Genomic DNA, 461,373 nt, shown 5'->3' on the forward strand with positions numbered 1-461,373 from the left:
TCGGTTATGCCGATGGCTACCTGCGTGCCTTTGGCAATGGCGTTGGCAAAATGCTGGTTAAAGGCAAAATGGCGCCTACGGTTGGTAATGTATCTATGGATACCTGCATGATCGATGTAAGCGGCATCGACGTAAGCGAGGGCGATGACGTGATCATTTTTAACGACCAGTTGCGCATTGAAGAACTGGCAACCGAAATAGGTACCATTCCGTATGAAATACTAACAAATATTTCGCAACGGGTAAAAAGGGTGTACTTTTATGAGTAAGTTTTGATATGAAAAGAATAGCCGGCGCATTACTGAATTACTTTGTAAAGGGACTACTGATCGTGGTGCCGCTGGGCGTAGCTATCTTCCTGATATACTGGGCCGTATCACGTATAGACAATGCTTTAAATTTAAGTACCGCCATTTGGGTTGATGACAAAGGCAAGCCAATGTACATCCCCGGTTTAGGTATTTTAAATGTGCTGCTCATTATCCTTATAGCGGGTGTATTAGTGACCAACGTAATTACAGAACCTATAAAAGGCTGGTTTAACCGGTGGTTGGATCGTTTGCCTTTGTTCAAATTTCTATATTCGTCTGTAAAAGACCTTACCGAAGCCTTTGTGGGCGAGGAGAAGAAATTTAACGAACCTGTTTTAGTTGAGGTGAATGAATTCGGCATGAAGAAGATCGGTTTTCTGGTAAAAAAGGACCTGACTATGCTGGGCTTGCCGGGCGAGGTTGCCGTATACTTTCCCAACTCTTACGCCTTTTCAGGACAGGTTATTATCATTTCAGCAGAAAAGGTCCACCCCCTTAATAAAAATGCGGCAGAGATCATGAAATTCGTTATCTCGGGTGGGGTTAGTGGGTTAGACTAGCTTCTTTTCGTAAACTCTTTATCACCAAAATTACACTGATCACAACCAGTAAAGCTCCGAGTATATAAGGTGATCCCGGGAAGTAAATAGAAGAATTTTTATGGGTGAAGAATTTAAAGCTATAACCCATTAATAATGGGCCAATTACCAGGCTTAAGCTCGACAATAAGGTTAATCCGCCCTGCAATTCCCCCTGCTCATTGGCAGCGAATTTACTGGTGATAAATCCCTGTAATGCTGGCCCCGAAATACCGCCGAAGCAATACGGGATCATGAATAAGTATACCTGCCAGCCTTCTCCCGCAAATGCTATTGCAGTAAGACCTACACCGTAGGATATTAAGCCGATGATGATGTTTTTCTTTAAACCCCATTTGGGGATGAGGTAACGGATGAGGCCACCTTGTATACCGATCAGTAATACGCCAATAAATAAACCTAAGAAACCAACACTACGCAGCGACCACTGGAATTTCTCATATACGTAAAAAGGCAACTGGTATTCAACAGCTTTTTGTGCAATATATACTAAAGTAAAAGCAATGGCTAACCCTGCAAGTGCCTTATATTTAGCTAATTGTTTAAATGATCCAATTGGATTCGCGCGCTTCCATTCAAATTTACGGCGGTTTTCTTTTGCCAATGATTCAGGCAATACAAAATATCCGTAAGCAGCATTAAACAAGGCTGCACCGGCAGCTACCATAAAAGGGATCTTGATACTAATATCGCCCAAAAAAGCGCCACCCGATACCCCAATGATAAACCCTAAGCCTGATGCTGCGCCAACAATGCCAAAGTTAGCCGCACGCTTGTCTCCGGTGCTGATGTCGGCAATATAGGCAGTAGCTGTGGCCATGGTTGCACCGGTAATACCGGCAATGGTTCTGCCTATAAATAACCAAAAAACACTTGGCGCAAAGGCCATAAACATGTAATCGATACTAAATCCAATGAGTGAGATCAGCAGGATAGGGCGCCTGCCGAAACGATCGCTTAGGTTGCCCATTACGGGCGAGAATAGTACCTGCATACTGGCATAGGTGAAGGTTAGCCAACCATTAATTTCAGAAGCAACCGAATAGTCTACATTGCCCAGCTCTTTTAAAAGCTGAGGAATAACAGGGATGATGATGGCAAGGCCCATCACATCGATAAAAATGGTAACGAAAATAAAACGCAGAGCGGCAGAAGTCTTAATTTTTGGTTTGTCCATCCGAATAAAAATGTAAAATAAGCTTAAATGTTTTTAAATGGATGTATAATTTCTTTTAAAACTCCGCACCGCTAACCATGCGCTTAACAACATAAGCGCCGATCCGATAACAAATGGCATTCCCGGGAACTGAAAAAATGGATTAGGTTTAGTGAAAAAATGAAAAGTTTGTGCCATTAATAGTGGCCCGAATATGGCGCTAACACTCATTAAACTGGTTAATCCACCTTGCAGTTCACCTTGCTCGTTGGCAGGTACTTCAGCACTTATGTAGCCCTGCAAGGCCGGCCCGGCTATACCGCCTAAACAATAGGGTACCAGGAAAACAAACATCATCCAGCCCTTTGATGCAAAAGCAAAAAGCACTAAACCTGCAGCATATAACACGAGTCCTATCCAAATGCTCCGTTCCTGGCCAAGTTTCGGGATAATGACCCTGATCAAACCACCCTGTACTATCGCTATAAACAAACCTACGGCACCTAAAGAGTAACCCACCCAGTCTTCGTTCCAGTGGAATTTATCCATCGTGTAAAAAGTCCATACCGTTTGCACGGCCTGAGCTGCAAAATAGATTAGGAACAGCGAAACGGCCAAGCCAATCACTGATTTGTATTTCTTCAACTGCACTAAAGTACCAATGGGGTTAGCGCGTTTCCAATCGAAATTACGGCGATGAGATTCGTCTAATGATTCGGGCAGGATAAAATAACCATATATCGCATTCAATAAAGCTAAAGCAGCAGCGGCAATAAATGGATAATGAACATCATACTTACCTAATATACCGCCAATAACAGGCCCGATGATAAAACCAAGGCCAAAAGCTACACCTATCAAACCGAAGTTAGCGGCACGTTTTTCGGGTTCGCTGATATCGGCAATATAGGCTGAGCCGGTCGTAAAACTCGCGCCGGTGATCCCTGCCACAATCCTGCCGACAAACAGCCAGGCGATGGTGGGCGCGAATGCAGAAAATAAATAATCGACACTAAAACCCAATAAAGAGCAGAGCAAAACGGGCCTTCTGCCATATTTATCGCTTAGGTTCCCGATCAATGGCGCGAACAAGAATTGCATGGTTGCATAAGCAGCGGTAAGCCAGCCGGCATAGCCCGAAGCATCACTGATATTGCCATGTATCAGGTGTTCAATCAGTTTGGGGATAACCGGGATGATGATACCCAACCCCATTACGTCGATAAGCAGCGTAGCAAAAATAAATCCTAAAGCAGCCTGGCGTTTTTGGGGTACAGGTTTATCCATGCCGCAAAATAATTAAATAACATTAAATGCATATTAATTTTTTTTGCCTGCTGCTATTTTATATTGGTTGTCATTTTGACTGTCGGGAGAATTCTTCTGCTGAATTAAAAACTAATTTGCTTAGAAGAAGATTTCTCACTATGGTCGAAATTACAAAGAGGAAACAGATTTATCCAAATAAATCAAACTGCTGATTAATCTTTCCCCCGTTTTTAACCCTGATCTTATTAACCAGCATATACGCCTGCCGGGTTGGCTCGGGGATGCGATAGCAACGGATACAATTTTTAATGACTTCAACACTTTGTTCCATACTGATATTATGGCCTGGCGATACATAGATTGGATTGCAATTCTTTTTACTTCTTAGCGCGACACCAATTATCTCACCTTCATCATACATCGCACTTTGGGCGAAAACCTCGTTGACGGGTTCTTCACATTTACCTGCCAGCCTGCTTTTGGCACTGCCGATGGTAGTTGCTCCTGTTACCAAACCAAAATGTGTGGCGATACCTAAGCGGCGTTCATGGGCTATGCCCTGCCCATCTAATACCAAAATATCGGGTTTTACATCGAGCTTATTCCAGGCATCCAATAAAGCCGGTACCTCACGAAAGGCTAACAGCCCTGAAATATAAGGGAATGAGGTGCGACTGATGGCGGTAGCCGTACCGATGATCTTCAGATCAGGATAGTTAAATAATACAATCCCCGCGTAAACTGTTTCCTCGTATTTGTTGAATGAAATATCCGATCCGGCTATAATCCTGATCTCTTTATCAATCGGTTTTATACTGATCTGTTTACGCAACTCCTGTTGATAAGCGATAGCCTGTGCAGCAGTGAGTTTTTGATAATCGGCAGGGTTCATAGGCTATTAACAATAAAACCTCCGGTTAGTTGCCGGAGGTCTTATTTTTCTGATGAGGCAATAAAGGTAAAAATAAAAACTTTGTCATACTGAGGAACGAAGGATCTGTACGCTTGTAAAACTAACTTACAGATTCTTCACTATGTTCAGAATGACAAATGATAGATTATTGGCCCGAACTAATTTTTTACTTTTAACTTTCGACTTTTAACTTATTTCACTTCCCTGTCTGCTGATTGCCTTTCAACCATCCAGCCCGGGTATTCTTTTGGCAGCGCGCTTACTTCATCAATTTTCTTCAGATCGTCTGATGTCAGCGTTACCTCGGTCGATTTAATGTTGTCGTTTAACTGTTCAACCGTCTTAGCGCCGATGATGGTGCTGGTTATACCCTGTTGCTGCCGAACCCAGGCTAATGCTACCGCCGCGGTGGATGCATTGTGCTGTTTGCCGATTTCGCTGATCACGTCGATGATGTCATAAGTCTTGTCTTTGTTGATGGGAGGGAAGTCGAAGGATGTTCTTCTTGAACCTTCAACTTTTTCATTATCGCGGGTATATTTCCCTCCCAGGAAACCACCTGCCAGCGGGCTCCATGGCATCATCGCCAGGTTTTGGTCAGCGGCCAATGGTAAAATTTCACGTTCGATATCGCGGCCTGCTAAAGAGTAAAAATATTGCATGCCTACAAACTGGTTCCAGCCATGTAGTTTGCAAATGCCGATAGCCTTCATTACTACCCATGCAGGCCAGTTACAAATAGCAATGTAACGCACCTTTCCCGTTAAAACGATGTCGTTTAACGCACGCATGGTTTCTTCAACAGGTGTTTTTGGGTCGAAGCCATGCACATAAAGAATATCGATGTGATCCAATTGCAAACGCTGCAAGCTTTCATCAACTGAATTAAAAATGTGGAAGCGCGACAAGCCAACCGCATTTTTACCTTCGCCCATACGCCCGCGCACTTTGGTTGCGATAACCAGCTCGTTACGGTCGAAACCAAGGTCTTTAATGGATTGCCCCAGTAATTTTTCCGATTCACCGTAAGAGTAAACATTGGCGGTATCGATAAAGTTAATGCCGGAGTCTATTACAACTTTCATCAGTTCATTAACTTCTTTTTGCTGTACTTTACCAATGTTTTCCCAGTAGCCTTTGCCACCGAAGGTCATGGTGCCAAAGCAAATTTCCGACACAAGCAGGCCGGTGTTTCCTAAAAAGTTGTATTTCATAAGCAGGTGATTTATTTGAAACAAAATTGCGCAAAAAAGGGTCGGTTTACGGCATTTATAGTGAGATTTTTACGTAAAAACGGTATGTAATTGGCCGTTTTTAGGTCCAAAATGATGTTTTTTAGGCTGATTTCAGGTGAAAAAAAGTTTAAAAAGGCCGTTTTTAATATTGTTCAGGGCGTTTTTTGGGCTAAAAGTGTACCGAATGTACCGGTTGTTTTATGCTTTTTTTTGAAACAGTCGACTCACTAATTAATTTATACAGTAAAAACTTAACTCATACTGCGTTGTTTATGATTAATGAACCGTCTCCTCAAAAAACTCGAAAAAATTGGCCGCGACCCGAAAGTAACTGCAAAAGCGGTTGGGTTACGTTATGTATCTGATTCAACACCCGGTTACACCCGCAAAAAAGCGGGTAAAGGTTGGAGTTTTTATAGTGCTGATGGCGAATTAGTTAAGGATAAAGAGTTAATTGACAGGTTTAATAAACTGGTTATACCACCAGCTTACACCAATGTTTGGATCTCGCCTTATGATAATGGGCACCTGCAATTTACCGGTACCGATGCCGCAGGCCGGAAGCAATACCGCTACCACCCGCAATGGAATCAGATCAGGAACCAATCTAAGTATCACCGGTTACAGTTATTTGCATCGCATTTACCGGATATCCGCAAGCAGATAGATAAGGATCTGGCTAGGCCTAAATTAGATCATGAAAAGGTAGTTGCACTTGTTGTCAGGTTGATGGAATTGACCAGTATCAGGGTGGGAAATGAATCTTACAAAAAACTGTATGGCTCATTTGGCCTTACAACGCTCATGGATAGGCATGTTAAGATAGATGGCTCCACCATGAAATTTGAATTTAAGGGAAAAAAAGGTGTTTTTCATAAGGTGTCATTACAAAGCCGTAAGCTGGCCCGTTTAGTAAAACAATGCCGTGATATACCTGGAAAAGAACTATTTCAATATTATAATGCGGATGGTCATCACTGCACAATCGGTTCGGGAGATGTGAACCATTATCTGCACGCCATAACCGGTGAAGACTTCACCGCAAAAGATTTTCGTACCTGGGCAGGTAGTGTAAGCGCTCTGTATGCATTTAAAGAGGCTGGTGAATTTCAAAATGTTACTGAGTGCCGCAAAAAAATAGTCAGCGTTTTAGATGAAGTAGCTATCAATTTAGGTAACACGCGTACGGTTTGTAAGAAGTATTACGTGCATCCAACGATTATCAAGAGTTATGAAGAAGGTACATTATTCAATTACATTAAAGAGTTGGATGATGATCGGGATGTTAAAGCAGCTGAGTTAAATCTTGCAGAAAAAGCTATGCTTGAAATTTTAGCGAATGAAAAATTGGCAGAAGCCAGTTAGTGGCTATATTTACAACAAATCAGCAGTATGGCTTTAAGAACTACCGTAATTACCGGCGCAACATCCGGAATAGGCAAAGAAACCGCTTTGGCTTTGGCCAAAAACCAGCATGAAATCTATCTACTGGTTAGAAATACCCAGAAAGGCGACCGCCTGAAGGAAAAGATAATCGCTCAAACAGGTAACAAGAATATATTCGTTGTAAAATGTGACCTTGCTGACCTGCAAACTGTTCGTGAAGCCGCTGATGAGCTTAAAGCCAAATTATTTGCTGTAAATGTATTGATCAATAATGCCGGTGGCATTTTCGGTGAAAAGCAAATGACTAAAGATGGTTTGGAAATGACTTTCCAGGTTAATCATTTAGGTCATTTTTTGCTCACTATGGCACTTATGCCATTGCTGGAAAAGGGACAGGCGCGCGTTATTAATGTCAGCTCATCGGCCCACCAAATGGGCGATGGTAATTTTGATGACCTGCCCTGGGCACAGAAAAAATATTCAGCCTGGAAAGCTTATGGAAATGCCAAATTAGATAACTTGTATTTTACCAAAGCACTGGCTGAAAAATATGCGGATAAAGGAATTTCATCTTTCGCTGTGCACCCCGGTATAGTAAAAACAGAGTTTTGGGCCGGTACAAGCGGTGTGTTTAGCAAAATAATGGAACTATTAGCTTCTCCATTTATGATTACGCCTGAAGAAGGCGCGCAAACCACCATATGGTTAGCAACCGAACCGGGAATGGACGCTAAAAGCAGTCAATATTTTGTGAAGAAGAAATTAGCCAAATCCACTGTTCTGTCGTGGAGCGAGGCCAACCGTAATAAACTTTGGGATATCAGTAAAAAATTGGTGAGTAAGTATTTAGCTTAATAAATATGCGTATCACACTTATAGGCTCCGGAAATGTAGCAACTCATTTAGGTGCTGCGTTTAAAAATGCCGGGCATCGTATTGTGCAGGTGTATAGCCGAAATGAGCAAAATGCAGCCTTACTGGCTTATCATATCGGTGCTGATGCTATTGATGATTTGAACAATATAAATCCTGAAACAGATATTTTTATTGTTTCGGTAAGCGATGATATTATACCACATATCGCGCAAGAGCTAACTAAGCATAATAAACTCATTGTTCATACCTCCGGCGCAAGTGATCTATTTAACATATTGGCTTTTACAGATCATGCGGGTGTGTTTTATCCGCTGCAAACTTTCAGTAAAACCAAAGAGCTTGATTTTTTTACTGTGCCTTTGTGCATTGAGGGTGGCGATGAATCTATCACCAAAATCTTAAAGGAGCTTGCCCAAACCATCAGTAATAATGTTTACGAGATAGATTCTACACAGCGTAAAACGCTTCACTTAGCAGCCGTATTTGCCTGCAATTTCCCTAATTATCTATATCGGGTTGCACAGGAAATATTAGCAGATCAGCGGATAGATTTTAACCTTATCCGCCCACTGATTTTAGAGACAGCCGAAAAAGTACAAACTAATTTGCCTGCCAATGTACAAACCGGCCCTGCAGTACGTAATGATCAAAAAACCATGGAGGCACATCTGGCTTTGTTGGATTATGAGCCGGAATGGGCAACATTGTACAAGTTGTTAAGTCAGGGTATTATCAAAAAGGATTAACAGCATACGCTACCTAAGTAATTTTATTACTTTTGCCAAAATGAATATTTTTAAGTTAAAGATAAACTTTGAGGAGGCGGACCACGAATCTGTTGAGTTGCCGATTGCTGAAGGTGAGTCAGTTTTAGATGTTTGCCTGGAAAATGGCATTGAGCTACAGCATAATTGCGGTGGTGTTTGCGGTTGCAGTACCTGTCATGTTTATGTGAATAAAGGCATGGACAACCTGCAGGAAATATCCGATAAAGAAGAGGATTTCATCGATCGTGCAGTTAATCCGCGCATTACTTCCCGTTTAGGTTGCCAGTGCGTGGTAATTGATGGCGATATTGAGGTAACATTGCCCGACCAGTCCGACTTTATGGGCCACTAATTAGATATAGATTCCTACTCATTAAATACAAATGAACGACGATAAAAAATTTGCTTTACCTATACACTGGGCCGATCACGAAGACATTGCTATTGAACTTTACGAAAAGTTTGGTGATGACTTTGGTGAATCTCAAATATACCGCATCCGTTTTACCGACTTGTTAGAATGGATACTTACGCTACCTAATTTTGCCGGCACACGCGAAGAATCAACAGAAGGCCACCTGGAGCAAATTCAATCTGCCTGGGTTTATGAATGGCGTGATAACCAATAATTACTCATGGAATCTTTTCTAAATAAGCTGCATGATATAACCACATTTATATTTGATATAGATGGTGTGCTTACTGATGGTTCTGTGTTTGTAAATGATAACGGGGAGCAAACTCGTTCCTTTAATATTAAGGATGGTTATGCAATACAATTGGCTGTAAAATCAGGTTACCAGGTATGTGCCATATCCGGCAGTCGTTCAAAAAGCGGTGTTTATAGATTGAACAGCCTTGGTGTTACTGACGTATATATGGGTACGCATACCAAATCTGAGCGTTTTAAAATTTACCTCGAAGAAAAGTTTACACCTGCATCCAATGTGCTATATATGGGTGATGATATCCCCGATCTGGGCCCGATGAAATTAGCCGGTTTACCGGTTTGCCCTGCTGATGCTGTTGAAGAGATAAAAGCTGTTAGTCAATATGTATCGCCATATTCGGGCGGTAAAGGCTGTGCCCGTGATGTAATTGAGAAAGTATTAAAAGTACAAGGCAAGTGGATGAGTGATCAGGCTTATAGCTGGTAGAAATAGAGTCAAGAGTCAAGAAATAAGAATCAAGATGAACCATAAAATTATCCTTGCATCCAAATCACCTCGCAGGCAAGAGCTATTAAAGCTTATGGATATTGACTTTAGGGTGGTTTTGAAAGAGGTGGATGAATCTTATCCTGAACACCTTTCACCTGAAGAGATAGCGGTTTATATTGCATCTAAAAAAGCCGAAGCGTTTGATGAAACTATAGGGGATGAAATAGTACTTACAGCTGATACCATTGTGTGTATTGATGGTTTAATACTCGGCAAGCCCGGAAATGCCGAGCATGCTGTGGAAATGCTTAAAATGCTATCTGGCAAGGTGCATAAAGTTATTACCGGTGTTTGCATTCTGCACAAAAATAAATACAATAAATTTTTCGATGTATCTGAAGTATTCTTCCGCAAGCTTACTGATGAAGAGATCACCAGTTATGTAAGCGAATATATGCCACTTGATAAAGCCGGCTCATACGGCATCCAGGAACGAATTGGATTGATCGGTATTGAAAAAATCAATGGTTCCTATACCAATGTTGTTGGTTTACCTACTGAAAAGCTATATCAGCAATTAAAGAATCTTTAATTATTTTTTTGTCTTTTCGATCTGGAAAGAGAAACAAATCTTCTTCGAGCAGTAAATCCACTTTTTCAATTTGTAGAAAATTTCTTTCTCAGGTCGAAATGACAAAGAAAGAAACAAAAAAAGAGCCGCAGTAAAATGCAGCTCTCTAAATATTAAGTCGATTCTATTAGGTTGTGTAACCCAGTATTTTCAAAACTTGTTTACTATTCTGTTCTTCACCAAACACCTCAAAGTTAAATGTTTCATCCCTGTTTCTGCGGATGATCACGTGTTTAGGAGATGGCAATAAGCAATGATGTATACCACCATATCCACTTAAAACTTCCTGATAAGCACCTGTGTTGAAGAAGCCAACATATTGTACCTTACGCGTCTTCGGCATAAATACACTATTCATGTGTGCTTCCTGGTTGTAGTAATCCTGGCCGTCGCAAGTGATACCACCCATGTTTACGCGTTCATATTCGCTGTCCCAATTATTTATGGGTAACAGAATGTATTTTTGGTTCAAAGCCCAAACATCCGGCAAATTAGTGATAAATGAACCATCAAGCATCAACCATCTTTCGCGGTCGTTTTGTTGTTTACGGCCTAAAACCTTGTATAAAATTCCGGATGCTTCAGCAACAGTATATTTACCAAACTCGGTAATAATATCCGGTTCGATGGTGTCATTTTCGGCACAGATCTCTTTAATCCGACTAACTATCTCGTTGATCATGTACTCATAATCAAAATCAAATACTAACGAATCTTTAAATGGCATACCGCCGCCAATATCCAGGGTATCTAAATGCGGATTGATCTTTTTGAACTTGCAATAAAGTGTTACATATTTCTCCAACTCATTCCAGTAATATGGCGTATCGGAAATACCGGAGTTGATAAAGAAATGCAATAACTTAACCTGGAAATTAGGATTGTCTTCGATCTTGTTATGATAAAAATCGATAATGTCTTCCATCCTGATACCCAAACGCGAGGTGTAGAATTGTGAATCCGGTTGCTCCTCAGCCGCTATACGGATACCCAGGTTACATGGCTCATCTAATTCGATCTCATCATCATATAAGTTAAATTCTTCCTTATTATCTAATACCGGGATGATGTTTTTAAAACCATCATGCAACATGTCGATAATATATGTTTTATATTGGAAGGTTTTAAAACCATTACAGATGACTGTAATGTCTTTACTTACAGATCCCTTTTTTTCCAACGCATCTATCATTGGCATATCAAATGCTGATGATGTCTCCAAGTGGATCTCATTTTTAAGTGCTTCTTCAACTACGTGCTTAAAATGCGAGCTTTTTGTGCAATAGCAATATTTGTAGCTGCCGCGATAATTGTTTTTGACGATTGCTTGCTGAAATAACAGCTTAGCTTGCTGTATTTTTTTGGATATCATTGGGATATAAGTGAAGCGCAGGGGAGTGCCGTACGTTTCAATCATCTCCATCAAATTAAGATCATGAAAGTAAAGTTCGTCATCGATGATTTCGAAACCATCCTGAGGGAAACCTACACTTAAATCAAGAAATTCCTGGTAACTCTGCATTTATTAAAATTTTGGCAAAAATGTAATTTTTAAACGGGAATCTTATGTAATTTTTATAGTAGTAGTGTAATTATTTTTTGGCTTCAATTTTCATGCTATAAATCATGCTCCATTAACTATCGCTAACCGGTAAATGCACCTCTGCCATCATACATCTTGTACTGCCACCACCGTTATTTTCAATGGTTTGTATATTGGCATAAATCAGTTTGCCATATTTTTCAAGAGATGATTTCTGCTCATCATCAAGCGCCTTAAAAGCACTTTCCGATATCACAATCAATGCACCCCCATTTTTAGCTTTCACCTCCAGCATATTCCCGGCAAATTGGTTCATCTGCTCAAAGCTAATTTCAATAATTTCTTTTTGTGTTGATCTTAATGATTCCGTTACGACAACTCTTTCATGCGGGTTAGGGATGCTGTCCAAACAAATCACAGCAAAATTGCTTCCAACGCACATCATCACGTTAGTGTGGTATATAGCTTTCCCTTTTTCATCGGCAGCATCAAAACAAATAGCAGTATACCCCGTCTGCTCACAAAATACATCCAGTACATCCTTGTCAGTACGGGGCGAAAGGCAGGCATAGGCTTTTTTATCAACCCTGTCCAACACCATACTTCCGGTTCCTTCCAAGAATTTATTATCGTCTTCATACCTACTCAAATCAACCACATGATGAACTCTGAATTTATCTTCCAGTCGGGAAATTATATCTTCCCTGCGTTCCAACCTCCGGTTTTCCGCCTGCATGGGGTACATGAATACATTGCCGTCATCATGAAATGATACCCAGTTATTAGGAAAAATTGAATCAGGAGTGTAAGGTTGCGGATTATCATCAATGACGGTAACATCTACGCCGTTATTTTTTAGTATCGATACGAAGTTATTGAACTCAGCAAGCGCTTTTTCCTGCACTTTCAATTGGTTTTTATCCTTATTCTGAAAAGCATTGGTTTCAGCGGTTTCTTCATTATAACCGAAATTAACCGGCCGTATCATTAATAGGTGAGAAGTAGATTGCATTAAAAAGTCATTTAGTCATTGTGTTATTAGGTCATTTTACCGTTTAGCCAGCTAATAACTATAAAATCTTATCTCTTAAAACAGGCATGCTCATACAATGGAAACCACCGCGGGCCCTTGAAAGCTCGGCCGATGGCATCAGGATCAGCGTATCTTCCATTTTTTGAGGGTCGATTTCTCCGTTCTCAAATTGCTCAAGCAGTTCACTAACTTTAACCACCCGGAACCCATTTTGTTTAAATGCTTCTACGGTCTTATCGTTACGATCATAACCTAAAACAACACCTTCTTTTACCGCCAATAAATTGCAAGAATCCGTCCATTGCTCACGGGCATCAAAAGGGAATGTATTATTGCCTGAGTAGATGAATTTTGTAGGCTCAGTACTTTCCAGGTCTTTTTCACTGATGTTTTTCAACAGATCCTGTATGCATTCAAATTTCTTGGGCTTCTTACCCTTTCTAAATTGGATGAGCTCAGCTTTATCTTTCGATTTTTTATCGGCAAACCAGGCGATCGGCTCTTTTTCATCCACCGGACTTTCGCCAATAGCTAATGAACCTAACAGTACCCATACATTTCGTTTTACCTGTGTAAAAACGGTATCGATGTGCATGTAATCGCGCTTGTGCGGGATTTTTACCACCGTAACCTTTTCAACCACATCATGTTCAAATAATAATTTAATAGCTTCATTTGCCCCACTTGTGGATGTGCGTTCGCTGCAACCGATAATTAAATGATTAGGGCTAACCATCATCACATCACCTCCCTCAAGTGTGGTACGCTCGGTATCATCTTCCCCCGGACGAAGAAAATGTTGCATACTTTCAGGAATCTCTAATATGTTATTTTTATAAGCAGCGAATAGCGGATGATTGAAAAATATATAACGTAACAGCAATGTTTCCCTTGCCCTTGCTTTTTTAGCCGGACGGTTAAGAAGCATGTAACCATTTATGGCGATACCAATATCCCGCGAAAAAATCAGATTCGGGATAGGAGCGAAGATCATTTCGTCGCTATCTAAAGAGCCTGATATTAATATTTTAGCCAGTTCAATAGGATTGGTGTCTATTAATTGCTCCTGTAAGCGATAGTTGCAACTCTCAATAGCACAAACCGATGCTACTAATTTGGTGCGGATGCCCGCATCTTGCAATATATCAGCCAATAAAGTTTGTATCTCAATAACCTTGGCTGATGCATGAAAATCTTTATTATCAGGTTTGAAAAATGAACGCTTATTGTCGGGATTATCTATATCTTTTAGTTTACCTTTTATCTTGCCGGGATCTAAAAAGTACATGAGTAGTTTTACATAATAATCGTATTCGTTTTTACGTACGGTATCCAGGTGCACTATGTCTTCAAAAAGCCAATCCTGTGCTTTGGATGGCACAACTTTGCCCAATCCGCTATCGGGACTATGAATTAACAATGTACGCAGCGTGCCTATTTCAGAAGTTACATCTATCTTAAAACCGTTATTTTTTAGTGTCATAAATTGGTGGCCAGTACCACAAAGCTAATATAAATTTATTTCGGCCATAGTACTGACAAAACAGTGTCAGCACTTATTCGAATTAAAGTGCCGAAATTTGAAATATCCAGGATAATATTACAAACACATTGGGATAATGTGTAATTACCGTTCTTTGAGATATGTATTAAATTACTTCAATACATCAGCAATAACTATAATCTTATAAATCCTTAAATCGTGTTATAAATCATGTTATTTTTGCAAAATGGATTTTATTATTGAAGCTGTTGTTAAAGCTGTTAAACACCTGTATCAAACAGATATTGCTGCGGATACCATCAATTTGCAGGAAACGCGCAAGGAATTTGAAGGCCAGGTTACTATAGTTACCTTTCCGTTTACCAAATTATCACGTAAATCACCCGAACAAACAGGTACAGATATAGGCGAATATCTGCATAAAGAGTTACCGCAAATTGCAAGCTTCAATATCATTAAAGGCTTCCTGAATATTTCATTAACTGATGCTTATTGGATTGAGCAACTATATAATAATATTCTTACTGAGGATTTTGCTGTAGCAAAACCAAATGGTAAAAAGGTGATGGTGGAATATTCGTCACCCAATACAAATAAGCCTTTACACCTTGGGCATGTAAGGAATAATTTATTGGGTTTTTCAGTATCACAAATTTTAAATGCGGCTGGCTTTGAAGTTATTAAAGCCAATTTGGTGAATGATAGAGGCATCCACATTTGTAAATCGATGCTGGCCTGGCAATTGTTTGGTAACGGCGAAACACCGGTATCAACAGGTGAAAAAGGTGATCATTTGGTTGGTAAATACTATGTGATTTTCGATAAGGAATATAAAAAGCAAATAGAATTTCTAAAATCTGAAGGTCAGACCGAAGAAGAAGCCAAAAAGAACGCACCGCTCATTAAAACCGCCCAGGAAATGCTGCAGAAATGGGAGGCAGGCGACGAGGAAGTAATCAATCTTTGGAAAACAATGAATACCTGGGTATATGATGGCTTTGGCAAAACCTATCACCGCTTAGGTGTTGATTTTGACAAATTCTATTACGAGTCAAATACTTATTTATTAGGCAAGGATCTGATTGAGGAAGGACTCGAAAATGGTGTTTTTTATAAAAAGGAAGATGGTTCTGTTTGGATCGATCTGACGGGTGACGGGCTTGACGAAAAGCTCGTTCGCCGTGCGGATGGTACTTCGGTTTATATTACACAGGATATTGGGACAGCGCAACTTAAATACGATGATTTCCAAATGGATGAATCTATTTACGTGGTAGGTAACGAGCAGGATTATCACTTTAAGGTGCTATTTCTCATCTTGAATAAATTGGGGAAAAGTTGGGCTAAAGGTTTGTATCATTTATCCTATGGAATGGTCGACCTGCCATCAGGAAAAATGAAATCGCGTGAGGGAACTGTTGTAGATGCGGACGACCTGATTGACGAAATGGAGCAAACCGCCAAAGAGCAAACCGAGGCTTTGGGAAAGGTAAATGATTTTAGCGAAGAGGAGAAATTAGCGTTGTATCATACCATTGGGATGGGTGCGCTGAAATACTTCTTGTTAAAAGTCGATCCTAAAAAGCGTTTGTTATTTGATCCAAATGAATCTGTTGACTTTCAGGGAAATACCGGGCCGTTTATTCAATATACCCATGCCCGTATTAAATCAGTATTAAGCAGGGCCGGTATTAATTTTACTGATCAAACCAATATAGCAGTATTAGATGGTGTTGAACGTGACCTGATTGTTGTATTAACTCAATATCCGGCAATTATTGCTGAGGCTGCAAACGGATATAACCCGGCTACCATAGCTAATTATATTTATGAATTGGCTAAAGCTTACAATAAGTTTTATCATGAAAAATCAATTTTGCAGGCAGAAGATGATCTGTTAAAAATATTCAGGTTGCAGTTATCGTCAGCATCAGCCAAAGTTATCAGCAGGGGGATGGCTTTATTAGGTATCGATGTACCTGAAAGAATGTAAATTAGAATTCGTAATATACAATAAAGCCCTTAAAAATTAATTTAAGGGCTTTATTATACTACCGGGTTATACGTGTCTCCAATAACCTCTGTGCCAGGCATAGCCATGTGGTGTTTGGTACCATGCACCTCTTACCCAAACATGGCCGGGGCGTATAGCAGCCCAATGACCACCAGAATAAACATAACGTCCGCCATTCCAAACCCATTCTCCGTCAATCCATACTGCACCTACATAGGGGGCTGCGGGCCTTACATATACTGGTTCTGCAGGTCGCTCAGTAACGTAGTAGCTACCTGCACATGAAGCCATAAACAAACATCCAGCCATGGCTACCATTAATCCAATTTTTTGTAATTTTTTCATAATAGTATATTTTGTGAATATTAAATATTGACAAATAATACACGGAAAGGTTTAAAAATATTATTTGCTGAATTTATCTACTATAATTAAATCCTTGTTACCTGCAGTATATTTATAAAATCCCGAACCCGACTTTAAACCTAACTGACCAGCTGTTACCATGTTCACCAGTAGCGGGCATGGCGCGTATTTAGGATTCCCAAAACCGCTATGTAATACATTTAATATAGCAAGGCAAACATCTAAGCCAATAAAATCAGCCAATTGCAGTGGGCCCATCGGATGCGCCATGCCCAATTTCATGACGGTATCAATCTCATAAACTCCGGCAACACCTTCGTGCAAAGTATATATTGCTTCGTTTATCATCGGCATTAAAATACGGTTAGCCACAAAACCTGGGTAATCATTTACCTTTACAGGCACTTTATCCAGTTTTTTAGATAGCTCCATTATAGTATTGGTCACTTCATCAGTTGTGGAGTATCCTCTGATCACTTCAACAAGCTTCATTACCGGCACCGGGTTCATAAAGTGCATACCGATCACATTACCCGGATTTTTTGTAACTGAGGCTATTTTTGTGATAGATATGGATGATGTATTAGAAGCTAAAATTGCCTTCTGGCTACAAATTTCACTTAGCTGTTTAAACAAGCCGAGTTTTATTTCGCTATTTTCAGTAGCTGCTTCAATTACAAGATCGGCATTTGCTGCCGCAATTTTAAGATCGGTATAGGTGTTGATATGTTTTAGCGTAGCTTGCTTACCCTGTTCATCAATGAATCCCTTTTTTAACTGTCGATCAAGGTTATTGGTGATAGTTTGAATTGCGCGATTTAAAGCGGATTCATTCACATCAACCAAAGATACATTAAAACCAAACTGAGCAAAAGTATGTGCAATACCATTACCCATGGTACCCGAACCTATCACTGTAATATTTTTCATAATTATATTGGCTTATAATTTTTGAAGCTAATACTTTATTGTAAATATCTTCAATTTGAAATTAAAAAGTGATCAAATCCCCGGCATTGGCTATTACTTCTTTATCTATCTTGTCAAATTCAGGCAAACTGCCTAATAGTTTTAAACCTGTATATTTCAAAATATAATCTTCAGAGTTCGCATCAGCTTTACCGTTGAAAATAATGCCTGCAATATTGATATGATATTGTTTAAGCAGGTTTACGGATAGTAAAGTATGGTTGATGCTGCCTAAGTAGTTTTGTGATACCAATACAACTTTTGCACCAAGCTGTTTAACCAGATCTATCATCAAAAAATCATCGTTCAGTGGTACCATTAGTCCACCTGCACCCTCAATAACCAATTGGTTATCTGTTTCGGGTATTATTATTTTTTCAGGGTCAATGACTACACCGTCGATAGCTGCTGATTTATGTGGCGAGTAAGGCTGCGTTAAGCGATACGATTCCTGGTGAAATATGGATTGTGAATTAGCTACCAAACTTTTTACTTTTAGGGTATCACTATCGTGCAAATCACCGGATTGAATTGGTTTCCAGTAATCAGCTTTTATTTTCTCAGTCACCACTGCTGACACAATAGTTTTTCCAATCCCGGTGCCAATCCCGGTGATGAATAATGGTTTTTTATCAGGCATTTGTTAGTTCGTTTAAAGTTTTAGTTAGTAAGTTAATTTCATCTACTGAATTATAGCCGTGCAGGCATATTCTTAGACGTTCGGTGCCTTGTGGTACGGTCGGGCTTAATATCGCCCGAACATCAAAGCCTGTATGCTGAAGTTTCGATGCAGCGTTTTTAGCCTTTTCATTATCGTTCAATAATAAGCATTGGATGGCACTGTCGCTTAAAAGCAGGGTAGAAGTGTCTTTTATTCCGGATTTGAATAATGTAATATTGTTTTTTAAAGCCTCAACAGCCTTATCAGAATCTTGCAGCATCCGATACGCTATTTTAATAGAAGCAATTTGATGTACAGATGCGGCTGTTGTATAAATAAACGACCGTGCAAAATTAATGAGGTAGTTGCGCAAATTATCACTTCCTAAAACCATCGCTCCGTGACAGCCTAATGCCTTTCCAAACGTAATTATTCGGGCGAAAACTCTATCCTCCACGCCTAATTCACAAACCAAGCCTTTTTTATATAATCCTATTGCATGCGCCTCGTCAACAATTAAAGCAGCATTATATTTTTCAGTAAGATGGAGTATGTCTATTATTGACGGCGTATCCCCATCCATGGAATATATGCTTTCAATTACAATATAACAATTGCCTTTAGCTTGCTTTAGCTTAGCTTCTAAGCCATCCAGGTCATTATGCTTGAAAGTATAGCGGTTGGCGTGGCTAAGTCGCGCACCGTCGATGATCGAAGCATGTACGAGTTCATCGGTAATAATAGTGTCGCCGCGTTGGGGAAGGGATGAGAACAACCCAACATTAGCGTCATATCCTGAATTAAAAATTAATCCTGCTTCGCTATTGTGAAATTGTGCTATTTCGTATTCAAGGTCTTCAGTATATTGTAAATTACCAGATAGTAAACGTGAACCTGTTGATCCGTTTGAAGTAAGGGGAAAGCCTTTTAATTCATCATCAATTTTATTTTTTAATACAGATGACCGGGCAAATCCCAGATAATCGTTAGAACAAAAATCAATCAGTGAATTTTCAGGCTTTAATGTGCGGTACGAACCTGCCGATTTCCTTTCAGCCAGTTTTTGTTCAATAAATGCGTTCGCTTGTTTCACCCGGTAAAATTTCTGCTAAAATAAAGAAAGCGCCCCGATATTCACCGGGACGCTGTTCATAAAATTATTCTGTGAGTTAAGGTTTAGTTACCGCCACCATTACCGCCACCATTTTGCATTTTAGCGCGCATATCTGCCATCATCTGTTTGTAAGCAGCTTGTTGATCAGGCGTTAGTATTGCCTGAATCTTTTGGTTAGCATCCATCATGATGGGGCGCATTGCTGTTCTGTCGCCACCTGCATTCATAACACTATCTCTTTTAGCTGCTGCTGTTTTAAATATTGCAGTAATCTGAGCTGTTTGGGCATCAGTTAACTTTAACTGAGTTTGCATTGCTTTAACTCTGTCTTCAGTACTCATTCTCATACCACCACCTTGTGCGTGGCTTGCTGCCGTAATACCTACAATGAAGCAGCACATTAACAAAAATTTTTTCATCTCTTGATTTTTAGTTTTACTATTTGTGTTAGTATGATAAAGATAGAGGCTTATGGTTTAATAACGAACTTGTAACTTAATTGTTGCAGGTAGTTATTTAGTCAATTGGCGAATTAGTAATTGAGTGAATAGTTCGCTATTCAATCACTAATTCGGTCTATCATTCAATTTTTTTGTTGCAAGTTGGATATTGACCGCTGCATTTGTGCCATCATGCTGGTTAGGCTTTCCATAGTTGGTTCCGGGGTAGGTAATGGCATTTGTGTAGAGATGTATGCTTTAGATTTCCAAATTTCAAGCACATCCTCACCACTGATCTCGTAGGGTTCATAAACGGGGTTATCTGATATTAATTTCAATTTCTTATCAGCCCTGAATTTACTACCCATTCGTTTGTACACCACGCCTTCACTTTTGGATACGATAACATAGGTTTCGCCGCCCTTCACATCCCCCCAGTTTTCCATGTATTCACCTATTATAATGGTGCCGGATACCAAAGGCAGCATAGAGTCGCCTTTTATCTCAAAAGCCCGGTAAGTACCTTGTTTAAACATGGGCAAATAAAACTTGGGTAATTGGGCTACATATTCCGGATCGGCATAACCATTTAAATAACCGGCGCTGGCTTTTGCCGGTACCAATTCAATATTCTCGTTATCATCCTTGTCAACCGAAATACTTAAAATACGCAAATTGCCTTTAGGCGCAGGAGCCCATTTTTCGTTTATTTCCTCTTTTATAAAATCATCAATGCTAATTTCAAAAAATGATGCTATGGTTTTTAGCAATTCATATTTAGGTTCGGCTCTTTCTTCTTCATATGCACCCACTAATGAGCGTTTGATACCTACCTGATCTGCAAACTGTTGCTGTGTTAATCCCTTCTTTTTGCGAAGAAATTTAATATTTGATGAAATAATTGACATAAAATTTGGAATTGCTAAATTTATTAGTAATTTTATGCTCATAAAGTTAGTAATATTTTTTCAAACACCAAATTTTTTATCAAATGAAACGTTTTATCTATATCATTACAGACAGAAATAGGAACAATTTACACGTAGGCTTAAGCTCAGATCTTGTAAAAACATTAAAGTTTTACAGCGATATGCCTACTTTATTTTTTGATAGCGCGCAACAGCTTAACCGTTTAGTTTATTTTGAAGAGATCAATAACGAGGAGATGGCAATGGAAAGATTTAAGCAGGTAAGCACTTACACCCGTCCTCAAAAAGAAAAAATGATCAGACCTGTTAACCCGGATTGGGTAGATCTGACCATTGGGTTAAATTTTGAAAGCAAGCTGCGTACAAGGCCGCAAATTCGTCCTTCAATGAGCAGCTTCAGAAGAGCGGTTACTTCGTTTTAACGAACACAAGCGCGCCTGAATTCATACAGTAACGTTTGCCGCCGCGATCAGCAGGTCCGTCATCAAATACGTGGCCTAAATGCAAACCGGTGCTGCGTTCAATTACTTCATCACGTTCCATGCCGTAGCTGTTATCTTTTACAATTTCAATTTTGCTCATATCAGCAGGTTTAACAAAACTTGGCCATCCTGTACCGCTGTCAAACTTATCCTCCGAAGTAAATAATACTTCGCCGGTAGCAGCGCTTTTATAAACACCTTTCTGCTTGTTTTCATCATAAGCATTATGGAAAGGCGGTTCAGTACCACGGTTTACCATAATTTCATATTGATTAGGTGTAAGCTGAGCTTTCCATTGCGCAGGGGTTTTGCTATCTTTTCTGTGCTCCAAAATTTTTGTGTTATCCTGGGCGTTAATGTTTTGGCAGCTAAATAAGGCTATTAAACTTAACAGCATTATCGCAAAAATTGATCTTTTCATGTTAGAATTTTATATATTATTTATAACGTAAAGCACATTGAATATGTACTTGTTATTTATATATAAAGATACGCTTTAACCTATTAATTGGTTTGTCATAACAGCGTATAATGATACATAAACCTTTATCTTTTAGTCGCAATAATTCGGCTTACCTTACAATTTTTTAAGAATTTAAGATTATATTTTGGGAAGAAATACTGAATCAATAATGAAGACCTCAATATTACCCTGGCTGATATTGAATGTTTTGATGATGCTTTGGCCACCATTTTCATCTATCAAGATAATATTACGGTTTGGATTTATTTTAGCAACTAGTTTGGTACCTGCTAAAGTTGTGAATGCAGCTTGTCCGCCACCATTATGAATGGCTTTTGCAATATCAACAGAAGTTAATTTACCCTGAATGATGTGGCTATTTAATAAAGTCGTCAAAATAGCTTTATTAGTAGGCATAAGTAGACTATCAATCTTACTCGCCGGCAATTTATCAAATGCCTCATTATCAGGAGCGAATATAGTAATCAGCTGGCCATTAAAAATGTTTTTCTGGCCTAAGGCATTTACTGCTTTAGCAAATTTGGTTAATTCTTTTTTAGGAGATACCCATACAGAATCAGTTACCGATTGTGCATTAACCTTTAATCCAACCAATACGAGAAATATAAAAAATGCTAACTTCTTCATACTATTCCTGTGGTTTTTCTTTGGGATCATCAGGAGTATTAACAGGTGCTATTGGTACGCCGCCAGTAGTATCCCCGGGCATGGTTGTACTATCTGTAGAAGTAGTATCTTTTGCTATATGCGGTGATGGGCAATCGTATTCTTTGGTAATCTTAACCCAAGGTTTTGGAAATGGCCCCCAGGTGTATCCTGATTTTGGATCAGCATAAACTTTTTCCATAAATCTTGCGAAGATGGGTAGGGCAGTATGCGAACCTTCACCATTCTCTGATGTGGTGAAGTGAACACTTCTGTCATCATCACCAACCCAAACGCCTGTCACTAAATTCTTTGTGATCCCCATGTACCAGCCATCAACATAATGTGACGATGTACCGGTTTTACCACCAATTTGATTGTCTTTTTTCCATAATCCAGGATATTCCCACAATGCCTGTGAAGTACCGCCCGGTTCTTCCATTCCACCACGGAACATATAAAGCATTAACCATGCAGTTTCTTCGCTTAAAACTCGTTGACTATTAAGCGTGAAGGTTGCCAGCACATTACCATCCTGATCGGTAATTTTTGTTACCAACAAAGGATCTATTTTAACCCCTTTATTCAGGAAAGTGCTGTAAGCCCTAACCATCTCGTAAACTGACACATCATTAGAACCTAATGATACCGATGGAACTGATTTTAGCGGACTTTCAATACCCAGTTTATGCGCATACTGCACTATTTTATCCCAGCCAACTTGTTGGGTTACCTGAGCGGTTATAGAGTTAACAGATTTACCCATTGCCCAGCGTAACGACATTTCCTGGTAGGTGAATTTAAAATCAGCGTTGTTTGGCGACCAAACCTGCGGCTTGCCACCGTCCATATAATTTATAGTTACCGGTTTATCGGTAAATTTATCACAAGGGGTAAAGCCATTATCAAGCGCGGTTACATAAGCGAAGGGTTTAAATGTCGATCCAGCCTGGCGTTTTGCCTGGTTCACGTGGTCGTAGTTAAAGTATTTATAGTCTATACCGCCAACCCAATCTTTTATATATCCCGTTGTTGGCTCGATTGTCATCATACCGGTATTTAATATCCGGGCGTAATATTTTAAAGAGTCGACGCTGGAGAAAGTGGTGTCTTTTTCACCATTCCAGGTAAATACTTTCATTTGCTTTTTAGTGGTGAAATATTTATTTATCGCAACCGTATCACCTTTGTATTTCTTTTGCAGTAGTTTGTATATCGGTAAGGATTGCTCGCCTTTCAATACAAAATCTTTGATTTCGTTACCATCAAAATCACGCCATGGGTTTTTCTTGCCCCATAGGTTATCAAAGCGTTTTTGCAATACTTTCATTTTTTCAGCAACCGCTTCTTCTGCATATTGCTGCATTTTTGAGTCGATGGTAGTGTAGATCTTTAATCCATCCGAGTATAAATCATATCCATTATCTTTGCACCATTTCTTCAACCAACGCTCAACAGCCTCACGTAAGTAGGAGTCGCCTTGTCCCTGGTCATCAACATAACTTAAATTCAGGTTTAATGGCAAAGCTACATTAGCATCATAATCAGCCTTAGACAACTTACCGTATTTTTCCATCTGGCTCAAAACCGTGTTACGCCTTAAGACAGACTTATCAGGATTATTTATAGGGTTATAGGTTGATGTTGCCTTAAGCATACCAATGAGTGTAGCCGCCTCGGCAGGGTTAACCTTATCAGGTGTTTTATCAAAGTATTTTAATGTAGCTGTTTTAATTCCGTAGGAGTTATTGCCAAATGGTACTGTATTCAGGTAGAGTTCCAGTATTTCGTTTTTGCTGTAAACATGCTCAATCTCTAAAGCGGTCAGCCATTCTTTACATTTATAAACAATAGTGCTTAAAACCGGAACATGCTTAATTAAGCCCTGTGATTTTCGTTTACGGGTTTCAAACAGGTTTTTGGCTAATTGCTGGGTTATTGTACTGCCCCCACGCTTATCGCCTTTGGCAGTTGAAAGCATACTGGTAAAAAAGGAATAGAGATCTACGCCGTGATGGCTATAAAACCTGACATCTTCGGTACAGATCAAAGCATTGATCAGGTTAGGGGAAATATCCTTAAATGCAACCGGAGAGCGGTTTTCTTTATAGTATTGACCAATAAGTTTCCCATCAGCTGTATATAACTGCGACCCGACCGACATGGTTGGGTTTTTTATATCATTCATATCCGGAGAATAGCCAAATAGCCAAAGGAAGTTAACCTCAATAGCGCAGAAAAAAATGATTATAAAATATATAAGGATCAGAAAATACCTGAGAAATCGGTTTCGTATACGATTGAACATGTAATAATAGATGTAATTTACGGTAAAATGTTACCGATTTGATAAATATTAAGAACGCAATATTAGCAGGTAAATTTTACAGTAGCAACTAAAAATAATGCGGAAGTGATGTAAAGCTGTATTTGCAACGTGAAAGTCACCTTAGTAAGGGTGCTTATGTTTGCTTAATAACCCGATTTAGTGGTTTTGTTTCAGAGAGAAGAATGAAAATGTTCAGAAACGTTTATAAACGTTTCTGAACAAAAAATAATTTAGTCTACAGTAATTTCGTCGGCGAAAATGTAGGATGGGCTGCCTTTAAAGGGATGCCATTCCGGAAGCGGGCCGTATTGTTTGGCTATAACTTTAACAAATCTTGCTTTTGTGTTTAAGTTGGCTGTGAAATCCTGCATTTGTACGGTCATATCTTTAATATCAACTTTGGTGTTCACGGTTGCGGCCAGCCGGTATTCTTTATTATCATCCGATACCCAATATTCAACTTTGGGAGGAAAAACTATCCATACGTTAGTATCCTGTAAAGTACCTAAAGTAATCTTGTTAATTGGCTTAACCGAACCGAAATCAAGTATAGCAACAAGGTCGGCACCCTGGTAGCCTTGCCAGTTACCTAAGTGCCAGTCGGTTTTACCATAAACTCCATTGATCAAGGATTCATCACCCTGGTCAGCATAATTGTCAAGGTACTTATTAACCAGTGTTAATTTGATATCATCCCTGATCTTGATAAAAGTGCCCTCATCAACAAAGCTTGATTTGCCATCTTTTACGGCTATAGCTTTAATCGTAGTATTTTTGCTAATTGGGATAGGAGAAATGTAGAGTGTAGAATTTACAGTTGGCACCGAACCGTCAAGTGTATAATAGATCTTAGCACCTTTATCGCCAGATTTAATTACCGCGTTAAATGGCTTTTTAAATGTTTTTGATGGTGTAATGATATACGGGTTAGCAACTATTTTATCATCAATAATTTTAGATGTGGGTTTTATTAATGCCTTTTCGTAAGCCTTATTAGGTGTTTTAGCTGTAGTTACCTTAAATGTACCACCATTATAAACCGTATTGTAATCTAAATAAGTTTTATTGTACGGCGAATTATTAAAAGTCATTTTTTGGATGTAGATATTTGAGGTGTTAACATCCATATTCGGGTTTAGTACAGTGAATTTTTTTCCGTTCTCCAAATTGATAACGGCTTTACTAAAAAACGGCATCCCAACCTGGAATTGCTGCTGACCCGGCATTGTATTATAAATACCTAATGAGCTGATCACATACCAGGCCGACATTTGTCCGCAATCTTCGTTACCTGATAAACCGTCCGGATTAGGGCTGTATTGCTCATTTAATATTTTATTTACATAATACTGGGTTTTGTACGGCGCGTCGGTATAATTATACAAATAAGCCATATGGTGGCTTGGCTCATCACCATGTGCGTACTGGCCAATTAAACCGGTAACGTCGGGCTGATCTTTACCACTAAGTTTTGAATTGGTAGTAAAAAGTTCATCAAGTTTATGTTCAAAATTGTTTTTTCCACCCATGCGGTCAATTAAACCTTCAGCATCCTGTGGCACTAAAAATGAATATTGCCATGAATTTCCTTCAGTGTAATTATTATTAACCTCAGTAGGATCGAAAGGAGTATACCAGCTGCCGTTTGTGCGGGCTTGCATAAAGCCGTTCTCACTATTGTAAACATTTTTCCAATATTGCGCACGGTGGATAAATTCAGCATAATCCTGTGGTTTATTCATCATTTTTGCCATTTGGGCAATACACCAGTCATCAATCGCATACTCTAATGTTTTTGAAACAGATTCAGCTTCGACATCAGATTGTACAGCGCCGGTTTTTCTGTAACTATCTAAACCAAACTGGTTGCGGTTTACAGCAGATTTCATTGCCCTTAAAGCTTCTTCAGCATCAAAGCCATGGATTCCTTTAGCGTAAGCATCAACAATGACAGGGATGGAGTGATTACCCACCATACAAAAGGTTTCGTTTGATGCCAAAGGCCAGATAGGCAATAAACCACCTTGCTCGTACATCGCTAAAAAAGATCTTACAAAGTCTTGTGTATGTTTACGATCGATCAGGTTAAATAATGGGTCTTCAGCACGATAGGTATCCCATAAAGAGAATACGGTATAATAGTTAAATCCTTTAGCCGTGTGGATCTTTTGATCCATTCCGCGATATTGTCCGTCAACATCACTATACGTGTTTGGCGCAATCATGGTGTGATACAATGCAGTATAAAATGTTACTTGTTTTTGATGAATCTGATCTGGTGATGGGCTGCCACCAGATACATCAATTTTAGACAGCGCTTTATTCCAGGCTGCTTTAGCATCTTTTTGTACTCTGTTAAAATCGAAACCAGGTACTTCAGCGTTTAAATTTCTTAAAGCTCCATCCGTGCTTACAGATGAGATACCAACTTTGCTGATCACTTCGCCGGGATTATCAAAACGGATAAACATTTTAATATTTTTACCTTCAACTTTAGTTTTGCCATCAACTAATTGGTCACCCGATGCTATGCCATAAGTTTTAAATGGCTTATTAAATTTAGCATAGAAATAAACTGTCTGGTCATCGGCCCAGCTTTTTGAACGGCGGTAACCACGGATCTCATGGTTACTCACAACTTCGATCCATGAATCTAAAACTTCGTCGCGGTCTTTTAAATCAATTATAATGTTTCCTTCTTTGATAGATGCAGGGTAAGTATAACGATGAACGCCAACGCGTGTAGTAGCAGTTAATTCAACTCCGATATTGTATTTGTCCAGTAAAGTTTTGTAGTAACCCGGGGTAGCACTTTCATTAGCTTTTTTAAAGCCAGATTCATAATCTTCTCTTTTAAATTGTGGCTCGCCAACAGTTGGCATAAAGAGCACGTCACAATAGTCAGGAATTCCGGTACCGCTTAAATGGGTGTGGGAAAATCCGTACACTACTGTATCAGTATAAAAATAACCCGAACAGCCATCCCAGCCATCATACCGGGTATCCGGGCTTAACTGCACCATGCCAAAAGGCACAACAGCACCCGGGAAAGTGTGGCCATGGCCGCCTGTACCTATAAATGGATTAACTAAATTTGTATAATCTTTCTTTGATTGTGCCGACACTGATAAAGCCAACGAGCAAATCAAAATGGCAGTTAAAAGACTGCGAAATGTAACTTTCATAGAATAAGAAATAATTAAATCGGTGGGCAAGATAACGATTTAGCAATATAAAAATAATTACTTTTTAAATTAATTTAAAAAGTAATTATACTACTTTAAAATGGTCAGCATCTTTTAAAAATGGTAATGCTCTGCGGGTTTTTTCAGGTTCGTCACCACTTATACTAAAAGTATATAAATCTTCTTCGTCGCGTTTGTAATAGATAACCTCACCCATTGGGCTGATGCATGTTGAATCACCTGAATGATAAACTTCATGGCCATCATGCCCAACACGGTTAACGGCAACAACATAAGCCTGGTTTTCAACCGCTCTTGCCGGGATTAATGTTCGCCAATGTAAAGCACGACGTTCGGGCCAGTTAGCAACGATAATCATTAGGTCGTATTCCTCATCTACATTGCGCATCCATACCGGGAAACGAAGGTCATAACAAATCATCGGACAGATTTTCCAACCGTTTAGTTCTACGATGAGCTTTTTATCTCCGGCGGTGTAAGTTTCATGCTCTTTCCCTAAAGCAAATAGGTGGCGTTTATCGTAATGCTCATGGCTGCCATCTGGCCGCATCCAGATCAGGCGATTATAAAATTTATTATCTTCTTTAATAATAATACTGCCTGTAACAACACAATGGTATTGTTTAGCAATTTTTTCCATCCATTGCATGGTTTTACCGCCCATTGGTTCTGCAAGTGCCGCTGCATTCATGGTAAAGCCGGTAGTAAACATTTCGGGCAGAATAATCAGGTCTGTTTTTTCGCGGATGCTACTTAAACGCAGTGCTATATTTAGCAGATTTTTATCTGTGTTTTCCCAAAAAAGGTATCCCTGGAAGATGGTAATTTTTAGATTATCCATTTAGTTTGTTTTCATGACCAAGCTGGCCAAAGGTTTCAGCAAATACAGGTATTAGTACAAATATAAGTTTAGCTTTTAAATATTTTTTATTCATACTGGTCATTGCCCGGCACGAACATAACTAAACCTTTATCAATCTATCAACGGCTTTATCCAGCGTTTCTTGCCTTTTGGCAAAACAAAACCTTAAAATATGGTTGTCTGTCCCCTTATTAAAAAATGCAGACGTTGGTATGGTAGCAACACCAAATTCCTTAGCCAAACGTATAGCAAAGTCGGTATCTTTTTCATCAGTAATATCATTGTAACATACAGATTGAAAGTACGATCCATGGCAAGAGAGCAACTTAAACCGTGTTTGCTCAATTCCGTCCCTGAAGTGATCTCGTTTCTGCTGAAAAAAAGCAGGCAGGCCTAAATAAACTTGTTCGTTTTTTAAATATTCAGCAATCGCATACTGCATAGGCGTGTTCACACTGAACACTACAAATTGATGGATTTTTCTGAATTCCTGCATTAAATGCGCAGGAGCAAGGCAATATCCAATTTTCCAGCCGGTGGCGTGGCAAAGCTTACCAAATGAGGCTACAATAAAGCTACGCTGTTGCAATTCAGGATAACGGGCCATGCTTTCATGCTTTTGCCCGTCAAATACCAAATGCTCGTAAACTTCATCACTTAAAATATAAATATCCTGATCTTTAACCAAAGCGCTTAGCTCATCAACATCACTTTTAGTCAATATAGTAGCCGTGGGATTATGTGGTGAATTCAGGATGATCATCTTTGTGCGGTTGCTGATCAGTTTCCTGACCATATCCCAGGCAATCCGATAATCAGGTGGTGCCAGTTCCAATGATTTTACAACGCCGCCCATTAATTTGATAGCAGGCGCGTAACAATCATAAGCAGGCTCGAATATTATAACCTCATCATTCGGGTGAATTATAGAACTAATAGCTGTAAAAATAGCTTGTGTTCCTCCAGCGGTAATTGTAATTTCTGTTTCCGGATTATAAATAGCACCATAAAGTTTCTCCGTTTTATAACCTATCTGCTCACGAAGAGATATCAGTCCGGCCATCGGTGCATATTGATTGTGCCCATTTTTCATAGCCTGGCTAACCAACTCAATTAAATGAGGGTCAATCTCATAATCCGGAAATCCCTGTGATAGGTTAATAGCGCCAACATCGGCAGCCAATGCCGACATAACCGTAAAAATAGTAGTTCCTGTTTGGGGTAATTTAGAAGTAAGCAATCTCATTATGTCGGCTAAAATAGAAAATAACTAATAAAATTAGCCGAAAGGTTTTGCACATGATGTTGAAAGGAAAATAAAACAATCATAATAATATCAGCTTTTTGGTTAATCTTTCTGTTTTCAACTGTATTAATTAACTTCGTGAAATGAAGCTTCAAAAATATCTTTTTGCAATTTTTATCATCTGCGGCTTCGCATCCTGCAAGCCAAAAACCAAAAACAATGTGCCTGTTGTAGGCTTTGTTGATGCATTTGAAGATGCCACTATATCTCAGGCCCGTACAGGCTTTGTTACGGCTTTAAAGGACAGCGGTTTTAGCGAGGATAAACAAAATATAAAAATTGAATATCGCAATGCACAAGGCGATATCCCAACCCTAACGCAGATCGTAAACTATTTCGTATCCGAGCCGGTTGATTTATTGGCAACGTGTACAACGCTTTCATCCGTAACGGCTGTTCAAAAAACCAAGACCATTCCAATATTTGAGATGGTATCACCAACTCCGGCGCGTATGAATGTGCTGGATGCCAGCGGTAAAGCACCCGCAAATCTATTTGGCGCAGTTGAGGACTTGCAGTATATTGATACGTCATTCTCAATCATTCCTCAAGTACTTAAGCCAAAAGGTAAAAAACTGGTTGTTGGTATGATCTATAATCAAAGCGAGCCGCAATCAGCCGATGCGATGCAGTATATTAAAGTTCTGGCTGATAAGTTTAATATTACGCTTATCGCCTTACCGTTGAATTCCTCTGCCGATGCGCAGTTGGTAACACAATCCTTGCTCGATAAAAATATAGATGCTTTTTTCGCTAATCCCGATAATACCGTATTTGCCTCATTCGAAACTATCAAAAAGAATTGCGACCAAAAGAACGTTCCGATATTTACCAGTGAAGCCGGTTTAGTTAAACGCGGTGCTGTGTTAGCTTTTGGTGCCGATATTTACCAATGGGGTTACCAGGCAGGGGAACAGGCAGCACACTACTTAAAAACTCACAGTATTGCAGGCTTAAAACCTGAAATGGTTAAAATCAGAAAACGGGTTTATAACCCTGAAATGGTTAAAAAATATAACATCACGCTGCCACCAAATTTTGAAGTAGTTAAATAATGGATTTTTATCTTACCGCGTTACTTCAGGGACTTTGCTTTTCGGGGATTGCTTTGGGCATTTATATATCCATGAAGATATTTAACATCCCCGATATTACTACCGATGGCAGTTACACCTTAGGCGGTGCGTTTACAGGTGTCTTGTTATTGCATAACCAGCCAACTTGTATTGTTTTGCCCGCGGTGGTATTGTCTGGTGCATTGGCAGGGGCTATTACGGGCATTATTCATACTAAGCTAAAGATAAACGCATTACTTGCCGGTATATTGGTGATGACTGCATTATACTCTGTTAATTTAAAATTGATGGGGCGCTCAAACCTGCCATTAAATTCATTGCCAACAATATTTAACCTGGCGAATTTGTTGAACAACCCTAATCAAAACACTTTAATTATACTACTCATTTTCGTTCTGATAATTATCTTGATAATCGGCTATTTACTTAAAACGGATTTTGGCATTGCTATGCGTGCCACAGGTAATAGTGAAACCATGATCAGAGCCTTGGGTGTTAATACCGACCGGATGAAAATTATAGGTTTAGCATTAGCTAATTCACTAACTGCTGTAAGCGGTTATCTGATAACACAATACCAGGGTTTTGCCGATATCAGTATGGGGATTGGAATTGTAATCGTTGGATTAGGTTCGGTAATAATTGCAGAAGCATTTATCAATTGGTTCAAAATTACATCTATTTGGATGAGCTTATTATTGGTGATCTCAGGAGCTATTATCTTTCAATTTGTATTGGCATTTACTTTAAGCATTGGTGTTGATGCTACGCTACTCAAATTAATCACCGCTGCTTTTGTATTGATTATTGTTAGTTTACCACGTTTATCCTTTAATAAATCAGCATGATAGCCCTTAACAATATTCATAAAGTATTTAATAAAGGGAAAGCCAACCAGGTTGACGCTATAAACGGCGTCAACCTTAAAATAAACGGTGGTGAGTTTTTAGTGATCGTTGGTTCAAACGGATCAGGTAAAACTACCCTGCTTAATTTAATTACGGGGAGTGTATTGCCAACCTCGGGTACTGTTAATATTGATGGTAACGATGTAACCAACTTACCTGATTATAAGCGCAGCCAATGGATAGCCCGAGTTTTTCAAAATCCGGTTAGTGGTACCGCATCCGATCTGAGCATTTTAGATAATTTTCGTTTAGCAGCTATTCGAACCAAACCTAAGGGATTATCCATAGGCGTGAATGATGCTTTCAGAAAGCAAGTAAAAGAAAAAATAGCGACCCTTGGCATGGGGTTAGAAAACAAGATCGAGCAACCTATGGGAACACTATCCGGCGGACAACGGCAGGCACTTACATTGCTGATGAGTATTATGGACAGTTGTAAGGTTTTGCTTTTAGATGAGCCTACAGCAGCACTTGATCCGCGCTCAGCTGATGTTGTGATGAAGACTGCCGACAAACTGATCAAGGATTTTGATTTGACTGCTGTTCTCATCACCCATAATTTAAAGGATGCTTACAACTATGGTTCTCGTATCATTCAAATGGGAGAGGGGGCAATATTAAAAGACTTTGATGCTAAAAATAAGTCGGAGCTTAAACAAACTGATCTATTCGGTTGGTTCGGATAGTTACATCTATTGTAACACTCCTGCTATCTATCCACCAATTTATTGTTCCTGATTTTTTGGCAAAGTAATTGTATTTCGAGTTATACTATGAAAAACAACAACTTTGAATCAATAACCGACGCTTACCAATTGGTAATGGGCGCGAAAATAAAAGGAAAAAATCAAGAAGAGATCTTTGAGCTTGGGGCATATGATCCTATCAAACGTGGTTACAACGTTTATCCTTTTGAAGAAGGTATAAAGTTTGATGACTTTAGCGTTTTGATGAGTGAAAAAGAGCTGAAAAATAATTACCTGATAGAAAGTAGTAAAATGAGTAGTTCATTGGCTGCTTAAAATCAGGTGCCATTTTATATAGGCTTTTAATAGTGAAAAATATTTTCTACTATTGACTATTGGTAGAAATATCTAACCACCATATAAACCTATGTTAACCAAAAGAATCTTTACGCTTTCCATAGCTTTTATTTTTTGTATCGCACGTGTAAATGCTCAAAATCGTGATTCTGCATTTAAAACAAAGTATATCTTAAATACTATGAAAAAGGTTGCTAACTGGCAACTGAACACATGGCACCAGAATGGCTGGTCGCACCCAAAAGGTGACTGGACGAATGCTGCCGGTTATACTGGTATATTAGAGTTAGGAAAACTAAGTAAAGACAAAAAATACACAGATTTTTTAATAGGAATAGGCAATGACCTTGACTGGAATACAGGCAAACGCCGGTTTATGGCTGACGATTACTGTATAGGGCAAACCTATGCCAACCTGTATTTGATCTATCATGACCCCAAAATGATCGCTAAATTTCAGGTATTGGCTGATAGTATTATAGCCCAGCCACATACCGAGCCATTAGATTGGAAAAATAACATACAAATGCGTGAATGGGCCTGGTGCGATGCCATGTATATGGGGCCGACAAGTTTAAGTTACCTGGCCACAGCTACAGGTGATCAAAAATACCTGGATGCTGCGGTTAAGCTTTGGTGGAAGACCTACCATTATTTGTATGACCCTGCAGAGCATTTGTATTACCGCGATGGCAGTTATCTGGATAAAAAAGAAAAGAACGGACAAAAAGTATTTTGGTCACGGGGAAATGGTTGGGTGCTGGGTGGTTTGGTTAGGGTGATAGATAATATGCCGGTTAATTATCCAGGCAGGCCAAAATTTATACAGCTTTATAAAGATATGGCTGCCCGTGTCGCTTCATTACAACAACCAGACGGCAGTTGGCACGCATCTTTGCTCGACCCGGCAAGTTACCCGATTAGAGAAGCCAGCGGAACCGGTTTTTATGGTTATGCTTTATTGTGGGGGTTAAACAACGGCATCCTTGACAAAAAAACATATTGGCCGGTGGTACAAAAGGCGTGGATAGCTTTGGTAGATTGTATGCACCCAGATGGAATGCTGGGTTATGTGCAACCAATAGGTGCAGCACCGGATAAGGTAAATGAAAATAGTACCGAAATTTATGGCGTTGGTTCATTTTTATTAACCGGAACTCAATTATATAAATATATAGAGCATAACCGTATTAATTAATGATCAGGTTTGATGTCATCTAATTCTTTGTTCTGATATCGTTTTTGTGGTAACGACTGTGGCATCTGCTCGTTGATGTATTTTATCAAGTTTTCACGCACATAGCAACGAAGGTCAAAAGCCTGTGATGAATTTCTCGCACTTACTAATGCGCGTAATTCAATAGTTTGTTCCCGGGCATCTGTAACCTGTAAAATGCCAACACGCTTGTCCCATAGTGGGGTAGTATTTAAAATGCGTGTAAGTTCTTCTCTCAATTTATCAACAGGTATGGAATAATCCATGTACAGAAAAACGGTTCCCAATAATTCCGAGGTTGTCCGCGTCCAGTTTTGGAATGGTTTTTCAATAAAATATGTGATAGGTAATATCAACCTTCGCTGATCCCATATATTTAAAACCACATACGTTAAAGTAATATCTTCAATTCGTCCCCACTCGCCTTCAACTACCAAAACATCATCAATACGTATGGGTTGTGTAAAAGCTATTTGAAACCCTGCCAAAAAATTGCTTAGTGATTTTTGGGCTGCAAATCCAATAATTATACTACTTATCCCAACACCTGTCAATAATCCCGCACCAATTCTTCTTACATTATTAAAACTGAGCAGGATAATGGATAAAGTGATCAATACAATAATAATGATGATCACTTTGCGGATGAACAATAATTGTGTCCTGATCTTACGTTCTTTCAGGTTATCATCCTTTTTTAGATCGTATTGATGATATACATAGTCCTCAAATATCCTGATCGAATTGATCAACAGGCTGGCAAAGGAAATAACCAATAGTATACCGATCATCCTATCAAGCGGTGCAAGGTATATTTTGTTTAACTCCAACAATGGCTGCATAAAATTAAGCACCAGTAAAGGCACAAAAATATTGAGTGGCTTACCTAAATGAGTAATTATGGATTTAAATAGCGAATAGTCGTTTTGATTCTTATAAAAGCGAAGTATAGCTGTAATAATAAGCTTGATGATATAACCGAGCCCAATTGCAAATATGATCACCCCTACGTTCCATGCCCATGGCTGAAATTGCTTCGACCAATACTGTAATTGAGTATCCATGTAGGTAAATTGTGTTTTTTACTGCAACGTTGTTATTGCTAATTTGTTTAATAACCACGGTATATTCCTGATTTAAAGATAAGTTGGTATATTGTATTTATGTGAGCAATCGGTAATTAATACCATAAATGGTATTTAAAACACCATTATAATGTGTACTATTCCTATAAATTTGTATCATTATGAAAAAGGGATTTCCTATCTATGATATTGGTCAACTAGCTGAATTTAAGCGGGAAGATATTCTTATAAGCCGCTTTGCACCTTATCTTAAGGTTCACAAAAACCTGCAACAAGCGCATAAACATACGTTTTATCATTTGGTGTTTTTTACCAAAGGTGGAGGAAGTCAAACTATAGATTTCCAACGTTTTGATGTCAATCCATTCCAGATTTATTTCATGATTCCTGGACAAGTACATCATTGGGCATTTGAACGTGACATTGACGGGTATGTGGTGAATTTTTCTGACACATTTTTTCAATCACTTTTATTAAATCCTAATTATATAGAGCAATTTCCATTTTTTAGTGGCAATGCTAACGATGCGGTGATTGATCTTCATCAAAATCTGCATGAAGATGTCATTACCATATTTGAAAAGTTGATCAAAGAAAGCAAAGACATCCAACGGTCTGCATTAGATATGGTAAGGGCATTATTGATTGAGTTATTTATTTTAATAAGCCGGATAGTACAATCCCCGCAAATAAAAAACACCAATCCTTATAATTTAACATTACTTCAAAATTTTAAAAACCTGATCGAGGCTAACTTTACAATTAAAAGATTACCGAAAGAATATGCCGAGATGCTATACATCACCCCCAATCATTTAAATGCCTTGTGTAATGATCTGGTCGGAATCTCAGCGGGCGAACTTATTCGCAATAGGGTGATACTTGAGGCCAAACGGTTTTTGATAAACCCGCATATGGGCATTATAGAAGTTGCAAATCATTTAAACTTTGCTGATAACTCCTATTTCACCAAGTTTTTCAAAAAGCAGGCAGGCCTAACACCGGAAGAATTTAGAAAACAATTTATTGAACGATCATGAACACATTAACTATGGAAAATCTAACTATACCAACCGAATTTCAGTCTGCATTGCATGCAAAATGTCCTAAATGCCGTACCGGTAATATGTTTACCGGGGCCATGTACAGCTTCGGAACCCAAAAGATGAATAAGGCTTGTCCGCATTGTGGGTTTACGTTTGAGATTGAGCCGGGGTATTTTTATGTGGCTATGTTTGTGAGCTATGCCATGAATGTTGCCGAAATGGTAGCAGTTGCAATTGCTTTACATGTATTAACCGGAAGTAATTCTCCATGGATGTATTTGGCGGTGTTATTTGGTGTGGCGATTATACTTTCACCTTTCCATTTCAGGTATTCAAGGGTTGTGTTGTTATATTGGTTAACCCCGGGTGTACATTTCGATCCGAAAAAATTTGGGGATAATATTAACAAGGTAGGGCAGGTTTAATTTGGTTCAATTTTTTCAAACAATAGTGTTTAAATTTTCTTTTTTAAGATTTAAACTTATTGAATGAAGCAATTTTTAATACTGATAATAATAACGCTTATAGCAGTTAGCGCACATGCGCAATTTACTGATACAACGCATTATCATTTAAATGTAGCTGCTAGCGGGTCTATTAATAATACGGATGATAGCCGCGCTTATTTGCTTAATAATGCCCTCAGTTTCGGCATAAAGAAAAAGGATTTTACCCTAACCTCAGCGAATACATGGGTTTACGGTAAGCAAAATAATCAACTTACCAATAATGATTATTCATCATCGCTGGTATTTAATCTCTATAAAACGTTTCCGCATTTTTATTACTGGGGACTGTTAAATTATAACACCAGCTATTCGCTCAAAATAAATAATCAGGTACTTGCAGGTGGTGGCATTGCTTATAGTTTTATCGATCAAAAAAATACTTACATTAATTTAAGTGATGGTATTTTGTATGATCAAAGTGATTTAGTAATTATTAATAATTACCACACTTTCCGCAACTCGTTAAGACTTCAATTTCACTTTGCATCAAATATATTTACATTGGATGGAAGCAATTTTCTTCAGAACTCTTTATCCCGAGGTAATGATTATATCATTCGAACTACCACAACACTTGGCGTGAAATTACGTAAGTGGATAAGCCTTACTACAGCTCTCAATTATAATAAAATGACTATAACCCAAAGTGATAATTTAATTTTCACTTATGGCTTAACTATTGACAAATACTTTTAGCAGCTAAAATCGGGATTTAAAAACTTAAGCTGTTAAAAAGTGTTCGGAATACAGACGTTAGCAGTAATTCATGAAATCCAAAATATTCCTTTACGTTTCCTTAGCTGTTGACCTGAGTATTGCCATATCAAAATTTATTGCTGCAGCTTTTACGGGCAGCTCTTCAATGTTATCCGAAGGTGTTCACTCTGTAATAGATGCCATAAGTCAGTTATTATTGATTTGGGGCGTTAAAACAAGTAGAAGATCTCCTGATGCAGGACGTCCTTTTGGATATGGAAAAGAGCTTTATTTCTGGTCATTTATCGTGTCACTGGTGATATTTATTTTGGGTGGATGTATTTCCTTTTATGAAGGCTGGATTCGTTTCAATAAACCTGAATTTGATGGTACACCAACCTGGAATTACATTATCCTGGCGATAGCGTTTGTTTTTAACCTAGTGTCAATGGTAACAGCTTTAAAAGCTTTTAATACCCAGCGCGGCGCTATCCCATTTTGGAAAGCAGTTGTCGGTACAAAGGATCCATCCACCATCATCGTTCTTTTGGGTGATTTTGGAGACTTGTTAGGTTTGTTTGTTGCTTTTCTTGGGGTTTTCCTTGGGCGATTATTTCATAACCCTTATTACGATGGAATAGCATCTATGATCATTGGCATGATATTAATAGTGATCTCCGCATTTTTAGTTCGTGAGAGTAAAAGCCTGTTAATGGGCGAACCAACCAGCAGAAAGGTACTCAGAAAAGTTATTGCTTTAGTGCAGGCTGATGAAGATGTGATAAAAGTAAAAAAGCATTTTTCAACCTACATGTCTCCCGAAGATATTTTGATCCAACTAAATACAGTGTTTAAACAAGACTTAACAACCAAACAAATAACAGATGCCATTGAACGCATTACTAAAAATATTAAAACATCTTTCCCGCGAATGAAACAGGTTTTTATTGAACCGGTGGCTAAATAAATTTTTGTCGAAAACAAAATAACACTTCAGTACTTAATAGTTTAACAATTTTTTAACTTAGAACATTCCAACTGTTGATATTCATTTTGGAATGCCAGCAATTTAACTATGTCCAAACTATCCGAACGCCTGATCGCATTTAACAAAGAGTTATTACCCGACATGGTTCAAATGAAATATGAAGCCATGACAGAAAATGCGTTTCGTTTTTATCGCGGGACTTGCCATTTGTTTTATGAAGACCTGGCAAATGCAGATGCATTACCATTATCGCCATTAGTTTGGATCTGTGGTGATTTGCATCTCGAAAACTTCGGTAGCTATAAGGGCGATAATAAACTGGTCTATTTCGATTTAAATGATTTTGATGAGGGATTATTAGCGCCTGCAAGTTTTGAACTATCGCGTATGGTAACCAGTATTTTCATCGCATTCGATTCCCTTGGAATAGAACCTGAAAAAGCACTGAAAATGGCGCAGCTTTTTGTAAGGAATTATTGTGCAACCTTAGCTAAGGCAAAAGCTATTAGTATTGATCCGCGTACAGCAAAAGGCATCGTTTGTAATTTTCTGACTTCGGCTGATCAAACTACTGAAAAAGAACTTATCGCAAAGCGTACAGTAGCTAAAAAGAATAAGATTGAATTGTCCCTTGAGGATGAACGCCATATTAAAGTCGATAAAAAATTAAAGCACGAATTAAAGGCGCATATCAATGATTGGATAGCAACCAGCAGTGACGGGCCTTATAATTATAAAGTTAAAAGTATCATTTTTCGTGTTGCCGGTACTGGTAGCCTGGGTGTTAAGCGCTATTTATTTTTGTTAAAAAGTACCAATACTAAAAATAAATACCTGTTTGTTGATATGAAAGAGGCAAGGCCGTCATCTGTTTTGCCATATACAACCGTGCAACAATTGAGTTGGCCGAATGATGCAGAAAGGGTAATCGCCATACAGAAGCGAATGCAAAACGTATCATCATCACTTTTAAGTACCACTGTTTTTCGCGAGACTCCTTACGTGATACAACAATTGCAACCGGTAAAGGACACCATAAAGTTTAAGCTGCTTAAAGACGAATACCGTGATATTTACCAGGTAATTGACGATATGGCTGCACTAACGGCGTCTGCACAATTACGGAGCGGTGGGATGCACGGTTCTGCAATAATAGATGAACTGCAAGCTTGGGGAAGCGATCAGCAATGGCAGGATACTGTTATTGAATATGCCCGCAAGTACGCCGAAAAAGTTAAAGGCTACTATAATCAATTTGTGAAAGATTATAAGGCCGGAAAATTTAAGGCACATTAATTAAATAATTCTTGAGAGTCGGTATAATAAGTTTTACGTGAATCAACCGGTTTTTGATGAATAGTTTCGCCATTAGGTGTTTCCTTTCTTTTGGGTTGATGCACTTGTAAAAAGTCACGGTATTCGCCGCTTATAATATCCGGATGATCTTTTATTATGTGCTTTTCTGCATTTTCCAAAACGGTTTTAATTGATTTTACCAATTGTTTAATCTTATCTGCAGGAATTTTATTCGATGGCGAGAACGGCGAGAGCTTAGCATCGTACAAAATTTCATCGGCATAAGCATTACCAATGCCACGCAAAATTTTCTGATTCATAAGGACGGTTTTAATAGGAGTTTTAGTGGCGGATAATTTAGTTGCCAGGTATTTCTCCTCAAAGTCTAAAGCATCAGGGGTTTCGTTATCTGCAGGATCAAGAGTAGGAGTTGCGGCTTTTTGAAAATCAGTTAAAGCAAGTCCTGTTCCATCTTCAAATAAAAGCTCAATAATGGTAAAATTATGTTCTTTTGTTTTATGAAACATAAACAACTGACCATGTAGCATCAGGTGTAAACCAAGTATGTGCTTATTATCAAACTCAAAATGCAACTCTTTACCAGCCCTAACAACTTTAATAAGCGTGCTGCCTTTTAAAGAATCCTGTAATGCTTTTTCAGATACATTGAGTTTCGAATAAACTTTTATGTCGACCTTTTCTAATTTCTTTCCTTTTAAGGCTTTAGTTAAGTTTCGACTGAATACTTGCAGGTCTGGTAGTTCGGGCATAATAAAGGTTTATTAATGGTATAAATTTAATAAAAGCCGGTTAATTAAATAACCGGCTTTTTAGTAAATTATTCAGCCGCGGCGGCTTCATTAACATAATTTTCAGCTACTTGCGTAAGTAGCGAATCTGCATTTTTTTCTTCAGCTAAAGTTTCGTCAAGTAAACTTTGTGCTTCATCAAATCCTAAAACGCCAGCCAGTGTGCGCATAGTGCCGTAAGAAGCAATTTCATAATGCTCTACTTTTTGCGCAGCTGATATAATCGCTACGTCTCTTACTTCGGTACCTTTATCAGTTTCTGTCAAAAGTTCTTCTGCTTCTTTTAACAGACCAGCCATTGCCTCGCATTTAACTGCTTTAGCTTTTTCGCCAACCGACTCAAATACGCTTTCCAAACGTGTTACATGGTTCTTAGTTTCTTCGAGGTGATTTTCAATTGTTTTTTTCAAATCTTCCGATGTTGCACCTTTGATCATCTTAGGCAAGGCTTTAGCCAAATGTTGCTCAGCCCAATAAATATCCTTCAACTCGTCAAAAAATAATTCCTTTAATGCATCCTCCTGCTCAGGTGTGCGTGATGCCGAAGCAGCGTTTTTTGATTTTTGTGTTTTAGTAGCCATAGTAGTAGATTTATATATTATTTAATGATACGCCTAAAGTGGCGACTCGTAGATTACTACAAAATTCATTCCAATATGGAATAAAATTAATTTATAAGATAAATAATTATTAATAAGTTTATTTATGTTGGTTTTTTAAATGAACAAAACTTTTAAATTATCCTAAAGTTTATTAATGATAAAGGCAATATAATGAAACCAATATACTTTAAATTAGATAGTGGCAGGGCTTTAATTGTAGTTCCTGAAACACAGATTTTGATGGACGGCCATCCAGTTTTAAGTTTAAACTATAATGTTTTTACTAATGAGGCCGATGGCGATCATCATGGGTTCTTAAACACAACTGAGCAGGTGCCGCATAAAACAGACGGTAATTATTTAGGATTTATAACCTTTGAGCAACCCGGAAAGATGTATAGCTACACGTCAGAAAACGAAAATCCGTTAAGCAGGAGCGAAGTTGAGGAAATAATAGAACTGATAAGCCATATCAGGGAAAATCCAGATTTGTGGAAAAATAGCTTAAACTAAAAAAGGCTCCTAGTTGGAGCCTTTTTTAGTTTAAAGAAGCAAATTAATTATGCTCCAAATTTATATCCTACGCCTTTTACAGTCGAGATCACATCATCACCTAATTTTTCCCTTACTTTGCGAATGTGGACATCAATAGTACGGTTTGTAACTACTACTGAATCTTCCCAGATATTTTTTAAGATAACCTCGCGCGTGTATACTTTACCGGGTTTTGAAGCCAGTAAATAAAGCAGTTCAAATTCTTTTTTAGCTAATACAACTTTAACACCTTTTTGGTAAACCAAATAAGCTTCGCGGTCAATTACCAGGTCACCAATCTCCAATTTATTATCTGTAACATCTTCAGCCGGGGCATTGCGGCGTAGTATAGCATTAATACGGCTAACCAAGGCACGTGGCTTAATAGGTTTAGCGATGTAATCATCTGCACCAACATTAAAGCCGGCAATTTCTGAGTATTCTTCGCTGCGAGCGGTTAAAAAAACCATAAATGTGTTTTTAAACTCCGGCATGGTACGCATAATACGGCAAGCCTCGATACCGTCCATTTTGGGCATCATGATATCAAGCACGATCAAATCCGGTAATGATCTTTTTGCTTCAGTTACAGCTTCCTGACCATTATGTGCTAAAAATACCTGGTAGCCTTCTTTTTTTAGATTGTATTCAATAAGCTCCAAAATATCCGGTTCGTCATCAACAATTAATATTTTCTGTTTAGATGTGTTACTCATTACGGTTGAATTTTGATATAAAAGTATAACCTAAATAGAAGCAAATAGTTAATTAAGTATTAACAAATTGTTAAATGTTACGTAATGTTAACAATTTATTGAGGCTTATTAAACGTTTTGTTTAAAAAATCTTCAAGGTCGCTACCCCTTACATTCTTCGCAATGATAATTCCTTTGGGGTCAATGATAAAGTTTGAAGGTATGGCTTGAATATGATAAAGCACTTCGGTTGGCCCTTCAAAATTTTTGTGGTCCGACGCATGAGCCCAGCTTAACTGGTCATGTGCAATGGCTTGTTGCCAGTTAGTTTTTGAAGTATCTAGTGATATACCTAAAATGTTTAAGCCTTTAGGATGGTAAACAGCATACTGTTTAACTACGTTAGGATTTTCCATACGGCAAGGCCCGCACCATGACGCCCAAAAATCTAAGATCACGTATTTACCTTTATAGTCAGATAGTTTTATTGGTTTGTCATCAATACCGATTATAGTAAAATCTGGAGCGGGTTGGCCAATAGATACCGGCTTAATGATCATCATTTGCTTAATAAACTGAAGAACACCCGGGTTGGTACTAAACTTTCCTTTGATAGATTCGGCGTAGGCAATTAATTGAGCCTCATATTTGTCAGGGTCAAGCATGGTAGATGCATAAAAACCTGCTAATGAGTTTTTATTGTCATTTACATATTTTAGCACAACCGAACTTTCATCATTGCTTATCTTCTCAAACTGCGGGCGATAAATGTTTATTAGAGAATCTGACTCATGTCCAATTGCTTGTGCTTTTGCCTGGTATTCGTTATATAACTTGGTATTTTCATCAGCATAAACCATCGTTATTTTATTAAATTCTTTTAACTTTTCTGATTCTTCAGAGCCTGTTAACTGATAAGTATGGCTGTTATCATTATTGTCTGTAGTAAAGTTGATATCATCGCCATTTTTAGCGATCAGGTCGAATACAGTTCCTCCAACACGGAGTTTATATAATCCTTCATATGCAGCACTGTGCTTAAATTTAAATTTACCATCCTCGCTCAATTTGGTTGAGTCTACAACATTTACTGCCGAACTATCTGCTTCCATTAAGTAAATTGTTTTCAGGCTACCAGGATTATTGATAGTTCCGGCTATAGTAAAAGCATTCTTATCCGAGCAAGAAAATATGAACAGTGTTAATGCAAAAAGAGTGTATAATATGCGGTTTTTCATTTTTTATTTGGCTTCAAGTTCTTTTATTAGTAACTGATTTGTTTTTTGTGGGTCAATCTTGCCTTTTGAACTTTTCATGATCTCACCCATGAACAAACCTAAAACGCCTTTTTTTCCTTTTCTGTATTCTATTACCTTATCCGGATACTTGGCAATGGCATCGCGAATATAGCCGCTTACATCACCACCATCGTCGCTTATAAGTAAATTTAATTCGGTAGCAAGTTGTATGGCGCTTTTTTCGGGGGATGCTAATAAAGCAGGGAAAAGTTTATGTGTAGCAACGCTATTATTTATCTTGCCGGAATCAACAAGATGGATTAAACCCGCAAGATTTTCAGGTGTTACTTTAATATCAATTATCGAAAGGCCACTTTCATTTAAATGCGATTTTATAGGGCCCATTAATAAATGCACGGCAGATTTATAATTGGTTGTATGTTTTATTAATCCTTCAAAATACATGGCCAACTCCCTTTCAGCAGTTATAACAGTGGCATCATACTCAGATAATGATAATTTATTAACGTATTTTTTATATAGCTCATTTGGCAAGGCTGGCATAGCCTGCCTGATATTATTTAAATAAGCTTCATCTAAAAACAGTGGTGTAAGATCGGGTTCCGGGAAATAACGATAATCATTTGCCATTTCCTTTGAGCGCAATACTGATGTTTCTCCGGTATCGGCGTTAAAGTTCAAGGTATTTTGATGTATTCGGCCACCAGATTCGATAATACCTATCTGCCTGGTGAATTCATGTTCAATAGCGCGTTGCACATTACGGATAGAGTTTAAATTTTTAACCTCGCAACGGTTACCATACTCGGTTGCGCCTTTTAACCTTACCGAAATATTAGCATCGCAGCGCATGCTGCCTTCTTCCATATTGCCATCACAAATATCAAGGTATCGTAATAGCTTGCGTGTTTCAGTTAAAAACTGGCCAGCTTCTTCGCTGCTGCGCATATCTGGTTCAGTTACTATCTCAATTAGTGGTACACCTGCGCGGTTTAAGTCGATCAATGAATTTTCACTATGGTTATCATGTAGGCTTTTGCCGGCATCTTCTTCCATATGAATATGATGGATCGCAATATCTTTCATTTTACCATCAGTAAGCTTCACTTTTATGGAGCCGTGTAAACAGATAGGTTTAACATCCTGGGTTATTTGATAACCTTTAGGCAAATCTGCATAAAAGTAATTTTTTCGGGCGAATGTATTATTTAGGTTAATGGTTGAATTGCAAGCCAACCCCATTTTAACTGCATACTCAACTGCTTTTTTATTAATACGCGGCAGTGTACCAGGATGCCCCAATGATATCGGACTAATGTGATGATTAGGCTGAGCGCCAAAAGCTGCGGAATCCGACGAAAATACTTTGCTAAGTGTAGATAATTGTGCGTGAACCTCTAACCCTACAACCAATTCGTATTTGTCACTTATTGCGCCCGAAAGAACTGTCATAATAAATAATCTCAGCTATATAAAAGGCTGATCCAATTTTCAAATATAGGGTTATTAGTGATTAAGCGTAGAAAAACTTATCTACTAAAGTAGTAGTTTTTAGATTACTTATTGAAAAAATCAATCACTCTGATGGTGTTTCTTTCTCTTTTTGCGAGAGGCATGCCTTTCTTCAGTTTTATGCTTTTTCTTTTTCGATGATTTTTTAATTGACTTTGAATCAGAATATTTTGAATGTTTGCTTTCAGTACTTTTTTTAAGCGGGGTTGCGGCAAAAGGCCCTACCGCTTTTGTATCTGTTGAATCCTTGCTGATCTGTTTTACTGTAAACTCGTTATTGCGTATGCCATATTGCAATAAACGCTTTTGGCCATTTGGTTTTGCATCTTTTCCTGTACCATCATATAAAGCGAACTGGCGCATTAAATTTCCATCTTGAACGTAAAAACTGTCATTTCCGCGGTAGCCTTTCTTTTGTGACGAAGATAATTTCGGAAAATCAAGCTTGTTCGCCTTGCCATTATCAAATTCAAAAGCATATATCGTGGTGTTATAAACACTATCCTTTGTTTTTGCCTGGATCAATATTTCCGGATTACCATCTACATCCATATCGGTATTAAAAGCATCAACAACAACACCATCCAGATCACCGGTTGTGGTGCTATACTTCATGTTTACAGAGTCTGAGTGAAGTATTATAAACGAACCGGTTTCAGTTGAACCGCGACCCCAGCTTAGAATATCAAAATCATTACCTGGAGCAACTTCAATCAATTTATGGAATCGAAACGGATCCATTAAAGATGGTTTTTGCGACGCCTGAGGCACGGTAGCAACCGACGCAGGTTTGCCTGCTTCCTGTGCGCATCCATTTGCTAGTAAACCAGCTATCAATAAAAAAAAATAAAGCCTGTTGCTCATTTAATAAAGCGCTTAATAATATAATTCGTCGGGCGATACCTCGCCTTTAGGTTTACCCGGAATGGTTAAATATACATGCAATGTTGCAGTTGTACCAACATTATAGTATTTTAAAGTAAAGCGGTGAAATCCTTTTTGTAAAGGAACCGAACCGCCTTGTTCTAACGAACCGTGCCTGCCATCATTATTTACAACCGGCACATCATCAATTAATAATGTTGATCCATCATCAGACTGGGTAGTGAAGTTATAAACACCATTATCATCAATACGTATAAAGCCGGAATATATTACACCAAAAGCCAACGAACTCTTTTTTATAGCTGCCTGGTTAAAACTTTTTACAACGCCGGTATCAACAACTGCTGATTTGTCCAAATCAGTAGTGCTGGTAAATGTACCGGAATATAGCTGATAGCTCAATCCACTTTTATTTGTTGTATAATTAACCGGTGGCAGTGGTGTTTTATTCCACATAACGGTGTGCGTCACCACACTTCGCTTGCCTGATGGCGTAATTACGATAGTTTCCAGCTCGCGGAATTGATCTAGAGGAACATTATAACTTAAAGGCGTATTATAAATTAAGTCGGTTTCCCGGGGAGTATAACTGTCAATAGTATAATAAACCGTCGCACCCGTAACTGAAGGTTTTAGTTGAGCATTCAATTGCGATCCAAATTCAATTGTATCCTTTATACCAATTGTTGGCGGCACATGATAATCAAAATTATTTTTATCAAACCAGGCAAGATGGTTAGGCAAGCGTGTATTAGCAAAATCATTGAAGTTTTTATTAGCTAACGATGACCAGCCAACTTCACTAACTGCAAGTAATCGTGGTAATATCATGTATTCAACCTTTGCATCAGTCGCAATGTATTCCGTCCATAAATTCCCTTGTACGCCTAGTATATGTTTTTGCTGATCCGGTGTTAACGCTGCTGGTGTAGGATTGTAGCTGTAAGTTTTTTGCAACGGAGAATAGCCACCTATACCTACCGGTTCGTCACTTAGCTTTCCCTGTGCCGCATCAAGATATAGACCGCCGCTTCCGGGTGTCATGATCACATCGTGGTTTTGTTGAGCTGCGGCAATACCGCCTGCTTCTCCACGCCAGCTCATCACAGTAGCATTGGGAGATAAGCCGCCTTCCAGGATTTCATCCCAGCCAATGATCCTGCGGCCTTTTGAGTCGACAAATTTCTCCATCCGCTGAATGAAATAACTTTGGAGCTTATCTTCTTTTGACGAAGTTTTATCATCTTTTAAACCTAATTTCTTAATTAACTTTTGGCAAAAAGCAGATTCACGCCAAACATTTTTAGGAACTTCATCGCCACCAATATGAATGTACTTGCTTGGGAACAAGTCCATTACTTCGGTTAATACATCCTGCAGGAATTCGAATGTTTTGTCTGACGGGCAATATACATCATAAAATACTCCCCATGTTTCAGATACTTTATAAATTCTGCTTGGATCGCAGCTTAGTTCCGGGTAAGCGGCAAGCGCAGCTTCTGAGTGACCAGGCATTTCTATTTCAGGAATGATGGTAATGTATCTGTCGGCAGCGTATTTAACTACATCGCGTATCTGATCTTGTGTATAAAACCCTCCATAAGGCGTATTATCAAACTGTTGAGGCGTGCGGTCATGATAATTGCCAATTAAAGTTTGGGCACGCTGGCTACCGATAGTTGTTAAGCGCGGGTATTTTTTTATTTCGATGCGCCAGCCCTGGTCATCAGTTAAATGCCAGTGGAACGTATTGAATTTATACATTGCCATCAAATCGATATACTTTTTAACAAACTCGACTGAAAAAAAGTGTCGACAAACGTCCAGCATCATGCCACGATAACCAAAACGCGGGTAATCTTCTATTTGCACGCAAGGTAAATTAATACTTGCCATTCCTTCAGGAGGGATCAATTGTATTAAGGTTTGAATTCCATAAAATAAGCCAGCGCCTTTACCTGCAATGGTAATTTTTTGTGGGGTGATGGTTAAACGGTAACCTTCGGCAGGTAAGCCATCAGTACCGGCAGAAGTTAATACAATACCGTTTACAATATCATTACCTGAATTAGCTTTAGGCTGAATATTCAGCATCCTTTTGCTATGCAGGTAATCTGCTAAAAAAAGGACTGCTTTATTGTTGGGGCTATCGGCAACAAAAGCGGTTTGCTGACTTAAAGTAAATGTCCCGGGTTGCTTTTGCAGGGAAACAGGGGCGGGAATGATACCCATATTAGGGCCTGTATCCTGAGCGTTTGTAATTTTTGAAAAGAAGATTAAAAGAACAAATAGTAGCGGTAAAAAATATTTATGCATAGCAAATCAACAGCTTTAGTATAACAACCGTGAATATAACAGATTTTGAAAACGTAGGGGTAAATTGTGTAAAAATAGATGTTTAAACTAAAAAACCATTCGCCTAAGCGGATGGTTTTTTAGTTTTTTCAGGTTTTGCATCCTCAGCAGGTTTTTCTGCTTTTTCCAATGGTATAGCCGGTGCATTTTTTTTAATATGATGCGGCCTGCTTTTTCCGTATGAACCCATTGTTATTTTTCCTTTACGAGATTTTTTATCGCCTTTTCCCATGATATAATAGTATTTATATAAGGTATAAAGCTATAACAAATAAATTTGTTTTGCGATAATAATTACGCCGTCACAATATGCTCTTTTCCAGCTAAATACCGTTCCGCTTCTATGGCTGCCATACATCCTGAGCCTGCTGCAGTTACTGCCTGGCGATAGATATGGTCCTGGGCATCACCACAGCAAAATACACCCTCAACATTTGTTTGGGTTGAATCAGGCTTGGTAACGATATAACCGGTTTCATCCATATGGATCCAGCCTTTGAATATATCGGTATTGGGTTTGTGACCTATGGCTACAAAAAAGCCGGTAACATCTAAAGTAGTTTCCTGGTTAGTAACGTTATTTATTACTGTTACACCGGTTACACTTTGTCCGTCGCCAACAATTTCTTTAGTTTCGGTATTATATAATATCTCGATGTTTGGTGTATGTAGTACGCGGTGCATCATTGCTTTTGAGGCACGGAATTCATCACGACGAACGATCATCGTCACTTTACGGCACATTTTAGCCAGATAAGTAGCTTCCTCAGCAGCAGTATCACCGGCGCCAACAATAGCAACATCCTGTCCCCGGAAAAAGAAACCGTCACACACAGCACAGGCAGATACGCCAAAGCCACTATATTTTTGTTCAGAATCTAATCCCAGCCATTTTGCAGATGCACCTGTCGAGATGATAACAGTATCGGCCAAAATAGTTTTTACTTCATCAACTACCACTTTATGCGGCATGCTTGTAAAATCAACAGAGCTAACGTAGCCAAAGCGGATATCAGTACCCAAACGTTCGGCTTGTTTGCGGAAGTTTTCCATCATTTCCGGGCCCATAATTCCTTCAGGGTAACCAGGATAATTTTCGACTTCTGTTGTTTGCGTAAGCTGACCACCGGCAAGCATGCCTGTATACATTACAGGTTTTAAATCGGCACGCGAAGCATAAATAGCAGCTGTATACCCCGCAGGGCCTGAGCCTATGATCAGGCATTTAACGTGTTCAAGATCTTGAGACATTGTTACTTTTTAAATTGAAGCACGAAGTTAAGAAAAAAGGCAATTTGCTTGGTCAGATGTTGGTAAACATTAATCGTGTTAATATTTTGCATGAACCTATGCAGCTAAATGACGTAAAACATGATATGGATAAAAATAAAGCCTTAAAGCAGTTTGCAATAATTATAACTATTATTATTATAGTGTTAATAGTAGCTTTAAAGCTTTTTTTGCAGGATTTTTATAAAATGGGCTAAATTACGTTTGAATTACTCCAACATTAAAGGCCTTTTCAATAGGCGCATGATTTGCAGCCTCAATACCCATTGATATCACTTTACGGGTTTCAAGCGGATCAATAATACCATCAACCCAAAGCCTTGCAGCTGCATAATATGGCGTAGTTTGAGAATCGTATCTGTCGCTGATTTCTTTTAATAACTCTGCCTCTTTTTCCGGTGTTATCACAACTTCGCCTTTTGCCTTTAACGTTGCTGCCTGGATTTGCAATAACGTTTTGGCTGCTTGTGATCCGCCCATGACCGCAATTTTAGCGGATGGCCATGCATAAATTAACCGCGGGTCATAGGCCTTACCACACATTGCGTAATTACCTGCTCCGTACGAGTTACCAATTACAATTGTAAATTTAGGTACTACTGAATTTGCCACGGCGTTAACCATTTTTGCACCATCCTTAATAATACCGCCTTGTTCCGATCTGCTACCTACCATAAAACCGGTAACATCCTGCAAAAATACTAAGGGTATTTTCTTTTGGTTGCAGTTCATGATAAAACGGGTAGCTTTATCTGCAGAATCTGAATAGATAACACCACCAAATTGCATCTCTTTTTTACCTGACTTTACCACTTTTCGCTGGTTGGCAACAATCCCAACTGCCCAACCATCAACACGGCCTAAACCGCAGATAATGGATTGCCCATATTCGGTTTTATACTCTTCAAAATCGGAATCATCCAACAGCCGAAGGATAATTTCACGCATGTCATAAGGCTTGTCTCGCGTATCGGGTAAAATGCCATAAATATCTTTAGGTTCGAGTTTTGGTTGAGCAGGTTTTATCCTGTCGAAGCCGGCTTTGGTATAATCACCGATCTTGCTGAAGATATTCTTGATGCTATCCAGGCAAGCCTGATCATTTGGTTGCTTATAATCAGTTACCCCTGAGATTTCACAGTGCATACCCGCACCACCCAAGCTCTCGTTATCTATGTCTTCTCCAATAGCCGATTTTACAAGATATGATCCGGCTAAAAAAACTGATCCTGTGCCTTCTACGATCATCGCTTCATCGCTCATGATAGGTAAGTAAGCGCCACCTGCAACACATGATCCCATTATGGCAGAGATCTGTACAATACCCATACTGCTCATAATCGCATTATTGCGGAATATACGGCCGAAATGTTCCTTATCCGGAAATATCTCATCCTGCAAAGGCAAATAAACACCCGCGGAATCAACCAGGTAAATAATAGGAAGTTTATTCTCCATAGAGATTTCCTGGGCGCGCAGATTCTTTTTAGCGGTAATCGGAAACCAAGCACCAGCCTTTACCGTAGCATCATTAGCGACAATAACGCATTGCCTGCCTGATACATAGCCAATTCCACAAATTACGCCGCCTGATGGGCATCCACCATGTTCGGCATACAAACCATCGCCTACAAAAGCCCCTATTTCCAGCCAGGGTTTATCTTTATCTATCAGGTAAGCCACACGTTCACGCGCAAGCATTTTGCCTTTTTCTTTTTGCTTGAGTGCGGCTTTTTCACCTCCACCTAAAAAAACCTTTTTTAGCCTGGTATTTACCTCGTAAACAAGTTGTTTATTGATATCCTCGTTCTTGTTAAATTCGATGTCCATAATTGGTATAATGGGAAAAAATGTAATGTAGCTACATTAGTGTAAGAAAAGGTAAAATTGAGAAATTTTGTTTTATTATCCGTTTGTTTAATTAGATAGAAAAAGATTGTAATTAATCGTTGTATATATTTGCTGCCATCCTTTTGAATTAATCTTTTCAGTCTTGTCAACTAGTAATAAGTACTTTTTTGAATCATTTATTACTACAGGTATGTTAGTACCATTAACAATTATGTACTGATTTGTCGTATTCAATAAAAGCAATGCGTCAGGATCTGCAGCAATTATAGCCTCATTTTTATAACCTGTTGAAACGAATTTTGATATTAGGTTCAATTGAGCAGTTTCATTAGGTTGATGAGTAAATAATTTAAAACCATACAAGTTATGATCATTTGAAAATGTGGACATATTGTCGCTACTATAGGTTTTGATCCTGTAGTACATGGTTCCTACGCCGTATACAATTGATAAACAAATTATTATGTAAGCAGTAAATTTTAAAAATTTGGGTGCCTTAAAACAATAATCTATTAAGTAAGGAAATGACAATATTGTTGCCGGTAAAAATAAACGATCTTCATTACTAATATAACTCCGTTTAAGGGTAAATATAATCCAATATAAAACATACATTATGCTCACTATAAATGTTATCCTAAACATAACATCGGTTTTAAACCTGTTTTTAATGTTTTTTCCGGATAAGTAAATCAAATAGAAAAGAATTAATAAAAATCCGAACATCAATACTGTGATGTACGGATTTAAAAAAGCCATTTTGCCTTGAATATTTCCATAAAAAGAGTTTGCACTTAATGCTGAAAATATAACCCCAAAACACCCTGAAAATGCGCCTGATATTAATGCGGTAAAGTTTATCAGAAACCCTGCGCCTGATGTTGGATTGGATCCCAACCTTAGAAAGAACCAATAAAATAATAAAACTGATAATAGGTATGGGAGTATAAATGTGGCCCTTTTAATTAAGTACAAAATGGTTACTTGTTTTTTTATGTTTAGATATTCCTCAAAGAATTCGACAGCGAGGTAAGTATTAAATGCCGTGCTAAACAATAAAAAGCCGTTTTTTATAAATAAGCCAAATAAGTTGACCAATAATAACACAATTAGGTTAACCCAGTAATAAGTATGTAATTCCTTTACTTTTAGATATGAATATATATATAATGGAATGCAAGTAAAAAGGAATAGATCTGACGAAGAAAACAGGATAAAATTTATATTGATAAACCTTTGTAATAGCAAAATTAATAAGGCAGCCAAAACAGTGGTTATCGGCAAATATGACCTTCTGAAAATTTTATAATATAAAAAACCACCTACTATAATAGAAATAAAAGACAGGATACTTATAGAAAAGCCAACACTGCAATATAATAATTTAGCCACGAAATAAGGAAGTTCATATTGCCCGGGAGCCCACCAGGTTAGATTTTGAACATTAAGTTTAGTTGCATTAGCATTAAATTGTAACTGTTTATTCCAACCACCACCATTTAAGTAATTGTGTAAACTTATATAACCATGTATTGCATCACTAAAAATAATTGGCCTATTTTTTAAGCTTATTATTAAATAGACTGCGCAAAGGACACAAATACAAATAATTAAACTCTTTGATACATTTTTTATCACAAGCAATAATATAAAGAAATTAATTAATGCAGACTGGATTAATTAAATTTATAAATAAGGTTTATATTAAATTTCTGTCTCTAAACCATACTTCATCTATTTCAGGTTTAAAATTATTCATCATGTTTATTAGTTCAATCGGGTCCGCAGATGATATTACCAATTCGCGGTTCACAGGTTTTAAAAAGCGCTGTTCAACCATTACATCTAACTGTTTTAATAAAAAATCATAATATCCGTTTACATTTAATATACCAATTGGTTTGTTATGCAAGCCTAGCTGTAACCAGGTAAGCACCTCAAAAAATTCTTCCATAGTGCCTAAGCCACCAGGTAAGGTTATATAACCATCGCACAAATCACTCATTAATTGTTTGCGTTCGTGCATGTTTTCTGTAACGTGGAGTTTGGTAATACCGTTGTGCCCTACTTCTTTATCCATTAAAAACTGGGGGATAACGCCTTCAACAATGCCGCCTTTATTTAAAACAGCATCTGCAATTAGGCCCATTACACCAACTTTCCCTCCGCCGTAAACTAAATAAATTTTGTTATTTACCATAACTTCAGCTAACAGGTCAATAGCGTGCTTTAATAACGGATCTCCGTTAAAATTTGCACCGCAGTAAACGCATATTTTTTTCATGATATTGGGTTGTAATATATGACCGGCAAATTACAAAATCCACTTATTAACTAATCATGCTTTCATGTTAATGAATGATCAAATTATTATCTTCGTAACATGAACTTTTCATCAAAGTTGCTGGAGGATGCAGTAGCTGAATTTGCTAAACTGCCGGGTGTGGGACAAAAAACCGCTTTGCGCCTTGTATTGCATTTATTAAAGCAGGATAGCGAAGAAGTAGACCGTTTTACCGGAGCAATAAGTAAGCTTAGGCACGAGATACAATTTTGCCAAACATGCCATAATATTTCTGACCAATTGATCTGCCAGATATGTGCATCCCCCAAACGGGATGAGGGTACCATTTGCGTGGTTGAAGATACGCGTGATGTAATGGCCATTGAAAATACCAATCAATATAATGGTATGTACCATGTTTTGGGTGGATTGATATCGCCTATGGATGGGGTTGGCCCATCAGACCTGGAAGTAGATACACTGGTAGAACGTTTGAAAAATGATGTTGTGAATGAAGTGATCTTCGCATTAAGTGCGACAATGGAAGGCGATACAACCATCTTTTATTTGAACAAAAGATTAAAACCTTTCAATATAACTATCTCAACTATAGCCCGTGGCATAGCTTTTGGTGGTGAATTAGAATACGTGGATGAATTAACTTTAGGTCGGTCCATCGCTACCCGTGTTCCATACGAAAATTCATTATCAAAATAATATGAAATTATCTGTAGTCATTATCAACCATAACCTTTGCGAATTGCTTAAGCACACATTGACAGCTTTAGTTGACGCAGGTAAAAATATTGACTATGAGGTATTTATATTTGATAATGCTTCCATAGATGGCTCGATAAAAATGATTGAGAACAACTTTCCTCATTTTCACATAATCGCAAGCCAAAAGCAGGTTACTTATACAAAGGCTTATAACGAGGTGATCAATTTAGCATCCGGTGAGTATATTTTAGTAGTCAACCCGGATATTATATCATCACAAAAGACTTTGGAGCGTGCCCTTGAATTTATGGATGAGCATACAGAATCAGGTGGTTTAAGTGTTAGGATGATCACTCCAAAAGGAAGTTTTCTTTCTGAATCAAACAGAGGCTTATCCAGCCATTGGATTGCGTTTTTTAAACTGACAGGCTTAGCCAAATATTTCCCTAAAACCCGCATTGGCGATCGTAACCGTAAGGATTGGGTGGAGGAGTTTCAAACATCACAAATTGATTTTGTTAATGGCGCTTTTATGCTCTTGCGCAGGTCTGTTTTAAACGAGATAGGTTTTTTTGATGAGAATTTTGGCAACTATGGACATGATATTGACCTGTCATATAGAATAAGGCTTGCGGGTTTTAAAAACTACTACTTTCCTAAAACATATATCATCAACTTTAATTTGGCTAACACAGCTAAATTAAACTGGCAATTTGTGAAGAACTTTTATGGGGCGATGATTATATTCGCCTTTAAATATTTGTTCAGGATGCCAGAGATTAAATTTGGAGGCTTGGGACAAATGCCTTTAGTTTATGAAGTTGAAAGATAAAGTAGTAATTATAACCGGTGCATCATCAGGTATCGGAAAATCCCTTGCTCATGAATTTGCCAAACGTGGCGCCAGCCTTATTTTAGGTGCCAGGCAATATGTTTTACTTTGCGAAATAGCTACAGAACTCGAAAAAACATATGGAATTAGAGCTTTTGCGGTGCATTGCGATGTATCTATAGAGGATGAATGCGATCAGCTCATCAAACAGGCTTTACTTACATTTAAAAAAATTGATGTATTGGTGAATAATGCCGGTATATCCATGCGTGCTTTATTTAAAGATGTTGATGTTACAGTATTGAAACAATTAATGGATGTAAACTTTTGGGGTACAGTTTATTGCACTAAATTTGCCTTGCCCGAAATTATTAAAACCAAAGGTAGTATAGTAGGGGTATCATCCATCGCAGGCTATAAAGGCTTACCTGGGCGGACAGGTTATTCAGCATCAAAATTCGCAATGAATGGTTTTTTGGATGCTTTACGCGTTGAAAATTTAAACACCGGCGTGCATGTGTTAACTGCCTGTCCGGGTTTTACAGCTTCAAATATTCGCAATACAGCGTTGGATAAAAATGGCACTCAGCAAGGTGAAAGCACGCTTCACGAAGAAAAAATGATGACGGCTGATGAAGCAGCTAAAATTATTGTGGATGGGGTAGAGAATAGAGAAAGAACATTGATCATGACCGGCCAGGGTAAGCTAACAGTTGCACTAAGTAAATTTATACCCGGCTTTCTGGACAAGATGGTTTACAAAGTTTTTAAAAAGGAAAAAAATTCCCTGCTCAAATAGTTACATGATATGCGCGTCTGGTAAATCAACCAGATCATAATGGTTGATCTTGCCTAAATCTAAAATAATTCGTCCCTCGGGATCCCTGTCAAATATGGGCTTAAATTTGGCTCCCCAAATTATTTCCTCGTGCATGTAAGCAGTGCGTGAGTGCACAGTTTGTGAAAATGCGTCATCAAATGTTTTTAATAATACAGCAAATCCAGCTTCAGATTTTTTAAGATCAGCAAGCGTCATACCTTTTAAAGGGCTGTTTTCATTAAGCGGGTGCACAACTGTCCAGTTAAGGGTAAGGATACTAACTGATTTTCTTTCCAATTCCAAAGGAAAAAAACGGCGGATCAGTTTGCCATCCACATCCTCATTATAAGAAAATATGATCTCAATATTAAGATCAACTAAAATATTCATTCGTTGGTTAGCCAATCTAAACATTAACCCACGGCAATTATCATTATAGGGTGCTACAATTATGTTTTTACTGTAGATGATTTTGGCTGATGGTTTTGAAAAACGCCCATACAACAAACCAGTCGCCATGGCAAAGGATAGTAAACCAAGCATCGACTCAAATGCTGCTACACTGTTTGCAGCCATTCCTTGCGGATAAATATGCCCGTAACCAACTGTTGTAATAGTTTGTGCTGAAAAAAAGAAAGCCTCCCAAAAATGATTTAACCCGGTATCATCTTTTATCCCATACAAGCTGTTTGGGTCAACAACCATGTATATTAGCGCAAAAACTACGTTTAACACTACGTAAGTAAACAATACCAGTAAGCTGAATTTTCCCAGATCCATTGTAATAAGCTTATGGTAATTGTCGGCCGTATTAAAAAAGGGAAGACCTTTGCGCTTAACATTTGGCGATCCGTCTTTATTGATCAACGGTTGATTTTTAATTACCGGCTGGTAACCAAAACCAAGGTCGTCTTCAGGGTTTATTTTTCTTTTGTGATGCAGCGCCATGTGGGTAGATAAGCAACTAATATCGTAATTTTTTTATTCTGTTTGTTTTTAGAAAAACTATTACCATATTTGTTGCGGAAATGAAAACGATAGCATTAAATAACAATTGGTGGTGGCTTAACGAGAGATCGTAAGGCAATTCCATATCTGTTATTTTTAACATATACAAAAGGGTTGCCGTGTGGTAACCCTTTTTTGTTATAAAAAATTATGAAAGCGATATTAAATCACTTATTTGAGCACAAAACATTTAGCCGCGAGGAGTCAAAACAGATTTTAACTGACCTGGCTTTGGGTAAATATAACAACTCGCAAATGGCTGCATTCATGACAGCTTATTGTATGCGTAGCATTACGGTAAACGAACTGGAAGGATTTCGTGATGCCATGCTCGAGCTTTGCTTAGAGGTTGACCTTGAAACTGAGAACTTGATCGATCTTTGCGGAACCGGTGGCGATGGTAAGGATACATTCAATATATCTACACTCGCATCATTTGTAGTGGCCGGAGCGGGCTATAAAGTGGCTAAGCATGGTAATTACGGCGTTTCATCCGGTTGCGGCTCATCAAATGTTATCGAATTTTTAGGTTATCAATTCACCAGCGATGGGGATAAGCTTAGGTCTAGTATTGATAAGGCTAATATCTGCTTTTTACATGCACCGTTATTCCACCCAGCCATGAAAACAGTTGCACCGATACGCCGGGAGTTAGGTGTAAAAACATTTTTTAACATGTTAGGTCCGTTGGTTAATCCCGCAAGGCCTGACAATCAGCTGGTAGGGGTGTTTAATTTAGAACTGGCAAGGGTTTATGCTTATCTATACCAAAAATCAAATAAAAACTATACTATACTGAATGCGTTAGATGGTTATGATGAGGTTTCGTTAACCTGTGACTTTAAAACCTTCAGTGCTGATGGGGAAAAAATCTATAGCATTGAAGCATTAGGATTTGATCAATTAAACCCGGCGGAAATAAGCGGCGGACATACAGTGAGCGAATCTGCTGAAATATTTAAAAGTGTCTTAAATGGCGAAGCAACAAACGCGCAAAACAATGTGGTTTTAAGCAATGCTGCTTTGGCTATTAAAACAATTGACTCTGGCAAAAGCTTCGCGGATTGCTTTTATGAAGCCGAAGAGTCGCTATTAAGCAAAAAAGCATTAAACAGTTTTAAACTTTTATTAGCTAATTAAAATGAAAATAAAGGTTTGTGGTTTACGTGAAGCGGACAATGTTAAGGCGATTGTTGCTTTAAATTCTGATTACATGGGCTTTATTTTTTATAACGGAACACCACGATTTGTAGGGAATATTGCAATTAATATTATAGATTCAATTCCATCAAACATTATTAAAACTGCGGTATTTGTTAATGAAGATGTTGATAAAATAAAACAAATAATAAACAAATATAGCTTTGATGCCATACAATTACATGGCAGCGAAGGGCCTGAAATAGGTGCAGAATTTAAAGGCCATGTAAAAGTTATTAAGGCATTTGGAATAAACGATGATTTTAATTTTGAAGACCTTTATAGTTATGTTGATCATGTAGATTATTTCCTGTTCGATACAAAAACAAGTATCTACGGCGGCTCAGGTGAAACCTATGACTGGGCTTTGTTAGATAACTATAGGTTTGATGTACCTTTTTTTTTAAGTGGCGGATTAAGTTTGGAAAATTTGGAGTCGGTTAACGAGATTCATCACCCGAAATTTTATGGGGTTGATTTAAACAGCCGGTTTGAGATATCACCTGCACTGAAAAATATTGAGAAATTAGAAATAGCATTTGAAATGCTGAAACAAAACGATAACCAATGAAATACGGAGTTAATGATTTAGGATATTATGGTGATTTCGGTGGGGCATACATCCCTGAAATGCTTTATCCAAATGTTGAAGAGTTAAGGCAGCAATATTTGAATATCATTGAAGATCCGACCTTTAAGGCAGAATTCGATGATCTGATGAAGAATTATGTTGGTCGCCCTTCTCCACTATATCACGCTAAAAGATATTCTGAAAAATATGGCGCAAACATATTTTTCAAGCGTGAGGACCTGAACCATACAGGCTCTCACAAAATCAATAATGCCATCGGTCAAATCTTATTGGCCAAGCGCTTAGGTAAGCATCGAATCATAGCTGAAACCGGTGCAGGACAACATGGTGTAGCCACAGCTACGGTTTGTGCTTTAATGGGCCTTGAATGCATTGTGTACATGGGTGAAATCGATATACAACGCCAGGCGCCAAATGTATCGCGTATGAAAATGCTTGGAGCCAAGGTGGTGCCGGCAACATCGGGCAGTAAAACACTTAAGGATGCTACCAATGAAGCAATGCGCGACTGGATAGCTAACCCGGTTGATACGCATTACATCATTGGTTCTGTAGTTGGCCCGTATCCTTACCCTGATATGGTTGCACGGTTTCAGTCTATTATATCCGCAGAAACAAAGAAACAACTGCTTAAACAAACAGGTAATCAATTACCACAGTATGTAATGGCTTGTGTGGGCGGTGGTAGTAACGCGATGGGTATGTTCTATCATTTTTTGGATGATGAAGATGTGAAGTTGGTAGCTGTTGAAGCAGCCGGAAAAGGGGTAAACACAGGACATTCAGCAGCAACAACATTCTTAGGAAAGGAAGGCGTTTTGCATGGCAGCCGTACCATATTAATGCAAACAGACGACGGGCAAGTTGTTGAACCGTATTCTATTTCGGCTGGCCTGGATTATCCTGGTATTGGCCCGCAGCATGCGCATCTTTACAAAATTAACCGCGCACAATATGTGAGCATTACCGATGATGAAGCGTTGCAGGCAGGTTTACTTTGTTCACAATTAGAGGGAATCATTCCCGCAATAGAAACAGCACATGCATTAGCCTATTTGGAAAAAATACAATTTAAAAAAGATGATAACGTAGTGATCTGCATATCTGGCAGGGGAGATAAGGACTTAGATACATATATAAAATATTTTGGATTTTAACAGCATGAACCGTTTACAAAACCTTTTTAAAAATAAAGCTAACAACCTGTTATCCATTTACTTTACGGCTGGCTACCCTGAGTTAAGTAGTACGGTCGCTATTGCTGAAGCGCTTGAAAAATCAGGTGTAGATTTCCTGGAGATTGGGTTTCCATATTCAGATCCGGTAGCTGATGGCCCGACCATACAACATAGTTCACAACAGGCCTTAGAAAATGGAATGACGCTTCATGTTTTGTTTAAGCAATTGAAAGATTTGCGTAAAACAGTAAGCATCCCCATTTTATTAATGGGATATGTAAACCCAATAGTGCAGTACGGCGTGGAAAATTTTTGCAAAAAAGCTGCTGAGATTGGTGTAGATGGTGTGATTGTTCCTGATTTGCCGATGTATGAATATGAGGCATTGTATTCTAAATATTTTTTAGACAATAATTTGAGTAATATATTTTTAGTAACTCCTCAGACAGCTGAAGATCGAATCCGCAAGATAGACGAGTTGAGCAATGCTTTTATTTATTTGCTTTCATCATCATCTATTACCGGTGGTAGTTTAGATGTTTCAGTTAGTATTGAGGATTATTACAAGCGCATCAAAGCGATGCGGTTGAAAAATCCTACCATCATAGGCTTCGGTATATCTAAAAAAGCAAACTTTGATAAAGCCTGCGAGTATGCTAATGGCGCAATTGTAGGAAGTGCTTTTGTGAAACTTTTAGGCGAAGACGATTATCTGAATAAAATCCCTGCTTTTATAAAGTCTATCAAGCATTAAGAAACTTACGAAGTTTTTAAAACTTCGTAAGTTTAAAGAAATTGTTCTAAATCCCCTTTACCTTCACGGATAACTTCGAAATCACCGCTTGTGCAATCTACTATGGTCGACGCGATATTGCCTCCATAGCCACCGTCGATCACTAAATCAACCAGGTCCTGGTATTTTTCATAGATTAATTCCGGATCGGTTGAGTATTCAATGATCTCGTCATCATCCTTTATAGATGCAGATACTATCGGGTTGCCAAGTGCTTTAACAATTTCTCGCGCTATATTATTATCAGGAACCCTTATACCAACTGTTTTTTTATTAGAATTAAGCAACTTAGGCACGGCATGACTTGCATTGAATATGAATGTAAAGGGTCCCGGCAATGCTTTTTTAATAACCCTGAAAGTTGTACTGTCAATAGGTTTAGTGTAATCCGAAATATGGCTCAGATCATAGCATATAAAGGAGAAATTTGCTTTTTCGGGTTTGATGTTTCTAATCTTACAGATAGCCTCTATTGCTTTTTGATTCGTGATATCACACCCCAAGCCATAAACGGTATCAGTAGGGTAGATGATGAGTCCACCTTTGCGTAAAACCTCTACTACTTGTTCAATTGCTTTTGGATTGGGATTTTCAGGATATATCTTGATTAACATTTTATTATAGCTCAGATATTGGATTTTTGGTTTCGAATTTGTTTCATTAGTAATCGCTTCGCATATATACAACAAAAAGCCAGAACATTAGTTCCGGCTCTATATATCTTAATTAAATTCCGAGATCGGAAATTCGAAATTTAAAAATCGAATTATTTTTGTTTAGCAAACTGAGCGTTGATCAGCAACTTTATATCTTCGCCAACAACTACAGCACCGGCTTCAGTAACACCGCTCCAGGTTAAACCGAAGTCTTTACGGTTAATTTTACCCGAAATTTCAAAACCAGCTTTGGTATTACCGTAAAAATCATCAGCTGCGCCACCAAACTCCACATCAAGAGTTACTTGCTTAGTAACATCTTTTACAGTTAAATCACCAACTAATTTATATTCATCATCACCTGATTTAGTGAATGAGGTTGATTTAAAAGAGATTTTAGGATATTTCTCAGCATCAAAAAATTCAGCGGATTTTAAATGCTCATCACGTTGTGACTGGTTAGTATCAATGCTATTGATATCTAAAGAAAAATTGATTTTAGCATTTGTAAAATCATCATTTTCAGTATCTAACTCGCCTTCAAAGCTTTTGAAAAAGCCGCTTACAGTTGAGATAACCAGGTGTTTTACTTTAAATTGTACTTCTGAGTGCATTGGGTCCAAAACCCATTTTGTTGTTGTTGCCATGATTTCTTATGATTGATTAATGAACAAATGTAAATAAATATATGTTTAAACATCTATTTTAGAATCTAAATTGACATTTTATCGACATTGGCTTGAATCTTTAACCATTCATTTGCAGAATTATTGTGCTAAGCGTTAGATTTACAAGGAATAATCCCTTTACAAATGAGAAAGCTGTTCGTTATATCTGCCTTTATAATTTTAAGTATGCTGATTGCCTGGAGCATCATTTGGCATCCGGCTGTATGGTCACTGGTAGTAGTGGTGCCATTTGTAGTTTTGGGTATTTATGATATGATCCAAACGGAGCACACTATCACCCGCAACTTCCCGGTATTCGGACATTTGCGATTTGTGATGGAAGATCTCCGCCCTAAGATCTATCAATATTTTATAGAAAGCGATACTAACGGAACACCATTTAATCGCCAGTATCGAAGTGTGGTATATCAGCGGGCAAAAATGGATGATGACACACGTCCGTTCGGTACAGAGTTGGATGTTTATGAAAACGGTTACGAATGGCTTAACCACAGCATAGCAGCTATAGATCATACAAAATTAGATATGAGTCCGCGCGTTACCGTAGGAGGGCCAGATTGCCTTAAACCATATTCAGCAAGCGTTTATAACATTTCAGCAATGAGTTTTGGTTCGCTAAGTGAAAACGCGATTCTCGCACTCAACAGCGGTGCCAAAATAGGCGGCTTTGCGCACAACACAGGTGAAGGCGGCCTCAGCCATTATCATCTGCAGCCTGGCGGCGATATCATCTGGCAAATTGGTACTGGTTATTTCAGTTGCCGGCATAAGGATGGCACGTTTGATTATGACGCCTTTGCAGAGCGAGCCGTATTGCCCCAAGTAAAAATGATTGAGATCAAGCTTTCACAAGGTGCTAAACCAGGTCATGGTGGTATATTACCAGCAGCTAAAGTAACTCCTGAAATTGCTAAGATCCGTTTGGTTGAGATGGGAGAGGATGTGATATCGCCGCCATACCATACCGCTTTTTCTAATCCATTGGAAATGATGGCGTTCCTCAAAAAGTTACGCCAGCTTTCTGAAGGTAAGCCGATTGGTTTTAAGCTATGCCTCGGCCACAAAAGCGAATTCCTGGCTATTTGCAAAGCTATGATCAAAACAGGTATACACCCTGACTTCATCACCGTTGATGGGGGCGAAGGCGGCACTGGTGCTGCACCGTTAGAGTTCTCCAACTCTGTAGGTATGCCGTTACGCGAAGCTTTGGCGTTTGTATATGATGCTTTAACGGGCTTCAACCTGAAAAAGCATATCAAGATCATCGCTTCAGGTAAGGTAGCTACCGGGTTCGACCTGGTAAAGAATTTTTCTTTAGGAGCCGATATGTGCAACAGTGCCCGTGGAATGATGTTCGCATTAGGTTGCATACAAGCATTGGAGTGCAATAACAACACCTGCCCTACAGGTGTAGCTACACAGGATAAAAGCCTCATGAAAGGCCTTGTAGTGGAAGAAAAGAAGCAACGTGTATCCAACTTCCACAAGGCAACCGTAGCCAGTGCTATACAGATGATTGGCGCGGCTGGCTTGCAGCACCCGGATGATATTCACCGCATGTTCATCTACCGGCGCGTAAGCAGCAACCAGATCCAAACCTATGCTGAACTATTTCCCTACATACCTAAGGGCAGCCTGCTAAATACCCCATACCCGTCAACCTTTGAACTGGACATGGCTATCAGCAGTGAAAAAACTTTCGTGCCAAATTACGAGTTGGTAAGTACGGTATCCTCTGAGGATGCAAGCGCATACGCAGGATAAGTGTATCAAGAAACAAATGACACAAATGGTACATTTTGAAACACTTTTATCCCCGAAAACGCCCTGATACTGCCTGAAAACGCCATTATTAGATTGAAAATTCGTCATAAAACAAGCTTTTTATGGTCAATTTTGATCCTAAAAAAACCTTTAAAACGGGGTTTTACATCGAAAATAGCATAAAAAAGCCCTGTTTTTTATTGATAAAACTCCTAAAAAACAATCAAGGTATTTTGTTGCTTTTTATTCCAAAGTGAAACACTGCTATGGCTGCTTATCATCAACCAACCAATCCCGACTTGAGTACCGGCATCTATAAATATTTTAATTTGAATTATATTGCTGACGGATTATTTATGGGCGCAAATGAACCCTCAATCGCATTATTGATCTGTCTTTTAAATTCATAAGGGTCGGCAACAGGCGAAAAGATCTCCTCCATTGTACCACCGCTTCTTATAATAATAGTGCCATAGTTAAATATGCGCCCGATGATGCCCTGGTCAATAACCAAACCTTCCGAGCGGTTTAACTGTAACTCGATCAATCTTCTATTAGCAATACCTGTCTTCATCATAATCCTGCGGTTAGTAACCGCGAACTCCGACGAGCTTGAACGAGTGTAAGCGCTTATTAAACCAATTATACTAATCAAAATTAGCAATCCACCAACTACCTTAACGCCTTCTTTTGCTGCAGGACTAAAACCAGAAGTTGATCCATATATCACAATAATTAGCCCAAGTATAAACAACAAAACAGATTTGCCATATATCCACCAATGTAATTGTGCCTTGTAAACTATCTTCTCGTTATTGGCTAAATTCTTCTCAATAAATGTCATAATTACTTTTTGTTTTGTGATAACAATGCAAATGTAATGCTTTTGTTTTTCTGCAAACACCAAATTTTCATTCCAACAAAAAAGGGAGCAACGGCTCCCTTTTTGATATCAATTAGTCGAATGACTCAATGACCTAATTACTCAATGATTAAAGAGCAAGTACTTCCTTAACTCTTGCAGCAGCATCCTTTAACAAGATAGCCGAGAATACTTTTAATCCTGAGTTATCGATCAGTTCTTTAGCCTCAACAGCGTTTGTGCCTTGCAAACGAACGATTATTGGAACAGGTATATTACCGATCTCTTTATAAGCATCAATAACACCTTGGGCAACACGGTCGCAACGAACGATACCACCGAAGATGTTGATCAAAATAGCTTTAACATGCGGATCTTTCAAAATAATGTTGAAGGCTGCCTTTACCGTTTCAGCATTGGCGGTTCCGCCTACGTCTAAAAAGTTAGCAGGCTCGCCACCGGCAATTTTAATGATGTCCATGGTTGCCATTGCTAAACCCGCGCCATTAACCATACAACCAACGTTACCGTCAAGCTTTACATAGTTGAGGTTTGATTTGCTGGCTTCAACTTCCATCGGGTCTTCTTCTGCAACATCGCGTAATGCAGCAAAATCAGGGTGGCGGTACAAAGCGTTATCATCTATATTTACTTTAGCATCAACCGCTAAAATTTTATTGTCGGATGTTTTTAATACCGGGTTAATTTCAAATTGAGAAGAATCGGTAGCATCATAGGCTTTGTATAAAGCGGTAATAAATTTTACCATATCTTTAAAGGCATCGCCTGATAAACCTAAGTTAAAGGCGATGTTACGTGCCTGGAAAGCTTGCAAACCAACTTTAGGATCGATCTCTTCTTTATAGATCAGCTCAGGGGTTGAGTGTGCCACTTCTTCAATATCCATACCTCCTTCGGTCGAATACATAATGATATTTCGGCCTTTAGCACGATCAAGCAATACGCTGATGTAAAACTCTTTAGTTTCGCTTTCGCCGGGATAGTAAACATCTTGTGCTACTAATACTTTAGTAACTAATTTACCTTCGGGGCCGGTTTGCGGGGTAACCAGTTGCATACCTAAAATATCGGTAGCACGTTGTTTAACCTCATCTAAATTTTTGGCTAATTTAACACCGCCGCCTTTACCGCGACCGCCTGCATGAATTTGTGCCTTGATAACAACCCAGCTCGAGTTGTAGTCATCTTTCATTTTTTTTGCAGCTTCAACAGCCTGTTCAACGGTATCAGCAACAATACCTTCCTGAACTCTAACGCCAAAGCTTTTTAGTATGGCTTTACCCTGGTATTCGTGAATATTCATCTTTTGTGTAGAATTTGCGGTAAATCTACAATTTTGTTTGATATAGTGATAAGCGAGGTGGAATTAGTTAAAATTTTTACAATTGACCAGTGAACTATTATATAACTCTTCCGAATGTAATGGCGTTTTCACTCAACCGGTCATCGCTCAGCCGCCCCACCTGCCCTCTCTGCCGCAAGAGGTAAACATGGCGTGGGAAAATTATTGCATTTAACCTCTTTCCGGCGCAGGCGAGGAGTGGGTGGTCGGGCGCAGCAAAGACCGGGTGAGTCAACGGAGCGCGTAAAAGCTTCTGGGCGTTCCCTTCGGCCGGGCTTTTCACTCGTACTATACAGGCCTTAAGCATGGGCCGGTATCTGTTTAAATCCCCAACATAACAAATTCTATGGCAAGACATTTTAAAAGCGATAATTACTTACTGTACTGACAAAATAGTGTCAGCACTTTTTCAAACCAAAACCCCGAAATTTGTATATAGCAGCTTAATGATGTGAGATCGAAAGCTGATGTTGCTCTTTGACATATTAAAACATACGCTATTCTTCAACCAAATCAATAATTCAACCGATCAACCATTCACTAATTCCTAACTTATCACTATTTTTACCGCCATGCTTAAAGCGCAATCCATTCATAAATCCTACGGTCAGCTGCATATTTTAAAGGGGGTAGACCTTGAGGTTGCCAGGGGCGAAATTGTTACCATTGTTGGTGCATCCGGTGCGGGTAAAAGTTCGCTGCTGAATATTTTAGGCACTTTAGACAGGCCCGATAGCGGTCAGTTATTTATTGATAACCAGGAGCTAAGCAAACTTAGCAATAAAAACCTGAGCACTTTCCGTAACCGTAAAATTGGCTTTATATTCCAGTTTCACCACTTATTGAGTGAATTTAACGCGCTGGAAAACGTTTGTATCCCGGCATTTATCGCTGGTACGTCCCGCGGTGAAGCGGAAAAAAGAGCAACACATTTGTTAGAAATATTAGGCCTGGCAGACAGGATAACCCATAAACCAAACGAACTTTCAGGCGGCGAACAGCAACGTGTAGCTGTGGCGAGGGCGCTGATCAATAACCCGGCGCTTATTTTTGCGGATGAACCATCGGGCAACCTGGACTCAACAAACGCGCGTGAATTGCATGAGCTGTTTTTGCGGCTTCGTAAGGAGTTTAATCAAACCTTCGTGATCGTAACGCATAACGACGACCTGGCAGGTTTATCAGACCGCCGGGTAACCATGAAAGACGGTTTAATTATATAACGCGTGAGTATATTAATTACATCGGCAAATTCAGCTGCGGCTTATCAGCTTAAAAGTAAATTATTCACAGGCGACATTATCTTAGGCGATTACGAGGCTTTGCCTGACCTGATGATCAAATCAGGTAAAATGCTTAGGCTTCCCGATCCGAAATCAGCTTCCTACAGCCACCAAATGTTAACCCTTTGTTTAGACAAGGTCATTGACGAGGTGTATGCCCTGCGGGATGAGGAGGCTTCGCTTTTGAGGGAAGCAGAACAACTGTTTTTTGAGTACGGAATTAAAATAATTTATGGTAATTAGAGTTTTATTTCTATCCTTCTCTAACCAATGAAATATACCGACATAGATACGCGTAAAACCGCTTTTATTTTTGAATTGGACAATGTGCTTTATCCTGAAAAAGATTACCTGTTCCAGGTTTATTATTTATTTGCCGGGTACCTGGAATATTTAGACCTGATAGATGCTACAGAAGCGACCAACCTGATGGTTGAGACCTTTAATAAACAGGGCAAAGACGCTGTATTTGCCGCTGTGCAAAAGAAATATGGCTTGAATGATAATTATCACCTGCATTTTAACTTTTTAATGGATACAGCCAACGTTCCGTTAAAGCTTTTGCTTTATCAAAACATGCTGGAGCTGATGCAGGATATTGTTGTCGACCGTAAAAAGCTTTTTATTGTCACCAACGGAAATCCCGCACAGCAGTTAAATAAAATCAAGCATACGGAATGGCATGGGCTGGAGCAGTTTTTGATTTGCTACTTCGCTTGTGAAATTTTACCAAAGCCCGAACCTGACATAGTCAATAAAATATTGGCAGACCATCATTTAAACCGGAGGGATATATTTATGGTCGGCAATACTGATGACGATTTAATGTGTGCCGAAGCCAGCGGTGTTGATTATGTTAATGTAGCGCAATTTTTATAAATTGCAATTATATTATCGGTGTTGGTGGTTAGATTCGAATCCGGCAAATCAGCACAGGTAGTAATAGTAAATCGATTTTGTTTTATAGCGATACCCCGGTAAAATGAAGAAACTTGTTTATTTAATCGTTATTTTAACAACAGCAGTTTTAGCATCGTGCAAAAAGGATAAAAAGGGTGGTTCTTCCACATCTTTTAATCTGGTACAGGATTCGGTTTACTACTACGAAAAAGAAGATTACTTATGGTTTGATGCCATACCGGGTTATAATACCTTCGATCCGCGTTCATATGGCGGCACAAGTAACCTTGGCGCTTTAACTAACGAGCTTAACGCTATATCCCAGCTAAAAATCAATCCGTCTACGGGGCAGCCATATGAATATTATCCCTCAGATCCGGGGACGGCAAAATATTCTTTTTTAGATGACGGAACCAAACAGGCATCATTAAATGGTACAAACACAGATTTTGGTTTTGAACCCTTGTATGCCAATGATAATGATCTGCGCATAAAATATGTAAACCCTAATTCGCCCGCGGCGGCGGCAGGATTGCAACGGGGATACCAGATATTGAGTATAAACGGCAATACTGATCTGTCCTATGACGGTACAACGTCCAACTTTATTATTAACGCAGTTTACTACAGCAGCTCCATAAGCATGCAGGTTCAATTACCTGATGGTACAACAAAAAGCGTTAGCCTTACTACAGCTGCTTATACCGTAAACCCTGTGCTGCTTTATAAAGTATTCAATTTAGGTAGCGGGCATGTAGTTGGTTATATGGTATTTGGTAGTTTTACCGCGCTGGCAAATGCGCAACCACAATTAAATACTGCCTTCAATTATTTTATAGCCAATGGTGTTAATGACCTGGTGGTCGATCTTCGTTATAATGCGGGAGGAGTGGAAAAAACTGCCGCCTATCTGGACGACCTGATAGCGCCGGCAGATAAGAGTAATACCTTAATGTACACGACTTACTTTAATAGCAATTTGCAAAATAATATTTATCCTTTGCTGGCTAAAAAGATAGCGGTTACTCCGGGTATGTTTATTGTTGCCAATAATCAAGTAAATTTTACCAAGGCATTAAGCTTAAATGTTAGTCGCGTATTTTTTATAGTGACCAGCGAAACCGCTTCGGCAAGTGAACTCACCATCAATAACTTATTACCGGAGATGAATGTGCAATTGATAGGGGATACCACGTACGGCAAACCGGTAGGCGAGACGCCAATACCGATCGGGCATTATGTGTTGTACTCGCCGCAGTTTTCGGTAGAGAACTCTGCGGGTAAGGGTAATTATTACAGTGGTATGGCGCCCGGATCATCAACTTACCCGGGCATGCTTGCCGGTGATGATGTAACCAAAAACTTTGGCGATTCCACAGAAATGCTTTTAGCCCACGCCCTCAACTTCGTTAAAAACGGAACCTACAGCATCACCGGCCCAAAAATCCAAAGCCTTGCCTCAAAGCAAAGCTTCTCCATTTACCAGGCAAAAGTCGTTAACAGAAATTTAATCACCCGTAAGTTGAAAGGTATGATATTGAAAACTAAGTAAAAAGGATGCAATTGGTAAAAATATAGGTAGGCATTATGATTATGGCGCGCGTTTCTACGATCCTGTAATTGCACGGTTTACGACAATTGATCCACTTGCAGAGAAAATGAGAAGGTATTCTCCTTATGACTATGCAATAGATAACCCTATTCGATTTATAGACAAAGATGGAATGGGTCCAGGTGATCCGTTATGGACTAAATTTATTGATAAAAAAATCATCGATTATGCGGGAGCTGGCGAGATGAAGATTTTAAAAACGCAAAATGCTAGTGTCGGATCAGTAAAATATAGTAATGATAAGCAACTTTCAGGCAGTTTGTTTTCTAACATTATGAAGGCATATGCGGGAACTACAATACCCGAAGTAATAAATAAAGTTACTGAAAATACAAATTCGTCAAGTATTAAATTTGATGATAATAAAGTTAATATCACTAATGTAGAGGTGAATACAACGGTAGACTTGACAACAAATAAAGTGACTCAGAATACAACAATAGTGTCTACAAATTATAATATAACAGAGGGCAAATATTTTAATCTGACAACTGGAAATGACCCAGGACATCAAGTAGTAGAAAACTCTAATATCACAACGACCACTGATTTATCTAAAAGTAATATTAGTAATGGTCTTAAAAATGAAGTATCAGAAGCTCAACAATTTAATAGAGACCAATCTCAGAACGCTGTAGATGAAAATGGAGATTCCAAACGAATAGATCAATCAATTCAACAACACAATCAAGATGGCACACAAGATGGCATGGATTATGACAAATCAGAAGGACAAAACGATGGCGCTAATTAATAGAATAAATTATTTTCTTACAGCTTTAGGTTTCGCAATAGTCTTAATTGAAGCCTTAGCAAATTATATAAATGGCAGAGTTTTTCTTCATTCCTTATTTGCTCTGGGATTGCTCGCAATTGTTAATATAATTACTTCCTTACATCAACATATAAAAAAAGTTCTTGTAAAACTTTGCATATGTATATTTATACTATTTGCTGATTATACTTATCTAACTTTTTTATATACAATTGATATAACCATATTAGTTGTTCCCGAAAATTTCAAAGGTAACTTAACTGTTTTGTTTGGAAATAAACTTTCAAGAAATAAAATTAAACCTTGTAACAAAATACTTTTAATAGCGACGAACGAAAAAGGCGAATTTGTAACATCGTCTAAATACGAATTACCTTTAAATACAATTATCGTCGCCGAAGAAAAACGTAATAAATTAGATTACTCAAAAAAATTAATATTAAACAATTCATCATTTATTAATTTAGACACTTTGTCTATGAATGTTTATAAATTATCTGGAAATATTACTCAAATTAGATAGTTTATTAGCTGTAGGCAATACGATTACGGCGCAAGGTTCTATGATCCGGTGGTGGCGAGATGGACAACGGTGGATCTACTGGCAGAACTACATCCAGATATTAATCCATATAATTATGTACTTAACAATCCTGTAAATTTTATAGATCAATTTGGTTTAGATACAATAAAACCGAACAACCCAGTTCCGAATGTCGTGAATCCTGGAGACGTAGTTCAAGCTGATGGTAAAAATTACACAGTCAATACTGCTGGTGGTACAATTACAGGGAAAAAGCAAAGTAAAAGCGAAGATAATTCAGACGACGATAATACAATCAACTGGGGGCCAAACGCTAATAGACGGGTTGTTTCTTCATATACTTTAAGAAAGATAAATGAAATAATGGACGCTTCAAACAATCATAATATTTTCATTACAAGTACGCAACGAACACCAAGGGGGCAAGCAAGAGCAATGTATCATAATATTTTAACCCATGGAGTTGCCTTTAGCTACAGACTATACGGCAGATATGGAGATATGGTCACCCGCGTGGCTGAAGAAGGGATAGCAAATGGAGAAAGTGACGACGAAATTGTTAACGATATGACTGATGAAATTATTAGTTTAGGGCCACAAAATGTATCTAGGCATACAGGTGATCCAAATGTTGTTAACGTTTTAGACATTGCACCCAATACTATTAATAACAAAAGAGGATTTATACAAGAAAGTAGAAATCAAGGAGTATTTATTTTAACACCACCGACTGATCCGGCTTTTCATCTTGAAATAAAACAATAATATGAATCAAATAGGAAAAATTTCAATCATCATTGGACTCATGTTTTCTTCAGCATGTCATTCTGAGAATGCTAACAATGCATCAAATGGAAACAATCAAAGTATTGTTGATAGTGCAAATAGACATCCTAATCCAACCAAAGTCAAAAAAGATACTATTAAAAAAGAAGAAAGTATTACTAAATCTGTTGATATAAAAACGGACAGTGTAAACGCATTAGTTGGTTTATGGATTCTTAAGGGAACAGATAATCCTGCGTTTGAAATTAGAAAATCAACCATATATTACCCAGAACATTTTAAATCTTATAAGTATCAGATCAAGGGTGATAGTATTAAGATATCTTATGATGGATATGTTCAAAGTTTCTCTTATGATCTTAAAATAAAGGATACATTGAAGTTGTCTAATCAAGATTATGGCGAAACTGTATATTTTCGAAAGAAATAAGCCATCATTGGTGCAAGAATCGTGTGTGGGACAAGACAACATTATAATAAAGCCTGGCCCAACGCCAGGCTTTGTTGTTTACTTCTTATAAGCTATTCTTGTTTTAGCATGTTGGATAAGGCCATCTATTGAGTAAAGGATGTGTTCTCTATCTTCATCTGGGAGTTGTTGGATAACTAATACCTTGTTTAGTAAAGATTGGTCTATATTTATATCAGCTTCCCTGCCGGTCTAAGCGTCCACGCTTGAACCCAAACCCAATGAGCGTCCACGCTCACTAAAACTAATCCGCCAACTGTCGCAAATCCACAGGCACCACCCGAGATATTCCCTGCTCCACCATGGTCACTCCGTAAATAATATCCGTGCTGGCAATGGTCCGCTTATTATGTGATACCACGATAAACTGCGACTCCTTCGAAAACTCCCGGATGATGTTATTAAACTTATCAATGTTTGTATCATCCAGCGGCGCGTCAACCTCATCAAAAATACAGAAAGGCGCAGGCTTCAACAGGTAAAGCGAAAACAGGATAGCCGTAGCCGTCAAAGTCTTCTCACCGCCTGATAACTGGTTGATCGACAATGGTCTTTTTCCTTTAGGCCGCGCGATAATGTCAATATCTGATTCCAGCGGTTTATCCGGATCAGTCAATACCAAATCGCATGAATCCTCTTCATTAAACAACGAGCGAAACACCTTTATAAAGTTCTCCCGCACCATAATAAAGGCCGACATAAATTTTTCCTTAGCCGTATCATCTATTTCCTGTATAGTTGCTAATAAAGATGCTTTAGCTTCTGCCAGGTCCTTTTTTTGTGCCTGGATAAACTGGTAACGCTCATTCATTTCGTTGTAAGCTTCTACCGCCATCGGGTTTATCGCCCCGAAATCATCCATTTGCCTTTTTAGCTTTTGTGTTTTCTCCAGCAAGTCATCCTCGCTTTCATCTGTCGGGACTTCAGTATCTAGCAGCTCATTAATATCCACATTAAACTCAACCGAAAGGCGTTCCTTTAAGGCATTAAGCTCAATCTTAAGGTTATTGCGTTGATCTTTAAGCTCGTTCTCAATAAATGCGGCATTATCTTTATTACGGCGCAGGTTGGTTATCTCCGCTTCAGCTTCGGTAATTTTTCCGCGCCATTCGTAATATTCCTGTTCGGCTTGCTGGGTAGCTTTTTCCAGGGCTTCCTTTTGGGCGTACATTTCCAAAAGGTCATCGTCTGAATTATCGGCCAACTGCAGGTTTTCCTGAATAGCAGCTTTTATTTTTTCTAACTCGGCGCTATTTACTTTAATGCGGCCCTCTAAGTGTTCTTTTTGCGTTTCGCGGTAATCCAGGTCTTTCACCAAACCCGACACTTTATTCTGTTGTTGGTGAAAACGGATATTTTCCTGGTTGTAAGTATTCGATTGAACGGATACAAATTCATTCAGCTCATTAAAAATAGCTTGCTTACTAATAAGCAGGTCGTTTTGAATTTGTTTTTGTGTTTTTAGTTCGGCAAGTTCAGGCCTTAATGCCGCCGTTTCCTCAATTATTCCACTGATTTTTTTCGCGATATCATCCTTCCGGTTCAAGCTATTGTTAATAAAAGTCTGATATTGTTCCTGCCGGGTTTTAACCGTGATCAGTTCCGTATTCAAACGGTTAACCTCCAGTTGTTTTTGCTTAAGTTCTTCTGTTTTGTTGGATGCCTTTAAAGCGGCCTGTCTGTTTTGCAACTCTTGTAATTGATCTTTAAAATAATTAACACGGGTATCAAATTGCTTGATTTCTTTAGCTAAATTCTCTAAGTTTTTGGCACGGCCAATCCGTTTACCCTCAAATAAACCCACCGAACCACCTGCCATGGTATGTTTTGATTTATTGAATTTTCCGCTCTTGCCGATAACCACAACACCTTCGGGCAGGAAAGCACTGTTTAACGCTTGCTCATTTCGGTCATCTATTAAATAAACATCCTTTAGCAAATAGTTACACAGGCTTTGGTAATACATATCTACCTCAACCACATCCAAAGCAGGTATGGCGCCATCAAAACTTCCTTTTTGCTGCTGATTATTTTTATAACTATCCAGCACAAAAAATTGTGCCCGCCCCTTAGCCGAATTACTCAATAACTTGATCGCGCTGATCGCCTCATCATAATTATTCACCACGTAATGGTTCATCAGCGGCTCCAGGTAGTTCTCAATCGCTACGCGGTATTCTTCTTTGCAAAATAAAATATCACTGAAGAGGGGAACATTCTTGGCCCAATCTGCATTCTTTTTCAGGAAACGGATCGATTCCGGGAAACCTTCCAGGTTATCAACCATACTTTTGGTAAGGTTATACTCGTTTTGCTTTGCATCCAGTTTACGGCTATCGGCAGTGATGCTCTCTTTTACGATATTAAGTTCACTGTCTATCCCGGTCAGTTGCTCCTGCAATTTCTTTTCAAAATCGACAAGCGTTTGGTATTCCTGGTCTAAAGCTTCGGTGCGTTCCTGCAATTCGGCGACAACCTCGTTAAAATGAGAGAGCTCTACTTCCTTATTTGTTGCGTCCTCCATGTTACGCTGGCTTTCCTGCTCTAAAGCCTGTTGTTGGATCTGTAGTATTTCAAGGTCTTTTTCGGCTTTATAAACCTGATTTTGCAGCTTATTATTATTGGCGGTCAACTCGTTCAACTCATTACGACCTGATGATTGCTGCCCGCGTAGTTCATCAACGGTCTCCTTCAGGTCGGCCAGCTGCACTTGTATGGTTTGCAGCGTTTCATCTTCCTGCAGCTTTTCCTCGGCTAAACGTTTAATGTTATACAACACATGGTTTAGCTGGTTACGGTCGCGTTCCAGTTCTTCGCTCACGCGCGATTCCTTGTCCTTTTGAAACTTCAGTTGCTCATTTTTGATCTTCTTCTCGCTCTCGTAAGTACGGATCTTAGAAACATACTCATTCGTTGTTTTTTGCTGAATAGAAAGATTTTTCTCCCTGTTCAGGCTATCCAGCTTTTGCTGTTGCAAAGCCGCTTCTAACGTATCTATTTGGGCAGATATACCCGATTTTTCCACCTGCTGTACCAGTTCTTTCTCCTCGATCTTTGCCAGCGATTCACTAAAATGCGCTATCCTGAACGAAGCCAGCAAAATACTCAGTGATTTGTATTGATCGCGGATGCGGTAATAACGCTCCGTCTTTTTGGCTTGATTTTCAAGCGTCTTTAGGTTCTTTTCTATTTCGAAAAGCAGATCTTCTACCCGCTCCAAATCGGCCTCGGTATCTTTTAACTTATTGAATGTTTGTTTTTTACGAAGTTTATATTTGGATATTCCCGATGCCTCCTCAAACAAATTTCTGCGCGAACCTTCTTTATTGGTGATGATCTCATCAACCATTCGCAGCTCGATGATAGCGTACGAATCCGAACCGATCCCCGTATCCAGAAATAAATCTGTAATATCCTTCAAACGGCATTGCACATCGTTCAAACGGTACTCGCTCTCGCCGCTGCGATACAATTTACGGGTGATGGTAACCTGCGAAAACTCAACAGGCAGGATATTTTTGGTATTATCGAAAGTCAGCGAAACCTCGGCCAGGTTTGCAGGCTTGCGGCTCTTTGATCCGTTGAAAATGATGTTATCCATTTTCTCCGATCGCAGCATCCTGGTGCTTTGTTCGCCGAGTACCCAGCGGATGGAATCAACTACATTGGATTTACCACAGCCGTTAGGGCCTACAATAGCCGTAACACCCTCATTAAAATTAATGGTGATCTTATCGCCAAAGCTTTTAAAACCCTTGATTTCTAAACTGGTAAGCTGCATTTAAATTAATTGAGGACGCAAAAATTCCGATCTTCAAAGTAGCTATAAAAATTGTTTTTTGAAAATATTTGTTGCGAAGTTAAGTGGGTTGGATACGTGCGACTCCCGCCTCGGAGTGGGAGGAGGGTGGGGTTTAATGGGTTGATTTTACGGTAGCAGAATAGACTTAGTTAAACGCAATAATAAACTCTATCCCAGTGAGTATTATTAGCGATAAAAAAATTCCACCGAATATAAATGCAATCTTTTTCAATTTATTACCATCCTTAGTTCTTCTCCACGAAATAAAATTCAAACATATATTCACCATACCAGTGATTATAATTACTGCTTTTAAAATTGTTAATATTATATAGATGGTGTTTTTGTCCATATTAATTTTAATCGAGATAAGATTTGTTCAAACTTACTAAACAACGCTATATAAAAATATAGTTGTTCTTAAATTTGTCGTGAAATCGATTGTCTTATCATTATTCGCAACCGCTTGTCATTTCGACCGGAGGGAGAAATCTTCTTCACCGGGCAAGCGAACTAAACAAGTCACAGAAAATTTCTGCCTTCGACCGAAACGACAGGAGGTAGAAAACCCACAATCTTTCAATCCCCCGCAAACAAACCCACCACCTTTCTCCTTTATCCATTAACAAACAAACACCTTATGAAAATTGCAGTATTTGGAGCAGGCGGACGTATGGGCAGCCGCATAGTTGATGAAGCGCTTCGCCGTGGGCACGATGTTACCGCCGCGGTCCGTCACCCCGAAAATTACACCAAAACCCATGAACACCTGAAAGTAGCCAAAGCCGACCTATTCAACTCGCAGGATGTAGAAACTGCAGCCTTTAACCAGGATGCGGTCGTAGTATCATACAGTCCCACAAATGGCGCACCCGCATCAACACTAACCGAAGTTGTTGTGCCGATTGTCAACGGCTTAAAACAAGCGCACGTTAAACGACTGATCATAGTAGGAGGAGCAGGCAGTCTGGAAGTTTCGCCTGGAGTTCAATTAGTCGATACACCTGATTTTCCGGCAGAATACAAGGCGGTGTCTTTAGCACATCGCGAAGCACTCAAACTCTACCAAAAAGAAAAAGATTTAGACTGGACATTCGCCTGCCCATCCGCGGAGATCATGCCCGGCGAGCGCACCGGCAAATTCCGTACGGATACCAAACTATTGGTGGATGCTAATGGCAAAAGCCACATATCTATGGAAGATTTCGCCATCGGCATTATCGACGAGATTGAAAACCCGATGCATATCAGGGAAGTGTTTACAATAGGATATTAAGTAGATTAAAGGGCAGATGTGCTTTTGTCCTTTATCCTTTAACTTCAATTTCCCCGCTCAAATAAGTAACCACATTGCCGCTCATCAGCACCCGGTCGCCTTTTTGCTCGCACCAAAGCTCACCTTTACGGGCAGATAGCTGGTAAGCGTGAAGTTTATCCTTGCCTAACTTTTTAGCCCAATAGGGTATCAGGTTGCAATGTGCCGATCCGGTAACCGGGTCTTCCGGAATACCTGCACCCGGCGCGAAAAAGCGGGATACGAAGTCTACATCCTTACCCGGAGCTGTAACGATGACACCCACAGTATCCATTTTTGATAGCGCGAAAAAGTCCGGCGAAAGGTCTTTGATATCATCCTCTGATTCGTAAACGATAAAGTAATCCCTTGATCTTAAAACCTCAACAGGTTGTTTATCGCTCAAAGCTTCAACTAAACCAACCGGCGCTTCAATAGGTATTGGTGGGCGCGAAGGGAAATCCATGGTATATTTATCGCCATCGCGCTTAACATGCAATATGCCTGCCTTTACGGTTTCAAAATGAATTTCATCGCTACCGTAAGCCAGTTCGCTAAATAATATATGTGCCGATGCCAGGGTTGCATGCCCGCAAAGGTCGATCTCATATTCAGGAGTGAACCATCTTAATTTATAGCCATTCTCCGTCCTTACAAAAAAAGCGGTTTCTGCCAGGTTATTTTCAATGGCAATCTTTTGCATCACCTCATCAGGCAACCATTCCGTTAGGGGACAAACAGCAGCCGGGTTGCCGCCAAATAGTTTATCGGTAAATGCATCAGCCTGGAATATCGGGATCCTCATTATTAATATTATTAGTTGGGCTAATATAGTTGGAAAAGAATCAAGAGCCAAGGTTTTTTGTTAATAGATTCAAGAATCAAGACGAAAATCAATCGACTATAAACAAAAAAGCCGGAACTTAAGTTCCGGCTTTACATATCTTGATTCTTTACTCTTAATTCTTACTTCGCGTTGTACACGTTGTTTTTCAGATCCGAATCAGGTAATTCATGATTTGGATCGAGTACGATAGATTTTATAGCCGATGTTGACGGATATTTAAACTGCCATACACCACCACGCTGCCATACGTTAACCGGCAGATGCAAGTTTTCAACCGTGCCATTCGCTTGTGTTATCAGCAATTCAACAGGCATTGCCAATTTATCTTTATTTACTAAAGTAATGATTGCGCCTTTGGTAGGATCATTATTAATATAAGTTACACCTTGTATAGCCTGGTCAAGTTTCCAGGTAGTAAAAAACCATGGTTTAAAGAACCAGTTCAGGTCTTCGCCCGATGCATCGTTCATCGCCCTAAAGAAATCATATGGTAACGGATGTTTAAATGCCCAATGCTTAATATACTCACGGAAGGCAAAATCAAATCTTTCAGGGCCTAACACATCATTACGCAGCATAACAAGTCCTAATGCAGTTTTGCTGTAATACTGGCCGTAATCATTCAGTCCGATAGCTTCCGGAGGGGTCATTAACGGGTCGGTACTGCGGCGGTAGCTACGTAAAATACGTTGAGCGATCTTTGCTGTATCCTTATATTCGCCATTGTTAAAATGATCGGTAGCGTAAATATTGATGAATGTGTTAAAACCTTCATCCATCCACATGTATTTACGCTCGTTTGTACCAACGATCATCGGAAACCAGTTGTGGCCGATCTCGTGGGTAATATCACCCCAAAGTGATTTATTTTTCAGATTGCTTAAGCAAAATATGATACCCGGATATTCCATACCCAAAGCAACGCCCGATACACTAACCGCTGAATTCCACGGATATTCAAAATAAGCATTGGAGTAGATCTCCATGCTGTTTTTCAGGTATTCGGTGGAGCGGCTCCATGAATCATTACCTGAACTTTCGATTGGGTAAGCTGATTGTGCTATACCTTTACGGCCCGAAGGGAAATTAACTTTAGCGGCATCCCAGATAAAAGCAGTTGAAGCAGCCCATGATACATCACGGCTATTCAGCATTTTAAAGTGCCAGGTTGATTTACCGTTGCCTAAATGTGATGCAGCCTGCCCAACTTCTTCCGGTTTGATCAGCATTACAGTTTTATCGCTGTTCCTGGCTGCAGCCATACGGGTTTGCTGGGCAGGAGTAAGTACCTGCATAGCATTTTGCAAATCACCTGATCCAACTACGGTCATGTTTGATGGTGCTGTGATGTAGTAATCAAAATCACCATAATCACAATAAAACTCACCTAAGCCCATGTAAGGCAGGGTGTTCCATCCTTCAACATCATCATAAACACACATGCGCGGGTACCACTGTGCAATTTCGTAAACCCAGCCTTGTTTAAATTTCTTACGGCCCATACGGTCGGCGCCATAATAAGGGATAGAGAAGTTATAATTTACTTTTACGCTGATCTTATCGCCTTTAGCACCAAGTGGTGTATTTAAACGCACCTGCATACGGGCATCTGTAATAACCGGTGTAACCTTGTAGCTTATGCCTTTATAGGTAACTGTTACCGATTCGATGTGGTAACCGCCACGGTTAAAGCCACGCACGTCGAAACGGTCGCCGCTCATTGGGGTAACCGCTGCCCCGCGGGAATCAGGTTTAAACAAGTTTTGATCAAGCTGGAACCATAAATAGTCCAGTTTATCAGGGCTGTTGTTAATATAGTCAACAGTTACATCACCAGTAATGGTGGTATCCTGAGCGCCTTCATCCAAAGTAGCGTGGATGAGGTAATTAGCACGGTTTTGCCAGTAGTTTTGCCCGGGCTGTCCGCTAGCCGAGCGGGTATCGCCGGTTGTGGTTGGCCAAACTGTTGGGCCGAACAGATCGTTGTGATCATATTTTACAGAATCGGGTGTGGTTTGTGCGGAAGCACTGAAGGCCATAAGAAATAAGGCGCATGCTCCCAGCAAGTGTTTTAGTTTAGTTTGCATATAGTCAATTAAAGCCGCAAATTAACTAAAATAATTTTTAATAAAGTGTTTGTTTTAAGGATGATACAAAAGCGTTGTATTATTGACATGTTGATAAACTTATCACAGCGTAAAAAAACTTTTATTATTCACAATTGCTTTAACATAAGGGGCTTAATTATTGCATTTTAGCCGACTATATATTACTATGAATCATCTCGCAAATTCAACTTCGCCATATTTATTACAACACGCCAATAATCCTGTAGATTGGTATCCCTGGGGGACTGAGGCTTTGCAAAAGGCTAAAGCAGAGAATAAGTTGATCATCGTAAGCATCGGCTATTCCGCTTGCCACTGGTGCCATGTAATGGAGCATGAAAGTTTTGAGGATGAAAGCGTTGCCGGTGTAATGAATCAGTATTTTGTTTGTATTAAAGTTGACAGGGAAGAACGCCCGGATATCGACCAAATCTACATGAGTGCGGTACAACTCATGAGCGGCAGGGGGGGCTGGCCACTAAATTGTATATGTTTGCCCGATCAAAGACCGATATACGGCGGAACTTACTTCAGGAAAAATGACTGGGCATCGTTATTATTTAACCTGGCTGATTTCTATAAACAAAAACCTGCTGAAGCCGAAGACTATGCTGTTAAGCTAACAGAGGGTATCCAAAATTTCGAGACCATAGATTTTATTAAGGAGCAACCGGAATACGCTAAAGAAGATTTGCAGATGATTGTTGAGAACTGGAAAAAATATTTTGACCCTGAAGAAGGCGGTATGGGTTCGGCACCCAAATTTCCGATGCCGAATAACTGGCAATTTTTAATGCGTTACAGCTATTTGATGAATGACGCCGACATCACACAAAACGTTATGCTAACCTTAAAAAAAATGGCGTTCGGTGGTATTTATGATCATATTGGCGGCGGATTTGCACGCTATTCTGTTGATGGGCGTTGGCATGTACCGCATTTTGAGAAGATGCTGTATGATAATGCGCAGCTGATCAGTCTTTATTCTGAGGCTTATACCTGGAAAAGCTCCCAATTATACAAACAAGTTGTTGATGAGATCATAAACTTTTCTATTAGAGAATTGTCATCCCCGGATGGTGGCTTTTACAGCGCGCTAGATGCTGATAGTGAAGGGGTAGAGGGAAAATTCTACACGTTCACCAAAGCACAGGTTGAGACTATTTTGGGAGATGAAGCTGATCTGTTCTGCATCTATTACCACATCACCGAAGATGGCAACTGGCAAGAGGAGCATACCAATGTACTTTTCAGGCAGGAAAAAGACTTACAGTTAGCTAATAAGTTAGGTTTGCCCCTGGAGTTAATGATGGAGAAAATTGAGGAAAGTAAAAAGAAGATCTTTTACGCCCGTAATCAGCGCATTCGCCCTGGATTGGATAATAAGATCTTAGCTTCATGGAATGGCTTAATGTTAAAAGGATTATGCGATGCTTATCGTACTTTTAATGAGCATGATTATTTGGATATGGCGCTCAAAAACGCTGATTTTATAGTAAGGTACATGGTTAACGAAGATGGCCGTTTATCACGTACTTATAAAGGTGTAGATAATAACTCCATCGCTTTTTTGGATGATTATGCCAATGTTGTTGATGCTTTGGTCGCATTGTACGAAGTCACTTTCGACGAACAATGGCTGGAACACGCCCGTGGTTTAGCCGACTATGCAATCGCCCATTTTTATGACCCCGCAAGTGGCATATTTTATTTTACCGCGGACGCAGATGAGCAATTGATCGCACGCAAATCGGAAATTATGGACGGCGTGATTCCGTCATCAAATTCAGTAATGGCACGGAACCTAAAAAGGCTTGGGTTGTTGTTCGATGATGAAGAATATCATGAAATATCCGATCAGTTATTACGAAATGTGATGCCGCATATGGCAAAGTATGGTTCGTCATACTCTAACTGGGCAATGTTGCTGCTGGATGAGATATTCGGTGTTTACGAAGTTGCCATTACTGGTGATAATTACGAAGAGATGCGCCTGGAGATTGAAAAAAAATATATTCCAAACAAAATTATCTTGGGGGGTAAAAAAGGAAGTTTACCTTTGCTGCAGGAAAAGTTTTCTGACAAGACACAAATTTTTATCTGCAAGGATAAAACCTGTAGCCTGCCCGTTTACAATTCTAATGACGCGGTAAAACAAATTAATTCCAAAATACTTTTATAAGAAACACAATCTGCAATGAAAATTGAATCACAGCACGTAGTCTCATTAACTTACGATTTGTATGTTGACCAGGACGGCAAAGAAACATTAGTTGAGAGCGCTACACAGGAGCAGCCTTTAACCTTTTTATATGGAGCAGGGCAGATGCTGCCTAAGTTCGAAGACAATTTGAGCACCTTATCAACAGGTGATAATTATGACTTTCATTTATCAGCACAGGATGCTTATGGCGAATATGATGATGAAGCTGTAGCAAACCTGCCAAAAGAAATGTTTAATGGTACCGATGTACCGGAAATTGGCAGCATCGTACCTTTACAGGATAATAACGGCAACCGTTTCCAGGGGCAGGTTGTTTCTATTGCTGAAGATGCGGTTATTGTTGATTTGAATCACCCGATGGCGGGCCAGGAATTGCATTTTAAAGGTAACATTTTAAATGTTCGCCCTGCAACACCAGAGGAATTGTCTCATGGACACGCTCATGGGCCTGACGGGCACCACGCTCACTAATATTTATCAAAACCCTCCAAAACGGGAGGGTTTTTTGTTTTTATCAATATACGTCCAACTGCCCGCCATCTGTTATACGGCAGCGTACAAATATCCGGGATAACACGGGTTTGCCATTAATAGTTGCAGGCACAAATAACCTGTCTTGGTAATCTATCAGATCAGGAGAAAATGAGGTTATCCTTTCGCTATCATCTGGTCCTTGTATATGTATTTTAAAGTCAGCTAATCTGCCGCCAGGGCTAACCAAAATTTCCAATATCGCGTTAAGTTGCGAAAAGTCAGCATTAATATAATCGTCGGATAATCTAAAAACTGATAAGTATGGAATATAGCCAAAACAACGGCCGCCTGTCTTCATTGGCTTAGTAACCTTGTCATCTTTTTTCACACTATCATCAAAGCCATATCTGATATGCGCTTCAGTAATGTAATTATCTGACTCTTCATAAAGGATCGCGTTTTTGTCAAAATCAAAATTTTCTACTAATTGTCCTTTGGCATCATAAAAATGCCATATGCCAACTTGTTTATTGTTGTTGTAAACTCCGCTTGCTAAAGCAGTATTGCGGCCATATATTGCTTGGTATAAACCCTGCTTAATAGTTTTATTGCCTTTCAAAACATAATAATCTTCAGCAACACTTTGGGTAAGCCTATCGTGACGTTTTACTGTATCTTGTGAAAAACAATTATTTATATTGAAAACCAGGATCACAAGCAACAAGCCAAGGTTTACGTATATTATTTTATTATGCGCTAAAGTCATTAAGGTTTAATAATAATTATTGCGTAATGTGTTATAAATATTACAATAATGCAAGTATATTAAGTATTATTAATAATATTTAAATAAGCCTGCTTACAACAACATAAAAACTTTAAATACGTTTAAGTACATAGTTAACGGTTTGATACAGTGTTTTGTTAGTTACCAGGGTTTTAATTGTATCCAAATAATATTTTACATTTCAATTATAATCCATACCTTTCATCCGTAATCCCTCTAACTAATATAAACTATAATTAATTTTACTATGGCGTTTTTGGAGAATGTGTTAGAACAACCTGCATATGGTTGGAAAGATAAGTTTGGCGAGCTTTCAAAGCCCGGACCCCGCGAACTTTTAAAGGAATTTTTCTCCAGATTAAATGTCTTTAAAAATAAAAAGAACTGGATGTCATTCATGAGCTGGTTCATGATCGTGCTACTTACTCCTTTTTTAGCATTGTTCATATTTAAATATTTTTCTTTAAAGCTTCTTATCGTTGCCTTTGTTTACGGCATGATCGTTATGGGTACACATGGTACAATCTGGCTGCATCGTTATTGCACACATGGCGCTTACAAGTTCAGTAACAACTTCTGGCGTTTTTTCACTCAAAACCTAACGTTAAAAATAATTCCTGAAGAAATCTACGCAATCTCGCACCATGTTCACCATGCGCTTTCTGATCAGCCGGGTGACCCGTACAATGCTAATGGCGGTTTTTTATATTGCTTTTTAGCTGATGTTAATCATCAGCCAATCGGGCGTAACCTTACTGAAAAGGATTATGGTAAATGTGTTAATTTAATGCGCCATACCGGCGTTAAAACCAACTCATTCGCACAATATAATAAATGGGGCACTTTGGCCTCTCCGATGCGTACTATAACAGCAATTGTACTTAATTGGGCATTTTGGTTTGCTTGTTTTTATTTTATAGGTGGTTTAGCTTTAGTTTGTACCATATTTGGTGCAGCAGGTGTTTGGGCCGTAGGGGTTCGTACTTATAATTACGAAGGACATGGCAAAGGCCAGGACAAACGCCGTGAAGGTGTTGATCACAATCGTGACGACATGTCAATTAACCAGATTTGGCCGGGTTATGTAGCCGGCGAATGGCACAATAACCATCACTTATATCCAAAAAGCGCGCGTTCAGGTTTTAAAGCTTACCAGCTTGATCTAGCCTGGTGCTATATTAAATTTTTAAGCATTATAGGCGCTGTTAGTGAATATCGCGATTCGAAGAAAGAGTTTCAATTAGCCTATTGCCAAAAATCAGTTTTAAAAATTGTTCCTGATGTAGTTCCGTCAAAGGTATTTGCTGTTGTTCCCGATGAAGTTTGGTAAATTAAGTTAATGTTAAAACATTTATGATGCTTATTAGTTGTAAGTTCATAAACTCAACCAACATGAAAAAAATTATTTTATCAATAATGATGATTTTAGCTATCGGCTTCGCATCATTTGCACATGCCCAGGACAGGGTAGACAAGAGAACTGTAAAAGTGAAAAAAACCAGCAGCTTTAAACAAAAAATCCACAACACTTTTCACAAACACCACAAAGAATACAACGGTTATAAAGTGAAAACTAAGGTTAGGAAATAGTCTAACAAAAAACACAAAAGGGAGATGCATTGAATTGTATCTCCCTTTTTTTTAGACTTTTTTTTTTTGAGATGATTAAAAAGACAATTTTTTTGAATAAAAAAACATCGCCCATTTAAAAATCTATTAATTACCTTAGCATATCAATTATAGTAATACCTGCCTTTTATGAAAACCAAATTGCTATTTCTGCTATGTTTTGTAATGTTTATTACCAACGCCTATGCTCAGGAGATCGGGATATTTGATGACCAAACCGACATTGGGTCAGTAAAGCAGCTTGCAGGTGGTGCTGAATATGAACCACAATTACAACAGTATAAAATTACAGGTTCGGGTTATAATATCTGGTTCGATCATGATGCTTTTCATTATGTATGGAAGAAGATGAAAGGTGATTTTATACTAACCACACGTGCGCAATTTCTGGGTACTGGTATTGAACAACATCGTAAATTAGGCTGGATGATACGCGCATCGCTCGATCCAAACTCAAAACACGTGAGTGCAGTTGTTCATGGTGATGGTTTAACATCGTTACAATACAGAAAAACCGTTAACGGCCAAACAGAAGAAATCAAATCACCGATCACACATGCGGATATCATCCAAATTGAACGAAAAGGTAATACCTATACCATGTCTGTAGCCCGTAATGGTGAAACCTTTGTTACCGAAAAAATAGATATTGATTTGGGCGATGATGTTTACATAGGATTATTTGTATGCTCGCATAACCCGGCTGTAGTTGAAAAGGCTGAGTTTAATAATGTAAGGATAGTTGTACCTGCAGGTAAGGATGATGGTTATAAAAAATATATAGGTAGCGATATTCAAATTCTAAATCTCGAAACTGGTAATAGCCGGATAATTTATCAATCACCGCAATCTTTACAGGCGCCAAACTGGACTAAGAACGGAAAGTATTTGATTTATAACAATGACGGCCTGCTTTATAAATATGATTTGAAAACAAACACACCGTCAGTCCTCAATACCGGCGCAGCTAAGGCTAATAATAATGATCACGTTTTATCATTTGATGGTAAATGGCTGGCTATAAGCAACAGCGAGCAATATGGATCAATAGGATATATTGTTCCTGCTGAGGGAGGCGACACCAGGCAACTTACGCCAACCGGGCCTTCTTACATGCATGGCTGGTCGCCGGATGGTAAATACATTGTTTTTTGCGGCGATAGAAATAAGGAATTTGATATCTACAAAATACCTTCAAGCGGTGGTAAAGAAGTAAGATTAACAGACGCCCCCGGACTTGACGATGGCCCGGAGTATACACCTGATGGTAAATACATCTATTTTTGTTCGGTACGTAGCGGATTAATGCAGGTGTGGCGTATGAACCCTGATGGCAGCAACCAAACCCAGGTAACTAATGACGATTTTGATAATTGGTTCCCACACGTTTCACCCGATGGAAAAATGATCGAGTTTATATCCTTTATGAAAGATGAAGTAGCTCCCGGCGATCATCCATTCTATAAGCATGTTTACCTGCGGGTAATGCCAGTTGGTGGTGGGCCGATAAAAGTTATAGCTTATTTATATGGCGGTCAGGGAACCATCAATACCCCATCATGGTCTCCTGATAGTAAACACTTAGCATTTGTGAGTAATAGTCAATTGTTATTTTCTGCATTTCCTATTGCTCAATAGATTAAGTAACAAATTTATTCGTTGCTTTATTTTTTTGAATAATTTACTAAGTTTGGTAAATGGTGCTAAATTGATTTTATAGATAACTTCTAACCAATTATATTCAATGACCGATAACCCAGATTCATCATTAAACACCTCCAGGCGAGGGTTTATTAAAAGCAGCGCAATTGCTGCGGCAGGTATCATGATCGTTCCGCGTTATGTTTTAGGCGGAAAAGGTTTTACCGCACCCAGCGACAAGTTGATTATTGCCGGCGTAGGTGCGGGTGGCAAGGGCCAAAGTGACATCGCCAATTTCTACGCCAGCGGCAATGCAGAAATTGGTTACCTGTGTGATGTGGATATGCGCAGCGCAGCAAAAACAGTGGCCAAATTCCCGAAAGCGAAATTCTACAAAGATTGGCGCGAGATGCTGGATAAGGATCATAAGAATTTTGACGCGGTATCGGTTTCTATACCAGATCATAACCATGCCATTGTGGCGCTTTCAGCCATGCAGATGGGCAAGCACGTATATGTACAAAAACCATTGGCGCATGATGTATTTGAGGCCCGTGCCTTAACACATGCGGCAAAAAAATATAATGTGGTAACCCAAATGGGTAACCAGGGCGCATCAAACGATGGTGTGAGGCAATTACGCGAATGGTACGATGCCGGAGAAATAGGCAATGTACACACCGTGTATTGCTGGACAGACCGCCCCGTTTGGCCACAAGGTATTCCATGGCCGGATACCAAACCACCGGTACCGCCTGAATTGGATTGGGACCTTTGGTTAGGAACCGCGCCTTACAAAAGTTATGTTGATAAGCTGGTACCGTTTAACTGGCGCGGCTGGTGGGATTACGGTACCGGAGCATTAGGCGATATGGGTTGCCATTTGATGGAAGCGCCCTTCCGTGTATTGGATCTGCAATATGTTAAAGATGTACAGTCAAGCGTTGGTACTATTTATGTAGATAACTTTACAAAAGGTTATTTCCCGGATAGCTGCCCGCCATCGAGTCACATCACTTTGACTTTCCCTAAAACTGAAAAAACGATGGGCGATGTTACCGTACACTGGATGGACGGTGGCATACAGCCTGAACGCCCGGTTGAATTAGGCCCGAATGAAGATTTTGGCGATAACGGCAACGGTATGTTATTCATCGGTACAAAAGGAAAAATGATGGCAAGTACTTATTCGTTAAATCCGCAATTGCTGCCAACATCACGCACGAGCCAGGTAAATGTACCTAAAACTATTGCCCGCGTTCCCGGCGGTCAGGATGGCCACTACGCGCAATGGGTAAATGCTGCAATTGCCGGCAAACCCGACGTGGTGAGCTCGCCATTTAAACTGGCAGGGCCGCTTACAGAGGCATTGCTAATGGCAAATCTCTCCATCCGTGGTCATGACCTGAAAGTAGCAAGGCCGGATGGCAAAGGATATGATTTCCCTGGAGAAAATATAAAGCTGGTATGGGACAACGATGCCATGCGTGTAACTAATTTTAACGATGTTAATCAATACATAAAACGCGAGTACCGCGAAGGCTGGAAAGTGCTTGGATAATATGAAATTACGATTAGGAATGATAGGCGGCGGGCAAGGCGCATTTATAGGTGCGATACATCGCATTGCCGCCCGCATAGATGACGAGTATGAACTGGTTTGTGGTGCTTTTAGCAGTGATGGGGAGAAGGCAAAAGCAAGCGGTTTGTTATTAGGTTTAGCTGCAAGCCGCGTTTACACCAGCTATAAGGAGCTTATCGAAAAGGAAAAGCAATTACCTAAAGATGAACGTGTGCAGGTAATAAGTATCGTCACTCCAAACCATTTACATTTTGAACCAGCTAAACTGGCTTTGGAGAATGGTTTTAATGTGATACTGGATAAGCCGATGACGTTTTCGCTTGCCGAAGCTAAAGAGTTACAAAAAGTGGTTGAGCAAAGTGGTAAAAGGTTTTGCTTAACCCATACTTATACCGGTTATCCCATGGTAAAGGAAGCCCGGCAGATCATCAAGCAAGGTAAGTTAGGTAAGATCAGAAAGGTTTATGTTGAATATCCGCAAGGCTGGTTGAGCTTTTTTTTGGAAGGTGAGGACAATAAACAAGCCTCATGGCGTACCGACCCGACAAAAAGCGGTATCGCTGGCGCCATGGGCGATATCGGTACTCACGCCTTTAACCTGGCTGAATATGTAAGCGGATTGCATGTTACCAAATTATGCGCTGATATTAATACTGTTGTTGAAGGCCGAAAGCTTGATGATGATGGTGCCGCATTACTTAAATTTGATAGCGGGGCAAGTGGTGTACTTGTAGCTACGCAAATTGCAGCAGGTTCCGAAAATAATATCAAGATAATAATATATGGCGAAAAAGGGGGCTTGGAGTGGCAACAGGACAATGCAAATACCCTGCTGCTGAAATGGCCTGACAAACCTGCCGAAATATTACGTACAGGCGGTAGCTATTTAAGCTCATATGCAACTCACAACACGCGTACACCTGGAGGGCATCCCGAAGGTTATTTGGAAGCATTCGCTAACTTGTACCGTAACTTCGCGTTGTGTGTTAAGGCTGACCTTGATAGCAAACAACCTGAAAAAGAATGGCTGGATTACCCCGGTATTGATGATGGATTAAGGGGGATGGCTTTTGTGGAGAATGTGATCGCGTCAGGAAAATCGGATTTAAAATGGACCGACTTTAAAATATAAAATAACAGCTATGAAAACCATTAAAGGCCCGGCCATATTTTTAGCGCAGTTTATAGGTGCCGATGAGCCTTTTAATAATTTAAAATCCATTTGCCATTGGGCAAAGGACCTGGGTTATAAAGGCGTACAATTACCAACACTTGATCCGAACTTCATCGACCTGAAAAAAGCTGCTGAAAGCAAAACTTATGCTGATGAACTTAATGGTTTGGTTAAGGAATGCGGATTGGAGATTACTGAATTATCTACTCATTTACAAGGTCAGTTAGTAGCAGTAAATCCGGCTTATGACTTGCTGTTTGACGGCTTCGCACCCGAAGCTTATCGTAATAATCCAAAGGCAAGGCAGGACTGGGCAGTTCAGCAATTAAAATATGCAGCCAAAGCATCGCAAAACTTAGGATTAACTGCCAGTGTTAGTTTTAGCGGCGCATTAATCTGGCAAATGGTTTATCCATGGCCGCAGCGTCCGCCAGGGTTAGTTGATGACGCTTTTACCGAACTCGCCAAACGCTGGGAGCCTATATTGAACGTTTACGATGAATGCGGCATCGATCTCTGTTATGAGATTCATCCGGGTGAAGATCTGCACGATGGAATCAGTTATGAAATGTTTTTAAAGAAAGTAAACAACCATAGTCGTGCTTGTTTGTTGTATGACCCATCGCATTTTGTATTACAATGCCTTGATTATTTGGAATATATCGATATTTATCACGAGCGGATCAAAATGTTCCATGTAAAGGATGCCGAATTTAACCCGACAGGCAGACAAGGGGTTTACGGCGGCTATCAAAGCTGGATAAACAGGGCAGGGCGTTTCCGTTCATTGGGCGATGGGCAGGTTGACTTTAAAAGCATTTTTAGCAAGCTTGCGCAATATGACTTTAGCGGCTGGGCGGTTTTAGAATGGGAGTGCGCACTGAAAAATTCAGAGGACGGTGCACGGGAAGGCTCGGAATTTATAAAGAATCACATCATCAGGGTTACGGATAAGGCTTTTGATGATTTTGCTTCTTCGGGAGGTGACGAAGCTTTCAATAAAAAAATATTAGGAATTTAAATAACACACAATAATACAAATGAAAAGATCATTAATCATTTTTGGATTAGCGCTGGCAATTTCGGCATGCGGAAATAATAAACAATCCACCGGTTCCGGTACTGATACTACTGTAACAACAACAACAACTACTACATCAACCCAAAGCACATCCGTAGCTGTTAAAGATACTTTGGGCGCAGGTCTAATACAAAAGAACGATTGCTTAACCTGTCATGGCGTAGATGAGAAAAAGATAGGCCCTGCATATACTGACGTTGCTAATAAATATACTGCTTCACCGGCTGTTATTGATACATTGGCTAATAAGATCATAAAAGGAGGGTCGGGCAACTGGGGTAATATTGCCATGTCGCCACATCCAAACTTATCAATAACAGATGCTCAGGAGATGGTTAAATACATCCTGTCGCTTAAAAAATAAAACCAAACTAACCAAAATAAACCAAATGACTAACAGAAGAACTTTTTTAGCCCAGGCGGGCATGATATCGGCCGGGGTTATGGTAGCACCCAAAATGCTGCTCGCCCAGAATTATAAGGACATTGTAGGATTGCAATTGTACAGCGTCCGCGATCAATTGAAAGATACCGGTGTAAAAGATGTTATACCTAAAGTGGCCAAGGCAGGATATAAGGAAGTGGAAACATTTGGCTATAATAAAAAGAATGGTTTTTGGGGATTAGATGCTGGTGAATTTAACAAGTTACTTAAAGACAATGGCTTACATACACCAAGCGGCCATTTTGAGTTTGATAACTTTTTTGCCACTGGAAATACTGATGAGTTGCATTCTTACATCGATGCTGCACATATTACCGGCATGGAATATATCATTGTTCCGCACCTTAATGGCGACTTTATTAAAACTGTTGATGATTTTAAAAGCATTGCCGATAAAATAAGTATAGCAGCTGAAATCTGTAAAAAAGAAGGCCTAAAATTTGGCTATCATAACCATAATTTTGAATGGAGACAAGTTGACGGAACTACGTTTTACGATACGATATTGAACAGAACAGATCCGAAATTAGTGAAGATGGAAATGGATCTGTACTGGGTAGTTCGTACAGGGCAGGATCCTGTTGAGATCATCAAAAAACATCCCGGCAGGTTCTTCGCATTTCATATTAAGGATATGGATAAGTCAAACCATGAGCGCAATACTGAAATTGGTAACGGAACTATTGATTTTAAGGCAATTATAGCATATGCAAATTTGAGTGGCGTAAAGCACTTTATTGTTGAGCAGGAAAATTACACCAATATCGATCCGTATGTAAGCATTACACAAAGTTGTTCTTACGTTAAAAATGTACTTCACGTATAAAAAAATAAAAAATCATGAGAAATAAAATTTTGTTGACCCTTGCAATTGTAGCCACTTGTTTTACGGTTAAAGCACAGCAGGGAGCTAAGCCAGAGGACACTGAGATTTGGAGTCCTGAACCACCGATAGTTACTCCTGGTAAAACATGTAGTGAGGCACCATCTGATGCTATCATTTTGTTTGATGGTACTAATTTAAATCAATGGGTTTCTACGCAGGATAGGAGCCAACCGGCTGACTGGAGTGTACACGACGGAATAGTTACGGTAAATAAAAACTCTGGTAATATAGAAACTAAGCAATCTTTTAAAAATTACCAGCTACATATTGAATGGCGTATCCCTGCTGATATAACCGGTACAAGCCAGGCAAGGGGAAACAGTGGCGTATTTTTAGCGTCATTAGGTAAGGGCGATGCGGGTTATGAATTACAGGTTTTGGACTCGTACAAAAACAAGACTTATGTAAATGGCATGGCTGGCAGCATTTACAAACAATTTATTCCTTTGGCAAATCCTGCAAGGCCCCCGGGCGAATGGCAAACCTATGATGTAATTTGGACCGCACCAACTTTTAATGAAGATGGCACTTTAAAAACCGCCGCACGCGCTACGGTAATTTATAATGGCGTTGTGGTAGAAAACGATGTTAGCTTGTTAGGCCCAACGCTATATATAGGTAAGCCTGTTTACAAAGCGCACGGCCCGGCTCCAATTAAATTACAGGCTCATGGTGATAAAAGTGAACCGCTTAGCTTCAGAAATATCTGGGTAAGAGAGTTGTAATTTTACGAACAAACTAAAAGAGGTTATTTCATTTTTTGAAATAACCTCTTTTTTTTGAACTGATAACCTACTTAGTCAACTTTGTAATGATAAATATAATGAGCTAAATTACCATCAGCATCTATGCCTTCCAGTACTACACGATATGGGCCTTTACCATCAGCATTAAAAAAATCAAATGATGCTTTTCCGGTAGCATCAGTAAATATTTTAGGGTTCCAATAAATAGTAGTTCTTAGATCGGAATAGGTAGGATTACTTTTTGGCACACTAAATTTCGGAACATAAAACTCCTTGTATTTAGCATACCCCAATGGGCTGATTGTTATTACATTGTTTTGTGGCATCATGTCCTTAAGTTGTGCAAGCGAAATTTTTTCTCCTTTTGGCTTCGGTTTTCCATTAATTACTATAACTCCCTTTGTATTAGTCATTTTATTTATACTACTTAAGCCATCATTTAAAAAGGTTTCAACTGATTCAACTGTTTTTGGATCAATATTGGCAAGATAACTTGCATCTACAGGTGTACCGTTATAATAAATAGCTGCCGGAGTTGATTTATTATTTTGATTATAATCTCGCGTTAAGTAAAAATTATTATCCGAATAGGTAAAACCAAACAGAGTTCCCTGAAGACAATCTAATAAAAAATTGCAACCTGAAAGCTGACTGCTGTTAACAATATGATCTGGCTGGGGACTTAAACCTGTTAACGAAGAATAATCCATATGACTTGGTTTTTTTACTTCGGACTTTGCTACCACTACTACCTCTTTTAACATTCTGGTTGCTGCATATTGTCTTTTTGTATTTTTTAAATAAACTGATAATGTGCTATCAATATTTTGCACGTTATCTGGCGAATTTATGTTTTTAACCATAGTCGGTGCTGTTTCAGCATCAGCCGTTACAACAAGGTTTTTATAATTTTGATTGTTTTTAGCGCTTATTATAACCTGCGATGAATCCTTAAAATTCAAGTTAGTAAATACAAATCTTCCGGATTCATCTGTAGTGGCATCCATTGTTAGCAATTTATCGGATATTGCCATGTGGATATTGCCACGCGGAACAGCAATGCCTGACGATGTACGTAACATGCCTGTAATTTTAATTCCTTGCTCAGGCAAATAAAACAATTGCGGTTTTTTGCCGGCCACTATATCACTATAATCAAACCTTCTATAACCCTGTGTAAGCATTAACACATCAAGATCATCTGTCTTTTTTGCGTCAACATGATTAAAATAATAGTTTGGTTTTTCAATATAGCCTTTTAATTCAGAGGTAAGCAAAAGGCTTGATAGAATTGTTGTTTCATTATCTTCGTCATAAGGAACTTTGTTCTCATCAATCACAGCCATAGAAAACGTTCCAACGTCTGGCAGATTTTTGTTTTTTACGGTAAGGGTCATATGTACCTTTTGGCGTGTTAAATAAGCCGGCTTATCTGTGTTAATGCTAACATTAAGTAAATCATCGCGTTGTATAAAAACTAAGCGTTCACTTAAAGGATCGCCTTCAGCCGTAAGTAATGAAAATTGCAAAATTCCTGTTGGAAACTTGCTTTTTGGTAAAACTGATACATATGTAAGATTTTGTAATTGTGTTTGTGCCGCATAATAAACATTACCACCGCTTTGAGCTACTATGTAAAAAAGTGTGTTCTTGAATTTTTCTAAAAATGCGGGGTTTGAAGCCAGTTTGACGGTTAAACTATCAGGATTACTATTATTTACCGATAGATAAATTCCCTCATCTAAAACTTTTGGCAGATCGTATGAGCTTTTTGTCCCGTCTGAAAACGATACCATTGCTTTATAATTTTTGCCTGTTTCGGGTTGAAAGGTAAACTCGCCCATACCCAGGTGTTGTGATGCAAATTGTGCTACTTCATTATTAGCATCATCAGTTACCACTCCCTTAATATTAACACCCATCCCGTTTGAATTTATAGCTTTGAAAGCAATTTTAGCATGTACACCGCTCAACATATTTCCACCTTCCGGAAAAAACTGTACATCTTTTGGTATTGCAGCTGTTTTTAATGGAAAAGTATTTGTAACGCTTTTTTTGTAATTTATTTCAAGCGTTGTTGTTAAATCGGCAGATGCAAATGCAGCGTGTTTATTGCTGGTAAAACTTAATTCCAATATACCATTTGCGTCAGTTACACCTTTTCCTTTGTCAATGGTCTCATCATCAGATTGCACTTTCCATGTTACTCTTTTGGCGGGTAACGGGGCACCGTCCTGTGTTTTATAAGTTATATGGGCGATAATCTTTTCCGTATTATTATTGGCTACTGCATTTATAAATGAAATGTGTGTATCAACCGGGTCGTCCTTGTCAACTGTATTACCAACAGTAATATTTTTGGTAAAAAAATAACCCGCATCAAAATTCCGCATCCAATTGGTATAAGCTCTAATGTGATAATTACCTTCTATAAAAGAAACTTGTGGTAAAACAATATTTCCATATGCTATACCATTAACTACCGGCAACCTTAATGATTGTACAACCGAATCGCGATTATTGATCATATCGACATACACAACCCTGCTAATAGCCGAAAGTTGATTTTGCTCGAGTGTTACATAGGCTTTAAACCATATGGTGTCACCAACAGCATAATAGGGTTTATCAAAATGCAGATAAACCTTCTCAGCGGGATAATTTTGTGTGTACTGGGTGGTTTTTGTAATTAAGTTTCGCAGAGAAATTGTATCATCCTGTGCAAAGGCTGATAGTGAAAAAATAGTTAACAAGCACGCAGCAAAAGCGATTTTTTTGAAGATCATCAATATCAATTAAAGTAAGTAATACGGAGGCTAAATATATCCATTTAATACTATTGCGTTAGCGCTTTAACAAGCTTTAACATATTTTTTACAATAGCACAGGTATATATTATTATTGAAGTGGGATAAAAAGGCTATAAAACAAAAATATCATTGTAATCAGTCAAGATCGCAATGATATTTTTATTTGATAAAGAACAATACTACTTACCAACCAGAACCTTTTGTTGCGTTGCCGGCACTGATATGTCCTTCTGCTGTAGCTTTGCTCATAATTGCAGCCATTTTGTTACCTGCGCTGTCTTTACCTGTTGCAATGTACCTGCCAGATTTTACATCAATAACAGGATCGATCATTGGAACATTTTTGGTTTTTGTTTTCACAGAATAGGCGGTAATACCGCCGCTTGTTGGTGTTGCCATAATTAGTTTAAATTGTTTTTTGAAATTAACTCCACACAGGAGGCGTTTGTTTTAACAAACATAGCTTATTGTATTTAAGTTGAATACTGTTTAACCTAAAAATTATTAACAAATCATAGGTAATTAACATTTTTTAGGTGTAAAACATGCTAAACCGTGTTTGAAATGATTTTACAACAAATAATAGTTATAAAAGATATAATTGATGGTTAAACACGTATGTTAATTTTGATGTTAGCTTTAAAATTATTAGATTTAAAAATAGGTTTAACAAAAAACTAATAACCAGATAAAATGGGAAAAAGAGATTCAAGTATAATATACTTTATTTTAGGGTTATATTCCTTAATGGTAAGCTGGTATTATAATCACAACTTAATCATACTCTTGATCACTTATATATTTTGGCCTGTATATTTACTTTATGAATTGCTCATAGGCCACCTTGCCCACGGTATGTGGAAAGTGATACCCCTTTCATATTTTAAATAAGCTTAAACTTTCTCAACCACTACCGCGGTTCCGTAGGCTAATACTTCGGTAATGCCCTGCATTATTTCGTTGGCATCATAACGCATGTTGATGATTGCATTGGCACCCAGGGTTTGCGCATGCTGTGCCAGGAGTTGAAAAGCTTCTTCGCGCGAGTTTTCGCAAAGCTCAACATAAATTGAAAGCCTGCCGCCGAATAAAGATTGAAACCCACCAGCGATGTTACCCAAGGCACTGCGGCTGCGTACCGTTATGCCGCGTACTACGCCTAAGTGTTTAACAATTTTATAACCCTCTAAACTTGTGCTGGTTGTAATTAATGCTGCATCCATAATTGTTTTTTTTAGGTTTTACAAGGTAGACTATTAATGATACATTTTGTTACATAAAAGGCTGACAGATATTATCTGTCAGCCTTTACAATATTGTTAAATTAATCCGGTGGGTTGTTAGATGACGGAACCGGGATAGGTGTTGAGGTTGGGTTGGGTGTAGGTGTTACAGGTGTTGTTGTAGGCGGCACTGTTGGCGTTGGTGTTGGACTTGGTACCGGGGTAGGTGCCGGCATTGGCGTTGTTGTAGTTGGCATAGTTGGCATTGGTGTACCAGTTGGCGATTTAGTGCCAATTCTGGGTACTGTATCTTTTAAAATATTCGCTTCACTAAAATTAAATTGACTTGATGAACCTGTATTTGCAACAGTGTGCTCACAGGCACAGGTTACTATCAGCGCTGCGGCTATTATTTTTAACTTTTTCATAATGTTTACTTTATGTTAACGGAAATAGTTATTGTTCAAGACTATACCTGACCTGATTATTTTTAGCTATTTATCAACCAGTTACATACTGCTTTTAATAGCATTAATTGCATCCATATGTTTATGCAGGGTAGGTAATGTGTTAGTAATAAATGTCTTTAAAGTAGTATCCTTAACGGCACTTTGTGCAGCCTCGAACATGGCGATAGTTTTTTGATGATCTGCAACCATCTGGGCTACATAGGCTTTGTTCAACGCTGTGCCTGATTTTTTTGAAAGATCAGTTATTACAGCCTGTTGTGTTGTATCAGGCAAAGTTGGGAGCATAATATTTTTTGCTTTTGCAATTGCAGTAAGTTTATTGCCAGCATCAGTATGATCAGTGACCATCATGTTGGCAAAATCTTTTATTTTATTGTTGGATGACTGCAATTCGAGTTTACTTAACGCAATTTCGGTCATTCCACCTTGTGCTGCTTTGGTGGCGAAGTTAACATCTGCACTATCCGCAGCTGCTATCATTTTGCCGGTATCAGTTTTAGTGGCGTCAGCAGTTGTAGTGGTTGTTGTGTCGATGGTGGTTGAGGTGTTAGTACCATTGTGGCAGGCCTGCATCATTAATGCAGAACCTGCTGCGATCATAATTAAATTTAATGCTTTCATGATAGTTGAGTTTTTTTAACTAAAACGATAACATATTTTGTGCCAATTATTATTTACTCTTTGCAGAATCTGTATTCATAGCTTTAGATGAACTAATTGTCGAGTCATGCTTGGTGGTATCTGCAGACATGTTACCTGGTACCCTGGCACCGCCGGCGCCTGTACCTGTTGAGTCACCAGATTGGGTACTTGGATTGCCTTTACAAGCTGTAATTGATAATACTGAACAAATTAATATAACAATGATTGATCTTTTCATGATAATGTTTTTATTTAATTACAATAAATTGGGCTAATTGTTGGCGGGTAATCCACAATTCTCTAACTTTTCAACAATCAGCTTAAACACCACCCAATGCATTAACTTTACCAACCTATAAATAGGAGTAAACCGTTTGGCAAAAGAAGCTACTAAGGAAACCCCCTTAATGCAGCAATATAACGTAATAAAGGCGAAGTACCCTGGTGCTTTGCTGCTATTTCGTGTGGGTGATTTTTATGAAACATTTGGGCAGGATGCTATTAAGGCAGCCGGTATTTTAGGCATTACGCTTACCCGCCGTGCCAATGGCGCGGCTACACATATCGAGCTTGCCGGTTTCCCCCACCATTCCTTAGATACCTATTTGCCAAAATTGGTAAGGGCAGGGCAGCGTGTTGCTATTTGCGACCAGCTTGAAGATCCCAAAACTACCAAGACCATTGTTAAGCGTGGCGTAACGGAATTGGTAACCCCAGGAGTTGCCATAAGTGATAATATCCTTCAGCAAAAAAGCAATAATTACCTGGCATCCTTGTATTTTGAAAAAAACAGTATAGGGATTGCCCTAATTGATATTTCGACCGGTGAGTTTTTAACTGCTCAGGGTAACAGCGATTATATTGATAAATTATTGCAAGCTTATTCGCCAAGTGAGGTGATCTACCCCAAAAGCCGTAATGCCGATTTTAAAGATACTTTTGGCATTCGTTTTTATACTTATACACTCGACGACTGGCCCTACAGCGGCGATTATGCTACTGAAACGCTTTTAAAACATTTCGGCGTAAAGTCCTTAAAAGGCTTTGGGATAGATAAACTGGCATTGGGTATTTTGGCTGCAGGTGTGGCACTGCATTATTTAAATGAGACCGAGCATAGGAACCTTCAGCATATCTCGGCGATATCAAGAATAGAAGAAGACAGGTATTTATGGATAGACCGCTTCAGTATCCGTAACCTGGAGCTGGTTGGTTCATCCAATGAAAATGCTTTGACTTTGGTTGATGTGCTTGATCATACCTGCTCGCCAATGGGAGCGAGGATGCTGCGTCGTTGGATAGTGATGCCTTTAAAAGAGATAAAACCAATAAAGGACAGGCTGGGCGTAGTTGAATATTTGATAGCTGAAGAAGAACTGCGTGATAATCTGCAGCAATACATCCGTCAGATCGGTGACCTGGAGCGTTTAATCTCAAAGATCGGGCTGCAAAAAGCTAATCCGCGCGAGGTTTGTCAGCTTAAGAAGGCATTGAAAGCAATTGAGGGGATTAAAAGTTTGTGCGAGCATTCTATCAGTCTTCCGTTGAAAGCTATTGGTGAGCAATTGAACCCTTGTGCTTCCATCAGTGGAAAAATTGAACAGGAACTACACCCTGAGCCACCGGTAATGATTGTAAAGGGTGGTGTAATGAATGAGGGCATTAACGAGGAACTTGACCGCCTGCGTAAAATTGCATTCGGTGGAAAAGGTTATTTGCTGGAAATCCAAAAGCGTGAAGCAGAAGCTACGGGCATTCCATCCTTAAAAGTATCTTTTAATAATGTGTTTGGATATTATCTTGAAGTTACCCATAGCCATCGCGATAAGGTTCCAACAGATTGGATCCGCAAGCAAACGCTGGTAAACGCCGAACGCTATATTACCCCAGAACTTAAGGAGTACGAAGAGCAAATTTTAGGTGCCGAGGAAAAGATACTCGCGCTTGAAACCAAGCTATATAACGAACTTCTGTATTCACTGGCTGAATATATTAAGCCGATCCAATTAAACGCACAATTGATAGCCCGTTTGGATGTGCTGTTGAACTTCGCTACTATATCCATTAAAAATTATTACGTTAAACCGGAGATCAACGAAAGTAAACTGATCGATATTAAAGGTGGCCGCCACCCGGTTATAGAAAAGAACTTGCCCTTAGGTGATACCTACATCACAAACGATGTTTATTTAGATTCTGATTCGCAGCAGATCATCATCATCACCGGGCCAAACATGGCGGGTAAATCGGCGCTATTACGACAAACCGGGTTGATCGTGCTAATGGCGCAAATGGGTTGCTTTGTGCCCGCAAAATCAGCTTCTATTGGTTTGGTGGATAAGATATTTACACGTGTAGGGGCGTCAGATAACCTGTCATCTGGCGAATCGACCTTTATGGTGGAAATGAACGAAACCGCCAGCATCCTCAATAATATATCCGACAGAAGTTTGATCTTATTGGATGAGATAGGGCGTGGCACGTCAACTTACGATGGTATTTCGATAGCCTGGGCTATTGCAGAATATTTGCATAATCATCCAATAGCAAAGGCAAAAACTTTATTCGCTACGCATTACCATGAGTTAAATGAACTAAGCAATTCCTTTAATCGCATTAAAAATTTTAACGTTTCAGTTAAAGAGGTAGGTCACCAGATCATCTTCCTGCGTAAATTGGTTCCTGGTGGCAGCGAGCATAGTTTTGGTATCCATGTTGCCAAATTAGCCGGTATGCCACAAAAGGTATTGAGCCGCGCAAACGAGATATTAAAGAAACTCGAAAACGAACGTACCGGCGGCGAGCACATCAAGGAAAGCATCCGTAAGGTGCAAAAGCAAGCTGTGCAAATGCAAATGTTTAGTATCGATGATCCCGTATTGGTGAAAATACGAGATACGTTAAATAATCTTGATGTAAATACCTTAACACCTGTTGAGGCCTTGATGAAGCTGGACGAGATACAGCGGGTAATAAAAGGATAGTTGGATTTACGATTTTAGAATTTCCTAATGTTGATATGTTAAAAACATTTGCGTTTTTAGTATTATTAGCTGCTTTATCTTTATGTATGAAATTTATCCGCGGTACAAGGTATTTATTTTTTGTGCTGATCATTTTTTCTTCCTGCCACTCGCGAAAGGTTGTTATGAAGGGCGAACCCGGAGAAATAGTACAGCCACAGGCAAGCATTGCCGATAAATATTCGCAAATGATGGGTGTTCATAAAAGTGATATACAGAATGGGCGCTTATACGCATTTATAGATCAATGGTACGGTACGCCCTACAAATTTGGAGGCGAAGATAAGGATGGAGTAGATTGTTCCGGCTTGGTACAAATGTTGGAATTACAAGTTTACGGCATTACATTACCTAGGATGACCAGTCAACAAGTTACTGTCATAAAACGCGAATACGAAAATGATCTGAAAGAGGGTGATCTTGTTTTTTTTGATTTTGATGGCAGACAGTTCAGCCATGTAGGCGTTTATCTCCAAAACGGATATATTGTTCACGCCAGTTCAACAAAGGGCGTGATGATCGTTCCGCTGCATGGTAGCATGTATAAATATTTTTCACGTTGCGGATCGGTAGCCGATACTTTAACCACCGCACAAGTGCGATAATTATTGTATATTTACCCGTATGGAAAAGCCCAAAAATGATTATTCATTCTGGACAAAATACAAACGCTTCGCCAGTACCGAGATATTACTTTATGTAATTATGATTGTCGGCATTATACTGGGTATAGTTGTATTTAGTTAATGGTGTTTTTTACTAAAACAACGCTATAATCATCTGCATCAACAACAGTTTGGTAAAAGTCAACAAAATCCTGGTAAGTGTCTTTTGGATAAGTGCCATCAATAACTTGTAATCTGCGTTTATAAATTAACTGATTACCTGTCATTGTGCATTCAGCACTAAAGCTTCCAAATTTGGATTGTCTTGTTTCTTTCAATGGGGTTGATTCCAAGTGATAACCTTCCGGAACTACATAAGTAATTTCGTCCTCTTCAGTGTAACCCTCATTGATGTATACATCTGTTAAGCGGTTCCTCACTTCTTTTGGAGCCTCTTCAACACGGTTTACCGAATTAATTAAAAAACTGATCTTATTGTTTCCTATTGATGCGTATTCACTCGCTTTAAGATCTATAGTTTCAGTTGTCACCGGATTCAGACTTTTATCCTGGTTAAAAACAAGTTTTTTTATCGCCATATTATTGATAGGATAAATTTTTTGCATGTCCTTTAACTGTTCACTATAAGAATCGGCTATTACATTTTCCATTGCATCGTATTGAATACCTTTGAAATTTGTAATCATGTTACCCGATAATTCACCATCATTGTTTAAACTAAAATTTGCTTCACGATGTGAAAGATTCGTTTCTGCAGCATATTTTGGAGTGCGCAATAAAATTCCACCGTTTGGGGTACAGGCTAAAACCGTCCTGTCATCGGTAAAACTACCCAAATAACCAAACGGGATAGTTTCGCTTGTACAATCCATCCATGTTGTATCATTTTTGAATGGAATACACAAAATGATATGATTACCCTGGTCAACACTGGCAAAATCACTTAACATAGAAGTTTTATGATAAGGGTCGCCTGTTACAACACAATACCACGAATTTATATCTGCTGCTTTTAATAAAGCCTGTGTATAATTTACAAGAGCTTTGCAGTCGCCATAGTTTAGTTGATCAACATCCCTTGCCAAAAACGGTTGTAATCCGCCAATGCCCACCTGTACACTTACATAGTGTGTTTTAGACTGCATAAACTCATATATCTTTTTCGCCTTTAATTTGACGTCTGGAATACCTGCGATAATATCTTTAACATGTTGAATTGTTGCAGGCGGTAATTGTTGCCTGTCGGAAACAAGGTTATCATATATCCATTTGCCCAATCCCTTCCAATCTGCATAGCTACCTTGAATTCCATAATATTTAAACTTTTCAGGCGATATTTTCACAGCACTTAAAAATTTTTCAGGATTTGAACTATACGGTTCTTTTCGCATAGCTTTAATGTTTGACACCTCCCAACTATAAGTCTTTAATCCATCTTTATTTGTACTGATATTAGCTGCATTGAGTAAATTAATTTCCTTATACCTGATTTTAAAATCAGATTTACAAATAAATGTGAATTCACTATGTTCTACTGCTGTGCCAAGCCAGGGGTTGGGCGTCCAGTCATCAAAATCCAGGCTTTGTTTAACACGCTCTTCGTATTCATACTCAACAGTATAAGGATAATCGGTAACAGCCGGACGATAATGTTTGATCTTAAGATCATCAAAAAGTGAAAATCCATCATTATTACTTACGTCTTCAAAATCACTTTCAGAAAATTTGCCCACTTGTAAACCAAACGAGTTATAAACAGAACCTTTAATGTACTTTATGATATTGTTTTTATCATGAGATATCACGACTTCGGCTTTATCATCACCGTTTTTATTTAAAATGGTGATGACTTGCTTAAAGTGATAGATTGTGTTATCCAAATCCTTTACATCAATATTTACCTGCTGGTTGCGTATAACAGCATTAGCATATGGTATTAATTCCTTAGGAATCAAGCTTGCATCATAGGGTTGTTGCGCATTGCCTTTACAAAAAATCGTTAAAAGTAGAACTGATATCAGGCTTATCCTCATGATTTCTTTTTGAAAGTTAACTCGCCTTTTTCTGATAAAATAACTTCGTTAAAAAATTCTTTCAAATAAGGGTATTCAACTGATTGGTATATTGACTTATTAAACTGTATCACATTTGAAAATGTAAAACTAGTGCCGGTATCATCTGCGTGATAATCTGTAATAAAGTTTCCGCCTGAATTTGGCAGTTTTATATTTTTGGTTTGCGGCGCATTGTCAATTACATATCCATCCGGCAAATGCAAAGTTAAAGTATAACGATCTGTTGATGGCATACCAATATCTACAGGATAGTTACGGTCAACAAGTTTGTAAGGGTTAGTAACTAATCGGTTTATAATGAAGGGATCAAATGTTAAGTGGTCATGATCCGTATTTTTATAAGCTTGTATTTCTATTTCATAAGTTTCAGCTATTGGCCCATCAAGGCTGTCAATACCAACTATATCTGATTTTAAAATTTTGAACTTTAACGATTTTGTGTCCATATCCTCAACGTATTCATCTACACTATTAAATTTCTTGATTTCCTTTCTTTTCAGATAAGCTTCGTACCCCATTGAGTAATGTATCATAGTACCTTTTATTTTACCATCTGGCTGTAGCGTAAGATTAAACTGATATGTGCTATTCCTTTTTTGCGGCGTAGTCATATCAACCCAGTAAGAAGGCTTATCAATGTTCATAACACGTCCCTGATCATTAATACATTTAAGAGGTAGCATTCCAAAAGGCAATAAAGGATCGCTAGCATCCAAAAAATAACTTTTATCACCGATAGTTACTTTTGTAATAGTGTAATTAAACCCGGTTATCATTGGATAAAGTTTGTTAATTGCACCATTGTCTCGGGTTGAAAGTAAAACAGGCTGAGCATCCAAGCCCGCGGCGGTTAAAGCTGTAGTTAAAGAAATATTTATATCTGCAATATTACCTGTATGGTTATCAAGCGCTTTTTTTATCCCACCTTCACTTTCAATTGCATTAAAATCATTCCATTTCATGTTTTTTTGAATATATTGATAAATGATCTTCGCCTTTTTCAAATCATCAGTTTCACCGGCAATAATTGGTGTTATCCGCTCTTTTAATAAAGATGTCCGTTTAAGTTGCCCACCAAAATCATCATCATGTATAAGCGTGTAATCAACATCTTTCCATTCTTTTGCCATTGAGTGTTTGATGCCATCATATGGATTTTGGAATTCTGACAATTCAAAATTAATTGCTGATTTAAAGTTTTTGGCCGAAGTCATATCAGCTTCTTCAATAAATGCAGGCACATTATCAATGGCATATATAATATGTGAACAATCACATTTTGCGCCACCCGACGAAAAGCAATCTTTTTCCACCTCTGCTTTATTTGTAGTTAACCTTAATGGGCCGGTCAATGCTGCATTATAATTCCAGAAACCTGGGATATGAACCTCATATTCAGAGTGTATCTTGGGTATATCCGACTGAAAATACCATGAATGAAAGTTTTCAAAAAAACGCGAGTATATAGTATAACTATATTCAATAATACAGCCGTTTTTTATACCCGGCATAACAAACTTGAGTATGCTCCAATGTTTGTTATCTATTGATCTATAAACCTTTTTGGGGTCAAGCTCAACAGTTTTTATTAGCCCATTATCATCAGTATAAGTTGTTATTCCTTTAATGTTTTCTACATCTTCGGTATCATCGTCATTGTTGTAAATGGGAATTTCAACCTTCCCTTCACCGTAACCGCTATTATCAAATATTTTGATCTTTATGTGATAGGTGTAAATAAGTTTTATATATTCATCATTAGTTTCATTAATCAAAGAATTACCATATTCATTTAAGACTACTGCATGCGCAGAAGTGTCAAGTGCATAACTCTTCATATTTATGTCCTCCTGCTTGAAAGTACCGTAAGTAAAATCCTGTGCTTTGGAAACCGCTGTAATTAAAGTAAATATTAATAATAATAAGGTTTTTTTCATTTGGCAAAATTATTAGGCGATTGAAAAATAAGAATTATTTTAAAAGATTTAAAATAATTGTGCCGTAATGTTTGTGATACTTTTGCACCTTTGCAAACTGATAAGCATATAATGAAACTGAATTTAAAAAGACCGTTAGCTTTTTTTGATCTTGAAGCAACCGGCACTAATATAGGCTCCGACAGGATTGTTGAAATATCCGTTATAAAACTTCATCCCGAAGGCCACGAAGAAGTAAAAACATGGCGTGTGCATCCTCAAATGCCAATTCCGCTGGAATCATCATTAATACATGGCATTTACGATGAGCATATAAAGGATGAAAAAACATTTAAAGAATTAGCCCAGGAAATAGCTGAATTTATTCATACCAGCGATCTGGCAGGTTTTAATTCGAATAAGTTTGATATTCCGATGTTAATGGAGGAGTTTTTACGTGCGGGCGTAGTGTTCGATCTGGATAACCGCCATTTTGTGGATGTGCAAAACATATTTCACCAAATGGAGCAGCGTACATTGAAGGCAGCTTACAAATTTTACTGTGGTAACGATATCATCAACGCGCACTCTGCTGAGGCTGATACACGTGCTACGATGGAAGTTTTGCTTGCGCAGATAGAAAAATACGAGAACCAGGAATGGGAAGATAAGCAAGGTAATAAAAGCATTCCAGTTGTAAATGATGTTGAAGCGTTACATAAATTTACCAACCTAAATAAACCGGTTGATTTTGCTGGCAGAATTGTTTACAATGAACAAGGTGAAGAGTTGATCAACTTTGGTAAGCATAAGGGTAAAAAAGTAGAAGATGTTTTTGCTGTTGAACCAAGTTATTATTCCTGGATGATGCAAGGTGATTTTCCGTTATACACCAAGCGTAAGCTGGAAGAGATCTATAATCGTTTTAACGCCAAGAAAGTAGCTGAGCGCCAGGCAAAACCTGCTCAACCAAAATCAGTTGAGCAAAAAGCCATAGAACAGGCTGCTCCCAAAGAGTTTAAAAAACCTGATTTTCAGAAAAATAACAATCCTCGTTTTGAGAACAAGCCTTTTAAAAAGAAGGAAGAGCCTGCTAAGCCTGTAAACGAGGATATGTTGAAGTTACTGGCTGATAAATTTAAGAAAGGTTTATAGAGAACGGAGGTTTGAGTTTAGCGATTAATTTTAAAATCTTGTAAACTAATCGCTAAACTCCATCCTCTAATCACTAATTTATTCTCTGACCTTCAAAAACTCAATATTCCGCTTTAAACCATCAAATTTGGTTCGTTTTACGGCTGAGTTTTTAAATACTTTTTGAAAAGTTTCGTGGGTAATATCCTCCCAATCTGCTTGTTTCATACCTAATAATTCTGTGTGAGGGGTAAATGCGGGTTCATTGTGCAAAACTGAAAACTTATTCCATGGACAAACATCCTGGCAAATATCGCAACCAAACATCCAGTTGTCCATTTTACCTTTAAATTCGGAAGGGATCTCATTTTTTAGTTCAATAGTAAGATAGGATATACACCGGCTGCCATCAACAATATATGGGCCTACAATAGCATCAGTAGGGCAGGCATCAATGCAGCGGGTGCAACTACCGCAATGATCTGCGGTTGGTTCAATATCATATTCCAATTCAAGGTCGATGATCAGCTCAGCTAAAAAGAAAAATGAACCTGATTTTTTATTAATCAAATTGCCATTTTTTCCGATCCATCCCATACCAGATTTCTTTGCCCAGGCACGATCAAGTACAGGTGCCGAATCAACAAATGCACGTCCGCCAACCTCGCCAATTTTCTCGTTAATAATAAGCAATAATTGCTTTAGTTTATCTTTTATAACCTGGTGGTAATCAGCACCATAAGCATATCGTGATATCTTTGGTGCCAAAGGATCCTGCTGGTGATTATCAGTATAATAATTTAAGCCTAATGATATAACCGACTTAGCACCATCAACCAACAAACGAGGGTCGAGCCGTTTATCAAAATGGTTTTCCATATACTGCATTTCGCCGTGCATGCCTTGTTTTAACCATGATTCTAAACGGGGGGCTTCCTGCTCCAAAAACTCAGCTTTGGCGATACCGCAAAACATAAAGCCAAGGTTATTAGCCTCAGATTTTATTAAGTCGGAATATGCCTGATTTTTAAGCTGCATTAAGCAAAGATAATATAAATGAGGCTTTAAATATCTTTTTGACAATTAACTGAATAGATATTTTATTTATTTAAAGTAAACAGATGTTGTAAATTCCTGTTGTATTGATAACAAAAAATTAGAAAATATGCTTCAATTCATAAATGATCTGCCTGCGCATGTTGTAGGAATTCATGCCATTGGTGATGTAACCAAAGATGACTACGAAAAAGTATTACTGCCGCGGATAGATGCACTGGTTAAAGAGCAGGGCGAAATAAATTACCTGTTAGTTTTAGAAACAGATGTTTCAAACTTCAGCATTGCTGCCTGGTGGGAAGATTTAAAACTCGGTTTCAAAAATTTTACAAAATGGAACCGGATTGCTATTGTAAGCGATCAAAAAGGAGTGGAGTGGTTTAGCGATGCATTCCGGATTATGATTCCTGGTAAATCAAAAGGTTTTCCGCTAAGTGAATTGCAAGATGCTGTAACTTGGGTATCTGTACACGATAAATAAAAAAAGCCGCTTTAAATTTTCAAAGCGGCTCTTTTTTTAGGTGTTATAATTTAAAAGCTATGCCTAACGTTGTTGCTAAATGTCTTTGTTGTCCAGTAACCACTGTCTAAAATTCTCCTAACTGTCATTAGCGGATCCTGTGGATAGCGTTTATCAGCTAATTGGAATGCTAATTTTATACCGCGTTTGTGTAATTCAGGCAGGTTTTGGGCATTCCATAAACCAAACGGATAAGCAAAGTAAGTAATTGGCTTACCTATAATCTGCTGTAGTTTAGCATCGGGTTTATCCAACTGAATTTCCCAGTCTTTTCCAGCAAATTTCTTGAAATTGCTATGATTCCAAGTGTGGCCTCCAATTACGTTGCCTTCGTCAGATAATGTTTTAACCTGCTCAGAGCTCATGTAATGTTTTTTGCCTAATGATACGGTCATGATAAAGAAAACCCCTTTGAAACCATATTTTTTTAATGTTGGCCTTGCCACGTCCCATTGGTCGCCATCAGTATCATCAAAAGTTAACATGATTGGTTTGCTTGGAAGCGCTGCTCCTTTAGTCAGGTAATTATAAAGCTGATCTGGAGTAATGGTGTGATAACCGCTATCAGCCAGCATTTTAATGTGATCTCTGAAAGCTGCAGGCGGGATTATATAATCTTTTGAAGTTTTAGAATCTGTAGGGCGCCAGTCGCGTATTTGGTGATAACAAATTACAGGTACTTGTTTGCGGGCCATTATTGCCGCAGTGCTTGATTGTGCCTGAGCACCGATAGTGCCTAATACACCCAATGATAATACTGAAAAAATCTTTTTAAACATGGTAGATGCTGTATTTAATAACTATTTAACAATGGCGAAATTAAGATAATTTGAATGTTGTTAGACCTTAATTTATAAACAATTCAACAAATTTTTTATAACAATACAATTCGTTTGCCTTCTGCAGCCGAACGCTTAGCTGCATCTAAAATTTCCATAACTACCATGTTATAATTTAGTGACGACAAGTCATCCGTTCCGGAAATCTGTTTACGTAAAACAGCTGTTAAATAAACAATCGGATCATTTATCGGCGCAGCCAAAGGTTTAACATTTTTTGATCCGATAATCTTTTCGCGCATACGGCTCACAATGTGGCTGGTATCCAAAGCATGTAAATAGCCTGTCTCGCCAAAAACTTCGAAATCTTTAATAGAGAACGGCCAGTTCCATGAGCCTTCAATTTCGCCTGTTGCACCGGGATATTCAATTATAATTGTAGCATCATCGTCAACCTTAGGATAAACAGCCGGTTTATAATGACGTGTAATTGCTGTAACCGCAATAGGCCTTTTTCCGTGCATCATCCAGGTCATCAAATCGGCCCCATAGCAACCGAAATCATTTAAAGCACCTGCTCCATTTAGCACGGGGTCGGTTAACCAGGCTAAAAACTCTGCACTGCACCCAATTTCCTTTGGCCCCTGGTGACCGTCATGGGCTACCATTCTTTTAACCGAGCCTATTGTTCCTGCATTTACAGTGTTGTAAACATCCCAGTTTGATGGGTACCAGGTTGTTTCATAATTAGTTAGCACCTGAATATGATATTGATTTGCTAACTCCTTGATCCTTTTTGCCTGATCAAGCGTAGCTGCCAAAGGTTTTTCTACCATTACCGGGATATGTAGTGGTGCGCAAACTTCTACAATTTTAACATGTCCTGCTGCTTCGTTATATCCTAAAACTGCGTCCGGCTTGGTTTTAAGCACCATAGTTTTAAGGTCGGTGTAAAATAATGAATCCGGTATATGGAATATCTTACTGAATTTCACCCACAAAGCTTTATTAGGTTCGACTATGCCAACTATGTTGGCTGTACCATCTTTATATCTGCTTAAAATACCATAAACATGGTTGTGGTTTAAGCCGGCTACGGCTAAACGCAAGCCTTGCGCTTTTGAATGAAATATAGTGCATGCCAATAAGGTAGTTATAGCAACAATGTTTCTCAACTTTCTCATATAAGTTATATCGGTTTTTCTTAAAATAGTGACGGATTACCACCGAGTTTTATTTTGCCAAGATGTTTATAAGCCGCCTCTGTAGCCTCACGGCCACGCGATGTACGCATTAAAAAACCTTCCTGTATTAAAAATGGTTCGTAAACTTCTTCAATAGTGCCTTCTTCTTCACCTACAGCAGTGGCTATAGTTTTTAAACCAACCGGGCCACCTTTAAACTTATCAATGATGGTTAGCAATATCTTATTGTCCATTTCATCCAACCCATGCTCATCAACATTCAGAGCATTTAACGCATATTGGGCAATGGCGGTATCAATTTTACCATCACCTTTTATCTGGGCAAAATCACGTGTACGGCGAAGCAGCGCATTGGCAATACGGGGTGTACCCCGGCTCCGACGGGCAATTTCGTAAGCACCTTCATCATTGATCGGTGTTTTTAATATAGATGATGAACGCAATACTATGGTAGTTAGTAACTTGGCGTCGTAGTATTCGAGTCTGGAATTAATACCAAACCTTGCCCTTAATGGTGAAGTTAATAATCCCGAACGTGTTGTAGCGCCTACCAATGTGAATGGGTTAAGTGAGATTTGTACTGAGCGGGCATTCGGGCCGCTCTCCAGCATAATATCTATCTTGAAATCCTCCATTGCAGAATATAAATATTCTTCAACTAGTGGACTTAAACGATGGATCTCATCTATGAATAAAATGTCACCTGTTTCAAGATTAGTTAATAGACCGGCAAGGTCACCGGGTTTATCCAATACCGGCCCTGAAGTTATTTTAATACCTACGCCCATTTCGTTAGCAATAATGTGCGACAAGGTAGTTTTACCTAAGCCGGGTGGCCCGTGTAATAAAACGTGATCAAGCGCTTCGCCACGCTGGCGGGCGGCTTGTACAAATATGCGTAAGTTGGCTAATATTTTATGCTGGCCGGTAAAATCCTCAAATGCTTGTGGACGTAAAACTTTTTCAATATCACGTTCGGCAGGAGAGAGGCGTTCACTTTCGGGATCTAGATGCTCATTCATTTGCTTCTCAGTGATTAGAGGTTAGAGACGAGTGATTGGTTAAATATATTCAGTATTATGAAAATCAAAGCTATTATTATTGCCGGTATTTATCAATACAAGTAGCAACTAATCCCAAACCGCTGAACTCTATTCTTTCGAAATTATTCGCCTTCAGGATATTTGCGGAATATGCTATTTATTTTCATTTGTATAACACCCCAAAACGCCTCTTTAAATATTCCGGTCGACATTTTGGACGTTCCTGCTGTACGGTCAGTAAATATAATCGGAATTTCAACTACCTTAAAACCGTGCTTAATGGCTGTATATTTCATTTCAATTTGAAAGGCATAACCTACAAAAGATATTTTGTTAAGCTTAATGGTTTCTAATACCTTACGTTTGTAACACATAAACCCGGCGGTAGAGTCCTGTATTTTAATGCCGGTGATGAAACGAACATAAACTGAGGCGAAATAGCTCATTAACACCCGGCTCATTGGCCAGTTAACCACATTTACGCCATTGCAATATCGTGAGCCAATAACAGCATCTGCACCGCTTACTGCAGCTTCCCGCAATCTTAAAAGATCATCGGGATTGTGCGAGAAGTCGGCATCCATCTCAAAGATATAATCGTACTGATTTTCTATGGCCCATTTAAAACCATGTATGTAGGCAGTGCCAAGTCCTTGTTTTCCAGCCCGGGTTTCTAAAAAGAGCGTTTCAGGATAATCCTGTTGAAGAGCTCTTATAATATTCTGGGTACCGTCAGGCGATCCGTCATCTATGATCAATAAATGAAAATCATGAGGCAATGAAAACACTTTACGGATCATCCGTTCAATATTTTCCTTTTCATTGTAGGTTGGTATTATTATTAAACTATCAGGCACTCAAATATTGGGCTAATTTGATAAAGCGTCAAAAATAGGTGAATTTACCATGTATAAAAAATAAAAAAACAGCAAAGCGGTTTGCTGTCCTGTTTTTTACAAATTATGTTGATTATAGATTATTTGTATCAGCAATAATTTTATTTTGATCAACGTCATCAACATAAGGGTCAGTTATGTAGTTACGTTCTTTTAAACGTGGTGAAACAAACATAAATACAACAACAAAAACTAAAATAAAGCTCACAAAAAACCAGTAATAATTTGCTCCGGCAAGATACGGCGCATAGGTACCTTTATTAGCTATATAGCTGTTTACGCCCGCTGTAATAAAGTTGCCCAAAGAAACCACGAGCAACCAAATAGCAGTCATTGTGCTCTTCATTGATTTTGGAGAATGAGTGTAAGCATATTCCAAACCGGTAATTGAAACAAGAACTTCCGCTGCTGAAAGTACTATGTAAGCAAGTACCTGCCACCATATAGACGGTGTACCTCCGTGGTCAATTTTTGTCTGTATAAGCGCTATAATTACGAAAGATAATGCTGTTAGAACCAAGCCAACACCTAAACGCCTTAATGGAGTTGTTTTAAGGCCAATTTTATCAAAAAAGGGATATATCCAATAATTGAAAACCGGGATAAATATTAAAAGAAAAATAGCGTTTACGGTTGATACCTGACCTGCAATGATTGTAAAATGATAAAAACCTAAATTGATATCGCGATTCATTCTTGCTGCCTGCAAAACCCATTCAGATAGGCATTGATCCCATACTGCCCAAAATGCAAGAGCAAAGAAGAAAACCGCCATTACACGGTAAACAGCCTTTACGCCATCAACCCGCTCTGGGTTATGAGTTTCTTTGGCGACATCCAGCCAGGATTCTCCTTCTTTCTTTTTACTAAGGTTTCTTAGTGCGTATATGGATATAAAAACAAAATTATCCCTGTTAACGCCAGCAGGCGGTACTTTTACATATAATTTTCTTCCCGAGAAAAAAATAATTGTAGCTAAGCCCATTAAAATACCAGGTATGCCAAATGCCCATTTTGCACCATAATTTTGATATACATAAGGAATTGCTAAAGTTGACAGTACAGAACCCGCATTTATGCTGAAATAAAACCATCCGTAAACTTTTGATAAAAGATCCTGATTGGTTACATCAAACTGGTCGCCAACATTGGCTGATACACATGACTTAATGCCACCTGCGCCAATAGCAACTAATAGAAGCCCAATTTCAAAACCATTTAATGTACTATCAAACATTGACAATAGGAGATGGCCTAAACAATACACAATAGATATGTAAAGTATTATTTTGTATTTTCCTGTAAACCAGTCAGCTACAAGGCCACCAACAAAAGGTAACGCGTAAGCAAGTGTCACAAAAAGGTGCGACAACTGATTAGCTTTAGCATCAGCAACTGTAGATAGTGCTTTGTTTGCAGTTGGGTTAAAAAACTGCACAACTAAAAAGGTAACCAGTATTGAACGCATCCCATAGAAGCTAAACCGTTCAGCAGCTTCGTTACCAATAATATAAGGTACGCTTTTGGGGTAAGTTGATTTTTTCGGAACTACATCCGAGGCAGGTACATATTCACTCATGAGATCAGTTAATTTCGACTAAAATACTATAATTCCGTCAAATCAAAATTTAATATCGAAAGTATTACGCTACAGTCGGTTAATATTTTGATTTAGAACTATTAAAGATTATTTAATTGTTATTTTGGATGCTTGACCTATCCTGGATAGCTTGTTTTTTAGGGTCAGTAATATCGCTGTCGTGTCCATCAGGTACATTACGCATATCTAAATTATCAACGTATTTCCATCTCCCGTTAATTAATTTATAGCCATCATAACTCAGATCAGGGCCGTAAGTTTCCGGGTCTTTCTTTGATTTCTCATCAGGTGGTGACAGGTGATCGAAAACTATCAAATCATCTTCCGGAACATATTTTAAGAGCATGGATGCCTGGCGGGTATACTGAAATATAATACGATCATGTCTTGATGTGCCGAACACTTGCATCCCAAACTGCGGTTTATCGTTTTTAAATGAAAGTACTTCGATAACTTTTTTGGTAGAATTAACTGTATACCCTTTCCAGCCAAGTAAAACATAATAAGATTTATCGCCGGTTACGCGTATTATTTTATAATACTGCGCACCATACCATTTGCGGTTATCGGTAACAGAATCTTCAGGATGTTGCAGCAGAGGTGAATAATCAACTAAAGGGAACAGCTTTAACGGGCCGCCGGTGTTTAACTGTATAGCGCCATAAAAACGATAACTGCCATCCTCGTTCATTACATGCCAGCTTATGATCCTGAACCTGTTATCTGGAGAGTTTAATATACTCGCTGATTTTACTGAATCGAATTGAAATAAAAATGAATTAGGGGTTTTTAAAGCGCTAACCAATGTTTTAACAAACATTGTATTAGCGTTTTGCCGCTCTAGTTCATTCTCGTTATTGATCATTATATTACCCAAAGTAACCAGGCTATCCTGGTACATGCTCAGCCTTTTCAGGTTACTGCTTTCATCAGTATGCTGGGCAAATGAATGTGTTAAAATCAATAATAAGGGAACAAAGACAAGCGACCGCCTCATCGTACAAATGTATTTTGTTTTAAAGTTCAATATTAGAACAATTAACGCAAATTTTCAATAACAATTGCACTGGCGCCGCCACCGCCGTTACAAATTCCGGCAGCGCCGTATTTGCCGACATTTTGCTGCAATACATTTAATAAGGTAACAACAATTCGTGCACCTGAAGCGCCAAGTGGGTGACCCATGGAAACCGCGCCGCCATTAACATTAACTTTCGCTGGATCAAGCTTTAAGGTTTGATTATTAACTATTGATACCACCGAAAACGCTTCATTTATTTCATAATAATCTATGTCAGCAATTGTTAAACCGCCCCTGTGTAACGCCAATGGAATGGCTTTAGATGGTGCAGTCGTAAACCATTCGGGCGCTTGCTGTGCATCGGCATAAGATACAATCCGGGCTATTGGTTTTATACCCAATTCTTCGGCTTTCTCTTTACTCATTAAAATTATGGCAGCTGCACCATCATTTAAGGTTGACGCGTTTGCCGCTGTCACAGTGCCATCTTTTTTAAAAACAGGTTTTAATGATGGGATTTTCTCAAACTTAACAGCGTGTGGTTCTTCATCATTTTCAAATAAGGTAATAGCACCTTTTTTGTCTTTTATTTCAACAGGAGTTATCTCATCCCTGAATTTTCCAGCCCTTTGAGCAGCTTGCGATCTTTTATAAGACTCAATTGCAAATTCATCCTGTTCTTCGCGGGATATTTTGCAATCGTTAGCGCACAACTCCGCTGCAGAACCCATGTGATAATCGTTATAAACATCCCACAGGCCATCTTTAATTAAACCGTCTGTGATTTGTCCATTCCCTAATCGATATCCATTACGGGCTTTATCTAAATAATAAGGCACATTGCTCATACTTTCCATTCCGCCAGCCAGCACAATATCATTCTCTCCGGATGAAATGCTTGTAGCTGCCAGCATAATAGCTTTCATCCCCGAGGCACACACTTTGTTAACCGTTGTAGCAGGTAAATAGGGCAGGCCTGCGAATATTGACGCTTGTGTTGCTGGTGCCTGGCCCAAATTAGCCGATAACACGTTGCCCATGTAAACTTCCTGTATATGTTCAGGTTTTAACCCTGATTTATCTATAACCGATTTAATTACAAAGCTGCCCAACTGTGTAGCGTTTAATGAGGATAAGCTACCGCCAAAACTGCCTATTGGGGTGCGTGTAGCTGCAACAATTACTACTTCTTTCATAAAATTTATAAACTGGTACGCAAATTTACGGTTTTAAATTTAAGATTTATTATGCATGCATAAGATTATTGAGTGATTTTTGATGGGGTGATTGAGTGTATAACGATGAATAGAAATTACTCATTCACTAAATCAGTCAATCGCTCCTTGTATAAACTATTCATTCACTAAATAATATCGCTATACCAAAAACTTATTTTAATTTTGGTATCTTAAACATATCAATGGCAAACCTGTCTTCTTCCCGGCAAAAAGCTGTACTGCGCAAATATGCCCGCAAGCTCAAGTTTTTAATGATGGTAGTTAGTATTGGTATAATTGTTTGGACTTTACCCAAGCAAGCCAAGTTTAGGTACGAGATACAAAAGGGAAGGATATGGACCCAGAAAGACTTAATATCTCCGTATAACTTTGCCATTTTAAAAACGCCACAGGAACTTAATAATGACCGGAAAGTAATCCTAGCCGGCGTTACGCCAATCTATCAGCTAAATAATAATATTGCTAATGAACAATTGAATGATTTTAAAAGTGATCTTGAAATTAAGTGGCATACAGCAGGAATTAATGACGCGCTTAAAAACGATTACATTACTACGGGCTATAACCTGCTTAAACATATTTATGATATCGGTATTTTAAAACCTGAACCTAAATTTCAGATAAATTCACCTAATTATACCATTACAGTACTCGACAAAAATGTGGGTACCGATAAAAATACTGTCGACCTTTTTACCCGCGATAAAGCACTTGCCTACTTTAACCAAGTTTTAAGCACACGTAAAGATATAGACAAGTCGTTTTTGCTCGATTTGGTATTGAATAGGATGCAAAGTAACCTTATCTATGATGATGTGTTAACATCTAGACTGGAAAAAGAAGCTTTAGAGAACTTATCACTTACCCGTGGTATGGTTCAAAAAGAAGATATATTGGTAACTACGGGTTCGGTTGTTAATGATGAGGTATATCAAAAACTAATATCTTACAAAAAAGCATTTGAAGACAGTGCCCGTGTAAATGGTGACCGCAGATTAGTAATGTTAGGGCAAATAATATTAGTTGCTGTTGCCATTACGCTGCTAATGGTGTTTTTATATATGTTTCGCAGGGATATTTACGATGATAACCGCTTGGTGTCCCTGATACTATTGGTGATAACCGCAATGCTGGCTACGTTATCTCTGGCTATAAAATTACAAACCCCTAATTTATATTATATACCATATTGTATAGTACCTATCATTATCCGTATTTTATTTGATACCCGTTTGGCGCTTAACATACATTTACTGGTTGTATTGATTGCGGGATTTTTTGTGCCGAATAGTTTTGAATTTGCCTATTTTGAAATCACAGCAGGTATGGTATCTATATATAGTATTAAAAACCTTATCAGGCGCGAGCAATTTTTAATTTCAGCAGTGATCATCACCTTCAGCTATTTTATGGCTTTCCTGGGAATTTCCTTTATCCGCGAAGGCAGTTTTATAAATATTAACTGGATGGATTTTGTACCATTTGTAGTTAGCGTTTTACTCACTCTGTTGGCTTATCCGCTTATCTATATATTCGAAAAGATATTTGCCATCACTTCCGATATTACACTTATAGAGCTTACCAATACCAATGCGCCATTGTTACGTGAGCTGGCTTTTACAGCTCCAGGAACCTTTCAACACTCTTTACAGGTAGCTAACCTGGCCGAGAATGCCATCTACAGTATTGGAGGTAACGCTTTATTGGTTAGGGCGGCGGCTTTGTATCATGACATAGGTAAGCTGGAAAATCCTTTGTTTTTTATCGAGAATCAAAGTTCGGGGTTTAACCCGCATGACAAGCTTCCTTATGAAGAAAGTGCCCAGATCATTATCAGGCACGTAAGCAAAGGGGTAGAAATGGCCGAACACGCGAATTTACCGGAGGTAATAATTGATTTCATCAAGACACACCATGGCGATACCCGTGTAGATTATTTCTATCAATCGTTTTTGAAGAATTTCCCTGAAAAATTGATTAATGAGAAGGTTTTCAGGTATCCCGGACCCATCCCTTCATCAAAAGAAGGTGGTGTTTTGATGTTAGCCGACTCCGTTGAGGCTGCTTCGCGCTCATTAAAAGAACCCGACGAAAAATCAATAGGGGAATTGGTTGACCGTATAGTAAAATACAAGCTTGACCAGGAACAGCTGAAAGACAGTGACATAACGCTGAAAGATATTGAAACTATTAAGACGATTTTTAAGCGGATGCTGATGAGCATTTATCACGTGCGAATTAATTACTAACGTTTTTATTTTTTTTTTTGACCGCTTACCTGAATTGCTATATTTGCAGTCCCGAAAAAAAGGGATTTATTGAGATACCGGCCATTAAGGCAAAAATAGGTGAGGTGCCTGAGAGGCCGAAAGGATCAGTTTGCTAAACTGACGTACGGGAAACTGTACCGAGGGTTCGAATCCCTCCCTCACCGCTGATAAGCTTATCAAACATAATAAGCCTGTAAATTGTATGATTTACAGGCTTATTTATTTATAGACCCGGCAAAATATATCCCGATTCACAAAACTTTAGGCTTTCTTAAAACATACTTACCTGATCTTTTGCGGAGCCGGATTGGTTGTTATCATATGCACGGATCATCAGGATAAGTTCCTGGCCATATTGCGATGCCTTTTGTAGCCCTATTCCTTTGATAGCGCTAAGCGCCTTTATCGTTGGAGGAAGTTTCTCTGCAATGATGGCAGCCGCTCTTTCTGAAAAAACACCATTAGGCATTAACTTTTCTTTTTGGGCTTTCTGATCACGCCAATCCAGTATTTGCTCATAGAGTTTGTTATTAGGTTTCGCATTAAGCGCTTTTACATAGGAATATGTTGGTTTTGTAGCCAGGGCTTCTTTTTTAACATTTAGGTAAATATCAGTATCGAAATCTGAAGTAGAGAAATATTCCATCATGCTCATCCTTGTCATTAACCATTGAAGTAACCTGTCGGCTTTTGCCGCGCCCTCTTTGGATGTGCCCAGCAGTTGCGGTAACTGTGCATTCAAACTTTCAGACGCTTGCTTTAATTCGTTCAGGAAATAAATTGCAGCTTTTTTTATTCGTTCCTGCTCATTCAGTTTAAGTTGGCGCCTTGATTTTTCCGCAACAACAAGTACTTTATTTTCTAACCCGGGAAGCAGATTTTCAAAACCGCTGATTCGCTTTTTTAACCCGTTGAAGTCAAAAAGTTCAGATAGTAAATAGGATTCATAAAGACAGCGGTCAAGTTTTAAACGGTTGGTATCAGTGTGTAACCTGGAGGACTGTTCATTAAAGCGAATTACAGCCGGATCACTAATAATATTTTGGGCGCTTATAGGATTGCGTAAGATCATTCCTGCAAGTGAACGGCAGCGGCTTAGTGCCACATAAGCCTGGCCATGGGCAAATGCTTCGCTAACGTCTATGATTGTCTTGTCAAAGGTTAGTCCCTGGCTTTTGTGAATTGTTATTGCCCAGGCCAGCTTTAGCGGCACCTGTGCAAAGCTTCCGGCATTGGTTTCACTGATCTGGTCATCTTCCAATTGATATTTGATGTTTGACCATTCCTGCGCCTCAACAGCAAGTTCAACCTCATCGCATTGCACAAAAACAGTATTTTCCTCTATGCATGCAACAGTTCCTATTTTGCCATTGTAGAATTTTTTCTCGGCAGAGGTATCATTTTTTACAAACATTACCTGCGACCCGATCTTAAGTTTTAATTCGGTTTCAGTAGGATATGCATCCTTCGGAAAATCTCCGCGAATTGTTGCTTTAAACTCGTAAAGTGCGGTATCCAAATTGTCCAAATATTCAGTATTTATCTGGTTGGCGATGCTGTTATGAGTAGTAAGGGTAATATATGGATCTTCGGCTGATGGCCGGAAACCCGGTTGGAAACGTTCATTTAGAAGCGCCAGGTTTTGCGAACTGATTGATTGGTTACGCACTCCGTTAAGGATATCAACAAACTCTTGTTCTTTCTGCCGGTACACATGGTCAAGTTCAATACGTACATACGGTATTTTTTGCAAAACCAGGCTGCTAAAAAAATAGGGGCTATTGTAAAAACGGCTGAGCATTTCCCATTCTTCTCCCCGTATGATCGGGCTGAGCTGCGACAGGTCGCCTATCAGGAGTAATTGTACTCCTCCAAAAGCAAGCGAAGACTCTTTCACATTACGCAGGATCAGGTCTATATGATCCAACACATCCGGCCTTACCATACTGACCTCATCAAGTATCAATAATTCTAAATTGTAAAGCAGCTCTTTTTTCTCCGGGCTGTAATGCATTTCAGGCCGGCTATCTCCACCTGGTATTAGCGGCCCAAATGCGATTTGAAAAAAGGAATGAATGGTCATACCACCGGCATTGATAGCGGCTACACCGGTCGGCGCTACTACTGCCAGGTTCTTTTTTGTTTCCTGTTTAATTTGTTGTAGTAAGGTAGTTTTTCCTGTACCTGCTTTGCCGGTAAGAAAAACGGTGGTATTTGTATAGGCTACATAATCGAGGGCTAAAACTGCTTTTAAATTCACGCTGCAATTTAAGCATTTTCATCTTTTTCTGATTGTTTGAAAAGCGTCATATCAGCATTACTGTTTGTTGTCTTCGGTTTTTAAGCAGTAAATTTGAATATGAGTTCAAAATCATTGCAAGATATTTCATATTCCGTGTTGGACCTGGCAACTGTTGTTGAAGGTTATTCCATTGCGGACACCTATCATAATAGTTTAGATAATGCCCGACATGCAGAAGCCCTGGGTTATAGCCGCTATTGGTTTGCAGAGCACCACAACATGATATCTGTAGCCAGTTCGGCAACGTCTTTGCTGATTGGTTATATTGCCGGAAATACTGAAAAAATAAGAGTAGGGTCTGGTGGTATTATGCTGCCAAATCATTCGCCATTGGTAATAGCTGAACAATTCGGTACACTGGAAACTTTATACCCTGGTCGTATTGATCTGGGTTTGGGTAGGGCACCGGGCAGCGATCAGATCACAGCTCAGGCCATCAGGGGACAGAATATGAACGCGGCTTTTTATTTTCCAAAGGACGTAGCGGCGTTGCAAACTTATTTATCAGCAAATAATTATGATGGTAAGGTTAGAGCTATACCTGGTGAAGGGCTGAATATTCCGATCTGGATCTTAGGTTCCAGCACAGATAGTGCTAAACTGGCAGCAGCAATGGGCCTTCCTTACGCTTTTGCCAGCCATTTTGCGCCCGCTTATTTCAAAGAGGCTATCGCTATTTACAGAGATAATTTTATTCCATCGGTGCATTTAGATAAACCCTATGTGATGGCTTGCGTAAACGTAGTTGCCGCTGAAAGCGATGAAGAAGCCGAATACCTGTCAACGTCCGTTAAACAAATGTTTATGGGGATCATTACCGGTAAGCGTAAATTGCTTCAACCGCCAATTAAAAGCATGGAAGAAGTTTGGGGTGTGTTTGAAGAAGGCGCAGTTATGGAAATGTTAAGGTATTCGTTTATTGGCAGTAAGGAAACAATTCATTCGAAGCTTTCATCCTTCGTTAAGGAAAATGGTGTGGATGAAATTATGGCAACCACGCATGTTTACAATCATCAGGCCAAGCTCAAATCGTTCAGGTTGTTTGCGGAAGCACTAAAACTTAATCCGCTTGTTCTGTCACAAAACCAATAAGTTTTTTCCGATGAGGTTAGAACTAGAACTGAATTAGGGCAGAATACAGTTGGCCGCCGAACCGGGATGGAATTTCAGCCATTTTGTTATTGACGTATAACCCATTTGGCTGAAAAGCTTCTTTAGTTTTTCAAAGTTGATAGGATATGGTACCCAGGGGTTAAAACGACTGGTATCGTATTCTACAATTAAAAACGTTGGGTTAGCATAAAAGCACTTTTCCAAATTCTTAATGATCTTCTGTTTGTCGCGTATATAATGGATAGAATTGGCTATTAGGATACCATCGAGATCAGACAGTAGTAAATTATCCTTTGCAAAGTCGGCTTTAATAAATTCGACTGACAGGTCTTGATCCTGTTTATCAATGGCTATAATATGGCTGCCAGAAAGAAGAATATTGCTTAAGGCCATCGTAAATGTCCCTGTCTCACAGCCGAGGTCCGCCCAGCGTTGGGGTTTCTCGCTGCTAATACCCTTTTTTGTCAGGTTAATGGCACCAGATTGCTGCATAACGTTATTTAAAATTCGTCAGCTGTACTCCGGTTTTCGGCAAATGGCGAACTGTTAAATGTAATTGTTCCCGAATTTTTGTCGAGGCTAAATGTCCATTCCGAGGTTTGATCTTCTTTTTCAGTTTTAACATCTTCGCAACCGAAGGTAAAATTAATATCAAGTAACACACGAAATTTACCCATCCCGGTATCTAAATTAAATCCTACCCGGTCAAAATGCATTTGAGTGACCTGTGGTGAGCCTCCGGCTTTAAATTCACGCTGAATTTCATAAGCGAGACTGTCGTAATTTTTAGAACCCCGATCAAATAATTCATTTAGTAAATCCACGGCGGTATCGCTGTTCAGCTTTGATAGCTGAGTTGACGTTAATTTAAGTTGAAATTCATTCATGTTATACAAATATAAATATTGTACCTTCAAGGATATGCTCTCTTGGGTATTAAACAAAGTTATTAAAAACGCTTTTACCGGCACAGCAGCCGGCAGGTATTTAATACCTTTACATTATGAAGTTTATAGTCATCACTTTTTTCGTGGTATTTTTTGGAGTTTCCATAGGATTCACACAAATAACCCCAGTAAGCGGATATCCGATCTTCAATAAAGGTAGTGTAGCAGATAAAAACTTTTACTTGCTTGAACTATTAAAAAATAACACTAAGGTTCGCCGTCAAATCGAGCACGATCCAGTGCTTACGAAAATGCTGACTTTTCGAAATAAAGCGCTCATACAAAGCTTATCGAACTGTAAGAATTATAAAGATATTACTACAAAGTTTAAATTCACATCTTCACAAATATCAACTGTCAGTGCTGAATTAGCTAAACTTTATATGAGCAATGCAGATATCCGACATTTGGTCAACGCTAACTTAATTCCATCATACAAATACTCCGGTGATATTAAAATTTCACCGGCAGCACAATTTACTAAAGCATGGGAACAGGACGCAGAAGCCATTAATCATATTATTTCAGTTTACGCAGAAGGTTCAAAGGCAAATTACCCGGCCATCGATTCTATTAGTTTTAATGTTTATGATAAAAACTACATTTATATAATTAAGGAGGCAGCTTGCACAGCGATTGACGAATCTGATCGCTCAAAAATGTTCTTTATGCCTGCTACCACTTTTGCGCTGAAAGTTTTAGCGATAAATGGCCGTAACGATGCCGGTGATTATGAACCTATGGCAAAAACTGTCAACAAAGCGGCGTTATCGAAATCAAAACATATAATCTGGTCGGCATTTAGTTATACGCTCATTCTTGTTCCGGGTGAGGGGCCGGATGATAATAACATTTCGTTAAGCGAAGGGAGCAAATTCCGCTGCAAACTTGCCGTAAATGAATACCATAATGGATTAGCACCATTCATAATGGTGTCAGGCGGCAAAATCCATCCCTACAAAACACCTTATTGTGAGGCTATAGAGATGAGGAAGTATTTAATTGATAGTTTGAAGATACCTATTAACTCCATTATTACGGAACCACATGCCCGTCATACGACTACCAATATGCGCAATGCCTCCAGGCTCATTATACAATATCACTTTCCGGTAAATATGGCTGCTTTAGTCACAACAGATTCTTTACAAAGCGCTTACATTAGCAACATGGATCAGCGTTGCCAGCACGAATTGGGTTTTTTACCTTACCGTTTGGGAAAGCGGATCAACACCACGTGCCAGGAATTTTATGCACTGCCAATCGCTTTCCGCGTTAATAATAGCGAACCCTTAGATCCTTAAATTTAAAATATATTTGATTAGTTAGGGAGCTGTAAATTATTAAAAGAAGATAAGTTTTTTTAATAATTGAATACTTTTTGAATGTCAAAAAAGTGCAATAAGTTCAATCCATTGATTAAAACAATTGTTTAAATCAATCGATTGATTAATTTTGTTGATGAATTATTCGAACAAATAATTAATCAAATGGTAGAAACGGGATTTAGAAAATGGATCATCACCATTACAGTAGTAACAGCATCACTACTCGAACTTATAGATACAACAATTGTTAACGTTTCCATTCCCCAAATACAGGGTAACCTTGGATCTACCATAACAGATACAGCCTGGGTAGTTACCGGTTATAGTGTGGCAAACGTAATTATACTCCCCATGTCGGGCTGGTTAAGTAGCTTTTTCGGGCGTAAAAATTATTTCCTCACATCCATTATAATTTTTACGGTAGCGTCTTTTCTATGTGGAAATTCGCATAGTCTTACAGAGTTGGTTTGCTTCCGCATATTGCAGGGTTTAGCTGGTGGCGGATTATTATCAACCGCACAAGCCATACTTTTGGAATCATGGCCGCCCAATCAGGCTGGTACCGCAACTGCTATATTTGGTTTTGGAGCAGTATTTGGCCCAACCATTGGCCCAACACTTGGGGGTTATATAAACGATCATGCTTCGTGGCAATGGATATTTTATGTGAATATCCCTATTGGGTGTATGGCTGCGGCCTTTACACTATTATTTATAAAATCCACACCAAGCACAGGTAAAGATAAACCTATTGATTGGTGGGGAATTGCATTACTTGCCGTTGCCGTTGGAAGTTTACAAACGATATTAGAAAAAGGTGAAGATGAAGACTGGTTTTCAACCACCTATATTACGGTGTTAACTATTACCGCGATTTTTGGGATTTTACTCTTTATATGGCGCGAGTTAAGTACCGATCACCCGATTGTGAACTTTAAAATTATGCGACACCGTAGTTTTTCTACAGGTATGCTAACCTCCTTTATCCTGGGTTTAGGTTTATATGGTTCTAATTATGTATTTCCGCTTTTTACCCAAAATCTTTTAGGCTTCTCTGCACAACAGAGTGGCGAAATTTTGTTTCCCGGTGGAATATTTACCATTTTAACGATGCCATTTGTTGGTATTATGCTGAATAAAGGCGTGCCAGCCCAATTTATGGCAGTTGCCGGGATGATCTTATTTTTTATATTTTCATCAATGTTGAGTAATTCAACTTTGTCGTCAGGCACCGGGGATTTCTTTTGGCCTTTGGCTATAAGAGGCGTAGGCTTAGCCTTACTCTTTGTTCCGCTTACTACTTTAGCTATTGGTGGTTTAAGAGGGCAAGAGATAGGGCAGGGAGCCGGCTTAAACAATATGATGCGTCAATTAGGCGGCTCATTTGGTATAGCCGGATTGAATACTTTAATCCACATTAGGGAAGCTGTTCATCGTAATAATTTACTGGTCAATATCAATCCTTATAATTCCTATTTTACCGAAAGGCTTAACGCGTTAACCCGGGCTTTTATGGCGAAAGGCAAATCAGTAATTGATGCAACCCATATGGCTTATGCCGCAATTGATGGTACAGTACAAAAACAAAGCATTTTGCTCAGTTATATCGACTCTTATTGGGTAGTAGGTGTAGCAATGCTATGCGCCATTCCTTTGGTTTTTTTAGCACCATTTGTTAAAGGGCAAAAAGCAGTGGCTGATACACATTAAATTGTTTTTCTAAAGTTATTTGTAAGGCTTTAGTTAGCTTTACAAATAAATTAAAATTTAGCATGTCGTTAATTACGGAGATTTCGACGGAAGAAAAAATAAAAAGAGCGGCGCGAAAAATTTTTACTAAAAAAGGATTTTTAGCTACAACTATACGAGATATTGCCACCGAAGCCGACATTAATGTAGCCTCGATAAATTATTATTTCAGGAGTAAAGAAAAGCTTTTTGAATTTATAATGGACGAAACTATAGGCAGGCTATTCAATAAAATAGAACCTGTTTTGAATAATGAAAATATAACGGTTGATGAAAAAATTGCGATTTGTGTAGGCTATTACATTGATAACATATTAGAGAACCCCGATTTTGTTTTTTTTACCGTAAGCGAGGTAATGAGCGGCAGCCTGAATAACCTGGCGATGATAAATAAAATGAAGTCATTGGAAAAATCACATTTCGCGGCCCAGCTTAAACACTTGTACACCGCCGGTAAAATTGATTTTCATCCGGTTAATCTTCTGTGGAATGTATCCGGAATGATCTTTTTCCCTTTTTTAACACGCCCAAGAATGCTGGAATCAGCTTACTTTACCTCCAAGGAATTTATAGCGTTAATGCAAGAGCGAAAGAAGATGATCCCAATTTGGATGAAACAAATAATTAATGGGTAATAATTAGCAGATAAATCTGCCGGATGTGAATTATAGTACTAATTCATAAAAAAACTCTTTAAACAAACCTGGTGTTTTATACAATCAATAGCAAAATGCAGATCCAAACTACGCTCTAACGGCGAAATGATACCTGTGGAGCCGCCCCCGGTTGGCAGCGGCCCGAGGAGGAGGTAGACCTGGCGGGCCAAAGATGTAATTTTGATTGGTAATAATTTTAAACGCTAAGTATACCAGTATAAATAGCAATCACAGTATTGTTACTAACACTTAATATTTACTTAGCGTTAGTTTTTTACTTTAGCGGCTATGAAAAAATATTTGTTGCTATGCCTGTTTGTGTTATTTGGTTTTATGCTGATCTCTTGGGGAATTCTTGGTCACCATGTAGTAGGTGAGATAGCCGAAAATCATTTGACCCCTGAGGCAAAAGCGGGTGTTCAGGAATTACTCGGGCATCAAAGTTTGGCTGATGTAAGCTCTTGGGCGGATGATATCAGGCAGGACTATCCTGAAACAGGCTCGTGGCACTTTGTGAATTTACCTTTAGGTTTGAGTTTCCCCGATTTTGAGAAACAAGTACAAAGTATGCAAACCGGTAATGTTTATAATTCAATATTACGTTGCGTACATGATCTGAAAGATAATAATACGTCGCAGAGGAAGAAAGTTGAAGCACTAAAATTTTTGGTGCATTTTGTTGGGGATGCGCACCAGCCAATGCATGTAAGCAGGGCAGAGGATAAGGGCGGAAACACAATTATGCTTACCTACAATAATGAATACACCAACCTTCATAGCATTTGGGATAGTAAATTACTTGAACAAGATGGATATGACTATAAAAAATTAGCTGTAAAATATGATAAGGCTACACCAGAACAGATAAAAAAATGGCAAAGCGACCCGGTTATTATTTGGATTTGGGAAAGCTACCTGATAAGTTCTATGCTGTATGCCGAGGCTGATACCTTACAAAATAAACCATTGGGAAAGGCATACTATGAGCGGCATATACCTATTGTAGAGAATAGATTAGAGAAGGCAGGGATCCGTTTAGCAGGTGTGTTAAATTACATCTATAAAAAATAATCATCCGGTTAAACCCTTAATAATTTTATCGTAAAAATATTTATTAACACTGAGCTAAATAAATTTTTATAATTTACTTTTTGTTTTATTTTTACTTTTGAGGTTATAGATAGAATCAGAAAAAATCTTATAACTTTTGATTTGCAGTTGAGATAGATGTTGAAAAAGGATACGCAAATATTATTAAAACACTCATCCCATGGCCTGGCCGAACTTTACGATAAGTATGCCGGTATGCTTTTAGGGTATATTTACGATATTGTAGACGATAGTAAATTGGCTGAGCAACATTTAGTGTCAATTTATAGCGGTTTATCAGTCAACTATAAAGAGCTTATTCCTGATGGTGAAAATACCTGGTGTTATTTGCAACGATTGGCTAAAAAACACTTATCCGGTTTTCAGGAAGGTTTAAAAGAACCTAAACTTAAAGGCATCGATTTTAACAATAAAAACGACCGTAATAGATTTTTGAAATTAATGACACACGAGCAAAAAGAAGTTTTTTGCGGGATATATCATTATGGCAAAACAGTAACCAAGCTTTCGAAAGAATTAAATATTGCTGAAGATACTGTGCGAAGAACTCTGAAAGAGGCATTTGCAATAATTAAACAAGCATCATGAACACACAGGAGTACATAGAAAGTGGGATACTGGAGCTGTATGTTTTGGGTGCGGCAACTGATGTGGAAACCAAAGAATTACTTTACTTTAAAGAGCATTACCCTGAAATAAGAAATGCTTTATACGAGCTTGAAACCGATATGGAACGGCTGGCTCAGCAAATGGCAATTATGCCGCCGCCGGGCACATGGGAAAAGATAGAGGACAAGATGCACGAATTATCCACTATCCCTGAGTACGAGCCTTTAAAGTTTAAGCAAGGCGCTAACGGAAATGGAAATTATAACGCCAGAAAAAGCGATCAGTTTATTGAAGTAGAAGCTGAATCGAGCCAGATTAGAGTTCACAAAAACTGGAAATGGGTATTTGCTGCCGTATTTATACTGAGTAAAGTGTTTTTAGCTTGCGCGATATACTTTTACCTCGAAAATCGCCAGGCCCAACAACAGATACTGGAATTGAAAACTGAATTAAGAACTCATAAGGCACCTTATTGACCCGATAAGGATTTCGTCATACATACACTGGTTTCAACTCCTGCATACTTACCATAATTAGGTATAATTTTATAACCTTGTTTACGGTATAAGGCATTTGCATCGTCAAGCTTAACACCCGTTTCAAGTACGGTTTGCGAATAGCCTTTTTCTTTAGCCCAATTTTCAAGCTCATTTAATATTTTCGACGCTATTCCTTTTCCACGCATGGCAGGGTCAACAAACATTCGCTTTATTTCAATTGATGAGTTGTTAAACTTCTTAAAGCATCCGCACCCTACAGGTTTTTCATCAAAATAAGCAATTACAGCCGTATCTAAAGGATCCAGCACGTTATTAGGCGCGTAAAAAGCATTTTGCTCGCCATTTATAACAGCCAGGTATTGGTCTAGATGACAGATCAGGTACTTAAAATCCGGATCGCTATTGCTGGTTCTTTTTAATACTATATCTGTTGATTGCATTGTGCAAAATTAATCATCGTCCTGTTAAAATAAAGGCATGGCAGCGAGTAATTTTTTAGTATATTCTTCTTTAGGATGATCGAAAATATCCTCAGGATATCCTGCCTCAATGATCATTCCTTTATTCATCACCATCATCCGGTCTGAAATGTGTTTAATAACAGCCAAGTCATGCGAAATGAATATATAAGTTAGGTTAAATTCATACTGCAGTTCGCGCAGTAAATTAAGTACTTGTGCCTGCACCGATACATCCAGCGCCGATACTGATTCATCGCAAATAATAAATTTTGGCTGTAAGGCTAAAGCGCGTGCAATTACTATACGTTGCCTTTGTCCGCCGGAGAATTCATGAGGATAACGGTTAAAATGCGCCTGTTGAAAATTTACCCGCTCTAACAATTCCAGCACTTTTTGTTTACGCTGTTTGTCATTATTATAAAATTGATGTACCTGCAACGGTTCCATAATGGCATCGCCAATGGTCATACGCGGATTTAATGATGAATAAGGGTCTTGGAATATGATTTGCATATCACGCCTCAATGCACGAATTGCAGATTTATCCAACCCAAGCGTATTGATGCCCTCAAAGTTTATGCTGCCGCTAGTTGGTTCAATCAACCTTAAAATACTGCGTCCAAGCGTTGTTTTTCCACAACCTGATTCACCAACCAAGCCTAAAGTTTCACCGGGATACAGATCAAAGCTCACACCATCAACTGCTTTAACTGTATTTTTTGACCTATTGAATAACCCGGAAGAAGCGGTATATTCCTTTATCAGGTTATTAACTTTTAAAATTGGTTCTTGGTTATATAATTGTTGTTTACGCTTGTCAATTTCAGATTTTGAATATAAGTACTTTCCCCTAACTGTGTCAATATTAGTCCCTGTATTGTGTCCATCCCTATCAATAAAATCGGCAACTACAGGCAACTGTTTTAGACGGAAAGCAGGCGAGGGACGGCAGGCTAACAAACCTTTGGTGTAAGCATGTTGCGGATTATTAAACAAATTATTTACTAAACCTTCTTCAACTATCTCACCCTTATACATCACCAGTACCCGGTCGGCAATTTCACGGATTACACCCAGGTCGTGTGATATAAATATCAAACTCATATCCCTGTCTTTTTTAAGTCGATGCAGCAGCTCAATAATACTCTTTTGAACCGTTACATCAAGTGCTGTAGTTGGCTCATCAGCTATCAATATTTTCGGCTTGCAGGATAGCGCCATTGCTATCATTACCCTTTGCTTTTGTCCGCCTGAAAGTTGGTGCGGGTAGCTATCATATATGGCATCAGGCCGGGGTAACTGTACTTCTTTAAATAATTCTATGGTATGCCTCTCAGCTTGTTTTTTATTTAAGTTAAGATGTAGTTGAATAGCCTCAGTAACCTGATAGCCACAGGTTAATAAAGGATTAAGCGATGTCATTGGTTCCTGGAAGATCATCGCCATTTTATTACCACGAATGCTACGCATTTCGTTTTCAGGCAAGCTGAAAAGATCGGCATTATTTAATAAAACTTTGCCTGTAATTTGAGTTTGCTCCGAATTTAATATGCGCATCAATGCCAGCGAAGCAACAGATTTACCTGAACCTGATTCACCGACTATTCCGATTATTTCGCCTTTATTAAGATTGAAGGATAGTTTTTTAACCGCATGAAACAAACCATTTTCTGTTTTAAACTGAACATCCAAATGGTTTACCTGTAATATCATTTAGCTAACAATGGTTATACAGTCATCAGTAATCAAATCTTCGCCGCGGTAGCGCCTCAGGAGCTGTGCTGTCGCGACAACATCTTTCTGGCAATAAGTGCATATACGGGGCAGGTCATTTTCATTCCAGTAAACGTGGCCAACCTGACTGCCATCAATGTCGTCCTTTGGGGTCGGGATGTTGAATATAGCAGTGAGCAAGTTTAATGAGGTGTAATTTTTATAATCACCAAATTTCCATAGCTCCATGGTATCGAGATGATTGATCTCCCAGGGCTTTTTGCCCGAAATCTCCAATTGAACCGGCATGCGCAAACCATTGATCAGCATGCGGCGACAAATGTATGGAAAATCAAACTCCTTGCCGTTATGGGCACATAAAATTAAATTGGGGGATTGGGATGCCAGCATGGCCGAGAAGCTCTCAAGCAGCAGCTTTTCATCATCTGAAGCAAAAGATTTTACTCTTAACCCGGTGCGTTTGCCGTTAGTGAAGATGCCTACTGATATACAAATGATCTTGCCAAATTCAGCCCAGATGCCGGCGCGCTCGTAAAAGTTTTCTGCTGTTTCTTCTTTACGTTGCGATACTGTTTTATGATCCCAAAGTTTTTGAAAATGCTCAGGCACCTGGTCGTGACTACTATATTGCGGCACAGTTTCAATATCAAGTACCATCAGGTTATGCAGGTCGTATTGTTCAAGCATGGGTTATAATTAAAACCTAAATATATGAAATAGGATTTTAACGGATCATCACACCTACTTTATTTACCACAGGCAATTTTATAAAATTCATTTCGACAATGCTTTCCGGAAGGAAAATGAATTTTTTGTCGAAAATTTGATTACCGATGTAATAACTCAACCAGTATTCATTATTTAAGCCAAAAGTTTGTTCGTCAATAGGTTCAATCAATACTGATGAGTTACTTGGTACAATTGGGAACATGTGGCGTAATACTGATGTTTTTACTTGTTCGCCGTCTTTTTCACCATAACCTTTCGAGGTTATCAACACATTCTCAATCGCATCTTTCTTAAGGTTGATGAGATAAACATACCATAGCTTTGTTTCAACGCTTTCTTTTTCAAGCGCTACTGCTATCGCTATATCCTCAACAATATTTTCAGGAAGGTCTTTAATCATTATTAGTTGATTGATTTTTTTGTTGATTAAGTGAATGGTTATAAGCCAGTTAACTCAATCAACCTAATGCAACTACTCACTATTTCTTCTTGGCAAACTTCTTGCCGCCTTTTTTAGGTGCTTTTTCTTCTGCTACAGCTAAGGCTTTGCATTCTTCAAATGTTAGCTCAAGCGGTTCTTTACCTTTTGGTATCTTAACGTTTTGCTTGCCAAACTCAATGTACGGGCCCCACCGACCGTTTAATATTTTAACGGTTGGATCTTCATCAAAAGTTTTGATCAGCTTTTCAGCATCTTTTTTGCGTTTTTCTAAAATGATCTCGATCGCTTGTTCCTCGGTAACATCAAGCGGATCAATACCTTTTGGCAAGGAATAAAATGCACTGTTATGCCTGATGTAAGGACCGAATTTGCCTATTGCTACAGTCATGTCCTTATCCTCAAACATGCCAGCCTTTTTAGGCAGTTTAAACAATTCTAAGGCATCTTCTATACTAATAGTCTCAATGCTTTGTCCGTTTCTTAAACTCGCATACAAAGGCTTTTCCGGCTCTTCTTCGGTAGCGTTATCGCCTACCTGCACAAACGGACCGTAACGGCCTATACGTACAGAAACTTTTTTGCCTGTTACCGGGTGAACACCTAAATCGCGTTCGCCGGTTGCTTTATCGGCTGTTTTTATAGTGCTTTCTACATTCTCATGAAACGGATCGTAGAATTTGCGGATCATTTTAGTCCACTCGGTCAGTCCCTGTGCAATATCGTCAAACTGCTTTTCAACACTGGCGGTAAAATTGAAATCAACAATACCTTCAAAATGACTTACTAAAAAATCATTTACAACAGCACCTATATCTGTGGGAAATAACTTATTCTTTTCAGCCCCGGTATTTTCTGTTTTTTGTTCCTTGATGATATTACCACCTTTCAGCGTTAATACACGATAGGCACGTTGTTTACCTTCGCGTTCCTCCTTAACTACGTAACCACGATTTTGTATGGTTGATATGGTAGGAGCGTAGGTAGATGGTCGGCCTATACCTAATTCTTCCAACTTTTTAACAAGGCTTGCTTCTGTGTAACGAGCAGGTGGGCGTGAATAACGTTCCGTAGCCGACATTTCCTGCAAGGCTAAACGTTGTCCTTTTGTTAATGGTGGAAGTATTGCATTATCACTATCTGCTGAAGCTTCGGTTTCCTCCTCCTCATCGTTAGACTCCAGGTATACTTTCAGGAAGCCATCGAATTTCATTACTTCACCGTTAGCAACTAACTCTTCTTTACGTGTCGATATACTGATTTTTGCAGTGGTTTTCTCAAACTGTGCTTCGCTCATTTGAGAAGCGATAGCACGTTTCCAGATTAGCTCATAAAGGCGTTTTTCTGATGCATCCCCATCAATAGTGTGGTGATTAAAATACGTGGGGCGAATGGCCTCATGCGCTTCCTGAGCACCGGCGCTTTTTGTTTTATAAATTCTATGCTGATGATATTTATCACCATAGGCAGAAATAATCTCGCTTTGAGCAGCATTTAAAGCAGTATCAGATAAGTTAACCGAATCGGTACGCATATAAGTGATATGCCCGGATTCGTATAGTTTTTGCGCTACCGTCATGGTACGCGAAACCGAAAATCCTAATTTTCGGCTTGCTTCCTGCTGTAATGTTGACGTCGTGAATGGCGCAGCAGGTGAACGTTTCGCAGGACGGGTCTCTAATGATCTTATGTCGAAATCTGCATTGATACAATCCTGTAAAAATTTCTCGGCATCTTCTTGTTTAGCCCAGCGTTCAGATAATTCAGCTTTAAAGGCTTCTTTGCCTTTACCAAATATAGCTACAATTCTAAATGCAGCTTCGGCAGTAAATTTATTTACTTCGCGTTCACGGTCAACGATCAGCCTTACCGCGACTGATTGTACACGGCCTGCAGAAAGCGATGGTTTTACTTTTTTCCAGAGAACAGGGGATAGTTCAAAACCAACCAATCTGTCCAAAACACGACGAGCCTGTTGGGCATTAACTAAGTTGTAATTTATCTTTCGTGGATTGTCAATTGCCTTCATAATAGCAGGCTTGGTGATCTCATGAAAAACTATGCGCTTGGTAGTAGCGTCCTTTAAACCTAAAGTTTCAAACAAATGCCAGGAGATGGCTTCACCCTCACGGTCCTCGTCCGATGCGAGCCATACCATGTCTGCTTCTTTAGCTAATTTCTTTAAATCGCTTACTACCTGCTTTTTATCGGCTGGAACCTCATATTTCTGTTCAAAATTATGGGCTATATCAATGGCATCTTCCGACTTAATCAAATCACGAATGTGACCATAACTCGACTTCACGGTGAAGTCCTTACCTAAGTAACCTTCTATGGTTTTGGCTTTCGCCGGTGATTCAACTATCAATAGATTTTTAGCCATTTAAACGGTTTTTTCTGCAAATAAAACATAAAGAAAGCGAAACGCAAATTTGTTTTTAGGAAAGATGTGTTGGAATGATATTAAACCGATAACGGTAACGCCGATATATTTTAAATCAGTCTACATTAAAAATCCGCCGCCAAGCAAATCATTCCCCTCATAAAATACGGCTGATTGCCCCGGCGCAATACCGGATACATTGTGCATGAAGTCAACCTTGATGTGTTCGCCCATTTGTAAAATGGTGCTTTGCATACCAGCATCTTTGTAACGTATTTTGGTAACCGCCTCTAAAGGTTCGGTTATGCTTTCGTACTTGATTAAATTCAGGTTTTTAACCCAAGCCTGCTTTTTCTCCAGTTGATCCGCAGTACCCAATACAACAGTATTAGTAGCCGCATCAATATTGGTAACAAACATTGGTTGGCCAAGTGCTATGCCTAAACCTTTACGCTGCCCAATAGTATAGAATGGATATCCCTGATGTTTACCTACAATGGTGCCATCATTTAAAACAAAATTACCACCGGCGACACGTTCTTCCAGATCTTCAACCTTATGGCGCAGAAACGATCTGTAATCGTTATCTGGCACAAAGCAAATCTCATAGCTTTCGCTCTTTCCGGCAAGTTCAATCTGGCCCATGTCCATAGCCATCTGCCTAATCTCCGGCTTTGAGAAACTACCCAAAGGAAATTTGGTACGGGCAAGGTTTTTTTGTGATACTCCCCAAAGTACGTAAGACTGGTCTTTATTCTCGTCTTTGCCTTTTGAGATAACATAACGTCCGCTATCTTGCTGACGAATGTTGGCATAATGCCCTGTAGCGATGAATTCACAATCCAGTTTATCCGCGCGCTTAAGTAAGGCCTCCCATTTAATGTGGGTGTTGCACAGTACACATGGGTTAGGGGTGCGGCCTGCCAGGTATTCATCAACAAAGTTATCAATTACAAAATCACCGAATTCACTCCTGATATCCAATATATAATGCGGGAAACCATAAGCAACTGCTAAGGCACGGGCATCGTTAATACTATCCAGGCTGCAACAGCCAGTTTCTTTTGAGCTTCCGCCTGATGAGGCATAATCCCAGGTTTTCATGGTAAGGCCGATCACTTCATAGCCCTGCTCATGCAGCATTACTGCCGCTACCGAACTATCAACTCCGCCGCTCATTGCCACTAATATCCTGCCATGCTTACTCATATTGTGTGCAAAGATACGTTTTTGTGTTTGATGGTGATATATAGTAAGGTCAGGGTAGGGTAAGAATTAATGACTAAAATTCTGTACCATGAAACTGGTGAAAACAATTGATACATTTGGTACACTTTTTAACCGAAAAATGCCCTAAATGATACTAAAAATGGCATTTTTAAATTGATTCCTAAGCTCAAGTCAGCCTGAAAAACGCTAAAAACGAGCTAAAAAATCCCGTTATTGACTTGTTTTTACTCGAAAAAAACTTGAAAAACACTAAATATTTGTTATTTCATTCGCGCTAAATCCAAATAAATGCTCAGAATAATTTCAATCTGTTCCAATATTGAGACAAATTGAAACAGATAATAAATTCGAATCTTGTTATTCAATATAAAAACTGCTCCTGTAAATTATTATAAACTGTATCAATTACATTTATACAATTTATTTGTGTTGAAAAACGACCTTTTTTCTTGCTTTTTTTATATCAAAATAACAATTACGTTAAATGTTAATAATTGTAAACGCCTTTTTATTAAAATTTTAGCAAAAGTTAAGGCAGCTATTGTAACATACTTATTACATTATATATTTGCTATACCCTAATTTATTAATGAATGAAAGCTATTGCTAAACTGCCAATTGAACAAAAAATTCAAGGTGTTATTCTTGCATTAATTTGTTTTGTTGCTGCGCTTGATTATCTGGTATAGTCCTGGCAAAACAACCCCTTTGAAGGTGCTTACGCGAGTAAGCACCTTTTCTATTTTTCGGGGTTAATGATCGCGCGTTTGCCCATTGCCATTCACGATCCATTTATAACTGGTTAGTTCTTCTAAACCCATGGGGCCACGGGCATGAAGTTTTTGCGTGCTGATACCTATTTCAGCTCCTAAGCCAAATTGGGCACCATCAGTAAATGCTGTCGAGGCATTGGCGTAAACCGCCGCGGCATCTACCTCATTTAAAAATCTTTCTATATTATTCGCATTTTCTGAAATGATAGCTTCACTGTGTTTAGAGCTATATTGTGCGATATGATCTAATGCCTCCTCTAAATTAGTAACCGTTTTTATCGCCATTTTCATAGCTAAAAACTCGGTGCCGAAATGTTCCGGTTCTGCTTTGTGTAAAAGATGGACAGGGTAGTGATTCTCAATCACCTTAAAAGATTCTTCATCCACAAATAATTCAACATCTTTATCTAAAAGACGGGAAGTTATTTTTTCGAGGTCGCCTAAACGACTTTTGTGTATCAATAAACAATCCAGTGCATTACAGACGCTTACGCGCCGTGTTTTTGAATTGAAGATAATCCCGATACCCTTATCCAAATCAGCAAATTCATCAAAAAAGATATGTACAATTCCTGCACCGGTTTCTATAACAGGTACTTTGCTATTATTTCGCACAAAATTTATTAAACCCTGGCTGCCGCGGGGTATCAGTACATCTACATATTCTCGGGCGTTCAATAAGGCTTCTGTAGCCTCACGTTCGGCCGGGAGCAGCGTTGCTGCATTTACATCAATATTATGTTTTAACAACACCTCGTGTATTACAGATATAATCGCGCGGTTGCTGTAATCAGCATCACTGCCGCCTTTTAAAATGGCTACATTGCCAGTTTTAAAGCAGAGTGCAAATACATCAAAGGTAACATTTGGCCTCGCCTCATAAATCACGCCCACAACGCCTAATGGTACCCTTACCTTTTTTAAATTCAAGCCATTTGGACGTGTATCTTCCATAAGTACCTTGCCAAGCGGACTATCCAGTCTGGCAACATCCATAATGTCGTTCGCAATGGCTTGTATGCGTTCAGCAGTTAACTTTAAACGATCATATTTAGGGTCAGATGGATTCATCCTGTCCAGGTCTTTTTGATTTTCTGCTAAGATCCTGTCAGTATTAGCTATAGCCGCTAAAGCTACATCCTCCAAAATTGCATTGATCACAGCAGGAGCGAGGTTTAATTTTCGCCCGGCTAAACGTGCTTTGTCAAAATACGCGGTATAATTTGCTGTTTCGATCATGGTAAATAAAGATAATCATAATGTACCAGCGGCTTTTGCTTCTTTTGGCCGATATTTTCACGTGCCTTGTCCGCATTATATTCAGCAATACCTAAGCCTATCAATTTTTCGTCAACGTCAACTAGTTTAATTATATCACCTTTTTTAAAGTCGGACAGGATGCTTATCAAGCCGACAGGCAATAAACTGGTGGCTTTTTTAGAAGTAAGCGCGGTTTTAGCACCATCATTTAACTGAACCATGCCCGTTGCATAATTTTCGGAGTGGGCTATCCATTTCTTTTTGCCTGACGCATTTTTATTCGGAAGGAAATGCGTGTGCGTAACATCATTATGCAGCAAATCGGTAAGCACATTTTCCTTTGTGCCGTTAGCGATGTGCACAGAAATGCCTAATGCTGCCACCTTTTGAGCCATAGTTGATTTGGTGATCATGCCACCACGACCGAATTGCGACTTGCCAGATGTGACAAATGAAGAAAAATCAATTGTTTTTCCGTTGATCTTATCGATCACTTCTGAGGTAGCTAATTTGGGGTCGCCATTATAAATGCCATCCACATTAGTTAGGATGATGAGTGCCTGCGCATTCAACATAGATGCTATTAAACCTGCAAGCTCATCATTGTCTGTAAACATCAGTTCGGTAACCGAAACCACGTCATTCTCATTAACAACAGGTATAACTTCGTGCTGAAGCAATAATTCCAGGCAGGTTTTCATGTTAAGGTAGTGCATCCTGTCGCGAAAGTCCTCTTTAGTTACTAATACCTGCGAGCATAATATGCCGTATTGCTCAAAAAGATTTGAATAAGTGTTGATGAGTTTTACCTGCCCGATTGAAGCCAGTAACTGGCGGATGGCAATGGCATCATATTTTTCAGAAACATTGATCATACTCCTGCCCGAAGCCACCGCCCCAGATGAAACCAGGATAACCTCCTTGCCTTGTTTTTTTATGGCAGCAACCTGTTTTACAATGCCCGCAATCCGTTCAATATCAGGCAGACCATCGGATTTGGTAAAGACATTAGATCCGATCTTGATAATTATACGGTTGTAATTTTGAGGCATTTTTATATATTAATAGCTCAAAATTAGCTAAAAAAGTTAATTAATATTGATTTTTTTATATTTTTTAATTAAAATATTATATTTAACATGGATTTATAACTAAATAAATAGATTATTTGGTTATAAATGATGATAAATTATATAAAATTAATGAAAAAAGCAAAATTATCTATTTTTATGTGATTTATACATTATTACCACTGTATTATTTGATATATTACTTTGCATGTTTATGTTGTTGACAATACAAAAAAAGGCGAAAAATATAAAATCGTGATCGCAAACTTGTTTCCCGCTATGTTGGTATCGTCACCAATAGGTTAGTCAAACTTATTTGTTGACAAAAAAATGCTAAAAAGGAGAAAAGCAAACTTAATTCCAATTATACGATATATCCTTTAACATACTCCTGCGTCAAAGTTTCCTTCGGATCTCTTAAGATCTGGTCGGTTAGTCCATATTCTACAATGCGGCCCATATATACAAATATGATATAGTCAGATACCCTTGCGGCCTGGCGAAGAATGTGGGTCACCAGTACAATGGTATATTTCTCTTTTAGTTTGATGAACAGGTCTTCAATAATACTGGTAGAGATAGGATCAAGCGCGGAGGTAGATTCATCACCCAGGATAATCTCAGGCCCTACAGCTAAGCCGCGGGCAAGGCACAGGCGTTGTTGTTGCCCGATAGATAATCGCGAAGCAGAGGAGCTTAAACGGTCTTTAACTTCGTTCCATAAAGCTGTCGCCTTGAGCTGTTCTTCAACAATGGCATCCAGCTCGCTTTTCTTTTTGATACCATGGATGCGCGGACCGTAGGCTACATTATCGTAAATAGACATTGGCAGCGGATATGGCCGCTGTGATAGCAGTCCCATTTTTTTGCGTATATGCGTAATCTCAACCTTAGGGTCGTAAATATTTTCGCCATCTATCCAAACGTTGCCACTCACCTTTACATCCTGAGTATTATCCAGCAAACGGTTAAAGGATTTTAACAGCGTTGTTTTACCACATCCTGATGGGCCGATGATAGAAATAACGCTTTTATCAGGGATATCAATGTTTATGTCTTTCAGAATATGATTATCGCCTATATGTACATTTAAGTCCTGTACACTGATATGCGGCTTATTTATAGTCATAATTGTTATTTTTTGTAGAGTTTTTTAAGTAATAACTCTGATAATATGGTAATAATGAGTACAACAATGGTCAGTATCAGCGCTGAAGCATAACCCCGGCCCTGAACCTCTTCTACCGGGCTGCCCAACTGGAAAAATATAGCTAAAGGCAGCGTAGCGGCAGGCTCATGCAACGATGTGGGAATATTGTCGCTAAACCCTGCGGTAAACAACACGGCTGCAACATCGCCAATAGCGCGACCAAATGAAAGCAATATTGCTGTAATGATACCGGGTTTAATTGCCCGTAGTACCACTTTAGCAGTTTCCCATCGTGTTGAACCGAGGGATAATGCCGCATCGCGCAATTCAAGCGGAACAGTGCGGATAACTTCATCAAGTGTACGTACCAGTATCGGTATCACCAATAGGGTTACCGCTATGATGCCGCCTAACAGTGATGCCCTTAAGCCAAAGTACACCATGATCAAAAATCCGAATGCGCCATAAACAATGGATGGGATACCAAATAGTACGTCGAATACCATTCGGAGTGTTGCTGAAAGAAACCTTTTACCATCCATATACATATTGATATAAATGGCTACGGGTATGCTTATGATCAACCCTAAAATTGTAGCCCCGCCGGCAATATACATTGAACCAACGATGGCATTCAGGATGCCGCCCTCTTTACCGATATAAAAACCACCGCCCGGCGTTTTGGTCAGCATATCCCAGGTCATATACGGCGCACCTTTATAAAAGATGGTACCCACGATCAGGAAGAAGCTACCCGATACAATAATGGTAGCCAATACCATCAGGAATTTGAAAAATAGCTCCTCTAAATTACGTCGCCTCATGCTGCCATTTTCCTTTCTAAACGGGATAGTATTACCCTTGAAATAATGTTAAATAATAAAATGATGATGAATAAAAGCAAAGCCGCGAACATAAGTGCTGAATCATACAAGGGTATCGACATCATGTCGCCATAATTATTCGCGATCAACGCGGGCAGTGGATAGCCTGCATCAAACACAGAATGCGGTACGACAGCATTGTTCCCGCAAACCATCAACACAGCGATAGTTTCGCCAAAGGCACGGGATATAGCTAATACCGTCGCCGCTATAATTCCGGGTAATGCCTTGCGCAAGATCACCTTTTTTATGGTTTCCCATTTTGTAGCACCTAAAGCTAATGACGCATCTTTCAGTTCCTGGGGCAATGTTCTGAGTACTTCGTTAATAATACTCACCATCAGTGGGAATATCATCACCGCTAAAACAATACCACCCGCCAATACACTGTAGCCCGTTGAAAACTCGACAAAGTGCGGCGCGATATGATCCTGTATCAATGGGATGATAAACAACACACCCCAAACGCCAAAAATTACAGGAGGGATGCCCGAGAGGAGGTTAACAAACGGAATAAGTACGCGCCTTACCCGCACGTGAGCATATTCAATGATGTATAACGAGGCAAGTATGCAAAGCGGCAGCGCGATGATAATTGCTATCGCAGTTACCCACAAGGTGCCCATAATAAAAGGGTAGAATCCGAACAATCCTTTAAGCGGTTTCCAGATGCTGGAGGTGAGCAATTTGCTCCATGATGAGTTTTGAAGTACGGGGATAGATTTGTAATATAAACCAATCCCGATGATCACTACTAAAGAAACTGATGCGATGGTAAATACCAGCATCAGTTTCGACATTAATTTATCGGTAAATAAACGTAATTTCTGCATTAGCTCTTTATAATAGCTAATGGGTTGACCAGAAGGCGACCTCATCACCAAACCAATCAACCCGATTAACCAATTGTAGATCTTAGTTTACTTTTTTCAGTTCTTCCTGCAGTTTAGCTTTTGAAAGTGCGATGTAGCCATTCTCGTCAACAAATTTCTGACCATCGGTAAGTACATATTTTACGAATTCGATCAGCTCTTTTTTCTTAGGTTTGCCTTTGAAAAGGAAGCCCAGGTTACGCGCAGGAGGAGAGGGATATTTACCTGTCGCGATAGCTTCTGTTAACTGGTCGATCGTTCCATAAAAGTTTTCGTCAGCATCAATTTTACCATTTCCATTTACGTCTACGGGTAAAACACTGATACCTGGAACCTGCTTACGGGTTTTAAGATCATAAACATAGGCCAGGTTGTTATAGCCGATTCCGGTAACATCTTTTTTTACAGCTTGCGCCAATCCCGGATCGCCATATACACCAACACCTAATAAATCTTCCTGTTTTTTGCCGAAGTATTTGGCCCATGTTTCGCCCGCGCCCGCAGCATCCGAACGATTATATACGTGAATTGGTACTGAAACCTTACCGCCTAATTGTTTCCAGTTAGTAATACTGCCGGTAACAAATACATTTAAAAACTGATTACGGCTTACGCCTTTTGCCAGCAACTGCGCAGCATCGGGGTTATTTGAATTAAAGGTTGGTATAACAGCATCCTTGGTTACATAAACGGTATATGCACCTTTTTTTATTTCGGAGGGATCAATATCACGCGAAGCCAAGCCAATGTCAACCAAACCTGAAAGCGCATCGGTAATACCCTTGCCTGCACCACCGGCAGATATATTAAAGGTTACTTTGGGATGAAGCTTTTTAAATTCGCTTGCCCATTTTACGGTAATGGGATATAAGGCAAAAGCGCCGGATATGCTGATAGTCCCTTGCAGATCGTCGGCAACCGGTGCTGTTGGTTTTGGTTTTGGGTTGATAAACGAAGAAGCCGTGATAGCAATACTTACGACTGTAAGTATTGCTAATGATGTTTTATGTTTAAAAATAATTTTTTTCATAGGTGGTTGTTTTTAGAAAGTTAGCTGTAATTGAGCTTCAAAAAGGTTGTTTTTAATTTGAGTGGTTTGTTCACGCACATCTACATAATCAACGGTAAACTTGGCCCATTTGTTAAAGAAGTAGTTGATTCCGCCTGTATAATCTGTTGTACGATCAGTGGTGATGGTTTGAGTAGGATCATAGGTATCATACTTTGCTGCCAACTGTAATTTGTTCGACCATACAAAGTATGCAGCCTGGCCAAACCAGCCGTTCCTGTTTAAGTGTGCATCGGTGCCCTTATCAAACTCAGCCGTCAATGATAATTTATTCCAAACATACCTGCCGTCTATTCCCTGGCGGTTACGCAAGTTGTTTGTAGCGGTTTTAGCTGTACCAACTATGAATTGATCTATACCGTGGTAAAAATCGGCGCCAATGCTTAAATTAGCTATCGGGTGAATTACCAAACGACCTGCAATGTCTTTATGATTGTTGTTATCGGTTGTAACGTCATAACCGGCACCGTTGAATACGCCAAAATAGTAATCAAATAAATAGTGATTATCCAGTTTAGCAAAGCTACCTGTTAACTGAGCGCCAATATCACGGCCATTTTGATTGCCGATAACATCAGTTGAGCGGCCTGCTAATGCATTTACAACCTGTGAACGATCAATAAACTCAAGCTCCGAATCGTTTACTAAGCTCTCGTAAGAAAATGGCACCTTAAATTGCCCTGCGGTGATCTTTAAAAAGTCGAATATTTTATAAGTAGTGTAAGCATCCAATAGCTTAGGGTTTACACCTGCAAACTCGGTGTAAACTTCATAATTCCAGTCATCAGAAATGTTTCCTTTAACATCCAAACGTGCACGGTGTAATAAAAATGTATTTGTTTTAGTGCTTTGCTGAAAACCTTCATATTCAGTTTGGACCAATCCGCTTAATTGCAATGCGCGGGTACCAATTGTGATGCTATGTTGATTAGCTGTTTCAGCATCTTTTTTCTTTTGTGCTTTAACAGCTTCGTCGGATCTTAAGGAATCTGCTTCCTGTTCGGTTATTACATTCTTTTTTACAAGAACGTTTAAAAGATCATCATTTTGTTGTGCTTTAGAGATTAAAGCAGGGAATAGCAGTGCAAATACAAGCAAATACTTAAAGTAATTGTGTTTCATAATTTTTAATAAAATGGATAAATTGAATTTGTTAATTGAGGTTATTGTTGATGAGATCAACAACACATACAATCGCCTATAAGGGGGAAGCGATGCAAAAAGAAACGTAAAAAATGGTGCGGTTTTAAATATTTCATGACTAATTACTAAAATCTATATTGTCTACTGATTTAGTAGTGTAAAGGTATGTATTTATTTAATGTTAACAAGTTATTTTGCAAAAAATATTGTAATTAATTGATTTCATTAAAAGATTATTAACCGAACCGACAGTTAATAATCAATAGTTAAATCAGGCTGTGTGTAATCCACATTCTTTTTTATCCTGGTCTTCCCACCACCAGCGCCCGGCACGAAAATCTTCGCCAGGCTGAATGGCACGGGTACATGGCTGGCAGCCAATGCTTGGGAAACCCCTGTCATGCAAGGTATTGTAGGGGATGTTATTCAGTTTGATATATTCTTTAACATCATCCAAACTCCAGTGAAATATAGGATGAAATTTGGTCAGGTTATTTTGGTCATCCCACTCCACATCTTCCATATCATGCCTGTTTTGTGATTGTTCGGCACGAATGCCTGTTATCCAGATCTCGTTGCCGTCCAAAGCACGTTTCAATGGTTCGATCTTACGGATTCCGCAGCATTCTTTGCGATTATCTACCGATTCATAAAAGCTGCTTGGACCTTTTGCATTAACCATTTGTTGCAATAGCTCATTATTGGGGTAATAAGCATGGATCGGTTTTTCATACATTTCCATGGTGCGGTTCCAAACGTAATAGGTTTCGGGGAACAAACGGCCAGTCTCTAAGGTGAAAACCTTTATGGGCAGATTATTTTTAAAGATCATGTGTGTTATCACCTGGTCTTCCCAGCCAAAGCTGGTTGAAAAGATGATCTTGCCGGGATGCTGGTTAGCTAATAATTTCAATGCGCTTACCGGGTCGAGCCCTGATAACTTGTCTTTTATATTTTGGATGGGAAGATTCATTATTAAATAACTTTAGCTATAAATGCCCAAATGCTATTCAGGCTGATCAGGATTACGATAACCGCTACTGAAACCATGATAACTTTAGTTGAAATCTTGTTTGATATTTTAGCAGCAATTGGAGAGGCAATAGCACTACCAATAACTAAACCGGCTACAGGCTCCCAACGGGTAACATGAAGCATGTATATAAACGTAACCGAGCTTGTGAGGGCTATAAAAAATCGTGATAGTTTTACCGTACCTAAAGAAAAAAGCGGACTACGGCCACCGGCTATGAGTGTTGAAAGTACAATAGAGCCCCAGCCACCGCCACCTACAGCATCAATAAAACCACCGCCTAAGCCCAATAAGGAGATACGTTTAATTTTTTCTGTTTTACGCTTCTGTTTAAGATTGAACGCTTTAGATAAAATAACCAACCCTAAAATTAATGTATATAATGATACAAATGGTTTGGTATATTGACTATAATGAGTTAACGAGGATAGGATATAAGCGCCGGTTACTGCGCCAATAATACCCGGAATTAGCAACATTTTAAATAGCTTCCAGTTAATGTTGCCCATACGATAGTGCATCCAACCGGCTATACCGTTACTTAAAATCTCGGATAAATGCACGCCTAAACTGGCAATTGCGGGCGGGATGCCCATCGAGAGAGAGAAAGAAGTGCTTGTGACTCCATACGACATACCAATTGCACCATCTACCAGCGCAAACAAAAAACCGGCTCCTAAAAAGTAATAAAACAAAGGATTTATGGTGTAAACAAATTCTTTAAACGCATCATCTTTAAACCAAAATGAAGTAATGGTAATTGCAATAGCTAAAACGATTGCGCCCCAAATAAGCCAGATAAGGGCTTTATTTTTAGGGCCATCTTCTTTTTTGTTGATCAGTACAGATGTCACTTCATTTAGTTTTTTAACCTTGTAGGCAAAGTCGCCGCTTAGTGTTTGTCTAAGTGCCGCAATTTGCTGCAGGGTAGCATCAATTTCATCAGGGATGCTCTCGTTCAATACTTCCTTAATTCTTTTGGCTACCGTTGGCGATTTACCGTTGGTTGATATTGCCAGTTTCAGATCGCCTTTTTGCACAATCGATCCTAAATAGAAATCACACAACGCAGGTTTGTCAGCAATATTTACCAATAAATTTCGCTCGTGCGCGGCCTTTACAATGTATTCGTTTAATGGATTATCGTTAGTAGCGGCAATTACCAGGTTGGCGCTATCAAGGTCGGTGTCTTCAAATGTTTTTTGAATGATGTTTACACCATCAAATTCAGCAGCAAGCGCATGTATTTCGGGTAAAAATGTACGGGCAATGATCGTTACCCTGGAAAGCGGGCTGTTGTTTACAATAGCGGTCAATTTTTCCAGCCCGATATTACCTGCGCCTATCAGCACAGTATGCAGTTGGTTCAGTTTGATAAAAACAGGGAATAATTGATTGCCCGCTGATTTATCATCCTGCACAACAGTTAAATTATTATTCTTCGGCAACAATGTCATAAAATTCCCTGATAGGTTGAAATAGCGGATGCAATGAAACTACCTCGCCAATTACAATTAGTGCCGGCGCTGCTATTTTTTGCTCTTCCACAATTTCAACAATGGTATCAATTACGCCAATGGCAACTTTTTCGTTTTCGGTAGATCCGCTTTGGATAACCGCCACAGGTAACCGCCCTTTATCCTCATTTTTAAATATCTGGGTGATCTGGGTCAGCTTATTCAGCCCCATCAATACTACAATGGTGGCATTGGTTTTTGATGCGGTGTAAACATCTGAAGACACTTTACCATCGGTAGTAGTGCCTGTGATCACCCAAAAACTTTCACTTAAACCTCGGTGCGTAACCGGGATCTGTTGCAAACCCGGTACGGCAATTGAGCTTGATATACCAGGAATAACCGTTGCCGGAATACTGAAAGATGCCGCGTGATCCAGTTCCTCAAACCCACGACCGAACACAAACGGATCACCACCTTTTAAACGTACCACATGGCCGTAATTCAAAGCGTAGTCGATCATCAGCTTATTAATGGCATCCTGCGAAAAGGAATGGTCGCCCGAGCGTTTGCCTACGTAAACCTTAATCGCATTTTCCGGGGCGAATTCCAATAACTCTTCATTAACCAGCGCATCATACAAAACAACATCGGCTATTTTTAATGCTTTTATGCCTTTAATGGTTATCAGGTCGGCATCGCCGGGCCCTGCACCAACAAGGGTTATGCGTGGTTCTTTAATTTTTTGCTGTGTATGAGTGTCCATTATGCCGTCGCCTCTCTCTTTACTTTGCTTGCACTTAAAAATTCTTCAGCTTCAGCTTTATATTTTGTCGCGAATTGATGCGACGGTTCGTTTTTGTTGATCTGTAAGATCAGGTCATTAAACGTACCATCAAGTTTAAATTCACCGGTAGATACATAATGCGTATCAAATTCGCGGATGATTCCTGCCTGAGTACTGCTGCTTACGCCTTTATCTAACAATAAAGCTTTGGCAGAACTGATCATCACATTGTATGAGTGATAGATCGCATCTGCCCAGGCGCCATTGTCATAAGCGCCATTGGCCCAGCCCATTTTTTCTTCAGATTCAAATAGCAAGGTAGCTACCAGGTCAATGATCACACTTGCGCATTCACCTACACCAATCGCGGTAACAAATGTTTCCTGATGACCCCAGTCTATAAATTCATCTTCGGTAAGTGTTTCCAGGTTAGCCAATGGTTTTAATAGCTGGTAGAAATAATCCTTACCTAACCTGTCATAATAATTATGGAAAGTTTCATCGGCTATAGAATTCGACTTATAATCGTTCAATACAGTTCTTAAAACATGCGTTGCACGTTTAGCAGGTACTTTTACAATTTTATCAGCAGCACGGCCAACGCCGTCGCCAACAGTACCACCGCCTAACAATACTTGTACTGATGGCAATACCTTTGTACCAGCTTTTAGCGAGCTTCCGTGAAAACCAATATGGGCCAAACCATGCTGTCCGCAAGAGTTCATGCAGCCGCTGATCTTAATTTTGATCTCGCGGTAATAAATAAAATCTTCGTAGTCGTTATAGATCACATCCTCCAAAACCTTAGATAAGGTCATGCTGTTAGATATTCCCAGGTTACAGGTATCAGTACCGGGGCAGGTTGTAACGTCTGCCAGGCTATCAAATCCCGGCGCTGAAAGATCAATGCTGGTTAAGCCATTATATAAAGCAGGCAAGGCTTCCTTACGAACATATTTTAAAAGCAATCCCTGGTTTTGGGTGATACGGATCTCATCTGCAACCAATGGGGTTAAGATCTCAACCAATTTACGGGCAATGTCCGATTTAATATCGCCAACAGGCACTTTCACATATACACCATAAAATCCCTTTTGCTTTTGCTCGAAAACGTTTGTATTTAACCATTGCTCGTATCGCAACGGATTAGTGATCTCAACTTTGGGATAGGCTGTTGTTTGCGGAAGGGCAGGGGTTTCTACGGCGTTACGGTTAACAACGTACGACTTTACTTTGTTGGCTGTCCGTTCAACTTTCGCCAAACGTACAACTTCATCCAAACCGATCTTTTGGATCAGGAATTTTAAACGGGCCTTGTTACGGTTATTTCGTTCGCCATAACGATCGAACACCCGAATGATGGATTCGATATAAGGAATTAATTGATCTTCCAGTAAAAACTCTTCAACCAAGCTTGCCAACAGGGGTTGGGCACCAAGGCCGCCACCTAATAGTATTTTAAAGCCACGCTCGCCTTTTTCATTGATTTTAGGAATAGCGCCGATGTCATGGATATAAGAGAAAGCCGTATCCTCATCACTTGATGAGAAGGAGATCTTAAACTTACGGCCCATCTCCTGGCATATCGGGTTGCGCAAAAAGTACTCAAATACCGCGTGGGCGTATGGCGAAACATCAAATGGTTCTAAAGGGTCGATACCAGCGGTTGCAGATGCAGTTACGTTACGGACAGTATTGCCGCAGGCTTCGCGTAAGGTAATATCGTCACGCTCTAACTCTGCCCAAAGCTGTGGGGTTCTGTCGAGGCTTACGTAGTGGATCTGGATATCCTGGCGGGTGGTTAAGTGCAGGTTGCTGCTGGCGTATTCGTCAGAAACATCGGCGATCCTTAACAATTGTTTGAAAGTGACTTTACCGAACGGCAGTTTAATACGCACCATCTGCACACCCGGCTGGCGCTGGCCATAAACACCGCGAGCCAAACGAAGGCTCCGGAATTTTTCGTCGTGTATCTTGCCCTCGCGGAAAGCCCTTATCTTTTTTTCAAGATCGATTATATCCTGTTCAACTACCGGGTTTTCCAGTTCCGTTCTGAAACTTTGCATGTTGTAAATTTATATATTATAAAAACGCCTCTTTGGCTTTAACTAAAGAGGCATTTACGTTTATGAATAAGCTAATTTTTCCTCTATAGATCAGATACAGATACTGCACATACAATAATTCATTTTATTTAGGCCAGTTATAAAAACTCGTATCATTAGGTCAAATATACACATTGTATACAGAAATAGTAGTTTTTAGGGGAAATAATTTGTTTTTGACATTCAGATGGATTAACAATAATCTATATTAAATAATGAAGTCTTCAGCGTTATGATAACTCAAAACCTTTAGTTCATCACCAACTGAGATTGTGCCTGAACCTTTGTGAATAAGATTTTGTCCGAAAAAAACATCATTCCCCTTGCGGCGGTATTTGGAGAGTGTTTTTAGTGGTTCTTTATACTTTCTGATATTTTCCTGGTCGATGGTAGTTATAACACATCTTGCACAAAGTTTTACGCCATAAAAATTGATATGATCAATAATTAAATTGTCAATCTTATCTTCTTCGAAGGGTTCTCCACCGGTAAATACGATGTTTGGGCGAAACCTGTTCATAGGTAACTTTTCGGATAATCGAGAATTGAGGTCATCCAATGATGCCTGGCCTACGATTAAAAACGGATAACCATCAGCAAAGGAATTGACAAAGCCGGGAGGCGCGTGATTTTCATCAACTTTACGCTTTGTAGAATCAGGCATATATACCAGGCGGCATTTTATACCGAGAGCCTCGCTAAACCATTTGTTAGCTTTAGTACCAACATAAACTGCTGTACAAGGTTCTCCCCATATGGTAACGGTACATTCTACACTGGTTAACGGCTGAAAGGGTACGAGCAGGTTTTTTGACGTTATGGTATCAGTTATAAATAAGCCGTTCGCAACGATCTCGACTTTAAGTTGAGCCATTTTTGGAACTTCCCGTTGAGATAGAAAACGAAACTGCTCGTCAACCAGCATCCATCGCCGGTCATATTTTATTCCTTTTTCAGTTACTTCAGCGGTTTTAAGAGAAACCCCGCCTAATGATTTTATAGGATATGTATACAACTCGCTAACCCTAAACATGGCACAAAGTTACAAATTTTGAGCCCGAGATTAAAACGGGGTTAGAAAATATCCGTAATTCAACAAATAGGAGTTGGAAATTTTTAAGTTTTAAAAATTAAATCCTAAAGTAATTTTGGGGTTAAATGGTGCTTTTTTAACTTTTTTAAATAAGCCACCATTATTAGCAGGAGCACACACAGCTTTAAGTATTGCAGTAAATAAGTTATTTAATGAGGTCATGTTATAATGTATTTATTGCTTATACGGATAAATAATAATTAAGGTTAAGACATATTAGAGATTATTACTTAATAGTTGAAAGTTTTTGAATGTAATCCACGTTTAAACACAGGTTTACTATAGTGTACAATGTTGTTCATGTTTAGGGACGGAATTTACATAAGCGAAAATTTTGCCCCTTTATTTAATTATTATTTAAATTTTGTAAGTTTCTGTAAGTCAGGATTGTTAATGATATGATAAATATTCGGTACGAATATTACAAGAAAAGAATAGTTAACAGATTATTAAACCATAAATTTACGAAAATGGCAACTACTCAAAAAAACCATTCAGTAAACGACAGCAAGTCAAACCATGGTAACACAAGCAAATCTAACAGTGGCAACAATTCAAGCAATTTTGCAAACATGGATGTGAATAAACAGCGCAATATAGCCAGCAAAGGTGGTAAAGCCTCCCACTCGGGTGGCCACTCAAGCGGTAAGTAATTTGGGGAAGCGATAAAACGCAATTGTCTTTAAACGTAAAAGCCGGTAGATATGCTCTGCTGGCTTTTACGTTTTTATGGATTATCGATTAATGACTTTAACGTCATCAGGTTTTGGAGCGCTTTACCCATTGTATTATTGAAATAGGTATAAACACTTTTACCATCAGCAAGCCAATCATTGATGTATGTGGCATATTCAGCTAAAAACTCATCCGAATAAGAACCTTTGTATTTTCCATCGGGACCGTGGAAACGTAAATAAACTAATCTATCATTAATAGAATCAAGCGGCGACGCGGAGGCTGGCATATCATGAATTACTAAAGTTGCCCGGTGCTTTTCAATTAGTTCATAAATATCATCCTGGTACCACGACTTATGTCGAAACTCCAAAGCTGTAGGCCAACTATTTTTATCATATGATTTAATCGTGTTCAATAATAGTTCGAGTTGATGTTTATAATTAACAGTGAGGCCGGGTGGGAACTGAACAAGCAAACATCCTTTGCGATTATTGGGAATTTGAATTACATTCATAAATTTTTCAACGTCCTCGTGCTTAAACTCAAGGCTTTTGTTATGAGTTATATCGCGCCATAACTTAAATGTAAATCTGAAATCGCCTATAACATCGTTAGCCCATTTGGTAACTGTAGAAGCCAACGGAATCTTATAAAATGAGCTGTTTACCTCTAAACTGTTTAGGATGGTTGAACAATAATATATCCTGCTTTTATCGGCCAATGCAGGTGGGAAATCCCGTTTAGGGATCGGCAATTGCAATCCGCTGGTTCCACCATAAAATTTAGCTTTTGAATCCATCTATAATGGCAGCGTAAAATAAAAAGTTGAACCTTTTCCTACTTCGCTTTCAGCCCAGATTTTGCCATTGTGGCGATGGATGATCTCTGCACTCAGATATAAACCAATACCAAAGCCGGAAATGTTTGTGGTTTGTTTATTCTCAACCCTATAATATCGGTCAAATAATTTATCGATGTCTTCAGGTTTAATACCCATGCCTTCATCTTTTACGCTTACCCGCACGTTATTTTCATCTATTTTCTTACAATCAACAATAATTTGCAGCGCCTTTGGAGAATATTTTATGGCATTGGTAAGCAAGTTAGATATAACCGAACCTATTTTATCACGATCTGCATTTACCTTAATCGGCGGACAAGAACTTAAGATTATATCATGCGTAAATGCAGTCAACTGAATTTCATCGATTACTTCCCTGATAAGGCCATCTATCTCAAACACCTGTTTCTCGATGAGTATTTTACCCGACTCCAATCTTGAAATATTGAGGAAGCCATTGATCATATTACTCATTTTCTTTACCTGGATACTTGCTTTACCCATAGCACCGGACATGAATACATCATTACTGTTTTTTAACTTCATATCCATAACCTGAACAATTGCTGTTAAGGACGTGAGAGGCGTTTTTAACTCATGGCTAACCATGCCAATGAAATCGTTTTTGCGCTGTTCATCACTTTTCTGCTCGGTGATATCAAGAATAGTTCCCGTAATATATAATGGGTTGCCTTCAACATCGTAATACGCCTTCCCCATAGATTTTAGCCATTTTTGGCTACCGCCATCTATTGGGTTAAATATGTATTCTACTTTAAACGGTTGGTTATTAGCTACCGCATTGCCAATAGCGGTAGTTATACGATCTTTATATTCGGGATCAATTCGTGATAAGGATTCTGCAAGCGTTACCTTTTCACCTTTTGGGATGCCATGTATTTCGCGTGCTTTATCGTCAACAATTAACTCGTCAGTTTTAAGGTCAGCCGTCCAGGTTGACATATCCGATGCTTCAATCGCTAAAAGCAATACGTCCTGCGCTTTTTTTAATTCGTTAAGTGTTTGCTCCAGTTCACTTTGACTTTTATCCAACGCTTTGTTAATATTGGCAAGCTCCTCATTAGATGCTGCTAACTCTTCGTTTATGGCTTGTAATGCATCCGCACTATCTTCCAGTAAATTGCGCGACTCTACCTTGTCGGTTACATCTATCACAGTTGCCAGTACACTTACCGGTTTACCATGTATATCAGTTAATGGCTGGTAATAATAATCAACATAAAAAAGCCGTTCGCCACCATCTTTTGTTTTGAACGTAACTGGTCGCTCCCTGTTAGTAATTGTTTCACCGGTTTCATAAACATGTTTCCATTGTGCAGGGAAAGGCTGATTGCTCAATTCAGGAAATATCTCCAGCATTGGTTTACCCAACACCTCATCTTTGGTTCTATTCCAGAAAGAAAGTAAGGAATTATTGGTGGTTTCAACCACTTGGTTAGGTCCGCTTAAAACAACAATAGGTGCAGGCAACTGACTAATGATCTGGTAAAGCCTTTGTTCACTTGCTAACAACGAGGCTTTGCTATCTTCTATTTTTTTTCGTGAAAGCACTTGTTCAGTAACCTCAGTACCAATGGTTATTAGTCCATTAATATTTCCTTCGGCATCATACTGGGCCTCATAAACAAAATTTATATAAGCGTCTATTAGTTTTCCATCTCTTAAAATCTTCACAGGTAGTTCTGTAGCCGAAAACGTTTCGCCGGTTTGATAAACGTGATCTAATAATTCCTTAACGCCCTGTGAGCGTAATTCGGGCATGGTTTCTAATATCGGCTTATTTATTACTTCATCAAGTTCGCGCCCCCATAACTCTAATGCCTTGTTGTTTGCAATCTCAACAATGTAATCCGGCCCTTTAAAAAGTGCAATTGCTACCGGCGCTTGTAATATAAAACTGCGTAAATTTCTGTCACTTTCTATTAATGCTTTGGTTTGCGCGGTTTCTATTTCTTTGGCTTTTTGTAATGCAATGCGATTAAGCTCCCTTTCTGTAACATCGCTTGCTGTGTGTAAAATACAGTAGGTTAGACCCGCCTCATTTTTTATAGCACAATATTCATAATCATAATACGAGGTTTGAAGTGTCCCATCGATCATTAAAGTAGCAGGAATGCTTTCCCCAATACTGGTTATGCCTGTTTTCAATACATCCTGAAGTATTTTTTTGAATGGCTGTCCTTTAAGTTCAGGTAATGCTTCTTCAATCGGCTTTCCTATTACATTTTTATCTTTCCCCCAGAGTGAAATCATAGATTCATTAGCTGATTGAATTACAATATCCTCACCAACATAAATTGCGGTCGCGTTTTTAGAAAGTGACAGTACTTCTAATATCTGGTCAGTGTTTAAGGATAGGGAGCTGCTCATTTAGTATAAATTTCAAACATAGGGTATCAGCGTAAACTTCTACCAACATTTATTGCATATTTATGTTTTTGCCTGATATTAAAAATCCCGAACGTGGTGAATTTTAACCAAATATACTTTGAGCTTTTTTAATTGTTTTTTCAAGGTCGATGCCTTTACCTAAAACTCCCTTAAACAGATCTCCGGTTTCCTTTAACCTATCGATAGAATTGAATATGGTAAAATCCTTCATGGTTAAGCCGGGCTTTACTTCATCCCAGGCTAATGGCATTGATACTGTAGCGCCAACTTTTGGGCGAAGCGAGTAAGGGCCTGCAATGGTAGCGCCGGGGCGGTTCTGCAAAAAATCCAAATACATTTTGCCTTTTCTGTTGGCAACCATACGTTCCAAACTGGTATAGTCCGGTATTTGTTTGTGCACCAACTGCACTACTATTTTAGCAAACATCTGTGATTGGTCATAAGTGTACTTCGCGTCCAGCGGGATATAAATATGCATTCCTGTTGAGCCGGATGTTTTTGGGTACGATGGGACACCAACCGCATCCAGCACCTTTTTAACTTCTAAAGCAGCTTCCACTACCTGGTCGAAAGTATTTTTATCCGGGTCGAGATCTATGACACAATAATCGGGGTTATCGGGTGTTTTATAACGGCTGAACCAAGGGTTCATTTCAATACAGCCCAATGATGCCATCCACAACAAATAGGATTCATCAGAGCCTACCAAATATTCTTTATGTTCACCATCGCTGGTTGTGTAGGGAAAGGTTTTATTGATCCAATCAGGTGCTTTGCCCTTAATATCTTTTTGGTAGAAGCTTGAACCGTGTATGCCATTAGGAAAACGGTTAAGCGACATTGGCCTATCCTTTAAATAAGGTAAAATATATTCTGCAACCTGGTAATAGTAGTTAAACATATCGCGCTTGGTCACATTATCCTCCGGCCAATAAACCTTACTTAAATGGGTGAATTTTATATCGTGCCCGCATATTTTGCGTACCTGGGTTTCATCCGTCGGGTTTAACAAGGTTTTGCGTTCTTTATCTTTTAACGGTGTTACCGCATGTGTATGTGTTTCCATTGCTGCCGGTTTTTCATCAAGGTTTTCAACCGTTTCATGGGTCTCTTTAGGTATTTCTAACACAATGTCTTTCGCTTTTTTGTCTATACGCATTCCTTTAAACGATGCCTGGCGAAATACACCATCACTGGTAACTTCGGCATAAGCTACCTCGCATACTAATTCAGGTTTTAACCAGGTTGGTTTAGCACCCATGCGTTTAGGGCGGAAACGTGACGGCTTGTCAACGTCAGGCTCCACATCAAAAGGGCTTTTTGCAGTGATGAGCGATTTAAACTGTGCCATCATTTCTTTTTGAACCTTATCATTAAACCCGGTTCCTACTTTGCCCACATACCTTAATTCACCTTTGTCATAAACAGCCAAAACCAAGGCGCTGAATTGTTTATTGGTACCATCGTTTTTTGTAAAGCCGGCGATGATGACTTCCTGGCGCTGATGTACTTTTATTTTGAGCCACTCACGCGAACGGAGGTCAGCAGTATAGGTACTATCTGCTTTTTTAGCGATGATACCTTCGAGTCCCATGCGCTGTGCAGCATCAAAAAAGTCAACTCCACTTGCGCTGAATACCTTACTTTGGCGGATGTGGTCGTTATCGGTTGGTAATATTTCCTTCAGGATCGCTTGCCGCTGGATCAATGGAAGATCTATCAGATTTTTGCCATCATACCAAAGAATATCGAATACATAATAAACCAGCTCTCCATCAGCTTCGCTGCGCCAGTTTTGCAAGGCACCAAAATCGGATACCCCTTTGTCATTCAAAACCAGTATCTCACCATCAAGCACAGCGTTGATACTCCATTTTTGCATCAGCCTGTGTATGGAGTAAAACTTATCGTTAAAGGTTTTATTATTACGCGAAATGAGTTCAACCTCGCCCTTATTAATGGTGGCAACAGCACGGTATCCATCCCATTTTACTTCGTATAACCAGTTTGGGTCATCAAAGGCTTCATCAACCAAAGTAGCCTTCATCGGCTGGATATTTTTTGGGATAGCTGCTTTAGGCGCTGATCTTAAAATAGCAGCAACATCTATATCCGTATCCACCTGTCCCTCGGCCAGCTTTTCAGCCACCATTTCCTCAGCCGGTTTTGCCTGGGCTTTTTTTTTACTACCTTTCGTTGCAGGCCCTTTCACATCTTCCTCGTGGCCATGCTGCCAAACTTTATCGCCGCTTTTTTCCATCGTTTCGATAGTTTTTCCCGATAATACCGATTGATCTTCTTTTGTTATATCATCGGTACTTGCAAACTGATCGTTGTGCTTGATGAGCAGCCAGCCATTTTCGCCCATGCCATGGGTTTTAACTAAAGCAAACTCGCCCTGTAATTTTTCGCCGTGTAGCTTGATCTTTAATGAGCCTGCTTTTAATTGAGCTAACAGATGTTTTTCCTGGGCTTTCTTGCCTTTTATTTCTTCAATAGGTTCATAGGTACCCTCGTCCCAAACTATTACAGTACCGCCTCCATATTGACCTTGCGGAATGATTCCTTCGAAATTACGATAATCAAATGGATGATCTTCAACCATCATAGCCAAACGTTTAGTTTTTGGGTCGGTAGATGGGCCTTTGGGTACAGCCCAGCTTTTTAATACGCCATCCATTTCCAGCCTGAAATCATAATGCAGGTGCGATGCATCATGCTTTTGAATCACAAACATTAAATGACCCTTATCTTTACTCAGGCCGGCTTTGGGTTCGGCAGTTTTTGTAAAATCCCGCTTTTTGACGTATTTAATCAGGCTCATATTTTACTATTTTAAATATTTCTCAACCGCGTCTGCAGAATTTCCAACGGTAGCAACTGCTTCCTGAAGAACTTCCCGGTTTACACCTAATTTGTTCATCCAATATTCAACTTCAAAGTTTTCCTTTAGGCTGATGTAGAACCTGTCAAAGGTTCCTGAAATGTAACTATAGTCCATAATTGTGTATTTTAATTACAAATACAACAATAAGGCCATAGTTTGGTTTGAATAGTATACCAATTGGATTATGGAACTATTTGAAATATCGGTTAGCTATAAAAATGAGAACCACCATTTTGAGGTGAGGGATTACATGCACCATGAAGGCGAGCAGTGCAAATTCGAGATTTATAAGCAGGGTACATTCATTGCCAGCTTTGAACCGGGGCCGCACAAACATTTGCAAATTTGTAAGAATCCGGGCATTGAAAAAGAAAAATTGCTCAACCTGATTGCTGATCAAATAGAGACTTACAATATTTAACGGAGTTAGTTATACACCACCAAAAATCGAGAAGCCTCCATCAACACAAATCATTGATCCGGTAACAAATTTCGAGGCATCGCTCAGTAACCACACTAAAGCGCCGATCAATTCGTCGGGGTTACCAAAACGTTTAAATGGGGTTTGGTTGATCACCAGCTCGCCGCGCGGCGTATAGCCGCCATCTGGTTTCGTTAGCAAATTGCGATTTTGCTCAGTCAAAAAAAAGCCTGGTGCAAGCGCGTTCACGCGGATGGCATCACCATAGCGGTTAGCCATTTCAACCGCGAACCATTGATTATAACAATCAACAGCAGCCTTTCCCATATTATATCCCAAAACCTTGGTTATGGCCCGTTTTGAATTCATTGAGGAGATATTTACAATGCTTCCATTGCCTGTTTGAGCAATGGCTTCGCCAAAAACCTGTGTCGGGATTATCGTGCCCCAGGTATTAACATCCATCACGCTTTTCATACCTGCAATATTCATTTTAAATATATCATCTTCATTTTGAAGTACACCTTCGGGCATATTGCCACCGGCACCGTTTACCAAGCCGTCAAGTCTGCCGAAAGTATCCAACAACTTAATTTTAGCTTGTTCAAGCTCATTTTCATTTAATACATCGGCTATTAAAGCGATTGCTTTACCGCCATTTTTATTGATAGCTTCAGTACGTTCTTCGGCGACCGCTTTATTTCTTCCTAAAATAGCGACCGCGCCGCCGGCAGCAACAATGCCGTTAACAAACGAATTTCCTAGTATGCCTGTACCGCCGGTTACAACAATTACCTTTCCGGCTAATGAAAACTGATCTTCCAATTTCTTATGAATTTATATTACCTAATATTAGTTATGGCTATAGGATCCATGTCCGTATAATCTAAATTCTCACCAGCCATGCCCCAAATAAAGCTGTAGCTTGCTGTACCACTACCTGCGTGTATGCTCCATGGAGGAGATACAACTGCATCATAATTATCCATGGTGATATGTCGGGTTTCTTCACCTTCGCCCATATAATGAAATATCTTTTGGCCATCCGGTACATCAAAATAAAAGTAGGCCTCCATTCGCCTGTCATGTACATGCGGCGGCATGGTATTCCAAACGCTTCCATCATGCAAAATGGTTAAACCCATTACTAACTGGCAGCTTTGTATACCCTCCAGGTGAATATATTTATTGATAGTTCGAAAATTTGCTGTTGCCGGGGATCCTAATGTAACCTTAACCGCGTCTGCATTAGATAACAACGTGGTTGGATAAGTTGTATGAGCAGGGGCGGAGAGCATATAAAAAACAGCCGTGTTGTCCGATTTTTGGCTTGAAAACTTTATATTTTTGGCGCCATTGCCAATGTAAAGGCAATCAAGTTTATTAAGTTCATATATTTTACCATCAACATTTACTAACCCATCGCCCGCTACGTTGATAATACCTATTTCCCGCCGTTCCAAAAAGTATCCGGCACGAAGGTTAGAATAATTGGGTAGATCCAGTTCAGCAGTTACAGGATTAGCAAAACCAACGATCATTCTGTCATAGTGTGTATAGATACAATTGATCTGGTCTGGTTGTACTTGGTTTTCTATCAAAAAGCGCTCGCGAATTTTAGCAGTTTGATAGTCTTTAAAATCATCCGGGTGTACACTGTGTAATACTTTCAATGGAATTATAATTTAAGCCATGCAATTGTACAACGATGTTAGATAATACGAAAGTTATTCACCTCATATTTCTACTTAAACGTTTAAGTGCGGATTGATGACAGGTTATAAATTAAAAATCCTGCTGTTAGCAGGATTGAATTTTTAAAAAATAGATATGCGATTGAAAATAAGTTTCCTAAACAGAGTATTAGTAGTCTGTAGTTTATTCAATAATTCTAAACATTACTAATACATATTCCCAAAAGCTGATCCTGCTTTTAATAATGATCTCGAATTGTTCGTCAATCCGGGTGGAAAATTCTGTTAGTTCACGGCTCATGGTTAAAATGTTTGATGTTACAAAAGTAAAGCATTTTTATACCAAAAACCAAATCGGTATTTGTTTTGTTTTAAAAAAAGTTAATGCATACATTATATGCACTAACTTTTCAGCAAATATTATGGAAATTGTAAGCCCGGATAACTTGCTACGTTAGCAAGCGGGATATTTGAACCGTATTTATTGTTGATTGCCAGTATAAACTGGTTAGCAATAATAGCATAACCACGAGGGGTAAGGTGAACACCATCTAAGGAGAATAAGCCACCTGTGATGTATGATGACGTTAAACTTATACCGTCAACTTCCAAACCATTTAATTTAATGTTATTTAGGTAGGTATAAGCATCAAATACCGCTAAACCGCGCGCATTAGCCTGGCTTGTAATGGTTGCATTATATGATTGTACGTAATTGCGTGTTAACGCAACCTCATTAGCATCAAGCACGTATTGGTTATCAACAGGTGAGTACTGTGTTAAACCGTAAGGTAACATTCCGTAAGGTGTACTTACAAGTGTGCCGATCATACTTGTAGGGAAAGTAAGTACGATCAGGTCATTGCTGGTAGCTAATCTAGGTGCATAAGTAGTACCGGATACCAAAGCGTTTATATAAATACCTTGAGCCGTAGGAGCTAATTGTTTGACCTCCGCATTAATTGCTGCGACAGTTATTGTATTAAAATAAGGTATTGCGGTTACATCTGGTATTGTCGCAACTACGCCTTTAGCGCCGTTTGCTGTGAGTGTTTGCAATGATAACTCGTACAATTGAGCAAATGTAGTTTGATTCGTTAAAACATCACCCGCACCGCCAGATGTTGCATAAAGTAAGGCGTCATTGTTACCCAGCCAGTCTGAAAAGAATGTGAATGGCTTGGCAGTTACAAAGTCGAGGTAATCAGTAGTTAAAACTGAAGTTGATCCATCGCCAGGAAGCAAACGCTCAAAATAACCGTTGTAATTTCCGTATTGTGGTGTAGTAATTTCTAATAGTTTAATGCCCGGTACACCGTAATTTTCAATATCGCCTGTATATTTAGTATATAAAATAACATTACCGAAACCGGGTACATTGTATTCACCTCTTATAGCTAAATCAGTAGTTACATTGGCAGTAATAGGGCTACCACTTGTAGTAAAGCCGGTTAATTTTAAATAACCCGAACCATTAGCTTGTGCAGTTGTAAATAATGGTTGATTAAATGCACCACCGCCAACACTCTGCATTTGTTGCGCCATGATGGCGGGATATGAATTTTGTTGACCGGCTAAATATAATCCGCCATTTGAATAACCGGCTGTTAATGAGTTGCCTATGGCAATATATCGTCCAAAATTAGCCGTACCGCTGGATGGTTTAGGAGTATGTACTTCTGGTTTGCAGGCTGCTAAAAATAACAGGCCTGATAGTATATATAATTTAAAGTTCTTCATGCTGTATAATTTAATTACCAGTGATATGCCAGTGATATGCCAGGGATGTAAACATTTGTTTCAAATGTACCTGCTAACTGAGTTTGTATGTTTGTTTGATCGCGAGCCATAACGTGCTCATATTCGAAAGACACATCAAGATCTAAGTGTTTAGCGAATGTATAGCCTAAACCGCCGGTAACAAAAGCTCGGTTGGCATCAGGCGCTTCAGGAGATACAAAGCCGTCCTCAACAGCGGTAGTAGCATAGCCGCCACCAAACCGAATAGCAACGTTGCCACGCGTTTTGTACTGTGCGCCACCCCTAAAACTATATGCGTCTTTATAATCCCGTTGCTCAACAGTGTTTTGCAATGCCGGGGTTGTGGTTCCATAATCAAATGCCAATACTTTATAGGTGTCCCAGCTAATCTCATTTATATCCAGTGCAAGTGTCCACCTGTCTGTCGGATAAAATCCAAAACCTATTGTGTTGGTTGCAGGCAGCGGGATACTTGCTGTAAATGTATTTGGCTGAGGAAATTGTGCTTGCAATGATGCCGGAACTGTAAAGATTGCATTGCCGTTTTTTATGGTTGTATTAACCTGCGAACGGTGTGTAATACCTATAGTGATGTTATCTTGTGTCTTAATATAAATACCGGCGTTCCAGCCATATCCTTTGCCTGACCCTTTAAGTTCTGCCTGGCCATCCTGTCCTGCAGCATTGGTTAAGGGTAGCGCCTGGGTTAGATCAACCGTACCACGGTTATATACAAAACCCCCGCCTATGCTTATAAAATCAGCCAGCCTTATACTTAATGTTGGTTGATAATAAACGGCTTTTAGGTTGAGGCTTTCCAACACATATTTTCCTTCCCATTGATTCCCCCAGTCTGTTAACCCACCAAAAGGCGTGTAAACAGCCATGCCGAATTTCCACCAGGAGTTTTTAGGACCTAAAACGGCATAAGCGTTAAAAGGTGTTGCAACCTTATTAGCCACGTGATCCTGAATGTTGGTTCCTTGTGGATTAAAATCCGATTTGAAAAATAACGGACTGATACCACCCTGAATGTAGTTATCAGGTAGCATAGCAACAGCGCCGGGGTTAAAAAATACGGATGCACCATCTTGTAGTAAGCCGGTGCCGGTGTGGCCCATGCCAATTTGCTTTTGTCCTTCCAGGTTTACCTGGAAACCCTGTGCAAATGAAATAACAGGCATTAGTGCTAGCACCAATAGTAGTAGTTTCTTCATAATTGTTATAATTGGTTTAAGATGCGGTTGCAAGGTACGCATACTCGCTATCTTTGAGAAATAAAATTAGTTTGCTTTTATACTAAAAAAAGGGTTATAATGCGGAGATATTAGTCAAAAAGTCGGAGAATAGGTTCTATGATTTTCGATGGTAAAATCTGATCCAGTTTAATTAAATTCAGCTTTAAACCATATCTTGCACTATATGAATAAAAAGGTAGCACACTTAAGCCTATCCAAATTTGCAGACCTGTATGCTGATAAATTGGTCGGCCCGGATTTCTTCATCACCGATGAAAAGCAGCTCCTTAGTTTAAGTGAATATCCATACCGTTCTGATGGCTATATTATAGGAATATGTACCCGTGGCACCGCACAAGTTGAGGTGAACCTGCAAATATATCAAGCCAAGGCTGATGCGATGTTGCTGGCGACTCCATTCCATATATTAAGGATATACAATAGTAGTGAGGATTTTTTGTGCAGGTTTATCGTGTTTTCAAAAGCATTCCTTACCGAGAATAATGTCAACAGTCATTTCCTGGAGTCATTTAGTTATTTTAAAAGCGCGTCGTTGCCGGTTATCTACCCATCGCACGATGAGATCAATATGCTGTTGGATATTTATATGCTGATGAAAAAAAAGCTGGACAGGGAAGATCACCCTTACCGTATGGAGATATCGCGCAGCATATTAACATCTCTCCTTTACGAAGTTGAGTCTATTTATAATAGTCACCATGTAATTGTAAAAGGTAAGCAAACACGTAAACAGGAATTAAATGTATTATTTCAGGAATTAGTTTTCCATCATTACAAGGAACACCGGAATGTGCAGTATTATGCAGATGCGCTATTTGTATCGTCTAAACATCTAACCGAAACCATAAAAGAAGTTACAGGCCGAACAGCAGGAGAGTGGATAGATGACGCCGTAATATTGGAAGCCAAAGTATTACTTAGGAATCACGACATCAGCATTGCACGCGTTGCCGAAGAGATCAATTTCCCCGATCAGTCGTCATTTGGCAAATATTTTAAAAATCATACCAGTATGTCGCCTTCGGATTATCGGGTCGCGACAGCTATTTAAATCAAAATTTAAAAGTAAAAAAGTCAGTATAAATTCACGAAACTTTGATTTTTTACTTTTGAATTTTGACTTATCACTCTTTCCGACTTTTTGACGAATATCTCCGCATTGTAAACCTTTCATTGCCGTTTCAACCCTTATAATTTTACCGTTGATTATAAAACTAACATCGTAGCGGAAACTACCATATTTTTCGCACGGTCAATTAAATATACAATTACATCCTTAAAATTAATTTTTTATGAATGATACCGAAGCTGTAAAAGCTATAAAAGGCGGTGAGTTCCTGATAAGGGAAACCCCTGCAGAATCTGTTTTTATTCCTGAAGAATGGAATGAAGAACAATTGATGATCGCTGAAACATGTACTAATTTTCTTGTTCAGCACGTAACCCCCAACCTTTCACGTATTGATGAGCAGGAAGAAGGCCTTATGGCGCATTTAATGGACGAAGCAGGCGCGTTGGGTTTATTAGGGATATCTATTCCTGAGGAATATGGTGGCTTTGGCAAAGATTTTAAAACATCAATGTTGGTTACCGAAAAACTAGGCGCAGGTCACTCTTTTTCTGTAGCTTTTTCGGCACATACAGGCATCGGTACATTACCCATATTATATTACGGCACCGAAGAGCAAAAAGCTAAATACGTTCCTAAACTGGCCAGTGGCGAGTGGAAAGGTGCATATTGCTTAACCGAACCAAGTTCGGGCTCCGACGCCAATTCAGCTAAATCACGTGCTAAGTTAAGCGAAGATGGTAAGCATTATATACTCAACGGACAAAAAATGTGGATCACTAATGCTGGTTTTGCAGATATATTCACCGTTTTTGCCAAGATCGATAATGACGAAAATCTGAGCGCTTTTATCGTTGAGAAAGGCTTTGAAGGGATCACCTTAAATGCTGAAGAGCATAAAATGGGTATAAAAGGTAGTTCTACCCGCCAGGTGTTTTTCAATGATTGCAAAGTGCCTGTTGAAAACCTGTTATCTGAACGTCAGAACGGTTTTAAGATCGCGGTTAATATATTAAACCTTGGTCGTATCAAGTTGGGTGGCGGTACCATTGGTGCAAGCAAAGAGGTAATTAGCACAGCTGTAAATTATGCAAATGAGCGTGAACAATTTGGCAGGCCAATCTCCAAATATGGTGCTATCCGCTACAAACTAGCCGAACAAGCGATAAAAACCTATGCATCAGAATCTGCCGCTTACCGTGCAAGCGAAAATATGGAGCAAGCTACCGAGCAATTGATTGAAGGCGGTATGGATCCAATTAAAGCAAAGCTGAAAGGTACTGAGCAATATGCCATCGAAGCTGCAATAATAAAAGTAAATGCGTCAGAAACGTTGGATTATGTAGTGGATGAAGGTGTGCAAATATATGGAGGGATGGGTTACAGCGCTGAAGCCCCGATGGACAGAGCGTACAGGGATTCACGTATCAACAGGATCTTCGAGGGTACTAACGAGATCAACCGTATGCTTACCGTTGATATGATGCTTAAACGAGCTATGAAAGGCGAGCTTGACCTAATGGGCCCCGCACAAAAAGTAGCCGGCGAATTAATGAGCATCCCTGATTTTGGCGGCTCTGACGAAGAAACACTATTCTCCAAAGAGAAAAAATATATTGTTGGCTTTAAAAAAGCGGTGTTAATGGTTGCCGGATCTGCCGTGCAAAAATTAATGCAGCAATTAGGTAAAGAGCAGGAAGTATTGATGAACTTAGCCGATATGCTGATCGAACTTTATGTAGCTGAATCAACCCAATTACGCGTTGAAAAATTAGTCGGCATCCGTGGCGAAGAGGCTTGTAAAGAACAATTAGATATTATGCGGGTTTATATTAACGATGCAGCAGAGAAGATTTTTAAAGCAGGAAAGGAAGCCATAAATTCGTTTGCTGATGGTGATGAGCGCCGCATGATGCTGATGGGTTTGAAACGTTTCACCAAAACCGAAGATTTTAACACCACACAAGCACGTAGAAACATTGCAGCTAAGTTAATTGAAGAAAATAAATATTGTTTTTAACCTCACCCTTCCCTTTCCAAAGGAGAGGTTTATAAAGTCTCTCCTTCGGGGAGATCTAGAGGGGTAAATATAAATCTAACACATGAAAATTTTAGTTTGCATAAGCCAGGTGCCGGATACCAGCACCAAAATTATGCTGAAAGACAACGATACCGCTGTAAACTCGCAGGGTACAACTTACATCATTAATCCTTACGATGAGTGGTATGCGCTTGTGCGTGCCCTTGAACTAAAGGAAAGTGGCATTGCTACCGATGTTCATTTAATAACTGTTGGCAAAGCCGATACGGAGCCGGTAATTCGTAAAGCATTGGCATTAGGTGGCGATATGGCAGTAAGGATTGATGCCGACAGCAATGATGCATCCCAAACAGCTAATTACATAGCAGAATACGCTAAAATTGTAGGTTACGATCTTATTTTATGCGGAAAGGAATCTATTGATTACAACAATGGTTCAACAGGCGTAATGATAGCTGAACTATTAGATGCTGATTATATTGGCTTTGCGACAAAAATTGAAGCTGAAGAAACTACAGCAATCGTAACCCGTGAAATTGAAGGAGGTGAAGAAACTGACATCGTTAATTTCCCGGTCGTGATCTCTTGCCAGAAAGGTGTTGCCGAAGCACGCATACCAAACATGCGTGGCATTATGGCTGCACGTACTAAGCCCTTAAACGTAGTTACACCGGCTGCAAGTGCAGCAGTAACTGCAATTTTATCATACGAAATGCCGCCTGCTAAAGCAGGAGTGAAGATGGTTAGTCCGGATAATATGGACGAGCTGGTTGAGTTGTTGCATTCCGAAGCAAAAGTTATTTAATTAAAATCCGAAAGAGATGTCTGTATTAGTATTGGTGGAACACACCGATGGAAACATAAAAAAGAAAAGCTTCGAGGCTGTACAATACGCTGCCGAGATAGCCAAAAAAGCAAATACAACTGCTACCGCATTGGTTTTAGGTGCAATTGCTGATAGCGAATTAGAGAATTTAGGCGCCTATGGAATACAAAAAGTACTGCACGTTGCTGATGAGCGCCTGAATGAATTACATGCCCGTGCCTACGCAACAGCTTTAGTTAGTGCTGCGCAGAAAGAAAACAGCAAGATTATCATTGCTTTACATGATATTAATGGCAGGGCGGTAGCGCCGCGCGTTGCGGTAAAACTAAAAGCGGGCTTGGTAGCAGGTGCGTTATCGTATCCTGACCTGGAAAAAGGCTTTGTGATAAAAAAGGCTGTATTCTCAGGTAAAGCCTTTGCATTTGTAAATATTACCAGCGATGTTAAAGTGATTACTTTAATGGCTAATTCATTTCCAGTAGCGCCTGGCAGCGGTAAGGCAGCTATTGAAAAACTGGATGTTATTTTTGGCGATAAAGACTTCGGTATTAAAGTAAAATCGGTTAATAAAGTAACCGGTGAGGTATCATTAGCTGATGCGGAACTGGTGGTATCTGGTGGTCGTGGTATGAAAGGCCCTGAAAACTGGGGATTGATTGAAGACCTGGCGCACGAATTAGGTGCAGCAACCGCATGTTCGCGCCCGGTTGCTGACGCAGGCTGGAGGCCTCACCATGAGCATGTTGGTCAAACCGGTGGTACAGTTCGCCCTAATTTATATATCGCGGTTGGTATCTCGGGTGCTATCCAGCACTTGGCAGGTGTAAATGGTTCAAAGGTTATTGTTGTGATCAATAAAGATCCTGAAGCGCCATTCTTTAAAGCAGCTAACTACGGAGTTGTTGGTGATGCTTTAGAAATACTGCCAAAGCTTACCGAAGCGGTTAAAAAATTCAAACAACATAAATAAAATACGTTATGAATGTGTTTTATGAGGGGCAGGTTTTATGGTCGCAGATTGATGCCAACCAGCATATGCGACATTCTGCCTATGCCGATTTTGGCGCACAGGCAAGGCTAACCATGATGGAATGCCTGGGCCTTGATCTTAAAGAACTGCTGAAATATAACATTGGCCCTGTATTATTCAGGGAAGAGTTGTTTTACACACGAGAAGTTGGAATTAATGAGCGGATCAAAATATCATGCGAGCTAATCAAATCAAGAGCGGATGGTTCACGCTGGACAATGCGCCACGAGGTGTTTCGCAGCGATGGCATTAAGGCGGCTACCATTATTGTTGACGGTGCCTGGATCGATCTTGAAAAAAGAAAACTTGCAGCTTTACCTGCTGAATTGATGATCCACTTTATGAACTCGCCTAAAGGAGATGATTATATCGAAGAGCGGGTAAAACCTAAAATCTAACATGATGACACTAAAAGAAAACTTTAATAAAGCAGTTCTTGAAAGCAAAGAGATCCCAAAACGACCGGATAACGAAACGCTTTTACAGCTTTACAGCCTGTATAAACAAGCAACCGAAGGCGATGTAAACGGCGAAAAGCCAGCCATGTTTGATTTTGTGGCACAAGCAAAATATAATGCATGGACAAGCTTGAAAGGCACATCGACAGACGATGCCATGCAACAATATGTCGCTCTTGTAGAGAAATTAAAAACCAATTAAACAGAAGCCGGACTTTTTTCGGCATATTCAGGAAGCCAGGTCAAACTATCCGTAATTTTGACAAATGTTTCCGCCATTTAGCCCTTTGTAATAGCCTTTGTAAAGGGATATTTGTTATAGTAAAACCGATATAAACTATTAATTGCCGTGTTATTTTATTCGTCTGTAAAGGGTGAACTGTTTTGATATGTTTTGCATATCTTGTTAGTCTATTCTCAATAATCGAATTATTAACCGGTATTAATCTTTACAAAAATGTCAGTACAAAAAAAGTATTTCATCAAGCTTGTGGTTTTAGTTTTAGCCATTACTTCGATTAGCCTTTCAGCGAAATCGCAGACAGATCAAATTGAAGGTTTATGGTATAATGATGTTAAAAGTGGCAAAATACTCATCACCAAAGCGGCAAACGGCAAGTTTTACGGCAAAGTTGTTTGGCTGCGTGAACCACTAAAAAATGGTAAACCTAAAGTTGATGAATTAAACCAGGATCCAAGCTTGCGCAGCAGGCCAAGATTAGGACTACCTGTTTTGGCTGATTTTGTAAAAGACGGCGATAAGAAATACACCGACGGAAAAATTTACGATCCGCTCAATGGCAAAACATACTCGTGTACTATGACCTATAAAGGCAAAACTTTAGATATACGCGGCTATATTGGTATTTCACTTTTTGGACGTACAACTACTTGGACAAGAGTAGAATAGAGATATTTATTTAACAGAAACATAAGCAGAACTAATGGTTGCTAAACGAATTATAAAAAAGGTTGCTGTACTTGGCTCAGGTATTATGGGTAGCAGGATTGCTTGTCATTTCGCCAATATCGGGCTGCAGGTATTGCTGCTTGATATTTTACCCAAAGATGCACCGGCAGGCGACAAAAAAGCCCGCAATAAAATTGTTGATGATGCATTGGCGTTTGCCTTAAAATCAAATCCATCGCCCATCTATTCAAAATCATTTGCTAAGCGTATTACTACCGGGAATTTTGATGATGACATGGATAAAATCGCCGATTGTGATTGGGTGATCGAGGTTGTGGTGGAACGTTTGGACATCAAGCAAAAAGTATTTGAAACGGTTGAAAAGTATCGTAAAACAGGTACATTGATCACGTCAAATACATCCGGCATCCCGATCCATTTAATGACTGAAGGCAGGAGCGAAGATTTTAAACAACATTTCTGCGGAACTCACTTTTTCAACCCTCCGCGCTATCTGAAATTATTGGAGATCATCCCGACAAAAGATACACTAAGCAGTGTTGTTGACTTTCTGATGCTTTATGGCGAAAAGTATCTCGGCAAAACTACGGTTTTAGCTAAAGATACACCTGCCTTTATTGGTAACCGAATCGGCGTGTTTAGCATTATGAGCGTTTTACATTATGTAGATAAAACAGGCATGACGGTTGAAGAAGTTGATAAATTGACAGGCCCAGTCATTGGTCACCCAAAATCAGCAACATTCAGAACCAATGATGTGGTTGGCTTAGATACTATGGTTCATGTAGCCAATGGATTGGCTGAAAATGCACCGGACGATGAAGCGAAAGAACTATTCCAGATTCCTGAATTTGTAACCGGCATGGTAAAAAACAACTGGTTAGGCAGCAAAACAGGCCAGGGTTTCTACAAAAAAGAAAAAGTAAATGGCGCAAACCAATTCTTCGCGCTTGATTTGAAAACGCTGGAATACAAACCATCTCAAAAAGTAAAATTTGCATCGCTGGAAACTACAAAAACAGTCGATAGCTTAAAAGATCGCCTTAAAATTTTATTCGCAGCTAAAGATAAAGCAGGCGATTTTTACCGCTCGACATTTTATCAATTATTTGCTTACTCAAGTAATCGCATCCCTGAAATTTCAGATGAGCTTTATAAGATAGATTCCGCCATGAACGCCGGTTTCGGCTGGGAAATGGGGCCATTTGAAAAATGGGATGCCTTGGGCGTTGCCGATACTGTAAAAGCGATGGAAGCATCGGGCAATAAATCCGCGCAATGGGTTTATGATATGCTTGCATCCGGTGCGCAATCATTTTACAAAGTAGAAGGTGGTAAACGTTTGTACTACGATATCCCATCTAAAAGCTATAAAATAATACCGGGTACAGAGCAATTTATCCTGCTCGATAACATTCGTCCAACACATACTATTTGGAAAAACAGCGGCACTACCATTACCGATATTGGCGATGGAATTATTAACCTGGAATTTCACACCAAAATGAATACCATTGGCAGTGAAGTGATTGAAGGAATCAATAAAGCCATCACGCTTGCTGAAACAAGCTATAAAGGCTTAGTCATCTCAAACGAAGGTGCGAATTTTAGCGCAGGAGCAAATGTAGGAATGATATTCATGCTCGCAGTAGACCAGGAGTTTGACGAACTGAACATGGTTATCAAAGCATTCCAAAATACAATGATGCGGGTTAGGTATTCATCAATCCCGGTTGTAGTTGCGCCGCATCAAATGGCTTTAGGCGGTGGTTGCGAAATTTGCCTGCATGCTGATAAAGTGATTGCCCATGCCGAGCTTTACATGGGCTTAGTTGAATTTGGTGTAGGCTTGATCCCCGGCGGCGGTGGCACCAAGGAATTTGCTTTAAGATTATCCGATGAATTACAGGATGGCGATATCGAAATGAATAATTTCCGTGATCGTTTCTTGACCATCGGCCAGGCAAAAGTATCCACTTCGGCTTATGAAGCATTTGATTACGGTTATCTTAAAAAAGATCGCGATGTGGTTGTGGTATCACGCAATCGTTTATTAGCCGAGGCTAAACAGCATTGCCTGCAAATGGCTGATGAGGGATATGTACAGCCTACGCCACGCAAAGATATTCGCGTATTAGGTAAACAGGCTTTAGGTTTGGGATATGTTGGTGCAAATACCATGTATAGCGGTAATTACATCAGCGAGCATGATGTCAAGATCTCGCAGAAACTTGCTTATGTATTAGCTGGTGCAGATTTATCACAACCAACTGTAGTGAGTGAAGATTACCTGTTAGGATTGGAAAGAGAAGCGTTTGTGTCGCTTTGTACAGAGCGTAAGACATTGGAGCGGATCCAGTCGATATTAACAGGCGGTAAAGTACTAAGGAATTAGAACCAAAAGCAAAGAGTCGGGAATCAAGATAAGAATAGAAGCCGTTTTTCTTCAATCTTGGCTATTGATTCTTGATCTGCTAAACAATATAAAAAAAAGATATGAACGCATATATAGTGGCGGCCAGCCGCAGCGCAGTTGGGAAAGCAACCCGTGGCGGATTCAGATTTACCCGTCCGGATACGCTTGCAGCGGATGTTATTAAGCATTTGGTGGCATCAGTTCCAAATGTAGACAAAGATCAAATCGAGGACGTTATTGTAGGTAACGCCACACCCGAAGCGGAGCAAGGCTTAAACGTTGCACGATTGATATCGTTGATGGCGCTCGATACCGATAAAGTACCGGGAATGACCGTGAACAGGTACTGCGCCTCTGGTTTGGAAAGTATTGCTATCGCGTCAGCAAAAATACACGCCGGTATTGCCGATTGTATTATTGCCGGAGGGGTAGAAAGCATGAGCTTATTACCCATGGGTGGCTGGAGGATTGTTCCTAACGCTGATGTTGCGTTGGCTCATCCCGACTATTATTGGGGTATGGGGTTAACCGCCGAAGCCGTTGCAAAAGAGTACAATATCAGTCGCGAAGAGCAGGATGAGTTTGCCTATAATTCGCATCAAAAAGCCATAAAGGCAATTACATCAGGCACATTTAAAGATGAAATAGTACCTGTTAATGTGACCGAAATTTATGTTGATGAAAGTGGCAGGAAGAAGAAAAGAGATTTTAAGATAGATACGGACGAAGGGCCGCGTGCCGATACTTCAATTGATGCTTTATCGAAGCTAAAACCGGTGTTCGATGCCAAAGGCGTAGTAACTGCCGGCAACTCCTCACAAACCAGCGATGGCGCTGCCTTTGTAATGGTGGTAAGCGAGCGTTTCATGAAGCGAAATAATCTTACTCCGATTGCACGTTTGGTTGATTATGCTGTTGTTGGTGTGCCACCACGCATTATGGGAATCGGGCCGCTTTATGCTATTCCCAAAGTGCTGGAAAAATCAGGTATCAAACAGGACGACATCGATCTTTTTGAATTGAACGAGGCATTTGCTTCGCAATCGCTTGCGGTAATTAAAGGATTGAATTTAAACCCGGATCTGATCAATGTAAATGGTGGTGCAATCGCTTTAGGTCACCCGCTGGGATGCAGTGGTGCAAAGCTTTCTGTTCAGCTATTTAACGAATTGAAAAAACGCGATAAAAAATATGGCATGGTTACCATGTGTGTAGGTACAGGCCAGGGTGCAGCCGGAATATTTGAAATGTTATAATAATAAGCCGATAAACGATAGCAAAATGGAAAAAGCGACAAGATTATTTGATTGCATGGCGATACAGGCCGACAAGCCCCGCGCCGACCTCCTGATTGCTAAAGAGAACGGCAATTGGCATTCCTACAGCACACAGGAAGTGCATACCATGGTCTATCAATTGGCTATCGCGCTGATGGATATGGGTATTTCAGCTGGGGATGGTACAAGCGAAGCCCGGGATAAGATCGGGTTGATTGGAAACGGAAGACCTGAATGGGTTATTGTCGATCTCGCTGTACAGTTAACCGGTGCTGTATTAGTGCCGTTATATCCTAACACAAGCACTAAAGAAATTGAACTGATACTGAATGAAGCAGGGGTAAAACTAATGTTTGTGAGCAACACTGAACTTTGTGAAAAAATAAAACAGGTTAGTGGCAATATTCCATCATTAAAAGGCATTTATTCTTTTGACAAGATTGATAGTTGCAATAATTGGACTGCCTTATTAAAACCACTTACCCATAATCACCAGCAAAGAATAAAAGATGCCAGTGATGAAATCAAGGAAGATGATCTTGCAACCATCATCTACACATCCGGTACCACAGGAAGGCCAAAAGGAGTGATGTTGAGTCATAAAAATATCTTGAGCAATGTAATAGCATCTGGCGATGTGCTGGCCGAAGTTCCAATTTCGGATAAACGGGCATTTAGTTTTCTTCCATTAAATCACATTTTCGAAAAAATGTGCACTTATATCTATTTATTTTATGGTTTTTCAATTTCATACGCTGAAAGTATAGATATGATCGGTGCTAATATGCGCGATGTTAAGCCGTCAATTTTTACCTCTGTACCCCGGTTGCTTGAAAAGATATTTGAACGCATTATGGTTGAAGGGCAAAAACTTTCCGGTGCTAAAAGGAAAATATTTTTATGGTCGGTTAAGTTAGCTGAGCAATATGAAATTAGCGGAAACAGTTCCTGGTACAGTATTAAATTAGCCATTGCAGATAAGTTGGTTTATGGTAAATGGCGTGCTGCAGTGGGGGGAAATTTAAAAGCGATAGTAGTTGGTAGTTCAGCTACACAAATCAAACTCGAAAAAATATTTACAGCTTCGGGCATGGCAGTTTTGGAAGGTTATGGGCTAACTGAAACATCCCCGGTTATCGCCGTAAATCATTATAATGCTCCTCAAAGAAAATTTGGTACTGTAGGAACAGTTTTAGATAAAGTAAGTGTACAAATAGCCCCGGATGGTGAAATACTTTGTATGGGGCCTAATATAATGCTCGGTTATTATAAAAATCCTGAATTGACAGCCGAGGTTATACAGGACGGTTGGTTCCACACAGGTGATATTGGCGAGCTTGATGCAAACGGCTTTTTGAAAATCACAGATCGTAAAAAAGAGATCTTCAAAACATCGGGCGGAAAATATGTTGCACCATTGCCTATTGAAAATAAAATGAAGGAAAATAACTTCATTGAGCAAATGATGGTTGTGGGTGCAGGCAAAAAATTCACCGCGGCACTTATTGTACCATCATACACCAATTTATTACCATGGTGTAAGCAGCACGACGTGCCTTTTACCTCGCACGAAGAATTAATTAAGGATAGCCGCGTAATAGCCTTGTTTCAAGCAGCTGTTGATGCCTTTAATCCTGAATTTAACCACGTGGAGCAGGTTAAAAAAATCACCTTGCTGCCTCATGAATGGTCTATAGATAGCGGTGAACTTACACCTACAGGAAAAATGAAGCGGAAAGTTATCATGGAGAAATATGAAGCCGAAATTGAAAAGATGTATGCTGGCGAGGCTAATGAAAACCCATCTTTAATACCAGCCCAGTAATCATGAGTACATTTCAAATAACCACCAGTAATGGGCTTGCAACGCTTACTTTAGATCGTGGCCGATCAAACCCGATTAACCATGATATGGTTAAGGAATTAGCTGCTTGCATTAAGCAATTAAATGGGGACGATACTGTAAGTGGATTAGTTATTACAGGTAAGCCAGGCTTTTTTTCATCGGGGATAGATCTGATCGAAGCTTATGATTACGATGAAGAACAGATTAAACAATTTTGGGTAGATTTTCTGGCATTACCCGGCGCTTTATGCTCATTTAAAAAACCATTAATTGCTGCAATTAATGGTCATAGTCCGGCTGGTGGCTGTGTCATAGCGTTATGTTGCGATTATCGGGTAATGGCTGAAGGACAATTTATCATAGGATTAAATGAAATTCCTGTAGGAATTATTGTTCCGGATGGAATTTTTAAGTTGTATTCATCTTGTATTGGCGAAAAGAAAGCTTATCAATATATCATGGACGGTAAATTGCTAAATCCAACTGAAGCGCATAATGCCGGCTTGGTTGATGAAATTTGCAGTGCTGAAAACCTGTTGTATGTTGCCGAAAAAAAGGCGAGGACATTGATGCAATTTAACCCGGTTACATGGAGCACAAGCAAATTAAATTTACGTGCTGACCTGATCAATAAATTAAAACAGGATGATAAGGAAACCTTAACCATTATGCTTAAGCAATGGTGGGCGCCCGAAACTCGCAATGGTTTACAAATGATGATCGAAAAGTTAAAGTCAAAATAATGAGCGACAGCAACAATTCAAATACTGCATACCAGGGTATGTTACGGGATGATGCCTTAAAAGGCAAAACTATCATCATAACTGGTGGTGGTACTGGCCTAGGTCGTTCTATGGGCACTTATTTTTTAAAATTGGGTGCTAATTTGGTGATCACTAGTCGTAAATTAGATGTTTTGCAGCAAGCAGCTGATGAAATGTCTGTAGAAACAGGAGGTAAAGTTATTGCCGTTGCCTGTGACGTTCGTAAATATGATGAGGTTGAAAATATGCTTAAACAAGCTATTAGCTCATTTGGCAGGATAGATGCATTAATGAATAATGCCGCCGGTAACTTTATATCACCTACCGAACGACTCTCACCAAATGCTTTTTCAGCAGTGATTGATATCGTTTTAAAAGGATCAGCTAATTGCTCCCTTGCCTTGGGTAAATATTGGATAGCAGAAAAAATCCCCGGCAATATATTAAATATAGTAACTACTTATGCATTTACGGGGTCTGCCTATGTAGTTCCATCTGCTTGTGCAAAGGGTGGCGTTTTAGCCATGACACGTTCCTTAGCTGTTGAATGGGGCAGGCACGGCATACGCACGAATGCAATAGCACCCGGACCTTTTCCGACAAAAGGCGCGTGGGAACGATTATTGCCAGGTGATATGACTAAAAAGTTAGATTTTAAAAATCGGGTTCCGTTAAAAAGGGTAGGTGAGCACCAGGAGTTAGCTAATCTTGCTGCGTTTTTGATATCAGATTTTGCCGGTTATATCAATGGCGAGGTTGTTACTATTGATGGTGGTGAATGGTTACAGGGTGCTGGCCAGTTTAATGCGCTTGAAATGGTTCCTGATGAAATGTGGGATAATATTGAACAAGCCACGCGTAAAGCTAATTAACTCTCAATTTTAGCTCAACAAATTTTCTATTTTATGCGATTATAATAGAGCTTATGGTTTTATTATTTATTATTTAATAACATCAATCAGCTTGCAATTAGAGGAAGTTATTTTTATGAAAATCCCAATAAAAGCGACGGGCACTATACTACGCTCTGTGTTGGCTATCGGATTGATAATCTAGGTCTTGATTTTTCATATGTGCCGCCAGTGAGCAATCCAGCCCGTTAGCAGGTGTAATACGCTTTATATTGAATTATAGCTTTGGAGCTGTAAAGTAGGTAATATTATATTAAAGAAAGTAAATTATATTAGATTATTGCAATAATTCCAACGGTTATAAATTCATTATATTTAAAAAAATGGCCGGCAATTCTAAAAAACGGAAAGGAATATTGTTTTATAGTTTCAAAACCAACTTGTTTCAGAAGCTTTTTTGTAGTATTAAAATCTACAAATTGTACATGTGTATCATCTGATTTAAATCCTTTTTCCTGAGGCGTTATTACTATAATTTTTCCATCCTTTTTTAACAAATAGATGTATTGCTTCAATAAATGAATAAAGTCGTTAGCAGCCATATGTTCTGCAACATGTGCCAATAATATGGAATCAAACGTTTCAGGAATATTATAGGGGGAGTTTAGAAAATCTTCTATTGTGTATGCGTTAAGCCCCCGGCTTTTACAAACCTCTATTGAAGTGGGGTTATGATCTACTCCAATACCATTTCCATTTAAATGCAGTAAATTTCTGCCAATACCGCAGCCAATATCTAATACAAATCCGGGTTTAAGACTTTGTATATTTCTTTTGTAAGGATATTGTACATTGAAAAACTGTTTCCACCAGGCCGATTGCCGAAAAATCAAGCCATCTGTATAGTTTTTCTCATTCGTAGGCTTGCCTGGCGCTTTATGTTTGGTTTTCATGATAAAGAATTATTTAGTATTTAATTCCTTTTTGGCCCACTCTAAATTACCAGTTGCAAGTTTATGATTAGGATTTATCTTTAAAGCCATTTCACAAGCTGCAATGCCTTGTTTCCATTGTTTTAACTGATTATAGGCCGCTCCCATATTACTGTAAGCATCAGCATCATCCGATTTTAAAGAAATCGCCATTTTACAAGCCTCAATACATTTTTGATAATTTTGTTGGTTATAATAGGCAACGCTCATGTTGAGATAATCAGCCGCTGACAAGGGTTTTGATATAATTGTGTTGGTTGTTAATGATTGGCGCTGGGTTGCTGCTTTTAAATAATTTTTAGCACCGGTATCGTTAGGTAAAATTGCTAAAGTTTGCTGTGCAACTTGTTTTAAGCTATCCCACTGGCTCAAATCATTATAAGCGCCCATTAACACTTGTAAAGCAATAACTGAATATGGATTTATTTGCAAAGCCTTCTGCGCCATAGGTATAGCTTCGGCATCACGGTTAAACGATTTTAGATACCTGGCATAAAATGCGTATGAATCGTATGTATTAGGGCTAAGTGAAATCGCTTTCTTAAAATCCGCATCCGCATCAACAGGCCTGTTACTAGCACCGGCTAAAATACCCATGTTTATAAACAAAGTGTTATAGTAAGGTAGATATTGCTCGGCTTTTTCAAAATATTGCTCCGCAACTGTATAGTTTCCTTTACCCATTTGTGTTAGGCCATAATTCATTAATCCGCGACCATTTAACGGACTTTTGATTGTTACATCATACCATAAACTTTCATCATTATTCCAAACCTTGTCGCGTTGGTGTATACCGTAAGCGTTCAATCCTAATATTAAGAATATGCAAATTCCCAGTGCTGTTCTGAAACTTTGATTGCTGGTAATTTTTTTTTCTATCTTAATTATACGGAGTCCAATATAAGTGACTACACTAAATGATAAACCTATGAATGGGAAAAACATCCTGTGATCATTTGTAACTTCGGCAAAAGGGGCTAAAGATGTTGGTAACAAAGAGGCGGCAAACCATATTAATCCAAAAGCTATGGGTTTGGTTTCTTTTTTGGAGGATGTTTTAAATATGGTTACTATCAAAGCAACTACAAAAATTAACCCCAAAATTATCCGCTCATCAAAAATATTTGATATAACTCCGAGATCTGTATCGGCACTTAAATTTAATGGTAAAAAGAAAGATATAAAATAATGCAGCCAAACCCAAGCCTGTGTAAGTACATAACCCAAAAATGGATTAGTGATACCAGATATAGACTTAATTTTTGATAAAGTATAATATTGTGCAAAAACTACTAAAACAATCAGTGGTAAAATCAGCCAAATTGCAGTGGTTATATTTTTAAAATTTTTTGATTTAAACAAATCTCCAACCGATAATTCATTTTCAAATAATATAATATAAAAGAATAAAAGTATAATTAAAACGAGCACCGTCTCTTTTGTAAATACACCTATTATTGCCGGGAGAATATATAAACCAAATTTGCGCTTTTGCGGATAAGCTATATATATTAAAAATGATGCTACTATACAAGTTGTTGATATTACATCAGATCGGGAAATGATATAATTTACAGTTTCGGCATTAGCCGTATTTAGTATGTACCAAGCTGTTGCACCAAGTGCTATATAATCAATCCAATTATGATTAATAGATTTTACTAATAAATTACGATACATAAAGTATAACATAATACCCAGCAATACAAACCAACTAAATGTTGATAACTGGAAATAGAATGGTGTTAACCCTCCGCCCAACCAATAATCAATAGCAAGAGTAGTTGTAACAATAGGCCTTAACCCCCAGTGCAGAGGATCAGAGCTAAACATTTTGGGATCCGTAAAAAACTGGGGGATGTTTTTTAAATCACGAATGTGTATATTATCAACTACTGCATGTGAATCATCAAAATGAAAACCGTTGTTAAAGTGATTTGCATAAGCAGCTATTAATACTGCAAGCAATAAGATACCTAAATATAAAATATTAGTATTCGGTTTAGTCATTGGTTTATTAATAGGATTAACTGTTTAACTACTGCTAAATAATGAATTTTATACAGTTAAACAAAGCGCTGTTGTCAAATTTTAAAAATATGATCATACTAAAGTTTCATAGTTATTTATCTTACAGGTCTAGCTAATCATTATAGGGAAAGGTTTCGCACTATTTATGATTGCATTTTTTGTGATCATAACACATTTTATTACATTGCAACATAGGCACATCAAAGGTAAGGTCATTGTCAAAATATCTATAATATTGTCAGATCCGCTCCGGTAACAATAATCGTGAAACACAATTTTTATATCAACATTTAGGTGCACATAAGCAGCATATGACCATGCAGTAACCATCATTTCTCCTGCGCGGTGGATGTCATTATTTTCAAGGCCACCACTCATTGTGCGCCTAATATCTGGCGGCATGCAAGCTAAATGGCCAGCCTCATGCAAAATATCACCCGGGTACCAAAGTTTGGACTTATCGATTAAGTGAATGGGTTATAGGTAAATGGATGCAATTAAAGTTTAGTGGAAAAACTGCAATTGGCTGTGTAGTTTATGATGCAGGATATAATATGCATAAATGTTTCAGAATCTGAACTGTAGCAGCAGGAGCATAGGAATGCCGTTTGTATATTTTAAAGCTTGACAGTTTAAAAGGATTTGCTGATACAAAACTCTTGGTTGATGTTTTTACATGTAAGATGCCCTCACATTCATACATTGAATTATCTGGCTTTGAGGGCCATCAATTTCTTAATAATTTTTATGCAGCTCCTATTTCTAATACATTGCCAGTATCTGTTAATCCATTTATGGTTGAATATAGTATGGAAATAAATAATAATTATTATCCCGAAACTTTAAATGCTTTTACGTGGGATTATTATAGTGACAGAAAGGAAAATCTATATTTTAAAAGTGTTTATAAAAAATTTTGATAAAAACCCTAATATTATTGGCCTTTTAGGTTATGAAACGGGTTGGCAATCGTAGCCGCCCTAGATAATTGGTACAATAAAGTCTGAAGCTGAAAAATTGCCGAAGCATTAATTATTATAATCAATGGTCCACGCGGAGAGATAGCACTGGGGACAGTTAATATGAAAAGTCACCTACCTGTTTATATCCGAAAAGCTCAAACAGACAAAACACAAACAAATTCACAAATTATATTATTTATACAGTTGAAGCTATTGCCTGGAATGGTACTTTTTTAACTTCTTTGCAATCAGGCGCCCGCACATGGCAAAACCCTTATTCATGTGTTTAAATCATAAAGCCTTATCTGTTAATCTTTTCATAAAATTAATCGATAAGGCTTATACAAGATGTTTATCTTGATTACTTATTACCAACTATTTGTATAGTTGTAACTGTAGTGGTTTCATTTAATCCTATATTACTAAAATTATCTTTTTTGAAACCGTAAACTTGTTTAACCTTGAATTTTTTTAGTTTTTGAGATGTCGCTTTCATACTGATTTTTTTTAATTAAACCATAATTTATGAAAGCATTATCCATCTATAAAAGTTATTACACCAATACCCATATAATATATATCAACTATAATCATTGACGCCAAATGTATATTCAGCAAAATCATAATTAATAAAATAGCTATGTTTGTTAAACCTGCTAAGGTTGATATTATGATTGTTAAAACCTCGGATCTAAAACCACACATTTTTTTTTGGGCCGTTTTTATTTCTTACGAAGTTCTTGTAGGAGCTTTTTTTGCTGGTAAATTTTCAAACTTTTGGGATGATGCGGGGCATTATTTTTTATATATATTTTTGTTCTATTTTAATGCTCATATAGTTTTTCCGTCAGCGCTTAATGATAAAAGGCGGAATTATTTTTTATTAATATTGTTTATACTGGGCGAATTATTATGGTATGTTTTACTTAAGGTAGGACTTTATGCTATATACCATGCTTTTAACATAATAATAGTACCGGATGACTCACAAGATCATAAACTTTTTATAATGCGTTCGATATGGAGAGGTATTTACTTTATTTTTTTGAGTACAGGTTATTGGTTTGCATTAACAACTATTCATACTCGTAAAAAAATTGCTGATCTTGAAAAATTAAAATTAAAAAGCGAGTTAGATAATCAAGTACTTGAAAATGCTTACTTGAAGGCCCAGATAAACCCTCACTTTTTATTGAATACGTTAAATTTCTTATACAATTCGGTTTCAAAATTATCAGATGAAATTGCAGAAAGTGTACTTCTTTTATCAGACATAATGCGCTATGCGTTAACAAATGCAGATGGTGATGGAAAGGTAAGTCTAGAATTAGAGGTTGAAAATATCATTAATTTTATAAAACTAAACCAAGCCAGATTTAATAAAAGATTACAAATTAATATGGACATAAACGGGGATATAGAAGGTTTACGTATTATTCCTTTGGTTCTGATCACATTTACAGAAAATATTTTCAAATACGGTGATTTGTTAAACGAAATAAAGCCTGTAAAAATCAATGTTATTATTAATGATAACACACTTACTTTTGTAACCTATAATACAAAAAGGAAAAGAGTACAGCATTACGGAAGCAATGGCATAGGTATTGAGAATGTAAAAAAAAGGTTAGCTATGTACTATAAATATGATTTAATAATTGAAGATACTGAAACTGAATATAAATCGACATTAAAAGTTGAATTGTAAATATGAATACATGTTATGTAATTGATGATGAAGAGCACGCGATTGATACACTCACCGGCTATATTAATAAGTTCCCCGGGTTAGATCTGATTGGAAGTAATATAAATCCACTTATGGCTATAAACGATATTAGAGAAAAAGCAGTTGACATTGTATTTTTAGATGTTGATATGCCGGAACTATCAGGATTGGACGTTGCAGATATAATATCTTCATTTACATCGGTAATATTTACTACTGCATTTCCTAATTATGCGATGCAGGCATTTGAAAAAAACGGCTCTGATTTTTTATTAAAACCAATATCTTTTGACCGTTTTACTAAATCAGTTACTAAAGTTCAAAATCTTATTCGAACAAAAAGTCAAAATAGTTTGCCAGTTGCAGATGGATATTTTTTTATAAATCCCGGTGTTAAAGGTAAAATGGTGAAGTTGAATTATTCAGATATAACATACATTGAAGGCCTGAAAAACTATGTAGTAATATATACCTCAGACGGTAAACACATAACCTACCTTTCAATGAAAGAAGTAGAAAAAGCTCTTCCGCAAGATCAATTTTCACGCATACACAAATCTTACCTAATTAACTTAAATAAGATAAAATCAATCGACGGTAATAATGTAATTTTACCCCAAGGCACTGAATTGCCAATAGGTATTTCATTTAAGGATAACTTTTTTAATATTATTGACAACAAAACCATTAGAAGCGCCAGAAAACATTGATGACTCTTTTTTAAGTCTTGCTTCCACTGATAGGAAATATTTATTTATTAAGTAATAAATTATAAATTCCTGCTTACGCTGCTTATCGCTAAAAACTCTATTTAAATGCATGTGCATAATATCGGCAATTAATTTAAAAAGCTGATTTTTAGATAGATATTGTGCGTTTTCTCTTAATTTTTGAGTTGAATTTAAGAATGCGTTAAACTCTTTTGCACCAGTAATTTTAATAATATTAGTATTACAATATTCTATATTACTAATAAAAGATGAATATTCTCGGTACTTGTTATCTAATTGTACTTTCACCTGTTTACTATCTTCAAATTCATGTTTCATATTTTCATGAATTAAATTCAGAATATTTATTTTGTCGATGTTTAATGGTAAAAAAATGTTAATTATATTATATATTGACAAAATGGCTAAGTGTAATTCAGAATAATTGGTCTCCGATTTACTTATATTATTTAAGTATTTAACTACCAAATCACTACTGGTTTCAAACATCTTTTCGGCGTAAGTTATTGTGAAGACGCCATATTTTTCAATTTCTCTCTTGTATGTGTCAACCATAAAGTTATTTAAACTGCCTTTTTGCACATAATTTCGGAACGTTTTTTCAAAGTATTGAATTAACTCTGTTGTATTATTTTTATTTATTTGAACCCGTATCCTTAAATGATTATCAACATCATTATACCTGATATAATACCAGCATTTTAAAATTGATTTTTTCCTGAATAAATTAATGATAGGTTTTATTCGCTTAGTCAGAATTGTGTTTGCGATTGATGGATGGCAATAAAGTTTAAAATATAGCCACTCATCGCCCGGTAAATATATTCTTTGCGTAACATTAGTTTTACGGTTAACTAAAATCGGATTGAGTGCAACGTAAGTAGGACTTGTGCTAACCACTGACGCAGTAAACTGACCTATCAATGGGGCTTTATCATCTGCTTTAACAGTAGCTGCCTCATCTATAAAATATTCTTGTAGCATTACAGAGTTTTTGTTTTTAATTACATTAATAAACATCGCTATCGACTCTGGCTTATCACGGTCAAAAACCAGTTGATTATCACCTTCTGTAAAGGCAAAACACTGGCTTAAATTAATATCCCGTGCTAAGACTGTAAAACTTTCATTGTTCTTACTATCTGTTAGTTTGCTTATTTCCTCAATAGATAATAGCCAGGTTGCTGGAGATAGTATACAATTTTTATACTCAATGCGCGGGTAAAAGGTAAGGCCAGGTAATAATGTTTTAAGCTCAAAATTATAATTGGATTTCAACCCCTGGTATTGAAAATCACATAAAAAGCGATAAATAGATAGGTCACTTCTGTTATAATTATACGCCGAACTTAATCGCGGTATAATAATTTTATTTAATTTTTTAGATCGTAAAATAATTTCGTCTCCTGATAGAGAAATCATAATATCAGAAAGGTTAATAATATTACTTTTTTTCAGCGGGGAGTGTACTTCAATTGGGATTTCATAATCTCTAATTCCTGCGTTAGTCATTATATTAGCAGCATGCTCATCGTTATAGCATGATACCTCTGCAAAAATTATGTCTTTATTTAGCTCTTTTTCTTCTTTAGTAATTGTTAATGTTTTCTCAAATATTTTTTTGTTGAAGTGGGTAAATCTTCCTAATAAAGATGAAGCAGTACAGCCACCAACTTGTTCAATCCATATTTTGTTATTAAAAAATCTAAATATTATAGAAAAACTGGGTGGTGTTTTTAAGTTAGAGTGACTTTTAATTTTCTCAAGATCCTTTTCAGATATTGTTATAACATCCCCTATTTTACTTGATAGTTTCGTTAAAAAGTATTCATGTACTGCTGTCCAAACGAAATTTTGATTATTTGATTCCAAATCCATTTGTATTCCATCTAATAGTTCGCTGTTAAACAAATTTGATTCTAAGCCATCGTATCCGATGCCTGCCTCACGATCAAGCGCTTGTAGTAACGATATTTCCTGATCTTCAAATTTTGCTCTAAACTTTGCTTTAAAATCATTTAAGGATTTAGATTGAAGAGGAGTGGTTAACTTATCAAGACAAAACAAAGCATCTCTTAAATCTTCCTGATATTTTATACTTAATTCTGAAGACGACTCTTTTTCATAACCAACATAAAATGCTGATTTTTTATTTTTTGTATCAACTGGGTTAGAAAAATCTTTTATTAAATTTTCCGGTTTAATAAAACCTATCTGTTTAATATCAGCTAGCTTTTTATACTTACATATCAAATTTAAAGTATCGTTTTTGTCATCATAATTATTTGTTACAGCTAATAATCTGTCAAAATATTTTTTACCGTTAAAGTTTGGCCGCATTTCTGAGATTAACAAACCTTCTGCAATTAAATCATCTACATACTCAATAATCCCGTCGTTCCTATCAATCAAAGAACTAATCCACTCGACAATCTCTTTTTTATTTTTTCCGTTTTTACAAAATAAAATTACTTTATTTAACAATCTATCCGGTTTGAAAGAAGCAATTGAAAATATACTCCTGTCAAGTTGTTTGTCATATCTAACAGTTAAATATCGTTTTTCATTCTTAATATTATAGATTGATTTATTTGAAAAGTATAGTATATCCCGGCAATCTTTCAACAATTCCAACTCGCGCCCTAAGTTTATCTGTAACTGGAAATCAGGATTAATGTAAATAATATTATTGCCTAAAATGCAATTATTGTTATTTGTTTGCAGACCCCAATCAATAGTGGTAAATGACGAAAATAAACCGAATGGTGTTGGCCTGTAACACATCCTGTTAACATATTTTTCAATTGTTAATTTTATTTTCTTATCTAAGCGATCATAATCAAAGTCAAACTTTTTTAACTCCATATAAAAGCTTTCGCTGGCAAAAAGTATAGCCAATTGAAAAAAATGACTTTTAATAATTTCTTTAGAGCTATTATATGCTGTATAGCTTAAGGCTGGTGTCCTTAAAAAAATGTGTGGACTAAACTTGATGTTATTCATATTCAATTTGTTTTAAACAGATTAAACCTAACAACCATAGTGTGTATGATATTATTTGAAACTGAATAACTCCCAAAAAGTTAAAGTATCATGAAAATGGTTTAGGATTATTTATAGGCATATTTTTATAAACAATAGCATGCCCCTAATAATGCAATTAATATAGCTAAAAACTTAATTAGTATAATTTTTTTTATTTAAAAGCTACTGATGTATACATTTAGAACATAAAATATTGGTTGCAAAAATTTCTTGTGATATAAGGCTTAATTGCTTTAGTTAACATCTATAAAATATTTAAAGCACCTAAACCTTATCACTTTTTTTAAAATATTACTGTTAACCGGCAGATAATTTTTCCTTAAAAATTTAAACTCAATGTATACTATGATATTATCTATATAAAAAAAGTCTGTAATAAATATTACAGACTTTTTATTAATTCATTTGGTTAATATTTAATTTTTCCTTTCCAATCCTTGGTATATTTCAGCATAAAGCAACCCACTACCACCGCCATAATGTTGTATTACGGGTACATTAAAGTAGGCTCTTACCTGGCTTTTTTCTTCCTCAGTTAAGCCTGCTCCTATAAGAATCATATTTAATGCTATTTTTTCGTTGTGTGTTATTGCTTCCGAAACTGAAAAAACTATATTGCCGTTCCATTCAGGTTTACTATTAATAAGCCTTAGTATGGTTGCCATAATTTCGGGATGTTTTCCGATAACCAATATTTCAATTTTCTTCATCGGGTTAACTAAAATATCATAGGAACTTCCATCAATAAAAATTCAGCATTTTCTAAAACATCAATATTGAAGCTTTCGGTATCCCAAATGCCGAAACCATCACGGGTGTTTAAAACCTGTCCGTTAATTTTTACAGAACCATTTAGCATAAAGATGTACACACCATTGTCATCGGCTCTTAATTTATATTCTGTGCTCAATCCTTTATCAAAATCTCCCAAATAAAACCATGCATTTTGATATATCCATACCCCTTCATCATTTTTATTAGGTGACAACACTTGTTGCAGTTTATTGTGCCTGTCATTTTTATTAAGTGTTAATTGATCATACCGGGGTTCAACATCCAATACATTGGGGTAAACCCATATTTGTAAAAATTTCACCTGATCATGCAGATCGTCATTATGCTCTTCATGAAAAATTCCTGTGCCCGCACTCATTACCTGTATATCGCAGTCACTGATAACCGCTATGTTATCCATGCTATCCAAATGTTTTAAACCGCCTTGTAATGGTATCGAAATGATTTCCATGTTATCATGTGGGTGCTTTCCAAATCCCTTACCGCCATCAACTGTGTCATCATTTAAAACACGTAGTGCGCCAAAATGCATTCTTTCAGGATTATAATATTGACCGAAACTGAATGTGTGAAAACTTTTTAACCAACCAAAGTCGGCTTTGCCGCGTGTGTTAGCTGCGTGATATATTGTTTGTGCCATAATTTTATTTTTTTATAGAACAAATTTACCATCAGGTAAACTTAAAAAACATGACATAGGTTAAGAAATTACAGCATTTTATTTAACGCTTTTTAGTAATATTTTATGTTGCATCCGACTAAAAAATTCAGGAGTTACGCCAATATATGATGCTATTTGTTTTTTTGGCAGGTAATGAATAAGGGTAGGGTAGCGCTTGCAAAAATTATGATAACGTTCCATTGCAGTAATGCTCATATTATCAATTACACGCTGTTGATAGGCTACCAAAGAATTTTCAGTAATAATTCGGAAGAAACGTTCAAATTGAGGTATTTGATAGTATAATTTTTCTTGGTCTGATTTAGATAACTGTAAAACCTCAGTATCCTCCAACGCAGCAATATTTAATATTCCAGGCTTTTGGGTTAATAGGCTATACATATCAGCGATCCACCAGCCAGCAGGAGCAAAGTTTAAAACATGTTCATTGCCATCATGGTCAATAGTATACCCACGTAAGCAACCTTGAATTACAAAGGTTGAATATTTGAAAACTTGGCCATCCTGCAAAGCCAGTTGTTTTCGTTTATATATTTTGTGTTGCAGCAATGATAAAAAATGCTGCTGTTCGTTTTCCGAAAGCGATATATGCCGGGTGATACTTTCAATTATCAGGTTAGATTGCATTTACATTTATATATTCTAATCGAATGTAAGAATATTATCAAACAGAAACGCCTGAAATCGTTTGATTTCAGGCGTTTAATCTTTTTGATTTTTATGCGGAGAGCTAGGGATTCGAACCCCAGGAACCTTTCACAGTTCAACAGTTTTCAAGACTGCCGCAATCGACCACTCTGCCAGCTCTCCGGGGACAAAAGTACAAATCCGGGGCGAATTGGCAAACTTGATAATCGTTTTTTTTAAATTAAGGTAAATTTAGTTTTAAGCATTTGATACTTAATTGCTTATTTTTTCGTTTTATCTGCTTTTTCGATTTTAAACTCGTTAAAATTAGGCTTTACCACCTTAATATTGCGTTTGGCAAAGTCAATATTAGCGTTTAATTCAAATCCCATCAAAATAATTAGCGAGTTTAAGTACAACCAAAGCATCACAACAATGAGTGTTCCGATAGAACCATATATCTTGTTATAAGATGCAAAATGATTAATATAATAAGTAAATCCTAAAGATGTTATAATTGCCAAACAAGTGGCTAATATTGATCCCGGATTAAAAAAAGCCCATCGTTGTTTATGTGCCGGACCGTAACGATATAGTATGGATACCGTCACAAAAAATATGATGATCACGATTATCCACCTGATTAGAGCAAAGATATATAACCAAAAATGATGTTTGGTAAACAGGTGCGCTTGTAGAAAACCCAAAACTGTTTGGCCGCCTATCATAATAACAATTGCTATTAGTAATGATATACTAATGTAAATGGTAAGCACTAGCGCTATCCAGCGTCTTTTAAGCCACGTACGAGTTTCTAATACTAATGATGACCTGTTGAATTGTCGCATTAAATTAGCTACACCATTTGTCGCGAAAATCAACGCTGATAAGAAACCGAATGAAAGCAGCTTGCCGTTTTGATTTTTAATGATATCAACAATATTGGAGTTGAAAAACTGAGTGGCCTTTTGATTGGGTAATACTAACGAGATTAAATCGATAAGGTTTTGCTGAAAATTATGTATTGGGATATAGGGAATAAGGGTAAACATGAATATAGTTGCCGGGAAAATAGCCAGCATAAAGCTATAAGCCAATGATGAAGCTTTATTTACAAGCGTCCCGGTCAGAAACTCTTCTATGAAAAAAACGATTACCGAATATAAAGAAAGTGTGCCAAATCCAGCGGGTTTAACGGATTGAGTCCACTTTGTAAATGACCGGTAAAATTTAAATTGTAATAAAAAACGGTTTAGCCACCTCATCTACACCAAATCTACTCAAAATATGGTTTTAATTTATCTGAAAGTTCTACCGGGATAAAGCAAATTCGATTAGTCTTCATATTCACAAAAACCAGCAAAGTTTCACCTGTATTAATTAATTCACCGGCTTCATTGATAAGCTCATATTTAAACAGCATCCGGGCACGCGGCATTTCGTTTATAATAACTTTAATACTAATTTCCTGATCATACAAAGCCGGTTTTAAATATTTACAATGTAATTCCACAACAGGCATCATTACTCCCTGATCTTCCATCGACTTATAGGTCATACCCAGGCTGCGCATCATTTCTACACGGGCAACCTCATAAAACTCAGCATAGTTACCGTAGTAAACATAGCCCATCTGGTCAGTTTCGCCGTAGCGTACGCGTATTTTTGTGGTGAACTCAAACATTAGCGCTTAATATTTCGCTCGTTAAGCGCCTGTTGAAAAGCATGCGCATTTTTTAAGTGATCGGTAACATTAGTTGCGAAGGCATGGTAACCCGAGAAATCAGCTTTTGCGCACATATAAATATAATCAGTCTTTTTATAATTCAATACCGAATTGATAGCATTGGTTGAAGGCATCATTACCGGGCCCGGAGGTAAACCTGTATGTAAATAAGTATTATATGGTGAATTGATAGTCAGGTATTTATTCAATACACGGTGGATAGTAAAATCATTCTCAGCAAAGATCACCGTAGGATCTGATTCCAGTTTCATGCCTTTTTTCAACCGATTCAGATATAACCCTGCGATAGTTGGCATTTCATCATCATGCAGTGCTTCAGCATCAACAATTGAAGCTAATATAGATACCTGTACAGGGCTCAATCCCAAGGCCTTTGCTTTTTCAGTACGTTCCGGATTCCAAAATTTTAAGTAGGCGCCATACATTTTTTTAATGAACTTACCCGGCGATGTATTCCAATACAATTGATAAGTATTTGGTATAAACATGGTGTAAACGTCATCAGTTGTAAAGCCATATTGCTTAACGTAATCTGCAGAATCTAAATAATGAATAATAGTATTTGAATCTGGCTCTATTTTTTTACCAACAAAACCTGCAAAATCGGTTTTCAGGCGCATAGTATGGAAAGCAAGGGTAACGGGCGATTGCGTACCCGATGCCAGCTCATTTATCAATTTCCGGTTACTCATGCCTGCCTGAAGATGGTATCGACCCGCTTTTACACGGTGTACGTATTTCATGTTTTGGGCTGCCCAGTCAAATGTTGTACTGTCTTTTACTATACCTTCATCGCGAATGGATTTATAAACATCAGCATAAGTAGCGCCTGTATGTATATACAGATATTCCTGTTTATAGGTAACATTTGGCCCGAAATATTTCATGTAATAGTTAAAACAGGTAATACCAAGCGCTATTATAATTATAAGTACTAAAGCAATTATAAATTTTCTGAATAAGCCGCTTTTTGCTTTCTTTTCAGCCATATTAGGTAATATTTTTATTGTTTATTTTTTGCAAAGCTATTAAGCCGCCTGCTAAATTACGAACATTTTGATAGCCGTTTTCCTGTAATAATGTACACGCTGTTTTGCTGCGCATACCAATTTTACATATAACAACTATTTCATCGATTTTGTTATAATCCAGTTCATTCATGCTCGATGCTAATTTTGATAAAGGCATATTCCTACCACCAATATTATAAGTCGAAAACTCGATCACTTCACGCACATCTAACAGGTTTATTGTTTCACCGTTTTGTATACGCTCAGTAAATTCGTTTGCACTAATTGCCTGGGGCATCGGTTTTTTTGGCTTGTGAAACCGTCAGGTTAATTGGTGTTCCGAAACTGGTTTTGCTGGTAGAATCTGTTTTAGCCGGACTTTGCGAAACCACCACTACATTGCTCGAATCAGTTATTGTTCCCTGGTAAGTTATGGTACCAACCCTTAAGCCACCATTTTTAATAGCGAATTTTACCGCATCAAGATCCTGATTTGTAAAATCGGGGATCTCTACTTCACTTGCACCGATTCCGTTTCCGATAACTAAATCTAATCTTGAACCTTTTGGTAGTTTAGTTCCCGGTTTGATAACTTGCCCTGCGAATCTAACCTCCAAAATATGATTAGCTATATCTGTACGTGTGCTAGTATCGCCAATCTTTAATCCATAATTGGCAAGGGTAGCGGCAGCTTCCATGTAGTTTTGGTCGCTTAAGTCGGGGAGGGTAACATTTGGTGCTAAACGGGTAACCATGGTAAGGTATATAACCCGATTCTGCTTAACCATTGTACCGGCATCCGGATCCTGCTCCACAATGGTTCCAGGTGGTTGGTCGGGTACATAAACCGAATCTATTTGATAACCGAAGCCCTGGTCGGATAAGGTACTAATGGCTTTATCAACCGACATCCCCTTTAACGCAGGAACAGGTGCGCCCGAACCATGGCGGGTATAGTAATCTAAACTTAAGTAAGCTATAAAAACCAGCAAAAACACGGATCCAAGCGCCGCGAAGAAGGTATTACGAAATGAGTTGGTTTTTAAATAAGCCCAAAATCTGTCCATGTATTCGTTTACTGTTTCGATACCAAACATAGTGAATATTTCGGAATTGAATTTAACAACCCGTAATTTGCTTGTCATGAGAACCAATTAAATTTTAATCATCCCCAATACAAATTATGACAACAAACAATATCTTTGAAACACCATGACAGCAAAAAATATAGCCCTTTGTGCCGGTGGTTATACCGGGGAGTATGAAGTATCCATCAACAGCGCCAAAAACATCGCCGCTAATCTTGATCCCGCTAAATATAAAGTATATACTGTGCTTATTAACCGAGATAGCTGGTTTCATGATACCGGCTATGAGCATATAAGCATTGATAAAAACGACTTTAGCCTTACCATTGCCGGAGAGAAGATCAAGTTTGATTTTGCTTTTATAACGGTACATGGCACACCTGGCGAAGACGGCAAGCTGCAAGGCTACCTGGATATGATGGGCATTAATTATAATACTTGCGATGCCACCACATCAGCCATTACCATGAACAAAGCTTATACCAAAACCATTGTACATGGTATACATGGTCTGCACGCTGCCCGCAGCATGCAATTGCATCGCAAAGATGGCCACGATGTAGCTACCATTGCCGCCAACCTTAAGTTCCCGCTGTTTATCAAGCCTAATAATGGCGGCAGCAGCGTAGGCATGAGCAAGGTGCACAATATTGCAGGCTTGCCCGAAGCTATTGAAAAAGCATTCCGCGAGGATGAACAGATATTGGTGGAGGAATTCATTAAAGGCCGTGAGTTTAGTCGCGGGATTGCGCGGGTTAAGGGTAGGATAGTGGTTTTGCCTGCTACCGAGATCATTACTACCAAAGAATTCTTTGATTACGAAGCCAAGTATACGCCCGGTGCTTCGCACGAAATAACACCGGCTGATCTGAGCACTGGGAAAAACGACGAAATAGCTGAGATACTGACCGAAATATACCTGCGCCTTAACTGCAAGGGCATGGTTCGTATTGATTTTATTTTGCTGGATGATACGCAGGAGTTTTACTTTATTGAGGTGAATACCACACCCGGCCAATCTTCCGCCAGTTTGATACCGCAGCAGGTGAAGGCAGCGGGTATGAACCTGATGGAGTTTTACGGCGATTTGATAGAAGGGGCGTTTTAAATACTGTTCATGTTACAAGTGAAATATATAATACATTTGGAACACTTTTTAGCCCAAAATTGCCTTTAATGGTACTTAAAATCGCGATTAAGATTATCTGTGTTTTTTCTTTGTAAACAGTATGATAAGATCAAATAATACGAGGCAAAAACATCTTACTTCTACCAAAAGTCTTAATTTAGCATTCTATGCATAAGGAAAGCAAAAGTAAATCCAACGGAAAGAAAAAAATATTTGTATTAGATACTTCAGTTATCCTTTACGATCATAACGCTTTTGAAAACTTTGAAGAACACGATGTAGCCATACCCATCCAGGTGTTGGAAGAGTTGGATAACATGAAAAGCGGTAATGATACCCGCAATTTCGAGGCGCGTAGCTTTATCAGGTTGATGGATGATATTTCTCGTAATAACCTCATCAATGATTGGCAACCGCTTAATGGCAAAAGTAAAGGAAGTTTTAAGGTTATCATCGATACCAAAAACATTGCCGCAGATGCCACTGCTGTATTCGGATCAGAGAAAACAGATCACCGTATATTAAATGCTGCTTTGGTATTGCAGGAAGAACATCCGGAAAAGAAAGTAGTTTTGGTATCAAAGGACATTTGCCTTCGCTTAAAGGCAAAATCACTTAACCTGCATGCGGAAGATTACGAGACAGGTAAGGTGAAAAACGTAGATGAGCTTTATACCGGACGAACTGTTTTAAATAAAGTGACGGATAAGCTGTTGAGCCAGTTAAAAAAGCAAGATGTATTGCCTTCAGAGGCGCTTGATATACCTACACCAACTCACAATCAGTTTTATATTTTGAATGGCAAAAATAGTTCGATACCTGCGTTTTATAATTCGCAAAGCAAGCAACTCGAAAAAGTGACTGAACAACCTGCTTTAAACATCTTCCCTAAGAATATCGAACAAGCATTTGCCATACATGCATTACTACACCCTGATATTAAATTGGTAAGTATACAGGGCAACGCGGGTACAGGCAAAACTTTGCTGGCACTGGCCAGCGCCCTGGAGCAACGCAAGCATTACAGGCAGATTTATGTTACCCGGCCTATTGTGCCACTCAGCAATAAGGATATTGGCTTTTTACCCGGTGACATCAAATCGAAAATAGACCCATATATGGCGCCAATTTGGGATAACCTGAAGTTTATAAAGGATCAGTTTGGCGACGACGAGAAAATGCAGGCTAAAATTGACGAGCTTGTTACGAATGATAAAATTTCTATTGCGCCACTGGCTTTCATTCGCGGCAGGACGCTAAGCAAGATATTTTTTATAGTAGATGAGGCGCAAAATCTTACACCGCATGAAATCAAAACCATCATCAGCAGGGCAGGAGAGAACAGCAAGTTTATATTCACCGGTGATATTTACCAAATAGATACGCCATACCTGGATGCGGAAAGTAACGGGTTAAGTTATTTGATTGACAAAGCTAAGGAACATCCACTATATGCGCACATCACCCTGCAAAAAGGGGAAAGAAGCGAGTTGGCTAATTTGGCTACCGAATTATTATAATTATACAACCAAATTATCCGTCACTCTCGAAATATCTGTACTCATTTTATTAATGAACCCTAACTGCTCTTTTAATAGTGCCTCATCAGTAAATGGTTCGGAAGATTTGGGAGTAACATCTGCAATATGCACGTGTTCGCTTAATAACTCAGTTTTAGCTCCGCCCAGTTTTTTTGATGCTTCGTTTAACATGGCAAGGCTTTTCCTTACCGAGCGCACGATCTCCGGTTTCGGGTTAGGCAGGTTTTTTTCCATCAATTCCGCAGCTACGGTAGCAACATAGGATGACAGAATATGATTTAATACCACAAATTTGTGTACTTCCTTTACATTGCGCTGCTTGCTTTTAGGTTCTGATGTCATCCGTTCAAAAGCAGCAGATAAATTACCGGATTTTACAAACACATCCTTACGCGCCAATTTGTATTCGGTAATGTCAATCGTTTTGCCAGATAAGCTTTCAGCTATTTTGGTAAGATAATTGGCATTAGCGCAAATTACATCGCTCAGGTAGCCATTTACCTGTTCAAATTCCCAGGATGGAAATATTAAATAACTGGCAAGAAACGCGATCACCGAGCCTATGGCGGTATCCGTAATCCGCTCGGTGACTATGTTATTGACACCTAAAAAGCTGAATAAAATCAATATGTAAGGTGTCATTAATAAAACACTCACCACATAGTTCAATCGCTGAAAGCTGTAGCATCCCAGCATAAAAAATACCATAAAAGCAAATTCAGCAATTTTGTTGTGTACCAGCAGTAAAATGCCAATACCTATTATCCCGCCGCTCACCGTGCCAATTAAGCGCTGGTAATTGCGTTGTTTGGAGAGACTGAAACCTGGTTTCAGGATGACGATAATGGTCAATAATATCCAGTAACTATGGTGGCCGGTAGAAATAAACTTAGCTACCATAAAGCCCAACAAGCACATTGCCGAAACCCTTAGCGCATGTTTGAAAACTGTGGATTTAAACGACAGGTTATCTGCAAACACGTGAGGAGCGTAATCCTGGCTGGTTACAAATTTGGAGTACTCTATTTTGCGGCGGTTTTCAAATAATAGGCGGGCCGAATTAGAGCTGTAGTAATCGTAAATCGTTGCGATTTTCGCATTGACGTCGCGCAAGTTGATTAAAATTTTCTTTAATACCAGATTACTGGTTTTGTGCGTAATGTTGAGTGCGTCGATTTTTATCTTTAGATCTTCCAGTTCAGGTAAAAAATCGAAGGGATATTTGTGTTTTGCGTTGGATAACACAATAAAAGCTGCGTTATCAACCTCATCAGCCATGTGATGGATTATTTTTGATACTTCTTCCAAAATGCCGGTACCTTTAAATTTTTCGTGCATAGCAGCATAATCGTAATGAGTTGCCATAATATTCTCAAGCATGTCTACCAGATCAACAAAGGTCAACACTAATATGCGGCTGGCGCTGGTAGATTCGCGTACTAACAAGCGGCTCTTAAAAAGTATCTCCCTTACAATATCCTGATTTTGGCTCACTTTAATTTGTTGCGATACCAGTTTCTGATAGTTCGCGTCTATATCAACAGCAGGATCATAAAAATCTGCTTTAATACGCAGGAACTGCGCAATATCAAATATGTTCTCGCCCAAAGCCTGTTGCGCGGCACGATAAGGCCTGATGCCAAAAAACACCATGCTGAAGACCATATACCATATACCGCCTAATAAAGTTACCGCGCTTACCGTTATAACCTGATCGGGCTTGGTCGCCTGGTCCATCATTAATATCATTACCAATAATGCACCTGTGCCTACAAATGCAGCCCGGTTACCATAAACCGCAAGCATCGAAAACAGAAATGAAAATAATGTAACCTCGAGCCCCAGGGTGTAAATATTTAAGCGTGCAAAGCCGGTTATTACTGCAACAGAAAATATGCATAGATTGCTTATAGCCATTGCGTTACGCTTATGTATTATAGGCCCGGGGGTATCAACAATACTTACGCACAACGCACCTAACGACATATCGATACCAAAACCCAGCTTGCCAAATTGCGTGAGCACCAGGGCCGGTAACAGCACTCCGATAGTGATGCGTAACCCATCAGAAAAATACTGACTGTAGAAAAAACTTTTTATATCTTTTGGATGAATGCTAATGACCACGTTTATAAAAGAATTACAGGTGCAAATTTAAAAAATTTAATCGGATGCTGTTTTTATAATTAATATTGGCAGTAATAGAGAGTTATTTTTAATAAATATTCAATTTTTTGCTGTTTTTAAGTTTTAGATATTTAAATTCACGGCATTAATGCGACCTCATTAATTACACCGTTTTTTATACAACTATCCAGCTCAAAAAATCTATGTCATCTACGTTAAAACTCAGTCAAAGAGAAACTGCCTTCAACCATGAAGTGGTTACCCGTTTTGAGTTATATAACAGTTTATTTCAAACGCTACCTTTTTACCAGGTAAAAGATACAGGTATTTTGTTGCCTTTTTTTAGCTCCCATTGCGAAAAGGGCACCATGAATCAACAATCGCCCAAGGAAATTATCGAATCTTTTTTCGAGAAATATGTTCCGGGAATCGATCACCAGGAGCAAATTAACCGTTTATTCAGGTTTATACAATATATTGAACGGCAGGTTGTTTTGTTTGATGCTATTGAAGATTCTTCTTTCAGTAAAATTGGCCGTCCGGATGATTCCGGTTCACTGCAAAGCTTGTTACAACAAGTAGCTATAAGTGATGAAGCAAGGAAAAATATCAGCGAGAAGTTAAAAGATTTTTCATTAAGATTGGTACTAACAGCACACCCAACCCAGTTTTATCCGGGTAGTGTTTTAGGCATCATGACTGACCTGATAGAAGCTTTAAAAACCAATGATATTAACAGTATTGACGGTTTATTACAGCAATTAGGGAAAACACCGTTTTTTAATAAAACTTCGCCAACACCTGTAGATGAAGCTGTTAGCTTGGTTTGGTTTTTAGAAAATATATTTTATCACGCCGTTTCAGATATTCAATCAAAATTAGAAGAAGAGTTTGATATAGACCTTGCTGCCGAGCATCAAATATTAGAGCTTGGTTTTTGGCCCGGCGGCGACCGTGATGGCAATCCCAACGTAACTACAGAAACTACAAAGGATGTAGCTACGTTATTGCGCCAAATTATTTTCCGTTGCTACTATCGCGATTTCAGGGTTTTAAAACGCCGTATTACGTTCCGTGGTTTTGGCTATACCTTAACTCAACTGGAAAATATTTTTTATGAAAACGCCTTTAATCCGAATGATAGCCAGGCAGATTTACAAAATAAAATATTAGAAAAGCTGCAATCAGTAAGGCAAACTTTAATTAGTAATCATGATAGTTTGTTTGTAGATACCGTAGAGAACCTAATCAGAAAAGTAAAATTATTTGGTTGTTATTTTGCTACATTGGATATCAGGCAAGATAGCCGTGTGCTGAGAAAAGTGTTTAATTACTGTGCAGAACAAGCCGGAATAAAGGAAAATATAGCAGAAGGTTATAAAGGTTTAGACGAAGATGGTAAGCTGAAAAATATAACCTTTAACAATTTTGATTTTGAATGCCCCGATGGCGCTGATAGTGAAGTTAAAGACACACTAAACACCATTAGGCTGGTTAAGCAAATTCAACATCGTAATGGTGAAAAAGCTTGTCAACGTTTTATCATCAGCAATTGCCAGCAAGCATCTGATATTCTGCAATTGATCGACTTGTTTTTATGGAGTGGGTGGAATGCAGATAACCTAAGTGTAGATTTTATGCCATTATTTGAAACCGTTAACGATTTAAAAGTCGCCGGAGAAATAATGGAAAAACTATACACAAATCCATTTTACAAAGAACATTTGGCAAGAAGAGGCAACAAGCAAAGCATTATGCTTGGTTTCTCTGATGGTACCAAGGATGGTGGTTACCTAATGGCCAACTGGTCAATTTATAAAGCTAAGGTTGAGTTAACGGTAATGGCCCGCAAATACGAAATTGACCTTGCATTTTTTGATGGCCGTGGTGGGCCACCAGCCCGGGGCGGTGGTAAAACACATCGTTTTTATGCTTCAATGGGCGATGAAATAGCTAACGAGCATATCCAATTAACCATTCAGGGGCAAACTGTTAGCTCACAATATGGTTCTATCGAAACTGCACGTTTCAATATGGAACAATTAATTAATGCCGGTATTGTTTCTGAATTATATCCAAGCAAGAGCGATCATCTGAGCAGCAAAAGCAAGGTTTTAATATCAGATATGGCCGAAATAAGCTATAAAAGCTTTATTCATTTACGTCAGCATGAGTTATTTGTAGAATACCTGGAAAAATTTAGCCCGCTTAAATTGCTTTCGCGTATCAACATTAGTAGCAGGCCTACTAAGCGAAATGCCGGAGCTCAACTTAAGTTGGAAGACTTACGTGCAATCAGCTTTGTAACATCGTGGAGCCAGCTAAAACAGAATGTACCCGGTTTTTATGGTGTTGGAACCTCTCTAAAAAAAATGAAAGATGAAGGACATTGGGACGAGATAAAACTTTTATACCAAACATCGGGCTTTTTTAAAACGATGCTGGACAATTGCATGATGGCAATGTCTAAATCTGATTTTAGGATAACAACCCATCTTAAAGATGATGAAAAATTCGGAGCATTTTGGCAGATGCTTAAAGACGAGTTTGAATTAACTAAAAACTTGCTGATAGAATTAACTGGTAGTACCGCGTTAATGGATGAATACCCGGTTGAAAGACGTTCAATTGGTATACGCGAAAGAATAGTGCTTCCGTTGGTTATTATTCAGCATTATGCGCTGCAATGTTTAAACAGCGACGATTGTAACGAAGCTTTGGTCGAAACATATGACAAACTGGTTATCCGTACTGTTTACGGAATTGTTAACGCCGGAAGAAATCTGGTATAAATTGTAATTTTTTTAAGTCAATATTGGCTTATTATACAGAAAATGATTTGTTTTGCAGTAAATAATAAACCACACCGTTTATTGTTTGTTAAAAATTATCTTAACATATAAAAATGAAAAAACTTATTTACCCGGTATTGGGATTAGCGATTGCACTTTCGGTACAGTCATGCATGGATAACAACAAGGCTAAATACCTGAACGAAAAAACGTTAGCAGATGACGGTGGTGTGGCATTAATTAAAAATGGCATTGAAGGCGGAATGACCGAGATAGCAGCATCAAAAATTGCTTTGAAAAATTCTCAAAACTCTAAGGTGATAAGTTTGGCTCAACAAATGATCACTGATCATACTCAAGCTGATAAAACGTTAGATTCAATAGAGTTTGATAAAATGCTGACAGAAAAAGACACCATCAGCGGCGAGCACAAAGAAATGTTAGATAGCTTGCGTACAAAAACAGGTGCTGCATTTGATCGTGCTTACATCAGCATGATGATCCATGACCATAAAGAAGCGATTGATTTGTTTACAGATGCAAGTGATAACAAAAACCAAACAATTCAGGATTTTGCCCGTGCAACGCTACCTACTATCAAAGACCATTTAAAAATGGCAAAGGATATTGATGCTTCGTTAAAATAGTAAAATATTAATTTTATAAAAAAGGCGATGAGTAAAACTCATCGCCTTTTTGCTTATGTCATTCTTAGCTATGCTTAAGCTAAAGAGATTAAATTTAAAACAATTTCAACTGCTGTTCCACAGGAGGTTTAGCCCAACCGGTAACTGTCCTGCCACTATATTTATAGGAATTCCTGCGCTCTTCTTCAATAACTTGATCAAAATTTGCATTAGGGATAAAGTTTTTTTCAGCATCCTGGGCAACCCGTGTCAAGCGTTTAATAGCATCGGTGGTATCTGATTGACCAAGTTTGGCTTTATACACCGCGTTTTGCAAAGTGGCAATAGTTTCATCATACACTTTAGTTGGCACTGGAAACGGATGCCCATCCTTACCACCATGCGCGAAGGAAAATCGTGCAGGATCTTTAAATCTCGATGGAGTTCCATGGATCAACTCGCTTACCAAAGCTAAAGATTGTAATGTGCGCGGGCCTAATCCTTGTAGTAAAAGTAGCTCTTCAAAATCAGCAGGCTGCTTTTCATGAGCTAACCATAGAACCGCGCCCAATCTTTTTAAATCGACATCCTTTGCTTTTACGTCATGGTGGGATGGGAGCACTAATTTATTGATCTCTTTAAGCATATATTCCGGCTTTTCACTTGCGATTTGCATAATGCCGTTCCGTGAACTATCAGCTCGCTTATCTGCCAAATTTAAGATCATACCGGCATTTTTACCGTAGATCGAAGTATGCGGATCATCGACGAAGGATGTCAAAGAGTCCGAATGCCAATGGTAACGTCGTGCAGTACTGCTGGCATCACTCATACCTTGTTGTATCACAGTCCACTTACCTGTGTCGCTTAAAATAAAATTATGGGTATAAAGTTGAAAACCGTCCTGAATAGCAGTATTATCAACCTTTGCGCTTAGTTTGCTGCATCTGACTAAATAGTTACCATCAAGGCCTGTTCTGTCACCGATACGCATCAATTCATCAGGAGTTTGCCTGGAATATTTGCCTTTACCACCACAGATGTAAATTCCCAACTCTTTACTATGCGGATTAACAGATCGTTTTAAAGCGCCCATTACTGAAGTTGTAATACCTGATGAATGCCAGTCCATCCCCATCACCGCGCCCATGCTTTGAAACCAGAATGGGTCACTTAGGCGGCGCAAAAGGTCGTCCTTACCATAATCCAGCAATATATTTTGCACGATAGCTAGTCCAAGCTTTGCCATGCGCTCGGCAAGCCAAATAGGTACATAGCCACCATGTAAAGGTAAATCAGCTGTTCCGGATCGCTTCATGCTAACAAAGTTAGCAAATTATTTTAACGCTTCAAAGCTATATTGTGCCACGCTCCAAAAATCATCAAGGGCAATAATGCGCGGTTTAAAGAAGGAGATTAGCTGCGGCCAATCGTTACGATTGTAAATGCTTACCCCGTCCAATTGCTTATAAATACAGCTTATAGTTTTACCATATTCATCAACATCTTTTAAAGCCCAAATCCAATCTTCATTAAGAATGCTGTATAACATTGTCTTTAGCTCAGCAAATTGTTCGAAAAATAGTTCCTGTATGCCTTGATCGGGATGAGTTATAAAAATACCAATAGAAGCTGAACGATTAGTAGCATCCATCTTAAAGTACAAATGCTTAATCCCGGTTTTATAATTTACCCAGTTAACCTTAAGCCCATCGGCAGAAAGTTGCGGGGCGATGTACTGGCCAAATGCTGTCCAAAAGGCTTGTTTTATATTCGAGGCTTCGTCTTTTGAATACATATTACTTAACAACAAAAGTATAACTCATCTTATTATCTTGTGAGTTACTGCCAAATGTTATTTTATAAATGCCCGGATAAATTTTCCATTTATGCGTTGCCAGATCCCATTTTTGTAATTCGCTAACCGGGATTTTTAGGTCGACTGATTGTTTTTCGCTTTTAGTTACTGATACACGCTTAAATGCCTTTAATTCTTTGATCGGCATGCGATCGATATCAGGGTAAGTAATGTAAGCTTGTACCACTTCGTCCCCGTCCATCTTGCCGGTGTTTTCTACTAATACTTTTGCGTTAATAATATCCGTTGGTTTATATTCAGGTTGAAAAGTACTTGTTAAAGTGTAAGCAAAAGAAGTATAGCTCATCCCAAATCCAAAAGGATATTGCACCGGGCCATCATAATAACGATAGGTACGGCCCTTCATGTGATAACTTTTATAATCAGGTACATTATCAATCGATTTATAAAAAGTAATCGGCAAGTGTCCCGATGGCGAAATCCTTCCAAAAACCAGGTCGGCTAATGCATTGCCACCTTGTTCGCCCGGATACCACGCGAAAATAATGGCATCAGCATACGGAGCTACGGCATCAACATCAACATCACTGCCTGCTGTAATAACCAATATGATGGGCTTATGTACAGATTTCCGTAATTGTTTCATGTAAGCGATTTCACTTGCAGGAAGGCTTAGGTCTTTTTTATCGCCACCGTTATTTGAGAGGAATGCATCTCCAGCCTCGCCCTCCAAAACCGGTGATAAACCCATTACAGCTATGGTTACATTAGCATTGCCGGCGGCCCAAATTCCACCAAAATGGGTGGTATCTTTGTAATCGCAGCCCATATCGTAAGCTACGCGTATACCAGGACCGGCAGCACCCGTAATACCCTCAACAAAGTTTACTACATGATTGCTTACGCCACCATAATTTGCGACTAACGCATCAAATGATGTCGAGTTTGGGCCGACAACCATAATGCTGGAATAAGCTGAATTATTTAAAGGTAAAATATTGTTATCGTTTTTAAGAAGCACCATACTTTGCTGCGCGATTTTTCTCGCAAGGGTAATGTGGGCATCGTTATGTACGTTATCAGCACCGTAACTGTGGTAGGGATTGGCGTTAGGATCATCATAAAAACCAAGTTTAAACTCAGTTTTTAATAAAGCTGATAATGATTGATCAACTTCCTTTTTAGTTAATAACTTTTGGTTGATAGCTTCTATAACGTCATCCTGCAAAATGGTTGAACAATCCAGGTTGATGCCCGCTTTTATTGCCGCTGCGGCCGTTTCAACGGCGTTTGGTAATGATTTATGAGTTTGAAATACATCATCAAGCGCGCCGCAATCTGTTACTACATGGCCTTTAAATCCCCATTCTTTCCGAAGTATGTCAGTTAATAAAACCTTATTTACAGAATTAGGCATACCGTTTATGCTGTTGTAAGCCGACATTACAGACTCTACACCGCCATTTACAACCAGCGCATGAAAGGCATACAGGTAAGTTTCTCGCAGGTCCTTTTCATCAACCGCAACATCAAAAGTATCACGAGATGCTTCAGGCCCGCTATGTGCTGCAAAATGTTTTGCAGTTGCGGATACTTTTAAGTATCGAGGATCATTGCCCTGTAGTCCTTTTACAAAAGCAGTACCCATCTGCGCCGTTAAAAATGGATCTTCTCCATAGGTTTCCTGCCCGCGTCCCCATCTCGGGTCACGAAATATGTTGATATTAGGTGTCCAAAACGTAAGTCCCATGTATTGCACATGCCTGTCCTGCGCGATTGCGAGGTTATATTTAGCTCTTGCCTCGGTCGAGATTGCCGTTGCCACTTGTTTTAAAAGGACATCATTAAATGTTGCCGACATACCAATCGCCTGCGGAAACACGGTTGCCTCACCCGCACGGGCAACACCATGTAAAGCTTCGTTCCACCAATTATAAGCAGGTATGCCCAATCGTGGTACAGCCTGACTGTTATAACCTAGCAATGAAACCTTTTCTTTTAATGTTAATCGGGAAACCAAGTCTTTTATACGCAGATCAATTGGTTGCGAGGCATCTTTATAAATTAATTTATCCTGAGCCTGAGTAGTTGAAAAAAATAGCGTAAACAGACAAACGGGTAATATTGATTTTATCTTCATAAACTTCAGTAAATCGATTTAAACTTAATTAGAAATAATTTATTTGCGTAATGTTATTTGGTATTTTATTGATGATAAAATAATACATTAGTGTTATGAAGTTTTTCCTTATTACTTTTTTAAGTGTATTAAGCTTAAATATGCGTGCACAAAATGCTCCCAAACCATATGGACCTTTACCCAATAAGGCCCAATTAAAATGGCAGGAAACAGAGATGTATTGCATTGTTCACTGGGGACCGAATACTTATACCGATAAGGAGTGGGGCTATGGTAACGAAGATCCTAAACTTATCAACCTTAAACAATTTAATGCATTACAAATTGTAAGTGCGGCTAAAGCAGGAGGGTTTAAAGGAATAGTGGTTGTGGCTAAGCATCACGACGGATTTTGCTTATGGCCAACCAATACAACAGAGCACAACATCAGCAAAAGCCGGTATAAAAATGGAAAGGGAGATATTGTAGGCGAATACCACCAGGCATGTAATAAACTCAATATGAAAATGGGGATTTATTGTTCTCCATGGGACAGGAATAGCGCGTTATATGGTAAGCCGGAATATGTAACCTATGTTTTTCGCAAACAATTAACTGAATTATATACCAATTACGGCCCGCTGTTTATTACCTGGTTTGATGGTGCTAATGGCGGCGATGGTTATTATGGCGGAGCAAAGGAAACCCGAACAATTGATCGCTCAACTTATTACGGCTGGCCTGAAACCTGGGGAATTGTTAGAAAACTGCAACCCGGAGCGGTCATTTTTGGTGATGTAGGTCCCGATGTACGCTGGGTTGGTAATGAAAAAGGGGAAGCCGGCGAAACATGCTGGGAAACTTACACGCCTCATGCGCCGGATAGCACTAAAGCACCCGGCAACGGCTATGTAAAGGATTATGAGGGAACATTAGGACATCGCGATGGTAAATATTGGATGCCGGCAGAGTGCGATGTGCCCTTAAGGCCAGGATGGTTCTATCATAAAAGCCAGGACGGTAAATCAAGATCTGCTGCAGAATTATTAAACCTATATTATAAAAGCGTGGGTAGGGCAGCTTGTCTTGATTTGGGAATATCGCCTGATCAAAATGGGATGTTACCCGCCGATGAAGTTGAAACTTTACGGGAGTTTGGTTCGATCCTGAGAAATACATTTAATACCAACCTTGCAAAAGGCGCTGCCGTTAAAGCTAATAATGTAAGAGGAAGGAATACCTCGTTATATGGCCCTGAAAAGTTATTTGACAATGATCGTTACAGTTACTGGGCTACGGATGATAATGTAAAAACGGCTGAATTGGTTGTTAATATGCATTCAGATAAAATATTTAACATTATACGCTTACGTGAAGATATTAAATTGGGTCAGCGGATTGATAGCGTGGCAATTGATGCCTGGCAATCGGGCCAATGGAAACAAATAGCCACAGCAACAAGTATAGGTGCAAACAGGTTAATCCGCTTACCTCAAAATGTTACTGCAAGCAAAATAAGATTAAGAATTGTAAAATCTGAAGCCTGTATTGCGCTAAGTGACTTTGGCTTATATAAAGAAGCAATAGATAAGCCACCTATTCTAACAAAAATTGATTAAAGATGTATTATTTAACACGGTTGTTATTCGTATAGAACCAGCAAGAAAGATTATATCTCGTAAGAGATTCCTTTTTCAGGAATAATAGTTTTGTAACCTTCAAATTCTAAACTGTCAGCTAATGCTTGCATACTTGCAGTTTCACCATGCACCAGGAAAACGGTTTTTATTGAAGATTTGTCTTGTTGTTTTACCGTATTCATCAAATCCTCATGGTCACCGTGAGCACTCAGTACATCAGTTTGTTTGATTGTAGCGTAAACCGCCAGATCTCTGTCTTTTATATGAACGATAGAATCTCCACGCAACAACCGATAGCCCAATGTACCTTTTGCACAATAACCTATAAATAAGATTGTGCAGTAATAATTCTGGATATTATAAAATAAGTGATCCTGTATTCTGCCACCCTCAAGCATACCCGCTGAAGAAATAATAATGCAAGGTTCAAAGTAATTTGAAACCTGGCGACTATCCTTTAAATTTTCTACATAAGTCAGGTTATCAAATTCAAACTCATCACCGGAGTTTTTATAAAATTCCTTTGCTTCCTGGTTCACTAAATTGTGATATTTACGGAAGATGCCAGTCGCCATGGATGCCATCGGGCTATCCACAAAAACCTTAACCGGCGGTAATAAACCACTACTGAATATTTTATTTAAGGCAAATACTAAAGACTGTGTACGCCCGATGCTAAACGCAGGGATGATCATCCGGCCTTGTTCCTTTATGCAGCACTTCTCGATCACTTCAACCAAAGTTTCCTCAACCGATTTTCCTTTGCTGTGGAACCTGCCACCATAGGTAGATTCAGTTACCAGGTAATCCACAGGTGGCAAATGTTCAGGATCATTTAAAACAGGATAATTCTTTCGGCCGATGTCGCCGGTAAAAGCGATGGTTTTCTCAATCCCATGATCGTTAATTTTAAATACCGCTGCCGCAGCACCCAATAAATGCCCAACCGGGATAAAGGTCATCTCAATATCGCCATTAACCCTAAATGGTTTATTAAAGCCGATAGTAACAAAACGCTCAACCGTATCCATCACATGCTTTTGCAGGTATAGTGGTTGGCTGTTTGTATTAAACTTTCCTTTGCCCTTACCATATTTGCCTTTAGTTTGTGCCTTGCGCATAAACAGGCTTACGGAATCGAGCAGGAGCAGTTCGGTCAAATCCGCCGTAGGGGCCGTGCAGAGTATTTGACCGTTAAAACCCAAACGCAAAAGCGTAGGTAAATTTCCTGAATGATCTATATGCGCGTGGGTTAACACTACAACATCTATAGCTGCCGGGTTAAATGGGAAATCTTCGTTTGCTTGAATGTTACGGTCTTTTTCATAATCAAGCCCGCAATCAATCAGAATTTTATATTGGCCTACCTCAAGCAAATGCATGCTCCCGGTTACCTGTCGGGCCGCCCCGTGTATGGTTAGTTTCATTTCAGCACAATTAATCGTTCGCTTTCAATAGGGGTATACAATATAACGAACAACTAAACTTTCTTAACGTATTTTGCCCTTAATAATAGTATAATAATAAACAGCAATAAAAAGATTATAACAGTAGCTATTTTTGAAGTTTTGGATTGCTGTTTGTCAGCCATTTCGGCATTAAGCTTTAGCTTGTCATTCTCAATTCTTAACTTATTAATGGTTGACATATAGCCAGTAGCGCTGTTATCAACTTCAGCAGCATGGCTTTGTGCTTGATTTTGCTGAAAAGTGCGGTAATCGAGCAATATTTTCGTCTGTACAAAAATGTCATTATCTGTTTTGACAATATCCATCAAAATATCATTGGAATGACGAATATCTTTTTTAGTTTGTAATCCGAATATGCCGGTATGCTGGCTAAGGCTTTGGTCATACTGTCCGAACTTTTGTTTTCTGACAGCAAGCATACTGTTAATTTTTGTGCGTTGAGCTTGGTACGCGGCGGAATCAGTACCAACCTGCGCGAAAGCATTAACCAGGAAAAAGAATAGTAGAGTAAAGAGTAGTGCCTTTTTCATATATTTTATTGAAAATCGAGTATCACGCTATCGCCGAGGTTTAAACCTAATAAACCACTTGCATTACCTTTATTGATAGCTATCTCCAGGTGATCGCTTATGCCAAATAAACATAGTTTTTCGCCTTCGGGCACTTCGTTGTAATGCCAGCTTAATTCGCTGATCGTTTCATTTCGCTTAAAGTACAAAATAAATCGCCTACCTTGTTGTACACTGTTAAAAAATTCTTTGGTTATATTGGTAATTACGTTCTGAAACGAATCGATGTAGATAACAGAGCCCTTGATCAGGTTTTTCTCCAATATCGGATGCAGGTTCATTTTATTTTCAATAGAGCTAACCGGTTCACCGATTTCTTCCAGTTTACCTCCGTTTGCTAAGTGACAGGCGGCCTTAACAAAAATATCAGCCAATGGGAAGTGTAAAAATTTAAGATCCTGCATGATGTTGATCTCCACCATTTCGGTAGGAACCGTATTGAACATCAATGAGAAAATACCATTATCGGCACCAACAAAATAATGGTTCTTATATTTTATTGCCAGGTATTTGGTTGATGTGTTAAACACCGTATCAATACCAATTAAATGCACCGTATTGTCAGGAAAATAATGAAAACTATTTTTTAAAATGAATGCCGCTTGCTGTATATTGAAAGCGGAAACGTTGTTGGTGATGTCAACAATATTTACAGACGGTAAAAGCTTAAGGATGCTGCCTTTTAGTGCAGCCTGGTAAATATCCTTATCGCCCAAATCTGTAGTTAATGTTATTATTGCCATTAATATTTAAAAAATTTATTACTAATCTTGTAGAGGCATTAGCAGCTGCAAATATTCAATTTTTAATTCATAAAAATCTGCAACTAATTAAATCAATTTGTATTGAACGAACTTAAATTATCAATTGAAAACGTTAACCCCGCTGTATTATGGGGACCGAATAATGATCATTTTGAGATCATTAAAAAGCAATATCCTAAGCTTAAATTAGTTGCCCGGGGCAGCGATGTTAAGGTTTTGGGAGATGAACACGAGATTGCTGTTTTTCAGGAAAGGTTTAATCACTTATTAGCCCATGTGGAGAAGTTTGAGACCTTGAATATTACTGATCTTGAACGGATACTGGGTACTAAATCAGCTTCAGCATCTGCAACAACTGAAACTGCTGTTGATAAATTTGCCAGCGGTGAAGTAATTGTATTTGGCCCTAATGGCGTGATGGTTAAAGCACGTACGGCTAACCAGCGCAAAATGGTTGATTGCATTAACAAAAGCGATATTCTTTTTGCCATTGGCCCTGCGGGTACCGGTAAAACTTATACCGCGGTTGCTTTAGCTGTACGCGCGTTGAAGAATAAAGAGATCAAACGTATAATACTTACCCGGCCGGCTGTTGAGGCAGGGGAGAACCTGGGCTTTTTGCCGGGCGATCTAAAGGAAAAGATAGATCCGTATTTGCGACCTTTATATGATGCTTTGGATGATATGATCCCGGCTGAAAAACTAAAGGTTTACCTGGAAAATCGCACCATTGAGATTGCTCCATTAGCATTTATGCGCGGACGTACTTTGGACAACTGCTTTGTGATTTTGGATGAAGCACAAAATGCTACCGACATGCAGTTAAAGATGTTTTTAACACGTATGGGCCCATCAGCTAAATTTATTGTTACAGGTGATGTTACCCAGATAGATCTACCTAAAAAACAACAATCAGGCTTGCACACTGCACTAAGGATATTAACTGACATCAGTGGCATAGAAATAGTATACCTAAGCGGAGAAGACGTGGTAAGACACAAATTAGTAAGGAAGATATTAGCAGCTTACGGAGATATACAATAAGAATAGAATCAAGAGCTAAGAATCAAGATATAAGATTTTCTTATCTTATTTTTGACTGATAAATAAAATAGAGGCGAGAGTTAAGAATTAATGCGCAAGATTTTTCTTGTCTTGATTCTTGACTCTTGACTCTTGACTCTCAAAAAATGAATGCAATAAAAGAAACACATTTTAACTTTCCGGGACAGACGAGTTTTTACAAGGGGAAAGTACGTGACGTTTACACGATAGATAATAAATACCTGGTAATGGTAGTGAGCGACCGTATATCAGCGTTTGATGTTGTACTGCCGGAACCTATTCCTTATAAAGGGCAGGTTTTAAATCAAATTGCTGCAGGCTTTTTAAAGGCTACAGCTGATATAGTACCTAACTGGGTAATAAATATACCTGACCCAAGTGTAACTATCGGTCGCATTTGTGAGCCATTTAAGGTGGAGATGGTCATCCGTGGTTATCTTGCAGGCCACGCTGCACGTGAATATGCAGCCGATAGAAGAGAGGTTTGCGGTGTTAGCCTACCAGAAGGGCTTAAGGAAAATGATAAATTGCCTGAGCCTATAATTACCCCAACTACCAAAGCAGCAGTAGGCCATGATGAGGATATATCGCGTGAGCAAATATTGGCTAAAGGAATTGTTTCCGAAGATGATTATGTTAAACTGGAGAAATACACCCGTGCATTATATCAGCGCGGTACCGAGATAGCGGCAAAGCAAGGCCTTATTTTGGTTGATACCAAATACGAGTTTGGTAAAGTTGGTGATGAGATATTTTTGATAGACGAGATTCATACACCGGATTCATCAAGGTATTTTTATAGCGAAGGCTACGAAGCGCGCCAGGATAAAGGCGAACAACAAAAACAACTTTCGAAGGAATTTGTGCGTAAATGGTTGATAGAAAATGGGTTTCAAGGTAAAGACGGTCAGGTTGTACCAGAGATGACCCCCGAAATTGTACAATCCATATCTGAGCGATATATTGAGCTTTATGAAAAAATCACAGGTGAAACGTTTGTAAAACCAGATAGCATAAATGTGCTAAAAAGAGTTGAAAGCGCAATTAATCATGCGATAACTTCAGTTTTATAAAAATATTATAATTAAAGTTAATATATTAGCTTAAATAATTTTCGAAAATGAAATTTGCTGTTGATAAACACGAGAAATACATTTTGGTTAAGCTTAATGAATCCAAGCTAAATTCATTAGTTACCCCGCAATTAAAATCAGAACTAATCTTGATGAACGCTGAAGGTCAACGTAATATAATTCTTGACCTTTCACAGGTTAAGTTTGCCGACTCTTCAGGTTTAAGTAGTTTATTAGTAGGCCACCGCCTCTGTAAAAACGCAAGCGGATTATTTATACTAACTAACCTTTGTGATGCTGTATCAAGGCTTATCAATATTTCACAATTAGACAATGTACTTTCCATTGTACCCGGTACTGAAGAGGCACTTGATCTGATATTTTCCGGAGAGGTAGAAAAAGATTTAAAAAGAGAAGCAAAATAGCACCCTTTATTGTTTACCCTTTATGAAATTTGAGGTAACAATACTAGGCAGCAGTTCCGCAACACCAATTTTTAACAGAAATCCAACTTCACAGGCGCTAAATATCAACGAGCACCTATACCTTATTGACTGTGCTGAAGGTACCCAACAGCAAATGTTACGGTTCGGCATTAAGTCGAGCCGGATTGAGTATATTTTCATTAGTCACCTTCATGGCGATCATTATCTTGGGCTGGTAGGCTTATTGTCTTCTTTGCATTTAAACGGAAGAACTAAATCAATAACAATCTTTGCGCCGGCTCCTTTAAAAGAGATTGTGAACCTTCAGTTAAAATATTCAGAAACGGTATTGCAATATCAAATTGATTATGTTGATACCAATCCGCACACTGCAGAAATTATATTAAGCAACCAGGATGTAATTGTAGAAAGCATACCGCTTGATCACAGGATAGATTGTACCGGTTTTTTATTTAAACAAAAAAAACGAAATCGTAAGCTAATCAAAGAAAAACTGGAAGAATTAAACATACCCGCTGAGTATTATACCGCATTAAAAAAAGGAAATGATTATACTGCTAATGACGGAACGGTTTATAAAAACAGCACTCTTACCCTAGACCCTGAAGAACCTAAAAGCTATGCATTTTGCTCAGACACAATTTACACTGAAAAATATTTTGAACAAATAAAAAACGTAACGCTGTTATATCACGAAGCTACTTTTTTGCATGATATGCTGGAACGTGCAAAAAGCACTTATCATACAACTGCACTCCAAGCAGCAACGGTTGCATGTGCAGTGGGCGCCAAAGAATTATTATTGGGGCACTTCTCAGCGCGGTATAAAACGTTAAATGAATTGCTCGATGAAGCCAAAACAGTTTTCCCTAATACAGAACTAGCTATTGAGGGCAAAGCTTTTATAATAGGCGATTAGCTTTTTAACTAATCTTTCTTACCTCCAAATACTGAAAAGCTTACATAACGTTTTGGGTGAGCTTTAATATCGATAAACAAGTTATTTAAATTAGCAGTAGCATCATTTAAATTTTTGTACATATTGTTGTCATTTATCAACAAGCCTAATGATCCCTGTCCGTTATTGATTTTACCTATGGTTGCCTGTAAGTCGGCTAAAGCCTGGTTAGCACTACCTAAAGTTTGTTTTATGTTTGATGATGCCAACTGATTACTAAAGCTCTCAAAATTTGTTGAGATAGCGTCAAGGTGTGAGGTGCTGGTTTTTAAGTTACCTGATACAACCTCAGCATTAGTCATTATTCCGTTAATATGATCAGATTGTGTACCTACCAATGCATCAATTTTTTTAGTTGTCCCCTCTAAAGTTTGTAATGAGTTGGCTATGCTGGTAAAGCTCCTGTCCACATTTTTCTGAAAATCAGGATTTAATATTTTGTTAACAGCAGCAAGCGATGAATCTAATTTTGAAATTAGATGTTGAGCTTTCATTTGTATTGGTTGCAAACTTTCTGCTAAACTGCCTTGTATATCAGCTTGAAGCGTATCTTTATCAGGTGCAGTTTGTTTACTGTCACCGTAGTCAAATTTAATCGCTTTTCCGCCTAACAAATCAGTACTAATTAATTGAGCATGTGTATTTGATGGAACATTATATTGAGGGTCTATTCTAAACTCAACTACGGTACGGCCATCTGGTCGAAGCTCCATTTTTGATACCTGGCCTATTTGAAAACCGTTAACCAGTACAGGTTTGGATACTGTTAAGCCATCAACACTATTGTAGATAGCATAATATTTGTTTGAACGGGAAAAAACATCATTTCCACTCAAATAGCTGTATCCTAATATTAATACGGCAAGTGCGATCACTGTTAAAATCCCGATTTTGGTTTCGTTTGATATTTTCATCAATGTAATGTGTGTAGTTGTAGTTGTCAAATTTAAATCAAATACCGAATAAATCCGACACCGTTTAGTAAAGATTGTTATTCTGCTGCATCCTCAACCTCTTTTTTATAATTTGTTAATGCTCTAATTATGGAGGCCACTATTTCATCTTGCCCTGATTGTGAATTTAAATAAGCCTCGTCATCCGGGTTGTTGATAAAACCAGTCTCGACCAAAACAGCCGGCATGGCGCTATGGCAAAGTACCAGCACACCTTGCTCAATCACACCATCACTATGCCTGCCGTCGTGATCAACAAATTCATTATTGATCAAATCAGCTAAGTGGATACTTTGTTTTCGATATTTGGTTTTTATGGCATTCATCAATATAACTGTAGTTGGATCATTTGGATCGCCCCCGCCATTACCGGTCTCGTCAACAGCCTCATCTTCATTTAGTTTTTTGCGTATGACAGATTCTTCTTCTTTGGTACGATGAAAACCATAAACTAACAATAATACCCCTTTACCAGACCGATCAGGAACATGTATGCGGCGCCCGTGCGAATACTCAACTTTATCAGGAAGCGAATTGCAATGAATAGAAATAAAAACGTCTCCATGGCTCTCATTCGCAATTTCTGAACGTTTCTCCCATGATACATCTTCGTTTGTGCTGCGTGTTAAAACAACTTTTACGCCCGATAACTCTTTTTCTATCGCGGTTTGCAATTTTAGGGCAATTGCTAGCGTTACATCTCTTTCAAATGAGTATGACCCCGATGCGCCACGAGAATAATGCCCGCCTACACCCGGAGGTGCATATTCACCGTGTCCGGCATCAATAATTACAGTTCTGAGCTTATAGCCGGAACCATTAAGCGTATCGTTTTTTAAATTATATATAGGTAAAGAAAATAGCGAAAAGGATGTTAATACAAGGGAGAATGTGCAAATCAATCTTTTCAATATTTTTATTTTCATTATGTTTGGGCGCTGTTAAATTATTTCTGCAAAAATACTATTCGTAATCCACTTTGAAATTCATTAAACTGTTTTTTCTGCTCGAAATTGTGTTAATAGTTAATGTTTCAGCTGCTTCCAGAAAAAGCAATCGGAACAATTACAAGCCTGTTGCGGATACTATTATAAAACTTGATTCAACAAAAGACAAAAAACTTCTTAAAATTAAGCAATCTCCGCTTAATAAAGGCGCTAAAACAGATACATCTAAAAGAAAAAGCAAAGATGGGCTTGACTCTGAATTAAAGTTTAGTGATGATGACTCAACAATAACCGATAATGTACACAAAATACTTTACCTGTATGGGCATGCACGTGTAAAGTACCAGGATGTTGAAATGGATGCCGACTTTATACGGGTTGATCAAAAAAATCACTTGATATTTGCCAGCGGGAGTATTGATCCGGTTACGCATAGGTATATTGGGCGCCCAATAACAAAACAAGGGAAAGATAAACCCGTTGAATCAGATTCGCTGTTATTTGATTACAAATCAAAAAAGGGAAAGGTTTACAACCCGGCATCGCAACAGGAAGGTAACTATATTTCGGGCGGGCAGGTTAAAAAATTGAATGATGATGAGGCCGCCTATAGAAATGTTCTTTTTAGTACCTGTGATAAGCCATTCCCTGAAACTGATTTTGGAATTGTTATAACGAAAGGTATAGGTGAAAAGAATAGGATTATATCCGGCCCGGCTTATCTTGAAGTAGAAGGGGTACCATTACCGCTTGCCATACCGTTTGGGTTTTTCCCGAAGCCAGATCATAAAACTTCGGGTGTAATCTTGCCAACTTTTGGTGAAGACGCGCAATTAGGTTTTTATGTAAGAAACCTTGGGTATTATCTTGCGCTTAATGACTATGTAGACTTTACAACAGAGGGAACATATTATTCAAAAGGGTCATATGAGCTTAATGAAACTGTTCATTACTTAAACAGGTACGAATATTCAGGTAACTTATCTCTAAGTTATGGTTCGCACAATTATGGGCTTGAAGGCGATCCTCCTTCAAAGGATTTTAACATTACCTGGTCACATACAAAAAATCCAAATTCGAGCCCGGGTAGTACTTTTAGTGCTTCTGTTAATGCTGGAACATCAAGTTTCTATCAAAATAACCCAACTTCGGTAAACTATAATTTACAGGCGCTTACACAAAATAACTTAAGCTCAAGTATTTCTTATAGCAAACAGTGGTTAGGTACGCCATTTAACTTAAACATTGCGTTATCGCATAGTCAGGATTTAACCGCAAAAACAGTAACTTTAAATTTACCTACTGTTAGTTTTAACATGTCTACAATAAATCCTTTCGATTCTAAGGATAGGGTTGGAGAACAAAAATGGTATCAAAAAATTACTGTAGGGTATAGTTTACAAGCAGAAAATAATATTAATGCTGTACCCGAAAATGAGTTGTTTAAAGGTAGCACTTTATTTAAGCGTATGCAAAATGGTTTGGAACACCAAATACCAATTGGCTTTAACCAAACCTTTGCAAAATATTTTCAATTTAGCGCATCGGCTACTTATACCGAACAATGGTATTTGCAATCCATTAAAGAATCATATGATAGAAATAACCTGATAAATCCTGATGCACCGGTAATTGACACTGTAAGTGGTTTTAAAAGAGCAGGGGAATATACATTAAGTGCAGGTGTTTCAACTAAAGTTTATTTTTTAGCGCAATTTAAACATAGCAAGTTAAAAGCTATACGTGAGGTAATGACTCCATCATTATCCTTATCATATCATCCTGATTTTTCAGACCCAAGTTTTGGGTATTATAAAACAGTGGTAAGTAATGCTGTTATTCCGTATCCAGCAACCGTCACTAATTATTCAATTTTTCAAAATGGAGTATATGGCGGGCCAACAGCAGGTAAGGAAGCAGCCTTAAATTTAAGCATCGACAATACCATTGAAGCCAAAGTGCGTGCAAAAGCTACTGATACATCACAAACAGATAGGAAAATTAAAATTATCGACGGGTTAACTTTCGCTACTTCATATAACTTCGCGGCTGACTCTTTTAAATTATCACAAATATCATTTAGTGGCCATACAGCGTTATTTCACGAAAAAGTTAACGTTACTTTCTCGGGATCATTAAATCCTTATGAAACTAATCTTCGTGATTCTGTAAGCGGGGGACAAATAAATAAGTATGTACAGACTGTAAACAGGTATAGTTTTCAAGATGGCAGGCTACCAACATTATCATCTTTTTCAATGTCTATAAGTGGTAGCCTTAATCCCTCAACCTTCCAAAAAAATGCTACTACCCCTCCGGTTGGTGCTTTAGTAAATAACACAAACGGACAACAAGCCAATAGGCTGGCTTTATTAAATAGCGATCCCGGCGCATATGTTGATTTTAAAGTGCCGTGGAACATTTCATTCAATTATAACTTTTCTTACGCTAATAATATAACCAATACAAGCATTGCCAATACACTTATGCTAAGCGGGGATGTTAACCTAACGGACAAATGGAAAGTGCAATATACAACTAACTATGATTTAAGGGCCAGGCAGTTAGGCAGCGCTACATCATTCTCTATTTATCGTGATTTGCACTGTTGGGATCTTAGCTTTCAATGGTTACCATTTGGCTATTATAAATCATATAATGTTACTTTGCGGGTTAAATCAACAATATTGCAGGATTTGAAGTTAAGTAAGAAAAGCGATTACACCAGCAGCCCTTATTTTAACAATCAATAATTATGCTTGCAGAAATAATTACCATAGGCGACGAAATATTAATAGGACAAATTGTTGATACCAACTCAGCATTTATTGCCCGGCAATTGAATAGTGCAGGTATTAGGGTTAAACAGATCTCATCTGTTTCTGATGATCGCGATCATATTTTAACTGCATTAAAAGAAGCAAGTAAACGTGCCGATATTATTTTGATAACAGGCGGATTAGGCCCGACAAAAGATGATATCACCAAAAAAACTTTAGCGGCTTATTTCGGAGTTGGATTAGTTGAAAACAAAGATGCGCTTGATAATGTGCAGCGCATCTTTAAACGCCTTCGTGGTGAGGATGCTGAATTGTTGGAAGTTAACAAACAACAGGCATTAGTTCCCGAAAATTGTGAGGTTATCCTGAATAAAAATGGCACTGCTCCGGGAATGTGGTTTAACCATGAGGGTAAAATTTATGTATCGATGCCGGGAGTACCCTTTGAAATGATGTATATGATTGAGGAAGAGGTGATACCGAAACTAAAATCGACACTAAAACTACCTTTCATTATACATAAAACCATATTAACTGCAGGCGAAGGTGAATCTTACCTTGCTAACCGGATTGCTGATATTGAAGATGACTTGCCAACATACGTTAAATTAGCTTATCTGCCAAAGTTAGGCCAGGTGCGTTTAAGATTAAGCGCCTATGGCGAAAATGAAACCTTATTAAAACAAAAGGTTAACGAATACGCCGCCCGTATAATTGAACGTGTAGGCAATGTTGTAGTGGCCGAGGAAGATATCCCGCTTGAAAAGGTGATTATGAATAAACTGGCAGAAAAAGGTCAAACACTTTCAATTGCCGAGAGTTGCACAGGTGGTTACATATCACATTTATTTACGCAACATGCGGGCGCATCTAAGATGTTTTTAGGCGGCGCGATCAGTTATTCCTACGAATTAAAAGAAAGCATATTAGGTGTTAAAGCCGAAACTTTGGCAAAATATGGTGCCGTTAGTGAACAAACTGTTACCGAGATGGTTGAGGGCGCTCTGCATCAGTTTAAGTCGGATTATGCCATTGCTGTTACAGGTATCGCGGGACCCGATGGAGGCACTGAAGATAAGCCTGTTGGCACTGTTTGGATAGGAGTGGCAACTGCGGGTAAAACACAAATAAAGAAATTCACATTTGGTAGTAAACGTGCCCAAAACATCGAAAGAAGCGCGATTTCGGCATTAATTATGTTGAATACTTTACTTAAAGATAGTGGTAAGTAAGCTATCCTTTGATTAATTTTGACCAGACTAAGTATATAATTTTTGTATGGCCAAATATCAGCTATTACTACCTAAAATGGGCGAGAGTGTTGCGGAAGCAACCATAATCAAATGGTTAAAAAAACCGGGAGATTATGTAGAGGTTGACGAAACCGTAATGGAAATTGCGACTGATAAAGTCGACTCAGAAGTTCCATCGCCTGTAGCGGGAATATTATCAGAACAACTTTATGCGGCAGATGATGTAGTACAGGTAGGTGCAGTTATTGCCACCATAGAAACCAGTGCTGGCAGCAATGTACAGGAAGCTGCACAAGTTATCGAACCTGTAAAACAAGCAGAGCCTGAAACTCATGCGGCACCGATAGCACAACAGGAGCCGAAACCGGTTTCAACCCCGATTAAAGAAGAAGATCCGGTTGCAGAACCCATTACCGAAAAGATACCGGGCATTGAGCAACTGAATCAAAATTCAATACCGACAACGCAATCTGCTCCGGTTAGTGATGCTGTAAGATTTTATTCTCCTTTGGTTAGAAGCATTGCTTCACAGGAGGGAATTGGCAGTGCTGAACTCGACCGTATTCCAGGATCAGGAACTGAAGGCCGTTTAACTAAAGATGATCTTTTAGCATATATTCAAAACAGGTCAAATTTACAACAGCCGGTAGCAACGCCGGAACCTGTTAAGACGGAAGCGCCTAAAGCAGAACCTGTTATTGCTGCTGAACCTATTGCTACTACTGTTGTTGAGCCGTTAGCATCCGCGCCGCAACCAACGCCTGTATTTAATTCGCCAAAACCACAACCGGTTGCAGAACAAAAAACTGCGGCTGAAAATAAGCCACGACAACCAACAACACAGCCAAAATCTGAACCAAAAGCAACATCGGTTTCAGGCGAAGTGGAAATCATCGAAATGGATCGTATGCGTAAGTTGATTGCTGAGCATATGGTTTACAGCAAGCATACATCTCCACACGTAACCTCGTTTGTTGAGGCAGATGTAACCGCGTTGGTTAAATGGCGCGACCGTGTTAAAGATAAATTTGAAGCCCGTGAAGGCGAAAAGATAACCTTTACGCCAATATTTATTGAAGCCGTAGTAAAAGCCATTAAAGATTTCCCGATGATCAACATATCTGTAAATGGCACGCAAATCATCAAAAAGAAAGATATTAACATTAGTATGGCAACTGCGTTACCTAATGGTAACCTGATTGTTCCGGTTATTAAAAAAGCTGATGAACTTAACCTGGTAGGTTTAACCAAAGCAGTTAATGACCTGGCTAATCGTGCACGTAACAGCAAATTATTACCGGATGATGTTAAGGAGGGTACTTTCACTATCACTAATGTTGGTTCGTTTGGTAATGTTATGGGTACGCCAATTATCAACCAACCGCAGGTAGCGATATTGGCAGTAGGCGCAATTAAAAAGAAACCTGCTGTTATAGAAACTAAACTTGGAGACATGATCGGTATTCGTCACATGATGTTCCTTTCACTATCATACGATCACCGTGTGGTTGACGGTGCATTAGGCGGTATGTTCGTTAAAAAGGTAGCTGATTACCTGGAAAACTGGGATATCAACAGAGAAGTTTAATCTAAACATATATAAACACTAAAGGCTCCTTTTTGGAGCCTTTAGTGTAAAAACTATAATCAAAAAATTCTAATTAAGCACTTCTGCTGCAAATTTGGCTTCTTGAGCTAAAGTTACACCTGTCAGTTGATCGGCGAATGCCACAAAAGCCTTATTGTTGTCAATGCGTTGTTTGTTGTCAATCAAACTTTGCAGGTTGATCTTACCGATCACAAATTTATAACTATCTGAGTAGTAACGCTCCTGGATGTGATTAAACTGTAAAGCCTCAACCAAATACTCATCCTCGTAACGCAGGTAAATATTCAGTTCAATATCATTAGTAAAATTAAGGTCCTTTTTAGCTTTTGCTTTTTTGTATTCGTACTGGTAGTCATAACGTAGTGCCGCGATATCAGATAATACCGCTGATCCTGTAGGGTGTCCACCGGCTCCCTTACCAAAAAAGAATTGTTGATCGGCGAATGCAGCTTGTACAGTTACACCATTATATTCATATTCAACATTGTATAAAAATTCGGTTTCGTTCACGAATTTTGGCAGAACAAACATCGTGATATGCCTGTCGTCCAACTCCTTAGCAACCGGAACCAGTTTTATCTTCAGATTTTTCTCGCGGGCATACTGCAGATCGCTGGCTGCAAGATTTTGTATGCCTATATTTAATACCTCTTCAGGTTTAACAATTATACCGTATGCATGTGATGCCGCAATAACCAGTTTAAATTTAGCATCATAACCGCCAACATCCATTGTTGGATCGGTTTCGGCAAAACCAAGGTCCTGGGCTTGTTTTAATGCGCTGTCATAATCCAAATTTTCTAAAAAGCCTTTGGAAAGGATATAGTTAGAGGAACCATTAAAAATACCACTTATAGAGTGCAGCAATTCATTATCATAATACTCTTCCAGGTTACGGATGATCGGGATACTGCCGCAAACCGCACCTTCATACAATAAAGAAGTACCATATTCCTGTTGTAATGCGATCAATTCTTCCAAATGCGTAGCGATCATTTTTTTGCTGGCCGATACCACATTTTTGCCTGATCTTAATGCACGTGATACGATCTCGAATGCTGCTTCAGTGTCATTGATCAGCTCGACGATGGTATTGATCTCCGGGTTATTTAGTATTTCATCCCTATCAGTAGTAAATAATTCTGCCGGTAGCGAGCGTTTTTTATCCGGGTTTTTTATAGCGATCTTAACTATTTCCAAATTGAGGTTTTTTGTCCGGATAATATCGTTCAATCCCTGGCCGACAACTCCAAAACCAAATAAACCTATGTTTAACTTTTTACTCATTATGCTGTTCTCTGTAACTCTATAATTTTTCCTTTAACGTCTGTTTTGAAAAAGGAAGTGATGATATTTGTTAATGCTTCTGTTTCAATTAAAAATCCGTCGTGCCCGTAAAAGGAATCCAACTCAGCAAATGCCGCTTTAGGAATATGCCTGAACAGGTATTGCTGCTCCTCAATAGGAAACAATACATCAGATTTGATACCGATAACCAATGTTTTGGCTTTGATGTTGCTTAATGCTTTTTCAACACCTTTACGGTCACGACCCACATTATGCGAGTCCATCGCTTTGCTCAAATACCAATAGCTGTAAGCATTAAACCTGTTTACCAGCTTTTGACCCTGGTAGTTTTGGTAGGATGATGCACGATGCTCATCGCTGATGTTATCATCCTCATCCTGCTGGCTTACAGAATAGGTTTTGTAACCACGGTACGATAGAAGCGCTATACTGCGCGCTGCTTTCAAGCCTTTTTGTCCCCCATCAGGCGAATTTGAGTAAAAGGTACGATCGGCAGTTAAAGCCAAACGTTGTGATTCATTAAACGCAATTCCCCAAGGAGAATGGCGGGCATTTGTAGCGATCAGGATGAGATTTTTAATGCGTTCCGGCTCGATGATTGCCCATTCAATAGCTTGCTGTCCACCCAGGGAACCACCGATCAATATGCCGATCTCTTTTATTTTAAGGTGCTCCGCTAATAAATGGTGTGCATTTACAATATCACGTACAGTAAATTGCGGATAAGCCAAATAATAGGGCTGACTGGTTACAGGATTTTCGCTCAACGGATTTGTTGTTCCGTAAGGCGAACCTAAAATGTTAGCACAAATGATAAAATGATCTTCAGGATTGAAATAATCATTCTCGCCAAAAAGGCCTTTCCACCAATCTAATACATCGGAATTTGCAGTAAGCGCATGGCATACCCAAACTACATTATCCTTGCTTGCATTCAACTTCCCGTAAGTGTGATAACCTATTTCCAGGTTCTGCACTTTTTGTCCTGACTCGAACTGAAACGGTTTTAAACTTTTAAAAATCTGTGTACTCATGTTTCTTTTTGTCGTTACAAGCGCTTTCTTTTTAAGCAAAGCATCTATAACAACATTATTATAACTTAAAAAATTATATTAACTCTGCTGTAAGCTCCTGTATTTTAATAAATGCTTGTTCAAAATCTGCTTTAATATCATCTATATGTTCAATCCCAACCGATACGCGTAACAGGGCCGGGGTAACGCCTGCTGTCAATTGCTCTTCATCAGATAATTGCTGATGCGTAGTTGCTGAAGGTTGTATAATTAATGTTTTTGCATCACCCACATTAGCCAAGTGACTTGCCAATTGCAGGCTGTGAATAAAATGAGAGGCATTTTCTTTGTCGCCCTTGATCTCGAAAGAAAGCACCCCGCCAAAACCATTTTTTAAATATTTTTTGGCCAATGCGTGGTATGGCGATGATGTTAAACCCGGGTAGTTTACCTTTTCTACCTGTGGATGGGCTTCCAGCCATTTCGCTAATTCAAGCGCGTTATCTGTGTGACGTTGTACCCTTAACGAAAGCGTTTCCAGTCCCTGCAATAATAACCAGCTATTGAAAGGTGCTTGTGACGGGCCGAAATCTCTTAAGCCTTCAACACGTGCACGGATAATGAATTGAATGTTGCCAAAAGGCCCATCAACGCCAAATACATCAGCGAAAACTAATCCGTGATAGCCTGCAGACGGTTCGGTGAACTGCGGGAATTTGCCATTACCCCAATTATAATTACCGCCATCAACAATTACACCTCCGATGGTAGTACCATGTCCGCCAATCCATTTGGTGGCAGATTCCACTACAATGTGGGCACCATGTTTTAGTGGCTGAAATAAGTATCCGCCTGCGCCAAAGGTATTATCAACGATCAAAGGCAAGTCATGCTGTTTGGCAACCGCAGCTAGCTTTTCAAAGTCAGGGATATTAAAGCCCGGGTTGCCTATGGTTTCTAAATAAATAGCTTTAGTGTTTTTATCGATCAGTTTTTCGATATTTTCAGCCTGGTCATCTTTCGCGAAACGCGCATCGATACCTAAGCGTTTAAACGCTACTTTAAATTGATTGTAGGTACCTCCATAAAGGAAAGGTGAGGTTACAAAGTTATCCCCGGCTTGAAGTATATTATTTAAAGCCAGGAATTGTGCCGCTTGTCCCGATGCTGTTGCCAACGCAGCAACACCGCCTTCTAATGTCGCTACGCGCTGTTCGAATACATCGGTAGTTGGGTTCATCAGGCGGGTATAAATGTTGCCGAATTCTTTTAAGGCGAACAGGTTTGCCCCATGCTGTGCGTTTTTAAAAACGTAAGAAGTTGTTTGATATAGCGGTACAGCGCGTGAGCCTGTTGTTGCATCAGCTTGTTGTCCGGCGTGTAGTTGTAGGGTTTCGAATTTTAAGTTTGACATGACTTAGTGTTTTACAGGTGATTAAAAATTTGAATTTGTTGGCTGGGGTACGATTGGATAATATTATCCACCGCAGGTAACACGCGTTTTTTCAAAAATTACGAAAGAATAGACGTGTACTGGTTCAACAACAGCAGCAACACATGCAAATACAGCCTGTAGAATAGCTATACGCAGAAACTAAATTGCCACATAGGGCATCACTGAATGACGGGATGTTTTTTAAACTTTTCATGGTCGTTAATTTATATCCCCCGGGGTATTTACCGGGCCAGGAATTGGCACCTTCTTAAAACTTTAAGGGTTGCCAGCGGGTAGTTGAGCCTGATCTCTCGCCGCTTCTTTATAAATCAAAACCTTTTTGAAGGGAATTGATCTGGATTTAGTATCGCTACCAAATATGATTGCAAATATAGGGCGTTAATAGTTTACGAACCAAATTTTATTTTAAAAATATAGATTTAAAGAATAATTGAGTTCAAGATTCTATCCTAAAGCCTTACTCATATCTTCAATTAAATCATCAATATGCTCTAATCCGACAGATACCCTCAGCAAATTTCTTGGCGTTTTAGTGTCCGGGCCTTCGATGGAGGCTCGGTGCTCAATTAAACTTTCAACGCCACCTAAACTTGTTGCCCGTGCAAATAGAGTCAAGCTGTTAATCACCTGTTTTGCTTCTTCTTCACCTCCTTTGATAAGCACAGAAAGCATGCCGCCGAAGCCATTCATTTGTTGTTTAATGATTTCGTATTGCGGATGCGATGGCAATCCGGGATAAAGCACTTTTTCCACTTTTGGATGTTTTTCCAAATATTCAGCTAATAAAAGGGCATTTTTAGCATGACCGGCCATGCGATAAGGTAGGGTTTTAATACTACGAACTAAATAATAACAATCCATAGGCGAAGGGATAGCACCGCCCATTTCTTGCACCTGGCGAATTTTTGCCCACCAATCGCTTTTTTCGGCAGTAATTAATGCCCCGCCCATTAGGTCGCTATGTCCCCCAAAGTATTTGGTGGAAGAGTGCATGACCAGGTCGGCGCCCAACGCTAATGGATGTTGAAATATTGGCGTTGCAAAAGTATTATCGCAAGCTATTTTGATGCTACATGCTTTTGCTATGCTGATAACCTTTTTTATATCTGTAATTTTTAACAGCGGGTTCGATGGTGTTTCAATCCAAATCAATCCTGTATTTGGTTTAATATGTTGCTGTAAAACATCCGTATTATTGATCTCGATAAAATCAAACTCTAAAATATCCGCAAATAAATTTTTTACCTGGTTGCGCAGGCCATGGTACATATCGTCGGGTAAAATAACATGCGTGCCGGGTTTTAGTGATTGAAAAACGGCCATTCCCGCTGCGTTACCTGATGAAAATGCCGCGGCATCTGCACCGCGTTCCAATTGCGTCAGTACATGCTCCAGCGATGTACGGTTCGGGTTTGATGAACGACTATAGATATAACCGCTGTTGTAGCCACCCTCTTCGTTACGTTCAAACGTTGTCGACATGGTAATGGGTTGTATTACAGCTCCTGTACCTTTATCATCTTTGTTGCCTGCATGTATGGCGATGGTCTCAATTTTCATAAAGCAAACATAAACTTTTTGGTGATTATTAGTTTGAAAAGGTTACAACGATGATCACATTTGAGTTTTACAAATGTTCCAACACAGATATTACATCGCTATTACATTAACATTTATTACTTTTGTACAAAGTATTTTTAATGGAAGCAGCACGTAATTTACAGCTATTAATACAAAACCCGGATTTACCTGCTGATTTAAAACACATTGCAGAAAAAGTGCTGAATGCCGAGCGAGTTACTTTTGATGAAGGTGTTTTACTTTTTGAAAAAGGCGAACTGGGTTATCTTGGCATCCTTGCCAACTATATACGCGAAAAGCGTCACGGCGATAAAACATATTTTAACCGTAATTTCCATATTGAGCCTACGAATCTTTGTGTTTACGATTGCAAATTCTGCTCTTATTCAAGGCTGATCAAACAGCGCTCAGAGGGGTGGGAGTATACCATGGAGGATATGCTCAACATCGTAAAAAAATATGATAACGAACCCGTTACCGAGGTGCATATTGTTGGTGGTGTATTGCCGCAATATGATGTGGCTTTTTATTCGGAATTGTTTACCAAGATAAAAGAACACCGCCCCGATTTGCATGTAAAGGCGCTAACCCCGGTTGAATACCATTATATATTTAAAAAAGCTAAGATAGATTATGCTACCGGCATGCGCCTGATGAAAGAAGCGGGTTTAGAATCGATCCCCGGCGGCGGTGCAGAAATTTTCCACCCGGAAGTTAGGGATCTGATCTCTAAAGATAAATGTACCGGCGATCAATGGCTGGCCATACATGAAGAATGGCATAAACTGGGCATGCGCTCAAATGCCACTATGCTCTATGGCCATATTGAGAAGTTTTGGCATCGTATTGATCATATGGACAGGTTGCGCACCTTGCAGGATAAAACAGGCGGCTTCCAAACCTTTATACCGCTTAAATTCAGGAATAAGGACAACCAAATGTCGGATGTTCCGGAGTCAACAGTTATAGAGGATCTGCGTAATTATGCTATTGCAAGAATCTATCTGGATAATTTCGATCACATTAAATCTTATTGGGCGATGATCAGCCGCACCACAGCGCAGCTTTCACTTAATTTTGGTGTGGATGATATTGACGGTACGTTGGATGACACCACCAAAATTTATTCGATGGCGGGCAGCGAAGAGCAAACCCCCGGCATGAGCACTAAAGAATTGGTTGAATTAATTAAGAACGTAGGCAGGCACCCAATAGAGCGTGATACCTTGTACAATGTGATCACGGATTACGATAATTATAAATTTCCGGAGGAAATTAAGCCATCATTTTACAAATTGCCTGTAATTAACTAAACTAAATAGCCAAGTAAAATTTAACATAAGTGTTTGATTTTACTTTGACAATTTTGGTCAAAATAAATGATACAAAAAACATTATATATCGTTCGCCATGGGCAAACAGACCTGAATAAACAGGGAATTGTGCAGGGGCGGGGGATGAACACCGATTTGAACGATGAAGGTCGCAAACAGGCTGCATTATTTTTTAATGCCTACAAGGATGTGCCATTCAATAAGATCTATATCTCGGAACTAAAGCGTACTCAACAAAGCATTCAGCAATTTATTGATCTGGGTATCCCGTACAAAAACTGTCAGGACTCGATGAGCTTGCCTGGGGCATACATGAGGGCCAAATAAGCACACCAGATACCACCGTGCAATTTTTAAAACTGGTTCGTGATTGGGTGGACGGGAACTTAGATAGTAAATTTGAAGGTGGCGAAAGCCCTAACCAGGTAATGGCCAGGCAAAAAGAAGCTATGGATATTATTATGAGTCAACCGGAGGAAGAAACAGTTTTGATCTGTATGCATGGCCGGGCGTTACGTTTATTGCTTTGCTGGTTAAGTGGCAAACCGCTTAGTGAGATGGAAACCTTCCCGCATCAAAACCTGGTGTTATATAAAATAACTTATGATGGTGAAAAATTTGAGATTGTAGACGCTAATAATTCATCACACTTAAAAGTATTAAGTAATTAGTAGCAAATAGGAAGACCAATTGCTCAAAAAGCTGAAAACTTGATGCTATGCACTTGATATTTAAAAAAAATGAAATTCAAAATATCGGCAGTTAGTTATACTAACACCAAACCATTTATATACGGCATACAACATACCGACTTCATTAATAAAATAGAACTCAGCCTTGATAACCCAACTGACTGTGCCCAAAAACTAATTGATGATGTAGTTGATATTGGCCTTATACCTGTAGCGGCAACGTTAAGTATGCCTTATTGGGAAATCGTATCCGACTATTGCATAGGCGCCGTCGGCGCGGTTAATTCTGTATTTATTTTTAGCAATTGCGATATTAATGATATAAAGAAATTACAGCTTGATCCGGAATCACGTTCCTCAAATAATTTAGCGAAAGTTTTATTAAAAAACTTTTGGAAAGTGAATCCCGAATTAATTATTGGTGCCGGGGATTATACAACTTCAAACGATCCTGAAACTGCATGTGTTTTAATTGGTGACCGAACCTTTGGTAAAAAAGAGAAATACAAATATGTATACGATCTTGCTGAAGAATGGCAAAGATTTACAGGTCTGCCTTTCTGCTTTGCAGCTTGGATCGCTAATAAACCTATCCCCAAAGATTTTATAAACGAATTTAACCATGTTTTAAAGTTCGGTTTAGATCATCGTGCAGAAGTAATTAAGAAATTAACTCCACGAAGCGATTTTGACCTGGAAGATTACCTGATGCATAAGCTTGATTTTGATCTTAACGAAGGTAAAAAAGAGGCTTTGCATTTGTTTTTAAAGTATATTAAAGAACTTTAGTACCCGCGTCATTGCGAGCGAAGTGCGGAAATCCCAAGTTATAAAGGCGGCTCTGCAAGTCAAGGATTGCCACGCTTCGCTCGCAATGACGTTTTTTTTAATAAAGATTAAACTAAATGCTTAAAAATTAATCAAACAGGCATTAGCTGTTTGTTAATTGGGCATGAAGGACTTTTATTATATTTTAGGTACGGACGTTAATTGCTCTTCGATTGAAATTAAGGAGGCTTATCGTAAGTTGTCTAAAAAATTTCATCCTGACCTGAACCAGAATGACAAATATTTTGAAGATCGTTTTAAAGAGATTCAACTTGCTTACGAGGTTTTAAACGATCCTGTTCGGCGAAAACAATACGATGATACCTTAAGCAAATTCAAAAGCAGCCAAAATATAAAGGCAACAACAAACGGCAGTTTTAAAACCCGTCCATCCGCAATTGCCAAAACCAGGCGGGCAATCGATATTTTATTTACCCTTGTTTTAATTTCGATAACCTGTATTTTTGGCGATTACGTTATAAAGGCGATGAATACTCCAGAAAAAATAAATTCTCAACCAGCTTTAACCGCGTTACCAGTTGTAACTATTACTAAAACCAGGCATCATAAAAAAAAGCATTTTATAAAACCTGAAATTGTTGCTGCTAGCTCTCCAAAAATTATTAAAGCAATAACGCCTGTAAAGACAGATACTATTAAACCAAAACCGCATCCTGTAAAAATTGCACTTGTGGCGCCAAAGCCGGTTAAAATTATAGCTGTAAATAACAACTTTTTATACAGCACTATGGTAAAAGCTAATGTAACCGGTATTATTAATATGCGTGAGCAAGATAACCTGAGTTCAGAAGTAGTGCAGCAGATACCAAATTATTCACAGGTTGATGTACTTGAAAGAGGAGAGCGTTACTATAAAGTGCGTTATAATAACAACACCGGTTATATACCAAAGTGGGTAGTGCAAACTAAATAATAAAATTTCAAAGAACGATTTTTGCACTTTCACATGTGCAAAATTTAATGATCAATAAGATTGATTGTAATTATCCGGTGCCGATACAATCATTAAATAATACTACTAATTTACAAACAACATTTTATAAAAGTGCTGACACTATTTTGTCAGTACTTTGCCTTGTTAAGCTTAAATTAACAATTGATAATATCTTTTCTTTTTCAAAACTAAATACCTGCAATTTCATTGCTATCTTAACAGGTATAATCACATCTCATAATATGGATCAAATTCAAAAATTACAGGGACAGGCAGCCCTGGTTACCGGCGCGGACAGCGGAATAGGTAAAGCTGTAGCCGTGGCTTTAGCCATGGCAGGCGCGAAAGTTATTATAAACCACGTAGATGCGCATGAAGTAGCACAGCAAACTGTAGACGAAATCACTTCGGCCGGCGGACAAGCATACGCCATTCATGCTGATGTGAGTAACGAAGCTGAAGTACAGGCTATGTTTGCCGAAATGTATAGCCAGTATGGTACTGTTGACATCTTAGTGAATAACGCAGGTTTGCAGCGTGACTCTAAATTTGTGGATATGACCATGGAGCAATGGAATACAGTAATCGGCATAAACTTAACCGGCCAGTTTCTATGCGCCCGCGAAGCAGCAAAGGAATTTATTAAGCGCGGTGTTGTTGAAGGCAGGAGCAAGGCTGCAGGCAAGATCATTTGCATGAGCAGTGTACACGAAGTAATTCCATGGGGCGGTCACGTGAACTATGCAACAAGTAAAGGTGGCGTTATGATGATGATGAAAACCCTGGCCCAGGAGTTAGCTCCACATAAGATCAGAGTTGTATCAATTGGCCCGGGTGCTATTCAAACACATATCAATCAATCAGCCTGGAGCACACCCGAAGCTTTAAAAAGTTTATTAACGTTAGTACCTTATGGCCGGATAGGTGAGCCTGAAGATATTGGCAAGGTTGCTTCATGGTTAGCTTCGGATGAAGCGGATTATATTACAGGTACCACTATTTTTGTTGATGGCGGCATGACCTTATACCCGGGCTTTGCCGATAATGGTTGATTAGTTTGCTAAAAAAAGCTTCGAATAGCGCCAATTATCGATTTAGCAGGCGTATTAGTACTTAGTGTATATTTTACACATTGTAATTTATACACTAAGTAGATTGAGAAAATTTAAATTTTAGATGCTAAAAGCATATTAATTATTAAATATTCATAAAAATTAAAGTATTTTGAATATATTGATAATTTTACTATACTTTTGTTATGGATTTAAAATTTAAAACAACATGAAAAAGATATTTTTAACAATCGCAACAATTGGCCTTTTAGGCACGAGTGTTTATGCCGCTGATGGTGGTAAAAAAGCTTCAACAACTCCGACTGTATCTTATGCAGTTCAAAACGAGTTTGAATCAACTTTCGAGGATGCAAAAAATGTAACATGGGCAGTAACTGCAAATTGCCAAAAAGCAACATTCACAGTTAATGATGTTAAAATGACTGCCTTTTATAACCTGAATGGTGAATATCTTGGTTTAACCCAGGATGTTAGTTACAATACTATTGCTGATAAAGCGAAAAAAGAAATTGCTGATTCATACAAAGGTTATGACGTTAACGAGGTAATTAAATTGGAAACTAACAGCGCTAATAATTTTGCTGAAACTGTTTATTTTGTTGATTTAAAAAACACAGATTCAGAAGTATTAGTTAGAGTTGACCAATCAAATGATATTTTCTTTTTCCAAAAAGTAAAATAACAACCTCTTTATAATTTTATTGAGCCACTGCGAAAGTAGTGGCTTTTTTGTTTTACAGATTTTTGTAATTGAGGTATCACAAAAACAAAATCCACTACCAGGGCATTTATAAAGGATAGTATTTAATATAATGCCAAAAACAATAATTATATCAAACCGCTTACCCGTTAAAATAGTAAAAAACAACGGCGGATATCAACTGTTGCCAAGTGAAGGCGGATTGGCTACCGGGTTAGGCTCGATTTATAAGCAACAAGATAATATTTGGATAGGTTGGCCGGGGTTGGTTGTTGAAAATGATAAAGATAAAAGCAACATAACCCGGGAATTAAAAAATATTAGCTTGTTGCCTGTTTTTTTGACTCAACAGGAGATAACGGAATATTACGAAGGTTTCTCAAACGAAGTTTTATGGCCGATATTTCATTACTATGCATCATCCTATGCCAGCTACAGTCAGTCGAACTGGGACTTTTACAAATCTGTAAATGAAAAATTCAGGGATGCTGTTTTGGCTATAGCTGAGCCAGGCGATACGATCTGGGTACATGATTACCAGTTATTATTGCTTCCTGCACTTATCAGGCAGGCGTTACCCGATGTTTCAATTGGGTTCTTTCTGCATATCCCATTCCCATCTCATGAGATTTTCAGGCTGATACCATGGCGTTATGAACTTTTAGAAGGCTTGCTTGGTGCCGACCTGATTGGTTTCCACACATTTGATGATGTAAGGCACTTTTTAGGTGCAACAACGCGTATTTTACCAGCAGTTGCAACATCAGCAAATATTATCATTGCTAATGACCGGCAAATTATTGCGGAATCATTCCCAATGGGAATTGACGATAAAAGATATGCCTCATTACCGCTTCAGCCGGAGGTTATTGATCAAGTTAAACAAATTAAGGAAAGCTTTAAAAATGTTAAACTTATATTATCTATCGACCGTTTGGATTATAGTAAAGGAATCTTACAGCGTTTAGAAGCGTTTGAATTATTTCTTAAATTAAATCCCGATTGTATAGGTAAAATAACACTTTATATGATCGTAGTACCTTCAAGAGATAATGTACCACAATATCAGCATTTGCATGATCAAATTGATAAGAAAGCTGGGAACATAAATGCATTGTACCGAACAATGGATTGGAGCCCTATACACTATTATTATCGGTCATTTCCAATAGAAACTTTATCGGCATTATATTACTCAGCAGATGTTTGTTTAGTTACCCCGATGCGAGACGGTATGAACCTGGTGAGCAAGGAATATGTTGCCAGCCGGATAAATAATGATGGTGTGCTTATATTAAGCGAAATGGCAGGTGCATCAAAAGAGTTAATAGATGCGGTAATTGTAAACCCAAATAACATTGGTGAAATTTGCAGGGCAATAATGCTGGCTATTAAAATGCCCCTTGAAGAACAGCAAATACGCATGGAACAAATGCGGCAAGTTGTGACAAAATTTAATGTCGCGCATTGGGTTAAAATATTTATGGATCGTTTAAAAGAAGTGAAAACTTTTCAACGATCCATGCAAACACGGCATGTGAGTGGTACTACCGGTCAATCAATAATCAACCGGTATGCGAAAACCAAAAACAGGGTTATATTTTTAGATTATGACGGGACATTGGTTGGGTTTAGATCTAACGTAAATGATGCCAGTCCTGATAAAGAACTCTATAAATTATTAGAAAAATTAACTGAAGATTCGGCTAATCATGTTGTATTAATAAGCGGTAGAAAACATGAAAATTTAGGAGACTGGTTTAATAAATATAATATGTATCTGGTAGCCGAACACGGTGCCTGGTTTAAACAACAACATGAAAAATGGCACAAGGTATCCGGATTATCAGATTCATGGAAACAAGATATTTACCCAATACTCGACACCTATGTTGACCGCACTCCCGGTTCCTTTATTGAAGAAAAAACATATTCGCTTGTTTGGCATTATCGTAAAGCACAAAAAGGCTTAGGCGAATTAAGAGCAAATGAATTAGCCAACAACCTGAAATATTTGGCAACAGATAAAGGTTTGCAAATAATGGCTGGCGACAAAGTGCTCGAAGTTAAAAATGTGGAAATAAATAAAGGTAAGGCCGCATTGTCTTTAATCGAAAACAAAGACTACGATTTTATTGTCGCCCTTGGCGATGACTACACTGATGAAGATATTTTTAAAGCTTTGCCAGACTCAGCAATAACCATAAAGGTTGGCGGCAATATATCCGCAGCTAAATTTTATTTAAGAAACCCATCCGAAGTTCGCGGATTTTTAAATAGTTTAACAGAAATTGAGGTTGGGCAGAATAAGTAACTAAGTGAAAAATCTGCATGATTTAAATCACCTTACAGATTCTTCACTTAGTTAGAATGACAATCCTGCTTACAAAAATACCGGTCTGTCAAGCTTCATCGCAATTCGATAAGCAGCATTCATTAAACCAACATGGCTGTAGGCTTGCGGAAAATTTCCCCATTGGCTGCCATCGGTTTCATCCACGTCCTCGCTGAATAACAGCAAGTGATTTGAAAATTGAAGTAAGCTTTCAAATTCTTTTATAGCGTCATCAATCCGTCCAACTGCAGCCAAGGCTTCTACATACCAAAATGCGCATACCAGGAATGTAGTTTTGGGCTTGCCAAAATCATCTTTATATAAATACCTGTAAAAAAGTCCGCTATCTGTTTTTAACTCTTTTTCCAATGCAATTAAATGATCTTTAGCCCTGTCCGAAGTTGGATCCAGGTAATTCATCAAAATTAACTGAATAGTACTGGCATCCAGGTTTGTGCCGCCAGCTGCGTTAGTATATACTTTTCTAACCGGGTCGTAGCAACTTTCAATATGCTCTGCAGCACGATTTTTCATAGCGATTGCACGGTTTACCAACTCTTCGTTATCAATGGTTCTTGCCATTTTTTCTGCAGCGGAAGCTCCTGCCCATTGGAACAAATTACTGTAACAATGCACATCTGCCATATTACGGAATTCCCAGATACCTGCATCTTTTTCATCAATTGTGGCTTCGATTTTAGATAATAGAAAATCAAGCCAGCGGACTGAATCTTTCCGTTCAGAAAAAATAAAACGGTGGTCTGTATATAGAGGTAGAAGAGAGATCAAGACCTGTCCGTAAATGTCATTTTGAATATGCTCAAATGCTTGGTTGCCAATACGTACAGGTTGATTGCCTTCATAACCGGCCAAATCTTCCAGAATAATTTCAGTAAGTTGCTTTTTGCCGGTAATGCCATACAAAGGTTGGTACCTTTTGTCTTCTGCTGTGGAAATATCGGTTACATATCCAAAATATTTCTCCATTTCTTCAAAATGGCCAATGTGGTTTAATGCGGTAATTACATAATAGGTATCCCTTAACCAACAATATCTATAATCCCACGTACGGCCGCTTCCCGGCGACTCCGGTAAACTGGTAGTGCTGGCAGCTATGATAGCTCCTGTGTCCTCATACTGGTGTATTTTAAGCGTTAAAGCCGACCGTATTACAACTGGTTGATAGAACGTAGCGATAGAGGAGTGCTTAATCCAGGTTTGCCAGTATTGGGTGGTCTCCATTAAAAAGCGTTCTGCAGTTGAGATAAGCGGTGCTTCCAGGGGCTCGCCATAAGTAAGCACCAGATATTTAGGTTCATTTAATACAAAAGCGTGTTCATCAAAAACATAACTTATTGGTATGTTAGTAGTTAACCTGATGTTTTCATCACCACCTAAAAACTGGATGTGATTGCTTCCCCGATTTACGGTTAACTTTATTTTTCCGTAATCCGAAACTGGTGTACATTTAACTTTAACACGCGGCGAACCATTGATTGCTTCTATCTTTCTAATCAGCATTAAGGGCTTGTAATAGCGCTGGTTATAATAATATCTTGGCGCAAAATCAGTTACACGGTAGGAGTTATGTTCGTCTATAGTGATTTCTGTTACTAATACGTTGCTATTTTCCAGGTAATACTGATGAGAAGTATAATCGCTTTGCGGCAAAATTGAAAATTCACCGCCTTTTTCCTTATCAAGCAATCCCCCGAAAATAAAAGTACTGTCGAATCTTGGCCAGCATAGCCATTCTACGTTTGTATTTGTGTTGATGTGCGCTAGGAATGCGCAATTTCCAATTATTCCGGTATTATAGGTGTGTCTTGCCATAAGTATTTACGTTGAAGCTTTAATTCTGATTAACAAGCTTTGAAGCATAATGTTGACGCACTATAATTTTATTAGTTAGAATCTCTTAAGCTGTACCATAATTTACACTAGTACAATTGGAACATTTTGGAACGATTTCAAGAACAAAATCGCTTAAAATAACCTTGAAAAAGACGTTTTTACTTTATTAATTAAACTCTTTTAGAATAAAAAACGACCTGTTTTAGCCTTTAAATTATCTCAAATAAACCTTTTTTGCCCGATTTAATTATTTTTTTACCTGAGAAATTGAGTTCCTTACCGTAAATAATCACCCGTTTGTTTCAATCTGTAACAATTTGGATCAGTGTTAAAAATTTAATCTAATTATGATGGATAACAGGGATTTAACTAAATAAATAATTTTATTTGGTTGTTAATTATTTTATATATTTGAAAAAGACAGGTTTCTATTTTCCTTTCTGATTATTAAACCAATATATATTCAGTTTGGCTTTAGTTATAATGTTTTTAACAAGAATTATTAATACGATTATTTAATTATGAAAACTGGAAAAGTAAAATGGTTTAACACTCAAAAAGGTTACGGCTTTATTGTAACTGATGATGGTAAAGACCTATTTGTACACTTTAAGGACGTACAAGGTGGTGTAAATGCCATTAAAGATAACGATAGCGTTACCTATGATGTGGAAGAAGGTAGAAAAGGATTACAAGCAGTAAATGTGAAAAAAGTATAATCTACAACAAACTAAACTAACTAAACTAAAAATTAAACCTCTGTGTAATTGCAGAGGTTTTTTTGTTTGATATTATCTGCAATTATATATTTTAGCGAAACCAATTATTGAACAATGTCTGAATTATCTTCCGCACGAATAAACAGGAACGTTATCTTTTTAGTGATCGTTGCTTCCCTTGGCTATTTTGTTGATATATATGACCTGCTGGTATTCTCAATAGTACGTACACCAAGCTTACTGGCTATAGGGGTTAAGGCTGCGGATGTAAAAGCTGCCGGTATCTCCATCATCAACTGGCAGATGTTTGGTTTGTTAATTGGCGGATTGATCTGGGGGATAGTTGGCGATAAATTAGGGCGCATTAAGGTGCTTTTCGGTTCGATATTGCTTTATTCAATAGCCAACTTTGTTAACGGGAAGGTGACGGGAGTTGAAGAATATATCATTGTGCGTTTTATAGCAGGAGTAGGCCTTGCAGGCGAATTGGGTGCCGGTATCACATTGGTTACCGAAACCATGAAGACAGAGAAAAGGGGATATGGCACAATGATCGTTTCAGTTATCGGTCTGTTTGGCGCTGCCGCTGCAAATTTAGTGGCAAAGGAATTGGATTGGCATTGGGCCTATTATGTGGGCGGGATCCTGGGGATATTCCTATTATTGTTACGTTTAGGCACTTATGAGTCGGGATTATATAAGGATATTGAAAACAAAGAAGAAGTATCGCGCGGTAACTTCCTGATGCTGTTTACCAACTTTAAACGTTTTATCAAATACCTGTATTGCATTTTAGTAGGCTCAGCTAATTGGTTTGTAATAGGCATACTTATCACCTTATCACCGGAATTTGGCAAAGCCCTTGGCGCAAAAGTGCCACTAAATGCAGGTGATGGTGTTTTTTACGCCTATATTGGTATTGCCATCGGTGGGTTGTTTGCCGGCATGCTATCACAAATTACCAAATCAAGGCGCTTAGCGGTAGTAGTGTTCATATTTATTTCTGTCGCGAGCGCTATTTGCTATTTAAGCGCGACTAATATTACCGCAACTCAATTTAACTGGTTATCGTTATTCCTTGGTTTCGGCGTCGGTTACTGGCCAATATTTGTGACCATACCTGCGGAGCAATTCGGAACCAATATTCGTGCTACGGTTACCACTACCGTTCCAAATTTCATAAGGGCATCATTAATTCCTATCAATGCGGCTTTTGCTGCGCTTTCTGTTGGTTATGGCATGATCACAGCAGCTTATATTATGATGGGTGTTTTATCACTTATCGCGTTGTTATCAATTAGCCAGTTAAAAGAAAGCTTTAGTAAGGATCTGGATTATTTGGAGGAGGTTTAGCTTTGTAAAAGTGGCCGATAAACCAATTCTTTGTTTAATTTTGCCGGATTATTAATACATACCCATGATTTCTAAAGATGAGATAAGTGCGGCTTACCGGTTAATACAGGACGAAATTTGTATTGCTCTTGAACAACTTGACGGCAATGCAAAGTTTGAAGAGGAAAAGTGGGAGCGTGAAGGCGGCGGTGGCGGCCGTACACGGATCATTCAAAATGGAAACATCCTGGAAAAGGGCGGGGTTAATTTTTCAGCCGTTCATGGTCAATTACCGGCTGGCGTTAAAAAAGCGCTGAACGTTAAACACGATGAGTTTTTTGCAACCGGTGTTTCTATCGTGATCCACCCAAATCACCCCATGGTGCCTATTATTCACATGAACATACGGTATTTCGAAATGCCATCGGCAGATAGCGCTAATCCGGTGCGCTGGTTTGGCGGAGGTATTGACCTAACCCCGCATTATGTTTTGGAGGATGATGCTAAATTCTTTCATCAAAGCTTAAAAGCAGTATGTGATCAATTCAATCACGATTTTTATCCTCGTTTTAAAAATTGGGCCGATGATTATTTCTACATCAAGCATCGCAACGAAACACGTGGCATAGGTGGCATATTTTATGACCGTTTAACAGCAAGCGATACTATAAGCTGGGAAAGCATCTTTGATTTTTCACAAGCATTAGGCAGATCCTTCATTCCAACTTATATTAATCTGGTCAATCGTAACCGCAATAAGCGTTTTAACGAAGGCCAACAAAACTGGCAATACCAACGCCGCAGCCGTTACACCGAGTTTAATTTGGTATATGATGCAGGTACAAAGTTCGGGCTGGAAACTAACGGGCGGATTGAATCAATATTAATGAGCCTGCCACCGACTGCCAAGTGGGTATACAATTACCAGGCACAACCCGGCAGTGAGGAAGAAAAAACATTATCTTTATTAAAAAAAGGGATCAACTGGGCATAATTATGAAAATATTTTTAAGCTTATTTTTAGCGGTTGTTCTATTTTCATCATTTCAAATTGCTGATAACCTTTCCGGTACCTGGGAATACGCAGGCGATATTACTAATGGCAAAAAAGAGGCTGCTCCAACAGAATATTCTCTTCAGCGAAAATATACCAGCACCAACTACGAAGCCTTTGTACTCGAAAAAGGTTACCAGCCTGAAAAATACGAAACAGGTGATTATACCCTAAAAAACGACTCCTGTCTTGAAACGCAAACCTGGTGCGGGCAACCTTCAAACCTTTTAAACATTACCATTCACTATCATTATAATATTACCAACGATACACTTATACTAACCGGTTTTTTGCCTAACGGAACCAGTGTTGAAGAGTATTGGAAAAAGGTAAAATAACCGCTAAAAACCACATTCAGCTTTATTAACATTTTAGTGCCTGTTTTTATGGGTATTTAGCTTAGAAATAGGTACAATGTTAGTAAAATCATCATTGAAAATGATATAATTTCTTAACTTCGCAAGTCGTTAAAAAACTATTTTTTTAACGGAAAATTATAAACAAGATTTTCACACAAATATACAATGGCCGAAGGAATAGAAAACGATAATTCACACAGCGAGGACAGAATAATTTCGATAAATATTGATGAGCAAATGCGATCGGCATACATTGACTACTCAATGTCTGTGATCGTTTCAAGGGCACTGCCAGATGTGCGTGACGGTTTAAAACCGGTACACAGAAGGGTGCTTTTCGGGATGCTTGATCTGGGGTTAAATAACAACAAGCCATATAAAAAATCAGCCCGTATTGTGGGTGAGGTAATGGGTAAGTATCACCCGCATGGTGACTCATCGGTTTATGACACCATGGTACGTATGGCACAGGAGTGGAGCTTACGCTACCCATTGGTTGAAGGCCAGGGTAACTACGGATCAATAGATGGGGATAACCCGGCGGCAATGCGTTATACTGAAGCGAGATTGGAGAAAATTGCTGAGGAGATGCTGGCTGATATCAATAAGGACACTATCGACTTCCAGTTAAACTTTGACGATTCCTTACAGGAACCAACCGTACTGCCTGCAAAATTCCCTAACTTATTGGTTAACGGTGCATCAGGTATTGCTGTGGGTATGGCCACCAATATGGCGCCGCACAATTTGTCGGAAGTTATAGATGCTACAATTGCTTTGATTGATAATCGTAACATCGAGATCAGTGAATTAATGCAGCATGTTAAAGGCCCTGATTTCCCTACAGGTGGTATCATTTATGGTTTTGAAGGTCCACGTGAGGCATTAGAAACCGGCCGCGGCAGGATCGTATTACGTGCACGTGCTGAGATTGAAACCTACAATGGCGAGCGCGAACGTATCATTGTATCTGAAATACCTTACCAGGTAAATAAGGGTTTAATGATCGAGCGTACGGCTGAGCTGGTTAACGAAAAGAAAATTGAAGGTATATCAGCCATCAGGGATGAATCAAACCGTGAAGGTATTCGCGTTGTTTATGAAATAAAACGTGAAGCGAATGCAGCTATCGTTTTAAATAACTTATTTAAATACACGGCTTTACAAACATCATTTAGTGTGAATAACATTGCGCTTGTACATGGCAGGCCAATGATGCTTAACCTGAAGGACCTGATCCATCACTTTGTTGAGCACAGGCACGAGGTTATTGTACGACGTACTAAATTTGAATTAGCCGAGGCGCAAAAACGCGCTCACATTTTAGAAGGATTATTGATAGCATTAGATCACCTGGATGAAGTTATCCGCTTGATACGTGCTTCAAATACGCCTGATGATGCAAGGGAAGGTTTAATGAATCAATTCGGCTTGAGTGATATTCAGGCACGTGCCATACTGGATATGACCCTGAGAAGGTTAACCGGACTGGAACGTGATAAAATTAAGGATGAGTATGATGCCTTGATGAAAACTATCGATTATTTAAACTCTATTTTGGCTGATGAAGGTTTGCGTATGCAGATCATCAAAGATGAGTTATTAGAGATCAAGGAAAAATATGGCGATGAGCGTAAAACCGAAATGGTTCACTCATCGGCAGAAATGAATACTGAAGACTTTATTGAGGATGAAGATGTGGTTATCACAATTTCGCATGAAGGTTACATTAAACGTACGCCTTTAACTGAATACCGCAGGCAGGGCAGAGGTGGTAAAGGATCGTTAGGCAGTAACAGCCGTGATGCTGACTTTATTGAGCACCTGCTTATCGCATCAAACCACAACTACATGCTGTTCTTTACCGAATCAGGGCAATGCTTCTGGTTGAGGGTATTTGAAATTCCTGAAGGAACGCGTACATCAAAAGGGCGCGCAATACAGAATATCATTAATATTCCTAAAGAGGAAAACATTAAGGCTTATATCAAATTGATCAGCCTTAAAGACAAGGATTATCTAGAGAATAACTATATTATTATGTGTACCAAAAAAGGTACCATCAAGAAAACTTCTCTAGAGGCTTATTCCCGTCCACGTGCAAATGGTATCAACGCTATCAACATTAATGAAGGTGATTCGTTGTTAGAGGCGAACTTAACCAGTGGTAACAGCGAAATTGTAATGGCATTAAAATCCGGCCGTGCTATACGCTTTAACGAGGCTACAGTTAGGCCAATGGGTCGTACTGCAACAGGTGTTCGTGGTATATCCCTGGACAATGACAACGATGAGGTTGTTGGTATGATCAGTATTGATGATCCGGAAACTACTGTGTTGGTTGTATCTGAAAAAGGTTACGGTAAACGTACTGATATTGATGATTACAGAGTAACCAATCGTGGCGGTAAAGGTGTTAAAACACTTAGCGTAACTGATAAAACCGGAAAACTTGTTGCCATAAAAGGTGTTACTGATAAAGAGGATCTGATGATCATCAACAAATCAGGTATCATTATCCGAATCGCCATCAGTGAATTGAGAACAATGGGCCGCGCTACACAAGGAGTGAGGTTGATTACGCTTAAAGGCGATGACGAAATTGCTTCAGTTGCTAAAATTGAACACGACGAAGAGGAAGAGTTAGACGAAGCAGTAGCAATTGCACATGATGAAGAGGCAAGTATTGATCCTAAACAAGATGCTGAAGATAAAGGTGATGAGCCCTCAACAAACGAAGTAACAGAATAAAACAAATATGCCGAACCGTAAAATAATAATACCGGTTTTATTGCTAATGTTCACTACAAGCTTTGCCTTCTGCCAGTCGGAAGTATTTAAGCCCGTAGTGAACAACCTGGCGCTTTACAAGAAAAAGAAAGACTTTAAGTTTTTAGCAGCAGCTAAAAAATCTGTTGATAGCCTTATAACAACCCATGCTGATTCTATCGACTACAAAAAAGGGATTTACAGGGCACTTGTTTATTCAACTATACTATACCTCGATTCCGCAAATACGCTTAAACAACCCGCAACTTTATTTAGCCAGACTATAACCTTGGTTGATAAGTTATTAGCCAACAAGAAAAGCTCGAGTTTCCTGGATCAACTCGATTATATCAAGAGATGCATTGCTAATGTTTATATGCGGATAGGTTTTCAGGCTATAAATATTTCTGATTTTGTGAATGCTGAGAAAGCTTTTTTAAAAGCCCAGGCATATGTTCCAACATTTAAGGAGCTTGATTTTTATATCGCGTACTCGAATAATAAATTAGGAAATTTACAGGATGCTGCAAAGTATTATAATCATTTGGTTGATGCAGATACAGCGAAAGCCGAATATATTGAAGCTGCAGCTAATATTTATAAATCGTTGGGTGATACTTCAAAAGCATTGGATGTTATAAAAAAGGGTAGGACGCGTTTCCCTGATGATAAGTTACTGCTGATGAATTTAGCAAACATTTACAGCAATAAAAAAGATTATGTAGCATTAGCTCCATTGTTAACACCGTTGATTGGCGTTTACCCCAACAATGCCAGCGTAGCATTTGTTGCTGCAAATTGTTATGACAACCTCGGGCAATACAAGCAAGCAGAAACATATTATCTACAAGCTATTGATCTGAATAGTTCAATTTACGATCCGGTATTTGACCTTGGTTTATTATACTACAAGGAAAGTTTAATTTTTCCGACAGATAAAATAAAAAACATTAATCTTGCAGTCGCGATGCTTGAAAAAGCAAATGAAATATCACCAAATGATGTTAATTCGTTGAAGGTATTACAGCTAATTTACACGCAAACAAAAAACAATAACCAATTAATTAAGGTAAATAATCAGTTAAAACAGTTAAATAATCAATAAACTATGAAAATAAAACTCTTTATGACAGGCCTGATAGGCTTAGTATCAGTAGCAGCATTTGCGCAAAAAGGTGAACTAAATAATGCGAAAGAAAAATATGATTCCTACGCTGTTGAACGAGGAAATAAAATAACTAAAGTTCAAGGTGTTAAAGACCTTGCAGACGCAAAAACATCTATTGATAAAGCTTCAGTTAATGAAAAAACAGCAATGCTACCTTTAACTTATGCTTTAAAAGGTGCTATTTATGCTGCAGAGGTAAGCGAGGATTCGGTCCCTGCAAATAAAGCCGCTAATTTTGTTATCGCCTCGGATGCTTTGAGAAAAGCCAAGTCTCTTGACTCTACAAAACAAGAGAATAAAACGATGATCCATGATTCATATTTAAGCCTTGCTTCATATAAATTTGAGATGGGAAGAACAGCATTTCAGGATAAGAAATATGAAGAAGCGTACAAGTCTTTTGATTTTTACAGGCAAATAGCTCCGGACGATACTTTGGCGTTATATGTAACAGGGTTATCAGCAGCCAACGCCGCTGCTTCTAATCCCAAATATTACAGCATTGCGATTGATTCGTACGGTAAATTATTAAATACCAATTACTCAAATAATGCAACTATATACTATGATTTATCAAGTCTTTATTTGGCGACAAAGGACACTACTAACGCGTTAAAAGTTGTAGGTGATGGGGTTGCTAAATATCCATCAAATAATAATTTACGCAGAAGAGAAATTGAAATAGGCTTAATGTCAGGTAAACTAGATATTTTAATAGCAAAAATACAATCAGCAATAGCAGCAGATCCCAAAAACAAGACTTTATATTACTATATGGGGTTAACGTATTCTCAAACTGCTGAATCATACACCGCACAACAAAAGAAAACGAAAGTGCCGGCAGATAAAGCCGCGTTGGAGCAAAAGAAATTAGACGCTTATCATTTAGCTGCCGAACAATATAAAAAAGCACTGGAGATTGACCCGGAATATTTTGAAGCTAACCTTAATTTAGGTTATGTGTTGTTAAATCCTGCGATTGATGAGTATAATGCAGCTAATCAATTACCATCCTCAAAACAAAAAGAATATGAAGCAGCTATTGCAAAATCAAAAGCTGATTTTGAATCTGCACGACCATATTTAGAAAAAGCAGTTGCATTAATGCCAAAATCATATGATGCTTTAAATAATTTAAAAACTTATTATTTAGGCACGCAAAATACTACCAAAGCGAATGAAATTCAAAAGCAAATTGATGCATTAGGAGGTAAGTAATTAATTAATAATACTAATAAAGGCTTCGTTTGGAGCCTTTATTTAAAAAGATATTACTTAACATAATGTTAATTATGTGAATAATTAATAATTTATTTATAGTCTGCTATTTTGAATTAGTAAAATAAGCCAGGAGTTGCGTATTTAAGCTTTAGTACTATTTAAATAAGGCTTGTAAGTAATAATTTTTTAAATACCAAGCAACTTACTATTGTTTCTTATTATAAATATCAGCAAACAGTACAGAGTTAATTTAATTTCCACTCTTCGGAAAAATATTGAATCACAGCACTGCTACTGGGCCGAAGTAAATAATACAATCGTACGCAATATGAACAGGCAAATTAATATTAAAAAATTGTTGCCTCTTGATGATATAAAAATTACATCTTCTTGGTGGTGTCCATCATTTTTTTGGTAGTGTCTGACGTTTTCGAAGTATCCATCTTCTTGCTAGTATCCATCATTTTGGTTGAGTCTTTCATTGCGGTAGAATCTGAACCGGTTGCCCTATTAGCTGACATACAACCCATCGTTATTGAAGAAACTACTCCTGCAATCAGGGCTAAACTTAATATGTGCTTTTTCATAAATAGTTTTTTTAATGATGTATAAAATAATGATTTTCTATTTTAGAACCATATATTGACTTGATTGTTTAATTATTAATTACAACTTGATAATGTTACAAATCTGCCTGAACTTAGATTTCATATGTAAGTTTCGTCATAATTGGTACAGCCTACTGATATTGATTTAAAATTTCTGATATTTAAGACCTATGAGGGTATCTGAAAATTTGTTAAAATGGGCTGTGCGATTTTATCCGCCATTATTTTTTCAGCGTATCTGGGTAAAAAAAATCGATAAGGGCTTTCGCGGGGTTGAAGTATGCATCAGGAAAAGTATCTGGAACAGGAATTACAATAATTCTATTTTTGGCGGAACTATCTTTGCAGCAGCAGATGCCTTCTACCCTATTTTATTCTTTAAAATACTATCGCTTAAAGGATATAGGTTGAGAGCATGGTCTCGGTCCTTAGAGATCCACTATATTAAACCTGGCTTTACTGACCTTAGTTATATTATTGCAATCGGCGATGAAGAAATTGCCGAAGCGGAAGAAATTTTAAATACTATTGGTAAATATTCCAAGCCCCATCATATCCACATATTTGATAAGAATGGTGTAAATGTAGCTTCTGTTACAAACGAGGTTTATATGAGAAATTTAGATTTTATTGAGACTAACCATGTACACAATAATTAATGAAAACGCTTTAATTAAAAAAGGTTTTAAGATAAGTACAGATAAGGAGTTGCTTGATATTTCATTAATACATGATTATTTAAGTAATGAATCATACTGGTCTAAAGGAATATCAAAGAAAAAGGTAGAACGGTCAATAGAAAATTCGATATGCTTTGGTATTTATAAAGATAGTGAACAAGTTGGGCTAGCACGCGTTGTTACGGACAAGGCTATATTCGCTTATTTGTGCGATGTATTTATTTTAAAAGAATATCGTGGTAACGGCTTGTCAAAATGGTTGCTGCAAACTATATTGGCTCATCCGGAATTGCAGGGATTAAAAAGATGGACCTTAGCTACGCTTGATGCCCATGGCTTATATAGCCAGTTTGGTTTTAGCCAGTTAAGTCATCACGAAAGATGGATGGATATTTTTACACCTATTAAAAAAGACTGAGAGGAAATCAGGGATGATGAATATTAAAAGGCTGATTTTTGAAGGTGAAGGAGTATCGCTCGACTTTAAAAAAACAATTTCCAGCTGCGAAAAGATCGCACGCACCATGGTTTCATTTGCCAATAATAAAGGTGGCCGATTGCTTATTGGAGTGGCTGATGATGGAACCATAAAAGGCGTAAAAGCTGAAGATGAGGAGCGTTATATGATAACCCGGGCTGCTCATATCTTCTCTAAACCTGCTTTAGAGCCCAGTTTTGAGGAGGTTTATGTTGATGATAAACTGGTGCTGATCGTTGATATAACCGAAAGTCCGCTTAAACCCCATTATGCGCTGGCAGAGGACGGAAAGTGGTGGGTTTATGTAAGGGTGAAAGACAAAAGCGTGCTGGCTAGTAAAATTGTTGTAGATGTACTTAAACGGTCGTCGGGTGATACTGGTGTGATGATCGAGTATTCATCAAATGAAAGAAACTTGCTACAGTATCTTGAAAAAAGCAATCGCATAACTGTTAAAGAGTTTTGCGATCTGTTAAAGCTTACACGTAAGCGCGCCCAACGAATTTTGGTTGACCTTATACTATCCGGGGTTATACGCATCCATACAACCGAGAAAGAGGAATACTATACTGCTGTATAGTCAGCCGTTCGGCAAAACTCTACCTTTATCACTTTATTGTTTAAATGAGATCTATTTACCACAAATATAAACATCATTACCGCGATAATCTTAAACTGGCTACGCCGGTTATGATATCACAGCTTGGGCATACTTTGGTTCAGGCATCAGATAGCGTTATCGTGGGGCATTTCGTTGGTACCGTCGCTTTAGCTGCTGTATCATTGGTGAATAGCATTTTTGTCATCCCAATGATCATAGGTTTGGGTATATCTTACGGCGTTACTCCGCTTATTGCTCAAAATAATGGCAGAAAGGATTATGCCGAATGCGGTAAACTACTTTCAAACGGCTTGTTTATTAATCTAATCTGCGGGGCGGTCTTATTCGGAGTTTTATTTTTAGGATCAATATACGCGCTAAACCACTTACATCAATCACCACAAGTTGTTGAACAGGCAAAGCCATTTTTAACGCTATTGGGGCTATCACTTATCCCTATGTTGATTTTCAATACCTTTAAACAGTTTGCAGAGGGTTTAGGATTCACCAGGCAAGCGATGGTAATTTCTGTAATTGGCAACATTCTCAATATTTGCGTTGGGATAATATTGGTGAAGGGTTTATTCGGAATTAAACCAATTGGCGTTCGTGGTGTAGGTTATAGCACATTGATTGATCGTTGTTTGATGGCGATGGTAATGAGTATTTATGTATTGCGGTCAGAAAATTTCAAGGTCTATTTAAAAAGCTTTACCATTAAAAATATTCACTATCTGCGCTGCATTCAGATCCTGCGGATTGGTACCCCTATTGCTTTGCAATACGCTTTTGAATTAAGTGCATTTAGCGGTGCAGCAATAATTATTGGTAGTATTAGCCTGGTGCAACAGGCGGCGCACCAGGTTGCCATCAATCTGGCATCAATGACTTATATGATATCAAGCGGGATAGCTGCAGCGGCCACTATTAAAACCGGCAATTATTTTGGAGTTAATGATCACAAAGGTTTGCGGTCATCTGCTATATCAAATTATCATATAGTTATAACCTTCATGGCGTTTACGGCTTTACTTTTCAGCTTAGGGAGCCCTTATCTGCCATATATTTACACTACAGATAAAGCGGTTATAACTGTTGCATCACAGCTACTTATCATTGCTGCCGTGTTCCAGATTTTTGATGGAACACAAGTGGTGGGCCTTGGTATTTTACGTGGAATGGGTGACGTGAACATCCCAACAGTCAGTACATTTTTAGCTTACTGGATAGTTGGATTACCCGTAGGTTATTACCTCGGAATTTATTTGCATTGGGGAGTAAAAGGTGTTTGGTATGGCCTGGTGTTGGGCCTTATGGTATCTTCAGCTTTAATGTTTTTGCGCTTCCATTATATTAGCAGAAAACATCAGATAAAAGCTATAACTAATTAAAAGTAAAGCTCGTTTGCTATACGATAGGTGTTGCAATGTGCTTCAACTATATCTTTAATATCCGGAGAGTAACCGCCACCCATGCTTACCTGAACCGGTATTTTGTGTTTTATGCATTGTTCAAATACAAATCTGTCGCGCATTTTACATTCTTCACGGGTTAAGCCGAGCTTGCCCAATTTGTCGGATTGTAAAACGTCAACCCCGGCTAAATAAAATATAAAATCAGGTTTTTGTTGGGTAATAAGATCGGGCAAAGTTTCTTTTAAGAGGTTAAGGTAATCACTTCCAGCAATACCATCTTGTAATGGAATATCTAAATCCGATCTTTCTTTTCTGAAAGGAAAATTATTAGCACCATGCATCGAGAATGTAAACACCCTTGACTCTTGTTCAAATATTTGCGCTGTACCATTCCCTTGATGCACATCTAAATCAATTATTAAAATCGACTTAGATAATCCATTATTTAATAAATAGTTAGCTGCCATGGCCTGATCGTTTAGCATACAAAAACCTTCGCCCCAATTGGTACCGGCATGGTGTGTGCCACCAGCAACATTAAAAGCTATTCCGTTTTTAAAAGCGTAATGGCACCCGTCGATAGTTCCCTTGCCTATCCTTACTTCGCGTTCTACTAATCTGGCTGATAAGGGAAACCCAATGCGTCTTTGCTCTTTCGAAGATAAGGTCAAGTCGCGTAATTGTTTCCAGTAGTCCTTATCATGCGTCCACAAAATAACCTCTTGATCCAATTGAACTGGGGAAAATAGATTTTCCATGCTAATGAGGCCTTCATGAAGTAATTGCTCCGGTATCAACTCATATTTCAACATCGGGAAACGATGTCCTTCAGGCAAAGGATGAGCATATATTGGGTCATAGGCGATTTTAAGCACAATACAAGCCATCTAATCAAATATTATCAATGGAATTACAAAGTATTCGCCCAGCATTAAAAACATCTTCAAATGAACTATAAAGCGGCACAGGGCTTAATCTTATAACATTTGGTTCCCGCCAATCGCCGATTACACCATTTTGTGTCAGATAATTGAAAATGTCTTTAGCCTTTTCGGCACAAACGATAGATAATTGTCCGCCTCGTTGGGTTTTATCATTTGGGGTGATGATCTTAAATATTTGCCGACCTTTTAGCTGGTTGATTTCATTCAATAGATATTCCAGGTAAGCAGTTAATAATTCGCTCTTTACACGCAATACTCCAATGCCGCCAGCTTCTTTAAACATATCAAGTGATGCTTTATGTAAAGCCATCAATATAATTGGTGGAGTGCTTACTTGCCATCCCTCTGCGCCTGTTTCCGCATCAAATCTGGGTGCCATTAAAAAGCGCTTGTCCTGCCGGTATCCCCACCAGCCTGCAAATCTGTTTAGGGGTTCATCGGAAAAATGCTTTTCGTGTACAAATATTCCGCTTATCCCACCCGGTCCTGAATTCATGTATTTGTACGAACACCAGCAAGCGAAATCGACATCCCAGTCATGTAGTTTTACAGGCACATTGCCAGCTGCGTGCGCCAGGTCAAAGCCAGCGACAGCCTTGGCACTATGAGCTGCCTTTGTAATGGCTTTCATATCAAAAAACTGGCCTGTATAATAATTTATGCCACTAAAAAGCACCAAAGCAAGTTCGTCTGAATTTTCACTGATAACTTTTAGTATGTCTTCGGTTCGCAATGTCTCTTCACCATTTTGCGGAAATAGCTCAATTATAGTGTCTTTAGGATCATAACCGTGAAATTTAACCTGGCTTTCTATTGCGTATTGATCAGATGGGAAAGCGCCGGCTTCCATGATAATTTTATACTTGTTAATATCTGGTTTATAAAAGCTTACCATCAATAAGTGAAGATTTACTGTAAGCGAATTCATTACGGTAACTTCACTTTCTTTAGCGCCAACAATTTCCGAAAGCGTTGGTGTTAACTTTTTATGATATCCCAACCATGGGTCATTGCCTTCAAACCACCCCTCTACGCCTAATTCCTGCCAATTTGCAAGCTGTTCATTTATGTATTCCTTTGCAGATACAGGTTGCAAGCCTAATGAATTACCACATAAGTAAATCGAAGCTTTTCCATTATGCTGCGGTAATAAAAACTTACTTCTGAGTTCTTTTAAAGGATCCTGCTTATCAAGTTGCTGTGCAAATGCTAGGGTGTTTTTAAAATCCATGTGGCAATATTACTATTTATTGGGTTTACTTACATAGGGATTTCCTTTAACATAAAAGCGATAAGGCAATAAAGCATCTATTCCTGCATAATCAACTCCCACACGAGGCACTGAAGCAATATCTTCGTCTTTAAAACTTAATCCCGTGTCTTCGATCCAGATGGTGTCGCTTTGTAAGCTAACAGCATTTATAGCTCGCGAAATTCCTAACGCCTTAGCTACTGAACCAGGTCCTTTGGTGATATTGGGTTTTAAATCCGGCATATTCCTCCGATAAAGCATTGCATCAATCCCATCCGTTGGTTGAATGGCGCGAATGAGAATTGCATGCGGTTGCCCTTCAACAGAAGTAACTACATTAAACATTTCATGTATGCCATAACAGAGATACACATAAGTTATGCCGCCCTGCATAAACATAGTTTGAGTCCTGGGTGTTAGCCTGTTTCCATAAGCATGGGATGCTTTATCAATAACACCGTTATAAGCTTCTGTTTCAACTATGTACCCACCAGTAATTATATCATCTATCGAGGTAAATAAATACTTACCTAACAAGCATTTAGCCTGATGTACCACGTTGGTATTGGTATAAAACGATTCAGGTAGCTTCATTTTTTGAGAATAGGTTTAATCCATTTATTTACCTGTTTAGCTTTGTCGAAGATCATGATATGTGATCCGCCTTCAAGAATAGCAGCATCTTTTATATATTTTACCGGGAAAACATGGTCAACGTCGCCATGAATGTGATATACATTGGCTGGTGTGATCATATTGTCCCAATTTAATATTGCGCCCATAGCCCACTTCACAAATACAGGTGAACTTTTTTTGAGCATATCCTGAAAAAGCCACGCATCGTTGCCGACCATTTTACCGAATACCGGTTTAATTAAAATAGCGATTGCAGGGAGAGATTTTCCGGGGAATAATTTATAAACAGGAAATGCCCTAAAGAAAGAAAAATAGGCCGGACGCTCTTGTATTGTTTTGATACTAGATATCAAAATAGTAGTTCTGAGTGCAACTTTTTTAGCGATTTCCACGGCGATCATACCGCCTAATGATGTGCCAATTACAATCGAATTTGGGCGTATATCATATTGATATATAATTTTTTGAGCATATGTTATTAAAGTATCTGTTTGATGTGGTTCGATCCAATCAATTGGGGTAACTTCAAACTCGTCAGGTATCTCTATGTTATTATATAACCGGGTATCTGCTCCTAATCCCGAGATCAAAAATACCTTAATCATTACAGTTTTATCAAGCTAATGATTTGTTCAAGGTACTTCCTATCGGTATTATCAAACTGTGCCAAGTATTCACTATCCACATCTAAAACACCTGCGACCAACCCATTATTAAACAATGGCACAACAATTTCTGATTTTGATAATGAGCTGCAGGCAATGTGGCCAGGAAATGTGTCTACATCACTAACGATAAGCGTATCAGCCTGTGCCCATGACGATCCGCAAACACCTTTTCCTTTAGAAATGCGTGTGCAGGCTACTGGTCCCTGGAACGGGCCTAAAACTAATTCCTCGTTCTTAACCATATAAAATCCAACCCAAAGCCACTTGAATTGTTCTTTCAACGCCGCGCATATATTGGCAAGGTTGGCTATCAAGTCATCCTCGCCTGTTATTAAAGCTTCAATTTGAGGAATCAGTGACCGGTATTGCTGCTCTTTATCAGTTGTATGTATAATAGTTAAATCTTCTGCCATAATGCAAAAATAAGGATGAACTATTACATTTAAATAAGGTAAATCTCATATTTAATGTTTTAATTAGCTGAGATGATCGTTAGTTTAACTATAGTTCGCTACCCTAAATATTTTGTACCGTTTGCGCTATTAGCTATGGCTATACATCGTTTGCCACTGATGTTTACGAAAGAATGCAGTTTTTGGAAACTATTAGGCACCGGGCGCAATGGTGCCTTTGATTTAAATCCTGACTGGCAGCAATGGGGTTTATTAGCTGTATGGGATGATCAGGAAGCTTTTCATCGTTTCTTTAGAAGTTCATTCATTAACCGCTGGTGGAATATTTTTGCTATTGAAAGATGGACAATATTATGTGATCCATTAGAAAGCCATGGTAAATGGGATGGAAAAGAACCTTTTGGCAGACCTTCAATAAGAAACTTTGCTGGTCCTGTGGCTATCCTGACTCGAGCTACCATAAGATTGGATAAATTAAAAGGGTTTTGGAGTAATGTAGATCGAGTTGCCGGCATCATGAATAAGGCGCCGGGATTTATAACTTCGCTTGGTATAGGCGAAGCGCCGGTATACAGACAGGCTACATTTTCAATATGGGAAAGCCTTGATCAGGTAAAAAATTTCGCCTATGCATCAAAAGAACATGCAGAAGTGATCAGAAAAACCCGTGCTGACAATTGGTATAGTGAAGAGTTGTTCGCCAGGTTTAAGATCCTGGACAGCTTCGGTACAATAAATGAAAAAGACCCGTTATCGGGATTGAAAATATAGACATGAGAGTTATTGCAGAATTACCACACCCTGATTTTAAAATATCTATACTTAACATGAACCAAAAGTTTATTATTAAGATTGAAAAAGGCAGCCTTGAGCAAACCTATAAAATACCAGAAATGGATTTAACCGATGGGGTAAATAGTGTATTTGAATTGTTGGATGAGGATTTCTTAAAAACAGTTGCAGCTCGATTCGAATCGATGAAAAAAGATTTTAAAGACACTTACTTTAGATATAATTACTAATAATATAATCAATTATTAATTGATTCCATATCAATATTGTTCTAACGCAGTTTTAATTTTATTTAACTTGAAATAAATATATTCCTAAACGTTTGGTAATTTCATTTTAAAAGGTATATATGTTATTGACTTACAATATTTTATTTAAATAACTATTTTTTGTTTTTTATTAATTTATTATATAATTATTATATTCAGGTAATAAAATTTTGTGTTTGAATAAATAAAAATATTAATTTTATTATGTATGCAAACTATTGATTATGATTAGCAGTAAACAATTTTATAATTTACATACCACCCAGGGTATGAAATTGATCAATATTAAAAACATTGCTTGTATCGAGGAGATGAATACCTATCCGCAAATTACAATGAACGTTAAAAGGGCTGATGGTCGATATATTGAATTTATTAGTAGTGATGTATATGATAAGCTGGTTGAAAGTATTTTGAAAATGGATGCTGAACTGTAAGGTGCTATTAATTAATTAATTCATTAATTCATCAACCAATCGCGGGATTCCGATACTTGCTTTTGCATTTATATTAACTACATTAGTTAAGCGGTTACTTGGTATTTTTGGATCAATAATATATTTTTTAATTACCGGACTTGCATAATGAATTAATCCTGCCGCAGGATACACCGCCAATGATGTACCCGTTAAAATAAACAGATCCGCGTCTGTACAAAGCGGAATAGCTTTTTCAATCATTGGTACATCTTCGCCAAACCAAACTACATGAGCACGCAGCTGTGAGCCTAATTCACAAACTTCACCCATCTTTAATTCCCAGCCTTCAATTGGATATGTTAATGCAGCGTCTTTGTCAGATTGTGACCTGGTAATTATCCCATGTAAATGAAGCACATTGTTGGAGCCTGCTCTTTCATGCAGATCATCAATATTTTGCGTAATAATGGTAACATTAAATTTTTCTTCTAATCGAGCCAATGCATAATGAGCCACATTGGGTTTTGCCTCTAAAACCGCTTTACGCCGCATGTTGTAGAAATTTTGTACCAGCTCAGGGTTGCGTTGCCAAGCTTGCGGGGTGGCTACATCCTCAATGTTGTAGCCCTCCCACAAGCCATCGCTATCCCTAAATGTTTTTAAGCCACTCTCGGCGCTTATTCCAGCACCGGTTAACACAACTAAGTTTTTCATCTAAGCATAGGATTAAGGTGAGAAAAATACTACTTGGTAATACTATCTGTAGCTATTACGCTCCAATCATCACCAGCGTGCCCTTTTTGAATCCATTTATCCATCAAATCGGTAATCACAGGTAAAACATGTAAAGGCATGTCTCCTGCTTTTGCAGCATTCATCATTAGCCCCGCATCTTTTCTCATCATGCCTAATTCCCATGATGGTTGTTTAAAATCGCCCTGAGCTATTTTCTTAAGTCTTGCAGGCATCATAGCCGCAGGATTCCATGAATCAAATAAAACAGACACATCTGCCGAAGATATACCCGAAGCTTTAGCAAGTGCAAGTGTATCCGAAATACCTGCTGTAAGTGTAATTAAAAACAGGTTGCCGATTAACTTCATACTTGCTGCTTTGCCCTCTTCTGGTCCAAAGTTTATAACCTTGCCGGTCATTTTAGCTAACTGCGGTTCAACATACTTAATCACATCCTGGTCGCCTGAAACCAGCATGTACCCACTACTGTCCAATGCATTTGGTGGCCCCATAAAGACAGGCGCGTGGAGATAAGTATAACCTTTTTCTTTCCAGCTTTTAGTTCTTTCAATGGCACCTGCTGCTGATGTTGTGGTATGATCAATAATAATTGTTCCTGCGTTTAAACCCGATTCCGCTTTTTCTAAAACTTCGTCAACAGTTGCATCATCTTTTAAAGTGATATGGATTATATCAGCACCGTTTACCGCATCAGCAACATTATTGTAAGCCTTAGCACCAAATTTTTCTAATGCTTGGGCTTTGGATGATGTTCTGTTCCAAACGTGAACATCATCGCCCTTTTTTATCATCGCTTTTACGAAATTACAACCCAGCAGGCCCGTTCCCAGGTACGCTTTCATATGTTTTTGTTTTTAATTAAATACTATCGGATAGGTGTTTGTTTCAATCCACATAAAATAAAAAGCCGCCTCATTTTACAGGGAGGCGGCTAACATATCATCTACTAAAATTGCTAAACTGCAAGTTGCTTTTGGCTACGCAATACAGCGAATTTACTTTTAGCAAGTTCGAAGCCGCCAACTAATATAATACCAAAAACTACATCACCTAACAGCATATTTTTCTCAAAAGGTATAGCCGCTATTAATGATTGTCCATAGCCTGCTATTGTATTGGGATAAAATGTCACCCAAGGTAAATCCATCACCAGCCAATGGATTACAACTGGTGCTAATGCGATTATTAACCCTGTAGCAACATTGATTTTTTTAATCAAAGAACCGACAAGCACTACAATCGCAAAGCAGAGGCAATTCCAGAAAGTGTAACTGCTCCATAAGCTCCAATGCCCAGTGTAATAATGATTAATAATAATATCGCTTAAAAAAAACGTGCCTAATATAATGATGTATGCCTTCCATTTTTCGTTAAAATATACGCCGCTAAAGATCGCAATGGCCCCAACCGGGGTAAAATTACTCCAGCTTTGATATTTAAAAGTTAACAAGCGCATTATTGTTATAAAAACTATAATGATTAGCAGTATAATATTGCGTGTGTTTATTTTTTGCTTTGACATAAATATTTTATACAGTAAAATTAAGAATTATGATAATAATGCAGTTATTTATTTACAAAAGCAATTTTCCCAGGGTTAATTCCTACTGTTAATTTGTATTCAAGTTTACCACTGCTATCAAATGCGTACAATATGCCATTTGATTGATAGTCTACCGCATCGGTTACAAACACTTCGCCTGATGTTGGATCAGCTTGTATGGCGTAAGGTGTTTTAATTGTTGTTCCATCGGTTATAAAATTACTATATATGATTTTTTTGGTGATGGAACTGTATACAGCTATTTTGTTATCAGCAGTTGGAAAATATACCTGGTTACCTAGATTAGTAATTGGAATATTGAAGCCAATATTTACTTTGGGTTTAGATAATACAGTATCCGCATTGTTATCGATAACAGTAAGTCCCCCTGCAATATTGCCGTAATTACCTATTGATAATACGTATACGTTACCGCTTACATCCGATGTAACTGAAACAGGATTTGGTATAACTTTAATATTGTTTTCTACAACGAGCGAACTTAAATTGATTACTGATAGTGTACTATCCGGAACCGTATTTAGCCCGCCTGAATTAGCTACATATAGTTTGTTGTTAGCCACAACCATTTGTTCAGGATCGCTGCCTACATAAATGTTGTTAATAATTTTTAATGACGCAGTATCTATTACAAAAACCTCTCCTCCGGCATCGTAAGAAGATACAAAAGCTTTACCCTGATTAAATACTATACTTCTTCCCTGAGTTACTGCTACCTGACCAATTAGTACACCTGTTTTTGAATTTGCTACATCAACAACGTTTGAATTATTAACTACGATGTACATTTTTGAACCATATATTTCTATGTCATTACCAGTGTCGCCTAATTGCTTACCTGCATTTGCCTGGGCAAAATAATCTGGTATCAATTGTTTAGTAGCATAATTGTAATAGGTTAAGGTACTATTATCGTCGCCAAATTCGCCCTGGTTTAAAATATAGATACCCGCCCTTTGAGCAGTTGGCGTACCGGAATTTTGTGTGATCTTGTCTTTATGGCAAGATGCTAAAGCAATTGTAAGTGCAAGCGCTATAAATAAAGAATTAAGTTTAATTGGTTTCATATAGATATATTTAAATGGTTATTTGTAATGAAATTCTGTACGATCGGCTCGGCATTGGATAGCTTCGGACAATATAATAGCTATTATTAAATAGGTTGTTAACTTCAAACGAAACAGTAACAGGCTTATTATCTTTTAAAAAATGGCAACTGGCTGATGCATCGCTTACTGAATAGCCTGGAATATAATCATAAGGCAAATTATCATTTGTATAATATCTTGATGATGATATAATCTGGTTATAGTAAACTCCAAAATATTTATAATCGATTCCTGTATTTAAAGCTACGGTATTTTTAGGTGTATATGGTAGCTGATTTAGGTAAATTGATGCTGTGGGATCGGTAACGTTTTGGGCTTTTTGGTATGAATAGTTTAACGACAATAACCACTTAGCATTTTCAGATAATTTGGCTTGCGTTTTTAAGCCTAAATCTAAGCCTTCAATATCAACTTTACCATAATTCACAATTGATCCGGGGAATAAATTACTTGGAAAAAACACGATTTTGTTGGTAACATCATTATAGTAAGCGTCGGCAGTTGCTGATACAGTTTTAAAGAAACCAGTCAATGTTTTAAAATAAGTTGCCCCCAGGTCGTATTGATCTGTATTTTCCGGTTTTAAGTTAGGGTTGCCAACCTGCTGGTAATAAAGATCATCAAAGGTTGGGTTGCGGAATATGTTTTTATAAAAAGCACGAAATTGCAGACCAGGATCTGCAAAAGGTAGTAAAGTAGCTATTAATGTCGGCGAGTAAATATTACGTGGTTCTCCCGCCTGACCGGTTTTCACAGTTTCAGTTATGTTGGTGTTCAATATATTACCTTCAATACGTAACTTCCCTAACACAAGGTTGCTTGCCAGCAAGTTTAATAACGTAAACCTTGTTGGGTTAGGGAAAGTTGGGTCCGGGTAATTAAACGATATCCTCAAATCATTTAATGTAGCATCAACAGCGTAAGATACCTCCCATGTTTTTAAAATATGATAAGCCAGCGCGACGGATTGATATAATTCGCGCTGCGTAAAATGCTGGTCGACGCTGCCTTCTATATTATCAAACTGTGGATTTAAATAACGGAGATATGACCGGGATGCTTTAGCATTCAGCAATAACTCAAATCCATTATTCCATATCCTCTCATAACCCGCTTGTGCAAAAAAGTCTTGGTTCCACAAACGTTGGTTTGATGGGGTTGCGTTATAAATGACAGCACCCGGCAATCCTCTATCAGAATTATAATAATTAATGTGCAGGTTGAATTTATTGCTGTCATTTTTAGCCCAATATAATGCACCATCAAATTGTTGCGCGGCGATATCAGAATTCCTGCGAATCAGTGTTGAATCTGGATAATTGGTAGCGCCTTTAAATTTATATTGCCCATTAGCATTTTCAGTATAGCCATTTACAATAAACGACCAATTTTTGTTGATGCGTTGCTGCCATTGTAAATAAGGATTTACTAATCCGAAAGATCCTGTTTTTAATCCGGCCGTAATTAAGTAAGATTTTAATTCAGTTAATCTTGGCTTAACTGTTGTAATTGCAATTACACTTGCCGACGCAAATGCCTGTGCAGGCATGCATATGTCAGGCGGTTGCGCATTATACAACACTATTTTTTGAATATTAGTGAGGTTGATCTGGCTTAGATCAATTTGCCCGGTTTCAGCATCTTCAAGAGCGACACCATCGTACAAAATTGCTGTATGATTTGCGCTCAACCCTCTAACAGACACCGTTTTTAATCCTCCTATACCACCATAATCCTTAATAATTACACCCGAAAAATCCCGGATGACATCAGCTACATTAAAAGCATTGTAACGAATAAAATCATTTGATGAGATGGATTGAGCGGATGTTATGTTCTGTATATTGCCTGTTACGGATGACACGACCTTTACCTCATTCAGCTTTTTTGTGGTATCGGTTTGTGCAAGTAATTTTAAAGGGATAGTACTGGTAATTGCAAGCAAAAACAAACAAGCAGGCTTTCGCCATAATAACAAATAAGAATATGCTGCGCTTTTTTGCATCTGTTTAATTTTACAGCATAGCGGGAAATACGAAATGGAAACACCTTTTGATGAGTATCTACATTCAAGCTCCAATCCCCGAAAGCTGTGAATAATTATAGCGCCTTGGCAGGTCTTCTGACTTACTCCCCTTTCGTTCAGTCTTCCCTTTCCATAATGAAAAAGTGACTATTTGAAATGAACTATGGTTATGGAGCTTACAGCTGCGGGACAGTTATGGAATTACACCATATTCCCTTTTAATTCCTTGTAATAAATTTACAGGGAAACCTAAAGCGATGCAAATATAGTGATTTAACGGCAAGAGGTTAGGTATTAGTTCGGATATTCTTAAAACAAAAAAGGCTTGCATAATGCAAGCCTTTTTAAATATTGTTATGCTTTACTTATTTTACAGCGTCAACAACTGCTTTAAAAGCATCCGGGTGGTTCATTGCTAAATCAGCTAATACCTTACGGTTTAAACCGATTTCGCTTTTGGTTAACTTACCCATTAATTGTGAGTAAGAAATTCCATGCTGACGTGCACCTGCGTTGATACGTTGGATCCATAAAGCCCTGAATTCTCTTTTCTTGGTCTTACGGTCACGGTAAGCATACTGTAAACCTTTTTCTACTGTGTTTTTAGCAACGGTATAAACCTTGCTTCTTGAACCCCAATAACCTTTGGCGAGGTTCATGATTTTTTTTCGGCGTCTTCTCGACGCGACTGCGTTAACTGAACGTGGCATGTTTTGTTGTTTTTGGTAGTGAGTGCCTTTTTAAGGACTTTAATACTCTAATACCTGGTTAAAAAATTTGTTTAATTACTTCCCGATACAAAGCATACGTTTTACATTACCCATATCAGCATCAGAAACTAAGCTGGTGTGAGTAAGGTTACGCTTGCGTTTAGTCGACATCTTGGTTAAAATGTGGCTTTTGTATGCGTTCTTTCTTGCAATTTTACCGGTTCCAGTAAGCTTAAAACGCTTTTTTGCACTGGAATTGGTTTTCATTTTTGGCATAATCCGTTATTTATTTATGTTAATATCTACGTTTTCCCAACGTATTATCTTTAATTCGAATTTTGACTATTCAATTTCGGATCTAACCTAATCTCAAGCCTCTACTCTCAAATCTCTATTTTTTAGCAGCTTTCGGGGCAACGGTTTAAAAACATCCGTTTTCCTTCAAGCTTTGGCAATTGCTCAACCTTGCCTACTTCTTCCAAAGCCTGTGCAAAACGCAGCAATAATATCTCACCTTGTTCTTTATATACAATTGCACGGCCTTTAAAGTGTACGTAAGCCCTTACCTTTTCGCCCGACTCCAAAAACTTTTGAGCATGCTTTAATTTAAATTCAAAGTCATGGTCATCAGTATTGGGTCCAAACCTTATTTCTTTAATAACGGTTTGTTTGGCATTGCTTTTAATTTCTTTTAGCTTCTTCTTTTGTTCGTAAACAAACTTGTTATAGTCTGTTACTTTACAAACAGGAGGAACAGCATTAGGGGAAATCTCTACCAGGTCTAATTCCTGTTCCTGAGCTATAGCTAATGCATCACGCAGCGAAAAAATACCCTGCTCCACATTATCGCCAACAAGACGAACTTCAGGAGCCTTTATAAATTGATTAATGTTGTGTTCAGCTTCTTTCTTCTTGAAAGGAAGCCTTGGTCCTCTATTGAAAGGTTTGTTTAATGCCAAGTTATACTGTTATTTCTTTAATTATTTGTTGTTTAAAATCTTCTATGCTCATACTTCCCAAATCTCCCTGACCATGTTTACGAACCGAAACTAACCCTTCGGAAGCTTCTTTTTCGCCTACAATCAGCATATATGGGATCTTTTTAACTTCAGCGTCACGTATCTTTCTACCGATTTTTTCGTCCCTGAAATCAATAAGCCCGCAAATATCTGAATCTTTTAACGATTCTGAAAGTTTTTTTGCATAATCTTCATATTTTTCAGAGATAGGCAGGATCACAAACTGCTCAGGCGATAACCACAGCGGAAAATTGCCTGCGCAATGCTCGATAAGCACAGCCACAAAACGCTCTAGTGAACCAAATGGCGCACGGTGAATCATTACCGGGCGGTGCTTTTGATTGTCGCTACCAGTGTACTCTAATTCAAAACGCTCAGGCAAGTTATAGTCAACCTGGATTGTTCCTAACTGCCATTTACGGCCTAAGGCGTCCTTCACCATAAAATCAAGCTTAGGGCCATAAAAAGCCGCTTCGCCTAATTCTACCACGGTGTTCAAACCTTTTTCTTCAGCTGCCTCAATGATCGCATTCTCTGCCAAAGCCCAATTTTCATCTGTACCGATGTATTTGGCTTTATTTTCAGGGTCACGTAGTGAAATTTGTGCAGTATAATTATCAAACCCCAAAGCTTTAAATACATAAAGCACCAGGTCGATCACCTTTTTAAATTCCTCTTTTACCTGATCCGGACGACAGAACAAGTGCGCATCATCCTGAGTAAACCCACGAACACGGGTTAAACCATGCAGTTCGCCGCTTTGTTCATAACGGTATACGGTACCAAACTCTGCCAAACGAACAGGAAGGTCCTTGTAGGAGCGTGGCTTGGTCTTGTATATTTCGCAGTGATGCGGGCAATTCATCGGTTTTAAGAAAAACTCCTCACCTTCCTGAGGTGTTTTTATAGGTTGAAATGAATCAGCCCCATATTTTTCGTAGTGGCCCGAAGTTACATACAGGTTTTTATGACCGATATGCGGCGTAATTACCTGTTCATATCCTGCCTTAACCTGCGCTTTTTCCAAAAAATTTGATAAACGCTGGCGCAAAGCAGTTCCTTTAGGTAACCACAATGGTAAGCCCATACCTACTTTTTCAGAGAAAGCGAATAACTCCAGTTCCTTACCTAATTTACGGTGGTCGCGTTTTTTAGCTTCCTCTATCATATGCAGATAGTCAGTCAGTTCGCTTGCCTTAGGGAAAGTTACACCGTAAATACGCGTTAACTGCTTACGGCTTTCGTCGCCACGCCAGTATGCGCCTGCAACGCTCATTAGCTTTACCGCTTTAATGAACCCTGTGTTCGGGATATGAGGCCCACGGCACAGATCAGTAAAATTACCCTGTGAGTAGAACGTGATCGAGCCATCAGGCAGGTCTTTTATTAAGTCGAGCTTATACTCGTCATCTTTATCAGTAAAATATTCAATCGCGTCGGCTTTGGTAACCGGCTTGCGGATAAATTCTTCTTTGGCTTTAGCTAACTCAATGATCTTGTCTTCGATCTTTTTGAATTCATCCGAAGAGAATTCACGGTCGCCGAAATCTACATCATAATAAAAACCGGTTTCAATGGCAGGGCCTATGCCGAATTTAGTGCCGGGATAAAGCGCTTCCAAAGCCTCGGCCATAATATGTGCCGATGAATGCCAGAAAGTAGATTTACCGGCGGTGTCATTCCAGGTTAATAATTTAACGTGAGCATCATGCTCAATCGGGCGACTCGCGTCCCAAACCTGGCCGTCAACCTCGGCTGCTAATACGTTACGTGCTAAACCCTCAGATATCGAAAGGGCAATTTGTGCGGAATTGATGCCTTTGTCGTATTCACGAACAGAGCCATCAGGAAGTGTAATTTTAATCATCTACAACTATGATTTATGTTTTATAAAAGATGTAATTTATTAAATCACCTACAAAGTGATCTGTTATTTATGGATGCGAATTTATGATTATTTACCGAATTATTCGTCAGCCAAATCACTAATTTATTTGATTTTAGCCTCGTAGCGGTCTTTTACGTGCTGATTGATATAAGTAGTGAGCCCCGCTCCTGCTTCGGCAAGTTTCTTCATTTGGCTGATGGAATTTCGGCCTGCGCTTTTGTTTGTATATAAATATACGGTACCATCTTTAAACTGAACAGCAATATGATCCGCCCCGTTTTGATAAGCGATAACACCGGTATCGTGGTTGGTGCTTTGGTAAGGATGCATGATGGCATTACAGCAATATTACTGCCGCAATTATACATTTCCCCCACCCATAGCGCCAATACATCAGCTAAATGCATGGTTTTTATAGGTAGTTCATTTTTATCAATATAACCCTGTAATTGTAACAGGCACGAAGCATCTGTACTAATAATATATTCCGCTCCTGCGTCTAAGGCATTATCCACTTTCTGCTGTGCCATGGCAGTTGAGATAGCTTCGAATTTCACAGCAAAGGTTCCACCAAAACCACAGCAAGTGTCATTATCTTTCAAGTCAACTAATTCAAGACCAATAACTTTTGACAATAATTGTCTCGGTTCTTCTTTGATTTTGCATTCTCTTAAGCCGCTGCAACTATCGTGGTAAACCACACGACCATCCAACTCAGCTCCGAAATAATCGAATTGAAGAATATTCACCAGGAAATCCGATAACTCATAAATATTGCCTTGTATAGCCCGGCATTTATTATGCAGAACGGTATTGGTGAACAGGTCGCTATAATAATTTTTCACCATTCCTGTACATGATGCTGAAGGAGTGACAATTACACTATCCTCCGGAAAATCGTTTAGGAATTTGCTCCCTACAGTTTTTGCATCATCCCAAAAACCGGCGTTGAATGCCGGCTGACCGCAACATGTTTGCTGTGCATTATAATTCACACTGCAGCCTGCTTTTTCCAACAACTTTACAGTATTGAAAGCTGTATCAGGATAAAGCTGCTCAACAAAACATGGCACAAATAATTCTACATTCATCGGCTGCTAATTTGGGGAAAAGTTTAGTCAATAGCTAACATTGTGGCTATTAACTAAATTTGCCTAATCTAAACTAATTCAGCTTGCGGTGCAGTTGGCAAATTCTTAAATTTCTTTTCTGCAAAAAATAATGAGATCAATAATCCAAAACCTACCAGGAAGAACAGATCAAGCGTAAGCGCAGCAATACGCATTTCATGGCTGATAGCTTCGACGAGAGAAAAACAAAGCAGTCCCACTACAATTGCGCTTTTTTCTGTAACGTCATAAAAACTGAAATATGAAGCCGTGTCGGTAATATTTTTCGGTAGATATTTTGAATAAGTTGACCTGGAGATAGCTTGCACCCCTCCCATCACCGCGCCTACTATTACCGCAGCAACAAAAAACTCAGGAATGCTGGTTATAAAATAAACGGAAAGGCATAATATCGTCCAAACACCCACTACCCAAACCAACGTACGCACATTACCATACTTTTCTGATAGTTTGGAAATACCTGCAGCACCTACAACTCCTACCACATAGATAATTAAAATTATGATGATCAATGTGTCATCAGGCATATGCAATTCTTTTGAAGCAAACTGAGCTGCTACCAACATAATTGTTTGCACACCTACAGAGTAAAAAAAGAACGATGACAGAAAACGACGAAGCAAAGGCATCGTTCGTACTTTTTGGAAAACTTTTATTAACTCTTTAAAACCGCCTGTTAATACGTTGTAATTATGTTTACCAGGGTTGGGTTCGCCTTTAGGTAATAACCTGAATGGAATAATAGAAAAACCCATCCACCAAACAAATACGATAATAAATGTGATACGTGCAGGCAAAGAATCATTTTTCGGGTCGATACCAAACCATTCGGGTTTCTCCACAATAGCCAAACAACAACATTTGAACAACAAGGCTGCCTACATAGCCATATATAAATCCCTTGGCACTCACATTATCTTGTTTAGCTTCTGACGCAATTTGCGGTAAATAGGAATTATAAAAAACAAATCCGCCGCAATAACCTATACAGGCAAGTGCAAAAAATATTAATGGCATTTCAAGCGATGGTATTCCATGCTCAACCGGTTTAAAAAAGAATAACCCTGCACATGATAATGCGCCAAGCCAGGTAAAAAATTGCAGATATGCTCGCTTATTACCTTTATAATCAGCAATTGAGGTAAGTATTGGCAGCATGAGCACAATAATCAGATAAGCGATTCCCAATACAAAATTTGACAATACAGTATTAACGAACTTATGCCCAAAAAAAGTAACAACATCCCCGTTAGGGTTGTGCCATGTGGTGTAATACACGTAATAAAACGGGAATATGGTTGTTGTAATCACCATATTGTATGATTGATTTGCCCAATCGAACATGCACCATGCCCAGATGGTTTTTTTATTGTCTTTTACGATTTCCATTATGGGTTAAAAATATATAAAATATAGTACTTACAAAGGATGACCAGAAAATATTAAGAGATGAGGGCATACAAACTGACGTTGTAAGAAAGATAAATTTATCTAAAACAAAATTTAGTATATAATTGTCCTATTCCAATAATAAATAGTCCAAAATAACGCTAATATGAAAAAAATAATACATGCTTTATTTATAGCAATCGCAATCCTTGGTGTATCGAAAGTAAGGGCGCAAACAACAGATACAGTAAAAACAGCGGGCTGGTTCCATCATCAGCTGGCAGGCGCTGCACAGATACAGGTTACTTATCGACCGTCACATTTAGGTCAGTTAAATCAAATATTAAATAACAATGGTATTCAATCACTCGGCGCCAATGACGTCTGGATCAATGCATCCATGAGCCATATTCACGGGCGCTGGTTATTTGAGGACGGTATAGGCTTTACGCCCATTACAACTGCTAACGATGGAGATTTCAAAGCTCAATATAATCAATACCAGCTTTACACACGTGCCGGGTATAATTTCTCAGAAGATCCAAATTTAAGATTGTTCCCTTTTGTTGGCTTAAACTTTTCGGCGGCAGTATTAAATATACAGGATAATACACGCTTAAAAAGCACCGATGACTTTTCTTCGGAAATACTAAATAGTACATCAAGCAAAACCTTTTACCAGCCAAACTTTGGTATAGAGTTAGGAGCCGGTATGGATTACCTGATAAAAGTTAAACCGAAAAATATGGGATGTTTTACGGTACAACGAAATATTCCTATAGGTTTAAGAGCAGGATATTATATTAATGCCGCGCAAGGTGACTGGAGAGTTGGTGATAACTATAGTTTACAGGATGGACCGAATCGTAAACAAAGCGCAATTTTTGTTTCCTTTAATATTGGCTTAGGCTACGAAGTTCAAAAGCAATAAAATCTGTCTGAATTAATAATCTGCATAAAAAAATGCATTTTTGGCTCTGATATATGCAAGAGCTAAGAACTGTTAATGTAACCCGTTATGTAACACCACTACGCGAAGGGGGCTCATTGCCTGCCATTGCCGAGGCTGATGACGGGTTTTTATATGTACTTAAATTTAGTGGTGCTGGTCAGGGTATAAAGGCTTTAATCGCTGAGCTGATCGGTTGCGAAATTGCGCGCAAACTTGGTTTTAAGGTACCGGAAGTTGTTTTCGCTAATCTTGATGAAGCTTTTGGCCGAACTGAACCTGACGAAGAAATCCAAGATCTTTTAAAGGCAAGCGTTGGGTTAAATCTTGCGCTGCATTACCTTCAGGGCGCTATTACTTTTGATGCCAACGTTACTAAAGTTGATGCCAAATTAGCCTCGCAAATTGTTTGGCTGGATTGTTTACTCATGAATGTTGACCGCACCCCGCGTAATACTAATATGCTGGTATGGCATAAGGAGTTATGGTTGATTGACCATGGTGCTGCGCTATATTTTCACCATTCCTGGTATAATTGGTTAGAACAAGCTAAAAAGCCATTTATACAAATAAAAGACCATGTATTATTACCACATGCCACTGAATTGGAATCAGTTGATGACGAATTCAAAGCCATTTTAACTGATGAACTTATCAATTCAATAGTTGATCTTATACCGGATGAATGGTTAACAGGCGAATTTGACACCCAGGAAGAACATAGGGCGGCTTATAAACAGTTTTTGACGATGAGAATTGCCAATTCTGATATTTTTATAAAGGAAGCACAACATGCAACAGAGAACATTATTTGAGTATGCTGTGATCCGCGTGATGCCCAGGGTTGAACGCGAAGAGTTTTTGAATATCGGGATCATCCTGTATTGTGCCAAGCAAAAATATTTGAAAATGCTATATATTTTGGATGAGCATCGTTTGCAAGCATTTTCTGAATATCTAAACATGGACGAATTAAAGGAGCATTTGTATTCTTTTGAGCGCATTTGTTCAGGCGATGTTAATGGTGGACCGATAGCTAAGTTGGATATCCCCTCCCGCTTCCGTTGGTTAACGGCTACACGGAGTACCGTATTACAAACATCAAAAGTACACCCTGGCTTATGTGTAAATGCAGAGGAAACAGTTAACCGGCTTTTTAGTGAGTTAGTCCTTTAATATTCGCTTAAGTTTTAATATTTTGATGCTTTAGTACAATTAGCGGCACTGCCTTTGATAGTTTATTAGAAACAACTAACTACCATGAGCAAGCAAGTAAATATTGAAGCACAAAAAAAGTTTGGTGAGGCCATAAACAGTGGCAAGCTGGAAAATTTAAAAGATCTCGTATCGGAAGATGTTATAGAAAATGATCCGGCTCCCGGACAAGCTAAGGGTGCACAGGGCTATATCGATTTCTTTACGACATTACATATTGCTTTTCCTGATATGAAAATTGAAGTGGATCAGTTAGTAGCCGATGAAGATAATGTTGCATTTGCTTATACCTTAACTGGCACTCACAAAGGAAATTTTAACGGCATCCCGGCGACGGGCAAAAAAATAAAAGCCCGTGGCTTACAAATAAGTAAGTTTAAAAATGGCAAAATGATTGAGCGCTGGGGAAGTTCAGATGAGTTGGGAATTCTGAAACAAATAGGTGCCGGAATAGAGGCATAATCGTATAACAGATCTCTGTTTAATAATATAAACCGCACTACAATTAATTGTCTTGCGGTTTTTTATTGAGCCTTCCACCAAAATAGATTTGAGCTTTACGCCAAAAATATATTTTTCACTCATCCCGACATTTGTATCATTCAAATAAAAGAAAAAATGAAAAACGTAATATTGGTTACCGGCGCCTCAGCCGGGATGGGTAAAGACTTTGCTCAAGAGCTTTTAAAGGATGGCAACATAGTTTATGGCGCTGCCCGCAGGCTAGATAAAATGGAGGATATCAAAAGCCTTGGTGTTAAGGTTTTAGAAATGGATGTTACTAACGAACAATCAATGGTTAATGGCATCAATTTAATTATTAAAGCAGAAGGACGGATTGATATACTAATCAATAACGCAGGTTTTGGCTCGTATGGTGCAATAGAGGACGTACCAATTACTGATGCGCGTTACCAGCTTGAGGTGAATGTATTCGGTGCAGCCCGTTTGATACAATTGGTATTGCCGCATATGCGTAAGCATAGTTATGGTAAAATAATTAACATAACTTCCATCGGCGGGAAGATTGCATTACCATTAGGCGGATGGTACCATGCCAGCAAATTTGCGTTAGAGGCATTAAGCGATACTTTGCGAAATGAAGTTAAGCCGTTTAGCATCGATGTAGTGGTAATTGAACCTGGTGGTGTAAAATCTGAATGGATAAGCATTGCGATGAATACCATGATTAAATCATCAAGCAAGGGAGCTTATGCAGTAATGGCAAACAAGGTCGCCAGTGCAATGGATACCACTGAAAAGCAAAATGCAGAACCCGCGGTGATCACTAAATTGGTTAGGGAAGCTATCTATGCTAAAAATCCTAAAACAAGATATAGTGGCGGTTACATGGCCGCGACCGTATTATTTTTGAGGAAAATATTATCAGATAAATTGTTCGACAAAGTGCTGATGAGCCGTGTAAGATAAATTATATTTGAAGCCTGATGATAATGGAAGATAGCAGCCATATTAAGCTTGATAATTTGCTTTACTCCTGTGTTGACCGGAAACAACGCAGCAATGAGCAGTTTGTAGCGGAACATGCTTTCGGCTACATTATTTCAGGCGAGACACACATGGCAACCAGTGAAGGCATTAAAGTGATGCGTGCAGGCGATATAGGATTGGTTCGTAGAAATCAATTATTAAAATCTATAAAAATACCTCCACCCGATGGCGAATTTAAATCGCTTAATATATTCCTGGAGCAGGGCTTTTTGCGCAAATATGCCATCGAATATAAAATAGAACAAACGGAAAGGTATACAGGAATCTCAATGATGTTATTATCCCCAGACCCTTTTATTAAAGGATATTTTGATTCGCTTATACCTTATTTTGATCGCCCGGAACATTTAAAATCTGCATTAGGCGAGTTGAAAACTAAGGAGGCAATCCAATTACTGCTTCAGCATGATCCTGCCTTAAAAAGTTTTTTGTTTGACTTTAGCGAGCCCTGGAAAATTGACCTGGAAACATACATGAACAAAAACTACATGTATAATGTGCCGATAGCTCAATTTGCAAAATTAACCGGTAGAAGCCTCGCTGGTTTTAAAAGGGACTTTACCAAAATATTTAAAACATCGCCAAGTTATTGGCTGCAACAGCGTCGATTATCCGAAGCCTATTTTTTGATCAAGGATAAAAGGCGAAAGCCATCAGAAATATACCTTGATCTAGGTTTTGAAAACTTCTCACATTTTTCTTACACCTTTAAAAATACTTTCGGCGTGTCACCTACGCGACTTTAATAATTGCCTGCTAAGCTTTTCACGAACTTAGCAGGTAATTATCTAGTTAAAGATAAAGCCTATTTGCAAGTTCAAGCCTATAGAATAAGCTTCATTATCGCCAAATCTGTTCGGTAACGATAATGCCACAAAATAATTCACATCTTTAGTTCGGGCATAAATTTGGTTAAATACCGGCGTAAAACCGTACCTGCCTTCAGTTTCAAATGCCAAACGGGTAATAATGGTAAAACCGCCATTAAATCGGAACATAGTTCCCGGATCAAATAGCAAATTACTTGTTTTACTTGTTGAGTTTGTAGATTTAATAGTTGGTGTAAACTCATAACTAAAACCAAAGTGATCGCTGTACAAAACGTTTACGCCCACAGGAAAGCCAATGCTTGTGGCAGAGCCAAAATTGCCGGTTGTTTTACCGCCCTGCAAGGTTTCTAATGGTAAAATAAAACTTAAATAACCAACCGTTCTTGGATATTTTGCTTTTTCTGTAGTTACAACCTTAATAGTTGTGGAATCTTTTGTTGTGGTTGTAGTAGTGGTAACGGTTTGAGCAACAGACGCATTTGTAATAAGGGATGTTGTAATAATTACTGGCAGCAAAATGGCTTTAGTTGATGATAGATTAATTAAGTTTTGTATTTTTAGAGATAAACTTTTTTTCATAAATGAGATTTTGGTATAAATAATTAAATAATTCATTATGTTTTAAAAAGCATAACGAATTTTAGTCGTGCATGTTTGCATATCCTTACAATAATTTAAAAGGAAAAGTTGACTTAGATTTATCTAAATTGTATTTAACTTGAACATTAATTTTAAATACTATGGATGCAGTAATTACTCTAAATGGTCGTATCTGGATAGAAGTGAATAATGAAAAAGTATTAGGACACGGGCGCATCGAACTATTGGAACTAATACACCAAACTGGTTCTATAAGGCAGGCTGCATTGCAAATGAAAATGTCATATAAACAAGCTTGGGAGTTGACAAGGCATATTAATAGCCACTTTCAACATCCTGTAGTGATCTCTCATCGCGGTGGAAAGGGCGGAGGAAATGCAATTTTGACGGAAGATGGAATAAATGTAATTAAGGAGTTTCACCAATTACAAAACAGGTTTAAAGATTTTCTAAAAAGCGAATGTATTTTCCTTAAAAATATTTGTCTTGTGTAAAAAACATTATTTACATTTCCTAATCCTTACTTTAGTTGCTTAATAAAACAGGTGGATGATATCTGAACTTATACTAAAAAGCAGTAAAGAACTTTGGGCCACATGTATACCGCATTTATCTGTAGACAATGTAATCTTCGGTTTTCATGATACACAGCTAAAAGTATTATTACTGCAAACCAGTTTTGGCAAACAGTGGCTTTTGCCAGGTGGATATGTTCGTAAAGATGAGAATTTAAACGACGCTGTGAAAAGGGTGCTTAAGGAACGTACGGGCGCTGAAAATATATTTTTGGAACAGTTTGCCACGTTTGGTGATGTAAACAGATCTGAGGCATTTTTTAAAGACTATCCGGATGACTTGTGGCATAAACAGCGTTTTATATCTACCAGCTACTATGCTTTGGTTGATTATACTCAGGTTTTACCGTTAACTGATGATTTTTCCGCTATATGTACCTGGGTTAACGTCGAAGATATTCCGGAGCTGGTGATGGATCACTCGCTGATATTAGAGCGTGCTTTGGAGATATTACGCGAGCAGTTGATTTATAAACCTATTGGACTTAATTTACTCCCGAAAGAATTTACGTTAACCGAATTACAACGATTGTATGAAGCTGTGTTAGGAGTGAAACTCAACCGTGGTAATTTTTATAGAAAGATAATGAAGTATGGCGTATTGATTAAACTGGATAATATCCGTCGTGGCGGAGCGCACAAATCACCTGACCTTTATAAGTTTGACGAAGAAAAATATACAGCTTCATTAAAAACTTATAATTGGTAGATTTAAAATGAGAAAAGCCTCTTTGATTTAAGAGGCTTTCTCATTAAGTGCGGAAGAAGGGACTCGAACCCCCACGCCTCGCGGCGCCAGATCCTAAGTCTGGTGCGGCTACCAATTACGCCACTTCCGCATTAGGATTTTTCTGAGGTGCAAAGATAGTTTAAAAAGATAAACTATAAAATTTATTTGGTGTTTTAGTATTAACTGTTTGAAGCTATGCCCATTAATTTAACATTAACTGCAGTTAAAATGCATTTTCATCGCCTCTGAGGGTCCCAAAAAAGGTTAAGAAAACAATTTTAAGATCAAGCAGGAACGACCAGTTCTCTAAATACCAAACATCGGCCTCAACCCTGGCCAGCATATCTTCGGTATTTTTAGTTTCGCCGCGTAAGCCACGTATTTGGGCCCAGCCGGTAATGCCTGGTTTAAGGAAGTGACGTACCATAAAAGTATCAATAAGCTGCGCGTATTGCTCAGTATGGCTTATCATGTGCGGGCGTGGCCCCACTACCGACATATTTCCCATTAGCACATTAAAAAACTGCGGAAGCTCGTCAATACTTGTCCGGCGCATTATAGCCCCAATTGGTGTAATACGAGAATCACCCCTTGTAGCTTGCTTTTTATCTGAATCTGAATTCACCCGCATGCTCCTGAACTTATAACATTTAAACGGTTTATTATCCCTGCCCGAACGCATTTGTACAAAAAATACAGGGCCTTTAGATTGAAGTTTTATAAGTATTGCAAAAATCGGGAATAACCAGCTGAATATAAATATGATAACAAATATTGAAAACAGGGTATCAAAAGTACGTTTGATAAACCTGTTCAGCATGTTTTCCAATGGTTCGGGCCTTACAGAAATAATAGGGATATGCCCAAAGCTTTGTATATAGGTAGGTTTTTTGGCATAATCGTAATATTCAGGTACAAATTTAAAACGTATTAAATTTTTGTCTGCATCAAGCATTAATTTTTCGATGGTATCCGCACTGGTATTTGGCAGCGTACAAAAAATTTCATCAACCTTGTTGGCTATAACAAAGTCTATACAATCATCTGTACGGCCTAAGTATAGTTCTTTTTCTTTAACACGCTCGGGCACATCATCAAAAAAACCTACTAGTTTGTACCCGCGTTCAACGTTCTGGTTAAAAAAATTGTATAGGTCGTATCCTATTCTTCCGCCACCAACAATTACTACTGTACGGGTATCAAATAGTAATCTTCGGTTGGTTTTGCGTATACCCAAAAATATAAGTTTCCAAAGTCCAAGCAGAAATCCAAACAATGCTAAAGAATAAAAAAGGTATTCTCGCGTAACAAAATAGGGTTTTGTACCAATGAGTATAATTATTGTAAAACATATAAAGCTTACAAAAATAAAATATGTTTTAATTACACCCCGGTAAGTGTTTATAGAATCTTTATATAATACTTGCTCATAAAGCCCGCTAATATTTGCAGCTAATAACCAAATAAGATTAAAAACCAGTACAATAGGTAGATAATTTTTATTATTTATCCAGAAAAATGATGACTTGTCGATTATAACGTACGAAATAACCATACTGATATTTAATATTAAATAATCAGTAGTAAGATTAACGGCCTTAATAAATGTGGCATACCTATGGATCATACCCTTCCTCCTTTTAGTAGTAGAATATTTATACCAGGCATTTTTTTATATCTGTTATAATCAAAAAAATTAAACAAAAAGCGTTCGGACAACAAAATTATAAATTTATGGTTTAGATTTTAATAATATTGAAATTTACAATAAGTTAATTGCATTTTTTTTATCAATTAAATATTTGATAAACTCCTGTAATTTTCTTGCTTTGGTTTGAGCCAACAAGTATAGTGGTAATTTTTTTATCTATCATTAAATTTTCTGCTTGTTTAATAAATTCGTCTCCATTTATTATTATTGGATCAATCGTCATCATATTACTAATTATTAATTTTGACGTGTCCGGATTCTTTAATAAGGCCCGTCGTAAGTCGCCATCGGTTATAATACCGTCAATATGATCTTTATCTCCAACTATAACCATTCCCAGCCGTCCTTCAGACATACGTAGCAATAACTCTGTAAATGTAGCATCCTTTGCAATATAGGGCAGGTTATCAGTACGCATTAAGTCTTTCACTTTTGCCAATAATTTATACCCTAACCTTCCACCGGGATGAAAACGTGCAAAATCTTCTTCCTGAAACTGGCGCGATTCCATTAACGCTACGGCAAGTGCATCGCCCATAACTAATGTTGCCGTTGTTGATGATGTAGGCGCTAATGCTAAAGGACAAGCTTCGCGGGTTATATTAATATTTAGGTGATAATCGCTATTTTTTGCAATGGTTGAATTTGGGTTGCCTGTAATGCTGACGATCTGATTTTTGTTAAATTTTAAAAACGGGATGATCTTGAGCACCTCTTCAGTTTCGCCCGAATATGATATTAGCATAACAATATCATTTATGCCCACCATGCCTAAATCACCGTGAAAAGCTTCTCCAGGATGCAAATAAAAACTTGGCGTACCCGTGCTTGATAACGTAGCCGCGATTTTTCTGCCGATATGACCTGATTTTCCAATGCCAGTTACTACCAGTTTACCACGCGAAGCTAATATAGCATCAACTGTTTGTGAAAATTTATCATCAAGTAAACTTGCAACCTGTTGTAAGGATTCTATTTCGATATCAAAAACCCGTTTGGCAATATCTTTCATAGTCATGTTATCCAAGTAATGGCGCTATAACTTTTTCCAGATCGTGCAATTTTACCATGTTTGGTCCGTCACTCAATGCATTATCCGGGTCTGGGTGTGTTTCCATAAAGTAACCGTCGGCCCCAAACGCTTTTGCAGCAAGCGCCATCATTGGTACAAAAGTACGGTCGCCGCCGGTTTTGCCGCCTGCTCCACCCGGCCGTTGTACAGAGTGTGTGCAATCCATACAAACCGGGTGTCCGAATGATTTAAGATCATGAATGTTCCTGAAATCAACCACCAAATTATTATAGCCGTACATGTTGCCGCGCTCAGTTAAAATCACCTGGTTATTGCCAGCTTCAATTACTTTTTGAGCAGGGTAAAACATATCCTGGCCAGATAAAAATTGCGCTTTTTTAATATTGACGATCTTTCCTGTTTTTGCTGCGGCAACCAGCAGATCGGTTTGGCGACATAAAAAAGCAGGTATCTGCAAAATATCAACTACCTCGCCTACTAATGCAGCCTGTGATGGTTCATGAATATCTGTTATCAATGGCAAGCCGAAACGCTCTTTTACTTTCAGCAGCATTTCCATTCCTTTTTCCACGCCCGGTCCGCGGTATGAATGGATAGAAGTTCGGTTTGCCTTATCAAACGATGACTTAAATATAACCGGGATATCATACTTCTGCCCTATTTCGGCAACTTTTTCGGCAACAGTATATAGTAGTTCCTGGTTTTCCATTACACATGGGCCCAGGATAAAAAATGGCTTTTGCTGTATTTTTTTAAAAAGCATACTTGTAAAATATAGAGCAAAGATGTAAATTTTTTATGAACAGACACTAATTACCGCTGTTGGTTTAATAGCAGGAGAATTTAATCCTGCATTGCTTAACTTTGTAGGATGAATTACTTTGATTTTTATGAGTTACCAGAAACATTCAATTTGAATGATGCTGATATCAAAAAGAAATTTTACCAGCTAAGCAAAAAATATCATCCTGATTTTTATGCTAATGAGGATGAGGAAAAGCAGCAGGAAATACTGGAATTATCTACCCTGAATAATAAGGCCTACCAAACACTTGGCGATCCAAATAAGCGTCTGGAATATATTTTAAGACTACATAATTTGGTTTCTGAGGGCGCGAAGCCACAACTACCATCAGATTTTTTGATGGAGATGATGGATATTAATGAACGGATAATGGAGGTTAACAGTGCAGAAGAACTGGGAACAATAACAGCAGAAGTGCTTGCTTTTGAGGGAGATATGAATGAAGAATTATCTGCCCTAACATCCGATTATACCCACTTGGATGATACCACCAAAGAGAGCAGGTTGAATGATATTGCAAAAATTTACTTTAAGCAAAAATATTTATTGCGGATTAAAGAGAGTTTAGATACATTTGCAACCCGCTTCTGAGAAATTAATCCACTCTCGGTACAGCAAGCCCAGCTGGCGGAATTGGTAGACGCGCTGGTCTCAAACACCTGTGGGAAACCGTGCCGGTTCGACTCCGGCGCTGGGTACAAAGCCTTTCTGAGAAATCAGAAAGGCTTTGTTGTTTTTAGTTTGAACTTTCCCCTATATTTAGCTTTATTGATTCTTTTGAGTAAATTTGAAATAACAACTATATTCTGATGAAGCAGGACAATCCTAACTTTACAACAGCTGAGATAGAACAGTTAAAGGCAGGCCTTAAACGCACTTACAAGGAACGCTTTGAAATGACAACGCGTTTATACAAAATTGAGCAAACCATGAACAAAGCTGTTATTACTCACAAACAATTTATCAGTAAATAAGTGTGGACGTATTTGACGAGGATATTCTAAAATTTTGGCGAGCATTATATAATAATAAGGTTCAATATATCCTGATCGGTGGATATGCAATAAATTTTCATGGCTATCAGCGCCTTACAAGCGATATTGATATTTGACTACACGATACCCATGAAAACCGTAAAAAACTGTGGCGGGTTTTTAATGATTGTGACTTAGGTGATTTTTCGATAATTGAAACGATGCAGTTTGTTGCTGGTTGGACTGAGTTCCATCTTAACAACGGTTATCACTTGATATTTTGACAGAAATGAAAGGCTTGGAAAATTATATATTCGATGAATGTTTATCAATGGCTTCTATAGCTGAAATTGACGGCGTAAATATTCCATTCTTACATATCAATCAGATAATTATAAACAAAAAAATCGTAAATCGTCCAAAAGATCAATTAGACATTAATGCACTTGAAGAGATAAAAAGATTAAGGGAGCAATAACGCCTCGGTTCGACTCCGGCGCTGGGTACAAAGCCCAATTTTAACAAATCGGGCTTTGTTGTTTTAAAATCATCTATTTCAATACTATTTGCCTTCCCCCATCTTTTCCCTACCTTCATACTATGATTACTGTAACGCCGGAATTGCTTCAATCTTTTGAAGCACTTAAAGAAGTTTCGTTAGAAGAATTGAAATGGTTAATTAATAACAGCGAGCAACGCATTTTGCCGGAAGGAGAATTCCTGTTCCAGGCAGGACAGCCTATCAATTTTACCAACATTATTATAAACGGCAGGGTAAGCATGTACATTATCCAAAATGGCGAGACCCGCGAAATGGCGGTTTTTGAAGCGCAGACAGTCTCCGGATATCTGCCTTTTTCACGTGCAAAATCTGCCCCGAGTTTTGCTAAAGCCGTAGAGGAAACTCAGCTACTTTGCTTTCCTGCAACAAAAATGCACGAAATGATAACTCATCATTTTGAATTGACCCAAGCTTTGGTGCATGTAATGGCCAGCCGCATACGAGATTTCACAACGCTACAGCAGCAAAGCGAAAAAATGATGGCCCTGGGAAAATTATCTGCAGGATTAGCCCATGAGTTAAATAATCCGGCCTCGGCTATTGTGCGTGGTGCAGCATCGCTTAAACAGCATTTATTAAGCGCACCAAAAACGTTTAAAGAGATCATCGAAATGAAGATGACGGTTGAACAGGTAAACATTGTAAATGATATGCTACGGGTTGTTTTGAATGAAAAAAAACAACGCACGTTAACCATGATGGAACGCAGCGAACTGGAAGATGAAATGATCGACTGGATGGATGCTCATGAAGTAAAGAATGCAGCTGAGATCTCAGAAAATTTTGTGGAATTTGGTTTTGAGGTAAGCGATGCCGAAGCCTTTAAACAACAGATCCCGGCTGAGTATATTTCGTCTATCATGAACTGGATAAACAGTAATATGTTAACCGAAAAAATGGTAACGGATATTGAGGAAGCATCAAGACGTATAACTGACCTGGTTGGTTCGGTAAAGAATTTTACACACATGGATCAGGGGCATGATAAGCAATATGCGGATATTCACAGCGGTATAAAAAATACGCTGACCATGCTTCAGCACAAAATACATAAAAATAACATACAAATAGTAAAGAATTTTGACACCACCCTGCCACCTGTAAAAGCTATGATTGGCGAACTTAACCAGGTTTGGACGAACCTGATGGATAACGCGCTGGATGCTATGGAAGGTATGGGTAAAGGTGTTTTAGAGATTAAAACGCTAAAGGATGGTGCTTTTGTGGAAGTATCCATAATTGACAATGGCCCGGGAATTCCTGAAGATAATAAATCACAAATCTTTGATCCGTTCTTCACCACCAAAGAAATTGGAAAAGGGACTGGCTTGGGCCTTGACGTTGTTCGAAGGATAGTAAAACAACATCGCGGTTCAATCAAAGTACAATCTGTGCCCGGAAGAACAGCCTTTATTGTTTGTTTTCCTATCGATGGTTAATTTTATAACAACAAAAACTAAATGAGTCTACCTATTATATTTTGTATTGACGATGATGCCCATGTATTGCGTGCACTTACGCGCGATCTGAAAAACAAATATCGGGATACCTATCGTGTTTTAAGTACTACCATCATACAAGAGGCATTTGACAGCTTACTTGAGCTAAAAAATAAAGGCGAAACAGTTGCCATGTACCTTTCGGATCAGCGTATGCCCGAAATGGATGGTGTTGACTTTTTGGAGAGAGCAATTAAATACTATCCCAATGCCAAACGGGTACTGATCACTGCTTATTCTGATACGGATGCTGCCATTAAAGCCATCAATACAGTTCAGTTGGATTATTACCTGGTTAAACCATGGGATCCGCCTGAAGAAAAGCTTTACCCAGTTATTGACGGGTTGCTTGACGATTGGCTGAGCACCTATCAACCCGATTTTAAAGGTATAAAAGTAATTGGATATCAATATTCGAGCTTATCGCATGATATTAAGGATTTTCTTGCCGGGAATTTGATCCCATACCAATGGTTTGATGTACAGCTTAAGGAAAAAGCCGAAGAAAAATTGGCGCTTAACAATCTTACGTTAAAAGATCTGCCTGTCGTATTTTTTGGCGATGGATCACATTTGATAAAGCCAACCATTACCCAGATAGCAGATAAAATCGGTTTAAACCCGGAGTTAAAGAATGACATGTATGATGTGGTGATCATAGGTGCAGGTCCGGCCGGGCTAGCTGCCGGGGTTTATGGTGCATCCGAAGGCTTAAAAACGCTAATGATTGAACGCCGTGCACCGGGCGGACAAGCAGGAACCAGCAGCCGGATAGAAAATTACCTGGGCTTCCCTGCAGGCATCAGTGGCTCTGAGCTTACTCGCCGGGCCATGACCCAGGCTACGCGTTTAGGCACTGAGTTTTTATCGCCAAGATCAGTTAATGCTATCCTGCAAAAAGATGGTTATAAGAAAATAATGCTCGAAGACGGTAGATGCATTGATACACGAAGTATTATTATTACTACCGGCGTTGATTACCGTAAATTAGATACTAAAGGTATCGCTGATTTCGCTGGTGCAGGTATTTATTACGGGGCAGCTATGACTGAAGCTGCCGCTTGCAAGGATAAGGATGTTTATATCGTAGGAGGCGGCAATTCTGCTGGGCAGGCGGCTATGTATCTATCAAAATTCGCAAGCAGGGTTCACATTATCATTCGCAAAGCGGATCTTATAAGTACCATGTCGGCCTACCTTATCGATCAGATTAATGAAACCAAAAACATAGTTGTGCTTGGCAAAATGGAAATAATTGAAGCTAAAGGCAATGAGCAATTACAGGAGCTTGTGTTAAATAACCTGGATACAAGCGTGCAGCAAACCCGTCCTGCTTCAGCACTTTATATTTTTATCGGAGCAAAACCATTTACTGAATGGATTGAATTGGATATTATTAAAGATAACAAGGGTTTTCTAGAAACCGGCCGCGATTTAAAAATTTATGATGATTTTAACAAAATATGGAAAGAAAGCCGCGATCCATACTTGTTGGAAACAAGTTGTCCCGGTGTTTTTGCTGCAGGCGATGTCCGTTCCGGGGCTATGAACCGCGTTGCTGCTGCCGTAGGTGAAGGATCAATGGCTATCAGCTTTGTTCACAAGTATTTAGCTGATGTAAAATAACCAATTTGGAATACTAAAATAAGCACATCTAACTTACCTGTTCAATTTGCTTCTTACGGGTATTAATATTTTTAAGCTTTAAGCAAGGCCTTTCAACTAATACATAACTTAAAAATGCTAACGCACATGTGATTATCATACAAATAATCACATCGCCTATAAAGCCAATGTTTTTGCTAAACGTAAAAGTTAACTGCTGTATGGGAAATGCGTATATGTATATTCCGTAAGACAGATCGTATTTAAGTGATACTTTAAATGTTGCAAAACCCAAAACACACATTATAGCGATCAATATTGGCGCAATAAGCAAAAAACCGCCAAATTTTAACAGCGTAATAGATAATAGTAGAATAAATATTAAGCCTTTTTCATCTATTGTTATTTCTTTTCTGAATATATATAACCCCATGCCGCACAAATATGCAATATAAAATTGGCGGGCGATATTAAGTGTTAAAAAAGTTGGGCCAAATTGTGGTATATTATATAAATTAACAACGTATACTGCATAAACCAGTAAAAATAAAAGAACAAATACAATCTTATTTTTATTTATAAGTCCAAAAAAACTTATAACTACAGTCATAACATAACACGACGCTTCTGAATATAAGGTCCATAAGCTGCCATTTAATGATCCCTTATACAACGAATGATCAAGCACATTACCTACACTCCATTGCCTTATCCCTAATAAATAGTCATTAAAAAAATAGCTTAAACTGCTATTATTGCCTGTAAATGGAAACCCTTCTATCGAATGATGGTTTAAATAATACATTAACGGAGCTATTAAAAATCCGGTAATTATCAAACACATCCAGTAACCCGGAAACAACCTTAAAAAACGTTTATACAAAAATCTGAGAATATCCGGATTTCGATCAATGCTGTTAGTTATCAAATACCCACTTAACGAAAAAAAGCCTAATACGCCAATAAATGCAAAATCAATTTGACCTTTCGAAAATACAGATAGCGGGTCCATGCCTGTATTGTTGAGAAAATAAGCATGTGTGAAAAGTACAAATAGCGCCAATATTAGTCTTAATAAGTCATAAGCGTTATTATTATGCGTCATAGCTCTTTGGGATATCATATAATTATTTCTCATCTGCCATAACCGAAACTGCTTGCAGGTACCATGCAGCATGTGGTATCCATTGCTCGGTCCATCGCCATTCATTACCAGCATCTTCAGTTTTGTAGTCGATACCGCTACCGTCTCCATTCCCCTCTTTTCCCGTTATTCCATTGGAGATCCCACCACGCTCAGAACCATGGCCGAAATTAGAATGCATATATGGCACGTTATTCCTGCCAAAATTATACATAAAGCAAACCTGGTATGGGTTATCTCCTAATATCCAATTGATCTGGTTGTAGGCGAACCGTATTAAAGCATTTTTGTGTTTGATTTGATTATGACCATTATATACTAGTTTCGATCCAATTATTGCGGCAGCAGCTAATGAACTTAAACGTGCGTTTTCTCCCTGCCACCACCAGCCGGTTTCGTTGTCATGTGGAATGAAGAATCCATTTTTAATACTGTCCTTATACCGGAAAGTTTGTCTTGCATAACCAAATGGATTACTCACTTCATCGGTAACCGCCAATTCATAATCCAAAGTAGTTTTGATCGTATGCAATGCTGAAGAACGATAAGACGAATCGTTTTCTTTTTTTAAATATCTTGCCAATGCAATTACAGGCAAACCAGCATCCGATGCATGCCAGTATGGGCGGCTGCCGTCATCAGCAATAAAATAGCCTTCTTTTGATAAACGCTTTGCCAGGTTATGCGCATGTTTACGGGCTTCAGTTTTGTAGAGTTCTTTATTAGTAGTTATCCAAAGCTCCGTGGCTGCAATCAAAGCGCAGTAATCGTCAATTATATTTTCCTTACCATCATCGTCATATTTCTTATTATAGATGAGCAGATGAGCGAATGCCCGTTCAGCAGCACTAAGATATTGCGTTGAGGTAAAATTACCATGCTTTTTCCAACGGGATATTCTCGCTAAAGCAGCTATGGCCATTCCCCCGCCTTCGCGAAAAGCACATTGGTATTCATTGGTCGTTACACTATTAGCATGTAAGCCTACAATACGGCGCGCATTAGGGTTTTTATTAAAATAACTGAATACGATCATGTAAAAATAATCACTGTCTGATAAAGCCCGCGTCATGTAATCAGCGCCCCATAATGCTTCACTTTCTAAAGAATCCTTTACCCGTAATTTGGTCAGCATATTAGGAATAGCTTCATCAGCACTAACCATAGACCATGTTACCAATGGTATTTGTTGGGGCGACATAAAATTAGCGTAAGCCAAATGCGAAAAGTATTTACTTACATCGCCGGAAGCATCGCACCAGCCACCGTGTAAGTCGACTGTTTTATCGCTGCCAAATAATTTGATTTTTGAGTCGGCAGCAAGCTCTGCAGGCGTATTGGCCCGTTGTTTACGATAATAATGTATTACTGATGGTATTGTTAATTCGGCCAGCTCATCATTGCCTATCTGAAAAGGTTCAGACGGATATTTTTTTCCGGCGATGGTAACCACGAAAATAAATTCGCCGGTTTGGTTAAAGCCGGAGAAATCAGCTTTATAGAAATATTCACCGGGTGCCCAGTCATGAATTTGTTGTTTTTGTGAAAGCGCACCGGTAAAAACCGTTTGTTGTGTCTTGTTGTTCACCAGAATGAAACCAATATAGCCTTTTAATTGCTTTTGCGTTCCTACTAATGCTGTTTTAGGGGCATTTATATTGAAAGCAATTTGGTTGATATAAATGACCGGTTTTGCATAGGATAAGAAAGGAACACTTATAGCCCAAAAAGCAATAATTAGAAATTTGAAGCTGATATTCTTAAGCATAATTAGTTTTTAGCTGATGCCCAAAATATGGCATTGGTGAATAGTCTTTTGTAAACAGGGTCGTCAAACAAAATTGGCGAATGCCCCATAAATATATAAATATTGCGGGCTTTGTAGTGTTCATTTGTCCAAATCACAGGGTGATCACCCATTTTAACATCTGAGTTAGGTTGATAGCTTGCTTCATCAACACTTGCCAATACATGCACATTTGGCCTCGGGCTTTTATCATATGTATAAAATTCTTCCTTTTTTACCAGGAACGATGAGGGAACGCCTTTCATAACCGGGTGGTGTGTATCTTCAACATGTATGGTACCTTGCACAAATGTTGCGATGTAATTTTTAAATTGGATGCCGCCCATAAATGCCGAGAACCAATCCCACATTTTATAACCGTCAAACTCTCCCAATAAAGTTGCATGATGAAAGCCGATCCATCCACCACGCCCTTCTTCAATGTATTTTTGAAAAGCAGCAACAGCCTGTGATGTCCATGCATAGGGTGCATAATCCAGTTGAATAAATAACTGGTATTTACTTAAAAACTGATCATTTATTTTATCGGTATTTTCAATATAATCAATACTGAAATTGCTATCCACTGCAAGGCTATCCAACCAAAATTGAGCCCTTTTGGAATAATCGATATGATGCCCGCCATTTTCGTAAAGGGCTAGTACATGAAAACGGGGTTTTAAATTTTGGGCCTGGAGATAAAATGTACAAAAACAAAAAAAGATCAAGGCTGCGGTTTTCCGGCGCATAGGCAATATTTGAAAAGATACTTTCAAATTTAATAAATTAAAACAGGAAACATACTGACACTATTTTGTCAGTGACTTATTTTATATCAGTAAAGTATCAACGCGGTGTGCCAAAACGATCTGATCGCATGGTGACCATGAAAAAATGGTAAAACGCCCATCCTGTGAAGCAACCAAAGCGAAGGCATCGTGCTGATCGTATACAAACTGTGCTGCTGAAAAGTGCCTTGTTCCACCATTGCTTGATGGCGGTATAATTACCGCAGGGCTATTAATGATGGGTTCTGTCACCATAATTTGCTTAACAGTTTCACGGCCTAATGAACGGGTTATTTTTGCACCAAATGCAAGTAATTCATGCTTATCATTAATAATTGTTGCGCCGTCTACAGCGGTTAATCCACCTATCAGGGCAATCTCGTCATTAAGCTTTTCCTGCCACTCTACCAGGTCGTCTTCCTGAACATTTTGATCCATTAATACCGATAATGTTTTGAACGAAGGAGAAACGGGATATGATATTGGATGGATGATGGATTTACGCCATTCTTCGCTATCAGACGGTACAACCAATAGTGTTCCCCCATGCCCGTGCGCACGCATAGAAACGGCAAGCTGTACATGTAAATTTACTGCGTTATTGTGCGTAAAGGTATTGGTAAATCCAAGCAGCGAATTAAGCATTCCCGGGCAATCAGGCATGTTAATGCTGTCCTCATCTACAATTTTAACTTCATCGCCCTTTAATACAGCAACGTTAACGTATTTGCCAAAGCCATCAATACGGCGGTGTTTAACTACTAACAAACCAGGCTCAACAACTTCAAGCACAAAACAAAAACCGGGAATCTCTTGGGTAGTACCCCATATATAAAGCTCGTTTTCATGCTGCCAAACACCAAGGTGTATTCCGGGGCGTTCAACGGCGGGTGCAAGTTTGGTAAGTATGTCAGCAGTTAAAGCAAGCGGGTATTCAAAAATAAGTGGTTTGGTACATTGATGTGGCGGAAGAAATGCTAATGATATTTTTGGCGAACGTCCCTCTTCTTTGCGCAAACTTGCCCAAAAGGCAGTATCAATTATTGCTGCAATTGCATTTCTATCAGGTTTTGAGGCTAAGTTTTCTTCTCCCCGATTTTGAGCTGAAGTTTGTTGATGCTCAAAATGCGCCTCGATGCCTGCTGATGCAGTTATTGCGGCCTTGTAAGTAGGTTGCGGTAAAGAGAGTTGAATTTGGCTTTCCATATTTTATAGCTATAAAATTAGGGCTTATTCGCCTTTACACAATAATAGCTATAAAATATGACGCAGTAATGCCTTTGAAATTATTTATTTTGCATAGTGGCCCGGAACCCAATAAGACCCATGCGGCCCATTTTCATAATGGCCCCGAACATATACCCCACCCCTTGCTCTTACTACACATGAGCTAAAACTTGCAGCCATCACTACCAGTAATAACATGTATTTTATCTTTTTCATATGTTTGTTTTCATAAATTTTATACATCTATGACCAACTAATATGCCAAAGGATTAATGTAAATAATTACCAGAGTTGCTTTTAATTATTCCGCTTTGTCACCATCAGAGTGAAGGCCCTTTTTCTTTCGCTCCTCTTCATTTTTTTGTCTTGAATCGGCTATTTCATATTCCAGTTCCGGATCAATATTTTGTTCCTCAACTTTTTTGGCTTTTTCTAATAAAATATCGCGATTATCCTGAAGCCACTGTAACTGCACTTTTCCATAAGAAAACCGTGTGAACAACACGAACAATACTGGCACAACAAATATAGATATGGTTGATGAAGCTACCATACCACCCAATACTGTTACACCGATTGTATTACGTGAAGCACCGCCTGCACCTGTTGCCAGTGCAAGCGGTAATACGCCTAAAATAAACGCCATCGAGGTCATGATAATTGGCCTTAGACGTAACCGGACCGCGTCTAATGTTGCCTCGAGTAGTTCGATACCCTGATCTACACGTATTTTGGCAAACTCTACTATCAATATCGCGTTTTTGGCTGACAATCCAATCAATGTGATCAACCCAATTTGTGCATAAACATTATTAGTCAATTGCTGCTGGGTGACAAGCGGCCATAAAGTTAAAAAAACTATCGCTCCAAACGCACTTACCGGTACTGCAAGCATTACCGAGAATGGTACTGACCAGCTTTCATATAATGCAGCAAGGAACAAGAATACGAATACAATGGAGAACATGAAAATATAGACCGTAAGTGAGCCCGCTTTTATCTCCTCGTAGCTTAATCCGGAAAATTCAAAGGTATAACCACGTGGCAATACTGTTTTAGCAAGATGTGTTAATTCATCCAACGATTGTCCGCTACTGTATCCGTCAGGTATCGATCCGTCAACTTCAGCAGAACGGAAAATGTTAAAGTGACTAATTAACGGAGCCGCGATAGTTGGTTTGTAAGAAATAACAGTGCTCAGCGGAGTCATATTACCTGCAGAATTACGGACGTAATATTTATCCATATTATTTATCAGGGCACGATATTGTGTATCAGCCTGTATTACAACATGGTATGTTCGGTTATATAAGGTAAAATTGTTTACAAACAAACTGCCCATGTAGGCTTGCATAGTTGAAAACACATCTGATATATTTATACCCAGCTTCTCACATTTTGCCCTGTCAACATTCAGATCATAACTTGGCGTGTGAGCTGAAAAATAACAGAATGCTGTTGATGTAGCCGGATTTTTTTGTGCTGCAGCAACAAATTTGTGCACTGCTGCTTCAAACTGATGTATGTCATCGGTTGAGTTACCCTGCTCAATTTGCATACTGAAACCGGCAGCAATGCCAATACCCCTGATAGGTGGTGGTTGTATTACCACTACACTGGCATTTTTAATACCTGCTTTAGCAAACCTTACTGTAAGTGCTTTCATTATTCCCGGAAACTGGGTTTGCGGGGTTGTACGTTCATCCCAAGGCTTTAGCATGAGGAACATGGAACCACTGTTTGAGGTAGCACCACCATTAAGAATGTTAAAGCCGGATGAAGCAGCGTAATGCAAAATCCCGGGTGTTGAAGTAACGATCTTCATCAGCTTTTCCATTACTTTAACCGACGATGACGTTGATGCCGCATCAGGTAATTGATAGGTAATATATAACCTGCCACCATCTTCAGATGGCACAAATCCCGATGGCTTTAATTTGAACAGGTATATTGTTCCGACACATATACAGGCCAGTATCAATACCACTACCCATGCATATTTAATGCATCTTCTTACTCCATTAACGTACCTGGCAGTTACTCTTTCAAATGTGGTATTAAACCAGTCAAAGAATTTTTCAATCCATCTAACCAGGAAATTTTTACTTTTTACTTCGTGATGCGATGGGCGCAATAACAGTGTACAAAGTGCCGGGGTTAAAGATAACGCCACAAATGCAGATATAATGACCGAGATAGCTATAGTTATAGCAAACTGCTGGTATAGCCGACCAACTATACCTGGTATAAAACCTACCGGAACGAATACCGAAGCCAGGATTAGCGCAATAGCTATTACCGGAGCTGAAATTTCTTTCATGGCCTGGTAGGTAGCTTCTTTAGGCGACATATGCTGCTCATCAATGTAATGCTGAACAGCTTCCACCACAATGATCGCATCATCCACAACAATACCAATTGCCAGTACAAAGCCAAACATAGTTAAGGTATTGATAGTAAATCCCAGCGGTATAAAAAATATAAATGTTGATAGTATAGATACAGGAATTGCAACAATGGGTATAATGGTAGATCTTATATTTTGGAGGAAGAGTAACACCACTATTGCAACCAGGCCTAAAGCTTTTAAAAGCGTACCTACCACTTCATCCATAGATACTTTGATGATGGTTATAGATTCAAATGGGACGCTATAATCAACATCAGCAGGGAACGTTTTCTTTAATAAAGCAAGTTCCTTATAAACATTATCGGCAGTTTGTAAAGCGTTACTACCCGGCGACTGGAATATTTGAAGTATTGACGCCCGCTTTCCATCAACAAACGAGTTGCTGGCGAAAGTGAATTTACCCAACTCTACCCTCGCAATATCTCTTAAATAAACCATTGCTCCTGTTGCAGGGTTTGCTTTAACAATGATTTTTTGATAATCAGATGCTTTGTTAAGCATACCATTAACCAAAATACCGGTTTCAAAACTTTGTGCATTTTGCTGTGGCGGCGCTCCTACCGAACCTGCAGCCACATAAACATTCTGCGCGGTTAAGGCCGAATCAACATCCCCGGTAGTAATTCCATAAGATGCCATTTTATCCGGGTTCATCCAGATGCGCATACTAAACTGATCGGCACGAGCGGTTACATCACCTACGCCTGGTACACGGAGTATCGCATCTAAAATAAAGGTGTTGGTATAATTATCCAGGAAGGTAATATTATGCATGCCATTGGGCGAAAATATGCCAACCAGCATTAACATATCCGGGTTACTTGCACGTACAGTTAAACCTAATTTACTTACCACCGCGGGCAATGCGGGGCTTGCAATACCAACCCTGTTCTGTACGTTTAGCGCCGCGATCTCTACATTGGTACCAATATTAAAGGTAACCCTGATGCTCATACCGCCGCTGTTGGTGTTGGTACTTTGCATGTACTCCATACCCGGAGTACCATTTACCTGCTCCTCAATCGGCGTAGCTACAGTCTGTTCAACCGTTTCTGCGTCTGCACCAGTATAAGATCCTGATACTGAAACGCTTGGAGGAGATATATTAGGATACTGATCGACCGCTAAATTGAAAAGACATATCAGCCCGGCAATCATTAAAACCAGGGATATAACAATAGCAGTTACAGGCCTTTTTATGAAAGTATTCGCGATCATGCTTGACCCGGTTTATTCAGTTCACGAGATTTATTGATCTCAAATTCAAGTTCAGGGTCAATATTTTGCTCTTCAACCTTTTTAGCCTTTTCCATCAATTCTTTATGATGAGCTTTCAGGTATTCGAGTTTTTCCTTACCATAAGAGAACTTGGTAATGATCACATACAATACAGGCACTACGAAAATAGCCACGGTTGATGCTGCAAGCATCCCGCCTAATACCGTAAAACCAATAGTTCGTCTACCAACCGCACCGGCACCTGTCGCCAAAACTAATGGTAAAACCCCTAAAATAAATGCTAAGGATGTCATAACAATAGGACGCAGACGCAAACTTACCGCATCGAGGGTTGATTGTAGCAGATCTTCGCCCCTGTCGACACGAACCTTGGCAAACTCTACGATCAGGATCGCGTTTTTGGCAGCCAAACCGATCAGCGTGATCAAGCCGATCTGCGCGTAAACGTTATCGGTTAAGTCTGGAACACATATCAAAGCCAATATAGCCCCAAAAGCACCGATGGGAACGGCTAATAATACGGAGAATGGAACAGACCAGCTTTCGTATAGTGCAGCTAAGAATAAGAATACGAATGTGATTGAGAACATGAAGATATAAATGGTGGTTGAACCGGCCTTTATTTCCTCATAACTTAATCCTGAAAACTCATAAGCATATCCTGTCGGCAAATCCTTTGCAGCTAAATTCTGTAAAGCTGTTAATGCCTGTGTACTGCTATATCCTGCTTTGTTTGTTCCGTCAATCTCAGCAGAGCGGAAAATGTTAAAGTGCGATATTAAAGGCGCAGCCACCGTTGGAGAGTAACTAACCAAGGTGCCTAATGGTACCATTGTACCTGCCTGGTTACGTACATAATACTTGTCAACGTCAGATATCATGGCACGATAAGCGGTATCAGCCTGAACCACCACGTGGAATGTACGTGCGTAGGTAGTAAAGTCATTTATATACAAACTACCCATAAATGCCTGTAAGGCGGTAAATACATCGTTAATATTGACGCCTAATTTCTCGCATTTCTCGCGGTCCACTTTCAGGTTATAATTTGGCGTATGTGCTGTAAAGAATGTATATGAACCGGTAATGGCCGGATCGTTATTCGCATCGGTAACAAATTTGTTCATTACAGCTTCAAATTGCTGTAAATTATCATTTGAGCTACGTTGTTCAACCTGCATACTGAAACCAACGGTTGCTCCTACACCCGGTAGTGGGGATGGTTGTATAACTTCTACAGCGGCATTTTTAATACCGGCTGAATCTATCCGCCTTTGTAGTTCGCCAATTATACCCGGAACCTGCTCGGTCGATTTGCCACGCTCGTCCCATGGGGCAAGCTGGCAATATATTGTACCATTGTTTGAGTTACTTGCATTAGTTACTACGTTCAATCCCGATAGTGCTGCATAATGCGCCACACCCGGTGTAGTACCTACAACTTTCATCAGCCGTTGCATTACATTGGTTGCAGCCACTGTTGATGATGCCGGCGGTAATTGGTAAGTAACATATAAGTTTCCGTCATCTTCTGACGGAATAAAGCCTGTTGGCTTAGTTTGGAATAGTAGATAAGCGCCGATACATACACAAACCAAAAGTATAACTATGTATTTTGCAGCAGCTATACATCTCCTTACACCCTCGGTATATTTATCGGTAACACGTTGAAACCAGTTATTAAATTTAACAAAATATTTATCCAGGCCCTTACCTTTTTTACTTTCATCTGTTGGCTTAAGCAATAAGGTACAAAGCGCCGGTGTAAGTGATAATGCGATAAACGCTGATATGATAACCGAGATAGCGATAGTGATAGCAAACTGTTGGTACAAACGCCCTACTATACCCGGTATAAAACCAACCGGAACGAATACCGCGGCAAGTATCAGCGCGATAGCGATTACCGGTGCGGATATATCTTTCATAGCCTGGTAGGTGGCTTCTTTGGCAGTCATTTTATCATGATCGATATAATGCTGTACTGCTTCCACCACAATGATGGCATCATCCACTACAATACCTATCGCCAGCACAAAACCAAACATGGTTAATGTGTTGATAGAGAACCCTAAGGGGATGAAAAAACAAAATGTACCAAATATGGATACCGGTATAGCTAAAATTGGAATAAGCGTTGATCGCCAGGTTTGCAGGAATAAAAAAACCACAATCCCAACTAATCCTAACGTTTTTAATAAGGTACCTACCACATCTTCCATTGAAACTTTTACCACAGTAACAGCCTCAAATGGGACACTATAAGTTACATCAGATGGGAACGTCTGTTTTAACTTGGCCAATTCGTCATAGATACCTTTTGCAGTTTGCAGTGCATTACTGCCAGGTGCCTGGTAAACCTGTAAGTAAGATGCACGGTGCCCATCAACAAATGAGTTACTTGAAAATGTAAATTTACCAAGTTCAACCCTTGCTACATCTTTTAAATATACCAAAGCACCTGTAGTAGGGTTATTTTTAACAATGATATTTTGAAATTCAGGTACGGTACTTAAACGACCGTTTACTAAAATACCTAACTCGTATGTTTGGCTGGATGACTGCGGCGGAACACCGGCAGTACCTGCGGCTACCTGTACGTTTTGCGCATTTAAAGCGTTAATTACATCAGTTGGGGTTATGCTGTAGGATGCCATTTTTTCCGGGTTCATCCAGATACGCATACTAAAATCATCGGTAAACTTACTGATACTTCCTACTCCCGGAATACGTAAAAGCGCATCCTGGATAAAAATGTTAGTGTAGTTATCTAAAAAGGTGATGTTATGCGTATCCTTAGGCGAATAGATCGCTACCATCATCAGCATACTTGGGTTTACTGCACGTACAGTAAGGCCTAAACGGCTTACTACTGCCGGAAGCAGCGGTGTAGCAATACTTACACGGTTTTGTACGTCAAGCGCGGCTACGTCAATATCGGTACCTATTTTAAAGGTAACGTTCATTTGCATTAAGCCGTTATTGGTACTGTTGCTTTGCATGTATTCCATGCCTGGTGTACCGTTTACCTGTTCTTCTATAGGGGTGGCAACTGTTTGTTCAACAGTTTGCGCATCCGCTCCTGTAAACTGGCCATTCACCTGTACAACGGGTGGTGTTATATCGGGGTATTGGTCAATCGGTAAAACAAGGATACTAACTATCCCCGTGATCACCAATACGATAGATATAACTATAGCAGTTACCGGTCTTTTTATAAAAGTATTAGCAATCATATATTAAAATTCAATGGATAGAAGCTGCTTAAGATCATTCCGGTACTTATTTTCCTTTTTTGCCGCCGGCTGAAGGTGGCACTACATTTTTGGTTGTAATAGGCGCACCGTCATGTAATGTTTGCACACCGTCTGTCACTACCCTGTCGCCAACCTGTATACCGCTTTTAACAACGATATTTGGGCCGATTACCTGGCCAACCTGCACTTTTTTCTCAACAGCAACTAATTCTTTCTTTTTATCCTTAACCGAATCTGCTTTAGCTGCTGGGTTATTAACCATGGTATCTTTTGCCATGTAAACAAAATACTCACCCATTTGCTCAACAATAGCTTTATTTGGTACCACTATTTGTGGTGCAGCATCCTGGTTATGCACTTTTACAAGGCAGCTCATACCAACCCTTAAATCGCCTTTAGGGTTAGGAAATACCAGCCTGATCTTGATAGAACCTGTTTGCGCATCAACCGCACGATCAATATTAGATATTTTTCCAAGATATGGATATTCAGAATTGTCGGGCAGCAAGATGGTGAATAAAGAATCGATTGGATGCTTATTTTCCTTCATCTTCTCAAATTTTGGCAACTGCTTTTCGTTGATGATAAAGTCAACAGCCATTGGGTTATCACTCGAGATCGTATTAAGAATAGTGGTGTTGATAGACACAACATCACCCAATTTCACATTACTAAAACCAATTGTACCATCAAATGGAGCATAAATGGTTGAATAACCAAGGTTTGTTTTTGCTGATTTTACGGTTTGCGCTGCAGCCTTTACCGAGTTTTTTGAGTTAACAAGTGTAATGATCGCGTGATCATACAATTGCTTGGCAACCGCATTATATTTATTCAAATATTCGTAACGGTCTGCATCCTGTTGCGATTGCGTAAGGGTTCCCTGGGCAACCTTTAAATTTGCAACAGCTGCATCGTAACTATCCTGATAAATCTTTTTATCGATCTCGTAAAGCTTTTGGCCCTTTTTTACATGGCTGCCTTCTGTAAAAAATATGCCGGTAATGTCACCCTGAACCTGTGGTAATAAGTTAACCTGCATTAAGGCCTGCGTGGTTGATGGGTACTTATCATAAAAAAATACCTTTTGGGCCTTAACAGTTAATAAGTTAACAGGAACTTCTGTGTTTTGTGGTGGTTGCTTTTTACCGCAAGCGCTTAATACTAAGCATCCTGCAAAAACAATATTTAAAATAACTTTATTCATCTTCAAAGTTGTAATTTTGCTTATTAATATGTGATGGTTCCCATTGCTTTTTCAAGATCTACCTTGTTAGATAGCACCGTGAACAATGCATTTAAATAACTTATTTCCGCTGTTATTAAATTCGATTCTGCTGTAATTACGTTTAGGTACGCTACAATACCTTGTTTGTACTGTAATTTCACTACAAAGTAAACACGTTTAGCCAGCGCAACATTCTTTTGCAACAGCTCGAGGTTATATAAATTGCCTTTATAGTTAGCTAATGCTAAAGTATACTGCGAATAGATCTGTGATTTCAATTCTGTAGTTGTCCAATCAAGTTGCTCTTGTTGTAATTTTGCCTTACGCAGGTTATTTGTCCGGTAAAAACCAGTGAAAATTGGGACACTTACTGATAGTCCTATTAATGATGTTGGATAAGAGCTATTGAATAAGTTAGATGCTTTGTTACTTTCAAAATCAAGATCGTAATCAAAAAATGCAGAAACCGTTGGCAGGAACGATGTAGCGTAATAGTTAATTGTTTGCTGTTGTAAAGCTTTTTGTGTTTTTACCTGTTGAAATTCAATACGTTTTTCATATTCCAATTGCTGATTAGTGTCTATCTGAATATCGCGCATCATTTGCATGGTGTCAAGATCTACATTGAACTGCTTTTCGGGCGGGAAACCCATATATTGTTTTAACAAAGCATACTGGGGAACAATATTTTCATTGGCCTGTTTTAACTGCGCTACAGAAGTGTTTAATGAAATCTGCGCTTCCTCATAATCCGTTTCATCAACTATACCACCAACATATTGATGATAAGCATCTTTTAGGTTTCGGTTTAAACGGGCAGTATCTTCCTTCAGCACATTGATTTGCTCAAGCGTTAAAAGTACATTATAATATGATTTTGTAATTGTAGATGCTATAAATATTTTAGTGCTATCGCTTATTTCCTTTGCCTGCTGAATGTATAGCGGTGCGCTTTTGTAAGCATACAGCAAGCTTGGGCTGAAAATAGCCTGCGACACTTGTAATTCAGGCACAAATGTATTGCCATAAGTGGTTCGAGTGGCAGTTGCGGATGAATTTGAACTGCCGCTCCCGGATGTTGTGCCGGTTCCGGTAGATCCAGTTGTACCCGTGCCAGTAGATCCTGTTGTACCGGTACCCCCGGTTGTTGTTGTTGCGCCCGGTATTACCGAAGCTCCACCACTTTGTTGAAAATAATGGATCAGATCACCGTTAGCGTTAACCTGCGGTAACCATCCTGATAAGGCTATCCCGTTGTTAGCGTGCGCTACATCAATACCAATAGATGATATGTTAATGTAGGGTTCGTGTTGCAGCGCATAGTCAATACATTGTTTTAACGTTAGGTATTGTACCGTTTTGTTGGAGGAATCCTTAACAATAGGTAGTAATAGCTTATTCGTATCGGCGGTTTGAGCAAAGCTGTTAATGCTTATAAATGAAAGACACGCAATTAATATCACTTTACGGGTCAAAAAAACTGGAGAAGCATCTAACAATTTAATAAAGTAGGTTAATTTGTAATTCATAGTTTCATGCTCATGCTGTAATTGCAATATATACATATGCAACAAGTAAGTGTTTTGCAAAAATGATAAAATACCTGATTATAATAGGTAACAATATTGTTAAGCGCTTTGTAATAAGCAAGTGATATGATATTGTTACTTAATAATAAAAAAATTAATAAATAACGATAATTTTAAGATCAAACTAAACATTTCACTATAATACAATAAACCAGCTTATTAAATAAATAAACTAATGTAAATTACAACGACTGGTTTTAAGAACAACTGTCGCCTGCACTATATTTCATATCCATCATTAGAATATATTCTTAATTTTGCACAGTAAATTGCTGTTCCCATTGTTAAATTCCAAATCCATTCCCGTTTCTGCGAGCCTTATAGAAGACGAAAGATTAACAGCCCTGCGATCATACGATATTCTGGATACTGCCGAAGAAAAAGATTTTGATGAATTAACTGAGCTGGCATCAGTTATTTGCCAAACACCTATTGCTTTAATAAGCTTAGTTGATGCTGAGAGACAATGGTTTAAATCACATAAAGGTTTGTCTGCTACTGAAACTCCTATCGAGCAATCATTTTGTGCTCACGCGATTTTATCTTATGATGAAATGATGGTGATTGATGATGCGCGTGAAGATGAACGTTTTGCTGATAACCCTTTGGTTACCGGCCATCCAAAAATAGTTTTTTATGCAGGTGTTCCCCTCGTTAATGAAGATGGATACGCCTTAGGTACATTGTGCGTTATTGACGGAGATAAAAAGCACTTAAGCGATGCTCAAATAGGCGCTTTAAAAATACTCGCTAAACAAGTTGTAGATAAATTAGAGCTCAGGCGAAAGATTTTAAATCTGCAGGTTGCCAACCAGGAATTGAGAGAAGCAAACATGTTTATTCAAAAATTTGCTTCAACCGCGGCTCATGATATTAAAAACCCATTGAGCAGTATACACTTAACATCACAGGCTCTTAAAATAAGGCTACAAAAATTAGGCGATGAAGGCTGCGTTCGTTTAATTGATCTTAATCTTACATCTACAAACCGGTTAATCGGTTTATTAGATGAGATGCTTGACTATTCTAAAGATCCGTCGTTACTCCTTAGTAAAAAAACAAATATCGACTTAAGAAAAAGCCTTAAAAAATTGATCAGCATGATCAATTTACCGGATAATTTTAAGATAGTTCTGCCTCCTGAAGGTTTAGCGTTAAATATATCTGTGGTTTCATTTGAACAGATATTCATTAACCTTTTAAGTAATGCTATCCGGTATAATGATAAAATTAATCCAATAATCGAGATCCGTTTTAATTCGGATAATGATTATTACTATTTTGAAGTGGAAGATAACGGAATAGGTATTTCGCCCGAATATCACGAAAAAATATTCAGCAATAGTTTTACCTTAAAAATAACTGACCGCTATAATAAAAAAGGAACAGGTATAGGACTGGCTACTATAAAAGACCTTGTTAATGCCTTAAAAGGAAATATATATGTTAAATCATCGCCGGGGGTTGGAACTACTTTTTATTTTACTGTAAAAAAGTAGTTCCTCATTTTTCATCCCGTCCGTATAATTTTCGCAATTTGTTTTTTGCCTTTTCCAGCGGTACCTTTTGTGATTTTGTGAGGTTCTTTCCTGCCCTGTTCTCATAAAAATTAAGCATTGACATGGCGCTTTGAAAAGGTGAAGCTTTTCGCTTGTTGCTTACATCTGCCGAATATTTTAAAGATTCAGCAATCTTTTCAGGATCTTTTGATTTGAAAATATCCTTCTCCAGATCAAGTGCGTCGCTATGTTCCGTCACATTTGCCGACCATTTCTTTTTTGTCTTAGCTTTCGCCGCCATGTCAATACTGCTTTAATTCTTCAACGTGCTATCCGGTTTAATCAGGTTAGCGCCTCCTGATGAACTATAATCCTTAGACACGGTTTCGCCTGTATGTGTTATAATCTCTGATGTATCCTGAGCAGTAACATCTTTAGGCACCTGGTAGGTGTTTTGAGCTGTATCTTCACCACCTCCAACGCCATGGTCGCCAATACAACCTGTAAATGCTGCTGATACTAGTAATACGGCTAATGCAATTTTTATTATTTTCATATTGTTATAAGTTTTCTCCTGCTGGCCCCTTGCCTTTGTTTGATGAATCTTTTTGTGCCGCCTTACCCGGATCACCGTTATCATTATCAGGTGTTACCGTTTTCATAAGGGGGGTATCCAGCTTATCTTGTTCGCCTGATTGTGTGCCTTTTTGCAACTCCGAATCTACCGGATTTGCGCCATTTTCATATTCCATGGTAGCCATTGCTTTAGTCCTTTTTATAAAGGATTAACAATATCTTTAACACACAGTTTTTAGTTAATTAAATTTTAGTAAAAATAAAAAAGTCCGGTTTAATAACCGGACTTTTTTATTTTAAAGTAATTACCTGTGATGTTCACCTCCGCCGCCGCCCATGTGACCGCCGCCACCGCCTGCAGGATGACCACCACCACCCATAGGATGAGGGGCTGCCTGCATATGCTGTTGCATTGGTGCGGTATGTTGTTGCATTTGCGGGCGAGCTTGTTGCATAGGACGTGCCTGTGTATGTTGCTGCATGGAAGCACGTGATTGCATGCGTTGTTGCTGAGCTTGCTGGCGCGCTGCACCGGTATTATGTTGTCCAGAATTAATGTGTTGGCTTGTATTTGTACGCGTTGTAGTATGAGTTGTTGTATGTGTTACAGTTGTAGCATGTCCTTGTGAGGTAAATGCCCTGCCATTGGCCCTTGAAGCAACTGCCGGTGAACCATGATTAACAGAAGCATGCTGGCTACGGTTGCTCCTCGCGTAAGTTTGATTAGCAATCTGGCTGTGTGTAGCCGAAATATGATGCTCGCGGGCTGCTGCCGACTCTTGGGCTGTTGGCCTTGCATTTGCGCCGCCCGGACCGTTAAAGCTATAACGATTGTTATTATGTATATAATTATTGTTAACGTAAGTATTGTGAATTACACTTGAGTTTACATGCCACACAGCAGTATTATACCTGAAGTGACCTCCAGACCATATACCACCATAAAAACCTATACCGCCGTAACCGAAACCATAGTTAATACCGCCATAATAACCCACGTGTAAACCCCAGTAACCCGGGTGGTAACCATAGTAGCCATCATCATAAGCCCAATAAGGCGGGGTCCATAAATATCCCGGATCCGGTGGGGCTACCCACGCGCCGGGAACCCAGTAATAATCATTATCATCATTACTCCATGCCCAGTAACCAGGTGTCCAAATGTAACCGTCAACCGGGCAATCAGGTTGTACATAAACAGGTATTGGTGGCGGTGCAATGCGGGCTGTTATTCCGATTCCCACACTCACCTGTGCTTCGGCTAGCGGGGCTGCTATTGCCAGCCCTGTGAATAGTATTAAACTTTTAAGTATCGTTTTCATTATTGTGTGTTTTGGTATTCAACAGATTAATCAGCTAAAGGTTTACAATACAATGCCATTAAATTAACAATTGAAGCAAATAAAAGCAGGTAAGTTATAATTAACTCACTTACTATTAAACGTTTTACAATATCGTTCAGAACAAAATATGATGTAAGAGAGTATAAATACCTAAACATTTAATATTATTGTTGTAAGATGCGACCCTTAAAAATCCCTTCGTATATTAACAGTTACTTAAAGCTTGATTATACGTCAACCGATGTTTTAACAAACATTAGTAAGGCATATAGCAATTTGTTAAAAGGTACGCCGGATGTATCAATCGTAATGCCCGCTTACAATGAGCAAACCAACATTGTACAAACGCTGGCCTCTCTCTGTAATAATATTACTTCACGCTCAGTAGAGATCATAGTGGTAAATAATAATTCAAAGGATAGAACTGAAGAACTGGTAAAAGCTTGCGGCGTAACCTGCATTTTAGAAACTACACAGGGTATAACACCTGCCCGTAATACCGGCTTATCAAAAGCAACTGGTAAATATATTTTAAACGCTGATGCGGATACCATTTACCCCAAGGACTGGATAGAAGAAATGGTAAAGCCTTTGGATGATGATACGAATGCTATTACTTATGGCAGGTTTTCATTTATACCGGTTGGCAGCACAGGTCGGTTCACTTACTTCTTTTACGAGTACTTTTCCGACCTGAGCAAATTTTACAATAAGCATTTTAAAACCGAGGCAGTTAATGTTTACGGCTTTAATTCGGGTTTCAGGCGCGAGCAAGGTTTACAGGTTGATAGCTTTAATCACCCTCCAGGATCAAATGAAGATGGTTACTTAGCTTTAAAATTAAACCAGAAAGGGTTTGGAAAATTATTCCAGGTAACCAGCCCCAAGGCTATTGTTTGGACTACCGACAGGCGTATTCAAATAGACGGCGGTTTGTTAAAGGGTACAATAAAACGCGTTAAGAGGATCTTCAATATTAAGTAATTATATCCGGAAATTCACTTTTAAGTCCTGCTAAAACTTCTTCCATTACAGAAATTAGTTTATCTGTCAATAGTTTTAAATGTTGAGGATCGTTGCCATTGTTGTGCTCCAACCCACGTATCACGTCTGTTAAGGATGTAACGCCAAAGTGGCTTAATGAGGGTTTTATTTTATGAGCTATCTGTCCAACTTCAGTCCAGTTGCCGTTGGCGGCCGCTTGTTTTGCTGTATTAAGGTCCTTACTTACTGCATCAGTAAATACAACCAGTAATTGGTTTAAAAATTCGGTGTTACCATCACTTATAGCGTATATTGTAGTAAGGTCATATGGCTTAGCATTTTCCATTAAATTGTGTAGTTTTATATAAAAGTATTAAATTTTATTTCAAGTAGAAATTATTCGTTTTATTATCAAAATAAATAACCTTTTATACGTATTTTACGTATTCGTATGAAAATGATAATGGGTGTTTTAATGACACTAATTTGCAGTTTTAAATTACCAATTTGCAGTTTGTTTGTTTATTTAGCTACATCGTTTTAATTATATATGAACGTCACCGCCACAACCAGTCAAATCAAAATACTTATTGTTGAAGATGATGTGTACATGCAACTTATTCTTAAACAATTTTTGAGTAGTTTATATAAAACTGAAGTATGTGTTGATGGTATGGACGCGTTAGCGTCCATACAAAATGGTAATATTCCTGATTTGATCATCTCGGATTTAAATACCGCTAAAATTACGGGGCTCGAACTGCTTGCACAATTGCAGGCCAGTGATTTCTTTAAAACGATACCAGTAATTATTGTTTCAGGCGAAGACAGTTCTGAAAAAAGGATTCTTTGTTTGAACAGTGGCGCCGATGATTATATTGTAAAGCCATTTAACCCGGCGGAACTTGAAGCCAGGGTAAGAGTTGTTTTAAGAAGAGTTGGAAAATAATTGCCTATCGCGATGACTAATACTATTGATCCATCTAAAACCAACCAGGTAATTGCCTTACTGCGTGCCGATGATGACCTTTACGATTCTTTTTTTGATGGATGTGATTTTGAAGGACGGCAGTTAATAAATTTTAAAGATGACGAGGAATTGTTTACAGACTGGGAGCAAAAAAAGCACAACATCGTTGCCATTATATCTAAAAGCGACATTCTTGGTAAATATGGTGTAAACCTGATTGAAAGTCTCCAGAAACGTAAGTTTCCCGAAATTCCGGTATTATTGATTGGTAAACATCTTGATAAGAATCTACGAAAAATTGCGTTAAATGCCGGTATTACTGATTTCTTTTTAAGGCCGGTCAAAATTGAAAAAGTATGTTTACGCACTAACTTTTTAATTAATCACTGGGATGATATTCATGTTAAATTAAAGAAGGACAGGCAGGTTGCTTATAAAACCCCATTTGGAAAGCGTGCTTTTGATATATTTTTCTCAGGTATGGCGCTTCTGTTCTTATCACCAATATTTTTAATCATTTATCTTTGGATAAAACTTGAATCAAAAGGACCTGCGTTTTATTATTCGTATCGCGTTGGTACAGGTTACCGGGTATTTAAGTTTTACAAATTCAGGTCTATGTATGTAAATGCGGATAAGCGCCTAAAAGATTTAAAGCATTTAAATCAATACAATATTGATTCAGGCAATGCTGAAAAACAGGTTATAAATGATAGCTCATTTTTATGTAATGACTGCATGGTCTATGGAAAATGCCAGTTCCCGCTTTACGCGGATAAGATCAGGTGGTGCGAGAAACAATACCAGGACTCAAGAAAACTAAACCATGATTCGGCATTTCTAAAAATAAAGGATGATCCGCGTATCACTAAAATAGGCAACTTTATACGTAATGCCAGTATTGATGAGCTGCCGCAACTGTGGAATGTATTTATTGGCAACATGAGCATTGTTGGTAACAGGCCACTGCCCTTATACGAAGCCGAAAAATTGACCACAGATAAATATGCTTTGCGTTTTGCTGCACCGGCAGGAATAACAGGCCTATGGCAGGTTGAAAAACGCGGTAAGGGCGATATGAGCGAAGAAGAGCGTTTAATGCTGGATAACACCTATGCCCAAAGCCATAGCATGCGCAACGACTTGAAACTGATCTTCAAGACTATCCCGGCTTTATTGCAAAAGGAGAATGTTTAAACTTTTACCCACTGTTGGGCCTCAAAATCATATTTCTTAATAACTTTTGCAGGGTTACCTGCTACTACGGAATATGGCGGTACATTTTTAGTTACTACCGCGCCTCCTGCAACTACACTATGCTTTCCGATGGTTACGCCTGATGTTATTACTGAATTTGCAGCTATCCAACAATCATCCTCGACAACTATAGGCGATACCACAATTTTTTGTTTAGAGATTGGAACATTCACATCGCTGTACTCGTGGTTTAAACCACTTGCTACGATGTTTTGGGCGAAGATCACGTTATTACCGATTGTAACCGGCCCAATTAATACATTGCTCATTCCGATCAATGTATCATCGCCAATAATCACATCGCCAACGCCATTGTTTATCGTGCTAAAATCCTCGATAACAGCATTTTTGCCCATATTAAATTTATTAAATGGCAATACATCAATTCGGGTACGCCACTTTATGGTTGCGCCCCTGCCCTTTTTATGCAGGATGGGGTTTACGAACCATTTAACCCATAAACGCGGCCTTGCTTCGCCTGTTGGGATGAGCAGCCAGTGTACAAACTTTTTTAAAACCGGGTTACCTTTAACCTTATCTTTTATAGACATATTATTGCTCTCTTTTTGCTTTTTCCCAAATTGCACTTTGCTTGCCCGAAAAATACCGGCCTATTCCCATAACCACCGCGTAATTCATCATGCAGAAATAATAGGGTATAAAAAATATTTTGATCTTGATGTGCCTTTCCTCCATTATCCAGCCTGATATAGCCAGTAAATAAAACCCCACCTGGGCGAGCAATAACAATTGGTAAGTTAATGATATGCTGCCACTAAATACGATGATCAGGTTGATCAGTAGCGCCAGCATCATCAAAAATGGTACGATCGTCCAGCGCAAAACACGGTGGCTCACATATTGAAATGTCAAGATCGGGTAAGGCAGCGGATTAAGCAATCCTTTAAGCCTGATAATGGATTGAATTCCACCAGCGGCTATTCTTATCTTGCGCTTTAACTCCTCTGTAACGTTTTGCGAAGCCGTTTCGGTAGCAAATGCTGCGGGTTCATAAATTACCCTGTAGCCTTTTTGAGTTAAAAGTAAGGATATCATAAAATCATCCAAAATCGTATCGGGCGGTACCGGTTGGTAAAGTTCAGTACGAATGCTGAACAATTCTCCCGCTGCACCAACAACTGAGTATAATTCCGAATCCCAGGCTTTTAATTTTGATTCGTATTTCCAATAGAAGCCCTCGCCTGCCGTAGCATTAGCACCCGAGGAATATACCCGTTTTTCACCTGCTACGGCACCAACGGTAATATCGCTATAATGCCTGCAAATGTTAACCAGTGCATCTTCATTCAAAAAAGTATTTGCATCGGTAAAAACTACTACTTTGGTAGTCACAGTTTCCATGGCACGGTGCACAGCGGCAATCTTTCCTTTACGCTCATAGCTATGCATTTGGCGAACTTGCGGATACAACTTAACTATTTCTGCAGAACGATCAATTGAACCATCAGTTATGAAAACAAATTCCAGTTTATCAGCAGGATAAGCAAGTGCGAGCGTATTTTTGATCTTTTCATCTAAAATGCTTTCTTCGTTATAAGCGGCAACTATAATGGTACAAGTTGGCAATTGATCGGTAATGATTGCCGGTATTATTATCTCACCACGGACAAGCCGTTTTATTTTTATAATTATGTAAAGCAATATGCCATAACCGAAAAAGGCGTAAAATGCAACAAACAGGCTAAACCAGAGGAGTATTATCATATTTTTGATTTAGAGGATACCCGAGTTTTTTGCTGTCAGTTGGTTGTGAAATATTCCACCAAATAGCTTTGAACAATAATTTGCCGAAGCCCTTATATCCTTTTTTAATATACGATAAAAGGTTGCGTGGTGTTACAATAGCTATAAAGTAAATGTAAAAAAACAACCGCGCCCGCAATGGCGCATTCCTGCGGATGAACAATATCCGGTTTCGGTTCATAAAGTACTCCTTCAACCCACTCGCCTTCCCTACCGATACCGATTCTTTGTGATAGATCATCGCACGGGTATCAACCCAAATCTGGTAGCCTGCTTTTTTAATGTGGTCGCACCAATCATATTCCTCAAAGTATAAAAAGAAGTTTTCGGCCATTAATCCTGCTTTATCAATAGCTTCCCTCCTCACCATCATGGCTGCACCGTGAATATAACCGGTTGGTGCAATTATATTATCATATTGGCCTTTATCAATCTCAAACTGCCCTATACAATGATTACGACAGGTGTAATAATTCATCGGCGTGTAGCCCGCATACTGGATCATATCCGGTTGATCAAAATACATCAGCTTGGGCGAGATCATTCCGATCTCTGGATGGTCATCCAGGTCTGCAACTAATAGATCGATCAGGTTAGGGGTAAATTCTGTATCGTTATTTACAAAAAAAAGGTATTGGCCGGCGGCTTGTTTAATGCCTAAGTTATTTCCGCCTGCAAAACCAAGGTTAACATCTGATCTAATAAATTTAATATCGGGGTATTTAATTTGCCATGCCGGAATATCATTTGTTTCACTGCCGTTGTCAACAACAATAATCTCTATATCGGGATAAGTGTTTGTTGCTGTTATTGATAACAATAGTTCCTCCGTAACGAAACTTTGGTTGAAGTTTACCGTAATGATAGAAACGCTGTTCATTTATTATATTTTAGTATGATGGCCGTTTAATTACGGAAATTAAGGATTAGAATCGATCAGCTAAAATAATATCTAAAAAAGATACCCGAATATTATACCATGCCCGAAAACAAAACCGCCATTTATGAAAAATTAAATGAACTGATTGCGCTATTAGCCATAAGTGAAATTAGCGACGATACAGCCAATACACTACGCGAGCGTTTTGACAAGGCACTAAATAAATCAGCTGCTCAGCCTGAAAATGATTTCAGTATACAGTTATTAGTTAATAATAAAGCAGCAAAAAGAGCTATCAGAGGCCGGTTGATATCAAGAATTGTATTGATTCTCATTAGTATTGTAATGATCACAATGGGTTTGGCAATGATCATTATGCCTGCACCTTCGGTTTTTGAAATGTATACCATATTTTATTTTACCAAAGACGATGGTATTACTCTGATGGACCTGATATCGCTATTGGTAATCTTAGCAGGTGTGTTTTTTCTGATCAGGGGGATTTACCGCCCTGCAAAAAAATAATCATTACTTTTTTTTCCTGAACTTTTGAAGGGCGTTGTTTACTAAGATCTTACTTTCAGTAAAGCCCACTGTATACGAACTCCAAAAGGAGAATTTATAATAGTACTTATTGATGGCCCAATAACCCATAAATGAACCCGCTACAACCCAAATACCTGTAGATAAAGCCGCTCCATAAATGTTCCCGAAAATGTGGATACCTAAAAAGTCCATCGAGATGTTAATTGTCAGCATTACCAATATCTTGTAGAAATTGATCTGCGGAAAATTAACCACATCGAGTGTCAACCCAAAGAACCTGTCTGCCGGATAAAGGAGTGAGAAGGTTAAGAATAATCTAAAAGCATTTGCAGCCAGTGTGCCCACATATTTACCACCGCCTATTAAATAAATAGGTATATCAGCCAAAAGCCAGCCACCTATAACTAATGGAATAAGCACCACGGTGATCATACCTACATATTTCTTTAAAATATGGATCACACCTATCGGGCTTTCCTGTGTAAACGCGGCAGATAATGAAGGCAGTGCAGTAGCAGCGAAGCTTCTCAACAATATCTCTACAAGCTGCATTAAACTTTGGGCAAGGTTGTAAACCGCGATAGCCGCTTTGCCCAATAACACGTTGATAATAAATGTATCGGAATAGCTAAACAGGTTTGCGCTTAAGTTTGTGCCAACGCTATATTTACCAAAATGATATAGCTGCAATATGCCGCTTCGACTTTTGTATTTTATGGTGTTGATGCGAGCCCAACCCATTGCAATAACATATATGCTGGAAATTAAAAACGACAATAAATAAGAAAATAATACCCCCATAAGGCTGATTTCGCCGATGACAATTAGTATTAGTATAAATAAAAGGAAACCGCCCTGGCTAACACCACGTACGTATAACATGCGGTCAAAACGTTGCTCGCCTTGTAACACGCATGTGGCTATAAACATGGGGAGCATCAGTATAAAACAAAGGCCTGACCATTTGAAGAACAACATATAACCATCATCATGAATATCCTTCAAAAAAAATATGGCGGGTATATCAATAATAACCAGCAGGCCGGTAATGCACAAGCCAACTATCCAGGCCGACCCGGTAACTTCGGCGCTACGTTCGGGTGTTGTGCCTGCATAAAATTTGATGAAGGCAGTGGTTAAAAAGCCAGAGCGTAAGGTATCAACCAAAAGTAGTGTAGATTGAAAAAGCACCCAAACCCCAACATTTTGTATGGGAAGCGAACGGTAAATAATAGCCAGGGTAAGCATACCAAGACCCGACATAATAACGTTACCAGATAAAGATAGAAAATATTTGTTTTTTACGGCAGCAGCAATTTTGGAGGGCATATAGGTGTAAAGTTATCTTAGTATTTTAATATAACAATTTAATATCCATATAAACGAAATTTTTAACATCTTAGCTCGATAATGAACATAAACGAAAGTTATTTAGATAAGGTTACTCTTTTAATTACACATTATAACCGGAGCAGTTCCTTAGAACGACTTTTAGCAGCTTTCGCCAAACAGGAGATTACTTTTGGCGACATCGTAGTCTCCGATGACGGAAGCAAGCCGGAACATTTGGAAAAGCTAAAATCCTTGCATACAATCTACAAATTCAGATTAATTACGACCCCGGTTAACAGGGGATTAGGTAATAATATTAATAAAGGCCAGGATGCAGTTAATACTCCTTACACTTTATATATACAGGAAGATTTTAATCCATATCCCTGTTATAAAAAACATTTAATTGATGCGCTCAGCATTGTAAATGATCGTCCTGATATTGATATGGTGCGTTTTTACGCTTATTTTAAATACCCTTACTTAAAACCGTATCGCGATGGCTATTCAGAAATGTTATTTAAGCTCTGGTATCCGGGTACAGGAAGTTCCATTGCTACAGCGACCATCCGCATTTAAGGCGAAGTACATTTTTTGAAAAATTCGGGCGATATGCTGAAGGCATTAAAGGCGACAGGACAGAATTTTTAATGGCGATATCCTTTCTGAAAAACAAGGGAAAAGCTATGTTTTATGAAGATTATAAGGGATTGTTCGACCAAATTAATTCCGGTGATGAACCAAGCACCATGAAGCGTAGTGATCTTAGGCAAAGTCCTAACTTCGTAATTTCATTTGTTCGTGGGGTTTACCGTGCCATAAAGCACAACCTGGATTTTTTTACAGCTAAAAAAATTAAATAGATCAAATTTTATACTTTAATTTAAGTTCGGTGCCAATTATGTCCATTAAACGGTTAGCGCTGGCCTCCCATGTATTTTCATTGGCAACCTTCATCCGCTCATTTAATTTTTGTTCAGTATCGCTATTTAATTCATCATTTATAGCATTGCTAAACGCTTCGGCGTCCGAACAAAATATTACAGTCTCCTTCGTATAATCGCTAAGGTCGGGGTTGAAGTTTGTTATTATCACCGGTTTTCCGGCACCCAGATATTCAAATAATTTTAATGGAAATATTGTAGCACTTACTTCGTCTTTTTTAAAAGGTATGATGGCTACGGCAAATCCTTTTATCATTTGCGGCATTTCGTTGTAAGGAATCTGACCTGTTAAAAAAACATTAGTTGTTTGATGAAGCCATGCCGGTGTATGTTCACTAATCACAGGCCCTGCAAATACAAAACTTTTGTCGGGATTTTTATTGATCACCTTTTGCATTAAATCATAATCAATACGGCGTTCAATACTGCCAAAATAGCCAATAATTGGTGTAGGAATATCAGCCAGCTTAGGATGTACAGGTAATGATGGATCCAATGCTTTAGAGCTGTGGGATAAATCTGCAGCATTTGGCAATAAATAAGAATGGTCATTAACCTGTTTTTTTTCGAGGTAAAGTGCTTTGCTGGTGCAAATTACAGCATCGCTGTTTTTAACCAGTTTAAGTTCCGATACAAAGCCATGCTTTAAATCATATGGTGTAATTAAAGGATCAATGCAATGGTAGATCATTAATGCGGGCTTTAACAACTTACCTACATCCGGATAATGAAAATTAAAGGAATTGATAAATATGAAATTCTTTATTTCTTCATTTTTAATAACGCGCTTAAGTCTATTTATAATTTTTCTTTCATTAAAAGTTAATAACAACCTATATATAACTCCTTCGGGCAAAAAGTTAATAGAATTTAATATTGGCAATATCACCTTCTTTAAATTGATTTGTGCAGTATCAATTACCGCATCGTCTGAATTTTTAAAGCTTTTTTGCAATGTTAAAAACTCATCGGTGTTTTTGTGTCGAAAATAATCCCTTACAGTAGATGGGTTTTCGATATAAAATACTTTATAGTTTTTAGCCAGCGCGCGTGCTAAAAAAAGTGATGTAGCCTCTATAGGGCTGTTATAACGCATGTTACTAAAAATAAAAATTGGTTTCACAGTGCTTTTCTCAATACCAATTGTTTTATTTATAGCGGAATATATTTTTTTTACACTATTTTCCCACGTATGATCGGAAGCAAATTCTATACGTTTTTCCTTTAATTCAGTTGAATTTGTTTGCAAGGCTTTCTGAATACTTTCAATATATTCAATAGCATTTCTGCATAGATAAACATGGTTTTTAAAAATGCTCATAGCCAACGTTTTTGTAGCAACTACAGGTTTACCCATAGCAAGATACTCATCAATTTTTCGTGGGTAGTTACCTATGGTTATATCATTGATAGCCTGAGGGTTAAAACATAAATCGAAAGCTTTTATGTATGCAGGTATAGTATCCATTGGTTTATGGCCTAAAAAATAGATATTGGCAATGTTATGCAAGCTGCTATTTTTAAACTCATCATCTTCCGAGCCAATTAAAACAAAGTTATAGTCGGGCAATTTAATTGCAATTGTTTTAATCAAATCAATGTTAAGGCGAATATGCTGTAAAGCGCCAACATAACCAATCATTGGTTTCTTATCCCTTTTTAAAAAAGCAATATCTGCAGGAATATCACCATCAAAGTTTACAAACTCGTCAACGTTACAACCCTGTCCAACATAAAATGAATTGGGATTATATTTCCTGCAATAATCAGCCAGGTACATGGAATTTGCAACACATAAATCGCTTTTAGAAATTAGTTTCGGCTCAATATCCTGCCCGTGCTTTTTCCAGTAATCAACTGTCAATAAATAATCCCTCGAATAATAAATGCTCAGCTTGGGTTTGAGCATCTCTTTTAAATAGAAAGGGCGAAACAGGTCGTTATCGTTAAACAGAATATAGTTTTTAAAATCCAGACGTTTAATTGCTTTGAAAATTGATTTTGCGAAACGCCTGTTATTAAGTTTGTTAAATTGCGCGTATAATTTGGGCCCCGGCAGCCAATTGATAGACTCGATAACTACATCCGGATAATATACCCACAAATTAGGTTGTATTTCAACCAAGCCATCTTCTTCATGGTTAATTACAGCTACCCGTTTTACAACCCTGGAATCTTTTTTATATTTTATTGAAGAAGCACGTCCCAAGGCATAATTAACGTATAATACCCGGTTGTTTTTACTGAATTCGTAGCCAATATTCTTATTATTACTGCCAATCTCAATGTCCCATGGTTGCTGGCCCACCATAATTATATCGCAGTTTTTTATAACATCGCCTGAGCTCATTTTTATATAGTATTGGGTATTTGCAATAACCTGTTTCTTTCTTCGCGCTGTGCAACGTCTAATCTAAGGGTTATATTTATTAAAGCTGCTTCAAGGTAAAATAAAATATTTGAAGGGAACTGAGCTAAAGCTTCTTGCGGAAAATTAGCCAGGTTATATGCAAATATAATTAGCGTCATGGCTAAGCAGTAGGTTTTCAATTCCTTATCTTCGATAAGATAATAATTGATGATCCCTCCCCTTATGATCATGAACATGAATATGCAAAATACAAGCAACCCCAGCCATCCGTCTTCAACAGCTACGCGAATATAACCACTATCCGGCGGGAAATGTGCCAGGTATGAGTTTGGGGTAAAACGTTCGCCCCACTCGCCTGTTGATCCTAAACCCCCACCCATTATGTGACTTTGTATATAAGGCTGAATTCTTTTCTGATTTCGTTTCCGCAAGTTGTACGAATCGTCATTATTCGGTTTAAAAGCAGTTTGAAAACGATACAAATTAGGATTTGAGGTGGGAACGACAATCAGAAACATCAAGAAGATCCCGGCAAATACAGTGAATATCAGTATTTTTTTGTTGAATTTAAGTACAGCCAGTAAAAACAGCGCCGCAGGCAATAATACGTTGGCGCCACGTGTGCCCGAAAAAAGCATGGCATCTAAAAAAAATCCTATTAAACAACCTAATACTATTTTTTTCCAAAGTTTTATATCAGTCATAAACATGCAAATACAAAATATACTTGGCATTACCATGTTGTAAGCAAAAGCAACAGGATCAGAAAAAATTGAAAATTTTCGCCAGTGCCCGTCAATAAAGAGCAGGTCGGCGATCCCCGGTGAAGCTAAATAAGCCTGTTCATGTTCATTAAAACCGATATACTCCTGTTTAAATGCATATGCCGCACCTATAAAGGTTAGCGCTAGCCAAACTTTAAATATCAGGCGCATATACGCTACCGACCTAATGTTGTACATAAATACAAAATAGGTAAGTGTAACTATTGCTACAGGCCTAACGGTGTAAAGCCATGCCATACTTGAACCTGAATTTGGGTTTACAAGCTCCAAAATATTGTAAGCCAGCCACAACAAACAAGCATAAGTTATTGGATTTTTAAATTGAGCCCAGTTTTTGTCTTTTTTGATATGAATAAACATCCCAAGCAATAACAATACCTGCAAGCCATCCATTAAAGTACCAATAGGGCCATCAATGCCAAATTGCAACAAAGTAAACAGCATGTAAGCCATAATGAGCAATACAATAATTCCAAATTTTGGATAAGCGACTATTGAATATAAAAATGGCAGCGCTACAACACCTATGATTAACAGGATACCAAAAACAATACCCATATAGGCAATGCCTACGCCAATCACTACAGCTAAAACAGCTAAAAGAGTAAAGCCAGTTGTATTGTATAATTTCTCAATTAAAAAAATGCGCTTAAATTTTTGCCATAATCTCTCTTTAGGATAATATGATACCGCGCTTCTTTTTCCAACCGCACTTTCCATTAAAAAAACAATATTTTAAAGAAGAAAACAAACGTGCTTAAAAACGCAATTACGATAGCGACCACCCGGGTAACCTTATCAATACGCAACTGTAATTGAGCCTTTTTCTCTTCGGATGTTAATTCAACCCCATCAGTATATTTTTTAGCCGGTTCAATTCTCATCATTCAGTTTGTTAGACTCGGCAATACCGTCGTTATAATAATGGGTAGTGGCAACGGAGTGTTTATTGGCTTTCCTGACTTTTAATAGTGATAGTACCTGGAAAAATATGAACTTTGGAATATTTATTAATGACTGCCAGATACGTTTATCTGTATCTGATTTTGCTAATGCGATATAAAAGCCCAATACAAATAAAATTAATCCAGTTAACCATAATGCCACTGCTGTAATACTTATAAATAAATTTGCAAACATGCATAGCACCGATAAAATAAGGAAAATAAAAAGCGGTGGCCTAAGCAATATAAATCCAAAAATAAATTGATTTCTGCTAAAGTTGGTTATGCCCTTAAATATCAATGTAAAACCTAAGTTAAAATATTTAAACCATGTATTTATCCATCGTGAGCGTTGTTTAACTAACTGATCAGAATGCGTAGTTTTTTCATCGTATACAACAGCGTATTCTGTAAAAGCGATCTTCAGGTTCTTGCCAACAATCAGCGATTGTAAAACCTTATCAAAACCCGCACCGGTAACATCGCGGTTCTCAAGGCAATCTCGGTAAAGTTTTGTGGTAAAAGCCATTCCTGAGCCCGCAAGTGTTGCAGATGAACCTATGCCGACCAATACTTTTCCATCGTAAAAATGGTAGTAAATATCGCGGGCTGCATCAAGGCATGCATAAGTTGTATTCAGGTTTTTAGCTTCCCTAATTCCCTGTACAGCTTCATATCCTTCATTAAAATATTTATCCAACTCATTCAGGTATTCAGGTTCTACAAGGTTATCACTATCAATTATGGTAAGCCTGGTATGGTTACGTTTAAAGTGGTGGATGGCATAAAAATGCGAGCGTGTATTACTTGCAAGTGTTTCAGGCGGACGTAATATTATTATTCTTTCATCAGTAAAATTTAAACCGGATATATCACACTTATCAGCCACAATGTATACAAGGTAATTGCTGTAATTAAGATTTAAAATAGATGCGATAACATTAGGGATAGCATCAAGTTGTTCATAAGCAGTAACTATGATGGCATAATCACTTTCAGGAGCAACAGAAAGTATTTTTTTTGATGGTTTGTATATTAAAAAAAGTACAATTGGCAAATACAAATTGTACCCTATTAAAAACTGCAACAGTATCCATATTGCCCAAATGATTGCCATTGTAATATATTTGGTGTTACCGGTTAGTTATGCTGCCGTATTATTTGCTTTACGCTCTTCTTCGGCATCAAGCTTGTTAACTACATTCAGCACCCAGCCCATAAATTTACCTTTTAAATTTTTCATATAGGTTATGTGTTTCATTTCGCTATTGCTAATGCTTTTTCCAGCCTCAAAAATGGTTAATATTTTATCTGAAAACTTATTCCACTCTTTTGATTTGTTAAGTGTATTTAAGGATGAGGCTTCAATAATGATGATATCAAATACTTCTCTAAGTTTGTCAAACTTATCTTGTATAATTTGTTCGTTACTAACCTCAAGTAATGATCCATCACCACCTTTATTACAAAAAACTGTAATTTTTGATAGATTGTACGGGCTAAAGTCGGGTATTGTTCCGCTAAAATAATCTTCGATGAACAACTTTGACTTTACCGAGCGTGTTATTCCAGGGTGATGAAAATTACCATCAATTAATAATACTTTTTTATTAACCAGTGAATACGCGTAAGCAAGATTAGTGGCTAAAAAAGTTTTTCCTTCGCCATTGCCTAAGCTATTTACTAATAGTACTTTATTGGGGCCAAGTTCAGTATCAACCTCAAACCTGATTGATTGCAATAAATTGCGGAACTGATATACTTCTTGATTTGGTCGCGGGTCGTTCCAAACCTGTCTAAGATCAATAGTACTTGTACTCAATAAATTTAAATAACCTAACACAGGGGCTATAGTTTTATTAGCCAGCTGCTCCGGTGTTTTAATGGTATCATCAATAAAATAAAGGACAAAGAACACCACCAGGCAGAATATAAAAGCTACAATGCCGCTTAAAATAACCAGCAACATCTTTTTGGTCGGCGTAACAGTACCCGGCATTGCTATATCCAATTGTTTAAGCAGCCCGCCATTATAGCTGGCATCTAAACTGGTTTGGTTAAAGCGGTTAAGTATATCAAGATATTCTTTTTGGGCTACATCAATAGCGCTTTCATCTTGCTGTACAACCGCTTCGTGCGGTACCACAGCATCAAGCTGTGCATTTAACCCCTTTAATCCCTGCTGTAATGAACCTATACTGTTTTTAGCAAGTTCATATTGCACTTGCAATGTTAAACGCTCAGTTATTAAACCTTGCTGAGTTGAAAGCGGGCTGACTAAATATTTATCTGATGACTGGCCAATTCTTCTGGAGATGATCTGTTGAAGTGAATCTATCTGGGTTTTATAAATGTTATCAAAATTACTTTCAATGTAACGTTCGTTTAAAACCTTTAATTGCTCTGTTGAGCTTACCAGGCTTTGATTAACAGGTTGCAGCAAACTCTCTAAAGTTTTACGTTCACCGGGCTTAAATTGATTATCAATACTTTGAATAGCTGCCAATGTTGATACTGCATCACGTTGGGCCTGCTCAAGATGTGTTTCGTAATCCGCAATTTGTGTATAAAGCGCACGCGATTGTTCCGGTATACTTAAAATACGATTTTGTATCTTGTAATTTTTAAGTTGGTTTATCCTTGAATCAAGTGTATCGCGTTTCGCATTAACCAGGTTGCCTAAAAAAGTAACTGCCTTATGCTGGTTATCTTTTAAAATAAATGTGTAGTAAGAAATAAATTCACGCGCAAGCGTATTTACAACAAACGCAGTTAACTGCGGGTTATCGTCGCTGTATTCTATATCAATAAAATCACTATTTTGAGCGCGATAGATATTCAAATTCTTCAGAAGTGGTTCCTGATCATATTTCATTGAAACCAGCAGCTTATTTAAACCATTCTGATCAGCGTCAAATAAAGATAACTCTTTACGGTTGTTATAAAAATCAGTAAAAACAGCTAAAGCATGTTCACGGGCTTGTTGGTTTAACTGCAAAAATAATTTACTTGGTTGCCTGAAAGGCGCCGCACTGGTAAGATCATGGATCATTAACTGATAGGAAACCTGTTGAATTACTCGCTTTGAGCGTAGTACTTCAATTAAATTATCAAAATCCTGTGCAATTTCCGATTCAACACTTGATGTGTTACTTTCATTTAATGTTTGCTGGGTTTTATCAACAATACCGGTGGCAATTTGCGATTGTGAGGTATAAACATCAGGTTGGCTGCGCACAAGAAAATAAGTGATGATAACAGCAAGAATAGGAACTATTATCAACGTGAGCTTATGCCGGGAAAGAACTTTTAAAAAGTCGCCTAATTCCATCTATCTGATATTTTCTAATTTATCCCCCAACAACTCTTCCAAATTAGCCTTGGCAATTAATAGGGCGCCTTCAGCAGCTATTTTAGCCTGATAGGCAGTATTTAATGCTGATTGTGATTTTGTATAATTATCAAATGTTTCTTCGCCCTTTTGAAATTTGTGTTTTATGTCTGCGGCAATGTTTTCAGCTTCAACGCATGTTTGCGAGGTAAGTTTTAATACCGCGATATCCTGAACATAGGTGTAATACCGTTGCTTCACCTGGTTTGTTATGGTCAAAAAGTATTGGTTTTGATCGTTATTGGCTATTTCGAGTTCCTGGCGGGCTTGCTTTACGGCGTATGGTTTCTCTAAAAACTGACCCAAATTAAAAAATATACCGGCTTGTATACCATTAAAATAGCTGTAATTTGAGCTAGTACCGGATGCGTTAGATAATGTATTTATTCCTTGTGGCTGATAAAGGTAGGAGAATGTAAAAGCATCCAGGTATGAGGCTTTTGCTTTACCAATAGAACCCTGCGCTATATTGATCCTGGCCTGGTTTGATTTTACTTGCGGATAATTTTGTTCGGCATGGGCAACAAGGCGGGCGATATAATCTTCCGATATATCTGTCATGATGGTTTGCTGTGCCTGCACATTAATATGTGCTAATAAAATCAGGATAAAAAAGAAAAAAAAATTTGAATTTTTCATACAGTTCTTAACACACATTAAGCTTAATATCATGCTATATAATTACTCATAATCTGCCCAAACAAATATTGCTGCAATTCTTGAAATATCAGGTACGCATTTATCAACAACGGTATTATTAATGTGGATAAATCCTAAAACTGTAGATTTCCTATTCAAAAATTAATTATAAGCTGAAAATGTTATCAACTACTTATCAACAATTCATCAACACAAGCCAAAAAAAATGCCTGACACTAATTCGCATCAGGCACAATCTTTTATAATATTAATTATTTTATTTTTTTAATGAATCCGGTTTATTGCCCATATCATGGTGCATCATTTCGGGGCCGTGATTTTTCATGTCCGGCATTTTAACTTCGTCAGGGTGCGGGCTTCCACGGTGGCAGGTCTGGCATTGGATATCGCCCATAACCATTCCTAATGAATCCTTTTTGCCTTCAAAATATTTCGTGTTGATCTTAGCGGTCATTTTATACATTTCGCGGGCCATGTTTTTCTCCGGTTTTGCATCACTGTCAAAATCCAGTTTACCATTGTCGCCTGCAGCATGGCAAAAATTACAATGTACGCCTAATGCTTCAGACCAGTCGTCCATTACTTTATGTAACATCTGATGCGAAATATTTTTTGGTAGAACCTTTAAATTTCCATGATGACCATGATCATCATCGTGTGCGGTAGTCATGGAAGTTAATGCGGCAAAGGTAACAGCTGCGGAGAGGCAAAGAATTGTCGTAATTTTTTTGTTGATAAGCATTTTTCAAAGGATTGAGATACTAAGATAGTAACTAATTTTACAATCAAATGTTTTGACCGGAAAATTTCCTGTCAAAATGCCTATACAAATAGCTTAAACGGTATTTAATTCCTTGTTCCTGCGGAATATCGAAAGCAAAAATCCGATGATCATAATAACCGTACCCGACCATAAGAAGTTGATAAACGGGAAGTTAATGGCACGCATAACAATGTATGGCCTTTTACCTTCAGGCTGATCGTAAACCATGATCTCGAATTTATTTTGATCAGGAATTATTTTGGTAAGGCGAAGTTTTAAACCTGCATCATCAACCTTACGTGCAAAATCAAATACGGAGCCATTTTTTACCATGTAAACAGGCTCAGCCTGGTAAGTGATGCCGTGCGATACGATCTTCAGATCAGCACCAACAGCAACATCATTTGCCCCTATCGGAATATTTTGCACATGCGCATTCTTATTCAGGTTTTGAAGGATGATATAGCCATCGCGATAGGGTATGGTATCCCCTATCTTAATATCATGTGTAATAGGCGCATTGTAGTTATCGTCATCGTTAACCTCAGAGTCATGACCAAGATCCATACCAGCCTGCATTACATTAAGCGGTGCCATGCTGATGTGGGTGTACAAGTCATGGAAAATATAGTGCTTGGTATCAGGCGATGAAACCAAACCCATTTTGTTGTTATACTGAGAGTTTGGTTTTAAGATAAACTCTTCTTTTATATTGCCATTGGCATCCAATAACTTATAGTCAACTTTAAAATAATGATTTGGCGGGGCAATAGAATCCCCAATATAGGTAACGGTATAGTCGCCCATCTTAATCGGCACATTTTTATAAAGCATTACATTTTCGCGGGAGCTGTTATGCTGGTCAAACTCGGAACCGTAATCCAAGCCGCTGTTATTTTGTGATACTACATTACTGGTGCCTGCAGATATTAAAGCACCAACCATAATTAACCCAAAACCAATATGCGCTACAGCCGAGCCTGCCAGTTTTATCTTACCCTTAAATGCATCAGCCAGTACTTTGCCGTTCACCAATATGGAATAAATGGCACCCAGCATAACTAGTATAAAAACAATTTTTAGCTTATATACACCGGTTAGATAAACAATAATTCCTGTTAATATTGCAGCGCAAACCACGTACAGTAAAGTGCTGATGAAAAAGCGGGTTACATCTGTTTTCTTGTATTTCAGGAATTGGGTAACACCTGTTAATAGTGTTACAACAACCGCAAAACCGGCCTGGAAAACGTTATAAAGGGTAACAGGGTTACTTGGCGGCGCTATACTTGTTTTAAACATCGCGTTCCATACCGGGATTGAGGTAACCACTACTAATTGAAGGCATGATAAAGCCAGGAACACCGATCCCACAAACATCCAAAACTCACGGGAATAAGTATCCTCCTCTTTTTTGCTGATTGGTAACTCTTTCCAACGGATTATAAGCAAGGCAATAGCCATTAAGGCGAAAATGACCACATCAACAACTAAATGCCAAAACATACCTAAATCGGTAAAGGCATGTACCGAGGTATCGCCCAAAATACCGCTACGGGTTAAGAAAGATGCATATAGTACCAACACAAAGCTGATCAGCGTTAAAAATGTAGCTGTAAAATAAGAGTGACCTGTATTTTTATAAACGATCATGACGTGGACCGCGCCGATCAAGGTTAACCACGGGATCAAAGCGGCGTTCTCAACCGGGTCCCAGGCCCAATAGCCGCCAAAGTTTAATGATTCATACGCCCAAAGCGAACCCATAATAACACCGGTACCCAATACCATTACCGCGAATAATGCATACGAGATAGCGGGCTGAACCCATTCCTTATAACGTTTTTGCCATAAACCGGCAACCGCGTAAGCAAAAGGAACAATCATGGATGCAAAGCCCAGGAACAAGGTTGGCGGGTGGATCACCATCCAGTAATTTTGCAATAGCGGATTTAAGCCGTTACCATCTTTTATGTAAGAAAGATATTCCGGGCGACTAAATATCGGCGCATCCATAGCCTGGCGAAGCAGGATGAATGGCGAACTACCAATACGGGAACCAAATATCTCAATACCTAAAAGCATAGATGCTAATAAAGTTTGCGATAACGATATGACAGTAAGAACCGGTTTTTCCCATGATTTGGCGCGCCAGATCAAGATATTACCTAAAACAGCTTGCCAGAAACCCCACAGCCAGAAACTACCCTCCTGTCCTTCCCAAAAACTGGAAATGATATAGTATACTGGCAAAGTGCGTGATGAATGTTCCCAGGCGTAATGATACTCAAATAAATTACTGTATATAATATAGAAAAGGCATGAACCGATACCTATAACCGATACCGTATTTAAAAAATAACCGATACGGCCCATGTAAAGCCACGAAGTATCCAGCTTATTGATATTGGTTGTAGCGAAATAATAGCTAATGGTTGAAAAAAGAGCGGAACCGAATGCAAGAACGATGAAAAATTGGCCTAAGTGACCCGGTAAAAGGTGTTCGCCCTGATAATCTATTGTCATTAAGATGGGTTTATATGGAAGCTTTTTTAGTATCGGCCTTAACGTCTAACTTATCTTGTTTGTATTTTGACGGGCATTTCATCAATATAGTTTTGGCATGAAATTCGCCTTTATCCATCTGACCTACGAGTACAATTTTATCTGCTGTTTCAAAGTCCTCCGGTTTAGTGCTATGATAAACCACCTTACGTTCGTTACCTGTTGTATCACGCAGATAAAATGAAAAATAGTTAGCGTCCTTGGTTGCATCGTATACCATTTCCTTTTGCTTGTCTATGTGGCCAATGATGTGCAGATCGCCGTTAGTATTATCGGCATCCTTAAATGTACCGTAAGTACTTGCAGAACCGTAAGTGCAAATGATGATTGCAATAGCTACAGCTATAGTTACAATTCCAAAAATTGATGATTTCTTCATTAAGACTTCTCCCCAGTATTTGAGTAATGCAAAAATACGAAACGCAAAGGTAATAATGTTTTTTACAAGACATTAATCTTATTTAGAATTGTTATTGATAAGTCTTTTGTGAAATTAAAGGCAACAACTAAATTCTGATACTAAGGTACAGTGTATTTATTATAAAAGTACTGACGCTAGTTTGTCAGTACCGGTAATTTATACAAAAGCGCCATTGCATAATACAATGACGCTTTCAAATTCAGGTTTATAAAAGTTATTTATGGCCAAACACCAAGGTTTTGGTACGATACCGCGATCTTGTTGATAGCACCAACAAAGGCCGCAGTACGCAAGGTATCGATGCCCTGTGTATTAATGAATGTCTCACGGATCTCGTGATATGAACGGATCATGGTGTCCTCTAAACCAGAGTTAACTAATTCTAATTCAGAAGCGCCCTTGATGATACTGGAACGTTGCGCGCTGTTAAGAGCTACACCTGTTATGCCTTCAACCATGTTTACCAGGTTAAGGTTAGAGTTTTCCTCAAAACGCCTGTTCATGCGGCCGAAAGCTACGTGTGAAAGATTTTTCAACCATTCGAAATATGATACGGTTACGCCGCCGGCATTGGCATACATATCCGGTATGATCAAGCCGCCATTTTGGTAAAATACAGCTTCCGCTTCAGGTGTTGTAGGTCCGTTAGCGCCTTCAGCTATGATCTTAGCCTGAATGCGGGTGATGTTTTCAATTGTGATCTGGTTTTCCAAAGCGGCAGGAACCAGGATATCGCAAGGTTGCTCCAAACCTTCCATCGAGTTCTTAAACTCAATAGCTCCCGGATAACCTAAAATAGAACCGGTTGCTTTACGGTGCTGGAAGACGGCCTCAATATCTAAACCATCGGCATTATAAATAGCGCCCTCAAACTCACAGAGTCCTACTATCAAGGCACCAAACTCAGTTAGGAATTTAGCAGAATGATAACCCACGTTACCCAATCCCTGTACAATTACTTTTTTACCAGATATACCTGCAGTTAAGCCTAATTTCAGCATATCCTCACCAACGCTTACGCACTCGCGTATCGCAATAGCAACTCCCCTTCCTGTAGCTTCACGTCGACCAGCAATGCCTTGAAGGGCAATAGGTTTCCCGGTTACCGCGCCCATTGCATCTAACTGGCCTGGGTTCATGGTGGCATAAGTATCAGCTATCCAGCTCATCTCGCGCTCACCTGAACCATAATCCGGTGCAGGAACGTCAATGCTTGGGCCTATGAAATTTTTCTTGATTAATTCTACAGTATAGCGGCGGGTAATATTTTCCAATTCGCCAACAGTGTAATTTTTAGGGTTGATCCTGATGCCGCCTTTAGCTCCGCCGAAAGGAACATTAACAATAGCGCATTTATAAGTCATTAATGCGGCAAGTGCCATTACTTCATCCTCATTAACCATTTCGCTATAGCGGATACCGCCTTTGGTTGGCGATTGATGATGAGAGTGCTCAACACGCCAGGCATCTATAACTTCAAAACCATTGCCCTTGCGGATTGGAAAACGAAAGCGGTAAACGCTATTGCAGGATTTTATCTGGTCTAATAAACCAGCATCGTGTTTTGTAAACGTTGCTGCATGATCAAAGAACTTGCAGACATCACCAAAGAAGTGATTATCCGGAACGGCAGCATTAATATTGGTAGTCATAATTTAGTAGTAATTATTATATTGTTAAAAAACAGCGCAAATGTGAGACTTTTTTTATCAAAATTGCAAATATAAACACGGGCGTATTGTCAATAATTACTAACAGGTTAAGTGAAAACTATGTTTAAACAATTTAAACATGGTATTTGGACTACTTTTCCTTTTCGATTTTTTTTATTCTCCTGTCGATAGAGAACAGGTAAAGCGCCAAACCGACGAACACAATGCCAATTATTGATACCACAACATATATTTTACCATTGCTCTGCAGCGCATCATCCATTGTAACCGCTTCGCTTCCTTGTGCGAAAACAGGCGAAACAGATAAAAGCAAAAGAAATAAAAAACTTAACTTCTTCATATTAATTAATAACATTCTTATTATTTTCAATTAAACGGATACGGTAGCGTATGGTCGCGATCCATAAGGCAATAAAGCTCCAACCCAGCATGGCAGGGTAAAAAGCTATCTTCATACCGTTATCCAAATCATATTTTCCAAAAGCCGGGTTACCACCGCTACCCGGGTGTAAAGAATCCGTCATACGTGGCAGAATAAATATCAGCACGATCATGATCGGGAAGGCAAATATGTTGTAAATGGCAGATATCTTGGCGCGTTTTTGCTCCTCGTCAATTGAGTTGCGCAGTACTAAGTAAGCGCAATACAAAAGAAATGCAATAGCTGCACTATTTTGTTTAGGATCGCCGCTCCAAAACTGGCCCCAGGTATATTTTGCCCAAAGCATGCCGGTAACCAAACCCAATCCGTAAAACAACAGGCCGGTATTTACACATTCTACCGCGGCAAGATCGTCTTCTTCCCTGCCATTACGCAGATATTTAACACTGAAATAAACCGAAAGGACAAATACTGTTAGCATCCCCATCCACATAGGTACGTGGAAATAAAGGTTACGTATAGTTTCGTGCAGAACAGGTAAAGCAGGTACATGAAGCAGTAAACCTGTAAAAAGTGTAGAAAATACAAGCAATACGGCTATTATTTTCCACCATGTTTGATAAATAAACTTCATATGATTTAATGCCAGCAAAGGTAGTGATTTAAAAGCCACGAATTAAATCATTTGAAGCTAATTCAACAGGAATTAATAGGCTAATCGCCGGGGGTATAATCGACTGGGAGTAAATCCGATAACCGGGATTTAGACCAGGTGCCTTCGTATAAAGGGGCGCTTTCACCAAATACTACACCATTGGTATCAAATAAATAAGGTTTTGTAATTGACAGTACACTGGTTTCATAAGTTTCCATATCTAATGGCCGGTACAAGTCTTTAAAATCCGATGTTTCGTGTTTTTTAGTATATACAACGTATAAATAATCGTTAAAATTTACAGCATATATACCTTTTTGCCCGGTGGCGAATAAATATGAACTAACTGGTAATGGATCACGGGATAAATGTTGCCGCATATATTTAGGCAAGTTCTCCATATCCAGCCAATGTTTTACAGAATCACGATGAAACCCGTCATTATATTTTTTTATTTTTTGCTGTATAATATTTTCCTGCGGGCGATCAACATTATGGAGCTGAGTTAGCTTCATCACAATGAATCCATCAGAATCAAGTTTACCCGTGTATAAAGAACGGTAAAAATGCATCGCTGAGCCATAATAAGCCTCTTGCCTTTTTTTCTTCCACTCCTCCATTTGTTTTTTTGTACCCGGTAGTTCCTGGAAAAGCCGCTGCCCGCTTGTGGAAATTATGCCGGTTAGTTTGCTACTGGTAAATTCATTTATTAAAAATTTTACCCGGTATCCTAAAGCCATGTTATCAACCACCAAAAAATCGTCCGTGTAACCTTCCAGCTCTTCCTTGGTTTTATGGTAGATGAGGTTTACAATTTTAGGATTTACTACATAACATAGTTTCGCATTATCATCGGTACCTATAAATTCCTTAACAAACTGTGCATAGTTAATTTTCCAGTTAGCGGGCGTAGTAACAATAACCTCATGCAATTCTGTAATTTTTAGTGATAACTCAATTGGCAGGTTTATCGGCTTGTCACCAATTAACACCGTGGTGGAATAATCTTCATAACCAAGTATGCTTACTACAAGCGTGTACTGCCCCGGCTTAAGATGGTTTAATATAAAAGTACCGTCGCTGGCGGTTGCTGTGCCTGCTGTTGAGTTGCTTAAAAAAACGTTAGCTAAAGGTATTGGCTGCTTATTGTCGGCACGGGTAACTTTACCGGTAACAATACCATTTTGCGCAAACGAAATAAGCGGGAAAAACAGGAATAAAATTAGTCTTACAAAACGCATCAACCCAAAATTAATATTTTTTTGAAGATGCTAATTAAAGGTTTGCAAATGAAGTTGAAATGAAAAATTTAATCCAATTCTAATTCTTATTAAATACAGTAGAATTGGAATTGGATTATACTTAAATTATTGTTTAACGGCATTGTAATATTATTAATACCAAGCTTAAAAATAGGTTGAGATACCGAAACTTAACCCAGCCGTCGGACCTATTTGAGCACCGATTTTATTACCCGTAATATCGTTTTGTGTTTGCCTGCGGTAGTTTAAACGCAATACAGTTTGTGGGGTAGGCCTAAAACTAACTGCCGGCATTATACTCCATAAATCGTTAAACATTTTTTGACCCGTTGCAGCAAACACTCCATCGTTCCAATCCACATACTCTCCACGAACGGCTATGTTAACAGTAGCATTATCCCAATCCAAAATATGGCCGTGATAAATTGGTTGTACCACGTCAATAAATCCACCAAATTGCTTGTGCGCATACTCCGGTGAATAATCTGGTGGGATATCAACAAATACCCATGCCCACTCTGAGATTATGTTGGTATGTATACCGGGGATAGTACCGTTAAAGTTTACATCAAAAACATTAACACTTCTTTTATTATCAACCTGTGCTCCTTCAATACGCCAGGTATTGTAAACACCGCCCATATATGATAAACCAAGCTCACCAATCTTATCATTTCCGAATGATAATTTAGCTGTATAAAGTGGTTCGCCGCTGGCGCTTGTATTAAAGCGGGTTATGCTGCTTTTTGCTGCCGGTAAAAAAGTTTTACCTTCTGCATTATCAATAATAGAATCATTAAAACCGCCGGTTACATAAGCTTCATAACCATACATCCAATGGCCGATGTATTTTTTACCATATAACCCAAAGCCGGGATTGTTCCAGGTATCTGGCAGCATTTGCGTCATGGCAATTGGCCTGTCGGTAAATTCATATTTAGGGCCGTCATGATTTTCATTGAAACCACCTATCGGATTCAGGATCATACCTCCGCGTAAATTCAATAACGGATCGAACTCAATATCCAAAGCCGCGTATTCAACGCCAAACTCAGGGCCCGCGGCTTCGCCGGCGTCTCCGGAAGGATCATCTTCATATTCAATTTCAGATAAGAATTTAATATGCGGAGCGATAGTCGATGACACGAATAAACTAAACCTCCTGAACTGGAACTGGTCGCCATTGGTTATACCGGATGTATTGGTGTACTGCACATCAGATTCTACATATCCGCCAATAGAAATAGATGAACTACCGAGCTTTCTAAATGGACGATTATAAATAGCATCCATACTTAAACTATGCTTTGAAGTATCCTTTTTGGTAGGCGTGTTTAATAAACTTGTATCTATTTGTGCCGATGCCGGCTGAAAACTTAAGAGTAAAATTGTAATAAATAAGGTTGATAAAATTATTTTCATTTGAGAGAAATAAGGAGTTGATCATTTTGAACAATTACCGGGAAAGTACGCAAGTTTGTATCGGCAGGGCCATTCTGTACCTTGCCTGTGTCACTAAAAACACTGCCGTGTGCAGGGCATTCCAATTTATCACCGAATACCTGCAGCTCAGCCCCCTGGTGGGTGCAGCGCATTAATACTGCAGAGTAATCTGTTTCGGTAAAGCGGTACACACAAATTGGATATTTTAACCGCTCTTGCTGCACAACAATATATTTATTAAATAACCCTTTATTTTGAAAAGAAGCCATTGGTACAATCAGGTTTGAATTGTTGATAGTGCCGGTTACCATTTTGCTCGTACTACAACCTTCAAGCGCGCCAATTAATACCGACCCGCTTAAGCAAGCGAAGCCACATGTTTTTAAAAAATCTTTTCTTTCCATAATATGATTATAATGATTGCAGGAACTTTATAACGGCTGTTTGGTCTGATGATGAAAGTTTGTTGAAATTAGCCGAACTAACAGCCGATTCGCCGCCATGCATTTGTATTGCCTGCTGAATGCTATGCGCCCTGCCATCGTGCATTAAGTAAACGTCGCCGCCTTGTACCCCCGGTGCTAAACCTAAGCCCCATAATGGAGTAGTACGCCATTCAGATGTTAAAGCATCACCTTCAGTATAATGATCATCATCACCAGGCCCCATGTCATGTACCAGCAGATCTGTAAAAGGTTGGATTGTTTGGTAAGCAATAGACTGGATAGCTGAGTAACCGGTAGTTAAATTTGGTTTATGGCAATCAGCGCACCCAATTTTTGTAAACAAATTTTGTCCTTGTACAACAATCGGGTCTGTTGGGTTACGCTGTACAGGTGTTTGTAAGGCTGTTACATAAAATACCACAGAATAGAATGTAGCATTATCTATTTCAGGCGATGATGCTGCAACAGGTGGTGACTGATCAAGATAGTTATATGGATTTAGCGGCATATAAGTTGACGTAATACCCATATCATGATTATACGCCATTGCTACCTGTTGAAATAAGTTGTAAACAGCTCCTTTACGGCCAAAACGACAAATGTACTTACCATCGGACCTTGGAACGGAACCGTTTAAAGGCGTAACATATGAAGGAATGGTATTATAGTTAGGATGACCCCGGACACCATTAGGATTATTTACGTTTGCCCTTGCCATGGCAATAATTTCCGAATCAGGCACAGCTTCTAAAAATCCTACTCCTGATGTAATAGGCGCAATAAGCCTGGTACTGGTTGCGCCTGCAGGTATTTGTTCGGGTGTTAGGCCTGGTAAAGTAAAAGATCCTAATTGCGGTGCGCCTTCAGCTAAAAATTTATTTCCTGTAGTATCAGACTGGCCAAAACGGGTTAAAATGGTAAAAGGATGTCCCCTGTTATCGCTTGAATGGCAGCTTCCGCACGCTGTTGCGACAAAGTACGGACCTAAGCCGGTTGCTGAAGAACGGTTAGCAAAAAACTGGTCATTACCTGCCGAGAATAATATTGTCTGTGAATTATCAAGTGTTACAGGTCCGCATAAACCATATTCCGGATTTATCATTTCCGGGAATGCTTTTTTACATGAAGTAATTGATAGAACAGATATCGTAAGCGTAAAAACAAAGAGTGTAAGGATAAGTAAATTTCGTCTGCTCATAAGCGTGATAATTTGTATCTAAATTTTAATTCGATACAAAATAACATCTTATTTAGACTTAATCCAAATAAATATTAAAAAAACGGGTTTGAACGCTATCAATGACAAACATCACACAAAGATTTTGTTAAAAATCGGCAGTGGAAAGCCTGAATAGAAACCTGTCAACCTTAGATGAATAGAATACTCAGCTATTGATAAAGTTAAAACTTAAATAAAATATTGATTAGTACTTACCAACAATTACCTTGTAGAAGTTATCAAAATTTAAATATTTATTCGCCAGGTCTATCAGGTCTTCAGGCGTAATATTTTTAACAACTTCTGTGTAACGGTCATAATATTCATAACTTAAACCCGCAAAGTATAGGGTCTTAAATTTATCAGCATGAGAAAATACGTTCTCAAGGCTACCTAATAATGATCCTAACAGATAATTTTTCACTAATGCCAGTTCCTCTTCAGGAATTAATTCTGTTCTAAGCTTGTTGATCTCCTTCTCAATTTCGGCGACAGCTGCTTTGCAAACTTCGGCACCAACTTCTGTAGCTATAAACAAGGCACCGGAGTTTTTCATTGAACTCATGCCGGAGCCGATACCGTAAGTATAACCTTTGTCTTCACGAATATTAGCCATCAATCTTGATCCAAAATATCCGCCCAGAACAGTATTCAAAACCTGTACTGCCGGGAAATCAGGATGAGTTCGATTGATCAATGGCCTACCCATACGAATAGCAGATTGTAAAGCATCTGGTTTTTCAGTAAAATAAAAATGTTCTGTTGCTGATTTAATCTGAGGTTGTGTAGTATCAATGGTTTGACCTGTATTATCCCAGCTTTTATCAAAAGTTGATTTCAGCAGGTCAAGTGTTTCTTTTTCTATTTTACCCGCAATAATAATAGTACAATTTGAAGGCTGATACATTTGTTTATAATGTGCCAGCAAATCATCATTATTTAATTTTTTAAAGTCATCCGCTTTGGCAGCAAAACCATAAATGGTATCGCCATAAATAGCTTTATTAAAATTTCTGCGGGCAATGATATCATTCTTTTGCAGGCTTACTTGTAGCTTTTGCTGTTGGTTGCGTACATAAGTTTCTAACTCTCTTTCAGGGAAAATAGAATTGGTGAGGATATCCTTAATGATTGGTAATGTATTTGACAGGTGCTTGTTTAAACTGAATAACGTTACTTCAGAAGTATCATAACCATATTCTGCTTGTAAAAAGGCGCCGTAAAAATCTATCGTGTCAGCGATTTGAGCAGCAGTCATGTTAGCAGTACCTTCGCTTAGCATACTATTTGTAGCCACATTTAGCAGCGGTTTGGAAGGGTTAAAACGAAGGTTATTAAATATCCACTCAATCCGTACCAACTCCGCATCACCGGAATTAAGGCAATAAATATTACAACCATTGCTCAATTTTGTATGCTCTGGCTGTAATAATGTAATATGATCTATAGCCTTAAATTCAGGCGCTTGTTTTCTGTTTATGTTCATTTGTTTATTAGTTCGTTGGTTCATCGCTAAGCATGGTCAATTGATTGACTTGCAGGCTAATTAACCGCTTCGGCCAAATAAATAAGTGTTGATGAATTATCTTTTCGGAATAATTTATTTGCCTGTTCTTTTATGTCAGCAGCTGTTATAGCAAGATATTTCTCAGTTTCGTGATTTATCATGTCCGCATCGCCTAATAATTCGCTCCAGGCAAGGTTCATGCCTTTTTCAAGCAACGACATTTCGGAAAATATCATCGTTGATTCGGTTTTGTTTTTTACCTTGGTTAACTCGTCAGCAGCTATGTCATTAGTTTTAATAATTTCCAACTGATCCCATATAGCTGCTTCTGCCTGCTCAATACTAACATTTTCAAGTGGCTTACCCTCAAAAACAAACATGCCGGTATCTATACTTCCGCTGATGTAAGCATGAACATCGCTGAATACCTGTTTTTCCTTAACTAAAGCTTTGTATAAACGCGATGAATGCCCGCGGGAAAGTATATCCGACATCAGTTCAATCGCATAGTAACTTTTATGCATCCTGCCTTCCATCTGGAATGCGATGTATACATCATTCAGCGGAACTTTAGCGGTAACGGTTTCGCGTCGTTCCTCGTGTTGAGGATCTTCTTTTGGAAGATCACGATGATATTTTTTACCTGCGGGTATCAATCCAAACCATTTTTCGGATAATGCTTTTACCTGCGCTAAAGTAACATCGCCCCCAACAACCATAATGGCATTTTGCGGGTTATAATGTTTTTTAAAGAAGGCCTTAACATCCTCTATTTTAGCGTCTTCTATATGCTTAATTTCTTTACCGATAGTAGCCCAGCGATATGGGTGCTTTTTGTAAACCAGCGGGCGTAATTTTAACCACACATCGCCATAAGGTTGATTAAGGTAGCGCTGCTTAAACTCCTCAATTACCACATTTCGTTGTACTTCAAGGCTTTTTTTACTGAATGCAAGGCTTAGCATGCGGTCGCTTTCCAGCCAAAATGCGGTTTCTAAATTAGCAGATGGCAAGGTTATATAGTAATTCGTAATATCATTACTTGTAAAGGCATTATTTTCACCACCAACCCTTTGCAAAGGTTCATCATAGCTTGGGATATTTACCGAGCCGCCAAACATCAGGTGTTCAAATAAATGCGCAAAGCCGGTTTGTTCAGGGTCTTCATCGCGGGCGCCAACATCATATAAAATGTTTAGCACAGCCATTGGTGTTGTATGGTCTTCGTGAACTATTACACGAAGGCCGTTATAAAGTGTGAAACGATCAAATTTAACCATGTAGTAATATTCCGTTTAAAAACGGGTGGACAAATGTATAATTTTTGACGTAAGGATATAAATTTTTTGATTTGTAAGCTAAAAATTAACTTGTTATTTTGCATATTAATGACGCAGGCTGAGCTAATATTACAACTGACCAATACGGTTGGTAAAATAAAGGTTAATAAGCTACAGTTATAAAATAAACAAGATTTTGCATTGCAGGATTTGATCGATCTCACTTTTTAATACTGATAAAATATTAGCATTCAGGTCAGCATGGTTACTTGAGAATCTATTATTAATCAATCCAGTAATTTATTTGCCTGAAATTGATTACCTGGTTGATAAAATTAAGATTATAAAACACCCAGGCTGCCAAAGGCATTATGCTAAGATCATCATGCATCTTACTTCACACAATGCTCACTATTCAATAAAAGATCGACTTGAATATCTAGATTTAGAACCAGTTGTTGAACAGTGCTTTGATTGGATGATCGACCCTAAGGTTTTAATTGCAGTTAAAGTATTTGCTGCCGAAGCCCTTTTTAATTTAAGTTACAGTTACCCATGGATTGCTGAAGAGCTTATCAATCAACTCTATTTCCTCTTGAATAACGGTTCTGCGGCCATACAATCGTTCGGCCGGAAATTATTCATCGCCCTTAAAGCGACTTAACTTGCGCTGCTGCTGTTATCCGGGTTATTGGTACCTACACTTCCAATTTCGCTGTCGGCCGTAGGCTTATCCTCACGGTGTAAATGATCGCTAACCTGTTCGTGGTTCAGTTTTGCCTGTATAGCAGATGAGCTGGTATTAGCATAAGCACCAAAAGCGTTGATCAGTACGCCTTTCAAATTATATTTATCTGACGTTACTGCGTAAACAATCGACATGTCAGACGGATTGGTTTGACCCTCGAAGCGATAGAATTCATCTATTACGAAGTCATCAGCCGTCATTTTAATATGTTTTTCTTTATCATCAATGGTCTCACCTTCAAGGCTCAAATTTTCGGTGTAACCACGTTTCATTAAATCGTTAGTAGCTTCTACTAAATTGTTATATGTTGTCATGACTGGATTTTTTAGTTGATTATTATAACAACCTATTCATTATAGGTTTGTTTTTAGATTATGACAAATATCAAGCCACCAAAATTTAATATGATTAATACCAATTCTTTTCTTAATAAATGGACTATATTTATCATTTTATATTAAACTTGATTAAACTTTACCCTTTCCCTCTAATTAAAAAATGAAATCCCTTAACCTTATTATTTTATTTTTGGCTATTACCTGTGGTTTATGCCATGCCCAAGGTCAGGTTGCTGATACACACCCCGCGGCAATTATTTATATTGTAGACCCACAAAGCGGCCAGGAAGTTTTGGCGCAAGGCGATGCAGCCGTTTTATTTAAAGATGCTTTTGTTGACCTGGTTAGCAATACCACGCATGCAAAGGTATCTATGGCGCCAGGCCACAAAACGTTGACCATTACACAAATGGATCCATCTGCCGGTAATGCCTATCAGCTTACACTCGATACCAAAATCTTTGGGCAAACCGTAAATGTGTATACATTCTCTTATAATGTTGATCAGAATACCTTATATTATTTTAATAAAGATGCTCAAAACTGGGAGCCTGAATTAATACAGGGATACAATGTTACAAACCTGAACAATTGCCTTGCCTTTAGTAAGTTTAACGAGCAAGCGCCATCAGGCCCACCGGTTCCTGCCGGAATAGGACAAACTGCTAACAACGATCAGCAAGCTGACGCCGATCAATCGGTTCAGGCAGATAACGCGCCACCTGTTTTGCAAACTGACGATCAACCGGAATGCCCGGTAGACGGTTACCTTTGGCAGCCGGGATATTGGGCCTTTAACCCGGCTGGTGGTTACTATTGGGTACACGGAACCTGGGTAGCTCCACCACAAACAGGTTTATTGTGGACCCCTCCTTACTGGGGTTATGAAAACGGGATTTATTTATTTCACCACGGTTATTGGGGAGCCGAAGTTGGCTATTATGGTGGAATATCTTACGGCTATGGTTATGGCGGACACGGTTATTATGGAGGGAACTGGTATGGCGGGCACTTTAGATATAACACAGCTGTAGTACGCGTAAACGTAAATGTTGTGCATAATACTTATGTAGACCGCACCGTGGTAGAAACACACCCGCCAGCACGAGTTAGCTTTAACGGACCGGGTGGTGTAAATGCACGCCCAACTCCAAAGGAGTTGCAAGTTTCCACTCAAAATCACATTGTTGATAACAGGCAAAATCCAAAAGCCTTTACACCGTCAAGACCGGTTAGTGATAACAACAACATCCTAAGAGGCAATAATAACAATAATGCCCGACCTGGTGGTATGAATAATAATGCAAATGTACAAGGCGGTGCAAATAATACCGCAAAGCCTGCTGGTGGTAATAATAACACAACCTTACAAAAAGGGCCGAACAGTAATTATACCAACGGTAATGCTAATAACAATGTGCCAAAAGTACCGGTAAATCCTATGGGTAACAGAACACCTAGTGTAAATAATCAGCAATATTCACCAAATAACAGGCAACAAGGTGTAAATACTTATGGCAAAAAACCTTCACAACCGGCTAAAACATATAACTCAAAAGCGCCTGCTAAATCTGAAGACAAAAAACAATAAATTTTCTGTTCTGCAGAGAAACAACATTATTACTAAACAAAAGAGCTTCCCAAGGGAAGCTCTTTTTATACATGATGGATTTAACTCTATTAAATTTCGGCTGTTTCTTGCGTATTCAGAAAAACAAAGTTGTTATCAAATACATCCAATTTTATCTTGCTGTCGCGATCAACCTTTCCGGAAAGGATTTGTTTTGACAGTTCATTCAATATCCGTTTTTGAATAACCCTTTTCAATGGCCTTGCGCCAAACTGCGGATCATAACCCAGTTGCGCCAGCCAATCTAAAGCTTCTTCTGTTGCATCAAGCGTTACACCCATATCTGCAAGCGTTGCTTGTACGTGCCTGAATTGTAGTTTAACTATTTCACCGATCTCGTTACGGGTAAGTGGTGTAAACATAATGATCTCATCTATCCTGTTCAAAAACTCCGGACGGATAGTTTTCCTCAACAGATCAAATATTTCATTCTTTGTTTTGGCGAGAATGTTATCACGGTTGTCATCTTCCAAATTCTGGAAGTTTTCTTGGATGATATTTGACCCGATATTAGAGGTCATGATGATAATCGTGTTCTTGAAATTCACCAATCGTCCTTTGTTGTCTGTTAGTCTTCCATCGTCCAAAACCTGTAAAAGAATATTGAATACATCAGGATGTGCCTTTTCGATCTCGTCCAATAAGATCACACTATAAGGCCTGCGACGAACAGCTTCTGTTAATTGCCCGCCTTCATCATAACCCACGTAACCCGGAGGCGCTCCTATCAATCTTGATACCGCATGGCGTTCCTGGTATTCGCTCATATCTATCCTCACCATGGCTTGCTCATCATTAAATAAATAATCAGCAAGGGCTTTAGCAAGTTCGGTTTTACCAACGCCTGTGGTTCCTAAAAATATGAATGAACCTATAGGCTTCTTTTTATCCTGTAACCCGGCACGGCTGCGGCGGATAGCATCACTTATCGCCTCTATAGCTTCCTCTTGCCCTGCTACCCGTTTGTGCAGCTCGTCTTCCAGGTTTAATAATTTTTCACGTTCACTTTGGATCATTTTACTAACCGGGATACCTGTCCAGCGTGAAACCACACCTGCAATATCATCGGCCGTAACTTCTTCCTTAAGCATCCGGCTTTCAGACTGATTTTCTAATAAAGCCGCTTTCAGTTTTTCAACTTCTGCCTGCGCTTCAATTATAGTTCCGTAGCGTAATTCAGCTACTTTACCATAATCGCCTGCCCTTTCAGCTTGTTCAGCTTCCAGTTTATAGTTTTCAATCTGCTCAACTTTTAGGTTAATGCCATCTACCAGGTCTTTTTCTCCCTGCCATTTTGCCCGTAATGAATCACGCTCGGCAGATAGATTAGCTATTTCCTCACTTAATGCTGATACTTTTTGTGTATCCTTTTCACGTTTGATGGCTTCGCGCTCAATCTCCAACTGCATGATCTTACGCTCCAATTCATCTACAGCTTCGGGTACTGAATCCATTTCCAAACGCAGTTTGGATGCAGCTTCGTCCATTAAATCGATGGCTTTATCCGGTAAAAACCGGTCGGCAATATAACGTTGTGACATTTCAACAGCGGCAATAATAGCTTCGTCTTTTATCCGTACCTTATGGTGCGCCTCGTAGCGTTCCTTCAATCCGCGAAGGATGGAGATCGCATCCTGGGTGTCCGGTTCATCCACCAGCACCATCTGGAAACGGCGTTCCAAAGCTTTATCTTTTTCAAAGTATTTTTGATATTCGTTTAACGTCGTTGCACCAATCGCCCTTAATTCACCACGGGCCAACGCGGGCTTTAATATATTGGCAGCATCCATAGCGCCTTCGCCACCACCTGCACCAACGAGTGTATGTATCTCATCAATAAACAATACGATCTCACCATCGGCCTGGATAACTTCTTTGATGACTGACTTTAAACGTTCTTCAAATTCGCCTTTATACTTGGCACCTGCGATTAGAGCGCCCATATCTAACGAGTAGACAGTCTTTGATTTGAGACTTTCCGGCACATCACCTTTAATTATCCTAAAGGCAATGCCTTCGGCAATGGCAGTTTTACCCACTCCCGGTTCACCAACTAAAATTGGGTTATTTTTTGTCCTGCGGGATAAGATCTGGATCACGCGGCGAATTTCTTCATCACGGCCAATAACAGGGTCGAGTTTACCTGAACCTGCATATTCATTCAGATTGCGGGCATATTTATTTAAAGCATTATACGTTGCTTCTGCATTTTGATCGGTCACCTTGTTATCACCACGCAAACTTACGATGGCTTTTTTAAGATTTTTTTCGTTAACGCCGAAATCCTTTAGTACGCTGCTTGTTGCATCGCCTGCGGCTAAAATCCCTAATAAGATATGTTCTACAGATACAAAGTCGTCCTTAAACTCTTTCAAATACGATTGCGCTTTTTGTAAAGCAGTATTTGATGCAGATGACAAATAAACATTGCTACCGCTAACTTTCGGGTATGAAGCAATTTGCTGATCTAATATTTCATTTAGCCTGTTAAGGTTAACGTTAAGCTTTTTCAGTAAGTACGAAATAACATTTTCATCAACCAGCAATAAGCCTTTCAGTAAGTGGGCAGGTTCAATTGCCTGTTGTTGATTGCCGCTGGTTATTTCGGAAGCTTTTTGTACAGCTTCCTGCGCTTTTATGGTAAAGTTGTTAAAGTTCATAGTGATTAATACTATTCAAAAAGTCGACCATCTGTTAGTTTATGAAAAATTGTCATCTAAAAACAAAACCTCATGCCCTTTTGGCAATAGAAATTATCATATTCGTTGATCAAACAACAAATATCCGGATTGGAAAGTTTTAGTGAGACACAATTGGGAAAGGACTTCTGCAATGATTTTATATTATAAATTCATTATTTTTGAATAAATTTTACAGCTACAAAATTGGATACCCCTTCTTTAAAAAAGATCCCGAATAAGTATGCAGTTGCATATAGAAATAACTACACACTGCAAAATTTAATAGCGGTACGTACCTGCAGCGCTATTTTCTGGGTTCTGAATTTAATTATCCGTACGCTGTATCTTATTTTTCCGGAAAGCCTTACCAAGGCTCAAAATTTCCCGGAATTTAATTTTACCAACTGGATATACATTATCGTAACCCCACTGTTTTTTATAGGTAGCTACCTGTTGATAGTTTACTATAAAAAGAATCGTAAGGCATTGGCAATAATAGGTATTTTCGTGTTTCTGTTTTATTTATACCTTATTTGTTGCGGTATCATTTCAAGTTTTATCACTACTTCCGATCCAAGCAATGCACTTACTTTATATATGGTACCATTGGTAATTGTAAGTGCCGTATTTGTGTTCGAGCTTTATGAAACTATCCTGTTGATTATTGCAATAGGGTTTGTATTTACAGCTATGCTAATATATGCGCAAGTAAGCCCAACGGAGATTGTTTATAATGAACTGATTTCCATCATATTATTGTGTGGGTTTTATTTAACCTCCCGATACTTTTATTCTTACAAAGCCAATTATTATAAACAGGTAATTGAGATCAGTGAGAAAAATAATGAAATAGAGAATGCAGCCGTATTTAAGAATCAGGTATTAGGTATGGTAGCACACGATTTGCGAAATCCATTAGCCGCGGTTGAATCAACAGCTATGATAATGGAAATGGAGGAAGTTGATGCGGAAACGCGTGAAAATATCAATATTATAAAAGAATCATGCGTTAAAGCCCGCGGGATAATTCTTGACCTGCTTGAAGCTGCCAGGAACGATGATCAAAGTATTGTAGAAACCACGCAGGTTGATTTGAACTTATTTATAAGAAAAATTATTGACAGCTGGAAAATCCATAATGAAACCCGGAATGTAATTACTTTTAACAGCACTTACATTCCCCTGTACGTTGATATAAACAAGGAAAAATTCCACAGAGTAATGGATAACCTTATTAGCAATGCGCTTAAATTTTCAAAAGAAAACGATAAGGTTGAGATACAGCTTGACAAGGAAAATAAGGTGGCCATTATTGAGGTGAAAGATCATGGACTTGGCATACCTAAAGATATGTTGCCACATTTATTCGAAAGGTTTTCAAAGGCCGGGCGAACAGGTTTACACGGCGAACAATCAACCGGGCTTGGTTTAAGTATTGTGAAACAAATAGTTGAACGCCATAAAGGCAAAATTGAAGTGAAGAGCATTGAAAATCAAGGTTCAACCTTTACTATAAAATTGCCTGCACTAAACTAATTACTCCACTCCTTTTATGTTCATTTTAAGAGCGTATAATGCCTTTGATGCAGTTATAAACAATATATCCTTGTATTTACCACCAAAACATAAGTTAGCTGTCCATGGTTCATTAATAATAATGTGCGCTATCTTTTTCCCTTTAGGGTCATAAATGGTAACGCCATTTCCGCATAAATAAATATTGCCCCTTTCATCAAGTGTTATTCCGTCAGCTCCTTGTTGAATTATCAATTGCCGGTCACTCAAAGTCCCGTTTTTGTTAATGGTATATTTATAAGTTTTATTAGCGCCTATGTCGGCAACATATAAATATTTGCCATTAGGTGTACCAACAATTCCATTAGGCTTTTTTATTGTGCTGTCGACAACTATCGGCTGTCCACTATTTTTAGGTAGATAATAAACCTTTTCGCCATCAAGGTCAGGTTTAACCCTTTCCCAGTAATCGCGCTGGTAATACGGATCTGTCATATAAATGCCGCCTTTGGCGTCTATCCAAATATCGTTAGGCCCGTTCATCAAATGCCCTCTAACATTTGTAAGCAACACATTTATTTTTTTTTGTGGGCTGATACTCCATAGCTGGTCGTGTTCATCGGCACAAGTAACCAGGTTACCCTGGTGATCGAAATACATACCATTTGACCTGCCCGCGCTATCTAAAAAAATCGAAAGCTTACCATTTATATCGTATTCCCATATTTTATTATCGGGTTGATCGGTAAAAAATACATTTCCCTTTTTATCTACCGATGCACCTTCAGTAAAAGTAAATTGACGCGAAATTAATTGTGGTTTTGCTGTAGTATCGTACAACAATTTATCTTGCTGCGCGGCTGCGTTAAATGAAATTGCAAATAATAAAATGCCGGCAAATAACTTAAAGATCTTCATTCACTATAAATAGATTAATCGAATATTATATAAACAAAAAAAGGAGCATAAAGCTCCTTTTTTGTTTATATGCTAATGTAATAACTTATTTCTTAAAATGCTCAATAATTAAATTGGCAAGTTCTACACCTATTCTTTCCTGTGCTTCGTTAGTTGCAGCGCCAATATGCGGTGTAAGGGAAATTTTGGGATTTTTAAGGATCTCTTCGCGGGGGGTTGGTTCGTTATCGTAAACATCCAGTGCCGCAAAAGAAACCTGGCCGCTGTTCAAAGCATCAACCAAAGCCAATTCGTCAATCAATCCACCGCGTGAAGCGTTAACAAGGCCTACGCCTTTTTTCATTTGCGCTAATTCCGCGGCACCTATAAGGGCTTTGTCTACAAATGGCGTGTGCAGGGTGATGAAATCAGCTGTTTTGATGATCTCTTCTAACGTTGCTGTTTTAACTGATGCGTTTACTTTGATGCCTCCGCCTAAAACCAGTTCCAATTCAGGTTTGAAAGGGTATAGATCATAAGCCAATACATCCATACCAACACCGACAGCGATCTTAGCTACTTCGCGACCGATACGGCCAAAGCCTACAATACCTAAAGTTTTACCGCGAAGCTCAACACCTTTAGCATAAGCTTTTTTCAGATCGTTGAATTTTGTTGCACCTTCTACCGGCATTTTGCGGTTACTGTCTGCCAAAAAGCGAACACCGCCGAATAATTGCGCGAACACCAATTCAGCAACTGATAATGAAGATGAAGCAGGCGTATTATATACGCCTATACCTTTTTCTTTGGCATAGTCAACATCAATATTGTCAACACCTACACCACCACGGCCAATCAGTTTAAGGTTTGGTGTGGCATCTATTAAAGCCTTGCGAACTTTAGTAGCACTACGTACGGTGATCGCATCGTAGTTTTTTAATTTTTCAAGAAGCTCTTCCTGGGGAATGTTATTGGTATCTACTTCAAAACCGGCATCTTCCAGCATTTTTTTACCTACCGGATCGATACCATCGTTAGCTAATATTTTGATCATCTTATTTATTTCATTAGTCAATTGTCATGGATCATTGCCAAAACATGACTAATGACCAATGACAATTTACCGGATTACTTATTTTTTTCTGCAAATTCTCTCATGGCGTCAATCAGCACGTAAACGCTGGTGATTGGCAATGCATTGTATATAGATGCACGGAAACCGCCTACACTTCTGTGGCCTTTAATGCCAACTATACCTTTTTCGTCGCATAATTTAAGGAACGGTTTTTCATGCTCCGGGTTGTTTACTACGAAAGTTACGTTCATGTCTGAACGGTCTTCGGTAGCGCAAACCGGTTTGAAGATCGGGTTACGCTCGATCTCTTCATATAAAACAGTTGATTTTGCTTTGTTTTCCTTCTCGATAGCTTCAACACCGCCTTTTGATTTTAACCAGTTTAGCGTTAGCATTGAAACGTAGATCGCGAATACCGGCGGCGTATTGTACATTGAACCGCCCTCTATTTGTGATTGATAGTTAAGCATAGCAGGAATTTTACGGCCTGTTTTTCCTAAAATATCATTTTTAATAATAACCAAAGTAACACCGGCAGGGCCCATATTTTTTTGAGCTCCTGCGTAGATCAATCCAAAATCAGCAACGTTTACCTTGCGGCTGAATATATCCGATGACATATCACAAACCACCGGTATAGGTGATTTTGGGAACGTGTGCATTTGCGTGCCGTAGATAGTATTGTTTGACGTGAGGTGGAAATAAGCAGCATCCGCAGGAATGGTATAATCCTTAGGGATGTAAGTAAAATTGCTCTCTTTAGATGAAGCCACAACTTCTACCTCGCCAAAATATTTTGCCTCTTTTAAAGCTTTGTTCGCCCATACCCCTGACTCTACATAAGCAGCTTTGCCACCATCAGGTAACAGGTTATAAGGAGCCATAGCAAATTGCATGCTTGCGCCGCCTTGTAAAAATAAAACTGAGTATCCTTCGGGTACTTCGAAAAGTTCCTTTACCAGTTTTACAGCCTCGTTTAAAACCGCCTCAAACTCAGGAGCACGATGCGAAATTTCCAGAATGGATAAGCCTGTTCCTTTAAAATCGATTACACCGGCAGCTGCCTGTTTTAAGACCTCGTGAGGTAAAATGCCTGGTCCGGCACCAAAATTATGTTTCATGATTATTAGATTTATAGCTAAATACCTAATTGTTAATTTACTACTTAGCCGCGCCGAAGTTAATTAATTTGACAAAATATCTAATGATTATTTGCTTTTTTTTCAAAAGAATTACAATACCCTATAATTATAGTAGGGTTTATATTGCAAAATAAAATGATTTGGTCAGCTAAATTAATTAAGCTTGCTTTAAAGCGGCAATTGCTGCAAGTGGATCCGGATTAGAGAATACCGAACTACCCGCAACTAATACATTAGCGCCGGCTTCAACAAGCTTAGCGGCGTTATTAACATCAACCCCACCGTCAACTTCAATTAATAATTCGGTGTTATAGCGGCGTTTTAAAGCCTTGATATCACCCAATTTTTTATAAGTATTCTGGATGAATTTTTGCCCGCCAAAACCAGGATTGACCGACATAATGAGTACCATATCCAGGTCTAAAATAATATCTTCAAGGGATGCTACCGTTGTATGTGGATTTACAGCGACAGAGGCCTTACAACCGGCTTCCTTTATAGCTTGAATTGTACGATGCAGGTTAGGACAAGCCTCAAAATGAACCGTAATACTATCGGCACCGGCTTCTGCGAATTCTTTGATGTACCTATCAGGTTCTACGATCATTAAATGCACATCCAAAAACTTTTTGGCGTATTTTTTTACCGCTTTTAAAACCGGGAATCCAAAAGATATATTAGGTACAAAACGGCCATCCATTACATCCACGTGCATCCAATCGCCTTCGCTGCTGTTAAGCATTTCAACATCGCGCTGCAGGTTAGCAAAATCAGCTGATAAAATTGAAGGGGCTACTAAGTGATCCATAGTTAGTGATTAGAAACAGGAGATTGGAGATTAATTAATTATTGATGTTATATCGATATTCAAAGTTAGGTTTCTGTTTGGCTTATTCCTACCAAATCTCTATTCTTAATCACAATTCAACAACAGATCGTAATATTTCTTCATCAGCACAACATCGTAATTTACTAATGAATTGTATGCCTCGGCTACCAGCTCGTTCAAAATAGAAGAGCCAAGGTGCCCGCCCCCATTGGGGATAGAATCATAGTATTTTATCAGATCTTTAACCCTGATGATCTCATATAACAGGTGCTGAATAAGGTCGGTTTGTGAACCCGACTGTATCCCGCCCGAATTACTATTGAGAAAATCTAAAGGATCATTAGTAGTAGATGTCATTATTCAATACAGAACCGGCTTTTAATTAAAGGATTTAACCCCTATAACTATTTTAAATTAAAAAAAGAGCTAATTGTTTTAAAAATCCCAAAAAAAACTTCTATTCATAAGTAAAGCCCTCTTTTGGAGGGCTTTATAATTATAAGTAATTAAAATCACTGGTTTGCAGCTTCTGGCTTTGGCAATAAAGCTTTGCGTGAAAGCTTTAATTTACCTTGCTTATCTACATCAAGCAATTTAACACGAACCTCATCGCCAATCTGGAATATTCCATCCATAGTTTCGATACGACGGTGATCAATTTCAGAGATATGCAATAAACCATCTTTGCCCGGCATAATTTCAACAAATGCACCAAATGGCATAATTGATTTCACTTTACCTTCGTAAATTTCGCCAACTTCAGGTTTTGAAGCGATAGCTTTGATACGTGATACTGCTTTATCAATTGCCTCTTTGTTATCAGCAAATATTTGAACTACACCCTGGTTGCCAACTTCCTCGATAGAGATTGTAGCACCAGTTTCGCGTTGCATTTCCTGGATAATCTTTCCTCCCGGGCCGATTACCGCGCCAATGTACTCTTTATCAATACGGATAGTAATGATACGAGGTGCATGTGGTTTGTAATCTTCGCGTGGTGCAGTAAGCGTTTTAGCCATTTCACTAAGAATGTGTAAACGTCCTTCTTTAGCCTGGTTTAAAGCGTTTGTTAATACTTCGTATGATAAACCATTGATCTTCAAGTCCATTTGAACAGCAACGATACCATTTTTAGTACCTGTTACTTTAAAGTCCATATCACCCAAGTGATCTTCATCACCCAAAATATCAGAAAGGATAGCATATTTAGTACCCATTTCGTTAGTGATCAATCCCATGGCTATACCTGATACCGGGTTGGTAATTTTGATACCTGCATCCATCAACGCCAATGTACCGGCACAAACCGTAGCCATTGATGATGAACCGTTAGATTCTAAGATATCAGATACGATACGGATAGTGTATGGGTTTGCATCCTCAGCAGGCAATACACGTTTTAATGAACGCATAGCCAGGTTACCGTGGCCAATCTCACGACGGCCTGCTCCCCTGTTAGGGCGAACCTCACCTGTTGAGAAACCTGGGAAGTTATAGTGTAACAAGAATTTTTGATAGCCATTAATGAAGGCTCCATCAATCATTTGTTCGTCATCCTTAGCACCTAAAGTAACTGTGGTTAATGCTTGTGTTTCGCCACGGGTAAATATTGCTGAACCGTGTGCAGATGGCAAATAACCAACTTCGCTCCATATCGGGCGGATCTGGGTAGTTGTACGGCCGTCTAAACGTTTGCCTTCATCTAATACCAGGTTACGGATAGCATCATACTCTACATCATGGAAATATTTTTTTGCTAATGATTTGGTGATCTCATCGATCTCGCCTAAAGTAGCAATGTATTCGTCGCGTACGGCTTTAAATTTAGCGCCACGCTCGTCTTTACCTGAAGCTTCAGCAGCGATAGCGTAAACTTTATCATAAGTAGCAGCGTAGATAGCTTTCTCTAACTCATCATTGCTGTGCTCGTGGCTATAAACACGTTTTTCTGTTTTTCCAACTTCAATAGTTAATTGTTTTTGGATAAAACATTGTACTTTAATGGCTTCGTGTGCGAATTTGATAGCCTCAACCAATTCAGCTTCCTGAATTTCAGCACTTTCGCCTTCAACCATGTTAATGTCGTGTTCGCTACCGGCAACAATAAACTCTAAAGTTGCATTTTGTAATTGCGTTAAAGTTGGATTGATAACTAATTTACCGTCAACTTTAGCAACACGAACCTCAGATATAGGGCCATTGAAAGGGATATCAGAAACTGATAATGCCGCTGATGCCGCTAAACCAGCTAAACAATCGGGCATAATATCTTTATCAGCAGAGATCAAAGTTATCATCACTTGTGTGTCAGCATGATAATCTTCAGGGAACATTGGGCGCAATGCGCGGTCAACCAAACGGGAGATCAAAACCTCATAGTCTGATAAACGGGCCTCACGACGTAAAAAACCACCGGGTATACGACCAGTGGCAGCGTATTTTTCTTGATAATCAACAGAAAGCGGTAAAAAATCCACGCCTTCTTTTGCATCTGGCGATGAAACCACGGTAGCCAATAACATGGTATCACCCATTTTAATTACTACTGATCCATCAGCTTGTTTGGCCAGTTTTCCTGTTTCGATCTCGATGGTGCGGCCGTCACCTAAATCGATTACTTTTTTAATTACATTCATCTTTTTTGTGTTGTGATGCGCTTTCATCTTTAGGGCGCACCGGTTTTATTTTGTGTGTAAATATATTGTTTTTCAGTTGATAATTGCACCTGTTGACGCATGAAGAAAATTATTTGCGGCGCTTGGTTTATTAGGGGTAAAATATGGCGGGTAAAGTAAAAAAGCCATCTCCTTTGTTTTGAGACGGCTTTTTATTAAAAACTTTCAGATATTACTTAATGATATCCCTAAGCGCTAAGGCCTTGATGATAGCACGGTACCTGTTTATATCTTTTTTGTATAAGTAAGCAAGCAGCCCGCGGCGTTTACCTACCAATTTTTGAAGAGACAATTGGGTTGAAAAATCGTGTTTGTTCTTTTTTAAGTGCCCGGTTAAGTGAGCGATACGGTTGGTAAATAAAGCAACCTGTGCTTCGGTTGAACCTGAGTCGGTAGCTGATTTACCGTGTTTTTCGAAAATCTCTGATTTCCATTCTTTACTTAAATACATTACGTGAATAATACTAAAGCGATTAATAATTCTGTTAATTGTGGGTGCAAATGTAATGCTATTAAAGGATATATACAAGTAGCATTACATAATTAGATCGCATCATCCACCAAATACAAAATCGACTCATAATTTTGGTTAACCGCCTGGCTCATGGCCATTTCACAGGTTTTGGTTGATGAATAATAACCATCGTATTTATGCTGGTTAACTTCCAACGCCTCCGGCATTGTGGCCGACTCTGTAAGTTCCGGAAACAGAAAGCCCCTATCACCGGCCATCCCACAACATCCCGCATGCAGCGGAACCGTCACATGCTCTGCAAAATTGCGGGCAAGATTTACAAACTTATCCTGTGTATGCATTTTTTGTAAAGAGCAAACCGGGTGCAATACGATATTTCCTTTTTTAACTGTAATACTTAACAATGGCATAACCATATCATGCATATAATCAACGCTGTCCAAAATTCTCAGTGCATCATATTTTAACTGTTTATCTGCTGAAAGCAGCGGCCGTAAATTTTTAAGGGAATATGCGCATGAACTTACATCAACCACGATTTTTACTTTTCCCTCGCGGCTATTGAGCCATAACTTTTCAATTATTTCATTGGCTTTAAAAGTGTAAGCATCCTTGTATCCTTTAGATGAAAATATCTGGCTGCAGCATAAACCTGAACTATCATTCAAAACCTCAACCGCAATACCTGCTTTTTGTGATATGCTGATAAAAGTCTCCATTATGTTCTTTTTACCATCCTCCCCGCTTCCCATCATTAGGGATATACAGCTTGGGAAGTAAAGCACCCTATCTGTCGAGTCAGAGTTAAATCTTTTACTTTTTAACACTGCCAGGTTCGGCGGATAGGCAATTTGCTCTGACCATAAAGGCATGGCTGGCACAATCCTTTTTAAACCAGCTGTAAGTTTGGTCATGCTTTTTTTACCGAAGATATTATTGACAATATTCCCCGCCTTCAATCCAAATCTCGCCATCAACACAGCAAAACCAAAGTTTTTTGCTACAGTCAATGCCACCTTATTAGCAAAAGCCGAATGATTTTCTCGTCGTAACCTTTTAACCAGGTCGCCGGTATTGATATCTACCGGGCAGGCGGTGGCGCATAGGCCATCCACCGCGCAGGTATCCAAACCATCGTATTGATATTGATGTAGCAAGGTTGCATAGTTATCCTTATCACCACTTTGCTCCATTTTTTTTAACTCACGCCTGATCACAATTCTCCGGCGTGGGGTTGTGGTTAAATTACGGCTCGGGCATTTGTGTTCGCAATAACCGCACTCGGTACACTGATCAACCTCATGCTCAACTGTCGGCAGCAGTTTTATATTTTTAATGTGGACGTCCTTATCGGCATTAATAATAACACCCGGATTAAGCAACGATTTAGGGTCAACAGACTGCTTAATTTGTTTCATCAGTTCGTACAACTCCCCACCCCATTCGGTTTCCACAAATGGCGCCATATTGCGGCCTGTGCCATGTTCGGCTTTTAGTGTACCGTCATATTTATTAACCACCACATCAACCATTTCCTTCATAAACCGGTCGTAGCGATCAATTTCACTAGCATCATTAAACGATGGCGTAATTAAAAAATGGATATTACCATCCTTGGCATGCCCAAAGACAATGGCATTATGATATTTATATTTTTTAAATAAACTATGTAAATCCAATATCGCATCGCCCAGTTTCTCAACCGAGAAGGCCACGTCTTCCAATATCACCGTTGAACCGCTTTTACGCACTGCGCCTACCGACGGGAATAATCCCTTACGCACTTTCCAGAAGTACTCCTGTTCAACCGGGTTGCTGGTAAATGTGGGTGCCTGGAGCAATGACAAGTTTGATACTTTTACTAAAAAAGCATTTACCTTTTCCTCCAACTCAGCATAACTTGCTTCCTGGAATTCGATCAACAGAGCAGCTGCATTTTCAGGCAACTGTTTGATAATGGCTGGGAGGTTGGGCATATCCTCAATCGCTTTTAAAGATGCCCTGTCCATCAATTCCACTGCCCTTGCCCCTGCATCAATCAAGGGCACAAGCGCCTGGCACGAAGTATAAATATCAGGAAAGTATAATAGCGCCGTCGATTTGTATTTAAGATCGGGGATGGTTTTCAGTATAGCTTCGGATATGAATGCAAGCGTACCCTCGGCACCAATTAATAAATGGGCTAAGATATCGAGCGGATGCTCAAAATCTATCAACGAGTTTAGGGAATAGCCAACTGTATTTTTTTGGCGGTATTTTCTTCGGATCTTATCGTAAAGATCATGATTAATCAAGATGGTTTTTCTTGCCTGCAAAAGCACCTCACTTAATCCGCCACATTCTGCAACGAAACGGTCATAGTCACTTGTATCTTCAGTATTAAAACGTTTACCATCCGGCAAAATAAACCTGATATGCTTTACCGTATGATAGGAATTTAATTTAACACCACAGCACATACCGCTGGAGTTATTGGATAATATCCCTCCCATCATTGCTGAATTCATACTCGCCGGATCCGGGCCAATCTTAGTTTTATATTTACTCAGATAAGAATTTACCATTGCGCCGGTTACGCCCGGTTGCACCCTGACTAAAGCGCCGTCGTCTTCAATAACTACCTTATCCCAAAACTGGCTCAGTTCCACCAAAATACCATCGGTAATAGATTGCCCCGACAAGCTGGTACCACCAGTACGGAAAACTAAAGGAATGCTATTTTCTGCCGAGAATTTAAATAGCGCAACAATCTCATCTTCATCAAGTGGCTGCACAACTGCCTTAGGAACTAAACGGTAAAATCCTGCATCGGCGGCATAGGACACCAGGTCTATCAACCTTGTTTTTATTCGGGATGATGGAAGGATGGCCTGTAATTGATTGTTAATATCCATTATGAAGTATTACACCCAAAGTTAATAAACTAAAATATAGGGTGTATGTAATCGGCTAATTACGTTCAATTAAATATTATTCGTTTAAATTAATATGCCCTAAATCCCCGACATTGGATGACTATTTTATGACAGTATAATTTCCTTGCAATTTTTAAAAATTAGTATTAAATAGCTATAAATAAGGTATATATGGCTGTTTACACCATTATGGAATAGTTTTGGATAAAACCTATGAAACTAAAACACAACAACCATGACAAATCTATTGTACATCATCGCTGTAATCCTGGTAATATGCTGGGCTGTCGGATTCTTTGCTTATTCAGCTGGCGGAATCATTCACGTATTATTGGTAATCGCTATCATAGCATTAATTCTCGGCGTAATTCGCAGGGCATAAATTATTTACTTTAAAAAGCCGGTCAGGAATTTTCTGGTCGGCTTTTTTGTTGAATATAAAAAAACCATACAAAAAGGGCGATGAAAAATTCATCGCCCTTTTTGTATGCTAAGCTTTTAGTGTTTAAAAAGCTTATTTATTATTTAGCAGCTACTGCTTTTTTAACAGTGCTTTTTGCGGCTCCGACCCTTGCAGCTACTGACCTTTTTGCAGTTGATTCACCATTTTTAGCAGTAGTAGTTTTTGCAGCTACTGCTTTTTTAGCATGTGCTGTTTCACTTTTAGCTTTAGCAGTAACTTCTTTTGCTTTTGTTGAAGCTTTCGCTCTTACATCAGCAGCTTCTTTTTTAGCAGCAGCAATTTCTGTTTTTGCTTTAGCTGTTATTTCTTTTGCTTTGGTATCGGCTTTAGCTTTTACATCAGCAGCAACTTCTTTTGCTTTTGTTGCAGCAGCAGATGCTTTGTGCGCTACAGTAGTTTTAGCAGCAGTAGCTTTTTTAGCAACTGTTTCTTTTTTACCTGCTACCGATTTTTTAACGCTGTCGATAGTATCGCCTGCTTTATCTTTTAATTCTTCTGCATTTTCTTTGGTATCGTCCCAAAGGCTTTCAATTGTTTCTTTAACCTTCTCAAAAAATCCCTTTTCTTCAGGTTTAGTGCTGTTTGTGCTCATGGTATTTATATTTAGATTGTTTTTATAAATTTTATATAAACTTCACAATCCAAGTATTGTACCACTTATTTCAGCACCTGTTAAAAGTTAGGTTTTAGTACATATTTATCATAAAAACGAAAAATATGATCAGTTGCTTCTTTGGCAGTGTCTACCAAACGATACAAATTCAAATCATCAGGTGCAATATTATGTTCATGCTCCAGCATATTCTTTTTAACCCAGTCAAACAAGCCGCCCCAATAATCTACCCCAATAAATACGATGGGGAAACGGGCAATTTTACCGGTTTGAATCAAGGTCATCGCCTCAAAGGCCTCATCCATAGTGCCGAAGCCGCCGGGCAATACAATAAAGCCTTGAGAGTATTTCATGAACATTACTTTGCGTACAAAGAAGTAATCAAAGTCGAGGATCTTATCCCTATCGATGTATTTATTGTGAAATTGCTCAAAAGGCAGTTCAATATTCAATCCTACCGACTTCCCTCCTGCTTCATAAGCACCTTTATTGGCGGCCTCCATAATACCGGGGCCACCGCCGGATATTACACCATAACCACGCTCTGAAAGTAAGCGGGCACAAGTTTCAGATATTCCATAGTACTTATTGTCAATACGGGTACGCGCCGATCCGAATATGGAAACGCAAGGGCCTATTTTAGCCAGCTTATCAAAGCCGTCAACAAATTCGGCCATTATTTTAAATATCTGCCAGGAGTCGGTTACCTTAATTTCCTGCCAGTCCTTGTTTTCAAACGCGCGTCTTATTTTATCATCATTAGTCATAGAAAATATAATATAGTAAAAGGTATTAATCAGATTTGTGCATTTTTTGTTTTGGACGAGGAGAAAATCAACAAGCCTAAAAAGGTGATGAGGCCATTAACCAGTATTAGTTCATTATCAAAGGTGTAACCGAATAACCTTGCAGAATTAGAGCTTAAATAATAACAGACAGCAGGCGATATAACACAAATAAAAGGAACTAACTTATCATAAACCTGCCTGTTTTTTAGCATCAACCCGAAGCTATATAAACCAAGCAACGGACCATAAGTATATGAAGCCACCTGGAATATGGCCGTTACAACTGCCTTATTGTTAATGGAATTAAATATCACAATGGTTAACAGCATAGCAAACGAGAAACCTACATGCACGAAATGCCGTATGCTGACCTTCCTTTTACTATTTAGCGAAACATCGCCTTTATTAAAATTTAAAAAATCAACACAAAACGAGGTTGTTAATGCGGTAAGTGCGGAATCAGTAGTGGCGAATGTAGCTGCCGTTAAACCCAGCATAAATACCATCCCGGGAATTATACCTAAATATTTAAGGGCGATTGTAGGGTATAGATAATCTGTTTTGGCAACCGTAATGCCATTATGTGCCGCGTAGATGTAAAGCAACGCCCCAACGCTTAAAAAGAAAATATTAATGAACACAAATACGGCTGTAAAGCTGAACATATTTTTTTGCGCTTCGCGGATATTTTTTAGGCTGAGGTTTTTCTGCATCAGGTCCTGGTCGAGGCCTACCATACCAACGGTTATAAATAAGCCGCCCACAAATGCCTTAACAAAATGGAATTTGCTGGTGAGGAAATCATTGAAGAAGAATATTTTAGAATAGCTGCTATTTTTGATAACCTCGGCAGCTTCAAAAACACTGTAGTTCAGGCTGCGGCAAATGAAATAGATCGATAGAAAAACCGAGGAAACAAGGAATAAGGTTTGCAAGCTATCGGTAATGATGATGGTTTTTAATCCACCCTTAAATGTATACAGCCAGATGAGCAAAAGGCAGATCATCCCGGTAACGGCAAAAGGGATATGATAGCTATCGAATATAAATTTCTGCAAAACGATCACCACCAAATACAGCCGGAAAGCCGAACCTATAATCCGGCTGATCAGAAAGATCCCGGCGGCTGTTTTATAACTCCATTTACCTAAAGCACCTTCAATATAACCATAAATAGAAGTTAGCTGTAAACGATAATAAAGCGGCAACAATACAGTAGCGATGATAATAAACCCGGCTGCATTGCCTAATACGAACTGAAAGTATTCAAACTGATCGCCGGTTGGCGCCCCTACTTTACCGGGAACAGATATAAACGTAACGCCGCTCAGCGCTGTGCCAATCATCCCAAAGGCAACCAGGTACCATTTTGAATTTCGGTTAGCAACAAAAAAAGTATCGTTATCCGATGATTTGCGCGAGGTTAGATACGAGATAACCAGCAGCACCAGGAAGTAACCGATAATAAATGACAACAGTACCGCGGGAGACATTCAAGCTTAATTTTAGATGGCCAGTATTTGGAAGCAAGATAGGAATAAAACCTAAAAAAGAAATTTGGATTAAATATAAATCAAGCGGAATCAACCAAACTATTCAATTTATATAATGTTGATTTGCTAAGTTATGAGCATTTTTCAACTCAATAAGTCAGAATACCTTTCACATGTAGTTTACCTAATAAAATGCCTGTTAGGTGTTGTTATCTGCTATGTTTTATACAAAGCCATTCCACAATATCCCTTTTACTGGTCGCTGGTTTCGGTGGCATTGGCAACCTCGCTTGATAGTACCAATAACCAGGCTTATGACCGGATCAAAGCAAACACATTGGGTTGCGCGGTTGGTATTTGCATTTACCCTATCCAATTACCTGAACTGGGATTGATATGTATAGGTATTACCATCACAATTTTTTTGGGGATCGGTTTAAAAATAAGCAGTACTATACGGAGTGCGCTTGCAGGATTGATCATTGTAACCTTACAGGTAGAACAAACAAAGCATTGGTATATTGCTTTGGAGCGGGTGGTTTGCGTAGTGGCGGGATGTTTAGTGGCTTTGCTGATAACACTCGTTTTCAACTGGCTAAAGCCGGAGCGATGGTTTGCGAAGAGAAATAGGTAATATCAAACAAAAAAGTCATTGCGAGGAACGAAGCAATCTTTATACGCTACAGGGCGGACTTGCTTATGTTAACATTGCTTCGTTCCTTGCAATGACGCTTGTATAATAATCTAATTACCTTGTATAATTCGGAGCTTCTTTAGTGATCGTTATATCGTGAGGATGTGATTCACGAATACCTGAAGCGGTGATGCGAACAAATTTTGCGTTTTGTAAAGTTGGGATATCCTTAGCACCGCAGTAGCCCATACTCGCGCGTAAACCACCAACATATTGATAAACAACTTCGGCTAAAGTGCCTTTGTATGGTACACGGCCCACGATACCTTCAGGAACCAGTTTCTTGATATCATCCTCAACATCCTGAAAGTAACGGTCTTTTGAACCAGATTCCATCGCTTCGATAGAACCCATACCACGGTATGATTTAAACCGGCGGCCTTCGTAAATAATACTTTCGCCCGGTGATTCTTCAACCCCTGCAAACAATGAGCCTGCCATGATAGATCCAGCACCGGCAGCGATTGCTTTGGCAATATCCCCAGTATGTTTTATACCACCATCAGCAATAACAGGTATACCTGTACCTTTTAAGGCTTCAGCACATTCGTAAACTGCATACAATTGTGGTACACCCACACCTGCAATAATACGTGTAGTACAAATTGAACCCGGACCTATACCAACCTTAACCCCGTCAGCGCCTGCATTAGCTAATGCAATGGCAGCATTTCCGGTTGCAACGTTACCTGCAATAACCTGCAAATTAGGATATGCAGCTTTAACTTCTTTTAATTTGTTAATTACCCCTAAAGAGTGACCATGAGCAGTATCAATCGCTATAACATCAACACCTGCCTTGTATAAAGCTTCTACCCTCTCCATGGTATCAGCAGTAACACCAACAGCAGCACCCACTCGCAGGCGGCCGTGTTCGTCTTTACAGGCATTGGGGAAGTTTCTGAATTTTTGGATATCCTTAAAAGTGATCAAACCTATCAAAACACCATTGTCATCAACAACAGGTAGTTTCTCGATTTTATGATTTTGCAGGATCTCTTCAGCCTGAACTAAGGTGGTACCTTTAGGCGCAGTGATCAGACCATCTTTGGTCATGATATCACTTACCGGCTTGGTTGCATCTTTCTCGAAACGGAGATCGCGGTTGGTGAGGATACCTTTTAATTTTCCACTGCCATCAATAACGGGGATACCACCTATACGGTATTCCTTCATTATTTTAAAGGCATCACCCAGCAAAGCGTTTTCGTGTAAAGTAACCGGATCCTGGATCATACCACTTTCTGAGCGTTTAACTTTACGGACTTCATCGGCCTGGCGCTGGATGCTCATATTTTTATGCAGCATACCTAAACCACCTGCTTGCGCCATAGCAATTGCCAAAGCAGCTTCGGTAACAGTATCCATTGCCGCTGATACCAGCGGAACGTTCAATTTTATTTTTTTTGTTAAATAAGAACTGGTGTCAACCTCACGTGGTAACACTTCAGAATAAGCAGGAAGTAGCAGGACATCATCGTAGGTTAAACCTTCGGCAACAAATTTGGAGGGGTTTGATTGCATGGCAAATATTTTATTATTTGCCGGACAAAGATACAATAAATTTCGGATTTTGGATGGACTAAACCGGAATTCTTAATTTGATGATTTGCGGATGATAATAGTAATATGTTAAAAAATTGAATTCGTCAGGATGAAATACAATATTCAATACGGTCTGTTAATTTATCTATCAGATAACTAATCGCGCCATAAATAAGGAAAGAGCAATAATGAAGTAACGACTACAATAACATTTATAGCAAACAGAATACCTATGTTATTATAAATTAAACTACGGCTAATTCCATCTATAGCGCTTTTACTTATTTTTATCAATATTAGGATTACCGGAATAATAACCGGGAAGCTCAATATTGCCATTAAAGTGCCATTGTTGCCGGCTTTTGATGCGATTGCGGAGATCATGGTAAAAACTGTTGAAAAACTTGTGCTACCTAATAAAACAGCTATAACATAGTATAGCGGATCGCCAATATCGTTAGGAAAAAACAATAAATAAACAATTAATGCCAATATGCTTAAAAGCGACATTAGCAGGATATTATATATTGTTTTAGAGAGAATTATAGCATGTGGACTTGCAATAGAATAATAATATAACAGCCGCCCTTTGTTTTCCTGTATAAAACTTTTGGCTATGGCATTTACTGACGCAAAAAGAATAATGATCCAGAAAATGATATTCCAAACTATAGGATAGCCTTTCATGTCTTTAAAACCAGGCGTCAAACTGAATGACATATAGCATACAAAAACTGTAGATACTACATAAAGCAAAACACCGTTAAAAGCATATTTTGAACGCCATTCTAACAGTATTTCTTTTTTTAGCAAATTCCACGTTTGGTTGAGCATTGTGGCACGAAGATAACAATTAGCTGTTAATTACCTGCCTTTCGCTACAACTCAACGCCGAGATTTAAAAGCTTTTGCATTTTTTCGTGCAGCTCATACGGTTGAAATGGTTTTGATAATACATCATTCATACCTGCAGCTATCGCTTCATTTTTTTCATGATCCAATGCCGCTGCCGATAGCGAAATAATTGGAATGCTTCTTTTGGGCTCATCAAAATCAATACGTATGGTTTTCGCCGTCTGATAACCATTCATTTCAGGCATATGAGTATCCATCAGTATCATATCGAAATCATCATGATGCAGTTTTTCAATAACCTTACGGCCATTATCAACAAGCTCAACATTAACTTTCCAATCCTTTAACATTTTTGATAAGATAAATTGATTAACCATATTATCTTCAGCCACCAAAACATTAACCTGGTTAAAGGGCATAAGTTTATCAACATCAGCATCTTTAACTTTTGGTTTTGATGCTATTGTATACCAATTTGTAAAATTGAATACGCTCCCTTTACCTACCTGGCTGCTAAAAGTGAGTTCGCCACCTTTTAATTCAGCAAGTTTTTTAACTATAGTAAGCCCTAAGCCCGTACCACCATATTTATTTGAAGTATCGTCCTCAGCTTGTTCAAACGAATCGAAGATTTTTGATAAACTGTTAGCTGCAATACCTATGCCTGTATCTTCTACAGAAAATCTCAATTGTACCTTATCTTGTTGTTTATCAATGATCGTTATTTTCAATTTAACATAACCCCTGTCTGTAAATTTAATTGCATTGCTAAGCAAATTCATTAAAATCTGGTTTAAACGCAGGTAATCTATCAATAAATATTCAGGTATTTCCGGGTCTACCTCTAAAAGCAGATCAACAAGTTTTTCATCAGCTTTAAATTTTAGCAATTTATAAACAGAATTGACTATTTCATTTAAATTACTAACTGAACGTACAATATTAAACTTTCCGGCTTCTATTTTTGAAATATCAAGTACATCATTAATTATACCTAATAATGACTGTGACGATGATTCTAATAGCTCTAATATGCCTGTTTGCTGGTCGGTTAATGTTGTTTTACGCAACAATTGCGTTAAACCAAGTACACCGTTTACCGGAGTACGAAGTTCATGGCTCATATTTGCCAGGAATGTTTCTTTAACCTTTTTATCGTGTTCGGCAATCTCTTTTGATTTTACCAGCTGTTGCAAATAGCTTTTTTGAGGCGATATATTACTGATATTGATAAAGATGGTTTTGTTATGGTATGATGCCCGGCATTCAACCCATATAATGCTCTTGTCGAACGTTTGAAATTGGAATTCAAACACCGAAAAACCAACATTATCTTTAATAATTTCCCCAAGCTTATTTTTTAATTCTATCTGATCTTTTTCGATAGCAAAATCAACAATATTTTTTCCTACAACTTCATCGGGTTTATAACCTAATATTTTCTCAACGGTTGGGTTAATGGTTTTTACCCTTAAAGTTTGGGCGTCAACTGCACAAATTACGTCTGCACAATTATTTACAACAATAGAATAATTCTCCAGCTCTTCATTTTTCCGAATAATTTCGGCCTGGTAACGCGCCAGTTGTATAAATGAATCTACTTTCGCAGCGGTGATAAACGGGTCGAGTGGTTTGTAAAGATAATCCACTGCACCACTGCCGTATCCTCTGATTGCATATTTTGATTCTTTTGAAATGGCTGTAACAAAAATTACAAAGATATCTTTAGTCCGGGGATTTGATTTAAGCATATCAACAAGCTCAAATCCATCTATTTCGGGCATCTGCACATCAACTAAAGCGATAGCAATACTATTTTCCCAGGCAATTTTTAGGGCATCGTTAGGTGAAGTGGTAGAAAATATTTTAATGTCATCACGTTTTATTAGCGCTTCCAGCGCAATAATATTTTCTTCTCTGTCATCAACAATAAGAATGTTAACCGGGGTCATTTAAAATTGTATAAGTGTGTCGATGTGTTAATTTTTTATTAGTTCAAAAATCTCATTTGAACTTAACTTGTATTCTGCCGCATCAATTTCAATTGCCGATAGAGGCATTTGCGGCATTTCTGCATCGTCCGGATCTTGTACTATAGTTAAACTGCCTGCATCGCGCAATTTTAACATCCCTTCAGCGCCATCCTGATTTGCGCCTGAAAGTAATATTACAGTACAACGGCCTTTAAAAGCCTCAGCAGCGCTTTCAAATGTCACATCAATTGATGGCTTTGAATACCATATAGCTTCAGAGACATCCAACCCAAAACTACCATCCTTTTCGATAAGTGTATGGTAATTAGCCGGAGCAATATAAATTGTATTTTTTGTTACTTTCTCTTTGTCTGTAATTTCTCCTAGTGAGATACGAGAATTTTCAGCGAACAGTTTTTCTATTTCGCTGAAAAAATTTTTTTTCCGGTGAATGATTATGATAACTGCCTTACCCAGGTCAGCACTGAAATTTTTAACGATAGTGAATATCAGTTTAAATGACCCGGCAGAACCTCCGATCAATAAAACTTCTGATCGTTGCCAGCGTGTAATTATGTTATTATCAAGAGACAATTTTTTGATATATATTTTCTTTACTGTTGATTACCTTAAACTTCTTTTTAAATTTATCCGAGCGGATAGTTTCTTTACTGCCCATACATAAAAAGCCTAATGGAGCTAAACTGTTGTAAAATAACTCCAATATTTTTTCCTGCAACTCACTTTCAAAATAGATGAAGACATTTCGGCAGCTGATGATCTGAAACTCATTAAAAATAGCATCAGATACCAGGTTATGTACAGAAAATAACGTATTATGTTTTAACTCACTGTGTACAGTTGCGGCATCATACATAATGGTAAAATGATCAGTTAAAGAGCCTTTTAAGCCCGAAAATTGGTAATTCTCAGCATAGCTCTTTATTTTTTTGAGGCTGTAAATACCTTTCCGCGCTTCCTTGAGCATTTCGGTATTAATATCGGTACCATAGATAAACGACTTTTTCCTTAAGCCGGCCTCATTCAGTAAAATTGCTAACGAATACACCTCCTCACCCGAGGAACAACCTGCACTCCAGGCCTTAATGTGCTGATACGTAGACAAGTATGGTATAACCTGGTTGTTAAGTGCTTTATAAAATGACGGGTCGCGAAACATTTCTGTAACGTTCACGGTAATCTCATCCAAAAACTCCTGAAAAAAGGCCTGGTTATTTACCAGTACATGCTTCAAATCGTAAAAAGACTGCTTTTTATTCTGCATTATACGCAAAACTCTGCGCTTTAATGAGGCTTTAGAATAAGATGAAAAGTCAAAACCATGAAATTTCTTAATCAGATCTATTAATTCATCTAATTGCTGTACTGATATGATTTCCTGTTCTGTATACATAATTAATTACCCAACCACAACTGCATCAATGCAATTAACCTGTCCATATCAACCGGTTTTGTGATGTAATCATTCGCGCCGGCCGCTATGCATTTTTCGCGGTCATCCTTCATTGCTTTTGCGGTTAAAGCTATTACAGGTAACTTGGCCCATTTGTTTTGTTTACGAATATAACGAGTTGCTTCGTAACCATCCATTTTAGGCATCATGATGTCCATCAGCACAATATCAATGTCGCTGTTTTCTTCAAGCTTGGTTATTGCCTCTTCCCCGTCGTTGGCTATTTCAACTATCAGGTCATAGGTTTGCAGGGCACTGCTTAAAGCGAAGATATTACGCATATCATCATCAACAATCAGTACTTTTTTACCTTTAATAGCATCCTTTCCTTTATTAAATGCTTTTTCTGCCGAACCTGTTAGTGGTGACGGACGTTTGTTTACTTCGCTGATCTTATTCAGGAACAGATTAACCTCGTCAATAAGCCTGTCAGATGATTTGCTGGTTTTAACGACCATGGCGTTTGCATATTTCATCAGCCTGTTTACTGATATTTTATCCAGTTCCATAGCGGTGTTTACGATAACCGGTAATTCGGCAAATTCATCAACTTCTTTGATCTTATCTAACAAGTCCAATCCTGAAATATCAGGCAGGTTAAGATCCAAGATGACGCATTGATATTCACGCTCATGTAACATCCTGAATGCTGATTCACCATCAAAAGCCTGATCAACCGTGATACCCTGGTTTTCCATCATTTCTTTCAATGCCTGACTTTGTGCCTTATGATCCTCTACCAATAATATCTGCTTGAATTTGGCGCCGTTTTGCTGCATAATATCTGTAAACAGTTTATCCAATGCACCTGTATCAATCGGTTTTTTAAGGAAACTGATAGCCCCCTCGCGCCTAACCCTGTTTGCCGGTGTATCGCCAGCAGACATTAAGTGGACCGGGATATGCATAGTTTCGGGCGATGCTTTTAACTCTTTTAATATTTGCCATCCATCTTTACCCGGCAGCATAATATCCAATATTACGGCATCAGGCATATGCTCTTTAATGATCTCTACGGCGTTGGTACCCTCGTTTACCATCACTGATTTGTAGCCATGATCGCGGGAGTAATCCTGCAAAATGTTAGCGAAGTTCTTATCATCCTCCACAATTATAACCAACGGTTCCCTGTTTGGATCACGCGCTAATTGAGCAGCAGGTTTTAGGAAGCTAGCTTTCGTTGGGTTGAAATTTTCTACCGTCGGTACTGATTCTTCCTCTGAAACGGGCACGGCCTTAGCTTCAAACGGAACGGTTAATATAAATTCGCTCCCAACTCCCGGCTCGCTGTTCAATGTAATAGTACCGCCCAATAAAGTAGTTAACTCCCGGCTAATCGACAACCCTAAACCGGTACCTCCATATTTACGGCTTGTTGAACCATCTGCCTGCTGGAAAGCTTCGAAAATAATACGTTGTTTTTCCTTAGGGATACCAACACCTGTATCTTTTATGCTGAAACTGATAGTGTTCTCAACCGGACCGGGTATAACATCAATAGCTATTGAACCACCTTCAGGTGTGAATTTAAATGCATTTGATAACAGGTTCTTGATCACCTGTTCTATCCTAACCTTATCAGTAAACAGGGCCTTAGGTACATCCTTAACGCTATTGGTGAATTTAATATTTTTGTTTGATGCAACTTCGGCAAAAAGCATTTCCATATCCTTCAATATGTCGGCTATTTTAATTTGTTCGTTTTGCATTTCAAGTTTTCCTGATTCAATCTTGGATAGATCAAGAATATCATTGATCAGTGTTAACAGATCATTCCCGGCATTAAATATCACACTGGCATATTTGATCTGATCTTCTGAGAGGTTCAATGGTTTATTATCTTTCAGTATACGCGCCAAAACCAAAATACTGTTTAAAGGCGTGCGCAACTCATGGCTCATATTAGCCAGAAATTCTGATTTATATTTACCGGTAGTTTCCAGTTCCTCTACCTTAAGATTTATAGACGCTCGTGCTTCTTCGATAGCCTGGTTTTTTTCTTCCAATAAGCTGGCTTTTTCCTCCAACTCGGAGTTGATGCTGCGCAGTTCTTCCTGCTGTACACGCAGTTCTTCTTCAGATGCTTCCAACATTTCTGTTTTGTTCATCAGCTCTTCGTTGGTAACACGCATTTCCTCCTGTTGCGCTTCCAGTTCCTCGGCTTGTTGCTGGGTTTCCTCAAACAGGTCGTTCATGATGGTACGTGCCTGTGCGGTATTTATAGCAATGCCAATATCATTGGCTATCTCAGTAATATAATCCTGAATATTCTTATCCAGTTCATCTTTAAAAGCCAGCTCCATAACGCCGATCAGGCGTTTATCAAATGTGAATGGTAAAATAATGCTTTCAACCTGGTTGTCATAAATAATGGAGCTTTGCAGATCAAGCTTATCGTTGAATTTACCTTTAACAACAGCCATCTTACCATTTTTGGCAGCCTGCCCTAACCATCCTTCAGTTAATTTAACATTTTTTTTCAAAACGCTCAGATCATGAAAAGCGTAAGAAGCATACAACTCCAAGCGTTCTTCCGCTTCATTATACAGGTAGAATGTTCCCGAAAATGCTTTAGTATAATTTACTACTTCGTTTAAAATATTTTCGGCAAGATCTTTCTCGCTTTGCTGGCCCTGCATTTTTTCGTTTAAGATGCCGGTTCCGGTAAGCAGCCAGTTTTTAGCCTCGTTTTCAGCCAGTACTTTTTCGAGCTCAATATTGGCAATACGTATCTCTTCTTCTATTTTCTTTTGTTCCTCAAATGTGCGTTGTATATAATAAAACAAAACAATAATGATTACCAGAAAAATTGCAGAACCTGTACTTATAAATATGATAGCTTTAGTTGATGCAGCTTCAGAACTTAATTTACGATCATTCAATAACTTGTTTTCTGTATCAATGATATGGTTGGTGAGTAATCGGATCTCATCCATGTTTTTCTTACCATTCAAAAACATACCACTTTGAACCATGTAATCAAGGCCTTTTGTGGAGCGGGTTTCAATATTAGCTTTTAATATCCCTAGTTGATTAGCAACAAGCGCATTTAATGAATCGACACGGGCAACTTCTACAGAATTATCAGAAATAAGTGTGTGCAAATTTTCAAGATCGGTATGGATCAGAGGTATTGCGGCAGTATAAGGGTCTAAAAAAACAGGATTAGCAGTTGCTCCGTAACCACGCATACCTGTTTCGGCATCTATCATCAACTGCAACAAATTAGTTGATGTTTTTATAACCTTTTGTGTGTGTTCTACCAGCTTGGTGTCATCCTCCAACTGGTTGATATTTTTTACGGATAGTACACCAACTATTAGAACTAAAATAATTGATGCTATGAAACCGGTAAGTACCTGGTTTCGAAAGGACAGTTTTAACATTTAGGATAGATTAATGTGATACAAATATGTTAAAAAAAATTAATTCATAGTATAATGATTGAACAACTTAAGGTTTTGCTAAATCATTTAATAGAATTAATCAATTTTAAAATTGCCAGCTTTTTTACTTACCAAAGTACCACCCACAGCTAATAAACTACTGATAAATAGTAAATACCATCCCCATTTAAATTTAAGTTGACTGGATAAAAAACCTGATATGGAATGAAATGGTATAAAACCAAACGAGGTTTCGACTTTAAGGATAGCGGCTATATAAAATACAACAACCAATACCAGGGATAACCAAGCTGCAAGCCGGGTTATTTTTATCTGGTTAAATACAGTACCGATAATACCTACCACAGGAATCAGCAGCAAAACCATAGCATAAGGTTTATTCAGCGCATAGGCATCCCAGTTTGCTACATGAAAAACCCTTAACAGCGGACAAAATGTTGCAGCAATGATCAGCACAAAACCGGCAAATGATAAGAGTGCAGGTAATCTCATTCTTTTATTGTTGTTTCAGGTCCATTTTATCGGCAAAATGAGCGCAATAATCACGAAGGTCTTCCACAATATTTTTTTCGCCGGTAGCCCTTAAAAATGTGTCGCCCATTGTTTGCAGGGTTTCGTAAAAAAAACGTTTCATATCATCAACCGGCATGTCTTTAGTCCAAAGGTCAATGCGTAAAGTATTTTTGTAGTTATGATCCCATAAGGCTAACATCATTGATTTTACCGGAAGTGCCTCTTTATTTTGTGAGTCGGTTGATTCCCACGTAATATTATCAGGCACATTATTTTCGTCCATATCAATGATTAGTTTTATCTCTGCTTTCTTCATTTTTTATTATCTGACAATTAAGAATATTATTGCGGTCAAAGTTATAAAGCTTAGCTCTACAATCCATATTTTTTTGGTTTCGGGGAAAAAATTCCGGAGCATAACATCTAAAAATGACACTGCTAAAGCAAAAAATAAGAATATCCAGCCAATAGCGGTACCTAATTGCTTCACCTGCATTCCCACAGTTTTAGCGCCATACATCCAAACGTAAAACGCCAGGAATAAAAATAGCGCGCTGGCAAAATTTAACGGGGTGATCCTAACCTTCATGTAGTATATTAATGTTTTTTACGATAACTTTTTGGCGATTTTGTTCTTGGTGATTTTGAATTTGGATTCTTTTTATCCCGTTCTGCCTTGAACTTGATCTTTTGGTTCAACGTTTTCTTTTCGTGGAAAGCACCTTTAAAATCAGGATCTTCCTTACGCTTTTGCATGTCGATCTCCCGTGCCTGATCCTGGCGTTCTTCATACGGCGTTTCTTCAATAAAAACATCCGGCGGAATTGGCGACACCGGTATGGTTTGCCTGATCAGTTTCTCAATCTTTTGCAGATAATATTCTTCGGATGGTGTACTGAATGTAATCGCCTCGCCTGATTGAAACGCACGTCCGGTTCTTCCAATACGGTGTACATAATCCTCAATTACTACAGGCACATCAAAATTGATCACATGGCTTACATCACTCACATCAATTCCTCGTGAAGCAACATCGGTAGCTACTAATATTTTCACCTCATCATTTTTAAATGAATTGATGCTGTTGATACGTGTATTTTGACCTTTATTGGCGTGAAGCACCTTTACTTCTTTCTCACCAAATTTCCGCAACAGGAATTTATATACATCCTCGGCAGCGGCACGGGTTTTACAAAAAACAATCAGTTTTTTAATATCATCCGGTTGATCTAACAAATTTTTAAGCAAGTTGATTTTCGTTTTAACATTCGGCACATGGTACAAAACCTGGTTTACCGTTTGTGCGGGAGTTGCCTGTGGAGTAACTTCGATAATTGTTGGAAACTCCAGGAAATTATTAGATAACTGGTGGATCTTATCCGACATGGTAGCTGAGAATAGCAGGTTTTGTCTTTTAACAGGCACAACTTCTAAAATTCGGTTGATCTGCGGCATAAAGCCCATATCCATCATTTTATCAGCCTCATCCAAAACCAATACCTGCAATGTTTTGGTGACTATGTGGCCCGCAAGGTAAATATCCATAAACCTACCCGGAGTGCCCACGATGATGTCAACTCCCTTGTTAATATTCTCGATCTGTGTCTTAGGGCCTAATCCACCATAAACAGATACGATCCGCAGATCGGTGTAAACTGCAAATTGCTTGGCATTCTCTTCAATTTGTATGGCTAACTCTCTGGTTGGCGCTATAATGATGGCTCTTGCGCTATCGCCCTGAGCGTATTTCAACCGCATAATGATAGGCAACATATACGCCGCGGTTTTACCGGTCCCCGTTTGCGCTATACCCATCACATCCTGCCCGTTCATGATCGGGGGGATAGCTTTTTGCTGTATGGGTGTAGCTTCGGTATAACCGGCATCGGCAATCGCGTTCAGTATTTGCCGGTTAAAATTAAAATCCTCGAATATTACAGCCATTCGGCAAAGATAGTGTTTTCTTTTAGTAGGAAAATCCTAAAGCTCACTACGACTTATTAGTTGAACTTAGCAATTAGAATAATCTATAATAATTTGATAGTTGTTAGTTGTAATTCTTTTGGTAGCTCCTCGACCCTTTAAATCGTTCTATTAAACCAATTAACATACCTGTTAAACAAATAGCGTAGAAAGCACCCCACAGCGGTATAATAATTTTATTTTTATCAACTTGTTTATTAAAACAATCAAATGTCATGTATTCCCATTTACCAGCATCTACAGCTACTACTTCAGAATTTGTTAAATAGCTATTTTGGGAGATATAAATTTTCACCATATCGCCGATTTTTACAGCATTCTTAAAATAACTGTAAGAAAAACAACTTGAACTGTAGTCACCTGTACTATAAGCTTTATTTCCTTCCGTTAAATATATGGTGTAGTGATGCTCTCCTTTTCCAAAAAATTCATGAATCCCATTAAAATGACCTGTAATGATATTAACATTCTTGTTATTGACATGCTTCGTTGTCACAGTATTTAACAATAAAATACCGTAACAAATAACTGCTATTAATATGATAATTTTTGTTGAGGTAGATTTTAACATTAATTCAGTTTTGAATTGGTAAGCAAATATAATTTGTGTAAGTATCAAATCAATACAATTCTATATTTAACATTTTAGGCATTTCAATCTATATTTGCATTATGTCATCCATCCTCATAAAATCCGCTACTATAGTTAACGAAAACAAACAATTTGTTGCCGATTTATTTATTAAAGATGGTTTTATTGAGCAGATCGACAAGCAGATAGACAAACCAGCAGACCAAATCATTAATGCGGAAGGATTACATTTACTCCCGGGTTGCATTGATGACCAGGTGCATTTTCGTGAGCCAGGTTTGACTTATAAGGCTGATATTCGTTCGGAGTCGCGTGCCGCGGTTGCCGGTGGTATTACATCCTTTATGGAGATGCCAAATACAGTGCCCAACACCTTAACACAGGAATTGCTTGAACAAAAATATGAGATCGGTAAACATAACTCATTGGCTAACTACTCGTTCTTTATGGGTGCGAGCAATGATAATATTGATGAGGTTTTGAAAACCGATACCACCAATGTTTGTGGTGTTAAGGTTTTTATGGGTTCATCAACCGGTAATATGCTGGTGGACAATCCTAAGACATTGGAAAACATTTTTTCAAACTCGCCGATGCTGGTTGCAACTCATTGTGAAGATGAGGCAACCATTCGAACTAACTTAGCGCATTATAAAGAGTTGCTGGGTGATAATATACCCGTAACATTGCATCCTATAATCCGTAGTGCCGAGGCTTGTTTCCTGTCATCATCAATGGCAGTTGAACTTGCCAAGAAATACAATACAAGGCTGCATATCCTGCATATATCTACCGAAAGAGAAACACATTTATTCAGCAACGAAATACCCTTAAAAGAAAAACGGATAACCGCTGAAGCTTGTATTCACCATTTGTGGTTTAGTGATAAGGACTACGAAACAAAGGGCAACCTGATCAAATGGAATCCTGCAGTTAAAACGGAAAACGACCGTGATGGCATTTTAAAAGCGGTATTAGACGGCCGTATCGATGTGATCGCCACCGACCATGCGCCACACACCATCGAAGAAAAAGCACTGCCTTATCTACAGGCACCATCCGGCGGCCCGTTAGTGCAACACGCTTTACCGGCTATGCTGGAACTTTATCACCAGGGCAAAATAACATTGGAACAGGTCGTTGAAAAAATGGCGCATAACGTGGCTATTTGTTTTCAAATAGAGAAACGAGGTTACATTCGCGAGGGTTATTGGGCCGATATAGTTTTGGTTGACCTGAACTCAAAATGGCAGGTAAATAAGAATAACATCCTATATAAATGCGGCTGGAGTCCGTTTGAAGGAACTATTTTTCAATCTAAAATAACTCACACTATTGTATCAGGTAATGTGGCCTACAGTAACAATAAGCTAAACGAAGGTATACCCGGTAAAAGGTTAAGTTTTACCAGGTAAACCTGTCAGTTTATTGCTAATGAAATTTTCATGCCGTTTTCAGCATCTGAACTGTACAGATCATAGTCATATGTATACTTTCTATTGATATCACTTGTCCAGATATGTTGCCATGCTGCACTAATTACCTCCGATAATTTATTTTTCAAAGAATAAACCTGGTATTTACCTGCCGATATTGATACAGCGGTAAACCTGTTACTAATATTTGCTAAAGAATTTACTTTGCATCCCAATATGGCAGTATATTTCCCGGTATGGTCTGTTTCATAATTGGTGTAAACACAATAAACGTCGTTTGATTCCCTGTTGGGAATGTGTTTTATCAGATTATCATCCATAAATTTAAACCAAAGGTCATCTATATCTTTTTTTGATTGCCCGTTTTGGTTAGTCGTACGTACGGCTATCCCGACAATGTAAAACCCATCCTGATCTATAATTTCTGTTTTCATGATTATATACTCTTAAGAATATCCTTTAAACCATCAAATATTGTTTTCCAGTTTTGCCCAGAGTGATCGGCAGCTTCCTGGTTTTTAATACCATCCTGGGTAATGGTTAATGTTGTAACACCACCAGCTTCATTAAGCTCATAAGTTACGTTGTGGTAATTCTCAGGCTTATCTTCCGTACCCGACATGCTGCTCCAATAGTTATATTTAAGCAGACGTGGTGCATCAATAGCTAATATCTTACCGCCATCCACATATTTATGGCCTTCCCATTCGCCGCTAAAGGTTATGCGGCTGCCTGGCTGCCAGTCGGATTGTAGATTTGTTCCAAAAAAATATAGTTTAACAATAGTAGGGTCGGTTAAGCCTTGCCAAACTTTTTCTATCGATGCATGAAAGGTGATTATTGTTTGTGATGTTAATGTTTCCATAATAGTATTTTGATTGTTATACCAAAATTACTACCGGCTGCTGACAACCCTATGTCAGCAGGAAATCGGGCTGATCAATTTTTTGCAGAATATTTTGTGTGATGGTTTTGATGCGTTCCTTTAAACTTTCAGGGTGCAATATTTCGGCGCTATCGGCAAACATAATATACCAGCGGGCAAAGCCCTCAAGCGATACCGTAAGAAAGGTCATTTCTATCAGATCGCCCAAATCTTTTTCGGATACAAATCCACTCCAGTACTTCTGATAACTTAACATTGGATAAACTTTTTTTTCAACCTTAATAATTACCATTTCCAATTGCTTTTCTTTAGCGGTTTGCGCTATGTAGGCTTTTAAGGTAGGGTGTTGCTTGTTGAACTTTTTATCTGTTGTGTTAAGGCATTTGATACGATCTATCCTGAAATTGCGATAATCCTTTCGCAAAAGGCAGTAAGCTATCAAATGCCAGTTAGTATCCATACAAAAAATGCCTACCGGCTCTATTTCGCGTTTGGTATCTTTTTGGCTGTGGTGTGCAAAATAGTCTATACTAAGCACGTTTTTTTGAAGGATGCTGTCAAGTATATTTTGGATATAATTATTGGCAGTTTGTTTGGGTTGTTGATTATTAATGATCACCTGGATGTTTGGATCGATATCCTCCAGCAGGTCTTTTTCGGCAGATCGCAATATCGCCTTGATCTTATACATAGCTGATTTATGGTTAGCGATGGTCGCAGCATCTGCTAATTGCTCCACAAATTTTTCTGCGGTTAAAAGTGCTGTTGCTTCCTCCTTGGTAAACATAACCGGCGACAAGCGATAACCATCCATAATAGAATAGCCCACTCCTGCTTCGCCAATTAGCGGAATGCCTGCTTCTTCAAGCGTTCTAACATCACGATAAACCGTTCGCAGGCTGATGTTGAACCGTTCGGAAATATCGCTTGCTTTCACAACCCTGCGCGATTGTAATTGAATAAGAATGGCAGATATGCGGTCGATACGGTTCATTATCTTCAATATTAAAGAAAATACACATAATTAAGGTATACATTTTACTAATTTTTATATTAGCGAAATGTATAGCCGTCGTAAATTTATCAAAGTAACAGCTGCAACTACGTCGTTGGCAGCCATTTCAAATTTAATTCTTGCAAAGCCGATCAGCAGAACAGAACCTGCCGGTTACCCAATCGTGATCTCAACCTGGAACTTTGGCATACAGGCCAACCAGGAAGCCTGGAAAACATTATCAGCCGGTGGCCGGGCTTTGGATGCTGTGGAAGCCGGAGTTCGCATACCGGAAGCTGATATGAAGAACCATACCGTCGGCCGTGCCGGTTACCCTGACCGTGATGGTCACGTAACGCTTGATGCCTGTATTATGGATGAGTTTGGAAATTGCGGTTCTGTAGCCGCGATGGAATATATCGCCCACCCAATATCTGTTGCGCGGCTGGTTATGGAGAAAACACCACACATTATGCTGGTTGGTGAAGGTGCCACCCAATTTGCTGTAGAACAGGGTTTTAAAAAGGAAAAATTACTTACGCCTGAATCAGAAAAAGCGTGGAAGGAATGGCTAAAGACCGCTAAATATTCTCCGGTAATGAATATTGAGAATCAGCAGCATACCCCAGGTGGACACTACAACCACGATACTATTGGCATGCTGGCTTTGGATGCTAAGGGAGATATATCGGGCGCTTGTACCACTAGCGGCATGGCTTTTAAAATGCACGGCCGGGTTGGTGATAGCCCGATCATCGGTGCCGGTTTGTTTGTTGATAACGAAGTTGGCGGAGCCACCTCAACAGGTGTTGGCGAAGAAGTGATCCGTAACGTAGGCAGTTTTTTAGTGGTGGAATTAATGCGCCAGGGTTACCATCCCGAGGATGCTTGCCGTATGGCTGTTGAACGTATCATAAAAAAGAAACCTGAAACTGCCAAGAACATACAGGTCGGCTTTTTAGCCATCAACAAAAAAGGTGAGCATGGTGCTTACGCTATACATAAGGGCTTTGAATACGCTGTTTGTAATGATAAAACCCAGGACTTGTTAATACCTGGCAAAAGCCATTATGAGTCGGTAGAGTATTAAAGTTCTTGCTGAAAAATACGGTTTACTGTATACCTTTGTTTTATGATCTCTCTTGAAGTTTGCGCTAATTCTATCAGTTCTGCATTAGCTGCCCAAAATGGTGGCGCTGTACGTGTAGAACTGTGCGATAATTTGAAGGAAGGTGGCACTACCCCATCGCCCGGACAAATTACCATGGCACGCAAGTTGTTGCATATTAAATTGTACGTATTGATCCGTCCACGTAGCGGCGATTTCCTCTACAACGATATTGAGTTTGAAACCATGCAAGCCGATATAAGATATTGTATTGAAGCCGGTTGCGATGGTATTGTTATAGGTATTCTTAAAGCTGATGGAACCATCGACAAAGAGCGTAACCTTGAATTAGTGCGCATGGCTAAACAGTTCAGTTTGGGTATTACCTTTCACCGGGCTTTTGATGTTTGTGCCGACCAATACCAGGCCCTTGAAGATGTAATTGAACTGGGTTGCGAACGCATCTTAACTTCCGGTGGTAAAAGCAGCGCGATTGAAGGGTCGGCAATGCTGGCGCATTTGGTTGACAAGGCTGCCGGGCGTATCAGTATTATGGCCGGTGCGGGAGTAAACGATCATAATGCTGCCGACCTGGTGCATTATACCGGTGTTCAGGAGATCCACGCGTCAGCACGTGGAATAGTACATAGCCAAATGCTATTTAAAAACGACCATATTGCCATGGGTGAAGTGATGCACGACGAATACAGTTTTGACCAGACCGATGCGGAAATTGTGAAAAAAATAATTGCTGCGGCTAATGCCTGAATGTACCACCAAACAGGTGACACAATTGATACATTTGAAATATTTTTAACCCCAAAAAACGCCCTTTTTGACCACAAAAACACGGTATTAGATCGAAAAAACGGCACTTTATCCCCGTTTTTAGCCTTAAAATGACCCGAAAATAGTCAAAAAGTATCACTAATGCTGATTTTTGACGAAAAAAACATTAAAAACCAACGTTTTTTATCTCAAAAAGCAGTGATTTATGCACTTTCTGTTTCATGTGCAAACACTTCATAACTCAGCATTATCTCACTTTCTTTTGGCTTTAATGCAAAAGAACCTAACCCGGAAAATAAAAAATTAAATTCTTTCACATGTTTTTCGCTTGAAATATCTGCGTAAGTTAAATGGAGTTTACAAATTGGAAAGTCATCCAATGCCATAAATGAATTTAGATTATTTTTTCTGTTTTTTATACTTAACCTTATAGCAATAAAATACAAAATCATATAAGGGAGTGGAAATTGTATTTGAAATTTACTGGCAGAGTCGTTATGAGATAATAAAATATCGCGCCGTCTTTTTACCTGATAGTAAGGCTGTCCCAAAACAATTTTATCTTTTATTCCATTTATATTAAGCTCTACAAATGGATTGTCGATGCCTTCTATTATTACAGGATTATTTTCATAATTCTTTTGCAGATAGGTTTGTATTTCTTTTAAATTGAAATCCCACTTAAACTCAATATTCTTTGCAACACCAACACCAATATTTACCATGTCAACAGACACATAATAGTTGATGCCTTCAGTCATTGCCTTGGCATTATTAGAGAAATCTAATGCATAACATTCTCCAGTATCTGTAACTCTTGAAAAGCCATAGAATATCGAATTGGTAAAAAAGACATCAGGTTTAATGCTTAAGTCGATTTGCTTCTGGAGTAACCGTTTATTTTCAATTACATCTTTTTGCTGAGAATTGTATGTTATGTACACTAATATTGTTGTAATTATACTGAATAATGTTCCAACAACTCCTCCAATAAACTCGCCAAGCACTCCAAAATAGTCCTTGTCTATATCTTTAAACCAAAGAATATGAGAATATCGATAATAAATTATTAGGGTTATTATTAATACTGTACATCCTGTTATCGCAAAGAAAATTAAAAGGCCAAATAAAAATTTTTGCATAGTTATCTTCATTTCTACCTAAAAAATACTCACCGGAACAATAAACTCAAACCTGTTCCTGCCCGTACCGCCATATAAATCAGGGTCAAGCAAGCGGTCATATCTAAAACCAAAGGAGATCGCCTCCTGGTTAAACCACTTGGTATCAAAATAAACCTCTAACCCCGTCGAATTAAAATTAGCCTTGAATTTAGATCCGTCTACATAAAAATCATTGGCGCGGGTATAATCATAAAAAGCGTTGCCCCTGACGCGCATAATGTATATGGTATTGGCTACGCCTGCATCAGGGTAAACGATCGGGAAGCTGTAATTAGCGCCAAGCTTGTTCATATTGTAATAGTTCTCTGCTGTATATCCCCTCGAAAATGGAAAGTTATTTGAATAATTGATCACGTTATTATCGCTGCCCTTCTGCTGGTAAGCGCCATTAAAAAATAAACTATGATTAAGAAACAAGCCAGGGAAATAAAAGTTGCCGGTCGCCAAAAACTGGGTTGAATTTTGACCGGTTACGGAGTTCTCAAATTGTAGTTGTATGCTTTGTGCAAAAGCAGGAAATATATTTTTTTGCGCCTGTAAGGTGCTGTTGTAAAAATTGAGGTAATTATACAGGTAAGAATAAGATGTGCCGTTAAGCAAAGCACGGTAAGCCTGCTGAAAACTATTGCTGCTGTAAACCAAATCGCTGCCTATTGATATCGAAGTAACGCTTTTTCCGCGGGTGAAATTGAAAGGGAGTTCGAAACCGGCCTGCACGCTGGTCTCGTTCCAATAAACATTGCTGCCGCGGTATAAAGCTCGCCGGTCTATAATATAATTTGCATTTGCCGTAACGTACGGAAACAAAGCGCCGTACAACGCATCAAAACCAAATTGCTTATAGCCTTCATCGCGGTTATAATTAAACAAAATGTCCGATTGGAAAGTATTCAGTACATTCTCACCCTGTATCTCCAATGTATAATTCGGGTCGTCAATATTCGGCACTAAACTATGGAAGTTAAACAAGTGATAAGCCTTATGATACTTCGTAATATCCATAGGTTTATTTTGTACCGATGCCAGTAAGTTGGTCGAGGAATCACGCGTTAAAGCCGATATATTAAAGTTCGGCAATGTACCGGGGATAGATCCGTTTGGCAACTGATCCCATTGAACGCATGAATTATCAATCTCGTGAATTTTGTACCCATAAGCCGTAAAACTAACCCAGGCCAGTTTCTTATCCGTAACAGATGTCTCATAATTCCCTATAAAGTAATGCAGCGAATCACCCTTCAATTCATACAATTTTTTACTTTTTAAATTGATAGCGAACAACCTATCGTTAATATCACTCGTTGCCGAAAAATAGACCGTATCGCCATGCAGATGCGGAAAAACGATAGGCTGATAAGTAAACGGCAGCAAGTATTTGGCATCCCCGGTTTTAATATTGATCACAGCAAGCGACATCTGCCCCCTGCTGTTCCTCACCCCCGCAACCAAATGATCCCGCCCATAAAACTTAGGATAGGTGTAAAACAAATGTTGTTTATTAGGCACCACGGCTAGTAAGCTACCTGTAGCAGCATCCAATAAATGCACATCACATTTACCCGATGTTGCTTCCTGTACCACAGCAATGGTTTTACCATCCGCGCTAAATGAGGGCGCGAAATATTTGCTGCTTTTGGTAAGGCGATGTTCCTTCCCAGTTTGTATGTCGAGTAAGATTAGTTCACTATAATCGCGGTAAGTCCAACGCAGATCCGGGCGGTAGCTGGCGTAGATGATCTTACCATCGTGGTAGTCAAAATAATTATCCAGCGAATAGCTGCGGGTACTGATCTTACGTTCTGTATTTCCCTCCCTGATTACAAAAACTGGTGTGTGATCATAACTGGTTTTAGTATAAATGAGCGTATGGTCATCAATATAAGCAGGATATTCCCTATCCGCGTCAAAATGTTTGTGTTTTAAAAATGGATGAATCGTAATTGCAGGATCGTACATCGTAACGATGTTTTTTCCTTGATTTTTGATAGAGTCTGCTTTACGTAATGAATCAATTGATTTCATATACGGCGCAAACTCAAACTGACTTCTAAAATAACTTAAAGCAGCCTCTCTAAATTGATCAAAATCCTTACCTGAATATTTCTCTATCGCCCGCTCAAAAGGGTAAAACCCACCTTTATAAGCCGCCGCGTCATGCGTAACCTTCTTCCAAAAATCATCGCCGTATTTTTCCCTCCCATAACTCACCATCATATAACCGAGCGGGTACCAATCCGGCGTATAATCCCTATATGATCCATTGCGGATCTTCATATAGCTATAATCAACCCCATCAGCCCACAAAGCCCTGAAACCATTAAAAAAGTAAGGCAGCCTCCCCCGTCCCTGTTCGCTCACATGTGTTTCGTTAAAAACCGCGTCACCCTCAAAAAGCCAGTTTGGTACAGCAAGGTCATTCGCTACTGCCTGTCCACCCTCGCCAAACAAAAACCGCATGGTTTTGGATAGGCCTACATCAAAATTATTGTACTGCTGCACATGCCTAAATTCATGTATAGCCAATTGCTCCGGCCACGGCAAACTGCCAATATCAAAACTATTCTGTTCCGGCGTTAAAAAAAACTCGCTCCTAAACGGTGCCAGCTGCACATAAGCATTTGTAATCGTCGTCTGGTTCTGCATTAAAATACTCACCTGCCTCTGTTTGTTGCCGATAGTTGGCTGTATAGCGCCGTTCATTTGAGTAACAATGTTGGCTACCCTAACACCCTCGGTATCCAACCCAACCGGGAAAATTACCTTAGCCGCCGGTGTATTCACCTGGTTCCATTTGATGGATGGCGGGTTACCGCCAAATTCCTGGGCTTTAGTGACCGTGATCATCAGTAATAAAATACTTATTATGAGGGGTATTATAGGTTTATTCATGCAGATGTGAAAGTAAACACAAAATATCAGAAATAGAATTTACAGCATTAGAGAATTTGAAGGTTAATTGTTTTGTTACAGAATACTACAATCTTCGTCACCATGTCATTGCGAACAAAGGCTGAGGGAAGCCCAGCGCGGCGAAGCAAACTCGTAGCTAATGCAAACTAACTTAAAAATTATCAACCAACCCTCTCTACCATGTCATTGCGAGCAAAGGCTTAGGAAAGCCCAGCGCGGCGAAGCAAACTCGTAGCTAATGCAAACTAACTTAAAAATTATCAACCAACCCTCTCTACCATGTCATTGCGAGCAAAGGCTTAGGAAAGCCCAGCGCGGCGAAGCAAACTCATCGCGTGCCGATGTTGCCAGATGCGCTCTTGAAGATTAATGGTAACACCATTATAGAAGGTTGTATTAGATTTATTGGTTACGATATAAACACGATATTGAGTGCTAGCCATTAACCAAATATTGTGAAAATATCAACCAAATAAAAGCGAAGTTAATTTACATATTATCTCAACCATGTTATTACGAGCAGGCCCGAGTAAAGCCCTGCGCGGCGAAGCAAACTCGTCGCTTGGTGAACATCTGCGCAGCTACGAGTTTGCTTCGCTCACACAACCCACTCCACAACCCGCTCGCAATGACATATTGTAGAATTGCGATGTGGTAATAACATATATACCCTAACAAATCCGAAACTCACATGACACATCATCTGCTAAAACTAAGTACATTTGCGGCTTGTTAACACAGTACCATGGCTAAAGTATCTATCAACCTGGCAACGGGTTCATTACAAAAAGAAGAAATCATTGTCGGCATCGATCTGGGCACTACCAACTCATTGGTGGCCTTCATCAACCAGGATAAACAACCACAGGTAATTAACGATCTGGGTAAAGGTGTTCTGGTACCATCTATCGTCCATTTCTCCGAAACAGGCGATATCACCGTAGGTAATGAAGCTAAAGAATACCTCACTACCGATCCGCATAACACCATCTTCTCTGTAAAAAGGTTATTAGGCCGTGCTTATAAGGACATTGAGAACTACAAAGACTTCTTCAGCTATAAAGTAATCGACGACAACACCGAAAGCCTGGTAAAAATAAAGGTTGGCGATAAATTCTATACCCCGATCGAACTTTCGGGCCTGATACTAAAAGAACTAAAAGCCCGTGCCGAGCATGCGCTAAAAACCCCGGTAAATCGTGCGGTAATCACAGTTCCGGCTTACTTTAACGATTCCCAGCGGCAGGCAACCCGCGATGCAGGCAAGTTAGCCGGACTCGATGTTCTTCGCATTGTAAACGAACCAACCGCCGCAAGTTTAGCCTACGGCATTGGCTTAAATCCCGAAGAAACAAAAACCATAGCCGTATATGATTTAGGCGGAGGTACATTTGATGTCTCCATCCTGCAGATCCAAAACGGCATCTTCGAGGTGTTAGCCACTAATGGCGATACTTTTTTAGGCGGTGATGATTTTGACCGTGCAATTGTTGATTACTGGATCGAAAAGAACCAGCTAAACAAAGCCGAGCTGATCGAAAACCACGAGCTTGCCCAGCAATTGCGCCTTAAAGCCGAAGAAACCAAAAAAGCATTTGCCCACCAGAATTTAGTAAATGATAAGATCGGTGATATTTGGTGTACACTGGATAAACAAATTTTTGAGTCGCTGATATTGCCTAAAGTGGAGCAAACTATACAGGCTTGCAGAAATGCCTTAAAAGATGCCGGTTTAACCGTTGATAAAATTGATGAGGTTGTGATGGTTGGTGGTTCAACCCGTACCGCTTTAGTTAAAAAAATGGTAGCCGATTTTTTCGGTAGGCCTGTACATGATGATGTTAACCCTGATGAAGTGGTTGCCTTAGGCGCTGCCATCCAGGCTGATATATTGGCCGGTAACCGCAGCGATATTTTATTGCTGGATGTTACCCCACTTTCTTTAGGTATTGAAACCATGGGTGGTTTGATGGATGTGATCATACCCCGTAACTCTAAAGTGCCAACCAAAGCCGGCAGGCAATACACTACCTCTATTGACGGACAGGTAAATATGAAGATCGCTGTTTACCAGGGCGAGCGCGACCTGATCAGTGAGAACCGCAAATTGGCAGAGTTCGATCTGAAAGGTATCCCATCCATGCCTGCAGGTTTCCCTAAGGTTGATATCAACTTTTTGCTGAACGCGGATGGTATTTTGACCATACAAGCTATTGAATTACGCTCCGGTGTAAAACAAGAGGTTGAAGTTAAGCCAGCCTATGGCATAACCGACGACCTGGTTGAGCAAATGTTGTTAGACAGTATTACCCATGCCAAAGATGACGTTGCCAAACGTATGCTGATCGAGGCCCGTACCGAAGGGGAGCAAATGGTATACACAGTAGAAGGATTTGTTCGTAAGCACGGAGAACATATCACCATTGAAGAGGCTGTAGAAACCAATAAATTAATTGAAGTATTAAAATCCTCACTCACAAGCGACGATAAAGATGCTATTCACAAAGCTATTGATGAATTGAATGAATTTACCCGCCCTTTTGCCGAACGCTTAATGGATCAGGCGATCAGTACGGCGATGAAGGGAAAGAGTATAGATGACGGAGTGGAGTAAAAATATTAAATCAAAATGCCATTCTGAGCAAGTTTGAGAATCTGTAAGTAGTTTACAACGTGCGGAATCTTCGTTTGCATAGAATGGCAAAAAAAATCCCCATTTCCGGGGATTTTCAATATTATAATTTGTCTATTTCTTCCTGTTCCTTCAAAGCCGAAATATTATTAGTCTTACTATAATTATCAGCTTGATTAGCAAAGTCTTCTAAAATAGAAGCTATCGTATCCAAATTATCTGCAACACGCTGGTGCATATCGGGCAGGTCTTTTTCAAGGCGTTTATCACCCAAATCAATATTGTCTACCTCAATTTTTCCTAATTTTTGTATGATGGCTTGCTGGCTGTTTTTCAAATCTTCCAATTCATGGACTATCTTTTCCATCAGCTCAAATTTTCTTATCTTATCCATAGTAGTATGTTTTAAATTATACTACTACAACTATGGGAAAGGAATTTTGTTTGAAAACGTTGTCATTTCGAATGAAGGCAGAGACTATCTGTTCATTAACCTAGCTACATATTTCCCGATAATATCAAACTCCAGGTTCACTACTGAGCCTTCGCATACATTCTGCAAATTAGTGTGCTCAAAAGTGTAAGGGATTATCGCTACAGAAAAACCATTAGCAGTAGAATTTACCACGGTTAAACTAATGCCATTCACACAAATTGAGCCTTTTTCAACCGTTACATTTCCGGTAGCATTATCATATTCAAAGGTGTACTCCCAACTGCCGTCAAGCTCTTTAAAACCAACGCATTTAGCGATTTGGTCAACGTGGCCCTGTACAATGTGGCCATCTAACCGGGCATTCATTTGCATGCAGCGCTCCAGGTTTACCAGGTCGCCGACTTTTAAATACCCGATGTTAGTTTTATTCAGCGTTTCTTCAATGGCGGTAACGGTATGTATACCATCCGCAATGGCAACAACAGTTAAACATACGCCGTTATGCGCAACAGATTGATCAATTTTTAGTTCCGCAGCAATGGCTGATTCAACAGTTATATGCAGATTGCCCTGGTCTTTTTGCAGATCGACAACCTTTCCTAATGTTTCTATAATTCCTGTAAACATGTTTCAAAACTAACTATTTGCGCTTATTTATGTTAATTGCATAACTAATATTACACTATGTCCACCAAACAAAGCGCGGGAATACTTTTATACAGAAATACAAATAACATTTTAGAGGTTTTCCTTGCCCATCCCGGTGGCCCTTTTTTCAAAAATAAAGATGAAGGCAGCTGGTCGATACCTAAAGGCGAATTCTTGGACGACGAAACACCGCTCGACGCTGCCAAACGTGAATTTGAGGAAGAGACCGGCCAACCCATCGATGGCGAGTTTATTTCATTAGGGTCGATCAGGCAGAAAAGCGGCAAAACTGTTTATGCATGGGCGGTTGAAGGTGACATCGACCACGAAACCATCTTCAGCAATACCTGCGAAGTGGAATGGCCTCCCCGATCCGGCAAAAAGATAACCATTCCTGAGATCGACCGTGCAGGATGGTTTAAGGTGGATGAGGCAAAGAAAAAGATCAACCCGGCGCAGGCGGAATTAGTAAACAGGTTAACAGATCTAATTTAATTTCCTGTTCTTTACCCAGTTACTGTTTTCGGCAATAAGAGTGTTATTATTGTTAATCTTCTTATTACCTAATAATTGTTCAACTAACAATGCGGCTATTAAAGCTTCTTCCTCATTGCCTGTTTGTAAAACTTTGGGATTAAAATATTTTTTTACAAAATGCGTATCAAAATTGCCTGATGTAAAAGCCTCGTGCTGCATCACAAATTTGCCGAATGCTAAAGTTGTAGTAATGCCGGTGATGTGATACTCGTCAATCGCCCTGATCATTCGCTCAATGGCTTCATTACGATCTTTTCCATAGGTGATCAGCTTGGCGATCATAGGATCGTAATAGATTGGGATCTCCATACCTTGCTCAAAGCCATCATCAACCCTTACGCCGGGGCCTTTCGGGGTAATGTAAGTTTGCAGGGTGCCAATATCCGGTAAGAAATTATTTGCCGGGTCCTCAGCATAAACACGCAATTCAATAGCATTGCCGTTTATTTCTAGGTCTTCCTGTTTAAAGCTGATAGCCTCACCCCTCGCAATGCGGATCTGTTCCTTCACCAAATCGATTCCCGTAATAAACTCTGTTACAGGATGCTCAACCTGCAAACGGGTGTTCATTTCTAAAAAGAAGAAATTCAACTGGTCATCCATAATAAATTCAACTGTTCCCGCGCCTGTGTAGTTAACAGAACGCGCAACATCTACCGCGCATTTACCCATCGCCTTTCGGATCTCCGGCGTTAACACTGATGATGGTGCTTCTTCTATTACTTTCTGATGCCTGCGCTGTACCGAGCAATCGCGTTCAAATAAATGGAGTATATTACCATGTGTATCGCCCAAAACCTGTATTTCAATATGTCGTGGGGATGATACATATCTTTCGATAAATACCGACCCATCGCCAAAGGCAGATGTGGCTTCTGATACCGCTAATTGCATTTGCTCTTCAAAATCAGCAACGCTATCCACAATACGCATACCCTTTCCGCCGCCCCCTGCCGCTGCCTTGATAAGGATTGGAAACCCAACCTCAACCGCGCGCTTTTTGGCCTCGTTAACGTCGTTAATGGCTTCTTCTGTTCCGGGTACCATGGGGATATCGTATTTCATGGCTGCAGCTTTTGCGGATAATTTATTACCCATTACCTCCATTGCTTCGGGTGAAGGTCCGATCAATATCAATCCTGCTTCGCGGACTTGCCTGGCGAATGCAGCATTTTCTGATAAAAAACCATAGCCGGGATGTATCCCTTCGGCGCCTGTTTGTTTGCAGGCTGAAATTATCTTGTCACTTGCTAAATAGGATTGATTGGATGGTGCCTCGCCAATATGCACAGCTTCATCGGCATAGCGAACGTGTAACGCGTCGCGGTCGGCATCTGAATAAACAGCGACTGTTTTTATACCCATTTCGCGCGCAGAGCGCATTATCCTTAAAGCTATTTCGCCGCGATTGGCAACCAATATTTTTTGCATGCAAAACAAATGTAACAGATTTTACTATTCGTCGTACAGAAAATTAATGCGGTCATATATCTATTAAAATAACATTCTTGCCCCAAGTTTGTAATATACTTATGCGATGCGTTTTGAATTTTTACTTTTGATTTTTGAATTCGATTATCATGTTCCAAACTTACGAAACCGAACTCCGTGTACGCCCCGATGATATTGACATGTACAACCATGTACATAACAGCCGCTATTTTGATTATGTGATGGCTGCCCGTTACGACCAAATGGAGCGTTGTTACGGTTTGGGTATGGATAAATTTATAGAGCGTGGTTTTGGCTGGCTGGTACGTGGTGTGGCAATGGACTTTAAGCGCGCTTTAAAAATGAGCGAATATTTTTTAGTGCGTACAAGTGTTGACAGTATTGACGCAAAAAAATGTCGGGTAAACTTTTCTATCGTAAGCAAAGCCACAAAAAAAATATGCTGCGATGGTTGGTTTGATTTTGTGATGATAGATATGGTAACCGGCAAGGGTATCGCCATTCCGCAGGATGTTATCGAACATTATGTGGCAAGCAAGGTTTGTGATTAAAATAAATCTAATCTCTTTCTGAATTTTAAGCTGTTACTTGACCTGCTGATTATATTTCAATTCCAAAAGCCTGTAAAGTTGATCGATATTTAAATTTTGGGCTACTATATATTTCTCACTATTAATCACTAAAATAACGGGAAGTTTGCAATATCATAAAGTTGTAAATAGTGTAACATACCCTGGTCGGCTATAGTTTTTTCCTGTTCTTTGGTTTGATATGCAAATATCCAATCAGCACTCAGGTGCTTATCCTTTATAAAATCTTTCATTTCTTTTAATGAAGCATCATTTACATTAACGCAAAAAATCCTAACGCCTAATGCAGTTAATTTCGCTTTGTAATACTATCTATACGGGGTAATTCTTTTGGCAATGCGGGCAGGTAGGATCCCAGAAAAATAAATATTTTGCGCTATCGACCAGGATTGGCCCTTTTGCCATAATATCCGCCAATGTAAACCGCGCAATTTTTGTAAGGAGAAAGTTTTACAGCAATGTCATGTGTTGATTAGTTTGAGAAAATACAATTATTGTACAAATGAAACAAATAAAAATCAATGAAAAATATCGCATGCAAACAAGGTATAAAATTGATATTTATTTAAGTGTAAGTATTTCAATTATTTAGCCTAATTGATCAGGATCACCCTGTCTGTAAAGCAAAAATTCATAAAATAAACTGTATTAAAAAAACCGGTATATAACCGGTTAATTGTATCAGCATAAATGCCCAAGGATAAATTAAGGCAAATACTTATGGATTCATCCGGTTAAAATAGTCGGCGATGGTTGCGTTATTTGCTTCGGTTCTTGAGGCACTGGTGCCAAAGGTGAGTTCTACTTTACCTTCCTGCAGTTGTTTAAATATCGACTCCACAAAATCGCTTACGGCAGGATGCTCATCATGAATACCTTTACCGCCCAAATCGGTATTTAAAGCCGGTGGGATGATCTCAATTACTTCGGTATTGGTTGATTTGAGCTGATGCCTTAATGATAGTGTAAACGAGCGCATAAATGCCTTGGTTGCGCAATATACCGGAACTCTGGATAGCGGCACAAATGCCAGGCCCGAGGTGACATTCATAATTGTATTTAAGTTTTTAAGTTTTAAAAATAACTGACTTAATTGGATAGGCGCGTTTATGTTAATAGAAATTTCGCTTTCAGCCTTTTCATAAAAATCATCATCGGCAATACCCATCCAGTTTTGGATGCCGGCATTGTTAACCAACACGTTCAAATCCGGGTGATTTTCCATAACCCAGTTGAAAAGCCCGATGCGCTCTTCTTCATTGGAAATATCGCATATCTTAGTGATTACAGCCGGAAATTTTTCGTGAGCTTTAATTAAAATGTCTTCCCGCCTGCCGCAAATGATTACGGTGTTATTTTCCTTTAAAAATCGTTCAGTTAATCCTAAGCCAATGCCGGATGCGCCACCTGTAATCAGGATCTTGTTGTTTGATAAATTCATGTTGAAGTATGTATAATTAGTTGTTATAGTATTGTTCTGCCAGTTCAGTCGGCGTTAGCCCGAACAGTTTTTTAAAAGCATATGAAAAGTGAGATAATGCTTCAAAACCCAGTTCCAGATAAATTTTTGATGCTTTTTCCCCTTTTTTACCAATCAAAAAATAGGCTTCCTGTAATCGCTTTTGTATTAACCAGCGATTGGGCGTTTGGTTGAAGATCATTTTAAAATCGCGCTTAAAAGCTGACAAACTGCGCCCGGTTAAATATGCAAACCGCTCAACGCTTACATTAAATTTGTAATTGCGGTTCATAAACTCTTCCAGGTTTATTTTTTCGGGCCGGGCAAAGTCAAAAAGTAAGCCAGCCAGTTCAGGTTGATCTTGGAGCAGGATGATGAGTAATTCCTCATATTTCAAATTTTCAAATGCTTCGTCAATTTTTCCTGTACTATCGCAATAAGGCCTTAACGAGTGAATAAAATCGGGAATTAGTACAGTAGGTTTTATTTTTATAAAGGTATCTTCGGGATTAAACCTATCTGCCTCTATTTTATGTTTTTGCTGAAACTCCCTCAAGAGACTTTCTTCATAGCAAAAAATCATCCTCTCAAACTCCCCGCCTCCCTTTTCAACATAATATCTGGCAAGGCGGTTTTTTCGGGCAAGGAAAAATTCACCTGCTTTAAAAGTATAACTTTTATCGCCGTCATAACAACGTATAGATCCGGCAGTAGCGTAAATAAAAACATGGTCGGGGATAAATTGCTCCAACGAAACTTCAGTTTCTACTACAGAAGGTGTTATACAATTCATTTTATAATACCCAGTTTTATCATACTTTCCATCGATGCTGTAATAGCTTCTTCTTTATTTGCAATTGGTGTCCAGCCCAAAACTTTTTTAGCTTTGGTATTGCTCACCCTGCGGTTTATTTTTAAAAATAAAAGCGCCTGTTTAGCCTGCGGATTAAACAAAGCTGCGACTTTTAAAATCCAATCGGGCATTTTTTGGGTAGAAACTTTTTGCGAGACAGCCGGAAATTTATTTTTTAGCAGTGTAGCTATTCCGGGCATCGGCATTTCACCATCTGCCGATGCGATAAAACGTTGTCCATTGGCTTCGGGAATGGTCATGGCGCGGATGTGAAGATCGGCCACATCCCTGATGTCAACTACGTTCAAACTGAAATTTGGGATTGCCTTCCAGCTACCGCTCAATAATAAAGTTATTAAATTAAAGCTGGGCGATTTACCCGGCCCTAATGCCGGCCCGAAAATAGCTACCGGGTTTATTACGGCTAACTCTAAATCATTTCCTTCTTTTTTTATAAAATCCCAGGCTGCACGCTCGGCCAGTACTTTAGATTTTTCGTAGGCTGATAACCCTTTTTCGTTTGGGTCTGTCCAGTCAGCTTCGGTTGTTTCGCGGTTACGGTCTTTATTACTAAAGCCTAGCGCACCAAAGCTTGAGGTTAACACCACGCGTTTTACGCTGGCATCTCGGGCGGCTTTTAATACACGAAGCACGCCATCCACAGCAGGACGGATTATTGCCTCTTCGTCTGTTGATTCTGTATGCGTTGGCGATGCAATATGTAATACATAGGTGCAATCCTGTATAGCTTGAGCCCAATTATCATCTTTGTTAAGATCGGCTTCAACAAAAGATAACTCCCCAAAAGAAGTGATCCCGCCATTTTTTAATAATGTGATCACCTCATCTTTTTTATTGAGCGAACGGATAGTGGTTTTTACCTGGTATCCTTTTTGCAACAATTGTAGAATACAATTTGCGCCGACAGCGCCTGTGCCACCTGTAACTAAAACCATTTCTAAATTTTTCATATGCGTTATATTTACAGCACAAAGTTCCATACAAAAAGCTATCTCAGCTTTCTTCAAAGGTCCAATTTTACTTTAGTGAAAGGTCCAAGCTGATCAAGCGAAAGCTTAAATAACGCTGAATAATTAGGTGAATATTACTTTTTCATCTACTTTTAAATTTTAAAATCAGCCAAATTGCAGGGAAATATTAAAAATAAAGAATTACTGATTGCCTACATGAGCACAGCCTTTGCTTTAACCAGCGAAGAAATTGAACAACTTATAAAGGTATTTTCTGAACGAAGTATTAAAAAACGCGGCTTCATTTTGCACCAGGGCGATTTTTGCAGGCATTTTACCTTTGTTATTTCGGGATGTTTTAAAATGTATGCCATTGACAGTAATGGCAAAGAGTTTAACCTGGAATTTGCAGCTGAAAATGATTGGATAACTGACCTCAATAGTTTTTATGATGAAAAACCGGCCAATGTTTATATTGAAGCGATAGAGCCATCGGTCATTTTACAAATAACCAGGTCCGATCTGATTCATTTTTACAGCAATTACCCCAAATTCAATAGCACATTCCGCATTATCATCGAACGAAAGTATATGGAGCTGCAAAACCGGGTACTTCAAAATATAAGCGCCACGGCCGAAGAACGCTACAGCAATTTCTTGCATCAATATCCCAAATTGGCTTCGCGGCTACCCAACACGCAGATCGCATCTTACCTGGGCATTACGTCTGAATTTTTAAGCAAGATCAGGAAAGACCTTGCCCACAAACGCTAAACCCTTAATATATCTTAAGGGTATTTATTAAGATTGCTTATTGGTGGCTGATGCCGACTATCCGGACATTTGTATTGTTATAAAACAATACAAAATGGATGAATTAATGAAAGCAGTTGTACTGGTAAACGATATGTTAACCGTACAAAATATTACAAAACCAACCTTGGCGGAACCCGGTCACCTGGTAGTTAAGATGGATTCCTCTGCCATCAACTCCGGCGATAAGTTTTTCCTTAAACACCCAACGCCTCCCGGAATGGTAAAAAGCCTTTACGATGTAAAAGGCGTGTCCGGCGCAGGTGAAGTGTTGCAAATTGGCGAAGGGGTGCCGGAAGAATTCCTGGGTAGGAATGTCGCTTTTTATCGCCAATTAAAATACAGCGAAAGCGTTGTTGGTGCCTGGAGTGAATATTCGCAGGTGCATTATTTGGATTGCGTTATCCTGCCTGATAATGCAATCCCCGAAGAATATTCAGGATCGATAGTAAATAGCATCACCCCATACGGTTTTTTAAAGCAAATTATTGATGAAGGGCACAAAGGCATCATCAGCACCGCAGGTAATTCAGCTACAGGCATTGCCCAGTTGGCATTTTGTTTAACTTATGATTTCCCGTTGATCTCCATTGTACGTACTGAAGACAGCCGCAAGGAAATGGAATCGCTTGGTGCAAAAAACGTCGTAGTACAAAGCGACCCGGATTTTTCCATCCAATTGAGTTACCTATCGCAAACATTAAGCGCAACAGCTATTTTTGATGGCGTTGGTGGCGATATCCTCAATAAAATACTAAACGTGATTCCCTGGGGCTCGGTGATCTACACGTATGGTTATATTGGTGATAAGGTGCCGTTTGCGTTTCATACCAGCACATTATCCCTCAAAAATATCATTATCAAACCTTTTTCAAATCTTAAAACGCCAACTGTTCAGGATGCGGGTAAACTGGAGCAGGCAATGAAAGAAATAGGAAGCCTGATCCACATGCCTCATTTTAAAACTAAGATCGGTAAGAAATTCCGTTTAGAGGAGATCAATGACGCGATAGCTTATAGTGGTGAAAGTGGTAAAAAGGCAGTTTTATACCATGGATAATATTACTCTTGCCTTAAAGCCTGGGCAGCTATCTCTTGCCGAAAGATAGATCTCATTTAAATCGCACAAGCCATCCTGATCGCGCACAGAAGCATATCCCGAACTCATGATATTGAGTCCGGGATATATTTTTTCAATAATAGCCGGGTCGCTTTGGAAATGGGTGCACTGCCCGCAGCTTGGACCGGTGTTATCTTTTTGTATGAAATCGAAAATATTCATTTGTTAATGCGTTACAATAGCCGACCAGTAATGCCCAAAAACAACAACAGACAGGAAGTATCCCAATGCAACGTTTACAACAACTCCTAAAGTGAATGCGGCAAATGGTTTGAAACCTGTGCTTGCAAGATCGCGGAAGCGTGTTGTAAGCCCAATGCTTAAAAAGCTAAACGTGAACGCCCATGTACGTAATGCGGTAATCGGCAAAATGAGCGATGGCTTAACTAATGTGTTATAGTTAGCCAATGTATTGCCATGAACGATCAGCGTTGTTAGTATCGAAGCGATCAGGAAACCGATCACGAATTTTGGGAAGCGCCACCAGATTTGCCCTACCTGTACTTTTGAATTGGTTTCGTTACGTTCCCAAACGGTTACTGAGATCAAGGCCAAAACAAACGACCAGATCCCGATCCATATATCACGGCCAATAACTTTGATTAATGTATATGCGGCAAGTGCCTGGTCTGCTGTTCCGGCTATCCCTATGTGATGGCCTGCCAATCCGCCGTATGATTGTGCAGCCGCTAAACCTGCAGCATCTGCAAATTCCGATGTTCCTATCCAGGCACCGGCTACGCCAGTAGGCAAGCCAAGTGCGCGGCAAACCAATGGCAACACAAAAATTAACACGATTGCCCACAATACCACTAAACTGATGGCTATAGGCGGATGCTCTTTTTTAGCCCTGACAGCACCTGCCACAGCAATGGAAGCCGATACACCGCATACTGCGCCGCCAGCGCCTAATACTGCTGCAAGCCTGTGATCTAACCCAAGTTTACGTGCTGTTAAAAAGATCACAAAAAAAGTAACTAATGAAACGATGGAAGCCTGTAAAATTGCTACCGGACCAGCCCATATGATCAGCGTAAAAGGTAAGGTGGCGCCTAATAATACGATGCCCAGTTTAATGTAAAACTCTACCCGGAAACTGGCATCCAACCAACGTGGCAAGCCTATCAAGTTGGAAATGATGAGCCCTGCGAGCAAGGCTACCAAAGGCGGTTCCAAGTTATATTTATTGGCCTGACCCCAGTTACCAACGGTGTAAATAATGGCCGACAGCACAAAAATAAAAATGAATGATGGGATAAATTCCCTGGCTTTTTGCCCGATGAATGTTGCTACGGTTGTAAATAGCACCAGGAATGCAGCTAATAAAGCGACATACTTAATACCATTCTTTGAAAATTGCGTACCAAGTTGCGACAAGGTGGACCATTTGCCGGGTGCCACCGCGATCCACGAAATGCTGGAACCGGACAGGTAAAAACCGTAGGCCACAGCCACGATAGCCAGGCCGAGCCAAACTGCCCACCAGTCTTCCTTTGCCCACCAACTGGGGTTTTTCAGTTGTGTTGTTTCAGTAATTGTTGTTGCCATATCAATTTAAATTATGTAAGGTTATTTTTGCTAAGATTTTTTTGCGGCGTATTATAAGCCATTGAGGTAAGCTGTAATAAGCTATAGTTGTTATTAGTTACAACAACACACAAAACACACACTTTGACAAAGTGCAGTTGGGTTAATAATAAGTCCTCTTTTTTGAGTAAAAGAAGTTGGCATTGTGTTAGTTTTTAATACATTGTAAATATAGAGAAATATAAACTATATTTCCTATAGACTATATATTATTTTAAGATGACATCTATGTAAACAAAAAATGCTGCTTGTTAGGCAGCATCTTCATATCGATCATTATAAGTATTATTTGTATTGCTCGTCGGTAACATGCTCCATCCAGTCAACCGGTGAACCGTTCAATTTTTCCTGTATAGCAATGTGGCTCATGGCGGTAGTAGCGGTTGCACCATGCCAATGCTTTTCATTCGGCAAAAAATACACAACATCGCCCTGAAAAATATTTTGTTTGGCTTCACCTTCGCGTTGTATCCAGCCAGCACCTGCGGTAACAATTAATGTTTGCCCAAAAGGATGTGTGTGCCATGCAGTACGTGCGCCGGGTTCAAATGTTACTAATGCCATAGCAACGCGCGATGGTTCCGGTGGGTTAATCAGCGGATCGATCCTTACTGTGCCTGTAAAATATTCTGCCAGGCCTTTGCCCGATGGTTGTGAACCATTACGTATGATTTCCATATTGATTTTTGTTATTTACAACCTTGTTATTGATTTAATTTTCAATAAATTAACTCAATTTCCATTCCGGCCGCTCAAAGTGGCATGTGTAGCCATAAGGATATTTCTGCAGGTAATCCTGGTGTTCCTGTTCGGCGTTCCAGAAATCAGTAACGGGCACTACTTCGGTAACTATTTTGCCGGGCCATTTGCCTGATGCTTCCATTTCGGCAATTAAAGTTTGTGCCATTTCTTTTTGTGTATCATCAGCATAAAAAATAGCCGAACGGTATGATGTGCCAACGTCATTCCCTTGCCTGTTGCGGGTTGTAGGGTCGTGGATCTGGAAAAAATATTCCAGTAATTTCCGGTAGGATAACACCGACGGATCAAATACCACTTCAATACCTTCGGCATGTGTACCGTGGTTACGGTACGTTGCATTTTTTACATCACCACCGGTATAACCAACCACAGTTGATATTACGCCCGGCAATTGCCTGATCAGTTCTTCTACTCCCCAAAAACATCCGCCGGCCAATGTTGCTTTTTCAGTACTCATAATATTTTTGTTGTATAAGATCAACGTATCAAGTTGATAAAAAGTTTGCAATTACAAATGTGTAAGTATTAACCAATATTAAATAAGAAATAGAAATTGATAAAATTAAAACGTTTGTTTCAGAATTTCTTTATCTTTGTGTTAGATAAAATATTAATGGCAAGGAATGTTGAGTTTAACGAAGATGAGGCTATTCAAAAAGCAATGGAAGTTTTTTGGAAGAAAGGCTATAGTGGTGCTTCGCTTCGTGATTTAACCGATGCCATGAAAATTAACAGCAGCAGCCTATACAATACTATTGGCGATAAACATGAACTTTTTGCAAAATGTATTAAGCATTATACCGAAAGCCGCATGCAGGAAGCAAAGAAACGTGCTGAAAGTGCGCCCTCTCCTTTTATTGCGTTAACAAATTTTATTAATGATGCAGTTGATGTTATTATTAACGATAACAGCTGTATGGCTATTAAAACAACATTTGAGATTGCCGCTGATGACGAAAGTATACAGGCTATTTTGAAAGCTGATAATGACTTTACCAACGATCTGTTACGATCGCTGATCACCAAATCCATTGAGAAAGGCGAGATCTATAATGAAGAAGACCCTGAGTTACTCGCAGACTATTTTATCAGCACCTGGACCGGTTGGTTTGAATCGTATATACTTCATAAGGACCCTGTGAAGATCAAACGCATGGCTCAGTATTTTATTAAACAACTCTCCCGTTAATTTTTTTTGCTTCTAATCTGAAACAATCAATACAGAATTAATATCGCTTATTTTGAAACAATCAATTCATAATTACATAAATGGAAAACAAACAAAATCAAAACCTTACATTGGAAGGTAAAATTGCTTTAGTAACAGGTGGCACAAAAGGAATTGGAAGGGCAATAGCCGATAGGTTAGCACAAGCCGGCGCTAAAGTTATTATTTCAGCGAGAAATGATCCTGCTGAAGCTGATTTGGAACATCATTTTATCGCTGCGGATTTAACTAATCCGGAAGATGTTTCTAAGTTGACAAAAGAAATCAATGATAAATTTGGTGGAGTTGATATCCTGATCAACAATGTTGGCGGCTTAACCACGCCGGGCGGTGGTTTTAGTACCTTAACTAATGAACACTGGGAAAGCGAATTACAACTGAACTTGCTGTCGGGAATACGGTTAGACAAGGCATTATTACCTAAAATGATCGAGCAGAAAAGTGGTGTGGTTATTCATATTTCTTCGGTAGCAGCAAAACAAGCTTTATGGAACCTGAATTTAGCTTATGCTGTTTCAAAAGCTGCATTAAATGCATACAGCAAGGCTTTGGCTACCGAACTTGCCGGTAAAGGCATACGTGTACTTACTGTTTCTCCCGGAGCAACCAAGACACCGCCAATGGAGAAATTTGTAGCAGATTATGCTGCATCAGCAGGAATTCCACTTGAGGAAGCTTTTCAACAATTAATGAGCCAGGTTGGTGGGATACCAATGGGCAGAATGGCTGAACCTGAAGAAGTTGCCGAACTGGTTAATTTCCTGGTTTCACCTGCTGCTGGTTATTTAACCGGCACAATTTATGCAATTGATGGCGGTAGTCTTCCTGTTGTGCAATAATAAATATGCTCCACTGGTTTTCTCAAAAATCAGCGGAGCATATTTTAAATATTTGCTTCAACAGGCGACCAGCTTAAACCTGTATACCTATTATTATCTAAATGCGAATGATGTACTAAAAACATGCTATACAAATATTGCGCTTGCTGCCATTTGGGGTATAATTCATTTTCCCCTTCGGGTTGAGCCGCACGTTGGGTTTTATTATATGCCGAAAAACCTTCCATTGTGCCCATGTGAACCAATTGAAACTTTGATCCCTTATATTGTTCACTTAAGCTAACCAAATCATTAGGACTAACGCTAAAACTGGCAATGTGTAAGTGCCGCGGCGCAGTGTGATCAAGCGCAACCATAGCCGTAAAAGCAGCAGTATCATCCATCGTAGTGAAATCAACTTTCCAGTCAGCCTTATCATCATAATAAGCAACAGTTTTTTGCTGCACATTAAAAAGCGGGGTATTGTAACGCAGGATATCTGCAAAAGCGCCGTTGAATATGGACGTAGCCTTTATTGTGCTTTGATCAAGATTTTGATAAAACTCTTTTCTCAGATCAAAATTTCTGTTCTCTCCAACGGGAATCATGGTGAAATTGGAAGAAAAGTCCGAAGGAATAAAACGGGGAACACCGGCTGCGATAGCTGCATTTAACAGTTTGGTTTGCGCATCTACAATTACGCTATGTAAACCTGCGACAGCTGACACAATGCATGATACGCCTTTACATGAGTTAATTAGTTGCTGTTCGTAATCCAAATCGACTTTGAAAATTTTAACGCCCATTTTTTCAAGGGTATCTACTTTTTCCTGCTTACTCCCTTCACGAACAATTGCCCTAACCTGTGCTTTTCTTTTGATTAATTCCCGGCAGATTTTTTGTCCGAGGTTTCCTGTAGCGCCTGCTACCAATATTAAATTTTCCATTTGGTCATTATTGTTGATGATGCAAAGCTAAGAGAGTAATAGTTGGTAAAAACTACCATATGGTAGTTAATCAATTTTACTTGATGTTTTTCCTGATGCGGCTTAGGGCGTTTGGAGTGATACCTAAATAAGACGCAATCTGTTTGACAGGGATCCGTTGTATCAATTCTGATTTTTCCAAAAATTCCAGGTAGCGCTCTTCTGCCGATAAGGTTTGAAAGCTAATGATCTGATCGATCATGCGTACAGCCATTGCTTCCCAGGTTATTCTTCCAAACTCCTGCCAGGCTGGAAATTGTTGATACAGTTTTTCCATTTTTGGTTTATCAATATAGATCAGTTCCGTATCTTCTATTGCTTCAATATTAAACCTCGTCGGTTTTTGAGGATTAAGGCTGGATATTTCTGTAAAAAAATCATTTTGAAAAACCACCAATGCAGTAAGTTGGTGATCAAATTCCCCAAAAAAGAACCGAAGCGCGCCTGATTTAACATAATGATATTGGTTAGCTATTTGTCCGCGCTTTAAGATCAGCTGACCTTTTTTAACTTGTTTAACCTTAAAATTTGATAAAATGACATCCAGTTCTGATTCCCTTATCGCAATTTTTAATTTTATAAAATCAGCAAAACATTTCATTTATCAAGTTTAAACTCCTCTAAATTAAAATAAGTTAATACATTAAATGCAATGTAAATCCTAATAACTATTTACAATACATAAATAGCCATAAATAATCCTACTATTTCTGCTAATGGTACATTGCCATTTAAGTAGCGCGTATGTTTCTTTGTATAATTACATCACACTTAAAAACTCAAAATGAGAATAATAACACTTGAAGAACATATTTCTTTCCCCGAGATGGCTGAAAAAATACCCAAAGCAGCCTTAGGTGGGTTTGGGCAGTCGCCGGTTATGCAACGTATAGCACCAAAACTGGCCGATATTACCGGGGAACGTTTACAATCAATGAACGATACCGGAATTACCATGCAGGTACTTTCAGTTGATAGTTCAGGCGCTAACCTATTAAGCTCTGAGCAAGGCCCGGCATTTGCAACTGAATACAATGATCTTATCGCTCAACGGATAGTGGGTTTTGAAGACAGGTTTACGGCGTTTGCTCATTTACCCATGACTGCTCCGCTTGCCGCGGCCGATGAACTGGAACGCGCCGTAAAGCAATACAACTTTCGCGGTGCGATGATCAGGGGAGTTACACAAGATAAATTTTTAGATCAACCCGAGTTTGCACCCATATTTGAGCGCGCCGAAAAGCTGGATGTGCCAGTATACCTGCACCCCGGTTTGCCACCTAAAGGGATAGCTGATATTTATTACAGTGGCTTGCCTAACCATCCTGAAATGTCGGAGGCTTTGGCCTGTTACGGTTGGGGATGGCATTCAGAAACCGCGCTTCATGTTTTACGACTGCTATTTTCCGGGGTATTTGATCAATATCCCAAGCTAAAACTCATCATTGGCCACATGGGCGAAATGCTGCCCATGATGATGGCGCGATCTGAAAAAGCCTTTAAACCCGGCAATGGCGGTGCAAACCAGCGTTCGTTGCCTGATACATTTCACGATCAGGTACACATTACCACAAGCGGCTTTTTTACACAGCCGCCGTTAAAAATAGCACTAGATACTTTTGGGATTGATAATATGATGTTCTCTATTGATTACCCGTTTAGTACCAACGAAATGGGTATTGAATTTTTGAATGCAATAGACTTACCTGAAGATAAACTGGAACAACTGTCGCACGGTAACGCTGATAAATTATTAAAGTTGAAAACGACGTTATAAAAAGTTGATAAGCCTATAATTAAAAAGAGCGGCAGGAACTGATCCTGCCGCTCTTTTTTAATTTAAAGTATACTACCGACTGCCGCCCGGAGGGGTTGACGGGCTGCTTGATGGTGCAGGAACTCCCCCGCCTGAAGATGTACCACCTGTTCTTGCCCCGGTAGATGAACCGCTTGTCCTGCTTTGTGAAGTTGAACTACTTGTTCTGCTGCCGGTAGATGAGCTGCCGTTCCTCCTTGCTGATGACCTGTTACTGTTTGTTGTACTGCTTGCCGACGACCTGTTAGACATACCCGAATTGCCCATTCTAGTGCTGGTTGCCGAACTGTTTACATGGCTTGTACTCCTTAAAGCTGTACCATGTGTAGCGCTGCTTGTGCTGGTTCGGGGGTTATTGGTTTGGGTTGATGAACCGGTGCTTTGTGACGAACGGCCAGTGCCCGCGCCACCGCCTGACGTCGCGCCGCCGCTGCCACTTCCTGTACCTCCACCGCCTGATCCTGTTTGTGCATAGGCACCTTGATATGTCCACGCAAATGCTGTGATTATGATCACCATGAATAATCTTTTCATAAATTTATTTGTTTGCTTATATTAAACTCAACAAGTAAAAATGCTACTTGTTTTCTTTATAAGATAATAAATAAATTATGGGTTTATTATTATTGAATTCCTGTAAGGGATTATAAAGCTGATCGACTCAATAAAATTATGACAAGGTTCATTACCTTTTATGTTAACCCGCAAAAGTTCGCGCAGTTTAACAAAAGAATTATATGGCCCTACAGCTAAAGTGGCGTTAACGAGCCAGCTGGGTATACTTCCGCCGGGGTCAACGCTAAAAACATAGTCAACCTTTAATTTGTTGCCGGGCGCTTGGGTAACATGCCAGGTTGCTAATGAGTAGGGCACCCTAACATAATCATTGTTTTGAGGTAAGTAATCAGGAATGCTTTTTGCCTGGATATTTAACATATCAGGGGTTGAATTAATATCAAGTTCAACTATCAGGTCCCTGTCTTTTATAGGCCAAGGTAAGCGCGATTGTGTGTAGTAAATAACCCGTTTTGGGTCCACCGTTTTTAAAACCACCGACTTTTTGTTGGAGAAAACCCATTTGCTGTAATTAGGGATATCCTGCAAAATGCTGATCAATTCCTTTTTGGTCGCGTCCAGCATGCAGAGCACCCTCAGTTCTTTTAAATTACCGGTGGCTGCATTTCGGGTGTAAACTTCAATACCGTTCTCATTTTTCTTCAGCTCCCAACCGGTTTGTGCAAAAGACGCTGAAAGCCCAGACAGCAATATGGTAAAAATGGAAAGTATTTTTTTCATCAATATACCGGTATTTTATACAAAACATTCTACAATGCTGTGAATCAAGTATTAAAGCATATTAAGCATAGTATTAACTTAAATGTTTATAATAAGTTATTTATGTTATAATTATTTTTAACAATTCGGTTAACGATGCCAGCTGATAAAAAATATTTTTATCGCTATCTTTCTAATGCTGCCCATTTTCCGCTTCAAATGAGCAATTTCCAGATCATACTCATCTAAATTAAACTGCAGGAAATTACCGGCCTTTCAATCTTACCCAAGCAAACATTTTCGGCACATAGTGCTGCTGTTGCTGCGTTGTTTTACCTGTTTAAAATATCGGGTGCCGCGCTAGGTTTGGCTTTTGCAGACAGCGAAGGTGCTGTCGACAAAATTCAGTGAATTTTATGATTAAATCTCCACTATAAAAGTCCATTTAAAACGAAAACGGAAGCCTCCTCTTGCGATTTGAACTTCCGTTTCCAAACCCCTCGCCAGCCATAGCTGTTAAGGAGCATCAAGTTTTGTGTAAACTAACCGACCTGATCTTGTCATTGTTAGTTGCTGACGCTGATTAATCTTTATTCTCGCGAATGCCAATTTATCAATTGTTTTGCTCCTGCGGACGTCTGCTGTTATCCCTACGGAAAATACACTGTCTTTATTCTTCTCACTTTTAAACTGCCATTGCCCTCGCGGGTAAGGTTAGTGTAATTCGAATGCTGACCTGTCATTATCCTGTGGATATCAACTCTGTCGTTATTCGCACAACGCTGATGCATCTTTATTCTTTCGAATACCGAATTATCATTGCCTGCTAACGCTGATTGCTTCATGGTCATTATGTCAAACTGCTATTCTTCGTAAAGTATTGCAGCATCTATAATACCTTTGAATTACTTTCCCGGTAAATCGATTTCTCAATTTTTCCGTTAAGTAATGAGGCACATCCCTGATCTTTAGTTCGCCCGAAGGGTCACCCGAATTCAGTTTGTGTATCTCAAGGCTGTCAAAGTACGTCGTTCTTGATGATTTCAATATCGGGACACAATCATGATTTAGCAAGTATTTTTTTTAGTTTTTATTAACAAGTTTTTAACAATTAATTAATTCATATAAAAACTACATATCAGCTGTATTACAGGTATATAAATTAATTACAATTAATGCTTATTAACTTTATCCACAATTATATTATCCACAAATTGCGGCAGAATTAAATATTTTCTTAATCTAAAAAATTCTTAAAATTAACAGATCATTAAATTTTCTCTGTTAAATGCTTCCAATATCGCTTAGGAATATGGCGTAAATGAAGTTTAGTATTTTTCCTGGCGGGGATATTCACACTGGTAAAGTAATTCTTCCATAGATTTTGGTAAATGCTTTCATCCTCACAAAAAGCAGCAATAACATTACCCGGATTTTTTACTGCTGAAAATTCTAAGGAAATAAATTCGGTATCGTGCAGATCATAATACAAACCATAGTTGCGTTTGATATCATAAATTATCCATTTCTGATCAGCATATCTGTTCTTAAAATGTTTGATAAGCATCGGCAATACATTAAAATCAGGCTGAACAGCAGCATAAAAAGTTTCATCCTTTAATTTTTGAAACCGAACGAAAGCTTCCATCCTATGCCGCTCGCGGCGCATCATGTTAAAAATCTCCGATACGCGCAATACATATTTATTGCCGTAATCTTCTTCAATGTTCCGGTCGCTGTCAAAAGCATAACGGATATAGCCAACAATTGTATTATCATCATTCTCAAGTTCGGCCATATGGGCAATGTATAATCGCTGCACACCAATGGCCGACACTTTCTGCTTTAATCCTTTCAATACTCTGCCCGCCCGCACTTCATCTGTAATGACCTTTACCAAGTCTTCAAATAAAGCACTGGTGTAAAACTCACCTTTTACCATTTTCACATGCGTCAATCTACGGTCATAGATCTCGAAAATTGCGCTCAGCAACCCTTCAAAAGTACCATCATATATCAGCCTGGTCATAATCTTAGAAAATACTTAGTTGCGTAGTAGCATTTTTAAGATACTTACTTTTTGATTCAGCAAGTATAAACTGTTTAATATTAGTACCGGTCAGATCGCGGCGCTCAAACTCGTTGCTTTTACAGGTAACAAAATATTTAGCCCGGTTTATAGCTACGCCTATCTTTTTAAGCTGATCCCAATTGAGCTTGGCAAACTTGCGCGCGCTCACAATTTTTTGTGCCGATTGCATACCAATACCCGGTATGCGCAAAATCATTTGCAGGTCAGCCTTATTAATATCAACCGGAAAAGCCTGCATATTTCGGATGGCCCAGCCCAGTTTCGGGTCAATATCCAGATCCAGCAAAGGTTGATCATTATTTACGATTTCGTTCACTTTAAAACCGTAAAAACGTAGTAACCAATCTGCCTGGTAAAGCCGGTTTTCGCGAACCATAGGTACGGATGTATTCAAAGCAGGTAAACGCTTATCAGCCAAAACCGGCACATAGCCAGAATAGTAAACGCGTTTTAAATTGAAGTTTTTATAAAAGTAATTCGCGGTCTGCAGTATTTGGTTATCATTTTCCGGCGTAGCGCCAATGATCACCTGGGTGCTCTGCCCTGCCGGGGCAAACATTGGCGCTTTTTTAAATAGCTTTTTTTCCTCTGTCCGCTGAATGATCTCCTTATTCAAAAACGCCATTGGGTCGATCATATCCTGGCGGTTTTTATCGGGGGCCAACAATTTTAAACCCGCTTCTGTAGGCATTTCCAGGTTTACGCTTAAACGGTCGGCATACAAACCTGCCTCGCGCATTAATTCATCACTGGAACCGGGGATAGATTTTAAATGAATGTAACCGTTGAAATTATGTTCTGTCCGCAATTTTTTGGCGATGCGCACTAAACGCTCCATGGTATAATCAGCGTCCTTAAAAATACCAGAGCTTAAAAATAATCCCTCAATATAATTGCGGCGATAAAAATTGATGGTCAGGTCAACTACCTCCTGAACCGTGAATGCTGCCCGTTGAATATCGTTTGTTTTACGCGAAACACAATAAGCACAATCGAAGATACAATGATTGGTTAGCAATATCTTTAATAGCGATACACAGCGCCCATCCTCTGTATAACTATGGCAAATTCCATTACTTGCATTTCCTAAACCTTTATTCTCGTTTTTACGCTTACTCCCGCTCGATGCGCATGAAACATCATATTTGGCAGCATCCGCCAAAATGTTTAATTTCTCCGTTATTCTTGCCTCATCCATTATTTTCAAAAATACTAATATTTTTAGTAATTTGAAATTATAACTAATAAATTATTTACAACTTGGAGGGATATTATTTCTTTCCTACAACATTTAATATAACCCAACTGGTATGCTTAATGCCCAGTGTAGAGCCCGGCGTCGCAGCCATGTAGGCTTTTAAATAACCGGCAATTATCGCTTTTATTGTTTTGATGGTAGATTCCCTGAATTCAGGCATGATATAATCTATAGACCTATAGAAGGTTATCTGTCCTTTAGCATCTACACAAACCCAAAACGAATAGGAAAAATCTTCATAAGCTTTGTTTATGGTGATATTAAACTCCGGATCCATATAATAATCTGATGCATCATAATTATTGGATATATCCGGCTTAACATTTACCCTGTCAATAGTTAAAAGCGAATTTAAACTTTTCAATTCCACCGGTTGCCGCCCTGCAAACGCACTATCCGGATTTTTTTCCGCAACAGCCGCCTTATGTTCAATAAATAAGGTGTCGCGCCTGTCGGGCTTGCCTAAAGTTTGCGCATCTGTATGCAATACATTCTTCAGATATTCATTAGAATAAAAAGTCATATAAACTAAGGAATGTTTCATGTGCAAGGTATCACCCTGAACTTCGAGCACCTGTAAAACAAGGCTATCCTTGCTCATGTGCTTCATTTTGAAATAGGAACGGGCAACATTGAAGATGGAATCCGGCTCTAAAAAAACCAGAAAATTGATGAAGGCTTTTTTATCCGGGCTCCAAACACTGGCTGAATCATTAGTAAGAAAGGTGATCTTATAACCTGGCTCGGCCTCAAAACCATTTTTATCAAAAGACAACCCATTAGCCATCCTGCGGCGCACCTCAGTAAAATTAATTCCGGCTATTGATTTGAACGACAACGGGGCAAGCGGCTTTTTAATATTATTATGTACTTTAGAACGATTGCAGGAAACAAAAAACATTGTTGCTAATATCACCCATAAAAAACTGGTTATATTTATTTTTTTAGTTAGACTGAAATTCATTTTTTATACAACGCGATACTCTTAATTAATATAACGCAATATATGGGAAATTCGTAATTTCAACGTTTTAAATATTTTATGAAAAACCTATTTATATTAGCATTAACGACACTGATGGCAATTATGGCATCGTGCAAAAGCAAGACCGCCTCAACAACCGGTATCGCTGATACATTAGCATCAAATCCATTGATCACAAAAAGCACGCTCGATTTTGGGGTGCCTGCTTTTGATAAAATTAAAGATGCAGATTTTCAACCGGCTTTTGACCAGGGAATAAAGGAAGAACTCGCAGAGATCGATACTATAGCCAATAACCCTGCCACCCCTACGTTCGACAATACTTTAGTAGCATTAGAAAAAAGCGGGCAATTATTAAACCGGGTAAATGGCGTATATAATTTATTGTCATCTGCCAATACCGATCCTGTACTTGAAAAGTTAGATGAAGCCATAGCGCCCAAACTGGCAGGTTTACAAGATGCCATCTATTTGAATACCAAATTATATAATCGCGTTGAAGCAATTTATCAGCAAAAGAGCGCTTTAAAGCTTGATTCGGAGTCGACCCGCTTGTTAGATTATTACGACCAGGAATTTAAGCTGGCCGGCGCTAACTTATCAGAAAGTAACAAAGATACACTAAAGAAATATAACCAGGAAGAAGCCGGCTTAAGCGCTAAATTCACCAATATGGTATTAGCGGCAAACAAGGCGGGTGCTCTGTTAGTGAGCAATAAAGCCGATCTGGCAGGTTTGCCTGATGCCGATTTACAAGCGGCGGCGGCCAATGCAAAAGCAGCCGGGCACTACAGGCAATGGCTGATATCATTAAAAAACACAACTACTCAGCCAGCGTTACAATCACTTAGTAACCGTGCAACGCGCCAAAAATTGTTTGAGGCATCCTATACCCGTACAGAAAAAGGCGATTCAAACGATACGCGCGCCGTTATTGAGCACATTGCCAAAATACGTGCTTTAAAAGCTCAATTGGTTGGCTTTAAAAATTACGCCGATTGGAAACTGCGCGATCAGATGGCTAAATCACCAGAGGCAGTTGATAGCTTTCTGAGCAAACTAATCCCGGCAGCTACAGCCAAAGCACGAGCTGAAGCTGTAGACATACAAGCTGCTATCGATCAACAAAAAGGGGGATTTAAATTACAGCCCTGGGACTGGGATTTTTATGCCGAGCAAGTACGCAAAGCTAAATATGACTTAAACGAAGATGAGATCAAACCTTATTTTGAAATCAATAAAGTATTGCAGGATGGTGTATTTTATGCTGCTAATCAATTATACGGTTTAACCTTTAAGGAGCGTAAGGATTTGCCGGTTTACGAACCAACTGTGCGCGTTTTTAATGTGTATGATAAGGATGGCACCCAGCTTGGCATATTTTATTGCGATTACTTTAAACGTGACAATAAAAATGGTGGCGCGTGGATGAGCAACATCACCAACCAGTCAAAATTATTAGGGTTGAAACCCGTAATTTACAATATCTGTAACTTTACAAAACCTGCAGCAGGCCAGCCAGCTTTGATCAGTTATGAAGATGTTACCACTATGTTCCATGAATTTGGGCATGCACTACATGGTTTTTTTGCCAGTCAGCAATATCCAAGTCTTTCAGGAACTAATGTAGCTCGCGACTATGTCGAGTTCCCATCTCAATTTAATGAGCATTGGGCTTTGTATCCACAGGTTTTAAAACATTATGCTGTGCATTATAAAACAGGCCAGCCAATGCCCCAAGCATTAATTGATAAAATTAAAAAAGCAGGCACTTTTAACCAGGGCTATGCCTTAACCGAGGCTTTGGCTGATGATGCCATTGATATGAAATGGCACGAGTTGCCGGGTAATGCACCGTTACAGGCGGCCGATAAATTTGAAGCCGCCTCATTACAGCAAGCAGGTTTAAATTTACCACAGGTTCCACCGCGTTACCGTTCAAGCTATTTCTTACACATCTGGAGCAATGGTTATGCAGCGGGTTATTATGCTTATGCATGGACTGAAATGCTGGATGATGATGCATTTTCCTGGTTTACTGAAAATGGTGGCCTTACAAGGGCAAATGGCCAACGTTTTAGAGATATGATTTTATCTCGCGGTAATACTATTGAATACGGTAAAATGTTCCGCGATTTCCGCGGACATAACCCGGATATCAAACCAATGGAAAAAGACCGCGGTTTAATTCCGCAATAAGGCAACCATTGTTCTTAAATTGCGTTATGATAATAGGTTAATGGACAAATTATGAATGTAAAAGAAGTTGAACGACTGATCAAGATCAGCAAGGAGCATCCATTAATGCCGGAAACTTATATCCCCTGGCAATTAGAACCGGAACCTGATGATATTTTCCTTCCTGAAGTGCTCGCATCACTTCAGGGCCTGGATATTTATGATACGCTTACACCTACCCAAAAACTTGAACTCGGCAGGCATGAATTAGTGCAGGTAATTTCATCGTACGCCTGGGGCGAATGCCTCTTTTGTTTGTTTATGACAAGGCATATTTTAACATTACCTCAACATGATGCCGAGCATCGCTTTTTGTTAAGGGAACTGATCGAGGAATTCCGCCACCAGGAAATGTTCGGGCAGGCAATCCAAAAATTGGGCGGCGAACCCATAGCTCAAAATGGTTTACATAAATTCTTCGGCATGTTTAGTAATAAATACCTGCCAGCCGACTACCTGTTTATGGGCAGTGTTTCTGTTGAGCTGGTGACTGATGTTTACGGCAATTATGCACGAAGGTCACCAAACATTTATCCTGTATTAAAGAAGATGTTCGACCTTCACAATATTGAAGAAGGCAGACATATCCTATTTACTAAAAGCATCTTAAAAACATATTCTGCTAAAGCCGGATATATTAAACGGACTTTGTATAGTTACGTGATCTTATTCAATATTCTTTTTGTGCGAACTATGTATGTTAAACGCGAAATTTACGAACGTATAGGAATGGAAAACCCTGATCAGGCCTACAAACTCGCACAAAGGAACTTTAAGCAAAAATTTGCCGATAAATGCTTAAAGGATATTTTTGAATTTGTTGACAGCTGGAAAGGCTTTAACAATTTAACACGTTGGGCATGGCGGTTGATATTAGGGGCTAAGGTCTAATCTCAATCAAATAAAAAAGCAATCTTAAATTTAAGATTGCTTTTTTATTTCATGTAACTTCAATAATTATCCAATCACCTCGTTAATGCTCATTTCCTTAATTTCCTTGCTTTCATTTGGTCTGCCATTTTTAAATGCTTTACGTGGTGTTAAGCCAAGTAATTCAAACATAGCCATATCAGTATCAAAAGAGGGATTTGGGGTAGTCAATAATTTTTCACCGGCAAATAATGAATTTGCACCCGCCATAAAACACATCGCTTGCTCAACAGTGCTCATTTCAGTTCTTCCTGCTGATAAACGTACTACGGTTTTAGGCATGATGATGCGGGTTGTGGCAATCATCCTCACCATATCCCAAACAGAAACGCGCGGCTGATCAGCCAAAGGTGTGCCTTTTACCGGCACTAAGGCATTAATCGGCACTGATTCCGGATGTTTTGGAAGGTTTGACAATGTTTTAAGCATAGATATCCTATCTTCAACAGTTTCACCTAAACCGATGATGCCGCCACTGCAAACTGTAATTTTGGCTTTACGTACATGCTCTAAAGTTTGCAAACGATCATCATATGTGCGGGTAGTGATGATACGTTTGTAATCATCTTCAGAAGTATCCAGGTTATGGTTGTAAGCATATAAACCGGCATCAGCAAGGCGTTGCGCCTGGCTTTCGGTAAGCATACCTAAAGTACAGCAAACCTCCATATCCATGGCATTCACAGCTTTTACCATATCAATAACTTTATCGAAATCCTTATTATCACGTACCTCGCGCCATGCAGCGCCCATACACAATCTTGATGCACCGCCATCTTTTGCCTTTTGAGCTACAGCAACAACCTCTTCTTTCGGCATTATTGCATGCACGTCAACACCTGTATTGTAACGTGCTGCTTGCGGACAATAAGCACAATCTTCAGGGCAACCACCAGTTTTAATGGAGATCAGCGAACTAATCTGTACCTCAGAATAATCCTTATTCTCGCGGTGAACGGTAGCTGCCTGGTAAATCAGGTCTAATAATGGGGTATGGTATATTTCAGAAATCTCTTCTTTTGTCCAGTTGTTTCTTACTTCTGTCATTACGTGAAAATTTATAATTTAACAAATTAATGCTGCAGCAGCATATGTAAATGCTGTAACGAATCTATGTGTTTTTCTAATTGTAAATGCTTAAGTGCTTTTAAGTGTTTTTCTTCTACTATCCGGGGAAGCAATAGCTGGGTTGCAAACCACAACGGTAATAAAAACCCGGCACAATCGGTAAATGTGGTGATAATGATTGATGACGCAACAGCAGGATCAATCCCAACTCTTTTAAGCACTAATGGTATTGATGAACCTGTTAGTCCGGCAACTATTAAATTACCTGTCATCGCTAAAAATAACACTAAACCAAGCATTGGGTCTGCATCATAAAATAAAGCGATGAAAAATACTATTATACCGTTTGCCGCACCGTTCAGTAATCCAACCAAGAATTCTTTTAAAACAGCATTATAGGCTTGGCTATCGGTCAAATCAGTTAATGATATACGCCTAACGGTTACCGCCAGAGCCTGCGTAGCAGAGTTACCACCCATGCCAGCAATAATAGTCATATAAGCAGCAAGTATTGGCAATTGCGCTACGGTATCATCAAAATGACGAATAATTGAAGCGGCCAGATAAGCCGTACCCAAATTGATGATCAACCATGGCAAGCGGCTCTTAACAGCTTCCTTCCAATTACCGCTCAGTTCCTCGTCTTCAGATACACCGGATATTTTCAACATATCCTCGGTACTTTCCTGCTCCATTACGTCGATGATATCATCAACCGTAATTCGGCCTAACAACCTCATGTCGTCGCTAACAACCGGGATGGTTGTGAGGTTATATTGCGAGAACAGCTTAGCTACTTCTTCCTGGTCAAGCTCGGCTTTTACATAAACAAAATCTGTATTAACCAGCTCGCTTATTTTAGCATTGATGCGGGCCTTTATAACATCTTTTAACGATAAGATACCTCTTAAAATGTGTGAATCATCAATAACGTAAATGGTATAGAATTCTTCCATTTCCTCCGACTGGCGGATAATCTCATCAAGCGCCAGCTTTTTATCCATTGTCATTTTTACGCAGATTACCTGGGGGTTCATCAAACCACCCGCGGTATCTTCGTCATAATTCATTAAGGCGCGGATGCTATCGGCATCCTCCTGGTCAAGGTCTTCTAATATTTCCTGCTGTTCATCCTCGTCCAATTGCGAAATAATATCGGTCGCGTCATCATAATCGAGCTCTTCAACAATTTCAGATCGTTTGTCAGGATGCAGGTTGATCAATAACTCACCGGGGCGGTGTTCTTCATCCATTTCCGAAATAACCTCAGAGGCTATATCAGTTGGCAGGACGTTAATGATCTTTTCTTTTGCTTCCTGAGGAAGCTTTGTAAATAGCATGGCAATCTCCGACGGGTGGTATTCCGCCAGAACTTTCTGTAATTCAGCATCATCGCTTTCGAGTGCGGTTTTGATGCGCTGCAGATCGGTTTTATCTATTTCAAAAGATTGCATACTGCAACGAAAGTAATGAATTAAAGCCTAAAAACAGGCATTAAAAAACACTTTAGAATTCTTAAAAAGATTAATATTGAATCTATAAGGCTAACTTAATTTTAGTACCTTTTAAATTTTCAAACTTATCAATAGTCCTGTTCACCTGCATTTTTCGGATGGCGATTTTTACCATGCAATTATTATCAAACGATTGTTCTAAAACAATAAGATTATCTTCTTTGATAATCTTCATAACATCATTCATTTGCTGATAATCAAAATTGATGATATAAATATCGTCCAACGTTTTTTCAATTATAGTGGTGTTAGCCAACGCTTCTTCGGTAGTAACTTTATAGGCATTGATCAGGCCCGGAACACCTAATAAAGTTCCTCCGAAGTATCGTACCACAACTACAAGCGTGTTGGTGATGTTGCGGGATAACAGTGTATTTAAAATTGGCCGGCCGGCTGTTCCTGCAGGTTCGCCGTCGTCATTGATCCTGAACACCGAACGATCAATCCCCAAACGCACCGCCCAGCAATGGTGGTTTGCTTTTGGGTGCTCTGTTTTTAGCTTTGCAAGGATCGGTTTTATGTCTGCTTCAGCAATTATCGGGTAGGCGAAAGCTAAGAATTTACTCCCGCGATCCCGGAAAATAGCTTCGGACGGTTTTTCGATGGTGAGGTAAGTATCGTCGAACAACATTAAAAAATATTAGCGTATGAAATAATAATAATAGAAACTATGGCTAATGCGATGCCAATTTTATTTATAAGGCTAAGTTTTTCTTTAAAAATAACGAATCCAACAAGGGCTCCTACTACAATGACCCCGATGTTCATTGCTGAGAAAACCGTCGAGGGACTTTTAGCCAGCGCCTGGTGCGCTTTGATGTAAAACAGAATGTTGCCAAAATTAGCGATACCCAATATCCACCCAAAGAAAATATGCGGCCATGAAAATTTAGCTTTTTTGGCTCTAAAACGATATACCAAAACCAGTAATGAAAGCACGAACGCGATCAGGTAAACCATAAATAGCGAGGCTGTGTATGGGACGGCTTTGTATAGGGCAATTTGCTTAAATAAGATATCGATAAGCCCAAAGCCTATAAATACTACAAAAAGATATAGCCATGTATTGGGTACACTTTTTTTATTGGGCGAGATTTTGTTTTTCCATGGGATAGAACAAATAATAGCAACGAAACCGATAGCAATACCGATGATTTTTAAAGATGATAAATTTTCGTTAAACAATAAAAATGCGGCTATGATCGGAATAAACAACGATAGGCGCTGCGCTACCTCTGTACGCACAATACCATTAAAACGCACACATAAGGCTATCATCATAAAGAGCAAGGGCAATAAAACCCCTAATGCCGTATAGATGTAAATAGGCGATGCCTGCAGGTTATGTAATTGCGGTTTTAAAGATATCCAGGTAAGTACAATAGCAATGGAATAATTCCAGGTGATGGCCTGGAACACATCTATCTGGTAACGTTTGGCCAGTTTTAATAATATGGAAACAATTACACTGCAACAAATACTTAGGAAAACGTATAGCATCGAATGATTATTTATTATAAAAAATTGTTAGGCGGTCACTGCCCAATAAAGCGTCATCATCAATAGTACCGTTTATTTGTGGTGCTTTTATACCATCGTTTAAAATTACCTTCCCGGTAAACACCCGTCCTTCATCCCATAAACCTGCTTTAATAAAAGTGTTTAGTGTATGCGCCCCACCTTCAATAATTACCGACTGCACATCCTGCAAATACAGTTGATATAAAATATATTGCGGAACATAATTATCAAACTCCTCCAGTCCGATGTATTTATTCCTGCCGTCAACATCCGTTTTAATTTCATTGAAAATAAAGGTATCAACTGACTGATCGAACAAATGCAAGCTTGTATCTAACTGCAATTTCCGGTCGATCACCGCTCGCCTTGGTGATCTGCCTTCACCATAACGTACATTCAATTGTGGGTTATCAATAGCTGCAGTTTTATTTCCAATTAAAATAGCATCTTCCTCACTACGCCATTGGTGTACCAGTTTGCGTGATTCGTTGCCGGTTATCCAAAACTGGGTGCCATCTGCCGGTGCAAAATAACCATCCTGGGTTTGTGCCCATTTTAGGATTACGTATGGGCGGTGTTTTTGTACCCGGGTAAAAAACCGGCGGTTAAGCCAGCGGCACTCATCTTCTAAAACCCCTAATACCACCTCAACCCCGGCCGCTTGCAACTTTTCAATACCTTTGCCATTCACCTGGTCGAACGGGTCGCGGCAGCCTACTACTACTTTAGGTATTTGATGTTTTATAATCAAATCAGCACAAGGCGGTGTTTTACCGTAATGCGCACAGGGTTCTAACGATACATAAATAGTCGAATTTTTAAATAGTTCGGCATAATTATCATAATTAGCGATCAACTGGTTTACGGCATTAACCTCAGCATGTGCCCCGCCATATTTTTGATGATAGCCTTCGCCTATTATCTTGCCGTCGAGCACAATTACCGCACCTACCATTGGGTTCGGACTAACCAATCCCTTACCTAATTCGGCAAGTTCAAGGCAGCGACGCATATATATTTCATGACCAGGCATGGTACAAAAGTAGCTTTTATGTTACTTTGTTGTATGAAAACTATTAAGGAAGTATTTGCTGATTTCAAACAAAATCTCACAGCGATATATGATGCCAATGAAAGCGAGGCGCTTACCTTAATGGTCATTAGCGAAATAACCAGTCTTTCAAAAGCACAGGTCAAAGCTTTTCCTGAGAAAGAAATCACAGTTGAACAAGCTGAAAAACTTAACAACATCCTTTCCCGCCTGCAAACCGGTGAGCCGATCCAGTATATTTTAGGCTATACCGAATTTTATGGCATACCTTTTAAGGTGACACCATCAGTGCTCATCCCCCGGCCGGAAACTGAAGAGTTGGTTGAATGGGTGCTTAATTCGGTCGACAAGCATTCAGAACTTACTGTGCTTGACATCGGCACAGGCAGCGGATGCATCGCTATCAGTTTAAAAAAGAATCTGCCTGAAGCAAAAGTTTCGGCTCTCGACATTTCAGGCAATTCTTTGAAAATCGCGAAGCAAAATGCTGAATTAAATAATGCAGATGTTAAATTTATACGAGTGGACATTTTAAATATTAAGTCAGGAATTGAAATTCCGAAATCCGAAATCATAGTTAGTAATCCGCCCTATGTTACTTTGCATGATAAAACCCAAATGCATACCAATGTAACAGATTTTGAACCGCATACTGCCTTGTTTGTGCCAGAGGATGATCCGCTGATCTTTTATAAAGCGATTGCCGACTTCGCTATTGGACACCTAACGGCTGATGGATTTTTGTTTTTTGAGATCAATGAAAAGCTGGGTAATGGTACCGTAGACATGCTAAGGGATAAAGGATTTAAAAACATTGAATTAAGAAAGGATATGAGTGGCAGGGATAGGATGATAAAAGCGAACCGTTGATTAATAAACACGTCATTGCGGGGAACGAAGCAATGACGCTTCTGAAAAAGCATTTAGTTTCTGGGATGAAACTGGATGATCGTCCCCTTCAAAAACTCCCGGTCCAAATGGGTATAAATCTCAGTGGTAGTAATACTCTCATGACCGAGCATTTCCTGAACGGCTCTCAAGTCCGCCCCGCCCTCCACCAAATGCGTGGCAAATGAATGCCGGAACGTATGCGGACTGATCGTTTTTTTTAGCCCAATCTTCTCTGCCAATTGCTTTATCATCGTAAAAATATAAACCCGGCTTATTCTGCTGCCCCGCTGGTTTAAAAACACCATGTCATCCTCACCTTTTTTTATAGACATATGTATCCTCACCTGCTCAATCCAGATCTTTAATGCTTTTATGGCTGATCCACCTATCGGCACCAAACGTTCCTTGCTGCCTTTGCCGGTTACTTTTATAAATTCAATATCGAGGTATAAGCTTGATAATTTAAGTTCTGTAAGCTCAGATACCCGCAACCCGCAACCGTAAAGCACCTCTAATATGGCTTTGTTGCGCGCACCGTCCGCGCGGGATAAGTCGATGGCTGCGATGAGCTTGTTGATATCCTCATAACTTAAGGTATCCGGAAGCTTTCGCTGTATTTTGGGCGATTCTAATAACTCCGACGGATCATCTTTAATAATATCCTCCATCAGCATATATTTATAAAATGCTTTTATGCCTGACAGTATACGAGCCTGAGATGAGGGTATCATGCCCAACTCATTTACCCAATTAATAAACAGGCGCAAATCATTCAGCGTAACATTTTGCGGTTTTAATTTAAAAGGCAACGATTCACTAAACTGGTGTAGTTTATCAATATCCCGGCTATAGGCCTCAATGGAGTTGGGCGAAAGCGATTTTTCCAGTTTTAAATAGGCCTGGAAACCTTTTATTGCCGAACGCCAATCCAATTGATTTTAGTTTTAATGATTTTATGTAAGTTTGAACTAATGAAGATACAAATTATAAACGGCCCAAATTTAAACTTGTTAGGCGTTCGCGAGAAATCAATTTATGGCGATACCGGCTTTGAACCCTATTTAGAGGAATTGCACAAGCGCTATCCTGCTGTACGGATAGATTATTACCAAAGCAATGTTGAGGGTGAGTTGATCAACAAACTGCACGAAATTGGTTTTAACTATGATGGCGTTGTGCTGAATGCAGGCGCTTACACGCATACTTCAGTAGCCATTGCTGATGCTATCGCGGGAATAAATACGCCTGTAATTGAAGTACATATCTCAAACGTTTATAAACGCGAAGAATTCAGGCACCACTCTATGCTGGCGGCAAGCTGCAAGGGTGTTATCGCCGGGTTTGGGCTGGATTCATACAGGTTGGCTATCGAGCATATTTTAACCATTAATAACATATAAAAAAACATATTGCCATCTTATCGCTTTACACAATTCCATGAAAAAAATATTTACTTATAAGCTGTTATTCATATTTTTAATTGGGCTTGGTATTGCACAACAAATATCAGCACAGGAAAGTCGCCTTATTCCGAGAACATTGAGGGAAAAACAACGCCGGGCCATGCATTCCCGCGACTCCCTATTCAGGCTGATCAATAAATCCGATACTTCGATAAATGGCTTACTGCAACGGGTTGAGCAATATACTACATCGTTCAATCAGATAAAAAACACGTTGTCAGTAGGATTAGATACTGTTGATATCGGTACTCAGATACCCTTGCTGCAAAAGCGGTTAGTTAAAATTGACACCCTGATCAATACACACAAGTCAAGCACTTTACGCTACCTGTTTGTTCTGCGCGATATTTTGGACCGAAGCCAGGGTCAGCTTGTAGAATGGCAATCTGATTTGGAAGATATAAATTCTTCGTTAATACAAAATCAAAATGACCTTATAAAGTTTACGAAGGACTCCTTATTAAAAACCTCGCCAAAAGACAGTACCTTAAAAAAAACCTTCTTTGTTCAACGCAGATCGTTGTATGGCTTGTGGCAGAATACCGATGCTACTAATCGTAGCTATCTATCAAAAATCAACCTGCTGCAAGACAAAGTCGCGATTGCATACACTACCGTACTTGATGAATCGGATCACATCGACTCAAAAATAAGAGCCTTTACCGACAAGGCTATTGATGGCGAATTTGGCTATATATGGGAAGCAAGCCCAACATATGCTAATTTTAAAGACCCGCTTAACAGCACTATAAAACTTAACAAACTGCTTTTTAACTATTTCATAAAAAACGAAACTATCACTCATTTTGCAGGCCTGATATTTTTGATTGTTGTGCTTAGCTGGATATTATTTAACCGGGTAAAAATTAAAGAGGACAGCGAGCTTTTAAAAACACTGCCTGATAAAATAAAGTATATTTATAAAAGTCCGCTAACAGCTGCTTTGTTGGTAGCGACTGCAATAGTGCCGTATTTTTATAGTCATCCACCGGTAGTATTTTCTCAAACGTTATTTATATTCCCCATGATATTTGTAATGGTGTTTATAAGAAAAGAGTTCCCGGCAACTAAATTCAGGTTTTTAAATGTACTGTTTTGGATAACCATTATTTATGGTATCAGTAATTTGTTTATCGAAATAACAAATATCGACAGGTTCGTAATCCTGGCATTAAGTATTATCTCCATTACAGCCGGAGTAGTATTTCTTAAAAAGATCAAGCAGCAACCTGATGCCTATCTTCCTTATACCGAAACAATACTTAAGGTATTTATAGGCCTGCAAATTTTATCCTTACTGCTTAACATTACCGGTAGGTTTAGCCTCGCCAAAATAATTGGCGTAACCGCTGCATTTAATTTGTGGCTGCTGGTTATTCTCTATTTTGCTGTACAGGTAATTATAGAAGGAATATTTTTGCAGTTCCATACCAAAAAGGCCAGCAACAGTATACTGGATTGGGTAGACTACACTATAGTAGAAGAAAAATTCAAAAAGATATTACTGCTGCTTGCAAGCTTTGTCTGGTTATTCTTTTTGTTTCAAAATTTAAATATAGATGATGCTGTACGCGATTATGTAAGCGAGGTTTTAAGTCAATCTCACACGGTAGGCGGCGCATCGTTTACATTTGCGGGCTTTGTAATATTTATCGCGGTAATATGGTTATCGTCGATCGTATCCAAGATCATCAGTTATTTTTATGATGTATCATCATTGCGTGCTAATGATCTGTCGGTTATGAAAAAGAAAAACCGTACATCCACCCTTTTGATCAGGCTGGGCGTGTTTTCTGTAGGTTTTATATTAGCGGTCGCCGCGTCAAATTTCCCGTTGGATAAAATCACCATCATCATTAGTGCATTCGGTATTGGTATTGGTTTTGGCCTGCAAAATATCGTAAATAATTTAGTATCGGGTTTAATATTGGCATTTGAGAAGCCCGTACAAATAGGTGATATTATTGAGATCGACAGCCGCTCGGGCACAATCAGGGAAATTGGTGTACGATCAAGCAGGTTAACTACCAGCGATGGCGCCGAAGTAATCATCCCTAACGGCGATATGATATCGCACCATGTAATTAACTGGACGCTGAGTAACAATAACCGCCGGATTGAAATCATTGTAGGTGTTGCCTATGGGTCTGACATTGATAAAGTGAAGCAGTTGCTTAAAGATATGTTGTGTAACCGCGATGATATCATGACCGATCCGGCGCCATCAGTTTTCATGCATAATTAAATGAAAGTTCGGTGGATTTCAGGATGTTTTTTTGGGCAGCGGATATCAGTACCTGGCTTGAACTGAAGAGCAGGGTTTTGGCTGATATCTACAAAAAATTTGCCGAAGAGGGAATTGAGATACCCTTCCCTACAAGAGACATCAATTTACATTTGAAAGACGAGCATATCGCTATAAACAGGTTTGAACCTGAATCAGTAGAAGATAAAGGCGAAGAACCTATAAAACCTAACAAAGGCGAAAATGATAAAGCCGAGGATGTTGATCCGGATGCTAATAAAACTTCTTAGGATCAAGGGAAGTGAAGGTACTTTTCTTTTTAATAAAGAAATCGGCTATAATGCTTCCCCTGTACATTCCTCTTAAATGAGATTGATCTTTGGATATAATCGTTTTTTCAGATTTAAAAAGATGTCGCAGAAAATTGCGGTGGGCTTTGCTCACCGCAGCTGCATCCTTACGCTTACCTTCATTTACAAACCTGATGAGTGCCATCAGATCCATAAAATAACGCAAGGTAATCACAAATATAGATTGCCAAAACGGCAAGTTCTTTTTAAGCAGCAATAGGTTATTCCTGAAGTTTAAATAAGTCTTAAATGGGTTTTCCGTATTTAATGTACCTCCGCCTAAGTGGAAAACTTCGGATTGGGCACAATACATCACCTTATAACCCATGTTCTTTAACCGCCAGCACAGGTCAATCTCTTCCATATGCGCGAAGAAACGATCATCAAAGCCACCGGCTTCATCCCAATATTTCTTTTTGATGAACAAAGCTGCACCAGACGCCCAAAATACTTCGCCGGATTGTTCGTATTGCCCTCTATCCTCTTCTATCTCATAAAACATCCGGCCACGGCAAAAAGGGTAGCCATAACTATCAATAAAACCACCGGCAGCACCGGCATGCTCAAAATGATCCTTTTGCAGATAAGCCTTTATTTTAGGCGCGGCAGCAGCAATAAGCGGGTCACTTTCCATTAATTCAATAACCGGCGCTATCCAGCCGGGGTGAACTTCTACATCAGAGTTAAGCAGGATATAGTAATCAGCTTCAACCTGAGATAAAACCTTGTTATAGCCGCCGGTAAAGCCATAGTTAGCACCGGTTTCAATTATCCTGATCGATGGGTATATTCCCTTAACAAACGCAACCGACTCATCAGTTGAGCCGTTATCGCCCATCACAATGTCCAGGTTAGGCCAAACAGAACTTAACACCGAAGGCAGGAACGTGCGCAAATGTTCAACGCCGTTCCAGTTTAAAATAACAATAGCAACTTTGGGTGTATAATTCATCCTATGATTTATCCTCCGGCTTAAACTTCCATCGCCTGTGCGACCATAACCAATACGGCGGATCGCGGCGGATCATGTTTTCTAAAAGGGTTACGTATTTGGAGGTAATTTCGTACTCTCCTGTTTCCTTGGGGTTTTCGGTTAAAGGAACTGCAGTATATTCGTAATGCCCTCTTTTTATATATTTCAAATCACAAAATACAACAACGGGGTTAGTAAGTTTGGCTATTTTCTCAATTCCCAGGAAAAATGCCGTTGGCTGATTTAAAAAAGTGGTGAAGTAAAATGCCTCATGTTTTACCGGTGTTTGATCGGCTACAAAAACACTCATGGTAACTTCGTCTTTTGCTTTAACTATGGTGCGTAATACATTTTTCATTGACACCATTTCGGCACCAAACCTTGTGCGCATATTATCAAAAAAATCATTAAACGAGTTGTTGGTTAAAGGCTTATATACGATCAGTAATCTTTGTTTAACAATCAAACTTACCCATAATGCCGACATCTCCCAGTTGCCGTAATGGCCGGCCGCCAACATCACGCTTTTGCCACTATTTAAATAATCAGTAACTAGATAATCATTGGTGGCCTTCATTCTTTTATGAATACTTTTTTTTGATATGGTTACCATTTTTATAGTTTCAACCATCAGGTCAGCCAGGTATTTATAATATTTTCTTTCGATAGAATGGCGCTCTTCTACTGATTTTTCCGGGAACGCATTATGCAGATTTTCCTGTACTACCTTACGACGATAACCTACTACGTAATAGATCATCACAAATAAAAAATCAGAAATTAAGTATAAAAACCAAAAGGGCAACAGGGAGACCAGGTATAGAAAAAACACGCCTAATCTTGAAAGCCCTTTATTTATCATTATTTTCGCCCAATTTTTATCTGCAAACATAAAAAAATATATGATTGAAAGTGGCGCCGTTTTGCCGATGTGCTATCTCCCTCCGGTTGAATTTTTTGTTGAGCTTAATAAGCATAAGCCCAATATTTTAATTGAGCGCGAAGAGCATTTTCCTAAACAAACCTATCGTAACCGGGCAAATATCTGCTCGCCAGATGGTGTTTTGGCATTGACCGTCCCGGTTGTAAAAGGCTCAAAAAATCACACTTCAATAAAAGAAGTAAAGATCAGTTACGATTTTAGGTGGCAGCGTTTACACTGGATGGGCTTGCAGGCCTGTTATCGCCGTTCGGCTTATTTCGAGTATTATGAAGATGATTTTGCTCCGTTTTATGAGAAGAACTTTGAGTATTTGTTTGATTACAACCAAACTTTATTAGAATTGCTGGTTAAGCTCACCAAAATAAAGACTACGCTATCATATACTGAAACTTACGAAGGCGCCTACCCTGCGCTTACCGATCTAAGAAATAGGATCAATCCAAAATCTGATCATGTATTTGATCAAAAACCTTACTTCCAGGTTTTTGAAGAGAAAAACGGCTTTATCAAAAACCTAAGTATTGTCGACCTGCTATTTAACCAGGGGCCGCAGGCTTTAAATTACCTGTAAAACTTTTCCACATTTATTTGTATTTGCTAATATTTTTAGCAATTTTGTTTTGTGAATCAAAACTCCATCTAAGTAAAGGCCGAGCCACGTGTACTGTTTGTGGATATGAACAGTTTTTTTGCCCGCTGCGAGCAGCAGGTAAACTACTGGCTGCGTAACCGCCCGGTTGGTGTATGTGTTTATACCGGCAAGTATGGTTGTGTGATCTCCTTATCTACAGAAGCTAAAGAATTAGGCATCAAAGCTGGCACACGTTTGAACGAGGTAATGGCGGTCCATCCTGATTTTATCCCGATCGAGAGTAACCCGGCACGTTATCGACAGTTTCACACCAAAATAATTAATGTTTTACAGCAGCATTGCCAGGATGTAGTGCCTAAAAGTATTGATGAGGCCATTATCAACCTTACCAATTATGAGCACGCCGACCCGCTTACCATCGCGCGACAAATTAAACGGGATATTTTAACTAAAGTGGGCGATTTTTTGGAATGCTCGGTAGGTATAGCGCCAAATGCTTTTTTAGCCAAGCTGGCTTCGGTTCGCGGTAAAAAGAAAGGCGGTTTGATGATGATCACTCCGCAAAATATTGATGAAGTTTTGAAAGATTTAAAATTGGGGGATCTGCCGGGCATTGGGGCAAACATGTCTTATAGATTGGAGCGTGCCGGCATCAAAACCCCGCTCGAGATGCGTTATGCCAGTCCGCAACGGTTAAAAACTATTTTTAAAAGTATTGATGGTATTTACTGGCATTATCGCTTAAATTTCATCGAAACCAATATTGTAGCTCATGATTACAAGGGGATGCAGGCCATGCGCCAAATCTCCGCAGAAAAAAGACAACAACCGGAATACATTGAACAATTGTTCATGACACTCTGCCTCACGCTGGAAAAGCGAATGGGTCCATCACAAATTTTATTGTAAGTCGATTGGTTTTACGGCCCGCTATGAAGACGGTACCCGATGGGATGATGGCTTTGCTATAACATTACCTGTACAGGATGCCGTTAGCCTGATGCGCATGATAAAACTTAGGGTGGCTAAGTTTGAAAAATTAACCGGTACAGGGCCGGTTTTTAACAGCGATATCATCCAGATGCGCGTGGCTGTAACCAACTTTGTGAATACCGGCAATATGTTTTACAGCCTTTTTGATGATATGGAACGCAAGGACACCGCCTTGAAAACCATGCATGAGATCAAGGGCAAGTTTGGTGCTGATAAATTGATCCGCGCTATGGAAATGACCGATGGTAAAGTTATTAAGGATGTGATTGGGTTTGGGTCGGTAAAAGATTTGACGGACCTGGATTATAAAATGCCGGTACAATCTTCCGTCAAACGTGCTGCCAATAAAGAATTGTTCGATTAATTAAACTGATGCCTGAACTCAAGCGGTGAGGCATTGGTTTTATTCTTGAATAGTTTGCTGAATGATTGCGGGTACTCAAAGCCTAACCGATATGCTATTTCGCTGACAGATAATGATGTTGTAGTAAGTATCTCTTTGGCTTTTTCAATTAGTTTATCGTGTATATGCTGCTGCGTACTTTGGCCGGTAAGTGAACGTAACATATCGCTTAAGTAATTTGGAGAGATGTTTAATTCCTGTGAAATGTATTGTACCGTGGGTAAACCCATCGCCTGAACCTTATCACTGTTAAAATAATCTGTTAATAGTGTTTCCAGCTTTACTAACAGATCATTACTTGCATTTTTGCGGGTGATGAACTGCCTGTTGTAAAAACGATTGCAATAGTTGAGCAGTAATTCTATTTGAGATATGATCACATCCTGACTATAATTATCAATTACTGATTGATATTCCTGCGCGATATTTTGTACGATGGAAGTCGCCATGGTTTCCTCCTTTTCAGACAAATGCAGAGCCTCGTTAACCGCATAAGAAAAGAAGCCGTAATCTTTAATATTTTTAGCGATCTGGTAGTTCATTAAAAAATCGGGATGAACTACCAGCCACCACCCGTTGAGAGACATCCCTTCAATAATCTCGGTACTAATCACTTGTCCGGGAGAAAAGAATGTCATGATTCCTTCGTCAAAATCATAATAATTCTGACCGTATTTCATTTTTCCTTCAAATCCTTTTTTAATACAGATCGAGTAAAAATTATAGACCACGCTTTGTAAATCGTTACCTTCATAGCATGTTATTTCTGCTAAATTGATCACACTAATCAGCGGATGTTGCGGCTTAGGCAATTGTAGCACGCGATGCAATTCAGAAATTGAATTGAAAATGAATGGGGTGTTAACTGTCTTTTTCATGTAGAAAAATTTAAACCGGAAGAATTAAAATCTTCCGGTTATTTATATTTTACTGATCTATCATTTGCATATTAGCATCATCATACCTCGCTCCGGTAGAAACACCTAAAGGTACGATTTTTTCAAGCCTGTCTATTTCAGGAGCGTTTAAAATGACATTTGCCGCAGCAATGTTTTGCTCAAGATATTTAACGCGCTTAGTGCCGGGGATCGGTAAAAAACCTTTTTCAATGATCCATGCAATGGCCAGTTGCGAAGCTGTAACCTGTTTTTCCTCTGCAAGTTTATTGATTTCGTTTACCAACTCGATGTTTTTATAAAAGTTCTCACCCTGGAAACGTGGTATAGCCTTCCTGAAATCATTATCCGCAAAATCATCGGGAGTTTTAATTTCTCCATTGATGAATCCTCTGCCTAAAGGAGAATAAGCTACAAAACCAATTCCTAATTCTTTTAGTGTACCGGTAATGCCGGCTTCTTCAGGGCCGCGTTCGAAAAATGAATATTCGGTTTGCACAGCAGTTAATGGATGTACAGCATGTGCCTTTTTGATGGTAGCTGATGAAACCTCAGATAAACCAATATAACCTATCTTACCTTCCTTTACCAATTCAGCCATTGCTCCCACAGTTTCCTCAATAGGTGTATTCGGATCTAAACGATGAAGATAATACAGGTCGATATAATCGGTACCTAAATTTTTAAGAGAACGCTCAACAGCCTTTCTCACGTAATCTTTTTGACCGTTTATTCGCCAGGTTAAGTCGCCGTTATCATCAATCTCGTAACCAAACTTAGTGGCGATAATATATTTATCCCGGTTTCCATTAATAGCTTTGGCGACGAGCCTTTCGTTGAATAGTGGCCCATATAGATCAGCGGTATCTAAAAAATTGCCGCCTAATTCTAATGAGCGATGAATAGTTGCGATAGATTCCGCCTCATCAGCTTTGCCATAAATATCATTACCTGCAATTTGGGTCATGCCCATGCAGCCAAGTCCGACCGCCGGTACTATTAATCCCTGGCTGCCTAATTTAATTTTCTTAATGCTTTCCATAGTTTTGAATTGTTTTAACGATACAAAAGTCGGCAGGCGGGCAGCAGTAAAAGTATCCTAATCTCTTTAATTTGTATCCAAAGCAAGGTTAACCAGCATGTAAATAGGCTTTTATTATCCGCTTAAAAACCCTATTTTTGCGCTTCAATGGAGCACATTCGTAATTTTTGTATCATAGCGCATATCGACCACGGTAAGAGTACACTTGCCGACAGGTTATTAGAATATACCAACACCATTACCCAACGTGAATCTCAAGCACAATTACTTGACGATATGGACCTGGAGCGTGAGCGTGGCATTACCATAAAAAGCCATGCCATCCAAATGGATTATATAATGGATGGGCAAAAATATACGCTCAACCTGATTGATACGCCCGGACACGTAGATTTTTCATACGAAGTATCCCGTTCTATCGCTGCCTGCGAAGGTGCTTTATTGATCGTAGATGCAGCACAGGGCATCCAGGCGCAAACCATATCCAACTTATATTTAGCTTTAGAAAACGACCTGGAAATCATCCCGGTTCTAAATAAAATGGACCTTCCCGGCGCTATGCCTGAAGAAGTTAAAGACCAGATCGTAGAATTAATTGGCTGTAAACGTGAAGACATTTTAGCGGCATCGGGAAAAACCGGCATGGGCGTGCATGAAATATTGCGTGCCATTGTTGATCGTGTCCCAGCCCCGGTTGGTGATCCAGCCGCGCCTTTACAGGCTTTGATATTTGACTCTGTTTTTAACTCATTCCGTGGCATTATTGCTTACTTTAAAGTGGTAAATGGCGAGATCCGCAAGGGTGAACGTGTAAAATTCGTAGCTACCGAGAAGCAATATTTTGCTGACGAGATCGGCACGCTAAAACTGAAACCATTTGCAAAAGATGTTATTAAAACCGGGGATGTGGGTTACATTATATCCGGGATTAAAGAAGCACGCGAAGTTAAGGTTGGTGATACCATTACAAGTGTTGAACGCCCTTGCGAAGTTGGCATACAGGGGTTTGAAGAGGTTAAACCAATGGTTTTTGCGGGCATTTACCCTGTTGATACCGAAGACTTTGAAGAGTTGCGCGAATCAATGGGTAAGCTGCAATTAAATGATGCCTCGCTGGTTTTTGAACCGGAATCATCAGCAGCTTTAGGCTTTGGTTTCCGTTGTGGTTTCCTGGGGATGCTGCACATGGAGATCATCCAGGAGCGATTGGAGCGTGAATTTAACATGACGGTTATTACCACCGTTCCCAACGTGTCTTACGTTGCGCATACTACCAAAGGTGATCCTATTATTGTAAATAACCCATCTGATCTTCCCGACCCGAGCCGTATTGATTTTGTGGAAGAGCCTTATATTAAAGCTACCATCATTACTAAATCTGAATTTGTTGGCCCGGTAATGTCGCTTTGTATCCAGAAACGCGGATTTATTAAAAACCAATCATACCTGACATCTGATCGTGTTGAGCTGATATTCGAAATGCCAATGGGCGAGATCGTATTTGATTTTTATGACAAGTTAAAAACCATTTCTAAAGGTTATGCTTCTTTTGATTACCACCAGATCGGTTACCGCCAGTCGGATTTAGTAAGGTTGGATATCCGTTTAAATGGTGAACCAGTGGATGCTTTGTCATCATTGATCTTCCGTGGTAACTCATACGATTTTGGTAAAAAAATCTGCGAAAAACTAAAAGAGCTTTTACCACGCCAGCAGTTTGAAATCGTTATACAGGCATCTATAGGTGCTAAAATTATTGCGCGTGAAACGGTAAAAGCAATGCGAAAAGACGTTACCGCCAAATGTTACGGTGGTGATATTTCGCGTAAACGTAAATTGTTAGAAAAACAAAAAGCAGGTAAAAAACGCATGCGCCAGGTTGGTAACGTAGAGATACCGCAATCGGCGTTTATGGCAGTTTTGAAGCTGGATTAATTTAGATATGAGATTTGAGACGTTAGACTTTCTCAAATCTCATGTCTCCTATCTATATTAAAATGCAATTACTCGACGGAAAATACGTATCAGAAAAACTAAAAGTTGAAATAGCTGAAGAAGCGGCTAATATATTAGCAGAAACAGGTCGTAAACCACACCTGGTAGCGGTATTGGTTGGCCATGACGGCGGCAGCGAAACTTATGTAGCCAGCAAGATAAAAAACTGCGAGGCTGTTGGTTTTAAGTCGACTTTGGTGCGATACGAAGGAGATGTTACCGAAGAAGAACTACTAAAAAAGGTTGAAGAATTAAATGCCGACGCAGATATCGACGGGATTATCGTTCAACTTCCCCTGCCTAAACACATCGATCCTGAAAAAGTAACCGAGCGTATTGACTACCGCAAGGATGTTGATGGTTTCCACCCGGTTAATTTGGGTCGTATGCAGCGTAATTCGCCATCTTTTATCCCGGCTACACCTTATGGTATTACGCTAATGTTGAAAGAATATGGTATCGAGACTGCTGGTAAACATTGCGTGGTGGTAGGCCGTAGTAATATCGTAGGTTCACCTATGAGTATTTTAATGGCGAGAAATTCAAATCCCGGCAATTGCACAGTTACACTTTGCCACAGCCGCACACCTTACATCAAAAATTTCACTTTAGAGGCAGATATTCTGATAGTTGCTATCGGTAAAAAGAATTTCATCACTTCGGACATGGTTAAAACCGGCGCGGTAATTATTGATGTTGGCATGAACCGCGAACTGTCAACGGTAACCAGATCCGGCTTTAAGCTTTATGGTGATGTTGACTTTGAGAATGTAGCGCCAAAAGCTTCATGGATAACTCCTGTTCCAGGCGGCGTTGGTTTGATGACCATCATCGGTTTATTAAAAAACACTTTAGCTTCAGCTAAAAAAGAGGTTTATAAATAATCAAATTCTACAATGACAAACATTGCTCTTGAGAATAATTACTTAACGTTGATCAATGTGTTTACTGTTGAACCTAAAAATCAACAGCAATTGGTTGATCTGTTGATCCTGGCAACCGACGGTACTATTACCAAAGTTGAAGGATTTATTTCCTCAAGTTTGCACAAAAGCCTCGACGGTACTAAAGTTACCATGTATTCTCAATGGAGAAGTATCGAGGATTATCAAAACATGCGAAATAATCCTGCCGCCTCTCCTTATTTAGAGCAGGCTTTAAAGATAGCAACCTTTGCGCCCGGCATGTACAACGTTGTTAAAACTTTTAATTCAGAGATTTAGGCCAACGTAACCCTCATTTAAAGGCCTGTTTTATTTTCTCCCAAAAGCCGGTTATGCCGATGTAAATATCATCGCCCCTAATTTCAACGGGATAGGTTTCTACATAATCATTCTGTCCTTCACTGCCACGCCCTGTATTTAAGTTGTAAGAGAACCGATGCACCGGGCAAACCAGTTTACCCTCTTTGCACCATCCTCTGCTCAAATCTTCGCCGGCATGCGGACAAGTGGCCGAAACTGCAAATAACTTGCCTTCATAACCTACCAAACAAATACTTTTATTGGCTGCGCTTACTTTTTTGATGAATGGCTGGTCTGTATTTTTAATCCCCGTTACCTTATACCAATTCATAAATCAAAAATCGATCTTCAGGTTCATTACCGATGGATTTTTAATTACTTCATCCATATTAGTTATAAGTGTCACATGCTTTTTGTCGGCGGAGACGATGGCTTTAGCGTTAGACACTTTTTTTACAGGCTTGGCAAAATTGAGCACAACTTTATAAGGCATATCAATCAGCATAGCTTTGGCCATTGCCAGTGTTGATCCGGTCTTTTTTAAAAAAGCATTAAATTTCACCTTATCAATTATGCGATAAAACTTATGCGGGGTAATGTCATAAGAGTAATAATCCTGCCCGGCAATTAATTCCTGCCCATCAAAGCCATTGGAAGCATTGCTCCCTTTTGTAACCGATTTAAGCTGTTTGCTGCTCATGGATATTTTGGAAATATGTTGCAGATAGTATTGCAGATCGGCGGTGTTTTTTGCAAGATGATTTATACTCACTTTCATGATGCTTTTCTGCAAATCCATTTTTACATTCAGTATACTGCTTTTAGCCATATTTATCTCATCAGGAGTCATCTTTAGTTGGGTACTATCCGGTAAAGCGCTGTAAAAATTAAGGGAAGTATCTTTTTTTAGGGAGAATTGTGGCGTTTCACGTACCGAATCCGACATCAGGTTCATTAACACCGATACGGCTTTGCTCATATCAAAAGTTGATACCACATTGCATGATCCATCAGCCTTGAAATCATAATTTTCTACAATATCCACACATGAGCTGAAGCATAGCATCACTAAAAAACCAATTAATATGCTGATTTTTTTCACGGGAGTAAATTTTAGTAATAATAACTATAATAATATATAAATAAAATATAAGCCACACTTAAACATATTAGATTATCATTAGAAAAACACGTTTGGTTTCAGCTTTATCATTCGGCTTAAAAAAAGTAACTTTGTAACTTATTATGGCGCACCAAATACCAGACGATGGCACATTGCTTCCTTTAATGGAAGAGTTTTACACGATACAGGGAGAAGGATATAATACCGGTAAAGCTGCTTATTTTATCCGCCTTGGCGGATGCGATGTAGGCTGCCATTGGTGCGACGTAAAGGAAAGCTGGGATGCAGAACTGCACGCGCTTACCGCTGCTGATGTAATTGTTAAAAACGCCATGCAACATCCGGCAAAAGCGGTGGTAATTACTGGTGGCGAGCCGTTGATCTATAATATGAATTACCTAACCGCCCGGTTACAGCAAAAAGGAATTAAAACTTTTATTGAAACTTCAGGTGCTTACCCGCTTTCTGGTACATGGGATTGGATCTGCCTTTCGCCTAAAAAATTTAAAGGCCCAACAATCAGCGTAGCCGAAAAAGCGCATGAGCTTAAGGTTATCATATTTAATAAATCGGATTTTGAATGGGCCGAGGAACATGCCAAACTGGTATCGCCGGATTGTAAGCTGTATCTGCAACCGGAATGGTCAAAATCTAAAGAAATGACCCCGCTTATAGTATCGTATGTGATGAATAACCCGCATTGGGAAATATCTTTACAAACACATAAATATTTAAATATCCCTTAATAAATGTAACTTAGAGTATAAAATATCGTATCAGCAGCGATGAAGGTTATACTTGTATCGTTAATACTAATTTTCCTATCAATTTTCTCTTTCGGACAGGGTCATTATACCACCACAAATGAACAGGCAATTAAGCACTACGCGCTTGCCGGCCAAAGTTTAGACTATCATGAGTTCGCAACAGCAGTAACAGAATTACAAAAAGCGATTGACGAGGATTCAAAATTTATAGAAGCGCACGAGCAATTGGCCGACGTTTATAACCTGTTGCACCAAAATCAATCAGCTGTTAAAGAATACCTTACTGTTATCAATTTAAGCCCCGATTTCATTCGCGGGGCATACTTAAAGGTAGGAACCATCGAGATTAGCTTAGCGCAGTATGAACAGGCGGAAATGCATTTGCAAAAGTATCTCACCTACCCTAATCTTACTGATCAAAATATTTATCTAACCAAAAAACTAATTAAAGATTGTGAGTTTAGTATTGATGCTATTAAACACCCGGTACCTTTCACTCCGGTTAATATGGGGCCGGAAATAAATACAGCCGATGATGAATACCTGCCTGAAGTTACTGCCGATGAAGGCACATTGATATTTACCCGCCAGATTAATCGTAATGAAGATTTTTACAAAAGCGTTAAGGTTGATGGCAAATGGCAAACTGCTACTTATTTAAGCAGAAATATTAACACACCAAATTATAATGAGGGCGCGCAATCCATATCGCAGGATGGAAAGTATTTGTTCTTTACAGGTTGTAACCGCCCGGATGGTTTGGGCAGATGCGACATCTATATCGCGAAACGAGTGGGTGATGACTGGGGGAAACCATATGATCTTAATCCGCCTGTAAATACACCGGGCTGGGAATCGCAACCGTCGATCAGTTCAGATGGCAGGACACTTTATTTTGTGAGTAACCGTAAAGGCGGCTATGGCGGTTATGATATTTGGAAATCAACCGTTAGCGATAAGGGATGGAGCGAACCGGAAAACCTTGGACCAAACATTAATACCTCATTTGATGAACAATCGCCATATATACATGCTGATGACAGCACATTATACTTTTGTTCTGATGGATGGCCAGGGCTTGGTGGCAAGGACCTATTCGTAAGCCGCTTAGGCAAAGATGGGAAATGGCAAAAACCAACTAACCTTGGTTACCCGATAAATTCCAGTGGTGATGAAAATGGCCTGAGTGTAAATGCAAACGGGCAATATGCTTACTTTGCATCTAATAAATTAAATGGCTACGGCGGATTTGATGTTTACACATTTGAATTACCGGCAACTGATCGCCCGCAGCATATAGTAACCTATGTTAAAGGTATTGTAACTGATATAAAAACAAAAGAACATTTAGAAGCAGCCGTTGAAATCATTGATCTTGAAAAGAACACATCAGTTTACCAGGATTACAGTTCTGCTGATGCCGGTGATTTTTTGGCTACACTAACCGCAGGTAAAAATTACGGATTAAATGTATCTAAAGATGGCTACCTGTTTTATTCGGCTAACTTCTCATTAATTGGCAGGGAAACTAAAGAACCTTTTATACTTAATATTGAACTTTCCCCTATCGAAATTGGTAATAAGGTAATTTTAAACAATATATTTTTTGATACCAATAAATACGATATTAAACCTGATTCAAAAGCTGAACTACAAAAGCTGATCGATTTTTTAACGCTTAACCCAACCATACATATCGAGATCTCGGGCCACACAGACAATGTGGGTAATACCCAATTAAACCAAGTGTTATCTGAAAACCGGGCAAAAGCAGTTTACCAATATTTGGTTACAAGCGGAATTAACCCTTCCAGGTTAGTATATAAAGGTTTTGGTGATACCCAACCTATTGTGCCTAATACAAGCGATGATAACCGCAGTAAAAACAGGCGGACTGAATTCAAAATCATCGCTAAATAACCGGATATATTGATTCAAATAGTTTAACCGCCTCTATATCTAACAGTTCGCATATCATTAGTAATCGACAGGCGGTCAATTTTATTTTGTTAGCTTCTATTTTGCTGTAAACATTTTGTGTAATACCTAATTTTTCTGCCATATAAAATTGCGAATAACCCATTGTTACTCGCTTATTTTTAATTACAGTTAAAATTCTATTGATCTCTTTTTCGTACATTGATTAATAATATTTAATCAATACCTACGAGAATGACGTTTAAAAGATTTTATAAATAATTATTTTATTTTCATATTAGTTAATTATTACTAATTTGTGACAAGTGATGATTCATGTGCCTAATATAATCACCAGCCAAAAACCTGACTGAATGCAGTTGTATATCCAGCTTCCCGGTATCACATGTCGCTTCAAGTCGGTCTTCGGGGTAATTAACCAATACCCTTATTATTTGGCGGTTCAATAATATCCACAAATCTAAAATTTCCTTAATATCGGTATGTTGGTAATGTGCTACTGAAACCCATTCATCCTGCGCATATATCAATTTAAAATTATCTTCATAAGTGCAGCGCACAAAACGCTGTAAATTCACCTGTGCGCTATCTATTAAATGACCAATGATCTCCTTTTTTGACCATTTGTTATCGCGGAGCTTAAAATCCCAGTCAATGATTTCCTGGTCTGTTTTCAAAAATTCGTCAATCGCTTCTGCCAGCTTTTGTATTACCTCTTCCATCGTATATTTCTTTAAAGTTTGATAATTTATATAAATTATCAAAAAACAATTATCTTCAAAGCTTTAATAGTGCATAAATGGCTCTGAACTACATCTGGGTATTCTTCTTTTTGATCGCATTTGGAATCGGGCTGGTTAAACTGATCTTTTTTGGCGATACCGAGATCTTTAAGCTGATGGCAGATGGAACTTTAGACTCAGCCAAATCCGCGGTAATGGATATTGCATTACCGCTGATAGGTATCATGTCATTATGGTTAGGGATCATGAAGATCGGCGAAAAAGCTGGCGCGGTTAATTTCTTATCAAGAATTGTAGGCCCATTTTTCAATAAACTATTTCCTGAAGTTCCTAAAGATCACCTCGCTGTTGGACAAATGATGCTCAACTTCTCTGCAAATTTATTAGGGCTTGATAATGCGGCAACCCCACTTGGCTTGAAAGCTATTAATAGCTTACAAGAATTAAATAAGGACGGCGATACGGCTTCTAATGCACAAATTATGTTCTTGGTTTTACATGCGTCGGGATTAACAATTTTACCTATAGCCATCATTGCACAACGCGCTATTTTTCATTCCAAAGACCCTACAGATATTTTTATACCTTGTATAATAGCAACCTATGCTGCAACTGTAGCAGGCTTGCTGGTAGTATCGTTCAAGCAAAAAATAAACCTTTTTGACAGGGTTATTATAAGCTGGCTTTTAGGCATAACAGCGTTTTTAGGCTTGTTGGTTTGGTATTTTAGCGAGTTTTTAAATAAAGCACAGATCAGTGCATTTTCAGGCGTATTTAGTAACCTGATTTATTTGGGTATACCGGTACTATTTATTTTAGGCGGGCTGAGGAAGAAAGTTAATATATTTGAAGCTTTTATTGAAGGCGCTAAAGAAGGCTTTGAAGTGTCAGTAAAAATAATGCCGTACCTGGTAGGTTTACTGGTAGCGGTAAGCCTGTTCAGGACAAGCGGTGCGTTAACTTATTTGGGCGAAGGCTTTGCGTGGATATTTAGTCATTTTAATATAGATACAAGATTTGTTACTGTATTGCCGATAGCAATTCTTCGTCCGCTTAGCGGATCTGGTGCAAGGGCATTAATGCTCGATAACTTAAAGGTATATGGCCCTGATAGTTTTATCGGTCACATGTCAAGCGTTTTATATGGCACAGCCGATACTACATTTTACATTGTAGCGCTTTATTTTGGCGCGGTAAACATTAAAAAAACACGTTATACTATACCTGCCATGCTTATTGCTGATTTTGCAGGAATTGTTACTGCAATTCTTATTTCCTACCTCTTTTTTGCTTAGTCCCCGGCGGAATTTTAATGATTATTTAACATAAAAAATTTAAGTATTCATTAAATTTTCGTAACAAGCGCTACAACTTTTACGTATAAAGGCATTGATAAATAAGCATATAATATTTTTTATGTGCTGTGCTGTTTTTATTCGGGGTGTTGGGTTTAACAAGCTATTGAAGCCGTGTAAGTGGATGAGTAAGATTATTGCAAAAAGTTTATTTTTCTTTATACCCCTGTTGTTTACGTTTTCATCCGTAATTGCTCAAACAATTACTATTGGAAGCGTTGATCCGGGACCATATGGTATTGGCTCTACAGTAGCTGTCCCTTTTTATGTAAACGATGCTTCAGGATGCGTTGCACAGGATAACATTTATAGTTTATACTTGTGCAATGCATCAGGCACGCCGCTTTCCGCAACTCCCGTTGATACCATTAAAAACTTTTATGGTACATTTTTTAACTATAGCGTACCAGCAAGCCTCGCTCCGGGGACTTATACTTTCCTGATCAAATCATCCGACCCTGGTGTTACCAGCAATTTATCCAACACGTTTACAGTTTCCGCTACTACCGGTGGAACTGCCGCGGCAAGTTGTATCTCATCCTTAATTGGTAACCCGAAATATCCAAATGTTTACGGCACCTGTAGCGGAGCGAATAATATTCAGTATACATTTACCAATGCTTCGTCCAACGGTTCAACAACCACTGCAACATTTTTTAATCAGGCAACTCAATCAGCCGAAGCATCTAATATAAATCTTGCACCTTCCTACAATTTTATAGCTAAAGCAGCAAATTATACGGTAAATGTAAGATCTGTAAATGCAAATAATATTGTTAGTACATTTGACTATCAATTAATTAATAATACCGTAAATGTTAATTTAGGTGCTACTGGTAATCCTTCCGTTTGTTTAGTAAATGGCCAGGCGCCGCTTACTTACAATGTTGATATTTCGTCAGCAACGGGTATACAAAATAACTATCCGGGTACATTATACACATTTTCCTGGGGCGATGGTACGCCAAATACCAGTTACACCTTATGCCAAATACTGGCACTTAACGGCCAAATAACACATAATTTTACAAAATCATCATGCGGAGTTACCGCAAATAACAAAGCCAACTCATTTGAGGTAGATTGTCAGGCCACAAATTTATATTGCGGCGATGTAGGCTCGGCGCCCAGTAATTATGCACGTGTATTTCAGGAACCCTTAAATAGCTTTACAGGCCCTGTAGTAGCATGTAGCGGCAGTCCTACAACGTTTACAAACAACTCGCAACCCGGCCCTAACCCTAATGCAACTACAAGCAGTTGTACTGAAAATCCGAATGCGTTATATACATGGTACGTTGATGGTGTTCAGGTTGCTGCAAATTATCATATTGGCGACAATTTTATAACTACGCTACCTGAAGGGTCGCACATGATCACTTTGCATCTGCAAAATCCGGGAACTGCATGTAATCCTACTGATTTCTCTCAGTCTATTTGTGTGCAGAATCCTCCACAGCCTAGTTTTACGCTGTCGCAAAAATCATTATGTATAGGGAACGGGCCAGTCAACCCTACCAATACTTCAATTATTGACTCTACATGCAATAAGCAGAACACATTTAAATGGACTGTTACTCCATCAACAGGTGTAACTTATAACGCTTCAGCTGCTCAACCCGCTATTACATTTACCAAACCGGGGATTTATACCGTTGGGATGTCTGTCACCTCGTTAAGCTGCGGAACTGTTGCTGCCCCTTCTGTTGATACAATTGTAGTTAATAGTAGCCCTGCTGCTACTTTATCTGCCGATTTTTCGGTATGTGGTAATGATCAGACCTTAAGCTTCGATTCTGTTACTACAAGGCCAACTTATACTATTTTAACAGGCACCCCGGTTACGCAACCCACAACCTATACCTGGACTGTTACCGGCGGAGGATTTAGTTATGCCCCGGGGTACACATTACATAGCAAGTATCCGCATATCACTTTTACCGATTACAGTGCCTATACCGTTTCAGTTACCGAGCAAAATAGTTGCGGATCTGTTACTTCAAACACACAAACCATAACATTTGAGCAATCGCCAACGGTTGTTGCAGGTAACGATACGACAATTTGTGCAAACACAACTGTGCCTTTACAAGGTAAAATAACCGGCCCGGGCGTAATGAGCTATAAATGGGTGGGCGGGAACGGAACTTTTTCTCCTAATGCAACCTCATTAAATGCCATTTACACACCTACTGCGGCCGAAATAAGCGCAGGCCACGTTACATTAACATTACAGGTAACAACAAGCATTGCCGCACCATGTAACATAGTTAACAGCAGCATAATAGTCACCATAACACCCACCGGCAATATTAATACCAGCCTGGCAAAAACAATTTGCAGCAACAGCAGGGTAAACTACCAAATAACTGCAAACAATCCTTCAAGTACTTTTACCTGGACCGCAAAGTTAATCTCGGGTTCAGCAACCGGGTTCACTGCGTCGGGTACTACAAGCCTTATAACAGATTCTTTAATCAACACAGACCCTGCGAATACAACTAACGCGGTTATTGCATATACCATTACACCTTACAGCAGCAATGGGTGCGTTGGCATAGCATCAACCTTAAATGTAACAGTGGTTCCACTTCCTTTAATTACCGCGGCACCAACCAGTCCTTTAATTTGTAGCAGCCAGCCGGCTAATATCAGTTTATCATCCAAACAAAGTAAAATAACTTACACCTGGAAGAGTGCGGCCGCTGCAAGTATCACGGGTAACAGCAATCAGGCTACCCCGGTTAATGTATCATCTATTAGTGATATCCTGATTAATAACTCACCATCACCTGCTAAAGTAACTTACACTATAGTACCTGTAAATGCAAATGGTTGTTATGGCCCGCCGATAACAGCAGTAATAAATGTGGAACCATTACCGGTTACAGCCTATGCCGGGCCTGACACCACTTTATGTAACACCGGTTCATTTACACTAAAAGGTAATTCAGCCGGTTTTGGCAGTGGAAAATGGACAGTAGTAACCGGTGCCGGTGTAACTTTTAATAATGATACCATCCCAAATGCTACCGTAAACGGACTTGTGGGAGGTAATACTTACCAGTTTGAATGGACTATTACAGCAGCACCGGGATGCCAATCGCAAAGTATTGTTACTGTAACCGTAAATAAAGCAACTAATGGTGGCATAACAAGTTCCACGGGGCCTGCAACACTTTGTGCAAACGGTAATAGCGGGCAAATTACTTTATCAGGCCAAATTGGTAAAATTTTGCATTGGCAACAATCTATTGATAATGGCGCTACCTGGCAAAACATATTGCCGCTTGATACTACAACTTCATTCTTATATAAAAATTTAACTCAAACTACGCAATACCAGGTAATTGTTCAAAATGGGAATTGCGGGATTTCCTCATCAACAGTTACTACAATTACTGTTAACCAGCCCGCACCTACAGCTAACGCCGGCAGAGATACTTCACTGTGCAATGCTACAAGTTACCAACTAAATGGAAATAACCCCGGCACATTTCCGGGTGTTTGGGAACAAAACTCGGGGCCTGCTGTAAACTTTGCTGATTCAACAAATTACCAAACCATTATAAGTAATTTACAAGGTGGCAATATTTATACTTTTACCTGGATAATAAAAGCAGCGTTGCCATGCTCAAACAGCCAGGCACAGGTTAATATCACTAATAATGCTGATGTTATTGCAAAATTTAAAGCAAGTACAACCAGTACCTGTGGCACACAAACAATTACATTTACTAACCTTTCTAACAACCAGTCAGGCGCGTCATTTTTATGGAATTTTGGGGATGGTTCTACCTCTACTGCTATTAACCCGCAGCACCAGTTTAAAGAAACCGCTAATGGCGATGATACAAGCTATGTAGTATCGCTAAGCGTAGTAAATAATTGTAACCCCCATCCACCAATTTACGACACTATCACAGTTAAGTCTGACCGTGTTATTGCTACTATCTTACCTCAACAAACTGTTGGTTGTGCGCCATTTACTATAACAGTGCAAAACACTTCTCCCGGGAATAATCTATCTTATAGATTTTATCTATACTTTAACACCACATTAATACAGGAAATTGATAAGACAGATAAAAGCGCTGTAACTTTTAATCCGATCACCACTAATTCGCCAACAAAATACACATTATATATGGTGGCCACGGGTGAGTGCGGGGCAACTGATACCAGTAATATCATTCCAATACAGGTTTCGCCGCCATCAGTTACACCGCAGATGTATGTGTTAAACGGCGTAGGTTCAGGTTGCGCACCTTTAAGTGTCGATTTGGTAAATAACTCAAGTGGTGGCAGCTCATTTCATTATAATATTTATGATAGTAATGGTAATTTAATAGCACAACCCGTAGCCGGCACAGCTAACTTGCCATATATTTTCACCACTGCGGGGTCTTACACAGTAAGCATTACCGCATCAAACAGTTGTTCGCCTCAAGGAATAGAATCGGCAAAAATACCAATCACTGTTTATCCTGTTCCTACGCCTTCATATACATTTAGTACAGATTGCAGCGGATTAACTTCTTTTGCAAATACTACAGTTCCAAATGGTTCCACTCCTGCAGGTTCATTATCCTATACCTGGAACTTTGGTGATGGGTCAAACCCGGAATATACCTTTAATCCGCAGCCCCATAAATACGATTATAAAAATTCACCATTCACAGTAACTTTAACGGCTACAAACACAGCGTCGGGCTGCGTGGATTCCACCACACAGGTTATAACGGTAAATGCTCCTGTTGTGGCTCAATTCACAGAAAAACCTGATAGCGTAACCAAAATACCTGATTATCATTTTTCATTTATCGATGAAACTACAGGTTCGCCTGTATCATGGAATTGGACATTGGGCGATGGTTCTTCGTCTACATCGCAAAACCCTGAACATTCCTATGCTGATACAGGTTACTACCTGGTTACACTTGTAACCACAAATAAAAATGGTTGTTCAAGCACAGTAAGCCATACAGTAAGGGTAACAGGTATCCCTGGACAATTATTTTTACCAAACGCGTTTATGCCAACCGGGCGGGTAGCTGACCTGCAAATATTTATGGCAAAAGGTTCGGGCATAAAAACATGGGTGCTACAAATATATAATCATTACGGGCAATTGCTTTGGGAAACAACCAAGCTGGATAGTAAAGGAGTGCCGGTTGAGGGCTGGGATGGCACCTTTAGAGGAGTATTAATGCCACAAGGCGCATATCTATGGCAGGCATCGGCAACGTTTATAAATGGTTCACAATGGACTGGAATGTCGTACAACGGCTCGCTTCCTAAACGAACCGGGACAGTAAATTTAATACGATAATGAAGTTCGGCAAAAGTATTATATTTTTCACTGTAATGATACTGGCAGTGTTAAACGGCTTTAGCCAGGATCATCTTTACTCGCAGTTTTTTAACGCTCCGGTTTATTTAAACCCCGCGCTAAACGGGCAATTTGAAGGTGATTTTAGGGCGAATTTTATTTACCGCACCCAATATACGACATCAGGCAGTCCATCAACCTACTTCACAGCTTCTATGGATTATAATATACCGCAATTTGGTGGTGGAATAGGTATTATATTTAACCGCAGCAGCGAAGGAAATGATTTTTTAAATACCAATAACATAGCGGGTATATATTCATACAGTGTTGGCAATGATGATTATATACTATCATTTGGTTTGCAGGCGGGTATCAGTAACCAAAGTATTGATTACAGTAAATTGGTATTCGATGATCAGATAAATCCGACAATTGGGATTATCCCCGGCACATCTTCATCGGCAGACGCGTTAGCATTTAACAACAAATATTATTTTGATACGGGCGCGGGAATTAACCTGGTAGTAGGAAATTTTATGGCTGGCGCGGCATTCCAACATCTTAACGGACCAAATGATTCCTTTACAGGTACCCCTGTAAAATTACCATTACGTAGTACTGCCTATGTAACTTATCGATTAGATTTAAATAGCAGTGACAATATGGATGAAGATGATAAGTCTTACGTTATTCCATCGGTGGTTTTTTATAAACAGGCACAATCCCAATCAACCTCTGCCGGGGTTGAATATAAACACCGCAGCGTAAGCGCGGGTTTATGGTATCGTTCCGGCGGGCAGAGCGGGCCAAGCGCTGTGGTAGTGTCGTTAATTTTTGATTTATTTGTTAATAAGGAAACACGGGAGAAGTTTAGATTAGGAGTTAGTCATGATGCACCTGTTTCGGGTATAAACTATGGCGGCACAAGCGGCAGTAGCGAAGGCAGTATAAATTATCAAACTATAAATCCAAACAGGGCAGATGCAGCGCCAAAATTTGAAGGTGCTACGCATTGTTATGAATTTTATTAAATTTGTTGACCGAAACTATTGACCGTTAAGTAAATGGAAGATAAAAATTACCTTGTACAAAAGAAAAAGAAAAAAAAATCGGCATTAAAAGCCGTTTGGGTGATCCTATTACTTGCAGTAATATTTATTGTTGTGGTTGCCAAGTTCGCATTATCAGGCGGTGATGATGTGACTGCTATATTTAGCGGCATGCCATCCAGCGATGATGTGTATGCGGTGTCTAAACAATTCGTTTTACCTACTTTAAAGGGAAGTGGAGCTAAATTTTCTGACGATGGATACCAGTTTGGCAAAAAACAAGATTCAGTTTTTGTGATACGCTCAGTTGTTGAAACAACACTTAACTCCGGAGATATGCAAAAAACAAATTATGAGATCATGCTGCGCTATAAAGGCGGTGCAGCAAATAATCAAAACAGTTACGAGTTGCTAAACCTTAACGAAGAATAATGATAAAAAAATAGACCGAAAGTTAAACTTCCGGTCTGCTATCAATCACTCTAAACAACCACCTCTAACCTAAAGTAGTACTTATAGTATCTTAAATAAGATTTGTAAACCTATTTGAAACCTCTGTATTAAGACGCTCAAAAATACCAAATTATTACAGGCCCATCCTGTTTCAACAGGTTTTTTACGTATAATTGACAGTTGTTAATTTCTTAGGCAAGTTCAAATAATTCTACACCAGCTCCAACAACCAATGCATCTTCAATACCACCTATGATCGGGTCGAATATCTTAGTTCTTTCTACCACAGTTTTCCTTGCGATAAAACTTAGATAGGTTGCCGCTGCAGCCGAAGCAGCGCCGAGTAATGTACCAACCAAAACATTATTTCCGGTAGATTTATAAATACTTGCACCTGCTAAAGCACCCGACAGGCATCTAAAAGCAAAACCAACTGGCTTTATACGGTTTGGTGTTGATGGCAACTTATCCATAATCACTTCGCTTACAGTTAAAAGCGTAAGCGTATTGGCTACAGCTTTTGATTGCATAAAACTAAGCGCCGTATGTTCAAGATTTTTTGACTGGTGATGGCTTAAAATCTGGCTGGTAATTGCCGGTGCTGATGATGTACGCATCCCGGCAAGCGCGCCTATTCCTAACACCTGCCAAAATGGGTGTGATATTTTTTTTATTTTCATTTAAGTTATATTTATAAATTTCTTTTTTTCATCAATATCATCTATGGCTTCTTGATTTCAGGTTTAGGTAATTGATCTAATAATAAATTAGGTGCAATAATCATTCCCCAATTATATGGTACATAAATTGTATAATCAATCGTCAAACTACCAAATAAGATGAAAATACACCAAAACAATGCCCTTGGCGAACTGGGCAGCGCAATAGGAAAAGGACTACTTGCCGGCTTAGCTGCAACAGCCGCGATAACCATATCGCAAATGATAGAAATGAAGATCACCAAGCGCCAGCCAAGTGATGCGCCGGTTAAAGTTGCCGAAGAAACTGTTGGCCTTGAACCTGCAAAAGGCGAAAAAGAAAAATTGTCGCAGGAATTACATTGGGCTTACGGTACAACCTGGGGTATTGCCAGGGGATTGATATCGCTTACCGGTTTAAAGGGATGGCAGGCAACTGCAGTGCATTTTGCAGCTATCTGGGGTTCATCAATGATTATATTGCCTGCATTTAATGCTGCGCCATCAGTAACCGAAGAAGAACCAAAAGCCATTGCAATTGATGCTTTGCATCATGCCGTTTACGCTACAACAGCAGGCTTGGCTTACGATGCGCTTGATGCCGGCAGCAGGCACGAAAAGCGTTTTAATAAGTTGGAAAAATTACTCGACCTTAAAAAGCTCATCGAAAAAATCAAAAAATAAGCGCATATAAAAAGAGCCACTTTGACAAATCAAAGTGGCTTTTAAATTATACAGTGTATATTAATTATACTGCTTTAAGCTCATTTGGTTCCTTGCCTTTTTCACGCCACTTTCTTAAATTTTCTTTCATATTATACCTGATCAAGTACATACAAGGAACTATAATTAATGTAATTAAAGTTGCGAAACCTAAACCAAATATCATGGTCCATGACAATGGGCCCCAGAATGCTACGTTATCACCACCAAAGTAAATATGTGGTTTACCAGCTGTAAATAAGCCGGCGAAATCAATATTAAAGCCTACCGCCAATGGTATTAAACCCAATATGGCTGCGCTGGCCGTAAGCAATACAGGTGTCATACGAGTCCTGGCTGCTTCAACTACCGCATCGTGGATAGTTGCACCCTGCTCCAACAACATATCAGAGAACTCAACCAGTAATATACCATTACGTACAACCACACCTGCTAAAGCAATAATACCTACACCCGACATTACAATAGAAAACGTCATATGGAAAAGGCTTAATCCTAAAAATACACCGATGATACTAAAAAATATCTCGCTCAAAATGATTAATGTTTTGCCTATAGAGTTAAATAAAGCCATTAAGATAACCAATATCAATCCAAAAGAGATCAACATCGCTGTGCCCAGGAAGCTGCCTGTTTCTGCCTGATCTTCCTGCGAACCGCCCATCCTGATAGATACATTTTCTGGTAATTTAAAGTTTTTGATCGCCTGTGCTATCTGCGCGTTTACATCTGCAGGCGTGTTAGGTTTAATAACGTTTGACCCCAATGTAACTACACGCCTTTGTTGCTTACGCTTAATGTTTGCATAAGTATTGGTATAGCGGACATCAGTAAATGCCGAGATCGGTACCTGGCGTATTGCTCCACCTGTCGCAAGATCACGATAGGTAATTTTTAAATTTTTCAAGGCGTCGATATCATTCCGCTGATCCTCAGCTGCACGTACATCTATCTCATAATTATCTTCCGTGGTATTACGGTAATCAGAAGCTTTTATGCCATAAATAGACGCGGCTAAGGCCTGGTTGATCTGACTTGTTGTGATACCTTCACGGTTTGCCCTCTCCCTGTCAACATCAAATACAATCTCTGGTTTATCGCTCTGTACATCGGGCACCAAATTCTCAATACCCGCAATGCCTTGCTGGTTAATAAACTTTTTAAGTCGATTAGCTGTGTTTACCAGTGTATCCAGGTTATCGCCCGCTATTTCCAAACTGATATCTTTTTGAACCGGCGGCCCACTCGCCTCCTGTGCTACAGCTATCTGTGCCCCCGGAACACCCTGCACCGATGAACGGATCTTATCTAATATTTTCTTGGTGTCCTTGCCGTTTCGTTTGCCATATTCAACAAAGGCTACGGTGATTTTACCTTTATTATAGTAAGTACCCTGATCTTCATCACTTGGGTCGGTTACCCCTACTGATACATTTGATATGATAGAAGATACAATATCTTTATCAGGTTCAACAACCTGCGCAACCTTCTTTTCCAATTGTCCTACTACCTGGTTGGTGTAGGATTGGGCCGTACCAATTGGCATGGTTACATATACATACACGAAGTTAGGATCCGATGATGGGAACAACTCCACATCAAGCTTACTGGCTATTGAAAAACCAATAGTAAAGAAGAATAATACCACCATACCACCTAAAACCCACCATGGGTTATGCACAGCCCGCTCCAGCCATTTGGCATACCAGGTTTGGAAACGCGGCCAAACATTCTTCTGGAAACTGTCTATCACCTTTAGTAAAACAAAGTGGTTGAAAAGGTATAATACAATAATCAACACAAGAAAATTTCCTATGCCTATACTAGCTTTACCAGCAGCTGCCAGCAGATAGAAAAAACCTGCAATACCAGCCATTATCAATGTTGTACGGGTAGTTTTACGGTCGAAACGTTGATTATCGTGTTCACCTTCATGGTGTGCCTTCATGAAATCAACCGCGAAAACCGGGTTCATGATATAGGCTACAACCAACGATGCCAGTAAGGTAATGATCAGCGTTATCGGAAGGAAGAACATGAAACTACCAATTAAGCTATGCCAGAATGCAAGCGGGATAAATGGTGCAAGTGTAGTCATGGTGCCAGAGAAAACCGGCATAAACACCTCGCCTGCGGCTATTTTTGCAGCTTTAGTGATCGGCACTTTACCATTAGCGAAAATACGATGCGTATTCTCGATTACCACAATAGCATCATCCACCACAATACCTAAAGCAAGCAGGAACGAGAACAATACGATCATATTCAGCGTAAAGCCTATCACCGGCATTACTAAAAAAGCAATGAAACACGATAGCGGAACCGAGAGCGCCACGAAGATGGCGTTGGTACTGCCCATGAAGAACATCAGGATGACGGTCACCAATATAAAACCAATAATAATTGTATTGATCAGGTCATTTAATGTTGTACGGGTTTTGTCCGATTGGTCACCGGTAACCGTAATATTTAATCCTCTTGGAAAAATAGTGCTTTCCTTTTGTTTGATCAGCGCATTGATTTGATCCGAAGCTTCGATCAGGTTTTCACCTGTTCTTTTACTTACGTTCAGCGTAATTACGTTTTTAAAATCAGGACTGTTCGGAGTTTTTAAACGAGCGTAACTTTCCTGGTCCTGGAAACCATCTTTCACCTGTGCAATATCGCTCAGGTAAACGGCCTTACCAGTCGGGTTCCTGATCACCATTGCCGCTACTTCTGCAGCATTCTTAAAGTCCTCTTTTATATCAACAGTTCTCTGCTCACCCGATGAAGTAATGGTACCAGCGGTTGAAAGAATATTCTCGTTGCCAATTGCCTGGATAATATCACCATAGCTTATCTGTGCAGCCGCCATTTTATTCATATCTACGTTGATCTGAATATTTGGCTTCAACGCACCGATCTCGTCCACCTTGGATATTTGCTTCATCCCCTCGATATCATCCTTCAGGTTATCCGCATATTCCTTTAGTTTTTTAAGATCATAATCGCCAGATATATTCACATATAAAATAGGCTGGTCTGCCACATCAATATCTGATATATCTGACTCCTTTAAGTTGGCGTCATTTTGTGGCAGATCCTGCTTTGCTTTATCTACCGCATCCTTAACATCAGTTTTGGCATCACGTATCTTAACATCGGTATTAAACTCGGTTGTAATTACCGAAACGTTTTGCTGTGTGTTTGACGTTACCTTCTTTAGTCCTTTAAGCGATTTTAACTGCTTCTCCAGCTGACGGGTAACCAGCATTTCGATATTTTGGGGTGACTGCCCTAAATAAGTCGTAGTGATATAAACTTTAGGGATGGTAATATCCGGAAAGTTTTCTTTAGGCAAACTATTATAGGTTGAAAAACCCAATACCGTAAGCAAAAATATCAGTACGTATACCGCCCGTTTATTATCGATGGCCCAGCTTGAGGGGCCGAATTCTTTTTCCTGGTCTTTCATTTTGTTGAAATCAGTGATTTAGATTATAATTATTTAACAGGTGCTAATATTTTTACTTTATCACCATCACCTAATTCGCTTGCGCCTTCAGTGATCACCTGGTCTCCGCTGGATAATCCTCCTGTAACTTCAGTCATACCACCTGACGTAGCACCTTCGGTAATGTTTTTGCGTTTAGCAAACCCGTTATTGTTGATGTAAACGTAATCGCCTTCATCAGATTTCTGGATCGCATTTACCGGGATTACGATAGCGTTACGTTTTGAGTAATCAGCAATTTTTAAAACCGCAGTCATGTTTGGACGATATTCGCTATTATGAGGAAGTTTAACTTCGATACCAAAACTGCGTGAAGTCGGATCGATAACTTTGGCTGCAAATGTTACTTTAGTTGTTAATGAATCGTTAACGTCCGGGAATAATATTTTGACGCTATCACCCTGATTCACTGTGCTTGAATAAGACTCAGGAACATCAGCCTTAACTTTTAAAACATCAGCATTAACAATACGGATACCTGCAGAACCTGGTGAAGCTACCTGGCCTAATTTAAGGTCCATTTGATCTACAGTACCATTTATTGGCGATACAATGCGATACATATCTGCCTGCTGACGTAGCGAGGCCACCTGTTTTTGAGCAGTTTGTAACTGGGTTTGTGCTTGTAAGAACTGAACTTCAGTACCAATTTTTTGGTCCCAAAGGTTTTTCTGGCGTTGATATAATGTGTTCGACAAGTTAGCTTGTGCCTGCGCCTGTGCAATGTTCTGTAACAACACGCTATTATCTAACTGGGCTAAAACCTGCCCTTTAGATACGTGATCTCCAACCTTAACATTTAAAGCTGTAATTACTGCGGTTGCCTGCGGATAAGCTGTAACGTTATCCTGCGCATCAATCCTGCCCTGGATTTGTACATAATTTGTAAACTGACCCGGTTTAATGGTAATGGCACTCACATCAGTTCCCTTCGTGGAATCTTGCGTGCCTAATTCAGTTTGCAAAGCAGCAATCTTTGAATTAAGTTCAGCTTGCTGCTTTTTAAGGTCAGCTAATTCAGTTTTTTTATCCTTCGGTTTGTTTGAGCATGCCGCCAGAAACAATATAACCGGTATGTATAATATTTTTTTCATGTGTCTTATTTTAATATCGTGATATATTTATTGAATGCGCCCGTATGCTTGGTCAAGGTCTACTTTGCTGACTAAAGCATCATATAAACTTTGTATGTAGGAATTATCTGCACTGTCAAGATCGGTTTGTGCCTGTGTGACCTCGATACTTGAACCCACACCTTGCGAATACTTAATTTTAGTTACTCTTAACACTTCTTGTGCAAGGGCCATATTTTCTTTTTGGCTTTTTAACGACTGTAAGCCATTAATGTAAGTAATACGTGCTTTGTTTGCCTGTAAACCAATCCCGTTACGAAGGTTGAATAAATCATTTTCAGATTTTATGATAGCAATTTTTGATTCCCTAACCTGGTTAAGATGTTGGAAGCCAGTAAAAATTGGCACATTTAAAGTTAAGCCAATATAACTTGATGGATAATTAGCCGTATATAAACTGCCAAAGTTGTTATTTTGAAAACTCGTACCATAATTAGCAAAACCTGAAAGGGTTGGTAAATATTGAGACTTTTTATTTTGCAAATCATACTCATTTAACTTCATTTGTGTCTCCAGCAAATTATATTCAATCCTGTTATGGTAAAAAGATGTATCGGAAGTATTAGCTAACGCATCGTTAAAATCAATAATCTCAAGCTTATCAGTTAATGTAAGCATATCAGTTATTGACATTCCCATCTGAAATTTCAACAACTCATTATTCAATTCTAAAAGCCTGATTGTATTATCTCTTGATGTAACCAGGTTATTATACTGTACTGTTAACCTTTGAACATCTATCAATTCCGCCAATCCTTGCTTATTTTCAGCAGTTGTTTGATCCAATTGTTGTTTTAACTGCTTAATATTTGCGTCGAGTAATTTAATTTGCTCGTTGCTCACCAAAACCTGGTAGTAAGCTTTGGTTACATTAACATTAGTTTCAATACGTGAACGAGTTAAACTGCGCTGATAAAGCTCTTTGTATGTTTTGCTCGCCTTTACCCCAACTAAATAGCTTCCGTCAAATATCTTTTGCGTAAGATTTAAAGCTGCGGTGGTTTGATAATTTAGCCCAAGCTTAAATGGCGCTAATGTACCTTTAGGTACATTTGGCTCAAATGAAGACACATCAACCAAAGTAACTGGTAATTTAAGATAGTCCTGAAATTGCGCGGTTCCGCTTATTTGGGGTAAACCCTGGCCAATGGTTTCCTTTACTTTGTATTCGGCACTCTTAACATCCAAACCCGCATTCACTACTGAATCTTGATGCTGGTAAGCGTAGCTAATACATTCAGCCAGACTAAAACTGTGCGTATGAACGGTGTCTGGCGGAGCCTGTTGCGCATAGCTTTTCGCCGCTATGGCACAAAAAAGGATTCCTGCAAAAAATAGTTTTCTCATTTGTTGTATATTATCTGGTAATAGGGTCTTTATTAATTGTTTTCAAATATTATTGCCTGTACTGACAGCAGTATGTCAGCAACTTTAAACTGTTGCGCTATTTTTATATTGATCTAATAACTTGAAGCCTTTAAGCGTACATACGCCATAATTAAAATGCTCCTGGAATTGCTGTTGCACGCTCCAGGTATTAAACTCAGCAATTGGAAAAACTGATGGGTTAAAGCCAAGCTCTAATTGGTGTACACGCATTAGCGACATCACCTTAACATCAATATCAGGCCTTATATAACCTTGCTTAATCCCTTTTTCAAGTAATTGTGCCATGGTACAAACCAAAACTTCTGATTTAAAATTCTGAAACTGTTTCCATGCGTCAGGATGATATTTTTGCATATCATGGATCACAACCGGGTTAATGCGTGAAAATATTTCTTCTGAGCATTTCATCATATTGATCATCTCCTCTATCACATTGGAGGATTTGCTGATGATCTCCGCCATTTGTTCTTCATCTTCCTTCAGCTTTTTGTTAACCAGCGCTATCACCAATTCATTCTTATCCTTAAAAAAGTGGTATATAGTTTTTTTAGATATACCCAGGTGTTTGGCAATATCATCCATCGTAACGCTTTTTATCCCGGCCGTTAAAAAAAGCTCTTCGCCACCGTCAATTATTCTTTCTATTGCAATCATTTGTAACTCCGTACCAAAACTATGGAAACATTTTTAGATTTCAAAGTTTCCATATTAAAATTACTGTTTACGCACAATCGGCATAATTGTTACCTTTGCAAAAAACTAATACTATGTCGCTTTCTCCTCTTTCAGCAATATCCCCAATTGACGGCCGCTATCACAATGCAACCGCACAATTAGCCGGATATTTCTCTGAATATGCACTTATCAAATACCGGGTATATGTTGAAATTGAATATTTCATCGCCTTGTACGAGCACCCGTTACCACAATTACAAGATTTTGATAAAAATCTATCAGAAAAATTACGCGGCATCTATAGAAATTTTACCGAAGCTAACGCTCAAAGCATTAAGGACATTGAAAAAGTAACCAACCACGATGTTAAGGCGGTTGAATATTTTATTAAACAGGAGTTTGATAAGCTTGATATATCCCAATATAAAGAATTTATCCATTTTGGGTTAACCTCGCAGGATATCAACAACACAGCTATCCCCTACAGCTTTAAATTGGCTTTGACTGAGGTTTATTATCCTTTACTGGATGAACTGATCGGCGTGTTAAAATCCTATGCCGGTGATTGGGAGAAGATCCCGATGCTCGCGCACACTCACGGGCAGCCAGCTTCCCCATCGCGTTTGGGTAAAGAGATCCAGGTTTTTGTAGAACGATTGGAAAACCAATTGCATTTATTAAAACAGGTGCCTTACTCTGCTAAATTTGGTGGTGCTACCGGTAATTTCAATGCGCATAATATCGCTTATGGTACTATAGACTGGAAAGCATTCGGGAACAACTTTGTAGATAACATTTTGGGCTTAAAACGCTCACAATTCACTACGCAAATTGAGCATTACGATAACTTCGCGGCGCAATGCGATGCGTTGAAAAGAATTAACAACATCCTGATCGATTTGGACCGGGACATGTGGGCCTACATTTCTATGAACTACTTCAAACAAAAAATAAAAGCAGGCGAAGTGGGTTCATCAGCTATGCCGCATAAAGTCAACCCGATAGATTTTGAAAATTCCGAGGGCAATTTAGGTTTGGCTAACGCGATATTTGAACATTTGTCGGCTAAACTGCCGGTATCAAGATTACAGCGCGATCTAACTGATTCAACTGTATTACGCAACATCGGCGTACCTGTTGGGCATACAGTTATCGCTATGAAATCAACAATTAAAGGTCTGAATAAATTGCTGTTAAATGAAAGCGCTATCAGCGCTGATTTGGAGGCAAACTGGGCTGTTGTTGCGGAAGCGATACAAACCATTTTACGTCGTGAGGGCTATCCAAATCCATACGAAGCACTAAAAGAGCTTACACGCACCAATTCGCAGATCAATGCTGATACGATTGCTGAGTTTGTAAATACCTTACAGGTAAGCGATAGTGTTAAAGAAGAAATAAAACAAGTGTCACCTTCGAATTACACAGGGATATAAGTCAAAATTAAAAAATCAAAAGTCAAAACTTTCGTTCGTCCGTTTTTTCAATTTTGAATTTTTATTTTTGATTTTTGCAACAAAGTCATGTATAGGTCATAACTACTTAACAGTGTTAAATAAATCAAAAAGCTGCCTAAATTTGTTCAAGAATATTAAAGCGTAATTAAGATGAATATTAACGTATATACCGAAGCTACACCGAACCCGGCAACAATGAAGTTTATTGTAAACAAGTTGCTGATCAATGGCAGTGCCGACTTCGCTACTAAAGAAAGTGCTGAAAAATCTCCTTTTGCTAAGGAACTATATAAATTCTCGTTCGTTAATGGTGTATTTTTCGCCAGCAACTTTGTTACGGTGACTAAGACTGAAGGCAGTGAGTGGGATGATCTTTTACCAATATTAAAAGAGTTTGTTAAAGGGGCTGTTGAGGCTGAATTAGCTGTTCAGTTAGAAGAGCAACCTGAACAGGGCGATTTTGAAGGTTCTGATATCGAAGTTAAAATACAACAGATCCTGCACGATTATGTACGCCCGGCTGTTGAATCAGACGGTGGTGCTATCACCTACAAATCATTTGATGATGCGGGTGTGGTTACAGTTGAGCTGAGAGGCTCATGCAGCGGTTGCCCGTCATCTACAGTTACGTTAAAAGCTGGTATTGAAAGTTTATTGAAACGTATGGTTCCTGAAGTTACCGAAGTGGTTTCTGAAGCGCTATAATTAGATTTCACGGATATTTTATGGATTTGCACCGATTACTTGAAAAAGTGATCGGTGTTTTTATTTACACGGAATTGTCGGAACCTTGATTCATAGGATTGAGGGATTTGCTGATTTGATTTTCAAGCAATCGTTAAATCAAGAAAATCATGGCTCAAGCCAGAAGATGTATAGTTACTTAAAATATTTCTGGATATAATCCAGCAATTCCTCAGTGATCTTGCCATTCGTAGCAACCAATTCGCGGGTATCGATCACTTCATCCCCACCTGTAAAATTGAACACGTCCCCTCCTGCTTGTTGTACTATTAGGATTCCTGCTGCTACATCCCAGGCATTTAAATTATACTCGTAAAAGGCATCAAACCGTCCGCAAGCGGTGTAAGCCAGGTCAACTGCTGCTGATCCCATTCGGCGCAGGCCGTGCGAATTTTTCATCAGTTCGGTAAAAAGGTTGATATAGGCGGGCTGTTTGGTAAAATCGTAGTATGGAAAACCTGTCGCCAATAAACTCGTGGCAACGGTTGTATTATTGCTTACTTTAATTTCTTTCCCATTTAAATAAGCAGGTGTACCTTTGCTCGCATAAAAACATTCATCCTGGTTAACTTCATAAACTACACCAACAACTAATTGGCCATATTCCTCAAGCGCGATACTGACCGAAAATACCGGCAAGCCGTGAATAAAATTGGTGGTGCCATCCAAAGGGTCAATGATCCAGTTGAATCTTTCAGCAACCTTGGTTTTTGTTTTTTCCTCGGTAATAAAGCCTGCTTCAGGAAGTATTTCTTCCAATCCAGCAACAATGATTTGCTCGGCTGTTTTATCTACATAGGATACAAGGTCATTGAGGCCTTTATATTCTATTTTGTCGGGATCAAATATTTTCCTTTGTTCACGGATAAATGAACCTGCGTTTTTTGCAACCTCAATAACCTTATTTACGATCTGCGTGTACTGCATGGTGCCTTAATGACAAGCTGAATGAAAAAACTTTATGTATAAAAAAACTCGCGAAAAATAAGCTTAATGCAGCTGATGGCCGTGCGATAAGCGGATTGACGTTCATATCCTTCACCATAAACTCGATTACTCCAAGATTGGCAAAATAACCCACGATGGCAACAGAAATAAAGCGAATAAATTGCTTAAACGGCGCTAGTTTCGATTGTGAAAAAACAACGTATTTGGTCATAAGGAAATTGACCATCACCCCTAAAAAAAATGAAACTGTGAATGATACCGCGTAATTGCTAATCTGCGCATTTAAGATCTTATAAGATTTTTGGGTAAGCAAAACATGGTAAAATAATGAAAATGTAGAGATATCAACCAAAAACCCCGCTCCTGCTGAAAGGATAAACCTGGCAACTTCATTTGTTTTTATCTTTTGCCAAACTTTACCCATGCTTTACTTGGTGTTTGTGATGCTGTTTGAATGCGGGAATAACTAAAACAATACCGGCAATAAAAAGCAACACAGCAATTAGTTGTGCCTGCGGGAATGAAAAACTGCCAATCTGGTAACGGGTATTTACCCTGATAAACTCTATTAAAAAACGCTCTATTGCATTTAATATTAAATAAATCCCAAAAAACACTCCCGGTATTTTTATTCTGTCGCGGATACTCCATAAAAACAGGAATAACAGGATGCAAACTGTACTTTCATAAAATGAAGTAGGATAAACCGGCGCGGGCAGTACATGGCAAAACTTACCTACGCAACCCGGTATCTGCAAACCTTCATCATTCACATTATGCGGGAAATTGAATGCCCACATCCAATCTGGTGCCCAGCTTAGCCAGCCTGGTTTTGGGTTGATATTAACCTTTCCCCAATCACCATCACCGCTCATCTGGCAACCAATACGGCCAATGCCGTAAGCTAACATCATGCCCGCACCTCCAATATCCAGCATGGTTAATGGTTTTATACCATGTTTATAAGCAATATAAAGTACAGCAGCGCCACCACATATTAATCCGCCATAAAAGGTAAATCCGCTGGTACCAATTAACATACCAACCGGGTCTTTCATAAAATCGTCCCAGTTCTCTAAACCATTAAATAGTTTGGCGCCTGCAAAACCACAAATAGCTGCCCAAAGCAAAATATTACCCATTAACTCATGCGGGTGAACTTTTACTTTTTTAGTTTGAGGCGCAGTTAAAACTGTTTTTTTATTTTCAGCATATGCCCAGTAAGCTAAAACTGCTGCCATAATTATGCCGCCAAGCCAGTTACCATCTGTCGAAAGTAAAAATGCCTGCGGATCATTGATTAAAGCGCTATAATTAAGTGCAGCATAAACTATTTTATAACCGAGAATAAAACCGAATATGGCATTACCGGCTAACTCCATCGGTGTTATTTTCTGCCCGAGAGTTATCGTTTTTTCAAACGAGTGAATTACACCTAACTTTTCCTTGCGCTTAAATTCTTCGGCAAAAGCCCAATAGGCTCCAACAAACGCTAGCGCCACGAAAAAACCGAAGGTTTGTATAGGTAGCTGTATGTTTATACCAAAAAGATAGTGTAAAAGCGAAGTGATATTTGGAAACATGGGTTGTAGTTTGCAGCGAATATAGCTTTTAATGCACTAATATCTCTTCTGATTCTGTTATTTCAACATCACCATCAGGTGATATTTTTGTTAATTGAACTGTTTTTAACTCGTTTACCAAAACCGGGTCGTACTTGGTTTTAACCTTTACATAGTTGCGTGTAAAACCATGCATAAAACCGTCCTTAATATCACCCTCAAACAATACTTCTTCCGTTCTGCCCAGCTGGCTTTCATAAAAAGCACGGCGTTTCTTTTCAGACAGGATATGAAGCATTTTACTGCGATCGGCACGGGTTGAACCCGGTACTGAACCCTTCATTTCACTAGCGAGTGTATTTTCCCTTTCAGAGTAAGTGAATACGTGCAGATATGAAACCTTCAGGTCGTTCAAAAAATTATAGGTGTCGATAAAATCTTCGCGGGTCTCGCCGGGAAAACCAACGATCACGTCAACCCCAATACAGCAATCAGGCATCAGTTGCTTGATCTTCGCTACGCGATCGGTGTATAATTCTCTTTTATAACGACGGCGCATCAAACCTAATATCTTATCCGAACCGGATTGAAGCGGAATATGAAAATGCGGGACAAAACGTTTTGATGTAGCTACAAACTGAATAATCTCGTCTGTTAACAGGTTTGGTTCTATAGATGAAATACGGATCCGGTCAATGCCTTCAACCCTATCCAATGCTTTAACCAAGTCGAAGAATTTATCTTCGCGCTTACCATCACGAATACCAAAATCGCCCAAGTTAACACCTGTTAATACAATTTCTTTTACACCTGATGCTGCAATCTCTTCAGCTTGTTTTACAGCATTCTCAATAGTGTCGCTGCGGCTTGCGCCACGGGCTAAAGGTATGGTACAAAACGTGCATGAGTAATCGCAGCCATCCTGAACCTTTAAAAAGGTGCGGGTGCGGTCGCCAATAGACCATGCAGAAACAAACTGGTTGGCCTCGGTCACAGGTTGATTATAAACTAAAGCCTTGGGATTTTTAGTAAGATCAGTAATGTAATCAACGATCTGGAACTTTTCAGCAGCGCCTAAAACCATATCAACACCCGGAATTTCGGCTATTTCCTTTGGCTTTAATTGTGCATAACACCCTACAATGGTTACGTAGGCATTGGGCGATATTTTTAATGCTTCCTTAACTACCTTTTTGCATTTTTTATCAGCGTTTTCGGTAACGGAGCAGGTATTAATAACAAATACATCTGGCGTATCGGTAAAATCAACAGTACAGTAACCGGCATTATTAAAAAGCCGGCCAATGGATGATGTTTCTGAATAATTCAGTTTACATCCTAAAGTATAAAACGCTACTTTCCTGTTCATTTCAGCAGGCAAAGATACGTAAATTTAATAAAGATATAAATCTGCTCCCGGCAGTGGATTAATTATCAAGCAAAAATCAGCAAAGCAATATGGTAAATTTTAAGCCAATACTCTTTGTTTTTGGGTATTGAATTCTTCTTCACTTAAAATTCCCTGTTCTTTTAATGCAGCCAATTTATTTAGTTCATCAGTAACGTTAATTTTGGTATTAACTCCGTTAGTCGGTACGTTAACTACAATATTATTGATATTATTAGGGCCAAACACTCTGCCAAATAAGGCATTATAAATATCAACCTGGTTACCCAAAGTAAACAAGTCAATGATCCAGCCTATACCAAAAATGCCAAAAGTAAAAAAGTATAATATGCCCATACCCACTTTATTCAGATAGAATTTATGCGCACCAAATGGCCCTAAAAAAAACCACAAAATGTAAGCTGTAGATTTTGATTTCATTGTATATAAGGTTTTAAACGTGATTGAGCAGCAATTTATTAAAATTTAATCCGTTTTCAAAACCTGTTGTTGAATTAGTAGAAATTGGCATTGAATTTTTACTAATTTAACAACATAGACGGTTCACTATCTATTCTGCATCTTCTCCCCATCTATAACTTTCATTTTCTAAACCTACCAGGTCAATAACGCGATTTACAACTGTCATGGCTAACTCCTCAATGGTTTGCGGCTTACTATAATAGGATGGAATTGCCGGGCAAATTATTCCGCCTGCTTCGGTTATGGTTTGCATGTTGCGGATGTGGATCAGGTTGAATGGTGTGTCCCTGGCAACCAGTATTAGCCTGCGGCGTTCCTTTAATATTACATCAGCAGCGCGACTAATCAAGTCGTCAGATATTCCGCTTGCTATTCGGCCTAAAGTTCCCATGGAGCATGGCACAATGATCATGGTATCAAATTTCGCTGACCCGGATGCGAAAGGCGCCATAAAATCATACTTATTGTAAATCCTGTAGGGATATTTGTTGTAATCTTTGTTATCCAGCTCTACCTGCCAAACTTGCTTAGCATTATCCGACATTACAATACCGACTTCTGCTATTTGCGTGTCCAGCTGCTGTAGCTTGTTGAGTAATAATTTAGCATAAATAGCGCCGCTGGCACCGGTTATGGCCACAATGATCTTTTTCTTCATGTTTATCGGATGGCAAGATAGGCAGATAAAATCAGGGCACAAAAAAAGGGTCGAATATAAATACCCGACCCTACATCTACCTATGAAAAACATGCCCTTAAAGGGCACTACAAATATAACAAACTGTTTTTTAATTTATTAATAATAAATTAAAAATAATTTAACCAGCCTTTGTAAAGTTTTTTTCTATTAAAGTTTGGATTATGCCGTCAACCATACCTACGCTGGGCACATATATATTCTTAATATTGGCCCACTTCATTACAGTAAGGTAAATTTCACACGCCGGGATGATCACATCTGCCCTGTCCTGGTTCAGTCCAAGTACATTTATGCGGTCTTTTAGCGAGAAGGAATTCAAATAATTATAAAGCGCTTTAAGCTTATTAAATGATAATGGCTGATCGCTTTTTTCTTCTGATAACTTAAACAGTTTGTTAATGTTGCCGCCGGTACCTATACCTAAAATTCCTTTAAAAGTTTTGGTATTCTCGCGTATAAAGTCGCGCAACTCATTCCAGGTTTCTTCTTTATCCTGGTTATCCAGCATACGGATTGTTCCTACATTGAAAGATTTTGAAGCGAACAGCTCCCCATTTGAGAATAATGACAATTCTGTACTGCCACCGCCAACGTCAACGTACAGGTAATTCTTGTTTTTATCGATATTCTGCTCGGCGTGGCTGGCGTAGATTATTTTCGCTTCTTTTTGCCCCTGGATAATTTCCAGATCGATATTTGCTTCATCCTTAACCAGCTTAACCACTTTAGCGCCATTTTTAGCCTCGCGCATTGCCGATGTAGCAAATGCCATGTAATCCTTCACTTTATAAACATCCATCAGGTTGCGGAATGCCTGCATAGATTTTACCAGGTCAAGTGATTTTTTATCTGATATATAATGATTCAAAAAAGCATCATCGCCCAAACGCAGCGGAACGCGAATCAATGTTGTTTTTTTGAACGAAACAGAACCCTGGTTTTCTATTATATCAGCAATCAGGAGTCGTACTGCGTTGGACCCTATATCAATGGCGGCGTATCTCAATGGTTTAAGTGTTTTTGGTTTTTAGGTAGTTGTATATATCAATTTGTGCCCTGCACGGTATTTCGCTGTTGGTTTTGTGGTATTTGTTTGTGTTATGGCTGTTTATTTCGCGTGCCTTGGTATTATCGCTCAATTGCAGATTGATGATATCCTTCACTTCTTTACGCAGGTTCTCGTCATAAACAGGGAAGCCAACTTCAACCCTGTTATCAATATTACGGGTCATAAAATCTGCCGATGTCAGGAACATCAATTCGTTACCACCATTGCAATAAATATGAACACGGGCATGCTCCAGGTATTTATCTACTATTGATATCACCTCAATATTCTCGCTGTAACCCTTTACGCCGGGTATCAGGCAGCACATACCGCGAACAATCATTTTTATCTTCACACCGGCATTATTAGCCTGGTATAGCTTGGCTATCATTTGCTCATCAGCCAAACTATTCATCTTCAATATCATATAGGCTTCCTTACCGGCCTTTGCATTTTTCATCTCATTATCGATGAGCCTGTAAATTGATGGCCTCGAATCGATAGGCGATACAATAAGATGTTTCAAACCTTCTGCTAAAACACCTTTTAAAAGCGCTTTAAACACCTTTACCAGGTCTTCAGTTATTCTTTTATCCGCTGTAAGCAGCGTATGATCGGCGTACATTGCTGCGCTTTTCTCATTAAAATTTCCGGTGGATAAACAGGCATAATAAGCTGTTTTGCCTTTTTCATTTCGTTTAACCAGGCATATTTTTGAGTGGACCTTATAACCTTCAATCCCGTAAACCACATTAACACCTTCGTCCTCCAACTGGCGGCTCCAGCCTATGTTATTTTGCTCATCAAAACGAGCCCTTAGCTCAACTAAGCAGTTTACTTTTTTACCATTTTTTGCAGCATTGATAAGCGCATGTACAACCCGTGAGTTTGATGCCAAACGATAAACCGCTATACTGATTTCTTCTACTTTAGGATCGATAGCTGCTTCCCGCAAAAAGTGGATCACATAATCGTACGACTGGTAAGGCGTACTGATGAGGTAATCTTTTTTAGCGATCATGCTCATTAAGCTTTTGCCAAATGATAAGCCGGGTACCGGCAACGGCAAATATTTTTGATATTCCAGCTCGGCGCGCCCAATGTTTGGGAATTTGATAAAATCTTTAAAATTATGATAACGGTTACCTGGTATCAGGCTTTCGCCGTGCAAACCCATTCTTGACACCAGGCTTTTAAGCATATCCAGCGGCATTTCGGTATCATAAAGTAAACGCATGGGCTTACCTTTCTGGCGCTTTTGCAGGCTTTTAGCTAACGAATCGATAAATTTTCCGCTTACTTCTTTATCCAGGTCCAATTCAGCATCACGGGTAAGCTGTATAGAGAAAGCCTCGATGCTGTCATGTTCAAAAATGAAGAAAATATCTTCAAGGCTATATCTTAAAACGTCATCCAGCAAGATGATGAATTTCAAATTATTGGTTTCCGGCAGAACAATAAAACGGGAAAGGTTATCAGGAATTTCTATGAGCGCATACTGCACCCCTTTTTTATTAGTGAGCTTAACATAAAAATATACTGCACGGTCGCGTAACTCAGGCAACGGCCTGCTTTCATCCAGCATAATCGGCACCAGCATGGGCAGTAGTTTTTCCCTGAAGTATTTTTTAGCAAATTCACCGCGCGATACGTTCAGCTGCGTATCATTCAATATAAATATCTTTTCCTCGGCAAGCTGCTTTACAATAATGTTCTCGTAAAGGTTATTGAACTTACGTTCCTGCCTTACTACGATTGTCTTTATCTGGTTGAGGATCTTTTTAGGATTATAACCCAGGATCTCTTTTGCCTTCTCGTTGAGGTTAGCCAAACGACTCAATGTAGCCACCCTTACACGGTAAAACTCATCAAGATTTGAAGAGAATATGGCTAAAAACTTGATCCGCTCAATTAGCGGGACTGTGGGATCGGCTGCTTCCTGTAAAACGCGGTCGTTAAAGTAGAGCCAACTTATTTCACGATTAATTAGAGGTATGTGCTTAATATCCATATAAAGTCCGGCTGCCACAGCCCTGATTTACAAAGCTGCTTATTTATTTGTTAACTTAATATTAACTCATCGCTATATTAAGAGTTTTTAGTGTGCTAATTTTTACTTACGTATTACGTTTTTTATCCGCCATGTGATTTAAGCGGGGCTGAGTAGAGAATCTTGCGGCGAAGCAAACTCGTAGCTATGCATTTTCTCCTTTATAGCTACGGGTATGCCGCGCTACGTTCGGAATAACATGGTGGATTAAATATACCAATTTATACAATTCTCCCGTTAACATACTTTTTGTTAATTTTGCCGCGACAATAAATAAACCATTATGCCAACCTTTGATATTGTAAGTAAAATTGACGGCCAGACGCTTGATAACGCCATTAACATAGCCAAAAAAGAAATATTGAACCGTTATGATTTTAACGATTCCAAAAGCACCATCGATCTTGATAAAAAAACCAATGTAATTACCGTGCTAACCGAAAATGATATGCGCCTGAAAGCTATCCAGGATGCTATCATCAGCCGCATGGTTAAGCAGCAACTTGACCCTAATGCACTTGATCTGGATGGTAACCAGCAGGCTGCGTCAGGCAATATGATCCGCAAGGAGATCAAGATCAAGGAAGGTATTGATAAGGAAGCCGCCAAAAAAGTCATTAAAAAGATAAAAGACAGCGGCTTAAAGGTGCAGGCGTCCATTATGGATGACCAGATACGCGTACAAGCTAAAAAGATCGATGACCTGCAGGCCGTTATTAGCCTTTGCCGGGGTGAGAATTTCGGGCAGCCTTTGCAGTATATTAATATGAGGAACTGATCCGATTTCGGATTTTATATTTACGATTTTATATTTCAAAACCCTATCAATCTAAAATCGTAATTCGTAATTCTAAATAAAAAAGACCGCCCCTTGCGGAGCGGCCTTCTCATCAAACTAAACCACTTATTATGAAAACAAAACTTATTATTTTACAGCTATTTCCCTGGTTTGGAATTTAGCTTCTTCTCTTTTTGCTATTGTTAACTTCAAAATACCATCAACATATTCAGCGTCGATTTTTGAGTGGTCAACCGTTTCAGGCAAGGTAAATGACCTTACAAATGCATGGTAACTGAATTCGCGCTTGCTGATCTTTTTACCTTCTTCTAATTTTTCATCCTTTTTTTCGGTAGAAATACTTAAAGTATTTTTGTCAAGATTGATCTTAAAGTCTTCCTTTTTTAAGCCGGGAGCGGCTAATTCTATCTGAAATCCGTTGTCAGTTTCGGCAATGTTAACTGCAGGTGTACGCGATACTAATTTATCGTTCAAAAAGCTATCGTTAATTATGCTACCGAAAACATCATTTAAAAATGGGTTTACTGAATAATTTTTTTGTCCGTTTCCTAATTTTACTAAAGTCATTTTTATATCCTCCTAAAGTTTTGTTTTTATTACTTTCGTAAACATATGTTCAACTGTTGTACCAATGCGCTAAAAGCCCATTTTACAGGACAGAATGACCGTTCAACCTCAATCCATACCGACTTTTTGACACTTATGGCTGAAAATCTTTCAAAATACAAGTATAAAACTCCAATAGCCATCCGCTTTTCAGATATGGATGCCTATGGACATGTAAATAACGCGGTTTATTTAACCTATTTTGAAATAGCCCGCTCGCACTATTGGAAAGATATAGCACAATGGGATTGGAATGAAAGCGGGATAATTTTAGGCCGGTCAGAGATTAATTACCTGAAACCGATTGTGATGCACGATGAAATAGCCTGCTATGTGCGTGTTACCCGCATAGGCAACAGTAGCTTTGATGTAATGCATGTGCTGGTTAAAATAACCCCTGAAGGCGAAGAAATTTGCACTACCGGTAAAACGGTGTGCATTAGCTATGATTATTCAGCCAATAAATCGGTGACAATCCCAATAGCCCAAAGGCAACGAATGATTGATTTTGATGAACCGGGATTAATATCAAACACCCACTAAAAAGATATAATGTGAGGGGTGATCAACAGCTCCTGGCTAAGCTTATTGATGTGCTTTTTATGCCCGGTAACCATTACTGCAGCATGTAATAAATCATTTTGTTTATTTACCCTTACTATCCTTACTTTAAGATTATGTGCCTTTGCCCTATCTTCCAGGCTGATCAAATGGTCATAATCCTTATCATCAAAAACTACAGAATATACCCTGTCGTGGTGTATTTTATCAAGGTAATTTTCTAACAGATGGAATGTGGTCAATACAACAATAGTTACCACCGATGAAACTATTCCCAGCAGGTAATCGCCTGCTCCTACTGCCATACCAATAGCCGCTGAGATCCAGATAACAGCAGCTGTCGTTAAACCTGTAACGGCAATATCATCCTTAAAAATAACACCTGCGCCAATAAAACCCACACCGGTTATTACGTTGATGTTTACACCTAAACCGGCGCGTTGCGCAATGAGCGTGAAGATAGCTGAGCCAAGGCAGATGAGGATAATTGTCCTGAAACCAGCAGTTTTGTTTTTGTACTGTCGCTCGAGGCCTAAAATACCGCCGCATAATATGGCGATGCCTATTTTGATGAGGTCCTGGTTATCGATATGAAATTCGGCTGGTGCCATTAAAATATTTTTTCAGGGTTTAAGATATTATTTTTATCGAACACTTGCTTAATTCCTTTCCATAAAGCAAAATGCACATCAGTATATTTTATCGGCATAAACTCCTTTTGAACAAGGCCGATGCCGTGCTCGCCGGATATGGTGCCGCCTAAAGATGCGGTTAATTCAAAAATTTTGTAAATGCCTTTGTGCAGCTCATTTTCCCAATGCTCATCGCTCATGCTGCCTTTTACAATATTGAGGTGCAAGTTGCCATCGCCGGCATGTCCGAAACAAACCGAATCAAAACCAAACTTGTTTCCGATTTCTTTAATGCCTTTTACCAAGGCTGGCAACTCCGCTCTCGGAACCACCATATCTTCTTTTTTGTACGCCGAATTGATCTTTACCGATTCACCAATGGTGCGCCTGATCTTCCAAAGGTTGGCCTTGTGCTCGGCAGTATCCGCAAACAAAACATCCTTGCAGCCGAATTTCTCCAGTACACGGTTTATCTTCTCACATTCAGAAAATATTACCTCTTTATCAGTGCCATCAACTTCGATCAAGAGGAATGCACTATCATCATATTTTAAATCGAATATAACGCCGCTATATCGAATAACCCATTCAATACATTTGCGTTCCATAAACTCTACAGCCGAAGGCACAACACCTGCGATAAATATTTCTGACACGGCAGCACAAGCACTCTCATTACTTGGGAACGGCGCCAGCATTAAAACATCCACAGTTGGATGGGGAATAAGCTTAGTGACTATTTTGGTGACGATACCTAAAGTACCTTCAGAGCCGATCATCAACTGCGTTAAATTGTAACCTGATGCGTACTTTAAAGTATTAGCGCCCGTCCAAATGATCTCGCCAGATGGCAAGACCACCTGTAAATTTAAAATATATTCGCGGATGGTGCCATATTTAACCACCCTCGGTCCGCCGGAGCCATGCGCCACATTACCACCAATAAAGCAACTGCCCTTACTTGCCGGATCGACCGGATAAAACAGGCCTTTTTCGGCAACGGCATCCATAAATACTTCAGTAATAACACCGGGTTCAACAGTAGCCTGCAGGTTGCGTTCATCAATATTGAGGATCTGGTTAAAACGTTCCATCGAAATGAGTAAACCACCTAAAACAGATAAAGCGCCGCCGCTCAATCCTGTCCCCGCGCCCCTTGGTGTAACAGGTATTAAATATTTGTTGCAGAGAATGAGTAGCTGCGATATTTCTTCGGCAGTTCGGGGCATTACAACAACTTCAGGAAAGTAACAGAGGTCTTCGGTTTCATCGTGGCTATATTTCTCCAGGTTATCACAGCCGTCGATAACATAGTCACTTCCGACTATGGCGGTTATTTGTTGAAGGATTTCTGAAGTTATTTTAGAATAAGCCATTGAATTTAAATCAAGCCAGTATAACCACGCTGGAATGCCCTACCTTACCCTTAAGTGGCGGATCCATTTTTTTGATGGCGACTTTAATACTTTTAACAAACGAAAATTTCTTTCTAATATCCCCAGCAATGGCCTGACCAACCGTTTCAATCAGTTTGCGGGTAATTTTCATTTCATCACAGGCAATGTTATAAAGTTGCTCATAGTTTACTGTATTATGAATCTCATCCTCAGCAAGATCGCCGGTTGGTATAAAACTTACTGAAATATCAACCAAAAACCTGCTGCCCAACAATTGCTCTTCAGGATAAAACCCATGATAAGCGAAAAATTCCGCGTCGTTTAAATTAATTTCAACCATAAACAAATGTAACAAATTGCCCAATCTAAATTGCTTTCATTAGCTTTACCAAACCAAATATAATGCTATGCCAAAGACTGACCTTTATGAATCGCCTGATTATTACCAGTTAGATGAACTATTAACCGACGAACATAAATTAATCCGCTCAACTGTAAGAGATTGGGTAAAAAAAGAACTCACTCCCATTATTGAAGACTATGCCCAAAGGGCTGAATTTCCTAAACAGCTAATTAAAGGTTTAGGCGAGATTGGCGCCTTTGGCCCAACTATCCCGGTTGAATATGGTGGTGCGGGATTGGATTATATGTCGTACGGCATTATTATGCAGGAGATCGAACGCGGGGATTCCGGTATAAGGTCTGCTTCATCAGTACAGGGATCATTGGTCATGTATCCTATTTATACCTATGGCTCAGAAGAACAGCGCAAAAAATACCTTCCCAAATTAGCTACCGGCGAATTAATGGGCTGCTTTGGATTGACAGAGCCTGACCACGGCTCTAACCCCGGCGGCATGACCACCAACATTAAGGATAAAGGCGACCATTACCTGCTTAACGGCGCCAAAATGTGGATCTCGAACGCGCCCTTTGCGGACATTGCCGTAGTATGGGCTAAGGATGAAACCAGCAAAATAAAAGGAATAATTGTTGAGCGTGGAATGGATGGTTTCACCACGCCCGCAACGCACGGTAAATGGTCATTACGCGCATCAGCCACTGGCGAATTAGTATTTGATAATGTTAAAGTCCCAAAAGAAAACCTGTTGCCGAATGCTTCAGGCTTAAAAGGTCCGCTCGGTTGTTTAAACCAGGCCCGTTACGGCATTGCCTGGGGCGCATTAGGCGCGGCCATGGATTGTTACGATACAGCCCTTCGCTATTCCAAACAACGCGTGCAATTCGGCAAGCCTATAGCAGCATTCCAGCTTCAGCAAAAAAAACTGGCAGAAATGATAACCGAAATAACCAAGGGGCAATTGCTGGTTTGGCGCTTGGCTACCTTGAAAAATGAAAATCGCGCAACTGCGGCACAAATATCTATGGCTAAGCGTAATAGCGTCGAGGTTGCCATCAATATAGCCCGTGAGGCAAGGCAAATGCTCGGTGGCATGGGCATTACCGGTGAATATCCAATAATGCGCCACATGATGAACCTTGAGTCGGTTATTACGTATGAAGGAACGCATGACATTCATTTATTAATAACAGGGATGGATATTACTGGTGAAGAGGCTTTTAAATAAATATACTATTTGCTTAATAGTTATATTTCTTACCAATTCATTGATTTTTACCACAATTAAGAATATATTTGCGCAACAATTGATTAATGTTCCCTAATAATTATTTACGCCGTAGGTTTAACTTAGCTTACCTAAGCCTTGTGTTTGGGCTTGTTGTAACCTTGGTGTCGATATTATTTTTTTCTTCCTGCAAAAAACAACAACCGGCCGATAATGGTGAAATGTCTGCGGAGTTTGCCCCTATTAATGATTCAGTTGCTAAACTGAATGCTACCAAGCGGCCTAAGCAAGGTATCAAATACCTGGATAGCGCTTACCATCAACTCAGTAACCATAATTTGGATGACATAGCTCATTATTACGGGTATCATTTTATGTACAGCAAAAGAGAGCTTCGCAATACCAAACTGGAATTAGCGTATGCCGACTCAATAATGTTAAACGCTGAAAAGTCTAATAATTTAAAATCATATGTTAGCGATATAGCTAACGCCAATTTTGCAAAGGGTGATGCCTATTTTGACCTAAACCAATACACAACTGCATACAGGTATTATTACCAGGGTTACATTTTAGGTAAAAATTACCTTGATAACGGTTTATTGGCCGAATATACTTATCGAATGGGCATGGTTTCATTCAGGCAATCGCATTTTGACCTGGCAGCTAAAAACTTTAAAGAAAGCTTTAAACTAAGTGCCGCTTACACCGATGACTTTAGAGGATTTTATCAAAAGCAAGAATTGCTTAATGACGTTGGCGAAAGTTATTTGAATTTAGGTAATACGGATAGCGCCGGCGTATATTTTAATAAAACTTTAGCATTTATAGATAAATATAGCGAACGGTTTAAGGATATAAGTTATAAACTTGATATAGCCCGTGCCGTAACCTGGGGCGATCAGGGCAAGCTAATGTATGAAATTGGCAACTACGCGGAGGCTGAGGGGCTTTTGAAAAAAAGTATAGATTTTAACCTTAAAAGATCTTATGATAACTATGATGCCGAATTGGTTGAAACCGACCTTGCTAATCTATATCTGAAAGAACACCAGCTTAAGCCATTATTTAGTTTATTGCAGAATTTACATAACCAATTGGATTCAGCAAAAAACGTGCAAGCGCTGAGTTCATGGAACAGGTTGATGAGCGCCTACTTTACAGAGAATAAGGATTATGCCAATGCTTTAGCTTATTATGAAAGCTACAGCCACCTCAAAGATTCATTAAGCCAGGTGGATGTATCAATCAAGGAGGCGGATATCACCCAGCAGCTGGCCAATTACGATAAGCAATACCAAATACAAGACCTTAAAAACAACAACAAATTACAAAGTATCTTTTTGGCACTTGCCGTTATAGGTGTGATAATGGCGTTAGTGATCATTGTGCTTGTTTTCAGGAACTGGCAGCGCTCAAAACGGGACATCAGGGAGATAAGCGAATTGAACCAACAGATCAATTCACAAAAAAGTGATTTGGAAACCACGTTAGAAGAGCTAAAGATCAACGGGCAGGAGAAAGACCGTATACTGCGTACTGTTGCTCACGATTTACGAAATCCTATCGGCGGCATAGTTTCATTAACCAATGTGATGCTTCAAGATGAATATACTGAAGATCAAAAAGAGCTGATCACACTGGTAAACAGTACATCGCAAAACACATTAGAATTGATAAACGAGATTTTAGACGCTACCAATAACAAGATCGGCAAATCAAATAAGGAATTAGTTGATATTAATGAATTAGTAAATAACAGTGTTGAGATATTGAGTTTTAAAGCATCCGAAAAGGACCAAAAGATCATAACCCAACTAAGCGGCAAACCTGAAATGTTACTGGTAAGTCGTGAGCGTATCTGGCGGGTAATAAGTAACCTGATCAGCAATGCCATAAAATTCAGTTCAATTGGCGCTGCTATTTATGTAGATGTTATGGCTGATGGCCAGGAAGTTAAAATTTCAGTTAAGGATACTGGCATTGGCATACCAGATAACATTAAAAACGAGGTATTTAACATCTTTACTGATGCCAAACGGCCCGGCACAGCCGGCGAAAAATCATTCGGGCTTGGTTTATCTATTTGCCAGCAGATCATCGAAAATCATGATGGTAAGATCTGGTTTGACAGCGAAGCTGGTAAAGGCACTACTTTTTATGTAACCCTAAAAAGGCCCCAAATTTAATCCTTTATAAAATTAGCATACCATTGGCCGGATGCTTTTACAATACGTTTTTGCGTTTCAAAATCAACGTGGATCAATCCAAAACGCGGGTTGTAACCTTCGGCCCATTCAAAATTATCGGTTAAGGTCCAAACAAAATAGCCATCTACTTTTAAACCTTCTTGCTTAGCCTTTAAAACCTGCTGCAGGTATTGCTGAAGATATGCTTTTCGCCTGGGGTCATCAACTTTGCCATCTGTCACTACATCTGGGAAAGCGGCGCCGTTCTCGGTAACCAACAGCTTTTTGATGGATTTATATTGATTGAATTTCTTTAAGATCTCGTAAATAGCGGGCGGGTATACCTCCCACCCCATTTCTGTAATTTGTACATTCCGGTGTTTAGCCCCAACTATATTGGCGTGAATGTATGGCGTAAAAAAAGAATGATCTACGATCTCACGTGTATATAACTGAACGCCGATAAAGTCAAAATCAAATTCCATGCTTTCAATGTCACCCGGCTGAATATATTTATCCATTTTTTTCAGTACAGGCAAGCCGTCAACCGGGTATCCCATCCCTAAAGTAGGTTCAATATATAAACGGTTTAGCAAAGTATCAACGCGGCTTGCAGCGGCTACGTCACGTGGTTTATCGCTTTTCGGTTCAACATACGAGCATGAAAATGTAGTGCCGATTTCAACATCCGGTAAAATCTTTCTCAGTTCCCTGCCGCCGGCAGCCATACACATAATAGCATGGTGTACTGCCGGTAAAAAATTCCAGAGGCCGGCCCTCCCCGGTGCATGGATCCCGAAAAAATATCCTGCGCCGGTAAATACCGATGGTTCATTCATCACCATCCAATATTTAACCCTATCGCCAAAGCTATGGGCGCAAACCCGTACAAATTCGCTAAACCAGTTAACAACTTCGCGGTTTGTCCAGCCACCTTTAACTTCAAGCGCCTGTGGCAGGTCCCAGTGATATAACGTGATCCATGGCTCAATACCTTGTGAAATACAATAATCAATTACCTGGTTGTAATGATCAATTCCTAACTGATTAATTTCTCCGGTACCCTGCGGTAAAATGCGGGTCCATGAAATGGAAAAACGAAAATTAGGAATATTGAGTTGTTTGATGAGGTCGATGTCCTCCTTATAACGTTTGTAAAAGTCACAAGCCATGTGTGGCTTATCGCCATTCTTTATTTTGCCACGCTTAGCCGAAAAGACATCCCAAATTGATTCGCCTTTGCCGTCGCAATCACATGAGCCTTCAACCTGGAATGCGGCAGTCGCCACTCCCCATTTAAAATCGTCGCCAAAAAGCCTTTTGTTAAAATCCCCGTCCTGCTGTTTCAGTTCCATTAAGTTGAGCGTATACAATGCCCAAATTGTACATTATTATTGTATAAAAGAAAAGTTTTTGGAATTACGGCTTAGTGCATGAACGATGAGCGCATACTGTTAAGCATTATCCATTGAGGAAAACCACTAACAAGCCTTAAAAAATTTGCTATAAGTTTCATATCCTTTAATTTTTACTTAAAAGTACAACCTCAATGTATAACTATCGTGTTTATAGTGTTATGTTATTGTTAATATTAATTGCCTGAACCTTGATTTACAGTATTTAATATTGACATGATATTATAACTTTATCACCCCGGCTGCATATAAACAAATCACAAGCGAAACACCCAATATACCAAGTAATATTACATAGGAAACCGGGCGGTCAAAGTTTAACGTCCAGCCTAAGCCATCACCGCGCTCCAGAAAGATCGGCTCTTTTGCTGCTGGCTTTGATTGATTTTCTTCTTCAGGATTACTCATATACTTTTTAAATATAATTAATTTTACGTCATGAAATCCTATTTCCTCAAACTCTTCAACTACGACCAGTTTGCTAATAAAGCCATCTTAAAATCAATAATTCAAGTTGGCGAACCAGAACAGGCTGTAAAATTGATGGCGCATTTATTAGCGGCGCAACAAATTTGGCTTAACCGGTGTAAAGGATTACATGCAACAGGTATTGTTCTGTGGCCGGATCAGAAAGCGAATACTTTTGAAAAGATCATTGATGAAAACCATAAAGCATGGATGGATTTTTTAGATGGATTAAAAGTTGAAGATTTCAAGAAGATCATCGCCTATAAAAATTCCAAAGGTGACAGCTATGAAAACCTGACCGAGGATATTTTAGCGCACCTCATAAATCACGGCACACATCATCGCGCGCAGATCGGGCAGCAATTAAAACTCGCAGGAATTGAAAGTTTACCGAATACTGACTACATTTTTTATATGCGTTAACTAATTGATGCGGATGTAAGGCGTTTATTTTTGATATTTGCGACTGTTAAAGTTCTTACCCAATGACTAAGAAATTATTTATTCCGCTGCTTGCGTGCATTGCCCTATTGGGCTGTAATAACGACAAAGACCAGGAAAAAGCACTTTTAAATGATGTGATAAAGACCCATGATAAGCTAATGACCAATGATGGGGCTATCATGAAAAATAAAATGCAGTTAAAAAGCATCGCTGCTAAAGATGCTTCGGCTGCTGTTAAAGATTCGGTTGCTGCTTACAGTAAACTACTTAACGATGCTGATAATTCCATGATGATGTGGATGGATAAATTCAACCCGGATTTTACCGGTAAAACCCATCAGCAGATCATGAGTTATCTCAACACACAAAAGGCTGAGGTAGTTAAATTAGATACTACCATGGTTATAGCAATAGCGGTATCAAATAACTACATAAACAAAGCAAAAACCAAATGAAAAAACTGATCAGTGGGATATTATTAATAACCGTTTTTGCGGCATGCAAATCAAATACTGCTAAAGTATTGCCAATTTACGGCAACCGCTCGGCAGAGAAGAAAACGGTTAACGGGCAAACAGTAACCGATACAGTTTATCAAACCATACCTGCATTTAAATTTATTAATCAGTACGGCGATAGTGTTGGCAGCAAAAACCTGCAGGATAAAATTTATGTAGCCGATTTCTTTTTCACCTCCTGCCCTTCTATTTGTCCGGGCATGCAACGCAACATGCTAAGCGTTTATAATGCTTTTAAGGATATGCCGGATGTTAAGATCATTTCCTACACTATCGACCCAAAACATGATACCGTACCGGTACTTAAAAAATACGCAGATAAATTAGGCGTTAGCGGCAATATGTGGTGGTTTTTAAATGGCGATAAAGATAAAGTGTACAGCCTGGCAACAAAAAGTTACCTGGTTGCTGTAAGTCCGGACAGTACCGTTGCGGGCGGTTATGTTCACCAGGGTTATTTTGTGTTGATAGATAAACAGCAACGCATCCGCGGATCATACGATGGAACAAATCCACAGCAGGTAGACCAACTAATCGCTGACATCAAAACCTTAAAAGCCGAACCAGCGGACAAATAATTATGAAAGCAAAGATCATTGGTATTATTTGTTTGTTAGCCTTTTTTGCCATAATCTATTCCTGCCAAAACGATGCATCTATTGAATATGGCCGCTATTATTCAGGCGGTGCCGTAGTTTATGAAACCCATTGCTTAAATTGCCATGGTGATAAGGGGCAAGGTTTAAATGCATTGATACCACCGATAACTGATACTCTTTTATTAAAAGACCGTAATAAATTATCCTGCCGGCTTAAAAACGGCATTAGCGGAAAAATAACTGTTGCCGGTAAAGAGTTTGAAGGCGCCATGCCAGCAAGTGGGCTTTCGCCTATCGAGCTGGCGCAGGTGATCACTTACGTTACCAATTCGTTCGGCAATAAGCAGGGCCTGTTTACCGATGACCAAGTACAAACCGCGCTTAACAACTGTTCCAAATAGGTTCATTTTCTGGTCTAATACAGGTAAAAAGAGTTCAAAAAACATCATTTTTTGTTTATGTCAAGCGCTTTTCAGGCTAAAACAACACTTTTTTGGGCGATTTTGATACTTTTTTGGGCTTAAAATAAATCTAATAATGTCATTTTCAGGGTTATTTAGGGCATTTTCGGGCTTAAAAGTGTACTAAATGTACCATGTGTTTCATCTCTTCCGTGGTACGGTTCACCACTATTGGTGTAAATTCTTACCTTTGCTTGGCAAAACATTTTATCGCTTCGTTGAGTCGAAGAGGAAAGTCCGGGCAACACAGAGTATCCTGCTTCCTAACGGGAAGGCGCCGGCAGCCGGCGACAGCAAGTGCCACAGAGAATATACCGCCCCCAATTTGTTGAGGGTAAGGGTGAAAACGTGAGGTAAGAGCTCACGGCTTTCCCGGGCGACCGGGATCGCGGTAAACCTCAGGAGTTGAAAAACCAAATAGGTCACGGATCGGAAGTTACTCGCTTTTGGCCCGTTTAGGCGGGCCGCCGGGATGGGTAGGTTGCTCAAGCCTGTTAGCAATAACAGGATTAGATTAATGATAGAAACCGCTTTAGGGCGGCACAGAACCCGGCTTACAGGTTTGCTGCTGAAAAAAATGCCCCTTTCTGCAAAACAGAAGGGGGTTATTTTTTGTATATAGAAAAGTGTTTAATTTTCTATACAAATCATATATATTAGCGCGCTTAACATTTACCCGTTTTCGTTGAAAAACAATAGATAAACTATGGCTAAAATTTTAATTATTGATGATGAACGTGCTATACGCAGCACATTGAGAGAGATACTGGAATACGAAGACTACCAGGTTGAAGACGTAGATAATGGTATTGATGGCCTGGAAATGATCGCTAAAAACGACTACGACCTGGTACTGTGCGATATAAAAATGAACCGCATGGATGGCATGGAAGTGCTTACCGAAGGTTTAGCTTTGAAACCTGACCTGCCCTTTATTATGATATCCGGCCACGGAACCGTGGAAACCGCTGTGGAGGCAAGCCGTAAGGGCGCATTCGACTTTATATCCAAACCACCTGATCTGAACCGCCTGCTAATTACCGTACGTAACGCACTTGATCGTGGTAGTTTGGTTATTGAAACCAAGGTATTAAAACGCAAGGTATCCAAGGTTCGCCCAATATTAGGTGAGTCGCAGGGTATCGGCAAAATTAAGGAAACCATTGACCGTGTTGCCCCTACTGATGCCCGTGTATTGATCACCGGTGCTAATGGCAGCGGTAAAGAATTAGTTGCACGCTGGTTGCATGAGAAATCACACCGTTCAAATGCCCCGTTGATTGAGGTTAATTGCGCGGCTATACCATCAGAATTAATTGAAAGTGAACTATTCGGGCACGAGAAAGGTTCATTTACCTCTGCTGTAAAACAGCGTATTGGTAAGTTTGAATCAGCAAGCGGAGGCACTTTGTTTCTGGATGAGATCGGTGATATGAGCCAATCTGCACAAGCCAAAGTATTGCGTGCCTTACAAGAAAGCAAAATTACCCGTGTAGGCGGCGAAAAAGAGATAGATGTAGATGTACGCGTAGTAGCGGCCACCAACAAAGACTTATTAAAAGAGATCGAAGCCGGTAATTTCCGGATGGACCTTTACCACCGATTAAGTGTTATATTGATCCATGTACCTCCGTTGAATGAGCGCAAGGATGATATTCCGTTGCTTACGCAGAGTTTTATTGAAGAGATCT

429 protein-coding genes, 4 tRNA genes, 1 other RNA gene, 3 pseudogenes and 2 riboswitches (2 of these 439 only partly in view) are annotated in these 461,373 nt (G+C 38.9%); of the genes and pseudogenes, 182 read left to right on the forward strand and 255 right to left on the reverse strand.

What is annotated here, in order from left to right:
* Both ACYZ0U_RS10020 and ACYZ0U_RS10025 read left to right on the forward strand, forming a co-directional pair.
* Nucleotides 1–269: the 3' end of a bifunctional UDP-N-acetylmuramoyl-tripeptide:D-alanyl-D-alanine ligase/alanine racemase gene (locus tag ACYZ0U_RS10020; RefSeq protein ID WP_461451949.1), read on the forward strand. Its footprint begins 2,194 nt before the window's first position; only the last 269 of its 2,463 coding nucleotides appear in the window; the start codon falls outside the window, past its left edge; the stop codon is at nucleotides 267–269.
* Nucleotides 270–277: 8 nt separating this feature from the next.
* Nucleotides 278–871: a DUF502 domain-containing protein gene (locus tag ACYZ0U_RS10025; RefSeq protein ID WP_461451950.1), complete on the forward strand. Its 594-nt coding sequence runs from the start codon at nucleotides 278–280 to the stop codon at nucleotides 869–871.
* On the opposite strand, the gene ACYZ0U_RS10030 is transcribed toward ACYZ0U_RS10025, so the two are convergent.
* From ACYZ0U_RS10030 to ACYZ0U_RS10045, 4 genes are all read right to left on the reverse strand, one after another.
* Nucleotides 855–2,087: a TCR/Tet family MFS transporter gene (locus ACYZ0U_RS10030; protein WP_461451951.1), complete on the reverse strand. Its 1,233-nt coding sequence runs from the start codon at nucleotides 2,085–2,087 to the stop codon at nucleotides 855–857. The genes ACYZ0U_RS10025 and ACYZ0U_RS10030 overlap by 17 nt on opposite strands.
* Nucleotides 2,088–2,120: 33 nt before the next feature.
* Nucleotides 2,121–3,353 carry a TCR/Tet family MFS transporter gene (locus tag ACYZ0U_RS10035; protein ID WP_461451952.1) on the reverse strand — a complete coding sequence of 411 codons (1,233 nt, stop codon included), beginning with the start codon at nucleotides 3,351–3,353 and terminating at the stop codon, nucleotides 2,121–2,123.
* Between the two features lie 169 nt (nucleotides 3,354–3,522).
* Nucleotides 3,523–4,227, reverse strand: a complete 705-nt coding sequence (gene nfi, locus ACYZ0U_RS10040) for a deoxyribonuclease V (RefSeq protein ID WP_461451953.1) — start codon at nucleotides 4,225–4,227, stop codon at nucleotides 3,523–3,525.
* A 212-nt stretch (nucleotides 4,228–4,439) separates the two neighbouring features.
* Nucleotides 4,440–5,462, reverse strand: coding sequence for an aldo/keto reductase (locus tag ACYZ0U_RS10045; protein WP_461451954.1), 1,023 nt, complete (start codon nucleotides 5,460–5,462; stop codon nucleotides 4,440–4,442).
* A gap of 300 nt (nucleotides 5,463–5,762) precedes the next feature.
* On the opposite strand from ACYZ0U_RS10045, the gene ACYZ0U_RS10050 reads away from it, so the two are divergent.
* From ACYZ0U_RS10050 to ACYZ0U_RS10080, 7 genes are read left to right on the forward strand one after another with little or no spacing between them, the layout of a single operon-like run.
* The gene (locus tag ACYZ0U_RS10050) at nucleotides 5,763–6,848 is read left to right on the forward strand and encodes a DNA topoisomerase IB (protein ID WP_461451955.1); all 1,086 of its coding nucleotides are present in this window, start codon (nucleotides 5,763–5,765) and stop codon (nucleotides 6,846–6,848) included.
* A gap of 27 nt (nucleotides 6,849–6,875) precedes the next feature.
* Entirely contained in the window at nucleotides 6,876–7,724 is an 849-nt protein-coding gene (locus ACYZ0U_RS10055; protein ID WP_461451956.1) for an SDR family oxidoreductase, read from the forward strand.
* A gap of 5 nt (nucleotides 7,725–7,729) precedes the next feature.
* Nucleotides 7,730–8,491 carry a Rossmann-like and DUF2520 domain-containing protein gene (locus ACYZ0U_RS10060; RefSeq protein ID WP_461451957.1) on the forward strand — a complete coding sequence of 254 codons (762 nt, stop codon included), beginning with the start codon at nucleotides 7,730–7,732 and terminating at the stop codon, nucleotides 8,489–8,491.
* A gap of 40 nt (nucleotides 8,492–8,531) precedes the next feature.
* On the forward strand, nucleotides 8,532–8,864 hold the full coding sequence (locus tag ACYZ0U_RS10065) for a 2Fe-2S iron-sulfur cluster-binding protein (protein ID WP_461451958.1): 333 nt from the start codon (nucleotides 8,532–8,534) through the stop codon (nucleotides 8,862–8,864).
* Between the two features lie 31 nt (nucleotides 8,865–8,895).
* On the forward strand, nucleotides 8,896–9,141 hold the full coding sequence (iscX, locus tag ACYZ0U_RS10070; protein WP_461451959.1) for a Fe-S cluster assembly protein IscX: 246 nt from the start codon (nucleotides 8,896–8,898) through the stop codon (nucleotides 9,139–9,141).
* A gap of 6 nt (nucleotides 9,142–9,147) precedes the next feature.
* Nucleotides 9,148–9,669, forward strand: a complete 522-nt coding sequence (locus ACYZ0U_RS10075; RefSeq protein WP_461451960.1) for a KdsC family phosphatase — start codon at nucleotides 9,148–9,150, stop codon at nucleotides 9,667–9,669.
* 34 nt (nucleotides 9,670–9,703) lie between these two features.
* Nucleotides 9,704–10,264: a Maf family nucleotide pyrophosphatase gene (locus ACYZ0U_RS10080; protein WP_461451961.1), complete on the forward strand. Its 561-nt coding sequence runs from the start codon at nucleotides 9,704–9,706 to the stop codon at nucleotides 10,262–10,264.
* 166 nt (nucleotides 10,265–10,430) lie between these two features.
* Here the strand turns inward: ACYZ0U_RS10080 and ACYZ0U_RS10085 are convergent, their stop codons facing one another.
* The 3 genes from ACYZ0U_RS10085 to ACYZ0U_RS10095 all read right to left on the reverse strand — a co-directional run bounded on the left by ACYZ0U_RS10085 (nucleotide 10,431) and on the right by ACYZ0U_RS10095 (nucleotide 14,362).
* Complete coding sequence (locus ACYZ0U_RS10085) at nucleotides 10,431–11,825, reverse strand: arginine decarboxylase (RefSeq protein WP_461451962.1); 1,395 nt, start codon at nucleotides 11,823–11,825, stop codon at nucleotides 10,431–10,433.
* A 112-nt stretch (nucleotides 11,826–11,937) separates the two neighbouring features.
* The gene (ctlX, locus tag ACYZ0U_RS10090; RefSeq protein ID WP_461451963.1) at nucleotides 11,938–12,858 is read right to left on the reverse strand and encodes a citrulline utilization hydrolase CtlX; all 921 of its coding nucleotides are present in this window, start codon (nucleotides 12,856–12,858) and stop codon (nucleotides 11,938–11,940) included.
* A gap of 58 nt (nucleotides 12,859–12,916) precedes the next feature.
* Nucleotides 12,917–14,362 (reverse strand): arginine deiminase family protein, encoded by a 1,446-nt coding sequence (locus ACYZ0U_RS10095; RefSeq protein ID WP_461451964.1) that lies wholly within the window; start codon nucleotides 14,360–14,362, stop codon nucleotides 12,917–12,919.
* Nucleotides 14,363–14,609: 247 nt separating this feature from the next.
* Between ACYZ0U_RS10095 and argS the strand changes: the two genes are divergently transcribed.
* Nucleotides 14,610–16,376, forward strand: a complete 1,767-nt coding sequence (argS, locus tag ACYZ0U_RS10100) for an arginine--tRNA ligase (protein WP_461451965.1) — start codon at nucleotides 14,610–14,612, stop codon at nucleotides 16,374–16,376.
* 66 nt (nucleotides 16,377–16,442) lie between these two features.
* Here the strand turns inward: argS and ACYZ0U_RS10105 are convergent, their stop codons facing one another.
* The 6 genes from ACYZ0U_RS10105 to ACYZ0U_RS10130 all read right to left on the reverse strand — a co-directional run bounded on the left by ACYZ0U_RS10105 (nucleotide 16,443) and on the right by ACYZ0U_RS10130 (nucleotide 20,855).
* Complete coding sequence (locus ACYZ0U_RS10105; RefSeq protein WP_461451966.1) at nucleotides 16,443–16,742, reverse strand: hypothetical protein; 300 nt, start codon at nucleotides 16,740–16,742, stop codon at nucleotides 16,443–16,445.
* 60 nt (nucleotides 16,743–16,802) lie between these two features.
* Nucleotides 16,803–17,693: a 3-hydroxyacyl-CoA dehydrogenase family protein gene (locus tag ACYZ0U_RS10110; RefSeq protein WP_461451967.1), complete on the reverse strand. Its 891-nt coding sequence runs from the start codon at nucleotides 17,691–17,693 to the stop codon at nucleotides 16,803–16,805.
* Between the two features lie 61 nt (nucleotides 17,694–17,754).
* Nucleotides 17,755–18,372 carry a dethiobiotin synthase gene (bioD, locus tag ACYZ0U_RS10115; RefSeq protein WP_461451968.1) on the reverse strand — a complete coding sequence of 206 codons (618 nt, stop codon included), beginning with the start codon at nucleotides 18,370–18,372 and terminating at the stop codon, nucleotides 17,755–17,757.
* Complete coding sequence (locus tag ACYZ0U_RS10120) at nucleotides 18,365–19,486, reverse strand: aminotransferase class I/II-fold pyridoxal phosphate-dependent enzyme (RefSeq protein ID WP_461451969.1); 1,122 nt, start codon at nucleotides 19,484–19,486, stop codon at nucleotides 18,365–18,367. Before ACYZ0U_RS10120 ends, bioD begins: the two co-directional genes overlap by 8 nt.
* 83 nt (nucleotides 19,487–19,569) lie before the next feature.
* Nucleotides 19,570–19,926, reverse strand: coding sequence for a Spy/CpxP family protein refolding chaperone (locus tag ACYZ0U_RS10125; protein WP_461451970.1), 357 nt, complete (start codon nucleotides 19,924–19,926; stop codon nucleotides 19,570–19,572).
* A 164-nt stretch (nucleotides 19,927–20,090) separates the two neighbouring features.
* On the reverse strand, nucleotides 20,091–20,855 hold the full coding sequence (locus ACYZ0U_RS10130) for an XRE family transcriptional regulator (RefSeq protein ID WP_461451971.1): 765 nt from the start codon (nucleotides 20,853–20,855) through the stop codon (nucleotides 20,091–20,093).
* Nucleotides 20,856–20,938: 83 nt separating this feature from the next.
* On the opposite strand from ACYZ0U_RS10130, the gene ACYZ0U_RS10135 reads away from it, so the two are divergent.
* Nucleotides 20,939–21,298: a GIY-YIG nuclease family protein gene (locus ACYZ0U_RS10135; RefSeq protein ID WP_461451972.1), complete on the forward strand. Its 360-nt coding sequence runs from the start codon at nucleotides 20,939–20,941 to the stop codon at nucleotides 21,296–21,298.
* On the opposite strand, the gene msrB is transcribed toward ACYZ0U_RS10135, so the two are convergent.
* The 6 genes from msrB to ACYZ0U_RS10165 all read right to left on the reverse strand — a co-directional run bounded on the left by msrB (nucleotide 21,285) and on the right by ACYZ0U_RS10165 (nucleotide 30,130).
* Nucleotides 21,285–21,779, reverse strand: coding sequence for a peptide-methionine (R)-S-oxide reductase MsrB (gene msrB / locus ACYZ0U_RS10140; RefSeq protein WP_461451973.1), 495 nt, complete (start codon nucleotides 21,777–21,779; stop codon nucleotides 21,285–21,287). The genes ACYZ0U_RS10135 and msrB overlap by 14 nt on opposite strands.
* A gap of 180 nt (nucleotides 21,780–21,959) precedes the next feature.
* Complete coding sequence (locus ACYZ0U_RS10145) at nucleotides 21,960–22,469, reverse strand: fasciclin domain-containing protein (protein ID WP_461451974.1); 510 nt, start codon at nucleotides 22,467–22,469, stop codon at nucleotides 21,960–21,962.
* A 1-nt stretch (nucleotide 22,470) separates the two neighbouring features.
* Nucleotides 22,471–24,795 carry a penicillin-binding protein 1A gene (locus tag ACYZ0U_RS10150; protein ID WP_461451975.1) on the reverse strand — a complete coding sequence of 775 codons (2,325 nt, stop codon included), beginning with the start codon at nucleotides 24,793–24,795 and terminating at the stop codon, nucleotides 22,471–22,473.
* 251 nt (nucleotides 24,796–25,046) lie between these two features.
* On the reverse strand, nucleotides 25,047–28,001 hold the full coding sequence (locus ACYZ0U_RS10155; protein WP_461451976.1) for a GH92 family glycosyl hydrolase: 2,955 nt from the start codon (nucleotides 27,999–28,001) through the stop codon (nucleotides 25,047–25,049).
* Between the two features lie 85 nt (nucleotides 28,002–28,086).
* Entirely contained in the window at nucleotides 28,087–28,863 is a 777-nt protein-coding gene (locus ACYZ0U_RS10160; protein ID WP_461451977.1) for an amidohydrolase, read from the reverse strand.
* 121 nt (nucleotides 28,864–28,984) lie between these two features.
* A complete protein-coding gene (locus tag ACYZ0U_RS10165) occupies nucleotides 28,985–30,130 on the reverse strand; it encodes a methionine aminotransferase (protein ID WP_461451978.1) in 1,146 nt (381 codons plus the stop codon).
* Between the two features lie 143 nt (nucleotides 30,131–30,273).
* Here ACYZ0U_RS10165 and ACYZ0U_RS10170 point away from each other — a divergent pair, with 143 nt between their 5' ends.
* The 5 genes from ACYZ0U_RS10170 (at nucleotide 30,274) to ACYZ0U_RS10190 (ending at nucleotide 34,415) form a co-directional block, all read left to right on the forward strand.
* On the forward strand, nucleotides 30,274–31,245 hold the full coding sequence (locus ACYZ0U_RS10170; protein ID WP_461451979.1) for an ABC transporter substrate-binding protein: 972 nt from the start codon (nucleotides 30,274–30,276) through the stop codon (nucleotides 31,243–31,245).
* The gene (locus ACYZ0U_RS10175) at nucleotides 31,245–32,114 is read left to right on the forward strand and encodes an ABC transporter permease (protein ID WP_461451980.1); all 870 of its coding nucleotides are present in this window, start codon (nucleotides 31,245–31,247) and stop codon (nucleotides 32,112–32,114) included. The genes ACYZ0U_RS10170 and ACYZ0U_RS10175 overlap by 1 nt, the downstream gene beginning before the upstream one ends.
* A complete protein-coding gene (locus ACYZ0U_RS10180; protein WP_461451981.1) occupies nucleotides 32,111–32,860 on the forward strand; it encodes an ABC transporter ATP-binding protein in 750 nt (249 codons plus the stop codon). Before ACYZ0U_RS10175 ends, ACYZ0U_RS10180 begins: the two co-directional genes overlap by 4 nt.
* Before the next feature lie 87 nt (nucleotides 32,861–32,947).
* Entirely contained in the window at nucleotides 32,948–33,196 is a 249-nt protein-coding gene (locus ACYZ0U_RS10185; RefSeq protein ID WP_461451982.1) for a hypothetical protein, read from the forward strand.
* A gap of 202 nt (nucleotides 33,197–33,398) precedes the next feature.
* Nucleotides 33,399–34,415 (forward strand): glycoside hydrolase family 88/105 protein, encoded by a 1,017-nt coding sequence (locus tag ACYZ0U_RS10190; protein ID WP_461451983.1) that lies wholly within the window; start codon nucleotides 33,399–33,401, stop codon nucleotides 34,413–34,415.
* Here ACYZ0U_RS10190 and ACYZ0U_RS10195 read toward each other — a convergent pair.
* Nucleotides 34,412–35,497, reverse strand: coding sequence for a mechanosensitive ion channel family protein (locus tag ACYZ0U_RS10195; protein WP_461451984.1), 1,086 nt, complete (start codon nucleotides 35,495–35,497; stop codon nucleotides 34,412–34,414). The two genes, ACYZ0U_RS10190 and ACYZ0U_RS10195, sit on opposite strands and share 4 nt — an antisense overlap.
* A gap of 182 nt (nucleotides 35,498–35,679) precedes the next feature.
* Here ACYZ0U_RS10195 and ACYZ0U_RS10200 point away from each other — a divergent pair, with 182 nt between their 5' ends.
* The 5 genes from ACYZ0U_RS10200 (at nucleotide 35,680) to ACYZ0U_RS10220 (ending at nucleotide 40,053) form a co-directional block, all read left to right on the forward strand.
* Nucleotides 35,680–36,558 carry an AraC family transcriptional regulator gene (locus tag ACYZ0U_RS10200; RefSeq protein WP_461451985.1) on the forward strand — a complete coding sequence of 293 codons (879 nt, stop codon included), beginning with the start codon at nucleotides 35,680–35,682 and terminating at the stop codon, nucleotides 36,556–36,558.
* Nucleotides 36,555–36,989, forward strand: a complete 435-nt coding sequence (locus tag ACYZ0U_RS10205) for a DUF983 domain-containing protein (RefSeq protein WP_461451986.1) — start codon at nucleotides 36,555–36,557, stop codon at nucleotides 36,987–36,989. The genes ACYZ0U_RS10200 and ACYZ0U_RS10205 overlap by 4 nt, the downstream gene beginning before the upstream one ends.
* 63 nt (nucleotides 36,990–37,052) lie before the next feature.
* Nucleotides 37,053–37,769: a DUF481 domain-containing protein gene (locus ACYZ0U_RS10210; protein WP_461451987.1), complete on the forward strand. Its 717-nt coding sequence runs from the start codon at nucleotides 37,053–37,055 to the stop codon at nucleotides 37,767–37,769.
* A 70-nt stretch (nucleotides 37,770–37,839) separates the two neighbouring features.
* On the forward strand, nucleotides 37,840–38,736 hold the full coding sequence (locus tag ACYZ0U_RS10215) for a cation diffusion facilitator family transporter (protein WP_461451988.1): 897 nt from the start codon (nucleotides 37,840–37,842) through the stop codon (nucleotides 38,734–38,736).
* Nucleotides 38,737–38,844: 108 nt separating this feature from the next.
* Nucleotides 38,845–40,053 carry a DUF2252 domain-containing protein gene (locus ACYZ0U_RS10220; RefSeq protein WP_461451989.1) on the forward strand — a complete coding sequence of 403 codons (1,209 nt, stop codon included), beginning with the start codon at nucleotides 38,845–38,847 and terminating at the stop codon, nucleotides 40,051–40,053.
* Here ACYZ0U_RS10220 and ACYZ0U_RS10225 read toward each other — a convergent pair.
* A complete protein-coding gene (locus tag ACYZ0U_RS10225; RefSeq protein WP_461451990.1) occupies nucleotides 40,050–40,823 on the reverse strand; it encodes an Fpg/Nei family DNA glycosylase in 774 nt (257 codons plus the stop codon). The two genes, ACYZ0U_RS10220 and ACYZ0U_RS10225, sit on opposite strands and share 4 nt — an antisense overlap.
* Nucleotides 40,824–40,891: 68 nt before the next feature.
* Complete coding sequence (locus ACYZ0U_RS10230) at nucleotides 40,892–41,443, reverse strand: YciE/YciF ferroxidase family protein (RefSeq protein ID WP_461451991.1); 552 nt, start codon at nucleotides 41,441–41,443, stop codon at nucleotides 40,892–40,894.
* A 192-nt stretch (nucleotides 41,444–41,635) separates the two neighbouring features.
* Here ACYZ0U_RS10230 and ACYZ0U_RS10235 point away from each other — a divergent pair, with 192 nt between their 5' ends.
* On the forward strand, nucleotides 41,636–41,977 hold the full coding sequence (locus ACYZ0U_RS10235) for an SH3 domain-containing protein (RefSeq protein WP_461451992.1): 342 nt from the start codon (nucleotides 41,636–41,638) through the stop codon (nucleotides 41,975–41,977).
* Between the two features lie 47 nt (nucleotides 41,978–42,024).
* Here the strand turns inward: ACYZ0U_RS10235 and ACYZ0U_RS10240 are convergent, their stop codons facing one another.
* The 7 genes from ACYZ0U_RS10240 to trxB all read right to left on the reverse strand — a co-directional run bounded on the left by ACYZ0U_RS10240 (nucleotide 42,025) and on the right by trxB (nucleotide 49,955).
* Nucleotides 42,025–42,714 (reverse strand): response regulator transcription factor, encoded by a 690-nt coding sequence (locus ACYZ0U_RS10240; protein ID WP_461451993.1) that lies wholly within the window; start codon nucleotides 42,712–42,714, stop codon nucleotides 42,025–42,027.
* 95 nt (nucleotides 42,715–42,809) lie between these two features.
* Nucleotides 42,810–43,931: a redoxin domain-containing protein gene (locus ACYZ0U_RS10245; protein ID WP_461451994.1), complete on the reverse strand. Its 1,122-nt coding sequence runs from the start codon at nucleotides 43,929–43,931 to the stop codon at nucleotides 42,810–42,812.
* Nucleotides 43,932–43,934: 3 nt separating this feature from the next.
* The gene (gene gatB / locus ACYZ0U_RS10250; protein WP_461451995.1) at nucleotides 43,935–45,404 is read right to left on the reverse strand and encodes an Asp-tRNA(Asn)/Glu-tRNA(Gln) amidotransferase subunit GatB; all 1,470 of its coding nucleotides are present in this window, start codon (nucleotides 45,402–45,404) and stop codon (nucleotides 43,935–43,937) included.
* Between the two features lie 120 nt (nucleotides 45,405–45,524).
* Nucleotides 45,525–46,328, reverse strand: coding sequence for a hypothetical protein (locus ACYZ0U_RS10255; RefSeq protein WP_461451996.1), 804 nt, complete (start codon nucleotides 46,326–46,328; stop codon nucleotides 45,525–45,527).
* Nucleotides 46,329–46,340: 12 nt separating this feature from the next.
* On the reverse strand, nucleotides 46,341–48,581 hold the full coding sequence (locus ACYZ0U_RS10260; protein ID WP_461451997.1) for a family 20 glycosylhydrolase: 2,241 nt from the start codon (nucleotides 48,579–48,581) through the stop codon (nucleotides 46,341–46,343).
* A gap of 187 nt (nucleotides 48,582–48,768) precedes the next feature.
* The gene (locus tag ACYZ0U_RS10265) at nucleotides 48,769–48,936 is read right to left on the reverse strand and encodes a 30S ribosomal protein THX (protein WP_461451998.1); all 168 of its coding nucleotides are present in this window, start codon (nucleotides 48,934–48,936) and stop codon (nucleotides 48,769–48,771) included.
* Nucleotides 48,937–48,998: 62 nt separating this feature from the next.
* Nucleotides 48,999–49,955: a thioredoxin-disulfide reductase gene (gene trxB / locus ACYZ0U_RS10270; RefSeq protein ID WP_461451999.1), complete on the reverse strand. Its 957-nt coding sequence runs from the start codon at nucleotides 49,953–49,955 to the stop codon at nucleotides 48,999–49,001.
* A gap of 14 nt (nucleotides 49,956–49,969) precedes the next feature.
* Here trxB and ACYZ0U_RS10275 point away from each other — a divergent pair, with 14 nt between their 5' ends.
* Nucleotides 49,970–50,191 carry a hypothetical protein gene (locus tag ACYZ0U_RS10275; RefSeq protein WP_461452000.1) on the forward strand — a complete coding sequence of 74 codons (222 nt, stop codon included), beginning with the start codon at nucleotides 49,970–49,972 and terminating at the stop codon, nucleotides 50,189–50,191.
* A gap of 1 nt (nucleotide 50,192) precedes the next feature.
* Here ACYZ0U_RS10275 and ACYZ0U_RS10280 read toward each other — a convergent pair whose 3' ends face one another.
* From ACYZ0U_RS10280 to ACYZ0U_RS10290, 3 genes are all read right to left on the reverse strand, one after another.
* Nucleotides 50,193–51,824 carry an acyl-CoA carboxylase subunit beta gene (locus ACYZ0U_RS10280; protein WP_461452001.1) on the reverse strand — a complete coding sequence of 544 codons (1,632 nt, stop codon included), beginning with the start codon at nucleotides 51,822–51,824 and terminating at the stop codon, nucleotides 50,193–50,195.
* Nucleotides 51,825–51,911: 87 nt separating this feature from the next.
* On the reverse strand, nucleotides 51,912–53,483 hold the full coding sequence (locus ACYZ0U_RS10285; RefSeq protein WP_461452002.1) for a hypothetical protein: 1,572 nt from the start codon (nucleotides 53,481–53,483) through the stop codon (nucleotides 51,912–51,914).
* A gap of 61 nt (nucleotides 53,484–53,544) precedes the next feature.
* Complete coding sequence (locus ACYZ0U_RS10290; protein ID WP_461452003.1) at nucleotides 53,545–54,129, reverse strand: LOG family protein; 585 nt, start codon at nucleotides 54,127–54,129, stop codon at nucleotides 53,545–53,547.
* A 99-nt stretch (nucleotides 54,130–54,228) separates the two neighbouring features.
* Between ACYZ0U_RS10290 and recR the strand changes: the two genes are divergently transcribed.
* Genes recR through ACYZ0U_RS10305 form a run of 3 tightly spaced genes read left to right on the forward strand, consistent with a single transcriptional unit; the run spans nucleotide 54,229 to nucleotide 56,480 of the window.
* Complete coding sequence (gene recR, locus ACYZ0U_RS10295) at nucleotides 54,229–54,846, forward strand: recombination mediator RecR (protein WP_461452004.1); 618 nt, start codon at nucleotides 54,229–54,231, stop codon at nucleotides 54,844–54,846.
* A gap of 1 nt (nucleotide 54,847) precedes the next feature.
* On the forward strand, nucleotides 54,848–55,681 hold the full coding sequence (locus tag ACYZ0U_RS10300) for a glycosyltransferase (RefSeq protein WP_461452005.1): 834 nt from the start codon (nucleotides 54,848–54,850) through the stop codon (nucleotides 55,679–55,681).
* Nucleotides 55,665–56,480: an SDR family oxidoreductase gene (locus ACYZ0U_RS10305; RefSeq protein WP_461452006.1), complete on the forward strand. Its 816-nt coding sequence runs from the start codon at nucleotides 55,665–55,667 to the stop codon at nucleotides 56,478–56,480. Before ACYZ0U_RS10300 ends, ACYZ0U_RS10305 begins: the two co-directional genes overlap by 17 nt.
* Here ACYZ0U_RS10305 and ACYZ0U_RS10310 read toward each other — a convergent pair whose 3' ends face one another.
* Nucleotides 56,481–57,449 carry an ion channel gene (locus ACYZ0U_RS10310; protein ID WP_461452007.1) on the reverse strand — a complete coding sequence of 323 codons (969 nt, stop codon included), beginning with the start codon at nucleotides 57,447–57,449 and terminating at the stop codon, nucleotides 56,481–56,483. It abuts the gene before it with no gap.
* A 210-nt stretch (nucleotides 57,450–57,659) separates the two neighbouring features.
* Between ACYZ0U_RS10310 and trpD the strand changes: the two genes are divergently transcribed.
* Genes trpD through trpA form a run of 4 tightly spaced genes read left to right on the forward strand, consistent with a single transcriptional unit; the run spans nucleotide 57,660 to nucleotide 61,233 of the window.
* Nucleotides 57,660–58,649 carry an anthranilate phosphoribosyltransferase gene (trpD, locus tag ACYZ0U_RS10315; protein WP_461452008.1) on the forward strand — a complete coding sequence of 330 codons (990 nt, stop codon included), beginning with the start codon at nucleotides 57,660–57,662 and terminating at the stop codon, nucleotides 58,647–58,649.
* Nucleotide 58,650: 1 nt separating this feature from the next.
* Entirely contained in the window at nucleotides 58,651–59,280 is a 630-nt protein-coding gene (locus ACYZ0U_RS10320) for a phosphoribosylanthranilate isomerase (protein ID WP_461452009.1), read from the forward strand.
* On the forward strand, nucleotides 59,277–60,458 hold the full coding sequence (gene trpB, locus ACYZ0U_RS10325; RefSeq protein WP_461452010.1) for a tryptophan synthase subunit beta: 1,182 nt from the start codon (nucleotides 59,277–59,279) through the stop codon (nucleotides 60,456–60,458). Before ACYZ0U_RS10320 ends, trpB begins: the two co-directional genes overlap by 4 nt.
* A gap of 4 nt (nucleotides 60,459–60,462) precedes the next feature.
* Nucleotides 60,463–61,233, forward strand: a complete 771-nt coding sequence (gene trpA, locus ACYZ0U_RS10330; RefSeq protein WP_461452011.1) for a tryptophan synthase subunit alpha — start codon at nucleotides 60,463–60,465, stop codon at nucleotides 61,231–61,233.
* A 32-nt stretch (nucleotides 61,234–61,265) separates the two neighbouring features.
* Here the strand turns inward: trpA and ACYZ0U_RS10335 are convergent, their stop codons facing one another.
* Together ACYZ0U_RS10335 and ACYZ0U_RS10340 are read right to left on the reverse strand one after the other, a co-directional pair.
* A complete protein-coding gene (locus ACYZ0U_RS10335; protein WP_461452012.1) occupies nucleotides 61,266–61,886 on the reverse strand; it encodes an L-threonylcarbamoyladenylate synthase in 621 nt (206 codons plus the stop codon).
* 152 nt (nucleotides 61,887–62,038) lie between these two features.
* A complete protein-coding gene (locus ACYZ0U_RS10340) occupies nucleotides 62,039–62,575 on the reverse strand; it encodes a YceI family protein (RefSeq protein ID WP_461452013.1) in 537 nt (178 codons plus the stop codon).
* A 165-nt stretch (nucleotides 62,576–62,740) separates the two neighbouring features.
* Here ACYZ0U_RS10340 and ACYZ0U_RS10345 point away from each other — a divergent pair, with 165 nt between their 5' ends.
* A complete protein-coding gene (locus ACYZ0U_RS10345) occupies nucleotides 62,741–64,381 on the forward strand; it encodes an FMN-binding glutamate synthase family protein (protein WP_461452014.1) in 1,641 nt (546 codons plus the stop codon).
* A gap of 334 nt (nucleotides 64,382–64,715) precedes the next feature.
* Here the strand turns inward: ACYZ0U_RS10345 and ACYZ0U_RS10350 are convergent, their stop codons facing one another.
* Nucleotides 64,716–65,225: a PH domain-containing protein gene (locus ACYZ0U_RS10350; protein WP_461452015.1), complete on the reverse strand. Its 510-nt coding sequence runs from the start codon at nucleotides 65,223–65,225 to the stop codon at nucleotides 64,716–64,718.
* A 148-nt stretch (nucleotides 65,226–65,373) separates the two neighbouring features.
* A complete protein-coding gene (gene sucC / locus ACYZ0U_RS10355) occupies nucleotides 65,374–66,609 on the reverse strand; it encodes an ADP-forming succinate--CoA ligase subunit beta (protein WP_461453697.1) in 1,236 nt (411 codons plus the stop codon).
* Nucleotides 66,610–67,178: 569 nt separating this feature from the next.
* On the opposite strand from sucC, the gene ACYZ0U_RS10360 reads away from it, so the two are divergent.
* The 8 genes from ACYZ0U_RS10360 (at nucleotide 67,179) to ACYZ0U_RS10395 (ending at nucleotide 72,936) form a co-directional block, all read left to right on the forward strand.
* Nucleotides 67,179–67,829 (forward strand): ABC transporter ATP-binding protein, encoded by a 651-nt coding sequence (locus ACYZ0U_RS10360; protein WP_461452016.1) that lies wholly within the window; start codon nucleotides 67,179–67,181, stop codon nucleotides 67,827–67,829.
* 3 nt (nucleotides 67,830–67,832) lie between these two features.
* Nucleotides 67,833–68,132 (forward strand): hypothetical protein, encoded by a 300-nt coding sequence (locus tag ACYZ0U_RS10365; protein ID WP_461452017.1) that lies wholly within the window; start codon nucleotides 67,833–67,835, stop codon nucleotides 68,130–68,132.
* A 27-nt stretch (nucleotides 68,133–68,159) separates the two neighbouring features.
* On the forward strand, nucleotides 68,160–68,768 hold the full coding sequence (locus ACYZ0U_RS10370; protein ID WP_461452018.1) for an HAD family hydrolase: 609 nt from the start codon (nucleotides 68,160–68,162) through the stop codon (nucleotides 68,766–68,768).
* Nucleotides 68,769–68,871: 103 nt separating this feature from the next.
* The gene (locus ACYZ0U_RS10375; RefSeq protein WP_461452019.1) at nucleotides 68,872–70,341 is read left to right on the forward strand and encodes a S41 family peptidase; all 1,470 of its coding nucleotides are present in this window, start codon (nucleotides 68,872–68,874) and stop codon (nucleotides 70,339–70,341) included.
* 22 nt (nucleotides 70,342–70,363) lie between these two features.
* Nucleotides 70,364–71,155: an RHS repeat-associated core domain-containing protein gene (locus ACYZ0U_RS10380; protein ID WP_461453699.1), complete on the forward strand. Its 792-nt coding sequence runs from the start codon at nucleotides 70,364–70,366 to the stop codon at nucleotides 71,153–71,155.
* Nucleotides 71,142–71,699 carry a hypothetical protein gene (locus tag ACYZ0U_RS10385; RefSeq protein WP_461452020.1) on the forward strand — a complete coding sequence of 186 codons (558 nt, stop codon included), beginning with the start codon at nucleotides 71,142–71,144 and terminating at the stop codon, nucleotides 71,697–71,699. Before ACYZ0U_RS10380 ends, ACYZ0U_RS10385 begins: the two co-directional genes overlap by 14 nt.
* Before the next feature lie 3 nt (nucleotides 71,700–71,702).
* A complete protein-coding gene (locus ACYZ0U_RS10390; protein ID WP_461453701.1) occupies nucleotides 71,703–72,485 on the forward strand; it encodes an RHS repeat-associated core domain-containing protein in 783 nt (260 codons plus the stop codon).
* A gap of 1 nt (nucleotide 72,486) precedes the next feature.
* On the forward strand, nucleotides 72,487–72,936 hold the full coding sequence (locus ACYZ0U_RS10395) for a hypothetical protein (RefSeq protein WP_461452021.1): 450 nt from the start codon (nucleotides 72,487–72,489) through the stop codon (nucleotides 72,934–72,936).
* Nucleotides 72,937–73,219: 283 nt separating this feature from the next.
* On the opposite strand, the gene smc is transcribed toward ACYZ0U_RS10395, so the two are convergent.
* The gene (smc, locus tag ACYZ0U_RS10400; RefSeq protein WP_461452022.1) at nucleotides 73,220–76,756 is read right to left on the reverse strand and encodes a chromosome segregation protein SMC; all 3,537 of its coding nucleotides are present in this window, start codon (nucleotides 76,754–76,756) and stop codon (nucleotides 73,220–73,222) included.
* Between the two features lie 661 nt (nucleotides 76,757–77,417).
* Here smc and ACYZ0U_RS10405 point away from each other — a divergent pair.
* Nucleotides 77,418–78,053 carry an NAD(P)-dependent oxidoreductase gene (locus ACYZ0U_RS10405; RefSeq protein ID WP_461452023.1) on the forward strand — a complete coding sequence of 212 codons (636 nt, stop codon included), beginning with the start codon at nucleotides 77,418–77,420 and terminating at the stop codon, nucleotides 78,051–78,053.
* Nucleotides 78,054–78,084: 31 nt separating this feature from the next.
* Here ACYZ0U_RS10405 and ACYZ0U_RS10410 read toward each other — a convergent pair whose 3' ends face one another.
* Both ACYZ0U_RS10410 and ACYZ0U_RS10415 read right to left on the reverse strand, forming a co-directional pair.
* Nucleotides 78,085–78,876 carry a PhzF family phenazine biosynthesis protein gene (locus tag ACYZ0U_RS10410; RefSeq protein ID WP_461452024.1) on the reverse strand — a complete coding sequence of 264 codons (792 nt, stop codon included), beginning with the start codon at nucleotides 78,874–78,876 and terminating at the stop codon, nucleotides 78,085–78,087.
* A gap of 161 nt (nucleotides 78,877–79,037) precedes the next feature.
* A complete protein-coding gene (locus ACYZ0U_RS10415) occupies nucleotides 79,038–81,005 on the reverse strand; it encodes a M1 family metallopeptidase (RefSeq protein WP_461452025.1) in 1,968 nt (655 codons plus the stop codon).
* 187 nt (nucleotides 81,006–81,192) lie between these two features.
* On the opposite strand from ACYZ0U_RS10415, the gene ACYZ0U_RS10420 reads away from it, so the two are divergent.
* The gene (locus ACYZ0U_RS10420) at nucleotides 81,193–83,208 is read left to right on the forward strand and encodes a thioredoxin domain-containing protein (protein WP_461452026.1); all 2,016 of its coding nucleotides are present in this window, start codon (nucleotides 81,193–81,195) and stop codon (nucleotides 83,206–83,208) included.
* A gap of 15 nt (nucleotides 83,209–83,223) precedes the next feature.
* The gene (locus ACYZ0U_RS10425; RefSeq protein ID WP_461452027.1) at nucleotides 83,224–83,721 is read left to right on the forward strand and encodes an FKBP-type peptidyl-prolyl cis-trans isomerase; all 498 of its coding nucleotides are present in this window, start codon (nucleotides 83,224–83,226) and stop codon (nucleotides 83,719–83,721) included.
* A 43-nt stretch (nucleotides 83,722–83,764) separates the two neighbouring features.
* On the opposite strand, the gene ACYZ0U_RS10430 is transcribed toward ACYZ0U_RS10425, so the two are convergent.
* Complete coding sequence (locus tag ACYZ0U_RS10430) at nucleotides 83,765–84,490, reverse strand: hypothetical protein (RefSeq protein WP_461452028.1); 726 nt, start codon at nucleotides 84,488–84,490, stop codon at nucleotides 83,765–83,767.
* A gap of 268 nt (nucleotides 84,491–84,758) precedes the next feature.
* Here ACYZ0U_RS10430 and ACYZ0U_RS10435 point away from each other — a divergent pair, with 268 nt between their 5' ends.
* From ACYZ0U_RS10435 to ACYZ0U_RS10475, 9 genes are all read left to right on the forward strand, one after another.
* Nucleotides 84,759–85,841, forward strand: coding sequence for a fatty acid desaturase (locus ACYZ0U_RS10435; RefSeq protein ID WP_461452029.1), 1,083 nt, complete (start codon nucleotides 84,759–84,761; stop codon nucleotides 85,839–85,841).
* Between the two features lie 62 nt (nucleotides 85,842–85,903).
* Nucleotides 85,904–86,101, forward strand: coding sequence for a hypothetical protein (locus ACYZ0U_RS10440; RefSeq protein ID WP_461452030.1), 198 nt, complete (start codon nucleotides 85,904–85,906; stop codon nucleotides 86,099–86,101).
* Nucleotides 86,102–86,269: 168 nt separating this feature from the next.
* Nucleotides 86,270–87,778 carry a TolB family protein gene (locus ACYZ0U_RS10445; protein WP_461452031.1) on the forward strand — a complete coding sequence of 503 codons (1,509 nt, stop codon included), beginning with the start codon at nucleotides 86,270–86,272 and terminating at the stop codon, nucleotides 87,776–87,778.
* Between the two features lie 106 nt (nucleotides 87,779–87,884).
* Nucleotides 87,885–89,342, forward strand: coding sequence for a Gfo/Idh/MocA family protein (locus ACYZ0U_RS10450; RefSeq protein WP_461452032.1), 1,458 nt, complete (start codon nucleotides 87,885–87,887; stop codon nucleotides 89,340–89,342).
* Between the two features lies 1 nt (nucleotide 89,343).
* A complete protein-coding gene (locus ACYZ0U_RS10455; protein WP_461452033.1) occupies nucleotides 89,344–90,495 on the forward strand; it encodes a Gfo/Idh/MocA family protein in 1,152 nt (383 codons plus the stop codon).
* Nucleotides 90,496–90,505: 10 nt separating this feature from the next.
* Complete coding sequence (locus ACYZ0U_RS10460; protein WP_461452034.1) at nucleotides 90,506–91,558, forward strand: sugar phosphate isomerase/epimerase family protein; 1,053 nt, start codon at nucleotides 90,506–90,508, stop codon at nucleotides 91,556–91,558.
* 19 nt (nucleotides 91,559–91,577) lie between these two features.
* Nucleotides 91,578–91,982 (forward strand): c-type cytochrome, encoded by a 405-nt coding sequence (locus tag ACYZ0U_RS10465; RefSeq protein ID WP_461452035.1) that lies wholly within the window; start codon nucleotides 91,578–91,580, stop codon nucleotides 91,980–91,982.
* 25 nt (nucleotides 91,983–92,007) lie between these two features.
* Nucleotides 92,008–92,889, forward strand: coding sequence for a sugar phosphate isomerase/epimerase family protein (locus ACYZ0U_RS10470; protein WP_461452036.1), 882 nt, complete (start codon nucleotides 92,008–92,010; stop codon nucleotides 92,887–92,889).
* A gap of 14 nt (nucleotides 92,890–92,903) precedes the next feature.
* On the forward strand, nucleotides 92,904–93,674 hold the full coding sequence (locus ACYZ0U_RS10475; RefSeq protein WP_461452037.1) for a 3-keto-disaccharide hydrolase: 771 nt from the start codon (nucleotides 92,904–92,906) through the stop codon (nucleotides 93,672–93,674).
* Between the two features lie 71 nt (nucleotides 93,675–93,745).
* Here ACYZ0U_RS10475 and ACYZ0U_RS10480 read toward each other — a convergent pair whose 3' ends face one another.
* From ACYZ0U_RS10480 to ACYZ0U_RS10505, 6 genes are all read right to left on the reverse strand, one after another.
* The gene (locus tag ACYZ0U_RS10480) at nucleotides 93,746–96,481 is read right to left on the reverse strand and encodes an Ig-like domain-containing protein (RefSeq protein ID WP_461452038.1); all 2,736 of its coding nucleotides are present in this window, start codon (nucleotides 96,479–96,481) and stop codon (nucleotides 93,746–93,748) included.
* A 207-nt stretch (nucleotides 96,482–96,688) separates the two neighbouring features.
* Nucleotides 96,689–96,904, reverse strand: a complete 216-nt coding sequence (locus tag ACYZ0U_RS10485) for a hypothetical protein (RefSeq protein ID WP_461452039.1) — start codon at nucleotides 96,902–96,904, stop codon at nucleotides 96,689–96,691.
* A gap of 494 nt (nucleotides 96,905–97,398) precedes the next feature.
* Complete coding sequence (locus ACYZ0U_RS10490) at nucleotides 97,399–97,728, reverse strand: YbjQ family protein (RefSeq protein WP_461452040.1); 330 nt, start codon at nucleotides 97,726–97,728, stop codon at nucleotides 97,399–97,401.
* Nucleotides 97,729–97,829: 101 nt separating this feature from the next.
* Nucleotides 97,830–98,156: a hypothetical protein gene (locus ACYZ0U_RS10495; RefSeq protein WP_461452041.1), complete on the reverse strand. Its 327-nt coding sequence runs from the start codon at nucleotides 98,154–98,156 to the stop codon at nucleotides 97,830–97,832.
* Nucleotides 98,157–98,237: 81 nt separating this feature from the next.
* A complete protein-coding gene (locus ACYZ0U_RS10500) occupies nucleotides 98,238–98,819 on the reverse strand; it encodes a DUF4142 domain-containing protein (protein WP_461452042.1) in 582 nt (193 codons plus the stop codon).
* A gap of 49 nt (nucleotides 98,820–98,868) precedes the next feature.
* Entirely contained in the window at nucleotides 98,869–99,078 is a 210-nt protein-coding gene (locus ACYZ0U_RS10505) for a hypothetical protein (RefSeq protein WP_461452043.1), read from the reverse strand.
* Nucleotides 99,079–99,214: 136 nt separating this feature from the next.
* Between ACYZ0U_RS10505 and mutS the strand changes: the two genes are divergently transcribed.
* From mutS to ACYZ0U_RS10520, 3 genes are all read left to right on the forward strand, one after another.
* The gene (gene mutS, locus ACYZ0U_RS10510) at nucleotides 99,215–101,824 is read left to right on the forward strand and encodes a DNA mismatch repair protein MutS (protein WP_461452044.1); all 2,610 of its coding nucleotides are present in this window, start codon (nucleotides 99,215–99,217) and stop codon (nucleotides 101,822–101,824) included.
* 86 nt (nucleotides 101,825–101,910) lie between these two features.
* Entirely contained in the window at nucleotides 101,911–102,468 is a 558-nt protein-coding gene (locus ACYZ0U_RS10515; protein ID WP_461452045.1) for a C40 family peptidase, read from the forward strand.
* Nucleotides 102,469–102,487: 19 nt separating this feature from the next.
* On the forward strand, nucleotides 102,488–102,610 hold the full coding sequence (locus ACYZ0U_RS10520; protein WP_461452046.1) for a hypothetical protein: 123 nt from the start codon (nucleotides 102,488–102,490) through the stop codon (nucleotides 102,608–102,610).
* Here ACYZ0U_RS10520 and ACYZ0U_RS10525 read toward each other — a convergent pair.
* Together ACYZ0U_RS10525 and ACYZ0U_RS10530 are read right to left on the reverse strand one after the other, a co-directional pair.
* Entirely contained in the window at nucleotides 102,603–104,522 is a 1,920-nt protein-coding gene (locus ACYZ0U_RS10525) for a DUF3857 domain-containing protein (protein ID WP_461452047.1), read from the reverse strand. The two genes, ACYZ0U_RS10520 and ACYZ0U_RS10525, sit on opposite strands and share 8 nt — an antisense overlap.
* A complete protein-coding gene (locus ACYZ0U_RS10530) occupies nucleotides 104,519–106,501 on the reverse strand; it encodes a DUF3857 domain-containing protein (RefSeq protein WP_461452048.1) in 1,983 nt (660 codons plus the stop codon). Before ACYZ0U_RS10530 ends, ACYZ0U_RS10525 begins: the two co-directional genes overlap by 4 nt.
* A gap of 111 nt (nucleotides 106,502–106,612) precedes the next feature.
* Between ACYZ0U_RS10530 and ACYZ0U_RS10535 the strand changes: the two genes are divergently transcribed.
* Nucleotides 106,613–107,635, forward strand: a complete 1,023-nt coding sequence (locus ACYZ0U_RS10535) for an exonuclease domain-containing protein (protein ID WP_461452049.1) — start codon at nucleotides 106,613–106,615, stop codon at nucleotides 107,633–107,635.
* Between the two features lie 78 nt (nucleotides 107,636–107,713).
* On the opposite strand, the gene queG is transcribed toward ACYZ0U_RS10535, so the two are convergent.
* A complete protein-coding gene (gene queG / locus ACYZ0U_RS10540) occupies nucleotides 107,714–108,652 on the reverse strand; it encodes a tRNA epoxyqueuosine(34) reductase QueG (RefSeq protein WP_461452050.1) in 939 nt (312 codons plus the stop codon).
* 127 nt (nucleotides 108,653–108,779) lie between these two features.
* On the opposite strand from queG, the gene ACYZ0U_RS10545 reads away from it, so the two are divergent.
* The gene (locus ACYZ0U_RS10545) at nucleotides 108,780–109,151 is read left to right on the forward strand and encodes a SpoIIAA family protein (RefSeq protein ID WP_461452051.1); all 372 of its coding nucleotides are present in this window, start codon (nucleotides 108,780–108,782) and stop codon (nucleotides 109,149–109,151) included.
* A 50-nt stretch (nucleotides 109,152–109,201) separates the two neighbouring features.
* On the opposite strand, the gene ACYZ0U_RS10550 is transcribed toward ACYZ0U_RS10545, so the two are convergent.
* The 7 genes from ACYZ0U_RS10550 to ACYZ0U_RS10580 form a co-directional block, all read right to left on the reverse strand.
* Complete coding sequence (locus tag ACYZ0U_RS10550; protein ID WP_461452052.1) at nucleotides 109,202–109,969, reverse strand: polysaccharide deacetylase family protein; 768 nt, start codon at nucleotides 109,967–109,969, stop codon at nucleotides 109,202–109,204.
* 95 nt (nucleotides 109,970–110,064) lie between these two features.
* A complete protein-coding gene (locus tag ACYZ0U_RS10555; RefSeq protein WP_461452053.1) occupies nucleotides 110,065–111,153 on the reverse strand; it encodes a Gfo/Idh/MocA family protein in 1,089 nt (362 codons plus the stop codon).
* A 20-nt stretch (nucleotides 111,154–111,173) separates the two neighbouring features.
* Complete coding sequence (ruvB, locus tag ACYZ0U_RS10560) at nucleotides 111,174–112,196, reverse strand: Holliday junction branch migration DNA helicase RuvB (protein ID WP_461452054.1); 1,023 nt, start codon at nucleotides 112,194–112,196, stop codon at nucleotides 111,174–111,176.
* A gap of 143 nt (nucleotides 112,197–112,339) precedes the next feature.
* Nucleotides 112,340–113,074: a polyprenol monophosphomannose synthase gene (locus tag ACYZ0U_RS10565; RefSeq protein ID WP_461452055.1), complete on the reverse strand. Its 735-nt coding sequence runs from the start codon at nucleotides 113,072–113,074 to the stop codon at nucleotides 112,340–112,342.
* A 112-nt stretch (nucleotides 113,075–113,186) separates the two neighbouring features.
* Nucleotides 113,187–114,692, reverse strand: a complete 1,506-nt coding sequence (locus tag ACYZ0U_RS10570; protein ID WP_461452056.1) for a POT family MFS transporter — start codon at nucleotides 114,690–114,692, stop codon at nucleotides 113,187–113,189.
* Between the two features lie 112 nt (nucleotides 114,693–114,804).
* On the reverse strand, nucleotides 114,805–115,710 hold the full coding sequence (locus ACYZ0U_RS10575) for a hypothetical protein (protein WP_461452057.1): 906 nt from the start codon (nucleotides 115,708–115,710) through the stop codon (nucleotides 114,805–114,807).
* Between the two features lie 41 nt (nucleotides 115,711–115,751).
* Nucleotides 115,752–116,930: an acetyl-CoA C-acyltransferase gene (locus ACYZ0U_RS10580; RefSeq protein ID WP_461452058.1), complete on the reverse strand. Its 1,179-nt coding sequence runs from the start codon at nucleotides 116,928–116,930 to the stop codon at nucleotides 115,752–115,754.
* 224 nt (nucleotides 116,931–117,154) lie between these two features.
* Here ACYZ0U_RS10580 and ACYZ0U_RS10585 point away from each other — a divergent pair, with 224 nt between their 5' ends.
* Together ACYZ0U_RS10585 and ACYZ0U_RS10590 are read left to right on the forward strand one after the other, a co-directional pair.
* A complete protein-coding gene (locus tag ACYZ0U_RS10585) occupies nucleotides 117,155–119,221 on the forward strand; it encodes an HD family phosphohydrolase (protein WP_461452059.1) in 2,067 nt (688 codons plus the stop codon).
* 98 nt (nucleotides 119,222–119,319) lie between these two features.
* A tRNA-Ser gene (locus ACYZ0U_RS10590) sits at nucleotides 119,320–119,406 on the forward strand.
* Nucleotides 119,407–119,513: 107 nt separating this feature from the next.
* On the opposite strand, the gene ACYZ0U_RS10595 is transcribed toward ACYZ0U_RS10590, so the two are convergent.
* Nucleotides 119,514–121,502, reverse strand: coding sequence for an HRDC domain-containing protein (locus ACYZ0U_RS10595; protein ID WP_461452060.1), 1,989 nt, complete (start codon nucleotides 121,500–121,502; stop codon nucleotides 119,514–119,516).
* Between the two features lie 99 nt (nucleotides 121,503–121,601).
* On the opposite strand from ACYZ0U_RS10595, the gene ACYZ0U_RS10600 reads away from it, so the two are divergent.
* A complete protein-coding gene (locus ACYZ0U_RS10600; RefSeq protein ID WP_461452061.1) occupies nucleotides 121,602–122,636 on the forward strand; it encodes an LLM class flavin-dependent oxidoreductase in 1,035 nt (344 codons plus the stop codon).
* A 33-nt stretch (nucleotides 122,637–122,669) separates the two neighbouring features.
* Here the strand turns inward: ACYZ0U_RS10600 and ACYZ0U_RS10605 are convergent, their stop codons facing one another.
* Together ACYZ0U_RS10605 and ACYZ0U_RS10610 are read right to left on the reverse strand one after the other, a co-directional pair.
* Complete coding sequence (locus ACYZ0U_RS10605) at nucleotides 122,670–123,149, reverse strand: class I SAM-dependent methyltransferase (RefSeq protein ID WP_461452062.1); 480 nt, start codon at nucleotides 123,147–123,149, stop codon at nucleotides 122,670–122,672.
* 8 nt (nucleotides 123,150–123,157) lie between these two features.
* Nucleotides 123,158–123,544 carry a hypothetical protein gene (locus tag ACYZ0U_RS10610; RefSeq protein WP_461452063.1) on the reverse strand — a complete coding sequence of 129 codons (387 nt, stop codon included), beginning with the start codon at nucleotides 123,542–123,544 and terminating at the stop codon, nucleotides 123,158–123,160.
* A 116-nt stretch (nucleotides 123,545–123,660) separates the two neighbouring features.
* Here ACYZ0U_RS10610 and ACYZ0U_RS10615 point away from each other — a divergent pair, with 116 nt between their 5' ends.
* The 6 genes from ACYZ0U_RS10615 to ACYZ0U_RS10640 all read left to right on the forward strand — a co-directional run bounded on the left by ACYZ0U_RS10615 (nucleotide 123,661) and on the right by ACYZ0U_RS10640 (nucleotide 129,532).
* A complete protein-coding gene (locus tag ACYZ0U_RS10615) occupies nucleotides 123,661–124,908 on the forward strand; it encodes a YdcF family protein (protein ID WP_461452064.1) in 1,248 nt (415 codons plus the stop codon).
* Between the two features lie 186 nt (nucleotides 124,909–125,094).
* Nucleotides 125,095–126,642 (forward strand): DHA2 family efflux MFS transporter permease subunit, encoded by a 1,548-nt coding sequence (locus tag ACYZ0U_RS10620; RefSeq protein ID WP_461452065.1) that lies wholly within the window; start codon nucleotides 125,095–125,097, stop codon nucleotides 126,640–126,642.
* A gap of 62 nt (nucleotides 126,643–126,704) precedes the next feature.
* Nucleotides 126,705–127,316: a TetR/AcrR family transcriptional regulator gene (locus ACYZ0U_RS10625; protein ID WP_461452066.1), complete on the forward strand. Its 612-nt coding sequence runs from the start codon at nucleotides 126,705–126,707 to the stop codon at nucleotides 127,314–127,316.
* 309 nt (nucleotides 127,317–127,625) lie between these two features.
* Nucleotides 127,626–128,408 carry a S1/P1 nuclease gene (locus ACYZ0U_RS10630; RefSeq protein ID WP_461452067.1) on the forward strand — a complete coding sequence of 261 codons (783 nt, stop codon included), beginning with the start codon at nucleotides 127,626–127,628 and terminating at the stop codon, nucleotides 128,406–128,408.
* Between the two features lie 156 nt (nucleotides 128,409–128,564).
* Complete coding sequence (locus ACYZ0U_RS10635) at nucleotides 128,565–129,035, forward strand: sigma-70 RNA polymerase sigma factor region 4 domain-containing protein (protein ID WP_461452068.1); 471 nt, start codon at nucleotides 128,565–128,567, stop codon at nucleotides 129,033–129,035.
* Nucleotides 129,032–129,532: a hypothetical protein gene (locus tag ACYZ0U_RS10640; protein WP_461452069.1), complete on the forward strand. Its 501-nt coding sequence runs from the start codon at nucleotides 129,032–129,034 to the stop codon at nucleotides 129,530–129,532. The genes ACYZ0U_RS10635 and ACYZ0U_RS10640 overlap by 4 nt, the downstream gene beginning before the upstream one ends.
* Here ACYZ0U_RS10640 and ACYZ0U_RS10645 read toward each other — a convergent pair.
* The 19 genes from ACYZ0U_RS10645 to ACYZ0U_RS10735 form a co-directional block, all read right to left on the reverse strand.
* Nucleotides 129,526–129,996, reverse strand: coding sequence for a GNAT family N-acetyltransferase (locus tag ACYZ0U_RS10645; RefSeq protein ID WP_461452070.1), 471 nt, complete (start codon nucleotides 129,994–129,996; stop codon nucleotides 129,526–129,528). The two genes, ACYZ0U_RS10640 and ACYZ0U_RS10645, sit on opposite strands and share 7 nt — an antisense overlap.
* A gap of 24 nt (nucleotides 129,997–130,020) precedes the next feature.
* Nucleotides 130,021–131,730, reverse strand: a complete 1,710-nt coding sequence (locus ACYZ0U_RS10650) for an ABC transporter ATP-binding protein (protein WP_461452071.1) — start codon at nucleotides 131,728–131,730, stop codon at nucleotides 130,021–130,023.
* Nucleotides 131,731–132,438, reverse strand: a complete 708-nt coding sequence (locus tag ACYZ0U_RS10655; RefSeq protein ID WP_461452072.1) for a 3'-5' exonuclease — start codon at nucleotides 132,436–132,438, stop codon at nucleotides 131,731–131,733.
* Nucleotides 132,439–132,475: 37 nt separating this feature from the next.
* Nucleotides 132,476–132,880, reverse strand: coding sequence for a hypothetical protein (locus ACYZ0U_RS10660; RefSeq protein WP_461452073.1), 405 nt, complete (start codon nucleotides 132,878–132,880; stop codon nucleotides 132,476–132,478).
* Nucleotides 132,881–132,959: 79 nt separating this feature from the next.
* A complete protein-coding gene (gene topA, locus ACYZ0U_RS10665; RefSeq protein WP_461452074.1) occupies nucleotides 132,960–135,302 on the reverse strand; it encodes a type I DNA topoisomerase in 2,343 nt (780 codons plus the stop codon).
* Nucleotides 135,303–135,422: 120 nt separating this feature from the next.
* Nucleotides 135,423–136,511, reverse strand: a complete 1,089-nt coding sequence (gene mnmA, locus ACYZ0U_RS10670; RefSeq protein WP_461452075.1) for a tRNA 2-thiouridine(34) synthase MnmA — start codon at nucleotides 136,509–136,511, stop codon at nucleotides 135,423–135,425.
* Nucleotides 136,512–137,284: 773 nt separating this feature from the next.
* The gene (locus ACYZ0U_RS10675; RefSeq protein WP_461452076.1) at nucleotides 137,285–138,544 is read right to left on the reverse strand and encodes a glutamate-5-semialdehyde dehydrogenase; all 1,260 of its coding nucleotides are present in this window, start codon (nucleotides 138,542–138,544) and stop codon (nucleotides 137,285–137,287) included.
* Complete coding sequence (gene proB, locus ACYZ0U_RS10680) at nucleotides 138,541–139,617, reverse strand: glutamate 5-kinase (protein WP_461452077.1); 1,077 nt, start codon at nucleotides 139,615–139,617, stop codon at nucleotides 138,541–138,543. The genes ACYZ0U_RS10675 and proB overlap by 4 nt, the downstream gene beginning before the upstream one ends.
* A gap of 382 nt (nucleotides 139,618–139,999) precedes the next feature.
* Entirely contained in the window at nucleotides 140,000–140,764 is a 765-nt protein-coding gene (locus ACYZ0U_RS10685; protein WP_461452078.1) for a phosphate ABC transporter ATP-binding protein, read from the reverse strand.
* Between the two features lie 5 nt (nucleotides 140,765–140,769).
* Nucleotides 140,770–141,609, reverse strand: a complete 840-nt coding sequence (gene pstA / locus ACYZ0U_RS10690; protein WP_461452079.1) for a phosphate ABC transporter permease PstA — start codon at nucleotides 141,607–141,609, stop codon at nucleotides 140,770–140,772.
* Complete coding sequence (pstC, locus tag ACYZ0U_RS10695) at nucleotides 141,606–142,502, reverse strand: phosphate ABC transporter permease subunit PstC (RefSeq protein ID WP_461452080.1); 897 nt, start codon at nucleotides 142,500–142,502, stop codon at nucleotides 141,606–141,608. The genes pstA and pstC overlap by 4 nt, the downstream gene beginning before the upstream one ends.
* Nucleotides 142,503–142,584: 82 nt before the next feature.
* Nucleotides 142,585–143,571, reverse strand: coding sequence for a PstS family phosphate ABC transporter substrate-binding protein (locus tag ACYZ0U_RS10700; protein ID WP_461452081.1), 987 nt, complete (start codon nucleotides 143,569–143,571; stop codon nucleotides 142,585–142,587).
* A gap of 12 nt (nucleotides 143,572–143,583) precedes the next feature.
* A complete protein-coding gene (locus tag ACYZ0U_RS10705; RefSeq protein WP_461452082.1) occupies nucleotides 143,584–144,732 on the reverse strand; it encodes a porin in 1,149 nt (382 codons plus the stop codon).
* Between the two features lie 292 nt (nucleotides 144,733–145,024).
* The gene (locus tag ACYZ0U_RS10710) at nucleotides 145,025–145,726 is read right to left on the reverse strand and encodes a phosphoadenylyl-sulfate reductase (protein WP_461452083.1); all 702 of its coding nucleotides are present in this window, start codon (nucleotides 145,724–145,726) and stop codon (nucleotides 145,025–145,027) included.
* 2 nt (nucleotides 145,727–145,728) lie between these two features.
* On the reverse strand, nucleotides 145,729–147,243 hold the full coding sequence (locus ACYZ0U_RS10715; RefSeq protein WP_461452084.1) for a TSUP family transporter: 1,515 nt from the start codon (nucleotides 147,241–147,243) through the stop codon (nucleotides 145,729–145,731).
* Entirely contained in the window at nucleotides 147,221–148,009 is a 789-nt protein-coding gene (gene cobA / locus ACYZ0U_RS10720; protein ID WP_461452085.1) for a uroporphyrinogen-III C-methyltransferase, read from the reverse strand. The genes ACYZ0U_RS10715 and cobA overlap by 23 nt, the downstream gene beginning before the upstream one ends.
* Complete coding sequence (locus ACYZ0U_RS10725; protein ID WP_461452086.1) at nucleotides 148,009–150,096, reverse strand: nitrite reductase; 2,088 nt, start codon at nucleotides 150,094–150,096, stop codon at nucleotides 148,009–148,011. The genes cobA and ACYZ0U_RS10725 overlap by 1 nt, the downstream gene beginning before the upstream one ends.
* A 247-nt stretch (nucleotides 150,097–150,343) precedes the next feature.
* Nucleotides 150,344–151,168 (reverse strand): MOSC domain-containing protein, encoded by an 825-nt coding sequence (locus ACYZ0U_RS10730; protein WP_461452087.1) that lies wholly within the window; start codon nucleotides 151,166–151,168, stop codon nucleotides 150,344–150,346.
* Between the two features lie 90 nt (nucleotides 151,169–151,258).
* Nucleotides 151,259–151,390, reverse strand: coding sequence for a hypothetical protein (locus ACYZ0U_RS10735; RefSeq protein ID WP_461452088.1), 132 nt, complete (start codon nucleotides 151,388–151,390; stop codon nucleotides 151,259–151,261).
* A 308-nt stretch (nucleotides 151,391–151,698) separates the two neighbouring features.
* Between ACYZ0U_RS10735 and ACYZ0U_RS10740 the strand changes: the two genes are divergently transcribed.
* Nucleotides 151,699–151,881, forward strand: a complete 183-nt coding sequence (locus tag ACYZ0U_RS10740) for a KGG domain-containing protein (protein WP_461452089.1) — start codon at nucleotides 151,699–151,701, stop codon at nucleotides 151,879–151,881.
* Between the two features lie 74 nt (nucleotides 151,882–151,955).
* On the opposite strand, the gene ACYZ0U_RS10745 is transcribed toward ACYZ0U_RS10740, so the two are convergent.
* From ACYZ0U_RS10745 to ACYZ0U_RS10760, 4 genes are all read right to left on the reverse strand, one after another.
* The gene (locus tag ACYZ0U_RS10745; RefSeq protein ID WP_461452090.1) at nucleotides 151,956–152,705 is read right to left on the reverse strand and encodes a DUF72 domain-containing protein; all 750 of its coding nucleotides are present in this window, start codon (nucleotides 152,703–152,705) and stop codon (nucleotides 151,956–151,958) included.
* The gene (locus ACYZ0U_RS10750) at nucleotides 152,706–155,138 is read right to left on the reverse strand and encodes a PAS domain-containing protein (protein ID WP_461452091.1); all 2,433 of its coding nucleotides are present in this window, start codon (nucleotides 155,136–155,138) and stop codon (nucleotides 152,706–152,708) included. It lies immediately after the preceding gene.
* 103 nt (nucleotides 155,139–155,241) lie between these two features.
* A complete protein-coding gene (gene ligD / locus ACYZ0U_RS10755; RefSeq protein ID WP_461452092.1) occupies nucleotides 155,242–157,983 on the reverse strand; it encodes a DNA ligase D in 2,742 nt (913 codons plus the stop codon).
* A gap of 6 nt (nucleotides 157,984–157,989) precedes the next feature.
* Nucleotides 157,990–158,160: a DUF3606 domain-containing protein gene (locus ACYZ0U_RS10760; protein WP_461452093.1), complete on the reverse strand. Its 171-nt coding sequence runs from the start codon at nucleotides 158,158–158,160 to the stop codon at nucleotides 157,990–157,992.
* Nucleotides 158,161–158,230: 70 nt separating this feature from the next.
* Here ACYZ0U_RS10760 and ACYZ0U_RS10765 point away from each other — a divergent pair, with 70 nt between their 5' ends.
* Nucleotides 158,231–158,467 (forward strand): hypothetical protein, encoded by a 237-nt coding sequence (locus ACYZ0U_RS10765; RefSeq protein WP_461452094.1) that lies wholly within the window; start codon nucleotides 158,231–158,233, stop codon nucleotides 158,465–158,467.
* Between the two features lie 9 nt (nucleotides 158,468–158,476).
* Here ACYZ0U_RS10765 and ACYZ0U_RS10770 read toward each other — a convergent pair whose 3' ends face one another.
* From ACYZ0U_RS10770 to ACYZ0U_RS10785, 4 genes are all read right to left on the reverse strand, one after another.
* A complete protein-coding gene (locus ACYZ0U_RS10770; RefSeq protein ID WP_461452095.1) occupies nucleotides 158,477–159,292 on the reverse strand; it encodes an SDR family oxidoreductase in 816 nt (271 codons plus the stop codon).
* 17 nt (nucleotides 159,293–159,309) lie between these two features.
* The gene (gene kduI / locus ACYZ0U_RS10775) at nucleotides 159,310–160,140 is read right to left on the reverse strand and encodes a 5-dehydro-4-deoxy-D-glucuronate isomerase (RefSeq protein ID WP_461452096.1); all 831 of its coding nucleotides are present in this window, start codon (nucleotides 160,138–160,140) and stop codon (nucleotides 159,310–159,312) included.
* Between the two features lie 441 nt (nucleotides 160,141–160,581).
* The gene (locus tag ACYZ0U_RS10780) at nucleotides 160,582–161,901 is read right to left on the reverse strand and encodes an SGNH/GDSL hydrolase family protein (RefSeq protein ID WP_461452097.1); all 1,320 of its coding nucleotides are present in this window, start codon (nucleotides 161,899–161,901) and stop codon (nucleotides 160,582–160,584) included.
* A 14-nt stretch (nucleotides 161,902–161,915) separates the two neighbouring features.
* Nucleotides 161,916–163,139: an OmpP1/FadL family transporter gene (locus ACYZ0U_RS10785; RefSeq protein ID WP_461452099.1), complete on the reverse strand. Its 1,224-nt coding sequence runs from the start codon at nucleotides 163,137–163,139 to the stop codon at nucleotides 161,916–161,918.
* Nucleotides 163,140–163,344: 205 nt separating this feature from the next.
* Here ACYZ0U_RS10785 and ACYZ0U_RS10790 point away from each other — a divergent pair, with 205 nt between their 5' ends.
* From ACYZ0U_RS10790 to ACYZ0U_RS10845, 12 genes are all read left to right on the forward strand, one after another.
* A complete protein-coding gene (locus tag ACYZ0U_RS10790; RefSeq protein WP_461452101.1) occupies nucleotides 163,345–164,232 on the forward strand; it encodes an AraC family transcriptional regulator in 888 nt (295 codons plus the stop codon).
* Between the two features lie 241 nt (nucleotides 164,233–164,473).
* Nucleotides 164,474–166,270, forward strand: coding sequence for an acyl-CoA dehydrogenase family protein (locus tag ACYZ0U_RS10795; protein WP_461452103.1), 1,797 nt, complete (start codon nucleotides 164,474–164,476; stop codon nucleotides 166,268–166,270).
* 82 nt (nucleotides 166,271–166,352) lie between these two features.
* Complete coding sequence (locus ACYZ0U_RS10800) at nucleotides 166,353–167,096, forward strand: electron transfer flavoprotein subunit beta/FixA family protein (RefSeq protein WP_461452105.1); 744 nt, start codon at nucleotides 166,353–166,355, stop codon at nucleotides 167,094–167,096.
* A gap of 16 nt (nucleotides 167,097–167,112) precedes the next feature.
* Nucleotides 167,113–168,087: an electron transfer flavoprotein subunit alpha/FixB family protein gene (locus ACYZ0U_RS10805; RefSeq protein WP_461452107.1), complete on the forward strand. Its 975-nt coding sequence runs from the start codon at nucleotides 167,113–167,115 to the stop codon at nucleotides 168,085–168,087.
* An 8-nt stretch (nucleotides 168,088–168,095) separates the two neighbouring features.
* Nucleotides 168,096–168,545 carry an acyl-CoA thioesterase gene (locus tag ACYZ0U_RS10810; RefSeq protein WP_461452109.1) on the forward strand — a complete coding sequence of 150 codons (450 nt, stop codon included), beginning with the start codon at nucleotides 168,096–168,098 and terminating at the stop codon, nucleotides 168,543–168,545.
* Between the two features lies 1 nt (nucleotide 168,546).
* Nucleotides 168,547–168,807: an acyl-CoA-binding protein gene (locus ACYZ0U_RS10815; RefSeq protein WP_461452110.1), complete on the forward strand. Its 261-nt coding sequence runs from the start codon at nucleotides 168,547–168,549 to the stop codon at nucleotides 168,805–168,807.
* A 255-nt stretch (nucleotides 168,808–169,062) separates the two neighbouring features.
* A complete protein-coding gene (locus ACYZ0U_RS10820) occupies nucleotides 169,063–169,515 on the forward strand; it encodes a DUF2147 domain-containing protein (protein WP_461452112.1) in 453 nt (150 codons plus the stop codon).
* Nucleotides 169,516–169,549: 34 nt separating this feature from the next.
* Nucleotides 169,550–171,931, forward strand: coding sequence for a 3-hydroxyacyl-CoA dehydrogenase/enoyl-CoA hydratase family protein (locus ACYZ0U_RS10825; RefSeq protein ID WP_461452114.1), 2,382 nt, complete (start codon nucleotides 169,550–169,552; stop codon nucleotides 171,929–171,931).
* Between the two features lie 101 nt (nucleotides 171,932–172,032).
* Nucleotides 172,033–173,208 (forward strand): acetyl-CoA C-acyltransferase, encoded by a 1,176-nt coding sequence (locus ACYZ0U_RS10830; RefSeq protein WP_461452116.1) that lies wholly within the window; start codon nucleotides 172,033–172,035, stop codon nucleotides 173,206–173,208.
* Between the two features lie 25 nt (nucleotides 173,209–173,233).
* Nucleotides 173,234–175,054, forward strand: a complete 1,821-nt coding sequence (locus ACYZ0U_RS10835; RefSeq protein ID WP_461452118.1) for an AMP-dependent synthetase/ligase — start codon at nucleotides 173,234–173,236, stop codon at nucleotides 175,052–175,054.
* Nucleotides 175,055–175,056: 2 nt separating this feature from the next.
* The gene (locus ACYZ0U_RS10840) at nucleotides 175,057–175,818 is read left to right on the forward strand and encodes an enoyl-CoA hydratase/isomerase family protein (protein WP_461452120.1); all 762 of its coding nucleotides are present in this window, start codon (nucleotides 175,057–175,059) and stop codon (nucleotides 175,816–175,818) included.
* Complete coding sequence (locus tag ACYZ0U_RS10845) at nucleotides 175,818–176,711, forward strand: SDR family oxidoreductase (RefSeq protein ID WP_461452122.1); 894 nt, start codon at nucleotides 175,818–175,820, stop codon at nucleotides 176,709–176,711. The genes ACYZ0U_RS10840 and ACYZ0U_RS10845 overlap by 1 nt, the downstream gene beginning before the upstream one ends.
* A gap of 311 nt (nucleotides 176,712–177,022) precedes the next feature.
* On the opposite strand, the gene ACYZ0U_RS10850 is transcribed toward ACYZ0U_RS10845, so the two are convergent.
* The 3 genes from ACYZ0U_RS10850 to ACYZ0U_RS10860 form a co-directional block, all read right to left on the reverse strand.
* A complete protein-coding gene (locus tag ACYZ0U_RS10850) occupies nucleotides 177,023–177,643 on the reverse strand; it encodes a class I SAM-dependent methyltransferase (RefSeq protein WP_461452123.1) in 621 nt (206 codons plus the stop codon).
* Between the two features lie 9 nt (nucleotides 177,644–177,652).
* Nucleotides 177,653–179,692: a tetratricopeptide repeat protein gene (locus tag ACYZ0U_RS10855; protein ID WP_461452125.1), complete on the reverse strand. Its 2,040-nt coding sequence runs from the start codon at nucleotides 179,690–179,692 to the stop codon at nucleotides 177,653–177,655.
* A gap of 1,344 nt (nucleotides 179,693–181,036) precedes the next feature.
* Nucleotides 181,037–181,171 (reverse strand): hypothetical protein, encoded by a 135-nt coding sequence (locus tag ACYZ0U_RS10860; protein ID WP_461452127.1) that lies wholly within the window; start codon nucleotides 181,169–181,171, stop codon nucleotides 181,037–181,039.
* Between the two features lie 144 nt (nucleotides 181,172–181,315).
* Between ACYZ0U_RS10860 and ACYZ0U_RS10865 the strand changes: the two genes are divergently transcribed.
* On the forward strand, nucleotides 181,316–182,383 hold the full coding sequence (locus ACYZ0U_RS10865; protein WP_461452129.1) for a sensor histidine kinase: 1,068 nt from the start codon (nucleotides 181,316–181,318) through the stop codon (nucleotides 182,381–182,383).
* Nucleotides 182,384–182,385: 2 nt separating this feature from the next.
* The gene (locus tag ACYZ0U_RS10870) at nucleotides 182,386–183,114 is read left to right on the forward strand and encodes a LytR/AlgR family response regulator transcription factor (RefSeq protein ID WP_461452131.1); all 729 of its coding nucleotides are present in this window, start codon (nucleotides 182,386–182,388) and stop codon (nucleotides 183,112–183,114) included.
* Here the strand turns inward: ACYZ0U_RS10870 and ACYZ0U_RS10875 are convergent.
* The 10 genes from ACYZ0U_RS10875 to ACYZ0U_RS10920 form a co-directional block, all read right to left on the reverse strand.
* Nucleotides 183,049–186,138 carry a lantibiotic dehydratase gene (locus ACYZ0U_RS10875; protein ID WP_461452133.1) on the reverse strand — a complete coding sequence of 1,030 codons (3,090 nt, stop codon included), beginning with the start codon at nucleotides 186,136–186,138 and terminating at the stop codon, nucleotides 183,049–183,051. The two genes, ACYZ0U_RS10870 and ACYZ0U_RS10875, sit on opposite strands and share 66 nt — an antisense overlap.
* A gap of 458 nt (nucleotides 186,139–186,596) precedes the next feature.
* On the reverse strand, nucleotides 186,597–186,890 hold the full coding sequence (locus tag ACYZ0U_RS10880; RefSeq protein ID WP_461452135.1) for a hypothetical protein: 294 nt from the start codon (nucleotides 186,888–186,890) through the stop codon (nucleotides 186,597–186,599).
* 8 nt (nucleotides 186,891–186,898) lie between these two features.
* On the reverse strand, nucleotides 186,899–187,615 hold the full coding sequence (locus tag ACYZ0U_RS10885; protein ID WP_461452136.1) for a pirin family protein: 717 nt from the start codon (nucleotides 187,613–187,615) through the stop codon (nucleotides 186,899–186,901).
* 78 nt (nucleotides 187,616–187,693) lie between these two features.
* The gene (locus ACYZ0U_RS10890; protein WP_461452138.1) at nucleotides 187,694–188,284 is read right to left on the reverse strand and encodes a Crp/Fnr family transcriptional regulator; all 591 of its coding nucleotides are present in this window, start codon (nucleotides 188,282–188,284) and stop codon (nucleotides 187,694–187,696) included.
* Between the two features lie 96 nt (nucleotides 188,285–188,380).
* Nucleotides 188,381–188,467: transfer RNA gene (locus ACYZ0U_RS10895), tRNA-Ser, on the reverse strand.
* 98 nt (nucleotides 188,468–188,565) lie between these two features.
* A complete protein-coding gene (locus tag ACYZ0U_RS10900) occupies nucleotides 188,566–189,549 on the reverse strand; it encodes a YihY/virulence factor BrkB family protein (protein WP_461452139.1) in 984 nt (327 codons plus the stop codon).
* Between the two features lie 11 nt (nucleotides 189,550–189,560).
* Complete coding sequence (locus tag ACYZ0U_RS10905) at nucleotides 189,561–189,968, reverse strand: acyl-CoA thioesterase (protein WP_461452141.1); 408 nt, start codon at nucleotides 189,966–189,968, stop codon at nucleotides 189,561–189,563.
* Nucleotides 189,968–191,020, reverse strand: a complete 1,053-nt coding sequence (gene mltG / locus ACYZ0U_RS10910; RefSeq protein WP_461452143.1) for an endolytic transglycosylase MltG — start codon at nucleotides 191,018–191,020, stop codon at nucleotides 189,968–189,970. Before mltG ends, ACYZ0U_RS10905 begins: the two co-directional genes overlap by 1 nt.
* 1 nt (nucleotide 191,021) lies before the next feature.
* Nucleotides 191,022–191,339 carry a rhodanese-like domain-containing protein gene (locus ACYZ0U_RS10915; protein ID WP_461452144.1) on the reverse strand — a complete coding sequence of 106 codons (318 nt, stop codon included), beginning with the start codon at nucleotides 191,337–191,339 and terminating at the stop codon, nucleotides 191,022–191,024.
* Nucleotides 191,323–192,186, reverse strand: a complete 864-nt coding sequence (locus tag ACYZ0U_RS10920) for a PASTA domain-containing protein (RefSeq protein WP_461452146.1) — start codon at nucleotides 192,184–192,186, stop codon at nucleotides 191,323–191,325. Before ACYZ0U_RS10920 ends, ACYZ0U_RS10915 begins: the two co-directional genes overlap by 17 nt.
* Before the next feature lie 67 nt (nucleotides 192,187–192,253).
* On the opposite strand from ACYZ0U_RS10920, the gene ACYZ0U_RS10925 reads away from it, so the two are divergent.
* Both ACYZ0U_RS10925 and ACYZ0U_RS10930 read left to right on the forward strand, forming a co-directional pair.
* A complete protein-coding gene (locus ACYZ0U_RS10925) occupies nucleotides 192,254–193,237 on the forward strand; it encodes a D-alanine--D-alanine ligase (RefSeq protein WP_461452148.1) in 984 nt (327 codons plus the stop codon).
* A gap of 188 nt (nucleotides 193,238–193,425) precedes the next feature.
* On the forward strand, nucleotides 193,426–194,778 hold the full coding sequence (locus ACYZ0U_RS10930) for a PhoH family protein (RefSeq protein ID WP_461452150.1): 1,353 nt from the start codon (nucleotides 193,426–193,428) through the stop codon (nucleotides 194,776–194,778).
* On the opposite strand, the gene ACYZ0U_RS10935 is transcribed toward ACYZ0U_RS10930, so the two are convergent.
* On the reverse strand, nucleotides 194,779–196,926 hold the full coding sequence (locus tag ACYZ0U_RS10935) for an FUSC family protein (protein ID WP_461452151.1): 2,148 nt from the start codon (nucleotides 196,924–196,926) through the stop codon (nucleotides 194,779–194,781).
* A gap of 203 nt (nucleotides 196,927–197,129) precedes the next feature.
* Here ACYZ0U_RS10935 and ACYZ0U_RS10940 point away from each other — a divergent pair, with 203 nt between their 5' ends.
* Together ACYZ0U_RS10940 and ACYZ0U_RS10945 are read left to right on the forward strand one after the other, a co-directional pair.
* Nucleotides 197,130–199,718 (forward strand): phosphoenolpyruvate carboxylase, encoded by a 2,589-nt coding sequence (locus tag ACYZ0U_RS10940; RefSeq protein WP_461452153.1) that lies wholly within the window; start codon nucleotides 197,130–197,132, stop codon nucleotides 199,716–199,718.
* 113 nt (nucleotides 199,719–199,831) lie between these two features.
* Entirely contained in the window at nucleotides 199,832–200,365 is a 534-nt protein-coding gene (locus ACYZ0U_RS10945) for a DUF4142 domain-containing protein (protein WP_461452155.1), read from the forward strand.
* 94 nt (nucleotides 200,366–200,459) lie between these two features.
* Here ACYZ0U_RS10945 and ACYZ0U_RS10950 read toward each other — a convergent pair whose 3' ends face one another.
* The 3 genes from ACYZ0U_RS10950 to ACYZ0U_RS10960 are packed head-to-tail and all read right to left on the reverse strand — an operon-like array spanning nucleotide 200,460 to nucleotide 204,303.
* Entirely contained in the window at nucleotides 200,460–201,662 is a 1,203-nt protein-coding gene (locus tag ACYZ0U_RS10950) for a DUF763 domain-containing protein (RefSeq protein WP_461452157.1), read from the reverse strand.
* Between the two features lie 18 nt (nucleotides 201,663–201,680).
* Nucleotides 201,681–202,142 (reverse strand): DUF4268 domain-containing protein, encoded by a 462-nt coding sequence (locus tag ACYZ0U_RS10955; protein ID WP_461452159.1) that lies wholly within the window; start codon nucleotides 202,140–202,142, stop codon nucleotides 201,681–201,683.
* Between the two features lies 1 nt (nucleotide 202,143).
* Nucleotides 202,144–204,303, reverse strand: coding sequence for a glycoside hydrolase family 3 N-terminal domain-containing protein (locus ACYZ0U_RS10960; protein WP_461452160.1), 2,160 nt, complete (start codon nucleotides 204,301–204,303; stop codon nucleotides 202,144–202,146).
* 95 nt (nucleotides 204,304–204,398) lie between these two features.
* Between ACYZ0U_RS10960 and ACYZ0U_RS10965 the strand changes: the two genes are divergently transcribed.
* Entirely contained in the window at nucleotides 204,399–205,901 is a 1,503-nt protein-coding gene (locus tag ACYZ0U_RS10965; RefSeq protein WP_461452162.1) for an alpha-L-fucosidase, read from the forward strand.
* A gap of 50 nt (nucleotides 205,902–205,951) precedes the next feature.
* On the opposite strand, the gene ACYZ0U_RS10970 is transcribed toward ACYZ0U_RS10965, so the two are convergent.
* Genes ACYZ0U_RS10970 through ACYZ0U_RS10980 form a run of 3 tightly spaced genes read right to left on the reverse strand, consistent with a single transcriptional unit; the run spans nucleotide 205,952 to nucleotide 208,703 of the window.
* On the reverse strand, nucleotides 205,952–207,349 hold the full coding sequence (locus tag ACYZ0U_RS10970) for an MBL fold metallo-hydrolase (protein WP_461452163.1): 1,398 nt from the start codon (nucleotides 207,347–207,349) through the stop codon (nucleotides 205,952–205,954).
* Between the two features lie 53 nt (nucleotides 207,350–207,402).
* Nucleotides 207,403–207,921 (reverse strand): hypothetical protein, encoded by a 519-nt coding sequence (locus ACYZ0U_RS10975; protein WP_461452165.1) that lies wholly within the window; start codon nucleotides 207,919–207,921, stop codon nucleotides 207,403–207,405.
* A 5-nt stretch (nucleotides 207,922–207,926) separates the two neighbouring features.
* The gene (locus ACYZ0U_RS10980; RefSeq protein WP_461452167.1) at nucleotides 207,927–208,703 is read right to left on the reverse strand and encodes an SAM hydrolase/SAM-dependent halogenase family protein; all 777 of its coding nucleotides are present in this window, start codon (nucleotides 208,701–208,703) and stop codon (nucleotides 207,927–207,929) included.
* Nucleotides 208,704–208,805: 102 nt separating this feature from the next.
* Between ACYZ0U_RS10980 and ACYZ0U_RS10985 the strand changes: the two genes are divergently transcribed.
* From ACYZ0U_RS10985 to ACYZ0U_RS11000, 4 genes are all read left to right on the forward strand, one after another.
* Complete coding sequence (locus tag ACYZ0U_RS10985) at nucleotides 208,806–209,768, forward strand: PhoH family protein (protein WP_461452168.1); 963 nt, start codon at nucleotides 208,806–208,808, stop codon at nucleotides 209,766–209,768.
* A 146-nt stretch (nucleotides 209,769–209,914) separates the two neighbouring features.
* Nucleotides 209,915–210,862: a phosphoribosylaminoimidazolesuccinocarboxamide synthase gene (locus ACYZ0U_RS10990; RefSeq protein WP_461452170.1), complete on the forward strand. Its 948-nt coding sequence runs from the start codon at nucleotides 209,915–209,917 to the stop codon at nucleotides 210,860–210,862.
* 47 nt (nucleotides 210,863–210,909) lie between these two features.
* A complete protein-coding gene (locus tag ACYZ0U_RS10995; protein ID WP_461452171.1) occupies nucleotides 210,910–211,287 on the forward strand; it encodes an STAS domain-containing protein in 378 nt (125 codons plus the stop codon).
* Between the two features lie 22 nt (nucleotides 211,288–211,309).
* A complete protein-coding gene (locus ACYZ0U_RS11000) occupies nucleotides 211,310–212,227 on the forward strand; it encodes a ribonuclease Z (RefSeq protein ID WP_461452173.1) in 918 nt (305 codons plus the stop codon).
* Nucleotides 212,228–212,235: 8 nt separating this feature from the next.
* On the opposite strand, the gene ACYZ0U_RS11005 is transcribed toward ACYZ0U_RS11000, so the two are convergent.
* Both ACYZ0U_RS11005 and ACYZ0U_RS11010 read right to left on the reverse strand, forming a co-directional pair.
* A complete protein-coding gene (locus tag ACYZ0U_RS11005; protein WP_461452175.1) occupies nucleotides 212,236–213,180 on the reverse strand; it encodes an MlaD family protein in 945 nt (314 codons plus the stop codon).
* A gap of 77 nt (nucleotides 213,181–213,257) precedes the next feature.
* A complete protein-coding gene (locus tag ACYZ0U_RS11010) occupies nucleotides 213,258–214,145 on the reverse strand; it encodes an N-acetylmuramoyl-L-alanine amidase family protein (protein WP_461452177.1) in 888 nt (295 codons plus the stop codon).
* A gap of 53 nt (nucleotides 214,146–214,198) precedes the next feature.
* Here ACYZ0U_RS11010 and ACYZ0U_RS11015 point away from each other — a divergent pair, with 53 nt between their 5' ends.
* The 3 genes from ACYZ0U_RS11015 to ACYZ0U_RS11025 are packed head-to-tail and all read left to right on the forward strand — an operon-like array spanning nucleotide 214,199 to nucleotide 219,787.
* Complete coding sequence (locus ACYZ0U_RS11015) at nucleotides 214,199–216,919, forward strand: putative LPS assembly protein LptD (RefSeq protein ID WP_461452179.1); 2,721 nt, start codon at nucleotides 214,199–214,201, stop codon at nucleotides 216,917–216,919.
* 2 nt (nucleotides 216,920–216,921) lie between these two features.
* Nucleotides 216,922–218,178, forward strand: a complete 1,257-nt coding sequence (locus tag ACYZ0U_RS11020) for a competence/damage-inducible protein A (RefSeq protein ID WP_461452180.1) — start codon at nucleotides 216,922–216,924, stop codon at nucleotides 218,176–218,178.
* Nucleotides 218,179–218,224: 46 nt separating this feature from the next.
* A complete protein-coding gene (locus tag ACYZ0U_RS11025; RefSeq protein WP_461452182.1) occupies nucleotides 218,225–219,787 on the forward strand; it encodes a dihydrolipoamide acetyltransferase family protein in 1,563 nt (520 codons plus the stop codon).
* A 69-nt stretch (nucleotides 219,788–219,856) separates the two neighbouring features.
* Here ACYZ0U_RS11025 and ACYZ0U_RS11030 read toward each other — a convergent pair whose 3' ends face one another.
* From ACYZ0U_RS11030 to ACYZ0U_RS11045, 4 genes are all read right to left on the reverse strand, one after another.
* Nucleotides 219,857–221,095 carry a homoserine dehydrogenase gene (locus ACYZ0U_RS11030; RefSeq protein ID WP_461452184.1) on the reverse strand — a complete coding sequence of 413 codons (1,239 nt, stop codon included), beginning with the start codon at nucleotides 221,093–221,095 and terminating at the stop codon, nucleotides 219,857–219,859.
* A complete protein-coding gene (locus tag ACYZ0U_RS11035) occupies nucleotides 221,095–222,150 on the reverse strand; it encodes a homoserine O-acetyltransferase family protein (protein WP_461452186.1) in 1,056 nt (351 codons plus the stop codon). The genes ACYZ0U_RS11030 and ACYZ0U_RS11035 overlap by 1 nt, the downstream gene beginning before the upstream one ends.
* Nucleotides 222,151–222,223: 73 nt before the next feature.
* A complete protein-coding gene (locus ACYZ0U_RS11040) occupies nucleotides 222,224–223,543 on the reverse strand; it encodes an O-acetylhomoserine aminocarboxypropyltransferase/cysteine synthase family protein (RefSeq protein WP_461452188.1) in 1,320 nt (439 codons plus the stop codon).
* 242 nt (nucleotides 223,544–223,785) lie between these two features.
* Nucleotides 223,786–223,895, reverse strand: a riboswitch (SAM riboswitch).
* A 134-nt stretch (nucleotides 223,896–224,029) separates the two neighbouring features.
* Complete coding sequence (locus ACYZ0U_RS11045; RefSeq protein WP_461452189.1) at nucleotides 224,030–225,145, reverse strand: trans-sulfuration enzyme family protein; 1,116 nt, start codon at nucleotides 225,143–225,145, stop codon at nucleotides 224,030–224,032.
* A 140-nt stretch (nucleotides 225,146–225,285) separates the two neighbouring features.
* On the opposite strand from ACYZ0U_RS11045, the gene mqnE reads away from it, so the two are divergent.
* The 7 genes and pseudogenes from mqnE (at nucleotide 225,286) to ACYZ0U_RS11080 (ending at nucleotide 233,062) form a co-directional block, all read left to right on the forward strand.
* On the forward strand, nucleotides 225,286–226,479 hold the full coding sequence (gene mqnE, locus ACYZ0U_RS11050) for an aminofutalosine synthase MqnE (protein ID WP_461452191.1): 1,194 nt from the start codon (nucleotides 225,286–225,288) through the stop codon (nucleotides 226,477–226,479).
* Nucleotides 226,480–226,545: 66 nt separating this feature from the next.
* A pseudogene (locus ACYZ0U_RS11055) lies at nucleotides 226,546–227,171 on the forward strand (histidine phosphatase family protein).
* A 69-nt stretch (nucleotides 227,172–227,240) separates the two neighbouring features.
* On the forward strand, nucleotides 227,241–227,981 hold the full coding sequence (locus ACYZ0U_RS11060) for a menaquinone biosynthetic enzyme MqnA/MqnD family protein (RefSeq protein ID WP_461452193.1): 741 nt from the start codon (nucleotides 227,241–227,243) through the stop codon (nucleotides 227,979–227,981).
* A 163-nt stretch (nucleotides 227,982–228,144) separates the two neighbouring features.
* Complete coding sequence (locus ACYZ0U_RS11065; RefSeq protein ID WP_461452195.1) at nucleotides 228,145–228,954, forward strand: DnaJ domain-containing protein; 810 nt, start codon at nucleotides 228,145–228,147, stop codon at nucleotides 228,952–228,954.
* Nucleotides 228,955–229,217: 263 nt separating this feature from the next.
* Nucleotides 229,218–230,027 (forward strand): SDR family oxidoreductase, encoded by an 810-nt coding sequence (locus ACYZ0U_RS11070; RefSeq protein ID WP_461452197.1) that lies wholly within the window; start codon nucleotides 229,218–229,220, stop codon nucleotides 230,025–230,027.
* A 229-nt stretch (nucleotides 230,028–230,256) separates the two neighbouring features.
* Nucleotides 230,257–230,730, forward strand: a complete 474-nt coding sequence (locus ACYZ0U_RS11075) for a hypothetical protein (RefSeq protein WP_461452199.1) — start codon at nucleotides 230,257–230,259, stop codon at nucleotides 230,728–230,730.
* Between the two features lie 130 nt (nucleotides 230,731–230,860).
* Nucleotides 230,861–233,062 carry a bifunctional alpha,alpha-trehalose-phosphate synthase (UDP-forming)/trehalose-phosphatase gene (locus ACYZ0U_RS11080; RefSeq protein WP_461452201.1) on the forward strand — a complete coding sequence of 734 codons (2,202 nt, stop codon included), beginning with the start codon at nucleotides 230,861–230,863 and terminating at the stop codon, nucleotides 233,060–233,062.
* 69 nt (nucleotides 233,063–233,131) lie between these two features.
* On the opposite strand, the gene ACYZ0U_RS11085 is transcribed toward ACYZ0U_RS11080, so the two are convergent.
* Nucleotides 233,132–234,916 carry a glycoside hydrolase family 15 protein gene (locus ACYZ0U_RS11085; RefSeq protein WP_461452203.1) on the reverse strand — a complete coding sequence of 595 codons (1,785 nt, stop codon included), beginning with the start codon at nucleotides 234,914–234,916 and terminating at the stop codon, nucleotides 233,132–233,134.
* 542 nt (nucleotides 234,917–235,458) lie between these two features.
* Here ACYZ0U_RS11085 and ACYZ0U_RS11090 point away from each other — a divergent pair.
* From ACYZ0U_RS11090 to ACYZ0U_RS11120, 7 genes are all read left to right on the forward strand, one after another.
* A complete protein-coding gene (locus ACYZ0U_RS11090; protein ID WP_091372220.1) occupies nucleotides 235,459–235,656 on the forward strand; it encodes a cold-shock protein in 198 nt (65 codons plus the stop codon).
* Nucleotides 235,657–235,770: 114 nt separating this feature from the next.
* Nucleotides 235,771–237,009, forward strand: coding sequence for an MFS transporter (locus ACYZ0U_RS11095; protein ID WP_461452204.1), 1,239 nt, complete (start codon nucleotides 235,771–235,773; stop codon nucleotides 237,007–237,009).
* A gap of 64 nt (nucleotides 237,010–237,073) precedes the next feature.
* Nucleotides 237,074–237,982 carry an oxygen-dependent coproporphyrinogen oxidase gene (hemF, locus tag ACYZ0U_RS11100; protein WP_461452206.1) on the forward strand — a complete coding sequence of 303 codons (909 nt, stop codon included), beginning with the start codon at nucleotides 237,074–237,076 and terminating at the stop codon, nucleotides 237,980–237,982.
* A 2-nt stretch (nucleotides 237,983–237,984) separates the two neighbouring features.
* On the forward strand, nucleotides 237,985–238,380 hold the full coding sequence (locus ACYZ0U_RS11105) for a hypothetical protein (protein WP_461452208.1): 396 nt from the start codon (nucleotides 237,985–237,987) through the stop codon (nucleotides 238,378–238,380).
* Between the two features lie 186 nt (nucleotides 238,381–238,566).
* Nucleotides 238,567–241,152, forward strand: a complete 2,586-nt coding sequence (gene gyrA / locus ACYZ0U_RS11110; protein WP_461452210.1) for a DNA gyrase subunit A — start codon at nucleotides 238,567–238,569, stop codon at nucleotides 241,150–241,152.
* Nucleotides 241,153–241,198: 46 nt separating this feature from the next.
* On the forward strand, nucleotides 241,199–242,275 hold the full coding sequence (locus tag ACYZ0U_RS11115; protein WP_461452211.1) for a tetratricopeptide repeat protein: 1,077 nt from the start codon (nucleotides 241,199–241,201) through the stop codon (nucleotides 242,273–242,275).
* A gap of 3 nt (nucleotides 242,276–242,278) precedes the next feature.
* Nucleotides 242,279–243,556, forward strand: coding sequence for a tetratricopeptide repeat protein (locus ACYZ0U_RS11120; RefSeq protein ID WP_461452213.1), 1,278 nt, complete (start codon nucleotides 242,279–242,281; stop codon nucleotides 243,554–243,556).
* 383 nt (nucleotides 243,557–243,939) lie between these two features.
* Here ACYZ0U_RS11120 and ACYZ0U_RS11125 read toward each other — a convergent pair whose 3' ends face one another.
* Complete coding sequence (locus ACYZ0U_RS11125; RefSeq protein ID WP_461452215.1) at nucleotides 243,940–244,080, reverse strand: hypothetical protein; 141 nt, start codon at nucleotides 244,078–244,080, stop codon at nucleotides 243,940–243,942.
* 257 nt (nucleotides 244,081–244,337) lie between these two features.
* Here ACYZ0U_RS11125 and ACYZ0U_RS11130 point away from each other — a divergent pair, with 257 nt between their 5' ends.
* From ACYZ0U_RS11130 to ACYZ0U_RS11145, 4 genes are read left to right on the forward strand one after another with little or no spacing between them, the layout of a single operon-like run.
* The gene (locus tag ACYZ0U_RS11130; RefSeq protein WP_461452216.1) at nucleotides 244,338–244,826 is read left to right on the forward strand and encodes a DUF4442 domain-containing protein; all 489 of its coding nucleotides are present in this window, start codon (nucleotides 244,338–244,340) and stop codon (nucleotides 244,824–244,826) included.
* Entirely contained in the window at nucleotides 244,810–245,265 is a 456-nt protein-coding gene (locus ACYZ0U_RS11135; RefSeq protein ID WP_461452218.1) for a GNAT family N-acetyltransferase, read from the forward strand. Before ACYZ0U_RS11130 ends, ACYZ0U_RS11135 begins: the two co-directional genes overlap by 17 nt.
* 13 nt (nucleotides 245,266–245,278) lie before the next feature.
* A complete protein-coding gene (locus ACYZ0U_RS11140) occupies nucleotides 245,279–245,905 on the forward strand; it encodes an RNA-binding domain-containing protein (protein ID WP_461452220.1) in 627 nt (208 codons plus the stop codon).
* 44 nt (nucleotides 245,906–245,949) lie between these two features.
* Entirely contained in the window at nucleotides 245,950–247,317 is a 1,368-nt protein-coding gene (locus ACYZ0U_RS11145; RefSeq protein WP_461452222.1) for an MATE family efflux transporter, read from the forward strand.
* On the opposite strand, the gene ACYZ0U_RS11150 is transcribed toward ACYZ0U_RS11145, so the two are convergent.
* The 5 genes from ACYZ0U_RS11150 to ACYZ0U_RS11170 are packed head-to-tail and all read right to left on the reverse strand — an operon-like array spanning nucleotide 247,314 to nucleotide 251,254.
* On the reverse strand, nucleotides 247,314–248,216 hold the full coding sequence (locus tag ACYZ0U_RS11150; protein ID WP_461453703.1) for a histone deacetylase family protein: 903 nt from the start codon (nucleotides 248,214–248,216) through the stop codon (nucleotides 247,314–247,316). The two genes, ACYZ0U_RS11145 and ACYZ0U_RS11150, sit on opposite strands and share 4 nt — an antisense overlap.
* Nucleotides 248,217–248,232: 16 nt before the next feature.
* Nucleotides 248,233–249,516 carry a kynureninase gene (gene kynU / locus ACYZ0U_RS11155; RefSeq protein ID WP_461452224.1) on the reverse strand — a complete coding sequence of 428 codons (1,284 nt, stop codon included), beginning with the start codon at nucleotides 249,514–249,516 and terminating at the stop codon, nucleotides 248,233–248,235.
* Between the two features lie 12 nt (nucleotides 249,517–249,528).
* A complete protein-coding gene (locus ACYZ0U_RS11160; RefSeq protein ID WP_461452225.1) occupies nucleotides 249,529–250,131 on the reverse strand; it encodes a DNA-3-methyladenine glycosylase in 603 nt (200 codons plus the stop codon).
* Nucleotides 250,128–250,778, reverse strand: coding sequence for an alpha/beta fold hydrolase (locus ACYZ0U_RS11165; RefSeq protein WP_461452226.1), 651 nt, complete (start codon nucleotides 250,776–250,778; stop codon nucleotides 250,128–250,130). The genes ACYZ0U_RS11160 and ACYZ0U_RS11165 overlap by 4 nt, the downstream gene beginning before the upstream one ends.
* Nucleotides 250,778–251,254 carry a GAF domain-containing protein gene (locus ACYZ0U_RS11170; protein WP_461452228.1) on the reverse strand — a complete coding sequence of 159 codons (477 nt, stop codon included), beginning with the start codon at nucleotides 251,252–251,254 and terminating at the stop codon, nucleotides 250,778–250,780. Before ACYZ0U_RS11170 ends, ACYZ0U_RS11165 begins: the two co-directional genes overlap by 1 nt.
* A 72-nt stretch (nucleotides 251,255–251,326) precedes the next feature.
* Here ACYZ0U_RS11170 and ACYZ0U_RS11175 point away from each other — a divergent pair, with 72 nt between their 5' ends.
* From ACYZ0U_RS11175 to ACYZ0U_RS11185, 3 genes are all read left to right on the forward strand, one after another.
* Nucleotides 251,327–252,025 (forward strand): DUF3291 domain-containing protein, encoded by a 699-nt coding sequence (locus ACYZ0U_RS11175; RefSeq protein WP_461452230.1) that lies wholly within the window; start codon nucleotides 251,327–251,329, stop codon nucleotides 252,023–252,025.
* 2 nt (nucleotides 252,026–252,027) lie between these two features.
* On the forward strand, nucleotides 252,028–252,276 hold the full coding sequence (locus tag ACYZ0U_RS11180) for a hypothetical protein (protein WP_461452232.1): 249 nt from the start codon (nucleotides 252,028–252,030) through the stop codon (nucleotides 252,274–252,276).
* A gap of 263 nt (nucleotides 252,277–252,539) precedes the next feature.
* On the forward strand, nucleotides 252,540–252,752 hold the full coding sequence (locus tag ACYZ0U_RS11185) for a hypothetical protein (RefSeq protein ID WP_461452234.1): 213 nt from the start codon (nucleotides 252,540–252,542) through the stop codon (nucleotides 252,750–252,752).
* Between the two features lie 15 nt (nucleotides 252,753–252,767).
* Here ACYZ0U_RS11185 and ACYZ0U_RS11190 read toward each other — a convergent pair whose 3' ends face one another.
* From ACYZ0U_RS11190 to ACYZ0U_RS11245, 12 genes and pseudogenes are all read right to left on the reverse strand, one after another.
* Nucleotides 252,768–253,448 (reverse strand): SIR2 family NAD-dependent protein deacylase, encoded by a 681-nt coding sequence (locus tag ACYZ0U_RS11190; protein ID WP_461452236.1) that lies wholly within the window; start codon nucleotides 253,446–253,448, stop codon nucleotides 252,768–252,770.
* Nucleotides 253,449–253,477: 29 nt separating this feature from the next.
* The gene (locus ACYZ0U_RS11195; RefSeq protein ID WP_461452238.1) at nucleotides 253,478–254,332 is read right to left on the reverse strand and encodes an NAD(P)-dependent oxidoreductase; all 855 of its coding nucleotides are present in this window, start codon (nucleotides 254,330–254,332) and stop codon (nucleotides 253,478–253,480) included.
* Between the two features lie 113 nt (nucleotides 254,333–254,445).
* The gene (locus tag ACYZ0U_RS11200) at nucleotides 254,446–255,012 is read right to left on the reverse strand and encodes a DUF6580 family putative transport protein (protein WP_461452239.1); all 567 of its coding nucleotides are present in this window, start codon (nucleotides 255,010–255,012) and stop codon (nucleotides 254,446–254,448) included.
* A 44-nt stretch (nucleotides 255,013–255,056) separates the two neighbouring features.
* Nucleotides 255,057–256,121 carry a DUF5074 domain-containing protein gene (locus ACYZ0U_RS11205; protein ID WP_461452241.1) on the reverse strand — a complete coding sequence of 355 codons (1,065 nt, stop codon included), beginning with the start codon at nucleotides 256,119–256,121 and terminating at the stop codon, nucleotides 255,057–255,059.
* Between the two features lie 10 nt (nucleotides 256,122–256,131).
* On the reverse strand, nucleotides 256,132–258,168 hold the full coding sequence (locus ACYZ0U_RS11210; RefSeq protein WP_461452242.1) for a TonB-dependent receptor: 2,037 nt from the start codon (nucleotides 258,166–258,168) through the stop codon (nucleotides 256,132–256,134).
* Between the two features lie 90 nt (nucleotides 258,169–258,258).
* Nucleotides 258,259–258,458: riboswitch (cobalamin riboswitch) on the reverse strand.
* Nucleotides 258,459–258,554: 96 nt separating this feature from the next.
* Nucleotides 258,555–258,899 (reverse strand): 50S ribosomal protein L20, encoded by a 345-nt coding sequence (gene rplT / locus ACYZ0U_RS11215; RefSeq protein ID WP_461452244.1) that lies wholly within the window; start codon nucleotides 258,897–258,899, stop codon nucleotides 258,555–258,557.
* A 75-nt stretch (nucleotides 258,900–258,974) separates the two neighbouring features.
* Nucleotides 258,975–259,175, reverse strand: a complete 201-nt coding sequence (gene rpmI, locus ACYZ0U_RS11220; RefSeq protein ID WP_214070640.1) for a 50S ribosomal protein L35 — start codon at nucleotides 259,173–259,175, stop codon at nucleotides 258,975–258,977.
* 115 nt (nucleotides 259,176–259,290) lie between these two features.
* A pseudogene (gene infC, locus ACYZ0U_RS11225) lies at nucleotides 259,291–259,858 on the reverse strand (translation initiation factor IF-3).
* 1 nt (nucleotide 259,859) lies between these two features.
* Nucleotides 259,860–261,785, reverse strand: a complete 1,926-nt coding sequence (thrS, locus tag ACYZ0U_RS11230) for a threonine--tRNA ligase (protein WP_461452246.1) — start codon at nucleotides 261,783–261,785, stop codon at nucleotides 259,860–259,862.
* Between the two features lie 404 nt (nucleotides 261,786–262,189).
* Nucleotides 262,190–262,897: pseudogene (locus ACYZ0U_RS11235) on the reverse strand ((Fe-S)-binding protein); the annotation flags it as partial.
* Nucleotides 262,898–262,965: 68 nt separating this feature from the next.
* Entirely contained in the window at nucleotides 262,966–263,778 is an 813-nt protein-coding gene (locus ACYZ0U_RS11240) for an MFS transporter (RefSeq protein ID WP_461452248.1), read from the reverse strand.
* The gene (locus tag ACYZ0U_RS11245) at nucleotides 263,738–264,325 is read right to left on the reverse strand and encodes an MFS transporter (RefSeq protein WP_461452249.1); all 588 of its coding nucleotides are present in this window, start codon (nucleotides 264,323–264,325) and stop codon (nucleotides 263,738–263,740) included. The genes ACYZ0U_RS11240 and ACYZ0U_RS11245 overlap by 41 nt, the downstream gene beginning before the upstream one ends.
* Nucleotides 264,326–264,491: 166 nt before the next feature.
* Here ACYZ0U_RS11245 and ACYZ0U_RS11250 point away from each other — a divergent pair, with 166 nt between their 5' ends.
* The 6 genes from ACYZ0U_RS11250 (at nucleotide 264,492) to ACYZ0U_RS11275 (ending at nucleotide 268,747) form a co-directional block, all read left to right on the forward strand.
* Nucleotides 264,492–265,256 (forward strand): hypothetical protein, encoded by a 765-nt coding sequence (locus ACYZ0U_RS11250; RefSeq protein ID WP_461452251.1) that lies wholly within the window; start codon nucleotides 264,492–264,494, stop codon nucleotides 265,254–265,256.
* Between the two features lie 53 nt (nucleotides 265,257–265,309).
* Entirely contained in the window at nucleotides 265,310–266,089 is a 780-nt protein-coding gene (locus tag ACYZ0U_RS11255) for a HipA family kinase (RefSeq protein WP_461452252.1), read from the forward strand.
* Nucleotides 266,067–266,450, forward strand: a complete 384-nt coding sequence (locus tag ACYZ0U_RS11260) for a DUF3037 domain-containing protein (protein WP_461452254.1) — start codon at nucleotides 266,067–266,069, stop codon at nucleotides 266,448–266,450. Before ACYZ0U_RS11255 ends, ACYZ0U_RS11260 begins: the two co-directional genes overlap by 23 nt.
* An 84-nt stretch (nucleotides 266,451–266,534) precedes the next feature.
* Entirely contained in the window at nucleotides 266,535–266,951 is a 417-nt protein-coding gene (locus ACYZ0U_RS11265; protein ID WP_461452256.1) for an ester cyclase, read from the forward strand.
* A gap of 156 nt (nucleotides 266,952–267,107) precedes the next feature.
* A complete protein-coding gene (locus tag ACYZ0U_RS11270; protein WP_461452258.1) occupies nucleotides 267,108–267,920 on the forward strand; it encodes an oxidoreductase in 813 nt (270 codons plus the stop codon).
* A 23-nt stretch (nucleotides 267,921–267,943) separates the two neighbouring features.
* Nucleotides 267,944–268,747 (forward strand): helix-turn-helix domain-containing protein, encoded by an 804-nt coding sequence (locus ACYZ0U_RS11275; protein ID WP_461452260.1) that lies wholly within the window; start codon nucleotides 267,944–267,946, stop codon nucleotides 268,745–268,747.
* Between the two features lie 42 nt (nucleotides 268,748–268,789).
* Here the strand turns inward: ACYZ0U_RS11275 and ACYZ0U_RS11280 are convergent, their stop codons facing one another.
* The gene (locus tag ACYZ0U_RS11280) at nucleotides 268,790–269,410 is read right to left on the reverse strand and encodes a hypothetical protein (protein ID WP_461452262.1); all 621 of its coding nucleotides are present in this window, start codon (nucleotides 269,408–269,410) and stop codon (nucleotides 268,790–268,792) included.
* A gap of 161 nt (nucleotides 269,411–269,571) precedes the next feature.
* Here ACYZ0U_RS11280 and ACYZ0U_RS11285 point away from each other — a divergent pair, with 161 nt between their 5' ends.
* Both ACYZ0U_RS11285 and ACYZ0U_RS11290 read left to right on the forward strand, forming a co-directional pair.
* Nucleotides 269,572–269,925: a winged helix-turn-helix domain-containing protein gene (locus ACYZ0U_RS11285; protein ID WP_461452264.1), complete on the forward strand. Its 354-nt coding sequence runs from the start codon at nucleotides 269,572–269,574 to the stop codon at nucleotides 269,923–269,925.
* A gap of 55 nt (nucleotides 269,926–269,980) precedes the next feature.
* On the forward strand, nucleotides 269,981–270,715 hold the full coding sequence (locus ACYZ0U_RS11290; protein ID WP_461452265.1) for an NUDIX hydrolase: 735 nt from the start codon (nucleotides 269,981–269,983) through the stop codon (nucleotides 270,713–270,715).
* A 48-nt stretch (nucleotides 270,716–270,763) separates the two neighbouring features.
* Here the strand turns inward: ACYZ0U_RS11290 and ACYZ0U_RS11295 are convergent.
* The 4 genes from ACYZ0U_RS11295 to kdsA all read right to left on the reverse strand — a co-directional run bounded on the left by ACYZ0U_RS11295 (nucleotide 270,764) and on the right by kdsA (nucleotide 274,243).
* Nucleotides 270,764–270,845: transfer RNA gene (locus ACYZ0U_RS11295), tRNA-Leu, on the reverse strand.
* Nucleotides 270,846–270,959: 114 nt separating this feature from the next.
* Nucleotides 270,960–272,363: an undecaprenyl-phosphate glucose phosphotransferase gene (locus ACYZ0U_RS11300; protein WP_461452267.1), complete on the reverse strand. Its 1,404-nt coding sequence runs from the start codon at nucleotides 272,361–272,363 to the stop codon at nucleotides 270,960–270,962.
* Between the two features lie 163 nt (nucleotides 272,364–272,526).
* Nucleotides 272,527–273,465, reverse strand: coding sequence for a KpsF/GutQ family sugar-phosphate isomerase (locus ACYZ0U_RS11305; RefSeq protein WP_461452269.1), 939 nt, complete (start codon nucleotides 273,463–273,465; stop codon nucleotides 272,527–272,529).
* Nucleotide 273,466: 1 nt separating this feature from the next.
* Nucleotides 273,467–274,243 carry a 3-deoxy-8-phosphooctulonate synthase gene (gene kdsA / locus ACYZ0U_RS11310; RefSeq protein WP_461452271.1) on the reverse strand — a complete coding sequence of 259 codons (777 nt, stop codon included), beginning with the start codon at nucleotides 274,241–274,243 and terminating at the stop codon, nucleotides 273,467–273,469.
* Nucleotides 274,244–274,351: 108 nt separating this feature from the next.
* On the opposite strand from kdsA, the gene hscB reads away from it, so the two are divergent.
* The 6 genes from hscB (at nucleotide 274,352) to ACYZ0U_RS11340 (ending at nucleotide 278,946) form a co-directional block, all read left to right on the forward strand.
* Nucleotides 274,352–274,876 (forward strand): Fe-S protein assembly co-chaperone HscB, encoded by a 525-nt coding sequence (gene hscB / locus ACYZ0U_RS11315; protein WP_461452273.1) that lies wholly within the window; start codon nucleotides 274,352–274,354, stop codon nucleotides 274,874–274,876.
* Between the two features lie 27 nt (nucleotides 274,877–274,903).
* Nucleotides 274,904–274,983 (forward strand) — tRNA-Leu (locus ACYZ0U_RS11320).
* Nucleotides 274,984–275,094: 111 nt separating this feature from the next.
* Nucleotides 275,095–275,259 (forward strand): hypothetical protein, encoded by a 165-nt coding sequence (locus tag ACYZ0U_RS11325; RefSeq protein ID WP_461452274.1) that lies wholly within the window; start codon nucleotides 275,095–275,097, stop codon nucleotides 275,257–275,259.
* 289 nt (nucleotides 275,260–275,548) lie between these two features.
* Nucleotides 275,549–275,737, forward strand: coding sequence for a hypothetical protein (locus ACYZ0U_RS11330; protein ID WP_461452276.1), 189 nt, complete (start codon nucleotides 275,549–275,551; stop codon nucleotides 275,735–275,737).
* 122 nt (nucleotides 275,738–275,859) lie between these two features.
* A complete protein-coding gene (locus ACYZ0U_RS11335) occupies nucleotides 275,860–277,260 on the forward strand; it encodes an ATP-binding protein (protein ID WP_461452277.1) in 1,401 nt (466 codons plus the stop codon).
* Between the two features lie 21 nt (nucleotides 277,261–277,281).
* On the forward strand, nucleotides 277,282–278,946 hold the full coding sequence (locus tag ACYZ0U_RS11340; RefSeq protein WP_461452279.1) for an FAD-dependent oxidoreductase: 1,665 nt from the start codon (nucleotides 277,282–277,284) through the stop codon (nucleotides 278,944–278,946).
* A gap of 28 nt (nucleotides 278,947–278,974) precedes the next feature.
* Here ACYZ0U_RS11340 and ACYZ0U_RS11345 read toward each other — a convergent pair whose 3' ends face one another.
* From ACYZ0U_RS11345 to ACYZ0U_RS11385, 9 genes are all read right to left on the reverse strand, one after another.
* Nucleotides 278,975–280,144: an acyltransferase family protein gene (locus ACYZ0U_RS11345; protein ID WP_461453705.1), complete on the reverse strand. Its 1,170-nt coding sequence runs from the start codon at nucleotides 280,142–280,144 to the stop codon at nucleotides 278,975–278,977.
* Nucleotides 280,053–281,837 (reverse strand): glycoside hydrolase family 9 protein, encoded by a 1,785-nt coding sequence (locus tag ACYZ0U_RS11350; protein WP_461452281.1) that lies wholly within the window; start codon nucleotides 281,835–281,837, stop codon nucleotides 280,053–280,055. The genes ACYZ0U_RS11345 and ACYZ0U_RS11350 overlap by 92 nt, the downstream gene beginning before the upstream one ends.
* 2 nt (nucleotides 281,838–281,839) lie before the next feature.
* Nucleotides 281,840–282,604 carry a ThuA domain-containing protein gene (locus ACYZ0U_RS11355; protein WP_461452282.1) on the reverse strand — a complete coding sequence of 255 codons (765 nt, stop codon included), beginning with the start codon at nucleotides 282,602–282,604 and terminating at the stop codon, nucleotides 281,840–281,842.
* A gap of 81 nt (nucleotides 282,605–282,685) precedes the next feature.
* The gene (locus tag ACYZ0U_RS11360; RefSeq protein ID WP_461452284.1) at nucleotides 282,686–283,849 is read right to left on the reverse strand and encodes a putative sensor domain DACNV-containing protein; all 1,164 of its coding nucleotides are present in this window, start codon (nucleotides 283,847–283,849) and stop codon (nucleotides 282,686–282,688) included.
* A gap of 84 nt (nucleotides 283,850–283,933) precedes the next feature.
* Complete coding sequence (locus tag ACYZ0U_RS11365; protein WP_461452286.1) at nucleotides 283,934–284,086, reverse strand: hypothetical protein; 153 nt, start codon at nucleotides 284,084–284,086, stop codon at nucleotides 283,934–283,936.
* Nucleotides 284,087–284,171: 85 nt separating this feature from the next.
* Entirely contained in the window at nucleotides 284,172–287,498 is a 3,327-nt protein-coding gene (locus ACYZ0U_RS11370; protein WP_461452287.1) for an efflux RND transporter permease subunit, read from the reverse strand.
* Complete coding sequence (locus ACYZ0U_RS11375; RefSeq protein WP_461452289.1) at nucleotides 287,495–290,755, reverse strand: efflux RND transporter permease subunit; 3,261 nt, start codon at nucleotides 290,753–290,755, stop codon at nucleotides 287,495–287,497. The genes ACYZ0U_RS11370 and ACYZ0U_RS11375 overlap by 4 nt, the downstream gene beginning before the upstream one ends.
* A gap of 46 nt (nucleotides 290,756–290,801) precedes the next feature.
* A complete protein-coding gene (locus ACYZ0U_RS11380) occupies nucleotides 290,802–291,983 on the reverse strand; it encodes an efflux RND transporter periplasmic adaptor subunit (RefSeq protein WP_461452291.1) in 1,182 nt (393 codons plus the stop codon).
* Between the two features lie 23 nt (nucleotides 291,984–292,006).
* A complete protein-coding gene (locus tag ACYZ0U_RS11385) occupies nucleotides 292,007–293,533 on the reverse strand; it encodes a TolC family protein (protein ID WP_461452293.1) in 1,527 nt (508 codons plus the stop codon).
* 317 nt (nucleotides 293,534–293,850) lie between these two features.
* On the opposite strand from ACYZ0U_RS11385, the gene ACYZ0U_RS11390 reads away from it, so the two are divergent.
* Nucleotides 293,851–295,092, forward strand: a complete 1,242-nt coding sequence (locus ACYZ0U_RS11390) for a sensor histidine kinase (RefSeq protein WP_461452295.1) — start codon at nucleotides 293,851–293,853, stop codon at nucleotides 295,090–295,092.
* Nucleotides 295,093–295,096: 4 nt separating this feature from the next.
* On the opposite strand, the gene ACYZ0U_RS11395 is transcribed toward ACYZ0U_RS11390, so the two are convergent.
* The 4 genes from ACYZ0U_RS11395 to ACYZ0U_RS11410 all read right to left on the reverse strand — a co-directional run bounded on the left by ACYZ0U_RS11395 (nucleotide 295,097) and on the right by ACYZ0U_RS11410 (nucleotide 296,990).
* Complete coding sequence (locus tag ACYZ0U_RS11395) at nucleotides 295,097–295,393, reverse strand: DUF3175 domain-containing protein (protein ID WP_461452297.1); 297 nt, start codon at nucleotides 295,391–295,393, stop codon at nucleotides 295,097–295,099.
* A 12-nt stretch (nucleotides 295,394–295,405) separates the two neighbouring features.
* Nucleotides 295,406–295,648, reverse strand: coding sequence for a hypothetical protein (locus ACYZ0U_RS11400; protein ID WP_461452299.1), 243 nt, complete (start codon nucleotides 295,646–295,648; stop codon nucleotides 295,406–295,408).
* Between the two features lie 4 nt (nucleotides 295,649–295,652).
* The gene (locus ACYZ0U_RS11405; RefSeq protein WP_461452300.1) at nucleotides 295,653–295,844 is read right to left on the reverse strand and encodes a hypothetical protein; all 192 of its coding nucleotides are present in this window, start codon (nucleotides 295,842–295,844) and stop codon (nucleotides 295,653–295,655) included.
* 129 nt (nucleotides 295,845–295,973) lie between these two features.
* Entirely contained in the window at nucleotides 295,974–296,990 is a 1,017-nt protein-coding gene (locus tag ACYZ0U_RS11410) for a YXWGXW repeat-containing protein (protein ID WP_461452302.1), read from the reverse strand.
* A gap of 198 nt (nucleotides 296,991–297,188) precedes the next feature.
* Between ACYZ0U_RS11410 and ACYZ0U_RS11415 the strand changes: the two genes are divergently transcribed.
* On the forward strand, nucleotides 297,189–297,995 hold the full coding sequence (locus tag ACYZ0U_RS11415; protein WP_461452304.1) for a glycosyltransferase family 2 protein: 807 nt from the start codon (nucleotides 297,189–297,191) through the stop codon (nucleotides 297,993–297,995).
* Here ACYZ0U_RS11415 and ACYZ0U_RS11420 read toward each other — a convergent pair.
* Nucleotides 297,988–298,341, reverse strand: a complete 354-nt coding sequence (locus tag ACYZ0U_RS11420) for an Hpt domain-containing protein (protein WP_461452306.1) — start codon at nucleotides 298,339–298,341, stop codon at nucleotides 297,988–297,990. The two genes, ACYZ0U_RS11415 and ACYZ0U_RS11420, sit on opposite strands and share 8 nt — an antisense overlap.
* Before the next feature lie 204 nt (nucleotides 298,342–298,545).
* On the opposite strand from ACYZ0U_RS11420, the gene ACYZ0U_RS11425 reads away from it, so the two are divergent.
* Nucleotides 298,546–298,944 (forward strand): response regulator transcription factor, encoded by a 399-nt coding sequence (locus ACYZ0U_RS11425; RefSeq protein ID WP_461452308.1) that lies wholly within the window; start codon nucleotides 298,546–298,548, stop codon nucleotides 298,942–298,944.
* A 12-nt stretch (nucleotides 298,945–298,956) separates the two neighbouring features.
* The gene (locus ACYZ0U_RS11430; protein WP_461452309.1) at nucleotides 298,957–300,162 is read left to right on the forward strand and encodes a sugar transferase; all 1,206 of its coding nucleotides are present in this window, start codon (nucleotides 298,957–298,959) and stop codon (nucleotides 300,160–300,162) included.
* Here ACYZ0U_RS11430 and ACYZ0U_RS11435 read toward each other — a convergent pair.
* The 3 genes from ACYZ0U_RS11435 to ACYZ0U_RS11445 are packed head-to-tail and all read right to left on the reverse strand — an operon-like array spanning nucleotide 300,159 to nucleotide 302,866.
* Nucleotides 300,159–300,773, reverse strand: coding sequence for an acyltransferase (locus tag ACYZ0U_RS11435; RefSeq protein WP_461452311.1), 615 nt, complete (start codon nucleotides 300,771–300,773; stop codon nucleotides 300,159–300,161). The two genes, ACYZ0U_RS11430 and ACYZ0U_RS11435, sit on opposite strands and share 4 nt — an antisense overlap.
* 1 nt (nucleotide 300,774) lies before the next feature.
* Entirely contained in the window at nucleotides 300,775–301,947 is a 1,173-nt protein-coding gene (locus tag ACYZ0U_RS11440) for a glycosyltransferase family 2 protein (RefSeq protein WP_461452313.1), read from the reverse strand.
* Nucleotides 301,925–302,866: a glycosyltransferase family 2 protein gene (locus tag ACYZ0U_RS11445; RefSeq protein WP_461452315.1), complete on the reverse strand. Its 942-nt coding sequence runs from the start codon at nucleotides 302,864–302,866 to the stop codon at nucleotides 301,925–301,927. Before ACYZ0U_RS11445 ends, ACYZ0U_RS11440 begins: the two co-directional genes overlap by 23 nt.
* 99 nt (nucleotides 302,867–302,965) lie before the next feature.
* Here ACYZ0U_RS11445 and ACYZ0U_RS11450 point away from each other — a divergent pair, with 99 nt between their 5' ends.
* The gene (locus ACYZ0U_RS11450; protein WP_461452317.1) at nucleotides 302,966–303,391 is read left to right on the forward strand and encodes a hypothetical protein; all 426 of its coding nucleotides are present in this window, start codon (nucleotides 302,966–302,968) and stop codon (nucleotides 303,389–303,391) included.
* A gap of 3 nt (nucleotides 303,392–303,394) precedes the next feature.
* On the opposite strand, the gene ACYZ0U_RS11455 is transcribed toward ACYZ0U_RS11450, so the two are convergent.
* On the reverse strand, nucleotides 303,395–304,741 hold the full coding sequence (locus ACYZ0U_RS11455; protein WP_461452319.1) for an oligosaccharide flippase family protein: 1,347 nt from the start codon (nucleotides 304,739–304,741) through the stop codon (nucleotides 303,395–303,397).
* Between the two features lie 81 nt (nucleotides 304,742–304,822).
* On the opposite strand from ACYZ0U_RS11455, the gene ACYZ0U_RS11460 reads away from it, so the two are divergent.
* Nucleotides 304,823–305,323, forward strand: a complete 501-nt coding sequence (locus ACYZ0U_RS11460; RefSeq protein WP_461452321.1) for a glycosyltransferase — start codon at nucleotides 304,823–304,825, stop codon at nucleotides 305,321–305,323.
* A gap of 71 nt (nucleotides 305,324–305,394) precedes the next feature.
* Nucleotides 305,395–305,607 carry a hypothetical protein gene (locus tag ACYZ0U_RS11465; protein WP_461452323.1) on the forward strand — a complete coding sequence of 71 codons (213 nt, stop codon included), beginning with the start codon at nucleotides 305,395–305,397 and terminating at the stop codon, nucleotides 305,605–305,607.
* 1 nt (nucleotide 305,608) lies between these two features.
* Here ACYZ0U_RS11465 and ACYZ0U_RS11470 read toward each other — a convergent pair whose 3' ends face one another.
* From ACYZ0U_RS11470 to ACYZ0U_RS11555, 18 genes are all read right to left on the reverse strand, one after another.
* Nucleotides 305,609–308,038, reverse strand: coding sequence for a glycosyltransferase (locus ACYZ0U_RS11470; protein ID WP_461452325.1), 2,430 nt, complete (start codon nucleotides 308,036–308,038; stop codon nucleotides 305,609–305,611).
* A gap of 2 nt (nucleotides 308,039–308,040) precedes the next feature.
* Entirely contained in the window at nucleotides 308,041–309,564 is a 1,524-nt protein-coding gene (locus ACYZ0U_RS11475) for an O-antigen ligase family protein (protein ID WP_461452327.1), read from the reverse strand.
* Entirely contained in the window at nucleotides 309,564–309,731 is a 168-nt protein-coding gene (locus ACYZ0U_RS11480) for a hypothetical protein (protein ID WP_461452329.1), read from the reverse strand. The genes ACYZ0U_RS11475 and ACYZ0U_RS11480 overlap by 1 nt, the downstream gene beginning before the upstream one ends.
* Entirely contained in the window at nucleotides 309,718–310,905 is a 1,188-nt protein-coding gene (locus ACYZ0U_RS11485) for a glycosyltransferase (protein ID WP_461452331.1), read from the reverse strand. Before ACYZ0U_RS11485 ends, ACYZ0U_RS11480 begins: the two co-directional genes overlap by 14 nt.
* Before the next feature lie 27 nt (nucleotides 310,906–310,932).
* Nucleotides 310,933–313,119, reverse strand: coding sequence for an exopolysaccharide transport family protein (locus ACYZ0U_RS11490; protein WP_461452333.1), 2,187 nt, complete (start codon nucleotides 313,117–313,119; stop codon nucleotides 310,933–310,935).
* Nucleotides 313,120–313,818 carry a TolC family protein gene (locus ACYZ0U_RS11495; RefSeq protein WP_461452335.1) on the reverse strand — a complete coding sequence of 233 codons (699 nt, stop codon included), beginning with the start codon at nucleotides 313,816–313,818 and terminating at the stop codon, nucleotides 313,120–313,122.
* A 277-nt stretch (nucleotides 313,819–314,095) separates the two neighbouring features.
* On the reverse strand, nucleotides 314,096–314,581 hold the full coding sequence (locus tag ACYZ0U_RS11500; protein ID WP_461452337.1) for a c-type cytochrome: 486 nt from the start codon (nucleotides 314,579–314,581) through the stop codon (nucleotides 314,096–314,098).
* Between the two features lie 93 nt (nucleotides 314,582–314,674).
* A complete protein-coding gene (gene ccsA / locus ACYZ0U_RS11505; protein WP_461452339.1) occupies nucleotides 314,675–317,128 on the reverse strand; it encodes a cytochrome c biogenesis protein CcsA in 2,454 nt (817 codons plus the stop codon).
* Between the two features lie 10 nt (nucleotides 317,129–317,138).
* Nucleotides 317,139–317,546 carry a cytochrome c maturation protein CcmE domain-containing protein gene (locus ACYZ0U_RS11510; RefSeq protein ID WP_461452340.1) on the reverse strand — a complete coding sequence of 136 codons (408 nt, stop codon included), beginning with the start codon at nucleotides 317,544–317,546 and terminating at the stop codon, nucleotides 317,139–317,141.
* Nucleotides 317,547–317,806: 260 nt separating this feature from the next.
* Nucleotides 317,807–319,240, reverse strand: a complete 1,434-nt coding sequence (locus ACYZ0U_RS11515; RefSeq protein ID WP_461452342.1) for a Glu/Leu/Phe/Val family dehydrogenase — start codon at nucleotides 319,238–319,240, stop codon at nucleotides 317,807–317,809.
* A 151-nt stretch (nucleotides 319,241–319,391) separates the two neighbouring features.
* Complete coding sequence (locus tag ACYZ0U_RS11520; protein WP_461452344.1) at nucleotides 319,392–319,601, reverse strand: CcmD family protein; 210 nt, start codon at nucleotides 319,599–319,601, stop codon at nucleotides 319,392–319,394.
* A gap of 1 nt (nucleotide 319,602) precedes the next feature.
* Nucleotides 319,603–320,277 carry a cytochrome c biogenesis protein CcsA gene (gene ccsA / locus ACYZ0U_RS11525; RefSeq protein WP_461452346.1) on the reverse strand — a complete coding sequence of 225 codons (675 nt, stop codon included), beginning with the start codon at nucleotides 320,275–320,277 and terminating at the stop codon, nucleotides 319,603–319,605.
* Between the two features lie 80 nt (nucleotides 320,278–320,357).
* On the reverse strand, nucleotides 320,358–321,539 hold the full coding sequence (locus ACYZ0U_RS11530) for a carboxypeptidase-like regulatory domain-containing protein (RefSeq protein WP_461452348.1): 1,182 nt from the start codon (nucleotides 321,537–321,539) through the stop codon (nucleotides 320,358–320,360).
* 165 nt (nucleotides 321,540–321,704) lie between these two features.
* Nucleotides 321,705–322,982: a hypothetical protein gene (locus tag ACYZ0U_RS11535; RefSeq protein ID WP_461452350.1), complete on the reverse strand. Its 1,278-nt coding sequence runs from the start codon at nucleotides 322,980–322,982 to the stop codon at nucleotides 321,705–321,707.
* Nucleotides 322,979–323,407, reverse strand: coding sequence for a Rieske (2Fe-2S) protein (locus ACYZ0U_RS11540; protein WP_461452352.1), 429 nt, complete (start codon nucleotides 323,405–323,407; stop codon nucleotides 322,979–322,981). The genes ACYZ0U_RS11535 and ACYZ0U_RS11540 overlap by 4 nt, the downstream gene beginning before the upstream one ends.
* A 7-nt stretch (nucleotides 323,408–323,414) precedes the next feature.
* On the reverse strand, nucleotides 323,415–324,647 hold the full coding sequence (locus tag ACYZ0U_RS11545; protein WP_461452354.1) for a di-heme oxidoredictase family protein: 1,233 nt from the start codon (nucleotides 324,645–324,647) through the stop codon (nucleotides 323,415–323,417).
* 226 nt (nucleotides 324,648–324,873) lie between these two features.
* Nucleotides 324,874–326,154 (reverse strand): M16 family metallopeptidase, encoded by a 1,281-nt coding sequence (locus ACYZ0U_RS11550; RefSeq protein ID WP_461452356.1) that lies wholly within the window; start codon nucleotides 326,152–326,154, stop codon nucleotides 324,874–324,876.
* A 56-nt stretch (nucleotides 326,155–326,210) separates the two neighbouring features.
* Nucleotides 326,211–327,455 carry a M16 family metallopeptidase gene (locus ACYZ0U_RS11555; protein ID WP_461452358.1) on the reverse strand — a complete coding sequence of 415 codons (1,245 nt, stop codon included), beginning with the start codon at nucleotides 327,453–327,455 and terminating at the stop codon, nucleotides 326,211–326,213.
* Between the two features lie 304 nt (nucleotides 327,456–327,759).
* Here ACYZ0U_RS11555 and ACYZ0U_RS11560 point away from each other — a divergent pair, with 304 nt between their 5' ends.
* Entirely contained in the window at nucleotides 327,760–328,119 is a 360-nt protein-coding gene (locus tag ACYZ0U_RS11560) for a hypothetical protein (protein WP_461452360.1), read from the forward strand.
* Here ACYZ0U_RS11560 and ACYZ0U_RS11565 read toward each other — a convergent pair.
* The gene (locus tag ACYZ0U_RS11565; protein WP_461452362.1) at nucleotides 328,116–328,517 is read right to left on the reverse strand and encodes a phosphoribosylpyrophosphate synthetase; all 402 of its coding nucleotides are present in this window, start codon (nucleotides 328,515–328,517) and stop codon (nucleotides 328,116–328,118) included. The two genes, ACYZ0U_RS11560 and ACYZ0U_RS11565, sit on opposite strands and share 4 nt — an antisense overlap.
* 184 nt (nucleotides 328,518–328,701) lie before the next feature.
* On the opposite strand from ACYZ0U_RS11565, the gene ACYZ0U_RS11570 reads away from it, so the two are divergent.
* On the forward strand, nucleotides 328,702–330,132 hold the full coding sequence (locus tag ACYZ0U_RS11570; RefSeq protein WP_461452364.1) for a YXWGXW repeat-containing protein: 1,431 nt from the start codon (nucleotides 328,702–328,704) through the stop codon (nucleotides 330,130–330,132).
* A gap of 89 nt (nucleotides 330,133–330,221) precedes the next feature.
* Here the strand turns inward: ACYZ0U_RS11570 and clpB are convergent, their stop codons facing one another.
* Complete coding sequence (gene clpB, locus ACYZ0U_RS11575) at nucleotides 330,222–332,831, reverse strand: ATP-dependent chaperone ClpB (protein ID WP_461452366.1); 2,610 nt, start codon at nucleotides 332,829–332,831, stop codon at nucleotides 330,222–330,224.
* Between the two features lie 225 nt (nucleotides 332,832–333,056).
* Here clpB and ACYZ0U_RS11580 point away from each other — a divergent pair, with 225 nt between their 5' ends.
* Nucleotides 333,057–334,388, forward strand: a complete 1,332-nt coding sequence (locus ACYZ0U_RS11580) for an ATP-binding protein (protein ID WP_461452368.1) — start codon at nucleotides 333,057–333,059, stop codon at nucleotides 334,386–334,388.
* On the opposite strand, the gene ACYZ0U_RS11585 is transcribed toward ACYZ0U_RS11580, so the two are convergent.
* The 8 genes from ACYZ0U_RS11585 to ACYZ0U_RS11620 all read right to left on the reverse strand — a co-directional run bounded on the left by ACYZ0U_RS11585 (nucleotide 334,389) and on the right by ACYZ0U_RS11620 (nucleotide 344,357).
* The gene (locus ACYZ0U_RS11585) at nucleotides 334,389–335,285 is read right to left on the reverse strand and encodes an SMP-30/gluconolactonase/LRE family protein (RefSeq protein WP_461452370.1); all 897 of its coding nucleotides are present in this window, start codon (nucleotides 335,283–335,285) and stop codon (nucleotides 334,389–334,391) included.
* A gap of 85 nt (nucleotides 335,286–335,370) precedes the next feature.
* Nucleotides 335,371–336,321: a D-2-hydroxyacid dehydrogenase gene (locus ACYZ0U_RS11590; RefSeq protein ID WP_461452372.1), complete on the reverse strand. Its 951-nt coding sequence runs from the start codon at nucleotides 336,319–336,321 to the stop codon at nucleotides 335,371–335,373.
* A gap of 74 nt (nucleotides 336,322–336,395) precedes the next feature.
* On the reverse strand, nucleotides 336,396–337,463 hold the full coding sequence (gene serC, locus ACYZ0U_RS11595; RefSeq protein ID WP_461452374.1) for a 3-phosphoserine/phosphohydroxythreonine transaminase: 1,068 nt from the start codon (nucleotides 337,461–337,463) through the stop codon (nucleotides 336,396–336,398).
* Between the two features lie 178 nt (nucleotides 337,464–337,641).
* Nucleotides 337,642–338,292, reverse strand: a complete 651-nt coding sequence (rpe, locus tag ACYZ0U_RS11600; RefSeq protein WP_461452376.1) for a ribulose-phosphate 3-epimerase — start codon at nucleotides 338,290–338,292, stop codon at nucleotides 337,642–337,644.
* 105 nt (nucleotides 338,293–338,397) lie between these two features.
* Nucleotides 338,398–338,670, reverse strand: coding sequence for a hypothetical protein (locus tag ACYZ0U_RS11605; protein WP_461452378.1), 273 nt, complete (start codon nucleotides 338,668–338,670; stop codon nucleotides 338,398–338,400).
* A 155-nt stretch (nucleotides 338,671–338,825) separates the two neighbouring features.
* Nucleotides 338,826–340,949, reverse strand: coding sequence for a polyribonucleotide nucleotidyltransferase (gene pnp / locus ACYZ0U_RS11610; protein WP_461452380.1), 2,124 nt, complete (start codon nucleotides 340,947–340,949; stop codon nucleotides 338,826–338,828).
* 211 nt (nucleotides 340,950–341,160) lie between these two features.
* Nucleotides 341,161–341,439 (reverse strand): 30S ribosomal protein S15, encoded by a 279-nt coding sequence (gene rpsO / locus ACYZ0U_RS11615; RefSeq protein WP_158996309.1) that lies wholly within the window; start codon nucleotides 341,437–341,439, stop codon nucleotides 341,161–341,163.
* Between the two features lie 92 nt (nucleotides 341,440–341,531).
* Complete coding sequence (locus tag ACYZ0U_RS11620; RefSeq protein ID WP_461452382.1) at nucleotides 341,532–344,357, reverse strand: FAD-binding and (Fe-S)-binding domain-containing protein; 2,826 nt, start codon at nucleotides 344,355–344,357, stop codon at nucleotides 341,532–341,534.
* 256 nt (nucleotides 344,358–344,613) lie between these two features.
* Between ACYZ0U_RS11620 and ACYZ0U_RS11625 the strand changes: the two genes are divergently transcribed.
* On the forward strand, nucleotides 344,614–344,760 hold the full coding sequence (locus ACYZ0U_RS11625) for a lmo0937 family membrane protein (protein ID WP_461452384.1): 147 nt from the start codon (nucleotides 344,614–344,616) through the stop codon (nucleotides 344,758–344,760).
* A 139-nt stretch (nucleotides 344,761–344,899) separates the two neighbouring features.
* Here ACYZ0U_RS11625 and ACYZ0U_RS11630 read toward each other — a convergent pair whose 3' ends face one another.
* From ACYZ0U_RS11630 to ACYZ0U_RS11640, 3 genes are all read right to left on the reverse strand, one after another.
* On the reverse strand, nucleotides 344,900–345,433 hold the full coding sequence (locus ACYZ0U_RS11630) for a hypothetical protein (protein WP_461452386.1): 534 nt from the start codon (nucleotides 345,431–345,433) through the stop codon (nucleotides 344,900–344,902).
* A gap of 80 nt (nucleotides 345,434–345,513) precedes the next feature.
* Nucleotides 345,514–346,221 carry an LOG family protein gene (locus ACYZ0U_RS11635; protein ID WP_461452388.1) on the reverse strand — a complete coding sequence of 236 codons (708 nt, stop codon included), beginning with the start codon at nucleotides 346,219–346,221 and terminating at the stop codon, nucleotides 345,514–345,516.
* Nucleotides 346,222–346,250: 29 nt separating this feature from the next.
* A complete protein-coding gene (locus ACYZ0U_RS11640) occupies nucleotides 346,251–347,735 on the reverse strand; it encodes a sodium:solute symporter (protein ID WP_461452390.1) in 1,485 nt (494 codons plus the stop codon).
* Nucleotides 347,736–347,868: 133 nt separating this feature from the next.
* Here ACYZ0U_RS11640 and ACYZ0U_RS11645 point away from each other — a divergent pair, with 133 nt between their 5' ends.
* On the forward strand, nucleotides 347,869–348,369 hold the full coding sequence (locus ACYZ0U_RS11645; protein WP_461452392.1) for an FUSC family protein: 501 nt from the start codon (nucleotides 347,869–347,871) through the stop codon (nucleotides 348,367–348,369).
* A gap of 114 nt (nucleotides 348,370–348,483) precedes the next feature.
* On the opposite strand, the gene guaB is transcribed toward ACYZ0U_RS11645, so the two are convergent.
* The 11 genes from guaB to ACYZ0U_RS11700 form a co-directional block, all read right to left on the reverse strand.
* Nucleotides 348,484–349,953 (reverse strand): IMP dehydrogenase, encoded by a 1,470-nt coding sequence (guaB, locus tag ACYZ0U_RS11650; RefSeq protein ID WP_461452394.1) that lies wholly within the window; start codon nucleotides 349,951–349,953, stop codon nucleotides 348,484–348,486.
* A gap of 177 nt (nucleotides 349,954–350,130) precedes the next feature.
* On the reverse strand, nucleotides 350,131–350,808 hold the full coding sequence (locus ACYZ0U_RS11655; RefSeq protein ID WP_461452396.1) for a heme exporter protein CcmB: 678 nt from the start codon (nucleotides 350,806–350,808) through the stop codon (nucleotides 350,131–350,133).
* 44 nt (nucleotides 350,809–350,852) lie between these two features.
* On the reverse strand, nucleotides 350,853–352,781 hold the full coding sequence (locus ACYZ0U_RS11660) for a hybrid sensor histidine kinase/response regulator (protein WP_461452398.1): 1,929 nt from the start codon (nucleotides 352,779–352,781) through the stop codon (nucleotides 350,853–350,855).
* 27 nt (nucleotides 352,782–352,808) lie between these two features.
* Entirely contained in the window at nucleotides 352,809–353,396 is a 588-nt protein-coding gene (locus ACYZ0U_RS11665; protein ID WP_461452400.1) for a chemotaxis protein CheB, read from the reverse strand.
* Nucleotides 353,386–354,216 (reverse strand): CheR family methyltransferase, encoded by an 831-nt coding sequence (locus ACYZ0U_RS11670; RefSeq protein WP_461452402.1) that lies wholly within the window; start codon nucleotides 354,214–354,216, stop codon nucleotides 353,386–353,388. Before ACYZ0U_RS11670 ends, ACYZ0U_RS11665 begins: the two co-directional genes overlap by 11 nt.
* Nucleotides 354,217–354,218: 2 nt before the next feature.
* Nucleotides 354,219–357,662 (reverse strand): response regulator, encoded by a 3,444-nt coding sequence (locus ACYZ0U_RS11675; RefSeq protein ID WP_461452404.1) that lies wholly within the window; start codon nucleotides 357,660–357,662, stop codon nucleotides 354,219–354,221.
* A gap of 96 nt (nucleotides 357,663–357,758) precedes the next feature.
* Nucleotides 357,759–358,175 (reverse strand): hypothetical protein, encoded by a 417-nt coding sequence (locus tag ACYZ0U_RS11680; RefSeq protein WP_461452406.1) that lies wholly within the window; start codon nucleotides 358,173–358,175, stop codon nucleotides 357,759–357,761.
* A gap of 4 nt (nucleotides 358,176–358,179) precedes the next feature.
* Nucleotides 358,180–358,512: a gliding motility protein GldC gene (gldC, locus tag ACYZ0U_RS11685; RefSeq protein WP_461452408.1), complete on the reverse strand. Its 333-nt coding sequence runs from the start codon at nucleotides 358,510–358,512 to the stop codon at nucleotides 358,180–358,182.
* Nucleotides 358,513–358,518: 6 nt separating this feature from the next.
* Nucleotides 358,519–358,785: a hypothetical protein gene (locus ACYZ0U_RS11690; RefSeq protein ID WP_461452409.1), complete on the reverse strand. Its 267-nt coding sequence runs from the start codon at nucleotides 358,783–358,785 to the stop codon at nucleotides 358,519–358,521.
* A gap of 8 nt (nucleotides 358,786–358,793) precedes the next feature.
* On the reverse strand, nucleotides 358,794–360,140 hold the full coding sequence (locus ACYZ0U_RS11695; protein ID WP_461452411.1) for a DEAD/DEAH box helicase: 1,347 nt from the start codon (nucleotides 360,138–360,140) through the stop codon (nucleotides 358,794–358,796).
* A 103-nt stretch (nucleotides 360,141–360,243) separates the two neighbouring features.
* Nucleotides 360,244–360,750 (reverse strand): hypothetical protein, encoded by a 507-nt coding sequence (locus tag ACYZ0U_RS11700; RefSeq protein WP_461452413.1) that lies wholly within the window; start codon nucleotides 360,748–360,750, stop codon nucleotides 360,244–360,246.
* Nucleotides 360,751–360,851: 101 nt separating this feature from the next.
* On the opposite strand from ACYZ0U_RS11700, the gene ACYZ0U_RS11705 reads away from it, so the two are divergent.
* The gene (locus ACYZ0U_RS11705; protein ID WP_461452415.1) at nucleotides 360,852–362,186 is read left to right on the forward strand and encodes a dihydroorotase; all 1,335 of its coding nucleotides are present in this window, start codon (nucleotides 360,852–360,854) and stop codon (nucleotides 362,184–362,186) included.
* Between the two features lie 5 nt (nucleotides 362,187–362,191).
* On the opposite strand, the gene ACYZ0U_RS11710 is transcribed toward ACYZ0U_RS11705, so the two are convergent.
* The 3 genes from ACYZ0U_RS11710 to ACYZ0U_RS11720 are packed head-to-tail and all read right to left on the reverse strand — an operon-like array spanning nucleotide 362,192 to nucleotide 364,087.
* Complete coding sequence (locus tag ACYZ0U_RS11710) at nucleotides 362,192–362,641, reverse strand: GyrI-like domain-containing protein (RefSeq protein WP_461452417.1); 450 nt, start codon at nucleotides 362,639–362,641, stop codon at nucleotides 362,192–362,194.
* Between the two features lie 2 nt (nucleotides 362,642–362,643).
* Nucleotides 362,644–363,072 carry an SRPBCC family protein gene (locus ACYZ0U_RS11715; protein ID WP_461452419.1) on the reverse strand — a complete coding sequence of 143 codons (429 nt, stop codon included), beginning with the start codon at nucleotides 363,070–363,072 and terminating at the stop codon, nucleotides 362,644–362,646.
* 49 nt (nucleotides 363,073–363,121) lie between these two features.
* Nucleotides 363,122–364,087, reverse strand: a complete 966-nt coding sequence (locus ACYZ0U_RS11720; RefSeq protein ID WP_461452421.1) for a helix-turn-helix transcriptional regulator — start codon at nucleotides 364,085–364,087, stop codon at nucleotides 363,122–363,124.
* A 67-nt stretch (nucleotides 364,088–364,154) separates the two neighbouring features.
* On the opposite strand from ACYZ0U_RS11720, the gene ACYZ0U_RS11725 reads away from it, so the two are divergent.
* On the forward strand, nucleotides 364,155–365,177 hold the full coding sequence (locus ACYZ0U_RS11725; protein WP_461452423.1) for a N(4)-(beta-N-acetylglucosaminyl)-L-asparaginase: 1,023 nt from the start codon (nucleotides 364,155–364,157) through the stop codon (nucleotides 365,175–365,177).
* A 42-nt stretch (nucleotides 365,178–365,219) separates the two neighbouring features.
* Nucleotides 365,220–365,963: a copper homeostasis protein CutC gene (locus ACYZ0U_RS11730; RefSeq protein WP_461452424.1), complete on the forward strand. Its 744-nt coding sequence runs from the start codon at nucleotides 365,220–365,222 to the stop codon at nucleotides 365,961–365,963.
* 224 nt (nucleotides 365,964–366,187) lie between these two features.
* Here the strand turns inward: ACYZ0U_RS11730 and ACYZ0U_RS11735 are convergent, their stop codons facing one another.
* The 3 genes from ACYZ0U_RS11735 to ACYZ0U_RS11745 all read right to left on the reverse strand — a co-directional run bounded on the left by ACYZ0U_RS11735 (nucleotide 366,188) and on the right by ACYZ0U_RS11745 (nucleotide 370,521).
* Entirely contained in the window at nucleotides 366,188–367,126 is a 939-nt protein-coding gene (locus ACYZ0U_RS11735) for a hypothetical protein (RefSeq protein ID WP_461452426.1), read from the reverse strand.
* Between the two features lie 18 nt (nucleotides 367,127–367,144).
* Nucleotides 367,145–370,012 carry a TolB family protein gene (locus ACYZ0U_RS11740; protein WP_461452428.1) on the reverse strand — a complete coding sequence of 956 codons (2,868 nt, stop codon included), beginning with the start codon at nucleotides 370,010–370,012 and terminating at the stop codon, nucleotides 367,145–367,147.
* 365 nt (nucleotides 370,013–370,377) lie between these two features.
* The gene (locus ACYZ0U_RS11745) at nucleotides 370,378–370,521 is read right to left on the reverse strand and encodes a GIY-YIG nuclease family protein (RefSeq protein WP_461452430.1); all 144 of its coding nucleotides are present in this window, start codon (nucleotides 370,519–370,521) and stop codon (nucleotides 370,378–370,380) included.
* Between the two features lie 302 nt (nucleotides 370,522–370,823).
* Between ACYZ0U_RS11745 and hscA the strand changes: the two genes are divergently transcribed.
* Nucleotides 370,824–372,692, forward strand: a complete 1,869-nt coding sequence (gene hscA, locus ACYZ0U_RS11750) for a Fe-S protein assembly chaperone HscA (protein ID WP_461452432.1) — start codon at nucleotides 370,824–370,826, stop codon at nucleotides 372,690–372,692.
* 121 nt (nucleotides 372,693–372,813) lie between these two features.
* Here hscA and ACYZ0U_RS11755 read toward each other — a convergent pair whose 3' ends face one another.
* Both ACYZ0U_RS11755 and ACYZ0U_RS11760 read right to left on the reverse strand, forming a co-directional pair.
* Nucleotides 372,814–373,104: a hypothetical protein gene (locus ACYZ0U_RS11755; RefSeq protein ID WP_461452434.1), complete on the reverse strand. Its 291-nt coding sequence runs from the start codon at nucleotides 373,102–373,104 to the stop codon at nucleotides 372,814–372,816.
* Between the two features lie 84 nt (nucleotides 373,105–373,188).
* Nucleotides 373,189–373,773 carry a riboflavin synthase gene (locus ACYZ0U_RS11760; protein WP_461452436.1) on the reverse strand — a complete coding sequence of 195 codons (585 nt, stop codon included), beginning with the start codon at nucleotides 373,771–373,773 and terminating at the stop codon, nucleotides 373,189–373,191.
* 57 nt (nucleotides 373,774–373,830) lie between these two features.
* Between ACYZ0U_RS11760 and ACYZ0U_RS11765 the strand changes: the two genes are divergently transcribed.
* Nucleotides 373,831–374,289, forward strand: coding sequence for an NUDIX domain-containing protein (locus ACYZ0U_RS11765; RefSeq protein WP_461452438.1), 459 nt, complete (start codon nucleotides 373,831–373,833; stop codon nucleotides 374,287–374,289).
* Here ACYZ0U_RS11765 and accC read toward each other — a convergent pair.
* Nucleotides 374,281–375,762 carry an acetyl-CoA carboxylase biotin carboxylase subunit gene (gene accC / locus ACYZ0U_RS11770; protein ID WP_461452440.1) on the reverse strand — a complete coding sequence of 494 codons (1,482 nt, stop codon included), beginning with the start codon at nucleotides 375,760–375,762 and terminating at the stop codon, nucleotides 374,281–374,283. The two genes, ACYZ0U_RS11765 and accC, sit on opposite strands and share 9 nt — an antisense overlap.
* Nucleotides 375,763–375,911: 149 nt before the next feature.
* Here accC and ACYZ0U_RS11775 point away from each other — a divergent pair, with 149 nt between their 5' ends.
* Nucleotides 375,912–376,334, forward strand: a complete 423-nt coding sequence (locus tag ACYZ0U_RS11775; protein ID WP_461452442.1) for an acyl-CoA thioesterase — start codon at nucleotides 375,912–375,914, stop codon at nucleotides 376,332–376,334.
* 128 nt (nucleotides 376,335–376,462) lie between these two features.
* Here ACYZ0U_RS11775 and ACYZ0U_RS11780 read toward each other — a convergent pair whose 3' ends face one another.
* The 4 genes from ACYZ0U_RS11780 to ACYZ0U_RS11795 form a co-directional block, all read right to left on the reverse strand.
* The gene (locus ACYZ0U_RS11780) at nucleotides 376,463–376,606 is read right to left on the reverse strand and encodes a hypothetical protein (protein ID WP_461452444.1); all 144 of its coding nucleotides are present in this window, start codon (nucleotides 376,604–376,606) and stop codon (nucleotides 376,463–376,465) included.
* Between the two features lie 485 nt (nucleotides 376,607–377,091).
* Nucleotides 377,092–377,814 carry an SDR family oxidoreductase gene (locus ACYZ0U_RS11785; RefSeq protein ID WP_461452445.1) on the reverse strand — a complete coding sequence of 241 codons (723 nt, stop codon included), beginning with the start codon at nucleotides 377,812–377,814 and terminating at the stop codon, nucleotides 377,092–377,094.
* A 16-nt stretch (nucleotides 377,815–377,830) separates the two neighbouring features.
* On the reverse strand, nucleotides 377,831–378,625 hold the full coding sequence (locus tag ACYZ0U_RS11790) for a helix-turn-helix domain-containing protein (RefSeq protein ID WP_461452447.1): 795 nt from the start codon (nucleotides 378,623–378,625) through the stop codon (nucleotides 377,831–377,833).
* Nucleotides 378,622–379,656, reverse strand: a complete 1,035-nt coding sequence (locus tag ACYZ0U_RS11795) for an SDR family oxidoreductase (protein ID WP_461452449.1) — start codon at nucleotides 379,654–379,656, stop codon at nucleotides 378,622–378,624. The genes ACYZ0U_RS11790 and ACYZ0U_RS11795 overlap by 4 nt, the downstream gene beginning before the upstream one ends.
* Nucleotides 379,657–379,872: 216 nt before the next feature.
* Here ACYZ0U_RS11795 and ACYZ0U_RS11800 point away from each other — a divergent pair, with 216 nt between their 5' ends.
* Together ACYZ0U_RS11800 and ACYZ0U_RS11805 are read left to right on the forward strand one after the other, a co-directional pair.
* Nucleotides 379,873–380,430, forward strand: coding sequence for a Crp/Fnr family transcriptional regulator (locus ACYZ0U_RS11800; protein ID WP_461452451.1), 558 nt, complete (start codon nucleotides 379,873–379,875; stop codon nucleotides 380,428–380,430).
* Nucleotides 380,431–380,524: 94 nt separating this feature from the next.
* A complete protein-coding gene (locus tag ACYZ0U_RS11805; protein WP_461452453.1) occupies nucleotides 380,525–381,529 on the forward strand; it encodes an MDR/zinc-dependent alcohol dehydrogenase-like family protein in 1,005 nt (334 codons plus the stop codon).
* Here the strand turns inward: ACYZ0U_RS11805 and ACYZ0U_RS11810 are convergent.
* The 4 genes from ACYZ0U_RS11810 to msrA all read right to left on the reverse strand — a co-directional run bounded on the left by ACYZ0U_RS11810 (nucleotide 381,515) and on the right by msrA (nucleotide 384,395).
* Entirely contained in the window at nucleotides 381,515–381,751 is a 237-nt protein-coding gene (locus tag ACYZ0U_RS11810) for a hypothetical protein (protein ID WP_461452455.1), read from the reverse strand. The genes ACYZ0U_RS11805 and ACYZ0U_RS11810 overlap by 15 nt on opposite strands.
* 3 nt (nucleotides 381,752–381,754) lie before the next feature.
* Nucleotides 381,755–383,137 (reverse strand): YeiH family protein, encoded by a 1,383-nt coding sequence (locus ACYZ0U_RS11815; protein ID WP_461452457.1) that lies wholly within the window; start codon nucleotides 383,135–383,137, stop codon nucleotides 381,755–381,757.
* Nucleotides 383,138–383,461: 324 nt separating this feature from the next.
* Nucleotides 383,462–383,854 (reverse strand): (R)-mandelonitrile lyase, encoded by a 393-nt coding sequence (locus ACYZ0U_RS11820; protein ID WP_461452459.1) that lies wholly within the window; start codon nucleotides 383,852–383,854, stop codon nucleotides 383,462–383,464.
* A gap of 49 nt (nucleotides 383,855–383,903) precedes the next feature.
* Nucleotides 383,904–384,395: a peptide-methionine (S)-S-oxide reductase MsrA gene (gene msrA, locus ACYZ0U_RS11825; protein WP_461452461.1), complete on the reverse strand. Its 492-nt coding sequence runs from the start codon at nucleotides 384,393–384,395 to the stop codon at nucleotides 383,904–383,906.
* A gap of 156 nt (nucleotides 384,396–384,551) precedes the next feature.
* Between msrA and ACYZ0U_RS11830 the strand changes: the two genes are divergently transcribed.
* Both ACYZ0U_RS11830 and ACYZ0U_RS11835 read left to right on the forward strand, forming a co-directional pair.
* Nucleotides 384,552–385,127 (forward strand): TetR/AcrR family transcriptional regulator, encoded by a 576-nt coding sequence (locus ACYZ0U_RS11830; RefSeq protein ID WP_461452463.1) that lies wholly within the window; start codon nucleotides 384,552–384,554, stop codon nucleotides 385,125–385,127.
* 80 nt (nucleotides 385,128–385,207) lie between these two features.
* The gene (locus ACYZ0U_RS11835) at nucleotides 385,208–386,005 is read left to right on the forward strand and encodes an SDR family oxidoreductase (RefSeq protein ID WP_461452465.1); all 798 of its coding nucleotides are present in this window, start codon (nucleotides 385,208–385,210) and stop codon (nucleotides 386,003–386,005) included.
* Nucleotides 386,006–386,049: 44 nt separating this feature from the next.
* Here the strand turns inward: ACYZ0U_RS11835 and ACYZ0U_RS11840 are convergent, their stop codons facing one another.
* Together ACYZ0U_RS11840 and ACYZ0U_RS11845 are read right to left on the reverse strand one after the other, a co-directional pair.
* On the reverse strand, nucleotides 386,050–386,931 hold the full coding sequence (locus ACYZ0U_RS11840; protein ID WP_461452467.1) for an NmrA family NAD(P)-binding protein: 882 nt from the start codon (nucleotides 386,929–386,931) through the stop codon (nucleotides 386,050–386,052).
* A 76-nt stretch (nucleotides 386,932–387,007) separates the two neighbouring features.
* A complete protein-coding gene (locus ACYZ0U_RS11845; RefSeq protein ID WP_461452469.1) occupies nucleotides 387,008–387,571 on the reverse strand; it encodes a Crp/Fnr family transcriptional regulator in 564 nt (187 codons plus the stop codon).
* 183 nt (nucleotides 387,572–387,754) lie between these two features.
* Between ACYZ0U_RS11845 and ACYZ0U_RS11850 the strand changes: the two genes are divergently transcribed.
* Nucleotides 387,755–388,747 (forward strand): amidohydrolase family protein, encoded by a 993-nt coding sequence (locus tag ACYZ0U_RS11850; protein ID WP_461452470.1) that lies wholly within the window; start codon nucleotides 387,755–387,757, stop codon nucleotides 388,745–388,747.
* A gap of 72 nt (nucleotides 388,748–388,819) precedes the next feature.
* Here ACYZ0U_RS11850 and ACYZ0U_RS11855 read toward each other — a convergent pair whose 3' ends face one another.
* From ACYZ0U_RS11855 to ACYZ0U_RS11880, 6 genes are all read right to left on the reverse strand, one after another.
* On the reverse strand, nucleotides 388,820–389,320 hold the full coding sequence (locus ACYZ0U_RS11855; RefSeq protein ID WP_461452472.1) for a hypothetical protein: 501 nt from the start codon (nucleotides 389,318–389,320) through the stop codon (nucleotides 388,820–388,822).
* Between the two features lie 75 nt (nucleotides 389,321–389,395).
* The gene (locus ACYZ0U_RS11860; protein ID WP_461452474.1) at nucleotides 389,396–390,082 is read right to left on the reverse strand and encodes an START domain-containing protein; all 687 of its coding nucleotides are present in this window, start codon (nucleotides 390,080–390,082) and stop codon (nucleotides 389,396–389,398) included.
* A 629-nt stretch (nucleotides 390,083–390,711) separates the two neighbouring features.
* Nucleotides 390,712–390,906: a hypothetical protein gene (locus tag ACYZ0U_RS11865; RefSeq protein WP_461452476.1), complete on the reverse strand. Its 195-nt coding sequence runs from the start codon at nucleotides 390,904–390,906 to the stop codon at nucleotides 390,712–390,714.
* 425 nt (nucleotides 390,907–391,331) lie between these two features.
* Nucleotides 391,332–392,090, reverse strand: a complete 759-nt coding sequence (locus ACYZ0U_RS11870) for a TIGR03915 family putative DNA repair protein (protein WP_461452478.1) — start codon at nucleotides 392,088–392,090, stop codon at nucleotides 391,332–391,334.
* Between the two features lie 4 nt (nucleotides 392,091–392,094).
* Nucleotides 392,095–393,351 carry a putative DNA modification/repair radical SAM protein gene (locus tag ACYZ0U_RS11875; protein ID WP_461452480.1) on the reverse strand — a complete coding sequence of 419 codons (1,257 nt, stop codon included), beginning with the start codon at nucleotides 393,349–393,351 and terminating at the stop codon, nucleotides 392,095–392,097.
* Between the two features lie 73 nt (nucleotides 393,352–393,424).
* Nucleotides 393,425–394,375, reverse strand: a complete 951-nt coding sequence (locus ACYZ0U_RS11880) for a hypothetical protein (RefSeq protein WP_461452482.1) — start codon at nucleotides 394,373–394,375, stop codon at nucleotides 393,425–393,427.
* A 78-nt stretch (nucleotides 394,376–394,453) separates the two neighbouring features.
* On the opposite strand from ACYZ0U_RS11880, the gene ACYZ0U_RS11885 reads away from it, so the two are divergent.
* Nucleotides 394,454–396,595: a M3 family metallopeptidase gene (locus ACYZ0U_RS11885; protein WP_461452484.1), complete on the forward strand. Its 2,142-nt coding sequence runs from the start codon at nucleotides 394,454–394,456 to the stop codon at nucleotides 396,593–396,595.
* A 51-nt stretch (nucleotides 396,596–396,646) separates the two neighbouring features.
* Nucleotides 396,647–397,525, forward strand: coding sequence for a diiron oxygenase (locus ACYZ0U_RS11890; RefSeq protein ID WP_461452485.1), 879 nt, complete (start codon nucleotides 396,647–396,649; stop codon nucleotides 397,523–397,525).
* A 66-nt stretch (nucleotides 397,526–397,591) separates the two neighbouring features.
* Here ACYZ0U_RS11890 and bioB read toward each other — a convergent pair whose 3' ends face one another.
* From bioB to ribD, 5 genes are all read right to left on the reverse strand, one after another.
* On the reverse strand, nucleotides 397,592–398,611 hold the full coding sequence (gene bioB, locus ACYZ0U_RS11895) for a biotin synthase BioB (RefSeq protein ID WP_461452487.1): 1,020 nt from the start codon (nucleotides 398,609–398,611) through the stop codon (nucleotides 397,592–397,594).
* 26 nt (nucleotides 398,612–398,637) lie between these two features.
* Nucleotides 398,638–400,086, reverse strand: coding sequence for a magnesium transporter (mgtE, locus tag ACYZ0U_RS11900; RefSeq protein WP_461452489.1), 1,449 nt, complete (start codon nucleotides 400,084–400,086; stop codon nucleotides 398,638–398,640).
* An 82-nt stretch (nucleotides 400,087–400,168) separates the two neighbouring features.
* Nucleotides 400,169–400,777, reverse strand: a complete 609-nt coding sequence (locus ACYZ0U_RS11905) for an IMPACT family protein (RefSeq protein WP_461452491.1) — start codon at nucleotides 400,775–400,777, stop codon at nucleotides 400,169–400,171.
* Nucleotides 400,777–401,646, reverse strand: coding sequence for an EamA family transporter (locus ACYZ0U_RS11910; protein ID WP_461452493.1), 870 nt, complete (start codon nucleotides 401,644–401,646; stop codon nucleotides 400,777–400,779). The genes ACYZ0U_RS11905 and ACYZ0U_RS11910 overlap by 1 nt, the downstream gene beginning before the upstream one ends.
* A 7-nt stretch (nucleotides 401,647–401,653) precedes the next feature.
* Complete coding sequence (gene ribD / locus ACYZ0U_RS11915) at nucleotides 401,654–402,700, reverse strand: bifunctional diaminohydroxyphosphoribosylaminopyrimidine deaminase/5-amino-6-(5-phosphoribosylamino)uracil reductase RibD (protein ID WP_461452495.1); 1,047 nt, start codon at nucleotides 402,698–402,700, stop codon at nucleotides 401,654–401,656.
* Nucleotides 402,701–402,733: 33 nt separating this feature from the next.
* Between ribD and prmC the strand changes: the two genes are divergently transcribed.
* A complete protein-coding gene (gene prmC / locus ACYZ0U_RS11920) occupies nucleotides 402,734–403,588 on the forward strand; it encodes a peptide chain release factor N(5)-glutamine methyltransferase (protein WP_461452496.1) in 855 nt (284 codons plus the stop codon).
* Nucleotides 403,589–403,641: 53 nt separating this feature from the next.
* Here prmC and xerD read toward each other — a convergent pair whose 3' ends face one another.
* On the reverse strand, nucleotides 403,642–404,541 hold the full coding sequence (gene xerD, locus ACYZ0U_RS11925; protein WP_461452498.1) for a site-specific tyrosine recombinase XerD: 900 nt from the start codon (nucleotides 404,539–404,541) through the stop codon (nucleotides 403,642–403,644).
* 39 nt (nucleotides 404,542–404,580) lie between these two features.
* Here xerD and aroQ point away from each other — a divergent pair, with 39 nt between their 5' ends.
* Genes aroQ through ACYZ0U_RS11940 form a run of 3 tightly spaced genes read left to right on the forward strand, consistent with a single transcriptional unit; the run spans nucleotide 404,581 to nucleotide 407,607 of the window.
* Nucleotides 404,581–405,009, forward strand: a complete 429-nt coding sequence (aroQ, locus tag ACYZ0U_RS11930) for a type II 3-dehydroquinate dehydratase (protein ID WP_461452500.1) — start codon at nucleotides 404,581–404,583, stop codon at nucleotides 405,007–405,009.
* Nucleotides 405,010–405,046: 37 nt separating this feature from the next.
* Complete coding sequence (locus tag ACYZ0U_RS11935) at nucleotides 405,047–407,317, forward strand: mechanosensitive ion channel family protein (protein ID WP_461452502.1); 2,271 nt, start codon at nucleotides 405,047–405,049, stop codon at nucleotides 407,315–407,317.
* Nucleotides 407,318–407,328: 11 nt separating this feature from the next.
* On the forward strand, nucleotides 407,329–407,607 hold the full coding sequence (locus ACYZ0U_RS11940; protein ID WP_461452504.1) for a hypothetical protein: 279 nt from the start codon (nucleotides 407,329–407,331) through the stop codon (nucleotides 407,605–407,607).
* Here the strand turns inward: ACYZ0U_RS11940 and ACYZ0U_RS11945 are convergent.
* Together ACYZ0U_RS11945 and ACYZ0U_RS11950 are read right to left on the reverse strand one after the other, a co-directional pair.
* Nucleotides 407,591–408,619: a glycosyltransferase family 2 protein gene (locus tag ACYZ0U_RS11945; protein WP_461452505.1), complete on the reverse strand. Its 1,029-nt coding sequence runs from the start codon at nucleotides 408,617–408,619 to the stop codon at nucleotides 407,591–407,593. The two genes, ACYZ0U_RS11940 and ACYZ0U_RS11945, sit on opposite strands and share 17 nt — an antisense overlap.
* A gap of 1 nt (nucleotide 408,620) precedes the next feature.
* Nucleotides 408,621–409,502, reverse strand: a complete 882-nt coding sequence (locus ACYZ0U_RS11950; protein WP_461452507.1) for a lysophospholipid acyltransferase family protein — start codon at nucleotides 409,500–409,502, stop codon at nucleotides 408,621–408,623.
* Between the two features lie 40 nt (nucleotides 409,503–409,542).
* On the opposite strand from ACYZ0U_RS11950, the gene ACYZ0U_RS11955 reads away from it, so the two are divergent.
* The 3 genes from ACYZ0U_RS11955 (at nucleotide 409,543) to ACYZ0U_RS11965 (ending at nucleotide 411,532) form a co-directional block, all read left to right on the forward strand.
* Nucleotides 409,543–410,154: a WbqC family protein gene (locus ACYZ0U_RS11955; RefSeq protein ID WP_461452509.1), complete on the forward strand. Its 612-nt coding sequence runs from the start codon at nucleotides 409,543–409,545 to the stop codon at nucleotides 410,152–410,154.
* A gap of 105 nt (nucleotides 410,155–410,259) precedes the next feature.
* Complete coding sequence (locus tag ACYZ0U_RS11960; RefSeq protein WP_461452511.1) at nucleotides 410,260–411,084, forward strand: DNA polymerase Y family protein; 825 nt, start codon at nucleotides 410,260–410,262, stop codon at nucleotides 411,082–411,084.
* A gap of 97 nt (nucleotides 411,085–411,181) precedes the next feature.
* Nucleotides 411,182–411,532 carry a hypothetical protein gene (locus tag ACYZ0U_RS11965; protein WP_461452513.1) on the forward strand — a complete coding sequence of 117 codons (351 nt, stop codon included), beginning with the start codon at nucleotides 411,182–411,184 and terminating at the stop codon, nucleotides 411,530–411,532.
* On the opposite strand, the gene ACYZ0U_RS11970 is transcribed toward ACYZ0U_RS11965, so the two are convergent.
* Both ACYZ0U_RS11970 and ACYZ0U_RS11975 read right to left on the reverse strand, forming a co-directional pair.
* Nucleotides 411,529–412,449, reverse strand: coding sequence for a helix-turn-helix domain-containing protein (locus tag ACYZ0U_RS11970; RefSeq protein WP_461452514.1), 921 nt, complete (start codon nucleotides 412,447–412,449; stop codon nucleotides 411,529–411,531). The two genes, ACYZ0U_RS11965 and ACYZ0U_RS11970, sit on opposite strands and share 4 nt — an antisense overlap.
* A gap of 49 nt (nucleotides 412,450–412,498) precedes the next feature.
* Complete coding sequence (locus tag ACYZ0U_RS11975) at nucleotides 412,499–413,509, reverse strand: aldo/keto reductase (RefSeq protein WP_461452516.1); 1,011 nt, start codon at nucleotides 413,507–413,509, stop codon at nucleotides 412,499–412,501.
* 147 nt (nucleotides 413,510–413,656) lie between these two features.
* Between ACYZ0U_RS11975 and lepA the strand changes: the two genes are divergently transcribed.
* From lepA to ACYZ0U_RS11990, 3 genes are all read left to right on the forward strand, one after another.
* Entirely contained in the window at nucleotides 413,657–415,444 is a 1,788-nt protein-coding gene (gene lepA, locus ACYZ0U_RS11980) for a translation elongation factor 4 (RefSeq protein ID WP_461452518.1), read from the forward strand.
* Between the two features lie 62 nt (nucleotides 415,445–415,506).
* On the forward strand, nucleotides 415,507–416,388 hold the full coding sequence (locus ACYZ0U_RS11985) for a bifunctional 5,10-methylenetetrahydrofolate dehydrogenase/5,10-methenyltetrahydrofolate cyclohydrolase (RefSeq protein ID WP_461452519.1): 882 nt from the start codon (nucleotides 415,507–415,509) through the stop codon (nucleotides 416,386–416,388).
* 12 nt (nucleotides 416,389–416,400) lie between these two features.
* Complete coding sequence (locus ACYZ0U_RS11990; RefSeq protein ID WP_461452521.1) at nucleotides 416,401–416,727, forward strand: antibiotic biosynthesis monooxygenase family protein; 327 nt, start codon at nucleotides 416,401–416,403, stop codon at nucleotides 416,725–416,727.
* A 13-nt stretch (nucleotides 416,728–416,740) separates the two neighbouring features.
* Here ACYZ0U_RS11990 and ACYZ0U_RS11995 read toward each other — a convergent pair whose 3' ends face one another.
* Together ACYZ0U_RS11995 and ACYZ0U_RS12000 are read right to left on the reverse strand one after the other, a co-directional pair.
* A complete protein-coding gene (locus ACYZ0U_RS11995; RefSeq protein ID WP_461452523.1) occupies nucleotides 416,741–417,079 on the reverse strand; it encodes a Rieske (2Fe-2S) protein in 339 nt (112 codons plus the stop codon).
* Between the two features lie 3 nt (nucleotides 417,080–417,082).
* Nucleotides 417,083–417,850: a hypothetical protein gene (locus ACYZ0U_RS12000; protein ID WP_461452525.1), complete on the reverse strand. Its 768-nt coding sequence runs from the start codon at nucleotides 417,848–417,850 to the stop codon at nucleotides 417,083–417,085.
* A 143-nt stretch (nucleotides 417,851–417,993) separates the two neighbouring features.
* Between ACYZ0U_RS12000 and ACYZ0U_RS12005 the strand changes: the two genes are divergently transcribed.
* Both ACYZ0U_RS12005 and ACYZ0U_RS12010 read left to right on the forward strand, forming a co-directional pair.
* Nucleotides 417,994–418,617, forward strand: a complete 624-nt coding sequence (locus tag ACYZ0U_RS12005) for a 7-carboxy-7-deazaguanine synthase QueE (RefSeq protein ID WP_461452527.1) — start codon at nucleotides 417,994–417,996, stop codon at nucleotides 418,615–418,617.
* A gap of 39 nt (nucleotides 418,618–418,656) precedes the next feature.
* Nucleotides 418,657–420,558: an OmpA family protein gene (locus ACYZ0U_RS12010; RefSeq protein WP_461452529.1), complete on the forward strand. Its 1,902-nt coding sequence runs from the start codon at nucleotides 418,657–418,659 to the stop codon at nucleotides 420,556–420,558.
* Here ACYZ0U_RS12010 and ACYZ0U_RS12015 read toward each other — a convergent pair.
* Together ACYZ0U_RS12015 and ACYZ0U_RS12020 are read right to left on the reverse strand one after the other, a co-directional pair.
* Nucleotides 420,551–420,778 carry a helix-turn-helix domain-containing protein gene (locus ACYZ0U_RS12015; protein WP_461452531.1) on the reverse strand — a complete coding sequence of 76 codons (228 nt, stop codon included), beginning with the start codon at nucleotides 420,776–420,778 and terminating at the stop codon, nucleotides 420,551–420,553. The two genes, ACYZ0U_RS12010 and ACYZ0U_RS12015, sit on opposite strands and share 8 nt — an antisense overlap.
* 79 nt (nucleotides 420,779–420,857) lie before the next feature.
* Nucleotides 420,858–421,298 (reverse strand): DinB family protein, encoded by a 441-nt coding sequence (locus ACYZ0U_RS12020; protein WP_461452533.1) that lies wholly within the window; start codon nucleotides 421,296–421,298, stop codon nucleotides 420,858–420,860.
* Between the two features lie 77 nt (nucleotides 421,299–421,375).
* Here ACYZ0U_RS12020 and ACYZ0U_RS12025 point away from each other — a divergent pair, with 77 nt between their 5' ends.
* The 4 genes from ACYZ0U_RS12025 to ACYZ0U_RS12040 all read left to right on the forward strand — a co-directional run bounded on the left by ACYZ0U_RS12025 (nucleotide 421,376) and on the right by ACYZ0U_RS12040 (nucleotide 429,490).
* The gene (locus ACYZ0U_RS12025; RefSeq protein WP_461452534.1) at nucleotides 421,376–422,614 is read left to right on the forward strand and encodes a nucleoside recognition domain-containing protein; all 1,239 of its coding nucleotides are present in this window, start codon (nucleotides 421,376–421,378) and stop codon (nucleotides 422,612–422,614) included.
* A gap of 184 nt (nucleotides 422,615–422,798) precedes the next feature.
* Nucleotides 422,799–428,006 (forward strand): PKD domain-containing protein, encoded by a 5,208-nt coding sequence (locus ACYZ0U_RS12030; protein ID WP_461452536.1) that lies wholly within the window; start codon nucleotides 422,799–422,801, stop codon nucleotides 428,004–428,006.
* Nucleotides 428,006–429,040 carry a PorP/SprF family type IX secretion system membrane protein gene (locus tag ACYZ0U_RS12035; RefSeq protein ID WP_461452538.1) on the forward strand — a complete coding sequence of 345 codons (1,035 nt, stop codon included), beginning with the start codon at nucleotides 428,006–428,008 and terminating at the stop codon, nucleotides 429,038–429,040. Before ACYZ0U_RS12030 ends, ACYZ0U_RS12035 begins: the two co-directional genes overlap by 1 nt.
* Before the next feature lie 33 nt (nucleotides 429,041–429,073).
* The gene (locus ACYZ0U_RS12040; RefSeq protein WP_461452539.1) at nucleotides 429,074–429,490 is read left to right on the forward strand and encodes a hypothetical protein; all 417 of its coding nucleotides are present in this window, start codon (nucleotides 429,074–429,076) and stop codon (nucleotides 429,488–429,490) included.
* Nucleotides 429,491–429,702: 212 nt separating this feature from the next.
* On the opposite strand, the gene ACYZ0U_RS12045 is transcribed toward ACYZ0U_RS12040, so the two are convergent.
* A complete protein-coding gene (locus ACYZ0U_RS12045; protein WP_461452541.1) occupies nucleotides 429,703–430,191 on the reverse strand; it encodes a DUF4126 family protein in 489 nt (162 codons plus the stop codon).
* 159 nt (nucleotides 430,192–430,350) lie between these two features.
* Between ACYZ0U_RS12045 and ACYZ0U_RS12050 the strand changes: the two genes are divergently transcribed.
* Nucleotides 430,351–430,893 (forward strand): hypothetical protein, encoded by a 543-nt coding sequence (locus tag ACYZ0U_RS12050; RefSeq protein WP_461452543.1) that lies wholly within the window; start codon nucleotides 430,351–430,353, stop codon nucleotides 430,891–430,893.
* Between the two features lie 64 nt (nucleotides 430,894–430,957).
* On the opposite strand, the gene ACYZ0U_RS12055 is transcribed toward ACYZ0U_RS12050, so the two are convergent.
* The 4 genes from ACYZ0U_RS12055 to ACYZ0U_RS12070 all read right to left on the reverse strand — a co-directional run bounded on the left by ACYZ0U_RS12055 (nucleotide 430,958) and on the right by ACYZ0U_RS12070 (nucleotide 437,604).
* The gene (locus ACYZ0U_RS12055; protein WP_461452544.1) at nucleotides 430,958–434,389 is read right to left on the reverse strand and encodes an efflux RND transporter permease subunit; all 3,432 of its coding nucleotides are present in this window, start codon (nucleotides 434,387–434,389) and stop codon (nucleotides 430,958–430,960) included.
* A 29-nt stretch (nucleotides 434,390–434,418) separates the two neighbouring features.
* Nucleotides 434,419–435,522: an efflux RND transporter periplasmic adaptor subunit gene (locus ACYZ0U_RS12060; RefSeq protein ID WP_461452546.1), complete on the reverse strand. Its 1,104-nt coding sequence runs from the start codon at nucleotides 435,520–435,522 to the stop codon at nucleotides 434,419–434,421.
* 27 nt (nucleotides 435,523–435,549) lie between these two features.
* Nucleotides 435,550–436,908: a TolC family protein gene (locus ACYZ0U_RS12065; RefSeq protein ID WP_461452548.1), complete on the reverse strand. Its 1,359-nt coding sequence runs from the start codon at nucleotides 436,906–436,908 to the stop codon at nucleotides 435,550–435,552.
* A gap of 84 nt (nucleotides 436,909–436,992) precedes the next feature.
* On the reverse strand, nucleotides 436,993–437,604 hold the full coding sequence (locus ACYZ0U_RS12070; RefSeq protein WP_461452550.1) for a TetR/AcrR family transcriptional regulator: 612 nt from the start codon (nucleotides 437,602–437,604) through the stop codon (nucleotides 436,993–436,995).
* Between the two features lie 113 nt (nucleotides 437,605–437,717).
* Between ACYZ0U_RS12070 and purB the strand changes: the two genes are divergently transcribed.
* Together purB and ACYZ0U_RS12080 are read left to right on the forward strand one after the other, a co-directional pair.
* The gene (purB, locus tag ACYZ0U_RS12075; protein WP_461452552.1) at nucleotides 437,718–439,061 is read left to right on the forward strand and encodes an adenylosuccinate lyase; all 1,344 of its coding nucleotides are present in this window, start codon (nucleotides 437,718–437,720) and stop codon (nucleotides 439,059–439,061) included.
* 171 nt (nucleotides 439,062–439,232) lie between these two features.
* Nucleotides 439,233–439,787, forward strand: a complete 555-nt coding sequence (locus ACYZ0U_RS12080) for a NifU family protein (protein ID WP_461452554.1) — start codon at nucleotides 439,233–439,235, stop codon at nucleotides 439,785–439,787.
* Nucleotides 439,788–439,961: 174 nt separating this feature from the next.
* Here the strand turns inward: ACYZ0U_RS12080 and ACYZ0U_RS12085 are convergent, their stop codons facing one another.
* The 8 genes from ACYZ0U_RS12085 to ppk1 all read right to left on the reverse strand — a co-directional run bounded on the left by ACYZ0U_RS12085 (nucleotide 439,962) and on the right by ppk1 (nucleotide 447,965).
* Complete coding sequence (locus tag ACYZ0U_RS12085) at nucleotides 439,962–440,753, reverse strand: inositol monophosphatase family protein (RefSeq protein WP_461452556.1); 792 nt, start codon at nucleotides 440,751–440,753, stop codon at nucleotides 439,962–439,964.
* Nucleotides 440,728–441,198 (reverse strand): GtrA family protein, encoded by a 471-nt coding sequence (locus ACYZ0U_RS12090; RefSeq protein WP_461452558.1) that lies wholly within the window; start codon nucleotides 441,196–441,198, stop codon nucleotides 440,728–440,730. The genes ACYZ0U_RS12085 and ACYZ0U_RS12090 overlap by 26 nt, the downstream gene beginning before the upstream one ends.
* Complete coding sequence (locus ACYZ0U_RS12095; protein ID WP_461452560.1) at nucleotides 441,191–442,357, reverse strand: prolipoprotein diacylglyceryl transferase; 1,167 nt, start codon at nucleotides 442,355–442,357, stop codon at nucleotides 441,191–441,193. The genes ACYZ0U_RS12090 and ACYZ0U_RS12095 overlap by 8 nt, the downstream gene beginning before the upstream one ends.
* A 28-nt stretch (nucleotides 442,358–442,385) precedes the next feature.
* On the reverse strand, nucleotides 442,386–443,705 hold the full coding sequence (gene mtaB / locus ACYZ0U_RS12100; protein ID WP_461452562.1) for a tRNA (N(6)-L-threonylcarbamoyladenosine(37)-C(2))-methylthiotransferase MtaB: 1,320 nt from the start codon (nucleotides 443,703–443,705) through the stop codon (nucleotides 442,386–442,388).
* A gap of 99 nt (nucleotides 443,706–443,804) precedes the next feature.
* Nucleotides 443,805–444,164 carry an NINE protein gene (locus ACYZ0U_RS12105; RefSeq protein WP_461452564.1) on the reverse strand — a complete coding sequence of 120 codons (360 nt, stop codon included), beginning with the start codon at nucleotides 444,162–444,164 and terminating at the stop codon, nucleotides 443,805–443,807.
* 130 nt (nucleotides 444,165–444,294) lie between these two features.
* Nucleotides 444,295–444,864, reverse strand: coding sequence for a UbiX family flavin prenyltransferase (locus tag ACYZ0U_RS12110; protein WP_461452566.1), 570 nt, complete (start codon nucleotides 444,862–444,864; stop codon nucleotides 444,295–444,297).
* Nucleotides 444,865–445,024: 160 nt separating this feature from the next.
* A complete protein-coding gene (locus tag ACYZ0U_RS12115) occupies nucleotides 445,025–445,912 on the reverse strand; it encodes a Ppx/GppA phosphatase family protein (protein WP_461452568.1) in 888 nt (295 codons plus the stop codon).
* 4 nt (nucleotides 445,913–445,916) lie between these two features.
* On the reverse strand, nucleotides 445,917–447,965 hold the full coding sequence (gene ppk1, locus ACYZ0U_RS12120; RefSeq protein ID WP_461452570.1) for a polyphosphate kinase 1: 2,049 nt from the start codon (nucleotides 447,963–447,965) through the stop codon (nucleotides 445,917–445,919).
* A gap of 322 nt (nucleotides 447,966–448,287) precedes the next feature.
* On the opposite strand from ppk1, the gene ACYZ0U_RS12125 reads away from it, so the two are divergent.
* Nucleotides 448,288–448,782 carry a YajQ family cyclic di-GMP-binding protein gene (locus ACYZ0U_RS12125; RefSeq protein ID WP_461452571.1) on the forward strand — a complete coding sequence of 165 codons (495 nt, stop codon included), beginning with the start codon at nucleotides 448,288–448,290 and terminating at the stop codon, nucleotides 448,780–448,782.
* Between the two features lie 147 nt (nucleotides 448,783–448,929).
* Here ACYZ0U_RS12125 and ACYZ0U_RS12130 read toward each other — a convergent pair whose 3' ends face one another.
* Nucleotides 448,930–449,370, reverse strand: coding sequence for an Hsp20/alpha crystallin family protein (locus tag ACYZ0U_RS12130; protein ID WP_461452573.1), 441 nt, complete (start codon nucleotides 449,368–449,370; stop codon nucleotides 448,930–448,932).
* A 45-nt stretch (nucleotides 449,371–449,415) separates the two neighbouring features.
* Between ACYZ0U_RS12130 and ACYZ0U_RS12135 the strand changes: the two genes are divergently transcribed.
* Nucleotides 449,416–449,952, forward strand: a complete 537-nt coding sequence (locus ACYZ0U_RS12135; RefSeq protein WP_461452574.1) for an acyl-CoA thioesterase — start codon at nucleotides 449,416–449,418, stop codon at nucleotides 449,950–449,952.
* Here the strand turns inward: ACYZ0U_RS12135 and ACYZ0U_RS12140 are convergent.
* From ACYZ0U_RS12140 to folB, 3 genes are read right to left on the reverse strand one after another with little or no spacing between them, the layout of a single operon-like run.
* Nucleotides 449,949–450,581: an MgtC/SapB family protein gene (locus ACYZ0U_RS12140; protein ID WP_461452576.1), complete on the reverse strand. Its 633-nt coding sequence runs from the start codon at nucleotides 450,579–450,581 to the stop codon at nucleotides 449,949–449,951. The genes ACYZ0U_RS12135 and ACYZ0U_RS12140 overlap by 4 nt on opposite strands.
* The gene (locus tag ACYZ0U_RS12145; protein ID WP_461452578.1) at nucleotides 450,581–451,978 is read right to left on the reverse strand and encodes an FAD-binding oxidoreductase; all 1,398 of its coding nucleotides are present in this window, start codon (nucleotides 451,976–451,978) and stop codon (nucleotides 450,581–450,583) included. The genes ACYZ0U_RS12140 and ACYZ0U_RS12145 overlap by 1 nt, the downstream gene beginning before the upstream one ends.
* A 10-nt stretch (nucleotides 451,979–451,988) precedes the next feature.
* Nucleotides 451,989–452,339 (reverse strand): dihydroneopterin aldolase, encoded by a 351-nt coding sequence (folB, locus tag ACYZ0U_RS12150; RefSeq protein ID WP_461452580.1) that lies wholly within the window; start codon nucleotides 452,337–452,339, stop codon nucleotides 451,989–451,991.
* Between the two features lie 67 nt (nucleotides 452,340–452,406).
* Here folB and ACYZ0U_RS12155 point away from each other — a divergent pair, with 67 nt between their 5' ends.
* Together ACYZ0U_RS12155 and ACYZ0U_RS12160 are read left to right on the forward strand one after the other, a co-directional pair.
* Complete coding sequence (locus tag ACYZ0U_RS12155; protein WP_461452581.1) at nucleotides 452,407–453,588, forward strand: acyl-CoA dehydrogenase family protein; 1,182 nt, start codon at nucleotides 452,407–452,409, stop codon at nucleotides 453,586–453,588.
* A gap of 86 nt (nucleotides 453,589–453,674) precedes the next feature.
* Nucleotides 453,675–455,777: a tetratricopeptide repeat-containing sensor histidine kinase gene (locus ACYZ0U_RS12160; RefSeq protein WP_461452583.1), complete on the forward strand. Its 2,103-nt coding sequence runs from the start codon at nucleotides 453,675–453,677 to the stop codon at nucleotides 455,775–455,777.
* On the opposite strand, the gene ACYZ0U_RS12165 is transcribed toward ACYZ0U_RS12160, so the two are convergent.
* Together ACYZ0U_RS12165 and ACYZ0U_RS12170 are read right to left on the reverse strand one after the other, a co-directional pair.
* Nucleotides 455,774–457,132, reverse strand: coding sequence for a GH1 family beta-glucosidase (locus tag ACYZ0U_RS12165; RefSeq protein WP_461452586.1), 1,359 nt, complete (start codon nucleotides 457,130–457,132; stop codon nucleotides 455,774–455,776). The two genes, ACYZ0U_RS12160 and ACYZ0U_RS12165, sit on opposite strands and share 4 nt — an antisense overlap.
* A gap of 282 nt (nucleotides 457,133–457,414) precedes the next feature.
* Complete coding sequence (locus ACYZ0U_RS12170) at nucleotides 457,415–457,600, reverse strand: hypothetical protein (protein ID WP_461452588.1); 186 nt, start codon at nucleotides 457,598–457,600, stop codon at nucleotides 457,415–457,417.
* Between the two features lie 30 nt (nucleotides 457,601–457,630).
* Between ACYZ0U_RS12170 and ACYZ0U_RS12175 the strand changes: the two genes are divergently transcribed.
* The 6 genes from ACYZ0U_RS12175 to ACYZ0U_RS12200 all read left to right on the forward strand — a co-directional run.
* Entirely contained in the window at nucleotides 457,631–458,083 is a 453-nt protein-coding gene (locus tag ACYZ0U_RS12175; protein ID WP_461452590.1) for a DinB family protein, read from the forward strand.
* Nucleotides 458,084–458,145: 62 nt separating this feature from the next.
* Nucleotides 458,146–458,559, forward strand: coding sequence for a hypothetical protein (locus ACYZ0U_RS12180; RefSeq protein WP_461452591.1), 414 nt, complete (start codon nucleotides 458,146–458,148; stop codon nucleotides 458,557–458,559).
* Entirely contained in the window at nucleotides 458,556–459,200 is a 645-nt protein-coding gene (locus ACYZ0U_RS12185; RefSeq protein WP_461452593.1) for an SCO family protein, read from the forward strand. Before ACYZ0U_RS12180 ends, ACYZ0U_RS12185 begins: the two co-directional genes overlap by 4 nt.
* 2 nt (nucleotides 459,201–459,202) lie before the next feature.
* Nucleotides 459,203–459,622, forward strand: coding sequence for a c-type cytochrome (locus ACYZ0U_RS12190; protein WP_461452595.1), 420 nt, complete (start codon nucleotides 459,203–459,205; stop codon nucleotides 459,620–459,622).
* Nucleotides 459,623–459,876: 254 nt separating this feature from the next.
* Nucleotides 459,877–460,255, forward strand: an RNA gene (gene rnpB / locus ACYZ0U_RS12195) — RNase P RNA component class A.
* 133 nt (nucleotides 460,256–460,388) lie between these two features.
* Nucleotides 460,389–461,373, forward strand: the 5' portion of a protein-coding gene (locus ACYZ0U_RS12200; protein ID WP_461452597.1) for a sigma-54-dependent transcriptional regulator. 395 nt of this gene lie beyond the right edge of the window; 985 of the gene's 1,380 nt are visible here — the first part of the coding sequence; its start codon is at nucleotides 460,389–460,391; the stop codon falls past the right edge of the window.

Source organism: Mucilaginibacter sp. (assembly GCF_965225845.1).
Classification (GTDB): Bacteria; Bacteroidota; Bacteroidia; order Sphingobacteriales; family Sphingobacteriaceae; genus Mucilaginibacter.

Bases quoted from the DNA above. Each gene is read 5' to 3' on its own strand.
- ACYZ0U_RS10025 (WP_461451950.1), top strand. From the start codon at position 278: ATGAAAAGAATAGCCGGCGCATTACTGAATTACTTTGTAAAGGGACTA.
- ACYZ0U_RS10030 (WP_461451951.1), bottom strand. From the start codon at position 2,087: ATGGACAAACCAAAAATTAAGACTTCTGCCGCTCTGCGTTTTATTTTC.
- ACYZ0U_RS10035 (WP_461451952.1), bottom strand. From the start codon at position 3,353: ATGGATAAACCTGTACCCCAAAAACGCCAGGCTGCTTTAGGATTTATT.
- nfi (WP_461451953.1), bottom strand. From the start codon at position 4,227: ATGAACCCTGCCGATTATCAAAAACTCACTGCTGCACAGGCTATCGCT.
- ACYZ0U_RS10045 (WP_461451954.1), bottom strand. From the start codon at position 5,462: ATGAAATACAACTTTTTAGGAAACACCGGCCTGCTTGTGTCGGAAATT.
- ACYZ0U_RS10050 (WP_461451955.1), top strand. From the start codon at position 5,763: ATGAACCGTCTCCTCAAAAAACTCGAAAAAATTGGCCGCGACCCGAAA.
- ACYZ0U_RS10055 (WP_461451956.1), top strand. From the start codon at position 6,876: ATGGCTTTAAGAACTACCGTAATTACCGGCGCAACATCCGGAATAGGC.
- ACYZ0U_RS10060 (WP_461451957.1), top strand. From the start codon at position 7,730: ATGCGTATCACACTTATAGGCTCCGGAAATGTAGCAACTCATTTAGGT.
- ACYZ0U_RS10065 (WP_461451958.1), top strand. From the start codon at position 8,532: ATGAATATTTTTAAGTTAAAGATAAACTTTGAGGAGGCGGACCACGAA.
- iscX (WP_461451959.1), top strand. From the start codon at position 8,896: ATGAACGACGATAAAAAATTTGCTTTACCTATACACTGGGCCGATCAC.
- ACYZ0U_RS10075 (WP_461451960.1), top strand. From the start codon at position 9,148: ATGGAATCTTTTCTAAATAAGCTGCATGATATAACCACATTTATATTT.
- ACYZ0U_RS10080 (WP_461451961.1), top strand. From the start codon at position 9,704: ATGAACCATAAAATTATCCTTGCATCCAAATCACCTCGCAGGCAAGAG.
- ACYZ0U_RS10085 (WP_461451962.1), bottom strand. From the start codon at position 11,825: ATGCAGAGTTACCAGGAATTTCTTGATTTAAGTGTAGGTTTCCCTCAG.
- ctlX (WP_461451963.1), bottom strand. From the start codon at position 12,858: ATGCAATCTACTTCTCACCTATTAATGATACGGCCGGTTAATTTCGGT.
- ACYZ0U_RS10095 (WP_461451964.1), bottom strand. From the start codon at position 14,362: ATGACACTAAAAAATAACGGTTTTAAGATAGATGTAACTTCTGAAATA.
- argS (WP_461451965.1), top strand. From the start codon at position 14,610: ATGGATTTTATTATTGAAGCTGTTGTTAAAGCTGTTAAACACCTGTAT.
- ACYZ0U_RS10105 (WP_461451966.1), bottom strand. From the start codon at position 16,742: ATGAAAAAATTACAAAAAATTGGATTAATGGTAGCCATGGCTGGATGT.
- ACYZ0U_RS10110 (WP_461451967.1), bottom strand. From the start codon at position 17,693: ATGAAAAATATTACAGTGATAGGTTCGGGTACCATGGGTAATGGTATT.
- bioD (WP_461451968.1), bottom strand. From the start codon at position 18,372: ATGCCTGATAAAAAACCATTATTCATCACCGGGATTGGCACCGGGATT.
- ACYZ0U_RS10125 (WP_461451970.1), bottom strand. From the start codon at position 19,926: ATGAAAAAATTTTTGTTAATGTGCTGCTTCATTGTAGGTATTACGGCA.
- ACYZ0U_RS10130 (WP_461451971.1), bottom strand. From the start codon at position 20,855: ATGTCAATTATTTCATCAAATATTAAATTTCTTCGCAAAAAGAAGGGA.
- ACYZ0U_RS10135 (WP_461451972.1), top strand. From the start codon at position 20,939: ATGAAACGTTTTATCTATATCATTACAGACAGAAATAGGAACAATTTA.
- msrB (WP_461451973.1), bottom strand. From the start codon at position 21,779: ATGAAAAGATCAATTTTTGCGATAATGCTGTTAAGTTTAATAGCCTTA.
- ACYZ0U_RS10145 (WP_461451974.1), bottom strand. From the start codon at position 22,469: ATGAAGAAGTTAGCATTTTTTATATTTCTCGTATTGGTTGGATTAAAG.
- ACYZ0U_RS10150 (WP_461451975.1), bottom strand. From the start codon at position 24,795: ATGTTCAATCGTATACGAAACCGATTTCTCAGGTATTTTCTGATCCTT.
- ACYZ0U_RS10155 (WP_461451976.1), bottom strand. From the start codon at position 28,001: ATGAAAGTTACATTTCGCAGTCTTTTAACTGCCATTTTGATTTGCTCG.
- ACYZ0U_RS10160 (WP_461451977.1), bottom strand. From the start codon at position 28,863: ATGGATAATCTAAAAATTACCATCTTCCAGGGATACCTTTTTTGGGAA.
- ACYZ0U_RS10165 (WP_461451978.1), bottom strand. From the start codon at position 30,130: ATGAGATTGCTTACTTCTAAATTACCCCAAACAGGAACTACTATTTTT.
- ACYZ0U_RS10170 (WP_461451979.1), top strand. From the start codon at position 30,274: ATGAAGCTTCAAAAATATCTTTTTGCAATTTTTATCATCTGCGGCTTC.
- ACYZ0U_RS10175 (WP_461451980.1), top strand. From the start codon at position 31,245: ATGGATTTTTATCTTACCGCGTTACTTCAGGGACTTTGCTTTTCGGGG.
- ACYZ0U_RS10180 (WP_461451981.1), top strand. From the start codon at position 32,111: ATGATAGCCCTTAACAATATTCATAAAGTATTTAATAAAGGGAAAGCC.
- ACYZ0U_RS10185 (WP_461451982.1), top strand. From the start codon at position 32,948: ATGAAAAACAACAACTTTGAATCAATAACCGACGCTTACCAATTGGTA.
- ACYZ0U_RS10190 (WP_461451983.1), top strand. From the start codon at position 33,399: ATGAAAAAGGTTGCTAACTGGCAACTGAACACATGGCACCAGAATGGC.
- ACYZ0U_RS10195 (WP_461451984.1), bottom strand. From the start codon at position 35,497: ATGGATACTCAATTACAGTATTGGTCGAAGCAATTTCAGCCATGGGCA.
- ACYZ0U_RS10200 (WP_461451985.1), top strand. From the start codon at position 35,680: ATGAAAAAGGGATTTCCTATCTATGATATTGGTCAACTAGCTGAATTT.
- ACYZ0U_RS10205 (WP_461451986.1), top strand. From the start codon at position 36,555: ATGAACACATTAACTATGGAAAATCTAACTATACCAACCGAATTTCAG.
- ACYZ0U_RS10210 (WP_461451987.1), top strand. From the start codon at position 37,053: ATGAAGCAATTTTTAATACTGATAATAATAACGCTTATAGCAGTTAGC.
- ACYZ0U_RS10215 (WP_461451988.1), top strand. From the start codon at position 37,840: ATGAAATCCAAAATATTCCTTTACGTTTCCTTAGCTGTTGACCTGAGT.
- ACYZ0U_RS10220 (WP_461451989.1), top strand. From the start codon at position 38,845: ATGTCCAAACTATCCGAACGCCTGATCGCATTTAACAAAGAGTTATTA.
- ACYZ0U_RS10225 (WP_461451990.1), bottom strand. From the start codon at position 40,823: ATGCCCGAACTACCAGACCTGCAAGTATTCAGTCGAAACTTAACTAAA.
- ACYZ0U_RS10230 (WP_461451991.1), bottom strand. From the start codon at position 41,443: ATGGCTACTAAAACACAAAAATCAAAAAACGCTGCTTCGGCATCACGC.
- ACYZ0U_RS10235 (WP_461451992.1), top strand. From the start codon at position 41,636: ATGAAACCAATATACTTTAAATTAGATAGTGGCAGGGCTTTAATTGTA.
- ACYZ0U_RS10240 (WP_461451993.1), bottom strand. From the start codon at position 42,714: ATGAGTAACACATCTAAACAGAAAATATTAATTGTTGATGACGAACCG.
- ACYZ0U_RS10245 (WP_461451994.1), bottom strand. From the start codon at position 43,931: ATGAAAAACCGCATATTATACACTCTTTTTGCATTAACACTGTTCATA.
- gatB (WP_461451995.1), bottom strand. From the start codon at position 45,404: ATGACAGTTCTTTCGGGCGCAATAAGTGACAAATACGAATTGGTTGTA.
- ACYZ0U_RS10255 (WP_461451996.1), bottom strand. From the start codon at position 46,328: ATGAGCAACAGGCTTTATTTTTTTTTATTGATAGCTGGTTTACTAGCA.
- ACYZ0U_RS10260 (WP_461451997.1), bottom strand. From the start codon at position 48,581: ATGGGTATCATTCCCGCCCCTGTTTCCCTGCAAAAGCAACCCGGGACA.
- ACYZ0U_RS10265 (WP_461451998.1), bottom strand. From the start codon at position 48,936: ATGGGAAAAGGCGATAAAAAATCTCGTAAAGGAAAAATAACAATGGGT.
- trxB (WP_461451999.1), bottom strand. From the start codon at position 49,955: ATGTCTCAAGATCTTGAACACGTTAAATGCCTGATCATAGGCTCAGGC.
- ACYZ0U_RS10280 (WP_461452001.1), bottom strand. From the start codon at position 51,824: ATGGACATCGAATTTAACAAGAACGAGGATATCAATAAACAACTTGTT.
- ACYZ0U_RS10290 (WP_461452003.1), bottom strand. From the start codon at position 54,129: ATGAAAAAAATATGCGTTTACTGCGGTGCAAATTTTAACGGAGATCCG.
- recR (WP_461452004.1), top strand. From the start codon at position 54,229: ATGAACTTTTCATCAAAGTTGCTGGAGGATGCAGTAGCTGAATTTGCT.
- ACYZ0U_RS10300 (WP_461452005.1), top strand. From the start codon at position 54,848: ATGAAATTATCTGTAGTCATTATCAACCATAACCTTTGCGAATTGCTT.
- ACYZ0U_RS10305 (WP_461452006.1), top strand. From the start codon at position 55,665: ATGAAGTTGAAAGATAAAGTAGTAATTATAACCGGTGCATCATCAGGT.
- ACYZ0U_RS10310 (WP_461452007.1), bottom strand. From the start codon at position 57,449: ATGGCGCTGCATCACAAAAGAAAAATAAACCCTGAAGACGACCTTGGT.
- trpD (WP_461452008.1), top strand. From the start codon at position 57,660: ATGAAAGCGATATTAAATCACTTATTTGAGCACAAAACATTTAGCCGC.
- ACYZ0U_RS10320 (WP_461452009.1), top strand. From the start codon at position 58,651: ATGAAAATAAAGGTTTGTGGTTTACGTGAAGCGGACAATGTTAAGGCG.
- trpB (WP_461452010.1), top strand. From the start codon at position 59,277: ATGAAATACGGAGTTAATGATTTAGGATATTATGGTGATTTCGGTGGG.
- trpA (WP_461452011.1), top strand. From the start codon at position 60,463: ATGAACCGTTTACAAAACCTTTTTAAAAATAAAGCTAACAACCTGTTA.
- ACYZ0U_RS10335 (WP_461452012.1), bottom strand. From the start codon at position 61,886: ATGTTAATCAAGATATATCCTGAAAATCCCAATCCAAAAGCAATTGAA.
- ACYZ0U_RS10340 (WP_461452013.1), bottom strand. From the start codon at position 62,575: ATGGCAACAACAACAAAATGGGTTTTGGACCCAATGCACTCAGAAGTA.
- ACYZ0U_RS10345 (WP_461452014.1), top strand. From the start codon at position 62,741: ATGAGAAAGCTGTTCGTTATATCTGCCTTTATAATTTTAAGTATGCTG.
- ACYZ0U_RS10350 (WP_461452015.1), bottom strand. From the start codon at position 65,225: ATGACATTTATTGAGAAGAATTTAGCCAATAACGAGAAGATAGTTTAC.
- ACYZ0U_RS10360 (WP_461452016.1), top strand. From the start codon at position 67,179: ATGCTTAAAGCGCAATCCATTCATAAATCCTACGGTCAGCTGCATATT.
- ACYZ0U_RS10370 (WP_461452018.1), top strand. From the start codon at position 68,160: ATGAAATATACCGACATAGATACGCGTAAAACCGCTTTTATTTTTGAA.
- ACYZ0U_RS10375 (WP_461452019.1), top strand. From the start codon at position 68,872: ATGAAGAAACTTGTTTATTTAATCGTTATTTTAACAACAGCAGTTTTA.
- ACYZ0U_RS10385 (WP_461452020.1), top strand. From the start codon at position 71,142: ATGGCGCTAATTAATAGAATAAATTATTTTCTTACAGCTTTAGGTTTC.
- ACYZ0U_RS10395 (WP_461452021.1), top strand. From the start codon at position 72,487: ATGAATCAAATAGGAAAAATTTCAATCATCATTGGACTCATGTTTTCT.
- smc (WP_461452022.1), bottom strand. From the start codon at position 76,756: ATGCAGCTTACCAGTTTAGAAATCAAGGGTTTTAAAAGCTTTGGCGAT.
- ACYZ0U_RS10405 (WP_461452023.1), top strand. From the start codon at position 77,418: ATGAAAATTGCAGTATTTGGAGCAGGCGGACGTATGGGCAGCCGCATA.
- ACYZ0U_RS10410 (WP_461452024.1), bottom strand. From the start codon at position 78,876: ATGAGGATCCCGATATTCCAGGCTGATGCATTTACCGATAAACTATTT.
- ACYZ0U_RS10415 (WP_461452025.1), bottom strand. From the start codon at position 81,005: ATGCAAACTAAACTAAAACACTTGCTGGGAGCATGCGCCTTATTTCTT.
- ACYZ0U_RS10420 (WP_461452026.1), top strand. From the start codon at position 81,193: ATGAATCATCTCGCAAATTCAACTTCGCCATATTTATTACAACACGCC.
- ACYZ0U_RS10425 (WP_461452027.1), top strand. From the start codon at position 83,224: ATGAAAATTGAATCACAGCACGTAGTCTCATTAACTTACGATTTGTAT.
- ACYZ0U_RS10430 (WP_461452028.1), bottom strand. From the start codon at position 84,490: ATGACTTTAGCGCATAATAAAATAATATACGTAAACCTTGGCTTGTTG.
- ACYZ0U_RS10435 (WP_461452029.1), top strand. From the start codon at position 84,759: ATGGCGTTTTTGGAGAATGTGTTAGAACAACCTGCATATGGTTGGAAA.
- ACYZ0U_RS10440 (WP_461452030.1), top strand. From the start codon at position 85,904: ATGAAAAAAATTATTTTATCAATAATGATGATTTTAGCTATCGGCTTC.
- ACYZ0U_RS10445 (WP_461452031.1), top strand. From the start codon at position 86,270: ATGAAAACCAAATTGCTATTTCTGCTATGTTTTGTAATGTTTATTACC.
- ACYZ0U_RS10450 (WP_461452032.1), top strand. From the start codon at position 87,885: ATGACCGATAACCCAGATTCATCATTAAACACCTCCAGGCGAGGGTTT.
- ACYZ0U_RS10455 (WP_461452033.1), top strand. From the start codon at position 89,344: ATGAAATTACGATTAGGAATGATAGGCGGCGGGCAAGGCGCATTTATA.
- ACYZ0U_RS10460 (WP_461452034.1), top strand. From the start codon at position 90,506: ATGAAAACCATTAAAGGCCCGGCCATATTTTTAGCGCAGTTTATAGGT.
- ACYZ0U_RS10465 (WP_461452035.1), top strand. From the start codon at position 91,578: ATGAAAAGATCATTAATCATTTTTGGATTAGCGCTGGCAATTTCGGCA.
- ACYZ0U_RS10470 (WP_461452036.1), top strand. From the start codon at position 92,008: ATGACTAACAGAAGAACTTTTTTAGCCCAGGCGGGCATGATATCGGCC.
- ACYZ0U_RS10475 (WP_461452037.1), top strand. From the start codon at position 92,904: ATGAGAAATAAAATTTTGTTGACCCTTGCAATTGTAGCCACTTGTTTT.
- ACYZ0U_RS10480 (WP_461452038.1), bottom strand. From the start codon at position 96,481: ATGATCTTCAAAAAAATCGCTTTTGCTGCGTGCTTGTTAACTATTTTT.
- ACYZ0U_RS10485 (WP_461452039.1), bottom strand. From the start codon at position 96,904: ATGGCAACACCAACAAGCGGCGGTATTACCGCCTATTCTGTGAAAACA.
- ACYZ0U_RS10490 (WP_461452040.1), bottom strand. From the start codon at position 97,728: ATGGATGCAGCATTAATTACAACCAGCACAAGTTTAGAGGGTTATAAA.
- ACYZ0U_RS10495 (WP_461452041.1), bottom strand. From the start codon at position 98,156: ATGAAAAAGTTAAAAATAATAGCCGCAGCGCTGATAGTAACCTGTGCC.
- ACYZ0U_RS10500 (WP_461452042.1), bottom strand. From the start codon at position 98,819: ATGAAAGCATTAAATTTAATTATGATCGCAGCAGGTTCTGCATTAATG.
- ACYZ0U_RS10505 (WP_461452043.1), bottom strand. From the start codon at position 99,078: ATGAAAAGATCAATCATTGTTATATTAATTTGTTCAGTATTATCAATT.
- ACYZ0U_RS10515 (WP_461452045.1), top strand. From the start codon at position 101,911: ATGAAATTTATCCGCGGTACAAGGTATTTATTTTTTGTGCTGATCATT.
- ACYZ0U_RS10520 (WP_461452046.1), top strand. From the start codon at position 102,488: ATGGAAAAGCCCAAAAATGATTATTCATTCTGGACAAAATACAAACGC.
- ACYZ0U_RS10525 (WP_461452047.1), bottom strand. From the start codon at position 104,522: ATGAGGATAAGCCTGATATCAGTTCTACTTTTAACGATTTTTTGTAAA.
- ACYZ0U_RS10530 (WP_461452048.1), bottom strand. From the start codon at position 106,501: ATGAAAAAAACCTTATTATTATTAATATTTACTTTAATTACAGCGGTT.
- ACYZ0U_RS10535 (WP_461452049.1), top strand. From the start codon at position 106,613: ATGAAACTGAATTTAAAAAGACCGTTAGCTTTTTTTGATCTTGAAGCA.
- queG (WP_461452050.1), bottom strand. From the start codon at position 108,652: ATGCAGCTTAAAAATCAGGCATATTCCGACTTAATAAAATCTGAGGCT.
- ACYZ0U_RS10545 (WP_461452051.1), top strand. From the start codon at position 108,780: ATGCTTCAATTCATAAATGATCTGCCTGCGCATGTTGTAGGAATTCAT.
- ACYZ0U_RS10550 (WP_461452052.1), bottom strand. From the start codon at position 109,969: ATGTTTAAAAAGATTTTTTCAGTATTATCATTGGGTGTATTAGGCACT.
- ACYZ0U_RS10555 (WP_461452053.1), bottom strand. From the start codon at position 111,153: ATGAGAAAGTTGAGAAACATTGTTGCTATAACTACCTTATTGGCATGC.
- ruvB (WP_461452054.1), bottom strand. From the start codon at position 112,196: ATGAATGAGCATCTAGATCCCGAAAGTGAACGCCTCTCTCCTGCCGAA.
- ACYZ0U_RS10570 (WP_461452056.1), bottom strand. From the start codon at position 114,692: ATGAGTGAATATGTACCTGCCTCGGATGTAGTTCCGAAAAAATCAACT.
- ACYZ0U_RS10575 (WP_461452057.1), bottom strand. From the start codon at position 115,710: ATGAGGCGGTCGCTTGTCTTTGTTCCCTTATTATTGATTTTAACACAT.
- ACYZ0U_RS10580 (WP_461452058.1), bottom strand. From the start codon at position 116,930: ATGAAAGAAGTAGTAATTGTTGCAGCTACACGCACCCCAATAGGCAGT.
- ACYZ0U_RS10585 (WP_461452059.1), top strand. From the start codon at position 117,155: ATGGCAAACCTGTCTTCTTCCCGGCAAAAAGCTGTACTGCGCAAATAT.
- ACYZ0U_RS10600 (WP_461452061.1), top strand. From the start codon at position 121,602: ATGAGTTCAAAATCATTGCAAGATATTTCATATTCCGTGTTGGACCTG.
- ACYZ0U_RS10605 (WP_461452062.1), bottom strand. From the start codon at position 123,149: ATGCAGCAATCTGGTGCCATTAACCTGACAAAAAAGGGTATTAGCAGC.
- ACYZ0U_RS10610 (WP_461452063.1), bottom strand. From the start codon at position 123,544: ATGAATGAATTTCAACTTAAATTAACGTCAACTCAGCTATCAAAGCTG.
- ACYZ0U_RS10615 (WP_461452064.1), top strand. From the start codon at position 123,661: ATGAAGTTTATAGTCATCACTTTTTTCGTGGTATTTTTTGGAGTTTCC.
- ACYZ0U_RS10620 (WP_461452065.1), top strand. From the start codon at position 125,095: ATGGTAGAAACGGGATTTAGAAAATGGATCATCACCATTACAGTAGTA.
- ACYZ0U_RS10625 (WP_461452066.1), top strand. From the start codon at position 126,705: ATGTCGTTAATTACGGAGATTTCGACGGAAGAAAAAATAAAAAGAGCG.
- ACYZ0U_RS10630 (WP_461452067.1), top strand. From the start codon at position 127,626: ATGAAAAAATATTTGTTGCTATGCCTGTTTGTGTTATTTGGTTTTATG.
- ACYZ0U_RS10635 (WP_461452068.1), top strand. From the start codon at position 128,565: ATGTTGAAAAAGGATACGCAAATATTATTAAAACACTCATCCCATGGC.
- ACYZ0U_RS10640 (WP_461452069.1), top strand. From the start codon at position 129,032: ATGAACACACAGGAGTACATAGAAAGTGGGATACTGGAGCTGTATGTT.
- ACYZ0U_RS10645 (WP_461452070.1), bottom strand. From the start codon at position 129,996: ATGCAATCAACAGATATAGTATTAAAAAGAACCAGCAATAGCGATCCG.
- ACYZ0U_RS10650 (WP_461452071.1), bottom strand. From the start codon at position 131,730: ATGATATTACAGGTAAACCATTTGGATGTTCAGTTTAAAACAGAAAAT.
- ACYZ0U_RS10655 (WP_461452072.1), bottom strand. From the start codon at position 132,438: ATGCTTGAACAATACGACCTGCATAACCTGATGGTACTTGATATTGAA.
- ACYZ0U_RS10660 (WP_461452073.1), bottom strand. From the start codon at position 132,880: ATGATTAAAGACCTTCCTGAAAATATTGTTGAGGATATAGCGATAGCA.
- topA (WP_461452074.1), bottom strand. From the start codon at position 135,302: ATGGCTAAAAATCTATTGATAGTTGAATCACCGGCGAAAGCCAAAACC.
- mnmA (WP_461452075.1), bottom strand. From the start codon at position 136,511: ATGAGTAAGCATGGCAGGATATTAGTGGCAATGAGCGGCGGAGTTGAT.
- ACYZ0U_RS10675 (WP_461452076.1), bottom strand. From the start codon at position 138,544: ATGATCGAAACAGCAAATTATACCGCGTATTTTGACAAAGCACGTTTA.
- proB (WP_461452077.1), bottom strand. From the start codon at position 139,617: ATGCCTCAAAATTACAACCGTATAATTATCAAGATCGGATCTAATGTC.
- ACYZ0U_RS10685 (WP_461452078.1), bottom strand. From the start codon at position 140,764: ATGACTATAAATAAGCCGCATATCAGTGTACAGGACTTAAATGTACAT.
- pstA (WP_461452079.1), bottom strand. From the start codon at position 141,609: ATGAGGCGACGTAATTTAGAGGAGCTATTTTTCAAATTCCTGATGGTA.
- pstC (WP_461452080.1), bottom strand. From the start codon at position 142,502: ATGCAGAAATTACGTTTATTTACCGATAAATTAATGTCGAAACTGATG.
- ACYZ0U_RS10700 (WP_461452081.1), bottom strand. From the start codon at position 143,571: ATGAAAAAAATTATTTTTAAACATAAAACATCATTAGCAATACTTACA.
- ACYZ0U_RS10705 (WP_461452082.1), bottom strand. From the start codon at position 144,732: ATGAAACACAATTACTTTAAGTATTTGCTTGTATTTGCACTGCTATTC.
- ACYZ0U_RS10710 (WP_461452083.1), bottom strand. From the start codon at position 145,726: ATGAATCTTCCCATCCAAAATATAAAAGACAAGTTATCAGGGCTCGAC.
- ACYZ0U_RS10715 (WP_461452084.1), bottom strand. From the start codon at position 147,243: ATGACATTGTTGCCGAAGAATAATAATTTAACTGTTGTGCAGGATGAT.
- cobA (WP_461452085.1), bottom strand. From the start codon at position 148,009: ATGGACACTCATACACAGCAAAAAATTAAAGAACCACGCATAACCCTT.
- ACYZ0U_RS10725 (WP_461452086.1), bottom strand. From the start codon at position 150,096: ATGCAAAGTTTCAGAACGGAACTGGAAAACCCGGTAGTTGAACAGGAT.
- ACYZ0U_RS10730 (WP_461452087.1), bottom strand. From the start codon at position 151,168: ATGTTTAGGGTTAGCGAGTTGTATACATATCCTATAAAATCATTAGGC.
- ACYZ0U_RS10735 (WP_461452088.1), bottom strand. From the start codon at position 151,390: ATGACCTCATTAAATAACTTATTTACTGCAATACTTAAAGCTGTGTGT.
- ACYZ0U_RS10740 (WP_461452089.1), top strand. From the start codon at position 151,699: ATGGCAACTACTCAAAAAAACCATTCAGTAAACGACAGCAAGTCAAAC.
- ACYZ0U_RS10745 (WP_461452090.1), bottom strand. From the start codon at position 152,705: ATGGATTCAAAAGCTAAATTTTATGGTGGAACCAGCGGATTGCAATTG.
- ACYZ0U_RS10750 (WP_461452091.1), bottom strand. From the start codon at position 155,138: ATGAGCAGCTCCCTATCCTTAAACACTGACCAGATATTAGAAGTACTG.
- ligD (WP_461452092.1), bottom strand. From the start codon at position 157,983: ATGAGCCTGATTAAATACGTCAAAAAGCGGGATTTTACAAAAACTGCC.
- ACYZ0U_RS10760 (WP_461452093.1), bottom strand. From the start codon at position 158,160: ATGGACTATAGTTACATTTCAGGAACCTTTGACAGGTTCTACATCAGC.
- ACYZ0U_RS10765 (WP_461452094.1), top strand. From the start codon at position 158,231: ATGGAACTATTTGAAATATCGGTTAGCTATAAAAATGAGAACCACCAT.
- ACYZ0U_RS10780 (WP_461452097.1), bottom strand. From the start codon at position 161,901: ATGAAGAACTTTAAATTATATATACTATCAGGCCTGTTATTTTTAGCA.
- ACYZ0U_RS10785 (WP_461452099.1), bottom strand. From the start codon at position 163,139: ATGAAGAAACTACTACTATTGGTGCTAGCACTAATGCCTGTTATTTCA.
- ACYZ0U_RS10790 (WP_461452101.1), top strand. From the start codon at position 163,345: ATGAATAAAAAGGTAGCACACTTAAGCCTATCCAAATTTGCAGACCTG.
- ACYZ0U_RS10795 (WP_461452103.1), top strand. From the start codon at position 164,474: ATGAATGATACCGAAGCTGTAAAAGCTATAAAAGGCGGTGAGTTCCTG.
- ACYZ0U_RS10800 (WP_461452105.1), top strand. From the start codon at position 166,353: ATGAAAATTTTAGTTTGCATAAGCCAGGTGCCGGATACCAGCACCAAA.
- ACYZ0U_RS10805 (WP_461452107.1), top strand. From the start codon at position 167,113: ATGTCTGTATTAGTATTGGTGGAACACACCGATGGAAACATAAAAAAG.
- ACYZ0U_RS10810 (WP_461452109.1), top strand. From the start codon at position 168,096: ATGAATGTGTTTTATGAGGGGCAGGTTTTATGGTCGCAGATTGATGCC.
- ACYZ0U_RS10815 (WP_461452110.1), top strand. From the start codon at position 168,547: ATGATGACACTAAAAGAAAACTTTAATAAAGCAGTTCTTGAAAGCAAA.
- ACYZ0U_RS10820 (WP_461452112.1), top strand. From the start codon at position 169,063: ATGTCAGTACAAAAAAAGTATTTCATCAAGCTTGTGGTTTTAGTTTTA.
- ACYZ0U_RS10825 (WP_461452114.1), top strand. From the start codon at position 169,550: ATGGTTGCTAAACGAATTATAAAAAAGGTTGCTGTACTTGGCTCAGGT.
- ACYZ0U_RS10830 (WP_461452116.1), top strand. From the start codon at position 172,033: ATGAACGCATATATAGTGGCGGCCAGCCGCAGCGCAGTTGGGAAAGCA.
- ACYZ0U_RS10835 (WP_461452118.1), top strand. From the start codon at position 173,234: ATGGAAAAAGCGACAAGATTATTTGATTGCATGGCGATACAGGCCGAC.
- ACYZ0U_RS10840 (WP_461452120.1), top strand. From the start codon at position 175,057: ATGAGTACATTTCAAATAACCACCAGTAATGGGCTTGCAACGCTTACT.
- ACYZ0U_RS10845 (WP_461452122.1), top strand. From the start codon at position 175,818: ATGAGCGACAGCAACAATTCAAATACTGCATACCAGGGTATGTTACGG.
- ACYZ0U_RS10850 (WP_461452123.1), bottom strand. From the start codon at position 177,643: ATGAAAACCAAACATAAAGCGCCAGGCAAGCCTACGAATGAGAAAAAC.
- ACYZ0U_RS10855 (WP_461452125.1), bottom strand. From the start codon at position 179,692: ATGACTAAACCGAATACTAATATTTTATATTTAGGTATCTTATTGCTT.
- ACYZ0U_RS10860 (WP_461452127.1), bottom strand. From the start codon at position 181,171: ATGAAAGCGACATCTCAAAAACTAAAAAAATTCAAGGTTAAACAAGTT.
- ACYZ0U_RS10865 (WP_461452129.1), top strand. From the start codon at position 181,316: ATGTTTGTTAAACCTGCTAAGGTTGATATTATGATTGTTAAAACCTCG.
- ACYZ0U_RS10870 (WP_461452131.1), top strand. From the start codon at position 182,386: ATGAATACATGTTATGTAATTGATGATGAAGAGCACGCGATTGATACA.
- ACYZ0U_RS10875 (WP_461452133.1), bottom strand. From the start codon at position 186,138: ATGAATAACATCAAGTTTAGTCCACACATTTTTTTAAGGACACCAGCC.
- ACYZ0U_RS10880 (WP_461452135.1), bottom strand. From the start codon at position 186,890: ATGAAGAAAATTGAAATATTGGTTATCGGAAAACATCCCGAAATTATG.
- ACYZ0U_RS10885 (WP_461452136.1), bottom strand. From the start codon at position 187,615: ATGGCACAAACAATATATCACGCAGCTAACACACGCGGCAAAGCCGAC.
- ACYZ0U_RS10890 (WP_461452138.1), bottom strand. From the start codon at position 188,284: ATGCAATCTAACCTGATAATTGAAAGTATCACCCGGCATATATCGCTT.
- ACYZ0U_RS10900 (WP_461452139.1), bottom strand. From the start codon at position 189,549: ATGAGGTGGCTAAACCGTTTTTTATTACAATTTAAATTTTACCGGTCA.
- ACYZ0U_RS10905 (WP_461452141.1), bottom strand. From the start codon at position 189,968: ATGTTTGAGTTCACCACAAAAATACGCGTACGCTACGGCGAAACTGAC.
- mltG (WP_461452143.1), bottom strand. From the start codon at position 191,020: ATGGCTGAAAAGAAAGCAAAAAGCGGCTTATTCAGAAAATTTATAATT.
- ACYZ0U_RS10915 (WP_461452144.1), bottom strand. From the start codon at position 191,339: ATGCCCCAGGCAATTAGTGCAAACGAATTTACTGAGCGTATACAAAAC.
- ACYZ0U_RS10920 (WP_461452146.1), bottom strand. From the start codon at position 192,186: ATGACAAGCAAATTACGGGTTGTTAAATTCAATTCCGAAATATTCACT.
- ACYZ0U_RS10925 (WP_461452148.1), top strand. From the start codon at position 192,254: ATGACAGCAAAAAATATAGCCCTTTGTGCCGGTGGTTATACCGGGGAG.
- ACYZ0U_RS10930 (WP_461452150.1), top strand. From the start codon at position 193,426: ATGCATAAGGAAAGCAAAAGTAAATCCAACGGAAAGAAAAAAATATTT.
- ACYZ0U_RS10940 (WP_461452153.1), top strand. From the start codon at position 197,130: ATGTCATCTACGTTAAAACTCAGTCAAAGAGAAACTGCCTTCAACCAT.
- ACYZ0U_RS10945 (WP_461452155.1), top strand. From the start codon at position 199,832: ATGAAAAAACTTATTTACCCGGTATTGGGATTAGCGATTGCACTTTCG.
- ACYZ0U_RS10950 (WP_461452157.1), bottom strand. From the start codon at position 201,662: ATGAAGCGATCCGGAACAGCTGATTTACCTTTACATGGTGGCTATGTA.
- ACYZ0U_RS10955 (WP_461452159.1), bottom strand. From the start codon at position 202,142: ATGTATTCAAAAGACGAAGCCTCGAATATAAAACAAGCCTTTTGGACA.
- ACYZ0U_RS10960 (WP_461452160.1), bottom strand. From the start codon at position 204,303: ATGAAGATAAAATCAATATTACCCGTTTGTCTGTTTACGCTATTTTTT.
- ACYZ0U_RS10965 (WP_461452162.1), top strand. From the start codon at position 204,399: ATGAAGTTTTTCCTTATTACTTTTTTAAGTGTATTAAGCTTAAATATG.
- ACYZ0U_RS10970 (WP_461452163.1), bottom strand. From the start codon at position 207,349: ATGAAACTAACCATACACGGGGCGGCCCGACAGGTAACCGGGAGCATG.
- ACYZ0U_RS10975 (WP_461452165.1), bottom strand. From the start codon at position 207,921: ATGAAAAAGGCACTACTCTTTACTCTACTATTCTTTTTCCTGGTTAAT.
- ACYZ0U_RS10980 (WP_461452167.1), bottom strand. From the start codon at position 208,703: ATGGCAATAATAACATTAACTACAGATTTGGGCGATAAGGATATTTAC.
- ACYZ0U_RS10990 (WP_461452170.1), top strand. From the start codon at position 209,915: ATGAATGCAATAAAAGAAACACATTTTAACTTTCCGGGACAGACGAGT.
- ACYZ0U_RS10995 (WP_461452171.1), top strand. From the start codon at position 210,910: ATGAAATTTGCTGTTGATAAACACGAGAAATACATTTTGGTTAAGCTT.
- ACYZ0U_RS11000 (WP_461452173.1), top strand. From the start codon at position 211,310: ATGAAATTTGAGGTAACAATACTAGGCAGCAGTTCCGCAACACCAATT.
- ACYZ0U_RS11005 (WP_461452175.1), bottom strand. From the start codon at position 213,180: ATGAAAATATCAAACGAAACCAAAATCGGGATTTTAACAGTGATCGCA.
- ACYZ0U_RS11010 (WP_461452177.1), bottom strand. From the start codon at position 214,145: ATGAAAATAAAAATATTGAAAAGATTGATTTGCACATTCTCCCTTGTA.
- ACYZ0U_RS11020 (WP_461452180.1), top strand. From the start codon at position 216,922: ATGCTTGCAGAAATAATTACCATAGGCGACGAAATATTAATAGGACAA.
- ACYZ0U_RS11025 (WP_461452182.1), top strand. From the start codon at position 218,225: ATGGCCAAATATCAGCTATTACTACCTAAAATGGGCGAGAGTGTTGCG.
- ACYZ0U_RS11030 (WP_461452184.1), bottom strand. From the start codon at position 221,095: ATGAGTAAAAAGTTAAACATAGGTTTATTTGGTTTTGGAGTTGTCGGC.
- ACYZ0U_RS11035 (WP_461452186.1), bottom strand. From the start codon at position 222,150: ATGAGTACACAGATTTTTAAAAGTTTAAAACCGTTTCAGTTCGAGTCA.
- ACYZ0U_RS11040 (WP_461452188.1), bottom strand. From the start codon at position 223,543: ATGTCAAACTTAAAATTCGAAACCCTACAACTACACGCCGGACAACAA.
- ACYZ0U_RS11045 (WP_461452189.1), bottom strand. From the start codon at position 225,145: ATGAAAATTGAGACCATCGCCATACATGCAGGCAACAAAGATGATAAA.
- mqnE (WP_461452191.1), top strand. From the start codon at position 225,286: ATGGAAGCAGCACGTAATTTACAGCTATTAATACAAAACCCGGATTTA.
- ACYZ0U_RS11060 (WP_461452193.1), top strand. From the start codon at position 227,241: ATGAAATTCAAAATATCGGCAGTTAGTTATACTAACACCAAACCATTT.
- ACYZ0U_RS11065 (WP_461452195.1), top strand. From the start codon at position 228,145: ATGAAGGACTTTTATTATATTTTAGGTACGGACGTTAATTGCTCTTCG.
- ACYZ0U_RS11070 (WP_461452197.1), top strand. From the start codon at position 229,218: ATGGATCAAATTCAAAAATTACAGGGACAGGCAGCCCTGGTTACCGGC.
- ACYZ0U_RS11075 (WP_461452199.1), top strand. From the start codon at position 230,257: ATGAAAAAGATATTTTTAACAATCGCAACAATTGGCCTTTTAGGCACG.
- ACYZ0U_RS11080 (WP_461452201.1), top strand. From the start codon at position 230,861: ATGCCAAAAACAATAATTATATCAAACCGCTTACCCGTTAAAATAGTA.
- ACYZ0U_RS11085 (WP_461452203.1), bottom strand. From the start codon at position 234,916: ATGGCAAGACACACCTATAATACCGGAATAATTGGAAATTGCGCATTC.
- ACYZ0U_RS11090 (WP_091372220.1), top strand. From the start codon at position 235,459: ATGAAAACTGGAAAAGTAAAATGGTTTAACACTCAAAAAGGTTACGGC.
- ACYZ0U_RS11095 (WP_461452204.1), top strand. From the start codon at position 235,771: ATGTCTGAATTATCTTCCGCACGAATAAACAGGAACGTTATCTTTTTA.
- hemF (WP_461452206.1), top strand. From the start codon at position 237,074: ATGATTTCTAAAGATGAGATAAGTGCGGCTTACCGGTTAATACAGGAC.
- ACYZ0U_RS11105 (WP_461452208.1), top strand. From the start codon at position 237,985: ATGAAAATATTTTTAAGCTTATTTTTAGCGGTTGTTCTATTTTCATCA.
- gyrA (WP_461452210.1), top strand. From the start codon at position 238,567: ATGGCCGAAGGAATAGAAAACGATAATTCACACAGCGAGGACAGAATA.
- ACYZ0U_RS11115 (WP_461452211.1), top strand. From the start codon at position 241,199: ATGTTCACTACAAGCTTTGCCTTCTGCCAGTCGGAAGTATTTAAGCCC.
- ACYZ0U_RS11120 (WP_461452213.1), top strand. From the start codon at position 242,279: ATGAAAATAAAACTCTTTATGACAGGCCTGATAGGCTTAGTATCAGTA.
- ACYZ0U_RS11125 (WP_461452215.1), bottom strand. From the start codon at position 244,080: ATGTCAGCTAATAGGGCAACCGGTTCAGATTCTACCGCAATGAAAGAC.
- ACYZ0U_RS11130 (WP_461452216.1), top strand. From the start codon at position 244,338: ATGAGGGTATCTGAAAATTTGTTAAAATGGGCTGTGCGATTTTATCCG.
- ACYZ0U_RS11135 (WP_461452218.1), top strand. From the start codon at position 244,810: ATGTACACAATAATTAATGAAAACGCTTTAATTAAAAAAGGTTTTAAG.
- ACYZ0U_RS11140 (WP_461452220.1), top strand. From the start codon at position 245,279: ATGATGAATATTAAAAGGCTGATTTTTGAAGGTGAAGGAGTATCGCTC.
- ACYZ0U_RS11145 (WP_461452222.1), top strand. From the start codon at position 245,950: ATGAGATCTATTTACCACAAATATAAACATCATTACCGCGATAATCTT.
- kynU (WP_461452224.1), bottom strand. From the start codon at position 249,516: ATGGATTTTAAAAACACCCTAGCATTTGCACAGCAACTTGATAAGCAG.
- ACYZ0U_RS11160 (WP_461452225.1), bottom strand. From the start codon at position 250,131: ATGAAGCTACCTGAATCGTTTTATACCAATACCAACGTGGTACATCAG.
- ACYZ0U_RS11165 (WP_461452226.1), bottom strand. From the start codon at position 250,778: ATGATTAAGGTATTTTTGATCTCGGGATTAGGAGCAGATACCCGGTTA.
- ACYZ0U_RS11170 (WP_461452228.1), bottom strand. From the start codon at position 251,254: ATGGCAGAAGATTTAACTATTATACATACAACTGATAAAGAGCAGCAA.
- ACYZ0U_RS11175 (WP_461452230.1), top strand. From the start codon at position 251,327: ATGATCGTTAGTTTAACTATAGTTCGCTACCCTAAATATTTTGTACCG.
- ACYZ0U_RS11180 (WP_461452232.1), top strand. From the start codon at position 252,028: ATGAGAGTTATTGCAGAATTACCACACCCTGATTTTAAAATATCTATA.
- ACYZ0U_RS11185 (WP_461452234.1), top strand. From the start codon at position 252,540: ATGATTAGCAGTAAACAATTTTATAATTTACATACCACCCAGGGTATG.
- ACYZ0U_RS11190 (WP_461452236.1), bottom strand. From the start codon at position 253,448: ATGAAAAACTTAGTTGTGTTAACCGGTGCTGGAATAAGCGCCGAGAGT.
- ACYZ0U_RS11195 (WP_461452238.1), bottom strand. From the start codon at position 254,332: ATGAAAGCGTACCTGGGAACGGGCCTGCTGGGTTGTAATTTCGTAAAA.
- ACYZ0U_RS11200 (WP_461452239.1), bottom strand. From the start codon at position 255,012: ATGTCAAAGCAAAAAATAAACACACGCAATATTATACTGCTAATCATT.
- ACYZ0U_RS11205 (WP_461452241.1), bottom strand. From the start codon at position 256,121: ATGAAACCAATTAAACTTAATTCTTTATTTATAGCGCTTGCACTTACA.
- ACYZ0U_RS11210 (WP_461452242.1), bottom strand. From the start codon at position 258,168: ATGCAAAAAAGCGCAGCATATTCTTATTTGTTATTATGGCGAAAGCCT.
- rplT (WP_461452244.1), bottom strand. From the start codon at position 258,899: ATGCCACGTTCAGTTAACGCAGTCGCGTCGAGAAGACGCCGAAAAAAA.
- rpmI (WP_214070640.1), bottom strand. From the start codon at position 259,175: ATGCCAAAAATGAAAACCAATTCCAGTGCAAAAAAGCGTTTTAAGCTT.
- thrS (WP_461452246.1), bottom strand. From the start codon at position 261,785: ATGATTAAAATTACACTTCCTGATGGCTCTGTTCGTGAATACGACAAA.
- ACYZ0U_RS11245 (WP_461452249.1), bottom strand. From the start codon at position 264,325: ATGGAAATCGTAAAAGACAATAAAAAAACCATCTGGGCATGGTGCATG.
- ACYZ0U_RS11250 (WP_461452251.1), top strand. From the start codon at position 264,492: ATGAAAAAAATAATACATGCTTTATTTATAGCAATCGCAATCCTTGGT.
- ACYZ0U_RS11255 (WP_461452252.1), top strand. From the start codon at position 265,310: ATGCAAGAGCTAAGAACTGTTAATGTAACCCGTTATGTAACACCACTA.
- ACYZ0U_RS11260 (WP_461452254.1), top strand. From the start codon at position 266,067: ATGCAACAGAGAACATTATTTGAGTATGCTGTGATCCGCGTGATGCCC.
- ACYZ0U_RS11265 (WP_461452256.1), top strand. From the start codon at position 266,535: ATGAGCAAGCAAGTAAATATTGAAGCACAAAAAAAGTTTGGTGAGGCC.
- ACYZ0U_RS11270 (WP_461452258.1), top strand. From the start codon at position 267,108: ATGAAAAACGTAATATTGGTTACCGGCGCCTCAGCCGGGATGGGTAAA.
- ACYZ0U_RS11275 (WP_461452260.1), top strand. From the start codon at position 267,944: ATGGAAGATAGCAGCCATATTAAGCTTGATAATTTGCTTTACTCCTGT.
- ACYZ0U_RS11280 (WP_461452262.1), bottom strand. From the start codon at position 269,410: ATGAAAAAAAGTTTATCTCTAAAAATACAAAACTTAATTAATCTATCA.
- ACYZ0U_RS11285 (WP_461452264.1), top strand. From the start codon at position 269,572: ATGGATGCAGTAATTACTCTAAATGGTCGTATCTGGATAGAAGTGAAT.
- ACYZ0U_RS11290 (WP_461452265.1), top strand. From the start codon at position 269,981: ATGATATCTGAACTTATACTAAAAAGCAGTAAAGAACTTTGGGCCACA.
- ACYZ0U_RS11300 (WP_461452267.1), bottom strand. From the start codon at position 272,363: ATGATCCATAGGTATGCCACATTTATTAAGGCCGTTAATCTTACTACT.
- ACYZ0U_RS11305 (WP_461452269.1), bottom strand. From the start codon at position 273,465: ATGACTATGAAAGATATTGCCAAACGGGTTTTTGATATCGAAATAGAA.
- kdsA (WP_461452271.1), bottom strand. From the start codon at position 274,243: ATGCTTTTTAAAAAAATACAGCAAAAGCCATTTTTTATCCTGGGCCCA.
- hscB (WP_461452273.1), top strand. From the start codon at position 274,352: ATGAATTACTTTGATTTTTATGAGTTACCAGAAACATTCAATTTGAAT.
- ACYZ0U_RS11325 (WP_461452274.1), top strand. From the start codon at position 275,095: ATGAAGCAGGACAATCCTAACTTTACAACAGCTGAGATAGAACAGTTA.
- ACYZ0U_RS11330 (WP_461452276.1), top strand. From the start codon at position 275,549: ATGAAAGGCTTGGAAAATTATATATTCGATGAATGTTTATCAATGGCT.
- ACYZ0U_RS11335 (WP_461452277.1), top strand. From the start codon at position 275,860: ATGATTACTGTAACGCCGGAATTGCTTCAATCTTTTGAAGCACTTAAA.
- ACYZ0U_RS11340 (WP_461452279.1), top strand. From the start codon at position 277,282: ATGAGTCTACCTATTATATTTTGTATTGACGATGATGCCCATGTATTG.
- ACYZ0U_RS11345 (WP_461453705.1), bottom strand. From the start codon at position 280,144: ATGCTGGTAATGAATGGCGATGGACCGAGCAATGGATACCACATGCTG.
- ACYZ0U_RS11350 (WP_461452281.1), bottom strand. From the start codon at position 281,837: ATGCTTAAGAATATCAGCTTCAAATTTCTAATTATTGCTTTTTGGGCT.
- ACYZ0U_RS11355 (WP_461452282.1), bottom strand. From the start codon at position 282,604: ATGCGCCGGAAAACCGCAGCCTTGATCTTTTTTTGTTTTTGTACATTT.
- ACYZ0U_RS11360 (WP_461452284.1), bottom strand. From the start codon at position 283,849: ATGGAAAGCCAAATTCAACTCTCTTTACCGCAACCTACTTACAAGGCC.
- ACYZ0U_RS11365 (WP_461452286.1), bottom strand. From the start codon at position 284,086: ATGAAAAAGATAAAATACATGTTATTACTGGTAGTGATGGCTGCAAGT.
- ACYZ0U_RS11370 (WP_461452287.1), bottom strand. From the start codon at position 287,498: ATGATCGCGAATACTTTCATAAAAAGGCCTGTAACTGCTATTGTTATA.
- ACYZ0U_RS11375 (WP_461452289.1), bottom strand. From the start codon at position 290,755: ATGATTGCTAATACTTTTATAAAAAGACCGGTAACTGCTATAGTTATA.
- ACYZ0U_RS11380 (WP_461452291.1), bottom strand. From the start codon at position 291,983: ATGAATAAAGTTATTTTAAATATTGTTTTTGCAGGATGCTTAGTATTA.
- ACYZ0U_RS11385 (WP_461452293.1), bottom strand. From the start codon at position 293,533: ATGAATTACAAATTAACCTACTTTATTAAATTGTTAGATGCTTCTCCA.
- ACYZ0U_RS11395 (WP_461452297.1), bottom strand. From the start codon at position 295,393: ATGGCGGCGAAAGCTAAGACAAAAAAGAAATGGTCGGCAAATGTGACG.
- ACYZ0U_RS11400 (WP_461452299.1), bottom strand. From the start codon at position 295,648: ATGAAAATAATAAAAATTGCATTAGCCGTATTACTAGTATCAGCAGCA.
- ACYZ0U_RS11405 (WP_461452300.1), bottom strand. From the start codon at position 295,844: ATGGAATATGAAAATGGCGCAAATCCGGTAGATTCGGAGTTGCAAAAA.
- ACYZ0U_RS11410 (WP_461452302.1), bottom strand. From the start codon at position 296,990: ATGAAAACGATACTTAAAAGTTTAATACTATTCACAGGGCTGGCAATA.
- ACYZ0U_RS11415 (WP_461452304.1), top strand. From the start codon at position 297,189: ATGCGACCCTTAAAAATCCCTTCGTATATTAACAGTTACTTAAAGCTT.
- ACYZ0U_RS11420 (WP_461452306.1), bottom strand. From the start codon at position 298,341: ATGGAAAATGCTAAGCCATATGACCTTACTACAATATACGCTATAAGT.
- ACYZ0U_RS11425 (WP_461452308.1), top strand. From the start codon at position 298,546: ATGAACGTCACCGCCACAACCAGTCAAATCAAAATACTTATTGTTGAA.
- ACYZ0U_RS11430 (WP_461452309.1), top strand. From the start codon at position 298,957: ATGACTAATACTATTGATCCATCTAAAACCAACCAGGTAATTGCCTTA.
- ACYZ0U_RS11435 (WP_461452311.1), bottom strand. From the start codon at position 300,773: ATGTCTATAAAAGATAAGGTTAAAGGTAACCCGGTTTTAAAAAAGTTT.
- ACYZ0U_RS11440 (WP_461452313.1), bottom strand. From the start codon at position 301,947: ATGATAATACTCCTCTGGTTTAGCCTGTTTGTTGCATTTTACGCCTTT.
- ACYZ0U_RS11445 (WP_461452315.1), bottom strand. From the start codon at position 302,866: ATGAACAGCGTTTCTATCATTACGGTAAACTTCAACCAAAGTTTCGTT.
- ACYZ0U_RS11450 (WP_461452317.1), top strand. From the start codon at position 302,966: ATGCCCGAAAACAAAACCGCCATTTATGAAAAATTAAATGAACTGATT.
- ACYZ0U_RS11455 (WP_461452319.1), bottom strand. From the start codon at position 304,741: ATGCCCTCCAAAATTGCTGCTGCCGTAAAAAACAAATATTTTCTATCT.
- ACYZ0U_RS11460 (WP_461452321.1), top strand. From the start codon at position 304,823: ATGAACATAAACGAAAGTTATTTAGATAAGGTTACTCTTTTAATTACA.
- ACYZ0U_RS11465 (WP_461452323.1), top strand. From the start codon at position 305,395: ATGGCGATATCCTTTCTGAAAAACAAGGGAAAAGCTATGTTTTATGAA.
- ACYZ0U_RS11470 (WP_461452325.1), bottom strand. From the start codon at position 308,038: ATGAGCTCAGGCGATGTTATAAAAAACTGCGATATAATTATGGTGGGC.
- ACYZ0U_RS11475 (WP_461452327.1), bottom strand. From the start codon at position 309,564: ATGGAAAGTGCGGTTGGAAAAAGAAGCGCGGTATCATATTATCCTAAA.
- ACYZ0U_RS11480 (WP_461452329.1), bottom strand. From the start codon at position 309,731: ATGATGAGAATTGAACCGGCTAAAAAATATACTGATGGGGTTGAATTA.
- ACYZ0U_RS11485 (WP_461452331.1), bottom strand. From the start codon at position 310,905: ATGGCAATCATTTGGGCAATATGGATACTGTTGCAGTTTTTAATAGGG.
- ACYZ0U_RS11490 (WP_461452333.1), bottom strand. From the start codon at position 313,119: ATGGAATTAGGCGACTTTTTAAAAGTTCTTTCCCGGCATAAGCTCACG.
- ACYZ0U_RS11495 (WP_461452335.1), bottom strand. From the start codon at position 313,818: ATGAAAAATTCAAATTTTTTTTTCTTTTTTATCCTGATTTTATTAGCA.
- ACYZ0U_RS11500 (WP_461452337.1), bottom strand. From the start codon at position 314,581: ATGCTTATCAACAAAAAAATTACGACAATTCTTTGCCTCTCCGCAGCT.
- ccsA (WP_461452339.1), bottom strand. From the start codon at position 317,128: ATGACAATAGATTATCAGGGCGAACACCTTTTACCGGGTCACTTAGGC.
- ACYZ0U_RS11510 (WP_461452340.1), bottom strand. From the start codon at position 317,546: ATGAAGAAATCATCAATTTTTGGAATTGTAACTATAGCTGTAGCTATT.
- ACYZ0U_RS11515 (WP_461452342.1), bottom strand. From the start codon at position 319,240: ATGACTACCAATATTAATGCTGCCGTTCCGGATAATCACTTCTTTGGT.
- ACYZ0U_RS11520 (WP_461452344.1), bottom strand. From the start codon at position 319,601: ATGAAGAAGTTAAGTTTTTTATTTCTTTTGCTTTTATCTGTTTCGCCT.
- ccsA (WP_461452346.1), bottom strand. From the start codon at position 320,277: ATGAAGTTTATTTATCAAACATGGTGGAAAATAATAGCCGTATTGCTT.
- ACYZ0U_RS11530 (WP_461452348.1), bottom strand. From the start codon at position 321,539: ATGCGTTTTGTAAGACTAATTTTATTCCTGTTTTTCCCGCTTATTTCG.
- ACYZ0U_RS11535 (WP_461452350.1), bottom strand. From the start codon at position 322,982: ATGAAAATAATTTTATCAACCTTATTTATTACAATTTTACTCTTAAGT.
- ACYZ0U_RS11540 (WP_461452352.1), bottom strand. From the start codon at position 323,407: ATGGAAAGAAAAGATTTTTTAAAAACATGTGGCTTCGCTTGCTTAAGC.
- ACYZ0U_RS11545 (WP_461452354.1), bottom strand. From the start codon at position 324,647: ATGAGCAGACGAAATTTACTTATCCTTACACTCTTTGTTTTTACGCTT.
- ACYZ0U_RS11550 (WP_461452356.1), bottom strand. From the start codon at position 326,154: ATGAACATAAACAGAAAACAAGCGCCTGAATTTAAGGCTATAGATCAT.
- ACYZ0U_RS11555 (WP_461452358.1), bottom strand. From the start codon at position 327,455: ATGGTTAAATTTGATCGTTTCACACTTTATAACGGCCTTCGTGTAATA.
- ACYZ0U_RS11565 (WP_461452362.1), bottom strand. From the start codon at position 328,517: ATGACAACATATAACAATTTAGTAGAAGCTACTAACGATTTAATGAAA.
- ACYZ0U_RS11570 (WP_461452364.1), top strand. From the start codon at position 328,702: ATGAAATCCCTTAACCTTATTATTTTATTTTTGGCTATTACCTGTGGT.
- clpB (WP_461452366.1), bottom strand. From the start codon at position 332,831: ATGAACTTTAACAACTTTACCATAAAAGCGCAGGAAGCTGTACAAAAA.
- ACYZ0U_RS11585 (WP_461452370.1), bottom strand. From the start codon at position 335,285: ATGAAGATCTTTAAGTTATTTGCCGGCATTTTATTATTTGCAATTTCA.
- ACYZ0U_RS11590 (WP_461452372.1), bottom strand. From the start codon at position 336,321: ATGATCAAAATATTAGCTAACGATGGTATCGATCCGGTAGGTAAAAAA.
- serC (WP_461452374.1), bottom strand. From the start codon at position 337,463: ATGAAACATAATTTTGGTGCCGGACCAGGCATTTTACCTCACGAGGTC.
- rpe (WP_461452376.1), bottom strand. From the start codon at position 338,292: ATGGATCACTTAGTAGCCCCTTCAATTTTATCAGCTGATTTTGCTAAC.
- ACYZ0U_RS11605 (WP_461452378.1), bottom strand. From the start codon at position 338,670: ATGACATCTACTACTAATGATCCTTTAGATTTTCTCAATAGTAATTCG.
- pnp (WP_461452380.1), bottom strand. From the start codon at position 340,949: ATGAATGTAATTAAAAAAGTAATCGATTTAGGTGACGGCCGCACCATC.
- rpsO (WP_158996309.1), bottom strand. From the start codon at position 341,439: ATGTATTTAAGTAAAGAATGGAAATCAGAGATTTTCGAAAAACACGGT.
- ACYZ0U_RS11620 (WP_461452382.1), bottom strand. From the start codon at position 344,357: ATGGATATTAACAATCAATTACAGGCCATCCTTCCATCATCCCGAATA.
- ACYZ0U_RS11625 (WP_461452384.1), top strand. From the start codon at position 344,614: ATGACAAATCTATTGTACATCATCGCTGTAATCCTGGTAATATGCTGG.
- ACYZ0U_RS11630 (WP_461452386.1), bottom strand. From the start codon at position 345,433: ATGAGCACAAACAGCACTAAACCTGAAGAAAAGGGATTTTTTGAGAAG.
- ACYZ0U_RS11635 (WP_461452388.1), bottom strand. From the start codon at position 346,221: ATGACTAATGATGATAAAATAAGACGCGCGTTTGAAAACAAGGACTGG.
- ACYZ0U_RS11640 (WP_461452390.1), bottom strand. From the start codon at position 347,735: ATGTCTCCCGCGGTACTGTTGTCATTTATTATCGGTTACTTCCTGGTG.
- ACYZ0U_RS11645 (WP_461452392.1), top strand. From the start codon at position 347,869: ATGAGCATTTTTCAACTCAATAAGTCAGAATACCTTTCACATGTAGTT.
- guaB (WP_461452394.1), bottom strand. From the start codon at position 349,953: ATGCAATCAAACCCCTCCAAATTTGTTGCCGAAGGTTTAACCTACGAT.
- ACYZ0U_RS11655 (WP_461452396.1), bottom strand. From the start codon at position 350,808: ATGCTCAACCAAACGTGGAATTTGCTAAAAAAAGAAATACTGTTAGAA.
- ACYZ0U_RS11660 (WP_461452398.1), bottom strand. From the start codon at position 352,781: ATGACCCCGGTTAACATTCTTATTGTTGATGACAGAGAAGAAAATATT.
- ACYZ0U_RS11670 (WP_461452402.1), bottom strand. From the start codon at position 354,216: ATGTATACAGAACAGGAAATCATATCAGTACAGCAATTAGATGAATTA.
- ACYZ0U_RS11675 (WP_461452404.1), bottom strand. From the start codon at position 357,662: ATGTTAAAACTGTCCTTTCGAAACCAGGTACTTACCGGTTTCATAGCA.
- ACYZ0U_RS11680 (WP_461452406.1), bottom strand. From the start codon at position 358,175: ATGAGATTACCTGCACTCTTATCATTTGCCGGTTTTGTGCTGATCATT.
- gldC (WP_461452408.1), bottom strand. From the start codon at position 358,512: ATGAAGAAAGCAGAGATAAAACTAATCATTGATATGGACGAAAATAAT.
- ACYZ0U_RS11690 (WP_461452409.1), bottom strand. From the start codon at position 358,785: ATGAAGGTTAGGATCACCCCGTTAAATTTTGCCAGCGCGCTATTTTTA.
- ACYZ0U_RS11695 (WP_461452411.1), bottom strand. From the start codon at position 360,140: ATGGCTGTAATATTCGAGGATTTTAATTTTAACCGGCAAATACTGAAC.
- ACYZ0U_RS11700 (WP_461452413.1), bottom strand. From the start codon at position 360,750: ATGTTAAAATCTACCTCAACAAAAATTATCATATTAATAGCAGTTATT.
- ACYZ0U_RS11705 (WP_461452415.1), top strand. From the start codon at position 360,852: ATGTCATCCATCCTCATAAAATCCGCTACTATAGTTAACGAAAACAAA.
- ACYZ0U_RS11710 (WP_461452417.1), bottom strand. From the start codon at position 362,641: ATGAAAACAGAAATTATAGATCAGGATGGGTTTTACATTGTCGGGATA.
- ACYZ0U_RS11715 (WP_461452419.1), bottom strand. From the start codon at position 363,072: ATGGAAACATTAACATCACAAACAATAATCACCTTTCATGCATCGATA.
- ACYZ0U_RS11720 (WP_461452421.1), bottom strand. From the start codon at position 364,087: ATGAACCGTATCGACCGCATATCTGCCATTCTTATTCAATTACAATCG.
- ACYZ0U_RS11725 (WP_461452423.1), top strand. From the start codon at position 364,155: ATGTATAGCCGTCGTAAATTTATCAAAGTAACAGCTGCAACTACGTCG.
- ACYZ0U_RS11730 (WP_461452424.1), top strand. From the start codon at position 365,220: ATGATCTCTCTTGAAGTTTGCGCTAATTCTATCAGTTCTGCATTAGCT.
- ACYZ0U_RS11735 (WP_461452426.1), bottom strand. From the start codon at position 367,126: ATGCAAAAATTTTTATTTGGCCTTTTAATTTTCTTTGCGATAACAGGA.
- ACYZ0U_RS11740 (WP_461452428.1), bottom strand. From the start codon at position 370,012: ATGATCACGGTCACTAAAGCCCAGGAATTTGGCGGTAACCCGCCATCC.
- ACYZ0U_RS11745 (WP_461452430.1), bottom strand. From the start codon at position 370,521: ATGGCTAGCACTCAATATCGTGTTTATATCGTAACCAATAAATCTAAT.
- hscA (WP_461452432.1), top strand. From the start codon at position 370,824: ATGGCTAAAGTATCTATCAACCTGGCAACGGGTTCATTACAAAAAGAA.
- ACYZ0U_RS11755 (WP_461452434.1), bottom strand. From the start codon at position 373,104: ATGGATAAGATAAGAAAATTTGAGCTGATGGAAAAGATAGTCCATGAA.
- ACYZ0U_RS11760 (WP_461452436.1), bottom strand. From the start codon at position 373,773: ATGTTTACAGGAATTATAGAAACATTAGGAAAGGTTGTCGATCTGCAA.
- ACYZ0U_RS11765 (WP_461452438.1), top strand. From the start codon at position 373,831: ATGTCCACCAAACAAAGCGCGGGAATACTTTTATACAGAAATACAAAT.
- accC (WP_461452440.1), bottom strand. From the start codon at position 375,762: ATGCAAAAAATATTGGTTGCCAATCGCGGCGAAATAGCTTTAAGGATA.
- ACYZ0U_RS11775 (WP_461452442.1), top strand. From the start codon at position 375,912: ATGTTCCAAACTTACGAAACCGAACTCCGTGTACGCCCCGATGATATT.
- ACYZ0U_RS11780 (WP_461452444.1), bottom strand. From the start codon at position 376,606: ATGAAAGATTTTATAAAGGATAAGCACCTGAGTGCTGATTGGATATTT.
- ACYZ0U_RS11785 (WP_461452445.1), bottom strand. From the start codon at position 377,814: ATGAATTTATCAAACAACAAGATCCTGATTACAGGTGGCGCATCCGGC.
- ACYZ0U_RS11790 (WP_461452447.1), bottom strand. From the start codon at position 378,625: ATGAATTGTATAACACCTTCTGTAGTAGAAACTGAAGTTTCGTTGGAG.
- ACYZ0U_RS11795 (WP_461452449.1), bottom strand. From the start codon at position 379,656: ATGAAAAATTTAGAAATGGTTTTAGTTACAGGTGGCACAGGCGCTGTC.
- ACYZ0U_RS11800 (WP_461452451.1), top strand. From the start codon at position 379,873: ATGAGCACAGCCTTTGCTTTAACCAGCGAAGAAATTGAACAACTTATA.
- ACYZ0U_RS11805 (WP_461452453.1), top strand. From the start codon at position 380,525: ATGGATGAATTAATGAAAGCAGTTGTACTGGTAAACGATATGTTAACC.
- ACYZ0U_RS11810 (WP_461452455.1), bottom strand. From the start codon at position 381,751: ATGAATATTTTCGATTTCATACAAAAAGATAACACCGGTCCAAGCTGC.
- ACYZ0U_RS11815 (WP_461452457.1), bottom strand. From the start codon at position 383,137: ATGGCAACAACAATTACTGAAACAACACAACTGAAAAACCCCAGTTGG.
- ACYZ0U_RS11820 (WP_461452459.1), bottom strand. From the start codon at position 383,854: ATGGAAATCATACGTAATGGTTCACAACCATCGGGCAAAGGCCTGGCA.
- msrA (WP_461452461.1), bottom strand. From the start codon at position 384,395: ATGAGTACTGAAAAAGCAACATTGGCCGGCGGATGTTTTTGGGGAGTA.
- ACYZ0U_RS11830 (WP_461452463.1), top strand. From the start codon at position 384,552: ATGGCAAGGAATGTTGAGTTTAACGAAGATGAGGCTATTCAAAAAGCA.
- ACYZ0U_RS11835 (WP_461452465.1), top strand. From the start codon at position 385,208: ATGGAAAACAAACAAAATCAAAACCTTACATTGGAAGGTAAAATTGCT.
- ACYZ0U_RS11840 (WP_461452467.1), bottom strand. From the start codon at position 386,931: ATGGAAAATTTAATATTGGTAGCAGGCGCTACAGGAAACCTCGGACAA.
- ACYZ0U_RS11845 (WP_461452469.1), bottom strand. From the start codon at position 387,571: ATGAAATGTTTTGCTGATTTTATAAAATTAAAAATTGCGATAAGGGAA.
- ACYZ0U_RS11850 (WP_461452470.1), top strand. From the start codon at position 387,755: ATGAGAATAATAACACTTGAAGAACATATTTCTTTCCCCGAGATGGCT.
- ACYZ0U_RS11855 (WP_461452472.1), bottom strand. From the start codon at position 389,320: ATGAAAAGATTATTCATGGTGATCATAATCACAGCATTTGCGTGGACA.
- ACYZ0U_RS11860 (WP_461452474.1), bottom strand. From the start codon at position 390,082: ATGAAAAAAATACTTTCCATTTTTACCATATTGCTGTCTGGGCTTTCA.
- ACYZ0U_RS11865 (WP_461452476.1), bottom strand. From the start codon at position 390,906: ATGAAGCAATCAGCGTTAGCAGGCAATGATAATTCGGTATTCGAAAGA.
- ACYZ0U_RS11870 (WP_461452478.1), bottom strand. From the start codon at position 392,090: ATGACCAGGCTGATATATGATGGTACTTTTGAAGGGTTGCTGAGCGCA.
- ACYZ0U_RS11875 (WP_461452480.1), bottom strand. From the start codon at position 393,351: ATGGATGAGGCAAGAATAACGGAGAAATTAAACATTTTGGCGGATGCT.
- ACYZ0U_RS11880 (WP_461452482.1), bottom strand. From the start codon at position 394,375: ATGAATTTCAGTCTAACTAAAAAAATAAATATAACCAGTTTTTTATGG.
- ACYZ0U_RS11885 (WP_461452484.1), top strand. From the start codon at position 394,454: ATGAAAAACCTATTTATATTAGCATTAACGACACTGATGGCAATTATG.
- ACYZ0U_RS11890 (WP_461452485.1), top strand. From the start codon at position 396,647: ATGAATGTAAAAGAAGTTGAACGACTGATCAAGATCAGCAAGGAGCAT.
- bioB (WP_461452487.1), bottom strand. From the start codon at position 398,611: ATGACAGAAGTAAGAAACAACTGGACAAAAGAAGAGATTTCTGAAATA.
- mgtE (WP_461452489.1), bottom strand. From the start codon at position 400,086: ATGCAATCTTTTGAAATAGATAAAACCGATCTGCAGCGCATCAAAACC.
- ACYZ0U_RS11905 (WP_461452491.1), bottom strand. From the start codon at position 400,777: ATGTTGTTCGACGATACTTACCTCACCATCGAAAAACCGTCCGAAGCT.
- ACYZ0U_RS11910 (WP_461452493.1), bottom strand. From the start codon at position 401,646: ATGCTATACGTTTTCCTAAGTATTTGTTGCAGTGTAATTGTTTCCATA.
- ribD (WP_461452495.1), bottom strand. From the start codon at position 402,700: ATGCCTGGTCATGAAATATATATGCGTCGCTGCCTTGAACTTGCCGAA.
- prmC (WP_461452496.1), top strand. From the start codon at position 402,734: ATGAAAACTATTAAGGAAGTATTTGCTGATTTCAAACAAAATCTCACA.
- aroQ (WP_461452500.1), top strand. From the start codon at position 404,581: ATGAAGATACAAATTATAAACGGCCCAAATTTAAACTTGTTAGGCGTT.
- ACYZ0U_RS11935 (WP_461452502.1), top strand. From the start codon at position 405,047: ATGAAAAAAATATTTACTTATAAGCTGTTATTCATATTTTTAATTGGG.
- ACYZ0U_RS11945 (WP_461452505.1), bottom strand. From the start codon at position 408,619: ATGAATTATACACCCAAAGTTGCTATTGTTATTTTAAACTGGAACGGC.
- ACYZ0U_RS11950 (WP_461452507.1), bottom strand. From the start codon at position 409,502: ATGATAAATAAAGGGCTTTCAAGATTAGGCGTGTTTTTTCTATACCTG.
- ACYZ0U_RS11955 (WP_461452509.1), top strand. From the start codon at position 409,543: ATGATTGAAAGTGGCGCCGTTTTGCCGATGTGCTATCTCCCTCCGGTT.
- ACYZ0U_RS11960 (WP_461452511.1), top strand. From the start codon at position 410,260: ATGAACAGTTTTTTTGCCCGCTGCGAGCAGCAGGTAAACTACTGGCTG.
- ACYZ0U_RS11965 (WP_461452513.1), top strand. From the start codon at position 411,182: ATGATAAAACTTAGGGTGGCTAAGTTTGAAAAATTAACCGGTACAGGG.
- ACYZ0U_RS11970 (WP_461452514.1), bottom strand. From the start codon at position 412,449: ATGAAAAAGACAGTTAACACCCCATTCATTTTCAATTCAATTTCTGAA.
- ACYZ0U_RS11975 (WP_461452516.1), bottom strand. From the start codon at position 413,509: ATGGAAAGCATTAAGAAAATTAAATTAGGCAGCCAGGGATTAATAGTA.
- lepA (WP_461452518.1), top strand. From the start codon at position 413,657: ATGGAGCACATTCGTAATTTTTGTATCATAGCGCATATCGACCACGGT.
- ACYZ0U_RS11985 (WP_461452519.1), top strand. From the start codon at position 415,507: ATGCAATTACTCGACGGAAAATACGTATCAGAAAAACTAAAAGTTGAA.
- ACYZ0U_RS11990 (WP_461452521.1), top strand. From the start codon at position 416,401: ATGACAAACATTGCTCTTGAGAATAATTACTTAACGTTGATCAATGTG.
- ACYZ0U_RS11995 (WP_461452523.1), bottom strand. From the start codon at position 417,079: ATGAATTGGTATAAGGTAACGGGGATTAAAAATACAGACCAGCCATTC.
- ACYZ0U_RS12005 (WP_461452527.1), top strand. From the start codon at position 417,994: ATGGCGCACCAAATACCAGACGATGGCACATTGCTTCCTTTAATGGAA.
- ACYZ0U_RS12010 (WP_461452529.1), top strand. From the start codon at position 418,657: ATGAAGGTTATACTTGTATCGTTAATACTAATTTTCCTATCAATTTTC.
- ACYZ0U_RS12015 (WP_461452531.1), bottom strand. From the start codon at position 420,778: ATGTACGAAAAAGAGATCAATAGAATTTTAACTGTAATTAAAAATAAG.
- ACYZ0U_RS12020 (WP_461452533.1), bottom strand. From the start codon at position 421,298: ATGGAAGAGGTAATACAAAAGCTGGCAGAAGCGATTGACGAATTTTTG.
- ACYZ0U_RS12025 (WP_461452534.1), top strand. From the start codon at position 421,376: ATGGCTCTGAACTACATCTGGGTATTCTTCTTTTTGATCGCATTTGGA.
- ACYZ0U_RS12030 (WP_461452536.1), top strand. From the start codon at position 422,799: ATGAGTAAGATTATTGCAAAAAGTTTATTTTTCTTTATACCCCTGTTG.
- ACYZ0U_RS12035 (WP_461452538.1), top strand. From the start codon at position 428,006: ATGAAGTTCGGCAAAAGTATTATATTTTTCACTGTAATGATACTGGCA.
- ACYZ0U_RS12040 (WP_461452539.1), top strand. From the start codon at position 429,074: ATGGAAGATAAAAATTACCTTGTACAAAAGAAAAAGAAAAAAAAATCG.
- ACYZ0U_RS12045 (WP_461452541.1), bottom strand. From the start codon at position 430,191: ATGAAAATAAAAAAAATATCACACCCATTTTGGCAGGTGTTAGGAATA.
- ACYZ0U_RS12050 (WP_461452543.1), top strand. From the start codon at position 430,351: ATGAAAATACACCAAAACAATGCCCTTGGCGAACTGGGCAGCGCAATA.
- ACYZ0U_RS12055 (WP_461452544.1), bottom strand. From the start codon at position 434,389: ATGAAAGACCAGGAAAAAGAATTCGGCCCCTCAAGCTGGGCCATCGAT.
- ACYZ0U_RS12060 (WP_461452546.1), bottom strand. From the start codon at position 435,522: ATGAAAAAAATATTATACATACCGGTTATATTGTTTCTGGCGGCATGC.
- ACYZ0U_RS12065 (WP_461452548.1), bottom strand. From the start codon at position 436,908: ATGAGAAAACTATTTTTTGCAGGAATCCTTTTTTGTGCCATAGCGGCG.
- ACYZ0U_RS12070 (WP_461452550.1), bottom strand. From the start codon at position 437,604: ATGATTGCAATAGAAAGAATAATTGACGGTGGCGAAGAGCTTTTTTTA.
- purB (WP_461452552.1), top strand. From the start codon at position 437,718: ATGTCGCTTTCTCCTCTTTCAGCAATATCCCCAATTGACGGCCGCTAT.
- ACYZ0U_RS12080 (WP_461452554.1), top strand. From the start codon at position 439,233: ATGAATATTAACGTATATACCGAAGCTACACCGAACCCGGCAACAATG.
- ACYZ0U_RS12085 (WP_461452556.1), bottom strand. From the start codon at position 440,753: ATGCAGTACACGCAGATCGTAAATAAGGTTATTGAGGTTGCAAAAAAC.
- ACYZ0U_RS12090 (WP_461452558.1), bottom strand. From the start codon at position 441,198: ATGGGTAAAGTTTGGCAAAAGATAAAAACAAATGAAGTTGCCAGGTTT.
- ACYZ0U_RS12095 (WP_461452560.1), bottom strand. From the start codon at position 442,357: ATGTTTCCAAATATCACTTCGCTTTTACACTATCTTTTTGGTATAAAC.
- mtaB (WP_461452562.1), bottom strand. From the start codon at position 443,705: ATGAACAGGAAAGTAGCGTTTTATACTTTAGGATGTAAACTGAATTAT.
- ACYZ0U_RS12105 (WP_461452564.1), bottom strand. From the start codon at position 444,164: ATGAAATCAAAATCTACAGCTTACATTTTGTGGTTTTTTTTAGGGCCA.
- ACYZ0U_RS12110 (WP_461452566.1), bottom strand. From the start codon at position 444,864: ATGAAGAAAAAGATCATTGTGGCCATAACCGGTGCCAGCGGCGCTATT.
- ppk1 (WP_461452570.1), bottom strand. From the start codon at position 447,965: ATGGATATTAAGCACATACCTCTAATTAATCGTGAAATAAGTTGGCTC.
- ACYZ0U_RS12125 (WP_461452571.1), top strand. From the start codon at position 448,288: ATGCCAACCTTTGATATTGTAAGTAAAATTGACGGCCAGACGCTTGAT.
- ACYZ0U_RS12130 (WP_461452573.1), bottom strand. From the start codon at position 449,370: ATGACTTTAGTAAAATTAGGAAACGGACAAAAAAATTATTCAGTAAAC.
- ACYZ0U_RS12135 (WP_461452574.1), top strand. From the start codon at position 449,416: ATGTTCAACTGTTGTACCAATGCGCTAAAAGCCCATTTTACAGGACAG.
- ACYZ0U_RS12140 (WP_461452576.1), bottom strand. From the start codon at position 450,581: ATGGCACCAGCCGAATTTCATATCGATAACCAGGACCTCATCAAAATA.
- ACYZ0U_RS12145 (WP_461452578.1), bottom strand. From the start codon at position 451,978: ATGGCTTATTCTAAAATAACTTCAGAAATCCTTCAACAAATAACCGCC.
- folB (WP_461452580.1), bottom strand. From the start codon at position 452,339: ATGGTTGAAATTAATTTAAACGACGCGGAATTTTTCGCTTATCATGGG.
- ACYZ0U_RS12155 (WP_461452581.1), top strand. From the start codon at position 452,407: ATGCCAAAGACTGACCTTTATGAATCGCCTGATTATTACCAGTTAGAT.
- ACYZ0U_RS12160 (WP_461452583.1), top strand. From the start codon at position 453,675: ATGTTCCCTAATAATTATTTACGCCGTAGGTTTAACTTAGCTTACCTA.
- ACYZ0U_RS12165 (WP_461452586.1), bottom strand. From the start codon at position 457,132: ATGGAACTGAAACAGCAGGACGGGGATTTTAACAAAAGGCTTTTTGGC.
- ACYZ0U_RS12170 (WP_461452588.1), bottom strand. From the start codon at position 457,600: ATGAGTAATCCTGAAGAAGAAAATCAATCAAAGCCAGCAGCAAAAGAG.
- ACYZ0U_RS12175 (WP_461452590.1), top strand. From the start codon at position 457,631: ATGAAATCCTATTTCCTCAAACTCTTCAACTACGACCAGTTTGCTAAT.
- ACYZ0U_RS12180 (WP_461452591.1), top strand. From the start codon at position 458,146: ATGACTAAGAAATTATTTATTCCGCTGCTTGCGTGCATTGCCCTATTG.
- ACYZ0U_RS12185 (WP_461452593.1), top strand. From the start codon at position 458,556: ATGAAAAAACTGATCAGTGGGATATTATTAATAACCGTTTTTGCGGCA.
- ACYZ0U_RS12190 (WP_461452595.1), top strand. From the start codon at position 459,203: ATGAAAGCAAAGATCATTGGTATTATTTGTTTGTTAGCCTTTTTTGCC.